Source organism: Streptomyces sp. JLBT605, from assembly GCF_058215555.1.
On the sequence record NZ_CM177087.1, the window covers coordinates 2,547,405 to 3,008,777 of the forward strand.

Annotated in this window: 360 protein-coding genes, 5 tRNA genes, 3 rRNA genes and 7 pseudogenes (2 of these 375 running past the window's edge); 114 read left to right on the forward strand and 261 right to left on the reverse strand. The window is 72.0% G+C overall.

The genetic code is table 11. The features are described from left to right. On the reverse strand, positions 1-862 hold the 5' portion of the coding sequence (gene alr, locus AC4BDD_RS11355; protein ID WP_490690882.1) for an alanine racemase. 335 nt of this gene lie to the left of the window's left edge; the window shows 862 of its 1,197 coding nt (coding positions 1-862); its start codon is at positions 860-862; the stop codon falls past the left edge of the window. A 138-nt stretch (positions 863-1,000) separates the two neighbouring features. Here alr and AC4BDD_RS11360 point away from each other — a divergent pair, with 138 nt between their 5' ends. Further along, complete coding sequence (locus AC4BDD_RS11360) at positions 1,001-2,632, forward strand: NAD(P)H-hydrate dehydratase (RefSeq protein ID WP_490690883.1); 1,632 nt, start codon at positions 1,001-1,003, stop codon at positions 2,630-2,632. Positions 2,633-2,910: 278 nt separating this feature from the next. Here the strand turns inward: AC4BDD_RS11360 and AC4BDD_RS11365 are convergent, their stop codons facing one another. Then, a complete protein-coding gene (locus AC4BDD_RS11365; protein WP_490690884.1) occupies positions 2,911-3,282 on the reverse strand; it encodes a holo-ACP synthase in 372 nt (123 codons plus the stop codon). 5 nt (positions 3,283-3,287) lie between these two features. After that, a complete protein-coding gene (glmS, locus tag AC4BDD_RS11370) occupies positions 3,288-5,135 on the reverse strand; it encodes a glutamine--fructose-6-phosphate transaminase (isomerizing) (RefSeq protein ID WP_490690885.1) in 1,848 nt (615 codons plus the stop codon). A 117-nt stretch (positions 5,136-5,252) separates the two neighbouring features. Here glmS and AC4BDD_RS11375 point away from each other — a divergent pair, with 117 nt between their 5' ends. After that, positions 5,253-6,080: an SCO4651 family lipoprotein gene (locus tag AC4BDD_RS11375; RefSeq protein ID WP_490690886.1), complete on the forward strand. Its 828-nt coding sequence runs from the start codon at positions 5,253-5,255 to the stop codon at positions 6,078-6,080. 59 nt (positions 6,081-6,139) lie between these two features. On the opposite strand, the gene AC4BDD_RS11380 is transcribed toward AC4BDD_RS11375, so the two are convergent. Both AC4BDD_RS11380 and AC4BDD_RS11385 read right to left on the reverse strand, forming a co-directional pair. After that, a complete protein-coding gene (locus AC4BDD_RS11380) occupies positions 6,140-6,967 on the reverse strand; it encodes an ABC transporter permease (RefSeq protein WP_490690887.1) in 828 nt (275 codons plus the stop codon). Beyond that, positions 6,964-8,076, reverse strand: coding sequence for an ATP-binding cassette domain-containing protein (locus AC4BDD_RS11385; RefSeq protein ID WP_490690888.1), 1,113 nt, complete (start codon positions 8,074-8,076; stop codon positions 6,964-6,966). The genes AC4BDD_RS11380 and AC4BDD_RS11385 overlap by 4 nt, the downstream gene beginning before the upstream one ends. Positions 8,077-8,243: 167 nt before the next feature. Between AC4BDD_RS11385 and coaA the strand changes: the two genes are divergently transcribed. Then, a complete protein-coding gene (coaA, locus tag AC4BDD_RS11390) occupies positions 8,244-9,233 on the forward strand; it encodes a type I pantothenate kinase (protein ID WP_490691745.1) in 990 nt (329 codons plus the stop codon). Positions 9,234-9,271: 38 nt separating this feature from the next. After that, a complete protein-coding gene (locus tag AC4BDD_RS11395; RefSeq protein WP_490690889.1) occupies positions 9,272-10,222 on the forward strand; it encodes a DUF389 domain-containing protein in 951 nt (316 codons plus the stop codon). A 202-nt stretch (positions 10,223-10,424) separates the two neighbouring features. Here AC4BDD_RS11395 and glmM read toward each other — a convergent pair whose 3' ends face one another. From glmM to AC4BDD_RS11420, 5 genes and pseudogenes are all read right to left on the reverse strand, one after another. Next, entirely contained in the window at positions 10,425-11,783 is a 1,359-nt protein-coding gene (gene glmM / locus AC4BDD_RS11400) for a phosphoglucosamine mutase (RefSeq protein WP_490690890.1), read from the reverse strand. A 229-nt stretch (positions 11,784-12,012) separates the two neighbouring features. Continuing rightward, complete coding sequence (gene rpsI, locus AC4BDD_RS11405; RefSeq protein ID WP_490691746.1) at positions 12,013-12,495, reverse strand: 30S ribosomal protein S9; 483 nt, start codon at positions 12,493-12,495, stop codon at positions 12,013-12,015. A gap of 68 nt (positions 12,496-12,563) precedes the next feature. Next, positions 12,564-13,007 carry a 50S ribosomal protein L13 gene (rplM, locus tag AC4BDD_RS11410; RefSeq protein WP_490690891.1) on the reverse strand — a complete coding sequence of 148 codons (444 nt, stop codon included), beginning with the start codon at positions 13,005-13,007 and terminating at the stop codon, positions 12,564-12,566. Between the two features lie 310 nt (positions 13,008-13,317). Beyond that, a pseudogene (locus tag AC4BDD_RS11415) lies at positions 13,318-13,603 on the reverse strand (hypothetical protein); the annotation flags it as partial. An 84-nt stretch (positions 13,604-13,687) separates the two neighbouring features. Next, positions 13,688-15,307: an ABC-F family ATP-binding cassette domain-containing protein gene (locus AC4BDD_RS11420; protein ID WP_490690892.1), complete on the reverse strand. Its 1,620-nt coding sequence runs from the start codon at positions 15,305-15,307 to the stop codon at positions 13,688-13,690. A 56-nt stretch (positions 15,308-15,363) separates the two neighbouring features. Between AC4BDD_RS11420 and AC4BDD_RS11425 the strand changes: the two genes are divergently transcribed. Next, positions 15,364-16,248: a hypothetical protein gene (locus AC4BDD_RS11425; RefSeq protein ID WP_490690893.1), complete on the forward strand. Its 885-nt coding sequence runs from the start codon at positions 15,364-15,366 to the stop codon at positions 16,246-16,248. Between the two features lie 39 nt (positions 16,249-16,287). Here the strand turns inward: AC4BDD_RS11425 and AC4BDD_RS11430 are convergent, their stop codons facing one another. The 5 genes from AC4BDD_RS11430 to AC4BDD_RS11450 form a co-directional block, all read right to left on the reverse strand. After that, entirely contained in the window at positions 16,288-17,472 is a 1,185-nt protein-coding gene (locus AC4BDD_RS11430) for a serine hydrolase domain-containing protein (RefSeq protein ID WP_490690894.1), read from the reverse strand. A 536-nt stretch (positions 17,473-18,008) separates the two neighbouring features. Continuing rightward, positions 18,009-18,992, reverse strand: coding sequence for a DUF6895 family protein (locus tag AC4BDD_RS11435; protein WP_490690895.1), 984 nt, complete (start codon positions 18,990-18,992; stop codon positions 18,009-18,011). 78 nt (positions 18,993-19,070) lie between these two features. Next, a complete protein-coding gene (locus AC4BDD_RS11440) occupies positions 19,071-19,727 on the reverse strand; it encodes a hypothetical protein (protein WP_490690896.1) in 657 nt (218 codons plus the stop codon). 184 nt (positions 19,728-19,911) lie between these two features. Further along, complete coding sequence (locus AC4BDD_RS11445) at positions 19,912-20,094, reverse strand: hypothetical protein (RefSeq protein WP_490690897.1); 183 nt, start codon at positions 20,092-20,094, stop codon at positions 19,912-19,914. 219 nt (positions 20,095-20,313) lie between these two features. Continuing rightward, positions 20,314-21,063, reverse strand: a complete 750-nt coding sequence (locus tag AC4BDD_RS11450) for a hypothetical protein (RefSeq protein ID WP_490690898.1) — start codon at positions 21,061-21,063, stop codon at positions 20,314-20,316. A 411-nt stretch (positions 21,064-21,474) separates the two neighbouring features. Between AC4BDD_RS11450 and AC4BDD_RS11455 the strand changes: the two genes are divergently transcribed. Next, complete coding sequence (locus AC4BDD_RS11455; RefSeq protein ID WP_490690899.1) at positions 21,475-23,907, forward strand: glycosyltransferase; 2,433 nt, start codon at positions 21,475-21,477, stop codon at positions 23,905-23,907. A gap of 105 nt (positions 23,908-24,012) precedes the next feature. On the opposite strand, the gene truA is transcribed toward AC4BDD_RS11455, so the two are convergent. The 32 genes from truA to rpsJ form a co-directional block, all read right to left on the reverse strand. Beyond that, complete coding sequence (gene truA / locus AC4BDD_RS11460; protein WP_490690900.1) at positions 24,013-24,867, reverse strand: tRNA pseudouridine(38-40) synthase TruA; 855 nt, start codon at positions 24,865-24,867, stop codon at positions 24,013-24,015. Positions 24,868-24,956: 89 nt separating this feature from the next. Continuing rightward, the gene (rplQ, locus tag AC4BDD_RS11465; protein WP_490690901.1) at positions 24,957-25,448 is read right to left on the reverse strand and encodes a 50S ribosomal protein L17; all 492 of its coding nucleotides are present in this window, start codon (positions 25,446-25,448) and stop codon (positions 24,957-24,959) included. Between the two features lie 138 nt (positions 25,449-25,586). Beyond that, positions 25,587-26,609, reverse strand: a complete 1,023-nt coding sequence (locus AC4BDD_RS11470; RefSeq protein WP_490690902.1) for a DNA-directed RNA polymerase subunit alpha — start codon at positions 26,607-26,609, stop codon at positions 25,587-25,589. Positions 26,610-26,744: 135 nt separating this feature from the next. After that, positions 26,745-27,371: a 30S ribosomal protein S4 gene (rpsD, locus tag AC4BDD_RS11475; protein WP_490690903.1), complete on the reverse strand. Its 627-nt coding sequence runs from the start codon at positions 27,369-27,371 to the stop codon at positions 26,745-26,747. A 33-nt stretch (positions 27,372-27,404) separates the two neighbouring features. Further along, the gene (gene rpsK, locus AC4BDD_RS11480; protein WP_014144338.1) at positions 27,405-27,809 is read right to left on the reverse strand and encodes a 30S ribosomal protein S11; all 405 of its coding nucleotides are present in this window, start codon (positions 27,807-27,809) and stop codon (positions 27,405-27,407) included. A 102-nt stretch (positions 27,810-27,911) separates the two neighbouring features. Then, complete coding sequence (rpsM, locus tag AC4BDD_RS11485; RefSeq protein WP_490690904.1) at positions 27,912-28,292, reverse strand: 30S ribosomal protein S13; 381 nt, start codon at positions 28,290-28,292, stop codon at positions 27,912-27,914. 200 nt (positions 28,293-28,492) lie between these two features. After that, positions 28,493-28,606, reverse strand: coding sequence for a 50S ribosomal protein L36 (gene rpmJ / locus AC4BDD_RS11490; protein WP_003956441.1), 114 nt, complete (start codon positions 28,604-28,606; stop codon positions 28,493-28,495). Positions 28,607-28,634: 28 nt separating this feature from the next. Beyond that, positions 28,635-28,856, reverse strand: a complete 222-nt coding sequence (infA, locus tag AC4BDD_RS11495) for a translation initiation factor IF-1 (RefSeq protein ID WP_003956442.1) — start codon at positions 28,854-28,856, stop codon at positions 28,635-28,637. A 186-nt stretch (positions 28,857-29,042) separates the two neighbouring features. Next, complete coding sequence (gene map, locus AC4BDD_RS11500; RefSeq protein ID WP_490690905.1) at positions 29,043-29,879, reverse strand: type I methionyl aminopeptidase; 837 nt, start codon at positions 29,877-29,879, stop codon at positions 29,043-29,045. Between the two features lie 95 nt (positions 29,880-29,974). Continuing rightward, positions 29,975-30,637, reverse strand: coding sequence for an adenylate kinase (locus tag AC4BDD_RS11505; protein WP_490690906.1), 663 nt, complete (start codon positions 30,635-30,637; stop codon positions 29,975-29,977). Next, positions 30,637-31,950, reverse strand: a complete 1,314-nt coding sequence (gene secY, locus AC4BDD_RS11510) for a preprotein translocase subunit SecY (protein WP_490690907.1) — start codon at positions 31,948-31,950, stop codon at positions 30,637-30,639. Before secY ends, AC4BDD_RS11505 begins: the two co-directional genes overlap by 1 nt. A gap of 204 nt (positions 31,951-32,154) precedes the next feature. Then, positions 32,155-32,610 (reverse strand): 50S ribosomal protein L15, encoded by a 456-nt coding sequence (gene rplO, locus AC4BDD_RS11515; RefSeq protein WP_490690908.1) that lies wholly within the window; start codon positions 32,608-32,610, stop codon positions 32,155-32,157. 1 nt (position 32,611) lies between these two features. After that, positions 32,612-32,794 (reverse strand): 50S ribosomal protein L30, encoded by a 183-nt coding sequence (rpmD, locus tag AC4BDD_RS11520; RefSeq protein WP_037912396.1) that lies wholly within the window; start codon positions 32,792-32,794, stop codon positions 32,612-32,614. Continuing rightward, positions 32,794-33,399, reverse strand: coding sequence for a 30S ribosomal protein S5 (rpsE, locus tag AC4BDD_RS11525; protein ID WP_490690909.1), 606 nt, complete (start codon positions 33,397-33,399; stop codon positions 32,794-32,796). Before rpsE ends, rpmD begins: the two co-directional genes overlap by 1 nt. A gap of 47 nt (positions 33,400-33,446) precedes the next feature. Beyond that, positions 33,447-33,830 (reverse strand): 50S ribosomal protein L18, encoded by a 384-nt coding sequence (rplR, locus tag AC4BDD_RS11530; RefSeq protein ID WP_490690910.1) that lies wholly within the window; start codon positions 33,828-33,830, stop codon positions 33,447-33,449. 4 nt (positions 33,831-33,834) lie between these two features. Continuing rightward, on the reverse strand, positions 33,835-34,374 hold the full coding sequence (gene rplF / locus AC4BDD_RS11535; RefSeq protein WP_490690911.1) for a 50S ribosomal protein L6: 540 nt from the start codon (positions 34,372-34,374) through the stop codon (positions 33,835-33,837). A gap of 20 nt (positions 34,375-34,394) precedes the next feature. Then, positions 34,395-34,793 carry a 30S ribosomal protein S8 gene (gene rpsH / locus AC4BDD_RS11540; RefSeq protein WP_490690912.1) on the reverse strand — a complete coding sequence of 133 codons (399 nt, stop codon included), beginning with the start codon at positions 34,791-34,793 and terminating at the stop codon, positions 34,395-34,397. 210 nt (positions 34,794-35,003) lie between these two features. After that, positions 35,004-35,189 carry a type Z 30S ribosomal protein S14 gene (locus AC4BDD_RS11545; protein WP_003956452.1) on the reverse strand — a complete coding sequence of 62 codons (186 nt, stop codon included), beginning with the start codon at positions 35,187-35,189 and terminating at the stop codon, positions 35,004-35,006. 2 nt (positions 35,190-35,191) lie between these two features. Continuing rightward, on the reverse strand, positions 35,192-35,752 hold the full coding sequence (gene rplE / locus AC4BDD_RS11550; RefSeq protein ID WP_144380947.1) for a 50S ribosomal protein L5: 561 nt from the start codon (positions 35,750-35,752) through the stop codon (positions 35,192-35,194). Beyond that, a complete protein-coding gene (gene rplX, locus AC4BDD_RS11555) occupies positions 35,752-36,075 on the reverse strand; it encodes a 50S ribosomal protein L24 (RefSeq protein WP_304463371.1) in 324 nt (107 codons plus the stop codon). Before rplX ends, rplE begins: the two co-directional genes overlap by 1 nt. 3 nt (positions 36,076-36,078) lie before the next feature. Then, positions 36,079-36,447: a 50S ribosomal protein L14 gene (gene rplN / locus AC4BDD_RS11560; RefSeq protein WP_055718836.1), complete on the reverse strand. Its 369-nt coding sequence runs from the start codon at positions 36,445-36,447 to the stop codon at positions 36,079-36,081. Between the two features lie 101 nt (positions 36,448-36,548). Then, complete coding sequence (gene rpsQ, locus AC4BDD_RS11565; RefSeq protein WP_490690913.1) at positions 36,549-36,833, reverse strand: 30S ribosomal protein S17; 285 nt, start codon at positions 36,831-36,833, stop codon at positions 36,549-36,551. Next, positions 36,833-37,057: a 50S ribosomal protein L29 gene (rpmC, locus tag AC4BDD_RS11570; protein ID WP_490690914.1), complete on the reverse strand. Its 225-nt coding sequence runs from the start codon at positions 37,055-37,057 to the stop codon at positions 36,833-36,835. Before rpmC ends, rpsQ begins: the two co-directional genes overlap by 1 nt. Then, complete coding sequence (gene rplP, locus AC4BDD_RS11575; protein WP_490690915.1) at positions 37,057-37,476, reverse strand: 50S ribosomal protein L16; 420 nt, start codon at positions 37,474-37,476, stop codon at positions 37,057-37,059. Before rplP ends, rpmC begins: the two co-directional genes overlap by 1 nt. Before the next feature lie 5 nt (positions 37,477-37,481). Then, entirely contained in the window at positions 37,482-38,309 is an 828-nt protein-coding gene (rpsC, locus tag AC4BDD_RS11580; RefSeq protein WP_490690916.1) for a 30S ribosomal protein S3, read from the reverse strand. Next, the gene (gene rplV / locus AC4BDD_RS11585; protein ID WP_009997296.1) at positions 38,309-38,656 is read right to left on the reverse strand and encodes a 50S ribosomal protein L22; all 348 of its coding nucleotides are present in this window, start codon (positions 38,654-38,656) and stop codon (positions 38,309-38,311) included. The genes rpsC and rplV overlap by 1 nt, the downstream gene beginning before the upstream one ends. 46 nt (positions 38,657-38,702) lie before the next feature. Beyond that, entirely contained in the window at positions 38,703-38,984 is a 282-nt protein-coding gene (gene rpsS, locus AC4BDD_RS11590; RefSeq protein ID WP_014178772.1) for a 30S ribosomal protein S19, read from the reverse strand. A 12-nt stretch (positions 38,985-38,996) separates the two neighbouring features. After that, the gene (rplB, locus tag AC4BDD_RS11595) at positions 38,997-39,833 is read right to left on the reverse strand and encodes a 50S ribosomal protein L2 (protein ID WP_431042773.1); all 837 of its coding nucleotides are present in this window, start codon (positions 39,831-39,833) and stop codon (positions 38,997-38,999) included. A gap of 40 nt (positions 39,834-39,873) precedes the next feature. Further along, a complete protein-coding gene (rplW, locus tag AC4BDD_RS11600) occupies positions 39,874-40,197 on the reverse strand; it encodes a 50S ribosomal protein L23 (RefSeq protein WP_490690917.1) in 324 nt (107 codons plus the stop codon). Continuing rightward, positions 40,197-40,847 carry a 50S ribosomal protein L4 gene (gene rplD / locus AC4BDD_RS11605; protein WP_490690918.1) on the reverse strand — a complete coding sequence of 217 codons (651 nt, stop codon included), beginning with the start codon at positions 40,845-40,847 and terminating at the stop codon, positions 40,197-40,199. The genes rplW and rplD overlap by 1 nt, the downstream gene beginning before the upstream one ends. An 8-nt stretch (positions 40,848-40,855) precedes the next feature. Further along, complete coding sequence (gene rplC, locus AC4BDD_RS11610) at positions 40,856-41,500, reverse strand: 50S ribosomal protein L3 (protein ID WP_490690919.1); 645 nt, start codon at positions 41,498-41,500, stop codon at positions 40,856-40,858. A 13-nt stretch (positions 41,501-41,513) separates the two neighbouring features. Continuing rightward, a complete protein-coding gene (rpsJ, locus tag AC4BDD_RS11615) occupies positions 41,514-41,822 on the reverse strand; it encodes a 30S ribosomal protein S10 (protein ID WP_003948644.1) in 309 nt (102 codons plus the stop codon). Positions 41,823-42,422: 600 nt separating this feature from the next. Here rpsJ and AC4BDD_RS11620 point away from each other — a divergent pair. From AC4BDD_RS11620 to AC4BDD_RS11640, 5 genes are all read left to right on the forward strand, one after another. Next, the gene (locus AC4BDD_RS11620) at positions 42,423-44,690 is read left to right on the forward strand and encodes a PIG-L family deacetylase (RefSeq protein ID WP_490690920.1); all 2,268 of its coding nucleotides are present in this window, start codon (positions 42,423-42,425) and stop codon (positions 44,688-44,690) included. 182 nt (positions 44,691-44,872) lie between these two features. Further along, a complete protein-coding gene (locus AC4BDD_RS11625; RefSeq protein WP_490690921.1) occupies positions 44,873-46,363 on the forward strand; it encodes an acyltransferase domain-containing protein in 1,491 nt (496 codons plus the stop codon). 114 nt (positions 46,364-46,477) lie between these two features. Continuing rightward, a complete protein-coding gene (locus tag AC4BDD_RS11630) occupies positions 46,478-47,446 on the forward strand; it encodes a class I SAM-dependent methyltransferase (RefSeq protein WP_490690922.1) in 969 nt (322 codons plus the stop codon). Next, positions 47,443-50,736, forward strand: coding sequence for an ACP S-malonyltransferase (fabD, locus tag AC4BDD_RS11635; RefSeq protein WP_490690923.1), 3,294 nt, complete (start codon positions 47,443-47,445; stop codon positions 50,734-50,736). The genes AC4BDD_RS11630 and fabD overlap by 4 nt, the downstream gene beginning before the upstream one ends. Next, a complete protein-coding gene (locus AC4BDD_RS11640) occupies positions 50,729-51,988 on the forward strand; it encodes a cytochrome P450 family protein (RefSeq protein ID WP_490690924.1) in 1,260 nt (419 codons plus the stop codon). The genes fabD and AC4BDD_RS11640 overlap by 8 nt, the downstream gene beginning before the upstream one ends. Before the next feature lie 107 nt (positions 51,989-52,095). Here the strand turns inward: AC4BDD_RS11640 and AC4BDD_RS11645 are convergent, their stop codons facing one another. After that, positions 52,096-52,932: a phytanoyl-CoA dioxygenase family protein gene (locus tag AC4BDD_RS11645; protein WP_490690925.1), complete on the reverse strand. Its 837-nt coding sequence runs from the start codon at positions 52,930-52,932 to the stop codon at positions 52,096-52,098. A 44-nt stretch (positions 52,933-52,976) separates the two neighbouring features. Then, positions 52,977-54,395, reverse strand: a complete 1,419-nt coding sequence (locus AC4BDD_RS11650) for an amidase (protein WP_490690926.1) — start codon at positions 54,393-54,395, stop codon at positions 52,977-52,979. Positions 54,396-54,731: 336 nt separating this feature from the next. Here AC4BDD_RS11650 and AC4BDD_RS11655 point away from each other — a divergent pair, with 336 nt between their 5' ends. From AC4BDD_RS11655 to AC4BDD_RS11665, 3 genes are read left to right on the forward strand one after another with little or no spacing between them, the layout of a single operon-like run. After that, positions 54,732-62,021 (forward strand): amino acid adenylation domain-containing protein, encoded by a 7,290-nt coding sequence (locus tag AC4BDD_RS11655; protein WP_490690927.1) that lies wholly within the window; start codon positions 54,732-54,734, stop codon positions 62,019-62,021. Then, positions 62,018-63,187: an FAD-dependent monooxygenase gene (locus AC4BDD_RS11660; RefSeq protein ID WP_490690928.1), complete on the forward strand. Its 1,170-nt coding sequence runs from the start codon at positions 62,018-62,020 to the stop codon at positions 63,185-63,187. Before AC4BDD_RS11655 ends, AC4BDD_RS11660 begins: the two co-directional genes overlap by 4 nt. Positions 63,188-63,217: 30 nt before the next feature. Next, positions 63,218-63,631 carry a nuclear transport factor 2 family protein gene (locus tag AC4BDD_RS11665; RefSeq protein ID WP_490690929.1) on the forward strand — a complete coding sequence of 138 codons (414 nt, stop codon included), beginning with the start codon at positions 63,218-63,220 and terminating at the stop codon, positions 63,629-63,631. A gap of 96 nt (positions 63,632-63,727) precedes the next feature. On the opposite strand, the gene AC4BDD_RS11670 is transcribed toward AC4BDD_RS11665, so the two are convergent. From AC4BDD_RS11670 to AC4BDD_RS11680, 3 genes are read right to left on the reverse strand one after another with little or no spacing between them, the layout of a single operon-like run. Further along, the gene (locus AC4BDD_RS11670; RefSeq protein ID WP_490690930.1) at positions 63,728-64,183 is read right to left on the reverse strand and encodes a hypothetical protein; all 456 of its coding nucleotides are present in this window, start codon (positions 64,181-64,183) and stop codon (positions 63,728-63,730) included. A gap of 8 nt (positions 64,184-64,191) precedes the next feature. Further along, positions 64,192-64,488 carry a DUF397 domain-containing protein gene (locus AC4BDD_RS11675; RefSeq protein WP_490690931.1) on the reverse strand — a complete coding sequence of 99 codons (297 nt, stop codon included), beginning with the start codon at positions 64,486-64,488 and terminating at the stop codon, positions 64,192-64,194. Further along, the gene (locus AC4BDD_RS11680; RefSeq protein ID WP_490690932.1) at positions 64,481-65,275 is read right to left on the reverse strand and encodes a helix-turn-helix domain-containing protein; all 795 of its coding nucleotides are present in this window, start codon (positions 65,273-65,275) and stop codon (positions 64,481-64,483) included. Before AC4BDD_RS11680 ends, AC4BDD_RS11675 begins: the two co-directional genes overlap by 8 nt. Positions 65,276-65,385: 110 nt before the next feature. Here AC4BDD_RS11680 and AC4BDD_RS11685 point away from each other — a divergent pair, with 110 nt between their 5' ends. Continuing rightward, on the forward strand, positions 65,386-65,622 hold the full coding sequence (locus AC4BDD_RS11685) for a hypothetical protein (RefSeq protein ID WP_490690933.1): 237 nt from the start codon (positions 65,386-65,388) through the stop codon (positions 65,620-65,622). Then, a complete protein-coding gene (locus AC4BDD_RS11690) occupies positions 65,619-65,864 on the forward strand; it encodes a hypothetical protein (protein WP_490690934.1) in 246 nt (81 codons plus the stop codon). Before AC4BDD_RS11685 ends, AC4BDD_RS11690 begins: the two co-directional genes overlap by 4 nt. Before the next feature lie 5 nt (positions 65,865-65,869). On the opposite strand, the gene AC4BDD_RS11695 is transcribed toward AC4BDD_RS11690, so the two are convergent. The 9 genes from AC4BDD_RS11695 to AC4BDD_RS11735 form a co-directional block, all read right to left on the reverse strand. Next, a complete protein-coding gene (locus AC4BDD_RS11695) occupies positions 65,870-66,649 on the reverse strand; it encodes an oxidoreductase (protein WP_490690935.1) in 780 nt (259 codons plus the stop codon). Between the two features lie 72 nt (positions 66,650-66,721). Further along, on the reverse strand, positions 66,722-68,002 hold the full coding sequence (locus AC4BDD_RS11700; protein WP_490690936.1) for a phthiocerol/phthiodiolone dimycocerosyl transferase family protein: 1,281 nt from the start codon (positions 68,000-68,002) through the stop codon (positions 66,722-66,724). A gap of 57 nt (positions 68,003-68,059) precedes the next feature. Continuing rightward, the gene (locus AC4BDD_RS11705) at positions 68,060-76,852 is read right to left on the reverse strand and encodes an SDR family NAD(P)-dependent oxidoreductase (RefSeq protein WP_490690937.1); all 8,793 of its coding nucleotides are present in this window, start codon (positions 76,850-76,852) and stop codon (positions 68,060-68,062) included. 114 nt (positions 76,853-76,966) lie between these two features. Beyond that, a complete protein-coding gene (locus AC4BDD_RS11710) occupies positions 76,967-85,120 on the reverse strand; it encodes an SDR family NAD(P)-dependent oxidoreductase (RefSeq protein ID WP_490690938.1) in 8,154 nt (2,717 codons plus the stop codon). A gap of 10 nt (positions 85,121-85,130) precedes the next feature. After that, entirely contained in the window at positions 85,131-106,496 is a 21,366-nt protein-coding gene (locus AC4BDD_RS11715) for an SDR family NAD(P)-dependent oxidoreductase (RefSeq protein WP_490690939.1), read from the reverse strand. Continuing rightward, a complete protein-coding gene (locus AC4BDD_RS11720) occupies positions 106,496-111,259 on the reverse strand; it encodes an amino acid adenylation domain-containing protein (RefSeq protein ID WP_490690940.1) in 4,764 nt (1,587 codons plus the stop codon). Before AC4BDD_RS11720 ends, AC4BDD_RS11715 begins: the two co-directional genes overlap by 1 nt. Further along, a complete protein-coding gene (locus tag AC4BDD_RS11725; protein ID WP_490690941.1) occupies positions 111,256-126,153 on the reverse strand; it encodes an SDR family NAD(P)-dependent oxidoreductase in 14,898 nt (4,965 codons plus the stop codon). The genes AC4BDD_RS11720 and AC4BDD_RS11725 overlap by 4 nt, the downstream gene beginning before the upstream one ends. Positions 126,154-126,176: 23 nt before the next feature. Then, positions 126,177-132,827: a beta-ketoacyl synthase N-terminal-like domain-containing protein gene (locus AC4BDD_RS11730; protein WP_490690942.1), complete on the reverse strand. Its 6,651-nt coding sequence runs from the start codon at positions 132,825-132,827 to the stop codon at positions 126,177-126,179. 148 nt (positions 132,828-132,975) lie between these two features. After that, positions 132,976-133,728 (reverse strand): 4'-phosphopantetheinyl transferase family protein, encoded by a 753-nt coding sequence (locus AC4BDD_RS11735; RefSeq protein ID WP_490690943.1) that lies wholly within the window; start codon positions 133,726-133,728, stop codon positions 132,976-132,978. A 621-nt stretch (positions 133,729-134,349) separates the two neighbouring features. On the opposite strand from AC4BDD_RS11735, the gene AC4BDD_RS11740 reads away from it, so the two are divergent. After that, entirely contained in the window at positions 134,350-137,076 is a 2,727-nt protein-coding gene (locus AC4BDD_RS11740; protein ID WP_490690944.1) for a helix-turn-helix transcriptional regulator, read from the forward strand. A 65-nt stretch (positions 137,077-137,141) separates the two neighbouring features. On the opposite strand, the gene AC4BDD_RS11745 is transcribed toward AC4BDD_RS11740, so the two are convergent. The 15 genes from AC4BDD_RS11745 to AC4BDD_RS11815 form a co-directional block, all read right to left on the reverse strand. Then, positions 137,142-137,915, reverse strand: a complete 774-nt coding sequence (locus tag AC4BDD_RS11745) for a thioesterase II family protein (RefSeq protein ID WP_490690945.1) — start codon at positions 137,913-137,915, stop codon at positions 137,142-137,144. Positions 137,916-138,163: 248 nt separating this feature from the next. Further along, on the reverse strand, positions 138,164-139,357 hold the full coding sequence (tuf, locus tag AC4BDD_RS11750) for an elongation factor Tu (RefSeq protein WP_490690946.1): 1,194 nt from the start codon (positions 139,355-139,357) through the stop codon (positions 138,164-138,166). A gap of 215 nt (positions 139,358-139,572) precedes the next feature. Continuing rightward, a complete protein-coding gene (gene fusA, locus AC4BDD_RS11755; protein ID WP_490690947.1) occupies positions 139,573-141,693 on the reverse strand; it encodes an elongation factor G in 2,121 nt (706 codons plus the stop codon). Positions 141,694-141,732: 39 nt separating this feature from the next. Continuing rightward, positions 141,733-142,203, reverse strand: coding sequence for a 30S ribosomal protein S7 (gene rpsG, locus AC4BDD_RS11760; protein WP_135340137.1), 471 nt, complete (start codon positions 142,201-142,203; stop codon positions 141,733-141,735). Positions 142,204-142,205: 2 nt separating this feature from the next. Continuing rightward, positions 142,206-142,577 carry a 30S ribosomal protein S12 gene (gene rpsL / locus AC4BDD_RS11765; protein WP_003948652.1) on the reverse strand — a complete coding sequence of 124 codons (372 nt, stop codon included), beginning with the start codon at positions 142,575-142,577 and terminating at the stop codon, positions 142,206-142,208. Between the two features lie 346 nt (positions 142,578-142,923). Continuing rightward, a complete protein-coding gene (locus AC4BDD_RS11770) occupies positions 142,924-146,823 on the reverse strand; it encodes a DNA-directed RNA polymerase subunit beta' (RefSeq protein WP_490690948.1) in 3,900 nt (1,299 codons plus the stop codon). A gap of 95 nt (positions 146,824-146,918) precedes the next feature. Continuing rightward, positions 146,919-150,404: a DNA-directed RNA polymerase subunit beta gene (gene rpoB / locus AC4BDD_RS11775; RefSeq protein WP_490690949.1), complete on the reverse strand. Its 3,486-nt coding sequence runs from the start codon at positions 150,402-150,404 to the stop codon at positions 146,919-146,921. Positions 150,405-150,913: 509 nt separating this feature from the next. After that, positions 150,914-151,300, reverse strand: a complete 387-nt coding sequence (rplL, locus tag AC4BDD_RS11780; protein WP_490690950.1) for a 50S ribosomal protein L7/L12 — start codon at positions 151,298-151,300, stop codon at positions 150,914-150,916. Positions 151,301-151,414: 114 nt separating this feature from the next. Then, complete coding sequence (gene rplJ, locus AC4BDD_RS11785; RefSeq protein ID WP_490690951.1) at positions 151,415-151,945, reverse strand: 50S ribosomal protein L10; 531 nt, start codon at positions 151,943-151,945, stop codon at positions 151,415-151,417. Between the two features lie 278 nt (positions 151,946-152,223). Beyond that, entirely contained in the window at positions 152,224-153,129 is a 906-nt protein-coding gene (locus AC4BDD_RS11790; RefSeq protein WP_490690952.1) for an SCO4651 family lipoprotein, read from the reverse strand. 189 nt (positions 153,130-153,318) lie between these two features. Beyond that, positions 153,319-154,035, reverse strand: coding sequence for a 50S ribosomal protein L1 (gene rplA / locus AC4BDD_RS11795; protein WP_490690953.1), 717 nt, complete (start codon positions 154,033-154,035; stop codon positions 153,319-153,321). Positions 154,036-154,112: 77 nt separating this feature from the next. Beyond that, positions 154,113-154,547: a 50S ribosomal protein L11 gene (gene rplK, locus AC4BDD_RS11800; RefSeq protein ID WP_030412999.1), complete on the reverse strand. Its 435-nt coding sequence runs from the start codon at positions 154,545-154,547 to the stop codon at positions 154,113-154,115. Positions 154,548-154,707: 160 nt separating this feature from the next. Continuing rightward, positions 154,708-155,601, reverse strand: coding sequence for a transcription termination/antitermination protein NusG (gene nusG, locus AC4BDD_RS11805; RefSeq protein ID WP_490690954.1), 894 nt, complete (start codon positions 155,599-155,601; stop codon positions 154,708-154,710). A gap of 77 nt (positions 155,602-155,678) precedes the next feature. Beyond that, on the reverse strand, positions 155,679-155,969 hold the full coding sequence (secE, locus tag AC4BDD_RS11810; protein WP_490690955.1) for a preprotein translocase subunit SecE: 291 nt from the start codon (positions 155,967-155,969) through the stop codon (positions 155,679-155,681). Between the two features lie 105 nt (positions 155,970-156,074). Next, positions 156,075-156,147, reverse strand: a tRNA-Trp gene (locus tag AC4BDD_RS11815). A 180-nt stretch (positions 156,148-156,327) separates the two neighbouring features. On the opposite strand from AC4BDD_RS11815, the gene AC4BDD_RS11820 reads away from it, so the two are divergent. Next, entirely contained in the window at positions 156,328-157,566 is a 1,239-nt protein-coding gene (locus tag AC4BDD_RS11820; RefSeq protein WP_490690956.1) for a pyridoxal phosphate-dependent aminotransferase, read from the forward strand. Between the two features lie 169 nt (positions 157,567-157,735). Then, positions 157,736-158,836: an adenosine deaminase gene (locus tag AC4BDD_RS11825; RefSeq protein ID WP_490690957.1), complete on the forward strand. Its 1,101-nt coding sequence runs from the start codon at positions 157,736-157,738 to the stop codon at positions 158,834-158,836. A 105-nt stretch (positions 158,837-158,941) separates the two neighbouring features. Here the strand turns inward: AC4BDD_RS11825 and AC4BDD_RS11830 are convergent, their stop codons facing one another. From AC4BDD_RS11830 to AC4BDD_RS11855, 6 genes are all read right to left on the reverse strand, one after another. Next, positions 158,942-159,997: a UDP-N-acetylmuramate dehydrogenase gene (locus tag AC4BDD_RS11830; protein ID WP_490690958.1), complete on the reverse strand. Its 1,056-nt coding sequence runs from the start codon at positions 159,995-159,997 to the stop codon at positions 158,942-158,944. A gap of 88 nt (positions 159,998-160,085) precedes the next feature. Beyond that, the gene (locus AC4BDD_RS11835; RefSeq protein WP_490690959.1) at positions 160,086-160,520 is read right to left on the reverse strand and encodes a MaoC family dehydratase; all 435 of its coding nucleotides are present in this window, start codon (positions 160,518-160,520) and stop codon (positions 160,086-160,088) included. Between the two features lie 5 nt (positions 160,521-160,525). Beyond that, positions 160,526-160,978, reverse strand: a complete 453-nt coding sequence (locus AC4BDD_RS11840) for an FAS1-like dehydratase domain-containing protein (RefSeq protein WP_490690960.1) — start codon at positions 160,976-160,978, stop codon at positions 160,526-160,528. 137 nt (positions 160,979-161,115) lie between these two features. Then, positions 161,116-161,280 carry a 50S ribosomal protein L33 gene (gene rpmG, locus AC4BDD_RS11845; protein ID WP_004571794.1) on the reverse strand — a complete coding sequence of 55 codons (165 nt, stop codon included), beginning with the start codon at positions 161,278-161,280 and terminating at the stop codon, positions 161,116-161,118. 86 nt (positions 161,281-161,366) lie between these two features. Beyond that, a tRNA-Met gene (locus tag AC4BDD_RS11850) sits at positions 161,367-161,439 on the reverse strand. Between the two features lie 56 nt (positions 161,440-161,495). Then, positions 161,496-161,568 (reverse strand) — tRNA-Thr (locus AC4BDD_RS11855). A gap of 267 nt (positions 161,569-161,835) precedes the next feature. Between AC4BDD_RS11855 and AC4BDD_RS11860 the strand changes: the two genes are divergently transcribed. Further along, positions 161,836-163,143: an amidohydrolase family protein gene (locus AC4BDD_RS11860; RefSeq protein WP_490690961.1), complete on the forward strand. Its 1,308-nt coding sequence runs from the start codon at positions 161,836-161,838 to the stop codon at positions 163,141-163,143. A gap of 109 nt (positions 163,144-163,252) precedes the next feature. Here the strand turns inward: AC4BDD_RS11860 and AC4BDD_RS11865 are convergent, their stop codons facing one another. Next, entirely contained in the window at positions 163,253-164,497 is a 1,245-nt protein-coding gene (locus AC4BDD_RS11865; RefSeq protein WP_490690962.1) for a hypothetical protein, read from the reverse strand. 50 nt (positions 164,498-164,547) lie between these two features. Here AC4BDD_RS11865 and AC4BDD_RS11870 point away from each other — a divergent pair, with 50 nt between their 5' ends. Continuing rightward, the gene (locus AC4BDD_RS11870) at positions 164,548-165,210 is read left to right on the forward strand and encodes an SDR family oxidoreductase (RefSeq protein WP_490690963.1); all 663 of its coding nucleotides are present in this window, start codon (positions 164,548-164,550) and stop codon (positions 165,208-165,210) included. A 30-nt stretch (positions 165,211-165,240) separates the two neighbouring features. Here the strand turns inward: AC4BDD_RS11870 and AC4BDD_RS11875 are convergent, their stop codons facing one another. Then, positions 165,241-166,152, reverse strand: a complete 912-nt coding sequence (locus AC4BDD_RS11875; protein ID WP_490690964.1) for a glutaminase — start codon at positions 166,150-166,152, stop codon at positions 165,241-165,243. A 102-nt stretch (positions 166,153-166,254) separates the two neighbouring features. Then, positions 166,255-166,336, reverse strand: a tRNA-Tyr gene (locus AC4BDD_RS11880). Between the two features lie 190 nt (positions 166,337-166,526). Between AC4BDD_RS11880 and AC4BDD_RS11885 the strand changes: the two genes are divergently transcribed. Further along, on the forward strand, positions 166,527-167,015 hold the full coding sequence (locus AC4BDD_RS11885; RefSeq protein ID WP_490690965.1) for a YajQ family cyclic di-GMP-binding protein: 489 nt from the start codon (positions 166,527-166,529) through the stop codon (positions 167,013-167,015). 107 nt (positions 167,016-167,122) lie between these two features. Here the strand turns inward: AC4BDD_RS11885 and AC4BDD_RS11890 are convergent, their stop codons facing one another. Both AC4BDD_RS11890 and AC4BDD_RS11895 read right to left on the reverse strand, forming a co-directional pair. Then, the gene (locus AC4BDD_RS11890; RefSeq protein WP_490690966.1) at positions 167,123-169,951 is read right to left on the reverse strand and encodes a helix-turn-helix transcriptional regulator; all 2,829 of its coding nucleotides are present in this window, start codon (positions 169,949-169,951) and stop codon (positions 167,123-167,125) included. Between the two features lie 464 nt (positions 169,952-170,415). Further along, positions 170,416-170,832 carry a YccF domain-containing protein gene (locus AC4BDD_RS11895; protein ID WP_490690967.1) on the reverse strand — a complete coding sequence of 139 codons (417 nt, stop codon included), beginning with the start codon at positions 170,830-170,832 and terminating at the stop codon, positions 170,416-170,418. Here AC4BDD_RS11895 and AC4BDD_RS11900 point away from each other — a divergent pair. Beyond that, positions 170,831-171,232, forward strand: coding sequence for a YccF domain-containing protein (locus tag AC4BDD_RS11900; RefSeq protein WP_490690968.1), 402 nt, complete (start codon positions 170,831-170,833; stop codon positions 171,230-171,232). The genes AC4BDD_RS11895 and AC4BDD_RS11900 overlap by 2 nt on opposite strands. A gap of 78 nt (positions 171,233-171,310) precedes the next feature. On the opposite strand, the gene AC4BDD_RS11905 is transcribed toward AC4BDD_RS11900, so the two are convergent. Continuing rightward, positions 171,311-171,787 carry an NUDIX domain-containing protein gene (locus AC4BDD_RS11905; RefSeq protein WP_490690969.1) on the reverse strand — a complete coding sequence of 159 codons (477 nt, stop codon included), beginning with the start codon at positions 171,785-171,787 and terminating at the stop codon, positions 171,311-171,313. Positions 171,788-171,903: 116 nt separating this feature from the next. Here AC4BDD_RS11905 and AC4BDD_RS11910 point away from each other — a divergent pair, with 116 nt between their 5' ends. The 3 genes from AC4BDD_RS11910 to AC4BDD_RS11920 all read left to right on the forward strand — a co-directional run bounded on the left by AC4BDD_RS11910 (position 171,904) and on the right by AC4BDD_RS11920 (position 174,569). Further along, positions 171,904-173,109, forward strand: coding sequence for a helix-turn-helix domain-containing protein (locus AC4BDD_RS11910; protein WP_490690970.1), 1,206 nt, complete (start codon positions 171,904-171,906; stop codon positions 173,107-173,109). A 396-nt stretch (positions 173,110-173,505) separates the two neighbouring features. Continuing rightward, on the forward strand, positions 173,506-173,868 hold the full coding sequence (locus tag AC4BDD_RS11915; protein ID WP_490690971.1) for a DUF6415 family natural product biosynthesis protein: 363 nt from the start codon (positions 173,506-173,508) through the stop codon (positions 173,866-173,868). 410 nt (positions 173,869-174,278) lie between these two features. Further along, positions 174,279-174,569: a hypothetical protein gene (locus AC4BDD_RS11920; protein ID WP_490690972.1), complete on the forward strand. Its 291-nt coding sequence runs from the start codon at positions 174,279-174,281 to the stop codon at positions 174,567-174,569. Between the two features lie 399 nt (positions 174,570-174,968). Here AC4BDD_RS11920 and AC4BDD_RS11925 read toward each other — a convergent pair whose 3' ends face one another. Beyond that, on the reverse strand, positions 174,969-175,742 hold the full coding sequence (locus AC4BDD_RS11925) for a GntR family transcriptional regulator (protein WP_490690973.1): 774 nt from the start codon (positions 175,740-175,742) through the stop codon (positions 174,969-174,971). 160 nt (positions 175,743-175,902) lie between these two features. On the opposite strand from AC4BDD_RS11925, the gene AC4BDD_RS11930 reads away from it, so the two are divergent. From AC4BDD_RS11930 to AC4BDD_RS11950, 5 genes are all read left to right on the forward strand, one after another. After that, positions 175,903-176,241 carry an SCO3933 family regulatory protein gene (locus AC4BDD_RS11930; protein WP_490690974.1) on the forward strand — a complete coding sequence of 113 codons (339 nt, stop codon included), beginning with the start codon at positions 175,903-175,905 and terminating at the stop codon, positions 176,239-176,241. Then, entirely contained in the window at positions 176,241-177,554 is a 1,314-nt protein-coding gene (locus AC4BDD_RS11935; protein ID WP_490690975.1) for an FtsK/SpoIIIE domain-containing protein, read from the forward strand. The genes AC4BDD_RS11930 and AC4BDD_RS11935 overlap by 1 nt, the downstream gene beginning before the upstream one ends. Beyond that, positions 177,551-177,733, forward strand: a complete 183-nt coding sequence (locus tag AC4BDD_RS11940) for a hypothetical protein (RefSeq protein ID WP_490690976.1) — start codon at positions 177,551-177,553, stop codon at positions 177,731-177,733. Before AC4BDD_RS11935 ends, AC4BDD_RS11940 begins: the two co-directional genes overlap by 4 nt. Before the next feature lie 301 nt (positions 177,734-178,034). Beyond that, complete coding sequence (locus tag AC4BDD_RS11945) at positions 178,035-179,420, forward strand: replication initiator (RefSeq protein WP_490691747.1); 1,386 nt, start codon at positions 178,035-178,037, stop codon at positions 179,418-179,420. A 215-nt stretch (positions 179,421-179,635) separates the two neighbouring features. After that, positions 179,636-181,603 (forward strand): recombinase family protein, encoded by a 1,968-nt coding sequence (locus AC4BDD_RS11950; RefSeq protein ID WP_490690977.1) that lies wholly within the window; start codon positions 179,636-179,638, stop codon positions 181,601-181,603. On the opposite strand, the pseudogene AC4BDD_RS11955 reads toward AC4BDD_RS11950, so the two are convergent. The 12 genes and pseudogenes from AC4BDD_RS11955 to AC4BDD_RS12010 all read right to left on the reverse strand — a co-directional run. Beyond that, positions 181,539-181,697, reverse strand: a pseudogene (locus AC4BDD_RS11955) (YccF domain-containing protein); the annotation flags it as partial. The gene AC4BDD_RS11950 and the pseudogene AC4BDD_RS11955 overlap by 65 nt on opposite strands. After that, positions 181,694-182,554: a zinc metalloprotease HtpX gene (gene htpX, locus AC4BDD_RS11960; RefSeq protein ID WP_490690978.1), complete on the reverse strand. Its 861-nt coding sequence runs from the start codon at positions 182,552-182,554 to the stop codon at positions 181,694-181,696. The pseudogene AC4BDD_RS11955 and the gene htpX, both read right to left, overlap by 4 nt. Positions 182,555-182,818: 264 nt before the next feature. After that, complete coding sequence (locus AC4BDD_RS11965) at positions 182,819-184,489, reverse strand: NADH-quinone oxidoreductase subunit N (RefSeq protein ID WP_490690979.1); 1,671 nt, start codon at positions 184,487-184,489, stop codon at positions 182,819-182,821. After that, the gene (locus tag AC4BDD_RS11970; protein ID WP_490691748.1) at positions 184,489-186,096 is read right to left on the reverse strand and encodes a complex I subunit 4 family protein; all 1,608 of its coding nucleotides are present in this window, start codon (positions 186,094-186,096) and stop codon (positions 184,489-184,491) included. The genes AC4BDD_RS11965 and AC4BDD_RS11970 overlap by 1 nt, the downstream gene beginning before the upstream one ends. 18 nt (positions 186,097-186,114) lie before the next feature. Then, positions 186,115-188,193 (reverse strand): NADH-quinone oxidoreductase subunit 5 family protein, encoded by a 2,079-nt coding sequence (locus AC4BDD_RS11975; protein WP_490690980.1) that lies wholly within the window; start codon positions 188,191-188,193, stop codon positions 186,115-186,117. After that, positions 188,190-188,558 (reverse strand): NADH-quinone oxidoreductase subunit NuoK, encoded by a 369-nt coding sequence (nuoK, locus tag AC4BDD_RS11980; protein WP_490690981.1) that lies wholly within the window; start codon positions 188,556-188,558, stop codon positions 188,190-188,192. Before nuoK (AC4BDD_RS11980) ends, AC4BDD_RS11975 begins: the two co-directional genes overlap by 4 nt. Beyond that, positions 188,558-189,223 (reverse strand): NADH-quinone oxidoreductase subunit J family protein, encoded by a 666-nt coding sequence (locus tag AC4BDD_RS11985; RefSeq protein WP_490690982.1) that lies wholly within the window; start codon positions 189,221-189,223, stop codon positions 188,558-188,560. The genes nuoK (AC4BDD_RS11980) and AC4BDD_RS11985 overlap by 1 nt, the downstream gene beginning before the upstream one ends. Continuing rightward, positions 189,220-189,810 (reverse strand): NuoI/complex I 23 kDa subunit family protein, encoded by a 591-nt coding sequence (locus tag AC4BDD_RS11990; protein ID WP_490690983.1) that lies wholly within the window; start codon positions 189,808-189,810, stop codon positions 189,220-189,222. The genes AC4BDD_RS11985 and AC4BDD_RS11990 overlap by 4 nt, the downstream gene beginning before the upstream one ends. Next, positions 189,811-190,776, reverse strand: coding sequence for a complex I subunit 1/NuoH family protein (locus AC4BDD_RS11995; RefSeq protein ID WP_490690984.1), 966 nt, complete (start codon positions 190,774-190,776; stop codon positions 189,811-189,813). Continuing rightward, positions 190,773-192,215: an NADH-quinone oxidoreductase subunit C gene (locus AC4BDD_RS12000; RefSeq protein ID WP_490690985.1), complete on the reverse strand. Its 1,443-nt coding sequence runs from the start codon at positions 192,213-192,215 to the stop codon at positions 190,773-190,775. Before AC4BDD_RS12000 ends, AC4BDD_RS11995 begins: the two co-directional genes overlap by 4 nt. Beyond that, on the reverse strand, positions 192,212-192,946 hold the full coding sequence (locus tag AC4BDD_RS12005; protein WP_490690986.1) for an NADH-quinone oxidoreductase subunit B: 735 nt from the start codon (positions 192,944-192,946) through the stop codon (positions 192,212-192,214). The genes AC4BDD_RS12000 and AC4BDD_RS12005 overlap by 4 nt, the downstream gene beginning before the upstream one ends. Further along, entirely contained in the window at positions 192,937-193,359 is a 423-nt protein-coding gene (locus tag AC4BDD_RS12010; RefSeq protein ID WP_490690987.1) for an NADH-quinone oxidoreductase subunit A, read from the reverse strand. Before AC4BDD_RS12010 ends, AC4BDD_RS12005 begins: the two co-directional genes overlap by 10 nt. A 225-nt stretch (positions 193,360-193,584) precedes the next feature. On the opposite strand from AC4BDD_RS12010, the gene AC4BDD_RS12015 reads away from it, so the two are divergent. From AC4BDD_RS12015 to rarD, 6 genes are all read left to right on the forward strand, one after another. Then, on the forward strand, positions 193,585-194,772 hold the full coding sequence (locus tag AC4BDD_RS12015) for a sensor histidine kinase (RefSeq protein WP_490690988.1): 1,188 nt from the start codon (positions 193,585-193,587) through the stop codon (positions 194,770-194,772). A gap of 218 nt (positions 194,773-194,990) precedes the next feature. Further along, positions 194,991-196,346: a sensor histidine kinase gene (locus AC4BDD_RS12020; RefSeq protein WP_490690989.1), complete on the forward strand. Its 1,356-nt coding sequence runs from the start codon at positions 194,991-194,993 to the stop codon at positions 196,344-196,346. Between the two features lie 202 nt (positions 196,347-196,548). Next, on the forward strand, positions 196,549-197,208 hold the full coding sequence (locus AC4BDD_RS12025) for a response regulator transcription factor (RefSeq protein WP_490691749.1): 660 nt from the start codon (positions 196,549-196,551) through the stop codon (positions 197,206-197,208). A 322-nt stretch (positions 197,209-197,530) separates the two neighbouring features. Next, positions 197,531-199,486, forward strand: coding sequence for a 2-oxoacid:acceptor oxidoreductase subunit alpha (locus AC4BDD_RS12030; protein ID WP_490690990.1), 1,956 nt, complete (start codon positions 197,531-197,533; stop codon positions 199,484-199,486). Then, positions 199,479-200,555: a 2-oxoacid:ferredoxin oxidoreductase subunit beta gene (locus AC4BDD_RS12035; protein ID WP_490690991.1), complete on the forward strand. Its 1,077-nt coding sequence runs from the start codon at positions 199,479-199,481 to the stop codon at positions 200,553-200,555. Before AC4BDD_RS12030 ends, AC4BDD_RS12035 begins: the two co-directional genes overlap by 8 nt. Positions 200,556-200,751: 196 nt before the next feature. Then, positions 200,752-201,810, forward strand: coding sequence for an EamA family transporter RarD (rarD, locus tag AC4BDD_RS12040; protein WP_490690992.1), 1,059 nt, complete (start codon positions 200,752-200,754; stop codon positions 201,808-201,810). Here the strand turns inward: rarD and AC4BDD_RS12045 are convergent. The 4 genes from AC4BDD_RS12045 to AC4BDD_RS12060 all read right to left on the reverse strand — a co-directional run bounded on the left by AC4BDD_RS12045 (position 201,800) and on the right by AC4BDD_RS12060 (position 206,488). Then, positions 201,800-202,708 (reverse strand): ABC transporter permease, encoded by a 909-nt coding sequence (locus AC4BDD_RS12045; protein WP_490690993.1) that lies wholly within the window; start codon positions 202,706-202,708, stop codon positions 201,800-201,802. The two genes, rarD and AC4BDD_RS12045, sit on opposite strands and share 11 nt — an antisense overlap. Next, positions 202,695-203,699, reverse strand: a complete 1,005-nt coding sequence (locus AC4BDD_RS12050; RefSeq protein WP_490690994.1) for an ABC transporter ATP-binding protein — start codon at positions 203,697-203,699, stop codon at positions 202,695-202,697. Before AC4BDD_RS12050 ends, AC4BDD_RS12045 begins: the two co-directional genes overlap by 14 nt. Before the next feature lie 170 nt (positions 203,700-203,869). Then, positions 203,870-205,123, reverse strand: coding sequence for a LolA family protein (locus AC4BDD_RS12055; RefSeq protein WP_490690995.1), 1,254 nt, complete (start codon positions 205,121-205,123; stop codon positions 203,870-203,872). 354 nt (positions 205,124-205,477) lie between these two features. Further along, positions 205,478-206,488: a polyprenyl synthetase family protein gene (locus tag AC4BDD_RS12060; protein WP_490690996.1), complete on the reverse strand. Its 1,011-nt coding sequence runs from the start codon at positions 206,486-206,488 to the stop codon at positions 205,478-205,480. A 418-nt stretch (positions 206,489-206,906) separates the two neighbouring features. Between AC4BDD_RS12060 and fahA the strand changes: the two genes are divergently transcribed. After that, positions 206,907-208,130: a fumarylacetoacetase gene (gene fahA / locus AC4BDD_RS12065; RefSeq protein ID WP_490690997.1), complete on the forward strand. Its 1,224-nt coding sequence runs from the start codon at positions 206,907-206,909 to the stop codon at positions 208,128-208,130. Positions 208,131-208,212: 82 nt separating this feature from the next. After that, entirely contained in the window at positions 208,213-208,749 is a 537-nt protein-coding gene (locus AC4BDD_RS12070; protein WP_490690998.1) for a hypothetical protein, read from the forward strand. 71 nt (positions 208,750-208,820) lie between these two features. Here the strand turns inward: AC4BDD_RS12070 and nuoN are convergent, their stop codons facing one another. The 15 genes from nuoN to AC4BDD_RS12145 all read right to left on the reverse strand — a co-directional run bounded on the left by nuoN (position 208,821) and on the right by AC4BDD_RS12145 (position 225,687). Continuing rightward, complete coding sequence (gene nuoN / locus AC4BDD_RS12075) at positions 208,821-210,473, reverse strand: NADH-quinone oxidoreductase subunit NuoN (RefSeq protein ID WP_490690999.1); 1,653 nt, start codon at positions 210,471-210,473, stop codon at positions 208,821-208,823. Next, complete coding sequence (locus tag AC4BDD_RS12080) at positions 210,470-212,137, reverse strand: NADH-quinone oxidoreductase subunit M (RefSeq protein ID WP_490691000.1); 1,668 nt, start codon at positions 212,135-212,137, stop codon at positions 210,470-210,472. Before AC4BDD_RS12080 ends, nuoN begins: the two co-directional genes overlap by 4 nt. Positions 212,138-212,140: 3 nt before the next feature. Further along, positions 212,141-214,081, reverse strand: coding sequence for an NADH-quinone oxidoreductase subunit L (gene nuoL / locus AC4BDD_RS12085; RefSeq protein WP_490691001.1), 1,941 nt, complete (start codon positions 214,079-214,081; stop codon positions 212,141-212,143). Positions 214,082-214,097: 16 nt separating this feature from the next. Next, a complete protein-coding gene (gene nuoK / locus AC4BDD_RS12090) occupies positions 214,098-214,397 on the reverse strand; it encodes an NADH-quinone oxidoreductase subunit NuoK (protein ID WP_490691002.1) in 300 nt (99 codons plus the stop codon). Continuing rightward, a complete protein-coding gene (locus tag AC4BDD_RS12095; RefSeq protein ID WP_490691003.1) occupies positions 214,394-215,359 on the reverse strand; it encodes an NADH-quinone oxidoreductase subunit J in 966 nt (321 codons plus the stop codon). The genes nuoK (AC4BDD_RS12090) and AC4BDD_RS12095 overlap by 4 nt, the downstream gene beginning before the upstream one ends. Next, the gene (gene nuoI / locus AC4BDD_RS12100; protein WP_490691750.1) at positions 215,356-215,964 is read right to left on the reverse strand and encodes an NADH-quinone oxidoreductase subunit NuoI; all 609 of its coding nucleotides are present in this window, start codon (positions 215,962-215,964) and stop codon (positions 215,356-215,358) included. Before nuoI ends, AC4BDD_RS12095 begins: the two co-directional genes overlap by 4 nt. A gap of 85 nt (positions 215,965-216,049) precedes the next feature. Further along, positions 216,050-217,381: an NADH-quinone oxidoreductase subunit NuoH gene (gene nuoH / locus AC4BDD_RS12105; RefSeq protein WP_490691751.1), complete on the reverse strand. Its 1,332-nt coding sequence runs from the start codon at positions 217,379-217,381 to the stop codon at positions 216,050-216,052. Between the two features lie 77 nt (positions 217,382-217,458). Further along, positions 217,459-220,020 carry an NADH-quinone oxidoreductase subunit G gene (locus tag AC4BDD_RS12110; protein ID WP_490691004.1) on the reverse strand — a complete coding sequence of 854 codons (2,562 nt, stop codon included), beginning with the start codon at positions 220,018-220,020 and terminating at the stop codon, positions 217,459-217,461. Continuing rightward, positions 220,017-221,429, reverse strand: a complete 1,413-nt coding sequence (gene nuoF / locus AC4BDD_RS12115) for an NADH-quinone oxidoreductase subunit NuoF (protein WP_490691005.1) — start codon at positions 221,427-221,429, stop codon at positions 220,017-220,019. The genes AC4BDD_RS12110 and nuoF overlap by 4 nt, the downstream gene beginning before the upstream one ends. Then, positions 221,429-222,238, reverse strand: coding sequence for an NADH-quinone oxidoreductase subunit NuoE (nuoE, locus tag AC4BDD_RS12120; RefSeq protein WP_490691752.1), 810 nt, complete (start codon positions 222,236-222,238; stop codon positions 221,429-221,431). Before nuoE ends, nuoF begins: the two co-directional genes overlap by 1 nt. A gap of 35 nt (positions 222,239-222,273) precedes the next feature. Further along, positions 222,274-223,608: an NADH-quinone oxidoreductase subunit D gene (locus AC4BDD_RS12125; protein ID WP_490691006.1), complete on the reverse strand. Its 1,335-nt coding sequence runs from the start codon at positions 223,606-223,608 to the stop codon at positions 222,274-222,276. Continuing rightward, entirely contained in the window at positions 223,608-224,357 is a 750-nt protein-coding gene (locus tag AC4BDD_RS12130; protein WP_490691007.1) for an NADH-quinone oxidoreductase subunit C, read from the reverse strand. The genes AC4BDD_RS12125 and AC4BDD_RS12130 overlap by 1 nt, the downstream gene beginning before the upstream one ends. Next, on the reverse strand, positions 224,354-224,908 hold the full coding sequence (locus AC4BDD_RS12135; protein ID WP_490691008.1) for a NuoB/complex I 20 kDa subunit family protein: 555 nt from the start codon (positions 224,906-224,908) through the stop codon (positions 224,354-224,356). Before AC4BDD_RS12135 ends, AC4BDD_RS12130 begins: the two co-directional genes overlap by 4 nt. Before the next feature lie 45 nt (positions 224,909-224,953). Continuing rightward, complete coding sequence (locus AC4BDD_RS12140; RefSeq protein ID WP_490691009.1) at positions 224,954-225,313, reverse strand: NADH-quinone oxidoreductase subunit A; 360 nt, start codon at positions 225,311-225,313, stop codon at positions 224,954-224,956. A gap of 236 nt (positions 225,314-225,549) precedes the next feature. Next, entirely contained in the window at positions 225,550-225,687 is a 138-nt protein-coding gene (locus AC4BDD_RS12145) for a hypothetical protein (RefSeq protein WP_490691010.1), read from the reverse strand. A 421-nt stretch (positions 225,688-226,108) separates the two neighbouring features. Between AC4BDD_RS12145 and AC4BDD_RS12150 the strand changes: the two genes are divergently transcribed. Then, positions 226,109-226,948, forward strand: coding sequence for a C40 family peptidase (locus tag AC4BDD_RS12150; RefSeq protein WP_490691011.1), 840 nt, complete (start codon positions 226,109-226,111; stop codon positions 226,946-226,948). A 190-nt stretch (positions 226,949-227,138) separates the two neighbouring features. On the opposite strand, the gene AC4BDD_RS12155 is transcribed toward AC4BDD_RS12150, so the two are convergent. The 7 genes from AC4BDD_RS12155 to AC4BDD_RS12185 all read right to left on the reverse strand — a co-directional run bounded on the left by AC4BDD_RS12155 (position 227,139) and on the right by AC4BDD_RS12185 (position 235,290). Beyond that, positions 227,139-227,561: a CBS domain-containing protein gene (locus tag AC4BDD_RS12155; RefSeq protein WP_490691012.1), complete on the reverse strand. Its 423-nt coding sequence runs from the start codon at positions 227,559-227,561 to the stop codon at positions 227,139-227,141. A 231-nt stretch (positions 227,562-227,792) separates the two neighbouring features. After that, complete coding sequence (locus AC4BDD_RS12160; protein WP_490691013.1) at positions 227,793-229,109, reverse strand: geranylgeranyl reductase family protein; 1,317 nt, start codon at positions 229,107-229,109, stop codon at positions 227,793-227,795. 205 nt (positions 229,110-229,314) lie between these two features. Beyond that, positions 229,315-230,007, reverse strand: a complete 693-nt coding sequence (locus AC4BDD_RS12165) for a demethylmenaquinone methyltransferase (RefSeq protein WP_490691014.1) — start codon at positions 230,005-230,007, stop codon at positions 229,315-229,317. 168 nt (positions 230,008-230,175) lie between these two features. Further along, complete coding sequence (locus AC4BDD_RS12170) at positions 230,176-230,895, reverse strand: imidazolonepropionase-like domain-containing protein (protein WP_490691015.1); 720 nt, start codon at positions 230,893-230,895, stop codon at positions 230,176-230,178. Positions 230,896-230,911: 16 nt separating this feature from the next. Further along, positions 230,912-232,111 carry a cyclic dehypoxanthinyl futalosine synthase gene (mqnC, locus tag AC4BDD_RS12175; RefSeq protein WP_490691016.1) on the reverse strand — a complete coding sequence of 400 codons (1,200 nt, stop codon included), beginning with the start codon at positions 232,109-232,111 and terminating at the stop codon, positions 230,912-230,914. 144 nt (positions 232,112-232,255) lie between these two features. Continuing rightward, complete coding sequence (locus AC4BDD_RS12180) at positions 232,256-234,154, reverse strand: serine/threonine protein kinase (RefSeq protein ID WP_490691017.1); 1,899 nt, start codon at positions 234,152-234,154, stop codon at positions 232,256-232,258. Between the two features lie 275 nt (positions 234,155-234,429). Next, on the reverse strand, positions 234,430-235,290 hold the full coding sequence (locus AC4BDD_RS12185; protein ID WP_490691753.1) for a menaquinone biosynthetic enzyme MqnA/MqnD family protein: 861 nt from the start codon (positions 235,288-235,290) through the stop codon (positions 234,430-234,432). Positions 235,291-235,646: 356 nt separating this feature from the next. Between AC4BDD_RS12185 and AC4BDD_RS12190 the strand changes: the two genes are divergently transcribed. After that, a complete protein-coding gene (locus AC4BDD_RS12190) occupies positions 235,647-235,850 on the forward strand; it encodes a cold-shock protein (protein ID WP_003984261.1) in 204 nt (67 codons plus the stop codon). 106 nt (positions 235,851-235,956) lie between these two features. Here AC4BDD_RS12190 and AC4BDD_RS12195 read toward each other — a convergent pair whose 3' ends face one another. The 3 genes from AC4BDD_RS12195 to AC4BDD_RS12205 all read right to left on the reverse strand — a co-directional run bounded on the left by AC4BDD_RS12195 (position 235,957) and on the right by AC4BDD_RS12205 (position 239,245). Further along, on the reverse strand, positions 235,957-236,256 hold the full coding sequence (locus tag AC4BDD_RS12195; RefSeq protein WP_490691018.1) for a hypothetical protein: 300 nt from the start codon (positions 236,254-236,256) through the stop codon (positions 235,957-235,959). Between the two features lie 185 nt (positions 236,257-236,441). Then, positions 236,442-238,379 carry an AMP-dependent synthetase/ligase gene (locus tag AC4BDD_RS12200; RefSeq protein WP_490691019.1) on the reverse strand — a complete coding sequence of 646 codons (1,938 nt, stop codon included), beginning with the start codon at positions 238,377-238,379 and terminating at the stop codon, positions 236,442-236,444. Positions 238,380-238,522: 143 nt separating this feature from the next. Further along, positions 238,523-239,245: a TetR/AcrR family transcriptional regulator gene (locus AC4BDD_RS12205; RefSeq protein WP_490691020.1), complete on the reverse strand. Its 723-nt coding sequence runs from the start codon at positions 239,243-239,245 to the stop codon at positions 238,523-238,525. Positions 239,246-239,415: 170 nt separating this feature from the next. Between AC4BDD_RS12205 and asnB the strand changes: the two genes are divergently transcribed. Beyond that, positions 239,416-241,314 (forward strand): asparagine synthase (glutamine-hydrolyzing), encoded by a 1,899-nt coding sequence (gene asnB / locus AC4BDD_RS12210; RefSeq protein WP_490691021.1) that lies wholly within the window; start codon positions 239,416-239,418, stop codon positions 241,312-241,314. 181 nt (positions 241,315-241,495) lie between these two features. Here the strand turns inward: asnB and AC4BDD_RS12215 are convergent, their stop codons facing one another. After that, positions 241,496-241,648 carry a hypothetical protein gene (locus AC4BDD_RS12215; protein ID WP_490691022.1) on the reverse strand — a complete coding sequence of 51 codons (153 nt, stop codon included), beginning with the start codon at positions 241,646-241,648 and terminating at the stop codon, positions 241,496-241,498. A gap of 234 nt (positions 241,649-241,882) precedes the next feature. Here AC4BDD_RS12215 and AC4BDD_RS12220 point away from each other — a divergent pair, with 234 nt between their 5' ends. The 3 genes from AC4BDD_RS12220 to AC4BDD_RS12230 are packed head-to-tail and all read left to right on the forward strand — an operon-like array spanning position 241,883 to position 243,325. Continuing rightward, complete coding sequence (locus AC4BDD_RS12220) at positions 241,883-242,695, forward strand: helix-turn-helix domain-containing protein (RefSeq protein WP_490691023.1); 813 nt, start codon at positions 241,883-241,885, stop codon at positions 242,693-242,695. Continuing rightward, a complete protein-coding gene (locus AC4BDD_RS12225) occupies positions 242,671-242,946 on the forward strand; it encodes a DUF397 domain-containing protein (RefSeq protein WP_490691024.1) in 276 nt (91 codons plus the stop codon). The genes AC4BDD_RS12220 and AC4BDD_RS12225 overlap by 25 nt, the downstream gene beginning before the upstream one ends. Before the next feature lie 58 nt (positions 242,947-243,004). Then, positions 243,005-243,325, forward strand: coding sequence for a DUF6199 family natural product biosynthesis protein (locus AC4BDD_RS12230; RefSeq protein ID WP_490691025.1), 321 nt, complete (start codon positions 243,005-243,007; stop codon positions 243,323-243,325). A gap of 56 nt (positions 243,326-243,381) precedes the next feature. On the opposite strand, the gene AC4BDD_RS12235 is transcribed toward AC4BDD_RS12230, so the two are convergent. Together AC4BDD_RS12235 and AC4BDD_RS12240 are read right to left on the reverse strand one after the other, a co-directional pair. After that, positions 243,382-245,055, reverse strand: a complete 1,674-nt coding sequence (locus tag AC4BDD_RS12235) for a caspase family protein (protein WP_490691026.1) — start codon at positions 245,053-245,055, stop codon at positions 243,382-243,384. A gap of 131 nt (positions 245,056-245,186) precedes the next feature. After that, positions 245,187-245,693, reverse strand: a complete 507-nt coding sequence (locus AC4BDD_RS12240) for a DinB family protein (RefSeq protein ID WP_490691027.1) — start codon at positions 245,691-245,693, stop codon at positions 245,187-245,189. Between the two features lie 130 nt (positions 245,694-245,823). Here AC4BDD_RS12240 and AC4BDD_RS12245 point away from each other — a divergent pair, with 130 nt between their 5' ends. Beyond that, positions 245,824-247,572, forward strand: coding sequence for a serine/threonine-protein kinase (locus AC4BDD_RS12245; RefSeq protein WP_490691028.1), 1,749 nt, complete (start codon positions 245,824-245,826; stop codon positions 247,570-247,572). A 91-nt stretch (positions 247,573-247,663) separates the two neighbouring features. Here the strand turns inward: AC4BDD_RS12245 and AC4BDD_RS12250 are convergent, their stop codons facing one another. The 6 genes from AC4BDD_RS12250 to AC4BDD_RS12275 all read right to left on the reverse strand — a co-directional run bounded on the left by AC4BDD_RS12250 (position 247,664) and on the right by AC4BDD_RS12275 (position 252,320). Further along, positions 247,664-249,067, reverse strand: coding sequence for a dicarboxylate/amino acid:cation symporter (locus tag AC4BDD_RS12250; protein ID WP_490691029.1), 1,404 nt, complete (start codon positions 249,065-249,067; stop codon positions 247,664-247,666). A gap of 51 nt (positions 249,068-249,118) precedes the next feature. Further along, on the reverse strand, positions 249,119-249,223 hold the full coding sequence (locus tag AC4BDD_RS12255) for a putative leader peptide (RefSeq protein WP_490691030.1): 105 nt from the start codon (positions 249,221-249,223) through the stop codon (positions 249,119-249,121). 186 nt (positions 249,224-249,409) lie between these two features. Further along, complete coding sequence (locus tag AC4BDD_RS12260; RefSeq protein ID WP_490691754.1) at positions 249,410-249,658, reverse strand: DUF4229 domain-containing protein; 249 nt, start codon at positions 249,656-249,658, stop codon at positions 249,410-249,412. 127 nt (positions 249,659-249,785) lie between these two features. Next, positions 249,786-250,490 (reverse strand): UdgX family uracil-DNA binding protein, encoded by a 705-nt coding sequence (locus AC4BDD_RS12265; protein WP_490691031.1) that lies wholly within the window; start codon positions 250,488-250,490, stop codon positions 249,786-249,788. 148 nt (positions 250,491-250,638) lie between these two features. Then, entirely contained in the window at positions 250,639-251,802 is a 1,164-nt protein-coding gene (gene mqnE / locus AC4BDD_RS12270) for an aminofutalosine synthase MqnE (protein ID WP_490691755.1), read from the reverse strand. A 62-nt stretch (positions 251,803-251,864) separates the two neighbouring features. Next, a complete protein-coding gene (locus AC4BDD_RS12275) occupies positions 251,865-252,320 on the reverse strand; it encodes an Lrp/AsnC family transcriptional regulator (protein WP_490691032.1) in 456 nt (151 codons plus the stop codon). Positions 252,321-252,433: 113 nt separating this feature from the next. On the opposite strand from AC4BDD_RS12275, the gene AC4BDD_RS12280 reads away from it, so the two are divergent. Continuing rightward, positions 252,434-252,589 carry a hypothetical protein gene (locus tag AC4BDD_RS12280; protein WP_490691033.1) on the forward strand — a complete coding sequence of 52 codons (156 nt, stop codon included), beginning with the start codon at positions 252,434-252,436 and terminating at the stop codon, positions 252,587-252,589. Here AC4BDD_RS12280 and AC4BDD_RS12285 read toward each other — a convergent pair. The 3 genes from AC4BDD_RS12285 to AC4BDD_RS12295 are packed head-to-tail and all read right to left on the reverse strand — an operon-like array spanning position 252,586 to position 255,685. Continuing rightward, on the reverse strand, positions 252,586-253,299 hold the full coding sequence (locus AC4BDD_RS12285) for a UbiX family flavin prenyltransferase (protein ID WP_490691034.1): 714 nt from the start codon (positions 253,297-253,299) through the stop codon (positions 252,586-252,588). The genes AC4BDD_RS12280 and AC4BDD_RS12285 overlap by 4 nt on opposite strands. Before the next feature lie 23 nt (positions 253,300-253,322). Next, the gene (gene mqnP, locus AC4BDD_RS12290; RefSeq protein WP_490691035.1) at positions 253,323-254,237 is read right to left on the reverse strand and encodes a menaquinone biosynthesis prenyltransferase MqnP; all 915 of its coding nucleotides are present in this window, start codon (positions 254,235-254,237) and stop codon (positions 253,323-253,325) included. Beyond that, positions 254,234-255,685 carry a menaquinone biosynthesis decarboxylase gene (locus AC4BDD_RS12295; RefSeq protein WP_490691036.1) on the reverse strand — a complete coding sequence of 484 codons (1,452 nt, stop codon included), beginning with the start codon at positions 255,683-255,685 and terminating at the stop codon, positions 254,234-254,236. Before AC4BDD_RS12295 ends, mqnP begins: the two co-directional genes overlap by 4 nt. A 175-nt stretch (positions 255,686-255,860) precedes the next feature. On the opposite strand from AC4BDD_RS12295, the gene AC4BDD_RS12300 reads away from it, so the two are divergent. Further along, a complete protein-coding gene (locus tag AC4BDD_RS12300; RefSeq protein ID WP_490691037.1) occupies positions 255,861-256,271 on the forward strand; it encodes a PLD nuclease N-terminal domain-containing protein in 411 nt (136 codons plus the stop codon). Between the two features lie 151 nt (positions 256,272-256,422). Here the strand turns inward: AC4BDD_RS12300 and ccsB are convergent, their stop codons facing one another. From ccsB to hemL, 7 genes are all read right to left on the reverse strand, one after another. Next, the gene (ccsB, locus tag AC4BDD_RS12305; RefSeq protein WP_490691038.1) at positions 256,423-257,517 is read right to left on the reverse strand and encodes a c-type cytochrome biogenesis protein CcsB; all 1,095 of its coding nucleotides are present in this window, start codon (positions 257,515-257,517) and stop codon (positions 256,423-256,425) included. Beyond that, positions 257,514-259,283 (reverse strand): cytochrome c biogenesis protein ResB, encoded by a 1,770-nt coding sequence (resB, locus tag AC4BDD_RS12310; protein WP_490691039.1) that lies wholly within the window; start codon positions 259,281-259,283, stop codon positions 257,514-257,516. Before resB ends, ccsB begins: the two co-directional genes overlap by 4 nt. 3 nt (positions 259,284-259,286) lie before the next feature. Continuing rightward, on the reverse strand, positions 259,287-260,057 hold the full coding sequence (locus AC4BDD_RS12315) for a cytochrome c biogenesis CcdA family protein (protein WP_490691040.1): 771 nt from the start codon (positions 260,055-260,057) through the stop codon (positions 259,287-259,289). A gap of 1 nt (position 260,058) precedes the next feature. Continuing rightward, positions 260,059-260,673, reverse strand: coding sequence for a TlpA family protein disulfide reductase (locus AC4BDD_RS12320; protein WP_490691041.1), 615 nt, complete (start codon positions 260,671-260,673; stop codon positions 260,059-260,061). 117 nt (positions 260,674-260,790) lie between these two features. Continuing rightward, positions 260,791-261,993 carry a polysaccharide deacetylase family protein gene (locus AC4BDD_RS12325; protein ID WP_490691042.1) on the reverse strand — a complete coding sequence of 401 codons (1,203 nt, stop codon included), beginning with the start codon at positions 261,991-261,993 and terminating at the stop codon, positions 260,791-260,793. A gap of 242 nt (positions 261,994-262,235) precedes the next feature. Further along, positions 262,236-262,940 carry a histidine phosphatase family protein gene (locus AC4BDD_RS12330; RefSeq protein WP_490691043.1) on the reverse strand — a complete coding sequence of 235 codons (705 nt, stop codon included), beginning with the start codon at positions 262,938-262,940 and terminating at the stop codon, positions 262,236-262,238. An 8-nt stretch (positions 262,941-262,948) separates the two neighbouring features. Further along, positions 262,949-264,271 (reverse strand): glutamate-1-semialdehyde 2,1-aminomutase, encoded by a 1,323-nt coding sequence (gene hemL, locus AC4BDD_RS12335; protein ID WP_490691044.1) that lies wholly within the window; start codon positions 264,269-264,271, stop codon positions 262,949-262,951. Between the two features lie 128 nt (positions 264,272-264,399). Between hemL and AC4BDD_RS12340 the strand changes: the two genes are divergently transcribed. After that, positions 264,400-264,969, forward strand: a complete 570-nt coding sequence (locus AC4BDD_RS12340) for a hypothetical protein (RefSeq protein WP_490691045.1) — start codon at positions 264,400-264,402, stop codon at positions 264,967-264,969. Positions 264,970-265,049: 80 nt separating this feature from the next. On the opposite strand, the gene AC4BDD_RS12345 is transcribed toward AC4BDD_RS12340, so the two are convergent. After that, positions 265,050-266,021 (reverse strand): DUF8832 domain-containing protein, encoded by a 972-nt coding sequence (locus tag AC4BDD_RS12345; protein ID WP_490691046.1) that lies wholly within the window; start codon positions 266,019-266,021, stop codon positions 265,050-265,052. 213 nt (positions 266,022-266,234) lie between these two features. On the opposite strand from AC4BDD_RS12345, the gene AC4BDD_RS12350 reads away from it, so the two are divergent. Together AC4BDD_RS12350 and AC4BDD_RS12355 are read left to right on the forward strand one after the other, a co-directional pair. Continuing rightward, entirely contained in the window at positions 266,235-268,502 is a 2,268-nt protein-coding gene (locus tag AC4BDD_RS12350) for a heavy metal translocating P-type ATPase (protein WP_490691047.1), read from the forward strand. A 146-nt stretch (positions 268,503-268,648) separates the two neighbouring features. Further along, positions 268,649-269,413, forward strand: a complete 765-nt coding sequence (locus AC4BDD_RS12355) for an SDR family oxidoreductase (RefSeq protein ID WP_490691048.1) — start codon at positions 268,649-268,651, stop codon at positions 269,411-269,413. Positions 269,414-269,551: 138 nt separating this feature from the next. On the opposite strand, the gene AC4BDD_RS12360 is transcribed toward AC4BDD_RS12355, so the two are convergent. Next, positions 269,552-270,745 carry an RtcB family protein gene (locus tag AC4BDD_RS12360; RefSeq protein WP_490691049.1) on the reverse strand — a complete coding sequence of 398 codons (1,194 nt, stop codon included), beginning with the start codon at positions 270,743-270,745 and terminating at the stop codon, positions 269,552-269,554. Between the two features lie 172 nt (positions 270,746-270,917). Here AC4BDD_RS12360 and AC4BDD_RS12365 point away from each other — a divergent pair, with 172 nt between their 5' ends. The 3 genes from AC4BDD_RS12365 to AC4BDD_RS12375 all read left to right on the forward strand — a co-directional run bounded on the left by AC4BDD_RS12365 (position 270,918) and on the right by AC4BDD_RS12375 (position 274,388). After that, the gene (locus AC4BDD_RS12365; RefSeq protein ID WP_490691050.1) at positions 270,918-271,868 is read left to right on the forward strand and encodes a DUF3558 domain-containing protein; all 951 of its coding nucleotides are present in this window, start codon (positions 270,918-270,920) and stop codon (positions 271,866-271,868) included. Between the two features lie 111 nt (positions 271,869-271,979). Next, complete coding sequence (locus AC4BDD_RS12370) at positions 271,980-272,675, forward strand: hypothetical protein (protein ID WP_490691051.1); 696 nt, start codon at positions 271,980-271,982, stop codon at positions 272,673-272,675. A gap of 165 nt (positions 272,676-272,840) precedes the next feature. Then, positions 272,841-274,388 (forward strand): DUF2637 domain-containing protein, encoded by a 1,548-nt coding sequence (locus AC4BDD_RS12375; protein WP_490691052.1) that lies wholly within the window; start codon positions 272,841-272,843, stop codon positions 274,386-274,388. Positions 274,389-274,499: 111 nt separating this feature from the next. Here the strand turns inward: AC4BDD_RS12375 and lysS are convergent, their stop codons facing one another. After that, on the reverse strand, positions 274,500-276,248 hold the full coding sequence (lysS, locus tag AC4BDD_RS12380) for a lysine--tRNA ligase (protein ID WP_490691053.1): 1,749 nt from the start codon (positions 276,246-276,248) through the stop codon (positions 274,500-274,502). A gap of 137 nt (positions 276,249-276,385) precedes the next feature. Here lysS and argS point away from each other — a divergent pair, with 137 nt between their 5' ends. Further along, positions 276,386-278,167: an arginine--tRNA ligase gene (gene argS, locus AC4BDD_RS12385; protein ID WP_490691054.1), complete on the forward strand. Its 1,782-nt coding sequence runs from the start codon at positions 276,386-276,388 to the stop codon at positions 278,165-278,167. Positions 278,168-278,239: 72 nt separating this feature from the next. Here argS and AC4BDD_RS12390 read toward each other — a convergent pair whose 3' ends face one another. The 3 genes from AC4BDD_RS12390 to AC4BDD_RS12400 all read right to left on the reverse strand — a co-directional run bounded on the left by AC4BDD_RS12390 (position 278,240) and on the right by AC4BDD_RS12400 (position 281,260). After that, positions 278,240-279,787 carry an alpha/beta hydrolase gene (locus AC4BDD_RS12390; protein WP_490691055.1) on the reverse strand — a complete coding sequence of 516 codons (1,548 nt, stop codon included), beginning with the start codon at positions 279,785-279,787 and terminating at the stop codon, positions 278,240-278,242. Positions 279,788-280,148: 361 nt separating this feature from the next. After that, positions 280,149-280,805 (reverse strand): class I SAM-dependent methyltransferase, encoded by a 657-nt coding sequence (locus AC4BDD_RS12395; RefSeq protein WP_490691056.1) that lies wholly within the window; start codon positions 280,803-280,805, stop codon positions 280,149-280,151. Positions 280,806-280,840: 35 nt separating this feature from the next. After that, positions 280,841-281,260 (reverse strand): ATP-binding protein, encoded by a 420-nt coding sequence (locus tag AC4BDD_RS12400; protein WP_490691057.1) that lies wholly within the window; start codon positions 281,258-281,260, stop codon positions 280,841-280,843. Between the two features lie 185 nt (positions 281,261-281,445). Here AC4BDD_RS12400 and AC4BDD_RS12405 point away from each other — a divergent pair, with 185 nt between their 5' ends. The 3 genes from AC4BDD_RS12405 to AC4BDD_RS12415 all read left to right on the forward strand — a co-directional run bounded on the left by AC4BDD_RS12405 (position 281,446) and on the right by AC4BDD_RS12415 (position 283,221). After that, positions 281,446-282,297: a helix-turn-helix domain-containing protein gene (locus AC4BDD_RS12405; protein WP_490691058.1), complete on the forward strand. Its 852-nt coding sequence runs from the start codon at positions 281,446-281,448 to the stop codon at positions 282,295-282,297. 11 nt (positions 282,298-282,308) lie between these two features. After that, positions 282,309-282,512: a DUF397 domain-containing protein gene (locus AC4BDD_RS12410; protein WP_490691059.1), complete on the forward strand. Its 204-nt coding sequence runs from the start codon at positions 282,309-282,311 to the stop codon at positions 282,510-282,512. A gap of 133 nt (positions 282,513-282,645) precedes the next feature. Continuing rightward, positions 282,646-283,221 carry an AMIN-like domain-containing (lipo)protein gene (locus tag AC4BDD_RS12415; protein ID WP_490691060.1) on the forward strand — a complete coding sequence of 192 codons (576 nt, stop codon included), beginning with the start codon at positions 282,646-282,648 and terminating at the stop codon, positions 283,219-283,221. Positions 283,222-283,266: 45 nt separating this feature from the next. On the opposite strand, the pseudogene AC4BDD_RS12420 reads toward AC4BDD_RS12415, so the two are convergent. Then, a pseudogene (locus AC4BDD_RS12420) lies at positions 283,267-283,791 on the reverse strand (transcriptional regulator); the annotation flags it as partial. Positions 283,792-284,032: 241 nt separating this feature from the next. Between AC4BDD_RS12420 and AC4BDD_RS12425 the strand changes: the two are divergent. Both AC4BDD_RS12425 and AC4BDD_RS12430 read left to right on the forward strand, forming a co-directional pair. Beyond that, positions 284,033-284,494 carry a glycine-rich domain-containing protein gene (locus tag AC4BDD_RS12425; protein WP_490691061.1) on the forward strand — a complete coding sequence of 154 codons (462 nt, stop codon included), beginning with the start codon at positions 284,033-284,035 and terminating at the stop codon, positions 284,492-284,494. Positions 284,495-284,605: 111 nt separating this feature from the next. After that, positions 284,606-285,094 (forward strand): hypothetical protein, encoded by a 489-nt coding sequence (locus AC4BDD_RS12430; protein WP_490691062.1) that lies wholly within the window; start codon positions 284,606-284,608, stop codon positions 285,092-285,094. Between the two features lie 111 nt (positions 285,095-285,205). Here AC4BDD_RS12430 and hemB read toward each other — a convergent pair whose 3' ends face one another. The 5 genes from hemB to AC4BDD_RS12455 all read right to left on the reverse strand — a co-directional run bounded on the left by hemB (position 285,206) and on the right by AC4BDD_RS12455 (position 291,102). Next, positions 285,206-286,210: a porphobilinogen synthase gene (hemB, locus tag AC4BDD_RS12435; protein ID WP_490691063.1), complete on the reverse strand. Its 1,005-nt coding sequence runs from the start codon at positions 286,208-286,210 to the stop codon at positions 285,206-285,208. Then, positions 286,210-287,874: a bifunctional uroporphyrinogen-III C-methyltransferase/uroporphyrinogen-III synthase gene (locus tag AC4BDD_RS12440; RefSeq protein ID WP_490691064.1), complete on the reverse strand. Its 1,665-nt coding sequence runs from the start codon at positions 287,872-287,874 to the stop codon at positions 286,210-286,212. The genes hemB and AC4BDD_RS12440 overlap by 1 nt, the downstream gene beginning before the upstream one ends. Then, on the reverse strand, positions 287,871-288,794 hold the full coding sequence (gene hemC, locus AC4BDD_RS12445) for a hydroxymethylbilane synthase (protein WP_490691756.1): 924 nt from the start codon (positions 288,792-288,794) through the stop codon (positions 287,871-287,873). Before hemC ends, AC4BDD_RS12440 begins: the two co-directional genes overlap by 4 nt. 128 nt (positions 288,795-288,922) lie before the next feature. Beyond that, positions 288,923-290,305, reverse strand: a complete 1,383-nt coding sequence (locus tag AC4BDD_RS12450) for a glutamyl-tRNA reductase (RefSeq protein WP_490691065.1) — start codon at positions 290,303-290,305, stop codon at positions 288,923-288,925. Further along, positions 290,302-291,102 (reverse strand): redox-sensing transcriptional repressor Rex, encoded by an 801-nt coding sequence (locus AC4BDD_RS12455; RefSeq protein WP_490691066.1) that lies wholly within the window; start codon positions 291,100-291,102, stop codon positions 290,302-290,304. The genes AC4BDD_RS12450 and AC4BDD_RS12455 overlap by 4 nt, the downstream gene beginning before the upstream one ends. A 476-nt stretch (positions 291,103-291,578) precedes the next feature. Between AC4BDD_RS12455 and AC4BDD_RS12460 the strand changes: the two genes are divergently transcribed. The 4 genes from AC4BDD_RS12460 to AC4BDD_RS12475 all read left to right on the forward strand — a co-directional run bounded on the left by AC4BDD_RS12460 (position 291,579) and on the right by AC4BDD_RS12475 (position 295,536). Then, the gene (locus tag AC4BDD_RS12460) at positions 291,579-291,857 is read left to right on the forward strand and encodes a glutaredoxin family protein (protein WP_490691067.1); all 279 of its coding nucleotides are present in this window, start codon (positions 291,579-291,581) and stop codon (positions 291,855-291,857) included. 174 nt (positions 291,858-292,031) lie between these two features. After that, entirely contained in the window at positions 292,032-292,967 is a 936-nt protein-coding gene (locus tag AC4BDD_RS12465; RefSeq protein WP_490691068.1) for an HAD family hydrolase, read from the forward strand. 392 nt (positions 292,968-293,359) lie between these two features. After that, positions 293,360-294,136 (forward strand): ECF subfamily RNA polymerase sigma factor, BldN family, encoded by a 777-nt coding sequence (locus AC4BDD_RS12470; RefSeq protein WP_490691069.1) that lies wholly within the window; start codon positions 293,360-293,362, stop codon positions 294,134-294,136. A gap of 191 nt (positions 294,137-294,327) precedes the next feature. Next, entirely contained in the window at positions 294,328-295,536 is a 1,209-nt protein-coding gene (locus AC4BDD_RS12475; RefSeq protein WP_490691070.1) for a DUF5667 domain-containing protein, read from the forward strand. 76 nt (positions 295,537-295,612) lie between these two features. Here the strand turns inward: AC4BDD_RS12475 and AC4BDD_RS12480 are convergent, their stop codons facing one another. The 11 genes from AC4BDD_RS12480 to AC4BDD_RS12530 all read right to left on the reverse strand — a co-directional run bounded on the left by AC4BDD_RS12480 (position 295,613) and on the right by AC4BDD_RS12530 (position 307,891). Next, the gene (locus AC4BDD_RS12480; protein WP_490691071.1) at positions 295,613-296,686 is read right to left on the reverse strand and encodes a lysophospholipid acyltransferase family protein; all 1,074 of its coding nucleotides are present in this window, start codon (positions 296,684-296,686) and stop codon (positions 295,613-295,615) included. Positions 296,687-296,710: 24 nt separating this feature from the next. Continuing rightward, entirely contained in the window at positions 296,711-297,757 is a 1,047-nt protein-coding gene (locus tag AC4BDD_RS12485) for an NAD-dependent epimerase/dehydratase family protein (RefSeq protein WP_490691072.1), read from the reverse strand. A 239-nt stretch (positions 297,758-297,996) separates the two neighbouring features. Then, entirely contained in the window at positions 297,997-298,095 is a 99-nt protein-coding gene (locus AC4BDD_RS12490; RefSeq protein ID WP_003948845.1) for a 30S ribosomal protein bS22, read from the reverse strand. 111 nt (positions 298,096-298,206) lie between these two features. Then, positions 298,207-298,416 carry a helix-turn-helix domain-containing protein gene (locus AC4BDD_RS12495; protein ID WP_135341538.1) on the reverse strand — a complete coding sequence of 70 codons (210 nt, stop codon included), beginning with the start codon at positions 298,414-298,416 and terminating at the stop codon, positions 298,207-298,209. Between the two features lie 128 nt (positions 298,417-298,544). Continuing rightward, positions 298,545-299,360, reverse strand: a complete 816-nt coding sequence (locus tag AC4BDD_RS12500) for a phosphatase (protein ID WP_490691073.1) — start codon at positions 299,358-299,360, stop codon at positions 298,545-298,547. A 129-nt stretch (positions 299,361-299,489) separates the two neighbouring features. Then, positions 299,490-300,665: an acetoin utilization protein AcuC gene (locus AC4BDD_RS12505; RefSeq protein ID WP_490691074.1), complete on the reverse strand. Its 1,176-nt coding sequence runs from the start codon at positions 300,663-300,665 to the stop codon at positions 299,490-299,492. Beyond that, positions 300,634-301,905: an MFS transporter gene (locus AC4BDD_RS12510; protein ID WP_490691075.1), complete on the reverse strand. Its 1,272-nt coding sequence runs from the start codon at positions 301,903-301,905 to the stop codon at positions 300,634-300,636. Before AC4BDD_RS12510 ends, AC4BDD_RS12505 begins: the two co-directional genes overlap by 32 nt. A 121-nt stretch (positions 301,906-302,026) precedes the next feature. Then, positions 302,027-302,671, reverse strand: coding sequence for an HAD family hydrolase (locus tag AC4BDD_RS12515; RefSeq protein WP_490691076.1), 645 nt, complete (start codon positions 302,669-302,671; stop codon positions 302,027-302,029). Between the two features lie 83 nt (positions 302,672-302,754). Further along, a 5S ribosomal RNA gene (gene rrf, locus AC4BDD_RS12520) occupies positions 302,755-302,871 on the reverse strand. A 78-nt stretch (positions 302,872-302,949) separates the two neighbouring features. After that, positions 302,950-306,073 (reverse strand): 23S ribosomal RNA (locus tag AC4BDD_RS12525). Between the two features lie 290 nt (positions 306,074-306,363). Further along, positions 306,364-307,891, reverse strand: a 16S ribosomal RNA gene (locus AC4BDD_RS12530). The 16S, 23S and 5S rRNA genes sit together here, the layout of an rRNA operon. A gap of 770 nt (positions 307,892-308,661) precedes the next feature. Between AC4BDD_RS12530 and trpS the strand changes: the two genes are divergently transcribed. Next, positions 308,662-309,708, forward strand: a complete 1,047-nt coding sequence (gene trpS / locus AC4BDD_RS12535) for a tryptophan--tRNA ligase (RefSeq protein WP_490691077.1) — start codon at positions 308,662-308,664, stop codon at positions 309,706-309,708. On the opposite strand, the gene AC4BDD_RS12540 is transcribed toward trpS, so the two are convergent. Further along, a complete protein-coding gene (locus AC4BDD_RS12540) occupies positions 309,603-310,661 on the reverse strand; it encodes a GlxA family transcriptional regulator (RefSeq protein ID WP_490691078.1) in 1,059 nt (352 codons plus the stop codon). The two genes, trpS and AC4BDD_RS12540, sit on opposite strands and share 106 nt — an antisense overlap. A 95-nt stretch (positions 310,662-310,756) precedes the next feature. On the opposite strand from AC4BDD_RS12540, the gene AC4BDD_RS12545 reads away from it, so the two are divergent. Further along, on the forward strand, positions 310,757-311,341 hold the full coding sequence (locus AC4BDD_RS12545) for a cysteine hydrolase family protein (protein ID WP_490691079.1): 585 nt from the start codon (positions 310,757-310,759) through the stop codon (positions 311,339-311,341). A 239-nt stretch (positions 311,342-311,580) separates the two neighbouring features. On the opposite strand, the gene proC is transcribed toward AC4BDD_RS12545, so the two are convergent. Then, positions 311,581-312,390: a pyrroline-5-carboxylate reductase gene (gene proC / locus AC4BDD_RS12550; protein WP_490691080.1), complete on the reverse strand. Its 810-nt coding sequence runs from the start codon at positions 312,388-312,390 to the stop codon at positions 311,581-311,583. A gap of 358 nt (positions 312,391-312,748) precedes the next feature. On the opposite strand from proC, the gene AC4BDD_RS12555 reads away from it, so the two are divergent. Then, a complete protein-coding gene (locus AC4BDD_RS12555) occupies positions 312,749-313,153 on the forward strand; it encodes a hypothetical protein (RefSeq protein ID WP_490691081.1) in 405 nt (134 codons plus the stop codon). A 336-nt stretch (positions 313,154-313,489) separates the two neighbouring features. Then, entirely contained in the window at positions 313,490-315,028 is a 1,539-nt protein-coding gene (locus AC4BDD_RS12560) for a SulP family inorganic anion transporter (RefSeq protein ID WP_490691082.1), read from the forward strand. A gap of 97 nt (positions 315,029-315,125) precedes the next feature. Here AC4BDD_RS12560 and sigJ read toward each other — a convergent pair whose 3' ends face one another. Next, positions 315,126-316,013: an RNA polymerase sigma factor SigJ gene (gene sigJ / locus AC4BDD_RS12565; RefSeq protein WP_490691083.1), complete on the reverse strand. Its 888-nt coding sequence runs from the start codon at positions 316,011-316,013 to the stop codon at positions 315,126-315,128. Between the two features lie 43 nt (positions 316,014-316,056). Then, positions 316,057-316,557, reverse strand: coding sequence for a hypothetical protein (locus AC4BDD_RS12570; RefSeq protein ID WP_490691084.1), 501 nt, complete (start codon positions 316,555-316,557; stop codon positions 316,057-316,059). A 135-nt stretch (positions 316,558-316,692) separates the two neighbouring features. Here AC4BDD_RS12570 and AC4BDD_RS12575 point away from each other — a divergent pair, with 135 nt between their 5' ends. Further along, on the forward strand, positions 316,693-318,957 hold the full coding sequence (locus AC4BDD_RS12575) for a protein kinase domain-containing protein (RefSeq protein WP_490691085.1): 2,265 nt from the start codon (positions 316,693-316,695) through the stop codon (positions 318,955-318,957). 7 nt (positions 318,958-318,964) lie between these two features. Here the strand turns inward: AC4BDD_RS12575 and AC4BDD_RS12580 are convergent, their stop codons facing one another. After that, positions 318,965-319,324 (reverse strand): SH3 domain-containing protein, encoded by a 360-nt coding sequence (locus AC4BDD_RS12580; RefSeq protein WP_490691086.1) that lies wholly within the window; start codon positions 319,322-319,324, stop codon positions 318,965-318,967. A 178-nt stretch (positions 319,325-319,502) separates the two neighbouring features. On the opposite strand from AC4BDD_RS12580, the gene AC4BDD_RS12585 reads away from it, so the two are divergent. Further along, a complete protein-coding gene (locus tag AC4BDD_RS12585) occupies positions 319,503-321,764 on the forward strand; it encodes a protein kinase domain-containing protein (protein WP_490691087.1) in 2,262 nt (753 codons plus the stop codon). 192 nt (positions 321,765-321,956) lie between these two features. On the opposite strand, the gene ilvD is transcribed toward AC4BDD_RS12585, so the two are convergent. From ilvD to AC4BDD_RS12605, 4 genes are all read right to left on the reverse strand, one after another. Beyond that, the gene (ilvD, locus tag AC4BDD_RS12590) at positions 321,957-323,807 is read right to left on the reverse strand and encodes a dihydroxy-acid dehydratase (protein WP_490691088.1); all 1,851 of its coding nucleotides are present in this window, start codon (positions 323,805-323,807) and stop codon (positions 321,957-321,959) included. Positions 323,808-323,981: 174 nt separating this feature from the next. Continuing rightward, the gene (locus AC4BDD_RS12595) at positions 323,982-324,773 is read right to left on the reverse strand and encodes a TetR/AcrR family transcriptional regulator (protein WP_490691089.1); all 792 of its coding nucleotides are present in this window, start codon (positions 324,771-324,773) and stop codon (positions 323,982-323,984) included. Next, positions 324,770-325,594, reverse strand: a complete 825-nt coding sequence (locus AC4BDD_RS12600; RefSeq protein WP_490691757.1) for a sugar phosphate isomerase/epimerase family protein — start codon at positions 325,592-325,594, stop codon at positions 324,770-324,772. Before AC4BDD_RS12600 ends, AC4BDD_RS12595 begins: the two co-directional genes overlap by 4 nt. 143 nt (positions 325,595-325,737) lie before the next feature. Continuing rightward, positions 325,738-326,670, reverse strand: coding sequence for a Ppx/GppA family phosphatase (locus tag AC4BDD_RS12605; protein ID WP_490691090.1), 933 nt, complete (start codon positions 326,668-326,670; stop codon positions 325,738-325,740). Between the two features lie 64 nt (positions 326,671-326,734). Here AC4BDD_RS12605 and AC4BDD_RS12610 point away from each other — a divergent pair, with 64 nt between their 5' ends. Further along, on the forward strand, positions 326,735-327,625 hold the full coding sequence (locus AC4BDD_RS12610) for a DUF3109 family protein (protein WP_490691091.1): 891 nt from the start codon (positions 326,735-326,737) through the stop codon (positions 327,623-327,625). Positions 327,626-327,917: 292 nt separating this feature from the next. Here AC4BDD_RS12610 and AC4BDD_RS12615 read toward each other — a convergent pair whose 3' ends face one another. After that, on the reverse strand, positions 327,918-329,861 hold the full coding sequence (locus AC4BDD_RS12615; RefSeq protein ID WP_490691092.1) for a BACON domain-containing protein: 1,944 nt from the start codon (positions 329,859-329,861) through the stop codon (positions 327,918-327,920). A gap of 223 nt (positions 329,862-330,084) precedes the next feature. Here AC4BDD_RS12615 and radA point away from each other — a divergent pair, with 223 nt between their 5' ends. Both radA and disA read left to right on the forward strand, forming a co-directional pair. Continuing rightward, the gene (gene radA / locus AC4BDD_RS12620; RefSeq protein ID WP_490691093.1) at positions 330,085-331,500 is read left to right on the forward strand and encodes a DNA repair protein RadA; all 1,416 of its coding nucleotides are present in this window, start codon (positions 330,085-330,087) and stop codon (positions 331,498-331,500) included. A gap of 184 nt (positions 331,501-331,684) precedes the next feature. Further along, positions 331,685-332,743, forward strand: a complete 1,059-nt coding sequence (gene disA / locus AC4BDD_RS12625; RefSeq protein ID WP_490691758.1) for a DNA integrity scanning diadenylate cyclase DisA — start codon at positions 331,685-331,687, stop codon at positions 332,741-332,743. Between the two features lie 127 nt (positions 332,744-332,870). Here the strand turns inward: disA and AC4BDD_RS12630 are convergent, their stop codons facing one another. Next, on the reverse strand, positions 332,871-333,683 hold the full coding sequence (locus AC4BDD_RS12630; protein WP_490691094.1) for a hypothetical protein: 813 nt from the start codon (positions 333,681-333,683) through the stop codon (positions 332,871-332,873). A 193-nt stretch (positions 333,684-333,876) separates the two neighbouring features. Between AC4BDD_RS12630 and AC4BDD_RS12635 the strand changes: the two genes are divergently transcribed. Continuing rightward, a complete protein-coding gene (locus AC4BDD_RS12635) occupies positions 333,877-334,509 on the forward strand; it encodes a phosphatase PAP2 family protein (RefSeq protein ID WP_490691095.1) in 633 nt (210 codons plus the stop codon). A gap of 43 nt (positions 334,510-334,552) precedes the next feature. Here the strand turns inward: AC4BDD_RS12635 and AC4BDD_RS12640 are convergent, their stop codons facing one another. The 3 genes from AC4BDD_RS12640 to AC4BDD_RS12650 form a co-directional block, all read right to left on the reverse strand. Next, complete coding sequence (locus tag AC4BDD_RS12640) at positions 334,553-335,215, reverse strand: response regulator (RefSeq protein WP_490691096.1); 663 nt, start codon at positions 335,213-335,215, stop codon at positions 334,553-334,555. 198 nt (positions 335,216-335,413) lie between these two features. Next, on the reverse strand, positions 335,414-337,144 hold the full coding sequence (locus AC4BDD_RS12645) for a sensor histidine kinase (protein WP_490691097.1): 1,731 nt from the start codon (positions 337,142-337,144) through the stop codon (positions 335,414-335,416). Between the two features lie 60 nt (positions 337,145-337,204). Further along, the gene (locus AC4BDD_RS12650; RefSeq protein WP_490691098.1) at positions 337,205-337,669 is read right to left on the reverse strand and encodes an NAD(P)-binding domain-containing protein; all 465 of its coding nucleotides are present in this window, start codon (positions 337,667-337,669) and stop codon (positions 337,205-337,207) included. Positions 337,670-337,733: 64 nt separating this feature from the next. On the opposite strand from AC4BDD_RS12650, the gene AC4BDD_RS12655 reads away from it, so the two are divergent. The 6 genes from AC4BDD_RS12655 to cseC all read left to right on the forward strand — a co-directional run bounded on the left by AC4BDD_RS12655 (position 337,734) and on the right by cseC (position 343,162). After that, a complete protein-coding gene (locus tag AC4BDD_RS12655) occupies positions 337,734-338,168 on the forward strand; it encodes a winged helix-turn-helix transcriptional regulator (RefSeq protein WP_490691099.1) in 435 nt (144 codons plus the stop codon). A gap of 93 nt (positions 338,169-338,261) precedes the next feature. After that, positions 338,262-339,266, forward strand: coding sequence for an HhH-GPD family protein (locus tag AC4BDD_RS12660; protein WP_490691100.1), 1,005 nt, complete (start codon positions 338,262-338,264; stop codon positions 339,264-339,266). A 481-nt stretch (positions 339,267-339,747) separates the two neighbouring features. Next, positions 339,748-340,305 carry a SigE family RNA polymerase sigma factor gene (locus AC4BDD_RS12665; RefSeq protein WP_490691101.1) on the forward strand — a complete coding sequence of 186 codons (558 nt, stop codon included), beginning with the start codon at positions 339,748-339,750 and terminating at the stop codon, positions 340,303-340,305. Beyond that, complete coding sequence (locus tag AC4BDD_RS12670) at positions 340,293-341,135, forward strand: hypothetical protein (protein WP_490691102.1); 843 nt, start codon at positions 340,293-340,295, stop codon at positions 341,133-341,135. The genes AC4BDD_RS12665 and AC4BDD_RS12670 overlap by 13 nt, the downstream gene beginning before the upstream one ends. Before the next feature lie 8 nt (positions 341,136-341,143). Then, a complete protein-coding gene (gene cseB, locus AC4BDD_RS12675) occupies positions 341,144-341,848 on the forward strand; it encodes a two-component system response regulator CseB (RefSeq protein ID WP_490691103.1) in 705 nt (234 codons plus the stop codon). A gap of 18 nt (positions 341,849-341,866) precedes the next feature. Further along, positions 341,867-343,162 (forward strand): two-component system sensor histidine kinase CseC, encoded by a 1,296-nt coding sequence (gene cseC, locus AC4BDD_RS12680; protein ID WP_490691104.1) that lies wholly within the window; start codon positions 341,867-341,869, stop codon positions 343,160-343,162. 28 nt (positions 343,163-343,190) lie between these two features. Here cseC and AC4BDD_RS12685 read toward each other — a convergent pair whose 3' ends face one another. Continuing rightward, positions 343,191-344,837 carry an MDR family MFS transporter gene (locus tag AC4BDD_RS12685; RefSeq protein ID WP_490691105.1) on the reverse strand — a complete coding sequence of 549 codons (1,647 nt, stop codon included), beginning with the start codon at positions 344,835-344,837 and terminating at the stop codon, positions 343,191-343,193. Between the two features lie 106 nt (positions 344,838-344,943). Here AC4BDD_RS12685 and AC4BDD_RS12690 point away from each other — a divergent pair, with 106 nt between their 5' ends. Further along, a complete protein-coding gene (locus tag AC4BDD_RS12690) occupies positions 344,944-345,519 on the forward strand; it encodes a TetR/AcrR family transcriptional regulator (protein ID WP_490691106.1) in 576 nt (191 codons plus the stop codon). Between the two features lie 59 nt (positions 345,520-345,578). Here the strand turns inward: AC4BDD_RS12690 and AC4BDD_RS12695 are convergent, their stop codons facing one another. After that, a complete protein-coding gene (locus AC4BDD_RS12695; protein ID WP_490691107.1) occupies positions 345,579-346,355 on the reverse strand; it encodes a M23 family metallopeptidase in 777 nt (258 codons plus the stop codon). A gap of 417 nt (positions 346,356-346,772) precedes the next feature. On the opposite strand from AC4BDD_RS12695, the gene AC4BDD_RS12700 reads away from it, so the two are divergent. Next, entirely contained in the window at positions 346,773-347,636 is an 864-nt protein-coding gene (locus AC4BDD_RS12700; protein WP_490691108.1) for a polysaccharide deacetylase family protein, read from the forward strand. Here the strand turns inward: AC4BDD_RS12700 and AC4BDD_RS12705 are convergent. Further along, positions 347,612-347,827 (reverse strand): hypothetical protein, encoded by a 216-nt coding sequence (locus AC4BDD_RS12705; RefSeq protein WP_490691109.1) that lies wholly within the window; start codon positions 347,825-347,827, stop codon positions 347,612-347,614. The genes AC4BDD_RS12700 and AC4BDD_RS12705 overlap by 25 nt on opposite strands. Beyond that, positions 347,824-348,252 (reverse strand): ATP-binding protein, encoded by a 429-nt coding sequence (locus AC4BDD_RS12710; RefSeq protein WP_490691110.1) that lies wholly within the window; start codon positions 348,250-348,252, stop codon positions 347,824-347,826. The genes AC4BDD_RS12705 and AC4BDD_RS12710 overlap by 4 nt, the downstream gene beginning before the upstream one ends. A 151-nt stretch (positions 348,253-348,403) precedes the next feature. Between AC4BDD_RS12710 and AC4BDD_RS12715 the strand changes: the two genes are divergently transcribed. The 5 genes from AC4BDD_RS12715 to AC4BDD_RS12735 are packed head-to-tail and all read left to right on the forward strand — an operon-like array spanning position 348,404 to position 355,961. Further along, complete coding sequence (locus AC4BDD_RS12715; protein WP_490691111.1) at positions 348,404-349,294, forward strand: helix-turn-helix domain-containing protein; 891 nt, start codon at positions 348,404-348,406, stop codon at positions 349,292-349,294. A gap of 11 nt (positions 349,295-349,305) precedes the next feature. Beyond that, positions 349,306-349,503: a DUF397 domain-containing protein gene (locus tag AC4BDD_RS12720; protein WP_490691112.1), complete on the forward strand. Its 198-nt coding sequence runs from the start codon at positions 349,306-349,308 to the stop codon at positions 349,501-349,503. Positions 349,504-349,506: 3 nt separating this feature from the next. Beyond that, complete coding sequence (locus AC4BDD_RS12725) at positions 349,507-352,545, forward strand: NACHT domain-containing protein (protein ID WP_490691113.1); 3,039 nt, start codon at positions 349,507-349,509, stop codon at positions 352,543-352,545. Positions 352,546-352,581: 36 nt separating this feature from the next. Next, on the forward strand, positions 352,582-352,947 hold the full coding sequence (locus AC4BDD_RS12730) for a trypco2 family protein (RefSeq protein ID WP_490691114.1): 366 nt from the start codon (positions 352,582-352,584) through the stop codon (positions 352,945-352,947). Beyond that, positions 352,944-355,961, forward strand: coding sequence for an NACHT domain-containing protein (locus AC4BDD_RS12735; RefSeq protein ID WP_490691115.1), 3,018 nt, complete (start codon positions 352,944-352,946; stop codon positions 355,959-355,961). The genes AC4BDD_RS12730 and AC4BDD_RS12735 overlap by 4 nt, the downstream gene beginning before the upstream one ends. Before the next feature lie 75 nt (positions 355,962-356,036). On the opposite strand, the gene AC4BDD_RS12740 is transcribed toward AC4BDD_RS12735, so the two are convergent. Then, positions 356,037-358,562, reverse strand: a complete 2,526-nt coding sequence (locus tag AC4BDD_RS12740; protein WP_490691116.1) for an ATP-dependent Clp protease ATP-binding subunit — start codon at positions 358,560-358,562, stop codon at positions 356,037-356,039. Positions 358,563-359,012: 450 nt separating this feature from the next. Between AC4BDD_RS12740 and AC4BDD_RS12745 the strand changes: the two genes are divergently transcribed. Further along, positions 359,013-359,696 carry an SCO3374 family protein gene (locus tag AC4BDD_RS12745; protein WP_490691117.1) on the forward strand — a complete coding sequence of 228 codons (684 nt, stop codon included), beginning with the start codon at positions 359,013-359,015 and terminating at the stop codon, positions 359,694-359,696. On the opposite strand, the gene AC4BDD_RS12750 is transcribed toward AC4BDD_RS12745, so the two are convergent. From AC4BDD_RS12750 to AC4BDD_RS12805, 12 genes are all read right to left on the reverse strand, one after another. Next, positions 359,627-359,962, reverse strand: a complete 336-nt coding sequence (locus tag AC4BDD_RS12750) for a histone-like nucleoid-structuring protein Lsr2 (protein ID WP_490691118.1) — start codon at positions 359,960-359,962, stop codon at positions 359,627-359,629. The two genes, AC4BDD_RS12745 and AC4BDD_RS12750, sit on opposite strands and share 70 nt — an antisense overlap. Positions 359,963-360,175: 213 nt before the next feature. Further along, positions 360,176-360,694, reverse strand: coding sequence for an amino-acid N-acetyltransferase (locus AC4BDD_RS12755; protein WP_490691119.1), 519 nt, complete (start codon positions 360,692-360,694; stop codon positions 360,176-360,178). Positions 360,695-360,716: 22 nt separating this feature from the next. Further along, positions 360,717-361,112 (reverse strand): BlaI/MecI/CopY family transcriptional regulator, encoded by a 396-nt coding sequence (locus AC4BDD_RS12760; protein ID WP_490691120.1) that lies wholly within the window; start codon positions 361,110-361,112, stop codon positions 360,717-360,719. A gap of 151 nt (positions 361,113-361,263) precedes the next feature. After that, positions 361,264-361,443 (reverse strand): hypothetical protein, encoded by a 180-nt coding sequence (locus AC4BDD_RS12765; RefSeq protein ID WP_490691121.1) that lies wholly within the window; start codon positions 361,441-361,443, stop codon positions 361,264-361,266. A 98-nt stretch (positions 361,444-361,541) separates the two neighbouring features. Further along, positions 361,542-362,513 (reverse strand): hypothetical protein, encoded by a 972-nt coding sequence (locus tag AC4BDD_RS12770; protein ID WP_490691122.1) that lies wholly within the window; start codon positions 362,511-362,513, stop codon positions 361,542-361,544. 276 nt (positions 362,514-362,789) lie between these two features. Next, complete coding sequence (locus tag AC4BDD_RS12775) at positions 362,790-364,481, reverse strand: hypothetical protein (protein ID WP_490691123.1); 1,692 nt, start codon at positions 364,479-364,481, stop codon at positions 362,790-362,792. Positions 364,482-364,646: 165 nt separating this feature from the next. Next, positions 364,647-365,444 carry a type III pantothenate kinase gene (locus tag AC4BDD_RS12780; RefSeq protein ID WP_490691124.1) on the reverse strand — a complete coding sequence of 266 codons (798 nt, stop codon included), beginning with the start codon at positions 365,442-365,444 and terminating at the stop codon, positions 364,647-364,649. Beyond that, positions 365,444-366,523, reverse strand: a complete 1,080-nt coding sequence (gene nadC / locus AC4BDD_RS12785; protein ID WP_490691125.1) for a carboxylating nicotinate-nucleotide diphosphorylase — start codon at positions 366,521-366,523, stop codon at positions 365,444-365,446. Before nadC ends, AC4BDD_RS12780 begins: the two co-directional genes overlap by 1 nt. A 25-nt stretch (positions 366,524-366,548) precedes the next feature. Beyond that, positions 366,549-368,489 carry an L-aspartate oxidase gene (locus AC4BDD_RS12790; RefSeq protein ID WP_490691126.1) on the reverse strand — a complete coding sequence of 647 codons (1,941 nt, stop codon included), beginning with the start codon at positions 368,487-368,489 and terminating at the stop codon, positions 366,549-366,551. Beyond that, positions 368,486-369,535: a pantoate--beta-alanine ligase gene (gene panC, locus AC4BDD_RS12795; RefSeq protein WP_490691127.1), complete on the reverse strand. Its 1,050-nt coding sequence runs from the start codon at positions 369,533-369,535 to the stop codon at positions 368,486-368,488. The genes AC4BDD_RS12790 and panC overlap by 4 nt, the downstream gene beginning before the upstream one ends. Then, a complete protein-coding gene (locus AC4BDD_RS12800; RefSeq protein ID WP_490691128.1) occupies positions 369,532-370,572 on the reverse strand; it encodes a Rossmann-like and DUF2520 domain-containing protein in 1,041 nt (346 codons plus the stop codon). The genes panC and AC4BDD_RS12800 overlap by 4 nt, the downstream gene beginning before the upstream one ends. Positions 370,573-370,640: 68 nt before the next feature. Beyond that, entirely contained in the window at positions 370,641-370,850 is a 210-nt protein-coding gene (locus AC4BDD_RS12805; protein ID WP_490691129.1) for a hypothetical protein, read from the reverse strand. Positions 370,851-370,950: 100 nt separating this feature from the next. Between AC4BDD_RS12805 and AC4BDD_RS12810 the strand changes: the two genes are divergently transcribed. Together AC4BDD_RS12810 and AC4BDD_RS12815 are read left to right on the forward strand one after the other, a co-directional pair. Beyond that, positions 370,951-372,081 (forward strand): DUF5937 family protein, encoded by a 1,131-nt coding sequence (locus AC4BDD_RS12810; protein ID WP_490691130.1) that lies wholly within the window; start codon positions 370,951-370,953, stop codon positions 372,079-372,081. 136 nt (positions 372,082-372,217) lie between these two features. Beyond that, on the forward strand, positions 372,218-372,637 hold the full coding sequence (locus AC4BDD_RS12815; RefSeq protein WP_490691131.1) for a hypothetical protein: 420 nt from the start codon (positions 372,218-372,220) through the stop codon (positions 372,635-372,637). Positions 372,638-373,007: 370 nt separating this feature from the next. Here AC4BDD_RS12815 and AC4BDD_RS12820 read toward each other — a convergent pair whose 3' ends face one another. Next, positions 373,008-373,691, reverse strand: a complete 684-nt coding sequence (locus AC4BDD_RS12820; protein WP_490691132.1) for a response regulator transcription factor — start codon at positions 373,689-373,691, stop codon at positions 373,008-373,010. Positions 373,692-373,788: 97 nt separating this feature from the next. Then, positions 373,789-374,985 carry a sensor histidine kinase gene (locus tag AC4BDD_RS12825; protein WP_490691133.1) on the reverse strand — a complete coding sequence of 399 codons (1,197 nt, stop codon included), beginning with the start codon at positions 374,983-374,985 and terminating at the stop codon, positions 373,789-373,791. Between the two features lie 110 nt (positions 374,986-375,095). Between AC4BDD_RS12825 and AC4BDD_RS12830 the strand changes: the two genes are divergently transcribed. Continuing rightward, entirely contained in the window at positions 375,096-376,358 is a 1,263-nt protein-coding gene (locus AC4BDD_RS12830) for an SAM-dependent methyltransferase (RefSeq protein WP_490691134.1), read from the forward strand. Between the two features lie 12 nt (positions 376,359-376,370). Continuing rightward, the gene (locus tag AC4BDD_RS12835; RefSeq protein ID WP_490691135.1) at positions 376,371-377,513 is read left to right on the forward strand and encodes an NADH-quinone oxidoreductase subunit D; all 1,143 of its coding nucleotides are present in this window, start codon (positions 376,371-376,373) and stop codon (positions 377,511-377,513) included. A 114-nt stretch (positions 377,514-377,627) separates the two neighbouring features. On the opposite strand, the gene AC4BDD_RS12840 is transcribed toward AC4BDD_RS12835, so the two are convergent. The 4 genes and pseudogenes from AC4BDD_RS12840 to AC4BDD_RS12855 all read right to left on the reverse strand — a co-directional run bounded on the left by AC4BDD_RS12840 (position 377,628) and on the right by AC4BDD_RS12855 (position 381,220). Further along, on the reverse strand, positions 377,628-378,767 hold the full coding sequence (locus AC4BDD_RS12840) for a hypothetical protein (protein WP_490691136.1): 1,140 nt from the start codon (positions 378,765-378,767) through the stop codon (positions 377,628-377,630). Positions 378,768-378,875: 108 nt separating this feature from the next. After that, a complete protein-coding gene (locus AC4BDD_RS12845) occupies positions 378,876-379,811 on the reverse strand; it encodes an ABC transporter substrate-binding protein (RefSeq protein WP_490691759.1) in 936 nt (311 codons plus the stop codon). Positions 379,812-379,961: 150 nt separating this feature from the next. Next, a pseudogene (locus tag AC4BDD_RS12850) lies at positions 379,962-380,540 on the reverse strand (ABC transporter permease); the annotation flags it as partial. Continuing rightward, a complete protein-coding gene (locus tag AC4BDD_RS12855; RefSeq protein WP_490691137.1) occupies positions 380,540-381,220 on the reverse strand; it encodes an ABC transporter permease in 681 nt (226 codons plus the stop codon). The pseudogene AC4BDD_RS12850 and the gene AC4BDD_RS12855, both read right to left, overlap by 1 nt. Positions 381,221-381,333: 113 nt before the next feature. On the opposite strand from AC4BDD_RS12855, the gene AC4BDD_RS12860 reads away from it, so the two are divergent. Beyond that, the gene (locus AC4BDD_RS12860) at positions 381,334-382,503 is read left to right on the forward strand and encodes an ABC transporter ATP-binding protein (RefSeq protein WP_490691138.1); all 1,170 of its coding nucleotides are present in this window, start codon (positions 381,334-381,336) and stop codon (positions 382,501-382,503) included. Positions 382,504-382,632: 129 nt separating this feature from the next. Here the strand turns inward: AC4BDD_RS12860 and AC4BDD_RS12865 are convergent, their stop codons facing one another. From AC4BDD_RS12865 to AC4BDD_RS12890, 6 genes are all read right to left on the reverse strand, one after another. After that, positions 382,633-383,124 (reverse strand): DUF3180 domain-containing protein, encoded by a 492-nt coding sequence (locus AC4BDD_RS12865; RefSeq protein WP_490691139.1) that lies wholly within the window; start codon positions 383,122-383,124, stop codon positions 382,633-382,635. Between the two features lie 100 nt (positions 383,125-383,224). Further along, entirely contained in the window at positions 383,225-383,818 is a 594-nt protein-coding gene (folK, locus tag AC4BDD_RS12870) for a 2-amino-4-hydroxy-6-hydroxymethyldihydropteridine diphosphokinase (RefSeq protein ID WP_490691140.1), read from the reverse strand. Continuing rightward, positions 383,818-384,177, reverse strand: a complete 360-nt coding sequence (folB, locus tag AC4BDD_RS12875; protein ID WP_490691141.1) for a dihydroneopterin aldolase — start codon at positions 384,175-384,177, stop codon at positions 383,818-383,820. Before folB ends, folK begins: the two co-directional genes overlap by 1 nt. Positions 384,178-384,425: 248 nt before the next feature. Then, a complete protein-coding gene (locus AC4BDD_RS12880) occupies positions 384,426-384,893 on the reverse strand; it encodes a nuclear transport factor 2 family protein (protein WP_490691142.1) in 468 nt (155 codons plus the stop codon). Continuing rightward, positions 384,890-385,750 carry a dihydropteroate synthase gene (folP, locus tag AC4BDD_RS12885; RefSeq protein WP_490691143.1) on the reverse strand — a complete coding sequence of 287 codons (861 nt, stop codon included), beginning with the start codon at positions 385,748-385,750 and terminating at the stop codon, positions 384,890-384,892. The genes AC4BDD_RS12880 and folP overlap by 4 nt, the downstream gene beginning before the upstream one ends. A gap of 124 nt (positions 385,751-385,874) precedes the next feature. After that, on the reverse strand, positions 385,875-387,722 hold the full coding sequence (locus AC4BDD_RS12890) for a phosphatidylglycerol lysyltransferase domain-containing protein (protein ID WP_490691144.1): 1,848 nt from the start codon (positions 387,720-387,722) through the stop codon (positions 385,875-385,877). A gap of 146 nt (positions 387,723-387,868) precedes the next feature. Here AC4BDD_RS12890 and AC4BDD_RS12895 point away from each other — a divergent pair, with 146 nt between their 5' ends. Next, complete coding sequence (locus AC4BDD_RS12895; protein WP_490691145.1) at positions 387,869-389,002, forward strand: alpha/beta hydrolase; 1,134 nt, start codon at positions 387,869-387,871, stop codon at positions 389,000-389,002. Positions 389,003-389,078: 76 nt separating this feature from the next. On the opposite strand, the gene folE is transcribed toward AC4BDD_RS12895, so the two are convergent. The 6 genes from folE to dacB form a co-directional block, all read right to left on the reverse strand. Next, the gene (gene folE / locus AC4BDD_RS12900; protein ID WP_490691146.1) at positions 389,079-389,684 is read right to left on the reverse strand and encodes a GTP cyclohydrolase I FolE; all 606 of its coding nucleotides are present in this window, start codon (positions 389,682-389,684) and stop codon (positions 389,079-389,081) included. Positions 389,685-389,846: 162 nt separating this feature from the next. Continuing rightward, positions 389,847-391,907 (reverse strand): ATP-dependent zinc metalloprotease FtsH, encoded by a 2,061-nt coding sequence (ftsH, locus tag AC4BDD_RS12905; RefSeq protein ID WP_490691147.1) that lies wholly within the window; start codon positions 391,905-391,907, stop codon positions 389,847-389,849. Positions 391,908-392,143: 236 nt separating this feature from the next. Further along, positions 392,144-392,683 carry a hypoxanthine phosphoribosyltransferase gene (gene hpt / locus AC4BDD_RS12910; RefSeq protein WP_490691760.1) on the reverse strand — a complete coding sequence of 180 codons (540 nt, stop codon included), beginning with the start codon at positions 392,681-392,683 and terminating at the stop codon, positions 392,144-392,146. A 61-nt stretch (positions 392,684-392,744) separates the two neighbouring features. Then, positions 392,745-393,866 carry a tRNA lysidine(34) synthetase TilS gene (gene tilS, locus AC4BDD_RS12915; RefSeq protein ID WP_490691148.1) on the reverse strand — a complete coding sequence of 374 codons (1,122 nt, stop codon included), beginning with the start codon at positions 393,864-393,866 and terminating at the stop codon, positions 392,745-392,747. A 213-nt stretch (positions 393,867-394,079) separates the two neighbouring features. Beyond that, on the reverse strand, positions 394,080-395,213 hold the full coding sequence (locus AC4BDD_RS12920) for a zinc-dependent metalloprotease (protein ID WP_490691149.1): 1,134 nt from the start codon (positions 395,211-395,213) through the stop codon (positions 394,080-394,082). Positions 395,214-395,350: 137 nt separating this feature from the next. Further along, positions 395,351-396,874, reverse strand: coding sequence for a D-alanyl-D-alanine carboxypeptidase/D-alanyl-D-alanine endopeptidase (gene dacB / locus AC4BDD_RS12925; RefSeq protein WP_490691150.1), 1,524 nt, complete (start codon positions 396,872-396,874; stop codon positions 395,351-395,353). A gap of 86 nt (positions 396,875-396,960) precedes the next feature. On the opposite strand from dacB, the gene AC4BDD_RS12930 reads away from it, so the two are divergent. After that, entirely contained in the window at positions 396,961-397,455 is a 495-nt protein-coding gene (locus tag AC4BDD_RS12930; protein ID WP_065961393.1) for an inorganic diphosphatase, read from the forward strand. Between the two features lie 128 nt (positions 397,456-397,583). Here the strand turns inward: AC4BDD_RS12930 and AC4BDD_RS12935 are convergent, their stop codons facing one another. Further along, complete coding sequence (locus tag AC4BDD_RS12935) at positions 397,584-399,275, reverse strand: threonine/serine exporter family protein (RefSeq protein WP_490691151.1); 1,692 nt, start codon at positions 399,273-399,275, stop codon at positions 397,584-397,586. A gap of 227 nt (positions 399,276-399,502) precedes the next feature. After that, a complete protein-coding gene (locus AC4BDD_RS12940; RefSeq protein WP_490691152.1) occupies positions 399,503-400,219 on the reverse strand; it encodes a DedA family protein in 717 nt (238 codons plus the stop codon). 240 nt (positions 400,220-400,459) lie between these two features. Between AC4BDD_RS12940 and leuE the strand changes: the two genes are divergently transcribed. Further along, positions 400,460-401,116, forward strand: a complete 657-nt coding sequence (gene leuE, locus AC4BDD_RS12945; protein WP_490691153.1) for a leucine efflux protein LeuE — start codon at positions 400,460-400,462, stop codon at positions 401,114-401,116. Between the two features lie 9 nt (positions 401,117-401,125). Here the strand turns inward: leuE and AC4BDD_RS12950 are convergent, their stop codons facing one another. The 5 genes from AC4BDD_RS12950 to AC4BDD_RS12970 all read right to left on the reverse strand — a co-directional run bounded on the left by AC4BDD_RS12950 (position 401,126) and on the right by AC4BDD_RS12970 (position 406,450). Beyond that, the gene (locus AC4BDD_RS12950; RefSeq protein ID WP_490691154.1) at positions 401,126-401,599 is read right to left on the reverse strand and encodes a carboxymuconolactone decarboxylase family protein; all 474 of its coding nucleotides are present in this window, start codon (positions 401,597-401,599) and stop codon (positions 401,126-401,128) included. Positions 401,600-401,686: 87 nt separating this feature from the next. Then, positions 401,687-403,111, reverse strand: coding sequence for a hypothetical protein (locus tag AC4BDD_RS12955; RefSeq protein ID WP_490691155.1), 1,425 nt, complete (start codon positions 403,109-403,111; stop codon positions 401,687-401,689). 104 nt (positions 403,112-403,215) lie between these two features. Next, the gene (locus tag AC4BDD_RS12960) at positions 403,216-403,839 is read right to left on the reverse strand and encodes a PadR family transcriptional regulator (RefSeq protein WP_490691156.1); all 624 of its coding nucleotides are present in this window, start codon (positions 403,837-403,839) and stop codon (positions 403,216-403,218) included. A 115-nt stretch (positions 403,840-403,954) separates the two neighbouring features. Next, the gene (locus AC4BDD_RS12965; protein WP_490691157.1) at positions 403,955-405,412 is read right to left on the reverse strand and encodes an aldehyde dehydrogenase family protein; all 1,458 of its coding nucleotides are present in this window, start codon (positions 405,410-405,412) and stop codon (positions 403,955-403,957) included. Positions 405,413-405,586: 174 nt separating this feature from the next. Then, positions 405,587-406,450, reverse strand: a complete 864-nt coding sequence (locus AC4BDD_RS12970) for a Sco1979 family transcriptional regulator (protein ID WP_490691158.1) — start codon at positions 406,448-406,450, stop codon at positions 405,587-405,589. A gap of 303 nt (positions 406,451-406,753) precedes the next feature. Between AC4BDD_RS12970 and AC4BDD_RS12975 the strand changes: the two genes are divergently transcribed. Then, positions 406,754-407,308, forward strand: a complete 555-nt coding sequence (locus AC4BDD_RS12975; RefSeq protein ID WP_490691159.1) for an ATP-binding protein — start codon at positions 406,754-406,756, stop codon at positions 407,306-407,308. A gap of 71 nt (positions 407,309-407,379) precedes the next feature. On the opposite strand, the gene AC4BDD_RS12980 is transcribed toward AC4BDD_RS12975, so the two are convergent. The 5 genes and pseudogenes from AC4BDD_RS12980 to rpmG (AC4BDD_RS13000) all read right to left on the reverse strand — a co-directional run bounded on the left by AC4BDD_RS12980 (position 407,380) and on the right by rpmG (AC4BDD_RS13000) (position 409,830). Continuing rightward, the gene (locus AC4BDD_RS12980) at positions 407,380-407,595 is read right to left on the reverse strand and encodes a DUF397 domain-containing protein (RefSeq protein WP_490691761.1); all 216 of its coding nucleotides are present in this window, start codon (positions 407,593-407,595) and stop codon (positions 407,380-407,382) included. Between the two features lie 128 nt (positions 407,596-407,723). Further along, positions 407,724-407,960 (reverse strand): 30S ribosomal protein S18, encoded by a 237-nt coding sequence (gene rpsR, locus AC4BDD_RS12985; protein WP_490691160.1) that lies wholly within the window; start codon positions 407,958-407,960, stop codon positions 407,724-407,726. A 33-nt stretch (positions 407,961-407,993) separates the two neighbouring features. Then, complete coding sequence (locus tag AC4BDD_RS12990; RefSeq protein ID WP_490691161.1) at positions 407,994-409,292, reverse strand: GTP-binding protein; 1,299 nt, start codon at positions 409,290-409,292, stop codon at positions 407,994-407,996. A 107-nt stretch (positions 409,293-409,399) separates the two neighbouring features. Next, positions 409,400-409,651, reverse strand: a pseudogene (locus tag AC4BDD_RS12995) (type B 50S ribosomal protein L31); the annotation flags it as partial. A gap of 14 nt (positions 409,652-409,665) precedes the next feature. Next, positions 409,666-409,830: a 50S ribosomal protein L33 gene (gene rpmG / locus AC4BDD_RS13000; protein WP_039634212.1), complete on the reverse strand. Its 165-nt coding sequence runs from the start codon at positions 409,828-409,830 to the stop codon at positions 409,666-409,668. 57 nt (positions 409,831-409,887) lie between these two features. Here rpmG (AC4BDD_RS13000) and rpmB point away from each other — a divergent pair, with 57 nt between their 5' ends. The 7 genes from rpmB to AC4BDD_RS13035 all read left to right on the forward strand — a co-directional run bounded on the left by rpmB (position 409,888) and on the right by AC4BDD_RS13035 (position 415,745). After that, positions 409,888-410,124: a 50S ribosomal protein L28 gene (rpmB, locus tag AC4BDD_RS13005; RefSeq protein WP_490691162.1), complete on the forward strand. Its 237-nt coding sequence runs from the start codon at positions 409,888-409,890 to the stop codon at positions 410,122-410,124. Next, positions 410,124-410,429, forward strand: a complete 306-nt coding sequence (rpsN, locus tag AC4BDD_RS13010; RefSeq protein WP_490691163.1) for a 30S ribosomal protein S14 — start codon at positions 410,124-410,126, stop codon at positions 410,427-410,429. Before rpmB ends, rpsN begins: the two co-directional genes overlap by 1 nt. A 254-nt stretch (positions 410,430-410,683) precedes the next feature. Continuing rightward, the gene (locus AC4BDD_RS13015; protein WP_490691164.1) at positions 410,684-412,369 is read left to right on the forward strand and encodes a bifunctional 3'-5' exonuclease/DNA polymerase; all 1,686 of its coding nucleotides are present in this window, start codon (positions 410,684-410,686) and stop codon (positions 412,367-412,369) included. Between the two features lie 93 nt (positions 412,370-412,462). Continuing rightward, on the forward strand, positions 412,463-413,362 hold the full coding sequence (locus AC4BDD_RS13020; RefSeq protein ID WP_490691165.1) for a helix-turn-helix transcriptional regulator: 900 nt from the start codon (positions 412,463-412,465) through the stop codon (positions 413,360-413,362). A 120-nt stretch (positions 413,363-413,482) separates the two neighbouring features. Further along, positions 413,483-413,971: a nuclear transport factor 2 family protein gene (locus tag AC4BDD_RS13025; protein ID WP_490691166.1), complete on the forward strand. Its 489-nt coding sequence runs from the start codon at positions 413,483-413,485 to the stop codon at positions 413,969-413,971. 172 nt (positions 413,972-414,143) lie between these two features. After that, the gene (locus tag AC4BDD_RS13030; protein WP_490691167.1) at positions 414,144-415,169 is read left to right on the forward strand and encodes a rod shape-determining protein; all 1,026 of its coding nucleotides are present in this window, start codon (positions 414,144-414,146) and stop codon (positions 415,167-415,169) included. Positions 415,170-415,289: 120 nt separating this feature from the next. After that, positions 415,290-415,745, forward strand: coding sequence for a tellurite resistance TerB family protein (locus tag AC4BDD_RS13035; RefSeq protein ID WP_490691168.1), 456 nt, complete (start codon positions 415,290-415,292; stop codon positions 415,743-415,745). An 82-nt stretch (positions 415,746-415,827) separates the two neighbouring features. Here AC4BDD_RS13035 and AC4BDD_RS13040 read toward each other — a convergent pair whose 3' ends face one another. The 14 genes from AC4BDD_RS13040 to bldG form a co-directional block, all read right to left on the reverse strand. Then, positions 415,828-416,496: an alpha-ketoglutarate-dependent dioxygenase AlkB family protein gene (locus AC4BDD_RS13040; RefSeq protein ID WP_490691762.1), complete on the reverse strand. Its 669-nt coding sequence runs from the start codon at positions 416,494-416,496 to the stop codon at positions 415,828-415,830. Between the two features lie 274 nt (positions 416,497-416,770). Continuing rightward, complete coding sequence (locus AC4BDD_RS13045; RefSeq protein WP_490691169.1) at positions 416,771-417,283, reverse strand: methylated-DNA--[protein]-cysteine S-methyltransferase; 513 nt, start codon at positions 417,281-417,283, stop codon at positions 416,771-416,773. 336 nt (positions 417,284-417,619) lie between these two features. Beyond that, positions 417,620-418,420, reverse strand: coding sequence for a VOC family protein (locus tag AC4BDD_RS13050; RefSeq protein ID WP_490691170.1), 801 nt, complete (start codon positions 418,418-418,420; stop codon positions 417,620-417,622). A gap of 203 nt (positions 418,421-418,623) precedes the next feature. Next, positions 418,624-418,697: transfer RNA gene (locus AC4BDD_RS13055), tRNA-Thr, on the reverse strand. 120 nt (positions 418,698-418,817) lie between these two features. After that, positions 418,818-420,368, reverse strand: a complete 1,551-nt coding sequence (locus tag AC4BDD_RS13060) for an alpha/beta hydrolase (protein WP_490691171.1) — start codon at positions 420,366-420,368, stop codon at positions 418,818-418,820. Between the two features lie 423 nt (positions 420,369-420,791). Next, the gene (locus tag AC4BDD_RS13065) at positions 420,792-422,054 is read right to left on the reverse strand and encodes a DNA polymerase III subunit delta' (RefSeq protein ID WP_490691172.1); all 1,263 of its coding nucleotides are present in this window, start codon (positions 422,052-422,054) and stop codon (positions 420,792-420,794) included. A 194-nt stretch (positions 422,055-422,248) separates the two neighbouring features. Beyond that, on the reverse strand, positions 422,249-426,229 hold the full coding sequence (gene tmk, locus AC4BDD_RS13070) for a dTMP kinase (protein WP_490691173.1): 3,981 nt from the start codon (positions 426,227-426,229) through the stop codon (positions 422,249-422,251). Positions 426,230-426,566: 337 nt separating this feature from the next. Further along, complete coding sequence (gene topA, locus AC4BDD_RS13075) at positions 426,567-429,452, reverse strand: type I DNA topoisomerase (RefSeq protein WP_490691174.1); 2,886 nt, start codon at positions 429,450-429,452, stop codon at positions 426,567-426,569. 386 nt (positions 429,453-429,838) lie between these two features. Next, positions 429,839-430,042: a hypothetical protein gene (locus AC4BDD_RS13080; protein ID WP_490691175.1), complete on the reverse strand. Its 204-nt coding sequence runs from the start codon at positions 430,040-430,042 to the stop codon at positions 429,839-429,841. Positions 430,043-430,114: 72 nt separating this feature from the next. Continuing rightward, positions 430,115-431,680 (reverse strand): DUF7059 domain-containing protein, encoded by a 1,566-nt coding sequence (locus tag AC4BDD_RS13085; RefSeq protein ID WP_490691176.1) that lies wholly within the window; start codon positions 431,678-431,680, stop codon positions 430,115-430,117. A gap of 171 nt (positions 431,681-431,851) precedes the next feature. After that, positions 431,852-432,427 (reverse strand): small secreted protein, encoded by a 576-nt coding sequence (locus AC4BDD_RS13090; protein ID WP_490691177.1) that lies wholly within the window; start codon positions 432,425-432,427, stop codon positions 431,852-431,854. Positions 432,428-432,630: 203 nt separating this feature from the next. Then, positions 432,631-435,069, reverse strand: coding sequence for a sodium-translocating pyrophosphatase (locus tag AC4BDD_RS13095; protein ID WP_490691178.1), 2,439 nt, complete (start codon positions 435,067-435,069; stop codon positions 432,631-432,633). Positions 435,070-435,765: 696 nt separating this feature from the next. Then, positions 435,766-436,209 (reverse strand): ATP-binding protein, encoded by a 444-nt coding sequence (locus tag AC4BDD_RS13100; protein ID WP_490691179.1) that lies wholly within the window; start codon positions 436,207-436,209, stop codon positions 435,766-435,768. Positions 436,210-436,296: 87 nt separating this feature from the next. Beyond that, positions 436,297-436,638 (reverse strand): anti-sigma factor antagonist BldG, encoded by a 342-nt coding sequence (gene bldG, locus AC4BDD_RS13105; RefSeq protein ID WP_490691180.1) that lies wholly within the window; start codon positions 436,636-436,638, stop codon positions 436,297-436,299. A gap of 54 nt (positions 436,639-436,692) precedes the next feature. On the opposite strand from bldG, the gene AC4BDD_RS13110 reads away from it, so the two are divergent. Further along, positions 436,693-439,212, forward strand: a complete 2,520-nt coding sequence (locus AC4BDD_RS13110; RefSeq protein WP_490691181.1) for a DEAD/DEAH box helicase — start codon at positions 436,693-436,695, stop codon at positions 439,210-439,212. Positions 439,213-439,338: 126 nt separating this feature from the next. On the opposite strand, the pseudogene AC4BDD_RS13115 reads toward AC4BDD_RS13110, so the two are convergent. The 7 genes and pseudogenes from AC4BDD_RS13115 to ssd form a co-directional block, all read right to left on the reverse strand. Then, positions 439,339-439,689: pseudogene (locus AC4BDD_RS13115) on the reverse strand (Rv3654c family TadE-like protein); the annotation flags it as partial. Beyond that, positions 439,686-440,117: a TadE family type IV pilus minor pilin gene (locus tag AC4BDD_RS13120; protein ID WP_490691182.1), complete on the reverse strand. Its 432-nt coding sequence runs from the start codon at positions 440,115-440,117 to the stop codon at positions 439,686-439,688. The pseudogene AC4BDD_RS13115 and the gene AC4BDD_RS13120, both read right to left, overlap by 4 nt. Next, on the reverse strand, positions 440,104-440,313 hold the full coding sequence (locus AC4BDD_RS13125; protein ID WP_490691183.1) for a DUF4244 domain-containing protein: 210 nt from the start codon (positions 440,311-440,313) through the stop codon (positions 440,104-440,106). Before AC4BDD_RS13125 ends, AC4BDD_RS13120 begins: the two co-directional genes overlap by 14 nt. 89 nt (positions 440,314-440,402) lie before the next feature. Beyond that, entirely contained in the window at positions 440,403-441,200 is a 798-nt protein-coding gene (locus AC4BDD_RS13130) for a type II secretion system F family protein (protein WP_490691184.1), read from the reverse strand. Then, entirely contained in the window at positions 441,197-442,120 is a 924-nt protein-coding gene (locus AC4BDD_RS13135) for a type II secretion system F family protein (protein WP_490691185.1), read from the reverse strand. Before AC4BDD_RS13135 ends, AC4BDD_RS13130 begins: the two co-directional genes overlap by 4 nt. After that, positions 442,117-443,301 carry a TadA family conjugal transfer-associated ATPase gene (locus tag AC4BDD_RS13140; protein ID WP_490691186.1) on the reverse strand — a complete coding sequence of 395 codons (1,185 nt, stop codon included), beginning with the start codon at positions 443,299-443,301 and terminating at the stop codon, positions 442,117-442,119. The genes AC4BDD_RS13135 and AC4BDD_RS13140 overlap by 4 nt, the downstream gene beginning before the upstream one ends. Then, positions 443,298-444,407 carry a septum site-determining protein Ssd gene (ssd, locus tag AC4BDD_RS13145; protein ID WP_490691187.1) on the reverse strand — a complete coding sequence of 370 codons (1,110 nt, stop codon included), beginning with the start codon at positions 444,405-444,407 and terminating at the stop codon, positions 443,298-443,300. Before ssd ends, AC4BDD_RS13140 begins: the two co-directional genes overlap by 4 nt. 453 nt (positions 444,408-444,860) lie before the next feature. On the opposite strand from ssd, the gene AC4BDD_RS13150 reads away from it, so the two are divergent. Then, complete coding sequence (locus tag AC4BDD_RS13150) at positions 444,861-445,697, forward strand: HAD family hydrolase (protein ID WP_490691188.1); 837 nt, start codon at positions 444,861-444,863, stop codon at positions 445,695-445,697. A gap of 309 nt (positions 445,698-446,006) precedes the next feature. Here AC4BDD_RS13150 and AC4BDD_RS13155 read toward each other — a convergent pair whose 3' ends face one another. After that, positions 446,007-446,831, reverse strand: a complete 825-nt coding sequence (locus AC4BDD_RS13155; protein WP_490691189.1) for a Fic family protein — start codon at positions 446,829-446,831, stop codon at positions 446,007-446,009. 101 nt (positions 446,832-446,932) lie between these two features. Here AC4BDD_RS13155 and AC4BDD_RS13160 point away from each other — a divergent pair, with 101 nt between their 5' ends. From AC4BDD_RS13160 to AC4BDD_RS13190, 7 genes and pseudogenes are all read left to right on the forward strand, one after another. Next, positions 446,933-447,922 carry an ATP-binding protein gene (locus AC4BDD_RS13160; RefSeq protein ID WP_490691190.1) on the forward strand — a complete coding sequence of 330 codons (990 nt, stop codon included), beginning with the start codon at positions 446,933-446,935 and terminating at the stop codon, positions 447,920-447,922. Positions 447,923-448,373: 451 nt separating this feature from the next. After that, positions 448,374-449,348, forward strand: a pseudogene (locus tag AC4BDD_RS13165) (carbonic anhydrase); the annotation flags it as partial. A gap of 207 nt (positions 449,349-449,555) precedes the next feature. Continuing rightward, positions 449,556-451,556 (forward strand): acetate--CoA ligase, encoded by a 2,001-nt coding sequence (gene acs / locus AC4BDD_RS13170; protein ID WP_490691191.1) that lies wholly within the window; start codon positions 449,556-449,558, stop codon positions 451,554-451,556. Positions 451,557-451,789: 233 nt separating this feature from the next. Next, complete coding sequence (gene nhaA / locus AC4BDD_RS13175) at positions 451,790-453,181, forward strand: Na+/H+ antiporter NhaA (RefSeq protein ID WP_490691192.1); 1,392 nt, start codon at positions 451,790-451,792, stop codon at positions 453,179-453,181. 43 nt (positions 453,182-453,224) lie between these two features. Continuing rightward, entirely contained in the window at positions 453,225-453,680 is a 456-nt protein-coding gene (locus AC4BDD_RS13180) for a phage holin family protein (RefSeq protein ID WP_490691193.1), read from the forward strand. A 3-nt stretch (positions 453,681-453,683) separates the two neighbouring features. Next, positions 453,684-454,610, forward strand: coding sequence for an alpha/beta fold hydrolase (locus AC4BDD_RS13185; protein ID WP_490691194.1), 927 nt, complete (start codon positions 453,684-453,686; stop codon positions 454,608-454,610). Positions 454,611-454,785: 175 nt separating this feature from the next. Further along, positions 454,786-455,013, forward strand: coding sequence for a hypothetical protein (locus tag AC4BDD_RS13190; protein ID WP_490691195.1), 228 nt, complete (start codon positions 454,786-454,788; stop codon positions 455,011-455,013). Between the two features lie 273 nt (positions 455,014-455,286). Here AC4BDD_RS13190 and AC4BDD_RS13195 read toward each other — a convergent pair whose 3' ends face one another. From AC4BDD_RS13195 to nth, 3 genes are all read right to left on the reverse strand, one after another. After that, complete coding sequence (locus AC4BDD_RS13195; protein ID WP_490691196.1) at positions 455,287-456,492, reverse strand: MarP family serine protease; 1,206 nt, start codon at positions 456,490-456,492, stop codon at positions 455,287-455,289. 78 nt (positions 456,493-456,570) lie between these two features. Beyond that, entirely contained in the window at positions 456,571-457,254 is a 684-nt protein-coding gene (locus AC4BDD_RS13200; RefSeq protein ID WP_490691197.1) for an NUDIX hydrolase, read from the reverse strand. Then, a complete protein-coding gene (nth, locus tag AC4BDD_RS13205; RefSeq protein ID WP_490691198.1) occupies positions 457,251-458,123 on the reverse strand; it encodes an endonuclease III in 873 nt (290 codons plus the stop codon). Before nth ends, AC4BDD_RS13200 begins: the two co-directional genes overlap by 4 nt. Positions 458,124-458,372: 249 nt before the next feature. Between nth and AC4BDD_RS13210 the strand changes: the two genes are divergently transcribed. Then, on the forward strand, positions 458,373-459,047 hold the full coding sequence (locus tag AC4BDD_RS13210) for a Crp/Fnr family transcriptional regulator (RefSeq protein ID WP_003981529.1): 675 nt from the start codon (positions 458,373-458,375) through the stop codon (positions 459,045-459,047). Between the two features lie 95 nt (positions 459,048-459,142). Here AC4BDD_RS13210 and AC4BDD_RS13215 read toward each other — a convergent pair whose 3' ends face one another. The 3 genes from AC4BDD_RS13215 to AC4BDD_RS13225 all read right to left on the reverse strand — a co-directional run. Further along, complete coding sequence (locus tag AC4BDD_RS13215; protein ID WP_490691199.1) at positions 459,143-459,973, reverse strand: MBL fold metallo-hydrolase; 831 nt, start codon at positions 459,971-459,973, stop codon at positions 459,143-459,145. Beyond that, on the reverse strand, positions 459,970-460,911 hold the full coding sequence (locus AC4BDD_RS13220; protein WP_490691200.1) for an NUDIX hydrolase: 942 nt from the start codon (positions 460,909-460,911) through the stop codon (positions 459,970-459,972). Before AC4BDD_RS13220 ends, AC4BDD_RS13215 begins: the two co-directional genes overlap by 4 nt. Before the next feature lie 270 nt (positions 460,912-461,181). After that, positions 461,182-461,373, reverse strand: partial view of a RidA family protein gene (locus AC4BDD_RS13225; protein ID WP_490691201.1) — the final stretch only. It continues 273 nt past the right edge of the window; only the last 192 of its 465 coding nucleotides appear in the window; its start codon lies beyond the right edge, outside the window; the stop codon is at positions 461,182-461,184.

Consider the following 461,373-nt stretch of genomic DNA (forward strand, 5'->3'; position numbering starts at 1 on the left):
GGGTGACGTAGTGGTGCCCGTAGGAGACCCCGTGGCCGCCGGGCACCTGCTTGACCAGGGCGAGGTCGGCGGTGAGCGTCATGACCGGCCGCAGCCCGAAGTCGGCCGGGGTGCCGATCTCGGGGCTCGGCGAGACCCCGTAGACGGCGATTCCGGCCCGGACCAGGTCGAAGTGGGACTCGGGGAGGGTCAGGGCCGCCGCGGAATTGGCGATGTGCCGGACCTCCGGATCGATGCCCTGCGCCTCGGCGTGTCCGACCAGCTCCCGGAAGGAGGTGAGCTGGGCCGCGATGGAGGGGTGACCGGGCTCGTCGGCGCAGGCGAAGTGCGACCACAGGCCGGTGACCCGGATCGTGCCCTCGTCCTCGGCGGCGCGGGCGGCGGCGACGAGTTCCGGCCAGTCGGCGGGCTGGCAGCCGTTGCGGCCGAGCCCGGTGTCCGCCTTGAGCTGCACCCGCGCGGTGCGGCCGGCGGCGCGCGCGGCGGCGATGGCCTCGTGCAGCGCCCACATACCGCTGACCGAGACGTCGATGTCCGCCTCGATCGCCTCCCGCCAGGGGCCACCGGGCGTCCACAGCCAGCACATCAGCCGCCCGCGGTCGCCCGCCGCGCGCAGCGCCAGCGCCTCCTCCGGGGTGGCGGTACCCAGCCAGCTCGCCCCGGCCGCGCGGGCGGCGCGGCTACACCGGATCGCGCCGTGGCCGTACGCGTCCGACTTGACCACGGCCATCAGCTCGGCCCGCGGCGCGCGGGCGCGCAGGGCGCGCACATTGGCCCGCAGCGCGCCCAGGTCGATCTCGGCGCGGGTGCGGGGCGGAAGCGCGGCGGAGGCGGAGGGCATACCTCCGGGGTTCGCAGTCATCCCCGCCAGTGTCTCAGGACGCGCCGGGCGACCGGTTCCCGGCACGGACACCACACCCGACGGCCGGCCGGTCCGCGGGCGCGGGCGCGGGCGCGGTTTTCCCGGGACAGCGGATGATCCGCCCGAGAGACTGGGCACATGAGGACTGCCTACCGTGTCGAGACCGTACGAGCCGCCGAGCGCGCGCTGATGGCCCAGCTGCCGGAGGGCGCGCTGATGCAGCGCGCCGCCGCCGGGCTGGCCGCCGCCTGCGCCGATCTGCTGCGCAAGGTGTACGGGGCGCGCGTCGCGCTCCTGGTGGGCAGCGGCGACAACGGCGGCGACGCGCTCTACGCGGGCGCCCGGCTGGCCCGCCGCGGCGCCGGGGTGACCGCGGTGCTGCTGGCCCCGGACCGCACCCACCAGGCCGCCCTGCGCGCCCTGCGCGCGGCAGGCGGCCGCGTCGTCCCCGCGCCGGGGCCGGACGCCGGACCCGGCGCAACGGCCGGGGCGGCCAGTGCAGACGTGCCCCCGGGGCCGGCCGGTGTCGGCCCGGCGGACGGTACGCGGACCGGCCCAGGAGCCGAGACCGGGACGGCCGGCGCGGGGGCCGGCGCCGGCACCGGGCCTGCCGGCGGAGGTGGTGCGGGCACCACCTCGAAGGTGGCGGACGCGGCGGTGGCGGCCGTCTCGGGGGCCGACCTGGTCATCGACGGGATCGTCGGCATCGGCGGCAAGGGCGGGCTGCGGCCGGACGCGGAGCACCTGGTCCGCGCGGTCCGGGGCATCCTCGTCGCCGTCGACCTGCCCAGCGGGGTGGACGCCGACACCGGTGAGCTGCACGGCGCCGCGGTGCCCGCCGACCTGACGGTCACCTTCGGCGCCTACAAGCCCGGCCTGCTCATCGACCCCGCGCACGAACGGGCCGGGTCGCTGCGCCTGGTCGACATCGGCCTCGATCCCTGGCTGCCCTCCGAGCCGGACCTCGTCGCCCTCCAGCACGCCGATGTGGCCGCCCTACTGCCCTACCCCTCGGCGGAGAGCGACAAGTACCGGCGAGGGGTCGTCGGGGTGGTGGCCGGTTCGGCGCGCTACCCGGGCGCGGCGGTGCTGGCCGTGGCGGGCGCGCTGCGCGGCGGCGCGGGTGCCGTCCGGTACGTGGGCCCGGCGGCGGACGCGGTCATCGCCCGCTTCCCGGAGACCCTGGTGCACAGCGGCCCGCCGCACAAGGCGGGGCGCGTGCAGGCCTGGGTCGTCGGACCCGGCCTCGGCGACGGCTGGGACGCTCGCCGGGACCTGGAGGACGTGCTCGCCTCCGAGGTCCCGGTACTGGTGGACGCGGACGGCCTGCGGCTGCTGCCGCACGACGCGGTGCGCAGTGCGCCGACGCTGCTCACCCCGCACGCCGGGGAGGCGGCCGCGCTGCTCGGCACCTCCCGCGAGGAGGTCGAGGGGAACCGGCTGCGGGCCGTCCGGGCGCTGGCCGAGCGGCATGCCGCCACCGTGCTGCTCAAGGGCTCCACCACGCTGATCGCCTCGGACACCGGTCCGGCGCGGGTCAACCCCACGGGCACCGGCTGGCTGGCCACGGCCGGCAGCGGCGATGTGCTGTCCGGCCTGACCGGGTCGCTGCTGGCGAGCGGCCTGTCCCCGCTGGACGCGGCGGCGGCCGGCGCGTATCTGCACGGCCTGGCCGCCCGCCGCGCCACCGGCCGGCTGGGCGCGCCGATCACCGCGTACGAGGTGGCGTCAGCCCTCCCCGACGCCTGGGCGGACATCACCACGGCCTGACACCCCAACGGCCCACCGGCTCCCGCCAGGTACCGGCCACCGGCCACCGGCACCGGCACCGGCACCGGCACCGGCACCGGCGGAGAGTCGCCCGACCGGCGGAAGGGGACGTGTCGGGGCGCTCCCCGCAGGACGGTGAACCAAACGGACGTTCACCTCTCGACGTAGCAGTCACGTTCACCGTCCGAGGAGACGCCCCGGCGCGGCCCCGACCCACCGCCGAGACACGCGCCCGCCCACCGGCCAGCGGCCGCCCGCCCAGGAGGCAGGCCCACACGTCACCCCTCCGCGATGACCACCGCCGAAGCGATCCCCGCGTCATGGCTGAGCGAGACATGCCAGCCGCGCACCCCCAGCTCCGCCGCACGCGCCGCGACCGTGCCGCGGACGGTGAGCCGCGGCTGCCCGCTGTCCTCGGTGACGACCTCGGCATCCGTCCAGCGCAGCCCGCTCGGCGCGCCCAAGGCCTTGGCCAGTGCCTCCTTGGCGGCGAAACGTGCCGCCAGGGAGGCGATGCCACGGCGCTCACCACTGGGCAGCAGCAGCTCGCGCTCGACGAAGAGGCGTTCGGCCATGCCCGGCGTGCGGGCCATGGCGTCCTCGAAACGGTCGATCTCGGCGACGTCGATGCCGACTCCGATGATGGCCAAGTCCGTCACTCCACCGTGACCGACTTGGCCAGGTTGCGCGGCTGGTCGACCTCGTTGCCGCGGGCGGTGGCCAGCTCGCAGGCGAAGACCTGGAGCGGGACCGTGGCCACCAGCGGCTGGAGGAGGGTCGGGGTGGGCGGGATCTCGATCAGGTGGTCGGCGTAGGGCGCGACCGTGGTGTCCCCGCGCTCGGCGATGACGATGGTGCGGGCACCCCGCGCCCGGATCTCCTGGATGTTGGAGACGATCTTGTCGTGCAGCACCGACCGGCCGCGCGGCGACGGCACCACGACGACCACCGGCAGGTCCTCCTCGATCAGCGCGATCGGCCCGTGCTTGAGCTCGCCCGCCGCGAAGCCCTCGGCGTGCATGTACGCCAGCTCCTTGAGCTTGAGCGCGCCCTCCAGCGCCACCGGGTAGCCGACGTGGCGGCCCAGGAAGAGCACGGTGTTCTTCTCCGCGAGGCTGCGCGCCAGCTCTCGTACCGGCTCCATGGTCTCCAGGACCTCGTCCACCTGGGTGCCGATCTCCGACAGTTCGCGGATGACCGCCTGGATCTCGTCGCCCCACTTGGTGCCGCGCACCTGGCCGAGGTAGAGGGCGACCAGGTAGCAGGCGACGAGCTGGGTGAGGAACGCCTTGGTGGAGGCGACGGCGACCTCGGGCCCGGCGTGCGTGTACAGCACCGCGTCCGACTCGCGGGGGATCGTGGAGCCGTTGGTGTTGCAGATGGCGAGCACCTTGGCGCCCTGCTCGCGGGCGTGCCGCAGCGCCATCAGGGTGTCCATGGTCTCGCCGGACTGGGAGATGGCCACGACCAGGGTGCGCGAGTCCAGGATCGGGTCCCGGTAGCGGAACTCGCTGGCCAGCTCGGTCTCACACGGGATGCGGGTCCAGTGCTCGATGGCGTACTTGGCGATCATGCCCGCGTGGTAGGCGGTACCGCAGGCCACGATGACGACCTTGTCGACCTCGCGCAGCACCGAGACCGGGATGCGGATCTCGTCCAGGCTCAGCGAGCCGCTCGCGTCGATGCGCCCCAGCAGCGTGTCGGCCACGGCCTTCGGCTGCTCGGCGATCTCCTTGAGCATGAAGTAGTCGTAGCCGCCCTTCTCGGCGGCGGAGGCGTCCCAGTCCACGTGGTACTCGCGGACCTCGGCCGGCGCGCCGTCGAAGTCGGTGACCGTCACCCCGTCCCGGCGCAGCTCGACCACCTGGTCCTGGCCCAGCTCGATCGCCTCACGGGTGTGCGCGATGAAGGCGGCGACGTCGGAGGCGAGGAACGACTCGTCCTCGCCGACCCCGACCACCAGCGGCGAGTTGCGGCGGGCTCCGACCACCACGTCGGGGGCGTCGGCGTGCACCGCGACCAGCGTGAACGCGCCCTCCAGCCGTCGGCAGACCTGCCGCATGGACTCGGCGAGATCGCCGCAGGAGGAGAAGGACTCGGCGAGCAGGTGCGCCACGACCTCGGTGTCCGTCTCGGACGCCAGCTCGTGCCCGCGGTCGGTCAGCTCGGCGCGCAGGGCGGCGAAGTTCTCGATGATGCCGTTGTGGACGACGGCGACGCGGCCGGAGTTGTCCAGGTGGGGGTGGGCGTTGGCATCGGTCGGGCCGCCGTGGGTGGCCCACCGGGTGTGGCCGATGCCGGTGCCGCCGGTGGGCAGCGGACGGGCGGCCAGCTCCTTCTCCAGGTTGCCGAGCTTGCCCGCCTTCTTGGCGGCGGCGAGCCCGCCGTCGGCGAGCACCGCGACACCGGCCGAGTCATACCCGCGGTATTCGAGCCGCTTGAGGCCGGCCAGGACGACGTCGAGGGCGGACTGCCCTCCCACATAACCAACGATTCCGCACATGGACGCAGCGTACGGCCCACGCGGTCGGGGGTGGACCACCGCCCGTGTGCGATTGGTGGGTGCATAATGCGCGCGAGCGGCCCGGGGCCGCTTCCGACTCGTATCCCTGGGGGACATGTGAGCCGCTCCACCGTCACCGCGACCACCAGCGCCCTTCTCATAGCCGCCGTGCTGGCGGCGGGCACGGCCTGCTCGTCCGAGTCGGACGGGGGCGGGCCCGACCAGGCGAAAGAGCCCAAGGAGCCGGTCATCAAGGTGCCCGACACGCCGGTGGCCAGGGCCGTCGCCACGATGGGGAAGACCACCGCGCGCATCGACGAGAAGATCGAGATCACGGCCCGTGGCAGCGGGGTCGCCATCTCCATCGCCGGCGCCTTCGACTTCGCCGGGGACCAGGGCAAGCTCTCGGCGGACCTGCCCGACCACACGCCCGACCACATGGACGAGCTCTTCGCCGGCGGCAAGGTCTACCTCCGGCCGCTGGGCAACACCGACAAGAAGAAGTGGGCGGTCATCGACCGCGACAAGGCCCGGGCCCACCTGATGCTGCGGTCGCCCGTCAACGACCCCGAGCACCTGCTGCGCCAGATATCTACCATGCGGAAGATGACGAAGAAGGGCACCGAGCGGATCGGCACCACGACCGCCACGCACTACCGCGGGACGCTCGACCACGCCACGCTGTCGATGCGCCTGGACCCGGAGATCCGCAGGGCGCTGGACGCGATCCGCCAGAAGCGCGGATCCGACCTGCCGGTCGACGCCGACGCCTGGGTGGACGCCGACGGCAGGCTCGCCAGGGCCGTCATCTCCTGGCAGCAGGGCGAGACCACCGGGAAGATCACCGTGAACTTCTCCCGGTTCGGGGCCCCGGTGAAGGTCGCGGCACCGCCGAAGTCGGAGACGGCGCCGGTGGAGAACCCGCAGGGCACCCTGCCGGGCTGAGCCCGGTCCGGTCGGCGGTGGGTCGGTGCCGCGCCGGGCACGGCACGCCCGGCTCGGTGTCACAGGCGCGCCCGGTACGCCCGCATGGCCAGCGGGAAGAAGACCAGGGCTATCCCGGCCGCCCAGACCAGTGACCACGCCACCGGACCGGCCAGCTTCCCGCCGGTCAGCAGCGCGCGGAACGCGTCCGACAGATGCGTCACCGGATTGACCTCGACCCAGCTCCGCAGCCACCCCGGCATGGTCTCCACCCGGGCGAACGCGCTGCTGGTGAAGGTGATCGGGAAGATCAGCGTGAAGGCGAACACCTGCACCTTCTCCGCGTCACCGGCCAGCATGCCGATGAGCACCGCGGTCCAGGACATGGCCGCCGCGAAGGTGAGGAGCAGCAGCGCGGCCAGCAGCAGCCCGGCCGGGCCCTGATGGATCCGGAACCCCAGCAGCGAGCCGAGGCCGATCATCAGCAGCATCGCCCACAGCTGCTTGCACAGGTCCGCGGCGATCCGGCCGAGCAGCGGCGCGGACCGGGCGATGGGCAGGCTGCGCAATCGGTCGAAGACGCCCTTGGTGATGTCGGTGTTGAGCGACATGGCCGTATACATGCTCATGAACAGGGTGTTCTGCACGATGATGCCGGCCAGCGCGTACTGCAGATACGCCTCGGGCGAGCCGGCCATCTGACCGCCGAAGACGAAGGCGAAGAGGCCGACGAACATGATCGGCGTGATGCTGTAGTCGACCAGCTCCAGCGGATTGTGTTTGACCGAGACCAGGCTGCGCCAGGCCAGGGTGGCGGTCTGCCGCAGCGCCGCCAGCGGGCGCACCCGCCCGGCCGCGCCTCTCCCGCTGCCGCCGCCGACGGGCACGGTGGCCGTCACCGCGGTCATGAGGTGCTCCGGACCGCGTCGTGCGGAGCTTCCTCGGCGGCGGCCTCCCGCTCGCCGTCACCCCCGCTGCCTGCGGCCCCGCCGCTGTCGCCCCCGCCGCCTGCGGTCCCGCCGCCTGCGCCCTGGCCGCCGCCTGCGCCCTCGCTGCCTGCGCCCTGGCCGCCGGGAGCGCCGTCCGGCTCGGCCCGGTGGCCGGTGAGCACCAGGAACACCTCGTCCAGGGAGGAGCGGCGCAGCGCGAACTCCCCGACCACCACCCCCGCCTGCTCCAGCCGCCGCACCACCGTGGGCATCACCGACGGGTCGCTGACCGGGGCGGTGACGACCTCCCCCTCGATCCGGGTCTTGGGGCCGGCGACCGCCGCCAGTGCGGCATGGGCGGCGGCCAGTCCCGCCGGGTCCACCGGGCGCACTTCCAGCACCTGCCCGCCGACTCGCGCCTTGAGCTGGTCCGGGGTGCCTTCGGCGATCACCCGGCCCTTGTCGATCACCACGATGTCGTCGGCGAGCTGATCCGCCTCGTTCAGATACTGGGTGGTCAGCAGCGCCGTCACCCCCTCGGCGACCAGCCCGCGCAGCATGTCCCACAGCTCGCCGCGGCTGTGCGGGTCCAGGCCGGTGGTCGGCTCGTCGAGGAAGAGGATCCGGGGCCGGCCGACGAGGCTCGCCGCCAGGTCCAGGCGGCGCCGCATGCCGCCGGAGAAGGTCTTGGCCGCCCGGCCCCCGGCGTCGCTGAGCTGGAACCGCTCCAGCAGCTCGGCGGCCCGGGCCCGGGCCGACCGCCGGTCCATGCCCAGCAGGCGGCCGATCATCAGGAGGTTCTCCGTGCCGGTGAGCATCTCGTCCACGGCCGCGTACTGGCCGGTGAGTCCGACCATGGCACGGACCCGGCCCGCCTCACGCACCACGTCGTACCCGCCGACCAGCGCCCGGCCGGCGTCCGGCCGCAGCAGGGTGGCGAAGATCCTCACCGCCGTCGTCTTGCCCGCGCCGTTGGGGCCGAGCAGGCCGAGCACGGTGCCGGTCCGCGCGGCCAGGTCCACCCCCGCCAGGGCCTCGGTCTCCTTGAAGCGTTTGACCAGACCCTCCGCCTGGATCGCGTACGTCATGGGAAATCACCCGCGTCGCCGTCACCCGTTCGCACCTCTCCACTGTGACCCATGCCACTGAGATCGCGCGCGGCGTCAGCGGGACGTCGGGCGCGAGGTCAGCGGGGCGCGGGCGTGACCGACCCCACGCTCCGGCTCGCCCACCGAGCCGTGACAATGAATCTGTGATCACGTCCACCGCGCGCGTCCCGCAGCGCCGCCCCGCCGAGTCGAGTCCCTATGTGGACCTGTCCCGCGCCGAGTGGAGCGCACTGCGCGAGAAGACCCCGCTGCCGCTGACCGCCGAGGAGGTGGAGCGGCTGCGCGGCCTCGGCGACGTCATCGACCTCGACGAGGTGCGGGAGGTCTATCTGCCGCTGTCCCGGCTGCTCAACCTCTACGTCGCCGCCACCGGCAATCTGCGCGGCGCGCTCAACACCTTCCTCGGCGACACCAAGAAGGGGAACGGCGCGCAGCCCGGCACCCCCTTCGTCATAGGCGTGGCGGGCAGTGTCGCGGTGGGCAAGTCCACCACCGCCCGGCTGCTCCAGGCGCTGCTGGCCCGCTGGCCCGAGCACCCGCGGGTGGAGCTGATCACCACCGACGGCTTCCTGCTGCCCAACGCCGAGCTGAACCGCCGCGGCCTGATGTCCCGCAAGGGCTTCCCCGAGTCCTACGACCGCCGGGCGCTGACCCGCTTCGTGGCGGATGTGAAGGCGGGCAAGGAGGAGGTGTCGGCCCCGGTCTACTCGCACCTGATCTACGACATCGTGCCGGGCGAGCGGAAGACGGTGCGCCGGCCCGACATCCTGATCGTCGAGGGGCTGAACGTGCTGCAGCCGGCGCTGCCCGGCACCGATGGCCGTACCCGCGTCGGCCTCGCCGACTTCTTCGACTTCAGCGTGTACGTGGACGCGCGCACCGAGGACATCGAACGGTGGTACCTGGGCCGCTTCCGCAAGCTGCGGGAGACGGCGTTCCAGAACCCGTTCTCGTACTTCCGCAAGTACACCCAGGTCTCCGAGGACGAGGCGCTGGACTACGCGCGGATGATCTGGCGCACCGTCAACCGGCCCAATCTGGAGGAGAACGTGGCACCCACCCGCGGCCGGGCCACCCTGGTGCTGCGCAAGGGACCGGACCACAAGGTGCAGCGGCTGAGCCTGCGCAAGTTGTAGGGCCGCCCGTCGGGGCGGCCCCCGCTAGGGTGCGGCCCATGCTGCATCTGAGGCTGATCACGCCCACCGACCGCACCGACGAAGTGGTCCGCATCCTGGAACACACGGTCGGCACCACGCACCTGGTCGTGCTGTCCGACGCCGCGCGCAACCCGCGGGGCGACGTCGTGATGTGCGATGTCGCGCGGGAGGCCGGTGACATGGCGCTGAGGCGGCTGCGGGAGGTCGGCGTCCACAAGGTGGGGTCCATCGCGGTCGAGAACATCGACCTGTCGCTCTCCCAGCGCGCCGAGAAGGCGGAGGAGGAGACGCCGGGCGAGGCCGCGGACGCGGTGCTGTGGGAGCAGCTGGCGGACGCGACCCATGAGGAGTCCACGCTCACCATCAGCTATGTCGCGTTCATGGTCGTCGCGACGATGCTGGCCGCCTGCGGGGTGATGCTCGACAACGCGATCCTGATCGTGGGAGCGATGGCGGTGGGACCGGAGTTTGGTCCGCTGGCGGGGATCTCCACCGCCTTGGTGCAGCGCTCCGGGCACCGGGCGCTGCGGTCGACGATCGCGCTGATCATCGGCTTCGCGGTGGCGATGGTACTCACCGCCGTCTTCAGCCGCTGCCTGGACCTCTTCGGGCTCTTCGAGAAGTCGATGGTGGAGGGGGAACGCCCGAACACCGCCTTCATCTGGCAGCCGGACTGGATGTCCTTCGTGGTGGCGTTCCTGGCGGGCATCGCCGGGACGCTCTCGCTGACGTCCGCCAAGTCCGGAGCGCTGATCGGGGTGGCGATCTCGGTGACCACCGTCCCGGCGGCGGCCAACGCGGCGGTGGCGTTCAGCTACGGGGACTACGAGCAGACCGCGGGTTCGGCCGGCCAGCTGGTGGCGAACCTCGGTGGCATCGTGGTGGCGGGCGCGCTCACGCTGCTCGCCCAGAAGGCTCTCTGGGCGACGCAGCGCAAGCGTCTGGCGCAGTTCCTGCCGAGGGGCTGACCGGCCGCCGGGCGGCGACTTCTTCGCCGACCCGCCGCGCGCGGCTCCGGCCGGGCGGGCCGGCCGGGCACGGCCTCTGGCAGCACGGCGGGCATGGCAGGCATGGCCTTCGGGCGGGCCCGGCGGGATGGCCTTCGCATGGCCTTCGGGCGGGCACGGCGGGCCGGCCGGGCACGGTCGCCCCGGCCGGCACGGCGCGGGCTCAGCCGAGCGCGGACTTCACCACGTCGGCCAGTCGCCCGGCCACCGAGCGGGCCTGGTCCAGATCGGCGGCCTCGACCATCACACGCACCAGCGGCTCGGTGCCGGACGGGCGCAGCAGCACCCGGCCGGTGGAGCCCAGCTCGCGCTCCGCCTCGGCGACCGCCGCCCGCAGCTCGGCGCTGGTACCGACCTTCGACTTGTCGACGTCCGGCACGTTGACCAGCACCTGCGGCAGCCGCTCCATAGCGGCGGCCAGCTCGGCCAGGGAGCGGCCGGTGGCGGCCACCCGCGCCGCCAGCAGCAGGCCGGTCAGCGTGCCGTCGCCGGTGGTGGCGTGGTCCAGGACGATGACGTGCCCGGACTGCTCGCCGCCCAGGGCGTAGCCGTGCGCCTTCATCTCCTCCAGCACATAGCGGTCGCCGACCGCCGTCTGGACCAGCTCCACGCCCTCGCGCTCCATGGCGAGCTTGAAGCCGAGGTTGGACATCACGGTGCCGACCACGGTGTTCCCGCGCAGGCCCCCGGCCTCGCGCAGCGCCAGGGCCAGCACGGCCAGGATCTGGTCGCCGTCGACCTCCTGGCCGGACGCGTCCACGGCCAGGCAGCGGTCGGCGTCGCCGTCGTGCGCGACGCCCAGGTCCGCGCCGTGCTCGACCACCGCGGCGCGCAGCTTGGTCAGGTGGGTGGAGCCGCAGCCGTCGTTGATGTTGAGGCCGTCGGGTTCGGTGCCGATGGTGATGACCTCGGCGCCGGCCCGGGCGAACGCCTCCGGGGAGACGCGGGCGGCGGCACCGTGCGCCCCGTCGATGACGACCTTGAGGCCGTCCAGGCGGTTGGGCAGGACGCCGATGAGGTGGGCGACGTAGTTGTCGAAGCCCTCGTCGTAGTTGCGCACGCGGCCCACGCCGGCGCCGGTCGGCCGGTCCCAGGGCTCGCCGGAGGCGTGCCCGCGGTAGGTGTCCTCGATCCGGTCCTCCAGCTCGTCGGCGAGCTTGTGACCGCCGCGGGCGAAGAACTTGATGCCGTTGTCCGGCATCGGGTTGTGGCTGGCGGAGAGCATCACGCCGAGGTCGGCGCCGAGCGCGCCGGTCAGATAGGCCACGGCGGGGGTCGGCAGCACGCCCACCCGCAGCACGTCGACGCCCGCGCTGGCGAGCCCCGCCACCACGGCGGCTTCCAGGAACTCCCCGGACGCACGCGGATCCCGGCCGACCACCGCGACCGGCCGATGGCCCTCGAACGAGCCGGCCTCGGCGAGCACATGCGCCGCCGCGACCGACAGGCCGAGTGCCAGCTCCGCTGTCAGATCGGCGTTGGCGACACCGCGCACGCCGTCCGTACCGAAGAGTCGTCCCACTGCTGTCCTCCGAGTTGCGCGGGGGTATCGGTTGGCCCCCCGGGAGAAAGGTGTCGTACCGGGAACCAGGGTCTTACGCACGGGTGTACGGCGCCTGGTCCCGATAGCCGAACGCCCCGGCAGCACGGATAGTGCCGCCGGGGCGTCGGCGTGGCGCTGGACCCTCCCCCATCCTGCCCGAGGCGAGCCAGGAGCAGGGGGAAGAGGCCGCGATCGCAGCGAGGCGCGATTAGCGCTTGCTGTACTGCGGCGCCTTGCGGGCCTTCTTCAGACCGGCCTTCTTACGCTCGGTGGCGCGGTCGTCGCGGGTCAGGAAGCCGGCCTTCTTGAGCGGGCCGCGGTTGTTGTCCACGTCCGCCTCGTTCAGCGCGCGGGCGATGCCCAGGCGCAGGGCGCCGGCCTGGCCGGAGACGCCGCCACCCGCGATGCGGGCGATGACGTCGTAGCGGTCGTCGAGCTCCAGAACCTTGAAGGGCTCGTTGACTTCCTGCTGGTGCACCTTGTTGGGGAAGTACTCCTCAAGGGTGCGACCGTTGATCTTCCACTGGCCGCTGCCCGGCACGATGCGGACACGGGCCACGGCGTTCTTCCGGCGGCCGGTACCGGCGGCCGGCTGCGGCTCGCCGAAGCGGGACGCCAGCGACTCGCTGGAGTACTCGGTCGCCTCGGACTCGAAGGTGTGGTCGCCCTCGTACTCCTCGATCGCGTCGATCGGGGTCTCGGCGGTGGTCTCAGCCACGATTCTCCTCAGATATCTCTCGTCTTAGGGGGTGGCCGGGACTACTGCGCGACCTGGGTGATCTCGAACGGGACCGGCTGCTGAGCACCGTGCGGGTGCTCGGAGCCTCGGTAGACCTTCAGCTTCGAGAGCATCTGACGGCCCAGGGTGTTCTTGGGGAGCATGCCCTTGACGGCCTTCTCGACGGCCTTCTCGGGGTTGTTGGCAAGCAGGTCGTCGTAGCGGACGGACCGCAGACCACCCGGGAAGCCGGAGTGGCGGTAGGCCAGCTTCTGGGTCCGCTTGTTGCCGGAGAGGTGCACCTTGTCGGCGTTGATGATGATGACGAAGTCACCAGTGTCGACGTGAGGCGCGTACATGGGCTTGTGCTTGCCCCTCAGGAGGGACGCGGCCGTCGAGGCCAGACGGCCCAGGACGACGTCCTGCGCGTCGATGACGTGCCACTGGCGCTGGACATCGCCGGGCTTGGGGCTGTACGTACGCACGGTCGTAGCCTTCGCTTCTTCAGTGAGGATGGTCCTGACAAGGCCACCCGGACGATCACGACAGCCTTGGCGGCACGCGGGGACGCAACCCGATTACCGACCGCTGGTCATCGGCCCGGTGGACCGGCGTAACGGCCTCTCACGTGAGAACGAGCAAGCCAATACGCATAACGAACTGGCAGAATACCGGTCCGCCCCCACGGGGGTCAAAACGACCCCCGAACGCCCGTGCCCACCGGGCGGCGGCACGGCGTGGCGCGCACCCGCCGCGGGCGCTCCAGCGCCCCGCGAGCACACGCGCCACCGACGCCTACCGCCGCCGGGCCACCCGGGACTCGTCCCAGACCGGCTCCGGGGTCTCGCGCACCCGACCGTCCGCGCCGAAGACCAGGAAACGGTCGAAGGAACGCGCGAACCAGCGGTCGTGGGTGACGGCCAGCACCGTCCCCTCGTACGCCTCCAAACCCTCCTGGTGGGGGCACCTCCCGGACGAAGTCCGGGGGAGGCTCCGCCGACTCCAGGTCCAGGTTGTCCGTCGGCTCGTCCAGCAGCAGGGCCGTCGTCCCCGCCAGCTCCAGCAGCAGGATCTGACCCCTCCTTCTGGGGGACACCCCCAGACCCCCGTGGGCCTGCCGGCCACACCCCGGCCACCGGCCACCCGGCTCAGCCCAGCGCCGGCGTCACCGCTTGCGGGCCACCCGGGACTCGTCCCAGACCGGCTCCGGGGTCTCGCGGACCCGGCCGTCCGCGCCGAAGACCAGAAAACGGTCGAAGGAACGCGCGAACCAGCGGTCGTGGGTGACGGCCAGCACCGTCCCCTCGTACGCCTCCAAACCCTCCTGAAGCGCCTCCGCCGACTCCAGGTCCAGGTTGTCCGTCGGCTCGTCCAGCAGCAGGGCCGTCGTCCCGGCCAGCTCCAGCAGCAGGATCTGGAAGCGGGCCTGCTGGCCGCCGGAGAGCTTCTCGAAGGGCTGGTCGCCCTGGCGCTCCAGCTCGTACCGGCGCAGCGCGCTCATCGCCTTGCCCCGGTCGCGCGCGTGCTCCGTCCACAGGATGTCGACCAGCGTGCGGCCGAGCAGCTCGGGGTGGGCGTGGGTCTGGGCGAAGTGGCCGGGGACGACGCGGGCGCCCAGTCTCCACTCGCCGGAGTGCGCGACCTCCTCGCCCGCCAGCAGCCGCAGGAAGTGGGACTTGCCCGAGCCGTTGGAGCCGAGCACCGCGACCCGCTCGCCGTAGAAGACCTCCAGGTCGAAGGGGCGCATCAGCCCGGTCAGCTCCAGGCCCGCGCAGGTCAGGGCGCGGACCCCGGTACGGCCGCCGTGCAGCCGCATGGTGATCTCCTGCTTGCGCGGCGGCTCCGGCGGCGGGCCGATCTCCTCGAACTTCCGCAGCCGGGTCTTGGCCGCCTGGTAGCGGGAGGCCATCTCGTCGCTGCGCGCGGCGTACTGCCGCATGTCCAGCACCAGCCGCTTGAGCTGCGCGTGCTTCTCGTCCCAGCGCCGCCGCAGCTCCTCGAAGCGCTCGAAGCGCTCCGCCCGCGCCTGGTGGTACGTACCGAAGCCACCGCCGTGGACCCACACGTCCGAGCCCGCCGGGCCGGGCTCCACGCTGACGATCTTCTCCGCCGCCCGGGAGAGCAGCTCCCGGTCGTGGGAGACGAACAGGACGGTCTTGCGGGTCTCCTTCAGCCGCTCCTCCAGCCACCGCTTGCCGGGGACGTCGAGATAGTTGTCCGGCTCGTCCAGCAGCAGCACCTCGTCCGGGCCGCGCAGCAGCGCCTCCAGCACCAGCCGCTTCTGCTCGCCGCCGCTGAGCGTGCGGACCTGCCGCCACTGGGCCTTCTCGTAGGGGACCCCCAGCGCGGCCGTGGTGCAGATGTCCCACAGCGTCTCGGCCTCGTAGCCGCGCGCCTCGGCCCAGTCGCTGAGCGCCTGCGCGTACGCCATCTGCGCGGCCTCGTCGTCGGTGGTCATGATCGCCAGTTCGGCGGCGTCGACCGCGGCCGCGGCCTCGCGCAGCCGCCGCTGCGACACCGAGACCAGCAGGTCGCGCACGGTGCGCTCGTCCCTGACCGAGCCCACGAACTGCGGCATCACGCCCAGACCGCCGCTGACCGTGACCGTCCCGCCGTGCGGCTGGATCTCCCCCGCGATCAGCCGCAGCAGGGTCGTCTTGCCCGCTCCGTTCGCCCCGACCAGCGCGACCGAGGCGCCTTCTCCGACTCTGAACGACACGTCCCCCAGCAGCACCCGGCCGTCCGGCAGGTAGTACTCCAGGTGCGCTGCCTCCACATGACCCATGACGCCGGATTCTCCCGGGCTCCTGGGCCGGGGCCAACCGGTTTAAGATGCGCGCCATGAGCTTTGGGCAAGGGGGGCCTCAGGGGCCTGGGGGACCGCACGGGCCCTGGGGGTCCGGGCCCGGGGGGCAGCAGTCGCAGACGCCCGACTGGGCGGCGATGGCCGATGACACCGAGCGGCGCGGCCGCCGCCGCAAGTGGCTGCTGATCGGCGGCGGCGTGCTGGCGGCCGGCGCCGTGGCCGCCATCGTGGCCACGGCCGTGGTCAGCAGCAGCGACAAGGACGACCCGAAGGCGTCCGAGACGGCGAGCCGCCTGCCCGCGCCGGAGAAGCTGCCGAGCGAGTCGCCGACGCCGGAGCCGACCTTCTCCGATGTCGCGCCGCCGCCCCCGCCGGACCCGGTCGACATCCTCTCCAGCAAGAAGAAGGACACCGCGCCGATCAGCGTCCGCACCCTCTTCCCGGAGGCGAAGGCGGTCGCCGACGGCAAGCGCTCGTACGCCAAGGGCCCCACCAGCGCCACCAAGAACTGCGCCGCGGCGGCGCACGGGAAGCTCGTCCCCGTCCTGACCAGGAACGGCTGCCGGCAGATGTTCCGCGCCACCTTCACCAAGGACGGGGTCGCGGTCACCGTCGGCATCGCCGTCTTCGACAGCAAGGCGGCTGCCGAGAAGGCCAAGGCGCAGGCCAAGCCGAACGTCACCTCGCTCTTCGGCGGCAAGGTGCCCGCCTTCTGCCGCGGCCCCTTCTGCAGCACCAGCGCCAACGCGCTCGGCCGGTACGCCTACTTCACCATCTCCGGCTACACCTCCGGCAAGGCCGTCACCAAGGAGGACACCAAGGCGGTGCGGGCCGGCCGGGACATCTCCGACTACGCCTTCAGCCGCATCCTGGCGCGCGGCAACGCACAGGCGTCCGCGGCCGCCGCAGCGAGCGGCTGACCGCGGACGCCCGCGTCTGAGCCCCCGGACCCGTGGGGCTCAGTCCAGGGCCGGCACGCTGCCTTCCACGGCGGCGGCCAGCTCCCGGAAGCTGAGATAGGAGCGCTGGATGAAGGCGCCGTCGAGGGACGGCGAGGTGTTCGCCAGCGCGGCGAACGCCACCCGGCGCTGCGGGCTGAAACCGACGAACGAGGTGCAGCCCCGGGTGCCACCGGAGTGGAAGTACAGCTGGTGACCGGGCCTGCGCCGGGCGTTCCAGACCAGGCAGATCAGGTCGCCGCCGGAGCGCACGGCAAGCCGGGGCGCGGCCACGTCGGCGAGCGCGGCACCCAGTGGCCCGGGCTCCGGAAGCGGCTCCGGAAGGGAATACGGAGGCCGCTCCGCGACCGCCGGTACGAGCTCCGGCACGGCCCCCGGCATCACGGCGTCCGGCACCCCGGCCCCCGGCATCCCGGCGTCCGGTACGGGCTGCCACGGCACGGACTCCTCCGGTACGGGCTCCCGCGGTACGGGCCGGGCCGGGGAGTGCGGGCCCGGCCCGGCCTCCGCGGGCAGGGCCGCGAGGTGAGCCTCCAGGTAGCGCAGCAGGTCATGGGCGCTGGAGCGGAGCGCACCGGCCGCGGGCAGCCCGGGCATGCGCCAGCCGGGGCGGGGGCGACCGTGCCAGTAGCCGGTGGCCCGGTGCTCGTCGTCCTCGCAGCCGGTGTCGGCCAGGTCCAGTGGGGCCAGCACCCGGGTGGCGAGCAGTTCCTCGTAGGCCATGCCGGCGGCGCGGGCGAGCAGCAGCCCGAGCAGCGCCACGCCGAAGTTGGAGTAGCGCACCCGGGTGCCCGGGGCCGGGTGCGGCCGGGCGCGGGTGAGGGCCGGCAGCAGTTCCTCGGCGGAGAAGCTCGCGTAGGGGTTGGTGAACCAGCGGGGGGCGGCGCGGCGCAGGATGCCCGGGGGCAGCCCGGGCAGGCCGGAGGTGTGGGTGGCCAGGTGCAGCAGGGTGATGCCCTCGCCCCCGCGGGGAGTGACACCGCGCGGCAGGTAGCGGCTGATGGGGTCGGTGTGGCGGACTTCGCCCCGGCTCACCATGTCGGCCAGCAGCAGCGCGGTGAAGGTCTTGGTGATCGAGCCGACCTCGAAGCGGGTGTGCGGGTCGGCGGCCCGGCCGCCGCCGTGCGCGGTGGTGCCGGCGACGGCCAGCACCCGGCGGCCGCCGTGCCGGGCCGCGACCGCCACGGTGCTCGCCCCGGGGGCGGCCTCCAGCAGCGGGGCGAGCAGCCGCGCCCCGGCACCGTCGCCGGCCGCGTGCGCCGCGTCGCCGAGGAGCTGACCATGCGCCCGCCCGGCGCCGGTTCCCGCCCCACCGCCGAAGCCGAGGCCGGCGCCGCGACGCGTCGCCGTACCGCGCTTCGCCGCACCTGCGTGACCGCGCCGGATGCCGCCGGGGCCGCGCCGGGCGCCGCGCCCCGACCGCCTGCCCGCCTCGGCGCACGCACCGGGCTCCGGGCGGGGCTCGGGTTCGGCGGGCTCCGGACCGGCGCCAGGCTGAGTCCCCGCGACCCCGCGCCGAGCGCCGCTGTCGGACGCCGCGAGACCCGGCCGGACACCGGGCCCCCTGCCAGGCTCAGCACCGCGCCCGGGGCCGGGCTCAGCGCCGCATCCGGCCTCGAACCTGGCGCCGGGCTCGCGTGGCGGCGCGGGCTCGCGTGGCGGCCGGGGCTCCGGGCGCCCGGCGTCAGGCCGCGAGCCGGGGCGGCCCTGCGGGGGGCGGCTCATGCGGGGCCGCCGGACGCCGCCGTCGCACCGCCGGACGCCGCACCGCCCGCCGTCGCGGCGCCCGTCCCCGCCGACCGGGCCAGGGCGCGGGAGAGCGCGATGGTCCCGAGGATGGCCGCGACCACAGCGGTGTGCTGGTGCTCGGTGAACCGTTCTTGCGGATCGTCGGACACCGGGTCGCCGTCCCGGGGCAGCAGCCCGTCCTCGTGTTGGACGGAGGCGAGCAGCTCCCAGTTGGCCGGCTCGCAGACCGGCTCCGGCAGGCAGCAGTCGACGATCATCAGCTCGGCGACCAGGTCCCACTGGGCGACCTCCCTCCAGATGTCGATCCAGACCGGCAGCCAGGTCGTCAGATACCGGGCGATGTCGGCGGGCAGCCCCTCGGGGCTGGCGCCCCAGTCGGTGAGGTGGAAGACCGTGTGCGTCATGGAGTAGGCGGTCATCCAGTCGATGGCCCAGGGCTCCGGGGTGGCGCCCAGCCAGGTGGTCCGGGTGAGCCGGTCCCAGTCGACGTCGTAGCGGATACCGGCCACCCGGGCGGCGTTGGCGACGGCCAGCTTCCGGTTGGGCATGTGTTCGACGACGCGGACGGAGCGCAGACCCGCGTTGTGCCGCAGCAGCCGGTCCATGCCCTCGTGACGGTAGCCGGAGCGCGCGAAGTGGGCGTACGTCTCCAGCGGGTCCGTCATCAGCAGATGGCGCAGCTGGCGTTCGTACAGCATGTCGCCCTCGCGGAACTGGGCCCAGCTGAAGTCCAGCAGCTCCCGCGCGGCCTGGGTCTCGGCGCTGCCGGCGGCCGACTCCCGCAGCACCAGCGAGCCGGCCAGCGCGGTCTCCCCGAGCGGCTTGTAGACGCTGTCGGGGTCACCGAGGTCGGCGGTGGTATCCGGCGGCAGCGCGCCGAACTCGCGGTGCGCGTGCAGCCAACCGAGCGCTCCGGCGGCGATCTGGTGGGCGATGGCGGTGACGGGCGCCGTCATGCGTTCTCCCTCTCCCTCATCCCGTGGTCCTCCGGTGCTCCCTCGTCCAGCTCATCCGGCTCATCCGACTCGTGCCGCCTATCCGGTCGTCCCGCCGGGCCCGGAATCGGGCGCCGGGCCGAGCATCCGGCGCGCCACCGCCAGGTCGAGGGCGAGGCGCGGGCCGCCACCGGTGTGCAGCACGATGTGGTCGACGAACGCCGTCGGGTCCAGCGGCAGGGTGACGCCCGCGTGGTGCAGCGCGGCGAGCCACCGGGCCAGCCGGGCGGCGGTCGGGTAGTCGCGGCGCAGCAGGGCGCGGGTGGCGCCGCGGGCCAGCGCGAGCGGGTTGGCCAGGGCGGCCTGCGGTACCGGGCCGTCCACTCCGGGCAGGCTCAGCGGCGACAGCCGGGCCATCATGGCCGCCCACCGGGACCACGGGTCAGCGCCGGTGAGGGCGGGTCCGCTCTCCGGTTCGTCCGGCTGGGGGGCCGCGCCGCCGTGACGGTCCAGCAGCCGGGCGGTGGCCCAGTCCCGCCAGGCGATGGCCCAGTCCTCCACGGGCCCCTGCGGGGGCGGCGACGCGAAGACCGGGGCGGGGAAGACAGTGGCCGACTGGGCGATGACCGCGGCGTCCTGCGGGTGCACCGCCGTACCGGTCAGGGCTTGCGGGGCAAGGACGTCCGGGCCCAGGATCCGCACGGCCGCGAGTGCCGCCTTGGGATCGGTGCTGCCGTCCACGAAGTCGGCGAGCACAGCCGTGTCCTCGATGCCCCTTAGGACATCGAGGACACGACCTGCCAAGACGGCCGTCGCTTCGGCGTATACCGCACGAGCGGTTCCTTCAGCAGAGCACATCAGCGGCGCCCCACCCATGGACCCGGTTCACCGTGCGGGCGTCGAGTGACGCCGACTCGTCGGGCACTCATTTGTCGGGCACTCACTTGTCCCTCGGCTCCGTCGGAGACTTCGGGGACACCAGGAGCAGCAGAAGCACTGCTCCCTTGGCCTCCGGGGAGAACAGCGGGGCGTCGCTGATCGCGGTTTCCGGCTCCGCCATCAGTGCGTGAGCTGCCTGTTTCTCGATGGGATCGGCGATGAGAGTCGTCTTCTGAGCAAGCATCAATGCCTCCTCATATCGGCACTTTCGCTCGGGTAGAGCGAAGCTGACGTGACAAGAAGCTACGCCACCGCCAGATATGTCGCATTTTCTGTTGCTACGGACCGTTACTTCCGGCCAAACCGGTGGTCCCGCCGCCAGACCACCCGGACGCCCGCCCCACCTACGCCGAACGGGGAGCGGACGCCCCAACAGGCGCCGCTCCCCGTCCGGTTGAGGGACTCAGCTCTTGGCCGCGGCCTTCTCCAGCTTGGCGACCTGAGCGGCCACCGCGGCCTCCGCGACCCTCGGCTTCTCCATGGCCTTCAGGTCGAACCCGAATGCGGCGGTCAGCTGGGCACCGGAGCGCACGACCACCACGTTCATGACGCCCGCGTCCGAACCCTTGCCGCCCCGCAGGGTGAAGCCCAGCGCCTCGTCGCCCAGCTTCGGCGCCGGCGACTCCTTGGCCGACAACGGCTCCTTGTCTCCGGTCTCGTCGGTGACCGTGAAGCCGCCGGAGCACGCCCCCAGCGCGGCACGCAGGCCCTCCACGGTCTTCTCCGCCTCGCCCGCCTTGTACGCGGAGATCCGGATCATGCCGGTCAGGCCCGCGTCGGGGCTGTCGGGCTTGTCCGCGCCGTACGTCTGGAAGACGGACGCGGTCGGCGCCGGGTTGAACTCCGCCCCCATGAACGCGGCGATCGGCTGGCACTGGGCCTTGTCCGCCTTCGCCTGGCCGCCCTCGGCGACCTCCGCCTTGCTCATCTTCTTGAACAGGTAGCCCTTGACGTCCGCCTTGGTCACCGCCGCCTGCGTCAGCTGCGCCTCGGTGAGCGACGACCCTGCGGCCGGGGCGGTGGCGGCCTTGTCCCCCTTGGCGGCCTTGTCCTTCTCCGACGACTTGCCGGAGTCGTCATTGCACGCGGTCGTCAGGCCGAGCGCCGCCACGACCGCGGCCGCCGCCAGGACCCGGGAAACAGAGTTCTTCACGTTCTTGCCCACCTTGGACTGATGTACTACGTCAACTCACTGACGCGGGTAATACAACAGTCAAGAACGCCGTGTCGACCAGCCATTTCCGTGACGATCTGGTATCGCCCGAATGGTTGCACAGCCCCGCATCACAACCTTGCCAAGAGTTCGGCCGCGGGCTCCGGCCGCCCCGACGTTCCGTATCGTCCGAAAGTTGCCCGAACTCCGGCAATGTGGCTCATCCCATAGCGCCAACCGCAAAGGGCAACCTTCTCCGCCCCCGCCTGTCTTACCGACCGACCAGACACCATCCGGATACCGTCCAGACGCCAAGCAGTCGCCATCAAGACGCCATCCGGATACACGGGGGCCCGGGGGCCGGAGAGGAGGACGCGTCTCGGCGCGGGTCGGCGTCGGACGCAGACCGCCATGAAAATCTCATTCCTGCTGCACAACGCGTACGGCATCGGCGGCACCATCCGATCGACGTTCAACCTCGCCGGCGCGCTCGCCGCGCGCCACGAGGTGGAGATCGTCACCGTCATGCGCACCCAGGACACGCCCAGCCTGCCGCTCCACGAGGCCGTGCGGCTCGTGCCGCTCATCGACCGGCGGCCCGGGGCACGCCTCAGCGACGCCCGGGACCCCCTGCTGACCCGGCCGTCGGCACACGTTCCTCATGCGGAAGCAGCCGGTAACAAGAACTTCAACGCGCTCACCGACCAGCGGGTCGCCGCCTACCTGGCCGGCACCGACGCCGACGCCATCATCGCCACCCGCCCCGGACTGGTCATCTACCTCGCCGAGTTCGGCACCGACCGCTATCTGCGGATCGGTCAGGAACACCGGCTGTACGGCACGCACAAGGCCGAGATCCGCACCGCCGTGGACGCCGCGATCGGCCGCCTGGACGGCTACACCTCGGTGTCCGAGGCCGACGCGGCGACCCACCGCGCCAAGCTGCCCGGAGTCTCCACCCTGCTGACCGGACTGCCCAACGGTGTGCCCGCCACACCCGTCGAGCCCTCCGACGGCAACGCCAAACTCGTCGTCGCGGCCGGCCGGCTGATCCCCGTCAAGCGGTACGACCTGCTGGTCAAGGCATGGGCGAAGGTCGCCGCCAAGCACCCCGACTGGGGCTTGCGGATCTACGGCCGCGGCCCGCAGCAGCCCGCGCTGCGACGCCAGATCGACGAGCTCGGGCTGGCCGGGGACATCACCCTGATGGGCGCTCACTCCCCCATCGAGACGGAATGGGCCAAGGGCTCCATCGCCGCGGTGACCTCCCGCGAGGAATCCTTCGGCATGACGATCGTGGAGGCCATGCACTGCGGCGTGCCGGTCGTGGCCACCGACTGCCCGCACGGGCCCGGCGAGATCATCACCGACGGCGAGGACGGACTGCTGGTGCGGGTCGGCGACGCGGACGCCATCGCCGCCGGCCTGTGCCGGCTGATCGAGGACGACGAGCTGCGCCGCGCCATGGGTGCCGCCGCCCGCGCCTCCGCCCAGCGCTACGCGCCGGAGCAGGTCGCCGCCGGATACGAACGGTTCCTCGACGAGCTGCGCGAGCGCCGTGCCGGTGCGCCCGGCGCCACCGCCACCGGCGCGAGCGCCGCGCAAGCCACAGCCGGCGCGACGGGCGCAGGCAGCACGGCGGGGGGTGCGGGCGGCACGGCTGGCGCGGCAGGCGCAGGCGCGACGAGCGCAGGCGGCGCGGGAGGCGGGGCAGGCGCAGGCGGCACGGCAGGCGCAGGCACCGCCGACGCCGGCGGCGCGGCGGGCACCGGGGGCGCAAGCAGTACGGGAGGCGTGGGCGGCACGGCGGGTGCGGGCGGCGCGGGAGACCCGGGCGACGCCCGGCGCGGCGCGGCTGCCCCGGTGACCCGGCCCACCAGCCGCGACATCCGGCGCGTCCGGCGAGGCGCCGTCGACCGGCCGCCGCTGCTGTCCCTGCTGCGGACGAAGCTCGCCCGGCTGATTCGCAAGCCGCTGCGCCCGGTCGCCTCCTGCCGCGTCGACCGGGACGGGAACGTCGTCGTCCGGGTGGAGCCCACGGACCTGCACGGCACCGACCTCACCCTGACCGTGACCCGCCGCCGCCACCCCGAGGACCGGGTGAGCATCCCGCTCCAGCGGCCGGCCGGCACCGGCGACCCGGCCGAGCCCTGGACCGCGGTCCTGGACCGCCGCTCCCTCTCCCTCACCGAAGGACGCTGGGACCTGCATGTGGTGCGGCCCGCCGACGGCGTCCGCCGGCGTGTCGTCTCCCGGTACGCCGAGGGCCGCGGTCTGCTCGGCCTGGAACCACTGCCCGTCTCCCCCGTCTCCTGGTGGACGCCGTACCCGACGGCGGACGGCTATCTGGCTCTCCGCGCCTGGCAGCGCACCGCGCACGCGGAGGCACACACCGTCCGGGCGGATGCCGAGCAGGTCACCGTCGAGGGCACGGTCTACGGCGTGCCGGCCGAGCTTGAAGGGGGAGCGCTCACCGCGGTCGCCACCCCGCGCCGCGCCGAGAGCCGGGCGGCCGGTCATCCCGCTCCCGCTCCGGTGACCGCCCCGGTCACCCCGCTGCCCGGGAACCGCTTCCGCTTCACTCTCCGCTACGAGCCGCTGGAGGCCGAAACGGTATGGGACCTGACGCTCCGGCCCGCTGAAGCCACGGGTTCGGCTCAGGGTTCTGCTGCGGGTTCTGCTCAGGGTTCGGCTCCGGAGGCCATTCCGGTCGGGCGCATCACCGGCGACATCGTCGACCGCGACAAGACGGACGTCTTCCCGGCCCTGGGCGGCGTCCGGCCGTACTTCACCAAGGCGGGAAACCTGGCGATCAGCCGCGAGCCGGTGAAGACGGCCGGCTGAGGACGGCCTGTTCAGGGGCGGTCCCGGGGCCACCGGGACCGCCCCGGACGCCCGCGCCGGCGGCAGCGCCGGCATCGGCATCCGCGCCGGCGTCAGAGGCCGCGGTCAGCAGCAGCCCGCACCCGGCAGGGTCCGCTTGTTGCGCGCCTCGCGGTTCCGGGCCGCCAGCTGATCGTCCGCGGGGTAGCCGACCTCCTCCAGGGTCAGGCCGTGCGGGCGGACCACATGCACCGCCGAGTCACGGACCCCCGCGGCCAGCACCTTGCCCGGCCAGTCGGTCGGGCGGTGGCCGTCACCGACGAAGAGCAGCGCGCCGACCAGCGAGCGCACCATGTTGTGGCAGAACGCGTCGGCCTTCACCGTCGCCGTGATCACGCCGGAGGCGTCCCGCTCCCAGCTCAGCTGCTGGAGGGTGCGGATCGTCGTCGCCCCCTCGCGCCTGCGGCAGTAGGCCGCGAAATCGTGCTCGCCGAGCAGCGGCCGCGCGGCCTCGTTCATCGCGTCCACGTCCAGCGGCCAGTCGTGCCACAGGATGTGCCCGCGCAGCAGCGGGTCGACCCCGCCGTGGTGGTCGGTGACCCGGTAGGCGTAGCGGCGCCAGATCGCGGAGAAGCGCGCGTTGAATCCTTCCGGAGCCTCCTGGACCTTCCACACCCGGACGTCGTGCGGCAGCCGGCCGGCCAGCCGGCGCAGCAGCTTGTCGGCGTGCTCGGCCCACAGCGCCTCGGGAAGATCGACGTGGGCGACCTGGCCGCGGGCGTGCACCCCGGCATCCGTACGGCCGGCGACCGTCAGCTCGTACGTCCGGTCCGAACGGGTGACGGTACGCAGCGCGTCCTCCAGCTCACCCTGCACGGTCCGCCGGCCGTGGGCCTGCTTGGCCCAGCCGGAGAAGTCCTTGCCGTCGTAACTCAGGTCCAGCCGCACCCGCACGAAGCCGGGTGCCGGGTGGTCGCTCACGTGATGATCCTTTCCCTGCGGAACACGCGGACGGGCCCGCCCCCAGAATCTGGGTGCGGGCCCGTCCTTCAGCGTGAAGTGCTGCGGACTCAGGCGTCCTTGGACTCCTCGGCCGGGGCCTCGACGGCCTCGTCCTTGGTCAGGTCCGCCTTGGCCTCGTCGGCCTCCTTGACCGCACGCTTGGTGGCGGCCTCGGCCTCGGCCACGGTCGCCTTCTTGGCGATCTCGCCCTCGACCAGCTCGATCACAGCCATCGGGGCGTTGTCGCCACGACGGTTGCCGATCTTGGTGATACGGGTGTAACCACCCGGGCGCTCCGCGTAGCGCGGGGCGATCTCGGTGAAGAGCGTGTGCACGATGCTCTTGTCCGTGATCGTCTGCAGCACCAGGCGACGGTTGTGGATGTCGCCCTTCTTCGCCTTGGTGATCAGCTTCTCGGCGACCGGGCGCAGGCGGCGGGCCTTGGCCTCGGTGGTCGTGATGCGGCCGTGCTCGAAGAGCGACTTGGCGAGGTTCGCCAGCATCAGCTTCTCGTGCGCGGCGCTGCCGCCCAGACGGGCACCCTTGGTGGGACGCGGCATTGGTGTTTCTCCTTGTGATCTGCACCGGCCGTATCAGGTACCGGTGTCAGCTACCGAAGGGCGGATGCCCCTCGGAAATCCAGCCCGTCCTGGGGCCCCTCCCAGCGGAAGCCGGGGGCGCCCCGGACGGGCGGACGATCAGTACTGCTCGGTCTCGACGAACCCGTTGTCCGTGTCGTCGTCCGCGCCGAAGGCGTCCGCGGCGGCGGTCGGGTCGAATCCGGGCGGGCTGTCCTTGAGGGCCAGGCCCATGCCGGCCAGCTTCGCCTTGACCTCGTCGATCGACTTGGCGCCGAAGTTGCGGATGTCGAGCAGGTCCGCCTCGGAGCGCGCCACGAGCTCACCCACGGAGTGGATGCCCTCACGCTTGAGGCAGTTGTAGGAGCGGACGGTGAGCTCCAGCTCCTCGATCGGCAGCGCCAGGTCGGCGGCGAGCGCGGCGTCCGTCGGGGACGGACCCATGTCGATGCCCTCGGCGTCGACGTTCAGCTCGCGGGCCAGACCGAACAGCTCGACCAGGGTCTTACCGGCGGACGCCATGGCGTCACGCGGGCGCATGGCCTGCTTGGTCTCGACGTCGACGATCAGCTTGTCGAAGTCGGTGCGCTGCTCGACACGGGTCGCCTCGACCTTGTAGGTGACCTTGAGCACCGGCGAGTAGATGGAGTCGACCGGGATCCGGCCGATCTCCTGGCCCACCTGCTTGTTCTGCACGGCGGAGACGTAGCCGCGACCGCGCTCGACGGTCAGCTCCATCTCCAGCTTGCCCTTGGCGTTCAGGGTGGCCAGGACCAGGTCGGGGTTGTGCACCTCGACGCCGGCCGGCGGGGCGATGTCCGCGGCGGTGACCAGACCCGGGCCCTGCTTGCGCAGGTACATCACGACCGGCTCGTCGTGCTCCGAGGAGACGACCAGCTGCTTGATGTTGAGGATGAGGTCGGTGACGTCCTCCTTGACGCCCGGCACGGTGGTGAACTCGTGCAGGACCCCGTCGATCCGGATCGACGTGACCGCCGCGCCGGGGATCGAGGAGAGGAGGGTACGACGGAGGGAGTTACCGAGGGTGTAGCCGAAGCCCGGCTCCAGCGGCTCGATCACGAACCGCGAGCGGTACTCGTCGACGACCTCTTCGGTCAGCGACGGACGCTGAGCGATAAGCATGTGTTGTGATCCTTCAGTCGTGGGCGCCCGCTATTTGACGCCCGACTCACCGGGTCAGGGCCCGGCATTCCGTACTGCAAGGGTACGGGCGGTACGACCCTTGAGAGGCCGTACCGCCCGAGACCTCGACCTCTACTACTTGGAGTAGAGCTCGACGATCAGCTGCTCCTGCACCTGGGTGTCGATCGCCTGGCGCTCGGGCAGGTTGTGCACGAGGATCCGCAGCCGCGACGGAATGGCCTCCAGCCACGCCGGTACGGTGCGCTCGCCCGCCTCGGCCTGAGCCACCTGGAAGGGGGTCATGGTCCGAGACTTCGGGCGAACCTCGATGATGTCGTTCACGGCGACGCGGGCCGACGGGATGTCGGTCTTCACGCCGTTCACGGTGAAGTGGCCGTGGCGGACCAGCTGACGAGCGTGGTCCCGGGACTTGGCGAAGCCCGCCCGGTACACCACGTTGTCCAGCCGGCTCTCGAGGATGCGAAGCAGGTTCTCACCGGTCTTGCCGGTCTTCTGGTTCGCCTCCGCGTAGTAGCCACGGAACTGCTTCTCCAGGACACCGTAGATACGCGCCGCCTTCTGCTTCTCACGCATCTGGAGGAGGTACTCGCTGTCCTTGGTGCGCCCGCGTCCGTGCTCACCCGGGGGGTAAGGACGGATCTCGATCGGGCACTTCGCGCTCTCGCACTTGCTCCCCTTGAGGAAGAGCTTCTGCTTTTCCCGACGGCATCGCTTGCAGTCGGCCCCGGTGTAACGCGCCATTGTTTATTTGTCTCCTAGATCAACGCAGGGTGATCAGACCCGGCGCCGCTTCGGGGGGCGGCACCCGTTGTGCGGGGTCGGCGTCACGTCCTGGATCGAGCCCACCTCGAGGCCGGTGGCCTGCAGCGAGCGGATCGCGGTCTCACGGCCGGAGCCGGGACCCTTGACGAAGACATCGACCTTGCGCATGCCGTGCTCCTGCGCGCGGCGGGCGGCCGACTCGGCGGCCATCTGCGCGGCGAAGGGGGTGGACTTGCGCGAGCCCTTGAAGCCGACGTGGCCGGCGGAGGCCCAAGAGATCACGTTCCCGGTCGGGTCGGTGATCGAGACGATCGTGTTGTTGAACGTGCTCTTGATGTGAGCGTGCCCGTGGGCGACGTTCTTCTTCTCCTTGCGGCGCACCTTCTTGGCGCCGGCCTGACGGCCCTTCGGAGGCATAAGCTTCGCTATCTCCCGTGGAGGTGGTCGGTCCTACAGCTGGACCGCTGACATGCGGGGATCCGGTGGAATCCGGATGGCCGCATTGGCGTCCGCTGAGGACTACTTCTTGCCCGGCTTCTTCTTACCGGCGATCGCGCGACGCGGACCCTTGCGGGTACGAGCGTTGGTGCTGGTGCGCTGACCGTGGACCGGCAGGCCGCGACGGTGACGCAGACCCTGGTAGCAGCCGATCTCGACCTTGCGGCGGATGTCGGCCTGGATCTCACGACGGAGGTCACCCTCGGTCTTGAGGTTGGCGTCGACGTACCGCTGGATCTTGACGAGGTCGTCCTCGGCCAGGTCGCGAACGCGGGTGTCCGGGTTCACGCCGGTCTCGGCGAGGGTCTTCTGCGACAGCGTGCGTCCGATGCCGAAGACGTAGGTGAGGGCGACCTCGACGCGCTTGTCGCGCGGAAGGTCAACGCCTGCGAGGCGTGCCATGCATGGCTCCTGTGGATATTCGGAGGTCTTCCGCAGCACCACTCCCGGCCGCCGGCCCCTCGGTCGAGGAGCGGTACGTCCCGGGTCCCCGGCCTCCGACCGGGGGTGTCGCCCCGCCGTGGCGGGTAACGGGTGACTGCGTATGTACGTGTTTCGCTATGCGTCGCGCGAAGAAACTGCGAGATGCAGAGGTGGTCGCGTCAGCCCTGGCGCTGCTTGTGGCGCAGGTTGTCGCAGATGACCATGACCCGGCCGTGACGGCGGATCACCTTGCACTTGTCGCAGATCTTCTTGACGCTCGGCTTGACCTTCATGGGTGTGAGGTTCTCCGGGTCGTGAGATCTACTTGTAGCGGTAGACGATCCGTCCGCGCGTGAGGTCGTACGGAGAGAGCTCCACGACGACCCGGTCATCGGGCAGGATGCGGATGTAGTGCATACGCATCTTCCCGCTGATGTGCGCGAGGACCTTGTGACCGTTCTGGAGCTCCACCTTGAACATCGCGTTCGGCAGAGACTCGATCACGGTGCCCTCGATTTCGATGGCGCCTTGCTTCTTGGCCATGTCCTGCTTTCGGGATCGGCTACCTTGATCGACTCGTGGCATGCCGAAAGACATACGTGAGCCGACGTGTCAGTCTACGCCAGCGCATGACGAAAGACGAATCGGGGTAGCGTGCCCGGTTCCGGTGATCGTTAAGCAGCGGGGCGGGATCGAGTCGCAGAAGGTCCCTGTCGGACCCCTCGCGGCTCAGGACAGGGGGTCGGGAGCGGCTTCGATGCCCAGCTCCGCCAGCTTCGCCTTGCCGCCGTCGACCGCGGTGAGCACCAGCGGGCCGTCCTCGGTCAGCGCGATCGAGTGCTCCCAGTGGCTGGACCAGGACGCGTCGTCGGTCTTGACCGTCCAGTCGTCGGCCAGCACGTGCGTCCGCGCGGTGCCGAGGCTGACCATCGGCTCGATCGCGATGCAGAAGCCGGGCACCAGCTTGGGGCCCTTGCCGCGCTTGCGGGAGACGTAGTTCAGCAGGTGCGGGTCCATGTGCATCTCGCTGCCGATGCCGTGCCCGCCGTAGTCCTCGATGATCCCGTACTTGCCCGAGGCGGGGAGCGGCTGGCGCCGGATGTAGGTCTCGATGGCGCGGGAGATGTCGACCAGCCGGTTGCCCTTGCGGACGGCGGCGATGCCGGCCCACATGGACTCCTCGGTGACGCGGCTCAGCTCGTGCAGCTCCGGAGCGTGACCGCTGCCGACGAAGGCGGTGAAGGCCGCGTCGGCGTGCCAGCCGTCGATGATCGCGCCCGCGTCGATGGAGATGACGTCGCCGTCCTTGAGGACGGTCTCGGTGTCCGGGATGCCGTGCACCACGACCTCGTTCACCGAGGTGCAGATCGTGGCGGGGAACCCGCCGTAGCCGAGGAAGTTCGACTTGGCACCGTGGTCGGCGATCACCTTGCGGGCGACGTCGTCCAGGTCCTTGGTGGTGGCGCCCGGTACGGCCGCTTCCCCGCACGCCTGGTGGATCGCCGCGACGACCAGCCCGGCCTCGCGCATCTTCGCGATCTGCTCGGGTGTCTTGATCTCCACCATGGGGTGCCTTCCGCGTCTGATCGATTCCGTTGTGATGCTCAACAGTACGGCCGCGGCACCCCGAAGGGCACCGCGGCCGTACCGGAGCCGTGTTCTCAGGCCGCCTGGCCCTTGTCCGGCAGGGCGTCCATGGCCCGCTGGGTGACGTCGGCGACCTTGCCGAGCGCCGAGATCGTCACCACCAGGCCCTGGGCCTTGTAGTAGTCGATGATCGGCTCGGTCTGGCTGTGGTAGACGTCCAGCCGGTTGCGGACCGTGTCCTCGGAGTCGTCGGCGCGCTGGTACAGCTCGCCGCCGCACACGTCACACACGCCCTCCGCCTTCGGCGGGGAGTAGGTGACGTGGAAGACGTGGCTGGAGTCGTTCCGGCAGATGCGGCGGCCGGCGATGCGCTTGACCACCTCGTCCTCGGGGACCTCGAGGTCGAGGACCGCGTCCAGCCGCATGTTCTCCTCGCGGAGCATGGCGTCGAGCGCCTCCGCCTGGGAGACGTTCCGCGGGAAGCCGTCCAGCAGGAAGCCGTTCTCGGCGTCCGGCTGGGACATCCGGTCCTTGGCCATGCCGATGGTGATCTCATCCGGCACCAGGTCTCCCGCGTCCATGTAGGACTTGGCCTTCACGCCGAGCGGAGTGCCCTGGCTGATGTTGGCGCGGAACAGGTCGCCCGTGGAGATGTGCGGGATGGAGAGGTTCTTGGCGAGGTACGCGGCCTGCGTACCCTTGCCAGCCCCAGGAGGCCCGACGAGGACGATTCGCATCAGCGGAGGAACCCTTCGTAGTGTCGCTGCTGAAGCTGGCTCTCGATCTGCTTCACGGTCTCCAGGCCGACACCCACGATGATCAGGATGCTGGTTCCGCCGAACGGGAAGTTCTGATTGGCTTTGAGCGTCACCAGCGCCACCGTGGGCACCAGGGCGATCAGACCCAGGTAGAGAGAGCCGGGCCACGTGATGCGATTCAGCACGTAGCTCAGGTACTCCGCGGTGGGACGACCCGCCCGGATACCCGGGATGAACCCACCATACTTCTTCATGTTGTCGGCAACTTCTTCGGGGTTGAAGGAGATGGCGACGTAGAAGAACGCGAAGAACACGATCAGCAGGAAGTACGACGTCATGTAAATCGGGTGGTCACCCGTGACGAAGTTGTTCTCGACCCAACGAGCCCAGTCCGCCTTGGAGTTGGAGAACTGCACGATCAGGGCCGGGATGTAGAGCAGCGACGAGGCGAAGATGACAGGAATCACACCCGCCTGGTTCACCTTCAGCGGGATGTAGGTGGACGTACCGCCGTAGGAACGGCGGCCGATCATGCGCTTGGCGTACTGCACCGGGATGCGGCGCTGAGCCTGCTCGACGAAGACCACCAGGCCGACCATGGCCAGACCGCAGACGATCACCAGGCCGAACTCCAGCCAGCCGCCCATGATGTCGCCGGACTGCTTGATGGCCCACAGGCCGCTGGGGAAGCCGGCCGCGATCGAGACGAACATCAGGATCGACATGCCGTTGCCGATGCCGCGGTCGGTGACCAGCTCGCCGAGCCACATGATGAGCGCGGTGCCCGCGGTCATCGTGATCACCATGGTGATGGTGGTGAAGATCGACCGGTCCGGGACGACGTCCTGGGCGACGGTGCAGTTGCGGAAGAGCGAGCCGGCGCGGGCGGTCGCCACCAGTCCGGTGCTCTGCAGGATCGCCAGACCGATGGTCAGGTAACGGGTGTACTGCGTGATCTTCGCCTGGCCGGACTGGCCCTCCTTCTTGAGGGCTTCGAGGCGCGGGATCACCACGGTCAGCAGCTGCAGGATGATGCTCGCCGTGATGTACGGCATGATCGTGAGCGCGAAGATGGTGATCTGCTGCAGTGCGCCACCGCTGAACATGTTCACCAGACCGAACAGACCCTGATTGGCCTTGGCCTGGTCCACGCATTCCTGGACAGCCGTGTAGTCGACGCCCGGCACCGGGATGTGCGCCCCGAGCCGGAACAACACGATGATGCCCAGCGTGAACAGCAGCTTCTTGCGCAGGTCGGGCGTCTTGAACGCCCGGGCGAACGCGGTGAGCACGGTGCCTCCTGCGGCTCCCGCGTCAGGCGCGAGAGGTGACGGTCTTGAGGATCGACGGATACAAAATCAGCCATAGCCCGCGCGGACACATGCCGCGCGAAAGGTAACAGCGCTCGCCACCTTACCGGCGACCAGGCCCCCCTTGGAACGACCGACCGGGGATGCCCCTTATCAGGAGCATCCCCGGCCAGTTGTGCATCGGGCTCAGACGAGCTCGGTGACGGTGCCGCCGGCGGCGGCGATCTTCTCCTTGGCGGAGCCGGAGACCTTGTCCACGGTCACCTGCAGCGCCACGGTGATCTCGCCGGTGCCCAGCACCTTGACGAGCTCGTTCTTGCGAACCGCACCCTTGGCGACCAGGTCGGCCACCGTGACCTCGCCACCCTGCGGGTAGAGCGCGGCCAGCTTGTCCAGGTTCACGACCTGGTACTCGGTGCGGAACGGGTTCTTGAAGCCCCGCAGCTTCGGGAGGCGCATGTGGAGGGGCATCTGCCCACCCTCGAAGCGCTCCGGAACCTGGTAACGGGCCTTCGTACCCTTGGTACCACGACCAGCGGTCTTACCCTTGGACGCCTCACCACGACCGACACGGGTCTTGGCGGTCTTGGCGCCCGGGGCGGGCCGGAGGTTGTGGACCTTCAGCGGCTTGTTCTCCGCCATGTCAGTCGACCTCCTCGACCGTCACGAGGTGGCGGACGGTGTGCACCATGCCGCGGATCTCGGGGCGGTCCTCCTTGACAACCACGTCGTTCAGGCGCTTGAGCCCGAGCGAACGCAGGGTGTCGCGGTGGTTCTGCTTGCTGCCGATGTAGGACTTCGTCTGCGTGACCTTGAGGCGCGCCATCACACACCCACCCCGGCACGCGCCCGCAGCAGAGCGGCGGGAGCGACGTCCTCGAGCGGCAGACCGCGGCGGGCGGCGATCTCCTCGGGGCGCGAAAGGCCCTGAAGCGCCTCCACCGTGGCGTGCACGATGTTGATCGGGTTCGACGAACCGAGCGACTTGCTCAGCACGTCGTGGATGCCCGCGCACTCCAGCACGGCGCGCACCGGGCCACCGGCGATCACACCGGTACCGGGGGAAGCCGGCTTGAGCAGGACGACGCCCGCAGCCTTCTCGCCCTGGATCGGGTGGGGGATGGTGCCGGCGATCCGGGGGACCTTGAAGAAGTGCTTCTTGGCCTCCTCAACACCCTTGGCGATGGCGGCCGGCACCTCCTTGGCCTTGCCGTAACCGACACCCACGGTGCCGTCACCGTCGCCCACCACGACCAGCGCGGTGAAGCTGAAGCGACGACCACCCTTCACAACCTTGGCGACGCGGTTGATGGCGACAACACGCTCGACGTAAGCGGTCTTCTCGGCGGCCTGGCCACCGTCCCGCCGGTCCTTCCGGTCCCGCCGCTCGCCGCCACCGGCACCGCTTCCGCGGCGCTGGGGTCCAGCCATTGGAATTACCTCTCCTCTGTTACGTCCGCTAGCTCCGGAACCGGGGCTTAGAACTTCAGCCCGGCTTCGCGGGCGGCGTCCGCCAGAGCGGCGATGCGCCCGGCGTACTGGTTGCCACCGCGGTCGAACACGACGGCCTCGACGCCGGCAGCCTTGGCACGCTCGGCGACGAGCGCGCCGACCTGCTTGGCCTGGGCGCTCTTGTCACCCTCGCCGCCGCGGATCGAGGCGTCCAGGTGCGACGCCGACGCGAGCGTGTGGCCCGCGATGTCGTCGATGACCTGGGCGGTGATGCCGCGGTTGGACCGCGTCACGACCAGGCGGGGACGCTCCGGGGTACCGGAGATCCGCTTGCGGACGCGGATGTGGCGACGCTTGATGGCAGCGCGCTTGTAGGCGTCGCCCTTGGCGATCTTCACACCGTATGCCATGGCTTTACTTACCAGCCTTTCCGACCTTGCGGCGGATGACCTCGCCCGCGTACTTGACACCCTTGGCCTTGTACGGGTCGGGCTTCCGCAGCTTGCGGATGTTGGCGGCGACCTCGCCGACCTTCTGCTTGTCGATGCCCTCGACGCTCAGCTTGGTCGGGGACTCCACCTTGAAGGTGATGCCCTCAGGGGCCTCCACCGTGATCGGGTGGCTGTAGCCCAGCGCGAACTCCAGGTTGGAGCCCTTCGCCTGGACGCGGTAACCGACACCGCTGATCTCGAGCGCCTTGCTGTAACCCTGGGTCACGCCGGTGATCATGTTCGCCACCAGCGTGCGGGACAGGCCGTGCAGGGCCTTGTTCTGACGCTCGTCGTTCGGGCGGGTCAGCGTCAGGACGCCGTCCTCACCCTTGGCGATCTCGATGGGCGCGGCAACGGTGTGGGTAAGGGAGCCCTTGGGACCCTTCACCTGGACCGTGCGGCCATCGATGGTGACGTCCACACCAGCGGGAACCTGGATGGGCTGCTTGCCAATACGCGACATAGCTCTTCCTCCGTTCCCGACTACCAGACGTAGGCGAGGACTTCCCCACCCACGCCCTTCTTCTGCGCCTGCTGGCCGGTCAGGAGACCGTGGGACGTGGAGATGATCGCCACGCCCAGGCCGCCGAGGACCTTCGGCAGGTTGGTGGACTTTGCGTAGACCCGCAGGCCCGGCTTGGAGATCCGCTTGATGCCGGCGATCGAGCGCTCGCGGTTCGGGCCGAACTTCAGCTCGAGGACGAGGTTCTTGCCGACCTCGGCGTCCTCGACCTTCCAGCCGACGATGTAGCCCTCCTGCTGGAGGATCTCCGCGATGTGCGACTTGATCTTGCTGTGCGGCATCACGACGGTGTCGTGGTAAGCCGAGTTCGCGTTACGCAGACGCGTGAGCATGTCTGCGATCGGATCAGTCATGGTCATGAATTGGCCTTCGGCCTCTCTCGCCGGGGTTTCCTGTCTGTGCCATCCCTCTCCCCACACATGGGCGGGACGGGTGCGGCACGGGGACCTACGGCGTAGTAAGTCGATCAGGGCGGCGGGGCGCCCAACCCCACAAGCCTACGGCATGTGGAGCTGGGCCCCCGCTGTCCCGTTGCTTACCGAGAGTCCCGGTTTTCCCTAACTAGGGGATTACCAGGAGCTCTTGGTCACGCCCGGCAGCTCGCCACGGTGAGCCATCTCACGAAGGCACACGCGGCACAGGCCGAACTTGCGGTAGACGGAGTGCGGCCGGCCGCAGCGCTGGCAGCGGGTGTACGCACGCACACCGAACTTCGGCTTGCGGGCGGCCTTAGCGATCAGAGCCTTCTTCGCCACGGTCAGTTCTCCTTGAACGGGAAGCCGAGGTGACGAAGCAGGGCGCGGCCCTCGTCGTCGTTGGTCGCCGTGGTGACCACGGTGATGTCCATGCCCCGGACCCGGTCGATCTTGTCCTGGTCGATCTCGTGGAACATGACCTGCTCCGTGAGACCGAAGGTGTAGTTGCCCCGGCCGTCGAACTGCTTCGGCGACAGACCACGGAAGTCGCGGATACGCGGCAGCGCGAGCGACAGCAGGCGGTCCAGGAACTCCCACATGCGGTCACCGCGGAGGGTGACGTGGGCACCGATCGGCTGACCCTCACGCAGCTTGAACTGCGCGATGGACTTCCGGGCCTTGGTGACGGCCGGCTTCTGACCGGTGATCGTGGTGAGGTCGCGGATGGCGCCCTCGATCAGCTTGGAGTCGCGGGCGGCGTCGCCCACACCCATGTTGACCACGATCTTGGTCAGACCCGGGATCTGCATGACGTTCTCGTAGGAGAACTCCTCACGCAGCTTGCCGGCGATCTCTTCGCGGTAGCGCGTCTTCAGACGCGGCGCGTTGGTGGTGGCAGTCATCAGATGTCCTCACCGGTCCGCTTGGCAACGCGGATCTTGTTGCCCTCGTCGTCGAAGCGGTACCCGACGCGGGTGACGACCTTGTTGCCGTCCTTCTCCACCACGAGCTGAACATTGCTCACGTGGATCGGGGCCTCGACCGTGATGATGCCGCCGGTCTTGGAACCACGGGCGGTCTGACCGGCCTTGGTGTGCTTCTTGACCCGGTTGACACCCTCGACCAGGACACGGTCCTCGCGGGGGTAGGCCTCGATGACCTTGCCCTGCTTGCCCTTGTCCTTACCGGTGATGACCTGGACCAGGTCGCCCTTCTTGATCTTCATCGGTTACAGCACCTCCGGCGCGAGCGAGATGATCTTCATGAACTTCTTCTCGCGCAGCTCACGGCCCACCGGGCCGAAGATACGGGTGCCGCGGGGGTCGCCATCGTTCTTGAGGATGACGGCCGCGTTCTCGTCGAAGCGGATGTACGAGCCGTCGGGGCGGCGGCGCTCCTTGACGGTGCGCACGACGACAGCCTTGACGACGTCGCCCTTCTTCACGTTGCCACCGGGGATCGCATCCTTCACGGTGGCGACGATGACGTCACCGATGCCCGCGTAGCGGCGACCGGAACCACCGAGAACACGGATGCAAAGGATCTCCTTCGCACCAGTGTTGTCGGCGACACGCAGTCGCGACTCCTGCTGGATCACGTCTATCTCCTGATTGTCTGCCGGTTCCCGGCGAGGGGCCCGTTACCGGAACCCCTCACCGAGCCTGGCGGAACGAACCTGAGGGAAGGCCCCTCAGGTGATTACTTGGCCTTCTCGAGGATCTCGACGACGCGCCAGCGCTTCGTCGCGGACAGCGGCCGGGTCTCCATGAGGAGGACGCGGTCGCCGACACCCGCGGCGTTCTGCTCGTCGTGCGCCTTGAGCTTGTTGGTACGGCGGATGACCTTGCCGTACAGGGCGTGCTTGACGCGGTCCTCGACGGCGACGACGACGGTCTTGTCCATCTTGTCGCTGACGACCAGACCCTCGCGGGTCTTGCGGAAGCCGCGGTCGGTCTTCTGCTCAGTCACATTCTTCTCGCTCATCAGGCGCTCTCCACCGTCTCGATGCCGAGCTCGCGCTCCCGCATCAGGGTGTAGATCCGGGCGATGTCCTTACGGACGGCCTTCAGCCGGCCGTGGTTCTCAAGCTGTCCGGTCGCCGCCTGGAAGCGGAGGTTGAACAGCTCCTCCTTGGCCTCACGAAGCTTCCCAACGAGGTCCTCGTTGTTCAGCTCACGCAGCTCGGACGCCTTGGTTCCGGCCGACATCACGCCTCACCTGCCTCGCGCTTAACGATCTTGCACTTCATCGGCAGCTTGTGAGCCGCACGGGTCAGAGCCTCGCGCGCGATCTTCTCGTTCGGGAAGGAAAGCTCGAACATCACCCGACCGGGCTTGACGTTCGCGATCCACCACTCCGGGGAACCCTTACCGGAACCCATGCGGGTCTCGGCAGGCTTCTTGGTGAGCGGCCGGTCCGGGTAGATGTTGATCCAGACCTTGCCGCCACGCTTGATGTGGCGGGTCATGGCGATACGAGCGGACTCGATCTGCCGGTTGGTGACGTACGCCGGGGTGACGGCCTGGATGCCGTACTCGCCGAACGCCAGCTCAGTACCACCCTTGGCCATGCCGTTCCGCTTGGGGTGGTGCTGCTTGCGGTGCTTGACCCTACGAGGGATCAGCATGTCGGTCAGGCCTCCGTTCCGGTGCTCTCAGCCGGAGCAGCGGCAGCGGCCTCGGCCTTGGGGGCCTCGGCAGCGGCGCTCTGCTGCGGCTTGCGGCCGCGGCCGCCACGCTCGCCACCACGGCCACCGCGGGCCGGGCGGTCGCTGCCACCACGCGACGGGCGGTTGCCGGCGCGGGCGGCGGCGTTCTCGGCGCGGACCTCGGCGATGTTCTTGACGTCGCCCTTGTAGATCCAGACCTTCACGCCGATGCGGCCGAAGGTGGTCTTGGCCTCGAAGAAGCCGTAGTCGACGTTGGCGCGGAGCGTGTGCAGGGGCACGCGGCCCTCGCGGTAGAACTCCGAGCGGGACATCTCGGCGCCGCCGAGACGGCCACCGCACTGGATCTTGATGCCCTTGGCGCCGGCCTTCATCGAGCTCTGCATGCTCTTACGCATGGCCCGACGGAAGGAGACGCGGGAGGACAGCTGCTCGGCGACGGCCTGAGCGACCAGCTGGGCGTCGACCTCGGGGTTCTTGACCTCGAGGATGTTCAGCTGGACCTGCTTGCCGGTGAGCTTCTCCAGCTCGCCGCGGATGCGGTCGGCCTCCGCGCCGCGACGGCCGATGACGATGCCCGGCCGGGCGGTGTGGATGTCGACGCGGACGCGGTCACGGGTGCGCTCGATCTCCACCTTGGAGATGCCGGCCCGCTCCATGCCCTTCGTCATCATCCGACGGATGGCGACGTCTTCCTTGACGTAGTCCTTGTACAGCTTGTCGGCGTACCAGCGGGACTTGAAGTCCGTGGTGATGCCGAGCCGGAACCCGTGCGGGTTAACCTTCTGGCCCATTACCGGGTTCCTTCCTTGCTGCTGACGACCACGGTGATGTGGCTGGTCCGCTTGCGGATCCGGTAGGCACGGCCCTGGGCGCGCGGCCGGAACCGCTTCAGGGTCGGACCCTCGTCGACGTACGCCTCGCTGATGACCAGCGTGGAGGCGTCGGTGTGGTCGTAGTTGTGCGCGGCGTTGGCAATGGCGCTGTCCAGCACCTTGCCCACCGGCACGCTCGCGGCCTGCGGGGCGAAACGCAGGACCGCCTGAGCCTCCGTGGCATCCATGCCACGGATGAGGTCCACCACGCGGCGGGCCTTCATGGGCGTGACGCGGATGTACCGCGCCTGGGCCCTGGCTTCCATGGTTGTCCCTTCGGTGTCAGTCATTGGTCTTCGCTATTTCCGCAGATCAGCGACGACGCGACTTGCGGTCGTCCTTCTCGTGGCCGCGGAAGGTGCGGGTCGGCGCGAACTCGCCGAGCTTGTGGCCGACCATCGACTCGGTGACGAACACCGGGACGTGCTTGCGGCCGTCGTGCACCGCGATCGTGTGGCCGAGCATGGCCGGGACGATCATCGAGCGGCGGGACCAGGTCTTGATGACGTTCTTGGTGCCGGCTTCGTTCTGGACATCCACCTTCTTGATCAGGTGGTCGTCGACGAAGGGCCCCTTCTTGAGACTGCGCGGCATCTAAACCCGCTCCTAGCGCTTCTTGTTCGTCTTGCGGCGGCGGACGATGTACTTGTTGCTCGCCTTCTTGGGAGAACGAGTACGACCCTCCTTCTGACCCCACGGCGAGACCGGGTGGCGACCACCGGAGGTCTTGCCCTCACCACCACCGTGCGGGTGGTCGACCGGGTTCATGACCACACCACGCACGGTCGGGCGGACGCCCTTCCAGCGCATACGGCCGGCCTTGCCCCAGTTGATGTTCGACTGCTCGGCGTTGCCGACCTCGCCGACGGTGGCGCGGCAGCGGACGTCGACCAGGCGGATCTCACCGGACGGCATGCGCAGGTGGGCCATGGCGCCCTCCTTCGCCAGCAGCTGCACGGAGGCACCCGCGGAGCGGGCGAACTTCGCGCCGCCGCCGGGCCGCAGCTCGATGGCGTGGATGGTCGTACCGACCGGGATGTTGCGCAGCGCCAGGTTGTTGCCGGGCTTGATGTCGGCGCCGGGGCCGTTCTCAATCCGGTCACCCTGCGACAGGCCGCGGGGGGCGATGATGTAGCGCTTCTCGCCGTCCGCGTAGTGCAGCAGCGCGATGCGAGCGGTGCGGTTGGGGTCGTACTCGATGTGAGCGACCTTCGCCGGGACGCCGTCCTTGTCGTGACGACGGAAGTCGATGACGCGGTACGCACGCTTGTGACCGCCACCCTGGTGGCGAACAGTGATGCGACCGGCGTTGTTACGACCGCCCTTGCTGTGCAGCGGGCGGACCAGCGACTTCTCCGGCGTGGACCGCGTGATCTCGACGAAGTCGGCGACGCTGGAGCCACGACGGCCCGGAGTCGTCGGCTTGTACTTGCGGATACCCATTTCTCAGTCCTCGTCCGATATTCGGACGACTCGGACTCCGTTAGGAGACCGGGCCGCCGAAGATGTCGATACGGTTGCCCTCAGCAAGGGTCACGATGGCGCGCTTGGTGTTGGCGCGCTTGCCGAAACCGGTCTTGGTCCGCTTCCGCTTACCCTGCCGGTTGATCGTGTTGACCCCGGTGACCTTGACCGAGAAGACCGCCTCGACGGCCTGCTTGATCTGGGTCTTGTTCGCACGCGGGTCGACGATGAACGTGTACTTGTTCTCGTCCAGCAGCGCGTAGCTCTTCTCGGAGACGACCGGCTTGACGAGGATGTCGCGCGGGTCGGAGAAGGTCTTGCTGGTGATCGTGGCCTCAGACATCAGGCCTCGCTCCCTTCGGTCTGAGCGGCCTTGGGGCCAGACACGAAGGACTCGAAGGCGGCCTGGGTGAAGACCACGTCGTCGGAGACGAGCACGTCGTACGTGTTCAGCTGGCCCGGCTCCAGGATGTGCACCTGGGGCAGGTTGCGGGCGGACAGCCACGCGGCCTCGTCCGAGCGCTCGGCGACCAGGAGCAGGTTCTTGCGCTCGCTGATCTTGCCCAGCAGGGACTTCGCGGCCTTGGTGGAGATGTCGCCGTCCACCACGCCGGTCACCACGTGGATGCGGGAGTGGCGCGCCCGGTCGGAGAGGGCACCGCGCAGGGCGGCGGCCTTCATCTTCTTGGGGGTGCGCTGCGAGTAGTCACGCGGCACGGGACCGTGCACGACGCCACCACCGGCGAACTGCGGCGCGCGGGTCGAACCCTGGCGGGCGCGACCGGTGCCCTTCTGGCGGTACGGCTTCTTGCCACCGCCACGGACCTCGCCGCGGGTCTTGGTCTTGTGCGTGCCCTGACGGGCAGCGGCCAGCTGCGCGACGACGACCTGGTGGATCAGCGGAACGCTGACCTGCGCGTCGAAGATCTCCGCGGGGAGCTCGACGGTCCCGGCCTTGTCGCCTGCCGGCGAAAGGATGTCAATGGTGCTCATCGGTTACCTCAGGCCCCCTTGGCCGCGGTACGGACCAGGACGAGGCCGCCGTTCGGACCAGGAACCGCGCCCTTGATCAGGAGCAGGCCCTTCTCCGCGTCAACGGCGTGGACGGTCAGGTTCTGGGTGGTGACCCGCTCGTTGCCCATGCGGCCGGCCATGCGCAGGCCCTTGAACACGCGGCCCGGGGTGGCGCAGCCACCGATGGAGCCCGGCGAGCGGTGCTTGCGCTGGGTGCCGTGGCCGGCGCCGAGGCCGCGGAAGCCGTGGCGCTTCATGACACCGGCGGTGCCCTTGCCCTTGCTGGTGCCGGTCACGTCGACCTTGACACCGGACTCGAACACCTCGGCGGTGACCTCCTGGCCGAGCGTGTACTCGCTGGCGTCAGCGGTACGCAGCTCCACCAGGTGGCGGCGCGGGGTGACGTCGGCCTTCGCGAAGTGGCCCTTGAGGGGCTTGTTCACCTTGCGCGGGTCGATCTCGCCGAAGGCGATCTGGACGGCGCTGTAGCCGTCCGTGTCAGCGGTACGGACCTGGGTCACGACGCAGGGACCGGCCTTGACGACGGTGACCGGGACGACACGGTTGTTCTCGTCCCACACCTGCGTCATGCCGAGCTTCTCGCCCAGGACGCCCTTGATCTGCTTAGCCATCTCGCGCGTCACCTCAGAGCTTGATCTCGATGTCGACGCCGGCCGGCAGGTCGAGACGCATGAGCGAGTCGACGGTCTTCGGCGTGGGGTCGAGGATGTCGATGAGGCGCTTGTGCGTGCGCATCTCGAAGTGCTCGCGCGAGTCCTTGTACTTGTGCGGCGACTTGATGACGCAGTACACGTTCTTCTCAGTGGGCAGCGGCACCGGGCCCGCGACCGACGCACCAGTGCGGGTCACCGTCTCGACGATCTTCTTCGCCGAGGAGTCGATGACCTCGTGGTCGTAGGCCTTGAGCCGGATGCGGATCTTCTGTCCCGCCATGGCTACTTCGTAGTCCTGTCTCTCGTAACGCTCTGGGACCCGGTGCGTGTGCTCTCGCTGGCGAAAGCGCGTCTCTCCTCCGACCCACGCGGTCGGGCGTGTCGCGCCCCTTCCGGTAAATCTCCCAGGAGAGATTCCCTGCGTAAGGGGTTCGTGGGGGAAAGACACCCACCGGGCGCCTGGCTGGGGCCCCGCTGACACTTCCCGGAAGATTCCCGTACTTCCGCCCCTGACGAGGGACGACGAGTACTGCGGGACTCGCTTCCAGTCCTCCCGGCGGGAGGCGCGCAGCATCGGCACTCAACCGAGCAACCTGAACAGTGTGCCATACAGCCCAGAAGCAGCGCCAATCGCGGCCCAAGACCGTACCCCGAGCGGGGCGCTTGTCAAACCGGCCGGAGCCGCCGCCTCCGCCGGAGCCTCCCCGGCGCCGGTTCACGCCCTTTCGGAGGCCACTCCGCAGGCTTGATCATGGACTTGATCATTTTGTGATGAGGCAATATCACGCGATCAAGCAACCTGGGAAGATCGCGAACCGTCCTTTATCACATTGAAGCAGCCGGGGACTGCGTGCTGCACGACTGGGACGGGGTCACCGAGATGTCTGAGTTCTCGCAGGGGGATGCTCCCCTGCCTCCGGACGGTACCGCGCACGGCACCGCGGCACCGCGGCCCGCCGCCCCCCGCTTCCCCCACCCCGCGCTCACCCGCCGCCACACGCTGGCGGCGCTGGCCGCCGTCACCGCCGCCACCGCCGTCGCCGGCTGCGGCAGCGACGGGCGGCCCTCGGCCCGGCCCACCGCCCCGGTCCGCGCCGTGGACCCGCTGGCCGCCGAGCCCTTCACCCCGGTCACCGGCAAGGACGGCGCCGGAGTGCTGCTCCAGGTGATGGCGCACCCCGACGACGACCTCTACTTCATGAACCCGGACGCCGAGGACCTGCTGCGCGCCGGCGCCAGCGTGGTCTGCGTCTACGTCACCGCCGGCGAGGCCAGGGGGATCAACCGGGCCCCGGGCGCGCCGCTGCCCGAGCCGGACAAGGCCGCCTACTCCGCCTCCCGCCACCAGGGGCTGCGCCAGGCGTACGCGCAGATGCTCGGCGTGCACCGGTTCACCCGCTGGCGGCGGTCGGTGATCGATCTGCCCGGTGGCGTACGGGCCGAGTCCAACGAGCTGACCGCGGGCCACCGGCGGGTGCAGCTGGTCTTCCTCAACGTCGCGATGCTCTCCGGCAACGGCGTCCGCCTGCCGCACCTGTGGGACGTCCCGGACGTGGTGGCGAACACGCTGGTCGCCAAGGGCTCCCCGCTCAAGGAGGTCTTCGGCTACCGGCACGAGACCCTGGTGGACGTACTCGCCGGGATCATGGACCGGGTCCGGCCGACCATGATCCACACCCTGGACCCGGACCCGGACTTCCAGGTCCACGACGCCGCCCACCCGCAGGACAACGACCAGCCGGGCTGCTCCGACCACCGGGACCACACCCCGGTCGCGCTCTTCACCTGGAAGGCGATGTCCCAGTGGGTCGCCGACGCCTCCCGGCGGGACGGCCGCGCCCCGCGGTTCGTCACCACCGCCTTCCGGGGCTACTACAACCAGCGCTGGCCGCACAACCTCCCGCCGCAGATGCTCGCCCGCAAGGCCGGGCCGCTGGTCGCCTACGGCGGCGCGCCGGACTGGCATTGCGGGGACGCCGCGGGCTGCGGCGACTACAGCCAGGGCGGCGACCGGCCGCTGCTCAACCGCAAGGGGTGGATCCGCTCCACCCACTACCGCTACCCGGGCACCGTGCCGGTCTCCGGCACCGACCGCTCCGGGCGCGTGGAGGCGTACGGGGTGCTGGGCACCCAGGCCGTGCGCTGGCGGGAGACCCGGGCCGGCAGCGGCCGCTGGGGGGAGCCGGAGAACCTCGGCGGCGGCCCGCTGGTGCCCGCCCTGGCCACCGTGGTGGACCACGCCGGGCGGCGGCTCCTCTTCGGCCTGCGGATCTCCGCGCTGGAGGGGCAGGGGCGGGCCAACACCCGCGAGATCGTCGTCCTGGAGGAGCGGGCCCCGGACAGCTCGCGGCGGTCCGGGCGCGGCGCCTTCCGGCCCTGGCAGAGCCTGGGCAATCCGGAGGCGCTGCCCGACCACGGCCGGCGCGTCGGGGTGCCGGTCGCGATCGCCACCGGGGACGGCCGGGTCCACCTCTTCGTGCGCACCGCGGACAAGGCGCTCGCCACCCGGGTCCGGGACGCCCGCGGTGTGTGGGGCCCCTGGCAGCGGCTGGGCGGCGGGGAGATCCAGGACGGCCTGACCTGCGTGCTCGACGCTCAGGGCCGGGTGCACGTCTTCGCGGCGGGCCGCGCGACGGTGCAGCACTGGGCGCAGGACCAGGTGGGCGGCCCGGTGGCCTGCCGGCCGCTGCCGGGGCTGCCGCTGCCCGGTGAGCGGCCCGCGGCCGCGCTGGACGAGGACGGGCGGCTGGCGCTCGTCTACCGCACCCCGGCCGCGGCACAGCCCGAGGTCCACCGGATCGACACGGCACCGGCCGGTCCCGCCGATCCCGCCAACGGGGCGGCCGGCCGGGTCGCCGGCTCGTCGGCGCTGCGCCACTTCGGCGGGTACGCGCCGCTCACCGCGCACGCCCAGCAGGCGCGCGGCGGCCGGGACCGGATCGTGCTGCTGGGCCGGTCCGACACCGGGTCGGCGCAGCTGCAGACCGGGGTCTCCGCCGACGCCGTGCCGGAGCGTGCCCCGGGGCGGCCGGTGCTGGTGGGCACCGCCTCGCTGCTGGTCGACGCCGGGCACCGGCTGTGCGTGGTCGGCATGGCGCCCGACGCGCAGCCGTGGCTGTGGCGCCCGGACGGACCGATCCGCGCCTGAGCCCCAGGGGTTTCGCCTCTTACCAGGGGTGGTCGGCTCCTAGGGGGTGGCCGAGGGGTCGGCACGGGTTCTGTGCCGGGCCGATGGTCCCTAGCGTGGCGCGGGCGGTCCCAGGCCGCCCGCGCCTGCGCCGGGCCCGCGATCCCACGGAAGTGGGCGTTCCCCACGAAAGGTGTCCACAGGTGACCGAGCCGCTCGCCCCCTCCCCCGCGCCCTCCGCCACCCCGTCCGCCGCACCCTCCGCCGTGGCGGGTCCGCCGGAAGGCCCGGCCCGGCTGCTGCCGCTGTCCGCGCCGTCCGCCGAGGAGCTGACCGCCCGCTTGCGGGCGTACCGGGACCATGCCCGCTCGGCGGGTGCGGACGCAGGCCACCTCGCCGACCTGGCGTACACCGCGAGCGTCGCGACACGGCACCATCCGCACCGGGCCGCGGTCGTCGCCCGGTCCTACCCGGAGCTCGCCGAGCGGCTCGAGGAGGTGCTCGACGATCCGGCGGGCCCGGCGGGAGCGGGCGCTCCGCCGCCGGACGAGCGCAAGATCGTCTTCGTCTTCGCGGGCCAGGGCCACCAGTGGTTCGGGATGGGCCGCGAGCTGCTGCGCACCGAGCCGGCCTTCGCGGACGCGGTCCGGCGGTGCGACGCCGTGGTGCGGCGGCATGTGGACTTCTCGGTGGAGGAGCAGCTGGGGCTGGACGAGGCCGATTCCCGGCTGCACGAGATCGATGTGCTGCAGCCGGTGCTCTTCACCATGCAGGTGGCGCTCGCCGAGCTGTGGCGCGCCTGGGGCGTCGAGCCGGACGCGGTGGTGGGGCACAGCATGGGCGAGATCGCCGCCTCCCATGTGGCGGGCGCGCTCTCCCTCGAGGACGCGGCGATGATCGCCTGCCGGCGCAGCGCGCTGCTGCGCCGGATCAGCGGCAAGGGCGCGCTGGCGGTGGCCGAGCTGTCGCCCGGCGAGGCGTCGGCGCTGGCCGACGGAACCGGCGGGCGGGTCAGTGTGGCGGGCTACAACAGCCCGCGGCTGTGCGTGCTGGCCGGGGACGCGGACTCGCTGGAGGAGATCACCCGGCACCTGGACGAGCAGGACGTCTACTGCAAGCTGGTGCGCGGCACGGTCGCCTCGCACAGTCACTACGTGGACGAGCTGCGTGCGGACCTGGACGCGGCGCTGCGCGAGCTGCGGCCGCGCCGCGCGGTGCTGCCGATGTACTCCACGGTGACGCTGGAGCGCATCTCGGGCCCCGAGCTGACGTCCGCGTACTGGATGCGGAACCTGCGGGAGCCGGTGCGGTTCGCCGAGGCGGTCGGGTTGCTGCGCATCGGCGGGCACGGCGTGTTCCTGGAGATCAGCGGGCATCCGGTGCTGGCCGGGTCGGTGCAGCAGTGCCTGGAGCACGCGGGGCTTAGCGGCCGCGCGCTGCTCTCCAGCCGCCGGCAGGCCGAGCGCTCGGCGATGCTCACCTCGCTGGGCGCGCTGTACGCGCTGGGCCGCGACCCCCGGTGGGCGCAGGTGCACGCGGCCGGTGGCCGCCGGGTGGCGCTGCCGGGCGGGCACGGCCTCGCTGAGCCGGCCGGCCGGCCCGCGCTGACGCCCTATCAAAGGGCCCTGGCCGCCGCTGTGCTGGGCCGCGCGAGCCGCCCCGGACCGGCGGTCTCACCGGTCACCGTCGGCTGATCACCAGCACATAGGGGGCGGTTCCTTTAGGGGTGTCTCGCGCCCCGGAGGCCGCCATAACCTGCGAGCGGCGGCGCACTGCCGATCCCCCGAAGAGCTGCGCGAGAGGAAGAGATGGCCACCCCAAAGGTCTTCACGGAGTTCGCCGAGGGACTCCGAGCGATCAATGCAAACGCCAACGGGAGCGGCCCGGGCCGTGCGCTCAGCGAGCGGTTCAAGGGCGCCACTTCGGCGGTGTACGACAGCGCCGCCTCGTCCTCGACCAAGGGCGACATCTGGAACTGGGGCATGCACGACGCCGCCCTGCTCAAGGAGATCCGGACCCTGATCCCGGGCTTCGGCGACTACGACACCGACGGGTTCTCCGAGCAGCTGTACTTCCTGGCCCTGCGCGACCTGCCCGTCTCCCTGGACGAGCTGGCGGGCGCCTCGGTGCTGGAGGTCGGCTGCGGCCTGGGCGAGGGCCTGAACTTCCTGTGCCGGATCATCGAGCCGAAGCAGGCCACCGGCCTGGACCTGTCACCGCAGGCCGTCACCCGGGCCACCACCCGGCTCTCGCGCGGCGAGGCGCTGCGCTTCGTCGAGGGCGACGCGGAGAACCTGCCGTTCGAGGACGACTCCCTCGACCTGGTGATCAACATCGAGAGCTCGCACACCTACCCGGACTTCCCGAAGTTCCTGAGCGAGGTGGCCCGGGTGCTCAAGCCCGGCGGCCACTTCTCGCACATCGACACCTTCACCAAGCCGCGCTATGAGCTGATGACGCGCCTGAAGGAGGAGTCGACGGAGCTGGAGTGGATCCACGAGCGGGACGTCTCGCCCGAGGTGCGGGCCTCCATCCGGCGCCGGATGGCCCCGGGCAGCCACTTCCGCAAGACCTTCGAGGCCAAGCGGATGCCGCTGCTCACCCGGGTGCTCGGCGAGCAGGCCCGGCGGGCGGTGTTCGGCGCGAAGTTCGCCGGCTACCAGGACACCGCGCTGACGAAGGCCCTGAAGAAGGCCGGCATCGTCCCCGCGCTGACCGCGCTGCCGGACAGCTACCGCCACCACATAGCGCGGAAGGTCCAGGGGCCGGGCGCATGACCCTGCGCAATGTCTTCATGTTCGCCGGCCAGGGGTCCCAGTACCACCACATGGGCAGCTGGCTGTACGAGAACGACGAGGTCTACCGCGCCACCCTGCTCGACCTGGACCAGGTCGTCCGCTCCACGCGCGGGGACTCCGTGCTGGAGCGGATCTACGGCGCCGACCGGCGGCTGGACGAGCCCTTCGACGGCTTCCGGGACAGCCAGCCGGGGATCTTCATGGTCGAGTACGCGCTGGCCCGGTCCCTCATCGCCCAGGGCATCCGGCCGGACGCCGTCCTGGGGGCCAGCCTCGGCGAGGTCGCGGCCTGCGCGGTGGCCGAGGCCCTGGACCCGCACGAGGCGCTGACGCTGCTGCTGCGCCAGGTAGAGGTCTTCACGGAGCGCTGCCCGCGTGGCGGCATGCTGGCGGTGCTGGCCGAGCCGGAGTTCTTCGAGCGCGAGAGCGCCCTGCACGGGCGCTGCCAGCTGGCCGCGGTGAACTCCCCGAACAACTTCGTGGTGGCCGGCACCGAGCACGACCTGGACCGGGCCGAGGAGTTCCTGACGGGCAAGGGTGTGCTCTTCCAGCGGCTGCCGGTGCCGTTCGCCTTCCACTCCTCCTACATCGAGGCGGTCCGGGAGGACTTCCTGGCGCTGATCGGGAAGCTCACCCTGCGCCGCCCGCGGGTGCCGCTGCTGTCGGCGACCACCGGCGGCGAGGTGCCGGAGCTGTCCGCGGAGCACATCTGGCAGGTGATGCGGCGGCCCTTCGACGTCCGGCCGCTGGTGGACCGGCTGCTGGCCGAGGACCGCCACCTGTGCCTGGATCTGGGTCCGTCCGGCTCCATGGCGAATCTGATCACCCCCCGGCTGCCGGCCGGTGCGGCGTCCAGGGCGCTGCCGCTGATGTCGCCGTTCTCCCGGGACGGCGCGCTGGTGGAGAAGGTCCTGGCGTACCGCCGTCCCGCCGAGCAGCCGCAACCGACCCCGGAGTCCGCGCAGATGACTGCCGCACCCGTGCTCGTCCATGTCTTTCCCGGCCAGGGGTCGCAGGTCAAGGGCATGGGCAAGGAGCTGTTCGACCGCTTCCCGGAGCTGACCGCCCGGGCCGATGAGATCCTCGGCTACTCGATCCGCACGCTGTGCGTGGAGGATCCGGACCGCAAACTGAAGCAGACCGAGTTCACCCAGCCCGCGCTGTACGTGGTCAGTGCGCTGACGCATCTGGCCGCGCTCCAGGAGGGCGGCCGGCTGCCGGACTACGTGCTCGGGCACAGCCTGGGCGAGTACGTCGCGCTCTTCGCGGCCGGGGTGTACGACTTCGAGACCGGGCTGCGGCTGGTGCGCAGGCGCGGCGAGCTGATGAGCCGGGCGGACGGCGGCACCATGGCGGCCGTCGCGGGCGACACCGACCTGGTCCGCAAGGTGCTGGCGCAGGCGGGGCTGGACGCCATCGACATCGCCAACCTCAACTCGCCCTCCCAGACGGTGATCGCCGGGCCCAAGGAGGCGGTGGACCGGGCGCTGCCGCTGTTCACCGAGGCCGGGGCGCGCTGTGTGCCGCTCAATGTGAGCGCCCCCTTCCACAGCCGCTACATGGCCGGCGCCGCCGAGGAGTTCGGCGGTTTCCTGGACGGCTTCGTCTTCGCGGCTCCCAAGATCCCGGTCATCGCCAATGTCGACGCCCGGCCGTACGGCGGGGCGGATGACGTCAGGACGAAGCTGCGGCGGCAGATCGACTCCACCGTGCACTGGACCGACAGCGTGCGCTTCCTGATGGGCCAAGGCCCCCTCCAGGTCCGTGAGCTGGGTCCGGGGACGGTGCTGACCAAGCTGGTCGCCAAGATCCAGGCGGAGGCGGTCCCGCTGCCCGCCGAGCCGTCCCCTGCCACCCCCGCCACCCCGGTCGCGGCGGCCGCCGCGCCGGTGGCGGTCCCGGCGCCCGAGGTGCCCGTGGCGACCGTGGTGCCCGAGGCGCCCGCGCTGACCGGGCGGACGCTGGGGTCCGCGGAGTTCCGCGCCGCGTACGGCGTCGATTACGCGTACGTCGCGGGCGGCATGCACCACGGGGTCACCTCGGTGGAGTTCGTGGCCCGGATGGCGGGCGCCGGTTTCCTGTCCTTCCTGGGCACCAGCGGGCTGACCGGCGGGCAGCTGCGGGACGCGCTGGAGGCGCTGCGCGGCCGGCTGGGCCAGGCCGCCCCGTGGGGGGTGAACCTCACCTACAGCCCGTTCGGGGCGCGCGCGGAGAACGACGTGGTGGACGCCGCGCTGGCCGCCGGGGTGCGCTTCCTGGAGGTCTCCACCTATGTGCAGATCACCCCGGCGCTGGTGCGCTACCGGCTGCGCGGCGCGCGGGTGAGCGACGGGCGGGCGCAGGCCCCGCGGCGGCTGCTGGCGAAGGTGACCCGGCCGGATGTGGCGCGGCTGTTCTTCGAGCCGCCGCCGGCCCGGATCGTGGAGCGGCTGCTGGCGGACGGCGCGATCACCGCCGAGGAGGCGGCGGCCGCGGCGCTGCTGCCGATGGCCGACGACGTGTGCGCGGTCGGCGACGCGGGCGGCTACACCGACATGGGCGTGCTGCCCTCGCTGCTGCCGTCGGTGCGGCGGCTGCGCGACGAGGTGGCCCGGTCCTTCCCCCGGCTGGCCCCGGTACGGCTGGGCGCGGGCGGCGGCATCGGCGCACCGGAGGCGGCGGCCGCGGCCTTCGTGCTGGGCGCCGACTTCGTGCTGATCGGCTCGGCCCATGTGTGCACGGTCGAGAGCGGCATGAGCGACCGGGTCAAGGACATGCTCCAGGACCTGGACGTGCACGACACCACCTACGCGCCCTTCGGCGACCTGTTCGAACTGGGCGGCCGGACCCGGGTGTTGAAGAAGGGCGTGCTCTTCCACGCCCGCGCCAACAAGCTCTACGACCTGTGGCGCACGCACGACGACTGGCAGCGTATCGACGCCAAGGTCCGTGCCCACATCGAGGAGCGCTACTTCCAGGCCGCGTTCGACGACGTCCTTGCAGAGCTGCGCCGCGACGCCGCGCCGGGCGAGCCGGAGCCGGACCCCAAGCGCCGGATGGCGCTGGTCTTCCGGTGGTACTGCGACCGCTCGCTGCGCCTGGCCGTGGCGGGCGAGGCGGGCCGTGAGATGGACTTCCAGGTGGCGTGCGGCCCGGCCCTGGGGGCGAGCAACCAGTGGCTGCGGGAGGCGGGCCTGGGGGCGTGGCGGAGCCGGCACGCCGACGACATCGGCCGCCGGATCATGAATGAGGCGAGCGCCATCGTGGCGGGGAGGCGGAGCAGTGGCTGACACAGCGGAGACCACCGGGCGGGCGAAGGGTCCGGGCACCGACGCGACGGGGGAGTTCAGCGAGTACAACCTGTCGGATCTGGCGTTCATCACCGATCCGGCCGCGGGCGAGCGGTGGATGACCGCGCCGCGCCCGATCTGCCGGGGCCGGACCTTCGACGGATCCCCGACCTGGATCGTCACCCGGTACGAGGCGGCGAAGACGGTCCTGACGGACCAGCGCTTCACCAGCCGTCCCCCGGGCGACTCGCACGCCGAAGGGCTGCGCGCCCGGGGCATGCCCGAGGACCTGGTGTCGCTGTTCGACTCGACCCTGCTGTCCATGGACCGGGCCGACCACAACCGGGTGCGCCCGCTGGTGACGCTGGCCTTCTCCGCCCGCCAGGTGCGCACCATGCGGCCGGTCATCCAGGGCATGGTCGACGAGTTGCTGGACGCCCTGGACCCGGACGCCGAGACCGACCTGATCGCGCGGCTGGCGGATCCGCTGCCGCTGCGGGTGGTCTCCGAGCTGATCGGGGTGGACGAGGAGCACCGCGCGCAGTGGCTCCAGTGGGCCCACACCTTCAACGGCCCGGTGATGCCGCCGGTGGACGTGCTGGTGCCCGCGTTGCGCGGCATGGTCGGCGTGATCCGGGACCTGATCGCCGAGCGCCGTACGAACCCCGGGGACGATCTGCTCTCCGAGCTGATCCGGGCGCATGACGAGGACGGCGAGCGGCTCACCGACGACGAGCTGACCTCGATGGCCATCCTGATCATCCAGGCCGGCCACGACTCGGCGCGCCAGATGATCGCGCTGAGCATCTTCACCCTGCTGGGCCGCCCCGATCAGCTGGAGCTGATCCGGTCGGGGAAGACCACCTGGTCGACCGGGCTCGCCGAGGTGATGCGGCACGCCGCTCCGGTCAAGCACGCCTTCCGGCGGTTCGCCACCGAGCCGGTGGAGGTGGACGGGGTGACCGTCCAGCCGGGCGAGGGGGTGCTGGTGGTGCTGGCCGCGGCCAACCGGGACGCCGGGGAGTTCCCCGACCCCGAAGTGCTGGACGTGACGCGCAGCCCCAACCCGCATCTGGGGTTCAGCCGCGGGCCGCACTTCTGCCCGGGGTCCTCACTGGCGATGACCGAGATCGAGATCGCGCTGCGGAGTCTGTTCGACCGCTTCCCCGCGATCCGGCTCGCGGTTCCCGCCGAGGAGATCGCGCCGCGGTTCCTGGTGGGCATCCAGAAGATGCCGGTGCTGCTGGGCTGAGCGCCGCGCATCGCGCCTCGCGTACAACGACGATGGCCGCACCCCTGACAAGGGGGTGCGGCCATCGTCGCGTGTGTTCCGGGCCGGCTCGGGCCGGCTCCGGCCGGTTACGCGGGGTCGGCGTGGAGGAGGGCGTGCGGGTCGCTCGACTCGTACCAGCCGAGGAAGGGCGGGCAGGTGTCGTAGCCCAGGAGCCGCTGGAGCTCCTCGGGGTACTCGCGGACGATCTCCTTGGGCACGGCCAGGTACTGGTTCTCCTCCTGCCGGAGGTTGCCGCGGACCATGGACAGGGTCAGGCCGGTGCGCGGGGCGTCGGAGACGTTGGTGCCGCCGGCGTGGTAGAGGCCGCCGAGCCAGATCAGGCAGGAGCCGGCGGCCATCTCGGTGGCGATGGTCTCCTCTTTCTTCGGTCCGCGTTCGTCGTCCCAGCGGTGGCTGCCGGGGATGACCAGCGTGCCGCCGTTGTCCGCGGTGAAGTCGCTCATGCCCAGCATCATCTGGACCCGGCTGGTGGGGGCGGGGTAGGGCATCAGGTGCGAGGTGTCGTCGCGGTGCAGGGCCTGGGAGCCCTCGCCCGGCCAGATCTGGATCACCTGGGTGGCGCTGATCTGGATGTTCGGGGCGATCTCGGTGCGCTGCCCGCCGAACCAGATCGGCACCGGCTGCTGGATGAGGCGGCGGGCGGCGCCGAGGTAGAGGGGGTTGAGGGCCAGCTTCTCCATGTGGCGGGAGCGGGCGAAGAGCGAGGACATCCGCTTGGTCTTGTGACCGGTGAAGTCGTTGTCCCCGTAGCCGTTCTGCTCCAGGGCGGGACCGAGGTCCTCCCACAGTCCCTTGAGGGTCTCCTGGTCGATCAGGTCCTCGATGATCAGACCGCCGTCGCGGTCGAGCACCTCGCAGACCTCGTCGAGGGAAGCGGTGGGGCCGAGTCGGGTGAGTGCCATGGGAACCTCGGGATCGTCGATGAGGGCGCGTCGATGGGTCGGGGTCAGGAGCGGGGGTCGAGGGGGGTGAGAGTGCCCAGCGCGTCCTCGATCGCCTCGGCCGCGGCCAGGCACAGGTCCTCGCGGTAGACCTGGCCGATGAGCTGCACGCCCTGCGGCATGGAGCCGGTGACGCCGGTGGGCACGGCCACCGCGGGCAGTCCCAGGAAGGTGGAGACCGAGCACAGCCGCTGCGCGGTCCACACCCGGTCCAGCTCCTCGGGTCCGCGCGCCTCCAGGCCCGGTTCCGGCGCCGGCTCGGTGAACACCGGGCCGAGCAGCAGCGGGTAGCGCTCCTGGAACTGCGTCCAGGCGCGCTGCACGCCCAGGCGGACCCCCATGAGCCCCACGTATCCGGCGAGGTCGACCGGAGGCGTCCGCTCCATCGACATCTCCAGGAAGCGCCGGCCGTCCTCGGGCATCAGGGTGCTGACCACCGCGTAGCTGAGGCTGTAGTCCGTCATCACCAGCCGCGAGTAGGCCTCGACGGCCTCCGCGAGCCGGGGGACCTCGACCTCCTCGACCTCGTAGCCGGCCTTGGCCAGCGCGTCGGCGGCGCGCTCCACGGCCGCGCGCACCTCGGGGTGGACGCCCAGGCCGCCGGGGTCGGCGGCGACGGCGACCCGCAGCGGACCGGCCGGCGGGGTGCCGTAGGCCGGGACCGGGACGGCGCGCGGGTCGCGCGGGTCGGCTCCGGCCAGCACCTCGTGCACGGCGCGCAGGTCGGCGACGGTACGGGCCAGGGGTCCGTCGACGGGGAAGAGCATCGAGGAGGTCTGCGGCTCGCGGCCGGCCAGCCGGTTGTCCGAGGCGTACCGGCCGTAGCTGGGGCGCAGTCCGGCGACACCGCAGAAGGTGGCCGGGATGCGGTTGGAGCCCTCCCAGTCGTTGGCCAGGCCCAGCGGCGCCATGCCGGCGGCGACCGCGACGGCGTCGCCGCCGCTGGTGCCGCCCGGAGTCCGGGTGGGGTCCCAGGGGTTGACGGTGTCGCCGTGCAGCTCGCTGCGGGTGTGCATGCCGCGCATGCCCATGTCGGGCATGTTGGTGCGGCCGATGGGGATCGCGCCGGCCGCGCACAGCCGGTCCACCGGCGGGGAGTCGGCGGGGGCGATCAGCTGGCGGAAGGCCGGCACGCCCTGGGTGGTGGGCTCACCGGCGACGTGGATGTTGTCCTTGACGGTGAACGGGACTCCGGCGAGCGGGCCGAGCGGCTCGCCGGCGGCCCGGCGCCGGTCGGTCTCGGCCGCGGCCTGGCGCGCGCGGTCGGCGAGGACGCCGGTGACCGCGTTCAGCGCGGGGTTGACGGCGGCGATCCGGGCCAGATGGCTTTCGACCGCCTCGGCGGCGCTGACCTCACCGGCGGCGATCCGTGCCGCCAGCGTGGTAGCGCTCGCCTGCCAGATGTCCGACTCCGTCTTACGCATGTCGCCCATGTCGCCCATGTCGTCGCTGGGGCCGGCCGGGCCTTCGAGTGGCCGGGCGCGCCCCTTTCCCCTCTCGTGCGTGTCTTTTTCGCAGGCCCTGTTCAAGGGTGGCGGCCGACGGCCTTCAGGTCTCCCTGATTTCGCCGCGGAGTCTACGCCTGGGACACCGCACGTCGACACCCCAGGAGACCCCTATCCGGCATAGCCGTAGGGGTTAGCGGACGCCATGATTCCGCTGGTGATTCTTCCCATTTTGTTGAGGGGTTGGCAGATGGAGCGAGCAAACGTAGCGTCCAAGCGGAGCTGTTGCCAAGCACCAACGGGGGAAGGAACAACGTGCACTCCGCTTCACGTACCAGTCTTACCGCCTATCAGCGAGATATATGGGCCGCGGCCTCATATCTGCCCGACAGCACGCAATTCCAGGGCATACTGTCCGAGCGTCTGACCGGCCCCGTCGACGTCACCCTCCTCGCGGAGTGCGTGACCCGGGCCGCGATGCGAACCGACGCCTACCGCTTACTGTTCGACGAGGAAGACGGGGTCCCCTTCCAGTGGGTTGACCCCGGAACACCCGAGGTGACGATCGTCGACCTGTCCGGCGACCCGGACCCGGCCGCGGCCGTGACGGCCTGGCTGGACACCGCCGCGACCCGCCCGTTCACCCTGCGCCGCTCCGCGCTCGCGGAATTCTTCCTGGTGCGCGAGAGCGACACGGTCACCCATCTGTGCATCCGGATCCACCATCTCGTCTCCGACCTGTGGGCGCTCAGCCAATTCACCGGCCAGGTGCTCGCCGATTACGCCCGCGTGCAGGACGGCGGAGCCCCTGCGGACTTCACCGCCCCGCAGTATCTGGATTTCGTCAAGGAAGAGGCCCGCTACCGGGCGTCCGCCGATTTCGAGCAGGACCGCGACTTCTTCCGGACCACGCTCGGCGATGCGACGCCGGCCCTTTTCACCAGGAAAGAGGCGAGCGGCTCCAGGGGTGACGCACGTCATTCCCTGGTCCTGGAAAAGGCCTTCGCCGACCGCATTCGCGAGGCGGGCCTGACGCCCTTCTCCTACCTGAGCGCCGTCTTCGGCGTCTATCTGAGCCGGGTGCACCGCACCGGAGAGGTGACCCTGGGGGTCCCGTTCCTCAACCGGCACGGTGACACCGAGATGCGGACGATCGGCCAGTTCGCCAACACCCTGCCGCTGCGCGTGCCGACCGGTGGTCAGCGCACCCTGCGGGAGATCGCGGCCGGTGTCCACGCCACCACCCGCGCGCTGCGCGCCCACGACCGGCTCGCCCTCGGCGACCTGCTGCGCGCGCTGCCCGGCTCCGCCGAGGGTCCGCGCCGCCTGTTCGACGTGGCGATCTCCTATCTGCGCTACCCGCGCCCCGACTCCCCCGCCGGCCTGACCCGGGAGACCGAACTGCGGGTCTTCCCGCATGACGACGACGCCCTGGCGGTCGGCATCCGGGAGTTCGAGGACACCGGCGAGATCCGCGTCGACCTCGACCACGCCCTGGACGTCTTCGACGAGGACTTCCCGATCACCGCGGTCGCCGGCCACCTTCAGACCCTGCTGCGCGGCGGCCTGGACCGGCTGGACCAGCCGGTGGACGACCTGCCGATGCTCGACGCCGCGGAGTTCGAGGACCTGGTGCACACCAGGAACGCCACCAAGGCTCCTTACGCGCACGACAAGACGCTCCACCAGCTCTTCGAGGAGCGGGTGGCCCGCGCCCCGGAGCAGGTCGCGGTGGTGGCGGACACGCCGGACGGCGCCATCGAGACCCTGACCTACGCCGAGCTGGACGCGCGCGCCAACCAGGTCGCGCACGCGCTGCGGGCGGCCGGGGTGGGCCTGGGCGACCGGGTCGCCGTGGTCCTGGAGCGCGGTCCGCACACGCTCGCCGCGATCCTGGGCACTCTCAAGGCCGGCGGCGCGTACGTGCCGGTCACGCCCGATTACCCGGACGAGCGCATCCGGTACATGCTGGCGGACAGCGAGGCCAAGGCGGTACTGGTGGGCGCCGAGCCGCCCGCGGCCGCCACCGGCACCGATGCGCCGGCCATCGCCGTACACACCCTGGGCGACCTGCCCACGACCCCGGTCGAGTCGCTCGCCACCGCCCGCGATCTCGCCTACGTCATCTACACCTCGGGTTCGACCGGCCGGCCCAAGGGCGTCATGGTCGAGCACCACTCGGTGGTCAACCGGCTGGCCTGGATGCAGAAGAAGTATCCGGTGGGCCAGGGCGACACCCTGCTCCACAAGACGCCGATGTCCTTCGACGTGTCGGTGTGGGAGCTGTTCTGGTGGGCGATCGAGGGCGCGCGGGTGGCGCTGCTGACGCCCGGCGGGGAGAAGGACCCGCGGGAGATCCTGCGCGCCATCGCGGCCCACCGGGTCGGCGTCCTGCACTTCGTGCCGTCGATGTTCGAGGCGTTCCTGGAGCTGCTGGAGTCCTCCCCCGGGCTGTGCGCGGACGCCGCCTCGCTGCGGTTCGTCTTCTGCAGCGGCGAGGCCCTCCCGGCCGACCAGGCGAACCGTTTCGCCCGGCTCTTCGGCCACCTCGGCGAGGCCGCCCCGCGGCTGGTGAACCTCTACGGCCCGACCGAGGCGACCGTCGACGTCAGCGGCCACGACCTGCCCGGCGACCCGGCGCGGCCGGTGCACCGGGTGCCGATCGGGCGGCCGATCGACAACATCCGGCTCTATGTGCTCGGCTCCGGGGACGCCCCGCAGCCGGTCGGCGTGCCCGGCGAGCTGTGCATCGCCGGTGTCGGCCTGGCCCGCGGCTACCTGGGCCGCCCGGAGCTGACCGAGGAGAAGTTCGTCGCCGACCCCTTCACCGAGGGCGAGCGGATGTACCGCACCGGCGACCTGGTGCGCTGGCTCGCCGGCGGCGAGCTGGAGTACCTCGGCCGCATCGACGAGCAGGTGAAGATCCGCGGCCACCGCATCGAGCTGGGCGAGGTCCGGGCCCGGCTGGCCGGCGCGCCCGGGGTGCGCCAGGCCGCCGTGGTCGACCAGCGGCCCGAAGGCCGGGCCGGATACCTGGTGGGCTACTACGTCGCGGACCGCGAGCTCGATCCGGCACCGCTGCGTGCCCATCTCGCCGAGACGCTGCCGGAGTTCATGATCCCGGCGTACTTCATGCGGCTGGAGTCCATCCCGCTCACGCCGAACGGCAAGACCGACCGGCGCGCGCTGCCGCTGCCCCAGGTGGCGGCCGGCTCCGGCGAGGCACCGCGGGACGCCACCGAGGCGGCGCTGGCCGAGGTGTGGGCCGAGCAGCTGGGCGCCGATTCGGTGGGCGTGCACGACAACTACTTCGCGCTCGGCGGCGACTCCATCGTGATGCTCCGGGTGCGGGCCGCGGCGGAGCGGCGGGGGCTGTTCTTCTCCCTCGCCGACCTGGTGCGGAACCCGACCGTGGCGGCGCTGGCCGCCCAGGTGTCCACCGCCCCCGTGGAGAGCGGGCCCGCGCCCGCCCCGTTCGAGCTGGTGCCGCTGACCGACCGCGGCCGACTGGCCGGCGCGGTCGACGCCTTCCCCGTCACCCGGCTCCAGCTGGCCATGCTCTACCACGGCCGCGAGCACGAGGACTCGGCCCGCTACCACGACGTCTTCCGCTACTCGCTGGACGTCGCCTGGGACCAGGACGCCTTCGAGGCGGCCTTCGCCGCCCTCGTCGCCCGCCACCCGGTGCTGCGCTCCTCCTTCGACCTGGCCGGCCACTCGGTGCCGCTCCAGATCATCCACGCGGAGGCCGACGGCGGCCTGGAGATCGCCGATCTGCGCCGGCTGGCGGAGAGCGCCGCCGAGGAGCGGATCGCCGCGCACATCGAGGAACGCCGGCGTCACCGCTACCGCTTCGACACCGCGCCGCTGTTCCTCTTCCGCGCCCATGTGCTGGCCGGTTCGGTGGAGCTGGTGTTCAGCTTCCACCACGCCATCCTGGACGGCTGGAGCGTCGCCACCCTGATCCGGGAGCTGCTCCAGGACTACGCCCACGGGCTGGGCCTGGACATCGGCCCGGTCTCCCCCGAGCAGCCGCCGTCCCTGGCGCTGTACGCGCGGGAGGAGCAGCGGGCCCTGGCCGCCGAGGCTTCGGCCGAGTTCTGGCGCGAGCGGCTGGAGGGCGCGAAGCTCACCCAGCCCGACGGTTTCCGGCAGTACGAGCCGCCGGCGGCGGGATCCGAGGGCGTGGTGGTGCACCACGCCGAGCTGCCGCCGGAGCTGGGCGAGCAGGTCCGGCGCCTGGCGCGCGAGCGGTCCGTGCCGGTCAAGGCGGTGCTGCTGGCCGCGCACGTCCTCACCCTGCGGCTGCTGACCGGCACCGAGGACGTCACCACCGGCCTGGTCACCCACGGCCGGCCGGAGCGGGAGGACGCCGAGCGCACCGCCGGACTCTTCCTGAACACCGTGCCGTTGCGCGTGGATGCCGCCTCCGCCGACGCCACCGCCACCGGGGCCGGCAGCTGGCTGTCCACCGTGCGCGAGGTCTACCGCGAGGAGCGGTCGGTCCACCCGCACCGGCGCTATCCGCTGGCCGCCATCCAGGAGGCGGTGGGCGGCCGGACCGTGCTGCGGACCGCGTTCAACTACGTGCACTTCCACGTGCTCACGGCACTCGGCCAGGTCCCCGGCATCACGCTGCGCTCCTTCCGCACCTGGGAGGAGACCGATCTGGGCCTGCTGGTGAACGCGATGACCGATCCGCACGACGCGCGCATCGGGCTGCGGATCGACGGCGACGCCCGGACCTACACCCCCGGGCAGCTCGACCTGTTCGCGGCCACCTTCGCCGCGTTGCTGACCCGGATCGTCGAACGCCCCGAGGAGCCGGTCGACTTCGCCTTCCTCGCCGACCAGCCGGCGAACTCCCCGGCCGGCCGGGAAGCCCCGGTGCCCGACGTGGTGCGTGCCTTCGCCGACCAGGCCGCCATCACCCCCGACGCCGTCGCCCTCTCCTTCGGCGAGGAGCGGTGGACGTACGCGGAGCTGGACCAGGCGGCCGAGCGGATCGCGCGGCGGCTGCTGGCCCTGGGCACCCCCGCCGGTGCCCGGATCGGCATCGCGATGGACCGCTCCCCGGAGATGATCGCCGTCGTCCTGGGCATCGCCCGGGCGGGCGCGGGATGCCTGCCGCTGGACGTCGGCTACCCCAAGGAGCGGCTTGCCGCGATGCTGGAGACGTCCCGCCCGTTCCGGGTGGTGGCGCACGCCCGGCACGCCCAGCTGGTCGGCGACCCGGCACTGCTGCTGGACGCCGAGGCGCTCACCGGTGGCGAGGGCGAGGAGTGGGACGGGCCGCTGCCGGCCATCGAGCCGGACGGCGTGGCGTATGTGCTGTTCACCTCCGGCTCCACCGGCCGGCCCAAGGGTGTCACCATGCCGCACCGGGCCCTGGCCAACCTGGTGGCCTGGCAGAACTCCGTGCCCAGCGGTGACTTCGCGGGCCGCACCCTGCAGTTCGCGCCGCTGAGCTTCGACGTCTCCTTCCAGGAGATCTTCGCCACCCTCAGCCGGGGCGGCACGCTCTGCCTGGTCGCCGAGGAGGTGCGGCGCGACATGCCGCAGCTGCTGCGGCTGCTGGACGCCGAGCGCGTCGAGCGGGTGTTCCTGCCGTACGTGGCGCTGCAGCAGCTCGCGTCCGCCTCCGACGCCCTGGGCCTGGTGCCGCGCGCGCTGCGGGTACTGGTCTCCTCCGGCGAGCAGCTGCGGGTGACCGAGGAGATCCGCCGGCTGTGCGCCGCGCTGCCCGGGGTCCTGCTGGAGAACCAGTACGGGCCGACCGAGTCCCATGTGGTGACCAGCTTCCCGATGACCGGGGACCCGGCCGCCTTCCCGCTGCTGCCGCCGATCGGCAAGCCGGTCACCGGGGCGCGGGTGCGGGTGCTCGACGCCGGACTCCGGCCGCTGCCGCCCGGCGCGGTGGGCGAGCTGTATCTGGGCGGCGACTGCCTGGCGCTCGGCTACGAGAACGCCCCCGAGCTGACCGCCGAGCGGTTCGCCCCGGACCCCGCCGACCCCGACGGCGGCAGGCTGTACCGCACCGGCGACCTGGCGATGGTGCTGCCCGACGGCTCGATCGCCTGCGTCGGACGGGCCGACAACCAGGTGAAGGTGCGCGGCTTCCGGGTCGAACCGGCCGAGGTGGAACTCGCCCTGATGGACCTGGACCAGCTGCGGCCGGCGATCCGCGAGGCCGCGGTGGTGGCCCGCAAGCGGGACGGCGGTGACTCCTTCCTCGCCGCCTTCCTGGTGGGCGAGGAGGAGGCGGTGGACCTGGGCGAGGTGCGCAAGCTGCTCCGGCAGGTCCTCCCCGACCACCTGGTCCCCTCGCACTTCGGCTGGCTGCCCGAACTGCCGCTGACCCCCAGCGGCAAGCGCGACGACGCGGCCCTGCGCGCGATGCCGCTGGCGGCGGCCACCGCCCCCGCCGACCGCACCCCGCCGCGCGACCACTACGAGAGCTCGCTGGTCGAGATGCTCGCCGAGGTGCTCCAGCAGCCCGGGATCGGCCCGCACGACGACTTCTTCGACCTGGGCGGCACCTCGATCACCGCGATGCGGCTGGTGGTCACCGTCGAGCAGCGGTACGGGGTGTCCATCCCGATGTCCGCGTTCATCGCCACCCCGACCGCCGCGGGTCTCGCCGAGCGGCTGCGCTCGGGCGGTGCGGTGGCGGCCTTCGACCCGCTGGTGCCCATCCGGCCCGCCGGCTCGCGCACACCGCTGTTCTTCGTGCATCCGATGGGCGGCAACGTGCTGTGCTATCTGCCGCTCGCCCGGCACCTGCCGGACGACCAGCCGTTCTACGCCCTCCAGGCGATCGGCGGGGAGCCCGGCAGTGAACCGCTGCGCAGTGTGGGGGCGCTGGCGGAGAGCTATCTGGCGGCCATCAAGCGGGTGCAGCCGCACGGCCCGTACCGCATCGGCGGCTGGTCCTTCGGCGGCTTCGTGGCCTTCGAGATGGCCCGGCGGCTGCGCGCCGCCGGCGAACAGGTCGGTGATCTGATCCTGCTCGACTCGGTGGCCCTCAACCCGGAGCACACCGCGACCGCCGACGACGACTCGCTGCTGAACTGGTTCTTCTGGGAGCTGCTCTGGCTCGGCCAGGGCAGTCAGGAGCCGCAGGCCGACGCGGACCCGTCCGCCACCGACTCCGCCGCCCCGGCCTACAGCAGCGTGGAGTCCGGCGGCCCGGTCGACGCGCTGACCGAGCAGGCCGCGACCCAGGCGGAGAAGCTGGAGATCGTCGCGGAGCGCGCGGCCGCCTCCGGCATCCTGCCGGCGGGCGCGTCCCAGGCCGCCGTGGGCCGTCTGTTCGATATCTTCAAGGCGAACTGGCACTCCGTCATCGATTTCCGCCCCGAAGTCGTCGACCTGGACCTGACGTTGCTGCACGCGACGGAGCCGCTGCCCAAGGTGCTGGAGCCCATGCACGGCGCCGCCGGGACCATGCACCGCGACCCCAGCAACGGATGGGCGGCCCGCACCAGCGGCCGCGTCCGGATCGTCGATGTCCCCGGGGACCACCTTCAAGTCATGCAGGAGCCGTACGTGGAATTCGTCGCACGCGCCATAGCCGAGCTGAGCGGGGAGGGGCACACCGCATGAGCGCAGGAACCTCCCGCACCAAGGCGATCGTCGTCGGCGCGGGCATCGGCGGGCTGACCGCGGCCGTCGCGCTGCGCCGCGCCGGACTCGACGTCGAGGTGTACGAGCGGGCGAGCGAGCTGACGCCGGTCGGCTTCGGTCTCACCGTGATGAGCAACGCGGTCCGCTCGCTGCAGTCGATCGGCATCGAGCTGGGCATCGAGAAGCGCGGCCAGGTCGCCACCAGCCTGCAGATCCTCACCCCGCGCGGCCACATGCTCCGCGAGATGCCGCTCACCGACCTGTACGCCAAGGTCGGGGCGCCGAGCGTCTGCATCGCCCGCGGCGACCTCCAGGCGGCCCTGCTCCAGGAGGCCGGCGATCTGCCGATCGAGCTGGGCGCGGTCGCCACCGGCTACGAGAAGACCGGCGACGGGGTCCGGGTGCGCTTCGCGGACGGCCGCGAGGCCACCGGTGACATCCTCATCGGCGCCGACGGCATCCGCTCCCCGATCCGCCGCCAGGTGTCGGCCGCCGCGGCCGGCGAGCCGCGCCAGTCCGGGTTCCTGTGCTGGCTGGCGCTGGCCGACTTCCAGCACCCCCGGGTGGTGCCCGGCTTCAACGCCCAGTACTGGGGCCGCGGCACCCGCTTCGGCCTGCACGACATCGGCCACGGCCGGGTCTACTGGTGGGTCACGAAGAACATCCCCGCCGGACAGGTCTGGAACGGCGAGAAGGAGCCCCTGGTCCGCAGCTTCCATCGGTGGGCGCCGGAGATCGCGGAGGTCATCGACCTCACCCCGGTCGACGACATCCTGGCCGTGCCGGCCCAGGACCGGCCGTTCCTGGACCAGTGGGGCGACGGCCCGGTGACCCTGCTCGGCGACGCCGCGCACCCCATGCTGCCCAGCCTCGCGCAGGGCGGCAGCTCCGCGATCGAGAGCGCCGTGGTGCTGGCCAAGTCCCTCAAGGACGCCTCCGACCCGGTCGCGGCACTGCGCGCCTACGAGGACCGGCGGCGCGAGCGGACCCGGCAGATGGTGGAGGTCTCGCACGAGCTGGCCAAGACCGAGCAGGTGTCGAACCCGATCGGCATGGCGGCCCGCGCCGCCTTCCTCCGCCTCACGCCGCTGGACAAGCTCTTCCAGCCGTACGAGACGGCGATGACCCTGCCCGACGCGGACTGAGCCGCCACCGACCCACAGACAGGAGCAACCATGTCCGAATCCCGTAGCGTCGTCGAGCGCTACCTCAAGGCACTCGGCGAGCGGGACATCCCCACCGTCCAGGAGGTGCTGGCGGAGGACGCCACCTACTGGATCGCGGGCAGCCACCCGCTGTCGGGCACCTGGACCGGCCGGGACACGATCCTGGGCGAGTTCATGGGCAAGATGGCCGCCCTCTTCGACCCGGAGAGCCCGTACGACGTCCAGGTCCGCGCGATCGTGGCCGAGGGCCCGCACGTGGTCGTCGAGTGCGTGACCCGGTCCACCACGATCAAGGGCCTGCCGTACGAGAACCCGATCGTCTCGGTCTTCACCGTCGCGGACGGCAAGATCCAGGGGATGCGCGAGTACTTCGACACCGCGTTCTTCGAGCAGACCCTCTTCGGCGACGCCGCCACCAGCTGAGTCTTTCGGCTCACCCGCCGCGCCGCACCGTGGTTCACGGTGCGGCGCGGCCGCGCGTGTGCCGCCGCCGCGGAGCGGCCGGGTCTCAGCCGCGTCTCACATCCCGTGCGCCCCCGCGACGACCGCGATCGTCCACCGCGGGTTTCCTCCGCTCACCTCCACGGCCAGGGACTGGCTCCTGGCGTCCGTGTAGACCCGCCCAATGGTGGCGGGACCGTCGCAGGAGACCGGAGTCGGACGGTCCTTGGCCTCGTTCCCGTAGACGATCGTCATCCTGCCCTTGCCCACACAGGTGGCGTAAACCGTGTAGACGTCCTTCTCCACCCTGAACCCGGGCAGTTTCGCGTCATCCGTCCCCGAGACCGGCCCGACCAGGACCCGCGCCCGCGCGGGCAGGTCAAGCGCCGATTCCGGCTTCTCGGCACCGGGCTTGGACGTGGGCCCATGGCCGGCCTTCTCGACGCCCTTGCCGTCGTCCTCGTCCCCGCCGCCACAACCGGCGGTCAGCAGCAAGGCGAGCAGAGCGGTGGTGGCTGCGGTGTAGCGGCGCATGGGTGCTATCAGAACTCCCCGCGCTTGACCGCCGCGACGAATGACGTCCAGGCGGACGCGTCGAAGACGAGCGCGGGACCGTGCGGGTCCTTGCTGTCCCGGACGGGAACGCCGGCGGGGTGGCCGTCGAGCACCTCGATGCAGCTGCCGCCTTCGTTATTGCTGTGAGACGACTTGCGCCAGCCGTCCAGTGTGGTGGCGTCCGGGATGATCACCTCGACGCAGTTGTCGGGGTCGGACCCGCTGTAGGACGACTTACGCCAACCGCTCAGCAGGGACGCGTCGGAGATGGTGTGCTCAGTCATGGTGTCCGAACTCCCTTGCTGTCTCCCGCAGTAGGGCGAGTGACTCCTTCATCGGCAGTGCCTCGCCCAACGCTTGATGGTAGACGCCCTGCAACCGCTCGACCGTGGCCGGGGAGTCAAGCAACCTTCCCATGTAGACGCCCTCGGAGTAGGCCGCCGGGGGCTGGTCCTCGAACCACATCAGCTTCAGAGACCCCTGCATGAGCGGGTAGTCGCCTAGCTCGAAAGGCATCACATGCACACGTACGCGCCTGCTATCAGCCAGGCTGACGAGGTGCCTGATCTGCTCGGCCATGACGCCCCTGCCGCCGACAGGGCGGCGCAGGACACCCTCATCCAGCAGGGCCCAGACTACGGGCGTCACCGGATCGACGAGGACCTTAGCCCGCTCAAGCCGTGCGACAACGAGCCTGTCACGCTCATCGTCACTCCGCGGAGGGTAGGTGTTCCCCAGGACCGCACGCGCGTACCGCTCCGTCTGGAGGATGCCAGGCACGTAGGTCGACGCGTACTCGCGAATCACCGTGGCCTGTTGCTCAAGGTGCCGCACCGATGCGAAGTAGTCGGTGACCTCCGAGTCATCGCCCGGCAAGAAGGTACTCAGCACGTTTCCCGTGTTCAGGACCTTGTCCAGGCGGCGTGCGTCCTCCTTGGACGGGATGCGGCGCCCCGCCTCGATATGGGAGATGTGCGAGCGGGTCATGATCGCCTCGTCGGCCAGCTCCTGCTGCGTCATGCCCGCCGCTTCCCGCTGCTTCTTGAGCCATTCGCCGTACGTGGTACCCATCCCGTCAACCCCCTTGCGACAAGCGGGACGTCACTCTCCGACCACTAGCAGGCTACTCGCCGTTGCTGAACGCTGAGGTGGGAAAGGCAAAGGTCAGGAAGGTTGACGACATGACAGACGCTGTCGCGAAACGGCTCGCCGACGAGGTGGAGGCGTTGCAGCTCCGCATGGGCACCGAGATCATCCGGCACGCGCGGGCGATCATCGAGGACCGGAAGGCGGATACCGGGCAGCTGCGCTTCCTGGCGAACCGGCTGATCGAGGCGCTGACCGACGCGCTGCGCGTCGCCGAGAGCCGGGGCGTCCGGCTCGCCGGACCGGATGGCGGCGAAGGGCGGGAGTCGTGACGGACTGGAGTTTCGGGCAACGCCCCGGGCACCGGCTGCGCCGCGAGGAGGACGGACACCTCGCCCTGCCCCTGTGGGTCGCTCGTGGAGAAGAGATCGTCGGGGTCTCGGATCTGGTGCTGACCACGCTGGAAGCCGAGCAACTGCACGCCGCGCTCTGCTACGCGCTCGACGGCGAGCCCGTGCCCGACTTCGCCCCGGACTGCCGACGCCCTGTGCAACGGGGCCCCAGCAGCCGCTGAACCGTTCAGACGGACTTGAGCATGCCGCCGTCGATGACGTAGTCCGCGCCGCTGATGCCCTCCGCGCGGCGGGAGGCGAGGAACGTCACGAGCGCGGCGACCTCCTCCGGCTCGACCCATTCGCCGGTCGACATGCCGGACAGCGTCGGCAGCCGCTCCAGCAGTTGGCGCCGGCTGAGCCCGTTCTGCCGGGCCAGCTCGGTGCCGGTGGAGCCGGGCTCGGTGAACACGGGGGTGCGCACCATGCCGGGTGAGACGGTGTTGACGCGCACCCCGCGGCCGCCGAACTCCTCGGCCAGCGCCCGGCCGAGGTTGACCAGCGCCGCCTTGGCCGCCGAGTAGTCGACCAGTGCCGGGGCGGGCATCCGGGCGGCGACGGACCCGATGTTCACCACGCTGCCGCGCCGCTCGATCAGGCTGGGGAGCGCGGCCCGGATCGCCCGGACCGCGCTGAGCAGCGTGAGGTCCAGGGTGCGCTGCCAGTCCTCGTCGGTGAGTGAGAGGAACCCGCTCGCCTCGGGCCGGCCGCCGGCCACGTTGTTGACCAGGATGTCCACCCCGCCCGACTCGGCGAGGGCCCGCTCGATCAACCGCCCGGGACCCTGCGGGGTGGCGAGGTCGACCTCCAGGACCAGCGGGGTGAGCGCGCGCAGTTCCGGGCTGACGGTCCGCGCTCCGGCGACCACCCGCGCCCCCTCGTCGGCCAGGGCACGCACCACGGCCAGTCCGATGCCCCGGCTGGCGCCGGTGACGACCGCCGTCCTGCCCGCGAGATCCTGTCCCACTTGCGTCCCCTTTCCGTCGCCCCCGTACTTCCCGTCCGTCGCTCCGATATCTGACCGAACCCCCATATGGCGTCAGGCGCGTTCGGCGACGGCGCGCAGGGCCTGCTCGATGCGGTGGGCCAGCTGCTCGATCCGGTCGGCGGGGTAGCCGCGCGGCGGGTGGCTGAGTTCGACGGTCAGCTGTCCGTCGAAGACGAAGACGGAGTAGAACAGGCCGATCACCGGGGGCGTGCCGGTGCCGCGGAAGCCGGTGACGGTGACGCCGGGCGGGGTGGGCAGATCGGGGATGACGCCCCAGTCGACGATGATGCAGCCGTGCGAGAGGATCGGGCCGTCGGAGGGGTGGGCGTCCGGGTCGGCGGCGTAGCGGGCGAAGTTCATCGCCATCCGCTGCGGCTCCTCGCGGGCGATCGCGTCGTCCAGCAGGGCCTTGATCCCCCGGCCGACCTCGACCGCGTCGCCCTGGGGCCGCACCTCGACCACCGAGCGGTGGGTGGCCACCAGGTTGGTCACCTCCATGACGCCCACGGGTGCGGGGCCGCCCGAGCGCTCCCGCAGGTCGACCGCCGAGACGCAGGCCATGGCCAGCGGGCCGGTCGCCGGGAGGAGCTGGCCGCGCTCGGCGATCATCACCGCGCCGCAGGCCGCCGCGTACGGCGAGGTGCCGCCCGCCTTGGCGGCGGTGATCAGCGCGTCGGTGGTCTCCCGGTCCAGGGCGATCAGGACCTGGTGGAAGGGTTCGGCGGACGCGCCGCGCTCGAGCGGGGTGTCCGGCTCCCAGGCCCGCACGGCGTGCTCGGTCATCGACGCCAGCCGCAGCGCGTACGCCTCGTCCAGCGCCGCGTCGTCGTACCGGCCGGCGAGCGCGTCCTCGGTCGCGCCGGGGAAGGGCACCGGCTGGGCGGGCAGCGGCTCGCCGGTCTCGACCAGCGCCGTGTAGTGGGCGAAGAGCCGGGCCAGCAGTGCCTTGAACGGCGGTCCGTCGGCGATGGCGTGGTGCATGACCAGCCCGACGATGTCCGCGCCCTGGCCGGAGACGTCCCGGACCAGTTCGGCCCGGGCCAGCAGCCGCTCGGGATCGAGCGAGGGGTCGACCGCGCCCGTGCCGCCGGGCCCGTCCCACTCGCGTACCACCAGCTCGGGGGCGGTGTCGCGGAGCGCGAACGCGTTGCCCTCCGCGGTGCGTTCGACACGGGCGCGCAGTACGGGCGCCTCCTCGGCGAGGGCGGCGTGGGCCCGGGCCAGCAGGGCGGCGTCGATGGTCCCGGAGCACTCGACGACGAACGCGGCCGACACGCCCGCGTCGAGGTGGATCTGCTCGCTGGGCGCCACCGGGCGCAGGGTGGTGGACATGGGGTTTCCCTTCGGGGTGGTCGGTCCCTGGGGCGGGTCCGGGGCGGGGTCGTCAGGTCAGCCGGTGCGGTCTGGGACAGCGCGGGCGTAGAGCCCGGCGGGGCGGACGGCCAGCTCGGCCGGGGTGCTCTCGACCAGGGCGCTCTCGGCGGTCGCGAGGGCGGCGCAGAGGCGGGCGCGGGCGCGTTCGTCCAGCAGGGGCGGCAGGTCGATCACCCCTCCCCCGGGCGCGGGGTGCGCGCGGACGGCTTCGGTGGCGAGGTCCCACACCGCGGCCTGCTCGGCGAGCACGCCTTCGCCGGGCTCGACCGCGACCGCGCCCCGGGTCACGCACCACAGCGGGATGTCCGGGCCCGCCTCGCGCCACGCTTCGGCCAGCGCGGCGGTGCCGTCGGCGGTGGCCAGGCAGGACAGCACACCGGCCACCGGCCCCCGGTCGGCGAGCAGCCGGCGCAGCCGGGGCGCGAGTTCGCCCGGGGCCGCGGTGTCCACCGGGAACGGCAGCACCTGGGTGCCGTGCCGCAGCAGTGCACCCAGCAGCGGGTCCGCCAGCTCGTCGCCGCATCCGCCGTCGCCGCCGCGGCCCAGCGCGACCAGCCAGGTGCCGGCCGGGCCGCCGGGGTCGGGTTCGGCGGTGCGCACCCAGCCGGCCGGCCAGCCGCGCAGCTGCCGCCGCCAGGCGGCCAGCACCGGCACGACCTCGCTGAGCGGCTGGTCGCCGCTCAGGTCGAGGGTGCCGAGCACGGCCGCCAGATCGCCGCGCTCCACCGCGTCCCAGAACCGCTCCTCGGCGGGGTCCGGGGCGGCGGTGCCGGAGAGGCCGCCGGGCAGGCCGCACATGCTGTCGGGCAGGCCGTCGCCGGGCAGATCCTCGCCGGGCAGGCCGTCACCGAGCGGGGTGGCGGTGAGGGGGGTGGCGGTGAGGGGGGTGGCGGTGAGGGGATCGGCGACGGCGGGGGCCGCGGGGGTGGTGCCGGGCGCGGCCGGGTGCGGGGGCCAGCCGCGGGCGGTGCGCTGGAAGGCGTACGTCGGCAGGTCCACCGGGCGCACGGGCCAGGGCGCGAAGACCCGCTGCCAGTCGACCGGGACGCCCAGCAGGTGGACCCGCGCGAGCGTCTCGGTCAGCGCGAGCAGCTCGGCGCGGCCCGGGGTGATCGTCGGGGGCGCGGTGCCGGTCCGTTCGGCCGCGCCCTCGCGCGCCGCGTCGGTCCCTTCGGCCGCGTCCCCGGCCGCTGTGCCGGTCGCGTGGGCCGAGTCCCCGGCCGCCGCGCCGAAGCCGTCGGCCCCGTCCTCGGCCGCCACGCTGGTCCCTTCGGCCGTGTGCCCGGCCACTACGCCGACCCCGTGGGCCGTGTCGCCGGGCGCCGCCGCGGATCCGTCCCCGGCCGCCGTGCCGGAGCTGTCGGGCCCGTCCTCGGCCGCCGCGCCCGCGATGAGGTGCCCGCCGTATGGGCCGAGTTCGAGGGTCGGGGGTGCCGCCGGGCGGAGCGCGGGGGCGGCTTCGCCGGTGAGGGCCTGGTCCGTCCAGTAGTCGGGGGAGGCGAGTTCGCCGTCGCTGACCAGGCGTCCGGTGGCGGCGGAGACCAGCGGGACGCGCGGCGCGCGGAAGTCCAGCTCCTCCGCGACCTGCCGGAACTCCGCCAGGGCCGCAAGGTCGCCGGAGGGCGCGGCCGCCAGCCTGCCGTGCGCCGCGGCCAGCGCCGCGGCGGCGTCCAGCGTGAGGACACCGGCCGCGCAGGCCGCGGCGACCGCGCCGATCGAGCTGCCGGAGAGCCGGTGCGGGGTGATGCCCCAGTCGTCGAGCAGCCGGAACAGCGCCAGCTCGACGGCGAAGAGCGCCGGCCGGCCGTATTCCGGCCGCTCCAGCAACTCCGGCTCGTCCCAGACGACCTCGCGAAGCGGGCGCCGCAGATGGTCGTCCAGCCGCGCCGCCGCCTCGTCGAACGCCTCGGCGTACACCCGGTACTCGCGGTACAGCGCCCGGCCGATGATCGGCCGGCGGCCGTCGTGGGCGGCGAAGTGGAAGCCGATGCGCCGGTCGTCCTCGGCCGCCGTGCCGCGCAGCACCGCGGGGGCGTCCTCGCCGCGCGCCAGGGCGTTCAACGCGTCCAGGAGTTCGTCGCGGCCGGAGACCACCAGCGCAGCCCGGTGCGGGAATCCGGTGCGCGTGGTGGCCAGGGCGCGGGCGATGTCCACCGGCTCGGCGTGCGGCCCGGTCTCCAGCCGGGACCGCAGCCGCGCGGCCTGGGCGCGCAGCACCCGCGGGCTGCGCGCGGAGAGCACGCAGGCCACGGCCGCCGGCGCCGGGCGGGTGGCGGCAGCCGCCGCCCGCTCCCGGGTGCCGCCCGTGCCGTCTTCGGGAGCCTGCTCGACGATGACATGGGCGTTGGTACCGCTGCTGCCGAACGAGGAGACGCCGATCCGGCGCGGCCCGCCGGTGCTCGGCCAGGGCGCGGCCTCGGTGAGCAGCCGGACCGCGCCGGAGGACCAGTCGATGTGCGGTGCGGGCGACTCGGAGTGCGGGGTGCGGGGCAGCACCCCGCGGCCGAGCGCCAGCACCGACTTGATCACCCCGGCCACGCCGGCCGCGGCCTGGGTGTGTCCGATGTTCGCCTTGACCGTGCCGAGCCGCAGCGGCCGGTCCGCCGGGCGGCCCGGCCCGTAGACCGCGAGCAGCGCGCGGGCCTCGGCGGCGTCACCGGCCGCGGTGCCCGCGCCGTGCGCCTCGACGGCGTCCACCTCGTGCGGGGCCAGCCCGGCGACCGCCAGGGCCTGGGTGATCACCCGCTGCTGGGCGCGGTCGTCGTCGGCGTCGGCCGCGCCGCCCTGGTTGACCGCGCTGGAGCGCAGCACGGCCAGCACCGGGTGCCCGGCACGCCGCGCGTCACTGAGGCGTTCCAGGACGAGCACCCCGGCGCCCTCGGCGACCCCCACCCCGTCGGCGGTGGCCGCGAACGGCTTGCAGCGGCCGTCGGCGGCCAGGTCGCCGCGCCGCTCGTACTCGGCGAACACCTCCGGTCTGCGGTGCACGGTCACCCCGGCGGCGACCGCCAGCGAGCACTCCCGCTGGCGCAGCGCCTGGGCGGCCAGGTGCAGGGCCACCAGCGAGGAGGAGCCGGCGGTGTCGACCGTGACGGCCGGGCCCTGAAGCCCGAACGCGGCGGAGATCCCGCCGGACACCGCCCCGCCGCCGACCCCCCGGTCCTGGTGGGTGAGGCCCACGAACACCCCGGTGTCGCTGCCGGACAGGGTGTCCGGGGCGATCCGGGCAGCTTCCAGCGCCTCCCAGACGATCTCCATCAGCAGCCGCCGCTGGACGTCCGTGGTGCCCGCGAAGAAGTCCGGGTCCAGCCCGGCGGCGTCGGCGACGAAGCCGCCCGCGTAGGTGTGCTCCGCGCCCCACTCGCGGTCCTCGGGGACCGCCCCGGCCACGTCGGAGCCCGCCGCCAGCAGCTCCCACAGCTCCTCGGGGCCGCTCACCCCGCCCGGCAGACGGCAGCTCATGGACACGATGACGACGGGGTCTTCGGCCACCGCGCCGGTCTGCCCCGGGGCGGCCGGGGAGGGCGACGCCGTGGTGGCGGCGGCCGGGGCCGGATCGGGCAGCAGGGTCCGCAGGAAGCGGCTGGTCTCGGCCGGGGTCGGGTGGTCGAAGACCACGGTGGCGGGCAGTTGCAGCCCGGTGTCCGCGGCCAGCCGGTTGCGCAGCTCCACCGAGCTGAGCGAGCCGATGCCCAGCTCCTGGAAGGTGCGGCCGGGGTCGACGGCCTCCGCCGAGTCGTGGCCCAGCACCGCGGCGGTGGCCGCGCACACCAGGTCCAGCAGCGCCTGGTCGCGGGCTTCCGGGGCCAGGCCCGCGAGCCGCTCGGCGAGCGCGGGGCCGGTGGCCGGGGCCGGGCCGGCGGGCCGCGCACCGGCCCGCCGCGCGGGGGGCTTGACCAGGCCGCGCAGCAGCGGCGGCAGGCCGCCCGCGGCCGCCTGGGTCCGCAGGGCGCCCAGGTCGAGCCGGACCGGCACCAGGGCCGCCGCGTCGGCGGTGTGGGCCGCGTCGAACAGGGCCAGCCCCTCGTCGGTCGGCATCGGCGGGAAGCCGGACCGGGCCATCCGGTCCCGGACCGCCTCGTCCAGCTCCTCCGTCATGGCGCTGCTGTGCTCCCACAGGCCATAGGCGAGGGAGACGGCGGGCAGGCCGCGGGCCCTGCGCTGCTCGGCGAGGGCGTCCAGGAAGGCGTTGGCGGCGGCGTAGTTGGCCTGCGCGAGCCCGCCGAGCACCCCGGACACCGACGAGAAGAGCACGAACGCGGACAGCTTCAGATCGCGTGTCGCCTCGTCCAGCCGCACCGCCGCGTCCACCTTCGGGCGCAGCGCGGTGGCCAGCCGCTCCGGGGTCATCGAGGCGAAGACCCCGTCGTCGAGCACCCCCGCGGCGTGCACCACGCCGGTCAGCGGGTGCTCCGCGGGGATCCGGGCGAGCAGTTCGCGTACGGCTTCCCGGTCGGCCACGTCGCAGGCCGCCGTCGTCACCTGGGCACCCAGGCCGGTCAGCTCCCGCTCCAGCTCCACCGCGCCCGGCGCCGAGCCGCCCCGACGACTCGCCAGCAGCAGATGACGCACCCCGTGCGCCACCACCAGATGACGAGCCACCAGACCACCCAGCGCACCCGACGCACCCGTCACCAGCACCGTGCCCGAACCATCGAAGACCGGGGTGGCCGGTGGTGTGTCCGCGGCCTGGGGGGTGTCGTACGGGGTGCGGGTCAGGCGGGGGACGAGCACCGCGCCGCCGTCGAGGGCGAGTTGCGGCTCACGGGTGGTGAGCGCGGCGGGCAGGGCCCGTGCCGACGCCTCGTCATCGGCCAGGTCGAGCAGGGTGAAGCGGTCCGGGTGCTCGGACTGGGCGGAGCGGATGAGCCCCCAGACGGCGGCGTGCACCGGGTCGGTCACGGCGCCGCGCGCGCCCATCGCGCCCCGGGTGACGAAGACCAGGCGGGAGGCGGCGAACCGCTCGTCGGCCAGCCATTCGCGGGCCAGTGTCAGCGCCCGACCGGTCGCGGCGCGCACCGCCTCGGCGACGTCGCTTCCGCCGTCCGGCCGGTCGCGGGGCGGGGTCGAGGACGGGGACGGGGTCGGGGCGAAGGGGACGAGCACCAGGCCGGGGAGGTGCGTGCCGGTCAGCGAGGCCAGGTCCGGGTCCGGGCAGTGGCCCACCTCGGCGGTCGTACCCGCGCCGCCGCGCAATGCGGCGGTCAGGCCCAGCGGGTCGGGGCCGAGGACGGTCCACGACGCGGTCCCGCCGGCAGCCTCGGGTGGTGGCGCCGGGACCCACTCCACCCGGTACAGCGACGGGTCCTGCCGCCCGGTGCCGGCCCCGGTCAGCGCGCCTTCCGGGACGGGGCGGACGACCAGCGAGTCGACGTCGGCGACCGGCGCGCCCGTCGGGTCGGCGACGGTCACCCGGACCGTGCCGGCCTCGGCGGTCAGCCGCACCCGCAGCGCGGTGGCGCCGGTGGCGTGCAGCGCGACCCGGCCCCAGGAGAACGGCAGCCGGGGCCGCCCGCCGGGCGCGTCGTCGCCGAAGCCGGGCAGGCCGAGGCCGAGCGGGTGCAGGGCGGCGTCCAGCAGCGCCGGGTGCAGCCCGAATCCCTCGGCTCCGGCGCGTGCCGCCTCATCCAGCGCCACCTCGGCGAACAGCTCGGAGCCGCGCCGCCAGACGGCCCGCACCCCGCGGAAGGCCGGTCCGTACTCCAGACCGGCCGCGGTCATGGAGTCGTACACCTCCTCGGCGCTCGCCTCCACCGCGCCCTGAGGGGGCCAGCTCCGGTCCGCGTCGGGGGCGGGTGCGGAGGCGCCGGGAGCCAGACTTCCGGAGGCATGCCGGGTCCACCGCGCCGGGTCGTCGGCGTACGGGCCGTCACCGAGCGGGCTGTCGTCGTCCGGGCCGTCGTCGTCCGGGCGGGAGTGCAGCGTCAGCGAGCGGCGGCCGTTCGCGTCCGGGGCGCCGACCGCCACCTGGAGCCGGACGCCGCCCTCGCCGGGCAGCACCAGCGGCGCTTCCAGCGTCAGCTCCTCCAGCAGTTCGCAGCCGGCCTCCGCCCCGGCCCGCAGGGCGAGTTCGACGAACGCGGTGCCGGGCAGCAGTACGGTCCCCTCGACGGCGTGATCCGCCAGCCAGGGGTGGTCGCGCAGCGACAACCGCCCGGTGAGCAGCAGCCCTTCGCTGTCCGCGAGCGTGACGGCGGCACCGAGCAGGGGGTGGGCGAGCGCCCGCAGCCCGAGCCCGGCGGCATCGGCGCCGGTGCCGGTCCCGGCGGCCGGGCTCGCCAGCCAGTACCGCTCGTGCTGGAAGGCGTACGTGGGCAGGTCCACGCGGCGGGCGCCGGTACCGGCGAAGAACCGCGCCCAGTCGGGCACGCAGCCGCCGGTGTGCACCCGGGCGAGGGCGCCCAGGAAGGCGTGCGGCGCCCGCGCGCCGGGGTCCGGCGCACCGACCACGGACGCCCCGCTGCCGGCCTGGGCCAGCAGGGCGCGGAGCCGGTCGCCGAGCGCCGGCTGCCCGGTGGGCGCCACCTCGACGAACACGCTGGCGCCCTGCTCCAGCACGGCCGATACGGTGCGGTCCTCGACGCTCGTGTGCAGCGGGATGCCCGCGGAGCGGGGTGGGGTCACCGGCTCGCCGCGTACCACCGCCGCGACGGCGTCCTCCAGCGGCAGCGCGCCCGCGACGCAGGCCGCGGCGGCGACCGTCCAAGGGGTCTCGTCGGCGAGGACGGCGGCGGGCGTCACGCCGTGCGCGCGCCACAGCTCGGCGAGGGCGACGGCGGCCGCGAACCGCACCGGGCCGACGACATCGGGGCGCGCCGGATCCGGTGCTCCCGCCTCGCCCCGCAGCACCGCCTCGAGCGACCAGTCCACGTGCCGGGCGAGAGCGCTGTGGCAGTCGGCGATCCGCTCCCGGAACGCGGGGGCCGTGTCGAGCAGTTCACGGACCGCGGCGATCCACGCGTCGGCTACGCCCGTGGTGGTGCTGCCGGTGGCGTCGGTGGCGTCGGCGAACACGAAGACCGCCCGGCCGCCGCCGGACGCGACCCCGCGCACCACGGCGGCGCCGGGCGCACCGGCCGTCCCCGGTGCGTCGGGGGTGCCGGATGCCGGGGCTTCCTCGGTCTCGTCCGCCAACCGGGCCAGACCGTGCAGCAGTTCGGCCCGGTCGGTGCCGAGCACCGCCGCGCGGTGCTCGAAGGCCGAGCGGGTGGTGGCCAGTGCGTACGCCACGTCCACCGGGCGCAGCCCGGGACGGTCCAGCAGCCAGTCGTGCAGCCGGGCCGCCTGGTCCCGCAGCGCGTCGCGGGTGCGGCCGGAGACCACCCAGGGCAGCGGAGCACCGCGCAGCGCGGGCTCGGCGACGGTGGCGGTGCCGGTGCCGGAGACGGAGACGGAGAGGGCCTCGCCGGGGACGGCGTCGGATGCGTCGTCACCGGGGGCGGCGACGGCACCGGAGGCGGCGTCACCGGGGGCGGCTTCGATGATCACATGGGCGTTGGTGCCGCTCACGCCGAACGCGGAGACCGCCGCGCGGCGCGGCTCACCCGTGTCGGGCCAGGCGACCTGCTCGGTCAGCAGCCGGACCTGGCCCACCGTCCAGTCCACGTGCGGGGTGGGGCGGTCCACATGGAGCGTCGGCGGCAGCGTGCCGTGCCGCATGGCCATGACCATCTTGATGATCCCGGCGACGCCCGCCGCGGCCTGGCTGTGGCCGAAGTTGGACTTGATCGACCCCAGCCACAACGGCCGCCCCGGCACCCGGTCCTGGCCGTACGTGGCCAGCAGCGCCTGGGCCTCGATGGGGTCGCCCAGCCGGGTCCCGGTGCCGTGCGCCTCGACCGCGTCGACCTGCGCGGTGGACAGCCCGGCGTCGATCAGCGCGTCCCGGATGACCCGCTGCTGGGCCGGACCGCTGGGCGCGGTCAGCCCGTTGCTCGCACCGTCCTGGTTGACCGCGCTGCCCCGCACGATCGCCAGGACCGGATGGCCGTTGCGGCGGGCGTCGCTCAGCCGCTCCACCAGCAGCACACCCACGCCCTCCGCCCACCCGGTGCCGTCCGCCGAGCCCGCGAAGGACTTGCAGCGGCCGTCCGGCGCCAGCCCCCGCTGCCGGCTGAACTCCACGAAGGTGTCCGGCGTGGCCATCACCGTGGCGCCGCCCGCCAGCGCCAGGGTGCACTCCCCGCGGCGCAGCGCGTGCACCGCCAGGTGGAGCGCGACCAGCGAGGACGAGCAGGCGGTGTCCACGGTGAGCGCGGGCCCTTCCAGACCGAGCGCGTACGCCACCCGGCCGGAGACCACGCTGCCGGCCGCGCTGCTGCCCGCGTAGTCGTGGTACATCAGGCCGGTGAAGACGCCGGTGCGGGACCCGCGCAGGGTGCGCGGGTCCAGGCCCGCGCGCTCCACGGCCTCCCAGGCGGTCTCCAGGAAGAGCCGCTGCTGGGGGTCGGTGGCCAGCGCCTCGCGCGGCGACATGGCGAAGAACCCGGCGTCGAAGGCGGCGGCGTCCTGGAGGAAGCCGCCCTCCCCGGTGGCCGCCGTGCCCGGCTGGTCCGGGTCCGGGTGGGCCAGCCGCTCCAGGTCCCAGCCGCGGTCGGCGGGGAACGGGGAGACCGCGTCCGTGCCCGTGGCCACCAGCCGCCACAGGTCCTCCGGCGAGCCGACACCGCCCGGATAGCGGCAGCTCATGCCGACGATGGCGATCGGCTCGCGCTGCCGGTCCTGGGTCTCGCGCAGGTCCTCGCGGGTGCGCTGGAGCTCGGTGGTGACCCGCTTGAGGTAGTCGCGGAGCCTGTCCTCGTTGCGCATGGGGTGATCTCGCTCCTTGGGAGTCTTGCGGGGCGATCCGTCGAGCTGGTGGTCCGGGCCGGGCGGCACGGTCGGTCGGTTTGGTTGCTCGGTCGGGGCGGTCGGCCGGGGCGGTCAGGCGTCGCCGAGGGTCTGGTCGAGGAAGGCGAAGACCTCGTCGTCGCTGGCCGAGTCCATCCGGTCCAGGACCGAACCGTCCGCGCCCGACGGCGACTCGGCCCCCGCCCCGGCTCCGGCCCCGGTCCCGGTCACCTTGGCGGCCAGGTCGCGCAGCCGGGCGGCGAGCCGTTCGCCCGCCACCGCGTCCGCGGTGAACTCGGCGGATTCGGAGAGCGCGGTGAGTGATCCCTCCAGCCGGTCGAGTTCCGCGAAGACCCGCAGGACGCGGGTGGTCCCGCCGCCACCGCCCGCGAACTCCTGGGCCAGGTGGTCGACCAGGGCCGCCGGGGTGGGGTGGTCGAAGGTCAAGGTGGCCGGCAGCCGCAGGCCGGTGAGGGCGTCAAGACGGTTGCGGTACTCCACCGAGGTGAGCGAGTCGAAGCCCAGCTCGGAGAAGGGCCGGTCGGACTCGACCGCCTCGGGGCCCGGATAGCCCAGCACCTCGGCGAGCTGGCCGCGTACCAGGACGGACAGTTCCACGGCCCGCTCCGCCTCGGACAGGCCGGCCAGCCGCTCCCGCAGCCCCTCGCCGGCACCGCCGGAAGCGGATCCGGTCGCGGGACGCTGCCCCGCGGGCACCCGTACCAGGCCGCGCAGCAGCGCGGGCACCGTGCCACTGTTCGCGGCCTGGCCGCGCAGCACGCCCACGTCCAGCCGGATCGGCATGACATGGGCCCGGTCGGCCGCCAGCGTGGCGTCGAGCAGCCGCAGGCCGTCGGCCGCGGAGAAGGCGGAGACGCCGGTACGGTCCATCCGGCGCCGGTCGGCCGCGTCGAGCGCGCCGGCCATGCCCGCGGTGCGCGCGGTGCCCTTGCCGCTCCCGGTGGTCTCGGTGGTGTCGGTGGTGTCGGTGGTGTCGGTGGTCTCCCAGAGTCCCCAGGACAGGGAGAGACCGGCCAGGCCGCGGGCCCTGCGGTGCTGGGCCAGGGCGTCCAGGAAGGCGTTGGCCGCCGCGTAGTTGGCCTGCCCCGGTCCGCCGAGCACCCCGGCCGCCGAGGAGAAGAGCACGAACGCGGAGAGCCCGAGCCCCTGGGTCAGCTCGTGCAGATGCCAGGCGGCGTCCGCCTTGGGGCGCAGCACCGCGTCCAGCCGGGCCGGGGTGAGATCGCCGACGACCGCGTCGTCGAGCGCGCCCGCGGCGTGCACCACGCCGGTCAGCGGGTGCTCCGCAGGGATCCGGGCGAGCAGTTCGCGTACGGCTTCCCGGTCGGCCACGTCGCAGGCCGCCCAGGTGACGTCGGCACCCAGGCCGGTCAGCTCCCGCTCCAGCTCCACCGCGCCCGGCGCCGAGCCGCCCCGACGACTCGCCAGCAGCAGATGACGCACGCCGTGCGCCACCACCAGATGACGGGCCACCAGACCACCCAGCGCACCCGACGCACCCGTCACCAGCACCGTGCCCGAACCATCGAAGACCGGGGTGGCCGGTGCGGCCGCGGTGGCGGCGCGGGTCAGCCGGGGGGCCAGCACGGCGCCGCCGCGGACCGCCAGCTGCGGCTCGTCCGGCGACCCGGCCAGCACCGGCAGCAGAGCACCGACGCCCGCCGCGATGTCGGCGCCGTCGTCCAGGTCGGCGAGGTGGAACCGGCCGGGGTGCTCGGACTGGGCCGAGCGCACCAGACCCCACAGCGCGGCGTGGCTCAGGTCCGCGACCCGCTCGGCCCCGATCCGCCCGGCGTCAGCCGCGGCGACCGCGCCTTGGGTGACGAACACCAGGCGGGCCGCGGCGAACCGCTCCTCGGCCGCCCACTCCCGCACCAGCGCCAGCGCCCGATGGGCCGCGGGGTGCGCGGCGCGCGCCGGGTCGGTGCCGCCGTCCTGCGGCGCGCACGGGACGAGGACGAGATCGGTGTCCGCCGCCACGGCGGCGAGCGAGTCGGCGGGCCGGGCGGTGACGCCCGCCGCGGCGAGCGCGGCGGTCAGCCCCAGCCGGTCCGGTCCGAGCACGGCGCAGCGCGGCGCGGCGGCCCCGGCCGGGGACGCGACGGAGGAAGACGGCACCGCTGCCCAGTCGACCTGGAACAGCGCCTCGGCCGGGCCGGTGTGCGCCGAGGCCGGGCGCAGCGCCAGCGAGGCGACGGCCGCGACCGGGGCGCCCGCCGGGTCGGTGACGTCCAGCGCCACGGCGTCCGGGCCGGCCGCCGAGATCCGCACCCGCAGCGCCGAAGCGCCGGTGCTCCCGGTGAACCGGGTCACCCCGCGCCAGGCGAACGGCAGGTGCGGCTGGTCCGGCACGGACAGGAAGTCGCCGTAGGCGATGGCGTGCAGGGCCGCGTCGAGCAGCGCCGGGTGGACGCCGTACCCGGCGGCCGCGGCAGCGGTGTCCTCGCCGAGTGCGACCTCGGCGTACAGCTCGCCGCCGTGCCGCCAGACGGCCCGCAGCCCCTGGAAGGCCGGGCCGTAGGCGAGCCCGGCGCGCGCCAGCCCCTCGTACAGCCCGTCGATCCGCACCGGCTCGGCGCCGGGCGGCGGCCAGGCGGAGGGGGCGGACGAGGAGGAGGCGGGCGTCGGCGCGGCGGGCGTCGGCGCGGCGGGGGCGAGCACTCCGGTGGCGTGCCGGGTCCACGGCTCGCCGTCCGGGGCGTCGTCGGGCCGGGCGTGGACGGTGATCTCCCGCCGCCCGGCCGCGTCCGGGGCCTGGGCCAGCAGGGTCAGCCGGACGCCGCCGTGCTCGGGCAGCACCAGCGGGGCCTGAAGGGTCAGCTCTTCGACCGAGACCCCTCCTCCGGCCCCCTGACCGAGCCGTGCGGCGGCCTCGGACACCAGCTCCACGAACGCGGTCCCGGGCAGCAGCACCGAGCCGGCCACCGCGTGGTCGGCCAGCCAGGGGTGCGTGCCCAGGGAGGGGCCGGCCGTGAAGAGGTGCTCGCCGTCCGGGAGTTCCCAGGAGCCGTCGAGCAGCGGATGCCCGAGGGCGCCGAGCCCGGCCGCGGGTGCCGCGTCGGCAGAGGTGGTGCCCGCAGCGACGGCCGGGGTGGCACCCGCGGGGCTGGTGGTCGCGGGGGTGATCCAGCAGCGGACGCGGTCGAAGGGGTAGCCGGGCAGGGAGAGTCGCCGGGGGCGCAGCCCTCGGGTCAGCGGGGCGAAGTCCACCTCGGCGCCGTCGACCCAGGCCTGCGCCAGCGGCGCCAGATCGCCTTGCTCGGCCGCCGCCGCCAGGATCGACGGGTCCGGCCAGGGGCCGGAGCGGCGGCGCCGGCCGCGGAAGCCGCCGGGTGGCAGTGAGCCGTCGGCGAGGTGGGCGGTGAGCAGACGCAGCAGCTCACCGGTGTCCGCGGCGATCACGGCCAGCCGCTCGTCCATCGCGTCCCGCCCGCTGTGCAGGGTGAAGGCGAGGTCGTCCGGGTCCGGACCGGCGCCGGACGCGACGGCGCCCGCGGTGCCGACGGTGGCGGCGGCCGGCCGGGCCGCGCCGGCGTGCGCGGCGTGCAGGCGCCGGGCCAGGAGGCGCAGCGTGGACTCGCCGTCCACGAAGGACGGCGGCAGCTCCTGTCCGAACTCCTCCTCGATCCGCTGCTCGAACATCACCAGCGCCGGGTAGTCCAGGCCGAGTTCGCCCAGCTTCTCGGTCGCGGCCGAGCCGTCCACCGCGCCGCCGAGCAGTTCCGCGAGCACGCCCGCCAGCCGGGCCTCGACGTCCTCGGCAGCCTCGACGGCGTCGACCGTGCCGACAGCGTCGACCGCCTCGGGTGCGCCCGGCTCTCCGGCCCGCTCCGGCAGGGCCGCCGGCGACGGGGTGCCGGTGGTGCGTGCCAGGTAGGCGGTGAAGCGCTCCAACTGGGCCCGCAGCCGGTCCGCGTTCTTGGCCGAGAAGACGAACAGCCGGTCCCGGGCCCCGCCGGTGGGCCGGGGCCTGGCATCCCGGTACTCCTCCAGGATCAGATGGGCGTTGGCGCCGCCCGCGCCGAAAGAGCTGATGCCGGCCCGCAGCGGGAGCCCCACCGCGTCGCCGCCCGGCCGCCACGGCGCCGCCTCGCGCTGCACCCGGAACCGCGAACGCGACCAGTCGACGGCCGGGTTGAGCGGGTCGGCGTGCAGCGAGGGCACCAGCTCGCGGTTCTTCAGCTGGAGCACCACCTTGGTGACGGCGGCGATGCCGGCCGCCGACTCCAGATGCCCGACATTGGACTTCACCGATCCGATGGGGACGGGCGTGCCGCGGGTGGCACCCAGCTCCTCGAACGCCTTCTCCAGACCGGCGATCTCGATCGGGTCGCCGAGCGAGGTGCCGGTGCCGTGCGCCTCGAGGTAGCCCAGCGTCGACGGGTCCGTGCCGGAGCGGCGGAAGGCGTCGACCATCAGCTGCGCCTGTCCCTGCGGGTTGGGCACCGAGAAGCCGCCGGTGCGGCCGCCGTGGTTGACGGACCGGCCGCGGATCACGGCGTACACCTGGTCGCCGTCGCGCAGCGCGTCGCGCAGCGGCCGCAGCAGCACCGCCCCGACGCCCTCGCCCGGCACGTAGCCGTCCCCTCCCTCGCCGAAGGCGCGGCAGCGGCCGTCCGTGGAGAGGAAGGAGGACTGTCCGAGCAGCAGGTACTTGTTCGGGTGGACGGAGAGGTTCACCCCGCCCGCCACGGCCGCCTCGCACTCACCCCGCAGGATGCTCTCGCACGCCTGGTGGATGGCGGTCAGCGAGGACGAGCACATGGTGTCCAGCGCGATGCTGGGGCCGCGCAGGTCGAAGAAGTACGACACCCGGTTGGCGATCGCGGCGTTGAACGAGGACGGCACCAGCCCGCCCGGCTCCTCGGGGCCCCGGACTCCGTAGAGCTGGTACTGGTTGTACATCACGCCGACGTACACCCCGACCGAACGGCCCTTCCAGCTCGCGGGGGCGTGCCCGGCGTCCTCGAAGGTGTGCCAGACGGTCTGCAGGAAGAGCCTCTCCTGCGGGTCGATGACGGCCGCCTCGTTGGGCGAGATGTGGAAGAACAGCGGGTCGAACTCGTCGATGCCGTCCAGGAATCCACCCCAGCGGCCGTACGTGCGGCCCGGGGTGCCGCGCTGCGGCGCGAAGATCGCGTCATGGTCCCAGCGGTCCGCGGGCACCTCGGTGACGCAGTCCCGGCCGGCCCGCAGGTTCTCCCAGAAGGCGTCGAGGTCCTCGGACATCGGGTAGCGGCCGCTGATGCCGACGATGGCGATCGCGTCGTCATCGACGACGTCCGCGGCGGCGTTCGCGGCGGCGTCAACCGGGCCGGCGACAGCGTGCGCCTCGGCAGGGGCGGGGGCGGTGGCTGGCGGCCCGGCCTCGCCGAGGGCCAGCTGCTGGAAGGGGGCCGAGTGGGCGGCGAAGGACTCGATGATCCGGTCCCGCGAGCCCGCCAGCGCCACCACATGGCCGGTGGCCGCGGACGGCACGGAGAGCAGGATCCGCGCCCCGGTGGCGTCGTCGAGCGGTTCCATGCCCATCGAGCGCAGCGCGGCAGCGGCGGTGTCGGTCAGGCCCATGCCGCCGCCCAGCCAGGCGGGCCAGCCGATGGAGACGGTGCGGCCGTGCCGGGCGCCGGCGGCGGCCAGCCGCTCCCGCTCGACGGCGAAGGCGTCCAGATAGGCGTTGGCGCAGGCGTAGTCGGTCTGGCCCGCGTTGCCCCAGGCGGCGGCGGTGGACGAGCAGAGCACGAAGAAGTCGAGCGGCTCGCCGGCCGTCGCGCGGTCCAGGAGGGCGGTGCCGGTCACCTTGGGGGCCAGCACCGCCTCGGCGTCCTGCGCCGTCTTGCCCAGCACCATGCCGTCGCGCAGCACCCCGGCGGTGTGGATGACGCCGTGCAGCGCGCCGAAGCGGCGGCGGGCGGCGGCGATCAGCTCGTCCACGTCCGCGGCGCGGCCGACGTCGGCGACCTGGTGCAGCACCTCGGCGCCCAGCGCGGTCAGTTCGTCGAGGCGGCGCCGTCCCGCGGCGTCCAGCGGGGAGCGGCCGCACAGCACCAGACGGGCCCGGTGGCGCTCGGCGAGGAAGCGGGCAAGGGCGAGACCGACTCCGCCCAGTCCCCCGGTGAGGAGGTAGACGCCGCCGTCGCGCGGGCGGACGGCGCCGCCGCCCGCCGGGGTCCGGGCCGCGTCCGGGGCGGCGGCGAGTTCGCGGTAGCGGCGGATGGTGCGCCGCCCGCCGCGCAGCCGGACGTCGACCTGGCCGTCGTCGGCCAGCTCGGCCTCGGCGGCGGCCCGCGCGCGCTCCGCCGACTCGTCGAGCTGGAGCAGGCTGAAGCGCATCCCGGGGTGTTCGAGGCGGAGGCTCTTGAACATGCCGCTGAGCGCCTGGAGCGGGGAGAAGCCGTCGCCCGAGGGGGTCGGCAGCAGGTAGACCAGCCGCAGCCCACGCTTGCCCGGCTGCCGCATCATCGCGGCGCTGAAGTGCAGCAGCGCGGCGAACTCGCGGCGCAGCAGCTCCGGGTCGCCGACCGGCCCGGCCGGGCACCACAGCACCTCGGTGGGGAGCTGGGAGCGCTGGGCCAGCCGGTCCACCAGCCGCTGCCAGTCGGCCGGGGAGGCCGGATCGAGGCGGAAGCCGTCGGCGTCCTCGGCGAAGCCGGGGCCGTGGCCGACCCGGACCGTGCCGGCGTCCGGCCGGTCACCGGGGCGGTGGCCGCCCGCGGGCAGCAGCCCGGCCGGGTCGACCAGCAGCCCGGGGCCCGCCGTGGCGGGGGCGGCGGGGCGCACCGGCAGCGGGGCGTCCTCCCACCGGCCTTCCATGAAGAGCAGATCCAACGGACCGGCGGACGCGGGCGCGGGCGCGGCCGAGGCCGCGGAGACCGCGGAAGCCGGCACGGCGGCAGCGGGGGCGGCCGGGGCGGCTCCGTCGGCGGGCGCGGGCGAGGCTGCGGCAGGGGCGATGTCACTCGCGGCGGCGGCCGGGGCCAGGGCGGCGGTGCCGACCGTCTCCAGTAGGTGCCCCGCCAGGCTCTCCACCGTGTTGTGCTCGAAGAGCAGCGTCGGATACAGCTCCGTGGCCAGCGCCGATTCCAGCTCCCGGACCACCGCGAGCAGCGCGGTGGACTCCAGGCCCAGCTCGTAGAAGCCGCGCTCGGGGTCGACCCGGTCGGGGTCGGCGCCCAGCTTCTCCGCGAGCAACCCGTTGATCAGCCCGCGCAGGGCGTCGAGGCCGCCGCCCGCGTCGGGCGCCGCAGCCTCGGCAGCTTCCTCGGCGGCGGGCTCCCCCGCGGCGGCCGCGCCGTCGGCGGACGGCGCGGTGAGTGCCGCCTCGTCCGGGGCCACGCTGGTCAGCTGGGTGATCGAGCCGGTCTCCCGGACCCGCTTCGAGGTGAGCCCGTGCAGCCACATCTGGCAGACGCCATCGACGTCGTAGAAGTCCAGGTCGCAGATGTTGAGATCGGCGTCCTGCCCGGCGTAGCGGGGCGGCCTGGCGTGCACCCGGTTGTCGCGGCCGACCGGGCGGCGGGCCCGGAAGGACTCGATGTAGATGGGGATGTACGGCTTGCGGTCCTCCGGCGCCTTCTCGCCGAAGCGGCGCACGAAGTCTGAAGCGAACTGCGTGGGCAGCAGGGTGGAGGAGTCCAGACAGGCGGGGTGCAGCCGGAAGTACTCCAGATACGCGGCGGCCGACGGGCTGACCGCGATGTCCGCCAGCAGCTCCCCCTCGGCCACGTGCAGGACGCCGCGCCCGCGCATGAAGTCGCCGTGCACGATGCCGGCTTCCCGTACCACCCGGTACAGCTCGGCCAGGTCCACGGTCCGCTCCGCCCGGCCGCGCAGCGCGTCCAGGTCGATCCGCCGCACCGGGAACGGCTCGCCCAGGCGCAGCTCGCACTCCAGCACGTCGGAGGGCGCGCCACGGCTGCCGTCCCGCAGCAGCGGCACCCCACGCACGGTGATCCGGTACCGGTCGCCGCCCTCGGCCGTGAAGCGGAAGTCCAGCTCGGTGTCGAAGCGTTCGCTCGCGGCCACCGCCTGCTTGAACAGGATCCGCCGCAACTCGGCGGTCTCGGTGTCCACTCCCTTGGAGCTCAGGATCCGGTGGATCAGATCGAGGAACGAGACCCCGGGCAGGATGCTCGTGCCGTGCACGGTGTGGTCGCGCATCACCGGGTCGGTGTGGCGGACCACGACGGTGCACCTCAGCCCGTGCAGGGCGTCCGTTTCGTTGCTCACAACTCGTCCTCTAGAAGCGCAGCTCAAGGAAGGGGGTGGTGGCCGGGGCCTCGGGGGCGGCCTCGGCAGGGGCCGACACCTCGGCCGGGGCGTAGGCGGGGGCAGGGGCCGGGGCCGACGCCTCGGCCGCAGCAGGGGCGGGGGCAGGGGCAGGAGTCGGGGTCGGGAACCAGTACCGGCGACGGTCGTAGCGGATCGGCTCCAGCGGGGCCCTGCGCACCGGGTGCCGGTCGCGCAGCGCGGCGTCGAGCTCGCTGAGGACCAGATGGGCGTTGGTGCCGCCGAAGCCGAACGAGCTGACGCCCGCCCGCCGCACGCCGCCGCGGCCCTGCCAGTCCTGGAGCCGGCGCACCGGGAACAGTGGCGAGTCCTCGAAGCGGAATCGCGGGTTCACGGTCTCGCAGTGCAGCGTGGGCGGCAGCTGGCCGTGCCGGATGGCCAGGATCACCTTGGTCAGCCCGGCGATCCCGGCCGCGCTCAGCAGATGCCCGACATTGGTCTTGACGCTGCCGACCCCGCAGAAGCCGGTCTCGTCGGTGGACTTGCGGAACACCTCGGTCAGCGCCTTCAGCTCCATCGGGTCGCCGATCATGGTGCCGGTGCCGTGCGCCTCGACGTAGCCGATCTGCCCGGCGTCGACCCCGGCGGCCCGCAGCGCGTCCGCGATCACCTCGCGCTGCGCCTCGGGGTTGGGCGTGGTGATGCCCATGGTCCGGCCGTCGTTGTTGACCGCGCTGCCTTCCAGGACCGCGTGGATGCGGTCCCCGTCGCGCAGCGCGTCCTCCAGCCGCTTGAGCAGCAGCACACCGGCGCCCTCGCCCAGCACGATGCCGTCCGCGCTCTCGTCGAAGGTGTGGCACCGCCCGGTCGGCGACAGGGCCCGGCCCTCGCTCATCCCCACGAACGGGATCTCGTCCAGCAGGATCTCCACCCCGCCCGCCAGCGCCATCTCGCACTCGCCCGCCCGTAGGGCCTGGGCCGCGAGGTGCACGCTGACCAGCGAGGACGAGCAGGCGGAATCCACCACCATGTTGGGGCCGCGGACGTTGAGGAAGTGCGACACATGGGCGGCGATGAAGTTCTGCGCCATCCCGCTGATGCTGCCGCCGCCGGAACCGGCGTGGTACGCGCCGAAGTTGGACGTCCGTGAGCCGGCGAACACGCCGACCCGGCGCCCGGCCACCTCGGACCGCTCGTATCCGGCGTCCCGCAGGCACTCCGCGCTGACCTCCAGGAACTGCCGGACCAGCGGGTCGAGTCGGGGCGCTTCCGCCTCGTCGATGCGGAAGTAGCCCGGGTCGAAGTCCTCGATGGTGTCGAGGTAGCCGCCCCATTTGCTGATGCTCTTGCCGGGCTCGTAGTGGTCGGCGTAGAAGCGGTCCACATCCCAGCGGGAGGCGGGCACCTCGGTGATGGAGTCGGTGCCGGAGGCCAGGTTGCGCCAGAACGCCTCCTGGTCGGGGGCGCCCGGGAAGTGACAGGCGAGTCCGATGACCGCGATCCGCCCGGTGGCCGGACGTGGCTCCGCCGCCGTCGGCGTCGCGACGGCAGGCGCGGGCGCGGGCACGGACTCCGTCACGGTGGCGGCAGCGGGCGCGGGCGCGGGGGCGGACTCGGGGGCGGACGCGGGCGCCGGGTCGGACTCGGGCGCCGCCGCATCCGCCGAGGTGGCGGCCTCGCTCACCGTCGCGCCCTCGGCCAGGAGATGCGCCGACAGGCTCCGCAGCGTGGGGTGTTCGAGGAAGGCGGAGGGCTCGACGGAGATCCCCACCTCCGCCTCCACCCCGACCAGCAGCTGCGCGATCATGATCGAGTCCACGCCGAGGTCCGCGAAGTTCACGTCGGCCTCCAGTGCGCTCTCCGGCAGCCGCAGCTGCCGCGAGAAGACCCCGCGCAGTACGGCCAGCAGCGCGTCCTGGGAGGTCCCGGACCCGTTCGCACCGGAAGCCACCGGGGCAGACGGGGCGGCGGCCGGGGCAGCCTCCCCCGCCGGGACCGGGGCCGCCGGTGCGGCGGTCGCCGCGGGTGCGGGCAGGGTCAGCAGCCGGGCCGGGTCGAATGTCTCCGGGTCGACCAGGCACGGCATCAGCACCGCCTCGCCGGGGACCGCCATCGCGCGGTGCAGCAGCCCCAGACCGGTCCGGGTCGGCATCGCGCGCAGGCCCAGGCCCAGATAGACGTCCGTGGTCACCTCCGGCATCCCCATCGACTGCCAGCTCGGCCACTGGAGCGAGCGGAAGGAGGTCCGTCCGGCCGCCACCTGGTACTCGGCGTAGGCGTCGAGGAAGGAGTTGGCGAGCGCGTAGTCGCTGATGCCGGACGCCAGCAGCGGGATCCGGCCGGACACCGAGGAGCACAGCACGAAGAAGCGCAGCGGGTCCTGGGCGCAGGCGTCGCTCAGCTCCTGCAACCCGGCGACCTTGGGCTCCAGGACCGTCCGCATCTCCTCGACCCGCTTGCCGACGAACGCCGGATTGGCGGTCAGGCCCACGCCCGCGCAGTGCACCACTCCGGCGATCGGCCCGTGCTCGGCGCGGACCTGGGCCAGCGTGTCGCGCAGCCGGCGGCGGTCGTCGAGGCGGCCGGTGACGACCTGGACGCGCACCCCGGGCCGCTCCAGGTCGAGCAGCGCGCGCAGCCGGGCCGCCGTCTCCGGGTCGGTGTCCGCGGCGGTGCTCAAACCCTCCCAGCGGTCCCGGTCGGGCAGCGGGCGGCGGCCCATCAGGATCAGCCGGTCCGCGCCGCGGTCGATGAGGTCCGCGGCGATGGCCCGGCCCAGGGCGCCGGTGCCGCCGGTGATGACGACGGGTTGGCCGGCCAGGCCGTCGCGCCAGTCCGCGGCGTCCGCCGCCGCCCGGGCCTCCTGAAGCTCCGGCAGATGGCGCACGCCGTCGCGCAGGCACACCTCGGTGTCGGTCGGCGCCGCGGCCACCTCCCGGGCGATGGCCGCCCGCAGCCGGTCGGCGGTCAGGGTCGCGGCGTCCAGGTCGACGGTGCGCGCCCGCACCCCCCGGTACTCGGCGGAGAGCATCCGCACCAGCCCGGCGAACGCCGCGCCGCGCAGCGTGGGCCGCTGGGCCCGGAAGGAGGTGAGGCCCTGGGTGAAGTGCAGGTAGAACAGGCCGGTGGTGCGGAACCGGGCCACCAGCTCCTGGGCGAGGACGACCCGGGCCCAGCTCTCCCGCACCCGGTCGCGGGGCTCGTCGGCGGCATCGACCAGGTCGACGACGCCGCCGATGCGGGCGTCGTCCCGGTCCAGCACCGCGCGGGCGATGCGGGCACCCGCCTCCGGGTCGGCGTCCTCGTCCTCGCGGATGACGACGACGCGGGCGTCGGCGCCGAAGAGGCTGCCGGCCAGCGCCTCGTGCTCCGGGCCGGCCAGCACCAGCACCGGTCCGCCGGCGGTGACCGCGGCCGGGTCGGGCAGCTCGCCCGCCGGTTCCCCGGCGGGCCGCCAGCTCCGGGCGAGCACCAGCTCACCGGTGGCGGTGGCGGTTCCCGTCGCCGGTGCGGCGGAGGCGGGGGCGGCGGCCGGGGCGGACGCGAGGGACTGCGGTTGCTGTCCGGCGCCGCCCAGCCAGTGCCGGCCGGCCGCGAACGGATACGTCGGCAGCGCGGCCTTGTGCGGCACGGCGCCGGTGTGCAGCGCGGACCAGTCCGGCTCGACCCCTGAGGTCCACAGCCGGGCCACCTGGGTCAGTTCGCGGTCGCGCAGGATCCGGCGCAGATACTCCTGGCCCTCCGGCTCGCCGAGCCAGGCGTGCCGCACATCGGCGCCCTGCGCGCTCCCGGTGGTCAGCTGCCCGATGCCGGCCGCGTCCCCGGTCTCGGCGAACCGGGCGAGGACGTCGCGGAGTTCGGCCCGGCTGCTCACCACGGCGGCGAGCCGGGCGGTCATCGGCACCCGGCCCACCCGCGAGGTGTGGGCGAGATCGGCGAGCGGGGCCACCGCGTCGGCGTCCCGCTCCAGGAAGGCGGCGGTGCGGGCGGCGTAGGTGCGCAGCCGCTCGGTGTCCCGGGCCGACAGCACGAACAGTTCGGGACCCCCAGCCGCGCCCTCGGCCCCAGCCACGCCCCCGGCCGGAGCCGCGGCCTGCGGCAGCCCGGGGGCCTCCTCCAGCACGACGTGCGCGTTCACACCGCCGAACCCGAAGGAGCTGACCCCGGCGCGGCGCGGCAGCGGATCGCCCGCGGCGTCCACCGGCTGCCAGTCGCGGGCCTGGAGCACCGGCGCGAACGGAGTGCCGTCCAGCCGGATCAGCGGGTTCACCTCGGCCACGTGCAGGGTCTTCGGCAGGCGCCGGTGGGCCATCGCCAGCAGCACCTTGACCACTCCGGCGACGCCCGCCGCCGGCTCCAGGTGGCCCATGTTGCTCTTGACCGTGCCCAGGCCCACCTCGGCCGCGCCCGCACCGTCCCCGGCCAGCCGCCGGTACGCCTGCTGGATGGCGTCCACCTCGACGGGGTCGCCGAGCTCGGTGCCGGTGCCGTGCATCTCCAGGTACGACACCGTCTCCATCGGCACCGCCGCGTCCCGGTAGGCGGCCACCAGCAGATCGGCCTGTGCCGCCGGGTTGGGCGCGGTCAGCGAGGTGGCGTGGCCGCCGTGGTTCACCGCGCTGCCGCGGATCACGCCGTGCACCCGGTCGCCGTCCGCGAGGGCGCGGGACAGCGGCTTGAGCACCAGCGCGGCCACGCCTTCGCCCTTCACATAGCCGTTGGCGCCGCGGTCCATGGCCTTGCAGCGGCCGTCGGGCGCCAGCACGCCCAGCTGGTGGGCGCTGACGATGGTCTGCGGGGAGAGCACCAGGCTGACCCCGCCCGCGATCGCCAGCTCGCTCTCGCCGGAGCGCAGCGAGCGCACCGCCCGGTGCAGGGCCACCAGGGAGCTGGAGCAGGCGGTGTCGATGCTCTCGCTCGGGCCGCGCAGGTCGAGCAGGTAGGAGATGCGGTTGGCCAGCATGGTGCGGGCCAGCCCGGCCCCGGCGTACGCGTTGGGGGCCTCGCTGCCCGCGCTGCCGAGCACCATCGACTCGTAGTCGGTGAACTGGGTGCCCACGAAGACGCACACGGACCGTCCGGCGAGCGTGTCGGCACGGCAGCCGGCGTCCTCCAGCGCCTTCCAGGTCTCCTCCAGGAAGATCCGGTGCTGGGGGTCCATCACCTCGGCCTCGAGGGGCGAGATCTTGAAGAACAGCGGGTCGAACCGGTCCACGTCGGACAGGAATCCGCCCCAGCGCGGGGTGCCGGGGAACCGCTCCTCCAGCTCCCGCCAGTCCCAGCGCTCGGCCGGGGCCTCACCGATGAGGTCGTCGCCCCGGTCCAGGTGCTGCCAGAAGGTCTCCAGGTCGGGCGAGCCGGGGAAGCGGCCGCTCATGCCGATGATGGCGATCGGCTCCTCGCCGGCCTCGCCCGCACGGCCGGTGGCGGTGGCCCCGGCCGGATGCGCGGCGGGCCCGGCGACGGCCTGAGTGGCTGCCTCGGCCCCGGGCTGGGCGGTGAGCGGGCGCTCGGGCTGGGTGGCTGCCGGGGTGCCCGGCTGGGCGGTGACCGCGGGCTCGGTGGCGGGCCGCGACCGGTCACCGGCGGACGGCCGCGGCGCGGGGGCGGCCGGGTCGGCGGGGGCCGGCGCGGGGGTCGCCGGGGCGTGCGCGCGGCGCAGGTCGTCGGCGAACTCCTCCAGCAGGTACGCGCCGAGCTTGGTGATGGTGTTCGCGGAGAAGAGCGCGGTGGTCGGCACCTCGAAGCCGTACCGCTCGCCGAGCTCGGCGGAGAGGGTCTTCAGGCCGAAGGAGTCGAGCCCGTACTCGCCGAAGCCCGCGTCCGCCTCCAGCGCGTCGGCGGCGATGCCCAGGACACCGGAGAGGATCCGGCGCAGCTCCTGGACGACGGCGGCCTTCAGCGCCGCCTGGGTGAGGTCGGTCCGGGCCGCCGCCGGGGCGGCGGGAGCCTGCGGAGCCGTGCGGGTCGCAGGGGCGGTGGCGGCTGCCGGGGCGGTGGGGGCGGTGGTCCGTTCGCCGCTGTCCGCGCCGGCGGCCACCAGGGCGCGGATCCGCTCGAGGTCGCCCGGGACCACCATCAGGCGGCTCCGGCCACCGGCCAGCGCGAGGTCCAGGACGCGGTCGCCCTCGCCGGTCTCCAGGTAGCGGAAGCCGGTCAGCTCAAGGTAGCGGGCCTCGTCATCGGCCTCGACGTGCATGCCGCCGTCGCGCCACATCGGCCAGTCGACGGCGACCGTCCGCCCGTGCCGTGCCCCGGCGGCCCGCAGCTCCTCCCGCTCGGCGGCGAAGCCGTCGAGGAAGCGCGCGCCGACGCCGTAGTCGACCAGCCCGAAGTCGCCCAGGTGGCCGGCGGTCGAGGCGTACAGCACGAACAGGTCCAGCCGGTCGTCGCGGGTGGCGGCATCCAGCACCCGGGTGCCCTCGGTCCGCACCCGCAGCTGGGCGCGGAGCTCGGCCAGGTCCTTCTCCGGCAGCGGCCGTCCGCTCACCGTCCCGGCCAGGTGGAAGACTCCGTTCAGCTCGCCCCAGCGGGCCCGGACACCCTCGACCACCTCGGCGGTGCGGGCCGCGTCGGTGACATCGGCCTGGAAGTAGTCGGCTTCCGCGCCGAGTTCACGCAAGCGCCGCAGCTGCTCCTGGATCGCCGCGTCGAGCGGCGAGCGGCCGAGCAGCGCCAGCCGCGCCTGGTGGCCGGTGGCGAGCCTGCGGGCCAGCAGCAGCCCCAGGCCGCCCATGCCGCCGCTGATCAGGTAGACGCCCCGGCGGCGGAACGCACCGCCTTCGGCCACCTCCTCCAGCGCGGCGGCCGGGATCTCCTGCTGGTACTGGGTGGTGCGCACCCCGCCCTGGTGGCGGACGACGGCCGCGTCCAGGTGGCCGGCGGCCAGCTCGGCCAGCAGGGCCGGCCGGTCGTGGCCGTCGGCGAAGCGGATCACCGAGAAGCCGGTGCCGGGCGAGATGGCGCGCAGCGAACCCGCGAAGCCGCCCCATGCCTCGGCCAGCGCCGGCGCGCCCCGCTCGGTGACCGCGACCTGGATCCGGGCAAGCGCCGAACCGTCCACCGTCAGCACCGCCTTGAGCAGCAGGAACAGGGCCTCGGGGCCGTGTTCCACGCGCGCGGCGAAGTCGCGCGGGGCCGCGCCGGGCCGCTCCAGCGGCCACAGGTGGGCGATCCGCGCCACGCGGATGCCGCGGTCCTTGAGGGTGCGCAGCAGCCGCAGATGGTCCTCCGGGCTGGTGGGGTCGATCTCGTAGCGGCGGTCGCCCAGCTCCAGGAAGGACACCCCGGGCCGCACCACGACCGGGGCGCCGGGCAGCGCGGCGGCCGTCTCGTCGTCGGCGCAGAGCACGAGGATGTCGCCCTGGTGCTCCCCGGCGGCGGGCACCGGCGCCTCCCGCCAGCCGGTGCCGAACAGCGCCACATCCGGGCCGAGTCGCACGGGTCCGTCAGCGGCGGGAGCGGGGGCGGGCGCGGCGGGGGCGGCGGCCCGGGCCGGGGATGCCGCCGGGGATGCCGACGCCTCCGCGGCGGGCGCGGCCGCCGGGAACCAGTAGCTGTCGGCCGCGAAGGGGTAGGTCGGCAGCGACCGGCGGCGCGGGGTGCCGCGGTGGAGCCGGGACCAGTCCACGGTGGCGCCGCGCACCCACGCCGCGCCGATCCTGGCCGGGTCCGTCTCCCGCTCGTCCAGCGGCGGCGGGGTCGCGCCGCGCTCCACCCGGCCGGTCAGTACGCCGTCGGTGCGGCCGTCCAGCCAGTCGGCCAGCCGGGCCCGCGCCTGCTCGCCGTCGTACGCCACGAAGGCGAGCCGCTCGGCGAAGTCGGCCCGGCCGACCTGGAGGGTGTAGGCGGTGCCGGTCAGATCGCGCGTCCAGTCGGTCACGCCGGGCGCCCCCGACGCCGCGGTGGGCGCGGAGACGAAGGACCGCGCGTAGGCGCGCAGCCGCTCCGGGTCCCGGGCCGAGAGCGTGAAGAGGACCGGCTCCGGCCGCGCGGGCGGCTCGTCGGCCACGTATTCCTCCAGCACCACGTGCGTGTTCACTCCTCCATAGCCGAATGAGCTGATGCCCGCGCGGCGCGGCGCTTCCCGGCCGTCCGCGCCGAGCGGCCGCCGCCACTCCTGGCTCTCCCGCGGCACGTGGAACGGCGAACCCTCCAACCGCAGATAGCCGTTGAGCTCCCGCACGTTCGGGTTGCCGGGCAGCCGCCGGTGGCGGATGGCGAGCAGGGCCCGCAGCAGGGCGGATATCCCGGCCGCCGGCTCCAGGTGCCCGATGGCGTTCTTCAGCGCCGCGAGCGCGCAGTGCGGCTCGGTGGGCACCGGGTGGCCCCAGCGGTCATACAGCTCGGCGAACGCCTGCCGCAGGCCGTTGACCTCGGCGGGGTCGCCGATGAGGGTGCCGGTGCCGTGGGTCTCGATGTAGCCGATGGTGGCGGGATCGACGGCGGCCTTGTCATGCGCGGCGACGATCACATCAGCCTGCGCGGTGGGGTTGGGGGCGGTGAGCGAGTTGGCCCGGCCGCCGTGGTTGACGGCGGTGCCGCGCAGCACGGCGTGGATCGGGTTGCCGTCCGCCAGCGCCTTGCTGAGCCGCTTGAGGACCACCGCCCCGACGCCCTCGCCGCGCACATAGCCCGAGGCGTCCTTGTCGAACGCCCGGCCCACCCCGTCCGGGGCGAGCATGCCGGCGCGCTCCAGCGAGGAGAAGCTCACCGGGGACAGCATCACGCTGACGCCGCCCGCGATGACGGTGTCGCAGTGGCCCAGCTCCAGTGCCTCCGCGGCGCGGTGCAGCGCCACCAGGGAGCTGGAGCAGGCGGTGTCCACCGGCTCGCTGGGGCCGCGCAGATCGAGGTGGTAGGAGATCCGGTTGGCCAGCATCGAGGGGGTGAGCCCGGTCGAGGCGTAGGCGTCCACCTTCACCCCGGAGCGGTGGATCAGCTCCGCGTACTCGGACGGGCCCACCCCGACGAACAGGCCGGTCCTGGTGCCCGCGAGGTCACCGGGATCGATGCCCGCGTCCTCGATCGCGGTCCACACCGTGCGCAGCAGCAGCCGCTGCCGGGGGTCCATCCACACCGCCTCACGCGGCGAGATGCCGAAGAACAGCGGGTCGAAGTGGTCGATGTCGGGCATGAAGCCCGCGCGGGTGACCCGGGTGCGGCCCGGGTGCTCGGCCGGGTCGCCGTACACCTCGCGCCAGTCCCAGCGGTCGCCCGGCACCTCGGAGATGAGGTCGCCGCCGCGCTCCAGACGCTCCCAGAAGGCGTCCAGGTCCGGCGACTCGGGCATGATCCCGGCCATGCCGACGATCACCACCGGGTCGTCCTGCGCGGAGTCGGCGCGCGCCGGCTCGGCGGCCGGAGCGGGCTGGTGCGCCCGGCCGGCCTCCTGCTCCGGGGCGGGCTCGTACGCCGGGCCGGCCTCATGCGCCGGGGCAGACTCCGGCTCCCGGGCGGGTTCGGCCGCGCGGAACGGCTCAGGCTCCCGGGCGGGTTCGGCGGCGCGAACCGGCTCCGGCTCGTGCTCGGCGGTCAGCTCGGCGGCGCGCTCCCGCCACAGCAGGGCGGTCAGCGCCGTCGGGGTGGTCGCCTCCAGGAAGGTGTCCGGGGTGACCGGCACCCCGAACGCCTGGCTCACCTGGTCGGCCAGCTTGATCAGGCTGAGCGAGTCGAGCCCGTGGGCGTGGAAGCTCAGCCCGGGGTCCAGCTCCTCGCCCGAGTAGCCGGTCAGCCCGGACAGCACCTCAAGCACCCGGTCGGCCAGCCAGGTCGGCGGCTCGGCGGCCGGCACCCGCGACGCGGGCGCGGCCGGGGCCACGGACCGGACCGCGCGCACCGGCTCGGCGGCCGCCGGTCCAGCCACGGGTCCGGCCGACGGCAGCGCCCGCTCGGGGCGGGCGGCCTCGCGGATCCAGTAGCGCTCCCGCGCGAACGGGTAGCCGGGCAGGGACATCGGCCGCGGCCGCACCGGGTGCAGCCCCGCCCAGTCGAACTCGGTGCCGGTCACCCAGCGCTGGGCGAGCCGGTCCAGGCCCGCCCGGGAGGTGTCCGCACCCACCGGCCGCAGGGCCGGGCGCAGCCACGACTCGCCGCGCACGCTGCCCCGGTACAGGCCCGGGGCCCGGTCGTCCCCGGCGGCGAAGCGGCGCAGCGCCTCGCTCAGCTCGGCGGCGTCCGAGGCGACCAGCGCGAGCCGCTCGCCGAGCGCCTCACGGCCGGTCTGGAGCGTCCAGGCGAGCCGGTCCAGGTCGATGCCGGTGATGTGGGCGCCCGCGGCGGGACCCGCGGTGCCCGCGCCGGGCCCGGCCTGCGACCGGCCGGTCAGCTCCGCGGCGACCTGACGCAGGGTCAGCTCCTCGTGCAGCACCCCGGGCCGCACCCGGTCCGGGTCGAGCCCGAAGCGTGCCGCGACCTGCTCCACCAGCTTCAACACGGCCATCAGGTCGAGCCCCAGCTCGGCCAGCGGCTCGTCGGGGGTGGCTCCGGCCACCCCGGCGAGCCGGGCGAGCTCGGCCGCGACCGGCGCCACCTCGGGCCCCGCGGCCCCCGGCGTCCCGCCGAGCGACACCCCGGCCCCACCGGCCCCACCGGCCGCTCCGGCCGCCATGCCGCCGCGGGTCAGGAAGGCGTGCATCCGGGCCGCGGTTTCCCGCAGCCGCTCCTCGTCCCGCGCGGAGAACACGAACAGCCGGGGCCCGGCCGGGGCTTGGCCCGCCGTCGGCCGCGAGCCGGCAGCGGATGCCCCGTACCCCTCGTACCGCTCGTACTCCCCGTGCTCCTGGTACTCCTCCAGGATCAGGTGGGCGTTGGCGCCGCCCGCCCCGAAGGCGCTGATGCCCGCGCGGCGCGGGGTTCCGTCCGGCTGCCGCCAGTCGGCCCGCTCGCGCTGCATCCGGAACGGCACCTCGGCCCAGTCGATCTTGGGGTTGAGCCGGTCGGCGTGGAGCGAGGGCACCAGCTGCCGGTGGCGCATCTGGAGCAGCACCTTGGTGACCGCGGCGATCCCGGCGGCCGACTCCAGGTGCCCGATGTTCGACTTCAACGAGCCCAGGGCGATCTTCCCGGCGCCCGCCGGGCGGTCGGCGAAGGCCCGCACCAGACCGGCCATCTCGGTGGGGTCGCCCAGCGAGGTGCCGGTGCCGTGCGCCTCCAGGTAGCCGATGGTGGCGGGGTCGACGTCCGCGCGGCGCAGCGCCTGGGTGATCAGCCCGCCCTGGGCCACCGGATTGGGCACGGCGAAACCGCCGGTCTTGCCGCCATGGTTGAGCGCGCTGCCCAGGATCACGCCGTGGATCCGGTCGCCGTCCCGCTCGGCCAGCTCCAGCGGCTTGAGCAGCACCGCGCCGACGCCCTCGCCGGGCACCATGCCGTCGCCACCCTCGCCGAAGCTGCGGCAGCGGCCGTCGCTGGAGGTGAAGCCGCCCACCGCCAGCTGGGTGTACTTGCGCGGGTGGACGGCGAGGTTGACGCCGCCGGCCAGCGCGTACTCCGCGTCGCCCAGCAGCAGCGCCTCGCAGGCCAGGTGCAGGGAGCTGAGCGAGGAGGAGCACATGGTGTCGACGGCCAGGCTGGGGCCCTGGAAGTCGAAGAAGTACGAGACCCGGTTGGCGATCGAGGAGTAGCCCATGCCGCCGGCCAGGCCCTCCTCGGTCTCGAAGAGCTGGTACTGGCCGTACATCACGCCCACGTACACGCCGACCCTGGCGCCGCGCAGCCGGGCGCGCGGGTAGCCGGCGTCCTCCAGCGTCTCCCAGGCGGTCTGCAGGAACAGCCGCTCCTGCGGGTCGGTCAGCTCGGCCTCGTTGCGCGACATCTGGAAGAAGCGCGGATCGAACTCGTCGACGCCGTCGAGGAATCCGCCCCAGCGGCTGACCTCGGCGCCCGCGACCTCGGTGCGCCGGCGCCAGTCCCAGCGGTCCCGCGGCACCTCGCACACGCAGTCCCGGCCCGCGCTGAGGTTCTCCCAGAAGGCGTCCAGGTCCCGGGCCATGGGGTAGCGCCCGGCGACGCCGATGATGGCGATCTTCCGCCAGCCCTCGGGCGAGGCGGCCGGCGCCGGGGCAGGCGCGGCGGCCGGGGCGGGCGCCGCCGGCCGGGGGGTCACGACCGCGGCCACGGTGGGACGGCCCGGCTCGGCGGCCGGGACGGACGCGGGCTCTGCGGCCGGGGCGGGCTCGGCGGGCAGCAGCGCCGCGCGCAGGGTGTCCGCGTGCGTTTCGGTGAAGTAGTCCACCAGCTGCCCGATCGTCGGGTACTCGAAGAGCAGGGTGGCGGGCAGCGATCCACCGACCCGGGGGGCGAGCAGATCCACGATGCGCGGCATGCTCAGCGAGTCGATGCCGAAGTTCTCGAAGGTCTCCTCGGGGAAGAGGCGTTCCGCGGGGACCTGGAGGACCTCGTGGAAGGCGTCCTTGACGAACGCCTCCACGGCCGCGCGCAGCCGGTCCGCCCCGGCGTCCCCGGCGTGCGCCGCACCGGCGGCGGCGCCCTGGGGCGCGGTGCCCGGACCGTGCTGGGCGGCGGGCCGCGCCGGCCCGGCGGACGGCGCCGGGGCCGTGCCCGGCTGCCCGGCGGCGGCCGCCCCGGTGCGCGTCTCGGCGACGATCACGGACTGGGTGGACGCCCCGTCGGCCGCGATCGCCCGGCTGTGCGCGAAGCCCGCCATGCCCAGCACCCGCTCCCAGCCCTCGCCGGAGAGCAGCGGCGAGCCGGGCAGCCGCAGATGGGCGTCGGTGTTCAGCCACCAGCCGTCGAGCAGGCCGAAGGTGAGGGTGGCGGTGATGACGTTCTGGCTGGCCTCGTTGAGCACCAGCCAGCCCTCCGGCGCCAGCAGCGCCTCGACCCGGCCCAGGGTGGCCAGCAGGTCGTCGGTGGCGTGCAGCACGTTGGCGGCGATGACCACGTCGAAGCTCGCGGGCGTGAAGCCCTGGTCCCACGGGTCGCGGGAGGCGTCCAGGGTCTGGAACTCCACGAACGGGTAGTCCGTGGCGAACCGCTGCCGGCCGTGCTGGAGGAACGCCTTGGAGATGTCGGTGTAGACGTACCGCACCGGCACGCCGAGCGCGGCGATCACCGGCAGCACCTCGGCGGTGGTGCCGCCGGTTCCGGCGCCGACCTCCAGGACCGACAGCGGCCGGTCGGTGCCCAGGGCTCCGGCCCGCTCCGCCAGGAAGCGGCCGACGGCGCTGTGCACCAGGTAGTTGGCGCGGTCCACCACCGGGCTGCCCCGGTAGGCGCCCTCGACGAGCTTGGTGGAGCCGCCGGGGAACATCACATCGGTGGCCCGGACCTCGCCGCGCATCACCGCGAAGAGGTTGTCCATGCACGGCCGCAGCAGCCGGTCGAAGTGGTTCAGCGCCTCGGTGGTGTCGCACATGGCGACCAGGTCGCCCTCCGGGTCGGCGAGCACCCGCGGGTCGGTGGGGACCAGCGTGGAGCCGGCCTCCCGGCGCAGATGGCCGCCGACGGTGAGCACCCGCAGCAGCTCCTCGAAGAGGCGCCGCTGCTTGTCCTGGATGCCCAGCCGCCCGGCCAGCTCCGGCTCCGTCCAGCGCTCAGCCGAGCTCAGGAAGACGCCCCGCTCGCGGAAGAGCAGCCACAGCCAGTCCAGCATGACGCGGTCCAGGCGGTCGCTCTCCACCGGCGGCAGCATCGGGGGCACCGGCGGCTCGGCGGCGAGCCGGTCCACGATCCCGAAGGCCGCCGAGGGCACCGGCAGGGCCCCGCCGGACGCGTCCGCGGCGCCCGTGGCGGCGGCGGTGCCGGCCGGCGGGAAGTCCACCCCGGCCGACTCCAGCACCTGGCGGGTGGCCTTGGTGACCACCGTCTGCCGCTCGTCATGTCCCAGTACGTGGTCCACTGCCGCCATGCCCTCCGCGGGCTCGATCGAGAAGATGCCGTTCTGGGCCAGCCGTTCCCGGTAGTGGTCCTGGGCGACGATGCCCACGGTGCCCCAGTAGCCCCAGTTGATGACCCGCACCGCGGCGTCCAGCCGGGCGTCGAGGAAGTGCGCGAAGGCGTCCTCGAAGGTGCTGCCCGCCGCGTAGTTGCTCTGTCCCGCGCTGCCGGACAGCGCCACCGCCGAGGAGAAGAACAGGATGAAGTCGAGCGGGAGGGAGCCCACCGCGGCCAGCAGGGCGACCCCGGTGCGGGTCTTCGCCTCCAGCGAGGCGCGGAAGGTGGCCTCGTCCATGTTGGCCAGGCTCTGGTCGCGCAGCACGATCGTGGAGTGGAAGACGCCGTGCAGCCCGCCGTGGAGCGCCACCGTGCGGCGCACCACCCGCTCCAGCTCGGCCGCGTCGGCGGCGTCGGCCCGCTCGTAGGAGACGCTGCTGCCGTCCGGGTCGATGCGGCGCAGCCGGGCGGCGCGCTCCTCGTCCAGGGCGCTGCGCCCCACCAGGACGACCTTGGCTCCAAACTCGCGCACCAGCCAGTCGGTCACCTCCAGGCCGATGCCGCCGGCGCCGCCGAGGATCAGGTAGACCCCGTCCCGGCGGATCCGCGGCTCGGGCACCACACCGGGCCGCGCCGGCGCCAGCCTGCGGCGGTAGGCGAGGCCGTCGCGGAGCGCCAGCAGCCCGGCCTCGGCCGCGCCGCCGCCCGCCACCAGGCGGCCGATCTCCTCGGCCGACCGGCCCGGGTCCTCCCCGCTCGCGCGGTCCAGCACCGACACCTGCCAGCGCGGGCACTCCTGGGCCAGCGACTGCGTCAGCCCGTGCAGGCTGCCCGCGAACGGGTCTCCGACCGGCTCGCCGCGCACCGCCAGGACGTCCGCGGTGATCACGGCCAGCCGCAGCGGGCGGGCCGAGGCGCCGCGCGCCAGCAGCGACTTGACCAGCCGGAAGAGGGCGAGCACGCCGCGCCGCTGGCTGTCCTCAAGGTCTGCCGCGTCGTCATGGCGCACGCCGGGGCGCGCGGTGCCGGCCAGGAAGTACACGGCGTCCGGCAGCGGCAGCCCGGCCAGCGTCGCTGGGTCCGCGTCGTCCACCCGCACCAGCAGCGGCTGGGCGGCGGTGCGGGCGGCGAGCGCGGCGGCGAGCGGCTCGGAGCCCTCGTCGTGGACGATCCACACGCCCTCCGAGCGGTCGCCGAACGGGCCGCTGCCGCCGGCCGGGTCCAGCGGGGCCCAGCGCGGCACGAAGAGCAGATCGTCCAGCAGGCCGGACCCGTCGTACCGGGCGGCCGCGGTCTCGGCGACCGGGGCGGCCGTGGCGCCGGCGGCCGGGGTACCCGTCGCGGCGAACGAGGTGGCGGGCGCGGTGGTGGCCGGGGCGGCGGCCCCGCTCGGGGCGGGCCGCAGCGCGAAGTCGCGCAGCCGCACGCACACCACGCCCGTGTCGTCGAGGAGTTCGATGTCGTAGCGGTCGGGTCCGACGGCCCGGACGTGGGCGTAGCCCCGCTCGGCGGGCCGGTGGTGGATCTCCACCGCGCCGACCGCGTAGGGCACCATCGCCTGGCCCGAGCTGCGGTCCCGCAGCGCGGCGAAGGTGTGCAGCGCGCTGTCCAGCAGCGCCGGGTGGAGCACGCACTCCGCCAGCGTGGCGCCCGCCTCGGCCGGGAGCACCAGCCGGGTCAGGGCCTCGTTGTCACCGGCCGCGATCCACTCCACGCCGCGCAGCGCGGGCCCGTAGGCCAGCCCCGCCGCCGCGAGGTCCGCGTACAGCCGGGCCCCTTCGTGGTGCTGGGGGCAGCGGGCGCGGATCGCCTCCACCGCCACCCGCTCCTCGCGGTCGCCCTCCGGTGGAGCGTCCAGGGTGCCCTGGGCGAGGACGACGGGGGCGCCGCCGTCCCGGCCGCGCAGCTCGAAGCCGAGCCCGCGGTCGGTGCGGCGCAGTGCCAGCCACGCCGGGCGCTCCTCGCCGGCCACCACCAGCGGGCGCAGCCAGCGCACGTCGCGCAGCACGGCCCGCTCGCCGAGGCCGGCGGCCTCGGCGGCGGCGCGCGCCATCTCCAGGCTCACGACCCCGGGCAGCAGGTGGACCCCGCCCACCTGGTGGTCCCGGATCAGGACGTGGTCCGGGCCGAAGGCGGTGCGGTGGCTGAGCGCCCCGTCCAGGGACTCTGCGGCGTCCACCCGGCCGAGCAGCGGATGCGCGCCGTCCCCGCCGGCCGCCGGGCCCGCGACGGCCCGGCGGTGCCGGACCCCGCCGTCGCCGTCGACGATCCAGCAGCGCATCTCCTCGAAGGGGTAGCCGGGCAGCGGCAGGCGCCGGGGCGCCGGGCCGTCCGTCAGCCGCCGCCACTCGGGCGCGCCGCCGAGGACCCACATCCCGGCGACGGCGGCCACGTCCCGCCGCTCGACGGCCGACCGGAGCGCGTCCTTGTCGACCCGGGCGGCGCGCTCGCGCGGCGTGCCGCGCACACTGCCCTGCCAGGCGCCGGCGGGCAGCGGGTCGCCCGCGGCGAACGCGGACAGCGCGGAGCTGAGTTCGGCGACCGTGGAGGCGGTCACGGCCAGCCGGTCCTCCAGCGCCTCGCGGCCGATCTGGAGGGTGAAGGCCATCGCGGCGGGGTCGGTGTCCGGGTGCCGGTCGAGGAAGCCGGCGAAGCGGCGGGCGAGTTCCCGCAGCCGCTCGGGGGTCTTCGCCGAGAGGGGGAAGAGGTACGGCCCGGCCGGGGCCGCCGTGCCCGTGCCGGTACCACCGGCGCCGGTACCGGTGCCGGGGATGTGCTCTTCGACGACGAGGTGGGCATTGGCTCCGCCCGCGCCGAAGGAGCTGATCCCGGCGCGCAGCGGAGCGCCGTCGGCCGCCTGCCAGGGGGCCAGTTCGCGCTGCACCGCGAAGGGCGAGTCGGCCCAGTCGATGTTGGGGTTGAGGGTCTCGGAGTGCAGGGACGGCACCAGGGTGCGGTGCTTCATCTGGAGCAGCACCTTGCACAGCGCGGCCATGCCTGCCGCCGACTCCAGGTGTCCGATGTTCGACTTGACCGAACCGATCGGCAGGCTGCCCGGGGCGAGGCCCGCCTCGGCGAAGGCGCGGGTCATGCCGCGGATCTCCACCGGGTCGCCGAGCGCGGTGCCGGTGCCGTGCGCCTCGATGTAGGAGATGGTGCGGGCGTCGACGCCCGCGACCTCGATGGCCCGGTCGATCAGCTCGCCCTGCGCCAGCGGGTTGGGCACGGTGAAGCCGTTGGTCCGGCCGCCGTGGTTGACGCTGCTGCCCAGGATCGTGGCGTAGACGTGGTCGCCGTCGCGCAGCGCCGCGCTGAGCGGCTTGAGCAGCACCGCGCCGACGCCCTCGCCGGGCACGTAGCCGTCGCCGCCCTCGCCGAAGCTGCGGCACAGCCCGTCGCTGGAGGTGAACTGCCCCTGGCTGAGGAAGCGGTACTTGTACGGGTGGACGTGGAGGTTCACCCCGCCCGCGAGCGCGACCTCGGCCTCGCCGGCGCGCAGGTCGCGGATGGCCAGGTGAATGGCGCTCAGCGCGGAGGAGCACATGGTGTCGACGGCCAGGCTGGGGCCGCTGAAGCCCATGGTGTACGAGACGCGGTTGGCGATCGCGGCGTAGGAGGAGGCGGCGATCCGGCCGTTGTCGGCCTCGTAGAGCTGGTAGAGCGTGTACATCGCGCCGACGTAGACACCGACCTTGCGGTTCCGCAGGTCGGCGCGCGGGTAGCCGGCGTCCTCCAGGGTGTGCCAGGCGGTCTGCAGGAACAGCCGCTCCTGCGGGTCGAGGATCTCCGCCTCGCGCGGCGAGATGCCGAAGAACAGCGGGTCGAAGCGGTCGATGCCGTCCACGAAGCTGCCCCAGTGGCTGTGGCGCACCGCGCGGTCGGCCTCGGTGGCGGTCTCGTAGTCCCGCCAGTCCCAGCGGTCGCGGGGGATCTCGGTGACGAGGTCGCGGCCCGCCCGCAGGTGCTCCCAGAAGCTGTCCAGGTCGTCCGACTCGGCGAACCGGGCGCTGACTCCGATGATCGCGATCGGGTCGTCGTCCGCGGCGGACGCGGCGGTCGCGGATGCCGGCCGGGCGGTGGGCTCCGGCGCCGGCCGGGCCGCCGGGGTCCGGGACGCGGCCTGCCCGCCCACCGGCGGCGCCGTGGGCTCCGGACGCGACTCCTCGGGGGCCGGACGGGACTGCTCGGCGGCCGGGGCGGGGGCGGGGGCGGGCGCCGGGGCGAGGGCGGCCAGCTTGTCGCCGTGCTGCGCCAGGAAGTAGCCGGCGAGCGACCGCAGTTCCTGGTACTCGAAGAAGAGGGTCTTGGGCAGCGGCCCGAAGTGCTCCTCCAGGGTCCGGTTGAGGTCCATGATCAGGATCGAGTCGATCCCGTACGCCTCGAAGGCCGTATCCGCCTCGATCTCCTCGGCGGGCATGCCGAAGGCCCCGGCCAGGATCTCCTTGAGGTACTCCTCGGCACGCTCCCGCTCCCCGGGGCCCCGCGACCCGGCGGCGCCGGAGGCGTCAGCGGCGGGGTCGTCAGCGGCAAGTGCTTCGGTGGCCGGGGCACCGGCGTCCGGAGCCCCGGCGTCCGGTGCTTCCGCGTTCGGCGCGGCGGCCACGGAGGCCGGACGGGGCAGCGGGCGGCGGCCCGCGTCCGCGAGCACCTCCCGCAGCTTCGCCGGGCGGCCGTGCGCGATCAGCAGATGGTCGCCCCGGTGCCGCAGCGCGGCGTCGAAGGCCGCCAGACCGTCGGCGGTCGGGATGGCCCGCAGGCCGACCTCCTCGACCATCCGGTCCTGCGCCGCCTGGTCCATCTCCATGCGGATGCCGCCGTCCTCCCACAGCGACCAGAGCAGGGAGAGGGTGCGCCCCTGCCGGCGGCCCTCCCGCCGCAGGCCCTCCCGCCGGTGCGCGAAGGCGTCCAGGAAGCGGTTGGCGTAGGCGTAGTCGCTCTGCCCGGGCGAGCCCGCGGCACCGGACATGGAGGAGAAGAGCAGGAAGAAGTCGAGCGGCTGGTCCGCGGTGGCCCGGTCCAGCTCGATGGTGCCGCGCACCTTCGGGTCGAGAACCTCGGCCATCTCGCCCAGGTCCTTGCCGAGCGCGTACGCGTCCCGGGTGACGCCGGCCAGGTGCAGCACGCCGTGGAGCGCGCCGTGCTCGGCGCGGACGGCGTCCACCAGCGCGGCGGCCTCGCCCGGCTCGCCCAGCCGGGCGGTGCGGTAGGAGACGTCGATCCCCTCGGCGCGCAGCGCGGCCAGCTCCCGCTCCCGGCCGGCGTCGAGCGGGGACCGCCCGGCGAGCACGAAACGGGCCCGGCCCGCGGCCGCCAGACGGGTCACCAGGAGCCGGCCGAGGCCGCCGAGGCCGCCGGTCACCAGATAGGTGCCGTCCTCGCGCAGCGCGAGCGGCTCACCGGGCGCGTCGGCGAAGCCGGGGAGCTGCCGCCAGGCGCGGACCTGCCGCTCGCCGTCGCGGTAGCCGACCGCGAAGGCGTGGTCGGCCGCGGCGGCCTCCCGGGCCACGATCCGCGCCCGGTCCCGCACCGTCCCCGGCTCCAGGGCGATGACCGAGGTGAGGAAGGCCGGCTGCTCGTTGGCGAGCGCCTTGGCCGGTCCGTCGAGCGCGGCGCTGAGCGCGTCGTCCAGCCCGCCGGTGGTCTCGAAGAGGTACAGCACCCGCACCGGCCGGCTGAAGCGCGCCCGCGACCAGGCGCGGAAGAGCGTGGTCAGACGGAGCGCGGAGGTGTCCAGCGGCCCGTCCCCGGCCGGGGAGGCGACGGCGTCGAAGACGATGAGCCCCGGGCCCCGGCCCCGCCGGGTGTACTCGGCGAACAGCCGGTCCCAGTCCTCCTCGTGCTCCGGGCGCAGCCGCCAGGCGCCGTCGTCCTCGGCGAAGCGGGATCCGGGGCGCACCGCGACGGTGTGCGCGGCGGGCAGCAGGCCGGGCAGCTCCGGGTCGGCGCCGATCACCAGCACGTCGCCCAGCTCCTCGCCGGCCGCCTCACCGGGGACGGGCGCCGGCTGCCACACCTCCTCGAAGGCCACCGTCCGGGCGGCGTCCGGCTCCTCGGGGCGCAGTGCGTGCGCCTGGCCGACCGCCCGGGTCAGCAGGCCCTTGACGCGCAGCACCACCCGGCCCTCGTCGTCGACCAGGGTCAGGTCGTGCCCGGCGGTCCGCGCGGAGCCGCCGTCCACGGCCTCCGGCACGGCGTGCACGAAGCCGCGCGGCGGCAGCGGGCGCAGGATCTCCAGCGAGCGCAGCGCGAAGGGGAGCTTGCGCTCGCTGACCGCGTCGGGGTCCTCGGAGGTCCACAGCGCTGCCTGGAGCATGCCGTCCAGCAGCGAGGGGTGCAGGGTGAACGTCTCGTGCGGCAGGCCGACCGCGGCGGGCACCTCGACCCGGGCCAGTACCTCGGCCCGGCCGCGCCGCAGTGAGCGCAGCGGCTGGAAGCTGGGGCCGTAGCCGCCGCCGAGCCGGTCGAACAGGGCGTAGCACTCGGCGCCGGCGACGGTCTGCGGGCAGCGGGCGCGGATCGCCTCCAGGTCCAGCACCTCATCTCCACCCGGGACAGCACCGGGGACAGCGCCGGACGAGTCACCGGACGGGTCTCCGGGTGCGGCCCCGGCCGCGGCCGCGGCTACGGCCTCGGGGGTGCCGAAGCCGATCCGGCCCGCCGAGCACAGCTCCTCGCCGCGCCGGACCTCGTACTCCAGGCCCGCGCCGTCCGGGCCGGGGGTCAGCCGCAGCTGGACGGCCACCGGCCGGTCGGTGACGATGACCGGCCGGGTCCACATGACGTCCTCGATGGTGCGCACCGGGCCGCGGCCAGTGCGGCCCGCGGTGGCCGCCGCCAGCTCCAGCGCGGCGACGGCGGGCAGCACCTTCATCTCGCCGACGGCGTGGTCGCGCAGGAAGAACTCCGCCCCGGTGAAGGTGGCGGAGAACTCCCGCCCCTGGGCGTCGGCCGCCGCGGCGAGCAGCGGGTGCCCCGCCCCGGCGGCGGTGTGGCCCGGCGCCTCCGGCTCCTCGATCCAGTACGAGCGGGTCCGGAACGGCGGGGTGGGGGCCGAGAGGCGGGCCGGGGCGGGGCCGCCGCCGCGCAGCGCGCTCCACTCCACCTGGACGCCGTCCACCCATCGCCGAGCCGCCTCGTCGGGGTCGGTGCCGGTGTGCGGGGCGCCGTCGGCCGCCGGCTCGCCGCTGCCGCGCAGCAGCCCGTGCGGGCCGTCCGGGTCGGCCGCGAACGCGGAGAGCTTCCCGGCCAGTTCCTCCAGCGAGGTGACGACCAGCGCGAGCCGCTCACGCATCCGCTCCCGGCCGGTCTGCAGGGTGTGGGCGAGCCTGGCGAGGGTGTGCGGCGCGCCACCGGGGCGGCGTGCCAGGTGGTCCTCGATCCAGCGGGCCGTCTCGCCGGCGTACTCGGCCAGCTGCGCGGTCCCGGACGCGGACAGCACCACGACGTGCCGCTGCGAAGAGGTCGTCTGCTTCTGCACCATCACTGTTCCTCTGCCTCTTCGAGCACTACGTGCACGTTGCTGCCACCCATCCCGAACGAACTGACGCCCGCGCGCCGCGGCTGGGCCGTCCCGGTCGCGTCCCGCCACGGCTCCCAGGACGCGGTGTCCTTCTGGAGCCGGAAGGGGCCGGTCGTGAAGTCGAGCATCGGGTTGGGATCGGTCAGGTGGACCAGGCCGGGCAGGGTGCGGTGTGCCATGGCGAGCAGCACCTTCACCACCCCGGCCACGCCCGCGGCGGCCTCCAGGTGGCCGATGTTGGTCTTGACCGAGCCCAGCGCGATCCGCGCGTCGTGCGGCCCCAGCCCCCAGTCGTCCATGAGGGCGGCGAAGGCGTCCTTCAGCCCGTCGAGCTCGATGGGGTCGCCGAGCGGGGTTCCGGTGCCGTGCGCCTCGATGTAGCCGATCGAGGCGGGCGAGACGCCGGCGGCGCGGTGCGCGCGGAGCACCACGTCGGTCTGCGCCCGGGGGTTGGGCACGGTCAGCGAGTGGGTCCGGCCGCCGTGGTTCTCGGCGGAGCCGATGATCACGCCGTGCACCGGGTCGCCGTCGGCCCGCGCCTGGTCGAGCCGCTTGAGCATCAGCAGCACGACGCCCTCGCCGCGCCCGTAGCCGTCGGCCCGCGCGTCGAAGGTCTTGCACCGCCCGTCGGGGCTGAGCATCCCGGCCCGGCGCAGCCCCTGGAAGCCGTACGGGGAGAGCAGCAGGTTGGCGCCGCCGGCCAGCGCGGTGTCGCAGTCGCCCCGTTGCAGGGCGCGCACCGCCCGGTGGATGGCGACCAGCGAGCTGGAGCAGGCGGTGTCGTAGATCGTGCTCTGGCCGTGCAGGTCGAACAGGTGCGAGATGCGGTTGGCGGCGACCGAGGCGACGTTGCCGATCAGGAAGTGGTCGTCGGCCTGCCGCTCGTGGCCCAGCAGGCTGAAGTAGTCAGCGCCGCTGATGCCGACGAACACGCCGGTCCGGGTGCCCGCCAGCGACTCGGGCGCGGTGCCCGAGTCCTCCATCGCCTGCCGCGCGGCCTGCAACAGCAGCCGGTGCTGGGGGTCCATCTGGGCCGCTTCCCGGGGGGAGATGCGGAACAGCGGCGCGTCGAAGGCGTCGACGTCGCGCACGAAACTGCCCTGGAAGTCGGCGGGATCGCCGTGCCGGCCGAAGAGCGCGCGGGAGAAGCCGCGCTCCATCGGGTACGGGCGCACCAGGTCCCGTCCGGCGGCCAGGTGGGACCAGAACTCGGCCAGGCTGTCCGACTCCGGCAGTCGCGCGCCGATGCCGACGATCGCCACCGGCTCATAGCCCGCCGCGCGCGGCGCGAGGGGCTCGGCCTGCCGCACGCTCGCGGCCGGGGCTACCGCCCGGGGGCTGCGCACGTCCGCGACCGGACCGTCCTCGGCCCGGTCGGTCCACCCGGCGAGCTGTCCGGGGAACTTCTCCAGCAGGTGCGCGGCGAGCGCGTCCAGCGACGGGTGGGCGTAGAACGCGGTGGGCGGCACGGTCACATCGAGCCGGTCGCGCAGCACCGCGCTGAGCCGGGTGAAGCGGATGGAGTCGAAGCCGAAGTCGCCGATCGGCCGGTCGGGCGCGACCTCGGCCACCGGCAGCTGGGCGATCTCGGCCACCCAGCCGCGCAGTTCCTCCCGCAGCCGGAGCGACGGCCCGGTGCCCGCGGCGGGCGCCGGGGCGGGGGCCGGGGCAGGAGCCGGGGCGGGGGTGTGGGGGTGGCCGTGGCGGCGGATGATCTCGTCGATCGGCAGGCGCTGGAGCGGGCCGGTGTCGATCTTCGCGTTGGGCGTCTGCGGGAAGGACGTCAGCGGGACCACCCGGGCCGGGACCATGTAGCCGGGCAGCCAGTCGGCCAGTTGCCCGCGGATCCGGGCGGCCGCGGCGTCGGCGGCCTCGCGCACCCCGGACACCAGGGCGAAGGCGACCAGCGCCGGGTGGCCCGGGGTGTCCTCGCGCAGCAGCACCCGGGCCTCCTCGACCAGCTCCCCCCGGCGCAGCGCGGCCTCGATCTCGCCGAGTTCGATGCGGTAGCCGCGGAGCTTGACCTGCCGGTCCAGGCGGCCGAGCAGCTCGATGGAGCCGTCCGGCAGATGGCGGGCGGCGTCCCCGGTGCGGAAGACCCGGCCTGCCTCGCCCAGGAACGCGCCGTCGGGGAACTTCTCCGCGGTCAGCTCCGGGCGGCCCCGGTAGCCGCGGGCGACGCCCTCACCGGCGATGTACAGCTCGCCGGTGGCGCCGAACGGCACCGGCCTGCGCCGCTCGTCCAGCAGGTGGAAGCGGGTGTTGGCGATCGGCGTGCCGGCGCTGATCCGGCGGTGGCGGCGCACCTGGCCGACGGAGGACCAGATGGTCGTCTCGGTCGGCCCGTACATGTTCCAGACCTCGTCGGCCCGGTTGAGCAGCTTCTCGGCCAGCTCCGGGTTGAGGGCCTCCCCGCCGCACAGGATCCGGCCCGCCAGCCGCCCGTTCCAGCCCGCCGCGATCAGCATCTGCCAGGTCGCCGGGGTGGCCTGGACGATGGTGGCGCCGGAGGTCTCCAGCCGCTCGCGGAGCGCGAGGCCGTCCCGGGCCACCTCGGTCGCGGCGATCTCGACGGCCGCGCCCCGGGTGAGCGGCAGCAGCAGCTCCAGGCCCGCGATGTCGAAACTGACCGTGGTCACCGCGAGCAGCACGTCGCCGGGCGCGCAGCCCGGCCGCTCCCCCATCGAGAGCAGGAAGTTGACCAGGTTGCCGTGGGTGACCTCCACGCCCTTGGGCCTGCCGGTCGAGCCCGAGGTGTACAGCACGTAGGCGGTGCGGTCGTCGAAGCCGGTCACCGGCGCGTGGCCGGGCGCCGGCAGGGCCGGCGCGGTCCAGTCGACGTCGTCCAGCAGCACCGGTTCGGAGACCGCCGACGGCAGCCGCCCGGCCGACGCCTTGTCCGTCACCACGCAGGTCAGACCCGCGTCGGCGGCGATGAACTCCAGCCGATCGGCGGGGAATTCGGGGTCCAGCGGCACATACGCGGCCCCGGCCCGGTGCACCGCGAGCAGCGCGACGATCAGCTCGGCGCGGCGGTCGGCCATCACCCCGACCAGCGAGCCTGCGCCGATGCCGCGCTGGGCCAGCCGGCCGGCCAGCAGCTCGACGCGGTCGGCGAGTTCGCGGTAGCTGAGGGTCTTGTCGGCGTCGATGACCGCGGTGGCCTGGGGGGTGCGCGCGGCCTGGTCCAGGATCAGCTCGACGGCGGTCGCCCGGTCCGGGTGCCCGGTGGCGGTGTCGTTGGCGCGCCGCACCAGCTCCCGCTCGTGCGGGCTGATCAGCTCGAACGCGCCCAGCTCACGGTCCGGGTGCTCGGTCATGGCGCGCAGCAGATGGCGGTAGTGCTCGGCCAGCCGCTCCACCGTGGCCCGCTCGAACAGCTCCGGGTCGTACTTGAAGTAGACCAGCGCCCGGTCGCCGCGCACCACGACCTCGACGACCAGGTCAGACTCGCCCTCCTGGGTGATGGCGAGCGCGTCCTCGAACAGGGTCTGCCCGGCGGCCATGTCCAGGTCCTTGCCGACGCCCTGCTGGAGGTAGAAGCCGATGTCGAAACCGGCCTCCGTCCCGCCCGCGCGCCGCAGGTCGTTGACGACCGAGGCGTACGGGTAGCCGCTGTGGTCCTCGGCCTCCAGCAGCCCGTCGTGGATGGCCTCGAACAGCTGCCGCGGGGTCGTCTCCGGCGCGCAGGCGGTGCGCAGCACCACCGGGTTGATGAGGTAGCCCAGCGTCCGGTCGAAGTCCGCGGTGGGCCGCCCGTCGGTGGGCACCAGCACCGGGATGTCCCGCTGCCCGGTGTGACGGGCGAGCAGGCCCGTGAACGCGGCGTGCACCACGCTGAACGGCGTCACCTCGTGCGCCCGCGCGGTGGCCCGGACGGTGGCCCAGAACTCCGGATCCAGCTCCAGCTGGACGCTCTGCCCGACGAACCGGGCCGCCCCGCCGCGCCGGTGGTCGGCCAGCCGGTCCAGGATGGCCGAGGTCGAGGCCCCGGCCAGCTTCCGCGTCCAGTAGGCGCGGTGCTCCTCGGCCTCCGCGCCGCCGAGCATCTCCCGCTGCCAGCGCACGAACGCGCTGTAGGGGGTGGACGGTTCGAAGGCCGGGAGGGTGCCGGTGGCGGCCAGGCCCTCGTATCCGGCGACGATCTCGCGCAGCAGCAGATGGCTGGAGACGCCGTCGGTGATCAGGTGGTGGAAGACGAGCAGCAGCAGCGGGCCGCGCCAGGGGCCGCGGATGAAGTAGACCCGGTACAGCGGGTCGCGCTCCAGGTCGAAGGGGACGTCGACCAGCTCCCGGACGCGCTCGCCCATCTCCCGCTCGGTGAGATGGGCCAGGTCCAGCTCCTCGACGCTCAGCCCGCGGTCGACCACGACCTGCACCGGGCCGTCGTCACCGGGCCGCACATTGACGCGCATCGCCGGGTGGCGGCGGATCACCGCGTCCATGGCCCGCTCGATCAGCCGCGGATCGGCGTCCGGCCGCATCAGCAGGCCCATCGGCAGGTTGTACGCGGCGCTGGTGGGCTGGTTCTGCAGGATCGCCCACACCGCGGCCTGGCCCCGGCTGAGCGGGTACGACCGCTCACCGGCCGACAGCTCCTCGGGGCCGGGCCCCGCGTCGGCCGCGGCCTGCTCGGCGAGTCCGCGCAGCAGCGGCAGCGCCTGCTCCTCGGTGATGCGGTGGTCCGCGATCGCCGAGAGGATCTCTTCCAGGATGGAGCTCATCGGGCCGTCCCCTTCCCCAGCTCGCGCAGCGCGTCGCCCACGCTGATCCGCCCTGACTGCAACCCGCGCAGCAGTGCCTGCACGGCGTCGCCCTCGGCAGGGACGGACGTGGCCGCACCGTCCGCCGGCCCGCCCGCACCCGCGTCCACGGGACCGCTCGCCGTCGTGCTCGACGGGGTGGCGGCCGGGACCTGGGGCGCGGCGCCCGCGCTCAGCTCCGCCGGGAACGTCTCCAGCAGCTTGCCGACGATGCCGCTCACCGTGCCGCTCGTCGAGAAGAACCGGGCCGGGATCCTGATGCCGAACTGCGCGCTGAGCGCCCGGCCCAGCCGTCGCAGCCCCAGCGAGTCGACCCCGTACTCGACCAGGCTCCGGTCCGCGCGCAGCCGCGCCCGGTCCACCCCGAGGTGCTGCGCGAGCAGCACCGAGATCCGCTCCTCCAGCTGACCCACGGTGTCCCCGCCCGGCGCGACCACCGGCGCGGGTGCGGGCGCGGGAGCGGACACCGGCTCAGGGGCCGGGCTCACCGCCACCGGCGCCGGCGCGACATCCACCGACGCGACGCCCACCGGCTCGGCGGCCACTGACTCGGAGGCCACCGGCTGGGAGGCCACCGGCTCGGCGGTCACGGACGAGGCAGAGACCACCGGCTCGGGTGCCAGCCCGGTCGCGTACGCCTGGAACTCGTCGAACTGCTCGCCCGGCCGCACCCAGTACCGCTCGCGCGCGAACGGGTAGGTGGGCACGGCGACCCGGCGCGGCGCCGCCGGTTCCGCCCACAGCGCCGACCAGTCGATCCGGACTCCCCCGGCCCACAGCCGGGCCAGCTTCTCCCACCTGCGTCCGGCGATCACCATGCGCAGGTACTCGTGGCCCTCCGGGCCGTCCAGCAGCGCGTCGGTGGCGCCCGCCGGCTCACGGCCGTCGCCCGTGAAGACCCCCGCGGGCTGTTCGCCCGTCGCCCAGCGGGCCAGCTTGGCGCGCAGGTCGGCGAGGTCGTCGGCGACCACCGCAAGCCGGGCGTCGAACTCGGCGCGCCCGGTCTGCAGGGTGCGGGTCAGCGCGGCCAGGCCGAGCCCCGCCGGGGGCTCGGTGAGCCAGTCGGTGAAGCGGGCCGCGTAGGCGCGCAGCCGCTCCTCGTCCTTGGCGGAGAGCACGAAGACCCCGGGGCCCTCGTCCGGCCCGGCGACGGCCCGCTCCGCGGCGGGCAGGTACTCCTCCACCACCACGTGCGCGTTCACCCCGCCCAGGCCGAAGGAGCTGACCGCGCCCCGGCGGGGCAGCTCCGCGCCGTGCTCGTCGCGCTGCCGCTCCCAGGGGCCGCTCTCCCGCAGGATGCGGAACGGGCTGCCGTCCAGCTGGAGATAGGGGTTGGGCTGCTCGATGTGCAGGTTCTTCGGCAGGGTGCCGTGCCGCATCGCCAGCAGCGTCTTGAGCAGTCCGGCGATCCCGGCCCCGGCCTCCAGGTGCCCGGTGTTGCTCTTCACCGCGCCGAGCGCGCAGTGCGCGCCGGCCGGTCCCTCGATGCCCCAGTCCCGGTACAGCGTGGCGAAGGCGGACTTCAGGCCGTCGATCTCCACCGGGTCGCCGAGCGCGGTGCCGGTGCCGTGGGTCTCGACATAGGTGATGGTGCGCGGGTCGGTGCCGGCCCGCCGGTGCGCCTTGACGATGACCTCGGCCTGCGCCTCGGGGTTGGGCGCGGAGAGCGAGTTGGTGCGGCCCCCGTGGTTGACCGCGGTGCCCCGGATGACGCCGTGGATGACGTCCCCGTCCGCGATCGCCGCGGACAGCCGCTTGAGCAGGACCGCCCCGACGCCCTCACCGCGCGCGATGCCGTTGGCCGCGGCGTCGAAGGTCTTGCAGCGGCCGTCCGGGCTGAGCATGCCGCCCTCGCTCATGTCCACGTACAGCAGCGGGGAGGCGATGACCTGCACGCCGCCCGCGATGGCCAGCTCGCAGTCGCCGTGCAGGATCGACTCGACCGCCCGGTGCACCGCCACCAGCGAGGAGGAGCAGGCGGTGTCGAGGGCCTCGCTGGGCCCGCGCAGATCCAGCAGGTAGGAGACCCGGTTGGCGATCAGCGCATGGGCCCGGCCCATCGCGTTGTAGCCGTCCAGCGGGGTGCCGAAGGCGTGCTGCACCTCGAAGTAGTCGTAGGTGCAGGCCCCCAGGAAGACCCCGGTGTCGGACTTGGCGAGCGAGGCGGGGCGGATGCCCGCGTCCTCCAGGCAGCTCCACACCGCTTCCAGGAAGAGGCGGTGCTGCGGGTCCATCGCCTCCGCCTCCCTCGGGGAGATCCCGAAGAACAGCGGGTCGAACTCGTCGGCCCGGCGCATGAACCCGCCCCACTTGACCGGGGTCTTGTACTCGCCGCCCGTCGGCTCGCCGTACAGGGTCCGCCAGTCCCAGCGGTCGGCCGGGATCTCGGTGACCAGGTCGTCACCGGCCGCCAGGTGCGCCCAGAACTCGTCCAGGTCGTCCGACTGCGGCATCCGGCCCGCCATGCCGACGATCGCGACCGCGTCGTCAGTGCCGCCGGGCACGGGCCGTGCCGTACGCGCTACCGGCTCCGCGGCCCGCACCGCCGCCACGGCACCCACCGCCGCCGTGGCGCGCACCGGTTCCGCGACGCGCACCGGTTCCGCGACGGCGACCGGCTCGGCGATGGTCGCCGGTTCCGCGGCCGTCACCGGCTCCGCGGCAGCGACCGGCTCCACCGCGGCGGCGGGCCGCCGCTGGGCGTAGTGGAGCCGCAGCTCCTCCGGGTAGCTCCGCGCGGTCTTCTCCGCCAGGTCGTCCGAGGTGGCGATGCCGAAGAAGAAGGCCGGGGTCAGGTCCAGGTCGAAGGCGTCGTTGAAGGTCTGGCTCAGCCGGGTGTACGCGATGGAGTCGAAGCCGAAGCGACTCAGCTCCGCGTCCGCGCGCAGCACCTGCGGCCCCACCTTGGCCGCCTCGCACACCAGGGCGTGCACCTCCGCGCGGAGCTCCCGCTCCCAGTCCGGCCCGGCGGCCGGCTCCGCCACCGGCTGCGGCGCCACCGGCGGCTCGGACACCCCGAGTCCGCCGAGGAACGCCTCGCTGCCGGACACCACCGCCACCTGGACCTCCTCCTGGCCGAGGATCTCGGTCATCGCACGCAGCCCGCGGGCGGGCGGGATCGCCGCGATCCCGGCCTCCCGGAGCCGGTCCCGGTGCTGCTCGGCAAGGGCCGAGGTCGCCCAGGCGCCCCAGTCGACGACGCGCACCGGATAGGGCAGCCGGTCCGCCAGGCTGTGGGCGTAGGCGTCCTGGAAGGTGCAGGCGGCCGCGTAGCCGCTCTGCCCGGGGTTGCCGAGGAAGGACTGCACGGAGGAGAAGATCAGCAGGTAGTCCAGGTCCTCCTTGCCGAAGACGTCGACCACGGTGGCCGTGGTCCGGGTCTTCGACTCCACGCCCTCCCGGAACAGCCGCTCGTCGGCGGCGTACAGGGCCCGGTCGCGCAGCACGTTCGCGGCGTGGATGACGCCGTTGATCCGGCCGAACCGGCGGACCACCTCGTCCGCCACCGCCCGCAGCCGGACCGGGTCGCCCGCGTCGGCCTGGAGGTAGACGGCCCGCTCACCGGTGGGGTCGATCCGCGCCAGGCGGGCGCGCCGCGCCGCGTCCAGCGGGCCGCGGCCGATCAGCGCGACCCGGCCGCGGTGGTCGCCCACCAGGTGCGCGGCGACGTCGGAGCCGATGTCACCCGCGCCGCCGATGACGATGTGCACGCCGTCCTCGCGGAGCGTGCCCAGCGGCTCTGCGGGCAGCGCCAGCGGGGCCAGCACCGGCCGCAGCGTGCGGCCGTCCCGGATCGCCAGCTCGCCGCCGGGCAGCGCGCCCGCCGCGAGCACCCGCTCCGCCGCCTGCGCCGGATCCCGGGCGATGTCATCCCAGTCGAGGTCGAGCGCCGAGACCGCCCAGCCGGGGCACTCCCGGCGCAGCGACTTGGCGAAGCCCCACAGGTGCGCCGAGTAGGGGTTGCGCACCGGCCGGCCGGCCACCGGGCGGGCATCGCTGGTGACCACCGTCAGCGCCGGTCCGCGACCGGACGCGGACCGCGCACCCACCGCCGGCGCGGCGGGCCGCTCCAGCAGTTGCCGCACCAGCCGGAAGAGGGCGAGGACGCCGGTCTCCTCGGCGGCCGACAGCTCGGCCAGCTGCTCGCCGAGCACGGCGGCCGACGGCCGCCGGACACCCGCCAGGAAGTACACCGCGTCGGGGTACGGCAGTTGGGCGGCCAGCGCCGGGCGGTCGGCCGGGACACGCAGCACCGGGCGCGGCGCCAGCCGGGCGGCGAGCCGGTCGGCGAGGGCGGCCGAGTCGTCGGTGTGGACCAGCCAGACCGGACCCTCACCGGCGGCCGGGCGCGGCAGCGGTTCGGTGACGGGCACCCAGGCCGGCGCGTACAGCAGGTCGGCCGAGTCAGCCAGGGCCGCGGACGACACCGGGGCCGGGGCCGCAGACGACTCGGCGGGTCCGGCCGCGGCGCCCCGGACCTCGTCCCGGACACCGCCCTGGAAGTCGTCCCGGACCTCCTCCTGGACCTCGTCCTGGAACCAGTACCGCTCCTTGGCGAAGGGGTACGTGGGCAGCGGGACCAGCCGGGCGGCGGGCCCGGCGGGCAGCCGGTGCCAGTCGAGCGCGGCGCCGTTCACCCACAGCTGGGCCAGCTGCTCCGGGTCGGGGCGGCGCATCACCGCGTCGAGGAAGTCCGCGCCCGCCTCGCCGCCGAGCAGCGAGCGGTGCACACCCGAGGCGCCCACCTCGCCGAGCACCCCGGTGTACACCCCGGTCGTGGGGTCCGCCGCCTGCCCGCGCGCGAAGCGGGAGAGGGCCTGGGCGAGTTCGGTGCGGGTGCGGGCCACGATCGCCAGCCGGTGCTCCATCGCGTCCCGGCCGATCCGCAGGGTGTGCGCGATGTCCGCCAGCGAGGCACCCGGCTCGCCGATCAGATGGCGCTCCAGGTCGGCCGCGTAGGTGCGCAGCGCGGCCTCGGTGCGGGCGGAGAGCACGAAGAGCGGGACCTCGGGGAGCTGTTCGGTCACCGCCGGGGCGGCCGCCTCCTCCAGCACCACATGGGCGTTGACGCCGCCGTAGCCGAAGGAGCTGACCCCGGCCCGGCGCGGGATCTCCCGGCCGGCCTCGTCCCGCGGCCGCTGCCAGTCGCGGGCCTCGGTGACCACGTGGAACGGGCTGCCCTCGAGCTGGAGGTAGGGGTTGGGGGTGTTCAGGTGGAGGGAGGGCGGCAGCGCCTTGTGCTCCATGGCCAGCAGGACCTTGAGCACCCCGGCGATCCCGGCCGCCGACTCCAGGTGGCCGATGTTGCTCTTCACCGCGCCGATGCCGCAGTAGGCGCCGGCCGGCGGCAGCGTGCCGAACTCGCCGCGCAGTTGGGCGAAGGCCGTCTTCAGGCCGCTGATCTCGACCGGGTCGCCCAGTTCGGTGCCGGTGCCGTGGGTCTCGATGTAGCTGACCGTGGCGGGGTCGACCCCGGCCCGCCGGTACGCCGCGACCAGCATCTTCGCCTGGCTGGCCGGGTTGGGGGCGGTGAGCGAGCGCGCCCTGCCGCCGTGGTTGACGGCGCTGCCGCGCAGCCAGCCGCGCACCCGGTGCCCGGCCTCCTCGGCCCGCTTCCGGCTGGTGAGCACCACCAGGCCCATGCCCTCGCTGCGGACGAAGCCGTCGGCCGCGGCGTCGAACACCTTGCAGGTGCCGTCCGGGCTGAGCATGCCGGTCGGGCCGAGGAGTTCGTAGTTGCGCGGGGAGAGGATCAGGTTGACGCCGCCGGCGACGGCCACCTCGCACTCGCCGCCGCGGATCGCCTCGGCGGCGCGGTGCAGGGCGACCAGGGAGCTGGAGCAGGCGGTGTTGACCGGCTCGCTGGGGCCGTGCAGGTCGAGCAGGTAGGAGATGCGGTTGACCAGGATGGAGTGGGTGTTGGCGGTGGCCCCGTAGGAGTCGGTGACGGTGCCGCCCGCGGCGATCTGGAGTTCCTGGTAGTCGTTGGAGCCGACGCCGATGAACAGGCCGGTGTCGGAGCCGGCCAGGCTGCCGGGCGCGATGCCGGCGTCCTCCAGGCCGGCCCACACCGTCTGCAGGAACAACCGCTGCTGCGGGTCCATGGCCTCGGCCTCGCGCGGCGATATGCCGAAGAACAGCGGGTCGAAGAGGTCCACGCCGTCGATGAACCCGCCCCGGTGCGGGATCGAGCGCAGCGCCGGGCGGTCGGCGGGCACCGGGGTCAGCAGGTCGTCCCCGGCCATCAGATGGCGCCAGAAGTCGGCGAGTGAGGTGCTGCCGGGCAGCATGCCGGCCATGCCCACGATGGCGACCGGCTCATCGGCCGCACGCCGCGCGGCCGCCCCGGGTCCGGTGGCCGGTGCGACGGCGGACCCGGCGGCCCGCGGCTCGGTGGTTCGCGGCTCGGTGACGCGGGCGGTGGCGGCCGGCGCGGCGGCCACCGCGGCCGGTGCGCCGGTCCCGGCGGCTGCCGTGACGGCCTCTCCGTCGGCCTGTCCGGTCAGCTGCCCGGCGGCCTGCCGGGCGGCCTGGTGGGCGTACCGGTCGCGCAGGATCGCCGGGTGGTCCGCGGCGAGCTTGTCGATGAGGGCGCGCAGGGTCGCGGTCTCGTAGAAGAGGGCGGGGGTGATGTCGAAGCCGTAGGCGTCGTTGAGCTTCCCCGACAGCAGGCTGTAGCTGACCGAGTCGAAGCCGAAGCTGCTGAGCTCCTCGTCCGGGTCCAGGTCCTCGACCGGGATGCCGGAGGCGTCCGAGGTGAGCCGGCACAGCTCGCGTTCGAAGAGCGCGCGCACGGTGCGGTCGTCCGCCTCCTGCCGCCGCGGCTGCTCGAAGGCCGCGGCGTCCCCGGCCGGGGCCGGCTCGGGCAGGCCGGCGCCGTCGCTCTGCGCGATCATCACGTGCTGGAAGTTCCGCGTGGTCCACCGGTCACCGGGGAGCGCCGCGAAGGCGGGGTAGCCCAGCCGCTCGGTGACCGCGCGCCAGCCGGCCACGTCCAGCAGCGGCGAGCCGGGCAGCCGCAGCGCGATGTCCTCGTGCTGCCACCAGCCGTCGAAGAGGCCGTAGGTGAGGGTGGACTGCACCGTGACCGTGGTCAGTTCGTTGAGCAGCAGCCAGCCGCCGGGCCGCAGCGCGGCCTTGACGTTCCGCAGCGTCCGCTCGATGTCCCGGGTCGCGTGGATGACGTTGGCCGCGACCACCAGGTCGTAGGAGCCGGGCTCGAAGCCCTGCTTGGCCAGCTCCTTGTCCCCGTCGAGCCGCTTGAAGCGCAGGAAGGGGTAGTCGGCCCCGTACTCGCGCCGGCCGTGCTCCAGGAAGGCGGCCGACAGATCGGTGTAGGTGTACTCCAGCCGCTCACCGTACGGCTTGAGGGCGCGCAGCAGGCCGGCCGAGGTGCCCCCGGTGCCGGAGCCCACCTCCAGGATCCGGATCTTCTCGCCCGGGGCGAGCTCCGGCAGCCGCTCGCGGACGTAGGCGAGCACCCCGTCGTTGAGCGTGTCGTTGTAGACGTCGCTGATCGGGTTGCCCTTGTAGACGGCCTCCATGAGGGAGGTGCCGGAGCGCGGGAAGAGCAGGTCGGTGGCGAGCAGTTCACCGCGGAGCAGCTCCGGGTAGCGGCCCAGGGTCAGCACCAGCAGCCGGACGAAGACGGCCAGCTCGCTCTCCCGCTCGGCGATGGCGGTGAGCTCGGCCGCGTGGTCCTGGCCCCGGCAGGCCGCCAGCGCGCCCGGCTCGGGCACGAACCCGGCGCCGGTCAGGCGCAGCAGTCCGGCGTCGTGCAGGATGTCGAGCATCTTGGCGAGCAGCCGCTCGTACCGCTGCGCGACCCCGACACGGCGGCCCACGGTCGCCGCGTCGCCGGCCGCCGGGCCGTCGGCCGAGGCGGGCCAGGCGCCCATCTCGTCCAGCAGGCGCAGGATCCACCCCGAGGAGACGCGCGCCAGGGTGGCGTCCAGGGCGTGGAAGTGGTCGATGGCGCTCACACCGCCCGGCGACAGCGTGTGGTCGCGCACCAGCGGGCTCAGAGAGGGCTTCAAGGCAGCGTCACCGTCCGTACCGTCCGTCACGGGAATGTCAGGGTGTCCGGGGTGTCCGGGGTGTCCGGGGTCGCCGGGGTGTCCGGGGTCGCCGGGGTGTCCCGGGTCGCCGGGCAGGCCCAGCCGCTCCAGCAGGACCTGGTCCGCGCGGAGCGCGAGGATCTGGGTGGCCTGGCCGCCCAGCACCCGCCGCAGCGTCCGCCAGCCCTCCTCGGGCTCGATGGACTTGAAGCCCTGCCGGGTCAGGCTCGCCCGGCTGCGCTCGTCGGCGACCGCGCCGACCGTGCCCCAGTAGCCCCAGTTCAGGGTGCGCACCGGGAAGGGCAGCCGCTGGTCGAGGGCGTGCGCGTAGGCGTCCAGGAAGGTGGAGCCGGCGGCGTAGTTGGCCAGCCCCCGGTCACCGAGGAAGGACTGCGCCGAGGAGAACAGCAGCAGGAAGTCCAGCGGCTCCTCCCGGAACACCTCGGTCAGCGCGACCGCCACCCGCGACTTGGCGTGCAGCGAGGCGCGCAGGTCGGCCTCGGTGAGGGTGCGGACCAGGGCGCTGCGGTGCGAGAGGGCGGAGTGGATCACGCCGTGGACCGGTCCGAAGCGCTCGTGGATGCGGGCCAGCCCGGCGCGCAGCTCCGCGGTGTCCGAGGCGTCGGCCTGTACGTAGAGCAGCCGGGCGCCGTCGGGGTCGGCCTCGGCGAGGGCCCGCTGCCGCCGCTCGTCCAGCGGCCTGCGGCCGATCAGGGCCACCCGGGCGCCCAGGTCGCGTACGAGGCGGCGGGCCATCTCGAAGCCGATGCCGCCCGCGCCGCCGACGATGGCGTAGGTACCGCCCGCGCGGAGCCGGTCGCCGGTCCGCGGGAGGGCGGCCGGGCGCAGCACCTGCTGATGGCGGACGCCCGCACGGTAGGCCACCCGCGCACCGCGCACGGCAGGTTCGGCCAGCACCCGGTCCGCCAGAGCGCCCCAGCCGTCACCGGACGGCTCCGGCAGGCGGGCCGGAAGGTCCACCACGACCGCCGTCCAGCGCGGGAACTCGTTCTCCAGCACCCGGGCCATGCCGGACAGGCCGCCCGCGAAGGGGTTGTCGACCGGCTCGCCGGCGACGGACCAGACGCCGCTGGTCACGATCGTCCAGTGCAGCTCGCGGCCGGCGGCCGTCGGGACGGCGAGCTGCCGGGCGCACCGGTACAGCGCCCACACGCCCGCCTCCTCGGCGCGCTCCAGCTCGGCCAGGCCCCCGGGCCCGTCGTCGCCGTTACGGTCGCCCCGGTCGCCTCGGTGGGCCCGGTCGTCCCGCAGCCCGCCCAGCAGATGGACGGTGCGCAGCTCGGCCAGCTCGGCGCGGAGCGCGGCCAGGGCCTCGGGGTCCGCCGCGTCCACCTCCCAGCGGCCGTCGCCCAGCTCCCGGGTGGAGGCGCCCAGTTCGGCCCGGATCACCCGCGCCCCGCCCGACCGGGCGGCCAGCGCCTCGGCCAGCGGGCGGCCGGCGGGCGTGTGCAGCACCAGCGTGGTGCCCCCGCGCCCGGCGTCCGGCGCGGGCGCGGTGACGGCGGGCAGCGGCTGCCAGCCGGTGGTGTACGCGAACTCCTCGCCCGCGCCGGCGGAGTCGGCGAAGGTGCCGGGGGCAGCGGCAGCAGCGGGCGCGGCGGACGGTCCCGCGGCCAGCGCGGCCGGTGCCGGGGCGTCGACCCAGCAGCGGCGGCGGGTGAAGGGGTACAGCGGGAGGGCGACCCGGCGCGGGGCCTGTCCGGTGTGCAGCGCCCGCCAGTCGACCGGCGCGCCCGCCGTCCACAGCTCGGCCAGGGCCGCCAGGTCGCGCCCGGCCAGGGCGGCCGCGACGGCGTCCGCCTGACCGGTCGTGGCGCGCTTGGCCGTCCCCCGGTAGCTGCCCGCCGGGCTCGTGCCGTCGAGGACGGCGCGCAGGGCGGCGCGCAGTTCGCCGAGGCCGGTCACGACCAGGGCGAGCCGCTCCGCCATGGCCTCCCGGCCCACCTGCGAGGTGTAGGCGATCTCGGCGAGTGAGGGCAGGCCGCCCCCGGTGGGGGCCACCGGGCCCAGGGCCTGTCCGGCCCGGGCGGTCGCTCCCGCCAGCCGGCCCGCGACCTCCGCGAGGGTGGAGCCCAGGTCGATCCGGGGGTCGGCGCCCTCGAAGCGGAAGTGCTCGGCGATCCGCTGCTCGAAGCGGCTCAGGTCGGCGGCGTCCAGGCCCCATTCGTCGAGGCCGACCTCGGCGTCGAGCACCGGCCCGGCCAGCCCGAAGAGTTCCGCGGCGATCTCCCGCAGCTCGGCCAGTACGCGCGCCACCGCCTCCCCGTGCACCTCCGGCGCGGGGCCGTCCAGCTCGCCGGAGGTGCCGAGGAAGGCGAGGTACCGCTCGGCGAGCTGCCGGAGGTTCTCCTCCTTCTTCGCCGAGAGCAGCACCAGCTGCGGGCCGGCGGGCGCGGACCCGGCGGCCCGCGCCGCGGGCGCGGCGATGAACTCCTCCACCACCACATGCCCGTTGGCACCGCCGGCGCCAAAAGCGCTGACGCCCGCGCGGCGCGGCCCGGGGGTGCCGTCCGGCGTCCGGGGAGCCTCCCAGGGGGCGGCGGTCCGCTGCACCCGGAAACGCGAGGCGTCCCAGTCGATCGCCGGGTTGAGCTCCTCGGCGTGCAGCGAGGGCGCCAGCGTCCGGTGCCGCAGCTGGAGCAGCACCTTGCTCAGCCCGGCGATGCCGGCGGCGGGCTCCAGGTGGCCGAGCGCCGACTTGACCGACCCGATGGGCACGGGCAGGTCGGCGGGGCTCTCCGCCGGAGTGCCGCCGGCCGGATCCCCGGCGCCGAACACCCGGGCCAGGGCGGACATCTCGATCGGGTCGCCGAGCGCGGTGCCGGTGCCGTGCGCCTCCAGGTAGCCGATCGACCCCGGCTCGGTCCCCGCCCGCGTCAGCGCCTCCCGGAGCAGTTCGGCCTGCGCCCCCGGGTTGGGCACGAAGAATCCGCCGGACCGGCCGCCGTGGTTGACCGCGCTGCCCTTGATCACACCGTGCACGCGGTCCCCGTCGGCCAGCGCCCGGTCGAGCGGCTTGAGCAGCACCGCGCCCACGCCCTCACCGGGCACATAGCCGTCGCCACCGGCACCGAAGCTGCGGCAGCGGCCGTCACTGGAGACGAAGCCCGCCTGGCTCAGATAGAGGTACTTGTACGGGTGGGTGGCGACGTTGACGCCACCGGCGAAGGCGACCTCGCACTCCCCGGCCAGCAGGCTCTGGCAGGCCAGATGGATCGCGGTCAGCGACGAGGAGCACATCGTGTCCAGCGCGATGCTCGGCCCGTGGAAGTCGAAGAAGTACGACACCCGGTTGGCGACCGAGGAGGAGAAGGAGGTCGGCAGCACCGGCAGTTCCTCCGGCGCGCCCAGCCCCAGCATCTGGTACTGGTTGAACATCACCCCGGCGAACACGCCCACCGCGCCCTGGGCCAGCTCGGCGCGGGTGAGCCCGGCGTCCTCCATGGTGTGCCAGACCGTCTCCAGGAACAGCCGCTCCTGCGGGTCCATCGCCTCGGCCTCGCGCGGCGTGATCTGGAAGAAGTGCGGGTCGAAACGGTCGGCGTCGGCCAGGAACCCGCCCCACCTGCTGTACGAGCGGCCTGGGGTGTTCCGCCGCGGGTCGAAGAAGTCCTGCTGGGACCAGCGCTCGGCGGGGATCTCGGTGACGCAGTCCCGCCCGGCGAGCAGGTTGTCCCAGAGCTGGTCGAGGTTGTCGGCCATCGGATAGCGCCCGGCCATGCCGATCACGGCGATGTCCCGGCTCCCGGCCTCGCCCGGCCGCGCCTGGGCCCTGGCGGTGGCCGGTCCGGTCGCCGGGGCGGTGGCGGACCCGGCCGGCGGGGCGGTGACGGACCCGGTGGCCGAGTCGGTCGCGGACGCGGTGGCCGGGGCGGCGGCGGGGGCCGTGGCGGCGGTGGGCTGGGGCGCGGCCGGGGCGGCCAGCGGCAGCTCGAAGGGGGCGCCCGGCACCGCGGGGTTGATCGAGCGCAGCACCCGCTCCCGGTCGCCGTGGAAGAGCACCAGCTCGGTGGCGTCCTGCCGCAGCCCGGCGAGCAGGATCCCGGTCCCGGCGGCGGCGCGCAGCGGCACCTGTCCGTGCTTGCGGAAGTACGCTTCGGTGGCCTCGTCGGTGCGCATGCCGCCGTCGCCCCACAGCGGCCAGCCGAAGGCGACGCTGCGGCCCGGCCGCCCGGCGGCCGCGCGCTGCCGGGCGTAGGCGTTCAGCGCGGCGTTAGCGGCGGCGTAGTCGGACTGCCCGGCGTTGCCGACCGCCCCGGTGACGGACGAGAAGAGGGCGAAGAAGTCCAGCGGTTCGTCCCGGGTCGCCTCGTCCAGGTGCACCGCGCCGCGCAGCTTGGGGTCGAGCACCCGGCCGATGTCCTCGGCCGGCTTCTGCAGCACCAGGGCGTCCCGCAGCACCCCGGCCGAGTGGATCACGCCGTTGATCGGGCCGAACAGCTCCCGGGTCTCGCGCACCACCCGCGCCACGTCCGCGGCGTCGGTGACGTCGGCGCGCACCGGAAGCACCCGGGCGCCGTACCGCTCCTCGAGGGCGCGCAGCTCGGCGCGGGCGGCGGCATCCGGGGCCGAGCGGCCGAAGAGCACGATCCGCGCCCGGGCGGCGGCGGCCAGGTGGTCGGCGAAGAGCCGCCCGAGTCCGCCGATGCCGCCGCTGATCAGATAGACCCCGCCCTCGCGCAGCGGCAGCGCCGGGCCACCGGCGCCCGGTGCGGCCCCCGCTGCGGCCTCCTCGGAGGCTCCCTCAGCGAGGGCCAGGCTCGTCTCCCGGTAGCGGCGCACCATCCGCTGCCCGTCCTCGTACCGCACCCACGCCTCGGCCCGCTCGCTCAGCTCGCGCAGCAGCAGCGCGGCCCCAGGCCCGGCCTCGGCCAGGCTCCGCGCACCGGTCTCGACCACCTTCAGCCGCAGCCGGGGCTGCTCGATCCGGACCGTCCTGGCCACTCCCGCCAGGGCGCCGGGCAGCACGGCGGCCACCTCGTCCCCGGCCGCGGCCAGATGCAGCAGCGGCAGCTCGTCCCAGCCGGAGGTGTTCAGCAGCGCCCGGCTGAGCATCAGCAGCGAGGCGCAGGCGTCCCGCACGGCGTCCGGCAGTTCGGCCACCCGCTCCGGGGCGCGCGCCGGGCCCAGGTGCACGACGGCGTCCGGCAGCCCGCCACGGCCGGCCAGCTCGCTCAGCAGCCGGTGCCAGTCCTCATACCGGCCGGGGCGCAGCTCGTAGGTGTCGGGCGCGGTCGCCGCCCAGCTGCCGCCGGGCCGGACCTCGACCACGGTCACCCCGGACGCCCGAAGTTCCCCGGCGAGCCGGGGGTCCGCGCCGGCCAGCAGCAGCCGCTCCACCCGGCCGCCGCCGGCGGGCAAGTCAGACGGAGCCCAGGTGCCGGTGAAGGCCAGCGTCTCCGCGGCGATCTCCGCCGCCGCCTCGTCGGTCCCGGCCCCGGCGCCCGGGCCCTCTTCGGAGCCGGTCCCGGCTCCGGCGGGTTCCGCCGGGACCCGGTCGGCCAGGTAGGCCGCCACGCTGTCCACCGTGGTGTATTCGAAGAGCAGCGTGGGATAGAGCTCGATGCCCCAGCGCTCCTCCAGGGCGCGCACCAGGCGCAGCAGATGGGTGGATTCCAGGCCCAGTTCGTAGAAGCCGCGGTCGGGGTCGACGGACGCGCCGTCGTCGTCCAGCAGCGCGCGCACCGCCCGCACCACCGCCTCGCGGACCGCCTCCAGGTGTGCGTCCGCGGCGGCGGCCGGCGCGTCCACCGGCGCGGAGGCCGCGGCGGAGGCCGTGGCGGACGCGGCGGCCGGGGCTGCCGTCCCCGCCGGACCGGACAGGGCGGCGTCGGCACGGGCCCCATCCGACAGCGCGGCGTCGGCCCGGGCACCATCCGGCAGCGCGGCGTCGGCCCGGGTCAGCCGGGTGATCAGCTCCCGGGACCGGATCCGCTTCAGGGCCAGCCGGTCGAAGCGGGCCAGCAGCCTGCCGTCCCCGTCACGCAGGTCGATGTCGACGTGCAGCACATCGGCCGCCCGCCCGGCACCCTCCGGGACCCGCAGCTCGACCGTGCAGGCGTCCCCCAGCCGCCCGGCCGCCCGGAACGCGGCGATGTGGAAGGGGATCAGCGGCCTGGGGTCCTCCTCCTCGCCGGAGAAGGCCAGGGCGTAGCTCTGCATCGTGGAACCGTCGAGCAGTGCCGGATGCAGCAGGAAGTCCTCGTGGCTCTCGCGCGCCTCCTCGCCCAGCGCGATCCGGGCCCGCAGCCCGCCGTCGCGGTGCCAGATGGTGCCGTGGCACTTCATGAAGGAGCGGTGGTGGATGTCCGCGGCCCGCCCGAGCTCGTAGACGCGCTCGACGTCCTCCCGCCGGCCGCCCGGCTCACCCGCCCAGCCCTCCGCCGGCTCGACGGGCCGCTCCGCCGGGCCGGACTCGGGGAAGGGCAGGTCGACATGGAGTTCGGCCTCCATGTGCGGGGTCCACGCCTCGCTGACCGGGCGGCCCTCGCGCACCCTGCGGCTGCGGGCCCGCACCCCGTAGTGGGCGCCCTGCCGGTCCAGCTCGATCTCGATCTCGCGGTCGAACTCGTCGGTGGTCACCACCGGTTCGACGAACAGGACGTTCCGCAGCTCGGTGCGGTCCAGTACGAACCCCTGGGCGTCCAGCAGCCGGTAGACGATGTCCAGGAAGGTCACCCCGGGCAGGGTGCGGACACCGTGCACCCGGTGGTCGTCGACGATCGGGTTGCTGCGGTCAAGGGTCAGACGGGAGCGTATGGCCTGGTGGCGTTCCACGGTGTCTCTTCCTGGTTCCACGATCAACCGGTAGACAGGAAAGTCAGGTCGAGCCGCGCCGACCGCTTCTTGGGCAGGGTGGGAGGGGTGGTGGCCGCGCGCCGCGGCCAGATGCGCTTCCGGTCGTAGTCGGGCGCCGGAAGCGGCTGCCGTCCGGCGCGGTGGCCGTCCGCCTCGGCGGCGCGGCGCATGATCAGGTGCGCGTTGGTCCCGCCGAAGCCGAAGGCGCTGACGGCGGCGCGCTCCAGCCCAGCCCCGCCGGAGAAGTCCCGCACCTCGGTGGCCGGGTAGAAGGGCGACTCGGCGAAGGCGAAGCGCGGGTTGGGGTTGACGCAGTTGAGGGTCGGCGGCACCTGCTGGTGGCGCAGGCAGAGCGCGGTCTTGATCAGCCCGGCCACGCCGGCCGCGCTCAGCAGGTGCCCGACGTTCGTCTTGACGCTGCCCACCGCGCAGAACTCCTTGTCCGCGGTGTGCTTGCGGAAGACCGCGGTGAGCGCCTGGAGCTCGATCGGGTCGCCGATCATCGTGCCGGTGCCGTGCGCCTCGACGTAGCCGATGGTCCGCGGGTCGATGGAGCCGGTGCGCAGGGCCTCCTCGATGAGCTCCCGCTGGGCGGCCACGCTGGGCGTGGTGTACCCCATGGTGCGGCCGTCGTTGTTCACCGCGGACGCCTCGATCACCGCGAGGATCCGGTCGCCGTCGCGCTGGGCCGCGTCCAGCCGCTTGAGCAGCACCATGCCCGCGCCCTCACCGGGGACGAAGCCGTCGGCGGCCTGGTCGAAGGTGTGGCACCGGCCGGTCGGCGACAGCGCCTTGCCCTCGCTCAGCAGCAGGTACGGGTCCTCGTCGAGCAGCAGGTCGACGCCGCCGGCCAGCGCCATCTCGCTCTCCCCGGCCGCCAGGCTCTGGCAGGCCAGGTGCACGGTGACCAGCGAGGACGAACAGGCGCTGTCCACCACCAGGTTGGGCCCGGTCAGGTCGAAGTGGTGGGAGAGATGGGCCGCGATGAAGTTCTGGTTGAGGCCGACGATGGCCTCCCTGGGCAGCGGCCGCAGGTATTCGCGGTAGTTGGCCGAGCGGGTGCCGAGGTAGACGCCGACGCGCCGCCGCTTGAGCTCCTCGTCCCGGTAGCCCGCGTCCCGCAGACACTCCGCGGTGATCTCCAGGGCCTTGCGCGCCAGCGGGTCGAGGTGGTCGGCGGTGCGCTCGTCGAAGCCGAAGTACCCGGGGTCGAAGTCGGCCGCGTCGTCGATGAACCCACCCCACTTGCTGATGCTCTTGCCCGGCCCGCCGTCCGGCGAGTACAGCGCGTCCACGTCCCAGCGGGTGGGCGGCACCTCGGTGATGGAGCTGCGTCCCTGGACGAGGTTCCGCCAGAAGGCCGCCGGGTCCTCGGCGCCGGGGAAGCGGCAGGCCATGCCGATGACCGCGATCGGCACCGGGCCGCCGGGGGCGGCAGCCTGTCCCTGGGGCAGGGGGTCTGCGAGGGGGCTCCGGGCGGAGGTCTCCGCCCGCGCCTCCTCCTCGGCCGACGGCCGGGTACCGGACAGCGTGGCGGTCGCGTACGCCCCGGCCCGGCCGTGCGCCGCGTCCAGGACGGCGGCCCCGGCCCCCGGCACCGGGCCGCCCTCAGGGGCCGGACCGGACCCGGCCCCGGCGGCCGGCTCCGCGACGGCGGCGCGTACCTGCTCGGCCGACAGCTCGGCGAGCGCCACCGCCAGCTCCTTCAGGGTGGGGAACTCCTGGAGCAGCGTCGGGTCGACGGCGTGTCCCAGGGCGCGCTCCAGATCGCGCACCAGCTCCGCCAGCAGCAGGGAGTCCACGCCGAGTTCGGCGAAGGAGGCGGTGGCGGGCAGCTCGCCCGGCCCTGTCTTGAGGGTCTTCGCGAAGACGCCGGTCAGCCAGTCGACGACCGCGCCGGGTGCCGGTTCCTCGGCACCGGAGGCGTCGGCGGCCGCGCGCGAGGTGGCGTCCGGGGCGGTGACCGCCTCGGACACCGCACCGGCCACCGGCCGCGCCGGCTCGTCCGACGGGCGCGCCGGCTCGGCCACCGGCCCGGCCGCGGGGCCCGGCAGCGGGGCGCGCAGCAGCTCGGCGGTGTCGACCCGGGCGCGGTCGACGCGGCACGCCATCACCACCGGGTGTCCCTCGATCGCGAGCGCGGCGTCCAGCAGGCGCAGCGCGTCCGCCACCGGCAGCGCGGGGATGCCCAGGCCGTCGGCGGCACCGCCCCGGTCCCGGCCCAGGCCGGTGTCCTGCCACACCGGCCACTGCACGGAGCGCACCGCGCAGTCGGTCCGGTCGGCATGGGCGGCCGCGAAGTCGTCGAGGAAGGCGTTGGCGGTCGCGTAGTCGGCGTAGGAGACCCCGAGGCCGGGCACCCCGGCGGAGATCGACGAGAACAGCGCCAGCAGCCGCGGCGGCTGGTCCGCGAGAGCGGCCCACAGCGTGCGCAGCCCGCGCACCTTGGGGTCGAGGACACGCTGCACGTCCTCCACCGGCTTGGCCAGCAGGGAGCGGCTGTCGTCCATCGCGCCCGCGGCGTGGAAGACCGCGGTGATCGGGCCGCCGCGCCGCCGCGCCGCGTCCAGCAGCTTCTTCAGCGAAGCGGGGTCGCTCAGCGCGTGGGTGCGCACCTCCAGCGAGGCGCCCGCGGCCACCAGCTCGCTCAGGCCGGCCAGCCGCCGGGCGAGCTTCGGCTCGGTGTCCGGGTCGGCCGCCAGCGCCTCCCACCTGGTGCGGCCGGGCAGCCGGCCGCGGCCGATGAGCAGCAGATGGCGTGCCCCGCGGCGGTGCAGCTCGCGGGCGAGGTGCAGGCCGATCTCGCCGGTGCCGCCGGTGATCACCACCGTGCCGGCGGCGAGGTCGTCGAGCGGACTCGGGGCACCGTCCGTGCCGCGCCTGCCGGAGCCGCCGGGGCCGTTGCCGTCCGGACCGCTGCCGTCGAGGCCGCTGCCGTCAGGGCCGTTGCTGTCCGGCCCGAGGAAGTCCAGCCGGGCGTGTTCGCGGCGGCCGGCGCGGTAGCGGACCTGCGTCTCGCGGTCGTCGGCGGCGAGTTCGGCGGCGAGCAGCGAGCGCAGGCCGTCCGCCTCGCCGGGGCCGAAGTCGACCTGCACGGTACGGCTCCGCACGGTCCGGAACTCGCTGGACAGCACCCGGTACAGCCCCGCCGCCTCGGTGACCGCCGTGCCGCTGGCGAGGTGCAGCAGGGCGGGTCCGGTCAGCCGGTGCTGGGCCAGCAGTTCCTGGAGCAGCACCAGCCGGCCGCGGAAGTCCGCGGCGGTCGCCGGTTCCTGCCCGGCCGGCCACCAGTCGGCGAGGTCGACGAGTCCGGCGAGCCGCTCGCCGGGGCCGAGGCCGCCGTGCGCGGCCAGCACCGCGTCCAGGGTGCCGGGCCGCGCGGTCAGCTCAGCGGCGGGCACCGCGATCACCCGGCAGTCCGGGCCCAGCTGCCCGGAGAGCGCGGCGGCGGCCGCCGCGGAGACCTCGTTGACCAGGAGGAGGTACGCGCCGGGCGCGGGGGCCGGGGCGGGCGCCGCCAGGGGCGCGGAGGGGTGCCAGCCGCGGACCAGGAACGCGTCCACGACGGCGGGCGCCGCGGCGGACCCGCCCGTGCCAGAGCCTTCCGCGGCGGACCCGTCCGTGCCAGGGCCCTCCGTGGCAGACCCGGCCGCGACGAAGCCCTCCGCGCCGCGGCCGTCCACGCGGGCTGCCGCCAGGGCCTGGGCGCCGGCGGTCGTCGTGGGCGCGATCCAGTGCTGGTCTCGGCGGAAGGGGTAGCCGGGCAGCGAGACGCGGCGCGGCCGCGGCCCCGGCCCGTACAGCGCGGCCCAGTCGGCCTCGCCGCCCGCCGCCCAGTCGCGCGCCCGTTCCTCGGCGGCGGAGCCGGCGGCCGGATCGGCGGCGCCGGCCGCGCCGGTCCACACGCCGGGCAGCGGGGTGTGGCCCGCGAGGAAGCCGCGCAGCTTGGAGCGGAGCTCCTCGGGCGAGTCGGCGACGATCGCCAGCCGCTCGGCCATCGCCGCGCGGCCGGTCTGCAGGGTGTACGCGACCGCGTCCAGCGGAGGGCACGAGCCGCTGTCGAGCAGCGCCAGCAGATTGCGGGCGGCATCGCCCAGGGCCGCCGGGGTGCGCGCCGACAGCGGCACGACGAACGGCCCGGCGGCCGGCCCGCCCGCTTCCTCCGGCGCCCGGAACTCCTCCAGCACCACATGGGCGTTGGTGCCGCCCATGCCGAAGGAGCTGACGCCCGCGCGGCGCGGCACCGGCCTCCCCTCGGCGTCGGTGGCCGGGGTCCACGGCGTCCGCTCGCGCTGGATGCGCAGCGGCGACCCGTCGAGCCGGATCATCGGGTTGAGCTGCCGGAAGTTGCGGTTCGCGGGCAGTTCCCCGTGGTGCATCGCCAGCATCACCTTGATCATCCCGGCGGTGCCGGCGGCCGCCTCCAGATGCCCGATGGCGGTCTTCACCGAGCCGAGGCCGATGTGCGGTTCGGTCGGCATCTCGCGGCCCCGTTCCCGGTACAGCCGCTCGAAGGCGGCCGAGATCCCGGAGACCTCGATGGGGTCGCCGAGGACGGTCCCGGTGCCGTGTGCCTCCAGATAGCCGACGGTCGCCGGGTCGATCCCGGCCGCCCGGTACGCCTGGGTGATCAGGTCCGCCTGGGCGTCGGGGTTGGGCGCGGTGAGGGACTGCGCCTGGCCGCCGTGGTTGGTCGCCACGCTCTTGATCACCGCGTGGATCCGGTCGCCGTCGGCGCGGGCCTGCCGCAGCGGCTTGAGGACCAGCGCGCACACGCCCTCGCCGCGCACGTATCCGCCTGCTTCAGCGTCGAAGGTCCGGCAGACGCCGTCCGCGCTGAGCACCCCGGTCCTGGCGTAGGCCGCGTGCTGGCCGGGGTCGCAGATCACGTTGACCCCGCCGACCAGCGCCTGTTCGCAGGAGCCGTCGCGCAGCGCCCGTACCGCCTGGTCCACCGCGACCAGGGACGAGGAGCACAGGGTGTCGACGGCGACGCTCGCGCCGTGGAAGCCGAAGGCGTAGGACACCCGGTTGGCGATGATCGAGGGCGAGGTGGCCACGCTGCGGTGCGGCTCGGCCGAGGTCAGGTGCTCGCGCAGCACGGCCGCGTAGTCGCTGTGGCACACGCCCACGAAGACCCCGGTCCGGCTGCCACGCAGCCGGGTGACGTCGTGGCCGGCGTCCTCGAACGCCTCCCAGGACACTTCGAGGAAGAGCCGCTGCTGCGGGTCCATCAGCTCGGCCTCGCGCGGCGAGATCCGGAAGAAGGCGTGGTCGAAGCGGCGGATGTCGCGCAGGAAGCCGCCGCGCCGGACCGGCTCGCCGTCCGGGGACGAGGTGCGCGGACTCCAGCGGTCGGCGGGGATCTCGCCGATGGCGTCCCGTCCGTCCACCAGCAGCTGCCACAGCTCGCCTACGGAGTCGGCGCCGGGGAAGCGGCCCGCCATGCCCACCACGGCGATCTCGTCGTCCGCCGCGGGCTGGGAGGTAGCGGACGCGGCGCGGTACGGGGCGCGGCGCCGGGGCGCCGCCTCCCGGGGGGCCGCCGGTTCGCCGGTCACCACCCGGGCGATGTCCTCGAGGGTGAAGCTCTGGAAGAGCCGGCTGGGGTCGACGTCGATGCCGAGCCGGCCGGTGGCGTCCTGCGCGAAGGAGGAGAGCGCGAAGCTGTCCAGGCCGAGGGTGCGCAGGTCGGCGTCGGGGGCGAGGGTGTCCTCGGGCACCTCCAGCGCGCGGGCCATGACCGGCGTCAGGCGGCGGGTCAGCTCGTCCCGGGAGCCGGTGGGCGCGGCCGCCCGGCGTACGGCCGGGGATGCGTCGGCCGCCAGCTGCTTGACGGTGCGGATCCGGGCGAGCACCGCCTGGTCGCTGGAGCGCAGCAGCGTGGACTCCAGGTGGACCCGGTCCGCCTCGGTGCGGCAGGAGTCGAGCCGGAAGCGGACGGCGTCGTCGGGGCCGCAGTTGCCCAGGTACATCACGTCACGGCTGACCGTGGAGGCGGCGGCGGTCCAGTCCCGGTCGCCGTGCGGGGCGTCCGGCAGCGCGTGGAAGTACTGCCGCTCGCAGTGGTCGTTGATGTGCGGGTAGGAGGCGAAGTAGAGCAGGCCGGCGCCGTTGAGGTCGAGGTAGGGGTTGAGCTCGTAGGTGTGGGCGAAGAGCTCGCCACCGTCGGGCCGGGTGGCCGGCTCCGCCGGCCGGGCCGCCATGAACTCCCGCCGGAAGGCCAGCAGGCCCTCGTCCGCGGGCAGCTCGGGGCGGACCCCGGGGACCCGGGGGACCACAGGGGTGAGCACGTTGCCCGCCGAGGGCTTCACGAAGACCGTGATCAGCTGGGCGGTGACGGTCCGGTCCTGGGACCGGAAGGTCAGCTCGCTGCCGTAGGTCCGCTCGTCCAGCCGGCTCAGCCGTCCGTCGAGTTCGCATGCGTCGCCCTCGCGGAAGGCGCTGAGCGGCTGCGCGGCGTCCATCGCCAAGCGCACGAAGGCGGGGAGCACCCGCTCCCCCTGCGCGTCCCGCAGTTCCGTCACGGGGACGCCGAAGTGGTCGGCCGTCAACTGCCAGTGAAAGTCACCGAACTCCTTGAAGAGCCAGTTCTCGGAGAGCCCGCCCACCGCCATCTGCGGCAGGGCAAGGCGCAGGTGCCTGGATCCCACCAATCCCCCTCGAAGAACCGATGAAGGCCGATGGACTCGGCCCGGAGCGCTCGCCGCTCAACCCCACCGCGTCATGCATTCGACCAGACCCCTCGGCGGATCCGGAACCCCTAATCCCGCCGTGGCCCAGGGTCGTATAGGGGCTGGGTCACCACCCCTGACCTGCGCGAACTTCCTGTCGGCGGGCTGAGGGCAGCGGGGTCAGCGGCCCCACCACAAGGGTCGCCCGCACGGTGGCGGGACGGAACGGCACGGCGACCGCGCCCACCACCCCGGGCAGGGGTTCGACATGCGTCAGATGCCAGGGCCCGGGCGGGGAGAAAGGCGCGGCGGGGCCCTCGACCACGGTGGGCGCGTCGGTGTCCAGCGGCACCCGGAAGGAGTCCAGCCCCACCGACAGCCCGACCCCGATCGCCTTGACGACGGCTTCCTTCCGGGTCCAGCCCCGGTAGAGCGCGGCGCTGCGCCGGTCCGCCGGCAGGGCGGCGATCGCCTGCCGCTCGGCCGGGTGGAAGTAGTCCGCGACCCCGGTGGAGCCGAGGTCGTCCCGGACCGCTTCGACGTCCACGCCGATCGGCCGAGTCGCCACACCGACCAGGGTCAGGTCCGCGCAGTGCGAGAGGTTGAACTCCAGCCCGGCGGGCGCCACCGGCCCCAGGAGCAGCGGCTTTCCCTGGGGTCCCGCGCCGAAGACCAGGTCACGGGGCGATACCGGCACATACCAGGACAGCACTCGGCGCAGAAAAGCGTGGCTGATGAGGTATTGGCGCCGGTGCCGTGCGAAGACGAAACCGTCCGCCTTCTTCTGTTCCTCGGGCGACAGCAGCGCGTGGAGATCCCGGGGGTCGTCCTCCCAGGAATGCGAGCGCACCGCCCACAGATGCACGCCGTCGGTGGGCACCGGAGGGACCCCCAGGGGATCCGGAAGGCCGGACCGGGGATCGATTCGCCGAAGCAGCCAAGCGGCTTGCGGGGTGAACATCGCATTCATGGCCGACCCCCGCGCCCTTCCCGCCCCGGAACACGGGACGACCGCTCTGGCAATGGCCATTGGAGCAGAGCGGTGCGGGAACCGAGTACCCCTATCCTGACGCCCCGGCCTAGGGGGCGCCCTGAGGGGGCCGGCCGCCAACACCACGGGAACAGCGGGAAGGTTGGGGTGCGCTCTGCGCGAACGTGCCGGTCAGCCGACCGGACAAGAGTGCCCATCGGATGAAATCGACGATGTGCGCGAGCGAACTCCGCAGAATACCACCGGGGTTGGCCCGTAACACAATCAAAGAAGCGGAAAATCAGACAGTTACTGGCATGATTTTCGTCGCTGCGCCGCTGTTCGCTCTTGCTATCGTGGCTGATGAGCTAGGGGAACAGCCGACAGCCGTGCCGAATGGAATTTCGGCGGCGACCCGGCTATTCGGCTGCCTCCAGGGGTCAGGCGTGGGGTCTGGCGTCCTGGCCTACGGGGAATGGGGGCAACCAGGTGTTGGCCGACCGCGACACTGAGATATCAGGTCTGACCGAAATGCTGACGGAGTGCGCTGAGGGGACCAGCGCACTCGCCGTGATCCGCGGATCCACCGCAACCGGCAAGACGGAACTACTACGCGCATTGTGCAAGCTCGCCGCCGACCGCGGATTCCGCGTCCTGACCGCGATCGGCTCGGCCCTGGAAAAGCCCTTCCCCTACGCCCTCCTGGAGCAGCTCTTCCCCGAGGCCAGCCCGCAGCCCCCCGCCGAGGAGAACGACCGGCCCGACGACCACCCCTCCGGCACCCCGGAAGGGGCCCACACGGCCACCGTGCCGCCGCGCACCCTGCGTCACATCCAGCGGGCGGCCCACCAGCTCGCCGCCGAGCGCCCCCTGCTGCTGGCCATCGACGACGTCCAGCACGCCGACCACGCCTCCCTGCACTGTCTGCTCTACCTCATCCGCCGCCTGCGGTCCGCGCCCATCGCCCTGGTCGTCACCGCCTCCCCGCACAGCGCGTCCGACCACCCGCTGCTGAGCGAGATGCGGTACCAGCCCGTCACCCGCCACTACCAGCTCTCCACCCTCAGCCTGCCCGGCATCGCCACGCTGCTGGCCCGGCAGATGGACGAGGAGCACGCCGAGCGGGTCGCGGAGGAATTCCTCTCCACCAGCGGCGGCAACCCGCTCCTGGTACGCGCGCTGCTGCACGACACCACCGGGGCGGCCCCCGGCGCGGAACGGCCGTCCATGGTCGCCGGGGACGCCTTCCACCAGGCCGCCCTGGCCTGCGTGCACCGCAGCGGCGACGCCGCCCGGCAGATGGCCCGGGGCATCGCGCTGCTGGCCGGGCACGGCTCCACCGAGCTGGCCGGCCGCCTGGTCGAGGTCACCCCCCGGGCGGCCGCCCAGGCCCTGGAGGTGCTCACCGAATCGGGTCTGCTGCGGCAGGAGCAGTTCCGGCATCCCGCGCTGCGCGCCGCCGTGCTGGACGACATCCCCGCCGCGCGCCTCACCGAGCTCCACCGCCGGGCGGCCCGCATGCTGCGCGAGGAAGGGGCCCCGCCCACCGCCATCGCCGAGCACCTGCTGCACTGCGGCCCGCTCGGCGAGGGCTGGGAGGCCCCACTGCTGCGCCTGGCCGCCGAGCAGTTCCTCTTCGGCGACCAGCACAAGCTCGCCGGCCACTGCCTGCGACTGGCCAGCCGCTGCTGGACCAAGGAGGAGGACCGGCTCGCCGACCAGGCCGCCGCCGCCAGCATCACCTGGCGCATCGACCCCAAGGCCGTCATCCCGCAGCTCCAGTCGCTGACCTCACCGGCCGCGGCGGGCATGCTCTCCCCGCACACCGTCCTCCACCTCACCCGCGCCCTGCTGTGGTGCGGGCTGGAGAGCGAGGCGGTCGCGGCCGCCGGGGGCCTGCCGCACGACGGGCACGGCCCCGAACTCACCGACGAGCTGCTCGTCACCTGGCTGCGCCTGGCCACCACCTACCCCGGCGCGCTGACCCGGATGCGCGGAGCCCTCGGGCCCACCCCGCCGCGCCGGGTGCCGCCCGCCTCCGAGACCGACAGCCCCGGGCTCAACGCGGCCCGCTCCCTGCACACCGCCCTCACCGGCGGGGACGCCAAGGACATCGTTGCCGGAGCCGAACTGGTGCTCCAGTCCGTCCAGCTCGGCAAGGAGTCGATGGAGCTGCCGCAGTCCGCCCTGCACGCCCTCATCTACATCGACCGGCTCAACCTCGCCGAGTCCTGGTGCGACCGCCTGCTGGACCAGGCCGCCAAGCAGTTCACCCCCGCCTGGGACGCGCTGCTCATCTCCACCAAGGCCATGATCTCGCTGCGCAAGGGAAAGCTGCCCGCCGCCCGCGACCAGGCTCTCGAAGCCCTCTCCCTGATGCCGGTGCTCGGCTGGAGCGTGGGCATCGCCCTGCCGCTGGCCACCCTCGTGGAGGCGTACACCGCCATGGGCGAGCACGAGGCCGCCGCCGAGGTCCTGCTGCGCCCGGTGCCGGAGGCCGCCTTCCAGACCCGCTTCGGCGTGCACTACCAGTACGCCCGGGCCCGGCACCACCTCGCCATCGACCAGTGCCAGGCCGCCCTGTCCTGCTTCCTGTCCATCGGCCGTCAGCTCCAGACCTGGCGGATCGACTGCCCGGGCCTGGCGCCCTGGCGGGTCGGCGCGGCGGAGGCATGGCTGCTGCTGAACAAGCCCCAGCGCGCCGCCGAGCTGCTGGACGAGCAGCTGCGCCGCGCCGAGCGCCACCAGCCCCGGGCCGCGGGCGCGGCGCTGCGGGCGCTGGCCGCCACCCGTGCCCCCGCCCAGCGCCCCGCCCTGCTGGTGCGCGCCCTGGAGATGTTCCAGACCGGTGGCGACCGGTACAACATGACCCGGGCGCTGGCCGACCTCAGCAAGGCCCAGCAGCAGCTGGGGAACGGCAGCGAGGCACGCCAGGTCGTCCGCCGGGCGCTGCGCCTCGCCCAGGAGTGCGGGGCCGAGCACCTTCAGCAGTCGATCCTGCCGACCCTGACCAGCGAGGCCCCGCCCGCCCGTCCGCGGGCCAAGGCACTGGAGTCCGCGGCGCTCACCGACGCCGAGCGCCGGGTCGCCTCCCTCGCGGCTCAGGGCCACACCAACCGGGAGGTCGCGGCGAAGCTCTACATCACCGTCAGCACCGTCGAGCAGCACCTCACCCGGGTGTACCGGAAGTTCCAGATCAAGCACCGCCACCAGCTGCCGGCGAGCCTGGGCTTCGTGGACGCCGCCACCGTCGCCTGACCCGCCCTCCCCGGGGGCCCGCCCCCGGGGATCGGCCAGGCCCCCTCGGCCCGGCCTCGCCCGGGTCAGTCGCGCCCTGTGCAGATCGGCAGCAGCACGTCCGAGATCAGGTTGACCACCGCGGAGCGGTTGTCCTCCAGGTAGAAGTGGCCGCCGGGGAAGACGTGCAGGTCGAACTCGCCGGTGGTGTGCGCCTCCCAGGCGCGGGCCTCCCCCAGGGTGGTCTCCGGGTCGGCGTCCCCCACCAGGACCGTGACCGGGCACCCCACCCGGGCCCCGGACTCGCTGCGGTAGCTGCCGGCCACCGCGTAGTCCGCCCGGACCACCGGCAGGAAGATCTTCAGCAGCCCCGCGTCCGCCAGGATCTGCGCGTCCGTCCCGCTGAGCCGCTTCAGCTCCTCCACCACGTCCGCGTCGGACGGGGCCCGCATCTGCGGGGCGTACAGCTGCTGGGACGGCGCGCACCGGCCCGAGGCGAAGAGCTGGACGGGGGTGATGCCCTGCTCCCGCTCCAGGATCCGGGTCAGCTCGAAGGCCACCGCCGCGCCCATGCTGTGCCCGAAGAGCGCCAGCGGCCGGTCGATGGTCCCCTTGAGCACCTCGGCGACCCCCGCCGCCAGCTCCCCGGCACTGCGCGCCGGCGCCTCCCATCTGCGGTCCTGCCGGCCGGGGTACTGCACCGCGAGCACCTCGACGGACGGGGAGAGCGCCTCGGAGATCGGGAAGTACGCGCTGGCCGAGCCTCCTGCGTGCGGCAGACACACCAGGCTGACAGCACTGTCCGGGGCAGGGTGGAAACGCCGGATCCACAGGTCGTAATCGTCTGGCCGGGGAGACACGTGATCATTCCCATCCGTGAGAGCGGGTGAGTTCGGACCGGGCAGCAAGATTCGCCCCCGGGCAGCGTCGGGCGAAACCCCTATCGCCGACATATCTGCGCCGACCACCCCCTATGCCGACCGGTCATATCCCGCACCGGGGAGCAAACGGGCGCGGAAAAGCAAAAAGGGCGGGCCCGCACATCCGAAGATGTGCGGGCCCGCCCCGAGCCGCCTGCCCGAAGGCAGAGCGGTTCAGATCACCTGGGTCACTTGTTGATCTTGGTGACCTGGCCGGCGCCGACGGTGCGGCCACCCTCACGGATGGTGAAGCGCAGGCCCTCCTCCATGGCGACCGGCTGGATGAGGCTGACGCTCATCTCGGCGTTGTCGCCCGGCATGACCATCTCGGTGCCCTCCTTGAGGGTCACCACGCCGGTCACGTCCGTGGTACGGAAGTAGAACTGCGGGCGGTAGTTGTTGAAGAACGGGGTGTGGCGGCCACCCTCGTCCTTCGACAGGATGTAGGCCGTGGCCTCGAACTCGGTGTGCGGGGTGACCGAACCCGGCTTGATGATGCACTGGCCGCGCTCGACGTCCTCGCGCTTGATGCCACGGAGGAGCAGACCGACGTTCTCACCGGCCTGGCCCTCGTCGAGCAGCTTGCGGAACATCTCGATACCGGTGACGGTGGTCGAGGTCTTCTCGGTCTTGATGCCGATGATGTCGACCGGCTCGTTGACCTTGAGGACACCACGCTCGATACGGCCGGTGACGACCGTACCGCGACCGGTGATGGTGAAGACGTCCTCGATCGGCATCAGGAACGGCTTGTCGACGTCACGCTCGGGCTGCGGGATGTTCTCGTCGACAGCCTTCATCAGGCCGAGGAGCTTCTCGCCCCACTCCTTGTCGCCCTCCAGCGCCTTCAGCGCGGAGACCTGGACGACCGGAGCGGCGTCGCCGTCGAACTCGTACTCGTTGAGGAGCTCACGGACCTCGAGCTCGACGAGCTCCAGGATCTCCTCGTCGTCCACCATGTCGGCCTTGTTCAGGGCGACGACGATGTACGGAACGCCGGACTGGCGGGCCAGGAGCACGTGCTCCTTGGTCTGCGGCATCGGGCCGTCGGTGGCGGCGACCACCAGGATGGCGCCGTCCATCTGCGCCGCACCGGTGATCATGTTCTTGATGTAGTCCGCGTGACCCGGGCAGTCGACGTGGGCGTAGTGACGCGACTCGGTCTGGTACTCGACGTGCGCGATGGAGATGGTGATACCGCGCTGCCGCTCCTCCGGCGCCTTGTCGATCTCGTCGAACGGCGTGAAGGGGTTCAGGTCCGGGTACGCGTCGTGCAGCACCTTGGTGATCGCCGCGGTAAGAGTGGTCTTACCGTGGTCGACGTGACCGATGGTGCCGATGTTGACGTGCGGCTTAGTCCGCTCGAACTTCGCCTTCGCCACTGGGGTCCTCCTGTGTGGTTCTGTACGCACCCACTCTTTGTGGATGTCGTTCAGGTGGTCTTACCGAACCGGCCAGGACCCCGAGGGGGGATTCCCTTCGCCGTATTCGTTTCTGGGGCCGGCGGCCGGGGCCCCGTCACAGACCACATGGTGCGGTCTGTGACGGTATGCCCCGATGCCATTAGCTCCAGCCTAAAGGGGTTGGCAACGAAGTGTTACTCGCCCTTGGCCTTCGCGATGATCTCCTCGGCGACGTTCTTGGGAACCTCGGCGTAGGAGTCGAACTGCATGGAGTAGCTGGCGCGGCCAGAGGTCTTGCTGCGCAGGTCTCCGACGTAGCCGAACATCTCGGACAGCGGAACCAGGCCGGTGACCAGCTTGGCGCCACTGCGGTCCTCCATGGACTGAATCTGTCCACGGCGGGAGTTGATGTCGCCGATCACATCGCCCATGTAGTCCTCGGGCGTGGTGACCTCGACCTTCATCATCGGCTCGAGCAGGGCCGGGCTGGCCTTGCGGGCGGCCTCCTTGAAGGCCATCGAACCGGCGATCTTGAAGGCCATCTCGGAGGAGTCGACCTCGTGGTAGGCACCGTCGAGCAGCGTGACCTTGACACCCGTCAGCGGGTAGCCGGCCAGCACGCCGAACTCCATGGCCTCCTGGCAGCCGGCGTCCACGGACGGGATGTACTCCCGCGGGACACGGCCACCGGTGACCTTGTTCTCGAACTCGTAGCCGTCGCCCTCGAGGGGCTCGAGCGCGATCTGCACCTTCGCGAACTGGCCGGAACCACCAGTCTGCTTCTTGTGGGTGTAGTCGAGGCGCTCGACCGCCTTGCGGAGGGTCTCGCGGTAGGCCACCTGCGGCTTACCGACGTTCGCCTCCACCTTGAACTCACGGCGCATACGGTCGACCAGCACGTCCAGGTGCAGCTCGCCCATGCCGGAGATGATGGTCTGGCCGGTCTCCTCGTCAGTCTTGACGCGGAAGGACGGGTCCTCCTCGGCCAGGCGCTGGATGGCGACACCCAGCTTCTCCTGGTCGCCCTTGGACTTCGGCTCGATGGCGACCTCGATCACCGGGGCCGGGAAGTCCATGGACTCCAGGATCACCGGCTGCGCCGAGTCACAGAGCGTCTCACCCGTGGTGGTCTGCTTCAGGCCCATGACGGCGACGATGTCACCGGCACCCACCGACTCGATCTCCTCACGCTTGTTGGCGTGCATGCGGTAGATCTTGCCGATGCGCTCCTTCTTGCCCTTGACGGAGTTCTGGACCTGAGAGCCCGACTCCAGGCGTCCGGAGTAGATGCGGACGAAGGTGAGCTTGCCGAGGTGCGGGTCGCTCATGATCTTGAACGCCAGCGCCGACAGCGGCTCGTCATCGGACGGCTTGCGCTTGATGACCTCGTCCGGGTTGTTCACGGCCTGGCCCTCGATCGCCTCGATGTCGATCGGGGAGGGCAGGTAGCGAATGACCGCGTCGAGCAGGGGCTGGACGCCCTTGTTCTTGAACGCGGTGCCGCAGAACACCGGGGTGACGGTGGTGCCGCCGCCCTTGCCGGAGTTGATGGTGATGCGGCGCACGGCCGCGTACAGCTGCTCCTCGGTGGGCTCCTGGCCCTCCAGGTACAGCTCCATCATCTCTTCGTCGTTCTCGGCGACGACCTCGAGCAGCTTGCCGCGGTACTCCTCGGCAGCCTCGATGTGGGTGTCCGGGATGTCGACGACGTCGTACATCTCGCCCTTGGTGGCCTCGGCGGACCACACCAGAGCCTTCATCCGGACCAGGTCGACGACACCCTTGAAGTCCGCCTCAGCGCCGATCGGCAGCTGCATGACGATCGGGGTCGCACCGAGGCGGTCGACGATCATGTCGACGCAGCGGTGGAACTCCGCACCGGTGCGGTCCAGCTTGTTGACGAAGCAGATACGCGGCACGCCGTAGCGGTCCGCCTGACGCCACACGGTCTCGGACTGGGGCTCGACACCGGCGACACCGTCGAACACCGTGACGGCACCGTCGAGGACACGCAGCGAACGCTCCACCTCAACGGTGAAGTCGACGTGACCCGGGGTGTCGATGATGTTGATGGTGTGATCGACGTCCTCGAGCGACCAGTGACAGGTCGTCGCGGCCGACGTGATCGTGATGCCGCGCTCCTGCTCCTGCTCCATCCAGTCCATCGTGGCAGCGCCGTCGTGGACCTCACCGATCTTGTACGAAACACCGGTGTAGAACAGGATCCGCTCGGTGGTGGTCGTCTTGCCCGCGTCGATGTGGGCCATGATCCCGATGTTGCGGACCCTGGCCAGGTCAAGCGAAGTGGTGGCCATTTGGCTCAGTCTTCTCTCGGATCTCGATGGGGGTAGCGACTACCAGCGGTAGTGCGCGAAGGCCTTGTTGGACTCGGCCATCTTGTGGGTGTCCTCGCGACGCTTGACGGAGGCGCCCAGACCGTTGCTGGCGTCCAGCAGCTCGTTCATCAGGCGCTCGGTCATGGTCTTCTCGCGACGGGCGCGGGAGTAGCCCACGAGCCAGCGCAGCGCGAGGGTGGAGGCGCGGCCGGGCTTGACCTCGACCGGCACCTGGTAGGTGGCGCCACCGACACGGCGGGACTTGACCTCGAGAGCCGGCTTCACGTTCTCGAGCGCGCGCTTGAGGGTGATGACCGGGTCGTTGCCGGTCTTCTCGCGCAGGCCCTCCATGGCGCCGTACACGATGCGCTCAGCGGTGGACCGCTTGCCGTTCAGCAGGATCTTGTTGATCAGCGAGGTGACAAGAGGAGAGTTGTAGACCGGGTCGATGATGACCGGGCGCTTCGGGGCGGGGCCCTTACGAGGCATTCTTACTTCTCCTTCTTGGCGCCGTAGCGGCTGCGAGCCTGCTTGCGGTTCTTGACGCCCTGCGTGTCGAGGGAGCCGCGGATGATCTTGTAACGAACACCCGGCAGGTCCTTCACACGACCGCCACGCACGAGCACGATGGAGTGCTCCTGCAGGTTGTGGCCCTCACCCGGAATGTAAGCGGTGACCTCGATGCCGCTGGTCAGACGCACACGCGCGACCTTACGCAGGGCCGAGTTCGGCTTCTTCGGGGTGGTCGTGAAAACACGCGTGCAGACGCCGCGACGCTGAGGGGATCCCTCGAGTGCGGGCGTCTTGTTCTTCTCGACCTTGTCCTGCCGGCCCTTGCGGACCAGCTGCTGGATCGTAGGCACCGTTTCTCCGGTTTCTGTGTGCCGTCTCAGTAAAGCTAACCCGGGGCATTCTCCGACCCACGCGGTCGGGTGTGTCGCGAACTGCAGACCTCCGCGAATGCGAGAGAGTGCAGATTTTGGTGTCGACACCTCGGGCCCCGTGCGGGTCGCTCTCCGGCCGAACCGGATCGAGCGCGCACGGAAGCCCGGGGACACCCCAGGCACAAGGTCAGAGCGTACCTACAGCATGGGCTCCGGTCAAAACAAATGCACACGCACCAAGGCACACGGAACCCGCAGCATAGCGCCGCAAGGCGGCCACCCGCGAGGGGTGACCGCCTTGTGGTCATGGCTGACGCAGGTCAGCTCACTGGTTGTACGGACCGTAGTCGTAGTCCTCCAGCGGAACCGCCTGGCCGGAGCCGGTGCCGAACGGCGAGTAGTCGATGTCGTCGTAACCGACGGCCGAGTACATCGCGGCCTTGGCCTCCTCGGTCGGCTCGACCCGGATGTTGCGGTAGCGGGACAGGCCCGTACCGGCCGGGATGAGCTTACCGATGATGACGTTCTCCTTGAGGCCGATCAGGGAGTCCGACTTGGCGTTGATCGCCGCGTCGGTCAGGACCCTGGTGGTCTCCTGGAAGGACGCCGCCGACAGCCACGACTCGGTCGCCAGCGAGGCCTTGGTGATACCCATCAGCTGCGGACGGCCGGAGGCGGGGTGACCGCCCTCGGTGACCACACGGCGGTTCTCCGACTCGAAGCGCGAGCGCTCCACGAGCTCGCCCGGCAGCAGCTCCGCGTCGCCGGACTCGATGATCGTCACGCGGCGCAGCATCTGCCGGATGATGATCTCGATGTGCTTGTCGTGGATCGACACACCCTGCGAGTTGTAGACCTTCTGGACCTCGCCGACCAGGTGCACCTGGACGGCGCGCTGGCCGAGGATGCGCAGCACGTCGTGCGGGTTGGTGGCACCCACGGTCAGCGCCTGGCCGACCTCGACGTGGTCGCCCTCCTCCACCAGCAGACGGGCACGCTTCGAGATGCCGTAGGCGGTCTCGTCGGAGCCGTCGTCCGGGGTGACGACGATCTTCTTGGTCTTCTCGGTCTCCTCGATCCGGACGCGGCCGGCCGCCTCCGAGATCGGCGCGACACCCTTGGGCGTACGGGCCTCGAAGAGCTCGACGACACGCGGCAGACCCTGGGTGATGTCGTCACCGGCCACACCACCGGTGTGGAAGGTACGCATCGTCAGCTGGGTACCGGGCTCACCGATGGACTGGGCGGCGATGATGCCGACCGCCTCACCGATGTCCACCAGCTTGCCGGTGGCCAGCGAGCGGCCGTAGCACATGGCACAGGTGCCGACGGCGGACTCGCAGGTGAGGACCGAGCGGGTCTTGACCTGCTCGACGCCGTGCCGGACGAGCTCCTGGATGAGCACGTCGCCCAGGTCGGTACCGGCCGGGGCCAGCACCTTGCCGTCGACCACGATGTCCTCGGCGAGGCAGCGCGCGTACACGCTGGTCTCGACGTCGTCCGTCTTGCGCAGCACGCCGTCCGCGCCCTTGGACGCGATCGCCAGCTTCAGGCCGCGCTCGGTGCCGCAGTCCTCCTCGCGGATGATCACGTCCTGCGAGACGTCCACCAGACGACGGGTCAGGTAACCCGAGTCGGCGGTACGCAGGGCGGTGTCGGCGAGACCCTTACGGGCACCGTGGGTGGAGATGAAGTACTCCAGCACGGACAGACCCTCGCGGAACGAGGCCTTGATCGGACGCGGGATGGTCTCGTTCTTCGCGTTCGACACCAGACCACGCATACCGGCGATCTGCCGCATCTGCATCATGTTTCCTCGGGCGCCCGAGTCAACCATCATGAAGATGGGGTTGGTCTTGGGGAAGTTCGCGTTCATCGCCTCGGCGACCTCGTTGGTCGCCTTGGTCCAGATCGCGATGAGCTCCTGCGTGCGCTCGTCCTTGGTGATCAGACCGCGCTCGTACTGCTTCTGGACCTTCTCGTCCTGCGCCTCGTACCCCGCGACGATGGCCTTCTTGGCCTCGGGGACGACGACGTCGGAGATCGCGACGGTGACACCGGAACGGGTGGCCCAGTGGAAACCGGCCGCCTTCAGGTTGTCCAGGGTCGCCGCGACGATGACCTTCGGGTAGCGCTCGGCGAGGTCGTTGACGATCTCGGAGAGCTGCTTCTTGCCCACCGAGTAGTCGACGAACGGGTAGTCCTCGGGCAGCAGCTCGTTGAAGAGCGCGCGGCCCAGCGTGGTGCGCAGCCGGAAGCTGTCACCCTGCTGCCACTCCGGCTCGCCCTCCTCGGCGACCGGCGGGGTCCAGCCGCGCGGCGGGACGGTGCCGACCGGGAAGCGGATGTCGATCTTCGCCTGGAGCGAGAGCTCGCGGGCGTCGAACGCCATGATCGCCTCGGCGGTGGAGCCGAAGGACCGGCCCTCGCCGATGACCTTGCGCTCCTCCTCGTCGGTGGTGAGGAAGAACAGGCCCAGCACCATGTCCTGGGTCGGCATGGTCACCGGCCGGCCGTCGGCCGGCTTGAGGATGTTGTTCGAGGACAGCATCAGGATGCGGGCCTCGGCCTGCGCCTCCGCGGAGAGCGGCAGGTGCACGGCCATCTGGTCACCGTCGAAGTCCGCGTTGAACGCGGTGCACACGAGCGGGTGGATCTGGATGGCCTTGCCCTCGACCAGCTGCGGCTCGAAGGCCTGGATGCCGAGGCGGTGCAGGGTGGGCGCACGGTTCAGCAGCACCGGGTGCTCGGCGATGACCTCTTCGAGGACGTCGTACACCACGGTGCGGCCGCGCTCGACCATGCGCTTGGCCGACTTGATGTTCTGCGCGTGGTTCAGGTCGACCAGGCGCTTCATCACGAACGGCTTGAACAGCTCCAGCGCCATGGCCTTGGGCAGACCACACTGGTGCAGCTTCAGCTGCGGGCCGACGACGATGACCGAACGGGCCGAGTAGTCGACTCGCTTGCCGAGCAGGTTCTGACGGAAGCGACCCTGCTTACCCTTCAGCATGTCGCTGAGGGACTTCAGCGGGCGGTTACCGGGGCCGGTCACCGGGCGACCGCGGCGGCCGTTGTCGAACAGCGCGTCGACGGCCTCCTGCAGCATCCGCTTCTCGTTGTTCACGATGATCTCGGGGGCACCGAGGTCGAGCAGACGCTTCAGACGGTTGTTCCGGTTGATCACACGGCGGTACAGGTCGTTCAGGTCGGAGGTCGCGAAGCGGCCACCGTCCAGCTGCACCATCGGACGCAGGTCCGGCGGGATCACGGGGATGCAGTCCAGCACCATGCCCTTGGGGCTGTTGCGGGTCTGCAGGAAGGCGGAGACGACCTTGAGGCGCTTGAGCGCACGGGTCTTCTTCTGGCCCTTGCCGGTCCGGATGATCTCGCGGAGGCGCTCGGCCTCCTCCTCCAGGTCGAAGGTCTCCAGGCGCTTCTGCAGCGCCGCGGCACCCATCGACCCGTCGAAGTACGTGCCGAAGCGGTCACGCAGCTCGCGGTAGAGCAGCTCGTCGCCCTCGAGGTCCTGGACCTTGAGGTTCTTGAAGCGGTTCCACACCTCGTCGAGACGGTCGATCTCGCGCTGCGCGCGGTCGCGCAGCTGCTTCATCTCACGCTCGGCGCCCTCGCGCACCTTGCGGCGCACATCGGCCTTGGCGCCCTCGGCCTCCAGCTCGGCCAGGTCGGTCTCGAGCTTCTTGGCGCGGGCTTCCAGGTCGGCGTCGCGGCGCTGCTCGATCTGCTGACGCTCGACGGAGACGTGGGCCTCCAGCGAGGGCAGGTCGCGGGTGCGGCGCTCCTCGTCCACGTACGTGATCATGTACGCGGCGAAGTAGATGACCTTCTCGAGGTCCTTCGGGGCGAGGTCGAGCAGGTAGCCCAGCCGCGACGGAACGCCCTTGAAGTACCAGATGTGGGTGACGGGAGCGGCCAGCTCGATGTGGCCCATCCGCTCACGGCGCACCTTGGCGCGAGTGACCTCGACACCGCAGCGCTCGCAGATGATGCCCTTGAAGCGGACACGCTTGTACTTACCGCAGTAGCACTCCCAGTCCCGGGTGGGGCCGAAGATCTTCTCGCAGAAGAGTCCGTCCTTTTCCGGCTTCAGGGTGCGGTAGTTGATGGTCTCCGGCTTCTTGACCTCGCCGTGGGACCACTGTCGGATGTCGTCCGCGGTCGCCAGGCCGATCCGCAGCTCGTCGAAGAAGTTGACGTCGAGCACTTGTCGTCAATCCCTCTTTCAGGGTCGTGTCTTCAGGGGTCTGACTGGGGTCCGGGGACGGCCGGGGCTTGGGTTCCAAGCCCCGGCCAGGCCCGTCAGACCTCTTCGACGCTGCTCGGCTCGCGCCGGGACAGGTCGATACCGAGCTCCTCCGCAGCGCGGAAGACGTCCTCGTCGGTGTCACGCATCTCGATGGACATGCCGTCCGAGGACAGCACCTCCACGTTGAGGCACAGGGACTGCATCTCCTTGATGAGCACCTTGAAGGACTCGGGGATGCCGGGCTCCGGGATGTTCTCGCCCTTGACGATGGCCTCGTAGACCTTCACGCGGCCGGTGACGTCGTCGGACTTGATGGTCAGCAGCTCCTGGAGGGCGTACGCGGCGCCGTAAGCCTCCAGCGCCCACACCTCCATCTCACCGAAGCGCTGGCCACCGAACTGAGCCTTACCACCCAGCGGCTGCTGGGTGATCATCGAGTACGGGCCGGTGGACCGGGCGTGCAGCTTGTCGTCCACCAGGTGGTGCAGCTTGAGGATGTACATGTACCCGACCGAGATCGGGTCCGGGAACGGCTCGCCGGAGCGGCCGTCGAACAGCCTCGCCTTACCGGACGGCAGCACCAGCCGGTCGCCGTCGCGGTTCGGGATCGTGGACTCGAAGAGACCCGCGATCTCGTCCTCGCGCGCACCGTCGAAGACCGGGGTGGCGACGTTGGTGCCGGGAGCGACGTCGTCGGCGCCGATCGCCTGCAGACGCTGCATCCACTCCTCGCTGCCCTCGACCTTCCAGCCCCGGGAGGCGAGCCAGCCGAGGTGGATCTCCAGGACCTGTCCCGGGTTCATTCGGGACGGGACACCGAGCGGGTTGAGGATGATGTCGACCGGGGTGCCGTCCTCCAGGAACGGCATGTCCTCGACCGGCAGGATCTTCGAGATGACGCCCTTGTTGCCGTGACGGCCGGCGAGCTTGTCACCGTCGGTGATCTTGCGCTTCTGCGCGACGTAGACGCGGACCAGCTGGTTCACGCCCGGCGGCAGCTCGTCGCCCTCCTCGCGGTCGAAGACGCGGACGCCGATGACCTTGCCGGTCTCGCCGTGCGGCACCTTCAGCGAGGTGTCACGGACCTCACGGGCCTTCTCACCGAAGATCGCGCGGAGCAGGCGCTCCTCCGGGGTCAGCTCGGTCTCACCCTTCGGGGTGACCTTGCCGACCAGGATGTCGCCGGCGATGACCTCGGCGCCGATGCGGATGATGCCGCGCTCGTCGAGGTCGGCCAGGACCTCCTCGGAGACGTTCGGGATGTCCCGGGTGATCTCCTCGGGGCCGAGCTTGGTGTCACGGGCGTCGACCTCGTGCTCCTCGATGTGGATCGAGGAGAGGACGTCGTCCTGCACCAGGCGCTGGCTGAGGATGATCGCGTCCTCGTAGTTGTGGCCCTCCCACGGCATGAACGCCACGAGGAGGTTCTTGCCGAGCGCCATCTCGCCCTCGTCGGTGGACGGACCGTCGGCGAGGACCTGGCCCTCGACGACCCGCGCACCCTCGTCCACGACGACCTTCTGGTTGAAGGAGGTGCCCTGGTTGGAGCGGGAGAACTTGGCCACCCGGTAGGTGGTGTAGGTGCCGTCGTCGTTGGCCACCGTGACGTAGTCGGCGGAGACCTCCTGGACGACACCGTCCTTCTCGGCCTTGATGACGTCGCCGGCGTCGACCGCGCAGCGGTACTCCATGCCGGTGCCGACCAGCGGCGCCTCGGCCTTGATCAGCGGGACGGCCTGGCGCATCATGTTCGATCCCATGAGCGCGCGGTTGGCGTCGTCGTGCTCGAGGAACGGGATCATGGCGGTCGCGACCGACACCATCTGGCGCGGCGAGACGTCCATGTAGTCCACGTCGGCCGGGGCCACGTAGTCGATCTCACCGCCGCGGCGGCGGACCAGGACGCGGGCTTCCTCGAAGCGGTTGTCCTCGGTCAGCGGCGCGTTCGCCTGGGCGATGACGAAGCGGTCCTCCTCATCGGCGGTGAGGAAGTGCACCGTCTCGGTGACGACACCGTTCTCGTCGACCTTGCGGTACGGGGTCTCGACGAAACCGAAGGCGTTGACCCGGCCGTAGGAGGCGAGCGAGCCGATCAGACCGATGTTCGGGCCTTCAGGGGTCTCGATCGGGCACATGCGGCCGTAGTGCGACGGGTGGACGTCACGGACCTCGAAGCCGGCCCGCTCACGGGAGAGACCACCCGGACCCAGCGCCGACAGACGACGCTTGTGGGTCAGGCCCGACAGCGGGTTGGTCTGGTCCATGAACTGGGACAGCTGGCTGGTGCCGAAGAACTCCTTGATGGAGGCGACGACCGGCCGGATGTTGATCAGGGTCTGCGGCGTGATCGCCTCGACGTCCTGGGTGGTCATCCGCTCGCGGACGACGCGCTCCATACGGGCCAGACCGGTGCGGACCTGGTTCTGGATGAGCTCGCCGACGTTGCGCAGGCGGCGGTTGCCGAAGTGGTCGATGTCGTCGGTCTCGACGACGATCGAGTTGCCGTTCTCGCCGACCGTCTCGCTCTCGCCCGCGTGCAGCTTGACCAGGTATTTGATCGTCGCGATGACATCGTCGACGGTCAGCACACCGGCGTCCAGCGGAGCGTCCGCGCCCAGCTTCTTGTTGACCTTGTAGCGGCCGACCTTGGCCAGGTCGTAGCGCTTGGGGTTGAAGTAGAGGTTCTCCAGCAGCGTCTGGGCGGCCTCACGCGTCGGCGGCTCGCCCGGACGCAGCTTGCGGTAGATGTCGAGCAGCGCGTCGTCCTGGCCCTGGGTGTGGTCCTTCTCCAGGGTGGCGCGCATCGACTCGTACTCGCCGAACTCCTCGAGGATCTGCTCGGTGGTCCAGCCGAGCGCCTTGAGCAGGACGGTGACGGACTGCTTGCGCTTGCGGTCGATACGGACACCGACCATGTCGCGCTTGTCGACCTCCATCTCCAGCCAGGCACCCCGGGAGGGGATGATCTTGGCGGTGAAGATGTCCTTGTCGGAGGTCTTGTCGATCTGGCTGTCGAAGTAGACGCCCGGCGAGCGGACCAGCTGCGAGACGACGACACGCTCGGTGCCGTTGATGCAGAAGGTGCCCTTGTTGGTCATGAGCGGGAAGTCGCCCATGAAGACCGTCTGGGACTTGATCTCACCGGTCTCGTTGTTGGTGAACTCCGCGGTGACGAAGAGCGGGGCCGCGTACGTGAAGTCGCGCTCCTTGCACTCGTCGATGGAGTTCTTCGGCGGCTCGAAGCGGTGGTCACGGAAGGTCAGCGACATCGACCCGGAGAAGTCCTCGATCGGGGAGATCTCCTCGAAGATCTCCTCCAGACCGGACTTGGTGGGGACGTCCTGACCACTGTCCAGCGCAGCCTCGACGCGAGCCTTCCAGGCGGCATTGCCGAGCAGCCAATCGAAGCTCTCGGTCTGCAGCGCGAGGAGGTTCGGAACCTCGAGGGGCTCCTTGATCTTCGCAAAGGAGATGCGCAGCGGGGCGGTGCTGGCGCCGTTGTTCGTATTGGCGGTCGAGGCGTTGCGCGAGGCGGCCAAGAGGGGGTCCTTCCGAGGGCTCGGACTCACTACGCGCGTACCGGTCCCACCATGAACACAAGGACGGAAATCCCAGGTCAGGGCATTTCTATCGGCTGTGCTCGACGGTGGGCATGCCCCTGGTGACGGGCAGGGGGCAGCTAACAGGCAGCGCAAAGGGTCAGTGTAGCCACTTGGCCCACTGATGTCCAGGGCAGGGTCTTCCAAGACCGGTGCGCTGCTCCCACCTCTTCCTCCGGAAGGTGCATCCCGATACTGCCCACTTCACGTGCGATCCATGCCTCGGACTTACGGATCGTGTGTCGTCGCGTCCTGAGAATTGCGCGCTGCGTGCCGTTCGTCAAGGCCCCCACAAGCGCGTGGATCCTCACAGGGTGTGGCGGTGACCAACGAAGATCACCCTACCCGGCGGGACGCGGAAGGCAACGCAGCCGTCCCGGGAACGCCGAAGGGCGACCACCCCAACGGGTGATCGCCCTTCGTACGATCGAGTCAGAGACTCACCAAGGTCACTTGACCTCGACGGAGGCGCCGGCGCCCTCGAGGGCCTCCTTGGCCTTGTCGGCGGCGTCCTTGGCGACCTTCTCCAGGACCGGCTTCGGGGTGCCGTCGACCAGGTCCTTGGCCTCCTTCAGGCCCAGCGAGGTCAGCTCACGCACGACCTTGATGACCTGGATCTTCTTGTCGCCGGCGCCGGTGAGGATGACGTCGAACTCGTCCTTCTCCTCGACGGCCTCGGCGGCGGCGCCACCAGCGGCACCGGCAACGACGACCGGCGCGGCGGCGGCGGCGGTGACGTCGAACTTCTCCTCGAAGGCCTTCACGAACCCGGAGAGCTCGATGAGGGTCATCTCCTCGAACTGCGCGAGCAGCTCGTCCTGGGTGAGCTTCGCCATGATGGCGGTCCTTCCACTAAATCGGCAGGTGCCGGATGTACATGTCGGCGGGCGTGCGGCCCGCTGCGATCAGGCCGCCGCTCTTATGCGGCGCTGATCAATGCGCGAGCCGAATTACTCGGCACCGCCCTGCTCGGCCTGCTTGGCGCGAAGCGCGTCCGCGGTGCGGACGAGCTTCGACGGCAGCGCCTGGAAGACAGAGGCAGCCTGGGACTGCTTGCCCTTCATGGCACCGGCCAGCTTGCTGAGCAGAACCTCGCGGGACTCGAGGTCCGCAAGCTTCTTGATCTCGTCAGCCGAGAGCGGCTTGCCGTCAAGCACGCCGCCCTTGATGATGAGGTTCGGGTTGTCCTTGGCGAAGTCACGAAGACCCTTCGCCGACGTCACCGGGTCACCGGTGACGAAGGCAACCGCCGTCGGGCCAGCGAAGAGCTGGTCCTCGAGCGTGATCCCGGCCTCGTTGGCCGCAATCTTGGTCAGCGTGTTCTTCACCACGGCGTACTGGGCGTTCTCACCGAGCGAACGGCGCAGCTGCTTGAGCTGTGCCACGGTGAGACCGCGGTACTCGGTCAGCACGGCGGCGTTCGAGCTGCGGAACTTGTCCGTCAGCTCGGCAACCGCGGCAGCCTTGTCGGGCCTCGCCATGAGCCTCGGCCTCCTTCCGGGTGATTCGGACCGCATAGCGTCGGGAAGGGGCCTGTACACAACGAAACGCCCCGGCGCAGGCGCACGGGGCGTTACTCGACCGCGTCGGACCGAGGTCCGTTCGCGGGAGTGTGTCCACAGTCACCTGCGCAGGTCGCCCGCAGCTAGCGGATCCTTCGGCCGCCGTGCTTCTCGCGAAGACACAGCAACGACCAGCGGTCTTTGGCTTCCGTGGCAGATTACGCGAACGGTCCTCGGCCAGGCAAATCGATCGTGGACTACTGCTGCGGGAGGGCGTCCTCGAAGTTCAGCGTGTCCGAGACCGGCGGCTCCTCCACGGTGACCTGGGTGCCGTAGTCCGAGTAGTAGACCGTGGAGTCGAAGACGCCGGCGTTGTTCTTGCCGTACTCACGCTTCTTCACCAGCAGGTTGTTCCCATCGATCCACAGGTCGATGGTCTCGGTCTCGGTGCCGGTCTGCTGCAGCTGCTGCTGGAGCTTGTTCAGGTCGTCCTGGGTGAGCTCCTTGGACTGCATCTTCGCCAGGTCCGCCACCTTGAGCGTGCCGGTGTAGTGGGTGGCCTGGACGCCCTTGACGTCCTCCTGGCCGACCGCCTTCACCTGGCCGGTGGCCATCAGCAGCTCCACCGAGCGGGCCGGGTTGTTGTTCTGCAGCTGGTCCTTGAGGAAGGCGCCGGCCGGGCCGCCCTTCTGGGCCAGGATGTCGTAGTCGTACTTCACCCAGTGCTTGCCGCCCGACTCCGCGGTGGCGGCGAAGGCGTCACCGAGGTTCATGTACATGGCCTCGGTGGTGTAGCGGGCGTCCATCGGCTTGCCGTCCATGGGCGAGCCCGTGACCTGGCCGCCGGACTGGGTGATGGTGAGGTTGGCGCGCATGCCGCCACCGGACCACTCCATGTCGCCGGTCATCGTGGAGTCGGTCCCGGCCATCTTGTTGACGCCCTCGACCTTGGCCGAGTCCTGCTTCCCGGTGCTCTCGGAGGCCAGCTTCAGCGCGGCGATGGCGCTGCCGCCCGGGACGCCGCCCTTCTGGCCGCTCGGCTGGCTGGCGCCGCCGCTCTTGTCGTCCTTGTCGTCGTCTCCGCCGCAGGCGGTGAGACCGAAGGACAGGACGACACCGCCGGCGAGCGCGGCTATACGGATTCCCATGCGTGACGTACGCACAAGCCCCCCTCTTTACCTTGCCTTGACAACTCGCCGAGAACTCTAGCGGAGCGGGCCCGGCTCGCGACCCGCCCGGCGATGTGCTTGACAAAACAGGTACAGGGTTGGGACAGAACGGCGACGGGCCCCACACCCGTGAGGGGTGTGGGGCCCGTGGTGAACGCTGTGCGCCCGCCGAATGCCGTCAGATCAGACGGCCTCGTCCTCGACGAGGAGGTTGCGGGTGCGGTTCGAGTCGACCGGGATGCCGGGGCCCATCGTGGTGGTGATGGTGGCCTTCTTGATGTACCGGCCCTTGGCGGCGGACGGCTTCAGACGGAGGATCTCGTCCAGCGCCGCCGCGTAGTTCTCCACCAGCTTGGTGTCGTCGAACGAGACCTTGCCGATGATGAAGTGCAGGTTCGAGTGCTTGTCGACACGGAACTCGATCTTGCCGCCCTTGATGTCGGTGACAGCCTTGGCGACATCGGGGGTCACGGTGCCGGTCTTCGGGTTCGGCATCAGACCACGCGGACCGAGCACGCGGCCCAGGCGGCCGACCTTGCCCATGAGGTCCGGGGTGGCGACGACGGCGTCGAAGTCCAGACGGCCCTTGGCGACCTCGTCGATCAGTTCGTCGGAGCCGACGATGTCGGCGCCCGCGGCCTCCGCGGCCGCAGCACGGTCACCGGTCGCGAAGACCAGGACCCGGGCGGTCTTACCGGTGCCGTGCGGAAGGTTCACGGTGCCACGGACCATCTGGTCGGCCTTGCGCGGGTCGACACCCAGGCGGAAGGCGACCTCGACGGTGCCGTCGAACTTGGTCGAGGAGGTGTCCTTGGCGAGACGGACGGCCTCGAGCGGGGCGTACAGACGCTCCCGGTCGATCTTCGCGTCCGCGTTGCGAAGAGTCTTGCTGCGCTTCACTGCTGCTCCTGCTGTTCAGGGATGGAGTCGTGGTCCGGGCCAGCGCCTGGCCCTGCCACTGAAGTACGGGGCTGAGATCAGCCTTCGACCGTGATGCCCATGGAGCGGGCGGTGCCGGCGATGATCTTCTCGGCGGCGTCCAGGTCGTTGGCGTTCAGGTCGGGCATCTTGGTGGTGGCGATGTCGCGGACCTGGTCGCGGGTGATCTTGGCGACCTTGGTCTTGTGCGGCTCGCCGGAGCCCTTCTCCACACCCGCGGCCTTGAGGATCAGCTTCGCGGCCGGCGGAGTCTTGGTGACGAAGGTGAAGGAACGGTCCTCGTAGACCGTGATCTCCACCGGCACGACCATGCCACGCTGCGACTCGGTCGCGGCGTTGTAGGCCTTGCAGAACTCCATGATGTTGACGCCGTGCTGACCCAGCGCGGGGCCGACCGGCGGGGCCGGGTTCGCGGCGCCGGCCTGGATCTGGAGCTTGATGAGCCCCGTGACCTTCTTCTTCTTGGGAGGCATTGCTCTCTCCGGGTCCTAGTGAGAGTTTTCCGCCTGCAACCGGATCATCTGGATGCAGGCATACCGCACAACGATAACGGGTACCTTCGCGCGGCCAAAAACCGAGCAGGTCAGACGGGCTGTGGAAGCCGGTCTGACCTGTTCGGACGTTCGGGTTCGATCAGTTCTTCTGGATCTGGTCGAAGCTCAGCTCGACCGGGGTCTCGCGGCCGAAGATCTCCACGAGGCCCTTGACCTTCTTGGAGTCGGCGTTGATCTCGTTGATCGTCGCCTGGAGGGTCGCGAAGGGGCCGTCGGTGACGGTGACCGAGTCGCCGACCTCGAAGTCCAGCACCTGGACCTCGACCTTGCGGCTGGGCGCCGGCCGGCCCTCTGCCTCGGCGGCCTCCTTGGCGGCCTTCGCCTCGGCCTCCGGGGCGAGCATCTTGACGATCTCGTCCAGGGTCAGCGGGTACGGGTCGTAGGCGTTGCCGACGAAGCCGGTGACGCCCGGCGTGTTCCGCACCACGCCCCAGGACTCGTTCGTCAGGTCCATGCGGACCAGGACGTAGCCGGGGAGCTTGTTCTGCCGGACGGTGCGGCGGTCGCCGTTCTTGATCTGGACGACCTCTTCCTGCGGCACCTCGGCCTGGAAGATGTAGTCCTCGACGTTCAGCGAGACGGCGCGCTGCTCGAGGTTGGTCTTCACGCGGTTCTCGTAGCCCGCGTAGGTGTGGATGACGTACCACTCGCCGGGCAGGCCGCGGAGCTCCTGGCGGAGGGCCTCGACCGGGTCGACGACGGTCTCCTCGGTGGCCTCGGCCTCGTCGTCCGACTCCTCGTCGGCCGACTCATCCGACGCGTCGGCGGGCTCGGTCTCCTCCGCGTCCTCGGCGGCGTCCTCGTCCTCGTCGGACGAGTCGTCCTCGGCGTGGAGCGCTGCCTCCTCGGCGGGGCTGCCCGCGGCAGCATCGGCAGCCTCGGCCTGGTCCTCGTCGGCCGCCTCGACGATGTCGAGCTCGTCCTCGACGGACTCGACGGACTCGACGGCGTCGTTCACGTTCGGGTCAGACACGGTGGCTGCTTCTTCCTGGCTTCAAGGGGTGGAACGAGCGAAGGGACGGCTCACCCGTGAGCCGTCCTCGCGAGGGATCAGCCGAAGACGTACTTGACGGCGTTGCTGAACCCATAGTCAATCAGGGTGACGAGACCGATCATGATCGCAACAAAGAGGATCACGACGGTGGTGTACGTCGACAGCTGGTTGCGCGTGGGCCAGACGACCTTGCGCAGCTCCGCGACAACCTGACGGTAGAAGAGCGCGAGGCGGCCGAAGGGGCCCTTCTTCCCGCGCTTGCCTCCGCGGCGGCCCTTCTTGGCCGCGACATCGTCCTGAGGCCGACCGCTTTCAGGCGTCGCGGTGGAGCCAAGGGCTTCCGTCACTCATCCTCACCTGAATCCGGGTCGTGGCCGAGCCGCGTCCGGCCCGGCCGTACAGCGGTGCATATTTTTCGTACGCGCGCACGCACCGAGCGATGATGCGTGTAGCAGGGCCGGAGGGACTTGAACCCCCAACCGCCGGTTTTGGAGACCGGTGCTCTACCAATTGAGCTACGACCCTTTGCGGCTGAACCCAACGTACCGCATCCAGCCCGGAGCACGGAGTGTGCGGGGCGGAACGGATGTTGGTGGCCAACGACGCATGAGCATACGTGGTGAAGCGCCCCGCGTCGAACGAGAAGCGTTTCTCGGCCTGTGAAAGCGTGTGCCGGGCCGCCGGGGCGTCTGCGACGATGCCCCTATGACCGCTGCGACTCCTTCCGCTTCCTCACCCACCGAGCGCCGGGTATCGGTCCGGATCGGATCGATCTCCGAGTCCGCCACCCTCGCCGTCGACGCCAAGGCGAAGGCCCTCAAGGCCGCAGGCCGCCCGGTGATCGGCTTCGGCGCCGGCGAGCCGGACTTCCCGACCCCCGACTACATCGTCGAGGCCGCCGCGAACGCCTGCCGCGACCCGAAGATGCACCGCTACACGCCGGCCGGCGGCCTTCCCGAGCTCAAGGCCGCGATCGCCGCGAAGACGCTCCGCGACTCCGGCTACGAGATCGAGGCGTCGCAGGTCCTGGTGACCAATGGCGGCAAGCAGGCGATCTACGAGGCGTTCGCCGCGATCCTGGACCCGGGTGACGAGGTCATCGTCCCGGCCCCTTACTGGACCACCTACCCCGAGTCGATCCGCCTGGCCGGCGGTGTGCCGGTGGAGGTCGTGGCCGACGAGACCACCGGCTACCGCGTCTCCGTGGAGCAGCTGGAGGCCGCGCGCACCGAGAACACCAAGGTGCTGCTCTTCGTCTCCCCGTCGAACCCGACCGGCGCGGTCTACTCCCGGGAGCAGACCGAGGCGATCGGCCGCTGGGCCGTCGAGCACGGCCTGTGGGTGCTGACCGACGAGATCTACGAGCACCTGGTCTACGGCGACGCGGCCTCCGTCTCGCTGCCGGCCCTGCTGCCCGAGCTGCGCGACAAGTGCATCGTGGTCAACGGTGTCGCCAAGACGTACGCGATGACCGGCTGGCGGGTGGGCTGGGTCATCGGCCCGCAGGACGTGGTGAAGGCCGCGACCAACCTCCAGTCGCACGCGACCTCCAACGTCTCGAATGTGGCGCAGATCGCAGCGCTGGCGGCCGTCTCGGGTGACCTGGACGCGGTCGCCGAGATGCGGAAGGCGTTCGACCGGCGCCGTCAGACGATCGTGCGGATGCTGAACGAGATCGACGGCGTGATCTGCCCGGAGCCCCAAGGCGCGTTCTACGCCTACCCCTCGGTGAAGGGCCTGCTGGGCAAGGAGATCCGCGGCAAGCGCCCGCAGAGCTCGGTGGAGCTGGCCGCGCTGATCCTCGACGAGGTCGAGGTCGCGGTGGTCCCCGGTGAGGCGTTCGGCACCCCCGGCTACCTGCGGCTTTCGTACGCGCTGGGTGATGAGGACCTGGTCGAGGGCGTCTCCCGGATCCAGAAGCTGCTCGCCGAGGCGCGCGACTGACGCACGCCGGCCGATGAGTCGATGAGTCGATGAGTCGATGAGTCGATGAACATGGTGCGGGGCCTTCCGGGGCCCCGCACCGTCGTATGGGGCCGCACCGTCATTCGGGAAACCCCCCGTCCGGGTAATTCCCCTTCCCGGCGGCCATCCGATACGGCAAGATCTTGGGATGTTGCAGTCCCCTGGGGACCGTCCCCCGCACCCCCGCAATTCCGTCGGCACGCCCTCGCGGGAGCGGCGCAGAGATCTGCGTCTGCTGCCCAAGGCGCATCTGCATCTGCACTTCACCGGGTCGATGCGGCCCGGCACCCTGCTGGAGCTGGCCGACAAGTACGGCGTGCACCTGCCCGAGGCGCTCAAGGGCGGTGAGCCGCCCGAGCTGCGCGCCACCGACGAGCGCGGCTGGTTCCGCTTCCAGCGGCTCTACGACATCGCCCGGTCCTGTCTGCGTGAGCCGGAGGACATCCAGCGGCTGGTGCGCGAGGCCGCCGAGGAGGACGTCCGGGACGGCGCCGCGTGGCTGGAGATCCAGGTCGACCCCACCTCGTACGCCCCGCGGCTGGGCGGGCTGATCCCGGCCCTGGAGATCATCCTGGACGCGGTGGAGCGCGCCTCCCGCGACACGGGCCTGGGCATACGCGTCCTGGTCGCGGCCAACCGCATGAAGCACCCGCTGGAGGCGCGGACCCTGGCCCGGCTGGCGGTGCGCTTCCGGGACCGGGGGGTCGTCGGCTTCGGGCTGTCCAACGACGAACGCCGCGGCTTGGCTCGCGACTTCGACCGGGCGTTCGCCATCGCGCGGGACGGCGGGCTGCTGGCGGCGCCGCACGGCGGCGAGCTCTCCGGTCCGAGCAGCGTCCGGGACTGCCTGGACGACCTGGGCGCGGCCCGGGTGGGACACGGGGTGCGCGCGGCTGAGGACCCGCGGCTGCTGCGCAAGCTGGCGGAGCGCGGGGTGACGTGCGAGGTGTGCCCGGCGTCCAATGTGGCGCTGGGGGTGTACGAGAAGCCGGAGGACGTGCCGCTGCGCACGCTCTTCGACGCCGGGGTGCCGATAGCGCTGGGCGCGGACGACCCGCTGCTGTTCGGCTCGCGGCTGGCCGCGCAGTACGAGCTGGCGCGGGAGCACCACGGTTTCACCGACGTGGAGCTGGCGGAGCTGGCGCGGCAGTCGGTGCGGGGGTCGGCGGCGCCGGGGGATGTGGCCGGGCGGCTGCTGGGCCGTATCGACGCGTGGCTGGCGGACGGGCACGGCTCCGACGTCGCCTGAGGGCGTTGCCGCGCCCCGTCGTGCGTTGCCGCGCCTGCGGCGGACCTTCCGGAACTGGGGCTCCGCCCCAGACCCCGCTCCTCAATCGCCGGAGGGGCTGGATTTTTACAGCCGCACGCCCACGGTCACCGGCTCGTTGACCAAGGTCACGCCGAACGCCTCGCGGACGCCCGCGACGACCTCCCGCGCCAGTCCCAGCAGCTCCTGGGTCGTCGCGCCGCCGCGGTTGGTCAGCGCCAGCGTGTGCTTGGTGGAGATCCGCGCGGGCCCGTCCCCGTAGCCCTTGGTGAAGCCGGCCTTGTCGATCAGCCAGGCCGCCGACGTCTTGACGTGCCCGTCCCCCGCGGGGAAGGCGGGCGGGGCGACGTCCGGGCCCAGCCGGTCGGCCACCCGGGCCAGGAAGGCGTCGTACTCGGCCTCGGTGAGGATCGGGTTGGTGAAGAACGATCCCGCGGACCAGGTGTCGTGGTCCTCCTGGTCGAGCACCATCCCCTTGCCCGCCCGCAGCTTCAGGACGGTCTCCCGGGCCCGGTCGGCCGGGACCCGGTCGCCCACCTCGACGCCCAGCACGCGGGCCGTCTCGGCGTACCGGATCGGCGCGGACAGCCCGTCCGCGTCCTCCAGCTCGAAGCGGACCCGCAGCACCACATGGCGGGTCGGGTCGGCCTTGAAGCGGCTGTGCCGGTAGGAGAAGCCGCACTCGGCGTTCGGCAGGACCACGATCTCGTCGGCCCGCCGGTCGTAGGCGACGACCTCGGTGAGGGTCGCGGAGACCTCCTGGCCGTACGCGCCGACGTTCTGGATCGGCGTGGCACCGGCGGAGCCGGGGATCCCGGCCAGGCACTCGATCCCGGCCAGCCCCGCCTCGACGGTGCGGGCCACCGCGTCGGACCAGTTCTCGCCGGCGGCCAGTTCCAGCCGGGTGCCGTCGAGGTGGAAGCCGCGGGTGGCGATGCGCAGGGCGGTGCCGTCGAAGCCCTGGTCGGAGATGACCAGGTTGCTGCCGCCGCCGATGATCAGCAGCGGGGTGGCCGAGGCGTCGGCCTCGCGGACCGCGGCGATCACCTCGTCGTCGGTGGTGGCCGTGATCAGGCGGGTGGCGGGGCCACCGAGCCGGAAGGTGGTCAGCGGGGCGAGCGGGGCGTTGTGGAGTTCCAGCACGCGCTCAAGAGTACGAGAGGCGGCGAGCGGGCCCGTCCGGGCTCGGTGCGAGCCGGCCGGGCCGCGCCCCCGCGTCACGTCACGCGGGTCAGGCGAGGGCGACCACGGCGCGGGACATGCCCAGCACCTTCTTGCCGTCGCTTATCACCGTCAGGTCCACCCGGACCGTGCGGGCCTCGTCGTCCAGCTTGGCCGCGACCTTGGCGCTGACCTCGATGAGTGCACCCTTGTCGTCGTTGGGGACCACCACCGGCTTGGTGAAGCGCACGCCGTAGTCCACGACCGCGCCGGGGTCGCCGGTCCAGTCGGTCACCACCCGGATCGCGGACGCCATGGTGAACATGCCGTGCGCGATGACGTCCGGGAGGCCGACCTCCTTGGCGAACTTCTCGTTCCAGTGGATCGGGTTGAAGTCGCCCGAGGCGCCCGCGTACGCGACGAGCGTGGCGCGATTCACAGGGAAGGACTGCGGCGGGAGCTCGGTGCCGACCTCGACCTCGTCGTAGGAGACCTTCGCTGTCATCCGTGTCACCCTTCCTCGGCGGCGCGCGCCACCAGCTTGGTGTGCGCGGTCACCACGTGCGCGCCGGTCTCGTCGTGCAGCTCGTTGCGGACCAGCAGGACGTCGTTGCCCGCCAGGGACTTGATGTCCTCGATGGTGGAGGTGACGGCGAGCCGGTCGCCGGCGTGGATCGGACGGCTGTAGGAGAACTTCTGGTCGCCGTGGACCACCCGCGTGTAGTCCAGGCCGAGCTCCGGGTCCTCGATGACCTGCTGCGCCACCTTGGTGGTGATCGCGAAGGGGAAGGTCGGCGGGGCGATCACATCGGGATGCCCGAGAGCCTTGGCCGCCTCCGGGTCGGTGTACGCCGGATTCGGGTCTCCGATCGCCTCGGCGAATTCGCGGATCTTCTCGCGGCCGACCTCATAAGGCCGGGTGGGCGGGTAGGACCGCCCGACGAAGGACTGGTCGAGCGCCATCGGCTCAGCACCTCCAGCATCGTGAATGGGGAACCACATGATTGATGGTCCACGGAATCGTGGACCGGATGATCAGTGGACCGACAACAACACGAGGCCGCCCCCGATGTGGGGACGGCCTCGTGAATGAGCCTGATTTATCGCGTCTCGCGGTGCGCGGTGTGCGCGTTGCAGCGCGGGCAGTGCTTCTTCATCTCAAGACGATCCGGGTCGTTGCGCCGGTTCTTCTTGGTGATGTAGTTCCGCTCCTTGCACTCCACGCAGGCCAGCGTGATCTTCGGGCGGACGTCGGTGGCAGCCACGTTGAGTGCTCCTTGACGAACGGATGGGACTAACGCAGAAAAGAGTAGCCGATCGGAGGACTTAGCCCACAATCGGCTACTGTCAGTAGCGGTGACCGGACTTGAACCGGTGACACAGCGATTATGAGCCGCTTGCTCTACCGACTGAGCTACACCGCTGCGGTGCGATCAGTCCCCCGCCCGGCCTAAGCCGGACGAGAAACCTTTCACACCAGAGCCCCAATACGGAATCGAACCGTAGACCTTCTCCTTACCATGGAGACGCTCTGCCGACTGAGCTATTGGGGCGAGCGATGAAGACATTACACGCTCGGCCGCCGAAGGTGAAATCCGTATCCGGCGGCCCCCTCCCCGCTGCCTCCGGCCGGCCTCCGGGCCGCCTCCCGCACCCCCCTGGCCCCGCGCGCACCACACCGGTACGACTATTCGGCTCCTCCTCGAAGCCGCCCGCGCCGCGCCCTAGGCTCGACCCACGTTGAGTGATCTTGGCTGCGTATGCGTCTGCCAGCGCCCTCACCGCGCCCCGCGTACGCTCCGCAACTCCCAGGGAGCGCGATGCCTGACAGCCAGCCACAGCCGCAGCACCCGCGCCGGCCCTCGCCCCGCGACGGCGCCGCGCCGGAGGCCGGCACGCTGGTGCTCGGCTCCGCCCGGCTGACCGACGGGCGGATCGTGGACGTGCGCCTCAGCGGTGGCCGGATCGAGGCCGTCGGCACCGCCGGCAGCCTCGCCTCCTCCGGGGCCCGGGTGGACCTGACCGGCTATCTGCTGCTGCCCGCGCCCGCCGAGCCGCACGCGCACTGCGACACCGCCCTGACCGCGGACGTCCCCGGCCCGCTCAGCTACGCCTCGGAGGACATCCAGCGCCGCACCACCGAGGCCGCGCTGCTCCACCTGGGGCACGGCTCGACGGCGCTGCGCACGCACGTCCGGATCGGCGGCGTGCACGGGCTGCGCGCGCTGGAAGCGGTGCTCGGCGCCGGGCAGGCGCTGCGCGGCCTGGCCGACCTGACCGCCGTCGCGGTCCCCCGGGTGCTGACCGGGGCGGCCGGGGCCGACGGGCTCGCCATGCTCCGGGACGCGGTGAAGGCCGGCGCGACGGTGATCGGCGGCTGTCCCGACCTGGACCCGGACCCGATCGGCCATGTGGAGGCCGTACTGGGCATCGCCGCCGAGCACGGCTGTGCCGTGGACCTGCACACCGACGGCGCCGATCCGGCCCGGTTGGCCCGGCTGGCCACCATGGCCGGCGGTCTGCGGCCGGGCGTGGCCATCGGCCCGTGCGGCGGCCTGGGCCGGCTGCCGCAGGCGGTCGCGGCGCGCACCGCGGACCAACTCGCCGCGGCCGGGGTCACCGTGGTCTGCCTGCCGCAGGGCGACTGCGGGGAGCTGGAGGAGCAGGGCGTCCCGGGCTCCCGGGACGCGCGCTGCGCCCCGGTGCGGCTGCTGCGCGCGGCGGGCGTACCCGTGGCGGCGGGCAGCGGCGCGCTGCGGGACGCGGCCAATCCGGTGGGCCGCGGCGATCCGCTGGAGGCCGCCTACCTGCTCGCCTCGCGCGGCGAGTTGCGGCCCCAGGAGGCGTACGACGCGGTCTCCGCGCAGGCCCGAGCGGCGCTGGGCCTGCCTCAGGTGCGGGTGGAGGCCGGCTTCCCCGCGGAGCTGCTGGCGGTGCGCGGCGAGGGTGTCGCGGCCGTGCTGTCGCTGGCGTACAGCCGGATCGTGGTGCACCGGGGCCGGGTGGTGGCGCGCACCAGCGCGGTGCGCGAGTACTGCGACTCGGCGGTCGCGGTGGCGCTGGACCTGCCCCGGCAGCTCCGCTCCCAGGGCGGCACCCAGGGCCCCGGGCAGCACCCGCCGACCTGAGCGCCGACCGCTGCCGACCTGCGGCTGAGCGGCGGCGCGGGATCTGCCAAGGGGCCCTCCACGGACCCCTGAAGGCCCCTGAGGGCTCCCAGGACGCAGGCGGAAGGTGTCAGCCCTCCAGGTCGGCGTAGAGCTCGTCGGCGTCCACCTGCAGGCCGCTGACGTCGCCGTCCTCGGGGTCTTCGTACTGATCGAAGCCGTCGCCCTCCAGCTCGTCGGCGCCGACCTCGTACTGCTCGTCGGAGACGCTGTCGGCCGCGGCGGCGGCGCCCATGGCCATCATGAGCTCGCGGATGTCCAGCGCGGTGGCCCCGGCCGGGGCGGTGATCCTGCCCGCGCCGCCCAACGCCAGTTTCAGCGGGAGCTTCTGACCCTTCGCCACATCATCGATCAGTGGCGCGAGGTCGGTGCGAATGCCGGACAGCTCGCCGCCCTCGACCGAGAAGTCGACGCTGAGCTTCTCGTCGGGCACCTCCTTGAGGTCCTTGGCCGTCGGCAGCTCCGGGCTGCCCGGCATGTCCTTGGCGAGCGGCCGGAGTTGGGCGAAGACCCCGGTCAGCAGCGCGCGTGCCGACCCGGTCGCGACCAGGTGGGTGACCCCGTCGCGGGTCCCGGTGTCCTTGACGGTGACGTCGCGGGAGAGCGAGTCCCGCACCGCGTCCAGCATCTTCTTGCCGGTCTTGGAGTCGAGGCTGGGCTCGGGTGAGGGACCGGACGAGAGGCCGGCCTCCTGCCGCGCCTTCTCCAGCTCGGCCACATCGATCTTGATCCACTTGTGTTCGAGGATCTTCCTGAGGCCCTCGGCGCCCTCCGGCAGGAGCGCGCCGGCCTCCTCCGCGGAGGGCACCGGGCTTCCGGTGGCCTCGCCCAGCGCCTGGATGTCGGCGCGGTAGTACGCCGTCTCGCCGATCAGGCGGTACTCGGCCAGTTCGCCGTCCGGCCCGGAGAGAGTGAGCCGCGAGCCGACGACGTCCTTCTCCCCCGCCTCGGCGATCGGCTTCTTCGTCTGCACGGCCAGCGATATCCGCAGGCCGGAGAGGAACTCGGCCATCTCCCGGGGCATCGGGTCGTCCGCGGACTCGGCCCTGGAGAGCGCCACCAGCTGGCTCGGGGTCGCCTCGATGTCGAACGCGACCGACAGCGAGGTGCGCTCGCCGAGCTTCTCGGTGGCGTTCGCGAGCCGCTCGTCCGCGGGGGCCTGGCGGGCGGGGTCGCAGGCGGCGAGGCCGGTGACCAGGAGCGCGGCACAGCCGGCGGCGGTCAGCGACCTGCGGAGGCCCGGACGGGCGCAGGGGGCGGGGACGGCGGAAATGGCGGGCTCCTCGAATCGTTGAGTTCGCGGGATCAGACTCACGACGGCCGGTCAAGGTTGCACGGCGTGCCGCTGGGCGTACGGTCGGGATCATGCGCATTGTCATCGCTGGAGGACATGGTCAGATCGCGCTGCGGCTGGAGCGGCTGCTCGCCGGGCGCGGGGACGAGGTCGCGGGCATCATCCGCAGGCCGGAGCAGGCGGGTGCCCTGCTGGCGGCGGGCGCGGAACCGGTGGTGTGCGACCTGGAGACGGCCTCGGTGGAGGACGTGGCCAAGCATCTTCAGAGCGCCGACGCGGTGGTCTTCGCGGCGGGCGCCGGGCCGGGCAGCGGCACCGCCCGGAAGGACACGGTCGACCGCGCGGCCGCGGTGCTCTTCGCCGACGCGGCCGAACGGGCCGGCGTGCGGCGCTATCTGATCATCTCGTCGATGGGTGCGAACCCCGACGCCCCGGACGGCTCCGACCCGGTCTTCTCCGCGTATCTGCGCGCCAAGGGCGCCGCCGACGAGGCCGTCCGCTCCCGGCCCGGGCTCGACTGGACCGTGCTGCGGCCGGGTCGGCTGACCGATGACCCCGGCACCGGGCGGGTGACCCTCGCCGAGCGCACCGGGCGCGGCGACATCAGCCGGGACGACGTGGCCGCCGCGCTCGCCGCGCTGCTGGACGAGCCGGGCACCGCCGGCCGCACCCTGGAGTTGATCGAGGGCACGCGACCGGTGGTGGAGGCGGTGCGGGCGGTCGTCGCCTCCTAGGGGTGTCCGTTGGGGCCCCGGGGAGGTCCTCTAGAACACGGACCAGCCGGTCAGCGTGGTGAAGGCGTCCAGCGCCGCGACCCCGGCGACCGAGTTGCCCCGGGCGTCCAGGCCCGGGCTCCACACGCACAGCGTGCAGCGGCCGGGGATCACCGCGATGATGCCGCCGCCGACGCCGCTCTTGCCGGGCAGGCCGACGCGGTAGGCGAAGTCGCCGGCGGCGTCGTAGGTGCCGCAGGTGAGCATGACCGCGTTGATCCGCTTGGCCTCGCGCCGGGACAGCAGCCGGGAGCCGTCCGTGCGGAGCCCGTGCCGGGCCAGGAAGCCGCCGGCCAGCGCCAGGTCGCGGCAGCTCATCTCGATCGAGCACTGCCAGAAGTAGTGCTCCAGTACCGCGGGGACGGGGTTGTCGAGGTTGCCGTAGCTCGCCATGAAGTGGGCGAGGGCGGCGTTGCGGTCGCCGTGCTCGGTCTCGGAGGCGGCGACCGCCGGGTCGAAGGCGAGGTCGGGGTTGCGGCTCTCGGCGCGCAGGAACTCCAGCATGGTGGTGCTGGCGTCGCCGGTCAGGGAGAGCAGCCGGTCGGTGACGACGAGGGCGCCCGCGTTGATGAACGGATTGCGCGGGATGCCGTTCTCGTGCTCCAGCTGGACCAGGGAGTTGAAGGGGTTGCCGGACGGCTCGCGGCCGACCCGCCGCCAGATGCTCTCGCCGTCCTGTGCGAGGACCAGTGCCAGGCTGAACGCCTTGGAGATGCTCTGGACGGAGAAGGGGACCTCCCAGTCGCCGACCCCGGTGACCCTGCCCTCCAGGTCCGCGACCGCCATCCCGAACCGGCCGGGGTCCACGGAGGCCAGCGCCGGGATGTACTGGGCCACCTGCCCGCGACCGAGCTGCGGTGCCACCTCGGCCGCGACCTTCTCCAGCACTGCCTGGTAGTCCATGTCCCTGTTTCTTTCTTCAGGACCGCCGTTTCTGCTCCAGGACTCACGAAAACGGCCCCTGAGCTGCGTTTCCGCAGATCAGGGGCCGTTTCCCTTATCCTGTGGCGGCGCCAGGATTCGAACCTGGGTAGGCTAAGCCGACGGATTTACAGTCCGCTCCCATTGGCCACTCGGGCACACCGCCTGGGATGGAGCCGGGGTTTCCGCTCTTGCGTCGGAACTCCCTGGCAACGACGTAAACCATACCCGATGACCGGGGGTGGTTCGCCACCGGGTTGATCGCCGCTCGATCATGGCCGAGGTGACTAGGCTGACCGGTGCGGTCCGGGTGGGCCGTACCCCTGACCGATCTACGTACGAGGAGCTAACTCAATATGGCCGACTCCAGTTTCGACATTGTCTCGAAGGTCGAGCGGCAGGAGGTCGACAACGCCCTCAACCAGGCCGCGAAGGAGATCGCCCAGCGCTACGACTTCAAGGGCGTCGGAGCCTCGATCGCCTGGTCGGGTGAGAAGATCGAGATGCGTGCCAACTCCGAGGAGCGGGTGAAGGCGATCCTCGACGTCTTCCAGTCCAAGCTGATCAAGCGCGGCATCTCGCTGAAGGCCCTGGACGCGGGCGAGCCGCAGGCCTCCGGCAAGGAGTACAAGATCTTCGCCTCGCTGGAGGAGGGGATCTCCCAGGAGAACGCGAAGAAGGTCGCCAAGATCATCCGCGACGAGGGCCCCAAGGGCGTCAAGGCCCAGGTGCAGGGCGACGAGCTGCGGGTGTCCTCCAAGAGCCGTGACGACCTCCAGACCGTCATCGCGCTCCTCAAGGGCAAGGATCTCGACTTCGCGCTGCAGTTCGTCAACTACCGGTGACGACGGCTGTACCTGTCTGACCTGCGCGTCCGGCCACGGTGGGCTACCGCCCGCCGTGGCCGGACCGCGTTCAGGACGTTCAGGAGTCCCTTCCCTTCGCGCCTCCCCTAGGACTGCCGCAGGGCGGCGGAGAGCTGGGCGCGGGAGCGGACGTCGAGCTTCTGGTAGATGCGGGTCAGCCGGGCTTCCACGGTCTTCACGCTGAGGAACATCTTGGCGGCCGCCTCCTGGTTGCTGGCGCCCTGGCACACCAGCCGGGCGAGGCGGAGCTCCGCCTCGGTGAGCTGGGTGCCGGTGCCCGGGGCGGAGGCGGCGCGGTCGGCGCGGGGGGCCGCGACGGGCTCCGCGGTCAGGGCGAGCCAGGGCTTGGCGCCCAGCCGGGTGAAGACCTCGGCCGCGGACTGCAGCGCCGACTGCGCGGGCGCCCGGCGCCGGCGGCGGCGTTCGACGCGGGCGAGGTGGACCAGGGTCCGCCCCTGGTCGAGCGGGAGGTCCCGGTCGGCGTACCGCCGCGCGATCTTCTCCAGCATTCCGACGGCGGTCTCCGGGTCGCCCTGCGCGGCCAGGCACATGGCGTGGGCGCGGTCCAGGCCCAGGAGCACGGTGTCCCGGCCCAGCCGCTCGGCGGTGGGGCGGGTGGCGTCGATCAGCGCCGCCGCCTGGCCGGGTTCGTCGGACGCCACCAGGGCGAGGGCCAGCTCCTCGTGCCAGCGGAGCATGGACGGGTCCACGACCTGCTGGGCCGCTTCCAGGTCCTGGACGGAACGCAGGCTGCGCAGCGCGGCGGCGACGTCCCCGGTGATGAGCTGGATGCGCCCGAGCGCGTAGCGGTTGCGGGCCAGGAAGACCTGGTCGCGTTCCTCCTCGGACGCCTGGACGCCGCGCCGGGCGTAGCTCTCGGCCCGGGTGAAGGAGCCGCCGGCGGTCTCCGCGAGCGCCGCGGCGTACCAGGCCGGGCCCGGGGAGAGCCCGGCCTCCAGGGTGAGCTCCAGGGAGCGCCGGGCGTGGCCGAGCGCCGCGGTGCACTGTCCGAGGCGGGCCTGGACCTCGGCGAGGGTGCGGCAGACCTCGATGACGTCCTCGGCGGTCCCCCGGCGCTCCACGACCGGCAGCAGGGCGATCAGCTGGGAGCGGGCCTCGGTGAGCCGGTCGTCGAAGAGGGCGTGCCGGATGGTGAGGATCTGCGCGGGGTTGAGGGCACCGGCCGGGCCGTGCGCGGTCTCCAGGGCGCGGGCCTCGGCGAGGCTGGCCTCGGCCTCCTCGATGCCGAGGGAACGTTCCACCCGGGCCCGGATGGCCAGCGCCTTGGCGGCCGTGGAGCGGTCCCCGGCCGCTTCGGCGAGGGAGGCGGCGGCGATGGCGGCCTCCCGGGACCGGCCCGGGTCGCCGTCGGTCAGCAGGTACTTCCAGGAGAGCCGGAGCTGGACGGCGGCGCGCAGCTCCAGGTCGTCGCCGGCGTCCTGGACCGCGTGCGCGTACTCCTCGTCCAGGTCGGCCAGGCCCTGCCCGGCGGTGTCGAAGACGGCGAGCCGGGCGCGCACCCGGTCGGCGGGGCCGGCGTCGCGGGCCAGGATGGCGTTGGCGGCGCGCCGGGCCAGGTCGGCGCGGCCGGCCCGGCCCGCGTCCTGGGCGGCGGTGACCAGCCGGGCCAGCTCCGGGTCGGGCCGGCCGGCGGGGGTGCGCTCGGCGGCCAGCAGCCCGAGTTCGGCGGCGAGCGCCCGGTTGCCGCGTGCCCGGGAGGCTCCGGCGGCCTCGGTGAGCGCCGCGGCCAGCTCCTCGTCGGCGGTGTCGGTGGCCAGGGCTCGGTGGCGTACCGCGTGCACCGGGTCGTAGACGGCCTCGGCGAGGGCGGCGTGACCGGCGGCGCGGGCCTCCTGGCCGGACTCGGCGACCAGGGTGGAGGGGATCACTCCGGCGGTGAAGGCGACCGCGCCGTCCTCGCTGAGGCTGATCAGTCCGGCCTGCTCGGCGACGGCCAGCTCGGAGTCCGCGGCGGGCCGGCCGGCGCGGCGCAGCAGCCCGGCGGTGGGGCGGTGCGCCAGGGCGGCGAGGAACAGCGCGTCCCGTACCGGGACGGGGACCCGGTCCAGCATGCGGCGGGCCGCCAGGCGGGCCTGGCCGGTCAGCGGCAGCCCGTCGGCGTGGTGCACCGACCGCCGGGTGACCTTCAGGGAGCGGCCCACGGTGAGGGCGAGCCGCGCGTTGCCGCCGCTGGCCTGGTGGATGCGTCCGGCCAGGCGGTACGGGAGACCGTGCCGGACGAGGAGCTCGGCGACCTCGTCGGCGTCCAGCGGCGGGACGACGATGACGTCGGGGCCGCCCAGGCCGGCGAGGATGTCGGTGCCGGCGGGCTCCGGGGCCGGCTCGGCGGTGTCGCCGTCGCCGCCGCTGTGGCCGTGGCCGGTGCTGGTGCTGGTGCCGTAGAGCTGTTCCACGAGGATGACCCGCAGCTGCGGCGGGGCGAGGTGCAGGGCGGACCGCAGGACGGTCGCGCTCTCCGCGTCCAGCCAGTGCGCGTTGTCCACGACCAGCAGGGCGGGGCCGGTGGCGGCCAGCGCGCGCAGCAGTCCGGCGACGGCCATCCGCAGCGCGATCGGGTCCTGGCCGGTCTCGGGGGCGGGCAGCCGGCGCAGGGTGACGGCGACGGCGAGGGCTTGCGGCTCGGGGAGGCCGGCGATCAGGTTCTCGGGAGCGGCGGCCAGCAGGGTGGCGGTGGCGGCGCCGGGTATGTGCCGGTCGGCGGCCTCGGGGACGAGGGAGAGAACCGTTTCGCCGCGGAGTTCGGCGCGGCGGGCGGCCGCGGCGGCGACGGCTGTCTTGCCGACGCCGGCCGCGCCGGTGAGCACGACGCGACCACGCTCGCCCAGCGCCCGCTCCAGCCGGGTCAGCAGGGCTGACCGGCCTACGGGCACCTCCGGGTGCGGGTTCAGCGGCATGTCCACCGTCCTGGGGCCGGGGCCGGGGGTCGTCCCTGGAGAGGATACGGGGACGGGACGGTGCGGCGGGGGCCGGTGAGGCGGGGGCTGTGGTGCGGGGCCGCGCCGGGGCCGGGGCCTGGGCCTTGCGGAGCTCGGGCCTGGGCCTGGGCCTTGCGGGGCCGCGCCGGGGCCTGGGCCTTGCGGAGCTCGGGCCGGGGGCCCGGTCACGCGTCCGTATCCGGCTGTCCGCCGTACGACGCCTCCGCACTCCGGCCGCGGGGCCGGAAAAACATGTGACCGGTGGTCTTCGCACGCTCATGACCCTGACAGCCCGAGTCATCTCCTGCTCCCGACGTGGGGGACGGGAGGGGGAGGCTTTTCGGGCCCTCAGTTGCGAAGACCACCGGTGAACACACAGTAGGTCGCGGCGAGATGGCGCTGAAACGGGGAAAACCCTCGCGGCGTATGAGGGGCGCCGGATGTCACCGGCGGGTGTCACCGAAGGGCCGGTCCGCGGGCACGATCTCGTGCCCCAGCGGGGTCAGCGAGATCGGGATCAGCTTGAAGTTGGCCAGGCCCAGCGGGATGCCGATGATCGTCAGGCAGAGCAGCAGACCGGTGATCACATGGCTGAGCGCCAGCCACCAGCCGGCGAGGATCAGCCAGAGGATGTTACCCACGCAGGACGCCGCCCCGGCGTCCCGGCGCGGCACCGCCATGCGGCCGAAGGGCCACAGCGCGAACCCGGCGATCCGGAAGGCCGCGATGCCGAACGGGATCGTCCTCCGACCCTCACCATGCGGCCATTCGGCCGCTGCGGTTCCGACTCCGTACCTGATCGCCGGATACTGGCTAATGAGAACGCGTACGAGCGCCGTCCATGAAGGGGAGGCGATCATGAAGCCGATCACCTTCATCCTCAACACCCTGTGGTTGATCCTCTGCGGCTTCTGGATGGCGCTCGCCTACGCGGCGGCTGCGCTGGTCTGCTTCGTCTTGATCGTGACAATCCCGTTCGGCGTCGCTTCGCTGCGAATCGCCGGCTTCATGCTCTGGCCCTTCGGCCGTACGGCAGTGAGAAAGACTGGTGCCGGGGCACCCTCGCTCATCGGCAACGTGATCTGGTTCATCTTCGCGGGCTGGTGGCTCGCCATCGGCCACCTCGTCACGGGCCTCCTGCTCTGCCTCACGATCATCGGCATCCCGTTCGGCTGGGCGAACCTCAAGCTGATTCCGATCTCCCTCATGCCCCTCGGGCACGAGGTCGTTTCCAGCGACGAGACGTTCGGCGGGCGCTGATCTCAGCTCACGTGGCAACGAAGCCCCGGCTTGACGAGCCGGGGCTTCCTCCTGCTTGGCGGCCTCTGCGATCAGCCACTACTCGGCTGGCTGCTCGCCGTGCTCCAGATAAAGAGGCTGGCCCTGGATCCGTGCGGCCACGGCCTTCTTCACACGGCGGGCGAGCCTCGGAATCAGAAGCTGATCAAGATCTTCCGCCGGATGGAACTCGGCGGCCAGCAGCTCGTCAGAGGCCAGCTCGATCAACGCCGCCGCATCCGCGCTCAGCTCACCGCCGTCGAAGACGAACAGGACCTTGTCGCCTTCGCCGGGATTCGGCGCCCAGTCGATGACCAGCAGAGGACCGATGTCCGGGGTAATACCCAGCTCCTCCTTGACCTCGCGTCGGCACGCGGCCAATGGGGACTCGTCCGACTCGATATACCCGCCGGGGATCTCCCACATCGGCTTGTACGAGGGACGGACCAGCAAGACGCGGCCCTGCTCGTCAAAGAACAGGGCGCCCGCTGCCATGCGGGGGCGCGCCATCCGCTGCTCGTGCTCGTTCTCGGCCATGCCCCGAGCCTACTGATCGGGCCGACAAGGGCCTGAGTCGACCATTCATCTGTCGGCACGTGGCTCCGCGTGTGACACTCGGCTTCACAGGGTGAGGGGGTCACACAGTGCGCGGCATGGCTAACCATCTCTCGTTCGGGAAGCGCGTGCGGTTCTACCGGGAGCGGCGGGGCCTCCATCAGTGGCAGCTCGGTGAGCTGCTGAACCGCTCCGAGGACTGGGTCTACCGGGTCGAGTCAGGGCGGATCCCGGTGAATAACGTCAAGATGCTGGCGGACCTGGCGGAAGCCCTGCGCGTGCACGTGGAGGATCTGCAAGGGGCTCCGACGCTCCTGGATGATCACGACGATCACACGGGCAGCATCCCCGCTATCCGGTCCGCGCTCATGCAGTCTCGACGGCTTGCGGGCTCGCTGTACGACGAGCGGGAGCCGCTACGCCTGGAGCGCCTGGCCGTGGAGGTCAACGACGCCTGGGACCTGTATCAGTCGTCCGAGTACGCACGGCTTGCCGAGCGGCTTCCGGCACTGCTGGTGGGCGCGCGCCTGGCCACACACGAGCATTCCTCGGGGCAGGACAAGGTTCGGGCGCTCAGGCTGTTCGCCCTGACGTGCCATGTCACGGCGGCGTTCCTCCGCAAGCTGGGCGAGACAAATCTTGCCTGGACAGCGGCGGATCAGGGCGACGTCGCTGCAAGCGCTTCGGGAGACCCCGGCGTGATACTGGCGCTTCGGCGGTGCGTCGCTCATGTCCAGCTCGGGGCCGGCATGGCCGCGGAGGCGGTGAACGTCACGCTCGACGCTGCTGACGATCTCCCCAGGGGTTGGTGGGAAGGTTCGCCAGCCGCCCTGTCGCTCTATGGGACGCTCTTCCTGAACGGGGCGGTGGCCGCCGCGCGGCTTCGTGATCGGCCGCTGGCTGACGAAATGATCGCCAAGGCGCAGTTGGCAGCCGATCGGCTCGGGGCTGACGCCAATGAGCTGTGGACGTCGTTCGGACCGACGAATGTGGAGATCCATCGCTTGGCGCTGGCCCTTGAGTTCGAAGACGTCCAGGTCGCCGTGGACATAGCGCCGGGAGTGCGGCCTACGCGGAACCTTCCTGTCGAGCGGCGGGCACGTGCGCGTCTTGACGTGGCCAGGGCTTACGGCGAGGCTGGCCGGACCGACGACGCGGCCGACCATCTGAAGCGGGCCTTCAAGACCGCCCCTGAGCAGATGCGGGCGCATGAGTTCGCCCGGGATCTGGCGCGCCGGCTGCACGAGCGGAGCCGCCGCCGCGACGTTCGCGAACTCGCTTTGGGGCTTGGCGCCATCAAGTAGTCGGACTTCGAGCAACTTGCAGGGTGGACCCGGAATTTTCTTCCGGGTCCACCCTGCTTTGGGCTCCTACGGTCTCCCCGTTCAAGCCGCACAAGTCCGGGGAGGACGGTCGACGAGTGGACACAAGGGGCTGTATTTCCAGAGTCCTCCGGCGCTTGTTCCCTGCGACGGGCAGCCATCGAGTAGCCGAAGGCCGCTCCGCCAGGGGAACGAAGGATGCACCGACGCTTCATCTGCCGCGTGTGCCTCACGGGCATGTCGAGCGGTCGGTGGACGGCCAATCAATCGCGCTGGTACGCCCGTACGTCATCGCCCATGAACGGCGCCAGGAGCAAATGCGGTCCGAAGGCCGTCGCACGTTGCTGGTGTGTGCCCGGTGTGACTTGGCGGTGTCGGGTGAGCGGTGAGACCGGCACGGCGGTGGATGTTGACGGGGTCAAGGAGACGATTACCCGTGCGCTGGCTAAGCGGTCGGCGTTGCCGCCGTACGACGAGCTGTGCGCGCTGCACCTGGATCTGCTGGGGCACATCGAAGCACTGACGCCGCTGGCAGAGAAGCGTGTCGATGGCCTGTGGCACGGCTCTGTGGAGTGGCACCGGAAGCGGAGCCAACTCGACTCCATCTCCTACGAGGTGGGTCGGAGTCTCGGCCCGGGCTTGCAGTCGGCCGCGCGGCGCGTGAAGAGCCTGGGGTACACGCTGCGGTTCCTCCTGGAGAACTCCGGCTTGCCGGAGGCAGCTGGGGGCGTGCAGGCGTGATGGAACAGTGCTTGGCGACACAGCTGGGAGCGGCACCAGTGCGGCTCGCCCTGATTGCTGGGTCGCCCTAAAGACGGGCGGAAGTCGCCGTGGTGCGTAGAGCTCGGCGGCTTCCGCCTTTCAAATCCCCTGGCGTGCCTGCTGTCGGTGCGGGGCCATGCCGGGGTTGGCGGTGGGCGACTCCCTGAGTCCACCGTCAGCGGTCCGGCTTCCTCGCCCGTTTCAGGCTCAGGGCTGAGGAGCCGGACCGCGAGCAACAACCGCAGATGCAAGACCGGACCACCCCTGCGCCTGGACAGCTACCGGGGTGGTCCGGTTGAGAGTCCCTGATCAGGACCCCGGTGCCGATGGTACCGGGGCGCTCGGCATGTCTTACCGACGCCTCGGCCTGAGACGAGAGGACTTGAACGGTGTGTGAGCGGGGGCGCGAGGGGCTCGCGGGCGACGACATCGACCCTGCTGCTTCGTTGTGGGTGCGCGGGGTCGACTACATAGGCGGCTGGCGGGATGCCGCTGAGGCAGCGCCGGAGCTGGCTGACGCGCTGGCGGTCATCGGGGTGGATCTCGCGGGAGTGAAGTTGCGGCCGGATGCTGGGGCGGACGGCTCCGGCGTGGTGCGTCTCGAGCTGCCGCCCAAGGTCGCACGGGAGATCGCCAAGGTTCTTCGGGCGAGTGGAACGCCGTGGGAAGAGGCGGGTTGAGGGTGAGCAGCTGCGTTGGGTGGCGCGCGGTGGGCACGCCGGCGGTCGGAGAGGCTTTGGGCGGGAGCTGCCATGGGGCGAGAGATCAGGGGGCCTTACGCTGGCCCGCGATCGGGCTGGCTCCTGGCCTGCCCGCATTAGCCCGATCGGCCCCCTGATCTTGGAGGCTCGCCCCATGGTGGCTGCCTAAAGCCTCTCCGGCCGCTGGCCCCAGCCCGAGCGTTCTGACCTGAGCAGACGGTCGTGCTGTCTCCGTGCTCATGGGTAAGGCGGAGGGGCGGTGGGCCCGCCTGGCCGGGACCGGCCGTCAGGCCGCAGCCCGGCCGGGAGCGGCCAGGCCGCCCGGCGCGCCGTAGGCGCGCCCTTGAGTAAGTGAAGACAGATTTCGACAGTCCGCGCTCAGGAGGTCGGGACGGCTCGGAGCCCCTTGTCGACAGTGACCTTGAAGGCGAACTGGGCGCGGTCGGCGCTGGCGCGCAGTTCCTCAAGGATGAGTGGCCGGTCGTCGTTGCCGAGGGTCAGGCGAGTGGTGTGGACGACCGGCGTTGCCTCGGGGATGCCCAGAGTGCTGCGCTCGTCGGGGAGCGGCATGCGGGCGCCAACCGCCTCGGACCAGGTCAGCTTGTGGCCTGCCGCGGTGAGGGCCGTATAGATCTCGGCGGGCTCGGTGTCGGGGGCGTCGGCGAGTTGCTCGACTTCGGCGGCGGTGGCGAACGGGATGAGCACGCGGTGCAGGGCGCGGGTACCGGTGGCTGGGTCGGTCAGCAGGCGGTCGACGCCGAACAGCGCCTCGCCTTCGCCGAGTCCAAGAAGCGGGCCGGTGATGGCGGTCGTTTGCGTGCGGTAGGGCGTCGGCTCCTCGACCTGCTGCCACATGCCGCCGTCGATGGAGAACACCTTGCCGCTCCGGCTGACGGTGCGGTTGATCGTCAGTGCCGGGGCGGGCACGGAGCGCACGAAGCTGCCCTTGCCGTGGACGACGTCAACGAGCCCTTCGGCGCGGAGTGCGGCGATGGCCTTGCGGACCGTCGGGCGGCTGACCTTGTAGCGGTCGATGAGGTCGGCTTCGGACGGGAGGAGCGTGCCGGGCGGGTACTCGCCGGAGACGATGCCGCTGCGGATCTCCGCTGCCACCTGCTGGTACAGGGCGCCGGGGCGCTGGATCTCTCCCATTGTTGAGTGCTCCTCGTGGTCTCGTCTCCGCTGCCGTGACGTGTGTTGACGTCACTCGTAAGCATAAGTTCTTGCGTTCCCGGGTCAAGATGTACATAGTCGTCACTCGTAAGCACGAGTGACGTCAGCTGACGTCTGACTGGCTGGGAGGCCAATCCTCATGCAGTCCATACCTGTGGACACTTCGCGGCTCGGCGTACTGCGGTGCGCGGTCGCACCGGAGCCGAAGATCACGAACATGGAGACCAACGCGGTCAAGAAGGACCGTGACGGCAACACGATCTACACCGTCGCCGTGACGGTGCGTCAGGAAGCTCGGCGCGTTTCGGTGATCGAGATCGCCGTTCCCGGAGAGCCGAAGGGCCTGGTGGAGGGCGCGGAAGTACGCGTCACGGGCCTGGAGGCGTTCGCCTGGTCCATGGGCGACCGCCACGGCATCAGCTTCCGCGCCGCTGCCATCACCGCCGTGGCGCCGGGTGGCAAGGGCGGTGGCGCCTGATGAACGCCATCCTCCTCGCCTTCGCCCTGGCCCTGCTGGCCTGGCTGCTGGTCGTCGGCCGGGAACTGAGCGAGCGGCGGCCCGACTGGCACTGGTACCTCACCGGCTACCCCCGCACAGCACTGCGCGTGATGCTCACCTGGCGCCGGGTCGCTCACCTCACCGACCTCACGGTCACCCACCAGTCGAACAGGCGGCTCCTGGGTGACCTGGTGGTCAAGGGCGATCCGCTGCGCGCCAAGGCGCCGCGTCGCTCGCTACCGCGTCCGACGCCGAACGGCCTGTCGCTGGTCGTGCGGCTCCACGCCGGGCAGACCCCCGCGCCGTACCTGGCAGCAGCCGACGCCTTCGCGCACGCCTGGCGCGTCCACGCCGTCCGCGTCACCTCACCCGAACGCGGTGTCGTGCTGATCACCGCAACCGCCACCGATCCGCTGGAGCATCCCGAGCGGCCTGCCCGGCCAGCGTCGGCCTCGTTGCTGTCGGCCCAAGTGGGTGCACTGGAGACCGGACGGGCCTGGGTCATGGACTTCCGCCGCATGCCCCACTGGCTGATCGTCGGCGCCACGCAGTCGGGCAAATCCACGCTGATAGCCCGACTGATCACGCAACTCGCCCCGCAGCCCGTCGCCCTGGTCGGCGTCGACTGCAAGGGCGGCATGGAGCTGGGACTGTTCGAAGCGCGGCTCTCGGCGCTGGCCACCTGCCGCAGTGAAGCGGTCGCCGTCCTGGGTGCGCTCGTCGCCGACATGCAAGAGCGCATGTCCGCCTGCCGTCTGGCCGGGGTCCGCTCGATCTGGGAACTACCTGACGAGGAACGGCCGGTGCCGGTCGTGGTGATCGTGGATGAGCTGGCGGAGCTGTACCTGACCAATGGCAGCAAGGATCAGCGTTCTGAGGCTGAGCAGTGCTCGACCTACCTGCTGCGGCTGGCCCAGCTCGGCGCGGCCCTGGGCCTGCACCTGGTCGTAGCCGGGCAACGGGTCGGCTCTGACCTTGGGGCGGGCGTGACCGCGCTGCGGGCCCAGTTGAGCGGCCGGATCTGCCACCGGGTCAACGACCCCGGTACCGCCGAGATGACCCTTGGTGACCTCAACAAGGATGCCGTGGCTGTGACGCAGTCGATCACCGGGACAGAGCAGGGCGTCGCCGTCACAACCAGCGAGTCGGGCGGGTGGATGCGCGGACGGTCCCACCTGACCACCACCGCTGAAGCTCAGACGACCGCGGCTGAGCACCGGGACCTGACCCCCAGCCTGCCTGGCGTTACCCACGCTCTCAAGGAAGCGATAGCGGGAGGTGCGACGGCATGAGCCTCTCCCTGGCCCTGCTCTTCGGTCTGGCGACCTTCCTCCTCGTCCGTACACACACCGTGCGCTGGTGGGACGCGACCTTGATCGTCTTGTTCGGCATGTACCTCGGCCAGACGCCGGCCTTCGCCACCGCCGACTCCTTCGTGAACTGGGTCTCCTCCGGCTTCACCTCCGCCTAGACCAACCAGGAAGGCCCGAACCATGCCCATGAGCCGCGTGCGCTGCCCCGCCTGCAAGGGAGAGGGCGCCCGAACGACCTGGACCGGGCGGCGGCGCCGCTGCCGAGTCTGCCGAGGCTTCGGAACCATCCGCTGACCCACCGACCACCACCCCATCCGCCCGAGGAGTGATCCCCATGGACGTGAGCGATCCAGCCCCATTCATCCGTGCCGCTGCGGCGGCCCACCCTGGAAGGTCACCACCATCACCACCGAGACAACCGCAGCTGACCGGCGCACCGCACTCGACCGCGCGGCGCGCCTGCGTCAGCTGACCGAAGTCGACCAAGACCTGATCCGCATCGCTCAAGACCCTCAGTTCCCTCGCTGGCTGGAGCAGATCACCGCCACGGGCGGCTGCGCCCACCCGATCCATCTCACCGGAGCCACCACCACACGGGACGCATTCACCGGCGAGATCATCCGTCACTACGACACCAGCAACGAACCTGGTGAACGCCTCATGGTCCGCTGTCGCAACCGCCGCGCCTCCGTCTGCGCCCCTTGCTCGCGCCTCCACGCGGGTGACACCTTCCATCTGGTCCGCGCCGGGCTCGTCGGCGGTAAGAACCTCCCCGGCTCCGTGCGGCAGCGACCGCGACTGTTCGTCACACTCACCGCTCCCAGCTTCGGCCCCGTTCACTGCACCGACGATGGGAAGCGCTGCCGCCCTCGGCGAGAGGCGGCTACCTGTAGCCACGGTCGGAGCCTCGGCTGCCCGGCCGTGCACATGCCCGCCGATCCGGTTGTTGGACAGCCGCTGTGCCCCGACTGCTACGACTACCCGGCACACGTCCTGTGGCACGCACACGCCGGACGGCTGTGGAAGGCGTTCACCGACAACCTGTACAACCATCTCGCCGCACGCCTCGGCTGCTCCCGCGCCGGCCTCCGCCGCACCGTTCGGATCTCGTACGCCAAGGTCGCCGAGTACCAACGGCGTGGCGCTGTCCACCTCCATGTCGTCGTCCGGCTCGACGGCAGCCATGGGCCCCATGACCCGCCGCCGTCCTGGGCAACGGTCGACCTCCTCATCCCCGCGGTACGCAGCGCGGCGGCTGCCGTCAGTCTGAGCGCCCCGTACAGCCCGGCCTTGGGTCAGCACGGACTCCGCTGGGGAGCCCAGCTCGACGCCCGCCCCCTACGTGCCTTCGGCGACACTGACGGACTCACCGATGAAGCGGTCGCCGCGTACGTCGCCAAGTACGTCACCAAGGGGGCCAGCGAGACCACGGCCGGGCTCGACCACCGCGTCCGCGACCTGGACGCCATCGAGGCGGCACCGGTCCCGGCACACCTCCGCACGCTCATGCGCACCTGCTGGCGGCTCGGCGGCCTCCCCGAACTGGCACCGCTCCGGCTGCGGGACTGGGCACACACCCTCGGTTACCGCGGCCACATCCTCACCAAGTCACGCGCGTACTCCACCACCTATACGGCCCTGCGCGCCGAACGGGCCGATCACCAGCGGGCGGCAGATGTCGACGTCTTGGCCGACCACCCCGGACACATCACGGATTCCCGTTGGCGCTACGCCGGCTCCGGCCACACGCCTGGCGCCGCGCTCATTGCTGCCGGGATCGCGGAAGACCTCGTCCAGAACCGCCAACTCGCACGGGAGGAACTGACGATTCGGGGGTGCGTGTGATGACGGAGACCAAAGTCGTCTGGACTCCCGACAAGACGCTTTCACCGGCCGAGCGGACACGGCTCTTGAGGATTCTCTTCGGGCCACATAAGAGCAGCAGAAATTGCGAAAAGTCCCGACGTAGCGTCAAATCAGCGCGGTAGAATGCCAGTTGACAAAGCGCCCCGGCGGCGGCTGGCACCGCCCCGGGGCTGGCCGACTGATTGGGAGTCGACATGTCCAATGTAAGCACACGTCTGGCCTCAGCCATGGAGACAGCCGCTCGGGGGTCCGGTACGCGCACGCTGCGCGCCGTTGACTATCTGCGGGTTTCCACTGAGGACCAGAAGAAGGGCTATGGCGTGGCCCGGCAGAGCAGGAAGACTGTCCGCCACATCGCGCTCAAAGGCTGGGCCCACGTCGGGACGTACAAGGACGACGGAGTCTCGGGGACTCTGGAGGCGGCGGATCGCGGTGACCTCAAGCACCTGATGGAGGAGGCACAACAGACTCCGCGCCCCTTCGACATCGTGGTCGTACCAGACGGCCGAGTGATCGGCCGCAACGGTCGTGCCTTCTGGCGATGGGTCTGGGCCCTTGAAGACATCGGCGTGTATGTGGCGGTCGTAGCAGACGACTACGACAACACCACGGCCGAGGGTCGCAAGAAGATGCGCCGCGACGCCGACTATGCCGAAACCGAATGGGAGACCATCCGTGAGCGCACGCAGGGCGGCTTGCAGGAGAAAGCCGAGCTGACCCCGGCCGCGCACATGGGTGGGCGCCCTCCATACGGCTACCGCATCGCGGACAAGGGCATGCCTGGTTCGTATCTGGTGATCGACGAGGATGAAAAGACGGTCGTGCATTACGTGTACCAACTCGTCGTGGCTGAAGGGCTCAACCTCCGCAAGGCTGCCATCCGTCTCAACGCCGAAGGAATCAAGACCCGGTCGGGCAAGGCGTGGACACGTGACAACTTGCGCGATCGAATCATGTCAACAGCCGTTCTCGACGGCGTGATCGTCTTCCGCGGCAAGCACGCCAAGACGGACGGCGAGAGCAACCCCATCTGGGGTGAGACGATCGAAATCGAGCTGCCGCGCGTGCTGACCGAGGAGCAGAGCTCGGAGCTGCGGCGCAAGGTCGCTGAGGGAGCCAAGCGGAGCAGCGGACGGCGGGAGTTCTATCCCCTCAGCGGCCGGGTGATCAGCCTGTGCAGAAAGACGTACACCGGAATCAGCCGGGCGGCGGAGCGAGAAGTCGCCCGCTACTACCGTTGCTCCGGAAGCCACTCCCGCAATCTCAGCGACAAACCTTGCGGCTGCTCGTATATCGATGCCGATGCGCTCGAAAGTCACGTGTGGAAAAAGGTCACTGAAATCGCAAGTGACAGCGAAAAGCTCGAAGAGCTGGCGGCCGAATGGATCGGCATGGCACAGGGGGATCAGTCCGCTCTGGCTGATCGGATCGCCGATCTCGATCAGCAGATCGAAGGCATGAATGCGTCCATCGCAGCTGTGATCGTGGCGACCGCGAAACTCAGCACGTCGCCCGACGCCATCGCGGCCGCGACCGCGACTCTGAACGAAGAGCTTCAACAGCTTCAGAACCTGCGCCATGAAGCGGCCGAGTGGCTCGCCGAAATGGAGGAGACAGACCGGCGCGCCCGGGATCTTCAGGCTCTTGCCAGGATGGCGAAGGAGTCGTTCCCCGACATGGAGCCGGAGCAGCAAGCAGCCATCCTGTCGATGCTGGAACTCAAGGTCACGGTTACGGGCCCGGTTCCCGATGATCGTCGGGGCGGGGCTCCCTGCACCGTGCGTGCCTGGTACACCGCTGCCGGTCGCGACGTGCCCGCTGCCGCGCTCTCGGACGACGACTGGGCCAAGGTGGCTCCCTTGCTACCGACCGGCTACAAGGGCACCGTACGCCGGTCTGTGGACGCCATCTTCCACAAAGCGCGGACCGGGAAGTCCTGGCCCAACGTGATCAAGGAAACTGGCGCGACCATTCAGGCTCAGAAGCACTTCAGCGTCTGGAAGGCGGACGGCACCTGGGAGCGCGTGAACGCTGCCCTTGCGGACGTGGAGCGGGTGCCGCTCCCGGAGCCTGAGCTGCTTCCGCCCCTGGTCATCGAAGGGCGGGTCGACCCGAGCGCGATGCTGCACCCAGAAGGACCATCCCGAACGGGATGCCGATGATGGTCACGCAGAGCACCACCCCGGCGATGACGTAGGCGCAGGCGAGCCAGAATCCGGAGAGGATCAGCCAGATCAGGTTGACGACGGCCCTCATCGGGGGCCTCCCATCTGCTCCAGGCGGGCGATGCGCTCGGCCATCGGCGGGTGGGTGGAGAACAGCTTGGCCATGCCCGCGCCCGGCCGGAAGGGGTTGGCGATCATGAGGTGGCCGGCCGTCTCCAGGCGTGGCTCAGGGGGGAGCGGCAGTGCCTTGGTGCCGGCGTCGAGCTTGCGCAGGGCGCTGGCGAGGGCCAGCGGATCGCCGGTGAGCTGGGCACCGGAGGCGTCGGCCTCGTACTCCCGGGAGCGGCTCACGGCCAGCTGGATGAGCGAGGCGGCGAGCGGGCCGAGGATCATGATCAGCAGCATGCCCAGAATGCCCGGGCCCTCGTCGTCGTCGGAGCGGCCTATGGGAATCAGCCAGGCGAAGTTCACCAGGAACATCACGATCGAGGCGAGGGCGCCGGCGACCGAGGAGATCAGGATGTCGCGGTTGTAGACGTGGCTGAGCTCATGGCCGATGACGCCGCGCAGCTCGCGCTCGTCGAGCAGGCGCAGGATGCCCTCGGTGCAGCAGACCGCGGCATTGCGCGGATTGCGCCCGGTGGCGAAGGCGTTCGGCGCGTCGGTCGGGGAGATGTAGAGCCGCGGCATGGGCTGCCGGGCGGCGGTGGAGAGCTCGCGCACCATGCGGTACAGCTGCGGGGCCTCGAACTCGCTGACCGGGCGGGCGCGCATGGCGCGCAGAGCGAGCTTGTCGCTGTTCCAGTAGGCGTACGCGTTGGTGGCCAGGGCCACGAACACGGCGATGACCAGGCCCGCACGACCGAAGAGGCTGCCGATCACGATGATCAGGGCCGACATCGCGCCGAGGAGTACGGCGGTCTTGAGCCCGTTGTGCCGACGGTGCACGGTACGCCCTCCAATTGACGCGGCAGGGGAACCCTTTGCCAGGTTTATCCACCTTCCAGTGGACCCTCCTGTTCTGGTCAACGCCAGACGAAGAGCACTAGTTCCCTTGTGCACCGAAGGTGCGATTCGGCCATGCGGGTGAGGGCGGGTGACGGGGCGTCGTGGCCTGGAGCGGCCGGCATGAGACGGCGGCGGCGAACAGCCGGAAGCGGCCAGACCGAGCGGCGGCGACGAGCGGCTGGGGCGAGCGGCTGGGGCGAGCGGCTAGAACAAGCTGCCCGAGGCGAACCGCAGTGCCAGCTCCGGGGCCCCGGAGAGCGCGACACCGAGCACGGCGGCGAGCGCGATGGCGAGGGTCAGCGGCACCGGGACGGGCGCCCGGGTGGCGCTCACCGCTCCGGCGGGCGTCAGGACGGCGACCGGGGTGGCGGCGCCGGTGGGCTCCGCCGCTCCGGCGCCCGGCTCCCCCGCCCGGGCCTCGCCGGCCCCGGCGGCTCCGGCTCCGGCCCCGGCGCCGGAGTCGGCGCCCGCCTCGGCCGGCTCCTGCCGGGCCCGGAAGAGCACCGCCGTCCACTGGAGGTAGTAGTAGAGGGCGATCACGACGTTCACCGCCATGACGACGGCGAGCCAGCCCAGGCCCGCGTCCACGGCCACGGAGAAGACCGTGACCTTGGCGAAGAGGCCGATGATGCCCGGCGGCAGTCCGGCCAGGCAGAGCAGGAAGAAGCCGAGGGCGAGCGCGGCCGCCGGCCGGGTGGCGTACAGGCCGCGGTAGTCGGTGAGGCGGTTGGCCGGGCTGCTGCGGGCCACCAGCGCGGCGACCCCGAACGCGCCGAGGTTCACCGCGGCGTACATCAGGGCGTACGCCACCGTGGCGCCGACGGCGTGGCGGGCGTCCGATGCGCCGTCGGCGTATCCGGCGGCGGCGATCGGGACCAGCAGATAGCCGGCCTGGCCCACCGACGACCAGGCGAGCAGGCGCACCGCGCTGTGCGCGCGCTCCGGGCGCTGGCGCAGTGCGGCGACGTTGCCGGCGGTCATGGTGAGCGCGGCGAGGACGGCCAGCGCCGGGCCCCACACCTCGTCGTACGACGGGAAGGCGAGGACGGTGACCAGGATGATCCCGGTGAAGCCGACGGCCTTGCCGACCACCGACAGATAGCCGGCGACCGGAAGCGGAGCCCCCACATAGGTGTCGGGCACCCAGAAGTGGAAGGGGACGGCCGCGGTCTTGAAGGCGAAGCCGACCAGGGTGAGGGCCACTCCGGTCTGCGCCAGGGTCTCCAGCCGCGGGTCGACCCGGGTCAGGCCCTCGGCGACCCCGGTCAGGTGCAGGGTGCCGGTCGCGGCGTAGACGAAGCTGACGCCGAGCAGGGTGACGGCGGTCGCGGTGACCGAGGAGAGGAAGAACTTCAGCGCGGCCTCGGAGGAGAGCCGGTCGCCGCGGCGCAGCCCGACCAGCGCGAAGGACGGCAGCGAGGCCACTTCCAGGGCGACGATCAGGGTGGCCAGATCGCGGGAGGCGGGCAGCAGCACCGCGCCCGCGACGGCGGACAGCAGCAGGAACCAGAACTCGCCTGCCGGGATCTTCTCGTCCGCCACCAGGTCGATGGAGAGCAGCGCGGCGAGCACGGCGCCGCCGAGCACCAGCAGCTGGATGGCGACGGTGAAGTCGTCGGCGACATAGGAGCACAGGTCGCCCGCGCCGGGGGTGGTCAGGCAGAAGGTGCTCCGGTCGCCCTCCGTCAGGGGCAGCAGCGACAGCCCGGCCAGCACCAGGCCGGCCACCGCCATCCAGCCGAGCCAGGGCTTGCGCCGCTCGGGCAGGAAGAGGTCGGCGACCAGGACGACGAGCCCGGCCACGGCGGCGATGGTGGGCGGGGCGATCGCGAGCCAGTCGACGGACTGGACGAGGTTCGCGGCACTGACGGTCATCAGTTGCCTCCTGCGAGGAGCTGCTGCACGGCCGGGTCGGTGAGGCCGAGGAGGGCCGCGGGCCAGAGTCCGGCGAGGACGGTGAGGACGACGAGCGGGGTCCAGGCGGCGAACTCGTGGCCACGCACGTCGACGAGCCGGGGCACCGCGTCGGATCCGGCGGCTCCGGCTCCGGTCCCGGCCGCCGTCTCGATCCCGAATCCGGGCTCCCCCGGGTGCTCGCCCATGCACACCCGGCGGACCACGACCAGCATGTACGCGGCGGTGAGCAGGGTGCCGAACGCGGCGAGGGCGAGGTAGGTGAGGAAGGCCGGGCGGCTGAGGCCGGCCGCCGGGTCGAACGCGCCGAACATGGCGAGCATCTCGCCCCAGAACCCGGCCAGTCCCGGCAGGCCGAGCGAGGCGATCGCGGCGAAGGCGAGCAGCCCGCCCAGGCGCGGCGCCCGGCCGTAGAGGGCGGCGCCGGTGCGGCCGGCGAGCTGGTCGAGGTCGGTCGTGCCGTACCGGTCCTTGAGCGCGCCGACCAGGAAGAAGAGCAGGCCGGTGATGAGGCCGTGGGCGATGTTGGCGAACAGCGCGCCGTTCACACCGGTCGGGGTGAGGGTCGCGATGCCCAGCAGCACGAAGCCCATGTGGCCCACCGAGGAGTAGGCGATGAGCCGCTTCAGGTCGCCCTTGGCGCCGGTGCGGGCCAGCGCCAGGCAGGCCAGGGAGCCGTAGATGATCCCGGTGACCGCGAAGGCGGCGAGGTAGGGGGCGAAGGTGTGCGCCCCCTCGGGGGCGATGGGCAGCACGATCCGTACGAAGCCGTAGGTGCCCATCTTCAGCAGCACGCCGGCCAGCAGCACCGAGCCGACCGTCGGGGCGGCGGTGTGGGCGTCCGGCAGCCAGGTGTGCAGCGGCCACATCGGTGCCTTCACGGCGAGCCCGATGCCGATGGCGAGGACCGCGATGAGCTGGGTGGTGTGGCTCAGCCCTGACCCGTTGTCAGTGGCGAGTGCCACCATGTCGAAGGTGCCGCCCTTGAGGCCGATGAGGAGGAGACCCAGCAGCATCACGACCGAGCCGAGCAGTGTGTAGAGGATGAACCGCCAGGCGGCGCGCTCCCGGTCCTCGCCTCCCCATCGGTTGATGAGGAAGTACATCGGGATGAGCACCATCTCGAACGCCAGGAAGAACAGCATCAGGTCGAGCACGGCGAAGCTGGCCAGCGTGCCGGACTCCAGCACGAGCAGCAGCGCGACGAACGCCTTCGGGGACGGGCCCGCGGGCATCGTGAAGTAGCTGTAGAGCGCGCACAGGAAGGTCAGCAGCGCGGTCAGCACCAGGAGGGGGAGCGAGACGCCGTCCACCCCGAGGTGGATGCGGATGTCCAGGGCCGGGATCCAGCTGAGGTCGGTCTGCGCCTGCATCCGGGCCGGGTCGTCGTGGTCGAATCCGGCGGCCAGCGCGATGGCCGCGGCCAGGACGACGCCGGTGACGGTGACGCCGTGCCGCAGTACGGCCTGTTCGGGGCTGCGCCCCTTCAGGCCGGGCGGCGCGGGCAGCAGGGCGGCGACGGCACCGAGCAGAGGGAGGACGACGAGGGCCGCGAGGAGGAGCTGCATGGTGGTGTGGTTCACGGGTCAGGCTCCCGCTGCGACGAGGACGGCGGCGACGGCCAGGACGAGGGACCCGGCGAGCAGTGCGCTGAGGTAGGTCTGCACGTTTCCGGTCTGGGCGCGGCGGACGGCCGCGCCGAGCCAGCCGGGCGCGGTGCCCGCGCCGCGGACGTAGGCGTCCACGACCTCGCGGTCGAGGAAGCGGACGAGCCGGGCGGCGCCCCATACCGGGCGGATGAACAGCGCGCGGTAGACGGCGTCGAGGTGGAAACCGGCCGCGGCGTGGCGGTGCAGCGGGCCGAGGAGCAGGCGGCTGGGGTCGCCGCCGTCCGGTGCCGCGCCGTCGCCGTACGCCGCCTCGTGGGCGGAGATCGCCTCGATCTCGGTGACGGCGGGCTCGGCGGCCGGCGGGAGGGCGGCCAGCGAGGGGGCCGGCCGGCCGCGGGCGGCGAGGGCGGTGGAGTGCCGCCAGGTGCCGTAGGTGACCAGGGCGCCGACCAGGGCGAGGCCGGTGCCCAGCACGGTGGTGGTCAGGGTCGGGTCGAGGGAGCGCCCGTCGAACCAGTCCGGCAGCGGGACGAAGAGCAGTCCGGCGGCGAGGGCGGGGACGGCGAGCACCCACAGCACCGCGTTCATGACGAGCGGGATGCGGGCGCCGTGTGCGGCGCCGCCCTGCTCGCTGTCGGTGGCCTGCTCGGTGCCGGTGGCCGGCCCGGTGTCACCGACAGGCGCGGCGGCCGCGGCGCGCCCGGGCGCACCGGTCATCAGCCACAGCCGGGCGGCGTAGCCCGCGGTGAGCACGGCGGTGGCCAGCCCGGCGATCAGCACGGTCCAGCCGACCGCGGCCGGCACCCCGTCCTCATGGCCGAGCGCGGTGTGCTCGGCGGCGCCCAGCACCGCCTCCTTGGAGAAGAACCCGCTGAACGGCGGCAGGGCGGCCAGCGCGAGCAGGCCGATGGTCATCGTCCAGTAGGCGTCCGGCGCCTTCTTGGCGATACCGCCGGCCCGCGCCATGGTGGCCAGCGAGTTGGTCCCCGCCGCGTGGATGATCACGCCCGCGGCGAGGAACAGCAGCGCCTTGAACGCGCCGTGGCTGATCAGGTGGAAGACGGCCGCGCCGCGGTCGCCGACGGCCAGCGCCCCGGTCATGTAGCCGAGCTGGCCGATGGTGGAGTACGCCAGCACGCGTTTGATGTCGTCCTGGGCCAGGGCGGCGAGCGCCGAGCCGACCATGGTGACCGCCGCGATCACCGCGAGCACCGCCAGTGCGGCGGCCGAGGCGGCGAAGACGGGCAGCAGGCGGGCGATGAAGTAGACACCGGCCGCGACCATGGTGGCGGCGTGGATCAGCGCGGACACCGGAGTGGGGCCGGCCATCGCGTCCGGCAGCCAGCTGTGCAGCGGGAACTGCGCCGACTTGCCCGCGACGCCGGCCAGCAGCAGCAGCGCGATCACGGTCGGGTGGTCCAGCTGGAAGTCCGAAGCGGAGGAGGTCAGCCGGGTGTAGATGACGCTGATCCGGAAGGTTCCGGTGTCGGCGGCGAGGGCGAAGATGCCGATCAGGAACGGCACGTCGCCGAGCTTGGTGACGAGGAACGCCTTGAGCGAGGCGGAGCGGGCGGCCGCGGTCTCCCAGTAGTGCCCGACCAGGAAGTACGAGCAGATGCCCATGATCTCCCAGCCGACCAGCAGCACCATCAGGTCGTCGGAGTAGACGACCAGCAGCATCGCGGAGGTGAACAGGGAGACGATCGCCGCGTACGAGGCATAGCGCGGGTCGTCGCGGAGATAGCCGGTCGAGTAGATCTGCACGCAGGAGGCGACCACGCCGACCAGCACCGCGACCAGCGCCGCGAAGCCGTCGATGTGCAGGGCGAGGTCGATGGGCACGGAGCCGGTGTCGGCCAGCCGGGTCGCGGCGTGCACGGCCTCGCCGCCACCCTGCCGGGCGGCGACGACCACGGCCAGCACGGCGGCGGTCAGGGTCGGCAGGACGGCGAGCGGCCGTACGAACCCGGGGGCGCGCCGGCCGAGCAGCAGGCCGGCGAGGGCACCGAGGAAGGGCAGCAGCGGGACGAGAACGGCGGTGGTCGTGGTCGTCACGCGGCGGCCTCCGCCTTCTTCTCCCCGCGGTCGGCGTCCACCGGGCCGCCGGCCCCGGACCCTTCGGCGAGGTCGGTGAGCTTGTCGACGTCGGCCGTGCCGCGGTTGCGGTACACGAGCAGCACGATGGCCAGGCCGATGCCGATCTCGGCGGCGGCGATGGCGATGATGAACAGGGTGAACGCCTGGCCCGCGTGCAGGGTGTCGCGCAGCCAGACGTCGAAGGCGACCAGGTTGAGGTTGACGGCGTTGAGCATCAGCTCGACCGACATCAGCACCAGGATCGCGTTGCGCCGGGCCAGTACGCCGTACAGGCCGGTGCAGAACAGCAGCACGGCGAGGACCGCCGGGTAGGCGAGGTGCATCAGCGCTTCTCCTTGCCGGACTCGGTCGGCTCGCTCGGCTTACGCGGCTCGCCCGGCCGGCCGAGGGCGCGGCCTGCCGTACCGGAGCCGTCCTTGACCGCACCGTCCTTGACCGCACCGTCCTTGACCGCACCGTCCTTGCGCGCCAGGACGATCGCGCCGACCAGTGCGGCGAGCAGCAGCACCGACAGCGCCTCGAACGGCAGCACCCAGTGGCGGAAAAGACTCTCTCCGGACACCGCGGTGGAACCCTGGACGGCCCCCTCGACGTTGATCCAGGTGGTACGGAAGGCGTCTATCACCACCCAGGAGAGCGTGCCGGCGGCGGCCATGGCCACCGCGAGGGCGGCCCAGCGGTTGCCCGAGTCGGCGTCCGGCGAGCGCCCGATGGGCGCCTTGGTCAGCATCAGGCCGAAGAGGAGGAGCACCACGACGGAGCCGACATAGATCAGCACCTGCACCCAGGCGATGAATTCGGCCGTCAGGAGCAGGTACTCCACGGCGAGTCCGCCCAGCGTCACGACCAGCCAGAGTGCGGCATGCACCAGCTGCTGGGTCGTGACGGTGATGACGGCCGCGCCGAAGGTGACGACGGCGACCAGCAGGAAGACGATCTCCACGCCGGTCGGAGAGAGGAAGCCGTGCTGTGCGGCGGCGAGGGTCACGCGTCGCCCTCCTGCGGCTGGTCGTGCGGACGCTCGGGTCCGGCAGCCTGTTCGGCCTGCGCGGCCTGTTCGGCGGCGAGCTTGTCGGCGGTCTTGCGGGCCGCGGCGATCTCCTTCGGCTCCTCCGCGCTCGGGTCCAGCGCGGGCGGCGCGGGCACCGTCCACATCCACTCGCGCAGCTTGTCGCGCTCATGGGTGAGTTCGAGGATGTCGGTCTCGGCGTACTCGAACTCCGGCGACCAGAACAGCGCGTCGAAGGGGCAGACCTCGATGCAGATACCGCAGTACATGCAGAGCGAGAAGTCGATGGCGAAGCGGTCCAGCACATTGCGGCTGCGCTCCCGTCCGCCGGGCGCGGCCGGCGGCACCGTCTCCTTGTGGGAGTCGATGTAGATGCACCAGTCCGGGCACTCGCGCGCGCACAGCATGCAGACCGTGCAGTTCTCCTCGAACAGCCCGATCACGCCCCGGGTGCGCGGCGGCAGCTCGGGCAGGACGTCCGGGTACTGCACGGTGTGCGACTTCCGCGTCATCGTGCGCAGGGTGACGGCCAGGCCCTTGGCCAGGCCGGATCCGGGAATGCCCATCTAGGAGATCACCACCTTGACGACGCCGGTGAGGGCGATCTGGGCCAGTGCGAGCGGGATGAGGACGGTCCAGGCGAGCTTCTGCAGCTGGTCCTCGCGCAGCCGCGGATAGGTCACCCGCAGCCAGATCACGACGAACGCCAGGACCGCGGTCTTCAGCAGCGTCCACAGCCAGCCCAGCCCGTCGGCGAACGGACCGTGCCAGCCGCCCAGGAAGAGCACGGTGGTCAGCGCGCAGAGCACGACGATGCCCGCGTACTCGGCGAGCAGGAAGAGCGCGAAGCGGAGCCCGGTGTACTCGGTGTACGCGCCGAAGATGATCTCGGAGTCGGCGACCGGCGCGTCGAAGGGCGGGCGCTGGAGCTCGGCGAGCCCGGCGGTGAAGAACACCAGACCGCCGACGATCTGCCACGGCACCCACCACCACTCGAACGCGTCGAGGATCCCGGGCAGCGAGACCGTACCGGCCGCCATCGCCACCGAGGCGGCGGTCAGCAGCATCGGCAGCTCGTACGCCATCAGCTGCGCGGCCGTCCGCAAGCCTCCGAGCAGCGAGAACTTGTTGGCCGAGGCCCAGCCCGCCATCAGCGAACCGAGCACGCCCACGCCCATCACGGCGAGGACGAAGAAGATCCCGGCGTCCACGAACCGCCCGACCGCACCCTCGCCGGGGCCGATGGGCACCGCGACGAGCACGACGAGGTAGGGCAGCAGGGCGACGGCGGGCGCGAGCTGGAAGATCCGGCGGTCGGCCCCGGCCGGAACCACGTCTTCCTTCTGCGCGAACTTCACACCGTCGGCGACCAGCTGGGCCCAGCCGTGGAAGCCACCGGCGTACATCGGTCCGAGGCGGCCCTGCATATGGGCCATGACCTTGTGCTCGGTCTGCCCGACGACCAGCGGGAAGACCAGGAAGACCCCGAAGACGGCGAGCAGTCGCAGAGCGACGTCGAATACGTCGTTCACCTGTCGCCTCCGTCGTGCTGATCTTGGTCTTGGCCCTGACCTTGGCCTTGGTCCTGGGCCGTACCGGTCCGGTTGCCCGCGTCTGTCTGGCTGCCCTCGGAGCCGTCCGCGCCGGCTGCTTCGACCGGCTCGGCGGGCTCGGCGGACTGCGGCGCGGAGGGTTTCTCGTCCGGCGACGGCTCGTCATGGGCCGGGCGCGGGTGATGCCACGGCGCGTCCGACGATCGCCGGCTCGGCCGGGCGGGACGCACCGGCGAGGCGGCACGGTCGGTCGGCGCGGCAGCGCGGTCGGTCGGCGCCGCGGCACCGTCGGCCGGGGCGGTGCCCTCCGCCGGGGCCGCCTCGGCGGCCTCCGGACGCTGGCTGGCGGAGCCCCCCGCCGCCGTACGCGACCGGCGGGCCGGGCGTGCGGGCCCGGCCGGAGCGGTGCCCTCGGCGGGGGTGGCCTCCGGGGTCTGCGGGGTCTCCGGGCTCTGCGGGCTCTGCGGGGTCTCCGGGGTCGGCGGGGTCTCCTGGGTCTCGGGGGCCGCCTCGCGCTGGCTGGCGGAGCCCGCGGACGCGGTCCGCGACCGGCGGGCCGGACGCTCCACGCCGGCCGGGGCGGCGGCCGCACCCGCGGCCGTGGTCCCGGGGGCCGCCGAGGCCGAGGCCGCCTCGGCCCCCTGGCTCGCCGAGCCCGCGCTCGCGGTGCGGGCCCGCCGGACCGGGCGCTCGCCCGCGGCGGCGCCCGCCGCCCGCGCCCCACGCGCCGGGCGCGCCGGGGCAGGCGGGAGCTGGCCCTTGAGCGGGCCCCATTCGTTGGGGTCGGGCACGCCGGGCGGCAGCATCTGGCGCCGCTTGGGGCCGCCGTGGTCCGACTCCCCCGGCTCCTTCGCCCCCGGCCACGCCTTGGCCACCCGCGCCGCCAGCACGAAGTCCTTGCGGAGCGGGTGCCCTTCGAATCCCTCGGGCAGCAGCAGCGGCTCGAGGTGGGGGTGACCGGTGAAGGTGACACCGAACATCTCGTGGGTCTCGCGCTCGTGCCAGCCCGCGCCCGCGTACACGCCGGTGGCGGTGGGCAGCGCGGGGGCGTCGTGCGGCACGGTGGTCCGTACCAGCAGGCGCCGCACGGCGGGGCCGCCGTCGCCGGGCCGGGCGAGCGCGGCGACGTGGGCGGCGATCCGGAAGCCGGTGCCGGGCTCGTCGACAGCGCTCAGCCAGTCGAAGTAGGTGCAGCCGAGGGTGGAGCGGGCCTGCTCCAGCGCGGCGATCCAGCCGGTGGCGGGCACGTCCACGGTGAGCAGGTCGTACGCCTCCTCGGCCGTGGCGCCCTCGCCGAAGATCGCGTCGGCCGGGCCGGGCAGCCAGCCGACCGCGGGCTGCTCGGCGGGGGCCATGGCCTGCTCCGCCTCGGCCGCGTCGGCGGCGTGCTCGGCCGGGCGCTCGTCAGGGGCGGTCATCGCTCGCCCTCCGCCTCGGGTCGGGTGGCCGGGGACGTGGACCGGGACGCGTCCGAATCGCCCGACGCGTCCGACGGGGCCGTGGTGGGGGCCGGCGGCGGGGTGACCAGGCCGCTGCGCAGCGCGGCGGTGGACGCGCGGCCCGCGGCGCCGGCCTTGGCGTACCGGTCGCCCAGCGACTCGTTCGCGATCTTCTCCTGGAGCTTGAGGATGCCCTGGAGCAGAGCCTCCGGGCGCGGCGGGCAGCCGGGCACGTAGACGTCGACGGGGATGATCTGGTCGACGCCCTTGGTCACCGAGTACGAGTCCCAGTAGGGACCGCCGCAGTTGGAGCAGGCGCCGAAGGAGATCACGTACTTGGGCTCGGGCATCTGCTCGTACAGCCGCTTCACCGCGGGCGCCATCTTGTCCGTGACCGTGCCGGAGACGATCATCAGGTCGGCCTGGCGCGGTCCCGGCGCGAACGGGATGACACCGAGCCGGATGAAGTCGTGGCGGGCCATCGACGCCGCGATGAACTCGATCGCGCAGCAGGCGAGGCCGAAGTTGAACACCCACAGGCTGTACCGGCGTCCCCAGTTGAGGACGACCTTCATGGGCTCGGGAGCCAGCCGCGAGAGCACACCCAGCCTCTTCGGCTCCGGCAGGAGTTCGGGCGCGGCGGGTGTCGCCGGGGTCGCGGGCGTCACAGGCGTTCCGGGGTTCGCGGAGTTCACGGGGCTCACGTCCATTCGAGGACGCCCTTCTTCCAGGCGTACAGGATGCCGACGGCGAGGAAGCCGAGGAAGATGAACATCTCCACCAGGGTCGTCCCGCCGAAGCCCGGCGCGGCGAACACCGTCGCCCACGGGAAGAGGAAGATCGCGTCCACCGCGAAGATCACATACAGGAAGGCGTAGACGTAGTAGCGGATCTGGGTGTGTGCCCAGCCCTCGCCGACCGGGTCCACGCCGCACTCGTAGGTGAGCAGCTTCTCCGGCGTCGGTACCGCCGGCCGCAGCAGCCGGCCGGCGCCGAAGGCCACGGCGACGAAGAGCACGCCGATGACGCCCAGCACGCCGACCACCGAGTAGTCCCGGAAGTAGTCGGCCGCCAGCTGGACATGGTCGGCACCGGTGATGCGCACGGTCGATGCCTCCGGCACGTCCGCCCCTCGCTCCCTGTCCTGCCTGTCTGGCCTGCTTCTTTCGCCGAGATCAGGTGTCCGACGATCCGTACGCACGGGAGTCTAGGCCCTGCCGCCGAAGGGTGGTCCTCCTGTCCGGCATGCGGTGACCCGGCCGTCCGGCATGCGGTGGGGTTATCCCCCGTCACCTTCCTCCGATCGCCCTCATGGCGCCGGGTGCGGGTGGCGGGCAGTCTTGCCTTCATGATCGCCCGCGCCGCGTCCGATGACGCCGTCGAAACCGACAGACTGCCGCCGTCGCCCGTCCTCGTCTTCTCCCGGCAGACCTGGAAGGAGATCGGCTATCTGCTCGCCAACTTTCCAGTGTCCCTCGTGGCCTTCCTCTATGTGTCGCTCTGGCTGTACGCGGGGGTGGGGCTGTCCATCACCGTGATCGGCCTGCCGCTGCTCGCCGTCGGGCTGCGCGGCAGCCGGGCGTTCGGCCGGTTCGAGCGGGGCCGGGCGCGTCGGCTGCTGGCGTTGCGGATGGACGAGCCCAGCCCGCTGCCGCGCCCGGCGCGCGGCGGCTTCTTCCCCTGGCTGTGGGCGAGCCTGCGGGACCCGGTCGCCTGGCGCACCGTGCTGTACTCCCTGGTCCGGCTGCCCTGGGGGGTGCTGACCTTCGCGGTCATGCTGGTCTCGCTGGTCGTCGGCTGGCCGGTCCTGCCGTGGATCGCCCGCGCGCTGACCAACGTGGACCGGATGATGGTGCGCGGGCTTCTGTCGCCCTCCGATGAGCTGGAGCGGCGGATCCGGGAGCTGGAGTCGGGCCGGGGTGTGGTGGTCGACACCGCCGCCGCCGACCTGCGCCGCATCGAGCGCGATCTGCACGACGGGGCCCAGGCCCGCCTCGTCGCCCTCGCCATGGACCTGGGCCTGGCCAAGGAGAAGCTCCAGGAGGACCCCGAGGCCGCCGCCCGCATGGTCGACGAGGCCCACGGCGAGGTGAAACTCGCCCTCCAGGAGCTGCGCGACCTCGCCCGCGGCATCCACCCGGCGATCCTCACCGACCGCGGACTGGGCCCGGCACTCTCCGCACTGGCCGCACGCTGCACGGTGCCGGTGCGGGTCTCGGTCGACCTGGCGGACCGGCCGGCCGCCGCGATCGAGGGCATCGCCTACTTCACCGTCTCCGAGCTGCTGCAGAACGTCAGCAAGCACAGCCAGGCCCGGGGTGCGGAGGTGGAGCTGTGGCGGGCCCGGGACCGGCTCATGCTCCAGGTGCGGGACGACGGGCGGGGCGGGGCCACCACGTCCGGGGGCAGTGGGCTGGCCGGACTGGCCGAGCGGCTCGGCTCGGTGGACGGGCTGTTCGTCGTCGATTCCCCGATAGGCGGGCCCACCACGGTCACCGCCCAGCTGCCCTGGCGCGACCGCGAGGCCGGCCGCTGACCGCCCTGACCGGGCCTGACCTCGCCTGATCGGATCCGCCCGGGTAGGGCTAACCCCCCGGTGAAGACGCCTACCGGCCGCATGGTCCGGGCCCCTGGCATCCGACAGCCTGGAGGTACGCGAAGGGCGGCCGAGCCCGGAGTGGTGGAAGAGCCCGAAGCGGCGGAAGAACCGCACTGACAGACGACCGCACCGACATGCGGAGGACGGACGGAGAGATGGCCAGCGCATCGAGAGGTTACGGCCCGGATTCCGGTTATGACCGGGAGCCCCGGAGCCATGTGGTGCCCGCGGGGCTACGCGCGCCGTTCGAGGGGCGCACCTGGCGCGAGTTCCTCTACCACCTGATCAGCCTGCCGATGGCGCTGCTGTCCTTCGTCTACGCGATCACCATGCTGGCGCTCGGCGTGGGCCTGATGATCACCTTCCTGGGCGTGCCGGTGCTGGGCCTGGCCCTCGCGGGTTGCCGCGGGCTCGGCTACATCGAGCGGGCCCGGGCCCGGGCGCTGCTGGGGTTGCGGGTGGCCGAACCCGAGCCGGTGCGGAGCCTGCCCCGTAAGAACGGTGGCCGCGGGCTGGTGGCGTGGGTGGGCGCGCTGCTGCGGAGCGGCACCTCCTGGCGTCATGTGCTGTACGCCGTGCTCCACTTCCCGTGGGCGATCTTCGCCTTCGTCTTCTCGCTGACGCTGTGGGCCTACGGCTGGGCGGCGCTGACCTATCCGCTGTGGCAGTGGGTCTTCCCGAAGTACACGGACATGCCCGGTCTGCAGATCACCGGTGACGGGGACGGCGACGGCTTCTACCTGGACTCCCCCGCCGAGATCGCCCTCACCTGCCTGGCCGGTGTGCTGATCGTGCTCGCCGCACCCTGGATGATCCGGATGCTGACCCAGGTGGACCGGCTGATGGTGTCCGGGCTGCTCGGCCCGTCGCGGCTCGCCAGCCGGGTGTCGGAGCTGGAGTCGGACCGGGGTGTGGTGGTCGACACCGCCGCCGCCGACCTGCGCCGCATCGAGCGCGACCTGCACGACGGGGCCCAGGCCCGCCTCGTCGCCCTCGCCATGGACCTGGGCCTGGCCAAGGAGAAACTCCAGGAGGACCCCGAGGCCGCCGCCCGCATGGTCGACGAGGCCCACGGCGAGGTGAAACTCGCCCTCCAGGAGCTGCGCGACCTCGCCCGCGGCATCCACCCGGCGATCCTCACCGACCGCGGCCTGGGCCCGGCACTCTCCGCACTGGCCGCACGCTGCACGGTGCCGGTGCGGGTCTCGGTCGACCTGGCGGACCGGCCGGCCGCCGCGATCGAGGGCATCGCCTACTTCACCGTCTCCGAGCTGCTGCAGAACATCAGCAAGCACAGCCGGGCCCGCACCGGCGGGGTGGACGTGTGGCGGGCCGGGGACCGGCTCATGCTCCAGGTCACCGACGACGGGCGGGGCGGCGCGGGCACCACGGCGGGCTCGGGCCTGGCGGGGCTGGCCGAGCGGCTGGACGCGGTGGACGGGATCCTGGTGATCGACTCGCCGCCGGGCGGGCCCACCACGGTGCTGGCCGAGCTGCCCTGGCGGGCCTGACCCGGAGCGTCGGCCGCCGCCCTGAGGGCCCGCATGACCCGTGACCCGGGCGGCCGGCTGTCCCGGCGGCACACCGGCCCGGCGGCCCGCTGGCCCGCGGCCCGTTCCGGGTTGTCCACAGGCCGCAGCGAGGGCGTCCGAATCCTGGAATGCTGGACCCCAGTAACGGATCACATTGGGGGCAGCGAACGTGGAAGACAGGGTGCGGGTGGCCATCGCCGAGGATTCGGTGCTGCTCAGGGAGGGCCTGACCCGGCTGCTCACCGACCGCGGGCATGAGGTGGTGGCGGGCGTCGGGGACGCCGAGGCGCTGCTGAAGACGATCCGCGAGCTGGCCGACGAGGGCGCGATACCGGATGTGGTGGTCGCGGATGTGCGGATGCCTCCCACCCATACGGACGAGGGCGTCCGGGCGGCGGTCCGGCTCCGGCGCGACCACCCGGGACTGGGCGTGCTCGTGCTGTCACAGTACGTGGAGGAGCAGTACGCCACCGAGCTGCTGGCCGGTAGCAGCCGGGGCGTCGGCTATCTGCTCAAGGACCGGGTGGCCGAGGTGCGGGAGTTCGTCGACGCGGTCGTGCGGGTGGCCCGCGGCGGCACCGCGCTGGACCCGGAGGTCGTCGCGCAGCTGCTGGGGCGCAGCCGGAAGCAGGACGTGCTGGCGGGGCTGACCCCGCGCGAGCGGGAGGTCCTCGGTCTGATGGCCGAGGGGCGCACGAATTCCGCGATCGCCAAGGCGCTGGTGGTCAGCCACGGCGCGGTGGAGAAGCACGTGAGCAACATCTTCCTGAAGCTGGGCCTGTCGCCCAGCGACGGGGACCACCGCCGGGTGCTGGCGGTGCTGACGTACATCAATTCCTGACCCGGGGGCCGGCTCTCCGGCCGGGCCCCGCGCCCGGCCGGCCGGCTGACTGGCCAACTGGCTGACGGCCCGTCAGTCAGGGCTCGGCCGCCGATCGGTCGAGCGCTGGTCGTAGCACCAATGGAGGAGTGGCCAGCTCCGCTGGAGTGTCACCCCAGGGGGTGATCAGAAAGTGACAAAGCATGACATAAAGCTGTTCAAATGCGTCGTCCAGCATGCGATCCACTCAAGGAAGGGGACCCTTACCGACGTACGATGGTGGTGAGGCAACCGGTCGGCGCGTCTCGTCGAGGAGGCGCCGCCCCTAGGGAGGTCCGAAGCAGTGACCAGCCAGGTCAGTAGCCCGGCCGAGCAGGCCGAACCAACCGAGCAGCAGGGCGAGCCATCGCTCGTCGGGGGACAGCGGCAGCCAGACGGCGGCACCAAGGAGATCCGCCGCCTGGACCGGGTGATCATCCGGTTCGCCGGTGACTCGGGTGACGGTATGCAGCTCACGGGCGACCGGTTCACCTCGGAGACGGCGTCATTCGGAAACGACCTGTCGACCCTCCCGAACTTCCCCGCCGAGATCCGCGCGCCGGCCGGCACGCTGCCGGGTGTCTCGAGCTTCCAGCTGCACTTCGCCGACCACGACATCCTCACCCCCGGTGACGCCCCGAACGTGCTGGTCGCGATGAACCCGGCGGCACTCAAGGCCAACCTCACCGACCTGCCGCACGGCGCCGAGATCATCGTCAACACCGACGAGTTCACCAAGCGCGCCATGGCCAAGGTCGGCTACGAGGCCAACCCGCTGGAAGACGGCACGCTCAGCGCCTACCGCGTCCACCCCGTCCCGCTGACGACGCTGACGGTGGAGGCACTCAAGGACTTCGACCTCAGCCGGAAGGAGGCCGAGCGCAGCAAGAACATGTTCTCCCTCGGCCTGCTGTCGTGGATGTACCACCGGCCGACGGAGAGCACCGAGGCGTTCCTGAGGAAGAAGTTCGCCAAGAAGCCGGAGATCGCCGAGGCGAACGTGACGGCCTTCCGGGCCGGATGGAACTTCGGCGAGACCACCGAGGACTTCGCCGTCTCCTACGAGGTCGCCCCCGCCACGACCGCGTTCCCGCCCGGCACCTACCGCAACATCTCCGGCAACCTCGCCCTGTCCTACGGCCTGATCGCCGCCTCCCAGCAGGCCGATCTGCCGCTGTATCTGGGGTCGTATCCGATCACCCCGGCCTCCGACATCCTCCACGAGCTGTCCCGGCACAAGAACTTCGGGGTGCGCACCTTCCAGGCCGAGGACGAGATCGCCGGCATCGGCGCTGCGCTGGGTGCGGCGTTCGGCGGGTCGCTGGCGGTCACCACCACCTCCGGCCCCGGCGTGGCGCTGAAGTCCGAGACCATCGGCCTGGCCGTGTCGCTGGAACTCCCGCTGCTGGTGGTGGACATCCAGCGCGGCGGGCCCTCCACCGGACTGCCGACCAAGACCGAGCAGGCCGACCTGCTCCAGGCCATGTTCGGGCGGAACGGCGAGGCGCCCGTGCCGATCGTCGCGCCCCAGACCCCCGGCGACTGCTTCGACGCCGCGCTGGAGGCGGCCCGGATCGCGCTGACCTACCGCACCCCGGTCTTTCTGCTCTCCGACGGCTACCTGGCCAATGGCTCCGAGCCGTGGCGCGTCCCGGACATCGACGAACTGCCCGATCTGCGCGTGCAGTTCGCCACCGGCCCCAACCACACCCTGGACGACGGCACCGAGGTCTTCTGGCCCTACAAGCGCGACCCGCAGACCCTGGCACGGCCGTGGGCGGTGCCGGGCACCCCCGGCCTGGAGCACCGGATCGGCGGCATCGAGAAGCAGGACGGCACGGGGAACATCTCCTACGACCCGGCCAACCACGACCACATGGTCCGCACCCGCCAGGCCAAGGTGGACGGGATCCAGGTGCCCGACGTCACCGTCGACGACCCCGACGGCACAGCGCGCACCCTGGTGCTGGGCTGGGGCTCCACCTACGGGCCCATCACCGCCGCCGTCCGCCGCGTCCGCCGCTCCGGGGGCGCGGTGGCCCAGGCCCATCTGCGCCACCTCAACCCCTTCCCCGCCAACCTCGGTGAGGTGCTGGCCGGGTACGACAAGGTCATCGTCCCCGAGATGAACCTCGGCCAGCTCGCCACCCTCATCCGGGCGAAGTACCTGGTCGACGCCCGCTCCTACACCCAGGTCCGTGGCCTGCCCTTCAAGGCCGAGCAGCTCGCTGATGTGCTGAAGGAGGCCATCGATGACTGAGACGATGGAAGGGACCCCGGCCTTCGAGGCGCTGTCCCTGGTGCCCAAGGCCGAGGGCAAGCAGACCATGAAGGACTTCAAGTCCGACCAGGAAGTGCGCTGGTGCCCCGGCTGCGGCGACTACGCGGTCCTGGCCGCCGTGCAGGGCTTCATGCCCGAGCTCGGCCTGGCCAAGGAGAACATCGTCTTCGTCTCCGGCATCGGCTGCTCCTCCCGCTTCCCGTACTACATGAACACCTACGGGATGCACTCCATCCACGGCCGGGCCCCGGCCATCGCCACCGGGCTGGCCTCCTCCCGGCGGGATCTGTCCGTCTGGGTCATCACCGGCGACGGTGACGCGCTGTCGATCGGCGGCAACCACCTCATCCACGCCCTGCGGCGCAACGTCAACCTCAAGATCCTGCTGTTCAACAACCGGATCTACGGGCTGACCAAGGGCCAGTACAGCCCCACCTCCGAGGTCGGCAAGATCACCAAGTCGACCCCGATGGGCTCCCTCGACGCGCCCTTCAACCCGGTCTCGCTGGCCCTGGGCGCCGAGGCGTCCTTCGTCGCCCGCACCATCGACTCCGACCGCAAGCACCTCACCGAGGTGCTGCGCCAGGCAGCCGCCCACCCCGGCACCGCCCTGGTGGAGATCTACCAGAACTGCAACATCTTCAACGACAACGCCTTCGAGGCCCTGAAGGACAAGGACCAGGCCCAGGAGACGGTGATCCGCCTGGAGCACGGCCGGCCCATCCGCTTCGGCGTCGACGACACCAAGGGCATCGTCCGCGACCCGGCCACCGGCGATCTCCAGCCGGTCACCGTCACCGCGGAGAACGAGCACCGCATCCTGGTGCACGACGCGCACAGCGCCTCCCCCACCACGGCGTTCGCGCTCTCCCGGCTCGCCGACCCCGACACCCTCCATCAGACCCCCATCGGTGTCTTCCGCGACGTGCGGCGTCCGGTCTACGACACCGAGATGGCCGACCAGCTCGACACCGCCATCGAGCAGCGCGGCAAGGGCGATCTGGCGGCCCTGCTGGCCGGCACGGACACCTGGACCGTCGTCGGCTGATCCACCTCTGCCCCCTACGGGTCACCCGGCGGGTGCCCGGCCGGAACTCCCCGAGATCCGGCCGGGCACCCGCTTTTCCGTCTCCTCTCCGCCGACACACCCCACCCGCTGTCATGACCGTAATGTGGTACGGGAATGACATCGGGCCGCTCCAGGCGCTACCTTCGACAGGTCGCCATGCCACGGGGAGGTCCATGTGAAGCCGAAGAACGACCAACGCTCCGGTCTCGCATACGGCTTCTCGGCTTATGGCATGTGGGGGCTCTTCCCGCTCTACTGGCCGCTGCTGGAACCCGCGGGCGCCGGCGAGATCCTCGCCCACCGCATGGTGTGGTCCCTGGTGGTCGCGGTCGGCATCCTGTGCGTACTCCGCCGCTGGGCCTGGCTGCCCCGGCTTCTCCGGCAACCACGGCGGTTGGCCGCCATCGTGCTGGCCGCCGCGGTCATCTCCGCCAACTGGGGCATGTACATCTGGGCGGTCAACTCGGGCTATGTGGTCGAGGCCGCGCTGGGGTACTTCATCAACCCCCTGGTCAGCATCACCTTCGGGGTGGTGGTGCTGCGCGAGCGGCTGCGGCCGGGCCAGTGGGCGGCGGTGGGCATCGGCGCGGCGGCCGTGGTGGTGCTCACCCTCGGATACGGCCGGCTCCCCTGGATCGCGCTCACCCTCGCCCTCAGCTTCGGCACCTACGGGCTGTTCAAGAAGCAGGTCGGACTGGACGGGCCGGAGTCCTTCGCCGCCGAGACCTCGGTGCAGTTCCTGCCGGCCCTGGGCTATCTGGTCTTCATGGGTGCGCGAGGTGACTCCACGCTGGTCAGCGAGGGCATCGGCCACACCCTGCTGCTCATGAGCACCGGCGCCATCACGGCGGTGCCGCTGATCTGCTTCGGCGCGTCCGCGGTGCGGCTGCCGCTGTCCACGATCGGGCTGATGCAGTACCTGGCGCCGACCTTCCAGTTCCTGATCGGGCTGGTGGTCTTCCACGAGTCCATGCCGCCCGAGCGGTGGGCCGGGTTCGCTCTCGTCTGGCTCGCCCTGGCCGTGCTGACCTGGGACGCGCTGCGCACCGCGCACCAGGGCCGGCTGGCCCGCGCCGAGGCGCTCCAAGCCGAGGCGCTCCAGGCCGAAGCGGCGCAGGCCGAAGCGGCCCGTACCGAGCCCGCGCAGGCCGAGGCGGCGCAGGCAGCGGAGGCGCAGGCAGCGGAGGCGCAGGCAGCGGAGGCGGCGCAGGCCGGGCCGGGCGTCAGGCCGTGATGTCCCGGCTGGTGAAGCGCGCCCAGGCCGCCGAGCCGAAGACCGCCACATAGAGCGCCTGGAGGCCCAGGTTCTTCATCACCTGGTCCCAGTAGACCGGGTCCCGCAGCACGTCCGCGAAGCTCAGCCAGTAGTGCGGGAAGAGGTAGGGGTGGATGACGTGCAGCTGCGGGATGTTGTCGAGGATCTGCGTGATGACCAGCAGCCCGACCGTCGCCGCCATGGCCGCGATGCCGCTGCTGCTGAGGGTGGAGATGAACAGCCCCACGGCCGCGATGCCGGTCAGTGAGGCCGCCACCAGGCCGGCGATCGCGGCAGCGCGCAGCAGCCCCTCCCCCATCGAGATCCGGGTGCCCGAGATCAGCGTGACGTCACCGAGGGGGAAGAACAGCGCGCCGACGCTCAGCGCGGTGACCGCCACCACCACCGTGGCGGCCAGGCAGAAGGCCATGATCGAGGTGAACTTGGCGAGCAGCAGCCGGGTGCGGCCGGCCGGGGCGACCAGCAGATAGCGCAGCGTCCCGGCGCTCGCCTCGCCGGCGAGGGAGTCGCCCGCGACGACGCTGATCGCCATCGGCAGGAAGACCGGCAGGGTCGCGGCGAGCGAGGCGAAGACCAGGAACAGGCCGTTGTTGGTGACCTGGGTGATGAACAGCGGTCCCTCGCCGTCGCCGCCGCCGACCGTGCCGCCGTTCCGGGTCTCGATCTTCACCGCGATGCCCATGACGATCGGCAGCACGGCCAGCACCCCGAGCAGGGCCAGGGTCCGCCAGCGCCGGAAGGTGATGGCCAGCTCGCTGCGGAAGAGCGCGAGCGCCCACAGCGGGCTGACGCGCTCCCGGGCGGCCGGGACCGCACGGGCCGCCGGCAGCACGGTGTCCATCTCAGCCTGCGACATCGAAGCCCTCCCCGGTCAGTGCCACGAAGACGTCCTCCAGCGAGGCCCGTTGGGTGCCGAAGGCCCGCACCCGCACGCCGGCCCGCACCAGGGCGGCGTTGAGCTCGGCCAGGTCCAGCGGCGGCTCCCCGGGGCCCGCCGCGCCCTCGGCGGAGGCCGGTCCGGCGGTGGGCAGCTCGCCGGTGATCCGTTCGTCCAGGACGACGAGGTCCGTCACGCCGTGCTCCTTGAGGACGCGGACCGCCTCGGAGGGGTCCGGGGTGGTGACGGACAGCCGCCCCTGGCTGGCCGCGACCAGCTCGGCGACGGTGCCCTGGGTGATGAGCCGGCCCTGCGTCATCACCGCCGCATGGCTGCACACCTGCTCGATCTCATCCAGCAGGTGGGAGGAGAGGAAGATCGTGGTGCCGTCGTCGGCCAGCTCCCGGACCAGGGTGCGGATCTCCCGCATGCCCTGCGGGTCGAGGCCGTTGGTCGGCTCGTCGAGGACGAGCAGCTCACGCGGCTGGAGCAGGGCGGCGGCCAGCCCCAGGCGCTGCTTCATACCCAGCGAGTAGGCGCGGGCCTTCTTGCCCGCGGCGGCCGCCAGGCCGACCCGCTCCAGGGCCGCGGCGATCCGGGCGGGCCGGGTGCGGGGGTCGGCGGTGGGGTCGGCGGCGTCGAAGCGGACGAGATTGTCCCGGCCGCTGAGGAAGCCGTAGAGGGCCGGGCCCTCGATCAGGGCACCGACCCGGGGCAGCACGCTGCCGGCCGCGCGCGGCATCGGCTCGCCCAGCAGCCGCGCTCCGCCGGAGGTGGGCTCGATCAGGCCCATCAGCATCCGGATGGTCGTCGTCTTGCCCGAGCCGTTGGGCCCGAGGAAGCCGAAGACGCTGCCACGCGGCACGGTCAGGTCGAGCGAGTCCACGGCTAGCTGGCCGCCCCGGTACCGCTTGGTGAGGCCGCGCGTCTCGATCGCGGCATCCCCTGCCGATGGTGGAGCGGGTGTCATGCCGGCAGGCGGCTTCTCCAACGGGCTCCCTTTCCTCCGGCCGTCGGCCGGCTCTCGCTGTGCTGCGCCGCCCGGTCGCGGTGCCCGGCGGCCCGGCGGTGCGTTTGGTACGTCACCGCCGGGCCGCCGGGCGAGCGTCGGGCGATCCGGTGTACGTCGCCGCGGGGCGGCTACTTCGCCGCGTCCGCGGCCTTGATCAGGGCGTCCTTGTCGACCGCGCCGACGAAGACCTTGCCGTCGTCGGTCAGCAGGGCGTTGACCAGGCGGGTGTGGAACACCGTGCCGGAGCCGAAGTCGCCGCTGACCTTGTCGCCCAGCTTGCCGAGCAGATCGGTGGCGGCGCCCGCCTCCTTGGAGGACGCGCCCGCACCGAGGGGCGCGCCGCCGGGCAGCTTCAGCTCGGCGATCGAGCCCCAGCCCTCACCGGTGACGTTCAGGCCGCTCAGGCTGCCGGACAGGTCGTCGGCGGCGCTCGCCAGCTCCTGCTGCTCCGGAGCGAGCTCGGCCTTGTGCTTCTTCGCCTCACGGTCCAGGTCACTCTGCTCGGTGACCTTGGTGCCCTGGGGCGGGGTGAACTCAAAGCGGCTCGCCGACGGCTTGCCGAAGTCGACGTCGGTGAAGCCGACGTCGATGGCCGCCTTGCCGCCGCTCTTGGGGGTGAGGGTGAACTTCAGCGGCACGCCGTTGTCCGCGTCCACCGCGATGCGCACCGCGCCGATGGTGGAGTCGCCGCTCCGGGGCTTGATCAGCAGCTGGTAGGCGTCCCGGCCGGCGACCTTGGCCGTGCCGTCGACCGAGACCTCGGTGGTGCCGTCCGCGGCGGCCAGCGCCTGCTGGGCCAGGTCGCGCGGGGTGGCGTCCCGCAGGTCCTGCGGCAGCTCGGGCTTCTTCTCGCCCTTGGCGGCCGGGGCCTTCGGGGCCGCCGCGTGGTAGGCGGTGTTGCTCGCGCTGTCGTACGCCCAGACCTCGCCGGCGTTGTGGATGACGCTGTACTCGGCGGCGTCCTCGATCAGGGACACCCGCTGCTTCTGCGGGCCGTCCACGGCCAGCCGCAGGGTGTGCGAGCCGGACGCCAGCTCCGGGAGCTTGGCGGTCGGCGAGGCAGCGCCCTTGCCGTCCTCGCCACCGCCGAGGGAGGCGCCCCCCGGCAGCGACGGTATGCCCAGGTCGGCGGTGATCTTCACCGAGCCGGAGAGCTGCTGGGCGTCCGATGCGGCGATCTTGGCGATGAGCTCCTCCGCCGAGACCTTCGGCAGGTCGGGGTCACCGGAGTCGGCGAGTGCCGGGACGAGCCCGATCGTCGCCGCCGCCACCCCCGCCACCGCGACCGGAAGCGCGTACCGGGCGGCCTTGCGGCGCCGGGCGGGCTGTCCGTCGGCCCAGTAGTCGTCGTCGGCGACCTGTGTCGGTCGGATCCGTGCCATGTGTGCTCTACCTCCGTCGTCGGCGGCGGTCGTCAGCCTCGCACTCGTCCACCCATCGGGTCATCGTCACCCGATCCGCCGTGTGGTGGTGTGTATCCATCCCACCAAACGGCGCCCTACGACGCGTCAGCCCTCGGGCGCAGCTTTGCGTACTGCCGAGGTATGACATCCCCCCACCGCCGTACGGACGCGCGCGCACGGCGACGGCACCGACCCCTTAGGGGTGTTCGGGTGTTCGGGTATCCGGGGTCCGGTCATCCAGGGCCCGGTGCGCGGGACCCGGGTAGCCGGAGTCCGCGAGTCCGGTGGCGTCTCGCCGGGAGGTGAGGAGCGGCGCGGAGCGGCGACGTACGGTCAGCCGGCCCGGTGCACCACGGCGTCGCAGAGCGCCTCCAGCGCGCTCTTCGCCGGCCCGGCGGGCAGCGGCTCCAGCAGCGCGCGGGCGTCCGCGGCGTAGCGGATGGTGTCCCGCCGCGCCTGCTCCAGCGCCGGATGGCGGCGCAGCCTGCGCAGCACCTCGGCGTGGCGGCCGTCGTCCGTCAGGTCGCCGTCCAGCAGCTCGCACAGCTCCCGGTCGTCCGGGGAGCCGCTCGCCGCGGCCAGGGCGCGCAGCCGCAGCACCGGCAGCGTGGGGATGCCCTCGCGCAGGTCGGTGCCGGGCGTCTTGCCGGACTCGTGGCTGTCGCTGGCGATGTCCAGCACGTCGTCGGCGAGCTGGAAGGCGGTGCCCAGCCGCTCGCCGTACTGGGTGAGGATGTTGACCACGGACTCGTCGGCGCCGGACATCATGGCGCCGAACCGCCCGGAGACGGCGATCAGCGAGCCGGTCTTGCCGGCGATGACATCGAGGTAGTGGTCGACCGGGTCGCGGTCGGGCCCGGGCCCGGCGGTCTCCAGGATCTGGCCGGTGACCAGCCGCTCGAACGCCTCGGCCTGGATGCGGACGGCCTCCGGGCCCAGGTCGGCCAGGATGTGCGAGGCGCGGGCGAAGAGGAAGTCGCCGGTCAGCACGGCCACCGAGTTGCCCCAGCGGGCGTTGGCGCTGGGCACGCCGCGGCGCACCGCGGCCTCGTCCATGACGTCGTCGTGGTAGAGCGTGGCCAGGTGGGTCAGCTCCACGACGACGGCCGAGGGGACCACCCGGGGCGCGTGCGGGTCGCCGAACTGCGCCGCCAGCATCACCAGCAGCGGGCGGAAGCGCTTGCCGCCGGCCCGGACCAGGTGCTGCGCGGCTTCCGTGATGAACGGCACGTCGCTCTTGGTGGCCTCCAGGAGGCCCTCTTCCACGGCCACCAAACCGGCCTGGATGTCGGCTTCCAGAGTCTGGTCCCGCACGCTCAGCCCGAAGGGCCCTACGACGGTCACGAGAGGTACTCCTGTCTGCCTACGATCACCGGAATGTCGATGTGTCGCTGTCTCCACTGACAGGCAGCGTATCCGGTCGAGTCTCGATCACCGTGGGCGCCTTCCCGGCTCGCGCGCTCTGTCGCGTACATCACCGCCGGATGCATCGGTTCCGCGGGGTCCCGGTCCGACCTCTCCCGCCGGCACCACCCCGCCGGACCTGCGCGTCCGCCCGTGCGTCCGCCCGGTCCGGCCCGCCTTGCGTCCGCCTCCCGTCCGCGTTCCCGTGCACGTCACCGTCCGCGTCTCCACTGGGGTCACCACCCGCGCCACTGTCCGGATATCGATCACCCAAGACCGCTCATCGGCCACGTCGTACTCTGTGCCCGGCCATGTGTCCGGCCACCACGGTGACGAGGAGAAGGCGAGGCAGCATCCCATGCCGCAGCAGAGCCCGCTCGACCTGCCAGAAGGCGACCCCTTCGGCCCGCACAACCTCCCCTACGGCGTCTTCAGCACACCCGACGACCCGCAGCACCTGCGCGTCGGGGTCCGCTTCGGGGACCATGTGCTGGACGCGGCCGCCGCCGCGGCCGCGCTCGGCTCCGCGCACGCCGGGCTGCTCGACCAGCCGGTCCTCAATCCGCTGCTCGCCGCCGGCCGCCCGGTCTGGCAGGCGGTGCGCGCTGCGGTCCGCGACTGGCTCACCAACCCGGCGCACCGCGCCACCGTCGAGCCGCTGCTGATCCCGCTGGCCGACGCGGTCCTGCACCTCCCGCTGGAGGTGGCCGACTACGTGGACTTCTACGCCAGCGAGCACCACGCGACCAACGTGGGCCGGATGTTCCGCCCGGAGGGCGACCCGCTCACCCCCAACTGGAAGCACCTGCCCATCGGTTACCACGGCCGCGCCGGCACCGTGGTGGTCTCCGGCACCGAGGTGGTCCGCCCGCACGGCCAGCGGCTGCCGGCCGGCACCGAGACCCCGGCCTTCGGCCCGACCCAGCGACTGGACATCGAGGCCGAGGTCGGCTTCGTGGTCGGCACCCCCTCCGCGCTCGGCGACCGGGTGCCGCTGGGCTCCTTCCGCGACCACGTCTTCGGCGTGACCCTGCTCAACGACTGGTCCGCGCGGGACATCCAGAGCTGGGAGTACCGGCCGCTGGGCCCGTTCCTCGGCAAGTCGTTCGCCACCTCGATCTCGGCGTGGATCACCCCGCTGGACGCGTTCGACGCGGCCCGCACCAGCCCGCCGGCCCGCGACTTCCCGCTCCTGGAGTACCTCGACGACTCGGACGAGGAGCCGGGCGGGCTGGACATCTCCATCGAGGTGGCGATCAACGGGCACACCGTGGCCCGGCCGCCGTTCTCGGCGATGTACTGGACGGCCGCCCAGCAGCTGGCCCATATGACCGTCAACGGCGCGTCGCTGCGCACCGGCGACCTGTTCGCCTCCGGCACGGTCAGCGGCCCGCGCCCCGAGGAGCGCGGCTGCCTGCTGGAACTGACCTGGGGCGGCCGCGATCCACTGGAACTCCCCGACTCCAAGCGGACGTTCCTGGAGGACGGCGACGAGGTGACGCTGTCGGCCTGGGCGCCCGGCCCCGACGGCACCCGGATCGGGCTCGGTGAAGTGACCGGCCGGATCGTCCCAGCCCGGTAACAGCCCAGGCAGCGAGGACGGTCAGCCACCGACGCCCTGGTAGCTTGGCGTGTCCTGCTCACTTCAGAAAACGGAGTTCCACGTGCGTAAGGCAGCACAGATCACGGGGGCGGCGCTCATCGCCGCTGTGCTGGTCACCGGTTGTTCCAGCGACAAGAAGGACAGCAAGGGCTCGGGCAGCAAGGGCGTGATCGGTGGCCAGACCACCGGCGGCTCCACCGGCGGCACGACCACGGGTGGTACTACCGGCGGCGACGGTACGGTGAGCGGCAGCTACATCTCGCAGTCCGGAGGCGAGACCCGCTCCCTCTACATCCAGGGCGAGATGGCCGGGTTCGCCTCCAAGGTGGGACAGAGCTGCACCGGCAAGTACGCCGACCAGACCCTGACCCTGACCTGCCCTGACGGCTCGACCGAGTTCTCCAGTGGCAAGGTGGCCGTGGCCGACGGCGGCAAGTCCCTGACGGTGACCTGGTCCGGGGGCGGGAGCGACACGTTCAGCAAGCTCGACACCGGCAGCTTGCCGACCGGCGACGTGCCGACCGACCTGGACGTCCCGACCGGCGACATCCCGACCGGTCTCACGAACTCCGGGGGCTCCGCGGGCGTCCCCGGCTGACCGTCGCCCCCAGCGTCACACGAGCCCCCCGGCGCCTGGCGCCGGGGGGCTCGTCGCGTTCGTTGCGTCCCTCAGCGCACGAACACCCCGGCCTGCGAGGCCAGATCGAGGAAGTACTGCGGCGCCACGCCCAGCACCAGGGTCACCGCGACGCCGATCGCGATGGCCGACGAGGTCAGCGCGCTGGGGACGGCGACCGAGGGGCCGTCGGCCTTCGGCTCGCTGAAGAACATCAGCACGATGACGCGGATGTAGAAGAACGCGGCGACGGCCGAGGAGATCACACCGACCACCACCAGCGCCCCGGCGCCGCCCTCCGCCGCGGCCTTGAAGACCGCGAACTTGCCCGCGAAGCCCGAGGTCAGCGGGATGCCCGCGAAGGCCAGCAGGAAGACCGCGAAGACCGCGGCCACCAGCGGCGAACGGCGGCCCAGCCCCGCCCACTTGGACAGGTGGGTCGCCTCGCCGCCGGCGTCCCGGACCAGGGTGACCACGGCGAACGCGCCCAGCGTCACGAAGGAGTAGGCGGCCAGGTAGAACAGGACGGAGGAGATGCCGTCCTCGTTGGTCGCGATGACACCGGCCAGGATGAAGCCCGCGTGGGCGATCGAGGAGTAGGCGAGCATCCGCTTCACATCGGTCTGGGTGACGGCGACGATCGCGCCGCCCAGCATGGTGAGGATCGCGACGCCCCACATCACCGGGCGCCAGTCCCAGCGCAGGCCGGGCAGCACCACGTACAGCAGGCGCAGCAGCGCGCCGAACGCGGCGACCTTGGTGGCGGCGGCCATGAAGCCGGTGACCGGGGTCGGCGCGCCCTGGTAGACGTCCGGGGTCCACATGTGGAACGGCACCGCGCCGATCTTGAACAGCAGGCCCACCAGCACCATCGCGCCGCCGATGAGCAGCAGCGCGTCATTGCCCATGGTCTGCGCCAGTGCCGGGTCCATCCTGGTGACCTCGCCGTCGACCACGTCGGCGATCCCGGAGTAGCCGACGGTGCCGGCGTAGCCGTAGAGCAGCGCGATGCCGAAGAGCAGGAAGGCCGAGGAGAAGGCGCCGAGCAGGAAGTACTTGACGGCGGACTCCTGGGACAGCTGCCGCTGGCGGCGGGCGAGCGCGCACAGGATGTACAGCGGGAGGGAGAAGACCTCCAGCGCGACGAAGAGGGTCAGCAGGTCGTTCGCGGCGGGGAAGACCAGCATGCCGGCGACGGCGAACAGCAGCAGCGGGAAGACCTCGGTGGTGGTGAATCCTGCCTTGACCGCGGCCTGTTCGGCCTCGCCGCCGGGGACGGCGGCGGGCTGGGCGGCGAAGGAGTCGACGTGGTTGCCGTGCGCCGCCGGGTCCAGCCGCCGTTCGGCGAAGGTGAAGACCGCCACCAGGGAGACCAGGAGAATGGTGCCCTGGAGGAAGAGGGCCGGGCCGTCGACCGCGATGGCGCCCATCGCGGCCACCCGGGCCTTGGAGGTGCCGTAGTCGCCGGCCGCCAGGGCGATGACGGCGGCGAACGCGGCGGCCAGTGAGACCACGGAGAGGAAGAGCTGCGCGGTGTAGCGGTTGCGGCGCGGCAGGAACGCCTCGATGAGGATGCCGGCGACGGCGGCGCCCAGGACGATCAGCACCGGGGAGAGCTGGCCGTACTCGAAATGCGGCGTCGGGATCTTCTCCGGCGCCGGGGCCGACGTCGTCCACAGGCTGTGGACAAGCGGAGCGCTGGTCACTTGGCACCTCCGGGAGCGTGGTCACCCTGCGGGGCACGGGCACCCTCGGGGCGGTGGCCGGACTCGCCCGCGTCCGCGACGGGGTGATCCGGTGCGGGGTCCTGTTTGTCGACCACCGACAGGGTGTGGTCGACCGCCGGGTCGACGATCTCGGTCACCGGCTTGGGGTAGACGCCGAGGAAGAGCAGCAGCGCGATCAGCGGGGCGACCACGGCCAGTTCCCGGGGCCGCAGATCCGGCATCCCGCGCACCTCGTCCTTCACCGGCCCGGTCATCGTCCGCTGGTAGAGGACCAGGACGTACAGCGCGGCCAGGACGATGCCGGTGGTGGCGATGATCCCCAGCGCCGGATAGCGGCTGAAGGTGCCCACCAGCACCAGGAACTCGCTGATGAACGGGGCGAGTCCGGGCAGCGACAGGGTGGCCAGGCCACCGATCAGGAAGGTGCCGGCCAGCACCGGGGCCACTTTCTGCACCCCGCCGTAGTCGGCGATCAGCCGCGAGCCGCGCCGGCTGATCAGGAAGCCGGCGACCAGCATCAGCGCGGCCGTCGAGATCCCGTGGTTGATCATGTAGAGGGTGGCGCCGCCCTGGCCCTGCGAGGTCATCGCGAAGATGCCCAGGATGATGAAGCCGAAGTGGGAGATCGAGGCGTAGGCGATCAGCCGCTTGATATCCCGCTGACCGACCGCGAGCAGTGCCCCGTAGATGCTGCTGATGACGGCCAGCACCAGGATCACCGGGGTGGCCCACTTGCTCGCCTCGGGGAACAGCTGGAGGCAGAAGCGGAGCATCGCGAAGGTGCCGACCTTGTCGACGACGGCGGTGATCAGCACCGCGACCGGTGCGGTCGCCTCCCCCATCGCGTTGGGCAGCCAGGTGTGCAGCGGCCACAGCGGCGCCTTGACCGCGAAGGCGAAGAAGAAGCCGAGGAAGAGCAGCCGCTCGGTGCCGGTGCCGATCTCCAGCTCCCCGGAGGCGCGCGCCTCGGCGATGCGCTGGAGCGAGAAGGTGCCCGTCGACAGGTCGTCGTTGGTCACCACGAACAGCCCGACCACCGCGGCCAGCATGATCAGCCCGCCGGCCAGGTTGTAGAGCAGGAACTTCACCGCCGCGTAGGAGCGCTGAGTGGCCGACTCCTCCTCGCTCCGGCCGCCGGCCCGGTCCCCGAAGCCGCCGATGAGGAAGTACATCGGGATCAGCATGGCCTCGAAGAAGATGTAGAAGAGGAAGACGTCGGTGGCCTCGAAGGAGATCACCACCATCGCCTCGACCATGAGGATCAGCGCGAAGAAGCCCTGCGTGGGCCGCCACCGCCGGTTGGGCCGGGCCTCTTCCAGGGGGTCGGCGTCATGCCAGCCCGCCAGGATGACGAAGGGGATCAGCAGCGCGGTCAGCGCGGTCAGCGCCACCCCGATGCCGTCCACGCCCAGCTCGTAGCGGACCCCGAAGTCCTTGATCCAGGCGTGGGATTCGGTGAGCTGGTACTGGCCGCCGTCCGGGTCGAAGCGGATCAGCGCCACCGCCGCCAGCACCAGCGTGGCGAGCGAGAAGCCCAGCGCAATCCACTTCGCGGTGGCCCGCTTCGCCGCGGGGGTGGCGGCGGTGGCGATCGCGCCGACCGCCGGCACCACGGCCGTGGCCGTCAGCAGAGGAAATGACATGGATCAGACCGCCCTCATCAGCAGGGTCGCGGCGATCAGCACCGCCGCACCGCCGAACATCGAGACCGCGTACGTGCGGGCGTAGCCGTTCTGCAGCTTCCGCAGCCGCCCGGACAGCCCGCCCACACCGGCGGCGGTGCCGTTGACCACCCCGTCGACCAGCTTGTGGTCGACGTAGACCAGGCCGCGGGTGAGGTACTGGCCCGGCCTGACCAGTACGGCGTGGTTGAAGTCGTCCTGGAGCAGGTCGCGGCGGGCGGCCCGGGTGAGCGCGCTGCCGCGCGGCGGCCGGACCGGGACGGGCCGGCGGCCGTACTGCGCCCAGGCGAGCGCCACACCGACGGCCAGCACGACCATGGTCCCGGCGGTGACGGTGGTGGCGCTCAGCGGCGAGTCGCCGTGCTCGTGCCCGGTCACCGGCTCCAGCCACTTCAGGAAGGCGTCGTTGAGGCTGAACAGGCCGCCCGCGAAGACCGATCCGAAGGCGAGGACGATCATCGGGATCGTCATGGACCTGGGGGACTCGTGCGGGTGCGGCAGCTCCCCGGGGTGCGCCTCGATGCCCGGTTCCACGCTGGGCGCGGTGTCCGGGTCGGGGGCCGGCTGCCAGCGCTTCTCACCGAAGAAGGTCAGCAGCATCACGCGGGTCATGTAGTACGCGGTGATGGCCGCGCCGAGCAGTGCCGCGCCGCCCAGGATCCAGCCCTCGGTGCCGCCCTTGGCGAAGGCCGCCTCGATGATCTTGTCCTTGGACCAGAAGCCGGAGAGGCCGGGGAAGCCGATGATGGCCAGGTAGCCGAGGCCGAAGGTGGCGAAGGTGACCGGCATGTACGTGCGCAGGCCGCCGTACTTGCGCATGTCCACTTCGTCGTTCATGGCGTGCATGACGGACCCGGCGCCCAGGAACAGCCCGGCCTTGAAGAAGCCGTGGGTCACCAGGTGCATGATCGCGAAGACGTAGCCGATCGGGCCGAGTCCGGCCGCCAGGATCATGTAGCCGATCTGCGACATGGTCGAACCGGCGAGCGCCTTCTTGATGTCGTCCTTCGCGCAACCGACGATCGCACCGAAGAGCAGCGTGACCGCGCCGACGGTGACCACCGCGGTCTGCGCGTCGGGCGCGGCGTTGAAGATCGCGCCGGAGCGGGTGATCAGGTAGACGCCGGCGGTCACCATGGTCGCGGCGTGGATGAGGGCCGAGACCGGGGTCGGGCCCTCCATCGCGTCGCCCAGCCAGGACTGGAGCGGCACCTGCGCGGACTTGCCGCAGGCGGCGAGCAGCAGCATCAGCCCGATCGCGGTCAGCTTGCCCTCTCCGGCCCGCTCCGCCTCGGAGAGCACCGGGGCGAAGGCGAAGGTCCCGAAGGTGGTGAACATCAGCATGATCGCGATGGACAGGCCGACATCGCCGACGCGGTTGACGATGAACGCCTTCTTCGCCGCGGTGGCCGCGCTCGGCTTGTGCTGCCAGAAGCCGATCAGCAGGTACGAGGCGAGGCCCACGCCCTCCCAGCCGACGTACAGCAGCAGGTAGTTGTCGGCGAGGACGAGCAGCAGCATCGCCGCGAGGAAGAGGTTGAGATAGCCGAAGAAGCGGCGGCGGCGCTCGTCGTGCTCCATGTAGCCGATCGAGTAGACGTGGATCAGGCTGCCCACGCCGGTGATCAGCAGGACGAAGGTCATCGACAACTGGTCGAGCTGGAAGGCGACATCGGCCCGGAAGCCGTCGACCGGGATCCAGCTGAACAGGTGGCTGTGCAGGGCGCGGTCGTGCTCGTCGGCGCCCAGCATGTCGGCGAAGAGCACCGCGCCGACCAGGAAGGAGGCCGCGGCCGCCAGGGTGCCGATCAGATGGCCGACGTGGTCCAGGCGCCGCCCGCCGCACAGCAGGACCGCGGCGCCGAGCAGCGGCGCCGCGACAAGCAATCCGATGAGGTTCTCCACTTGAACGCGACCCCTTCTAGAGCTTCATCAGGCTGGCGTCGTCGACCGAGGCCGAGTGGCGGGCGCGGAAGATGGTCACGATGATCGCGAGGCCGACCACGACCTCGGCCGCGGCGACCACCATCGTGAAGAACGCCACGATCTGCCCGTCGAGGTTGCCGTGCATCCGGGAGAAGGCGACGAACGCGAGGTTGCAGGCGTTCAGCATCAGCTCGACGCACATGAACACGACGATGGCGTTGCGCCGGATCAGCACCCCGGCCGCACCGATGGTGAACAGCAGCGAGGCCAGGTAGAGGTAGTAGACCGGGTTCACTTGGCGACTCCCTCGGAGGCGTGTCCGTCGTTCGCCCCGCCGCCGGCCCCGGCGGCCGGGCCCTGGCCGGGTACCGCCCCGGCGCCGGCGCCGTTCTCGTCCCCCGGCCGGTACGCGGTCGAGCCGGCGGCCTCCGGGCGGTACAGCGTGGAGCCGGTGCCGCCCTGCTGGCGCCGCCACTGCCCGGCCCGCTGCTCCAGCGCGGCGAGATCGGCCAGGGCCTTGCCGGAGACGTCCCGGACCTGGCCGCGGCCGCGCAGCGTGGCGTTGACGGTGAGCTCGGCGGTGGTGCCGTCGGGCAGCAGGCCGGGGATGTCCACCGCGTTGTGCCGGGCGTAGACGCCGGGGGCGGGCAGTGGCGGCACGTGCTTGCCGGCGCGGACCCGCTGCTCGGCCAGCTCGCGCTGCGACTTGCGCCGCTCGGTGCGCTCCCGGTGGGTGAGCACCATCGCGCCGACCGCCGCGGTGATCAGCAGGGCGCCGGTGATCTCGAAGGCGAAGACGTACTTGGTGAAGATGAGCTCGGCCAGCCCCTCGACGTTCCCGCCGGAATTGGCCTCGCCGGTGCCGTTCCAGGTGTTCAGCGAGGCGTTGCCGATGCCGGCGCAGAGCAGGATGCCGAAGCCGAGTCCGCACAGCGCGGCCAGCCAGCGCTGGCCTTTCAGGGTCTCCTTGAGGGAGTCGGCGGCGGTGACACCGACCAGCATGACGACGAAGAGGAAGAGCATCATGATCGCGCCGGTGTAGACGACGATCTGCACCACGCCGAGGAAGTACGCGCCGTTGGCGAGGTAGAAGACGGCCAGCACGATCATGGTGCCGGCCAGGCTGAGCGCCGAGTGCACCGCCTTCTTCATCAGCACGGTGGACAGCGCACCGATGACGGCGACGGTGCCCAGCACCCAGAACTGCACCGCCTCGCCGGTCGAGGTGGTGGTCGCCGCGAGCAGCGTGCCGCTCATGCCCGGACCTCCTTGGCGGTGGAACTGGTGTCACCGGAGCGCCGGGAGGGGCCGGAGGTGGTGGAGACCTCGGCGGGCCCGGCGGGCTCGGCGTCGACCGGCGGCTGCTCGCCCTTGCTGTGGGCGACCTGGCGGACCGTGCCGGGCGCGGCCTCGGTGACCAGCCCGCGGTAGTAGTCCTGCTCGTCCATGCCGGGGAAGATCGCGTGCGGACTGTCGACCATCCCCTCCGAGAGGCCGACCAGCAGCTCTTCCTTGGTGTAGATGAGCGATTCGCGGGACCGGTCGGCGAGTTCGTACTCGTTGGTCATGGTCAGCGCCCGGGTCGGGCACGCCTCGACGCACAGCCCGCACAGGATGCAGCGCAGGTAGTTGATCTGGTAGACGCGGCCGTAGCGCTCGCCCGGGGAGTAACGCTCCTCCTCGGTGTTGTCCGCGCCCTCCACGTAGATCGCGTCGGCCGGACACGCCCAGGCGCACAGCTCGCAGCCGATGCACTTCTCCAGCCCGTCCGGGTGCCGGTTGAGCTGGTGGCGGCCGTGGAAGCGGGGAGCGGTGGGCTTCTTCTGCTCCGGATACTGCTCGGTGAACCGCTTCTTGAACATGTTCCCGAAGGTCACGCCGAAGCCCGCCACCGGGTTCTGCCAGGGGGTCCGGGGGGTTTCCGGGTTCTCTCCCCGGGAATTGCGGTCAGGCACCGTCGGCCTCCTCAACCTGGGTGTTCTCCGCCGGGCCGTTGCCGACCAGCTGCCGGTCCTGGCGCGGTCGCCTGCGGGGCACGGGCGGCAGGTTCTGTCCGGGCAGCGGCGGCACCGGATAGCCGCCAGCCATCGGGTCGAAGGCCGGCTCGGGCTTGATGGACTGCGCCGCCTCGGCGGCGGCCCGCTGCTCTTCCCGGTCGCGGAAGATGTCGAAGACGAAGGAGAGCAGCAGCAGGGTCAGGACACCGCCGCCGACATAGAGCACGATCTCCTGGAAGTCGTAGTCCTCGTTGCGCAGCGCGCGGACGGTGGCGACCAGCATCAGCCACACCATGGAGACCGGGATGAGGACCTTCCAGCCCAGCTTCATGAACTGGTCGTAGCGCACCCGCGGGAGGGAGGCGCGGATCCAGATGAAGACGAACAGCCCCAGGCTGACCTTGACCAGGAACCACAGCAGCGGCCACCAGCCGTGGTTGGCGCCTGCCCAGAAGGTGCTGACCGGCCAGGGTGCCCGCCACCCGCCGAGGAAGAGGGTGACCGCGACCATCGAGACGGTGACCATGTTGATGTACTCGGCGAGCATGAACATCGCGAACTTGATCGACGAGTACTCGGTGTTGAAGCCGCCGACCAGGTCGCCCTCGGACTCCGGCATGTCGAACGGGGCGCGGTTGGTCTCGCCGATCATCGCGACGATGTAGATGAGGAACGAGACCGGCAACAGCACCGCGTACCAGCGGTGGTCCTGCGACTCCACGATCGTCGAGGTCGACATGGAGCCGGAGTAGATGAAGACCGCGGCGAAGGACATGCCCATCGCGATCTCGTAGGAGATCATCTGCGCGCAGGAGCGCAATCCGCCGAGCAGCGGATAGGTCGAACCGGAGGACCAGCCGGCCAGGACGATGCCGTAGATGCCGACGGAGGCGGTCGCGAGGATGTAGAGGACGGCGATCGGCAGGTCGGTCAGCTGCATCGCGGTGCGCGTCCCGAAGACCGAGACCTCGTTGTCGGACGGGCCGAAGGGGATCACCGCGACCGCCATGAAGGCCGGGATGGCGGCGACGATCGGCGCGAGGAGGTAGACCGCCTTGTCCGCGCGCTTGACGACCACGTCCTCCTTGAGCATCAGCTTCACGCCGTCCGCGAGGGACTGGAGCATGCCCCACGGGCCGTGCCGGTTGGGGCCGACCCGCTGCTGCATCCAGCCCAGGACCTTGCGCTCCATCACGATGGAGATCAGGACGGTGAGCATCAGCATCGCGAAGCAGAACACGACCTTGAGCAGCACCAGCCACCACGGGTCGTGCCCGAACATCGACAGGTCCTCGGCCGCCAGCACGCTGGGTCGCAGCCCCTGCCGGCCTTCCGCGATCTGGGTGAGGGCACTCACGCTCACACCTCCGTTTCGGGTGCCTCGGGGGCGGTCACCGGCGCGGTGGCCGGGCCGATGCGGACGAGTTCGCCGGGCCGGGCGCCGGTGTCGGGCAGCACGCCGCCGCCCGTGGAGTTGAGCGGCAGCCACACCACCCGGTCCGGCATCGGCGTGACCTTGAGCGGCAGCCGCACCGCGCCGAGCGGGCCGGTGACCGCCAGCAGGTCGCCGTCCTTCACGCCGACCTCCGCCGCGGTGGTTTTCGACAGCCGGGCGACGGCGGCGTGCCGGGTACCGGCCAGCGCGTCGTCGCCGGTCTGCAACAGGCCCTGGTCGAGCAGGAGCCGGTGGCCGGCGAGCACCGCCTCGCCCGCCTCCGGGGAGGGCAGCACATGGCCGGTGGCCAGCGGGTCGGCCGGGCGCAGCCCGTGCCAGGGGCCGAGCCGGGCCATCTCGCGGCGCACCGCGAGGAGGTCCGGCAGCGCCAGGCCGGGCTGCTCGCCGGCGCCCGCGACGGCGGCCATCTCATCGGCCAGCATGTGCAGCACCCGGGCGTCGGCCGGGACGTGCGGCCGGGTGGCCTGGGCGGGCTGGATCGCCGTCTCGAACGGCCGGGCGCGGCCCTCCCAGTTGAGGAAGGTGCCCGCCTTCTCGGCGACGGCCGCGGCCGGGAAGACCACGTCCGCCCGGGCGGTGACCTCGGTCGGCCGCTGCTCCACGCTCACCAGGAAGCCGACCGTGTCCAGCGCCTGACGGGCCAGGACCGGGTCCGGCAGGTCCGCCACCTCCACGCCCGCGACGATCAGCGCCCCGAGCTCGCCGGCGGCCGCGGCCTCGATGATCTGGCCGGTGTCCCGCCCGTAGCTGTGCGGCAGCCGATCGACGCCCCACACCTCGGCGGTCTCCTGGCGGGCGCGCGGGTCGGTGGTGGGGCGGCCGCCGGGCAGCAGCCCGGGCAGCGCCCCGGCCTCGACGGCGCCGCGCTCCCCGGCCCGGCGCGGAATCCACGCCAGCCGGGCGCCGGTGGCGGTGGCCAGCCGGACGGCGGCGGTGAGCGCGCCGGGCACGGCGGCCAGTCGCTCACCGGCACAGATCACCGCCCCCTCGGTGCGCAGCGCCTGGGCCGCGGCCTGTCCCGCCTCGTCCAGGCCCACCTGGCCGGCGAGTGCGTCCAGCCACTCGGTCTCGGTGCCGGGGGCGGCGGGCAGCAGCGTGCCGCCCGCCTTCTCCAGGCCGCGGGTGGCGTGGGTGGCCAGCCCGAAGGTGCGCTGCCCGTGCTTGCGGTGCGCCTTGCGCAGCCGCAGGAAGACGCCGGGCGCCTCCTCCTCCGCCTCCAGGCCCGCCAGCAGCACCGCCGGGGCCCGCTCCAGCAGGGTGTAGGTGACACCCTCGCCGTCCAAGTCCCGGCCGCGGCCGGCGACCCGGGCGGCGAGGAAGTCGGCCTCCTCGGCGCTGTGCGCGCGGGCCCGGAAGTCGATGTCGTTGGTGGAGAGCGCCACACGGGCGAACTTGGCGTAGGCGTAGGCGTCCTCGACGGTGAGCCGGCCGCCGGTCAGCACGGCGACACCGGCTCCTTGGGCGCCGGCGGTCCGGCCCCGGGCGGCGGCCAGCCCCTCGGCGGCGATCCGCAGCGCCTCCGGCCAGCTCGCCCGTCCCAGCTCGCCGGTGGACCGGTCACGGACCAGCGGGGTGGTCAGCCGGTCCGGCAGCTGGGCGTAGCGGAAGGCGAAGCGGCCCTTGTCGCAGATCCACTCCTCGTTGACCTCGGGGTCGTTGGCGGCCATGCGCCGCATCACCTTGCCGCGCCGGTGGTCGGTGCGGGTGGCGCAGCCGCCGGCGCAGTGCTCGCACACGCTCGGCGAGGAGACCAGGTCGAAGGGGCGGGCGCGGAAGCGGTAGGCGGCCGAGGTCAGCGCGCCCACCGGGCAGATCTGGATGGTGTTGCCGGAGAAGTACGACTCGAAGGGGTCGCCCTCGCCGGTGCCGACCTGCTGGAGGGCGCCGCGCTCCAGCAGCTCGATCATCGGGTCGCCCGCGACCTGCGTGGAGAAGCGGGTGCAGCGGGCGCACAGCACGCAGCGCTCGCGGTCCAGCAACACCTGCGTGGAGATCGGGACCGGCTTGGCGAAGGTCCTCTTCTGCCCCTCGAAGCGGGTGTCCGGGTCGCCGGTGGACATCGCCTGGTTCTGCAGCGGACACTCGCCGCCCTTGTCGCAGACCGGGCAGTCCAGCGGGTGGTTGATCAGCAGCAGCTCCATCACGCCGCGCTGCGCCTTCTCGGCCACCGGCGAGGTCAGCTGGGTGCGGACGACCATGCCGTCGGTGCAGGTGATGGTGCAGGAGGCCATCGGCTTGCGCTGGCCCTCGACCTCCACGATGCACTGGCGGCAGGCGCCGACCGGGTCCAGCAGCGGGTGGTCGCAGAAGCGCGGGATCTCGATGCCGAGCAGCTCCGCGGCGCGGATGACCAGCGTCCCCTTGGGGACGGAGATCTCGATCCCGTCGATGGTCAGCGAGACCAGGTCCTCCGGCGGGACCGCCGCCGCTCCCCCTCCGGAGGGAGCATTGGTGGTCAGTGTCATGCGTTCACCTCCAGGTGAGAGGGGATCGGGCCGTCGGCCCAAGCGGTGGACCTGGCCGGGTCGAAGGGGCAGCCGCGGCCTTCGATGTGCTGTTCGTACTCCTCGCGGAAGAAGGAGAGCGAGGAGAAGATCGGGGCGGCCGCGCCGTCGCCGAGCGCGCAGAACGACTTGCCGTTGATGGTGTCGGCGATGTCGTTCAGCTTGTCGAGGTCTGCCATCCGGCCCTTGCCGGCCTCGATGTCGCGCAGCAACTGCACGAGCCAGTAGGTGCCTTCGCGGCAGGGGGTGCACTTGCCGCAGGACTCATGGGCGTAGAACTCGGTCCACCGGGTGACCGCGCGCACCACGCAGGTGGTCTCGTCGAAGCACTGCAGGGCCTTGGTGCCGAGCATCGATCCGGCGCCGCCGACGCCCTCGTAGTCCAGCGGGACGTCCAGATGCTCCTCGGTGAGCATCGGGGTGGAGGAGCCGCCGGGGGTCCAGAACTTGAGGCGGTGTCCGGGGCGCATGCCGCCGCTCATCTCCAGCAGCTGGCGCAGCGTGATGCCCAGCGGCGCCTCGTACTGGCCAGGGCTGGCGACGTGTCCGGACAGCGAGTAGAGCGTGAAGCCCGGGGACTTCTCGCTGCCCATCGAACGGAACCATTCCTTGCCCTTGTTGAGGATCGAGGGAACAGACGCGATGGACTCGACGTTGTTCACCACAGTGGGGCAGGCGTAGAGGCCGGCGACCGCGGGGAAGGGGGGCCTGAGCCGGGGCTGGCCGCGGCGTCCTTCCAGGGAGTCCAGCAGCGCGGTCTCCTCACCGCAGATGTAGGCGCCTGCGCCGGCGTGCACGGTGATGTCCAGGGCGGGGAGATCACCGAGGCCCAGCGCCTGGCTGCGCTGCTCGGCGGTGCCGAGGTAGCCGGCGTCGTATGCCTCGCGCACGGCCTCGTGCAGCCGCCGCAGCACCGGCACGACCTCGCCGCGCAGATAGATGAAGGCGTGGCTGGACCGGATGGCGTGGCAGGCGATGGCCATGCCCTCGATCAGCGAGTGCGGATTGGCGAAGAGGAGGGGGATGTCCTTGCAGGTGCCGGGTTCGGATTCATCGGCGTTGACGACCAGGTAGTGCGGCTTGCCGTCGCCCTGCGGGATGAACTGCCACTTCATGCCGGTGGGGAAGCCCGCGCCGCCGCGGCCGCGCAGCCCGGCGTCCTTGACCAGCGCGATCACGTCGTCGGGGGCCATCGCGAGGGCCTTGCGCATGCCCTCGTAGCCCTCATGCCGGCGGTAGGTCTCCAGGGTCCAGGAGCGGGGCTCGTCCCAGAAGGCGGAGAGCACGGGGGCGAGCAGCTTCTCGGGGCTGTTGTCGTCTCCCCCGGCTCCCGGCTGGGGGCCGCCTCCCTGCTCGGCTGCCACGGTCATCACTCCCCCTCCTCACGGATCGGGCCGGACGGGTGCTGCGGGTCCGAGGCGGATGTGGTCTGCGGCGCGTCATGCGAGCTGGGGTGCGTCGCCGGCGCTTCTCCCGACGGGTGGTCGGCGGTCCGCGGGGAGACCACCCGGCCCGGTGCGGTCTCCCCCTTGGCCAGGCGGAGTCCGACCAGCGAGGCGGGCCCGGCGCCGCCGGTGGCCTCGACCGCGCCGGGGCGGGTGTCGGGGAAGCCGGCGAGGATCCGCGCGGTCTCCTTGTAGGTGCACAGCGGCGCGCCGCGGGTGGGGTGGACGGTGCGGCCGGCCCGCAGGTCGTCGACGAGCTGCTTGGCGGACTCGGGCGTCTGGTTGTCGAAGAACTCCCAGTTCACCATCACCACCGGCGCGAAGTCGCAGGCCGCGTTGCACTCGATGTGCTCCAGGGTGACCTTGCCGTCCTCGGTGGTCTCGCCGTTCGCCAGCCGCAGGTGCTCGCGCAGCGCGTCGAAGATGGCGTCGCCGCCCAGCACCGCGCAGAGCGTGTTGGTGCAGACCCCGACCTGGTAGTCGCCGGACGGCTTGCGCCGGTACATCGTGTAGAAGGTGGCGACGGCGGTGACCTCGGCGGTGGTCAGGTCGAGCATCTCGGCGCAGAAGCGGATGCCGGTGCGGGTGACATGACCCTCTTCGGCCTGGACCAGGTGCAGCAGCGGAAGCAGCGCGCTGCGGCTGCCGGGGTAGCGGGCGATCACCTCCCGGGCGTCGGCCTCCAGCCGGGCGCGCACCTCGGCCGGGTAGTCGGGGGCCGGGAGCTCGGGCATCCCCAGGCTCACCTCGTGGTCGGCGGGTGTGGCTGTCACCGGTCGACGCCTCCCATCACAGGGTCGATGGACGCGACGGCCACGATGACGTCGGCGACCTGGCCGCCTTCGCACATCGCCGCCACGGACTGCAGGTTGGTGAAGGACGGGTCGCGGAAGTGGACCCGGTAGGGGCGGGTGCCGCCGTCGCTGACCACGTGCACGCCCAGCTCGCCCTTGGGTGACTCGATCGCCGCGTACGCCTGGCCCGGCGGGACCCGGAACCCCTCGGTCACCAGCTTGAAGTGGTGGATCAGGGCCTCCATCGAGGTGCCCATGATCTTCTTGATGTGGTCCAGGGAGTTGCCCAGGCCGTCCGGGCCGAGCGCCAGCTGAGCGGGCCAGGCGATCTTCTTGTCCGCGACCATCACCGGGCCGGGCCGCAGCCGGTCCAGGCACTGCTCGACGATCCGCAGCGACTGGCGCATCTCCTCGACGCGGATGACGAAGCGCCCGTAGGCGTCGCAGGTGTCGGCGGTGGGGACCTCGAAGTCGTAGGTCTCGTAGCCGCAGTAGGGCTGGGACTTGCGCAGGTCATGCGGGAGTCCGGTGGCCCGCAGTATCGGGCCGGTGATGCCGAGCGCCATGCAGCCGGTCAGGTCCAGGTAGCCGACGTCCTGGGTGCGGCCCTTGAAGATCGGGTTCCCGGTGGCCAGCTTGTCGTACTCCGGGAGGTGCTTGCGCATCTTCGCCACGAACGCCCGGATCTGGTCGATCGCGCCGGGCGGCAGGTCCTGGGCGACCCCGCCGGGCCGGACGAACGCGTGGTTCATCCGCAGACCGGTGATCAGCTCGAAGAGGTCCAGGATCAGCTCGCGGTCCCGGAAGCCGGTGAACATCATGGTGATCGCGCCCAGCTCCATGCCACCGGTGGCCGCGTAGACCAGGTGGGAGGAGATCCGGTTGAGCTCCATCAGCAGCACCCGGATGATCGTGGCGCGCTCGGGGATCTGGTCCTCGATGTCCAGCAGCCGCTCCACGCCCAGGCAGTACCCCACCTCGTTGAAGAAGGGGGTCAGATAGTCCATGCGCGTCACGAAGGTGGTGCCCTGCGTCCAGTTCCGGAACTCGAGGTTCTTCTCGATGCCGGTGTGCAGGTAGCCGATGCCGCAGCGGGCTTCGGTCACCGTCTCGCCGTCGATCTCCAGGATCAGCCGGAGCACCCCGTGGGTGGAGGGGTGCTGCGGGCCCATGTTGACGATGATCCGCTCGTCGTCGGCCTTGGCCGCGCCGGCCACGACCTCGTCCCAGTCGCCGCCGGTGACGGTGTAGACGGTGCCCTCGGTGGTCTCGCGGGAGGATGCGGGCGGCGTTGAGTGGATGGCAGACATCAGCTGTACGACCTCCGCTGGTCGGGAGCCGGGATCTCGGCGCCCTTGTACTCGATGGGGATGCCGCCGAGTGAGTAGTCCTTGCGCTGCGGGTGGCCCTGCCAGTCGTCGGGCATCATGATCCGGGTGAGCGCGGGGTGGCCGTCGAAGATCAGGCCGAAGAAGTCGTAGGTCTCGCGCTCGTGCCAGTCGTTGGTCGGGTAGACGCCCACGATGGACGGGATGTGCGGGTCGCTGTCGGGCGCGGACACCTCCAGCCGGATCAGCCGGTTGTGGGTGATCGAGCGCAGGTGGTAGACGGCGTGCAGCTCCCGGCCCTTGTCGCCGGGGTAGTGCACCCCGCTCACCCCGGTGCACAGCTCGAAGCGGAGCGCGGGGTCGTCGCGCAGGGTGCGGGCGACCTGGGGCAGATGCTCACGGGCGATGTGGAAGGTGATCTCGCCGCGGTGCACCACGGTCTTCTCGATGGCGTTCTCCGGGACCAGGCCCTGCTCCTCCAGGGCGCCTTCCAGCTCGTCGGCGATCTCGTCGAACTCGCCGTGGCCGCCGGTGGAGCGCGGTCCTCCGTACGGGCGGGTGGCCGCGCCGGGCAGCCGGACGGTCCGCACCAGACCGCCGTAGCCGGAGGTGTCACCGCCGTTGTCGGCGCCGAACATGCCCTTCCGTACGCCGATGACGTCACCGGTGTCCTCGCGCTGCGCCGGAACGCCGTTCTGCTCGGCGCCCGCGTCTCGCTGCTCGTCGCTCACCGCAGCAGCCCCTTCATCTCGATCGTCGGGAGCGCCTTGAGCGCCGCTTCCTCCGCCTCGCGGGCCGCCTGCTCGCGGTTGACGCCGAGCTTCTCGTTGCGGATCTTCTCGTGCAGCTTGAGGATCGCGTCGAGGAGCATCTCGGGCCGCGGCGGGCAGCCGGGCAGGTAGATGTCGACCGGCACGATGTGGTCCACGCCCTGCACGACCGCGTAGTTGTTGAACATGCCGCCGGAGGAGGCGCAGACGCCCATGGAGATCACCCACTTGGGGTTCGGCATCTGGTCGTAGACCTGGCGCAGCACCGGGGCCATCTTCTGGCTGACCCGGCCGGCCACGATCATCAGGTCGGCCTGGCGCGGCGAGCCGCGGAAGACCTCCATGCCCCAGCGCGCGAGGTCGTAGCGCGCGGTGCCGGTGGCCATCATCTCGATCGCGCAGCAGGCGAGACCGAAGGTGGCGCCGAAGACCGAGGACTTACGGGCCAGCCCCACCGCGTTCTCGACCGTCGTCAGCAGGAAGCCGCTCGGCAGTTTCTCTTCGATACCCATGCGATGTGCCCTCTCTTCCCTTTGGCTCCGCTCGGGCCGCCGGCCCTAGTCCCACTCCAGGCCGCCGCGGCGCCAGACGTAGGCGTAGGCGACGAAGACGGTGAGTACGAAGAGGAGCATCTCCACGAGTCCGAACAGCCCCAGCGCGTCGAAGGTGACGGCCCAGGGGTAGAGGAAGACGATCTCGATGTCGAAGACGATGAAGAGCATCGCCGTCAGGTAGTACTTGATCGGGAAGCGCCCGCCGCCGGCCGGGTGCGGGGTGGGCTCGATGCCGCATTCGTACGCCTCGAGCTTCGCCCGGTTGTATCGCTTGGGGCCGACGATCGACGCCATGAAGACGGAGACGATCGCGAAACCTGCCCCGAGGGCTCCCAGTACGAGGATGGGCGCGTATGCGTTCACCGTCCTCGCTCCCTTCGTCGACGATGACTGTGGGCTCCCGGCCCGTGGGACCGGGGTGGACCGCACCGGACCCGCTCCCCGCCGCACGAAGATCGTGTTTATGTGAGGCAGTTCACAAGCCCGATTCGCCTGCATCCTATGCCCGTCGGTCTGTGATCTGCGACACGGGGTACGGGAACGTCTTTGTGATCTCCACCACCTGACGAAGGATCATGAAGTCGGATGAGCGGTGATCTTCATACGCGAAGCGTTCGAGTGATCACGAGAAGTGACATTATGGCCCGTCTGCGCTGGTCGGGGCGGTCTGGCCATATCAAGCGATGACTGGTACACGCAAATTGGCGATGGACACCGTCAACTGATATTGGGGTCACCCACCCGTCAGGGTGGCCCGGAGTGATCGCCCGCTCGTGAAGCGATGCGCGAGCCGCGGCCGGGCGAGAAGACCGGACGACAAGGCCGGGCGAGGGGGCGGGCGAGAGGGGCGGTCGGGGCGCCGAGCCGGGGCGCAGACCGGAAGGGGCGGCTCCGGCGTGAGGTATCCCACGCCCCCACTACTTGTAGATCTCGATTCCCCGGGAAACCTTGGTGCGCCGCCTAAGAAGGTGATAAGGGCTCGCCGCGGGCCCCCAAGGCGCCAAATGCCATGCGTATGCACATGATCGAGAATTTCGGACAGACCGCACGGCGGCCCGCACATGATCAAAACGGCTCGATTTTCGCCATGTCCACGCCATTTGTGGCGCACGTCACGTTTGTTGATCTCAGCCAGGGGCCCCTGATAGCCGTTTACCCATGTCCCTGAGCGCTCACATACCCAGCCACCGGAAGCCCCGCCGTGCCGCGTCCTCCACGCGCGCACTCCGCGCCGGGGTGACCGGTGGCTTCCTCAGCCTCGCGGTGGCCGGCACCACGGTGTCCGCCACTGCCGCCGAGACGCCCGCTGCCGAGTCGACGCTTGAGATGCCGACCATCAGCGAGACGCTGGCGAGCACCGCCACGCAGACCGCCGACGCCACCGAGCAAGCGGCGTTCGGCTACGAGTTGCAGGCGCAGCAGGACCAGGCGGCCGACGAAGCCCTGGAAGCCGCCAAGAAGTCCAAGGCCGAGGCGGAAGCCCGTGCCGAGGCCAAGGCGAAGGCCGAGCGCGAGGCCGCTCGCAAGGCCGAGGCCGAGCGGGCCACCGCGGCGGCTCAGGCCCGCGCCTCGCGCTCCGAGGACCGCGGCCCGATCGGTGGCCAGTCCGCCGAGTCGACCCCGGCGCCGTCCTCCAACGCCTCGGGCAGCGTCGCCACGCTCCTGGACTTCCTCCGCGCCCAGGTGGGCAAGGCGTACGTGTCCGGCGCGACCGGCCCGTCCGCCTACGACTGCTCCGGTCTCACCATGACCGCGTTCAAGCAGATCGGCATCAGCCTGCCGCGCGTCTCGCAGGACCAGTCGACCGTGGGCACCCAGGTCTCGCTGGACGCCCTGCAGCCCGGCGACATCCTCTACTGGGGCAGCTCGGGCAGCGCCTACCACGTCGCCGTCTACGTCGGGAACGGCAACTTCATCGGCGCGCAGAACTCCAGCACCGGTGTCGTGGAGCGCCCGCTCAGCTACGACATGCCGACCGGCGCGGTCCGGGTTCTCTGACCCGTACCCCCACCACGTCGCGCCGAAGGGCCGCCGACCCGCATCCGCGGGTCGGCGGCCCTTCGTACGTGTGCGGCGGCCCTTCGTACGTGTGCGGCGGCCTTGTCCGTACGCGGCGGCCCTTCGTCCGCGCGGCGGCCGCCGGAGCTCGCGGGGGCCGCGGAGACGGCCGGCGCGGCCGGGCGCGGGGCTACCGCTGCTCGGCGTAGATGTGGTGGGCGAACTCCGCGATCTGGTCGTCGGGGAGGTTCCGCGCCACGTCCGCTTCGCTGATCATCCCGACGAGCTTCTTGTTCTTGATCACCGGGAGACGGCGGATGCGGTGCGACTCCATCTCGTTGAGGACCTCGCTGATGTCGGCATCGGCGTTGATCCAGCGCGGGGTGCCCTTCGCCAGGTCTCCACAGGTCATCTGTGTCGGGTCGCGTCCCAGCGCGACGCAGCCGACCACGATGTCGCGGTCGGTGAGGATGCCGCACAGCCGCTCGTTGGCGTCGCTGATCGGCAGGGCGCCGACGTTGAGTTCCCGCATCTTCTGCGCCGCGGTGGCGAGCGACTCGGTCTGCGGGATCCACTGCGCGCCTGGATGCATGATGTCTGCGGCGGTGGTCATGATCTGCCTCCTCCAGGGCCCACCGGCACGCGAGGTCGGCCCGCCGGACCCTTCTGCGATGTCGCTTCTGCGATGTCGCCGTGGCTGGCGCACACGACGCCCCCTCTCCCATCATCACCGCGGGAGCATGGCCTCGCGACCGCTGCCGGACCGCTCCAGGTCAGCGGCCCGGGGGGCATGCCGGGGGCGCCCGGCGGGGCATGCCGCAGGGCGCGTCAGGAGGGTGGCGCGTCAGGAGCGGGGCGCGACCTTCGTCAGGCCGTTGATGATGCGGTCCATCGCGTCGCCGCCGTGCGGGTCGGTGAGGTTCGCCAGCAGCTTCAACGTGAAGCGCATGAGCGTCGGGTGGGTGAGGCCGCGCTGGGTGGCGAGCTTCATCACCGTGGGGTTGCCGATCAGCTTCACGAAGGCGCGGCCCAGCGAGTAGTAGCCGCCGTAGGTCTCCTTGATGACCTTCGGGTAGCGCTGGAGGGCGAGTTCACGGCCGGCCGGGGTGGCGCGGGCGTGCGCCTGGACGATGACCTCCGCCGCGATCTGGCCGGATTCCATCGCATAGGCGATGCCCTCGCCGTTGAACGGGTTGACCATGCCGCCGGCGTCGCCGACGAGCAGCAGCCCGCGCGTGTAGTGCGGCTGGCGGTTGAAGGCCATCGGGAGGGCGGCGCCCCGGATCGGGCCGGTCATGTTCTCCGGGGTGTAGCCCCACTCCGCCGGCATCGAGGCGCACCACGCCTTGAGGATCTCGCGCCAGTCCAGCTCCTTGAAGGACGAGGAGGTGTTGAGCACGCCCAGGCCGACGTTGGAGGTGCCGTCGCCCATGCCGAAGATCCAGCCGTAACCGGGCAGCAGACGCGGCTCGTCGCCGCGCCGGTCCCACAGCTCCAGCCAGGACTCCAGGTAGTCGTCGTCGTGCCGGGGGGAGGTGAAGTAGGTCCGCACCGCCACGCCCATCGGCCGGTCCTCCCGCCGGTGCAGCCCCATCGCCAGCGACAGCCGGGTGGAGTTGCCGTCCGCCGCCACCACCAGCGGGGCGTGGAAGGTGACCGGGGTCTTCTCGTCGCCCAGCTTGGCGTGCACACCGGTGATCCGGCCGGTGCGGCCGTCGATGACCGGCTCGCTCACGTTGCAGCGCTCGTACAGCCGCGCCCCGGCCTTCTCTGCCTGCCGCGCCAGCTGCTCGTCGAAGTCGTCGCGCTTGCGGACCAGGCCGTAGTCCGGGAACGACGCCAGCTCCGGCCAGTCGAGCTGGAGCCGCACGCCGCCGCCGATGATGCGCAGCCCCTTGTTCCGCAGCCAGCCCGCCTCTTCGGAGATGTCGATGCCCATCGCCACCAGCTGCTTGGTGGCGCGCGGGGTCAGGCCGTCACCGCAGACCTTCTCGCGCGGGAAGGCGGTCTTCTCCAGCAGCAGCACGTCGAGCCCGGCCTTGGCGAGGTAGTACGCCGTGGTGGAGCCGGCGGGGCCGGCCCCGACGACGATCACGTCAGCGCTGCGCTCGGCGGCGGGCGCCCCGGCGGAAGCGCTCGCGGTGGTTGCGGACTCGCTCACTTCAGGTCTCCCGAAGGCTGGGCAGCCGGTAGCTGGGTGGTGCGCGCCGGTCACGCCGGGCACTGGGACATGTGCAGTTTATGCAGGGGCACTCCGGCGTCGGAGAGCGGCTGCCACCGTGTCCCGGGTGCGCTCCCAGGTGCGCTTCCGCGTGCCTGGGCGGGCGTTTGGGGCACCCTCGCCTGGTGAGCCCGGTGAGGGGGAGTCAGCGCTTGACGCCCCGGTGCATGGCCACGATGCCGCCGGTGAGATTCCGCCAGGCGACCTTGGACCAGCCTGCCTGCTGAAGCCGCGCGGCCAGCCCGGCCTGGTCGGGCCAGGCGCGGATCGACTCGGCGAGGTAGACGTACGCGTCCGGGTTGGAGCTGACCGCCCGGGCGACCGGCGGCAGCGCGCGCATCAGGTACTCGGTGTAGACGGTGCGGAACGGCGCCCAGGTGGGGCGGGAGAACTCGCAGATCAGGACCCGGCCGCCGGGCTTGGTCACGCGCAGCATCTCGCGCAGCGCGGCATCGGTGTCCTGGACGTTGCGCAGTCCGAAGGAGATGGTGACGGCGTCGAAGGCGTCGTCCGCGAAGGGCAGCCGGGTGGCGTCCCCGGCGGTGAGCGGCAGGTCCGGGTGGCGCCGCTTGCCCTCCTGGAGCATGCCGAGCGAGAAGTCGCAGGGGACGACCATGGCGCCGTCCGCGGCGAACGGCAGCGAGGAGGTGCCGGTGCCCGCGGCGAGGTCCAGGACCCGCTCACCGGCGCGCGCGGCGACGGCCTGGGCCACGGCCTTGCGCCACAGCCGGGCCTGCCCCAGCGACAGCAGGTCGTTCATCAGGTCGTATCGGGCCGCCACGTCATCGAACATCGCGGCGACTTCATGAGGCTGCTTGTCCAGCGTTGCTCGGGTCACGCCCCCATTGTTCACCCCGCCGTGCGGCCGACCGCGCGGCGGGGTCGGCGCGGCGCCACCGTGCCGCGCCCACGGCGACAGCTCGCGGCGGGGCGCCTCAGCGGCGGCGCGTCACCAGCGGCGGCAGCCCACTGACGGGGCAGGCGGCGGGGCGAGCGGCGGCTCACGTCACCGGCGGCGGTGGACCAGCCGCCCGTCGAGCACCGTGGCCACGCAGGTGGCCGCGCCGCGCTCCAGCAGCGCCGCCTCGTCGGGTACGTCGAAGACGGCGAGGTCCGCCCGGCCGCCGGGGACCAGCGGGCCGTGCACCGTGCCCGCCAGGTCGTACCCCTCGCGGAAGGGATCGAGGTCCGGCTCGCCGAGCAGGACACCGGGAGCGCCGAGGGGCGAGAGGACGACGAGCCCGGAGCGCGCCACCGCGGTGCGCACCACCGGATCGGTGAAGCTTCCGGCCACCGCCGTGGTGCCGTAGCGGAGCATCTGCTGGAGCCCGCGCCGCACGCTGCCCGCCCAGCGCTCCGCGTCCATCTCCAGCGCGCCCAGCTCCGCGCCACCCAGCGGGCGGGTGCCCAGCAGATGGGCCTCGCGCGGGTCGGGGTAGTAGTACCGCTCCAGCAGCCACTTGCCGTGCCACTGGCGCAGTCCCGGGGTGATCACCCCGGGCCAGCGGCGCACCCGCGCCCTGGGGTGGGCTATCGCCAGCTCCGCCGCCGGGCCGAGGGCCGCGATCCGGCCGTCGTCGACCAGCACCGCCCCTTCGGGCACCCCGGCGGCCCCGGAAGCGGATCCCCCGGCTCCCACGGCAGCCGCGGTTCTCACCACGGCCGCGGGACTCTCGACGGCCCCGGGATCGGGCAGCAGCAGATCGGCGGTGTGCAGGGTCAGCATCGGGCGCCCCCGCCGGTCAGTTGGCGCTGATGAGCTTCAGCTCGGGATGGGCGGTGCCGCCTTCGATGGCGGTGGAGGACAGGTGCGAGACCACCCGGTCGTCCACCGGGTCGTTGGCCGGGTCGTCGTGCACGACCAGGTGTTCATAGGTGGTGGCGCGCTGCGCGGGTACGCGCCCGGCCTTGCGGATCAGGTCGATCAGCTCCATCCGGTTGGAGCGGTGCTTGGCGCCGGCCGAGGAGACGACGTTCTCCTCCAGCATCACCGAGCCGAGGTCGTCCGCGCCGTAGTGCAGCGTCAGCTGCCCGGCCTCCTTGCCGACGGTCAGCCAGGAGCCCTGGATGTGGGCGACGTTGTCCAGGAAGAGCCGGGCGACGGCGATCATCCGCAGGTACTCGAAGACGGTGGCCTGCGTCCGCCCCTTCAGGTGGTTGTTCTCCGGCTGGTAGGTGTACGGGATGAAGGCTCGGAAGCCGCCGGTCCGGTCCTGCACGTCGCGGATCATCCGGATGTGCTCGATCCGCTCGGCGTTGGTCTCGCCGGTGCCCATCAGCATGGTGGAGGTGGACTCCACACCCATCCGGTGTGCCGTCTCCATGATCTCCAGCCAGCGCTCGCCGGACTCCTTGAGCGGCGCGATCGCCTTGCGCGGCCGGGCCGGGAGCAGTTCGGCGCCCGCGCCCGCGAAGGAGTCCAGCCCGGCGGTGTGGATCCGCTCGATGGCCTCCTCGACGGAGACCCCCGAGATGCGGGCCATGTGCTCGACCTCCGAGGCCCCCAGCGAGTGGATCACCAGCTGCGGGAACGCCTGCTTGATGGCCGAGAAGTGCTTCTCGTAGTACTCGACACCGAAGTCCGGGTGGTGGCCGCCCTGGAACATGATCTGGGTGCCGCCCAGTTCCACCGTCTCGGCGCAGCGCCGCAGGATGTCGTCGAGATCCCGCGTCCAGCCCTTGGCCTTGTCCTTGGGCGGGGCGTAGAAGGCGCAGAACTTGCACGCCGTCACGCACACGTTGGTGTAGTTGATGTTCCGCTCGATGATGTACGTCGCGATGTGCTCGGTGCCCGCGTACCGCCGGCGGCGCACGGCGTCGGCGGCCGCGCCGAGGGCGTGCAGCGGCGCGTGACGGTACAGGTCGAGCGCCTCCTCAGGGGTGATCCGGCCACCGGCGGCAGCACGGTCCAGAACGGACTGCAGCTCTGCGTTCTCGTTCACCGGGACGTCCCTTTCGGAGCGGTTACGACGGACTGATCCAGCGTACGCCAGGGGTTTCCGCCGCCTGGGGGCGCTCCCCCGGCTTCGCCGGAGGAACAGCGGGAGGAACAGCCGGGGGGCCACCCGGCCGACCACCTGGCCGGGTCAGTCGCCGTCGGTCCTGCGCAGCTCGGCGGTGGGTTTGCCGCCGTCCGCGTCCCTTGACTTGAAGACCAGTCGGCCGTCCTTGCCGAGGGTGAAGGTCACGGTGGTGGAGTTCCCGGTGCAGCCGAAGTCGCTGGGCTTGCCCGGATCGGTGCTCTCCCGGGCCGTGAGCCGCTCGCGGTCGGCGGCGGTGAGCTTGCCCTTGCTGAAGCAGGACAGGCCGACGGACTCGACCTTCACCTCGTACTTGATGTGCACCACGGTGTCGCCGGGCTTCCCCGCGGCGATGGTCGCCGTCATGGTGCCGTTGGGCATGCCGTCCGCCTGCACCACGTTCCCGCGCCAGGTGCCGATGAACGCGGGAGAGACCGAGGACCCGGGCTCGGGGGTCTGGTAGTCGGGGTCCGCTCCGGTGGGGGTCTGCGAGGCCCCCGGCTGCCGGCCCTTGTCCGCGTTGGCCGTCTCGTCGTCGGACAGCCCCCTGAGGAACACCGTGGCCGTGGTCGCCAGGGCGAGCGCCCCGGCGATCGAGAGCACCAGGGAGCAGCTGACCGCCCTGGGCCTGCCCTTGCCGCCCAAGGAGGCGGAGAGCGCGATCCGGCGGCCGCCCAAGGAGTCCCCCGACGCGTCCGCATCCGACGAGACGTCGGCCGGGGCGCCCGCGGGTCTCTGCCGGCCGGCCGCGTCCGCGGGGGTCTGCCGGTCCGCCGCGTCCTGCGGCACGGCGCTCCCACCGGGCTGCGGCGGGACCGTGGCCGGGCCGGCGCCCGGGTGGCCGCTGCCGTAGCCCGGGTCCGGCGGCCCGAAGGTGCCCAGGGCCGGGGCCGCGGACGGATCCAGCGGCTGGGCCGTCCCGGGCGGCTGATCGGCGATGTCCGGCCCGGCGCCGGGCGCGGCACCCGGGACACCGGGGGCCGGGACACCAGGCGCGGGGACGCCGGGGGCCGGAGCACCGGCGCCCGGGACGCCCGCGGCCGGAAAGCTGCCGACCGGGGCGGCGGCCTCCAGGTCGAGAAGGTCCACGGCCTGCCGGCTGATCTGCTCGACCAGCGGGCCGGGCAGCCAGCCGGACCGGACGAGTCCGGCCGCGCCGCCGTCCGGGGCCAGCTGCCGGACGATCTGCTCGGGGGTGGGCCGCTCGCCCGGCTCCTTGGCCAGGCAGGCGGCGACCAGCTCGCGCAGGTCCGGAGCGAGCCCCGGGCCGAGCACCGGCTCCTCGTGCACCACCTTGTAGAGCAGCGAGGCGGAGCTGTCCCCGGGGAAGGGGCCGGCGCCGGTCGCCGCGTACGCCAGCACCGCGCCCAGCGAGAAGACGTCGGTCGGACTGTCGACGACCTTGCCGAGGATCTGCTCGGGCGACATGTAGCCGGGCGAGCCGATCGAGGCGCCGGTGGAGGTCAGGGAGACGGTGCCCTCGGTGGCGCGCGCGATGCCGAAGTCGATCAGGCGGGGGCCGTCGAGGGCGAGCAGCACGTTCGACGGTTTGACGTCGCGGTGCACCAGGGCGAGGGCGTGCACGGCGGCCAGCGCCTCGGCCAGCCCCACGGCCAGCGCCCGCACCGACGCCTCGGGCAGCGGCCCGGTGTCCGCGACGGCCTGGCTCAGTGAGGGGCCCGCCACATAGCCGGTGGCCACCCACGGCACCCGGGCCTCGGGGTCGGCGTCCAGGACCGGCGCGGTCCACCTGCCGCCGACCCGCCGGGCCGCGCTCACCTCACGCCGGAAACGGGCCCGGAACTGCTCGTCCAGGGCGAAGTGCGGGTGCACCACCTTGACCGCGACCGTCCGGCCACCCGAGCTGCGCCCGAGGTAGACCCGGCCCATCCCGCCGCTCCCGAGCCGCCCGACAATCCGGTAGGCGCCGATCGTCCGCGGATCCTCCGCCCCCAGCGGCTGCATCTCGATGGCCCTCCCCCTCGGCTGCGGCGTCCAGCTTAGGGGGTGTCCGATGGGTCGCCGTGGGAGAAGGAGCGGCGTCTGGTGCCTGCGATCGCAAGGCGGAGGAGGGAGTCCATGCGGTGGGGGTACCTCCCAGCGGTAGCTGGGGGACATCGGCGACCGACGACAACGCCGCGAGCGTGGGTGCCAGACGCCGCGACGCCGCGGAGACCCATCGGACACCCCCTAGGCGGCGGCCCGCGCACCGGCCGAGGGTTCCCGGTGTCCGGCGGGGCTCAGCCGGTCCGGTCGGCCGGCAGCAGGCGCACCCGCACGTCCTCGGCGAGTCCCAGCGCCGGACCGGTGCGCCGGGCGAACTCCGCGATCCCCTCCAGCTGCGCCTCGCCGAGGCTGAAGTCGAGGGTGGTGAAGTAGCGCTCCAGGACCGGCGCGGACAGCGCCTCCCAGCGGGCGGCCTGCTCCGCGACCTTGGTGACCTCCTGCAGCGACAGGTCGCGGGAGGCGAGGAACGCCTCGTGGACCTGGCGCACGATCGCCGGCTCGCGCTCCAGGTAGTCGCGGCGGGCCGCGAAGACCGCGAAGACGAACGGCAGGCCGGTCCACTCCTTCCACATCTGGCCCAGGTCATGGACCTGGAGGCCGTACTTGGGCGCCTCGTGCAGATGGGCGCGGAGCGCGGCGTCTCCGATGAGCACCGCCGCGTCCGCCTCGCGCATCATCAGGCCGAGGTCCGGCGGGCAGGTGTAGTAGTCGGGCTCCACCCCGTACCGCTCGGCCAGGAGCAGCCGTGCCAGGCGCACGGAGGTGCGCGAGGCGGAGCCGAGTGCGACGCGCGCCCGGTGCAGCTGCTCCAGCGGGACCTGAGAGACGATCACGCAGGACATCACCGGTCCGTCGCAGCCGACCGCGATGTCCGGCAGGGCGACCAGGTCCTCCGCGTGCCGGAGGTACTCCACGAGGCTGATCGGGGCGATGTCGAGGCGGCCCTCGACCAGCTGGTCGTTGAGCGCGTCCGGGGTGTCCTTGCTGAGCTCAAGATCGAGCAGGCTGCCCGTGCGGGCCAGGCCCCAGTAAAGAGGCAGGCAATTGAGGTACTGAATGTGGCCGACCCGCGGCCTGCTCGCACCCTGGGCCAGGCCCCCGGAAGGGCCGGCCGCGTCGACGAAATCCTGCCCGGCGGAACTCACTGAATTGTCCACATACGGAGGCTAAGCCTCGGTCGTCGGCGGCCCGGCGCCGGGGGGCGCTCACCGGCGCGTCTCACCCAGCCCGACCTGCGGTCATGCCCCTGACCAAAGCCCTGGAAACCCACGACTTTCGTGATCTTCGGCTCTTTCCTCCCGCGCTTCCACCGTGCTAGGCTCGCCGCAAGTTGCAGTTTGGTTTCCCTTGCAGTACAGAGCCTGCGGAGCATGTAACCCGCAGGCTTTTGTAATTTTCAGACTTCTTGCAGGTTCTGGAGCAGGGCAACCCTTTGGCCCAAGGAGGGCTTATGGCTACCGGAACCGTCAAGTGGTTCAACGCTGAAAAGGGCTTCGGCTTCATCGCCCAGGACGGCGGCGGCCCGGATGTCTTCGTTCACTACTCCGCGATCAACGCCTCTGGCTTCCGCTCCCTGGAGGAGAACCAGCAGGTGAACTTCGACGTCACCCAGGGCCCGAAGGGTCCGCAGGCGGAGAACGTCACCCCGGTCTGATGATCCGGGTCGACCGATCGCGGTCGACGTTCGCAGTACCCAAGGAGCCCTGCTCCCCCGCTTCGGCGGAGGGGCGGGGCTCCTGCCCTTTTTCGCTTTCGCAGCCTCAGTGATCGTCCCAGTGGCCCTCGTGGGCCGCGTGCCGGTGCCCGTTGTGCAGGTAGTCCACATGATCGCCGTGCTGCACCTGCTGGTGGCCGCAGTGCGGGCCGTGCTCGTGCTCGTGGGCCGCGTGCTCGACGTGGCCGTCCGGTTCGCATTCGTCCCAGTGGCCGTCGTGCGCTCGGTGCAGATGGCCGTCGTGCGAGTAGTCCAGATGGTCGCTGTGCGGAATCTGCGGGTGGCCGCAGTCGGGGCCGTGCTGGTGGGCATGGCCGGAGTGCTCATGGTGGACGGCGGTGGTCATACATCACTCCCGATGGACGTCTACACCTTTCGCCCCTTTCGCACTATACGCTCCGCTGTTCACCGGCCCCCCTGAGCGCGCCGCCCGCCGTGCCCGGGCCCCGTCGCGCCCGGGCACTGTCGCACCCGAGCCGGCCGGGTCGGCAGCCTGCCGGGGCGGCAGCCGGACGGGCTCGGGCCCCAGCCCTAGGGGGTGTCCGCCGTCCGCGTGTACAGCCCGTCGATCTCCGCCGCGAAGTCCCGCGCGATCACGGCCCGCTTCAGCTTGAGCGACGGCGTCAGATGGCCGGACTGCTCCGTCCACGCCGACGGCAGCACCCGGAACCGGCGGATCGCCTCGGCCCGCGAGACCAGGGCGTTGGCGTCGTCCACCGCGCGCTCGATCTCGGCCAGCAGCTCCTCGTCCCGGACCAGCCGCCGCAGCGAGACCTCCACCTTCTTGTGCATCGCCCGCCAGTGCGCCAGCCCCTCCTGCTCCAGGGTGATCAGCGCCGTGACGTACGGGCGGCCGTCGCCGACGACCATGCACTGGTCCACCAGCGGATGGGCGCGCAGCCGGTCCTCCAGCGGGGCGGGGGCGACGTTCTTGCCGCCCGCGGTGATGATGATCTCCTTCTTCCGGCCGGTGATGGTGAGGTAGCCCTCGTCGTCCAGCGCACCGATGTCGCCGGAGGCGAACCACCGCTCCTCGGGGCCCGGCCCCGCCCCGGCCGGCCCGCCCAGCGCCGCGTCCCAGTAGCCGGAGAACACCTGGCCCCCGCGGAGCAGCACCTCGCCGTCGTCGGCGATCCGCACCGCGCTGCCCGGCAGCGGCCAGCCGACCGTCCCCAGCCGCGGCTTGAGCGGTGGGGTGACGGTGACCGCCGCGGTGGTCTCGGTCAGCCCGTAACCCTCGTAGACGTCGATGCCCGCCCCGGCGTAGAAGGCGGCGAGCCGGCGGCCCAGCGGTGAGCCTCCGCAGATGACGTACCGCACCCGGCCCCCGAGCGCGGCCCGGATCCGGCGGTAGACGAGCGGGTCGTAGAGCGCGCGGGCGGTCCGCAGGCCCAGCCCCGGGCCGCGCCCGGCCCCGTCGGACGCTCGGTGGCCGGCCGTCGCCTCCCGCGCCTCGCCGTACCGGATGGCGATCGCCGCCGCCCGGTCGAAGGAGGCGGCGCGGCCCATCTTCTCCGCCGTCGCCCGCCCGGTGTTGTACACCTTCTCCAGGACGTAGGGGATGGCGAGCAGGAAGGTCGGCCGGAAGCCCGCGAGATCCGCGAGCAGGTCCTCGGTTCCGATGCTCGGCGCGTGCCCGAGGCGGACCCGCGCCCGCAGGCATCCGACCGCGACCATGCGGCCGAAAACGTGGGACATCGGCAGGAAGAGCAGGGTGGCCGCCGGATCCTCCTGAAGCGACTTGAAGATCGGGTGGAGCAGCTCCGCGGCGTTGTCCACCTCAGCGAAGAAGTTGCCGTGGGTGAGGACGCAGCCCTTGGGCCGGCCGGTGGTGCCCGAGGTGTAGACGAGCGTGGCGATGTCCTGCGGGCCGCGCTGCGCACGCCGCTGCTCCACCAGCTCCTCGGGGACGTTCCGGCCCGCCGCGACGATCGTGCCGACCGCCCCGGCGTCGAGCTGCCACAGATGGGCCAGCCCCGGCAGCTCCCCGCGGAACCCGGTGATCAGCCGGGCCTGCTCGACGTCCTCCACGGCGCAGGCCGCGGCGCCCGAGTCGTGCAGGATCCAGTGCGCCTGATGCGCGGAGGACGTCGGATAGATCGGCACGGTGACCAGCCCGGCGGCCCAGGCCGCGAAGTCGAGCAGGGTCCATTCGTAGGTCGTGCGGGCCATGATGGCGAGCCGGTCGCCGGGGCGCAGGCCGTGCGCGATCAGGCCCTTGGCGGTGGTGAGGACTTCGGTGGCGAATTCGGTGGCGGTGACGTCCCGCCAGCTGCCGTCCGGCAGTTTGCGGCTGAGTACGGCTTCCTCGGGCGCCTCGGCCGCGTTGTCGAAGGGGATGTCGGCGAGGCTGCCGCGCAGGACCGGTGGCGCGAGCGGTGGGACGGCCGCCTCGCGGACGACGCCGGCGACGGCGTGCACGCGGGGCGGCACCAGGGCGGGCATGGTCGGTGCTGGCTGCTTGGGCATGGCAACTCCTGACCCGTCAGTAACCTTACTGAAACGTAGGGCCGTTGGTCGCCGGAAGGGAACCCCCGCGACAGCAGGAGTTGCCGTCTTGGGGGGCATCCGATGGGTCGGCGTGGACGCCGCGCAGACCCGTCGGACACCCCCTACCGGTGGCCTCCCTGCGCCGACCACCCCTGTCCCCGCATCAGGTTGCCCAGCCCCGCCCAGGCGAAGTTCATCAGCATCGCCGCCGTCTCCTTGGGGGAAGGGACCCCGCCGTATGTGTCCGCGTGCGCGTGCCAGGGGAGCGAACCCAGGCCGGAGCCGGGACCGTCACCCGAGCCGGAACCGGACCCCACCCAGTCGGCCAGCGACTCGGCCGCGCCCACCAGCGCCTCCGCGAGCCCGGCCGACTCCCGCTCGGTGGGCGCGCTCGCGCACCCCGCCTCCCGGGCCGCGGTGGTGATCTGCCGGGTCACCAGGTCCACGAGCTCCGCCCGCATAGCCGCCACCTCCAGGGCGAACGGCTCGCCCTGGCTGCGCGCCTGGACATGCAGCACCGCCCAGCCGTCCGGGTGGGCCGCGGTGTGCGCGAAGAAGCCGTTCAGCCCGCACCACATCTGCCGGTCCGCCGAGGCCCCGGGCTCCAGCGCGTCCCGGATCGCCGCCACCAGCGACGCCGCCTCACGCCGGATGCACGCCGAGAACAGCTCCTCCTTGGAGTTGAGGTAGAGATAGACCAGCGGCTTGGAGACCCCGGCCAGCTCGGCGATCTCGTCCATCGACGCCGCCCGGTAGCCGCGCCGAGCGAAGATCCGCACCGCCGCGTCGAGCATCTGCTGCTCCCGGACCGCCCGCGGCACTCGCTTGCTCTTGACCGCACCCACGCGAAATGTCCCCTCCCGCCCCCGTGTCCCCTCAGGGGGTCCGACGCCCACCCCCTGACCCTTCGCCCAGCCTACGGGGAGCAGAAAAGAGCGGCGGACACGATCGAAAAGTCCTGGATCACAGGCGCGCGCACCGCCATGCCATAGATTCCGCAAAGGAGGTGCGGAGCGTGTGCGGTGTGGCGGGCTGGGTGGACTTCGGACGGGACCTGACGGCACAGCAGGACGCACCGGAGGTGCTGACCGCCATGACGGCGACCCTCACCTGCCGCGGTCCGGACTCCGAGGGCCGGTGGGCCGACCACCACGCGCTCCTCAGCCACCGGCGCCTCGCCGTCATCGACCTGGCCACCGGCGACCAGCCCATGCGCGCCCCGGCCACCGCCCCCGACGGCCGCCCGGCCGCGGTCATCACCTTCAGCGGCGAGGTCTACAACTACCGCGAGCTGCGCGCCGAACTCACCGGCCGCGGCCACCGCTTCCGCACCGAGAGCGACACCGAGGTGGTGCTCGCCGCCTACCTGGAGTGGGGCGAGGATTTCGCCGAGCGGCTGAACGGCATGTTCGGCTTCGCCCTCTGGGACACCCGCGACAGCCGGCTGCTTCTGGTCCGGGACCGCCTCGGCGTCAAGCCGCTCTTCTACCACCCCACCCCCGGCGGCCTGCTCTTCGGCTCCGAGCCCAAGGCGATCCTCGCCCACCCCGCCGCCACGCCCACCGTCGGCCTGGACGGGATGCGGGAGCTGTTCGCGCTGGCCAAGACCCCCGGCCACGCCGTCTACCAGGGCATGTACGAGGTCGTACCGGGCCAGATCCTGCGGGTGACCCGCGACGGACTGCGGCGCACGGCCGCCCGGCTGCGCTCCCGCCCGTACTGGACGCTGCGCACCACCGAGCACCGCGATGACCTCGCCACCACCATCGGGACCGTCCGCGACCTGCTCGACGACACGGTGGGCCGTCAGCTGATCTCCGACGTACCCCGCTGCGCCCTGCTCTCCGGCGGCCTGGACTCCAGCGCGATCACCGCCCTGGCCGCCCGCCGCCTCGCCGCCGATTCCACCGGCCCGCTCGCCACCTTCGCCGTCGACTTCGCGGGCCCACCCCAGGCGGACGCCGGCTCCACCGCCGCAAGCCGCAGCCCCGACCACCCGTACGCACACGCCGTCGCCGCGCACACCGGCACCGACCACACCGACATCGTCCTGCCGGTCGCCGACCTCGCCGACCCGCTGCACCGCGCCACCGCGCTCACCGCCCGCGACCTGCCGATCGGCCGCGGCGAGCGGGACACCTCCCTCTACCTCCTCTTCAAGGCCGTACGCCGCCACTCCACGGTCGCCCTCTCGGGTGAATCGGCGGACGAACTCTTCGGCGGCTACGGCTGGTTCCGCGACCCCGCCGCCCTCGCCTCGGGCACCTTCCCCTGGATCTCCGAGCACGGACCCGGCTTCGCCGACACCCTCGACCGCCTCCTCTCCCCCGCCCTGCGCCAACGCCTCGACCTGCCCGCCTACCGCCGCGACGGCTACCGGCAGGCGCTGGCCGAGGTCGAGCATCCCCCGCACGTCACCGACCCACACGAGCGCCGGATGCGCGAGGTCGGCCACCTCGCCCTCACCCGCTTCCTGCCCCGCCTGCTGGACCGCAAGGACCGCATGTCGATGGCCACCGGCCTGGAGGCGCGCGTCCCCTTCTGCGACCACCGGCTGGTCACTTACGTCCACAACGCGCCCTGGGCGATGAAGACCCACGACGGCCGCGAGAAGTCCCTGCTGCGTGCCGCCACCCGCGACCTGCTCCCCGCCGCCGTCGCCGACCGCCCCAAGAGCCCGTACCCCTCGACCCCGCACCGCGCGTACACCCAGGCCGTCCGTGCCCAGTTCGCCGAGCTCACCGCGGACTCCGCTGCCCCGGTCCACGCCCTCCTCGACCGGGCCTGGACGACCCGGACGGCCGTCCATTCCCCCACCACCCCCCTGGACGACTACCTCACCCGCTTCGCCATGGAAACGGCCCTGCTCCTCGACACCTGGCTGCGCCGGTACGCGGTCCGGCTCGAGTGGTGAGTCTCGGCTGGCCGAGACGGAACACTCCGTGGCGCAGAGCCGACCTTGACCACGGTCCTTGCGGACTGATCCGCTTACCAGGGGTGGCGGTGCGCTGGAGGGGGATCTGCGCCCTCCGGCGCACCCTCGGCGATCTCGGTGCTCAGCACCCAGTCGGCGCCCTTCATGATCGTGCCCGTGATCACTTCTTCCTCCCGCGCGTCAGGTGGTCACGGATCTGGGCGTCGAGGGCGTCCGCGCGCTGGCTGAGTTCCGCCAGGTCCGGGCGCTCCGGGTTGTCCTGATCCTCGCTGTGCGCGGGCGGGGGCTCCGTGCTGGCGCTACAGTTCGACATGTCGTCAACCTCCTGAGGGTTGGTGGCCACGCCCCCGGACGCCACGAACGTCGCGGGGGTCTTCGTTTGAACACCCCTCATGCTGGCGGACGTTCACCTACCGTGACAGGAGGTAACTGTTGACGTAACAGGCGCAGGCGTTGGCTTACCGGGACCCGTCTAAGCACAACGGAAGGGTGTTCGATGCCACCACGGAAACCGATCGCGCAGAACGGTGCGCGCTCGCCGCGAGTGATGCTTGCCGCTGAACTTGCCCGACTGCGCCAGGAGTCCGGCCTGTCGCTGAGGGAGCTGGCCGACAAGGTCGGCTGGGACCACGGCCACCTGCACGGCATGAAGAAGGGGAAGAACCTCGGGGGTCCAGAGGTCATTGAGGCGCTGGACACGGTCTACGCCACGACGCCGCTGCTGATGCGGCTGTGGGAGCTGGCCAAGGATGGCGTCCCGTTCCGGGACAAGTACAAGCGGTACATGGAGCTTGAAGCGGAAGCCTCGATCATCGAGTGCTACGCCGGGAGCATCGTTCCAGGGTTGCTCCAGACCGAGGCGTACGCACGCGCGCTGTTGTGGTCAACACCGCATCGGCCCGCTGCGGATGCCGAGTTGGAGGTGCAACTTGGCGCGCGCTTGGGCCGAAAGGAGCTGCTGCGTCGCGAGAGCCCCCCATTTCTGCGGGCGATACTCGATGAGGCGGTGCTTCGCAGGCCGCTGCTGGATCCCGAGGAGTGGCGTGGACAGCTCGCCCATCTCCTCGAAGCGGCATCGCTACCGCACATCACTGTGCAGATCCTGCCCTTCGCGGCGGGACTCCACGACCTCATGAACGGTGGCCTGACGCTCCTCCGACCCCTCGGCGGACGCACGGCGGCTTTCCTGGAGAGCAGCAAGGGTGGTGAGTTGATCGAGGACGCTGAGGAAGCCGAACAGCGTTTCAGGCTGTCTTACGATGCCCTACGAGACGTGGCCCTCGCGCCTCGGGACTCCCTGGCGTTCATCGAGCAGTTGATGGAGGACAGCACACCATGCGATCCCCCGGCATCGACCTGAGCACCGCCATATGGCGCAAGTCCAGCTACAGCGACGGAGGGCCGAGCAACTGCGTCGAGGTCGCCGAGTGGCGCAAGTCCAGCTACAGCGACGGGGGCGCGGGCAACTGCATCGAGGTCGCGGACGGCCACCCCTCAGTCGTCCCCGTCCGCGACAGCAAGGACCCCGGCGGCCCCGCGCTGATCTTCTCGGCCGACGCGTGGTCGTCCTTCGTCACCGCCCTCAAGCGCGGCGAGTTCCCCGACGCCTGACGGTCAGGGGCACTCCCGCCGCATGGCGGGGCCGACACATAGAGGGGGGAATTTCCACGTGAGCGGTCAGCTCATTTTCTGCATCGTTATCGCCGTTGCCTTCGCGGCGCTCGGGCTTGCCGATCAGCGCAAGCTCTGGTGGCGCCTCAACGCGAGGTGGTATAGCAACCCGGAAGCCAACGAGCCATCGGACGCGGCGCTGATGTGGAAGCGCGTGATGCTATTCATCTTCGCGGCGATGATCCTCTTCGCGGGGTGCAAGGTACAAGAGTCTGAAGAAGAGATATCGCGAATCGAACGCGAAATCGAACGTTCAAGCGCCCAGTTGACGCCCGTCATCGAGGTGACGCCGACCGGAGATCCTGTCCTCACCGCCTGAAAGCGCCGCTTTGGGAGTACAGCTTCGACGCGGCGCCGGGCGAGCGCGGCGAGCTCTCATAAGGCCCGCGCTGCCACCAGCGCCTTCGCCTCCTCGTCGACTGCCTGCGCTGCCTTCTCCCGGCCCAGTTCTCTGAGGTCGATGGACTTGTGCTTGAGCGCCTGGGCAAGCAGCGGACGGCAGGTCTCGGGGGCGGTGCGCGCCATCGGGCGCAGCAGCTCGACGGCCTCGGAGTCCACCTCCAGCGCTTCCGCATGCGCTTCGAGGTCCGTCAGGGCCACGCCGAGGTCCATCAGAGCCTCGGCCAGTGCTGAGCCGTACTGCTCCAGGTCCTCCTCGGCCAGGACCCGGTAGATGTCCACCGCTTCATCGCTCACTCGGAACGCCTCGTCGAATCGCTCCACCTCAGCGAGGAGGGAACGCAGGAGAAGCAGCTCGTCGGCGAAGGTGGCGTTGAAGCGCGCCGGGTCCTCCGCCACCAGTTCGCGGTAGATCGACACCAGTTCCTCGCCGGTCACGAGAGCCTGCTCGGCCTTCTCCAGCTGGATCAGGTTGTCGGAGATGTCGCTGAGCAGCTGGGCCAGCCCCTGCCGCTTCTCCGAAGCCCCTTCCTTCACCAGGCCTCGCAGCAGCTCCGCCGCCTCCTCCTGTACGGCGAGTGCCTTGGCCCGCCTCCCCAGGCGGGTGAGGATCCGGCCCAGCTCGCCGAGAACGGCCGCGGCATGGCCGCAGAAGGCGGAGGGTTCTTCTCCGTTCAGCGCCCGGTAGACCCGCGCGGCCTCTTCAAGGGCTGCCCGCGCTCCCTCCAGCCGGTCGAGCCTTTGCATATCGCTGCTCAGAGCGCGGAGGCCGGTGGCCAGGGCGGGCCCGTAACGGCGGGCGTCCGTCTTGGCGAGCGAGCGGTAGACGGCCACCGCCCCTTCGAGATCGCCGGCCGCGGCCAGTCGCGCGGCCTCCTCCGCGGAGGGGGCCTCGCCCGACGACGGAGACTTCGGTTCCGGGCGGGCGGGCCCCGGCCCGGCGACGAGTACCAGCTCCTGCGCGGTCTCCGTCCCGCACCGCTGCGGCGCGGGCACGCCGCGTCCGGTCAGCGACCTGTGCAGCTCCCGGTAGAGACCGTCCAGTGTCCGGCCGCCCTCGCGCAGCAGGGAGATCAGCTCTCCGGTGAAGGCGGTGTGCCGGGCGCCCTCCTCCACCAGCGCGGGCTCGTTCGCCGCGGCCGAGGTGAGGACGTAGGTGCCGGAGATGTCGATCTGGCCGATCAGCGCCGACACCTCGTCCGAGAGGTGGCCGCCGATGGCCCGGCCGGAGAAGCAGCAGTCCAGGAGGAGAATCCGGTTCTTCGCCGGGCTGTCGAGGAAGGCCCGCCGCACGCCTTCGAACGCCATCGCGGAGAAGAAGACGGCGTCCGGGTCGGTCTCGGCCAGGGCCAGGAACAGCTCCCCTTTGTGCGTCCCCACCAGGCCGTGCCCGGAGTAGTACACGAGCAGCACGTCCTCGGCCTGACGGGCCGCGTGCAGCAGCTGGCGGCCCAGGCTGTGGCCGTCCACCGGGTCGGTGATCTCCACGCAGTGCTCGGGGTGGAAGGCCCCACCGCGCGCCCTGGTGAGCTCGCGGCCCAGGTCCCGCACATTGTTGTGGACCGCCGGCACATCGGGCAGCTCGGAGCTGGTGTACTCGCCGACGCCGATCAGTACGGCGCGTGAACGGTCCCGGTCAGGCAGTCGCACGCTTGCTGGCCCCCACGATCCTCGTGCCCCCGCTGCGGCCCTGATCGCCGCAGTGCAACAAGTGTGCCGCCACTCGCCTTCAGGAGCAGCCGAGTTGGGGTCAGATCATGAGGGAACGTCCAGTCGGGCGGTCAGGCTCCCACCGTCCCGTCGATCCCCTCGCGCAGGAAGTCGGCGTGGCCGTTGTGCCGGGCGTACTCGTGGATCAGGTGCAGCATCACCATGCGCAGCGACACGTCCTCGCCCCACTTGGGCTGGTACCCGGTGACGTCCAGCGACTCCGCCGCCGCCTCGATCCGGCGGGCGTGCTCGACCTCGCGCTCCCAGGCGGCGAACGCCTCCGCCCGGGTGGCGTTGCTCGCGTCGTACGCCTCCTGGTAGTCCCCCTTGTCCGACCAGACGTGGGGGATGTCCTCACCGCTGATCACTCGCCGGAACCAGGCCCGCTCCACCTCGGCCATGTGCCGCACCAGCCCGAGCAGGGAGAGGGTCGAAGGCGGCATCGACTGGCGCCGCAGCTCCTCGTCGCTGAGCCCCTCGGTCTTCATGGCCAGCGTCGCCCGGTGGTAGTCGAGCCAGGCGCGCAACATCTCGCGCTCGCCTCCGGTCCGGGGCGGGTCCTTGCGTTCCGCGGGCATGGCGATTCCTCTCCCGTAGCCGACCGAACTGCCATGGTAGAGAGGCTTCCTGCGGGCCGCCGCGCCCACGTGGCCTGGGCATGCCATGACTACGATGAGATCACCCGCCGTACCAGCAAGGGGAAGACCGATGCCGCACGCCGCTCAGTCCGTCCTGAAGCCGCTGGGGCCGGAGGACCCACGGGAGGTCTCGGGTTACCGACTGCTCGCCAGGATCGGCGAGGGCGGCATGGGTTCGGTCTATCTCACCCGCACTCGGGGCGACCAGCCCGTCGCCCTGAAGCTGATCCGGCGCGAGTTCGCCCAGAACCCGGACTTCCGGGCCCGTTTCGAGGCGGAGGTCCAGGCCGCGCGCCGGGTCTCCGGCTACCACATCGTGCCGGTGCTGGACCACAACATCAACGGCGACCAGCCCTGGATCGCCACGGCCTACATCCCCGGCCTCGCCCTGGACGACGCCCTGACCGCCTTCGGCCCCCTGCCGCTGCCCGCCGTCTTCCAGCTCATCGGCTGCACGGCGCACGCCCTGGGCATCGTGCACGCCGCGTCCGTCATCCACCGCGACCTCAAGCCCAGCAACATCCTGCTCAGTTCGGACGGCCCCTGGGTCATCGACTTCGGCATCGCCCGGGCGACCGACACCACCCAGCTGACCCGGACCGGCGGCTTCATCGGCACCCCGCAGTACATGTCCCCGGAGCACGCCCTGGGGCAGAAGGTCACGCCGGCAACGGACATCTTCGCCCTCGGCCTGATCGCCGCCGTCGTGGCGACCGGCCGCCACCCGTACGGGGACGGCTCCGGGCTCTCCATCGCCGCCCAGATCGCCAACACGCAGGCGCAGCCGCCGGACCTGAGCGGCTACCCCGAGCAGCTGCGCCCGCTGCTTCAGATGTGTCTGACCGCCGACCCGGCCGCCCGCCCCACCCCCGCCGCCCTGGCCGACTGGTGCCGGCGGGCCTCCGGGCGAACGCTGCGTGACTTCACCGACTGGCTGCCCGCCCCGCTGGCGCAGGAGATCGCCCGGCGAGGGGAGGCGGCGGAGCGGCCCCAGCAGCCGGAGCCGGCGGAAGCGGCACCGCCGCCGGGTTTCGGCCCGGCCTATGCGCCGACGCAGGCGGCCGCCCCGGCAGAGCCCCCCGCCACCTACGTGTCCACCCAGGCGCCCGCTCCGGCTCAGCAGGTCGCATACGCGCCCACCCAGGCGGCTGCCGCCGTGGGCCAGGCGGCCGACGTCCCGGCCCAGCAGGCGTACGCCCCGACTCAGGCGGCTCCGCCGTCCGCGAACCCGGCACCGACACGGCCCGCGCGGCGCAAGCGCAAGCCGCTGATCACCGTCGCCACGGTGGCGGCCCTGGCAGTGATCGGCGGCCTGATCTGGGCGAGCGGGGGCGACGACGCACCGCGCGACAAGGACCCGAGCACGTACTGGGCGGACGAGGTACAGGGCGAAGGCCTCGAGCTGGACCCGATACCCGTTGACGGCGGCAGCGCCCGCCTGAACACCTACTTCGACCTCGACGCCCCGCTCGACGGCAACGCCATGGGCACCCGGAAGGCGATCGACGAGGGCACCGAGGAAGTGTCCATGAGCGCCGACACGATCACTTTCCACACGAAGTTCGGCAAGGCGAAGAGCGGATCCGCCAAGGACTGCGCGACCGCCGCACAGGGCAAGCACATGCTGCCCGCCAAGCTGGAGGACGATCAGCTGGCCGGCCCGGATCCGCTGATCCGCCGGGGCGACATCCTCTGCACGATCACCACCGACAAGAACCTCGCCATGCTGGAGATCACCAATGTCTACCCGCCTGAGCAGCGGGAAGACGAGATGGAGATCCCGGGATACAACACGCAGTGGACGCGCTACGAGCCGTAGGACCAGCGCTGGTCAGGGCTGTCCGCGCAGCACCGTGCCCCGGCCTCACCGATAAGGCCGGGGCACGGTTGCGTGGGGGGTCAGGCGGTCGTCAGGCGGCGGCCGGGACCGGCTCGGGGGTGGCCGATTCCTGCGGGTCGTCCAGCGGGGAGGACTTGGCGCCGGCGTAGGCCTCGCGGTCGAGGATCCTCTCGCGGGCCGCGACCAGCACCGGGACCAGCGCCTGGCCGGCGACGTTGGTCGCGGTGCGCATCATGTCCAGGACCGGGTCGATGGCCATCAGCAGGCCGACGCCCTCCAGCGGGAGGCCCAGGGTGGACAGGGTCAGGGTGAGCATGACCGTGGCGCCGGTGAGGCCCGCGGTGGCGGCGGAGCCGACGACGGAGACGAAGGCGATGAGGAGGTAGTCGCCGAGGTCCAGCTGCACGTCGAAGATCTGGGCGATGAAGATCGCGGAGATGGCCGGGTAGATCGAGGCGCAGCCGTCCATCTTGGTGGTGGCGCCGAAGGGCACCGCGAAGGAGGTGTACTCCTTCGGGACGCCGAGGCGCTCGGTGACCTTCTGGGTGAGCGGCATGGTGCCGACCGAGGAGCGGGAGACGAAGGCCAGCTGGATGGCGGGCCAGGCGCCCCGGAAGAACTGGAGCGGGTTGACCTTGGCGACGGTCGCCAGGAGCAGCGGGTAGACGCCGAACATCACCAGGGCGCAGCCGATGTAGATGTCGGCGGTGAAGGTGGCGTACTTGCTGATCAGATCCCAGCCGTATTCGGCGATGGCGTAGCCGATGAGGCCCAGGCTGCCCAGCGGGGCGAGCCGGATGACCCACCACAGCGCCTTCTGGAGCAGCTCCAGGACGGCCTCGCTGAGGGTGAGGATCGGCTGCGCCTTCTCGCCGAGCTGGAGGGCGGCGATACCGGCCACCGCCGCCATGAAGACGATCTGGAGGACGTTGAGCTCGGTGAACGGCGTGATCACGTTCTCCGGGACGATGCCGGTGAGGAAGTCCAGCCAGGAGCCCGCGTGTTCCGGCTTGGCGCCGTCCTTGGGGGTGAGGCCGGTGCCGGAGCCGGGGTTGGTCAGCAGGCCGATGGCGAGGCCGATGGCCACCGCTATCAGCGAGGTGATCATGAACCAGAGCAGGGTGCGGGTGGCCAGCCGGGCGGCGTTGTTGACGTTCCGCAGGTTGGTTATGGAGACCAGGATCGCGAAGAAGACCAGCGGGGCGACGGCCAGCTTCAGCAGCTGGACGAAGATCGAGCCGATCTTGTCGAGGGTGGTCACCAGCCAGCTGATGTCACCGCTGCGGGCGGCCCAGCCGAGCAGTACACCCAGGCCCAGACCCAGCAGGATCTGCGCCCAGAACGGGACCTTGGGAAGGCGGAACGAGGACGGCTTGCCGGAGCCCGTCGGGGCTGCGGGCGCGGGCGTCGTGGACGTCGTGGACGACAACGGACACACTCCGGGGACAGGAGAGGGGGACAGAGCAAGGGGCATGAGAAAGCCGGAGGGTCCGTGCTGGATCTCCGGCCGCTGTTCGGGGAAGCGTCAGCGGCGGCGACAGGCCGCGGAGGAACAGCGGCAAAGATCGACGTGCAGGCGCGCCACGAGCGGGACGCTCATGGGCATCGAGTGCGCGGCTGCTGTCTTCATGTTGAACACGGTAACACCCTGGCTTTGGGGGTCTCAAAGCCTTTCTTTGAGAGGTGCCGTCGGCGTTACGCCTGCGAGGCATGCCGGGAACGCCAACGCCCCGCCGGTCAGCGGAGGCTGACGACGGGGCGTGCGGTGCGGGTGGGGCCGGGTGGCCCGGGTGGCGCGAGGCCGGTGTGAGGAGGGTTACACGCCGTCTTCCTGGCTGGCGTCGGCGTTGAACTTCGCCTTGAGGCGGTCGACCTTCGGCACCAGCTGCTCGGACATCTCGTCGCGCTGCTTGCGCAGCAGCACCAGGCTGAGCGGGGCCGACACGACCAGTGCCAGCAGCAGCACCCAGACGAGGTTGGATCCGTTGGCGCCGGCGGGGATGACGCCGAAGTAGGCCAGGAGCCACATCGCCAGGAAGCAGCCGGCGAAGATACCCAGCCGCATGACGGTGTAGCGGATCGTGGCGCTCGGCTTGACGGACACGACGGGACTTCCTTCTGCTGGGAGACGCTGCACAACCAGACAACCAGTGAATCACGCCCGGTTCTGGATCATTTCAGCGGCAGCCGCATCATGACGTCGTCGAGCCCAGGGCCCGGGCCGCGACGCGCAGGTCGGAGACAAGGCCCTGGTAGACCGCCTCGCGGTCGTCCGCGCGCAGCACCGCCGACGGGTGGATGGTGGCGAGCAGGCACTCGCCGGGCGGGGCCTCGTACCCGTCCAGCGCCGGACACGGCAGCAGCATGCCGCGCTGCTGGGTGACCCGGAAGGAAGGGCCGAGCAGCGCCTTGCCCGCCGTCGCACCGAGCGCCACGATCAGCTCGGGGTCGATCAGCTGGAGCTCGGCGACGAGCCAGGGGCGGCAGGCGGTCAGCTCCCGCAGATTCGGCGCCTTGTGGATGCGGCGCTTGCCGCGCTCGGGGACGTGCTCGAACTTGAAGTGCTTGACCGCGTTGGTGACGTACGTCTCGGTGGGGTCGATGCCCGCCTCGTCCAGCGCCCGCATCAGCACCCGGCCGGCCGGGCCCACGAACGGCTGGCCCTTGCGGTCCTCCTGGTCGCCGGGCTGCTCGCCCACGAGCACCACCCGGGCGTCGGCGTCGCCGGAGCTGAAGACGGTCTGGGTGGTGCCGTGGTGCAGGGGGCAGCCCCGGCAGCGGGCGGCGGCGCCGCGCAGCGCCCGCAGATCTGCGCGCTCCGGGACGAAGGGGGTCGCGTCGTAGGCGTCCTCGGGGGCGGTCACGTGCCCCCGAGTACCCGTCGCCGCCTGGGTCATACCCGGTGGGGGCTGGTGGATCTTTCCCCTACCCGCCCCTTCCCGATTTTGTCCTCAATCGCCGGACGGGCTGGATTTGCCGGACGGGCGGGAAAATCCAGCCCCGCCGGCGATTGAGGCGCGGGGTTTGGGGCAGCGCCCCAAAAGATCAGACGCGCATGGGCTGGGGGGACTCGCGGCGGGCCGGGTCCGGGCCCTCGTACTCGCGGATGACCTCGTAGCGCGTGTTCCGCTCGACCGGCCGGAAGCCGGCATCGCGGATCAGCTCCAGCAGGTCGTCCCGGGTGAGCTTGTTCGGCGTGCCGAAGTTGTCCGCGTCGTGGGTGATCTTGTACTCGACGACCGAGCCGTCCATGTCGTCCGCGCCGTGGTTGAGCGCGAGCTGGGCGGTCTGCACGCCGTGCATCACCCAGAACACCTTCAGGTGCGGGACGTTGTCGAAGAGCAGACGGGAGACGGCGAAGGTCTTCAGCGCCTCGGCGCCGGTGGCCATCTGGGTCCGGTCCTGGAGGCGGTTGCGGACCTTGCCGTCCTTCATGTCCACGAAGTCGTGCTGGTAACGCAGCGGGATGAAGACCTGGAAGCCGCCGGTCTCGTCCTGGAGCTCGCGCAGCCGCAGCACGTGGTCCACCCGGTGCCGGGGCTCCTCGATGTGGCCGTAGAGCATGGTGGACGGGGTCTTCAGGCCCTTGGAGTGCGCCAGCCGGTGGATGCGCGACCAGTCCTCCCAGTGGGTGTCGTGGTCGACGATGTGCTGCCGCACCTCCCAGTCGAAGATCTCCGCGCCGCCGCCGGTCAGCGACTCCAGACCGGCGTCGATCAGCTCGTCCAGGATCTCGTCGGCGGACAGCCCGGAGATCTTCTCGAAGTGGTGGATCTCGGTGGCGGTGAACGCCTTCAGGGAGACCTGCGGCAGGGCTTCCTTGAGCGCCTTCAGCGAGCGCGGGTAGTAGCGCCAGGGAAGGGTGGGGTGCAGCCCGTTGACGATGTGCAGCTCGGTGAGGTTCTCGCCCTCCATCGCCTTGGCGAGCCGGACGGCCTCCTCGATGCGCATCGTGTACGCGTCCTTCTCCCCCGGCTTGCGCTGGAAGGAGCAGTACGCGCAGGACGCGGTGCACACGTTGGTCATGTTGAGGTGCCGGTTGACGTTGAAGTGGACGACGTCGCCGTTCTTCCGCGTCCGGACCTCGTGCGCCAGACCGCCCAGCCAGGCCAGGTCGTCGCAGTCGTAGAGGGCGATGCCGTCCTCGCGGGTCAGCCGCTCGCCGGAGCGGACCTTCTCCTCCAGCTCACGCTTGCGACCCACATCCAGGCCAGACGGAGCCATGCGGCTGCCTCCCATACGTCTACTTTTCGGGCTCCCCCACCGTATCCCTACGCCTGCGCGGGGAGTTCGCCGACCCGGTTCTCCCACTTGGTGGAGAGCACGATCGTGGTGCGGGTGCGGGAGACGCCCTTGGTGCCCGACAGCCGCCGGATGATCCGCTCCAGGCCGTCCACGTCGTTCGCCCGCACCTTGAGCATGTACGAGTCGTCGCCGGCGATGAACCAGCAGTCCTCGATCTCGGTCAGCTCACGCAGCCGCTCCGCCACCTCTTCGTGGTCGGTGGCGTCGGAGAGCTGGATGCCGATCAGGGCCGTGACGCCGAGGCCGAGGGAGGCCGCGTCCACGGTGGCGCGGTATCCGGTGATCACACCGGCCGCCTCCAGGCGGTTGATCCGGTCGGTGACGCTCGGGCCGGAGAGGCCGACCAGCCGCCCGAGCTCCGCGTACGAGGCCCGACCGTTCTCCCGGAGGGCCTGGATGAGCTGCCTATCCACCGCGTCCATATACCTGGAGCCTTCCATTGTTCTGCGATCTCGCGCGATTACATGTAGAATCTAAGGCATCAGGGCCGGATGCCCTGTGAATCTTTCAAACGATCAATGACGATCCTCAGGAGATGAGTCTCACCGTGTACACGATCGAGATGGCCTACGCCCGCATGCGCGAGCTGCAGGACCTGGCCAACCGCTCGCGTGCCCACCAGTCCACCCCTTCGCGTCGCAGCCGGGCCGCCAAGCGCCGCGCCGCCGCCGCGGCCGCGAAGAAGGGTTAACCCTCCGGGGACCTGGCACCGCCCAGCTCCCCTTCCCACCGGCGGTACAGCTGGTGCGGCACCCCTGCCGCGTCGAGCACCCGCCCGGCGACGAAGTCCACCAGATGCTGGATGTGCGTCGCACCCGCGTAGAACGCCGGCGAGGCGGGCAGCACCACGGCTCCCGCCTCGTCGAGCGTCACCAGATGCCGCAGGGTCTGCCCGTTCAGCGGGGTCTCCCGGACCGCGACCACCAGGGGCCGCCGCTCCTTGAGCGTCACGCTCGCCGCCCGCTGCAGCAGGTCCTTCGACAGCCCCAGCGCCACCCCGGCCACGCAGGCCGTGCTGGCCGGCACGATCAGCATCCCCTTGACGTGGTACGAGCCGGACGACGGCCCGGCCGCCAGGTCCCCGGCCGCCCAGTGCCGCAGCCGCTCCAGGTCCGCCAGCTCCACCTCGAAGGCGTCCGGCGTGCCGTCCGCACCGCGCGCCAGCCAGCGGCGCAGATCCTCCCGCCAGTGCGCGTCCCGGAACGCTATGCCCGTCTCGTCCAGCAAGGTGAGCCGCGAGGCCCGGCTGATCACCAGGTCCACGTCCTCGCCCGCGTGCAGCAGGCCACGGATCACCGAGGCGGCGTACGGCGTGCCGGACGCGCCGGAGACTCCGACCACCCAGGGGCGGCGCGGCCCCGCGGGGTGCTGCTCACTGCTGTGTTGTTCTTCCGGCTCCACAGGCCGAGCCTATCCGGCGGCGCTCACGACTGAAGTCCGCGCACGAGCAGGTCCGCGAGCGCGCACACGAACAGCGCGATGCCGACGAAACCGTTCACCGTGAAGAAGGCCCGGTTCAGCCGGGACAGGTCGTGCGGCCGCACCACGCTGTGCTCGTAGCAGAAGGCAGCGGCGACCACCACCAGACCGCCCCACAGATACGCGCCCGCGTCGGTGGCCAACGCGTACCAGACCAGCAGCGCCAGGGTCACCGCGTGGCAGCCGCGCGCGCCCCACAGCGCGGCCGGGATGCCGAAGCGGGCCGGGACCGACCCCACCCCCTGCTCCCGGTCCGTCTCCACGTCCTGGCAGGCGTAGATCAGGTCGAAGCCGCCGATCCAGACGCCCACGGCCAGCCCGAGGATCACCGCCTCCCACGACCAGGCGCCGGTGACCGCGAGCCAGGCGCCCACCGGACCCATGGCCTGGGCAAGACCCAGGATGGCCTGCGGGAAGTTGGTGAACCGCTTGCCGTACGGATAGACCACCATCGGGACCACCGCGACCGGGGCGAGCGCCAGACACAGCGGGTTGAGCAGGGCCGCCGCGCCCAGGAAGACGACCAGGGCGATCAGCGCGCCGGTCCACGCCGAGCGCACCGACACCGCGCCGGTGACCAGTTCGCGACCCGCGGTGCGCGGGTTACGCGCGTCGATCTCCCGGTCGATGATCCGGTTGGCGGCCATGGCGAAGGTACGCAGCCCCACCATCGCGACCGTCACCAGCAGCAGCTCCCACCAGTGGACGCGTTCGTCGTCCAGGAACATCGCGGTCAGCGCGGCGATATAGGCGAAGGGCAGCGCGAAGACCGAGTGCTCGATCATCACCAGGCGGAGGAAGGCCCGCACCTTCCCGCTGGCCGGGGCGGGACCTGGGCCGACGACCTCAGCCGCGCTCACAGCCCGTACTCCTTCCAGCGCCGCGTCACCCGTTCGGCCGTCGCCGGGTCGGACTCCACCATCTCCGGCCAGCCGCCGTCCCGGGTGTAGCCCTCCTCGGGCCACTTACGGGTCGCGTCGATGCCCGCCTTGCCGCCCCAGAACTGCTGGTACGAGGCGTGGTCGAGGTGGTCGACCGGGCCCTCGACGACGGTGAGGTCGCGGGCGTAGTCGGTGTTGCCCAGCGCCCGCCAGGACACCTCGTGCAGATCGTGCACATCGCAGTCGGCGTCGACCACCACGATCAGCTTGGTCAGCGACATCATGTGCGCGCCCCAGATCGCGTGCATCACCTTCTGCGCGTGCTTGGGGTACTTCTTGTCGATCGAGACGATCGCGCAGTTGTGGAAACCGCCCGACTCCGGCAGGTGGTAGTCGACGATGTCCGGGATGATGATCTTGAGGAGCGGGAGGAAGAACCGCTCCGTGGCCCGGCCCAGCGGCCCGTCCTCGGTCGGCGGCCGGCCCACCACGATCGACTGCAGCAGCGGGCGCCTGCGCATCGTCACGCAGTCGATGGTGAGCGCGGGGAACTCCTCCTGCGGGGTGTAGAAGCCGGTGTGGTCCCCGAACGGGCCCTCCGGCAGCGTCTTCCCCGGCTCCAGCCAGCCCTCCAGCACCACCTCGGCGTTGGCCGGGACCTGCAGCGGCACGGTCTTGCAGTCGACCATCTCCACCCGCTTGCCCTGGAGGAAGCCCGCGAAGAGGTACTCGTCGATGTCGCCGGGGAGCGGCGCGGTGGAGGCGTACGTCACCGCGGGCGGCGCCCCGAAGGCGATCGCGACCGGCAGCTTCTCGCCGCGCCGCGCCGCCACCTGGTAGTGGTTGCGGCTGTCCTTGTGGATCTGCCAGTGCATGCCGATGGTGCGCCGGTCATGGCGCTGGAGGCGGTACAGGCCCAGGTTCCGCACCCCGGTCTCCGGGTGCTTGGTGTGGGTGAGCCCCAGGTTGAAGAAGGACCCGCCGTCCTTCGGCCAGGTGAACAGCGCCGGAAGCGCCTCCAGGTCGACCTCGTCGCCGTGCAGGACGACTTCCTGGACGGGCGCGTCCTTCACCTTCTTCGGCGGCACATGGCTCATCCCGGCGAGCTTGCCGAACGCCTCGCGCAACCCGCCGAAGCCCTGCGGCAGCTCGGGCTTGACCAGCCCGCCGATCTTCTCGCTGATCTCGTCGTAGGAGCCCAGGCCCAGCGCCTTGAGCAGCCGCCGGTCGGTGCCGAAGACGTTCATCGCCAGCGGCATCGAGGCGCCCTTGACGTTCTCGAAGAGCAGCGCCGGCCCGCCCGCCTTGTTCACCCGGTCGACGATCTCGCCGATCTCCAGATGCGGATCGACTTCGGCCTTGATGCGTTTGAGGTCGCCTTCTCGGTCAAGCGCCCGCAGAAACGAACGAAGATCGTCATAAGCCATGGGGTCAAGTATCCGCCATGGGGCCCGGCCGATCGCCGCCGGGCACCGTCCCAGGGGGTGTCTCCGCGCGCCGTGCACGGCGCGAAACGGCCACCGGCCCGCGCGGTCTACCCTGGTGCCGTAATCGCAGGCCGCGTCCTGGGGCCCGCGCAACCACACGCAGGGGGATGGCCTCATGCTCCGGGTGCTGCTGATTCTGGTACCGCTGGCGCTCAGCATCTACGCGTTCATCGACTGCATCACCACCGATGAGAAGGACGTCCGCTACATCCCCAAGCCGATCTGGGCGATCCTCGTGCTCCTCTTCCCGGTCGTCGGCTCGGTCTCCTGGCTGATCGCGGGCCGGGCCCGTACCGCCCCGCAGGGCGGCGGGCGGCGCGGCGGCGGCTGGGTCGCGCCGGACGACAACCCCGAGTTCCTCAAGTCCCTGGGCGACCAGAAGGCCGGACGGGACGACGACCGGCCGCGGCAGGACGACCCGGACGACGCGGAGCTGCTGAAGGACTGGGAAGCGGACCTGCGGCGCCGCGAGGAGGAGCTGCGCCGCAAGGACGAGGGCCCGGAGGACGCCCCGCCGGCCGGCTGACCGTCCGGCCGTCACTCCGTCACCCCGTCCGTCCGTCCATACGACAACGGCCGGTTCCGAGTGACGGGTGTCACATCGGAACCGGCCGCGGTGCGTTGAGGGCGGCTCAGCCACCGGGCCACTCGGCCCCGGCCTGCTCGGCTTCGGCGGCTCAGACCTCGGCGTAGGAGTGCTTGCCGCTGACGAAGATGTTGATGCCGTAGTAGTTGAACAGGTAGCAGCCGAAGGCGGCCAGCGCCAGGTAGGCGGCCTTGCGGCCCTTCCAGCCGGCGGTGGCGCGGGCGTGCAGGTAACAGGCGTACGCCACCCAGGTGATGAAGGACCAGACCTCCTTGGGGTCCCAGCCCCAGTAGCGGCCCCAGGCGGCCTCGGCCCAGATGGCGCCCGCGATGATGGTGAAGGTCCACAGCGGGAAGACCGTGGCGTTGATCCGGTACGCGAGCTTGTCCAGCGACGCGGCCGAGGGGGTCCGCTCCAGGATGGACGCGACGAACCTGCCGTACTGCTTGCCCTCCGGGTTCTCCAGCCGCGTCTCGTGGCGGTCCCGGAAGAGGTAGAGCAGCGTGGAGACGGCGGCGATGTACATCGCCGCGCCGCACAGGATCGCGCAGCTGACGTGGATCCACAGCCAGTAGGAGTGCAGCGCCGGGACCAGCTGGTCGCTGTCGGTGTAGAGCACCGAGACGGCCAGGCCCAGGTCGAGCAGGAGCGTGGTGACCAGCGGCAGGCCGATCCAGCGGACGTTCTTCTTGGCCGCCAGCAGGATCAGGTAGACCAGGACCGCGACCGCCGAGAAGGTCGTGGAGAACTCGTACATGTTGCCCCAGGGGGCACGCTGCACGGACATGGCGCGGGCGACCACGCCGCCGGCGTGGATCAGGAAGCCCAGGACGGTCAGCGAGATCGCGATCCGCCCGTACATGTCGCCCTGCTCGCTGGCGCCGGCCGCCCCGGGGCCGTCCGGGACGTCACGGCTGCCGGCGGTGGACCGGGTGATCACCTTGGGCCGCTCCAGTACGGCCGTCCCCCCGCCCTTGGTGGCGACCTGGACCTTGACCGTGGAGCTCTGCTCGGCGGCGGCGCCCACGGTGATGGCCGCCGCGGTGCGGCCCACCGCGGAGCGGCTGCCGAAGACCCACTCGGCGATGTGGGCGAGGAAGGCGAGCGTGTAGACCGCCATCGACGAATAGATCAGCACATTGCTGGACTGGGCCAGACTCTCGTTGACTTCGGCAGCGAGGTTCACGCGCGCGCTCCTTCGGCAGGCTCTGCGGGATCGGCGGTTTCGGATTCCCCGTCGGACTCCGTTTCGGGTTCCGGTGCGGGGGGCGCGTCCGCCTGCAGGCTGACGGCCAGGTCGGCGAGCTCTTCGGGGAGCTTGGCGGACTCACTGCGGCCAAGGCCGGCCATCTCCACCAAGGTGGTGCCGTCCTCCTGGGCCACCGCGCGCACCCACACCCGGCGGCGCTGGATGAACAGCGAGGCGGCCAGGCCCACCACCGCGGCGGACGCACCAGCGAGGGCGCTGCCGGTGCCGGGCTTGGAGGAGATCTGGAAGCTCGCCCACTCCTTGACGCCGTCGAAGGTCAGCGTGCCGGCGCCGTTCGGCAGCTTCATGGTCTGGCCGGGGCGGAGCGGCTTCGCGAAGCCGTCCTTCCGGTTCGGGTCCTTGAACTGCTTCATCTTCGACTTGTCGAGCTGGTACACGTTCTGCGGTGTGCCGCCGTCGATGCCCAGGCTCCCGTGGTACGCGGTGAGGACCAGCATCGGGTTGTCGAGCGCGGGGAACTGCGACAGCATCGTGCCGGTGGCGGTGTTCACGGTCGGCACGAACAACCCCTGGAAGGCCAGCTGGTCCTTCTTGCCGTCCTTGTCGCGGGCGTCCGGCACCTTGACCACGACGTTCTCGGTGAGGTTGGCGTCGATCGGAAGCGAGGCCACCGCTCCCTTGAACGCGATGTCGCCCTTGCCGTCCCGGACGGTGACCTGCGGGGCGTAGCCGTGCTCCAGCAGGTAGACCTTGAAGCCGGAGATCTCCAGCGGCTCGTTGACCTTGATCGAGGTCTTCTTCGGCGCGCCGTCCACGCCCTCCCAGTAGGTGACGTCGGCACGGAAGGTGCGCGGGGTGCGCTTCTGCGGCCCGTTGCGCTCGTAGGTCGCCGTGAAGCGGTCCAGCTTGAAACTGAAGGGCGCCAGGTCGTCGTTGCGGAACCAGGGGCCGGACTTGATGTCGTCGTACTGCGGGATGGTGTTGCTGAATCCATCGCCCTCGACGATCAGCTTGCCGCCCTCGGACTTCCACAGCTGACCGGCGGCGAAGGCCAGCAGCAGCACGACCAGCGAGATGTGGAAGAGGAGGTTGCCCGCCTCGCGCAGATAGCCCTTCTCGGCGGCGACGGAGCCGTCGGTGGCCTGGGCTCGGAAGCGGCCGCGCTTCATCACCCGCTGGGCCGCGTCCAGCACCGCCTGCGGGTCGGACTCGGTGCGCCAGCTGGTGTAGGCGGGCAGCCGGGTCAGGTTGCGCGGGGCGGCCGGCGGGCGGCCGCGCAGCTGGCCGATGAACTGCCAGGTGCGCGGCACGATGCAGCCGATCAGCGAGACGAACAGCAGGATGTAGATCGCCGAGAACCACACCGAGCTGTACACGTTGAACAGCTGGAGCTTCTCGTAGATCGGCGTCAGCGTCTCGTGCCGCGCCCGGAAGGCGTCGGCCTTGAACTGGTCGATGCTGTCCTGCGGGATCAGCGAGCCGGGGATTGAGGCGAGGGAGAGCAGCAGGAGCAGCAGCAGCGCGACCCGCATCGAGGTCAGCTGCCGCCAGAACCACCGCGCCCAGCCGAAGATCTCCCGGGCCGTCCACTGGACGGCGCCGAGCGCACCGGGCCGGCGCACCCCGCCGAACGAGCCGGGGACGGCCTGGCCCTTCTCCTCCTCCGGGGCGGTGGACAGCTGCGTCCCGGCCGCCCCGAGATCGCTGTCGTCGGTGGCCGGGTCCGTGTCGGTGGTGGCCATGGATCAGATCCCCACGTTGAAGCTGTTGGTCCAGACCTGCATTTCGGCGATGATGCGGTCCCATACCCCCGTGACGAGCAGCAGGCCGACGGCCACGAGCATGCCGCCACCCAGCCGCATCACCCACACGTAATGGCGCTTGACCCAGCCGAAGGAGCCGAGCACGCGCCGGTACGCCAGGGCGATGGCGATGAACGGCAGCCCGAGCCCCAGACAGTACGCCCCCGTGAGCAGAGCGCCGCGCCCGGCGCTGGCCTCGTTCCAGGCCAGGCCCTGCACAGCGGCGAGCGTCGGGCCGATGCACGGCGTCCAGCCGACGCCGAACACCACGCCCAGCAACGGGGCGCCCACCAGGCCGGCGACCGGCTTGATGTGGAACCGGAACTCGCGCTGCCCGAACCGTTGGACCAGCCCCATGAAGAGCAGGCCCATCACGATGGTGAGGGCTCCCAGAACCTTGGTGATGGTGCTCCGGTGCTCCTGGAGGGTGATGCTCCCGAAGTAGCCGAAGAGCGCGCCGCCCGTGACCAGCACGGCGGAGAAGCCGAACACGAACAGCGAGGCCCCGGCGAGCATCCGGCCACGCTTGGCCTCGGCCAGATCGGTCCCGGTCATCCCGGTGACGTACGACATGTAGCCGGGGACTAGCGGCAGCACACAGGGGGAGAAGAAGGAGACCAGGCCGCCGAAGACGGCGACCGGGATGGCGAGCAGCAGCGCCCCGGATTTGACGGTCTCATTGGGGTTGGCGACCGCGGCGGCGAGAAGGCTCATGTCACTTCTCCGCGATCAGCGGGTCGATCATGTCCCGGAGGTTCTCCTCACTCAGCGGCCGCAGCGCGCGAGCGGCGATCTTGCCGTCGCGGTCCAGGACGATGGTGGTGGGGATGGCCTGCGGGTTGAGGCTGCCGCGCGGGAAGCGCAGCATCAGCTTCCCGATCGGGTCGTACAGGCTCGGGTACTTGACCGAGAAGTCCTTCTCGAACTTGACCGCCGGGGCCGGGTCGGGGTCGCGGGTGTTGATCCCGACGAACTCCACGCCGTCGTCCTTGGTCTCATTGGCGACCTTCACCAGGTTCGGCGCCTCGGCCCGGCAGGGCGAGCACCAGGAACCCCAGACGTTGAGGACGACGATCTTGCCCTTGAGCGAGCCGACGTCGAACGCCTTGCCCTCCAGCGTCTTGCCGTCCAGCTTCGGGGCGTCCGACCGGTGCGCCTTGGCGACGGTGTCCACACCGCCCTTGCCCTGGACGAACTTGGTATCGGACGAACCGCCCGAGACGCCGGTTCCGCAGGCGGACAGGGCCATCGCGGCAACCGCGGCCCCACTGGCCAGCACGGTTGCGCGACGGTGGGTCGCGAGGCGCCGAGGGGCGCGGCAGGCACTCATGTGAAAAGTTTCGCATGGCCCGTTTAGGGATCTTCCGCACCCCCCTGCGCCGCGCCCCATGGCCTTTTCGTGCGGCGCTCAGCGACCGCCGGGCGGGCGCTCAGCCGCGGCCGGCGATCAGCTGCGGCCGGCGAGCGGCTGCCCGACCCCGGCGGTGCGCAGCTCGGCGAGGACCGCGGGGTCCTGGGCGTCGAGCCAGTCGCACAGCTGCCGGAAGGACACCAGCCGGACGTCCTTGTGCTTCTCGTCGGCGATGTGCTTGAGCGCCTCTTCCACGGCGTCCATGTAGATGCCGCCGTTCCACTCCTCGAAGTGGTTGCCGATGAAGAACGGCGCGCGGTTGGTCTCGTACGCCCGCTTGAAGCCGGAGATGTAGGACTCGGTGGCCTGCTTGCGCCAGCTCGGGTAGTTGGCCGGCGGGCCCTTGGTGATGTTGGTCGGCGACTGGTTGGCCGCGATGTTGTAGTCCATCGAGAGGACCTCGAAGGAGTGGCCGGGGAAGGGCATCTGCTGGAGCGGAAGGTCCCAGATGCCCTGCTTCTTGGTGGGCCAGATCTGGAGGCCGCCCGGGGAGCTGGAGTCGTAGCGCCAGCCGAGCTTGCGGGCCGTGGGCAGCAGGTTCTCCTGGCCGAGCAGCTGGGGGGTGCGGGCGCCGACGAGTTCCTTGGAGTAGTCGAAGGGCAGCGGCTCGAGGTCGGTGAAGCCGGTGTTGGTGCGCCACTCGGTGACGAAGGACACGGCCTGCTTGATCTCGGACTCCCACTGCGCGGGCGTCCAGTACTTCACCGAGCCCCGGCCGTCGCCACCGAAGTGCCCGTTGAAGTGGGTGCCTATCTCGTGGCCCTCCAGCCAGGCCGCGCGCAGGTTCTTCAGCGTCTCCCGGATGTGGTCGTCGGTGAGGAACTCGATGTCGGAGGCGCCGACCGGGTTGTTCGGCGGCCGGTACAGGCGCCGCTTCGACTCCGGCAGCACGTAGATCCCGGAGAGGAAGAAGGTCATCGAGGCGTTGTGGTCCTGCGCGAGCTTGCGGAAGCGGGGGAAGAGTCCGTTGCCGACCTCGCCCGCTCCGTCCCAGGAGAACACCACGAACTGCGGCGGCTTCTGGCCCGGCTCCAGGCGCTCCGGCTTCGGCGGCTGGTTCGGCTGCTTGCCGGTGAAGACGGTCGACCCGTCGCCGATCGGCCGCGCCTGCTCCGTCGGCCGCGCACCCTTCCCCGAGCCTCCCGAGGAGCCCGAGGAGGACGAGCAGCCGGCCACGCCCAGCGCCGCCGCCGCTCCTACCCCGAGCCCGAGCAGCCCCCGTCGACTGAAATCACGCATAACGGCCCCATCCGCATTTGTTCCACCCGAAGTCCGCGCAATCGGACGACTGGTGAGAGGGGCTGGGGAGAGCCGTGGTTCCGGTACGGGGCCAGGAAATCCGAACTTTCGACGGACGGTCCCGGGGCGTACACACCCCGGAACCGCCGCCGGTGAAACGATCAGGCGCGAGCGGTCAGGCGCCGGCGGTCACGCGTGCGCCCTCAGGCGCGAGCCGCCACGCGCGAGCGTCATGCCCGGCGTCAGGCGCCGAAGCCCTTGGACGCGCCCTTGACCGCGCCCTTGCCGAACCGCGGCTGGGCCCCGGCCAGCAGGTGCTTGGGCACCAGATCCCGGGCCGGCTCGCTGTACCCGACCGACACGATCCGGTCGCCCCGGTAGGTGAAGGTGGTCAGGCTGGCCAGGGTGCACTGCCGCCGGCGCGGGTCGTGCCACAGCCGCCGCCGCTCGGCGTAGCTGCGCACGATCCAGATCGGCAGCTGGTGGCTGACGCACACCGCCTCATGGCCGCGCGCGGCGTCCCGGGCAGCGGCGAGCGCCTCCATCATCCGCACGACCTGGTCGATGTACGGCTCGCCCCAGGACGGCCGGAACGGGTTGGTGAGGTACTTCCAGTTCGCCGGCCGCTTCAGCGCACCGTCGCCGACCCCGAAGGTCTTGCCCTGGAAGATGTTGCCCGCCTCGATCAGCCGCCGGTCGGAGGCCACCTCCAGGCCGTGCGCCTGGGCGATCGGCGCGCCCGTCTCCTGGGCGCGCTCCAGCGGGGACGCCACGACGTGGGTGATGGCCCGGTCGGCCAGGTGCTCGGCCACCCGGTCGGCCATCTTCCGGCCCAGCTCGGAGAGGTGGTAGCCGGGCAGGCGTCCGTAGAGCACGCCGTCCGGGTTCTCCACCTCGCCGTGCCGCATCAGGTGGACGACGGTGATGTCGCTGTCGGTCTTTGTCATGTCACCCATCATTCAGTGGCCTCGGCGGCGGCCCGCGCGGCAGCCGGCAGAGCGGCCGCGACGCGCTCGATCGCCTCCGCGTCATGCGTCGTGGAGACGAACCACGACTCGAAGGCGGACGGCGGCAGATAGACGCCCTGCGCCAGCATCGAGTGGAAGAAGGCGTTGAAGCGGAAGCTCTCCTGCTTCTTCGCGTCCGCGTAGTCGCGCACCTCGGCGTCGGTGAAGAACACCGAGAACATGTTCCCGGCGGTCTGCAGCCGGTGCGCCACACCCTCCTTGGCGAGCGCCTCGGTCACCAGTCCGCGGATCTCCCGCGAGACCGCGTCGACCGTCGCGTACGCGGCCTCGTCCAGCAGCCGCAGCTGGGCCAGGCCGGCGGCGGTGGCGACCGGGTTCCCGGACAGCGTGCCCGCCTGGTAGACCGGGCCGGCCGGCGCGAGGTGCGCCATCACATCGGCGCGCCCGCCGAAGGCCGCGGCCGGGAAGCCGCCGCCCATCACCTTGCCGAAGGTCATCAGGTCCGGCCGCACCCCGTCGATGCCGTACCAGCCGGCCCGGCTGACCCGGAAGCCGGTCATGACCTCGTCGGAGATGAACAGCGCGCCGTGCTCCTGGCACAGCTGCTTCAGCCCCGCGTTGAAGCCGTCACGCGGGGGCACCACGCCCATGTTGCCCGGCGACGCCTCGGTGATCACGCAGGCGATCTCACCGGGGTGCGCGGCGAACGCGGCACGCACCGCGTCCAGGTCGTTGTACGGCAGGACGACGGTGTCCCCGGCCTGCGCCCCGGTCACTCCCGGCGTGTCCGGCAGCGCGAAGGTCGCCACCCCGGAGCCGGCCGCGGCCAGCAGCGCGTCCACATGGCCGTGGTAGCAGCCGGCGAACTTGATCACCTTGGCCCGGCCGGTGAAGCCGCGCGCCAGCCGGATCGCCGACATGGTCGCCTCGGTGCCCGAGGAGACCAGGCGGACCTGCTCCAGCGGTTCGATGCGGGCCACCATCTCCTCGGCGAGCGCGACCTCGCCCTCCCCCGGGGTGCCGAAGGACGTCCCCCGGGCCACCGCGGCCTGCACCGCCGCGATCACCTCGGGGTGGGCGTGCCCGAGGATCATCGGGCCCCAGGAGCACACGAGGTCGACGTACTCCCTGCCGTCGGCATCGGTGAGGTACGGACCGGTACCCGACACCATGAAACGGGGCGTACCGCCCACGGCGCGGAACGCGCGCACGGGAGAGTTCACGCCGCCGGGCGTCACGATGGCCGCACGGTCGAATAGCGTCTGCGAAACTGGTGCTGCGTACGGATAGGGATTGCTCACGCAAGCCATGGTGTCAGAGGCTGAGGGGGCCGTGCGTCCGGGCGTTTCACCGCCTGTACGCGGGGGAGGTCTTCAGACACGATGATCGGGTTGCGCGGCGGTGACCGCGGCACCTAGAAAAGCAGTCGGGTGGAGATATGCATCGCGGTGGCGAACTGGGTGAGGGGACCGACGATCGAGGCCCCGAGGGGGCCCGGCCCAGACGACGCCATGGGCGCCATCGGCGCGACGACGCGAACAGCTCGACAAGGGGAAGCAGGGGCGGCCGCATGGGGGTGACCTACAAGTACTTCGGTGCGCCCGACGGCGCCACCGCGGCACGGGTCCCCATCTCGATGCGTCCGGAGGAGCTCGGCGGGGACGAGCTCGGCATGGGCGGCATGTTCACCAAGATCAAGCCCGAGACGGTGGCCGCCATGGTCCTCACCGGCATCGAGGGCATACCGCTGCACAAGGTGCCCCCGCTGGAGCTCGTCGTCCTCCACCCCGACTACGCCGTCGTCAAGCTGCCCATGACGGTGGTCGACCCGCTGCGCGGCGTCGGCGAGGAAGCCGTCGGCGCGGCCGCCTTCATCTGGTCCACGGTCCCGGACCGCGGCGGCCCCCGCGATGCCTTCCAGGTCTACCAACTTCTGCACGAATGGCAGGATTTCAGCCACCGGCTCCACGAGGCGGGCCACCAGGCGTACTGCCTGGTGTGGCCCTGAGCCTCCTCGTCGAGCCTCCTCGCCTGAGCCTCCCCCGCCGGGCCACCCGGCCCGGACCTGCCTCGCCTGGGCCACTCGCCTCAGTGGTGGTGCCCGCCGCTCCCGCCCGGCTCGTCGCTCCCGCCCGGCTTGGTGCCGTGCTCCGGTGATCCCTCGGCCGCCGCACCGGCCTGGACGGTGAAGGCCGCGGTGTGGACCGTGCCGCCGTGCCGGAAGTCGAGGAACAGCCGGTAGCTGCCCGGGCTGGGGGCGGTGGCGGTGAAGGAGATGTCCGGCCCCGGCTCGGTGCGGCCGTCGCCGGGCTCACCGCCCGGGTGCACATGGAGATAGGCGAGGTCGCCGGAGCGCAGGGCGACCAGGTGGCCGTACGCCTCCAGGTAGGGCTGAAGGTCGGTGACGGGGCGGCCGTTCCGGGAGACGGTGAAGCTCAGCTCGCGCGCCCGGCCCGGGGTCAGCGCGCCGTCGAGGGTGACGGTGTAGCCGTCGACCGTGGCGGTGCGGGAGGCGGCGGGCGGCGCGGCCGGCCGGTAGCCACCGGCCACCGCGAGGTCGGCCCCGAGGGTGAGGTTCCGGCCGTCCCGGCCGTCCTGCCCGGCGGGGGTGAAGTCCGCGAAGAGCCGGTAGTCCCCGGCCTTGGGGAGCCGCACCTCGGTGGACCAGGTGCCGTCGGCCGCCCGGGCCGGGTGCAGGTGGCGGTAGGTGGCCAGGTCGCGTCCGGCGAGGATCAGGTGGAGGTCCTTGCCGTGGGCCTTGCGGTAGGCGGTGACCTGTCGGCCCTCGGCGTCCCGGATGGCGAAGCGCAGCTCGGAGCGGCTCCCGGCCTCGATCCGCGGGGTCCGCAGGTCCAGGGTGTAGCCCGCCTCGGAGACCTGGAGACCCCCGGCGGCGGGATCACCTGCCCGCTCCCCGGGCGCCCCGGACGCCGTATGGCCCGCGTGGGCGGCGGGCTCCGGTTCGGAGAGCGGGTCCACGGCCTGTCCCACGCCGTATGCCGCGCCGAAGGCGGCGGCGAGTACGGCGGCGAACGCGGTGACCTTAAGCCCTGTGTTCATGGCGATTCCCTTCCCCGATCCCTTTCAAGGGCCCCTTGCCGCTGGTCGCCGTCCTTTGGTGACCAACGACCTCAGACCATACCCCCTGGGGGTATGAAGTCAACCGCTGGACACTCTTGCCGGAGATACGGTGGAGGGGTATACATGGAGTCGAGAGATACCCCCCAGGGGTATAAAGCTGGAGACGAGACCCGGAAGACGAGGAGCCTGCAGATGACCGCGACGGTCGCCGAGACAGCCGAAGTCGAACTCGCCATCGGTGGGATGACCTGCGCCTCGTGCGCCGCCCGCATCGAGAAGAAGCTCAACCGGATGGACGGTGTCCAGGCCACGGTCAACTACGCCACCGAGAAGGCCAAGGTCAGCTACCGCGGGGACATCGCCGTCGAGGACCTCGTCGCCACCGTGGAAGCCACCGGCTACACCGCCACCCCGCCCGCGCCCACCCCCACCGCGCCACCACCCGGGCAGGAAGCGGGCGAGGCCCCCGCGGCGCGGCCGGACGAGCTGCTCCCGCTGCGGCAGCGGCTGATCACCGCCGTCGTCCTCGCCGTCCCGGTGATCGTCCTGGCCATGGTCCCGGCCTGGCAGTTCGAGTACTGGCAGTGGGCCTCCCTCACCCTGGCCGCGCCCGTCGTCACCTACGCCGCCTGGCCCTTCCACCGCGCCGCCTTCACCAACGCCCGGCACGGCGCGGCCACCATGGACACCCTGATCTCGGTGGGCACCAGCGCCGCGTTCCTGTGGTCGCTGTGGGCGCTGTTCTTCGGCACCGCCGGCACCCCCGGCATGACCCACGGCTTCGAGCTGACCATCGCCCGCACCGACGGCGCCGGCAACATCTACCTGGAAGCGGCTGCGGGGGTGACCGCCTTCATCCTCGCCGGCCGCTACTTCGAAGCCCGCTCCAAGCGGAAGGCCGGGGCGGCCCTCAAGGCGCTGCTGGAGCTGGGCGCCAAGGAGGTCACCGTCCTGCGGGACGGAGCTGAGCACCGGATCCGCACCGAGGAACTGGCCGTCGGCGACCGGTTCGTGGTCCGACCCGGCGAGAAGATCGCCACCGACGGCACCGTGATCGAGGGCAGCTCGGCGGTGGACGCCTCCATGCTCACCGGTGAATCCCTGCCGGTGGAGGTCGCGGTCGGCGACACCGTCACCGGCGCCACCCTCAACGCCGGCGGGCGCCTGGTGGTCGAGGCCACCCGCATCGGCGCCGACACCCAGCTGGCCCGGATGGCCAAGCTCGTGGAGGACGCGCAGAACGGCAAGGCCGCCGCCCAGCGCCTGGCCGACAAGATCTCCGCCGTCTTCGTACCCGTCGTGATCACCCTGGCGCTGGCCACCCTGGGCTTCTGGCTCGGCAACGGCGCCGGGCTGACCGCCGCCTTCACCGCCGCTGTGGCCGTACTGATCATCGCCTGCCCCTGCGCCCTGGGCCTGGCCACTCCCACCGCCCTCATGGTCGGCACCGGGCGCGGCGCCCAGCTCGGCATCCTCATCAAGGGTCCCGAGGTCCTGGAGACCACCCGCGCCGTCGACACCATCGTCCTGGACAAGACCGGCACCGTGACCACCGGCAAGATGGCCCTGCGGCAGGTGCACGTGGCCGACGGCGAGGACGAGACCGAGGCGCTGCGGCTGGCCGGCGCGCTGGAGCACGCCTCCGAACACCCCATCGCCCAGGCGGTCGCCACCGCCGCGGCGGAGAAGACCGGCGCCCTGCCCGTCCCCGAGGACTTCGCCAATGTGCCGGGCCTCGGCGTCCAGGGCGTCGTGGAGGGCCACGCGGTGCTCGTCGGCCGCGAGAAGCTGCTCAAGGAGTGGGCGATAGAGCTGCCGGAGCCGCTGGCGCGGGCCAAGGCAGAGGCCGAGGCGGCCGGACACACCGCCATCGCCGTCGCCTGGGACGGCCGGGCCCGCGCCGTGCTGGAGGTCGCCGACGCGGTCAAGGAGACCAGCCCCGAAGCCATCCGGCGGCTGCGCGCTCTCGGCCTGACCCCGATCCTGCTCACCGGCGACAACCAGGCCGTGGCCGAGTCCGTCGCCCGCGAGGTCGGCATCGACGAGGTGATCGCGGAGGTCATGCCGCAGGACAAGGTCGACGTCGTCAAGAAGCTCCAGGCCCAGGGCCGTGTCGTGGCCATGGTCGGCGACGGAGTCAACGACGCCGCCGCCCTCGCCCAGGCCGACCTGGGCCTGGCCATGGGCACCGGCACCGACGCCGCCATCGAGGCCGGCGACCTCACCCTGGTCCGGGGCGACCTGCGCGCCGCCGCCGACGCCATCCGGCTCTCCCGCCGCACCCTGGCCACCATCAAGTCCAACCTCTTCTGGGCCTTCGCCTACAACGTCGCCGCCCTCCCGCTCGCCGCCTCCGGCCTGCTCAACCCCATGATCGCCGGAGCCGCCATGGCCTTCTCCTCCGTCTTCGTGGTCGGCAACAGCCTCCGCCTCCGCCGCTTCCAGCCCACCACCGGCTGACCGGTGGAAACCGCCGTGATCAGGTGCGCCCCGCGCGGCTAGTCTGCGAACAGATCACCACCCGCATCACTCCCGCATCACCCGCACACCGCCACCCCGGCACACCGCACAGCAGCACCACCCGCAGACCGCCAGCAGGAGGGCCCATGACCACCCGGACCGCAGTCATCACCGGCGCGAGCAGCGGCATCGGAGCGGCCACCGCCCGGCAGCTCGCCGCCGCCGGCTTCCGCGTCGTCCTCACCGCACGCCGCAAGGACCGGATCGAGGCGCTGGCGGCGGAGCTGAACGACGCCGGCCACGAGGCCGTCGCCCACGCGCTGGACGTCACCGACCGCGCCGCCGTCGACGCCTTCGCCGCCGACCTGCACCGCCGGGGGCCGGTGCACGTGCTGATCAACAACGCGGGCGGCGCGCTCGGCGCCGACCCGGTCGCCACCGCCGACCCGGCCGACTGGCGCACCATGTACGAGGTCAATGTGCTGGGCGTGCTGCACGTCACCCAGGCCCTGCTCCCCGCGCTCACCGCCTCCGGGGACGGCACCGTGCTGGTGCTCTCCTCCACCGCCGCGCTGGCCACCTACGAGGGCGGCGGCGGGTACGTCGCCGCCAAGCACGGCGCCCATGTCGTCGCCGAGACCCTTCGCCTGGAGCTGTGCGGCACCCCGGTCCGGGTCATCGAGATCGCGCCGGGGATGGTGAAGACCGAGGGGTTCGCCTCGACCCGGTTCCGCGGCGACCAGGCCAAGGTCGACGCCGTCTACCGGGGCGTCGCCGAGCCGCTGGTCGCCGAGGACATCGCCGACACCATCACCTGGGCGGTGACCCGCCCCTCGCACGTCAACGTCGACCTGCTGGTCGTCCGTCCCCGCGCGCAGGCGTCCAACTACAAGGTCCACCGCGAGAGCTGACGCGGACGCGGAAGCCGGCGGCCCCGGGCAATTCGCTCGGGGCCGCCGGCTTCTCCGTGGCTCAGCGCCGCGACGGCTCAGCGATGCGGCAGCCCAGCGCCGCGACAGGTCAGCGCCGCGACGGCTCAGCGCTGGGCGTCAGCCCTTCACGCAGACGATCTGCTTCAGCTTCGCGACGACCGCGACGAGGTCCCGCTGCTGGTCCATGACCTTCTCGATCGGCTTGTACGCGCCGGGGATCTCATCGACCACGCCCGCGTCCTTGCGGCACTCCACACCCCGGGTCTGCTCTTCCAGATCCCGCGTGGAGAAGCGCTTCTTGGCGGCGTTGCGGCTCATCTTCCGGCCCGCGCCGTGCGAGGCGGAGTTGAAGGACTCGGCGTTCCCCAGCCCGCGCACGATGTACGAGCCGGTGCCCATCGAGCCGGGGATGATGCCGTACTCCCCGCTGCCGGCGCGGATCGCGCCCTTCCGGGTCACCAGCAGGTCCAGGCCCTCGTACCGCTCCTCGGCCACGTAGTTGTGGTGGCAGGAGATGACCGGCTCGAAGGTGGGCTTGGCCTTCGCGAACTCCCTGCGGACGACGTCCTGGAAGAGGCTCATCATGATCGAGCGGTTGTACTTCGCGTACTCCTGCGCCCAGAACAGGTCATTCCGGTAGGCCGCCATCTGCGGGGTGTCGGAGACGAAGACGGCGAGGTCGCGGTCGACCAGCCCCTGGTTGTGGGGCAGCTTCTGGGCCTGCCCGATGTGGTACTCGGCCAGCTCCTTGCCGATGTTGCGGGAACCGGAGTGCAGCATCAGCCAGACCGAGCCCTCCTCATCGAGGCAGAACTCGATGAAGTGGTTGCCGCTTCCGAGCGAGCCCATCTGCTTCACGGCTCGGTCCTGACGGAACTTGACCGCGTCCGCGATGCCGTCGAACCGCCCCCAGAAGTCGTCCCAGCCGGCCGTCGGGAAGCCGTGCAGCCGGGCCGGGTCGACCGCCTCGTCGTGCATGTAACGGCCCACCGGGATGGCCTGCTCGATCTTCGAGCGCAGCCGGGACAGGTCGCCGGGCAGGTCGTTGGCGGTCAGCGAGGTCTTGACGGCCGACATCCCGCACCCGATGTCGACGCCGACGGCCGCCGGACAGACCGCGCCATGCATCGCGATCACCGAGCCGACCGTGGCGCCCTTGCCGTAGTGGACGTCCGGCATCACGGCCAGGCCCTTGATCCACGGCAGGGTGGAGACGTTGCGCAGTTGCTGCATGGCGACACCCTCGACCGTGGCGGGGTCGGCCCACATGCGGATCGGGACCCGGGCACCGGGCACCTCGGTGTACGTCATGACTTACTCATACCCCCGTGAAAGAACACAAAAGACGGAAATAGCAAAAACAGGGCTTCGCTTCTCATTCGCGACAGCCGACCGGCACATGCGGTAGTGCGTGCGATAGACATTGTCTTCACCCCCCGCCGTGCGGCGGCAAGCAGTTTTCGCTCGAAGGGAGCCGCGGACCGTGCAGCCAGCGCAGCGCAGGGCATACGGATCTGGTGCCGCGCCGGTCGTCGCCGTACTGGCCGTGATCGCCGCCGCGATCACCGGCTGCACCACCAAGTCCGCGACGCCCGCCATCCATGACGGCAAGCCGAACTCCGCCGGCCGGGCCTCGGCAGAGCCGGGCAAGTACCGGAACCTCCCCGAGGCGTGCGGCACGGTCAGCCTCGGCACGCTGCGCACCCTGCTGGGCGGCGCCGACACCGAGACCGAGGACTCGGAGGAGGCGGAGAAGGTCTACCAAGCCCAGGCCACCGTCACCTATGACACCGACCGGCGCGTCGGCTGCCGCTGGAAGCTGGACACCCCGGAGGGCAGCCGGCACCTGACGCTGGACTTCGAGCGGGTGGTGTCCTACGACTCGGCGGTCAGCGACGACGACAAGGCCCTGGAGCTGTACGCCCGGAAGGCCGTCGCGGCGCACGTCCCGGACGCGACCGACGAGCCGCCGTCCTCCGCGTCCTCGTCATCGTCATCGTCATCGGCCACCTCGTCCTCCGGTTCCGCTTCCGGTTCCGGTTCCTCGACCTCCGGGCGGCGCGGCGGCAAGGACGACCCGGACACCAAGGGCGGCAAGGACGGCAAGCAGAGCCCGGCGGGCGGCTCGCACGACTCCGCCGGCAGCTCCGGCGACGCCGACTCCGGCGGCACCGGCCCCGGCGACGAAGCCGAGACGGACGCCCCGCGCACCCTCGACGACCTCGCCGACAACGCCTTCCTCGACGACCGGCTGGTCACCGCCGACTCCGGAGTGCACCGCGACGTCAGGGTCGTCTTCCGGTCCTCGAATGTGATCGTCACCATCGAGTACGACGAATGGTCGAGTGACAAAACGCACATCCCCAGCAGCGAAGAACTCCAGCTGAACGCCGAGGATCTGGCCCAGGAGCTGACCGGACGCTTCGACGAGTGAGTCCGCCCGAACCCCGGATAACCGAACGGGTGACCGTGCGGGCCGCGTACCGTGCTCTGTAAGCCACGAGGGCGGGACCGCCGCCCCTCGACCGAGAATGAGCTAAGGACCATGCACCGAACAGCCCCGCGACTCGCCCGTCTCCTCGTCTGCGCCGCCGTACCGGTGATGCTCGTCGCCGGCTGCTCCTCCGACTCCGACTCGGGCTCCGACTCCGAGGCCAAGAAGAAGGGCGAGGCCACCGCCTCCGCCACCCCGAGCCCCACGCCGACGGTCAAGCCGGCGAAGTACGGCAAGCTGCCCAAGGCGTGCGAGCCGCTGTCGAAGAAGACCATCGGCAAGCTGGTGCCCGGCCTGGAGGACAAGAAGGGGAAGACCCTGCCGACCTCCGAGGACGCGGCCAGCTGCCTGTGGACCGGGCTGGAGGGCTACCAGTACCGCGCCCTCACCGTCACCTTCAAGCGCTTCGACTCCGATGTGCGGATCGGCTCCGGTGACAAGCGGGCCGAGGAGCACGCCGCCAACGAGGCCGACAAGGCCCGGGTCGCCGACGGCGGCAAGGACACCAAGTCGGGCGAGGCCGCCATCGGCGACTCCGCGGTCACCATCCGCACCAAGACCAAGAAGGACGACGAGGACTACCGCAACCAGACCGTGGTGGTCCGCACCGCCAACGTCGTGGTGACGGTCGAGTACGACGGCGCCGGCTACGAGGGCTCCAAGACGCCGGACGCCGACAAGCTCCTCAAGGGCGCCGAGGACGCCGCCAAGGAAGCGGTGGAGGCGGTCGCGGCCGCGAACAAGTAGCCGCCCGGCCGACGCGGGGCACCGCCCCCGGGCCGAGCTACTCCCGGAGTTCCACGGGCCCCGGACGGACCGGACACATCCACCCCGTCCGGGGCCCGGTCTTGACGTGTATGCGACCCTGGGGCGCCGATAGCCGAGGGCGGGGAGGGATCGCGGGTGGCCGCGATGCAGTTGACACGTACGCACCGAATACTCATCGGGGTCGTGGTCGCCGGCGCGATGGTGATCGCCGGGATCGGCTTCGCCGGCTCCTACGCCGCGGTCCGCGACCTCGCCCGGGACAAGGGCTTCGGCGACTTCGCGAACGTCTTCCCCATCGGCGTGGACGCCGGGATCGTCGTCCTGCTCGCCCTGGACCTGCTGCTCACCTGGATCCGGATCCCCTTCCCGCTGCTGCGGCAGACCGCCTGGCTGCTGACCGCCGCCACCATCGCCTTCAACGGCGCCGCCGCCTGGCCCGACCCCCTCGGCGTCGGCATGCACGCCGTCATCCCGGTCCTCTTCGTCGTCTCCGTCGAAGCCGCCCGCCACGCCATCGGCCGCATCGCCGACATCACCGCCGACCGCCACATGGAATCGGTCCGCATCGCCCGCTGGCTCCTGGCACCCGTCCCCACCTTCCGCCTCTGGCGCCGGATGAAGCTGTGGGAACTGCGCTCCTACGACGACGTCATCAAGATCGAGCAGGACCGCCTGGTCTACCGGGCACGCCTCCGCGCCCGCTACGGCCGCGCCTGGCGCCGCAAGGCCCCCGTCGAATCCCTGATGCCGCTGCGCCTGGCCCGCTACGGCGTGCCGCTGTCGGAGACCGCCGACCAGGGGCTGGCCGCGGCCGGCATCGAACCGCCGGTGGTCCGGACCGCGCTCACCGCCGCCGCCACCGCCGCCGGCGGCCCCGGGTCGTCCGCGGGAGCGAGCCCGGCCACCCCGTCGGCCACCCAGGGCGCGGCGGTCCCCGGCGCGGCGCCCGGCACCGCGCACGCGCCCGCCGGTCAGGCGCCGCAGGCGCTGCCCCTCTCGGTGCCGCTGCCGGTCTACCAGCACGCCGGCCAGGACCACGACGGCCGGACGCCCGTCGCCTACGCCCCCGCCGAAGGGCAGCACACCGCCCAGTACGAGGCCGGACCGTACGGGCCCCGGCAACACGAGCCCGAACCCCACGAGCCGGGCCCGTACGAACCGGGTCCGCACGAGGCGGGACCGCCGCAGCACGGGCAACCCCAGGCGGGACAGTACGAGTCCGGACAGCACGAGTCGGGACAGCTGACCGTCCCGGTGGTGCCCGGCCGGGTGCGCACCCTCGGCGGCCAGCGTCCCGGCAGCCCGATCGCGTACGCCTCCGGCCCGGACGAGCAGGCCCCGGACCCCGGCCCGGACGAGACGGACGCCCAGCCGCTCGCGCGGCCGATGCCGTACGCGGCCTCCGTCGACTCCACCGACGCGGCCGACCTCACCGGTGCCCCGGGCGGTGACGCGGACCGGTTTGCGCAGCCCGTCGCACCGCCGGAGGACATGCCGCTGGAGGAGGTCTGCTACGGGGCGTACCGCCAGTACCTGGCCGACAACAACAAGTTCCCCTCGGCCTTCCAGTTCGGCCGGCTGCTGCGCGGGCCGTACGGCCTGACCGAGCTCGACGACGACGAGGTGCGGAGCCAGCTGAGCGACTGCAAGACCCGCTACCGCACCGAGATGGAAGCCGAGCACATCCCGTAGCCCCACCGGCATCAGGCCCACCCGCAGAGGACCCCACCGGCAGAGGACCCACCCGCATGGGAACGGCCCCGGGAGCGATGCTCCCGGGGCCGTTCCCATGACAGACGACCGCTACGCCCCCAGCAGGCGCCGCACCCGGTCGGCGCCGACCGCCAGCAGCAGCGTGGGCAGCCGGGGACCGGTGTCCCGCCCGACCAGCAGGTTGTACAGCAGCGCGAAGAAGGCGCGCTGGGCCACCTTCAGCTCCGGCGTCGGCTTGGCGTCCGGCTCCAGACCCGCCATCACCTTCGGCACGCCGTAGACCAGAGTCGTCAGCCCATCGAGCGACCAGTGCTCGTCCAGACCCTCCAGCAGCAGCCGCAGCGACTCACGGCCCTGCTCGTCCAGCGAGCCGAGCAGCTCGGTGTCCGGCTCCTCGCGCACCCGGGTGCGCTGCTCGGCCGGGACCTGGGTGTTGATCCAGCGCTCGGCCTTGTCCAGCCGGGGCCGGGTCTCGTCCAGCGACTTCACCGGGTTGGCCGGGTCGAGGTCGCTGAGGATGCGCAGGGTCTGCTCGTCGTGGCCGGTGGTGATGTCCACGACGGAGGCCAGGGTGCGGTAGGACAGCGGGCGCGCGGTGCGCGGCAGCTCTCCGGCGGCGGTGCGGGTGGCGCGGCTGTACGCGGCGGCGTCGGCGGGCTGGGCCGCGCCGTCGGCGATCTTGCGCTCCAGCGCGTCCCACTCGTCGTAGAGCCGCTGGATCTCCTGGTCGAAGGCGATCTTGAAGGACTGGTTGGGCTTGCGGCGCGCGTACAGCCAGCGCAGCAGCGGGGCCTCCATGATCTCCAGCGCGTCTCCGGGGGTCGGCACGCCGCCCTTGGAGCTGGACATCTTGGCCATGCCGCTGATGCCGACGAAGGCGTACATCGGGCCGATGGGCTGCTCGCCGTCGAAGACCGCCTTGACGATCTGGCCGCCGACGACGAAGGAGGAGCCCGGCGAGGAGTGGTCCACGCCGGAGGGCTCGAAGACCACGCCCTCGAAGGCCCAGCGCATCGGCCAGTCGACCTTCCAGACCAGCTTGCCGCGGTTGAACTCGGTCAGCCGGACGGTCTCGGCGTGCCCGCACACACAGGTGTAGGCGAGCTCGGTGGTCTCGTCGTCGTACGCGGTGACCGTGGTCAGGTCGCGCTCGCAGGCGGTGCAGTACGGCTTGTACGGGAAGTAGCCCGCGCCGCCGCCGCTGCCGTCGTCCTCGCTGGCCGCGCCGGAGCCCTCGGCGGCCTCCAGCTCGGCCTCGTCGACCGGCTTCTGCTGCTGTTTGCCCTTGGCCTTCGGCGCGCCGGTCGCCTTGTCCTTGGTGCGGTACTGGTCGAGGATCGCGTCGATCCGCCCGCGGTGCTTCATCGCGTGCAGGATCTGCTCGCGGTAGACGCCGCTGGTGTACTGCTCGGTCTGGCTGATCGGGTCGCACTCGATGCCGAGTTCGTCGAGCGCGGCGACCATCGCGGCCTTGAAGTGCTCGGCCCAGTTGGCGTACGGGGAGCCGGCCGGGGCGGGGACGGAGGTCAGCGGCTTGCCGATGTGCTCGGCCCACGACTCGTCGATGCCCGGGACGCCGGCCGGCACCTTGCGGTAGCGGTCGTAGTCGTCCCAGGAGAGCACGTGCCGGACCTCGTGGCCGCGGCGCCGGATCTCGTCGGCGACCAGGTGCGGGGTCATGACCTCGCGCAGGTTGCCCAGGTGGATCGGGCCGGAGGGGCTGAGTCCGGAGGCGACGACGACGGGTTTGCCCGGGGCCCGACGCTCCGCCTCGGCGATGACCTCGTCCGCGAAACGGGAGACCCAGTCGGTCTCGGTGCTCTGAGCCACGATCGGCACGTCCTTCTTTCTCGAAAGCTGGCGGGGCCATTCTCCCAGACCGGCGCATTCGATTTATGCCTGACGGCAAGGGGCGCTGACGGTGCCGTGGGATACTGGCGGGAATCCCCTTCCACTCGACGGAACGGTACGTATCCATGGCCTCGGTCCCTTCCCTCGCTTCTGCTGTCAACCAGCGCGTCGCGGACGCTCTCACGGCCGCCCTGCCGGAGGCCGGTGCCGCCGACCCGCTGCTGCGACGAAGCGACCGGGCCGATTTCCAGGCCAACGGGCTGCTGGCGCTCGCCAAGAAGCTGAAGGGCAACCCGCGCGAGCTGGCGACCAAGGTCGTGGAGGGAATCACCACCGGCGATGTGATCAAGGACATCGAGGTCTCCGGCCCCGGCTTCCTCAACATCACCCTCACCGACCAGGCGATCGTGGAGACGCTGGCCGCGCGGTACGCGGACGAGCGGCTCGGCGTGCCGTTCGCCTCGCGGCCGGGCACCACGGTCATCGACTACGCCCAGCCGAACGTCGCCAAGGAGATGCACGTCGGCCACCTGCGGTCGGCGGTGATCGGTGACGCGGCCGCCCAGATCCTGGAGTTCACCGGCGAGCAGGTGATCCGCCGCCACCACATCGGCGACTGGGGCACCCAGTTCGGCATGCTCATCCAGTACCTGATCGAGCACCCGCACGAGCTGGACCACAAGGCCGAGGCGGCGATCGGCTCGGAGACGCTGGGCGAGGAGGCGATGTCCAACCTCAACCGCCTCTACAAGGCCTCCCGCGCGCTGTTCGACTCCGACGAGGAGTTCAAGGAGCGGGCGCGCCGCCGGGTGGTCGACCTCCAGGCGGGCGACGAGCAGACCCTCGCCCTGTGGCAGCGGTTCGTCGACGAGTCGAAGATCTACTTCTACTCGGTCTTCAACAAGCTCGACATGGAGATCCGCGACCCGGACGTCGTCGGCGAGTCGGGTTACAACGACATGCTGGAGGAGACCTGCCGGCTGCTGGAGGAGTCCGGCGTGGCGGTCCGCTCCGAGGGCGCGCTGTGCGTGTTCTTCGACGACGTCAAGGGCCCGGACGGCAACCCGGTGCCGCTGATCGTGCGGAAGTCCGACGGCGGCTACGGCTACGCGGCCACCGACCTGTCCGCGATCCGCGACCGGGTGCAGAAGCTCGGCGCCGACACCCTGCTCTACGTCGTGGACGCCCGGCAGTCGCTGCACTTCAAGATGGTCTTCGAGACGGCCCGGCGCGCCGGCTGGCTCAATGAGGACGTGCACGCGGTCCAGCTCGCCTTCGGCACCGTGCTGGGCAAGGACGGCAAGCCGTTCAAGACCCGTGAGGGCGAGACGGTCCGGCTGGTCGACCTCCTCGACGAGGCGATCGACCGCGCCACCTCGGTGGTCCGCTCCAAGGCCGAGAAGGTCGGCCTGACCGAGCAGGAGATCACCGAGAACGGCCGGCACGTCGGCATCGGCGCGGTGAAGTACGCCGACCTGTCGACCTCGGCCTCCCGCGACTACAAGTTCGACCTGGACCAGATGGTCTCGCTGACCGGCGACACCTCGGTCTACCTCCAGTACGCCTACGCCCGGATCCGGTCGATCCTGCGCAAGGCGGGCGAGGTCAAGCCGTCCGCGCACCCGGAGCTGGCGCTGGCCCCGGCCGAGCGGGCGCTGGGTCTGCACCTGGACCAGTTCGCCGAGGTGCTCTCCGAGGTCGCCTCGACCTACGAGCCGCACAAGCTGGCCGCGTACCTCTACCAGCTCGCCTCGCACCTGACGACCTTCTACGACCAGTGCCAGGTGGTCAGCGACGAGAACCCGACGGAGGTCGTGGAGAACCGCCTCTTCCTCGTCGACCTGACCGCCCGCACCCTGCACCAGGGCATGGCGCTCCTCGGCATCCGCACCCCCGAGCGCCTCTGATCCGTCACCTGCTGTACGCACCGGGGCGGCTCCGCACTCAGCGGGGCCGCCCCGGTCCGTATCCCAGGAAGGTCACTCGGCGGGGCAGCTCATGTCCTGGGCCGGGCGCTCGCCGTCGACGAGGAAGTCGGTCACGGCGCGGTCCCCGCAGGCGTTGCCGCCGGCCAGGTAGGCGCCATGGCCCTCCGCGTCCACGGTCACCATGCGGGCGCGGTCGCCCAGCGCCTGGCGCATCTTGCGGGCCCCGGCCAGCGGAGTGGCGGGGTCGCGCTCGTTCTGGATCATCAGCACGTTCGACGGGCCGTCGTCCGTGATGCGCACCGGCTTCTCCTGCGGCTTGTCCCAGAAGGCGCACGGCATCACACCCACCGGCATGCCGGCGGTCAGCGGGTGGCTGCGGCGGCTTGCGGCGACATCGCGCCGGTAGCCGGGTATCGAGCTCGGCCAGCTCACGTCGTTGCAGAGGGTGGCGGCGGAGACGGCGACCGTGGCCTGGAGGTCCTCGTCCCGCGGGGTGGTGGCCTCGGGCAGCTTGGTTCCGTTCCGCGCGGCGAGGATCAGCCTGGCCAGCTCCGGAAAGCGGTCCTTGGAGTCGAGGGCGTCCAGCAGCGCCTGGCGCAGCACGTTCCCGTTGAGCTCGGCCGGGTTGGCCCCCGGCCAGGGAATCGGCTCGCGGTCCAGCCGCGCGGCCAGCTCCAGGAAGAGCGGCCGGACGTCGGCCGGATCCTCGGCGAGACGCTGCTCGTTCGCCGGGTCGGCGGCCCAGGCGGCGAAGTCGGGGAAGGCATCCTCGGCGCCGGGGGCGTAGTTCGCCATCCACCCGCGCGCCACCCGCGTCGGATCCGGGTCGTCGTTGCTGTCCAGCACCCAGCGGTCGGTGCGGTGCGGGAACATCTGCGCGTACACCGCCCCGACGTATGTCCCGTACGACACGCCCCAGGCGGAGAGCTTCCGCTCTCCCAGCGCCTGCCGGATCCGGTCGATGTCGCGCGCCTCGTTGACGGTACTGAGGCTGCGCAGCACCGGGCCGCCGTCGCGGGCGCAGGCGTCGGCGAGCCGCCTGCTGGTGGCCACGTTGCGGTCGATCGAGCCGTCCGCGTCGGGCCAGGGGCGCAGGTTGGTCATCGACAGGTCATCGTGGGCCAGGCCGCAGCTGACCGGGGTGGAGGCGTCCAGACCGCGCGGCGCGAAGCCGACGATGTCATAGGCGTCGCGCACCGACCGGGGCAGCTTCTTGCCGGTCGTGGAGGGCTGGTCGAGGCTGAAGCCCCCCGGCCCCTCGGGGATCAGCAGCAGCGTGCCGCGCCGCGCCTGCGGCCGCTCGCTGCGCACCCGGGAGACGGCGAGGCTGATCTGCTCGCCGTGCGGCTTCCGGTAGTCCAGCGGCACCCGCAGAGTGGCGCACTCCTGGCGGGGGTCGAGGTCATTCCCCGCGCACGGCTGCCACTCCAGCCCCTGCCCCTCCCCCGCGACCGGGCCGGCGGCGCCTGCCTCGGTGGTGGGTTCCGAGACCAGGGCGGAGACGAGCAGCGCCGCGGCGAGGGCGGGTACGGAGATCAAGGCCGCCCTGCCCGGGCCGGCGGCGGTACGGCGACGGAGACGGCTCGCTGTGATTCGCATGCCCTTGAGCCTCCCGGACGCGGCCCCCGCCCCCCATCCGGCAACCGTCCCTCTCCGTACGGGGGTTACCCCCACCCGCGCCCCAACACGCCACGCCGGAACAAGACGTAAAAGTCTTCTTCGGAATCTCGTCACATTTTCTCGACGCGATCCGTCAGAGGAGTGACGAGGGTTCGCGCGGCCGGTGCGGAGGTGAGCACCGGACCGGTCGGGCACCCTCCATCACCCGGGCCGACGCCCGGCCCGATGTACCACCGGAGCAGACAGCGTCGCGGTATCCCCCGGCTGTCGAAACTGTCGTTCCGGTCCCGGTCGGGGTGGTGCTCGCACCGCCCCGACCGGGTATTCGCCCAACCGCCCCTTACCCGGCGGCGCTTCCCCGCCGCAGCCCAAGGCAGCTCCACCTCACGCCCGCCCGCGCATGCGGATCCTCCCGCTCGCTGTGGTGCACCGCGGTGAGCCCGTGGCGTGCGGCCAGCTCGATGGTCTCCCGCGCCGAGACGTCGAACATCCGGCGGCCCGCCGGCACCGGGCCGTGCCGCAGCGTCAGCACGATCTGCCCGCCCGGGGCGAGGAGAGCCGCCAGCCGTCGCATCGACTCCCCGCGCTCGTGCTCGTCCAGATGCATCCACACAGCCGTGAGCAGAATCAGATCGAAGCCCGCCCCGAAACCCGACCCGAAGCCAGCGTCACGGTCCCGCAGCGCGGTCAGCCCGGGGAGCCCCGGCAGTGCGTCGTCGAGCCACTGGACGCCCTGGCCCGCGTGGATCTCCTCGCCCAGGCGCCGCAGCTCCGCCGTCGGCTCGACGGCCACCACCCGGTGCCCCAGCGCGGCCAGCGCGGCGGCGTCGCGGCCACTGCCCGCACCGATGTCCACCACAGCGGCCGGCCGCGCGGGGAAGAGGTGCAGCACCTCGCGGTGCACCTCGGCGAAGGACACGCTCTCGTACTGCTCCACCAGCGCCTTGGCGGCCTCGCCGTATCCGGCGGTGCTGGGCAGGGTCATCGGATCACTCACCGCCACAGGCTAGTTGGCCGCCACGGTGGCGTCACTCAGCCATCACGCCAGGTGCCGTCCAGCTCGAACCACACCGTCTTGCCGCGCAGCCCGAAGGTGTCGTCCGCGACGGCGAACCCGCCCCAGTCGGCGGAGCACAACTCCACCAGGGAAATCCCCCGGCCGCCTTCCGCTTCCCCGTCCACATCCCTGTGGGCGGGGAAGTCCGGGTTGGTGTCCCAGACACTCACCCGCAGCCGCTCCCCCTCCCGCCGCACACTCACCGACGCCGGCCCTTCCGCGTGCCGGAAGGCATTGGTGACCAGCTCGGACGTCAACAGCTCGGCGGTGTCCAGCAGATGGCTCTCCCCGTGCTCCTCCAGGATCATCCGCAGCGCCCGCCGCGCGATGCGAGGAGCCCTCGGGTCGTAGGGGATCTGGAGGGTGTAGTCCCAGCCGGGCGACGAGGTGTCCATGCGAAGCCTCCGGTGAGTAGGCGCACTTGACCCACGCAGATGGGCTGACGCCACTGCGTGTGTGACGTGCGACTCACGGTAGGGCAGTAGGACGATCCTTGTCCCTGGTTCGGGACGATACATGTTCCCAATAGACCGTTGTGGGTGACGACGGCAGACTGTGCGTGCTGAGGGAGTGAGGTCTGATGCCACCGAGGAACGCACCAACCGTTCGCCAGCAACGCCTGGGGCTGGAACTGCGCAAGCTCCGTGAGCGGTCGGGACTGACCGCCGCCGAGGCAGGCGCGCGTCTCGGAGCTGACCAAGCGCGGATCAGCAATATCGAGTCAGGGCGAGCTGGAATCAGCGCGGACCGAGTACGCATCCTTGCGCGCAACTACCACTGCGCCGACCAGCAGCTGGTCGATGCGCTCGCCGCAATGACCACCGGGCGCAAGCGCCACTGGTGGGAAGAGTACCGAGGCGTCCTACCTGATCCAATGCTCGACATCACCGAGCTGGAACATCACGCCGTGGCGCTGCGCACGGCCCAGACCTCCAGTCTTCCCGGGCTGCTCCAGACCACGGATCACGCTCGCGCCGTCTTCGACCAAATGGTTCCGCCACTCCCCCCGCATGAGGTGGAGCACCGCGTATCCCACCGCATCAAGCGGCAAGCGGTGATCTTCGGGGACTCCCCGGCCCCCTACTCGGCGGTCATCCATGAAGCCGCCCTTCTCATGCGCTTCGGCGGCCGGGCAGCCACCCGTACCCAGCTCGAACACATCCTGAGCGCGAGCGAACGCGACAACATCACCGTGCTGGTCATCCCGTTCGAAGCCGGTGAGTATCCGGGCTCGGGGCAGACCATCCTCTACACCGCAGGCCCCGTACCCCAGCTCGACACGGTCCAGCTCGACCAGTGGCACGGTCCGAGTTTCCTCAGCGCCGAGGACCAGCTCGCCAACTACCGCAACATTCTGGAACGGCTGGAGTCCCTGGCTCTCAAGCCTGACGAGTCCCGCGACCTCATCCGCAACATCGTGCGGTCCCTATGAAAGGCGTCAACGTGCCAACGCTTGGATGGCGGAAGTCCTCCTACTGCCAGACAGGCAACAACTGCCTGAACGTGGCCGCCGGGCCCGACCACCGCATCCGCCTCCGCGAAAGCGAAGCCCCGGACGTCACCCTCACCACCACCCCCCGCGCCCTGGCCGGATTCATACGCGCGGCCGTGGCAGGGCGCTTCGATGGACTGACGACCGTCCGATGAGATGATCAACGACTGTCGTTTCGCGACAACTTGACGGGTCTGGTGTCCAAAAAATGACAGCCGACACAACCCGTGCCCATCATGGACCGTCACACCACATGTACCTGTACTCAATCCCATATGGGGGTAAGTCATGCGACGGTGGGGGACGACTGCCGCGGCGATCATGCTCGCGGGGGCCGGAGTGGTGACGGCGGCCGGAGCCGCCAGCGCCGCCACGGGAACGGCCACCAAGGCCAAGGCGACGGCCTGCTCGACCGCCTGGGGCAGCACCACCAAGAGCAGCACCGACAGCGACTACAAGCCGCTGAACAACATCCGTACCGGGCAGAACGACTGCTACGACCGGATGGTCTTCGACATCAACGGCGCCAGCACCGGCAAGGTCGGCTACCACGTCGGCTACGTCGACAAGTTCTACCAGGACGGCTCCGGCGAGGAGATCCCGGTCAACGGCGGCGCCATCCTGCAGATCTACGTGTCCGCGCCCAGCTACGACCCGAACACCGGGCAGTCCACCTACGCCGGTCGGGCCGGGCAGCCGCTGCCGGGCGTGAACGTCTCCGGCTACAAGACGTTCAAGGACACCAAGTTCGGGGCCAGCTTCGAAGGCCAGACCCAGGTCGGCCTGGGCGTCCGCGCCAAGCTGCCGTTCCGCGTGTTCAAGTCCGGCGACCACCTGATCGTGGACGTCGCCCACACCTGGTAATCGGTCCCACCGGGGAGGCAGGCAGACCGGCTGACGCCGGAGCCGTCAGGCGCGCGGGCCAACCGCTGCGGCGAGTTCGCGAACACCCGCTGCCCGTGGGTGTCGCGCACTGAGATCGGTGACGATCTCGCGGATGGCCGGGCGGTCGCGGACCTCGCCCGGTGAGACACGCAGCGCGGCGAGGAGCTCGCCGGCCGTCTGCTCGGGCTTGCCCCACTGCCACCAGGCGCGGCCGAGGTCCGTGTGCATGCGCGCCCTGCGCTCGGCGGTGCGGAACTGCTCCGGGCGCAGGCCGCGCCCGGCCTCCAGGGCGGCACCGGCATCGCCGAGCGCCCAGTGCACGCCCACGGCGTAGAGGTCGACGGCGGCGGGGGTGAGGGGGAACAACCGCCCCTTCGGCGCCTCGGCGGGCAGCCGCCGCGCGGCCGGCCCCGCTTCGCGGATCATGGCTCGCGCCTCGTCGCGATCACCGGCCCGCGCCGCCGTGTACGCGCTGGTGCACAGCATCTGCGCATAGGCGCTCGCCTGGGCCGCTGAGGTGAGACCGGTCGCCTCGACCCTGGCGGCGGCCTGCTGGATCGCGCCCCCCTGGCCACGGCCTGACCTACCGACGTTAGCGAGAAGCTGACGGGGAGTCGATGTCGTGTGCAGAGCCTGCACACGCCGTGCACGGCGCGGCAATCGATCACTTGGAGGCCGGTGCCGGTGGTGTCCTGCACATACGGCTCGCACAGGGCGGCCGACAGGAACCAACGCGGAGGACGCCACGGCATCGGCAGTGAAAAGCCGCGTCCGTGACCCTCGGGACTTCGTGTCCCCGGAGGTCTGGGACCGCGAGATCGCGCTTCTCGTCCGTGACCACCCCTTTGACGAGGTGATGGCCACCCGCCTGTTCAACGCGGCGGTCTCCTACGTGATCACCACCATGGAGAAGTGGGGACAGGGGCTGGAGATGTGCTGCGGCCGTCTGGTCGACATGGCCGTCCACGCGTTCATCCTCGACACCAAGAACTACCGCGAGTTCTGTACACAGCACTTCGACTACGGCAACGGGCTGGCCGGGCGGAAGCTGACCCTGCTGCGCTGGAATTACGCCCCCGAGACCTGGGCCGACCTGCTCAAGCGCAATGGCTTCGCCGACATCGAGGCCACGACCCTCCGGGCGCCGGACCCCGAGGACGTGGGCACCCTCATGGTGCGTGCCCGCATGCCCGACGATTCGACCGGTTCCCGGGCGACCAGCAGGAGAGCGGAACAGCCCGGACAGCCATGACATTTGTCCTGGCCAACCGGTGACAGTCGGCTCTGCCGGTCAACTCTGCCCAACGGCGAGGATCGTGGGTGTCGGAAGAACGTGACACCACATCACCGGAGGAGCGGGGACATGCGCGGGGGCATCGCCGAGAAGCAGGGCGGGGAGCAGGCCGGAGTGAAGCCGCTGCCGACGTGGTTCTTCGTGTTCGAGGGGTCGATGGGGGCTGTGTACGACCTGTGCCAGGCGTGGGACCGGGCGTGGTTGCTCTTCGTCGCACTCGGCGCCGTGAACGCCGTGGTGGGGCTCACCGTGCTGCGCAGCAGGGTGAAGCTGGTGCGGGCGATGCTGAAGAACGCCCGCACCCGCAAGATCGCCCTCGGGCTGGTCACGCTGCGCCTGGGGGCGCACCTGGCGCTCGTGGCGGCCGGGGCGCCGATCACCTCGACGGCCGGGCATCTGGCGATGGGCCTGGTGATGGTGGCGACGACGGTGGGCTTGCTGTGGTTCGACCAGCGCGTGACCTTCCGCGCTCTGGGGCTGCTCCCGGCCGCCCCTGGCGTCGGGGCCGCCCCGGAGGCGCGCGGAGCCGGTCGGCTGCCGGCCGGGCACACCTGCTGATCCCGGGGCGGGTGATCCATGCCGGTCGGGTGCCGGCCGGGAAACGCGACGGGCCGCCGGGCCGCACTCCAGGTGCGGCCCGGCGGCCCGTTCAGCCGAAGCCGAAAAGGGTTACTCGCCGCGCTTGAGGCGCTGGGCCACCTCGGTGGCCCAGTAGGTGAGGATCATTCCGGCGCCGGCTCGGCGGATGGAGGTCAGGGACTCCATGATCGCCCGGTCACGCTCGATCCAGCCGTTGGCCGCGGCGGCCTCGACCATCGCGTACTCGCCGGAGATCTGGTAGGCCGCGACCGGCACGTCCACCGCGTCCGCGATCTTCGCCAGGATGTCCAGGTACGGCAGGGCGGGCTTGACCATGACCATGTCCGCGCCCTCGGCGAGGTCCAGGGCCAGTTCGCGCAGCGACTCGCGGGCGTTGGCCGGGTCCTGCTGGTAGGTCTTGCGGTCGCCGATCAGGGAAGAGCCGACGGCCTCGCGGAACGGGCCGTAGAAGGCGGAGGCGTACTTCACGGTGTAGGCCAGGATGGAGACGTCCTGGCGGCCGATGCCGTCCAGCGCCTCGCGGATGACGCGGACCTGGCCGTCCATCATGCCGCTGGGGCCGACCACATGGACGCCCGCCTCGGCCTGCGCCCGCGCCATCTCGGCGTAGCGCTCCAAGGTGGCGTCGTTGTCGACCCGGCCGTCCGCGTCCAGCACCCCGCAGTGGCCGTGGTCGGTGTGCTCGTCCAGGCACAGGTCGGACATGATGACGAGCTCGTCGCCGACCTCGGCCCGCACGTCCCGGATGGCCACCTGGAGGATGCCGTCCGGGTCGGTGCCCGGCGTGCCGACGGCGTCCTTCTTGGCATCCTCCGGCACCCCGAAGAGCATGATCCCGCCGACGCCCGCCTCGACCGCCTCGACGGCGGCCTTCCGCAGGGTGTCCCGGGTGTGCTGGACGACGCCCGGCATCGACTCCAGCGGCGCGGGCTCGCTGATGCCCTCCCGTACGAAGGCGGGCAGGATCAGCTCCGCCGGGTGCAGCCGGGTCTCGGCGACCATCCGGCGCATGGCCGGGTTCACCCGCAGCCGCCGGGGCCGGGCCCCGGGGAACTCTCCGTAACGGCCAGTCATCAGCTCCGTGCCCTCCTACGCGATCCGGGCCGCCGCTCGCTGGGGCGGGTGACCGGATCACCGGCCGCGAGCGCGGCATCCCGCCGCGCCGCCCCGAACTCCGCGAGCGCCTCGGCGAGCTTGTGCACCGAGGGCTCGGGCGACAGCACATCCACCCGCAGGCCGTGCTCCTCCGCGGTCTTCGCGGTGGCCGGGCCGATGCAGGCGATGACAGTGACATTGTGTGGCTTGCCGGCGATGCCGACGAGGTTGCGGACCGTGCTCGACGAGGTGAAGAGCACGGCGTCGAAGCCGCCGCCCTTGATCGCCTCACGGGTCTCGGCCGGCGGCGGCGAGGCGCGCACGGTGCGGTACGCCGTGACGTCGTCGACCTCCCAGCCCAGCTCGATCAGCCCCGCGACCAGGGTCTCGGTGGCGATGTCGGCGCGCGGCAGGAAGACGCGGTCGATCGGGTCGAAGACCGGGTCGTACGGCGGCCAGTCCTCCAGCAGCCCGGCCGCGGACTGCTCGCCGGACGGCACCAGGTCGGGCTTGACGCCGAACTCCACCAGCGCCTTGGCGGTCTGCTCGCCGACCGCCGCGACCTTGATCCCGGCGAACGCGCGGGCATCCAGGCCGTACTCCTCGAACTTCTCCCGCACCGCCTTGACGGCGTTGACGGAAGTGAACGCGATCCACTCGTACCGGCCGGTCACCAGGCCCTTGACCGCGCGCTCCATCTGCTGCGGGGTGCGGGGCGGCTCGACCGCGATGGTCGGCACCTCGCTGGGCACGGCACCGTACGAACGCAGCTGGTCGGAGAGCGAGGCGGCCTGCTCCTTGGTGCGGGGCACCAGGACGTTCCAGCCGAACAGCGGCTTGGACTCGAACCAGGACAGCCGATCGCGGCGCTCGGCCGCGCTGCGCTCACCGACCACGGCTATCACCGGCTGGCCGCCATCCGGCGACGGCAGCACCTTGGCGGCCTTGAGCACCTGCGCGATGGAGCCCAGGGTCGCGGTCCAGGTGCGCTGCCGGGTGGTGGTGCCGGCGACGGTGACGGTCAGCGGGGTGTCCGGCTTGCGGCCGGCGGCCACCAGCTCCCCGGCCGCCGCCGCGACCGTCTCCAGGGTCGCGGTCACCACGGTCGTCGCGTCGGAGGCGCCGACCTCGGTCCAGCAGCGGTCGTCCGCGGTGCGGGCGTCCACGAAGCGGACGTCCGCGCCCTGCGCGTCCCGCAGCGGCACACCGGCGTACGCGGGCACGCCCACCGCGGCGGCGACACCCGGCACGACCTCGAAGGCGACGCCCTCGGCGGCGCAGGCGAGCATCTCCTCGGTGGCGTCGCCGTCCAGACCGGGGTCGCCGGCGACCGCACGGACGACCCGCTTGCCGGCGCGCGCGGCCGCCATGACAAGATTGGCGGCGTCCCTGAGTACCGGGACGGCGGCGCCGTTTGACGCATCGTCAACGGCTGCCTGCTGCGGCGTGCCCTGCGCGTCGGCCGCGACGCTCGGACGGACGTGCGTACGCACGACGTCGAGCACCTGCGGATCGGCGATCAGCACATCCGCGGCGGCGAGTGCCTCCACGGCGCGCAGCGTCAGCAGTCCGGGGTCTCCGGGGCCGGCACCGAGGAAGGTGACGTGCCCGCAGCCGGGGTGGTTAGGGGCGGTGGGGTTCAAAGTGCTCGCTCCCCCATAAGACCGGCCGCACCCTTCGCGAGCATCTCGGCGGCGAGTTCGCGACCGAGGGCCGCGGCGTCACCAGGCGACGCGGGTACGGGACCGGTGGTGGACAGCTGCACCAGCGTCGAGCCGTCGACAGTGCCGACGACGCCACGCAGGCGCATTTCGGTGACAACCTGACCGTCGGCCAGAAAGTCGGCCAGCGCACCCACAGGTGCGCTGCAACCGGCCTCCAGGGCGGCGAGCAGGGAACGCTCGGCGGTCACGGCGATCCGCGTGTGCGGGTCGTCGAGCTCGGCGAGCTGGGCGGCGAGGGCCGCGTTGGCGGCGGCACACTCGACTGCCAGTGCCCCCTGGCCGGGGGCGGGCAGGACATGGGCGGGGTCCAGCAGCTCGGTGACCTCGTCCAGCCGGCCGATGCGGGTGAGCCCCGCGGCGGCCAGCACGACGGCGTCGAGCTTTCCGGACCGCACGAAACCGACACGGGTGTCGATGTTCCCCCGTATCGGCACGGTCTCGATCTCCCTGCCCAGCGACCGCGCCCACGCGTTGAGCTGGGCCATCCGGCGCGGCGAGCCGGTGCCGATCCGGGCGGGCCGCTCGCCGGAGGCGAGCAGCTCGGCGAAGGCCAGGCCGTCGCGGGCGACCAGCGCGTCACGGGAGTCCGCGCGCTCCGGGATCGCGGCCAGCACCAGGCCCTCGGGCTCGGCGGTCGGCAGGTCCTTGAGCGAGTGCACCGCCAGGTCGATCTCCCCGGCGAGCAGCGCGTCGCGCAGCGCGGAGACGAAGACGCCGGTGCCGCCGATCTGCGCGAGGTGCTCCCGCGAGGTGTCGCCGTAGGTGGTGATCTCCACCAGCTCGACGGGACGGCCGGTCAGTGCGCGCACCCGCTCCGCGATCTGGCCGGACTGGGCCATGGCCAGGGTGGAGCGCCGGGTGCCCAGGCGCAGCGGTGCGCCGCCGCCCGCGGACGCCGGACGTGCTGCCGGAGCCGGGGGTGGGGTGGGGGTGTCGGGGGTTCCGGTTCCCGGGGAGGCTGGGGTGTTCATGCCCGCCCTCGATTCGCGTCGTTCAGATCGGCCCGGCTGACGGCGGCCACCGCCTGCGGGTCGAGGTCGAAGAGTTCACGCAGCGCGTCCGCGTACCCGGCGCCGCCGGGGGTGGCCGCGAGCTGCTTGACCCGCACGGTGGGAGCGTGCAGGAGCTTGTCGACGACACGCCGCACGGTCTGGGTGATCTCCGCGCGCTGCTTGTCGTCCAGGTCGGGGAGGCGCCCGTCCAGCCGGGCGATCTCGCTGGCCACCACGTCGGCGGCCATGGTGCGCAGGGCGACCACGGTCGGCGTGATGTGCGCGGCGCGCTGCGCGGCGCCGAAGGCCGCGACCTCGGCGGAGACGATTCCGCGGACCTGATCGACGTCGGCGGCCATGGGCGCGTCGGCGGACGCCTCGGCGAGGGTCTCGATGTCGACCAGGCGGACCTCGTCCAGCCGGTGCGCGGCCGCGTCGATGTCGCGCGGCATGGCCAGGTCGAGCAGGGCGACCGGCCGCGACCGGTCGGCGGCGCGCCCGGCGAAGGCGTCGCTCAGCGCCGCGGCGGTCAGCACCAGGCCGGTGGCGCCGGTGCAGGAGACGACGATGTCGGCGCCCGGCAGCTCGGCGGCGACCGCGTCGATCGGCACGGCGCGAGCCAGCGGTCCGGCGCCGGGTGTGCCGGCTCCATCGGCTCCACCGTGCTCGTCCAGGCTCGCCGCCAGGCGCCGCGCCCGCTCCAACGTCCTGTTGGCGATCACCAGTTCAGCCACACCGGCGCGCGCCAGCGTCGTCGCGGCCAGCGAGGACATCGAACCCGCCCCGATGACCAGGGCACGCTTGCCGGCGGCCCACTCCGGCACCGCCGCGCCATCCGCGAGCTGTTCGAGGCCGAAGGTGACCAGCGACTGCCCGGCCTTGTCGATGCCGGTCTCGCTGTGCGCCCGCTTGCCGACCCGCAGCGCCTGCTGGAACAGGTCGTTCAGCAGCCGCCCGGCGGTGTGCAGCTCCTGGCCCAGGGCCAGCGCGTCCTTGATCTGGCCGAGGATCTGGCCCTCGCCGACGACCATCGAGTCCAGTCCGCAGGCCACCGAGAACAGGTGGTGGACGGCCCGGTCCTCGTAGTGGACGTAGAGATACGGAGTGAGCTCCTCCAGGCCGACGCCGGTGTGCTGGGCGAGGAGCGTGGACAGCTCGGCGACACCGGCGTGGAACTTGTCCACGTCGGCGTAGAGCTCGATGCGGTTGCAGGTGGCCAGCGCCGCGGCCTCGGCGGCCGGCTCGGCGGCCAGCGCGTCCTGGAGCAGCTTGGCCTGCTGGTCAGCGGTGAGGGAGGCCCGCTCCAGCACGCTGACCGGCGCGCTGCGGTGGCTCAGCCCGACGACGAGAAGACTCATGCCGGCATCACGGCGGGCACATCCCCGTCCGGCCCCTGCTGCCTGCCGCCCGCGCCGCCGGAGGCCACATGGGCGGCCGGGGCCGGGGACGGCGCCGAAGCGGTGGCGGCCTGCTCCACGTCCAGCTCGGTGCCCTCGCCCGCCTTGCGCTGCTCGTGGAAGGCGAGGATCTGGAGCTCTATGGAGAGGTCGACCTTGCGGACGTCCACACCGTCGGGGACGGTCAGGACGGTCGGCGCGAAGTTCAGGATGGAGGTGACCCCGGCGGCCACCAGCCGGTCGCAGACCTGCTGGGCGGCGCCGGCCGGGGTGGCGATGACGCCGATGGAGACCCCGTTGTCCTGGATGATCTGCTCGAGCTCGTCGGTGTGCTGCACCGCGATGCCCGCGACGGGCCTTCCGGCCATCGCCGGGTCCGCGTCGATCAAAGCCGCGACCCGGAAGCCCCGGGAGGCGAACCCGCCGTAGTTGGCCAGGGCGGCGCCGAGGTTACCGATACCGACGATGACAACCGGCCAGTCCTGCGTCAGACCCAGCTCGCGGGAGATCTGGTAGACGAGGTACTCGACGTCGTAGCCGACCCCGCGGGTGCCGTAGGAGCCGAGGTACGAGAAGTCCTTGCGCAGCTTGGCGGAGTTGACCCCGGCGGCGGCCGCGAGCTCCTCGGAGGAGACCGTGGGGACCGAGCGCTCGGAGAGTGCGGTCAGTGCGCGCAGATACAGCGGAAGCCGGGCGACGGTGGCCTCGGGAATCCCTCGGCTTCGGGTCGCCGGTCGGTGCGTTCGGCCAGTTGCCACGGTGCTCCTGCGGGTAGCGCGGGGCTGCGGGCGACCATTCGTCCCAAGGCCGCCCCGTGGACAGCAGGCTATGTCTTTGTGAACGCGTGCACAAAGATGGTGTCCGCTTTGTCCGACCAAAGTGACCGGTGTCACGCACCCTTCCACGATGATCGCGGAACCAGATCCGGGGCCGCGCCGTTCGCGCGCTACGCGCCGGTAAGAGGGGTGAGTCGACCAGCAAGAAGGGTGGGTCGACCGGCCGGAAAGGTGCGGCGATCGGCCGGAAGGGTGCGAGAACGAGAGCACGCGCCGCCACTCCTTCATCGCCATGCCCCCGGACACCAACAAATCGCCCACCGATCGTAGTCGAACAAGCGACCACATCGAGCCCCTCGCGGCGGGGGCCGAGCCCGGCGGGCCGGCGACGGCCACCGGGGCGGGCACAGGGGCGGACAGGGGCCGGGCGCCGGCCGGGCAGGGGGACAATGGGGCCCATGAGCCCGCTGCTGCGCCGCACCCCGCGCAAGAACCCCGCCGACAGCACCGTCACCCTTATCGGCAAGCCCGGCTGCCACCTGTGCGACGACGCACAAGCGGTGATCGAGAAGATCTGCGGGGAGCTCGGCGCGTCCTGGGAGAAGAAGGACATCACCCAGGACGAGGAGCTGTACCGCAAGTACTGGGAGCAGATCCCGGTGATCCTCGTCGACGGCGAGCAGCACGACTTCTGGCGGGTCGACCCGCAGCGGCTGCGCCGGGCACTCGGCGGCTGAGGGCGGCTCGGCTACCGAGGGCGGCTCGGCTACCGAGGGCGGCTCGGCGGCCGAGGGCGGCTCGGCGGCCGAGGGCGGCGCGCCGCCCCGCGACGCGCGCACGCCGCGCAGAGTTCACACCGGCTGAATGCCACCGACTCCGGATACCCGGAACCGACTGGTTATGCTCGCGCCATGTCCGCACTGGGATGGTTGACCCCTCGAAGGCGATCCGCCACCGCGCGGAGCGTCCTGGCCGGCGAGGCCGCCGCGGAAGCAGCGCGCAAGTCCGCGCAGGAGCAGGCGGCCGAGGAGGCCGTGGCCGCCGAGGCCGAAGCGCCGGAATTCCCCGTGGTCGGGGACGTACGGGCCGCCGCCTTCTTCGACCTCGACAACACCGTGATGCAGGGCGCCGCGATCTTCCACCTGGGCCGCGGCCTGTACAAGCGCCACTTCTTCCGCAAGCGGGAGCTGGCGCGCTTCGCCTGGCAGCAGACCTGGTTCCGGCTGGCCGGGGTCGAGGACCCGGGCCATATGGAGGACGCGCGCAACAGCGCCCTGTCGATCGTCAAGGGCCACCGGGTCTCCGAGCTGATGGCGATCGGCGAGGAGATCTACGACGAGTACATGGCGGAGCGGATCTGGCCCGGCACCCGCGCCCTCGCCCAGGCCCACCTCGACGCCGGGCAGAAGGTCTGGCTGGTCACCGCGGCGCCGGTGGAGACCGCGACGATCATCGCCCGCCGACTGGGCCTGACCGGCGCGCTGGGCACCGTCGCCGAGTCCGTGGGCGGCGTCTACACCGGCCGGCTGGTCGGCGAGCCGCTGCACGGCCCCGCCAAGGCCGAGGCGGTCCGTGCGCTGGCGGCCGCCGAGCGGCTGGACCTGACGCGCTGCGCCGCGTACAGCGACTCGGCCAACGACATCCCGATGCTGTCGATAGTCGGGCACCCCTACGCCATCAACCCGGACAGCCGGCTGCGCAAGCACGCCCGGACGCACGGCTGGCGGCTGCGCGACTACCGCACCGGCCGCAAGGCCGCCAAGGTCGGCATCCCGGCCGCGGCGGGAGTGGGAGCGCTGGCGGGCGGCGCGGCGGCCGCGGTGGCGCTGCACCGGCGCCGTCGCTGACCCTCGCGACGGCGGTCCCGCGGCGCGACGCGCCCGGCGTGACCGATTCGTCATCCACTTCACCGCCACCGGCCACCACACGAACGGAACCGGTCAATCTGCCCTGCATACCCCGGGTGCCACCGGCTACGCCCATGACCGGTGCTTTGCCACAACACGCCAAGCTTCCCGCCACATGGTGAAGTTTTTCGAACAAATCCCATTCAACAATGGCTACTTGATCGAACATCAATCCGTAACAGAGCAGACGGAAACGATGATTTGAGCAACTGGGTGTAGCGTCGCCTGTACGAAGCGTTATTCTCCTCAGACGCAACCGGTACCCACGCGTCCCTACGACGGGTGAACGGTCCCGCACTGCACGTGATGAAAGCTCTGCCTCTGGGAGTCCCGTGTACCCACACGTCGGGGTTGACACCTCGGGCCTGGCTACGCTCCGTGCGACAGTCCTCGGCTGTCTGCGCGTCTTTGTCCCCACCGCGTACGCCGACCCCGCCTTCGCCACACCCGCACCCGCCATTCCCGCCACCCCCTGTTACGCCCTGGCCGACGGCAGCGCGGCGGTCGGCCGGCGAGCCCGCGCCACCACCTCAGCGACCCGCCGTCCCACCGCCGACAGTGACAGCCGCCGCATGATGGACCTGGTCGAGCGCGCCCAGGCCGGCGAGGCCGAAGCGTTCGGCCGGCTGTACGACCAGTACGCCGACACCGTCTACCGCTACATCTACTACCGCGTCGGGGGCCGGGCCACGGCCGAGGACCTCACCAGCGAGACCTTTCTGCGCGCCCTGCGCCGCATCGGCACCTTCACCTGGCAGGGCCGCGACTTCGGCGCCTGGCTGGTCACCATCGCCCGCAACCTCGTCGCCGACCACTTCAAGTCCAGCCGCTTCCGGCTGGAGGTGACCACCGGCGAGATGCTCGACGCCAACGAGGTCGAGCGCAGCCCGGAGGACTCCGTCCTCGAATCCCTCTCCAACGCCGCCCTGCTCCAGGCCGTCCGCCGTCTCAACCCCCAGCAGCAGGAATGCGTCACCCTCCGCTTCCTCCAGGGCCTGTCGGTCGCCGAGACCGCCCGGGTCATGGGGAAGAACGAGGGTGCCATCAAGACCCTCCAGTACCGGGCCGTCCGTACCCTGGCCCGGCTCCTACCGGACGACGCCCGCTGACGCGGCGGGTTACGCGTTCTGTACATCCGGAGTGCGTAACCCTGGTACCTCGCCGCTCGTTGTCGAAACGCAGGCTCCTTGCGGTCATGCCGTCCGCAGCCACTCACTCGATCGAGTGGACGCACTCAAGGTGTGGCACCGTCAGGTGTCCGGGGGAGTCGAGCGCCATGAGACGAGAGGAGGTGCCGCCTGTGATCGCGAATGTATCGGCGCACCGGCGGGCAAACGCCTTCGCCCAGGCCCTGGAGGCCCTGGAGGACCAGCACGGGGGACTCCAGGACGCCACGGCCGAGCAGCCAGCGGCATCGGCGGACGACGCCGAGCGCACCCGGCTGCTCGCCTTGGCGGGCGGGCTCGGCGGACTGCCGGCACCGACGTTGGATGCCGAAGTCAGGACCATTCAGCGGGCACAGCTGATCGCCGCGATGGAAGCGGCGTCCGCCGAGAGCGCATCGCGGGTGCCGGAGCAGCGCTCCGGCAGAGGGACGCACCGGTCGAGCACGCTCAGCCGGCTCCGTCCCCGATCCCGCTGGTCCAAGGGGCTCGCAGCGGGGGGACTCACGGTCAGTGTCGCCGCGGGGGCGTTCGGCGGTGTGGCAGCCGCCAGTTCGGACGCCCTCCCGGGCGACACGCTGTACGGCCTCAAGCGAGGCATGGAAGACCTCAAACTGGGCCTGGCGGACGGCGATGTGGACCGTGGCCGGATCTACCTGGACCACGCCTCCACCCGGATGAGCGAGGCCCGGCGGCTGATGGAGCGGGCCCGGGCGGGTGACCTGGACCACGAGTCGCTGGGCGAGGTCCGCAGAGCCCTCTCCGGCATGCGGCACGACGCCGCCGAGGGCCACCGCCTGCTCTACCAGGCGTACGAGCGGGACGGCTCGCTCGGGCCGATCGAGACCCTGTCCTCCTTCGCCAAGTCCCACCGCGAAGGCTGGGCCAAGCTGAGCGATGCGCTGCCGGTGCAGCTCACCGACGTCCGCGACGACGTCAGCTCGGTCTTCGAGGCCATAGACGAGGAGGTCGGGCCCCTGCGCTCGCTGCTCCCCTCCCCGCCAGGCCAGCAGGACACCGCGGCCCGCACACCGGGGAGCATCGCCAAGCAGCGCACCCATCCCCAGCGCCCGGACGTCCCCAAGCCCTCCGCGGCGCCCTCCGGCCAGGGGCCGCAGCAGCAGGACCAGGGCAGCCCCAGCCCGTCGGCCTCGGACCAGTCGGAGAGCCCCGGCCTGATCGGCGGCGCGGACGAGCTGCTGAGTCCGCCGGACAAGGGCGGACTGCCGCTCCCCTCGGCCGGCGGCTCCGGCGGCGGCCAGTCGCCGAAGCCGGATGTCACCATCCCGCCGTTGCTCCCCGGGCTGCTGCCCGGGCTCGGCCTCGGTGAGAACACCACCGAATAGCCGTCCGGCGCGCACCCGGCCGAAGGTGGTGGTGGCCCTCCTCCGCGGAGCGCCGCCACCACCTTTAGCGCCGCGCTCAGAAGAACACCGAGCGGCGCTGCACCAGCAGCCGGTAGAGCGTGTGCTGAATGGTCTCCCGGACCTGATCGGTCAGGTTGAACATCAGCATCGGGTCGTCCGCCGCCTCAGGCGGATAGCCGTCGGTCGGGATGGGCTCGCCGAACTGAATCGTCCACTTCGTCGGCAGCGGCACCGCGCCCAGCGGCCCCAGCAGCGGGAAGGTCGGCGTGACCGGGAAGTACGGGAAGCCGAGCAGCCGGGCGAGCGTCTTGGCGTTCCCGACCATCGGATAGATCTCCTCCGCGCCCACGATCGAGCAGGGCACGATCGGCACCCCCGCCCGCAGCGCGGTCGAGACGAACCCGCCACGCCCGAAACGCTGGAGTTTGTACCGTTCGGAGAAGGGCTTCCCCAGCCCCTTGAAGCCCTCCGGCATCACCCCCACCACCTCGCCGCGCTCCAGCAGCAGCTGAGCGTCCTCGGCGCAGGCGAGGGTGTGCCCGGCCTTGCGGGCCAGTTCGTTGACCACCGGCAGCATGAAGACCAGGTCGGCGGCGAGCAGCCGCAGATGGCGGTCGGCGGGGTGGTGATCGTGCACGGCGACCTGGAGCATCAGCGCGTCCAGCGGCAGCACCCCGGAGTGGTTGGCGACGACCAGCGCGCCGCCGCTGTCCGGGATGTTCTCCATGCCCTTCACCTCGACCCGGAAGTACTTCTCGTACACCGGGCGCAGCAGCGACATCAGGACCTGGTCGGTCAGCTCCGGGTCATAGCCGAAGTCGTCGACCTCGTAGTCGCCGGTGACGCGGCGGCGCAGGAAGTTCAGGCCGTGGGCGAGCTTCCGCTCCCAGCCGCCCGCCGCGGCCCCGTCCCCGGCCTCGCCCTCCGGCCGGCCACGGTCGGCCGCCCCGGCGCCCTCCGCCGCCTGCTGCCCGGCGGCCTCGGCGGGGCCGGACAGCGGCTCGTCGCGCTGGGCGGGCACCGGCTTCAGCGCGGCCCGGCCCCGCTCCTCCCGGCCCGGCCGGCGGCTGCCGCCCTTCCGCCGGGACCGCGGTTCGTCGCCGAATGGGATGACCTTGGCGTCCGCCATGCTCGGTGCACTCCTCAACTCTGGCTAACTCTGGCTGCGGTCGGCCGTCAGCACCGAGGACAGCCGGTCGACGGCGTGAGCGAGGGCCTGGGGCGGGAGCAGCCCGGGGCCGCGGCCGCGCGCGTAGTCCGCGAAGGCGTCGGCGGTGCTGAACTTCGGCTCGAAACCCAGTGTCTCGCGCATCTGCCGGGTCGCGACCACGCGACCGTGCGTCAGCAGTCGGACCTGTTCGGCCGAGAAATCGGTGATTCCGGTGAAGCGCAGTGCCGTGCGGGCCCAGGTGAGCGCCGGCAGCGGCAGCGGGACGGTCGGGCGGCCCAGCCGCCGGGCGGCCTGGGAGAGCAGCAGCACCCCGTCGCCCGCGATGTTGAAGGTGCCGCTGTTGAGGGTTCCGCGGCGGGGCTCGGTGGAGCCGATCCGCAGCACCTCGATCGCGTCCTCCTCGTGCACGAACTGCAGCCGCGGGTCGTAGCCGACCACGGTGGGGAGCACCGGCAGCCCGAAGTACTCGGCCAGCGGGGAGTCCGCACACGGCCCCAGGATGTTGGCGAAGCGCAGTATGCACACGGCGACGTCGGGGCGGCGGCGGGCGAAGCCGCGCACATAGCCCTCGACCTCCACGGCGTCCTTGGCGAAGCCGCCGCTGGGCAGCGATTTGGGTGGGGTGGTCTCGCTGAACACGGCCGGGTCGCGGGGCGCGGAGCCGTAGACGCTGGTGCTGGACTTCACCACGAGCCGCTGCACCGAGGGCGCCTTCTGGCAGGCACCGAGGAGCTGCATGGTGCCGATGACGTTGGTCTCCTTGACCGCGGTCCGTCCGCCCCGGGAGCCGAGCGGGGTGCCGTTGACGTCCATGTGGACGACGGTGTCGACGCCGGTCTCGGCGAGCAGCTTGCCGATCGTGGGCTGCCGGATGTCGGCCCGTACGAAATCAGCGCCACCCAGCGGGTGCTCGGGCTCGACGGCATCCACGCCGATCACCCGGTCGACATCGGGTTCGCGCTGGACGCGGCGCACGAAACGGCCGCCCAGTGGGCGTGCGACTCCGGTGACGAGCACGATCTTCCCCAAGATCAGCGCCTTTCTTCCGACCCCGCCCGTGCCGCGAGCCGGGCTGTGTCGCACACCGTATCGGCTCGCTGTCGCACCATGTTGACCTTGCGCCCAAAGCCCTCAGGTTTTGAGCCGGAAAGCCGAATTCCGGGCGAACCGCCCCCGGCGGGGCAAGGCCGGGGCCGGCACCGGGCCAGGACGCGCCGCAGCCCTCCCACCAGGACGGTGAGAGGGCTGCGGGACGTGCACAGTGCCGCTTACTTCTTGTTGCGACGCTGGACGCGCGTGCGCTTGAGCAGCTTGCGGTGCTTCTTCTTCGCCATCCGCTTGCGCCGCTTCTTGATAACAGAGCCCACGACTACCCTCGCTCACTTCGAATCACTCGGTGCGGGGCGTCCGAGCCCACACGACCTACATCGGGCCAGCCTACCCGGCACCGGGCGAACGGCGTAATCCGAGGGGCACCGTCAGGCCGACTCCACCCCCACATAGCTCTCGCGGAGGTATTCATGAACCGCTTGCTCCGGCACCCGGAAGGACCTGCCCACCCGGATGGCCGGCAGATGACCACTGTGCACCAGGCGGTACACGGTCATCTTGGACACACGCATCACCGCGGCGACTTCCGCCACGGTCAGAAACTGAACCTCGTTCAGAGGCCGTTCGCCAGCAGCCATGACACACCTGAACCTTCCGCACATGTCGGGCACCGGCTTCCCCTCCGGTGACTCCTGCTCGCATGCGCGCTCCTCCCCAGGTTAGGGGCGGGTGATGCGAGTGGGGAAGAGGAGCAGCTGCCACCCGGTTAGTGGGACAGACACGCCCGATCGAGTACATAGCGAGTGAGCGGCAGGTAGTGATCAGAGCGCGCCGCGTCATCAAGCGGAACGACGACGGACACCCGCCCCTCCGCCTGGCCGACGAACGGCGCCGGGTCGTCGGCGTCGGCCAGTCCGATCGCCTCAATCCCCAGTTGACCTGCCCCGCAGACCCATCCGTGGTCCCCGATGACCAGCTCGGGCAGCGGCCCGCCGGCCTCCGCCGCACAGCCCAGCACGGTACGAACCGGCAGCGGCGAATGCGTGTGCACGCCGGGCTCACGCCCCACGCCTCGCGCGCCGGGCTCCCGCACCAATGCGACGCCTCGCACCGCGCCCAGACGGTAGGTGCGTACCCCGAACCGGGTCGTTATGTCGACACATCGGCCCTGCGCCGGAGTGAGGACAGCGCACCCCGCCGACGAGAGGGCCGCCGCCAACGAGGCGTAGAACCCGAGGAGCCGGTGCGGGTGACCGGTCCCGATCAGCACCGGCACGGCGGCCGCCGCCGCGGCCCGCAGCCGGTCCGCGAAGGAGTCCAGCGCCTCGATGGTGCGGTCCGGATCGATCACATCCTGACCGAAGGTATGGAGCGGATCGCGTGACACACCACACATGTCGCTCATCAAGCGGAGCAGATCCGGCAGCGACCAGTCGCGCTCAGGCTCGATCCCGATCATCGTGCGCGGGTCGCGAGCGGCGAACAGCCGGTAGCGGCGCAGGCTCTGCTCCCGGGTGGTGGCCACCGGCCCGGCGAGCCGCGCGCCCAGCAGATGCGCGCGCAACGCGACCGTACTCAACACCCGACCGATGCTGGCCGATCCCGGCCCCGGCCGACCCCGGAACGCCCCGACACCCCTCGGTTGGCCTACGGAATGTCCGGTTCGGCTGCCGCTACGCCGCCACGACCCACCGGAGACCGTGAACACTTCCTACGGCAGTAGGCCATGGGAGGGGAAGACCGCCCGCCGGGTCGCCAGAACCGCCTGGTCCAGCCGGTCCCCCGGGTCGTAACCCAGGTCCTCGAAATCCCGCCACCGGGGCGACCGGCCGTCCGTCATCCGCAGGGGCGCCGGGTTGTGCCGGGTGAGCCGATACGCCTCCTGCCGCCACTCCTCCGGCAGCTCGGTGCCGGGCTCCAGCGGCCGGCCCGCAGCGATGGCCACCAGGTGCGACCAGGTGCGCGGCACCACGTCCACCACCGCGTACCCACCGCCGCCCAGCGCCAGCCACCGGCCGTCCGCGCAGGCGTGCGCCAGCTCGTGGCAGCTCTCGGCGACCATCCGCTGCGCGTCCAGGCTCACCGCCAGATGCGCCAGCGGATCGTCGACGTGGGTGTCCGCACCGTGCTGGGTGACCAGCACCTGCGGCCGGAACGCCGACAGCAGCTCCGGAACCACGGCGTGGAAGGCGCGCAGCCAACCGTCGTCCCCGGTGCCGGGCGGCAGCGCCACGTTCACCGCGGAGCCCTGAGCGGCATCGCCGCCGGTCTCCTCCGGCCAGCCGGTCCCCGGGAAGAGGGTGCCCGGGTGCTCGTGCAGCGAGATCGTCAGAACCCGCGGATCGTCCCAGAAGGCGGCCTGCACACCGTCGCCGTGGTGGACGTCGACGTCCACGTACGCCACCCGTTCGGCGCCCAGTTCCAGCAGTCGCGCGATCGCCAGCGACGCGTCGTTGTAGATGCAGAAGCCGGAGGCCTTCCCCGGCATGGCGTGGTGCAGGCCGCCCGCGAAGTTCACCGCGTGGTCGGCGGCGCCGCGCCAGATCGCCTCCGCCCCGGCTACCGACTGGCCGGCGATCAGCGCCGAGATCTCATGCATCCCGGCGAACGCCGGATCGTCCTCGGTGCCCAGCCCGTACGAGCCATCGGCGCTCCCCGGATCGGCGGACACCCGCCGCACCGCCGCGATGTAGTCCTCGCGGTGCACCAGCCGCAGGGTGGACTCCCCCGCCGGCTGGGCGGCGACCACACTCACCGCCCGGTCGAGGCCGAACGCTTCCACCAGACGCATGGTCAGCGCGAGCCGCACCGGGTCCATCGGATGTCCGGCCCCGAAGTTGTACCCGGTGACTGCCTCATCCCACATCAACTGTGCGCGGCCGCTCATGTCCGCCACCGTATCGGGCGGATGTGGTCGGATACGAACGGGCGTAGCGCAGCGTCGCAAGCACCAGCATCATGGGCACCACCATCGCGCCGCGGTAGCTCCACAGCTCGCCCACCGCGCCCACCAGCGGCGAGCCCACCAGGAACCCCACATAGTTGAAGATGTTGAGGCGGGCGACGGCGCTGTCCGAGGCGTCGGGGAAGAGCCGGCCCGCGGCCGCGAAGGTCTGCGGCACGATCACGCACAGCCCGAGCCCCAGCAGGGTGAAGCCGAGCAGGCCCGCCCAGGCACCGGGGGCCGAGGCGACCACCGCGAAGCCGCCCGCCGCGATCAGCGCCCCCGCCCGCACCACCGTGGCCGCGCCGAACCGCCGCACCCCGAGATCACCGAAGGCCCTGCCCAGCAGGGTGGTGACCATGTAGACGTTGTACGGGACAGTCGCCAGCTGGTCGGAGCTGTGCAGCACGTCCTCCAGGTACTTCGCACTCCAGTTGGAGACGGTGGAATCACCGATATAGGCGAAGGCCATCACCAGGCACAGGGGCGTCAGCAGCTTCATCGACGCCGGCCGATCACCCGGACGAGTGTCCTGCCCGGCAGCCGTCCGACCACCGGAACGGGTGGGAGCCGGCCCCTCGGCGGCGGGCCGCGCGGCGGCCCCGGCGTACCAGCGCGAGGCGATCAGCGCGGCCGGCACCAGCAGCGCGACCAGCGGGGCGTAGAGGGCGGGCAGCGGCAGCTCCTGGTGCGCGCCCACCCAGGCCAGTGAGGCCCCGATGATGCCGCCGAGGCTGTAGGCGGCGTGGAAGCCGAGCATGATGCTGCGTCCGTAGGACCGCTGGAGCGTGACCCCGAGCATGTTCATCGACGCGTCCAGGGCGCCGACGGACAGCCCGAAGACGGCGAGGGCGACGGCCAGTTGCCACCGGGAAACACCGCAGCCCGCCGTCAGCAGGGCCAGGCTGACGACGGGCTGAATCCAGCGGAGTACGACTTCAGGCCGGACGCGCCGCACCACGTACTCGGTGCCGACACTACCGGCGCCCGCGAGGATCGGCACCCCGGCGAGAAAGACCGGCAGCTGACCGTCCGATATCCCGTACCGGTCCTGAAGCGCCGGTATCCGGGTGACCAGCAGTGCGAAGACCACGCCCTGGACGAGGAAACTGACGGCCAATGAGGCCCGTCCATGCCGCAGCTGGGGGTACCCCCGGACGAAGTTTCGGGGAGCATCCGTCATGGCTGAGGAGCGTACGGCCCGCGCCTTACCCGTGGGTAGACGCCTGACATGGCCTTCTGCCCGGCCCACGACCGGTCAGACAGGGGACCGAGGCGGTCAGATGCCGGCAGCAGGCCGGTCGTCAGGCAAGAAGCCCGGTCAATTCCGCCATATCGGTGAACAGTGCCCGCGCCTGGGTGAGCTTCTCGGCCGGGGTCATGGCCGCGTATCCGTACACGTCCATCCCGGCGGCGATGGCGGCCTGGACGCCGAGCGGGCTGTCCTCGATGACGGCGCACCGGTCCGGCGGGGTGCCCATGGTCGCGGCGGCGTGCAGAAAGAGGTCCGGTGCGGGCTTCCCCCGGCCCACGTCCTGGGAGCTGAAGATGCGCTCTTCGCCGAAGAGTTCGTAGAGCCCGGTCTTCCTCAGCGCGACCCGGATGCGCTCGTGGCTGCCGGAAGAGGCGAGGCAGTACGGGACGCCGTCCGCCCGCAGCTTCTCCAGGACGGTGGCGGCACCGGCGACGGGCTCCAGGTCGCGGCGGAACGCTTCGAAGACCCGCTCGTAGTAGGTGGCGTCGAACTCTGCCGGCAGCTTGCGGCCGTAGCGTTCACCGACCAGGTCATGGATGCGGTGCATGGCAGAACCCATGTAGTCGCGGATGGAGTCCTCATAGCTGGTGGGGTAACCCAGCTCGGTGAGGTAGCCGGCGAGGATCCGATTCGCGATCGGCTCGCTGTCCACGAGCACACCGTCATTGTCGAAAATGATCAGGTCGTAGCGCATGGCGACAGCCTATAGAGGCCCGTAAACGCGAGTAAGCCCTGCCAGGAACCAAAGGCTCCCGACAGGGCTTACTCACACAATTTGTTCGGCGGCGTCCTACTCTCCCACAGGGTCCCCCCTGCAGTACCATCGGCGCTGAAAGGCTTAGCTTCCGGGTTCGGAATGTAACCGGGCGTTTCCCTAACGCAATGACCACCGAAACACTATGAAGATATCGAACTCCAGCCAGCAAAGGCGAATTCGTTACTTCAGAACTAACACAGTGGACGCGAGCAACTGAGGACAAGCCCTCGGCCTATTAGTACCAGTCAACTCCACCGGTTACCCGGCTTCCATATCTGGCCTATCAACCCAGTCGTCTACTGGGAGCCTTACCCTCTCTAGGAGGTGGGAGTCCTCATCTCGAAGCAGGCTTCCCGCTTAGATGCTTTCAGCGGTTATCCCTCCCGAACGTAGCCAACCAGCCATGCCCTTGGCAGAACAACTGGCACACCAGAGGTTCGTCCGTCCCGGTCCTCTCGTACTAGGGACAGCCCTTCTCAAGACTCCTACGCGCACAGCGGATAGGGACCGAACTGTCTCACGACGTTCTAAACCCAGCTCGCGTACCGCTTTAATGGGCGAACAGCCCAACCCTTGGGACCGACTCCAGCCCCAGGATGCGACGAGCCGACATCGAGGTGCCAAACCATCCCGTCGATATGGACTCTTGGGGAAGATCAGCCTGTTATCCCCGGGGTACCTTTTATCCGTTGAGCGACGGCGCTTCCACAAGCCACCGCCGGATCACTAGTCCCGACTTTCGTCCCTGCTCGACCCGTCGGTCTCACAGTCAAGCTCCCTTGTGCACTTACACTCAACACCTGATTGCCAACCAGGCTGAGGGAACCTTTGGGCGCCTCCGTTACCCTTTAGGAGGCAACCGCCCCAGTTAAACTACCCACCAGACACTGTCCCTGATCCGGATCACGGACCCAGGTTAGACATCCAGCACGACCAGAGTGGTATTTCAACGACGACTCCACACACACTGGCGTGCATGCTTCACAGTCTCCCACCTATCCTACACAAGCCGAACCGAACACCAATATCAAGCTATAGTAAAGGTCCCGGGGTCTTTCCGTCCTGCTGCGCGAAACGAGCATCTTTACTCGTAATGCAATTTCACCGGGCCTATGGTTGAGACAGTCGAGAAGTCGTTACGCCATTCGTGCAGGTCGGAACTTACCCGACAAGGAATTTCGCTACCTTAGGATGGTTATAGTTACCACCGCCGTTTACTGGCGCTTAAGTTCTCAGCTTCGCCCCGTCGAAACAGAGCTAACCGGTCCCCTTAACGTTCCAGCACCGGGCAGGCGTCAGTCCGTATACATCGCCTTACGGCTTCGCACGGACCTGTGTTTTTAGTAAACAGTCGCTTCTCGCTGGTCTCTGCGGCCACCCCCAGCTCAGGAAGTAAATTCCATCACCGGAAATGGCCCCCCTTCTCCCGAAGTTACGGGGGCATTTTGCCGAGTTCCTTAACCATAGTTCACCCGAACGCCTCGGTATTCTCTACCTGACCACCTGAGTCGGTTTAGGGTACGGGCCGCCATGAAACTCGCTAGAGGCTTTTCTCGACAGCATAGGATCATCCACTTCACCACAATCGGCTCGGCATCAGGTCTCAGCCTTAACGTGTGACGGATTTGCCTACCACACGGCCTACACCCTTACCCCGGGACAACCACCGCCCGGGCTGGACTACCTTCCTGCGTCACCCCATCGCTTACCTACTACCACCTTGGGTCAGCGGCTCCACCACTCCCCCTCACTCCGAAGAGATCAGAGGCGGCTTCACGGCCTTAGCATTAATGGGCTCGATATTGGGCGTTTCAAAGCGGGTACCGGAATATCAACCGGTTGTCCATCGACTACGCCTGTCGGCCTCGCCTTAGGTCCCGACTTACCCTGGGCAGATCAGCTTGACCCAGGAACCCTTAGTCAATCGGCGCACACGTTTCTCACGTGTGAATCGCTACTCATGCCTGCATTCTCACTCGTGAACCGTCCACAACTACCTTCCGGCGCTGCTTCACCCGGCACACGACGCTCCCCTACCCATCACAGTCCCCGTTGGGGGTATGTACTGCAATGACACGACTTCGGCGGTACGCTTGAGCCCCGCTACATTGTCGGCGCGGAATCACTTGACCAGTGAGCTATTACGCACTCTTTCAAGGGTGGCTGCTTCTAAGCCAACCTCCTGGTTGTCTCTGCGACTCCACATCCTTTCCCACTTAGCGTACGCTTAGGGGCCTTAGTCGATGCTCTGGGCTGTTTCCCTCTCGACCATGGAGCTTATCCCCCACAGTCTCACTGCCGCGCTCTCACTTACCGGCATTCGGAGTTTGGCTAAGGTCAGTAACCCGGTAGGGCCCATCGCCTATCCAGTGCTCTACCTCCGGCAAGAAACACACGACGCTGCACCTAAATGCATTTCGGGGAGAACCAGCTATCACGGAGTTTGATTGGCCTTTCACCCCTAACCACAGGTCATCCCCCAGGTTTTCAACCCTGGTGGGTTCGGTCCTCCACGAAGTCTTACCTCCGCTTCAACCTGCCCATGGCTAGATCACTCCGCTTCGGGTCTTGAGCGCGCTACTAAATCGCCCTATTCGGACTCGCTTTCGCTACGGCTTCCCCACACGGGTTAACCTCGCAACACACCGCAAACTCGCAGGCTCATTCTTCAAAAGGCACGCAGTCACGACATACAAGCAAGCTTGCATGCGACGCTCCCACGGCTTGTAGGCACACGGTTTCAGGTACTATTTCACTCCGCTCCCGCGGTACTTTTCACCATTCCCTCACGGTACTATCCGCTATCGGTCACCAGGGAATATTTAGGCTTAGCGGGTGGTCCCGCCAGATTCACACGGGATTTCTCGGGCCCCGTGCTACTTGGGAAATAAGCAAGCAAGCCGTACAGATTTCAGCTACGGGGGTCTTACCCTCTACGCCGGACCTTTCGCATGTCCTTCGCCTATCCATACGGTTTCTGACTCGCCCAGCCGCCGGCAGACGACTGAAGCTCACTCCCACAACCCCGCATGCGCAACCCCTGCCGGGTATCACACACATACGGTTTAGCCTCATCCAGTTTCGCTCGCCACTACTCCCGGAATCACGGTTGTTTTCTCTTCCTGCGGGTACTGAGATGTTTCACTTCCCCGCGTTCCCTCCACATACCCTATGTGTTCAGGTATGGGTGACAGCCCATGACGACTGCCGGGTTTCCCCATTCGGACACCCCCGGATCAAAGCTCGGTTGACAGCTCCCCGGGGCCTATCGCGGCCTCCCACGTCCTTCATCGGTTCCTGGTGCCAAGGCATCCACCGTGCGCCCTTAAAAACTTGGCCACAGATGCTCGCGTCCACTGTGCAGTTCTCAAGCAACGACCAGCCACCCATCACCCCCGACCAAAACCTGATCAGAGTGCACTGGGGCCGGCGTTTGAAGGGCAAGCAAACGCTCGCACCCTCAGACACCCAACAGCGTGCCCGACACGACCCCCATCCCCGCATCCCGTTCCACGCCCCGAAGAGCAGTACTAGGAAGACGGATCAGACGATCCTGCCGAGTAGTCAACGTTCCACCCATGAGCTGACCGTGCGAGACATTCGCTCGCAGACGGTGCTGTGCTCCTTAGAAAGGAGGTGATCCAGCCGCACCTTCCGGTACGGCTACCTTGTTACGACTTCGTCCCAATCGCCAGTCCCACCTTCGACGACTCCCTCCCACAAGGGGTTGGGCCACCGGCTTCGGGTGTTACCGACTTTCGTGACGTGACGGGCGGTGTGTACAAGGCCCGGGAACGTATTCACCGCAGCAATGCTGATCTGCGATTACTAGCGACTCCGACTTCATGGGGTCGAGTTGCAGACCCCAATCCGAACTGAGACCGGCTTTTTGAGATTCGCTCCACCTCGCGGTATCGCAGCTCATTGTACCGGCCATTGTAGCACGTGTGCAGCCCAAGACATAAGGGGCATGATGACTTGACGTCGTCCCCACCTTCCTCCGAGTTGACCCCGGCAGTCTCCTGTGAGTCCCCATCACCCCGAAGGGCATGCTGGCAACACAGAACAAGGGTTGCGCTCGTTGCGGGACTTAACCCAACATCTCACGACACGAGCTGACGACAGCCATGCACCACCTGTACACCGACCACAAGGGGGCACCCATCTCTGGATGTTTCCGGTGTATGTCAAGCCTTGGTAAGGTTCTTCGCGTTGCGTCGAATTAAGCCACATGCTCCGCCGCTTGTGCGGGCCCCCGTCAATTCCTTTGAGTTTTAGCCTTGCGGCCGTACTCCCCAGGCGGGGAACTTAATGCGTTAGCTGCGGCACGGACAACGTGGAATGTCGCCCACACCTAGTTCCCAACGTTTACGGCGTGGACTACCAGGGTATCTAATCCTGTTCGCTCCCCACGCTTTCGCTCCTCAGCGTCAGTATCGGCCCAGAGATCCGCCTTCGCCACCGGTGTTCCTCCTGATATCTGCGCATTTCACCGCTACACCAGGAATTCCGATCTCCCCTACCGAACTCTAGCCTGCCCGTATCGAATGCAGACCCGGGGTTAAGCCCCGGGCTTTCACATCCGACGCGACAAGCCGCCTACGAGCTCTTTACGCCCAATAATTCCGGACAACGCTCGCGCCCTACGTATTACCGCGGCTGCTGGCACGTAGTTAGCCGGCGCTTCTTCTGCAGGTACCGTCACTTTCGCTTCTTCCCTGCTGAAAGAGGTTTACAACCCGAAGGCCGTCATCCCTCACGCGGCGTCGCTGCATCAGGCTTTCGCCCATTGTGCAATATTCCCCACTGCTGCCTCCCGTAGGAGTCTGGGCCGTGTCTCAGTCCCAGTGTGGCCGGTCGCCCTCTCAGGCCGGCTACCCGTCGTCGCCTTGGTAGGCCATCACCCCACCAACAAGCTGATAGGCCGCGGGCTCATCCTGCACCGCCGGAGCTTTCCACCACCAACCATGCGGTCAGTGGTCATATCCGGTATTAGACCCCGTTTCCAGGGCTTGTCCCAGAGTGCAGGGCAGATTGCCCACGTGTTACTCACCCGTTCGCCACTAATCCCCCACCGAAGCGGGTTCATCGTTCGACTTGCATGTGTTAAGCACGCCGCCAGCGTTCGTCCTGAGCCAGGATCAAACTCTCCGTGAATGTTTACCGGTAATCCGGTTGCACACTCGCGTTGAGCGGAACCAAGAGGAGGAATAGTCCCCTCGGTTCACAGCGTCCTCGCTGTGTTTTTTTCTTCAAAGGAACCTCGTCCCAGACCATCAGGCCCGGAGACGGGGTATCAACATATCTGGCGTTGACTTTTGGCACGCTGTTGAGTTCTCAAGGAACGGACGCTTCCTTCGTACTCACCCTCTCGGGCTTTCCTCCGGGCGCTTCCCTTCGGTGTTTCCAACCTTACCAGATCCGTTTTCCGTTCCGTTCCCGGTCGGAATTCATTTCCGGTCCCCGTTGGAGGGGGTTTGTTTCGCGCCTTCCGGCGTGTTCACTACTTTAGCGGATTTCCCTGGCAGCTCATAATCGAGCTATTCGGACCGGAATTCGGCATGCCGAAGTCGTTCCCGATCAGGGGCCGTGCAGTAGTGGTTTGCCGCCGGTTGCGGCGCGAGTGGCTGCCTCTTCGTCCTCGCGGACTCCGTGACAACTCGAAGAACACTACACGACGCCCAGGCTCGGTTCAAACCTGTGGCGGCGAAGTTCTTCGGCCCGTATGGTCGGCCCCATGACGAAGCATGCGCTGAGCCACCAGTGGTGGGCCGCCTGACGGCGGCCGCGCTACGCATGCACTGACACGGCCGCCGCTCTGGCGGCCGTTCGCGTATCTCCTCCCACGCAGCCGGCCGACCGGCGCGGCGGTCCCGACACCGATGGATGGACGGGAAGCGATGGATCAGGAGACTTCGATGGCCGCCATGGCGGAGACGTCTGGCACGGCGGGGACCGCGGGCGCGGCCCGGCCGCGGATCTTCAGCGGGCTCAAGCCCACCGGGCACCTGACCTTGGGCAACTACCTGGGCGCTGTGCGGCGCTGGGTCGAGCAGGACCAGCACCACGCCGACGCGCTGTTCTGTGTGGTGGATCTGATGGCGCTCACCGTGGAACACGAGCCCGCCCGCGTGCGGCGGCTCACCCGGCAGGCCGCGACGGTGCTGCTGGCGGCCGGGCTGGATCCGGAGCGCTGCACCCTCTTCGTGCAGAGCCATGTGGACGAGCACGTCCGGCTGTCGTATCTGCTGGAGTGCACGGCCACCGACGGCGAGATGCGGCGGATGATCCAGTACAAGGAGAAGGCCGCGCGGGAGGCAGCCCGGGGCCGCAGTGTGCGGCTGTCGCTGCTGACCTATCCGGCGCTGATGGCGGCGGACATCCTCGCCTATGGGGCGGATGAGGTGCCGGTCGGCGAGGACCAGGCGCAGCATGTGGAGCTGACCCGGGATCTGGCCGTGCGGTTCAACCAGCGGTACGGGCAGGTGTTCACGGTGCCCAGGACCACCCTTCCGGCGGTGGCGGCGCGGGTGATGGACCTGCGGGATCCCACCTCGAAGATGGGGAAGTCGCACGCGGAGACCAGCGGGATCGTCTATCTGCTGGACGAGGCGGACGTGGTGCGCAAGAAGGTGATGCGGGCGACGACGGACAGCGGGGCGGCGGGCGAGGTGGAGTACGACCGGGCGGCCCAGCCGGGGGTGGCGAACCTGCTGGACGTGCTCGCCGCCTGCACCGGGGGTAAGCCGGAGGTGCTGGCCACGGCGTACTCCTCGTACGGGGCGTTGAAGAAGGACACGGCGGAGGCGGTGGTCGAGACGCTGCGGCCACTCCGCGAGCGACACGCTGAGCTGTGCGCGGACCCGGCCTATCTGGACGGGGTGCTGCGGGCCGGTGCGGAGCGGGCGCGGGAGCTGGCCCGGCCGCGGGTCGACGCCGCGTACGCGGCGGTGGGGCTGCTGCCGCCGGTGTGAGCGCTGAAGGCGGCCCGGTAATCGCGCGGGCTGGTGGCGAGGCGGGCGGCGAAGTGCTGCCGCATGGTGACCTCGCTGCCGAAGCCCGCGCGCCGGGCCACCTCGGGGATCGGCAGGTCGGTGCGTTCCAGCAGCTTCTGGGCGGCGGCCAGGCGCTGCTCCAGCAGCCAGCGCAGCGGGGTGGTGCCGGTCGTCGCGGAGAAGTGGCGGGCGAAGGAGCGGGACGACATGCCCGCCCAGCCGGCGAGGTCGGCGACGGTGAGCGGTTCGTGGAGGTGGTGGAGGGCCTTTTCGCGCACGGCGGCGAGGGCGTCGGCGTCGCGGTCGGCGGCGGGGGTCGGCCGCTCGATGAACTGGGCTTGGCCGCCGGTACGGAAGGGCGCGGTGACCATGGAGCGGGCGATGGTCGCGGCGGTCTCGGCACCGTGTGCGGTACGGACCAGGTGCAGGCAGAGGTCGATGCCCGCGGCGGTGCCGGCGGCGGTCCACACCCCGCCGTCCTCGATGAACAGCGCGTCCGGTTCGACGGTGACCTGGGGGTGGTGGGTGCGCAGCAGGTCGACCAGGCGCCAGTGGGTGATGGCCCGGCGCCCGTCCAGCAGGCCCGCCTGGGCGAGGGTGAAGGCGCCGCCGCACAGGGCCGCGACGGTGGCGCCGCGCGCGTGGGCGCGGCGGAGGGCGTCGAGGACCGGGGCGGGGGCGGGGGTCAGGTGGTCGTCCAGGCCGGGGACGACCACGAGGTCGGCGCCGGCCAGCCAGTCGAGGTCACGGTCGGGGGTGAGGGTGAGGCCGCCGGGGATGGGGACGGGGCTGGGGTCGGCGGCGCAGCGGCGGAGCTCGAAGGGCGGGACGCCGCGGTCGGTGCGATCCACGCCCCACACCTCGGTGATGACGGAGACGTCGAAGGCGCGGATGCCGGGGATGGCGACGAGGGCGATGCGGGTGGCGTCCATGGCGCTCATCCTGCCAGGACGACTGGCAGGAATTCATCGGTCCTCGGCATTGCGGCCACTGGGCGTGGTGGCCGTCCGGCGGCAGGATCATGGGCATGGAGATTTCGCAGAACGCGGCGCTGGTTGTGGTGGACGTGCAGAAGGGCTTCGACGAGGAGTCGTTCTGGGGGCCGCGGAACAACCCGGCGGCCGAGGAGAACATCACCGAGCTGATCGACGTGTGGCAGGCGACCGGGCGTCCGGTGGTCTTCGTGCGTCATGACTCGCCGAAGCCGGGGTCGCCGCTGCGGCCGGGGCAGGTGGGGAACGACTTCAAGGACGCGGTGGAGCAGCGGCGGGGCAAGGGCAGCGGGCCGGAGGTGCTGATCACCAAGTCGGTGAACTCGGCCTTCTACGGGACGCCGGATCTGCGCCAGTGGCTGGACGCGGTGGGGGCGCGGCAGTTCGTGGTAGTGGGCATCCAGACGAACATGTGCGCCGAGACGACGGCGCGGATGGGCGGGAACCTGGGGTACGAGGTGTTCTTCCCGCTGGACGCGACGCACACGTTCGATCTGGAAGGGCCGTTCGGCTGGCGGCAGACGGCGGATGAGCTGGCGCGGGCGACGGCGGTGTCGCTGCACGGTGGCGGGTTCGCGCGGGTGGTGACCACCGAGGAGCTGGTGGCGGCGGCCCGCTGAGTGCGCGGGCCGGCCGCCCGGGCCGGCGAAGAGCGAAGACGAAGAGGCCCGGCCGGCACCGGGTGCCCGGTGGCCCGGGGCCCGGAAGCCTGGAGGCCAGGGGCCCGGAAGCCTGGAGGCCAGGGGGCCGGGGGCCCGGAGGCTCACCCCGGCACCGGGTGCCGTTGCCGCCTGGCGAGTTCCGCCCCGTCACCGGGTGCCCCCTGCCACCGGCGGGGCGGCACGCGGGGGCGGGGCGGTCAGCCGTTGCCGGAGGCGAGTTCCTGGCTGCGGTCGCGGGCGGCTTCGAGGGCCGCGATCAGGGCGGCGCGTACGCCGTGGCGCTCCAGCTCGCGGATGGCGCTGATGGTGGTCCCGGCCGGGGAGGTGACCGCCTCGCGCAGCTTGACCGGGTGTTCACCGCTGTCCCGGAGCATGACCGCCGCGCCGATGGCGGCCTGGACGATCAGGTCGTGGGCCTTGTCGCGGGGCAGGCCGAGGAGGATCCCGGCGTCGGTCATGGCCTCGACGAGAAAGTAGAAGTACGCCGGTCCGGAGCCGGAGAGGGCGGTCGCCGCGTCCTGCTGGGACTCGGGGACGCGGAGGGTCTTGCCGACGCCGCCGAAGATCTCCTCGGCGTGGACGAGGTGCTCCTCGGTGGCGTGGCTGCCCGCCGAGATCACCGACATGGCCTCGTCGACCAGCGCCGGGGTGTTGGTCATGACGCGCACCACCGGGGTGCCGGGGGCGAGCCGGGCTTCGAAGAAGGTGGTGGGGACGCCGGCGGCGCCGGAGATGACCAGCCGCTCGGCGGGCACGTGCTCGGCGAGCTCGTCGAGCAGGGTGCCCATGTCCTGGGGCTTGACGGTGAGGATGAGGGTGTCGGCGGTCTTGGCGGCCTCGATGTTGGAGACGGCCTCGACGCCGTAGCGGGAGCGCAGCTCCGCGGCGCGCTCCGCGCGGCGCGCGGTGACCAGCAGATCGGACGGGGACCAGCCGCCGCGGATCATTCCGCTGAGCAGGGCCTCGCCGATCTTGCCCGTGCCGAGCACGGCGACCTTCTGCGACATGGTGTCGTTCACCTCATCCGGTGCGTACCTGGCGTCCGCTGTGTCCGTCGGCGCCTGCCGCCTCATCCTCGCATCCGTCGCCGGGTCGGGGCCGGGGCGTCCATCTGTCGGTACGGGTCCGTGGGCGGGGGCGGAACGGAGCGCGCGGGCCGGGCGGAGCGCGCGGGCCGGGGGTGTGTCACCCGAATGGGCGCACCCGCCGGAAACACCTGCTCCGGCGTCCGCCGGGGCAATCGGAGCTGATCCCTCCTCTGAACTGCCTCACTGTTCACAGGTTGGCCACGCGGCGACTTGCACATCGCAACCACCCTCTGGACAGAATGGAGTTCGCTGTCGACGTGCGCGAGAGGGGGCGACCATGACGGCGATCCGGCGGGCCGGTCACGCGATGATCACCACGGTCGCGCTGCTGTTCGCCATCTTCCTCGCCGTCGAAGGCGTGGCTCTGGGATCCGGCCAGGTCATGGCCGCGTCCGAGCGCGGCCCGGCCGGGGCGTCCACCGCCCTGGAGACCTCCGAACCCCCGGTCGTCCGGGAGTCCGACCTGCTGCAGAGCGGGCACGAGGACTGCGAGGGGCGCCGCACCGGACGGGCTCCGGCCACCGCACCCGCCCCCAACGGCAAACCCGTATATGTGTGCGGGTGCAATGCGCACCGGGCCGGCAGCGCCTCCCAGACCACCATTCCGGCCCGTAGCCGGGACCAGGTCCCGGTGTCGAGGTCGGGCGAACTGCCCGTAGCCCTGCAGATCTTCCGCTGCTGACAGTCGGCGGCGGCCACCCGGCCGGGTGGCCGTCTGACGGCCGTCCGGCGGTCGTGGGCCTGGTTCATCCGTCCGCGAGCTCATGAAGCTCCGCGACCTGGCGCGGCCCATCCCGCCCGCCGGGGCCGCCACCTCAACCCGCGTGCTCGTATGCGGCCGGCCACCCGGAACGCTCACGCGCCCGGTCGCCTGCGGCCGCACGCCTCAACCCCCCACGCGTCCTGTGCCACGCGCCCTCATGCCCCAACGCATGACGGCGATCCGTCCCCTGCTCTTCCTGACACAGCGAACACGCGTGCCCGCCTTCGACGTGCCGGGCGCGCTGGAGGCGAGACCATGCCGAAAACGCAGAAGATCCCCAAGATCCCGAAGACCCTTCTCAATAGGTGGCCCGGGCCGGGCCGCTCGCGGACGGCCGGCGGTGGCGCGTCGGCCGGGACGCTCCGCGCCGACTTCACCGCCTCCCTGGTGGTGTTCCTCGTGGCCGTGCCGCTGTGTGTCGGCATCGCCGTGGCCTCGGGCGTTCCCGCCGAGCTCGGCCTGATCACCGGCATCGTCGGCGGCCTGGTCACCGGCCTGATGCCGGGCAGCAGCCTCCAGGTCAGCGGACCGGCCGCCGGGCTGACCGTGCTGGTCTACGAGGCGGTGGACGAATACGGGCTGGGCGCGCTGGGCGTCCTGGTACTGGCCGCCGGGATGCTCCAGCTGGCCATGGGCGTGCTGCGGCTGGGCCGCTGGTTCCGGGCCATTTCGGTGGCCGTGGTGCAGGGCATGCTCGCCGGCATCGGGCTGGTGCTGATCGCCGGTCAGCTCTACGCGCTCGCCGACATGACGGCGCCCGGCAGCGGACTCGGCAAACTGGGCCACCTTCCCGAACTGGTCATGGACACCGCCCGGTCCGGCTCCGCGTTGCGGGCCGTCGCGGTGGGCGCCGGCACGGTGCTGGTGCTGATCGTGTGGCCGAAGTGGCGGCGGGGGGCCAGGCTGCTGCCCGCGCCGCTGGCGGCGGTGGCGCTGGCCACGGCGGCGGTCGCGGCGCTCGATCTGTCCGTCGCGCGGGTCGAGGTGCAGGGCCTGCTGGACGCCGTCCAGCCGCCGGGCGGCGACGACGTCACCCAGCTGGCCGAGATCGGCGTACTGGGCACCGTGCTGGCCTTCGCGCTGATCGCCTCGGCCGAGAGCCTGTTCAGCGCGGCGGCGGTGGACCGGCTGCACGACGGGCCGCGCACCGACTACGACAAGGAGCTGATCGCGCAGGGCGCCGGGAACGCGGTGTGCGGAATGCTCGGGGCGCTGCCGATGACGGCGGTGATCGTGCGGAGTGCGGCGAACCTCCAGGCGGGCGCGCGGACCAAGGCGTCACGGGTGCTGCACGGGGTGTGGCTGCTGATCTTCGCCGTGCTCTTCCCCGCCGCCCTCGGGGTGATCCCGGTGTGCGCGCTGGCGGGTGTCCTGGTGCACGCGGGCTGGAAGCTCATCCCGGTGCGGGAGCTGGTGCCGCTGTGGCGGGAGCACCGCGGCGAGGCGGTGGTGCTGGTGACGACCGCCTCGGCGATCGTGGCGACCAACATGTTCGAAGGAGTGCTGATCGGGCTGCTGATGGCGGTGGCCAAGTCGGCCTGGGAGACCTCGCACGTGCATGTGGAGGTGGCCGGTCTGGACGACGACGGGCCGGTGCGGGTGCGGGTGCTGGGCAACGCGACCTTCCTGCGGCTGCCGAAGCTCCTGGACGAGCTGGAGGCGCTGCCACGGGAGAGGGCCGTGCGGCTGGACCTGCACGGACTGCGCCATGTGGATCACGCCTGCGAGATGGCGCTGGCGGGCTGGGCCGAACGGCACAACGCGGTGGTCGAGCCGGCGCGCAGCGCGGTCTGAACCCTGGCCACCCCGCGCGGGCGGGGTGGCCACCCGGTACGCGGGCTCGCGGACCCGGCGGGCGCCCGCGGACCCCCGGTCACTCGCGGACCCCCGGTCACAGGTCGTCGAAGGCCAGGTGTCCGAGCTTTTCGGGGTTGAGGACGACGTCGAGCCAGGTGATCCGGCCACCGGCGCCGACGGTGATCGCGATGATCCCGGCCTGCCCGCCGGTCCGGTCGACGAAGAGCAGGCCGGGCGCCCCGTTGACCTCGCACACGGACAGCGAGGCGTGCGCGGGGTCGTAGCGGCGCAGCAGGCCCAGCAGCAGCCGGACGACCTTCTCGCCGCCGACCACCGGCCGACGCGCCGAGCTGACCTTGCCGCCGCTGTCCGCGCGCCACACCACCTCGGGGTCGAGGACCGCCATCAGCCCCTGGAAGTCGCCGCCGGCGATGGCGTGGAGGAAGGCTTCCACGGCCCGCCGGTGTTCGTCGCGGTCCACACTGCGGCGCGGCGTTCCGGCGCGTACGTGCCGCCGGGCGCGGGAGGCCAGCTGCCGTACGGCCTCGGGGGTACGGCCCACCACCTCGGCGATCTCCGTGAAGGGCACCGTGAAGACGTCGTGCAGGATGAACGCGGTGCGCTCGGCCGGAGTGAGCCGCTCCAGGACGGTGAGCATCGCCATGCCCACCGATTCGTCGAGCGTGACCCGGTCTTCCGGGGACTCGGCGGCGGGCGCGTCGGAGACCAGCGGCTCCGGCAGCCAGGGGCCGACGTAGGTCTCCCGGCGGGCACGGGCCGAGCGGAGCTGGTTGTAGCAGATGCGGCTGACGACGGTGGTGAGGTAGGCGCGCGGCTCCTCGGCGGCCCCGTCGGGCAGGGACTGCCAGCGCAGCCACGTCTCCTGGACCGCGTCGTCGGCGTCGGCGACCGACCCGGTGATGCGGTAGGCGACGCCCCACAGCCGGGTCCGGTGTGTCTCGAAGTCCGCCAGCTCGGCCATGGGCCGCGTTCCTCCCCCTGTCGTCCTCGGGCCCGCCGGCCCGCTAGCGCCGCTTCCTCTTCCGGGCGGCGGCCGGGTTGCCGGTGCGGGCGGCGCGGCGTCGCTGGTGGGCGGCGCGCCGCTCCTCGTACTCCGCGCGCAGCAGCTTCTCGCCCGGCGCCTCGATGAGGCTGCGGCAGAAGTAGGCGAGCAGGATTCCGACGAAGCCGATGCCCTTGATGCTGCGCATCGACCGTTCGGTGGCCTCGTCCCCGGGGGGCTGCGGGCGCCGGCGGAACTCCTGCCAGGTGCGGCGGAAGGCCAGCGCGCCGCAGATGGCGATGGCGGCGACCAGCAGGGTGTTGAGCAGGCCGCCGGACTCGGCGACGGCGATGCCCTGGACGGCGATCAGCAGCACGAAGGCCCCGGCCGCCGCGCCGGTCAGCGAGGAGAGGGCGACCGCGACGCGGCGCGCCGCGTATCCGCCGTCGTGGTGCACCCAGGTCGTCCCGAAGAACCTGAGGGGCTCCGGCTGGGGGCCGTCCGGCCGCTGCTGTTCGCTCATGGCTCCGATTATTCACCGCGCCTCTTTCGCCGGGCCGGTCGGCCGAGACCCGTCTGCCGTGCCCACAGGCCGCCGTTTAGGCTGGGGCTTCGCTTGAGGCGTGCGGGGGGCGTGGGGCCGCGGGGAGGAGAGACGGTGCCGCTGAGTTCCGGGGATCCGGAATCGTTGGGCGACTACCGGCTGGAGGACCGGCTCGGATCCGGTGGGATGGGGGTCGTCTATCTGGCGCGCTCGCCTTCCGGGCGGCAGGTCGCCGTGAAGGTCGTCCACGCCCAGTTCGCCGAGGACGAGGAGTTCCGGATCCGGTTCCGGCAGGAGGTGGCGGCCGCCCGGCAGGTCAGCGGCGCGTTCACGGCGCCGGTGGTGGACGCCGATCCGGACGCGACCCGGCCGTGGATGGCGACGCTGTACGTACCCGGGCCCACGCTCGCCGAGCGGCTGACCAAGGGTGAGCCGCTGGACGCGGGCCAGCTGCGGCAGTTGGCGCTGGGGCTGGCCGAGGCGCTGCACGACATCCACCGGGCCGGGGTGGTCCACCGCGATCTGAAGCCCGCGAACGTGCTGATGGCCGAGGACGGCCCGCGCGTCATCGACTTCGGCATATCCCGCGCGGGGGACAACCAGACGCTGACCATGACCGGCCGGGTGATGGGCACCCCACCGTTCATGTCGCCGGAGCAGCTGAAGCGGCCGCGTGACGTGACGCCCGCCTCCGACGTCTTCTCGCTCGGCGCGCTGCTGGTGTACGCGGTGCGCGGGCGCGGCCCGTTCGACGCGGACAGCCCGTACATGACGGCGTATCAGGTGGTGCACGAGCCGCCCTCGCTGGAGGAGGTGTCCGAGCCGCTGCGCGCCATCGTGGCGCGCTGCCTGGCCAAGGACCCCCAGGACCGGCCCGCGCTGCCGGAGCTGATGCGGCTGCTGCGCGGTCTGCCCGAGGAGGGCGAGGTGCGGATCGCCGGCGCCGAACCGCCCGCCGAGCCCGCGGATTACGAACCGACCAGCCCGGGGAAGCGGCGGCGGCGCCGGCTGCTGGCAACGGTGGCGGCGACGGTGGCCCTGGGCCTGGGGGCCGCCGCGATCACCCTGTACGGGGGGCACGGCGACGGGGACGGGGTCCGGGCCAGCAAGAAGCCGATGACGGCGCCCCGGCAGCTGGGGGTGCCGGCCGGGTTCAGACCGTGGCAGGCGGACCTGCCGAAGATGGCGGGCCCCACCAATGTGCATGTCATGGGCCTGCCGCCCGGCTGCAAGGCGCAGGGCACCGCGCTGTTCTGCGGCGGGAATTTCCCGACCGTGCGCATCGACGGGCGCGACGGCCACGTCGACTGGCGTGCGAAGGACCTGGTCCTGGAGATCGGGGACCCGGACAACGGAGGAAGTTCCACCAATTCCTCGCCGTTCGCGGTCCACGACCGCCTGGTCTTCCTGCACGACACCCCCGCCGAGGACTCCTTCCGGCTGGTCGCGCTGCACGCCGACTCGGGGAGGATCGCCTGGTCGCACCGGGTGAGTCCGGTGGCCGCCTCGATGCTCGTCGGCGACCTGGTGGTCTCGCCCGATGTGGACGGCGACACGCTGATCGCGTGGGACGCGAGAACCGGCAGGACGCGGTGGACCGCCCCGTCGCCGCGGGGCTACGACTGCTCGCCGACGGCGGTCGGCGACGAGCTGTACGCCACCTGCGACTCCTACGACGAGGACCCCGGCTCGCTACTGCTCCGGCTGGACAAGCGGAACGGTGATACGCACAGGGTGGGGGTGGTCGAGGGCTTCGACACCTCCCTCGGGGTGCACGACGGGGAGCTGCTGTTCCTGCCGTACACCGAATCGGAGCAGGACCCGTATCGCACCCTGCTCCGCATCGATCCGGAGTCCGGCAAGCGGCGCGAGGTGACGCTGCCGGACAACGCCCTGGGGCAGCCGACGCTCGTCGGCGACCGCCTCTTCTTCGTGCAGGACAGCGGCCGGGTGACGCTGGTCGATCCCTCGGACGGCGACGAGCTGTGGAGCACCCCGTCCTCGGTGGAGCGGATGGGCCCGCCGACCGTCTCCACTCAGGCCCGCAGCGTCTACCTGGGCACCGCCAGCGGTCGGCTGCTCGCCCTCGACCTGGATTCGGGCGACGAGCTGTGGCAGACCCCCGCCCGTACGTCCGCGAGCGGGTTCGACGAGGCGCCCGAGGTCCTGGTGGTGCGCGGCGCGGTGGCCGGAATGACCATCAACGGCAAGGTCTTCTGCGTCGATCCCCGGCAGCCCGGCATCCAGCCGTCCCCGGCCGCCGATCGCACGGCGGCCGGATCCGGCTCGACGGCCGGATCCGGTTCGACGGCCAGAGCCGGTTCGACGGCCAGAGCCGGTTCGACGGCCAAGTTTGATTCGGCGGCCAAGTCTGACTGAGCGAGCGTCAGCTGTTGCACCGCACGGTGACGAAGCCGCTGCTGCCGGTCTTCACATACGCGTCGGAGACGTACTGACCGGGCCCGATGTTGTCCCAGATGTCGGTGGTGCCGTACGGGCCGGTCACCCTCTCGCCGCGGCGCTGGCAGCGGATCTGCACCCGCACGTCGTACGCCAGCGTCTTGACCAGCAGGCTGCTGGTGCTGGGCCCGCGGCGGACGTTGACCCGGTAGCCGGGCGCCACCGGATAGGTGACGGTGGCGGCCGCCGACTCGGCGCCCGCCGCGGCGTCCATCCCGGCCGCGGTGGTGTCGTCCTGCTCCGCGGTGCCGGTCGCTTCCGTCGCGGTGCTCTCATCCATGGCCATATCGGCCCCTCCCCCGTTGGATAACCGAATCCCCGTTTTCGGTACTTCCGTGATTCCTGGTTTCGGCCCGCGAGATGTGCGGGTCATGCGCAGGCTAGCAAGCCGCGCCCGGTCGCGTACGCGTCATCGACTAGGCTCGCTGCGTTGCTTTTGCGGCCGAATTCACGGGGGTGGGGGAATGCCGCCGCTGCGCAGCGCGGGGACCGGACCGGAAGCGGAAGATCCTGAGTACGCCGGGCAGTATCGCCTGGAAGCGCGCCTCGGCTCGGGCGGCATGGGAGTGGTCCATCTGGCCCGCTCGGATTCCGGGCTGCGACTCGCGGTGAAGGTGGTGCACGCGGATTTCGCCGCGGATCCCGAGTTCCGCGCACGGTTCCGGCAGGAGGTGGCGGCCGCCCGGCGGGTCAGCGGGGCGTTCACCGCGCCGGTGGTGGATGCCGATCCGGATGGCGAGCGGCCCTGGATGGCCACCCTTTACATTCCGGGCCCGACGCTCGCCGAACACGTCAAGCGGAATGGCCCGTTGGAGCCGGAGGAGGTGCTTCAGCTGGCTGCCGGGCTGGCGGAGGCGCTGCGCGACATCCACCGGGCCGGCGTGGTGCACCGGGACCTGAAGCCGAGCAATGTGCTGCTGGCCCCGGACGGGCCCAAGGTCATCGACTTCGGCATCTCCCGGCCGGCCGACAGCGATCTGCGGACCGAGACGGGGAAGCTGATCGGCACGCCGCCGTTCATGGCGCCCGAGCAGTTCCAGCGGCCCCGTCAGGTGGGCCCGGCGGCGGATGTGTTCGCGCTGGGGTCGGTGCTGGTGCACGCGGCGACCGGCAGCGGCCCGTTCGACTCGGAGAGCCCGTACATCGTCGCCTACCAGGTGGTGCACGACGAGGCGGATCTGGCGGGCGTGCCGGCGAAGCTGGTGCCGCTGATCCGCCGCTGCCTGGCCAAGGAGCCCGCGGACCGGCCCACTCCGGACGCGCTGATGGCGGCGCTGCGGGCGGTGCGCGGCCCGTACGCCCCGGCGCCGCGCGGCCCCTCTCCGCGGGTCCCGGCCCAGCGGGACGCCCTGCGGCGGTCCCCGGGCGGGGCGGGCGGCGAGGAGGAGACTCCGGGTTCCGCGCCGCGGCGCGCGTTGCGGTGGCGGTGGTGGGGCCGGGGTCAGGCGGCCGGGGTCAGGGTCACCGGGAGGGTGGGCCGGCTGCGCGTCGGCCGCGGCTGGCTGGCGGTGGGCCTGGCGATCGCGCTGGTGCTCGGCGCGGGCACCGTCTGGACGCTGCGTCAGATCGACGACTTCGAGCCCTCCGCCCGCCAGCGGACCACGCGCGAGACGCGGGAGCCGCTGCGGCCGTGGCAGGTCACGCTGGAGACACCCGCCGGCGGCCGGAAGCCGGGCAGCGGGCCACGGGCCGCCTACTGCAGTTACGGACACGGCGCGCTCTACTGCGCAGCGCCCGGGATCCGGGCCGCGCGGCTGAACCCGGCCGACGGCGCGGTCCGGTGGTCGCTGCCGGCCACCGGACCGGACCGGTCCGATGAGGCGGCCCCCACTCCGCCGGTGCTCGCGGGCGGGCTGGTGCAGGTGCTCTCCCCCGACGTCTCGCGGCTGGAGGCGCTGGACCCGGAGACCGAACGGACGCGCTGGACGCGTGATGTCTCGGCGTACGGCGGCCGGATCCATGCCGTCGGCGACACGACGCTGCTGGTGGCGGCGGACGGCACGGTCACCGCGATCGACGCGGCGAACAACGGGCGGCGGTGGCGGCACCGGGTGGACGGGCACGCCCTGCCCGGCTTCTTCACCGATGCCCGCGGCCGCCTCGCGTATGCCTACTCGGTGGCGGGCGACGGGTCGCGCACCCTGGTGAGCGCGGTCGACCCGGTGCGCGGCACGGTCCGCTGGAAGCGGTGGCTGAAGGGCGACCTCACGCCGGCGGGCGTCGCCGCGGACGGGACCTTGCACTTCACCCGGGGCGACGAGCTGAGCCGCACGGTGGCGATCGTCCGGTACGAGCCGGGCGGCGCCGAGCGGCAGGTGCCGCTGGACGCGCCGGTGGTCACCGCGGGCGTCACCACCTACGGCGACCGGGTCTATGTGCTGTGCGGCGACGGCGGGCTGCTGGCCGTCGACACCGGGCGGACCGGCGCCGGGCGGGCGCAGCTGTGGCGCCAGGAGACCTCGGTGGGCAATGCCTCGCCGCTGCTGGCCACCGAGGACCGGGTGTACTTCTCCTCGGCGGACGGGCGGCTGCTCGCGGTGGACGCCGAGGGCGGCGAGCTGGTGGGGGAGACTCCGCCGCGCACCGGCAAGGCGGGGCAGGGCTTCTCCGACACCCTGCCGATGCCGGTCGTGGCGGGCGGCCGGGTCTTCGGATCGGCGCCGGACGGGACGGTCTTCGGGGTCGACGAGCGGACGACCGCCAGCTGGCGCCTTGAGGGGGACTAAGGCGTAACCGGGGCTCCGCCCCGGACCCTCCCCCAGACTCCGTCCGGGGGGACCCCCACTCCTCAATCGCCGGAGGGGCTGGCCACGCGGCGGAGCCGCAATGGGTGCGACCCAGCCCGTCCGGCGATTGAGGACACGCCCGGAGGGCGTCCGGGGAGGCCGGGGGCTGGCCCCGGTTACGGGAAGCGCGGGTCAGCCGAGTTTGGTGACGTCGCGGACCGCGCCCTTGTCCGCGCTGGTGGCCATCGCCGCGTAGGCCCGCAGGGCCGCGGAGACCTTGCGCTCGCGCTGCTTGGGGGCGTAGACCCCGCCGAGCGCCTCGCGGCGGGCGGCCAGCGTGGCGTCGTCGACCAGTAGCTCGATCGAGCGGCCCGGGATGTCGATCCGGATCCGGTCGCCGTCCTCGACCAGCGCGATGGTGCCGCCGGAGGCCGCCTCGGGGGAGGCGTGGCCGATGGACAGGCCGGAGGTGCCGCCGGAGAAGCGGCCGTCGGTGATCAGCGCGCATGCCTTGCCCAGGCCCCGGCCCTTGAGGAAGGAGGTCGGGTAGAGCATCTCCTGCATGCCGGGGCCGCCGCGCGGGCCCTCGTAGCGGATGACGAGGACGTCGCCCTCCTTGACGACCTTGGAGAGGATCTTGTCGACGGCCTCCTCCTGCGACTCGCAGACCACGGCCGGGCCCTCGAAGGTCCAGATCGACTCGTCGACGCCGGCCGTCTTCACGACACAGCCGTCCACGGCGATGTTGCCCTTGAGGACCGCCAGGCCACCGTCCTTGGAGTAGGCGTGCTCGACGGAGCGGATGCAGCCGCCCTCGGCGTCCACATCCAGGGACTCCCAGCGCTCGGACTGGGAGAAGGCGGTCGCGGAGCGGACGCAGCCGGGGGCGGCGTGCCAGAGCTCGACGGCCTCGGCGGACGGCGAGCCGCCGCGCACGTCCCAGGTCTTGAGCCACTCGTCCAGCGAGGCGGAGTGGACGGTGTGCACGTCCTCGTTGAGCAGCCCGCCGCGGTACAGCTCGCCGAGGATGGCCGGGATGCCGCCGGCGCGGTGCACGTCCTCCATGTAGTACGTGCCGCCGGGGGCGACGTTCGGCGCGACCTTGGCCAGGCACGGGACCCGGCGGGAGACCTCGTCGATGTCGCTGAGGTCGTAGTCCAGCTCGGCCTCCTGGGCGGCGGCGAGCAGGTGCAGGATCGTGTTGGTGGAGCCGCCCATGGCGATGTCGAGCGCCATGGCGTTCTCGAAGGCGGCGCGGGTGGCGATGTTCCGCGGCAGGACGGACTCGTCGCCGTCCTCGTAGTACCGCTTGGTGATCTCCACGACCGTGCGGCCGGCGTTCTCGTACAGCGCGCGGCGGGCGGTGTGGGTGGCCAGCACCGAGCCGTTGCCCGGGAGGGAGAGGCCGATGGCCTCGGTGAGGCAGTTCATCGAGTTGGCGGTGAACATGCCGGAACACGAGCCGCAGGTGGGGCAGGCGTTCTCCTCGATGCGCAGCACGTCCTCATCCGAGACGTTCTCGTTGACCGCGTCGACGATGGCGTTGATCAGGTCGAGCTTGCGGACCGTGCCGTCCACCAGGGTGGCCTGGCCGGCCTCCATCGGGCCGCCGGAGACGAAGACGACCGGGATGTTCAGCCGCATGGCGGCCATCAGCATGCCCGGGGTGATCTTGTCGCAGTTGGAGATGCAGATCAGCGCGTCCGCGCAGTGCGCCTCGACCATGTACTCGACCGAGTCGGCGATCAGGTCGCGGGAGGGGAGGCTGTAGAGCATGCCGCCGTGGCCCATCGCGATGCCGTCGTCCACCGCGATGGTGTTGAACTCGCGGGGCACCGCGCCCGCCGCGCGGATGGCGTCGGAGACGATCCGGCCCACCGGCGCCAAGTGGGTGTGCCCGGGCACGAACTCGGTGAAGGAGTTGGCCACCGCGACGATCGGCTTGCCGATGTCCTCGCTCGCTACGCCCGACGCCCGCATGAGGGCGCGGGCGCCCGCCATGTTGCGGCCATGGGTGACAGTGCGGGACCTCAGCTCTGGCATGGTCGCTCGCTCCTTCAGACGTCGCGACGTATGGGGCTGCTACGAGCCTACGCCGCGTCTTTGGGGCCGGGACGGTTTGTCCACAGGCCGGGACGGCAGGTTGTCCACAGACCGGGGCGCCGAGTGCCGGGCGGGTCGGCGCCGTGGGCTCCCCGCCAGGTACCGCCGGGCGGGTCAGCTCTCGGTCAGGTACCGCTGGATGGTCGGCCCGACCATGGCGACGATCTCGTCGATCGGCTTGGAGGAGATCGGCTCCGTCTTGATCACATACCGCAGCATGGCGATCCCGATCAGCTGCCCGGCCGCCAGCTGGGCCCGGAACCTCGGCTCCGGCACGTCGCCCAGCTCGCTGGCCATCCTCTCCAGGATCCGCCGCTCGATCAGCTTCCGCAGCACTCCGGCCGCGGTCTCGTTGGTCAGCGCGGAGCGCAGCACCGCGAGCATCGGGGCGCGGGTCGCCGGGCTCTCCCACACCCCGAACATGGTGCGGGCCATGCGCTCGCCCACGCCCTCCCGTTCACCGGCGGCGACCGCTTCGGGCACGGACAGGGCGGGCGCGAAGCTCAGCTCGATGGCCGCGGCGAAGACCTGCTCCTTGGTGCCGAAGTAGTGGTGCACCAGCGCCGGGTCCACCCCGGCCGCCTTGGCGATGCCGCGCACCGAGGTCTTGTCGTAGCCGCGCTCGGCGAATTCGGTGCGGGCCGCGTCCAGGATGCGGTCCCGGGCGCCGGGGCCGTCGGCCGCGCCGGTCCGGGCCGGGCGGCCGCGGCGGCGCGGCGCGGGAGCGTGGGCCGGAGCGGGGTCGGGGACCGGAGCGGGGTCGGGCGCCGCCGCGCCCGGGCCGGGCTCGGTGCGGCGCGGCTCGACGGAACGTGACGCATCGCGCCCGAGCTCGGCGGCCGCAGGCTCGACGGGGCGCGGCTCGGCGGGGCGCGGCTCGGTGCGGTGCGGCTCGGCTGCGGTCATGAGCCGGGCACCGTGCTCGGCGAGGCGAGGTGGAGCCGGGTGAAGGCCAGCGCCTCCGCCAGGTCGGCCTCGCGCTCGGCGGCGGACATCGCCCGGCGGGTGTTGACCTCGACGACCACATGGCCGTCGAAGCCTCTCGCGGCGAGCCGTTCCAGCACCTCGGCGCACGGCTGGTTGCCGCGTCCGGGCACCAGGTGCTCGTCCTTGTTGGAGCCGGATCCGTCCGCGAGGTGGATGTGCGCCAGCCGGTCACCCATCCGGTCGATCATCTTCAGCGCGTCGGTGCGGGCGGTGGCGGTGTGCGACAGGTCGACCGTGAAGTGCCGGTAGTCGTCGTTGGTGACGTCCCAGTCCGGGGCGTAGGCGAGCATCTCGCGGTCCCGGTAGCGCCAGGGGTACATGTTCTCCACCGCGAACTTCACATCCGTCTCGCCGCACATCCGCCAGATGCCGCGGACGAAGTCCCGGGCGTAGGCGCGCTGCCAGCGGAACGGCGGGTGCACCACCACGGTGGAGGCGCCCAGCCGCTCGCAGGCCGCCTTCGCCCGCTGGAGCTTCACCCACGGGTCGGTGGACCAGACCCGCTGGGTGATCAGCAGACAGGGCGCGTGCACGGCCAGGATGGGGACCTGGTGGTAGTCGGAGAGTCTGCGCAGCGAGTCGATGTCCTGGCTGACCGGATCGGTCCACACCATGACCTCGACCCCGTCGTACCCGAGGCGCGCGGCGATCTCGAAGGCCGTCGCCGTGGATCCGGGATAGACCGACGCCGAGGACAGGGCGACCTTGGCGTCCGGGATGCGGACCGCCGGCCCCACCACTGGCTCGACCGCAGGCTCTACCACTGGCTCTGTCACGAGGGACAGCGTACGGCCGCCGGTCTTGGCACCCGTCGAGCCGGTAGGGCCGGTTGGCCCGGTCGGGCCGGAGGGGCCAGTCGGACCGGTGGCCCCGGTCGGGCCGGTCAAGGGGTGGGCAGGTGGTCGAGGCGGCGGAGGATCAGCCCTTCGCGCAGCGCCCAGGGGCAGATCTCCAGCTCCTCGACCCCGAACAGGTCCATCGCGCCCTCGGCGACCAGCGCGCCGGCGGCCAGCTGGTGGGCCCGCCCCTCCGACACCCCGGGCAGGTCGGCGCGCTGCACCGTGGGCATGACCGCCAGCTTGGGGACCCACTCCTCCAGCGACCGGATGCTGAGCTTGCGGGTGGTGTACGGGCCCTCGGCGGTGCGGGCGGCGCCCGCGATCCGGGCGAGCTGCTTGAAGGTCTTGGAGGTGCCGACGACGTGGTCCGGGGGGCCGAACCGCTTGAAGTCGCCGACGATCCGGGCGATCTGCGCCCGCACGTGCCGGCGCAGCGCGCGGACGTCGTTGGGATCCGGCGGGTCGCCGGGCAGCCACGCGGAGGTGAGCCGGCCGGCGCCCAGCGGCAGCGAGGCCGCGATGTCCGGCTCCTCGTCCAGCCCGTACGCCATCTCCAGCGAGCCGCCGCCGATGTCGAGCACCAGCAGCCGGCCGGCGGACCAGCCCAGCCAGCGGCGGGCGGCGAGGAAGGTGAGCCGCGCCTCCTCCTCGCCGGTGAGCACGGTCAGCGAGACCCCGGTCTCCTCGGCGACCCGGGCCAGCACCTCGTCGGCGTTGGTGGCCTCGCGGACGGCCGAGGTGGCGAACGGAAGGACCTCTTCGACGCCCTTGTCCTCGGCCGCGACCAGGGCGTCCTTGATCACTGAGATCAGCTGGTCGATGCCGTGCGGGCCGATGGCGCCGTCGTCGTCGAGCAGCTGCGCCAGCCGGAGCTGGACCTTGTGGGAGTGGGCCGGCAGCGGGCGGGCGCCCGGGTGTGCGTCCACCACGAGCAGATGGACGGTGTTGGAACCGACATCCAGGACTCCGAGTCTCATGCCTGCACGCTACTGCGCCCACCGAGCGGTCATGCACCCGTCCCCGCACCCATACCCTGGAGAGGTGGCAAAGACGAAAAAGCCGAAGCAGGGCAAAGCAGCCAAAGCGGCCAAGGTAGCGAAAGCCGTCGAGGTCGCCGCAGCCGCCGGCGCCGCCGAGGGCCGGCAGCCGGGCGACGAGGTCGGCCTGGACTTCGCCCGCGCCTGGGTGGAGTTCCCCGACCCGGCCGACGACGAGCAGGTCTTCCGCTGCGACCTGACCTGGCTGACCTCCCGCTGGACCTGTGTCTTCGGGCAGGGCTGCCAGGGCATCCAGGCGGGCCGGGCGGCCGACGGCTGCTGCACCCTGGGCGCGCACTTCTCCGACGAGGAGGACGAGCAGCGGGTGGCGCGCGAGATGTCCCGGCTCACCCCCGACATCTGGCAGTTCCACGACGTCGGCCACGAGACGGGCTGGGTGCAGACCGACGAGGACGGCGACCGCCAGACCCGCCGGTACGAGGGTTCGTGCATCTTCCAGAACCGGCCCGGGTTCCCGGGCGGCGCGGGCTGCTCGCTGCACATCCTGGCGCTGCGGGAGGGCCGGGAGCCGCTGGAGACCAAGCCGGACGTGTGCTGGCAGCTGCCGGTCCGGCGGACGTACGAGTGGATCGACCGGCCGGACGACAGCCGGGTGCTCCAGATCTCGATCGGCGAATACGACCGCCGCGGCTGGGGCCCGGGCGGCCATGACCTGCACTGGTGGTGCACCTCGGCCACCTCGGCGCACGGCGCCGGCAAGCCGGTGTACCTCTCCTACCGCCCGGAGCTGATGGAGCTGATGGGCCCGGCGGGGTACGCGAAGCTGGCCGAGCTCTGCGAGGCCCGGCTGGCCTCCCAGCTCCCGCTGCTGGCCCCGCACCCCGCCGACCCGCCCGGCCCGATGGCGGCCCTGGACCCGGCGGACCAGGGCTGACCGGGCCAGGGCTGACCGGGCCGGGGTTGACCGGCTGCTGACCGGGCCAGGGCTGATCGACGGCTGACCGGGCCAGGGCTGATCGACGGCTGACCGGGCCAGGGCTGATCGACGGCTGACCGGGCCAGGGCTGATCGACGGCTGACCGGGCCAGGGCTGATCGACGGCCGGAACGCGGAGTGTGTGCGGCCGCGGAGTGGGTGCGGCCCGCGGAGTGTGGCCGGCCTGCGGTGCCTGGGCGGCGCCGACCTGCGGTGCCTGGGCGGCGCGCCACACGCGGCCGGGCCGGGTGTCAGCGCGCCCCGGCGGGGGCCGGCGAGGCCGACGAGGAGGTACCGGCCGGCTCGGCGGGCTGGTCCGGGATCGGGGACGGGTCCGAGGAGCCGGGGGTGGTCGGGTCTGGCTCGGCGGGCGCGGCGCCCTCCCCCTCGATGGTCACCACCCCGCCGTACGGGCCGACCTCCACCCGTGCCCTCCACTGCCCGGCCGGCTCCTGGTCGTGGTCGACCGAGACCGTGATCGTGGTGGACTCGCCGGGGTTCAGCACTCCGGCGGTGTGGCTCAGCTGGAGCCACTCGGCGCCGGCCACCGCCGACCAGCGCACCGGCGAACCGCCGGACGCGGTCAGCGTGATCACCGTGACGTCGCCGCTGGGCTGGGCGTCGACCGTCAGCCGCCCCGGCCCCGGCGTGGGGCGCTCCGGCCCGGGGCTGCCCGAGCCGTCACTGGGCGCTCCGCCCGGCCGGGGCGCCGGGGTGCCCGGGTGCGGGCGCTCGCTCCGGGCCCGCCGGTGGCTGTCGGTGTCGGTCACCTCGACCGAGACGTCGATGCCCATGCCGTCCGCCCGGGACCCGTCCCGGTTCTGTGCGCCGTCGTCCCCCAGACTCCGTCCGGGGGGACCCCCATGCGCGTAGCGGTGACCCTCGAGTTCCTCCGTACCGTCCTGCTGTGCGGCGACCGCCTCCGGTTCGCTGCCCTCACCGGTCATCGGCGCTCCCCGATAGGCCGCCCACAGCGCGAGCACCGGGGCCGCCACCACCGTCGCCACCACTGTGGTGGTCATCGCCCGGCTGCGCAGCCGGCTGCGCCGGGCGGCCCGGTCCCTGGGGTCCAGCGGGAAGCCCAACCGGTCGAAGCGCGGTCCCGCGCCGGCGCGCGCCGGGCGCATGTGCAGGGCGCACAGCATCGCGGCGTGCACCGCCGCCCGGGGTGCGTCGAGCACCGGCAGGGCGGCGGGCGCGACGGCGGTGCCGGGCCACGGCCCGCCCGCGGTGGCCCGCTCCGCCCGGCGGCGGCACTCCCGGCAGTCGTCGACGTGGCGCACCAGCTCGCGGCGGAGCGCGGCGGAGAGCAGGACCTGGCTGTCCCCGGCGAGCCGGGCCACGACCGGACAATGCCCGAGCTCCACGACGGCGAGGGCGGCACGCGTCCGCTCCACCTCGCAGGCGGCGCTGGCCAGCAGCGCCCGGGTCTCGTCCCGCTCCCGGCCGAGCACGGCGGCGACCTCCTGCGGCGTGAGCTGGTGACGCACCGCCAGCTCCAGCGCCTCGCGCTGCTCAGGGGTGGTCCCGGCGGCCTCCGGCCAGGCGAGCGCGGCCAGCTCCCGGTGCCGCGCCGCGGCCCTGGCCGCCGCCGCGCCGTCGGCCCCGGCGGGGTCCATCGGCCCGCACGCCCCCGATCCGTCAGGGCCCGGTGCGGCCGGCCCCGATCCGGTCGGCTCGGCGCCGCCGGACCCCACCGTGGGGCCGTGCCCCGCCGTCGGGCCGTGCCCCGCCGTCGGCCGGTGCGGACCGGCTCCGGCGCGCGGGTTGCGTTCGGTCCGCCCGCCGCGCTCAGCCCCCGTATGACGGTCGGTCGTCGCATGGCGGTCGGACCCAGCGTGGCGTTCGGTCCCCACCTGGCGGTCGGTCCCCGCGTGGCGTTCGGCCAGGCGGCGCAGGCAGGCCCAGCGGGCGAGGGCGTAGAGCCAGGAGCGGCGCAGATCGCTGTCGACCGGGGGTCGCCTGCCGCGGCCGCGCTCGCGCTGGCGCTCGGCCACCGCGAGCGCCTCGCCGAGCGCGGCGGCCGCGGCGTCGTGGTCGCACAGGACCGACAGGCAGTACGTGAAGAGGCCGTCCAGGTAGGGCTCGTAGCGCGCCGGGGGGCGCGAAGGGCGGGCGGCGTCGGAGCTCGGGGCACGGCGGTGCGCCCGGTGTGCGCCGGTGGCATGCGTGGAGTGCTCGGACCGTCTGCTCATCACCCGGTGACCGTAGGCGTGTAATGCAGAAACACCCGCTCGCCTCGACCAGGATTAACCCCTACGGGTGACCATCTCCCTCAAAAGAGGACAGGTATCCCATCATTCAGGCCCGAAATCTGATAAGAGCTCCCGGAATCGAAACCGGTCGCGAAACCGGATTCTCGGCAGGGCCGCCCGGGGTCTCCCCCCACTGTCGGTGCCCGGCGCTAGCGTTACCGGCATGGCTGCCCGTACCTCCCGCTCGTCCGCCAAGGACCGGCCCTCCTACCGCTGCACCGAATGCGGCTGGACCACCGCCAAGTGGCTCGGCCGCTGCCCCGAGTGCCAGGCATGGGGCACGGTCGAGGAGTTCGGCGCGCCCGCCGTGCGGACCACCGCCCCCGGCCGGGTCACCTCCGCCGCCGTACCCATCGGCCAGGTCGACGGCCGCCAGGCCGCCGCCCGCGGCACCGGCGTGGACGAGCTGGACCGGGTGCTGGGCGGCGGGCTCATCCCCGGAGCGGTGGTGCTGCTCGCCGGCGAGCCGGGGGTCGGCAAGTCCACCCTGCTGCTGGACGTCGCCGCCAAGGCCGCCAGCGAGGACCACCGCACGCTCTACATCACCGGCGAGGAGTCGGCGAGTCAGGTGCGGCTGCGCGCGGACCGCATCGGCGCCCTCTCCGAGCACCTCTACCTGGCCGCCGAGACCGACCTGTCCGCCGTCCTCGGCCACCTCGACACGGTCAAGCCGTCGCTGCTGATCCTGGACTCCGTACAGACCGTGGCCTCCCCGGAGATCGACGGCGCGCCGGGCGGCATGGCCCAGGTCCGCGAGGTCGCCGGGGCGCTCATCCGGGCGTCCAAGGAGCGTGGCATGGCCACTCTGCTGGTCGGCCATGTCACCAAGGACGGCGCCATCGCCGGTCCCCGGCTGCTGGAGCACCTGGTCGACGTGGTGCTGCACTTCGAGGGCGACCGGCACGCCCGGCTCCGCCTGGTGCGCGGCGTGAAGAACCGCTACGGCGCCACCGACGAGGTCGGCTGCTTCGAGCTGCACGACGAGGGCATCACCGGCCTCGCCGACCCCTCCGGGCTCTTCCTCACCCGCCGCGCCGAGCCGGTGCCCGGCACCTGCCTGACCGTGACCCTGGAGGGCCGCCGGCCGCTGGTCGCCGAGGTGCAGGCGCTCACCGTCGATTCCCAGATCCCCTCCCCGCGCCGCACCACCTCGGGCCTGGAGACCTCCCGGGTGTCGATGATGCTGGCGGTGCTGGAGCAGCGCGGCAAGATCAGCGCACTGGGCAAGCGGGACATCTACAGCGCCACGGTCGGCGGCGTGAAGCTCTCCGAGCCCGCCGCGGATCTCGCCGTGGCGCTCGCGCTGGCCAGCGCCGCGAGCGACACCCCGCTGCCGAAGAACCTGGTCGCGATCGGCGAAGTCGGCCTGGCCGGTGAGGTCAGGCGGGTCACCGGCGTGCAGCGGCGGCTCGCCGAGGCGGCCCGGCTGGGCTTCACGCACGCCCTGGTGCCCGCCGATCCCGGCAAGGTCCCATCCGGCATGCGGGTGACCGAAGTCGCGGACATAGGGGACGCGCTCCGGGTTCTGCCCCGGCGCGTACGCCGGGAGGCCCCGCGGGAGGACGCCGACCGCCGGTAGACTTTGCCCTGGTCTCGCCCGTCGACGCGGTAAGACGCCGCCCGGCGGACGTACGCAGAGCCGGACGGCGTACGCACACCAGGACGGCTGGGGGCGGCCCGCGGCACGTGAAAAGACCTGGCGACGGAGGAGTGCAGTGGCAGCAGGCGACCGGGCAGCAGCTCCCGGCAAGGCCGATGGTCTGATGCGCGCCTCCCTGAGCGCGGTGGCACCGGGCACGGCGCTCCGCGACGGCCTGGAGCGCGTCCTGCGCGGCAACACCGGCGGCCTCATCGTGCTGGGCTTCGACAAGACCGTCGAATCGCTGTGTACCGGCGGTTTCGTGCTCGATGTCGAGTTCAGCGCGACCCGGCTCCGTGAGCTGTGCAAGCTCGACGGCGCGATGATCCTTGACAAGGACATCACCAAGATCGTGCGGGCGGGGGTGCAGCTGGTCCCGGACGCGTCCATCCCGACCGAGGAGACCGGCACCCGGCACCGCACCGCCCAGCGCGTCTCCATCCAGACCGGCCTGCCGGTGGTGTCGGTCAGCCAGTCGATGCGGCTGATCGCCCTCTACGTCGACGGTGAGCGGCGCGTCCTGGAGGAGTCCGCGGCGATCCTCTCCCGCGCCAACCAGGCCCTGGCCACCCTGGAGCGGTACAAGCTCCGGCTGGACGAGGTCGCCGGCACCCTCTCCGCCCTGGAGATCGAGGACCTGGTCACCGTTCGGGACGTCACCGCGGTCGCCCAGCGCCTGGAGATGGTGCGGCGGATCGCCACCGAGATCGCCGAGTACGTCGTCGAGCTGGGCACCGACGGCCGGCTCCTCTCCCTCCAGCTGGACGAGCTGATCGCGGGCGTCGAGCCGGAGCGCGAGCTGGTCATCCGCGACTACGTCCCCGAGCCCACCGCCAAGCGCACCCGCACGGTGCCCGAGGCGCTCGCCGAGCTGGACCGGCTCAGCCACGCCGAGCTGCTGGAACTCCCCATCGTGGCCCGCGCCCTGGGATACAGCGGCTCCCCCGAAACGCTCGACTCCGCGGTCTCGCCGCGCGGCTTCCGGCTGCTGGCGAAGGTCCCCCGGCTGCCGGGAGCGATCATCGAGCGGCTGGTCGAGCACTTCGGCGGACTGCAGAAGCTGCTGGCGGCCAGCGTGGACGACCTCCAGACAGTCGACGGCGTCGGCGAGGCACGTGCCCGTTCGGTGCGCGAGGGACTCTCGCGGCTCGCCGAGTCCTCGATCCTCGAACGCTACGTGTAGGACAGCGCCGACAGCGCCGGGTACGGAAACAGGGCGCGGATTGGTTCCGCGCCCTGTTCGGACTCCCTACCTGTTTCGGACTCCCTACGTGTGAGACTCCCCGACCGCCCTGTCGGGGAGCCTGGTCTCAGTCCTTCTCCAGCACGAACGACACCTGCGCCGCGCCCAGCCCGCTCACCTTCGCCTCGACCAGGTACGTGCCCGGTCCGGCGGTGGCGGTACCGGACGGCTTCGCGCAGTCGGCCGCGCTCTTCTTGCGGTCCCACTCCACGGTCCGCTTGGTCTCGCCCTTGCCGGGCACCTCGAGGAAAGCCATCGCGCTGCCCTTGGGGCAGTCGCTCGTCGCCCACACATGGTCGTTGTCGGAGTTGGTGATGGTCAGCGAGGCCGAGGCGCGGCCGAAGTCCACCTTGCAGGCGGTGTTCGACGCGTTCTTGACGACCATCTCGAACACCGGCTTCTCACCCGGCGCGTAGGAGTTCTTCACCTTGGAACCCTTGACGCTCCGCACCGTCAGCTCCACCGCGCCGGCCTTGCAGTCCGCCAGCTGGGACCCGGCGGGCAGCACCGGGCTGGAGCCGCTGCCGATGCCCTGTCCGGCCCCGCCCACGGCGCCGCCGGAGCCCGCGGATCCGCTGCCGCCGCTCTCTCCCGCGCTGTCGCCGTCCTGGCCGGTGCCGCCGTCCGCTGCCTCGTCCCGCCCGCCCGGCCGACTGCTGTTGACCGGCCCGGTCGCGGACGGACCCGGGGTGATGGTGCCCGCCGATCCGCTCTCGCCCGCGCCTTTGCCGTCGTCCTCCTTGCCACCGCCGGAACCGCCGAGGCTGAAGGCCCAGACGACCAGCAGGACGGTGAGCGCGAGCAGCAGCAGCGCAACTGCCCTCCGTCGCCAGTAGATGGAGGAGGGAAGCGGCCCGATCGGATTGCGCAGAGATCCCACGCGGAAACTCTACGAGAGATCCGCCGCACGACCAGCCACTACCCGCCGCAGAGCTCGGCAACTTTTCCCATCATCCGACCGGACCGGCCCCCTCACCCGGTCGGCCGGACCCCGCCGGTTACGACTTTCGTCAGGTGCGACGGCTGCCGATCGCCCCATGTGGCGGGGCGTACCGATCTATAACGTCCCCGGCATGACCAGTACGGATCTCTATCGCACCATCACTGACACCGCCCATGACTCGCCCGACTGGCTGCATGACCTGGCCGAATTCGGTACCGACGCGGGGCTGCTGATGCTGGGTGCGGCCGCAGTCGCGGCCTGGTGGCGGGCCCGCCGCCACACCGCGCGGACTCTGGCCCTCACACTGCTGATACCGCTGGCCACGGTTCTGGCGTACGGATTCAGCGAGATCGCCAAGACCGTCGTGGATGAGGAGCGCCCCTGCCGCGCGGTGGACGGCGCGGCACCCCCGATCGCCGCCTGCCCACCCCCGGGTGACTGGTCGTTCCCCAGCAACCACGCCACCCTGGCAGCCGCGCTGGCGGTCGCGACGGCGTTCGCCTGGCGGAGGTCCGGCGCACTGCTCCTGCCGGTGGCGGCGCTGCTGGCCTTCTCCCGGGTCTTCGTCGGCGTGCACTATCCGCATGACGTAGCCGCCGGCTGCCTGCTCGGCGCGCTGGTCGCCGCCGTCTGCGCCCGCTTCCTCGCCGGGCCGCTGACGGCCCGTATCGAACGCGCCCGTTCGGCGGCGAGCGCCGCGTGGCTGCTGGGCAGCGCCAGCGCGTCCGGAAGGCCACGCCCGCACCGCCTCACCCCTCGCTGACCAGCTCACTTCCCACTGGCCCGTTCACCCGCCACTGACCAGATCACTTCTCGCTGACCAGCCCCGCCTCGTACGCCACGATGGCCGCCTGCACCCGGTTGCCGACCCCCAGTCGGCTGAGGACCGCGCTCACGTAGCCCTTCACCGTGCCCTCCACCAGGTGCAGCCGGCGCGCGATCTCGGCGTTCGACAGCCCCGCGCCGACCAGGGCCAGCACCTCGCGCTCACGTTCCGTCAGTGGTTCGATTCGCGCCCGCGCCGCCGCGCCACGGGCCAGGCGCTCGCCGCCCAGCTCGGCGATGACGTGGCGGGCCACGGCGGGCGACAGAAACGCCCCGCCGTCCGCCACCGCCCGCACCCCCGCGAGGAGTTCGTACGGATCCCCGGACTTGAGCAGGAAGCCGGTGGCCCCGCCGCCCAGCGCGCGGGCGATGTACGCCTCCTCGGAGAAGGTGGTCAGCATGGCGACGGCGGTCCCCGGCGCGGCGCCCCGGACGATCTCCTCGCAGGCCGCCAGCCCGTCCAGCCTCGGCATCCGGATGTCCAGCAGCGCCACATCCGGACGGTGGGCCCGTGCCGCCTCCACCGCCGCCCGCCCGTCCCCGGCCTCCGCGACGACCTCGATCCCCGGATCGGCGGCGAGGATGGCACGCACCCCGGCCCGGATCACCGCCTCGTCGTCGGCGAGCAGCACACGTACCGTCATGGCGTCAGCGTAAACAGCACGGCCCCGCCCATCGGCCACGAGGAGCAGCCGATGGGCGGGGCCAGCGCCTTCTCCCCTACTCGTGCTTGCGGGGAATGTACGGCGACTGCGTTGCCCGGTCGCGCCACTGCTCCGGCCCGGGGCACGGGGGAGGCTGGGGTGGACCGTGGAACCGGCCGCAGGTGAACCGCCCACTGCCTAACCCGTCCGCGTCCCTGCTCGGGGCACCACCGTCTTCGAGACCAGCCGACCGTCGCGGAAGCAGAGCCGGAAGTGGTCGACGCTGACGAAGAGTTCGTCGCTCGCGCGGTAGTAGCGGCAGTCGGCCCCGGCGGGTGGGGCCGGGGCGCGTTCGCTCGGCGGGTCGGTGGCGACCAGATCGGGCAGCAGCGCCTTGACCTCCGGGTAAGGGTCGCCGATGCGTAGCGCCGCGTAGTCCTCCGGGCTCAGCACCGCATGGGTGCGGGTGTACGCGTACCAGCCGAACGCCCCCGCCACCACGCACAGCGCGGCCGCGCCCACCCCGGCGTACGCCAGTGCCAGCCCGCGCCGCGTCGTCCGCCGGGCACGGGCGTACTCCTGTCCGGCGGCCGGGCTCCCGGGGGCGGTGGGCTCGGGGCGTACGGGCCCGTGCGGCAGGCGGGCGACCACCGCGAAGCCGTCCCCCCGAGGGCCTGCCGTGAAGGTGCCGCCCGCGAGCCCGACCCGCTCCCGCAGGCCGAGCAGCCCGCTCCCGGCCGAGCCGGCGTCGCCCGTGGCCGGGCCCGCCGACGCGGCAGGTGCGGGGCCGCCCGTGGTGACGACCGACACCATCGTCACCCGATCCGAGCCGCCCCATCGCCCTTCCGCCTCGGTCTCCTCGGTGACCGTCACCGTCACCGCCGAACCCGGGGCGTGCTTGGCCGCGTTGGTCAGCGACTCCTGGACGACCCGGTACGCGGCACGTCCGGCGATCGGTGTGAGGCCACCCTCGGCGCTCCCGGGCCGCTGCGCCCCACCGGGGGCCCCCTTCGCCGCTGTCCGCACCAGCCGCACCGGAAGCCCCGAGTCCGCCGCACGCTCGACCAGCGCCTCGATGGATTCCCCCGCCGGGACGAGGAGCGCGTCCTCCGCCGCCGGCTGCGCATCCTCGCGGAGCAGCCCGATGATCTCCCGGAGCCGCTCGGTCGCCTCGGCCGCCGCCACGCGCAGCTCCCCGGCCGCCGCCCGGTGGGCCTCGTCCATGCCCGGAGCCACCTGAAGGGCACCCGCGCGCAGCGCGATCAGGCTCAGATCGTGGCCGAGCGAGTCGTGCATGTCCTGGGCGATGCGGGTCCGCTCGCGCAGCCGTGCCCGGTCGGCGACGATCTCCTGTTCGCGTTCGAGCTGCGCGGCCCGGCTCCAGCCCGCCGCGTCCAGCGCCCGGGACTGGCGCCGGTGACGGCCGGTCAGCCAGGGGAAGATCGCGCCGAAGAGCAGCGTGGCGAGGAGCACCAGCCACCCGACGACCGGTTCGGTGGAGGGGCGGACGAGGGTGAGCGCGGTGCCGCCGGCCGCGATCGTGCCGAAGGCGAGCAGCGCGGGGCGGGCCGCCTGGGCGCGGCGGCCGAGCAGATACCCGGCAATGGACAGCGCGGGCCCGTACGAGACGGTGAACAGGGCCGGTGACGCGGCCAGGCCGGCCCCGGCGACCGTCAGCAGCGCGGCGACCGGCCGCCGACGGGACAGCGCCACGGCGGCGGCGAGCAGCAGGAGTCCGCCCAGCGTCTGCCACGCGGGCCGCCGCACCCCGAGCCCCAGCCGGTCGCCGAGGACCACGGGCACGGCGAGCAGGGCCCACAGCAGGAAGTCCCGCACCAGCGCACGGGACCGCGTCCCCGCTCGCGCCCCCTGGGACGGGCCCTGCTTCCCCTTCGGCGGTATCCCCGTCTGCGTCTGACTGCCGCTCATCGCCCAGACGCTACAAGCGCCCCTCCCCAACCGCCCCTGCCGGAGGTGAGGTCCTCGGCATCACACCGCCGCTTCAGGATCGTCGTCGATGGCGCCCGGGGCCAGGGCGGGGGACGGGAAGGCGTGGCGGGCCTCGCCGCCGGACCACCACACGCCGATGGCGAAGACCGCGGTCGCCTCCAGCAGCGCCGCGCGATCCAGGCCGCCGCAGGGCAGCGGGGTGCAGCCCATCGAGGTGATCAGCTCAGCCGTGAGCGTGGTGGCGGCCGGGGCGTCCGCGCAGAAGGGGACGGCCAGTGGCGCACCCTCGAAGGCCGGGCGCGGCAGCGTCCAGATGCTCTCGTGGCAGACGCCGAACACCTTGGCGACGCGGGCGTCCGGCGCCGCTGCCGCGGTGTCGCGGCCGCCGACCATGACCTGGTGTCCGGCCCGTACCCAGGCCCCGCCCAGCGCCGCCGCCATGGCGCCCGTACCGAGAATGCCGATGCGCATGCCCCTGCCCCTGTCCGTGTTGTGGGATGTCATGTCCGGGACGCTAGGCGGGCCGATACACACCACTCGGTAGGCATCGGCCCGGCAGGATGGCCGTATGGGAGGGCGGGGAGAGCCGCCGGAGCCGGACGGGGGCGACGACTTGGGTGGGGACGAGGACTTGGGCAGGGACGACCTGGGCGGGGATCCGTTCGCCGCGGACTGCCGGGCCCGGATCGCCTTCGAGGTGCTGGCCAACCGCTGGGACAGCGTGGTGGTCTACGTCCTCGGCGAGGGCGGCCCGATGCGGCCGCGTGCGCTGCTGGCCCGGATCGGCGGGCTCAGCCCCAAGGTGCTCAACGAGGCGCTGCGGCGGCTGGAGTACAACGGCCTGGTGGAACGCCGTCGCTATGCCGAGGCCCCGCCGCGCGTCGACTACACCCTCACCGAGGCCGGTGCCGCGCTGCTCACTCCGATCCGCGCCCTGGGGGCGTGGTCGGCGGTCCACGCGGACGCCGTCCTGGCCGCCCAGGACCGCTTCGGCCGTCCTTAGCTTCGTCGGGCGGCGCCCGCTCCGGGGGCGCGCCACGCGCGGGACCGCGACGTTTCCCGGGTGGGGCGGCGCCGTGCCAGGATCGTCATTGCCATGACTGCCATTCCCGCACCCGCCTCCGCGACCGCCTCCGCGGCTGCCTCCGCCGACTCCGCCGCCGCTACCGCCGCTGCCGTCGCGTCCGGCGGCAGCCCGTCCGTCGACGCCGATGGCGTGCGCCCGGACTCGCACGCCCTGCACCCGCCGGTCATCGACTGGTTCCGGGCGCACGCCCGCGATCTGCCGTGGCGCCGCCCCGAGGCCGGGCCGTGGGGTGTGATGGTGAGTGAGTTCATGCTCCAGCAGACCCCGGTGAGCCGGGTGCTGCCGGTCTACGAGCAGTGGCTGGCCCGCTGGCCGCGCCCCGCGGACCTGGCCGCCGAGCCGCCCGGCGAGGCGGTGCGGGCCTGGGGCCGGCTCGGCTACCCGCGGCGGGCGCTGCGGCTGCACGCGGCCGCGGCGGCGATACGGGAACGGCATGGCGGTGATGTGCCGCGCGACCACGCGCAGTTGCTCGCGCTGCCCGGCGTGGGCGAGTACACCGCGGCGGCGGTGGCCTCCTTCGCGTACGGGCAGCGGCACCCGGTGCTGGACACCAACGTCCGCCGGGTCTTCGCCCGCCTGGTGAGCGGCACCCAGTACCCGCCGAACGCCACCACCGCCGCCGAGCGCCGGCTCGCCCGCGAGCTGCTGCCGGCCGACGAGCCGACCGCCGCGCGCTGGGCCGCCGCCACCATGGAGCTGGGCGCCCTGGTCTGCACCGCCCGCACCCCGGACTGCTCGCGCTGCCCGGTCGCGGCGCAGTGCGCCTGGCGACTGGCCGGTTCCCCGGCGCACGACGGCCCACCGCGCCGCGGCCAGACCTACGCCGGCACCGACCGCCAGGTGCGCGGCAAGCTGCTGGCGGTGCTGCGCGAGGCGGTGGACCCGGTGCCGCAGGCGGTCCTGGACCGGGTGTGGAACGAACCGGTCCAGCGCGCCCGCGCCCTGGACGGCCTGGTCGCCGACGGTCTCGTCGAGCCCCTGCCCGGCGCCACCTACCGCCTCCCTCTCACCTGACCGGCTCCACCCCGGCCGCCGGCTGACCCGGTCTCGCGCCACCTGATCGCGGCGCGAGGCCCACGGCCGGCAGCGGCGCGCTCCACTGCGGCGTTACGACGCCGAGCGCCGCCCGCGCGGTCAGGCGGTGGCCCGTGCCGCGCCCCGCCCCGCGGCAAGCCCCTGTCACACACCCCGCCGCACGTCTGTCACGCGCCCCGCCACGCGTCTGTCACACGCCCCGCCGCACGTCTGTCACGCGTCCTGTGACAAGGCTGTGACACTCCAGCCACCGCACCAGGACAGTCGGCTCTCTCACCGCCGGTTGTTACACAATCTATGGCTGGCTGTGCAGGCTCCGCAGTGCTTCCGTACGGAAGTCCGCAACAGCTCCTCCGTAGCGTCCTCATCGCGTCGTCGGGAATGCGACCGGCGCCGCGCGACGCGCCGCACGACCGGCGGCGCGCGACGTGGGGAACACAGCGGAATGGAGGGCTGCGAGATGGCCAGCAGCGGCAAGGTTCTGGATTTCGAGGAGTACGTGCGGAACCGGCAGGACGCGCTGCTGCGCAGTGCCCGCCGTCTGGTTCCCGACCCCATCGAGGCCCAGGACCTCCTCCAGACGGCTCTGGTGCGCACCTACGGCCGCTGGGACGGCATAGCCGACAAGTCCCTGGCCGACGCCTACCTGCGCCGCGTGATGATCAACACGCGCACCGAGTGGTGGCGCGCCCGTAAGCTCGACGAGGTTCCGACCGAGCAGCTGCCGGATGCCCGCGTCGAGGACAGCACGGAGCAGCACGCGGACCGTGCGCTGCTCATGGACATCCTCGGGGTGCTCGCGCCGAAGCAGCGCAGCGTCGTGGTGCTGCGACACTGGGAGCAGATGAGCACTGAGGAGACGGCGGAGGCCCTGGGAATGTCCACCGGCACGGTCAAGAGCACGCTGCACCGGGCGCTGGCCCGGCTGCGGCAGGAGCTGGAGAGCCGTGATCTGGACGCCCGCGCCCTCGGCCGACATGTCGGCGAGGAACGGGGGCAGGATCGGTGCGCGGCCTGACCAAGGTCCGGGACCTGGCCAGCGTCCGAGGCCGGGACAGGTGCCCGGCCGGGGACCGGGCCCAGCGCCGGGCCAGACCTGGCAAGACCGCCGTGATCACGGGCGGCGCGGTCGTCGCTCTCGCGGCGGCCGGCGGCTTGGTGCTGGCCGGATGCGGCAGCGGCGGGGAGGGGTTGCGGCAGGAGGGGAAGGCGGACACCGCCAAGCTCCAGACTCCCTCCGCCCCGGATTCGTACAGCAGCGGCTCGGCGGAGGACTCGGGAAGGGCCTCGGCCAAGCCGCCGACGCCTGTTCCGGCCAAGGTCAACGCCGTCCGGCTGGTCAAGGCCGACCCGAAGGTCAGCACCGAGCTCAAAGCCAGCCTCCAGCCGTGTGACGGCAGCGAATACCCGGTGGACGTCCGCTACGGCGCGCTCACCGGCAAGTCCGCGACCGATGTCGTGGTCACCGTGCGCAACTGCGAGGACAGCTCCGGGATCGGCTCGTACGTCTACCGCAAGCAGGGCGGCAGGTACGAGAACGTCTTCACCGACGAGCAGGGGCCGCTGTTCGCGGACATCGACCCCGAGGGCAAACTGATCGTCACCCGGATCGTCTTCACCTCCGACGCCGGCGGCCCGGCCGGCCAGGACGAGACCATCTACGAGTGGGTCCCCACGCGTGAGCAGTTCGTCGAGACGACCACGTCGCACACGGACTACGGCGACTCCGCGGAGAACCCGAGCACCGGGGACGACCAGGACGGCGGGGAGACCGCGGACAGCGGCGGGACCGGGGAGAGCGGCGACCAGACCCCGGCGCCCGCGGTCGATGACGGAACGGAAGGCTGACAGCAGCGGTGGCCGAAACCCATGTGCTCTTCGTCGAGGACGACGACGTCATCCGCGAGGCCACCCAGCTCGCGCTGGAGCGCGACGGCTTCGTGGTGACCGCGGTGCCGGACGGGCTGACCGGTCTGGAGCAGTTCCGGGCCAACCGGCCCGATATCGCGCTGCTCGATGTGATGGTGCCGGGCCTGGACGGGGTGAGCCTGTGCCGCCGGATCCGGGACGAGTCGACCGTCCCGGTCATCATGCTGTCCGCGCGCGCGGACTCCATCGATGTGGTGCTCGGCCTGGAGGCCGGGGCCGACGACTACGTCACCAAGCCGTTCGACGGCGCGGTGCTGGTGGCGCGGATACGAGCCGTGCTGCGCCGCTTCGGGCACGCCAGCGGACCGGGCGGCGCGGCGGAGGCGGGCGAGGCGGAGCCCGAGGGCGGGGTGCTGCGCTTCGGGGACCTGGAGGTCGACCCGGAAGGCATGGAGGTCCGCAAGGCCGGTGCCCCGGTGGCGCTGACCCCGACCGAGATGCGGCTGCTGCTGGAGTTCTCCGGCGCGCCGGGCACCGTGCTCTCCCGGGACCGGCTGCTGGAGCGGGTCTGGGACTACGGCTGGGGCGGCGACTCGCGCGTCGTGGACGTCCATGTGCAGCGACTGCGCGGCAAGATCGGCCAGGACCGGATCGAGACGGTCCGCGGCTTCGGCTACAAACTCAAGCCCTGATCGGTTTCGGCGTATCCCATGAAGAAGCTCGTGTTCCGCTCCGGCCTGCGCTGGAAGGTCTCCCTGGCCATCGCCGCCGTGAGCGCGCTGGTCGCCGTCGCGCTGAGTCTGGTGGTGCACAACGCCGCCCGCGTCTCGATGCTGGACAACAGCCGGGACGTGATGGACGAGCGGGTGGTGGCCGCGCAGAAGTGGTACGAGACCACCGGCACCAAGCAGTTCAACGCGCAGATCGACGACCCCAAGCTGCCCGAGCCGCTGCTGAAGGAGGCGGCGCGCGGGCAGCGGGCCACCTATCTGGACGACTCCGGCTCCGGCGCCCCCGAGGTGTGGGCGTCGGTCCCGCTGCGCAACGGCAAGGTGCTGTCCCTGCACAGCCGCTTCCAGGACCGTTTCAACGTGCTCAAGGACCTGGACCGGGCCCTGATCATCGGCTCGGTGGCGGTGGTGCTCGGCGGCATCGCGCTCGGGGTGCTCATCGGCGACCAGCTCTCCCGGCGGCTCCGCAAGGCCGCCATGGCGGCCCGCAAGCTCGCCCAGGGCGACTCCGAGGTGCGCGTCCGGGAGGCCGTCGGCGGCCGGGTGCGGGACGAGACGGACGACCTGGCGCGGGCCGTGGACGGTATGGCCGAGGCGCTCCAGCAGCGGCTGGAGGCCGAGCGGCGGGTCACCGCGGACATCGCGCATGAGCTGCGTACCCCGGTGACCGGGCTGCTCACTGCCGCCGAGCTGCTGCCGCCGGGCCGCCCCACCGAGCTGGTGCGGGACCGGGCGCAGGCGATGCGGCAGCTGGTCGAGGACGTGCTGGAGGTCGCCCGGCTGGACGGCTTCGCGGAGCGCGCGGAGCTCCAGGAGATCAACCTGGCGGAGTTCGTGACCCGCCGGGTGCGGGTGGCGGCTCCGGACGCGCAGGTCACGGTGGTCCGGGACGCGCACGTCTCCACCGACCCGCGGCGGCTGGAGCGCATCCTCGGCAATCTGCTGGCCAACGCCGCCAAGCACGGCAAGGCGCCGTTCGAGGTGACCGTGGAGGGCCGCGTGCTGCGGGTCCGCGACCACGGCCCGGGCTTCCCGGAGGCCCTGCTCAAGGAGGGGCCGAGCCGCTTCCGCACCGGCAGCAAGGACCGGGGCGAGGGCCACGGCCTGGGCCTGACCATCGCCGCCGGCCAGGCCCGGATCCTGGGCGCCCGCCTCACCTTCCGCAACGCCGAGCCGACCGCCGAGGGCCGGGAGGGCGCGGTGGCCGTGCTCTGGCTGCCGGAGTCGGCGCCCACCAACACCGGCAGCTTCCCGATCATCCAGGTCCCGGACTGAGCCAGGGCCACGGCTGAGCGCCTGCGCGTCAGGCGCGCACCAGCTCGGTGGTGTCGCCCGAGGCGCCGGGCGTGGTGCCGGACGCGTCGGCGGACGGGGTGTCGCCGCGCAGCGGGGTCTCCTTGATGAAGAGGGCGGCGGCGAAGGCGGCGACGCCGACCACGATCGCCCAGAGGAAGACCTGGTGGGTGCCGTCGGAGACCGCGTGCAGATAGGCGTCCTTGAGGTCGGCGGGCAGCCGGTTCAGGCCGGACGGCTTCAGCTGACCGCCGTTGCCCGAGGCCAGCGCCGCGCCGGCGGCCCCGCTCCGCTCGCTCATCGTCTCCGTCACCTGGTGGGTGAAGATCGCGCCGAAGACCGCGACGCCGAAGGAGCCGCCGATGGTGCGGAAGAGGGTGGACGCGGAGCTGGCCACGCCCATGTCCTTCATCTCCACGCTGTTCTGCGCGATCAGCGTGGTGACCTGGAGCAGGAAGCCCATGCCCGCGCCGAGCACCGCCATGTACAGGCCCGAGGTCAGGCGGCTGGTGCCGGTGTCCATGAGGGAGAGCAGCACCACCCCGGCAGTGATCAGCGCCCCGCCGACGACGGGGAAGATCTTGTAGTGGCCGGTCCGGGTGGTGTAGCGGCCCGCGGCCATCGAGACCACGATCACGCCCGACATCATCGGCAGCAGCAGCAGACCGGAGTTGGTGGCCGAGGCGCCCTGCACGGTCTGCTGGAAGAGCGGCAGGAAGGAGATCGCGCCGAACATCACGAAGCCGGTGAGGAAGGCGAGCAGCGTCGCGAGCGAGAAGTTGCCGTCGCGGAAGATGTAGAGCGGCAGCACGGGTTCCGCGGCCCGCCGCTGGGAGGCCAGGAAGGCCAGCAGCGCGGCGACGCCCAGCACCCCGAGCCCGATGATCTCGGCCGAGGCCCAGTCGTACTCGTTGCCGCCCCAGGTGGTGATCAGCACCAGCGAGGTGATCCCGACGGCGAGCAGCCCGGCGCCGAGGTAGTCGATACGGGCTTCGGACCGCCGCCGCTCCGGCAGGTGCAGCACCGCCATGATCAGGGCGAGGGTGACCGCGCCGAGCGGCAGGTTGATGTAGAAGCTCCAGCGCCAGCCGAAGTTGTCGGTGAGCGCGCCACCGACCAGCGGGCCGCCGACGGTGGCCAGACCCATCACCGCGGCCATCATGCCCTGGTACCGGCCCCGCTCCCGGGGCGGCACCAGCTCGCCCATGATCGCGAAGGCGCCGACGATCAGGCCGCCCGCGCCCAGGCCCTGGACCGCCCGGAAGCCGATCAGCTGCCCCATGGACTGGGCCATTCCGGAGAGCGCCGACCCGGTCAGGAACAGGACGATCGACGAGAGGAAGACGCCCTTGCGCCCGAACATGTCGCCGAGCTTGCCCCACAGCGGAGTGGAGGTCGCGGTGCCCAGGGTGTAGGCGGTGACCACCCAGGAGAGGTGTTCGAGCCCGCCGAGTTCACCGACGATGGTCGGCATCGCGGTGCCCACGATCATGTTGTCCAGCATGGAGAGCAGCATCGCCATCATCAGAGCGAGCACCACCAGGCGCGTATTGCCCTGCGCCCCGGACTCGCTCCCGGCTATGGCCGCCCCCGTACCCGCCCCCGCGTCGCTGGACCCCTCCGGTCCGCCCGGGTTCTTTCCTCGTGCCTCGGACATGCCTCGTCAGACCCCCTGCGCACTTACTTGTCGCCCGGCTAGTTGCGTACAGTAGGGAAGGTAAGGCGACCACTAGCCGGTCGTCAAGTAAGTCAGGGAGTGATACGTGGCCAGCAGCACGCAGTCGCGCAGGGGAGACACCCGTCAGCGCATCCAGGACATCGCTCTGGAGCTGTTCGCCGAGCGCGGCTATGAGAAGACCTCGCTCCGCGAGATCGCCGAGCACCTCCAGGTCACCAAGGCCGCGCTGTACTACCACTTCAAGACCAAGGAAGAGATCCTGATCAGCATCTTCCAGGACCTCGGACGGCCGCTGGACGAACTGATCGCCTGGGGCCAGCAGCAGCCGCGCACCCTGGAGACCAAGAAGGAGCTGCTGCGCCGCTACAGCGCGGCGCTGGCCGCCGCCGCCCCCCTCTTCCGCTTCATGCAGGAGAACCAGGCCACCGTCCGCGAGCTGATCATCGGCGCCAGCTTCAAGGACCGGCTGCTCGCCATGACCGACCTGGTCAAGGAAGCGGACGCCTCGCTGGTCGACCAGGTGCGGGCCACCACCGCGCTCTTCACGCTGCACTCGGGGATGTTCGCGCTCAACAACGTCGAGGGCGACCCGGAGGACAAGCGCGCGGCTGCCCTCGAGGTCGCCCTCGATCTGATCACTCAGGCCCACCAGGCCGGCTGACCTAAGCTCACCGGCCGGGGCCCGTGGGTCCCGGCCCATCGGTGGAGGATCGGCGGGGATCACACCCCCGCGCCGTGCCCCCGCAGGAAGTTCACCGGGTTGATCGCCGAGCCGTAGTTCGGCGTGGTGCGCACCTCGAAGTGCAGGTGGGGCCCGGTCGAGTTGCCGGTGCTGCCGGACAGGCCGATGTCCTGGCCCTTGCCGACCGCCTGGCCTATGTGCACGTTGATCTGCGACAGGTGCGCGTACTGGGTGTATATGCCGTTGCCGTGCGAGATCACGATGGCGTTGCCGTACGCCGGGCCGTCGCCGCCGCCCCACGGGCCGGCCTTGACGACGGTGCCCGCGTGCGCGGCCTTCACGGCGGTGCCGGTCGGCACGACGAAGTCCTGACCACTGTGGTTGTGCGACCAGTGGCTGCCGGCCAGACCGAAGGTCGAGCCGAGCGTGTAGCTGTTGAGCGGCGCCATCCAGTCACTGACCGGCTTCGGCGCGGGCTTCGGAGCCGGGGCGGCCTTGGGCGCGGGCTTCGGCGCCGGCTTGGCCGGGGCCGGCTTGACCGGCTTGCGCTCCTGGCTACGGGACGCCTTCTGCTGCGCGGCCCGCTCGGCCTCCTTCTTCGCCGCCTCCGCCTTGAGCTTGGCGGCGGCCTCGGCCTTGGCCGAGTCGGCCGCGCTCGTCACGGCGACGGGACGTTCCGGAGCGGAGGGCGTGTCCACGGCGAGCGCCACCCCGGCTCCCAGCGCGACCGACGCTCCCAGACCCGCTGCCACAACGGCGGCACGGGTACGCAGGACCGACGTGCTCGCGAGGTGAGTCGTGATGTGCTTCGTCATATGGAAGTGCCTCTCGGTGGGACGTCAGAGCATGAATGCGTCCCGGCACACGACCGGGACGGCCATACCTTGGTAACCCGCGATCCCCGTACCGCCAAGAGCCGCTTCTACTAGCCGAGGCCGTAGCGGAAGCGCGCGGAATAATCCCCCGAAAGCCCGCACAAGCCGCGCCCGGCACCGGCTGGCGGCCCCCGCCCCGGCCGCCGCATTCCCCCCTATTTCGCCTAGTAGATCGCCAAGCCCTGTGCGGCATGTCACCGGAAAGCAAGATCGAAAAGGATTTCCGGGAGCCTTCCGATGCCCGTTTCGGGACCAAAGGCCCGGCGGGCCCACACCCCACCGCTTGAACCTGACACCAATGTCAGACCCGACCATCTCCACCGGCAGACAGCACCCCAGCCGACAGAGGTGAGCAGCATGGACAACCAGCTCTACGACTACAGCCCGATCACCGAGCGGGAGCCGATCCACTGGCCCGGCGGCGCGCGGGTGGCCTTCTACCTCGGCGTGAACGTCGAGCACTACCAGGTCGACCGCCCCTCGACCAGCATCTTCGCGGACACCGCCCGGCTGGCCCCGGACCCGCTGAACTACGGCTGGCGCGACTACGGCCCCCGGGTCGGCATCTGGCGGCTGATCGAGACCCTGGACCGGCACCAGCTGCGCGCCAGCGTGCTGCTCAACTCCGACGTCGCCGAGCGCTACCCGCAGATCATCCGCGCGGGCGTGGAGCGGAAGTGGGCGTGGGCCGCCCACGGCAAGAACAACTCCATCTTCCAGGCCGATCTGGACCCGGACGAGGAGCGCGCGTACCTCACCGAGGTGGTCGACACCATCGAGAAGGCCACCGGCACCCGGCCGCGCGGCTGGCTGGGCCCGGCCCTCACCGAGTCCTTCCGGACGCCGGCCCTCCTCGCCGAGCTGGGCCTGAGTTACGTCCTCGACTGGACCAACGACGACCAGCCGTACCGGCTGAACGTGCCGGGCATGCTGAGCGTGCCGTACACCGTCGAGGTCAACGACATCGGCCTGTTCGTCGGCAAGAGTCTCAGCGGCCCGGACTTCGTGCGGATCGTCAAGGACCAGCTGGACCAGTTGTACGCCGACTCGGCCGACAGCGGCCGGGTGATGTCGCTGGTCCTGCACCCGTTCGTCATCAACCAGCCGTTCCGGCACAAGTACCTGGAGCAGGCGCTGGAGTACATCGTGAACCACCCCGGGGTGTGGCTGACCACGACGGACGAGATCGCGGAGCACTACGCCCGGACGGTGGCCTCGTAGTCGAGCAGGCGCCGGTAGTCGCCGAGGATCCGCAGCAGCCCGAACCCGGCGCCGAGCGGGATGGCCCCGACGATCAGCAACGGCGGTTCCCCCGGCCGTATCTCCGCCCGCAGCGCTGGAAGCCGCACCCCGAAGTCGGCCAACTCGCTGTGCAACAGGGTGGCGACCCGCTCGGCGGGGTGGCTGCTCATGTTGTACTCCCCGCCGGAATGGCCAGCTGGAACCAGACGCTCTTGCCGAGGGCGCCGGGCGGCCCCCCGGACACCCCGCAGTCGTCGGAGACGGCGGCGACGAGGAGGAGCCCGCGACCGTCGGTGTCGTCCCGCAGGGCCCGGCGCGCGCACGGCGGCGCCGGGTCCTCGTCGTGTACGGCGACCCACACCCGGGTGCGCTCGACCGTCACGGTCAGCTTCACGTCGCCCTTTGCGTGCCGGTGCACATTGGTGACCAGTTCCGATACGCAGAGGACGGCGGAGTCGATCAGTTCGTCCAGCCCGAGGGCCGTGAGGAGGCTGCGCAATAAGTCCCGGCAGACCTTGGGGGCGAGGGGTGTCGCTGGCGCGAACAGGACGTAACTGGACGGCAGTTCGGACAGTTGGTTCGGATGTACTCCCATGGCACGCTCCAGGGCGAGATCCCGATGTGACCTGCGACACTCACGGTAGATGTCAGGTCAGCTAACTTGCAACCGTGTCAGGGGATTTGGTGGACCGCCTCCGGGTCACCGGGCACACTGGGGGCAAGATTCCATGGAGGGGGCCGCCGACATGGCGCTGCGAACTGTCATCACCGAGCGACAGCGCCGATTGGGCGCGGAGCTCAAGAAGTTGCGGCAAGCAGCGGGGTTGTCCATCGCCGAGGGCGGCAAGCTCATCGACATGGGCACGCCCCACCTGAGTCACATCGAGGCGGGCCGGACCGCGATCCCCACGGAGCGGCTCCGGAAGCTGGTTCACGCCTACGGGTGCAAAAATGAGGCTTACCTTGACGGGCTCGTGAGCATGTCGGAGAGCACGGGCAAGGGGTGGTGGTCGGACTACCGCAAGGTCTTCCCCCAGTTCATCCTCGATCTCGCCGAGCTGGAGTTCCGCTCCACGAGTCTCCGAAGCTACGAGACGTTGCTGATTCCGGGCCTGCTCCAGACCGAGTCCTACATGCGCACGCTCTTCCGGAACACCCGGCCGGACGAGAGCCCCGACAGGATTGAGGCCCAGGTTCGGTTTCGCCTGGCCCGACAGGACGTCTTGCGCAAGGATCCTGCCGTCTCCTTCCACGCCGTGATCCACGAATCAGCGCTGCGGATGTGTGTGGGCGGCGCACACGTCATGCGTGGGCAGCTCATCCATCTGATGCGGATGTCCAGGATCCCCGGCGTAACGATCCAGGTGCTGCCCTTCGAAATGGGCGTGCGGGCTCCGTGGTTCAGCACCCCATTCATGCTTCTGGAAACGGGAGTTCAGGGGCTTGAGACGGTTTCCGCCGAACACCCCTCCGGTAGCCTTTGGCTTGGAGACGCCGAATCCATCGCCCAGTACGGGACTACCTTCACCGGCCTGAGTAAGAGCGCGCTCCCGGCCCTGGTGGCGGACGAGTCCCCCGAGCTTCATGAGGAGCGCGACTCATGGGGGCTCATCCAGCACATTCTCTACACGCACTGAGGGAAGACGGCATGTACGAAGTCAACTGGCGGAAGTCCTCCTTCAGCGAGGGCCAGGGAGCCAACTGCGTGGAGATCGCTGCCTCCGGCCCTTGCATACGCCTCCGCGAGAGCGACGACCCAGAGATCATCCTCTCGATGACACGCGAGACGCTGGGCGCGCTCATCAGCGGCATCAGGCGCGGCCGGTTCGACACGCTCGTTCCCTAGGCCATGGATCCCGCAGTCAGCATCGGCGCGCGGCTCGCGTCCAGTGCCGTGACACCGCTGGTCAGAAAGCTGTTCGTGACCGAGGGGCCGGGCGCGGGCCTGGTCGACCGCCCGGTGCGCATCTCCTCGCTCGTCTCCTTCAAGGGCGAGAAGCGCACCCTCGATGACAAAGACCTGCGCAAGCTGGCGGAGCGGCTGGTGAAGCAGGCCGTGACGTCGAGCGGTCCCGGGGAGCGGCCCTGCCCAGCCGATGAGGACGGGGCCGTCGCGGACGCACTCGCCCGCACCCTGCACGTCCTGGGCGACCTCGACATGGACGACGTCCAGGCCGTGCGGCTGGGACGTCGCTCATTCGCCCGCGTACTGGTCGATCACGTCCTGGACCAGCGCGCCGACCTGCATCTCAGCGCGGACGCGACCGTCCTCTTCCAGCGCCTGCTGGACACCGCCTGCCTGCACATCCTGCACTTCTTCACCCAGCGCTCGACCTTCGTCGCCCGGACCCTGGTCTCGCAGAGCAACCAGCTCGGCGAGCTGATCACCAAGATCGACATCCTGATCGAGCGGCTGCCGTCCCAGCCCGCCGAGGACGCCGGCTTCGAGAGGCGGTACGCCGAGTACGTCACCCAGAAGTACGGCACGCTCACCATCGTCGGCATCGACCTGAGCCAGTACGAGGCCAGCTGGCCGCTGGACGCCGCGTACCTCAGCCTGGAGGCGATACCGGAGGAGGGGGACGCGGCCCACGAAGAGGCCGTGCCGCGCCCCGCCGAGCAGGCGCTGTCCGGGCATGACCGGGTCCTGCTGCGCGGCATCGCGGGCTCCGGCAAGACGACCCTCGTGCAGTGGCTGGCCGTCTCCACCGCCCGGCAGCAGCCCCCGGCCGGGATGGAGCAGCTGATCGGCCGGGTGCCGTTCGTGCTGCCGCTGCGCACCATCGCCCGGCAGGAGGCGCTCCCCACCCCGGACCGGCTGCTGGCCGCCGTCCACAACCCGCTGCACGGCGCGCAGCCGACCGGCTGGGCGGATCGCGTGCTCGCCGCCGGACGCGGCGTGCTGCTGGTCGACGGCATCGACGAGATCCCCGAGCGCGACCGCGAGCGCACCCGGGCCTGGCTGAACGACCTGCTCATCGCCTACCCCGGCAATCTCTGGCTGGTCACCTCGCGCCCCACCGCGGTCGCCGATGACTGGCTCTCCGCTCAGGGTTTCGCCAGCTTCGCGCTCTCGCCCATGAGCCGGGACGAGGTCGCGGCCTTCATCGACCGCTGGCACGACGCGGTGCGCACCACCTGCCGGGGCGAGGAGGAGCGAGCCGCCCTGGACGGCTACCAGGCCGCACTGCACACCGCCGTGGCCACCAAGCCGGACCTGGGCCTACTCGCCACCAACCCGCTGATGTGCGGCCTGGTCTGCGCCCTGCACCGGGCCCGGCGCGGCTTCCTGCCGCCCGGCCGCAAGGCGCTCTACGACGCGGCGCTGTCCATGCTGCTCACCCGGCGGGACACCGAGCGGGCGATCTACGCACCCGGGGACCCGCAGCTGGACGAGGAGCCGCAGATCCAGCTCCTCCAGCGGCTGGCGTACTGGCTGATCCGCAACGGCCAGGTCGAGCTGGACCGCGAGCAGGCGCAGCGGATCATCGCCGACGCGCTGCCGTCCGTCACCGCGGCCCAGGCGATCGGCGATGCCGGGCAGGTGCTGGCCCATCTGCTGCTGCGCAGCGGGGTGCTGCGGGCGCCCTCGCCGGGAACGGTCGAGTTCGTGCACCGCACCTTCCAGGACTACCTGGGCGCCAAGGCGGCGGTGGAACAGGGCGACTTCGGGCTGCTGATCAACAACGCGCACGACAGCCAGTGGGAGGACGTGATCCGGATGGCGGTCGCCCACGCGCGACCGCACGAGCGGGCGGATCTACTGACCAGGCTGCTGGAGCGCGGCGACCGCGCGGAGGACTTGGGCGTACAGCTCCGCCTCCGCCTGCTGGCGGCCGCCTGCCTGGACCATGCGTCGGACCTGGATCCGGGAGTCCGACGCATGGTCATGCTGGCCGCTGAGTTCTACATCCCGCCTATGAACGCTCACGTGGCTCGGGCAATCGCCGAGGTGGGTCCGCTCGTCCTGGAACTGCTTCCCGCCCGCAGCGAGCTGACCGACGTCCTCTCCGCCGACTGGGAGAACGCTGCCGCCGAGGCATGCGTGATCGCCACCACCCTGATCGCCACCGACGCCGCGATCCCCTACCTGCGCCAGTTCACGGACCACCCCTACCTCCCAGTCCGCACCCAGCTCGGGGCGAGCTGGCGGCGGTTCGACACCCAGCGCTACCACGCCGAGGTGGTCTCCCGGCTCTCCCCGGACGATCTGTTCTTCACCGCCGAGAGCCGCGAGCACGTGCGGCTGCTGCTCGCGGACGACCGCCGGATGCTGATGCTGCGCGGCGGCTTCTCCCCGCAGGAACTGCGTGAGCTGCTGCCACCGGGCCGGCTGACCCATCTGCGGCTGGACCAGAACCCGCACATCGACGACCTGGCCTGCCTGGACCACCTCCAGGGCCTGGGCACCCTGGTGCTGACCCGGTGCGGCCCCACCACCGATGTGTCGCCGCTGGCCGCGCTGAACCTCCACAGCCTGGACTGGGCCCCGTCGGCGCCCCGCACCCCGCCCACCGGGCTGGAGAAGCTGACCAGCCTGCGGCAGCTACGACTCACGCTGCCGGGCGCCCGGATCCCGCAGACCCCGCTCCCCCTGCTGCACCACCTCGAACTCGACGTCTTCCACCCGGAGCTGGACCTCCCGCTGATCGCCGAGTGCTTCCCCCACCTGCGCCACCTGCGCGTCTGGTTCCGCACCTTCCGCAACAACCCGGAGAAGGCACGCATCGACCTGACCCCGCTGGCGGACCTCGCCGAGCTGGCCTCGCTCTCGATCGCCAACGCGGAGATCACGGGCGCCGACCGGCTCGACGGCGTGGAGATCACCGTCCATGAGCAGCCGCCGAGACTGACCGGACTGCCCACCCGGCCCGCCGACTGGCCCTAATCTGTCGGTACGTCAGGCACAGGGGGGCGGACGAACGTGAGCGACAACGACGACAGCCCGGGCGATGCCGTACGCATCGAACTGGCCGACGCGGTGCAGGCCGTGCGGGACGAGCTGCTGACCGCCGCGGCGCGCGCGACCGGGCAGGACGTGGCCTTCGAGGTCGGCGACATCTCCATGGAGTTCACGGTGGAGCTGCGCCGGGAGACCACAGGCGGCGGGCGGGTCAAGGCGTGGGTGGTGGACGCCGGCACCGACCACACGCGCGGCGAGACGCGCACCCACAAGGTCAACGTCACGCTGAAGGCGCGCGACGCCCGGACCGGTGCGCCCTGGCAGGTCGGCAACCGGCGCGCGGGCTCCACCGCGCACTTCGGCCAGCGCGGGCCGGGCGCCTCGTGAGCCGTCCGCTGCGGGCGGCCGACCGGGTCGTGGCGGTGGTGTCGGGCGGCGTACAGGGCAGCGGGGTGCTGCTGGGCCCGTTCACCGTGCTGACCTGCGCCCATATCCTGGTCGATCCCGACGAGACCACGGTGACCTCCCCCGTCCTGGGGCGCCCGGTCCGCCCTGTGGCCGAGACGGTGTCGAGTGAGCATGACCTGGCGCTGCTCACCCTCGAATGGAAAGCCGACGTGGAGGAGCCGTTCCCCCGGCTCAGCCGCCCCCGGGTGGGCCGCGTCACCACCCGTGCGCCGATCCCCGACTGCGAGATCGTCGGTTTCCCCGACATCCAGCGCCAGGGCCCGGAAGGACGGCTGGAGTACGAGCACTTCCAGGGCACCGTGCTGCCGATGGCCGGACGGATCGGCGGCGCCCTGACCTTCGAACTGGCCCGCCCCTCGCTGGCCGAGCCCGACGGGGACGACTCGCCGCTCGCCGGTCTCTCCGGGGCTCCGATCTTCGCGGGCGAGGTGCTGCTCGGCATCGTCAGGGAGATCCCGCGGGGCCGGACGCACACCCGGATCGTCGGCGCCTCTCTGGGGAGGGCCGAGCCTGCCTGGTCGCCTGGGCCTGCCTGGACGCCTGAGCCTTCCTGGACATTCGGTCTGGACGCCGCGGCCACACCGCACTGGGAGGAGATCACCGAGTCCCACGCCCGCGACCAGGACTTCGAGGACGGCTACGCCCGTGCGGTGCGGGCCCGGTACCGGAAGACGAAGATCTTCGGCATCGACGAGCTGGACACCCGTGAGACGTCCTGGGAGCTGGACACCGCGTACGTGAGTCTGGAGGCGGAAGCCGCTCCCCGGTCCTCCGACCATGTGCGGACCAGCTCGACCGGGGCCTCCGGTCCGCGCCGCATCCACGACCTGCTCTCCGATCGCCCCAGGGTCCTGCTGCGCGGTGAGGCCGGAGCCGGGAAGACCACCCTGGTGTGGTGGCTTGCCGCGCACGCGGCCAGCAGCACGCTCGGCCCGGAGTTGGACGAACTGAACGGCCTGGTGCCCTTCGTCGTCCCGCTGCGCAATGTCCGGGCCCAGGGCGGGGCGTTCCCCGACCCGACCGCGCTCCCCCAGGTGGCCAAACTCCAGACCGGCCCGGCGCCGGAGGGATGGGCAGCGAGGGTGCTTGCCTCGGGCCGGGCCCTGCTGCTGGTCGACGGTCTGGACGAGGTGCCGACCTCCGACCGGGCCGCCGCCCGGGACTGGCTGGCCGAGCTGCTGGACCTCTATCCGAAGGTCCGCTGCCTGGCCACCGTGCGGCCAGGCGCGGTGGACCCGGACTGGCTCCGGGCCGAGCGGTTCGAGGAGCTGACCCTGCTGCCCATGCGGGACGAGGACATCCACGCCTTCGTCGCCGCCTGGCACCGTACGGCCCGGTTGGAGTGGGACGGACACCCGGACTGGCACCGGGGCCGCGAGGAACAGGCGGTGCTGGTCGAGCTGGAGCAGGATCTGGTCCAGCAGTTCGCCCGCAATCCGGCGCTGCGGATCCTCGCCCGCACTCCCCTGCTGTGCGCGGTGATCTGCGCGCTGCACCGCCGCCGGGGCGGGCTGCTGCCCAGCACCCGTTGGGAGCTGTACCAGGCCGCGCTGGGCATGCTGCTGGGCGCCCGGGACAAGCAGCGGCGGATCGGCACCCCCGAGGGCATCGAGATGGGCGTCGAGGAGCATCTGGAGCTGTTCCAGACCGTCGCCGCGTGGCTGGTGCGCACCGGGCAGAACCAGCTCTGCCGCGAGGAGGCCGAGAAGCAGATCGCGCAGACACTGCGGGTGATGCCCCATGTGCGGAAGCAAGGTCCGCCCGGTGCGGTCCTCACCCATCTGGTCAATCGCAGCGGGCTGCTCCAGGAACGCGCCGATGACGCGGTGCAGTTCATCCACCGCACCTTCCAGGACTATCTGGCGGCCAAGGCATTCGTCGAGAGCGGCGCGGTCAAGGAGCTGCTGATCCACGCGGCGGACGAGCAGTGGCGGGACGTGATCCGGCTTGCGGTGGGCCATTGCCGCCCAGCCGAACGCACCGCGCTGATCGAGGGTCTGATCGAGCGGGGCGACGCGCTGCCATCGGGCGCGGAGCAGCGAGCCGGGCTGCACATTCTGGCGGCGCAATGCGCGCTGGAAACCGTGGTGCTCGCCGATCACGTGCGGCAGGCCGTGGACGACCGGATCCGCGCGGTGGTGGCATCCGCGACCAACACCTCACTGGGCCGACTGCCTTCGCTCGGGCCGGACCTACTGCCGTATCTTCCGGACGCCGACGGCCTGGCCGAACCGGTGGCTCGGAAAATCGCACGGCTCATCGGCTTGGTGGGTGGCCGGGAGGCCATTCCGTACGCGCGGCGGTTCGTCGGTCATCCGAGCCGGACCGTACGGAAGATCCTCGCCGCGCATTGGGTGAATTTCCCCCTCGAGAATTACGCGGACGACGTGCTGGCCGGTCTGCGACTGGATGACGTGACCGTTGAGGTCCACAGCGTGCCGCAGCTGAACCTGTTGCGGCGGCTCGGCCCTATGGGCGGCGTGGCGGTCATCGGACGATACAGCGAGAGCTGTCTGGGTTCGCAGCTCGCTGGGCTCACCGTCGACCGCTTGCTGCTCTGCGCCAATGACCGGCTCATGGATCTGGGATTCCTCAGGCAGCTGACTGCCGTACGCAATCTGACGCTGCTCAAATGCCCCACCGCGGTCTGGGCGCTGCGCCGCCTGAATCGGGCTTCGCAGATCTCGCAACTGGCGCTCCAGGTGCCGTCTTTCTCGGAGTTCAGACGCCTGGAGGAACCCTTGCACCGCGTCAGGGAGTTGGACGCGGAGGCGACGCACGATGTTTCCGGGACCGGGGAAATTGCGCGGATGTTCCCCTCACTGACCGACCTCACGCTGCGTTTCGACGAGGCATCGGCGGCAGAGCTGGATCTGGAACCGCTGGCCGCCCTGCCGAGTCTCCGGCTGAGGCTCATGAGGCTCCGTCGATAAACGAGGGCTGCCCCGGACCCTTCCCTCACGGGAACGGTCCGGGGCAGCCCCTATCCGCTATCGCTCAGCGCAGCGTCATGCGTCCTTGCTGAGGTTCGGGCCCGGGCCGCCGGCCGCGGACTCGACCGGCGGGGTGTCCGGCAGTGCCGACTTCTCCTCGCCGCGGAAGGTGAACTTCTTCTCCTCACCCTCGCCCTCGGTGTCCACGACCACGATGTGACCGGGGCGCAGCTCGCCGAAGAGGATCTTCTCCGAGAGGGTGTCCTCGATCTCGCGCTGGATGGTGCGACGCAGCGGACGCGCACCCAGCACCGGGTCGTAACCCTTCTTGGCGAGCAGGATCTTGGCATCGTTGCTGAGCTCGATGCCCATGTCGCGGTCCTTGAGCCGCTCGTCCACCTTGGCGATCATCAGGTCGACGATCTGGATGATGTCTTCCTGGGACAGCTGGTGGAAGACGACGGTGTCGTCGACACGGTTGAGGAACTCGGGCCGGAAGTGCTGCTTGAGCTCTTCGTTGACCTTCGCCTTCATCCGCTCGTACCCGGTCTTCACATCGCCCTGGGCCGCGAAGCCCAGGTTGAAGCCCTTGGAGATGTCCCGGGTGCCGAGGTTGGTCGTCATGATGATGACGGTGTTCTTGAAGTCGACGACCCGGCCCTGGGAGTCGGTCAGGCGACCGTCCTCCAGGATCTGGAGCAGCGAGTTGAAGATGTCCGGGTGGGCCTTCTCGACCTCGTCGAAGAGGACCACGGAGAACGGCTTGCGGCGCACCTTCTCGGTGAGCTGGCCGCCCTCTTCGTAGCCGACGTATCCGGGCGGGGAGCCGAAGAGCCGCGAGACGGTGTGCTTCTCGCTGAACTCCGACATGTCGAGCGAGATGAGCGCGTCCTCGTCGCCGAAGAGGAACTCGGCGAGGGTCTTGCTCAGCTCGGTCTTACCGACACCGGACGGGCCGGCGAAGATGAACGATCCGCCGGGGCGCTTGGGGTCCTTCAGACCCGCGCGGGTACGCCGGATGGCCTGGGAGAGCGCCTTGATGGCGTCCTTCTGGCCGATGACGCGCTTGTGCAGCTCGTCTTCCATGCGCAGGAGCCGCGAGGACTCCTCCTCGGTGAGCTTGAAGACCGGGATGCCGGTGGCCGTGGCGAGGACCTCGGCGATCAGCTCGCCGTCGACCTCGGCGACGACGTCCATGTCGCCGGCCTTCCACTCCTTCTCCCGCTTGGCCTTCGCGGCGAGGAGCTGCTTCTCCTTGTCGCGGAGCCCGGCGGCCATCTCGAAGTCCTGCGAGTCGATCGCGGACTCCTTCTCCCGGCGCACGTCGGCGATCTTCTCGTCGAACTCGCGCAGGTCCGGCGGCGCGGTCATCCGGCGGATGCGCATCCGGGAGCCGGCCTCGTCGATCAGGTCGATCGCCTTGTCCGGCAGGAAGCGGTCGGAGATGTACCGGTCGGCCAGGGTGGCGGCCTGGACCAGCGCCTCGTCCGTGATGGAGACCCGGTGGTGGGCCTCGTAGCGGTCGCGCAGGCCCTTGAGGATCTCGATGGTGTGCGGCAGCGACGGCTCGGCGACCTGGATGGGCTGGAAGCGGCGCTCCAGGGCCGCGTCCTTCTCCAGGTGCTTGCGGTACTCGTCGAGCGTGGTGGCACCGATGGTCTGCAGCTCACCGCGGGCCAGCATCGGCTTGAGGATGCTGGCGGCGTCGATCGCGCCCTCGGCGGCGCCCGCACCCACCAGGGTGTGGAGCTCGTCGATGAACAGGATGATGTCGCCGCGGGTGCGGATCTCCTTGAGCACCTTCTTCAGGCGCTCCTCGAAGTCACCGCGGTAGCGGGAGCCGGCGACCAGGGCGCCGAGGTCGAGGGTGTAGAGGTGCTTGTCCTTGAGGGTCTCGGGCACCTCGCCCTTGACGATGGCCTGGGCCAGGCCCTCGACGACCGCCGTCTTGCCGACGCCGGGCTCGCCGATGAGGACCGGGTTGTTCTTGGTGCGGCGCGAGAGCACCTGCATGACCCGCTCGATCTCCTTCTCGCGCCCGATGACCGGGTCGAGCTTGGATTCGCGGGCGGCCTGGGTGAGGTTCCGGCCGAACTGGTCCAGGACCAGGGAGGTCGAGGGGGTGCCCTCGGCGGGACCGCCGGCGGTGGCGGCCTCCTTGCCCTGGTAGCCGGAGAGCAGCTGGATGACCTGCTGCCGGACCCGGTTCAGGTCGGCGCCGAGCTTCACCAGGACCTGGGCGGCGACGCCCTCGCCCTCGCGAATCAGGCCGAGCAGGATGTGCTCCGTGCCGATGTAGTTGTGGCCGAGCTGGAGCGCCTCCCGGAGCGACAGCTCCAGGACCTTCTTGGCACGGGGGGTGAAGGGGATGTGGCCGGACGGGGCCTGCTGGCCCTGGCCGATGATCTCCTCCACCTGCTGGCGGACCGCCTCGAGCGAAATGCCGAGGCTCTCCAGGGCCTTAGCGGCGACACCTTCACCCTCGTGGATGAGACCCAGGAGGATGTGCTCAGTGCCGATGTAGTTGTGGTTGAGCATCCGGGCTTCTTCCTGAGCCAGGACGACAACCCGCCGCGCGCGGTCGGTGAACCTCTCGAACATCGTTAATCGCTCCTCAGAGCGGTCAGAAAGATCGGGGACGATCCCCTCCCTGTCCTTCCGCATGCTAGTCCCGCAACAGGGGACAGCTCATTCCAACTGCCGACACCCGTCCGGATCACCCCCCGCTTCCACGGGGAATCTCCTGCCCGAACAGCCGACAACTGCTCCAACTCGATGGTGCGAGACGATGTTCCCGCAGGCCAGGTATCTACGCCCGCCGCCACTACGCCGATGGCGAACGCCGGATACCCGACACGCGGGGGTCACCCCCTCCCACTAGCTCTGTCTTACCCGCATGCACGGACAGTCCATGCCGCACAGGCGGGTTCCCTCCGCTACGGGCGAACAACCTTGCGCCCCGCCACCCGGCCCACCGACTCGCCTTGAGCGCAGCGCATCCGTTCGCGCACCCAGCGTAACCGAGTGCTGGTCTGGGGGGTTGTTCCGGACATGACCGAGAGTTCGCACGGCGCGAAGTGTTCGAGTGGTCCGGGGGCCGCCGCGGTCCGGCGGTGGTACGAGCGGGAACTGGGCTGGCCGACGGCCGGCGGAGCTCCGGACGGCGCTCCGGTCGAGCTGCTCACCGGGGTGCGCTTCGACGTCCTGGAGCTGCCCGCTGGCGCGGGTCACGCGGTGCTGCGCCGAGTGCCGGGCGCCTTCCCGGTCGCGCTCGCGGGCCCGCGGATGCGGCTGCTGACGGCCGTGGGCGGTGCGGAGCGGCTGCCGGAGCTGCTCGACTGGCTGGAGTGGGGCGGGATCCCGCTGGGTCTGGTCGCGCTCGGGCCGGGCGACCGGATGACGGCGCCCGCCCCCGCGGAGTCGGCCGGGTCAGCCGGACGCCGGCTGCCCGGGCCCGCCGACCGGTGGACGGCCTCGTGTCCTGGGCGGGCAACGCCGCAGGAGGCCGCCTTCTGGCTGCGGCCTCCCGTACCGGGGCGTGAGCTGGGGCCGACGCTTCCGGTGGCAGGTTTCGGGGGCGATGGGGGCGCCCCCGACCTCGTGCGGCTGGTGGGCGCGGCGGCTACGGAGTGCCACCGGGCCCGGCTGCGGGATGCGCAGGGCGCTCAGCCGTTGGCCTTCTCGTACGCCTCGCGCACGGTGGCGGGGACACGGCCGCGGTCGTTGACCTCGTAGCCGTTCTCCTTCGCCCAGGCGCGGATCTTCGCGGTGTCCTGGCTGGTGCCCGCACCCGCGCGCGCCCGGCTGCGGCCAGTTGCGGCGCGGCCACCGGTGCGACGCCCACTGCGGGTGAACGGCTCGAGCGCCGCACGCAGCTTGTCGGCGTTGGTGGTGTTGAGGTCGATCTCGTAGGACTTGCCGTCCAGCGCGAACGTCACCGTCTCGTCCGCCTCGCCGCCGTCGAGGTCATCGACAAGAAGGACCTGAACCTTCTGTGCCACGGGGGATTCCTTTCACAGAAAACCGGGGGACTGCCTGCTCTCCAAGGACGCGCCCCCCAGTAAATACAGTACGGAGCATTAGGAAACCGCTTTTGCCGAAAAAACACAAACCCCCGGGAAGGTTCGTCCGATCCCTGGTACGGGAAGCCTGTGTTCCGGAGCTGTGCGATAGGGAGCCGGAGGGGGCGTGATAGGGAGCGATTCGGACATAGATCACAGTTGCAGAAGCATCCGGCTGTTGCCAAGGGTGTTCGGCTTCACTCGTTCGAGTCCCAGGAACTCGGCCACACCCTCGTCATAGGAACGCAGCAGCTCGCTGTAGACATCGCCGTCGACCGGCGTCTCACCGATCTCGACGAAGCCGTGCTTGGAGAAGAACTCGACTTCGAAGGTCAGACAGAAAATGCGCCGGACACCGAGCCAGCGTGCGGTGTGCAAGAGCTTCTCCAGCAGCGCATGGCCCACGCCGCTGCCCTTCGCGGCGGGATCGACCGCGAGAGTGCGGACCTCGGCCAGGTCTTCCCACATGACATGCAGGGCTCCGCAGCCAATCACCTCGCCATCGGTGTCCCGCTCCGCCACCCAGAACTCCTGGATGTCCTCGTAAAGCGTCACGGTCGCTTTGTCGAGCAGGATGCGATGGGCGGCGTAGGCATCGATGAGGCGTCGTACGGCGCGCACATCGCCGGTCCGGGCCCGGCGAACGGTGACTGCTTTTGATTGAGCGGACATAGCCGGACGCTATCGCCCCGGCTCAACCGCGCTGTTCACCGGGGCTCTCCCCGGGCTCGTCGAGTTGTACGACGCGCATGGCATCGCGGAGTGCTTCCCGCTGCTGCTCGGACATCATCCCGAAGAAGGCGACGAGGGCCGCCGCGGGGTTGTCGCTGGCGGACCAGGCTTCGTTCATCAGTGCGGCGGCGTAGGCGGCCCGAGTGGAGACGGCCTCATATCGATAGGCCCGGCCTTCTGCTTCCCGGCGGAGCCAGCCCTTCTGATGAAGGTTGTCCATTACCGTCATCACGGTTGTGTAGGCGATGGACCGTTCCTGCTGAAGATCTTCCAGTACTTCTCGGACCGTGACCGGGCGGTTCCACTTCCACACCCGCGTCATGACCGCGTCTTCCAGGTCTCCCAATGGCCGAGGCACAACTGAATAATAGTGGCAGATGTCGCAAATGCCCGTTAATGAGTGGCGCGGAAGGGTGCGAGGAGCGCGAAAGGGCGCGGGGAGCGGACGGAAAGGCGTATGCCCGGCGACAGTGCGTCGCCGGGCATACGAAGAGCTGATCGCAGGGAAGTCAGGCCTGGTTGCCGCCGGCCGCCTGGTGCGCCGGTTCGGCGCCTGCCAGTGCCGCGTCCACCGCGGCGTCCTCCTTGGCCTTGTTCGGACCGCCCTGACTCTTCACGATCGTCTTGATCAGCGCGATGAAGGCAACCGCCATCACCAGGGGCGGGATCAGCGCGGAGACGTAATCCATGACCGTCGGCCTCTCTCGTTACGTGAGGCTTCCAGATTACGGGGCGCGCCTCGGCCGCCCTCCCCCGGCCGCCGATTCCCGGCCGCGAGACCCCCCGGTCAGGCCGAGCGGGCGGTGAGCGGCCCGGCGAAGGGCAGACGGCCCTCCGAGGGCCGCGCGGGCTTGCGCTTGGGCGGGAAGACCTCCGCCGGGGTGGGCACCGGGCGCCCCGGGGTCGGTGCCCCACGGCGGCCCGGCTCGCCCCGCTCCGGGGTGGCGGGCTTCTTGCGCGGCTCCGGCTTCGGCACGTTCTGCGGCGGGCCGGGCTGGTCGGTGGCGGCGAGCGGGCCGTGCGGGCCCTGCGGGTCGTGCTCGCCGCGCGGGCCGTGGCCGCCGCCCCGGGGGCCGGGACGCGAGGCGCGTCCGCCGGGCAGGGCCAGCAGTCCGCCTCGCCCGCCCGCTCCGCGGCCCCGCCGGATCGGGCCGGGGCCTTGCGGGCCGGCGCCCGGAGCGGGGTGCGGGGCGGTGGCCGGGCCGGCGCCGCGGACCACGGGCGGGAGCGCGCGGCCGGCGGGCGGTCCGGGCCGGACGGTGTCCTCGTCGTCCGGATGGAGGGGCAGCTCGCCCGCCGGGACGGTCTCGGCGGTGTGCCGGGCGAGCTTGGCGCGTACCTGCTGCTCGGCGAGCCACTCACAGCGGCGCAGCAGCGCGCGGCGGCGGGCGGTCTCGGCGGTGCCGGCCGGGGACGCGCAGATCGCGCGGAGGGCGATCAGGTCCTCGGCGCGGGGCACGTAACCGGCCGCCAGCGCGCTCCGCAGCCGGGCCAGATAGCCGAGCGCGGCACCGGGCAGGGCGTCGCGGTAGCGGGCCAGCTCATCGAGGAGGAAGGCGCGCAGCCGTCCGCCCTCGTGGACCGCCGCGTCCACGGCTTGGGCGAGACGCAGGCAGTCCTGGACCTCCTCGGCCCGGTCCGGGCCGAGGAGAGCGGGAACGGTGGTGGGCTGAAGGGCGATGGCGAGGGCGCGTCGGAGCACTCGCAGCTCGTCCGCGCTGAACGCCATTCCGCCGCGGGGTCCATGTGGCGTGGGCATGGGCCGACTTTAAGTGCTAAACGGACAAAACTGGCTTAGCACTAAAAGTCGGGCGTGGCTCACCGCTCGCCGGCCGAGCCGGGCGGGCCTCGCGGCCCGCCCGGCTCCACCGAGTCAGGTGGAGCCGGCCACCCGGCGGCTGAGGTCCCCCCGGACGAGGTCCGGAGGGAGCCGTCGCCGCGGCCGCCAGCGCGACAGCGCCGGCGGCTGCGCGGCCCGCGCGGCAGTCAGGGCCGGCAGCCGCCCGGCGGCTGGGGCCCTGGCCCCGCGCCACGGTCAGGACCCGGCGGCGGCCTTGCGGCGCCGGGTCACCACGACCGCGACCGCGCCGACGGCCACAGCGGCGGCCGCGCCGCCCGCGAGCAGGCCGACACCGGCCGCACCGGTGATCGCCAGGGAGCCGCCGTCGGAGGAGTCGGAGGACTCGGCGGAGCCGGACGAGCCCGAGGAGCCGTCGGTGGAGCCGGACGAGCCGTCGCCACCGGAGGAGCCGGAGCCGCCGGAGGCGGAGTCGTCGCCGCCGGAGGTGGAGCCGTTGTCACCCGAGCCGCCGCTGGACGAGCCGCCCGTGGAGGAACCCGGAGCGCCCTTGAAGGTGATCTCGGCGGTGTCGTTGGCCGGGGTCGGGTCGTGGCGGTCGAAGCCCGCCGGGCCGGGCAGCAGCTTCACCGTGCCCTTGGCCTTCGGGTCCGCGTCCTTGGCGATCTTCACGCCGAGCTCCCACGTCTGGCCCGAGCCCGGCTCCTCGGTGTCCGCCTCCGGGCACACGTAGCGGCGGTGGCCGGGCTCGAACGGCTTGGTCACGCCGTCCGCGACGTAGGTCAGGCACTCACCGTTGGTGTTGTCGTCCGGCTCCTCGTCGAGGTTGTTCTCCAGACCGGTGACGCCCTTGGGCAGGGTGACGTCGAGGTACGCCAGCGGCTTGCCGTCCTTGCGGTAGGCGGCGGCCGGGCCGTTGTTGACCATGCCGAAGGTGGCGTAGCCCCAGGTGCGGTCCCGCTTCGCCGGCGTGATGGTACCGGCCTGGGCCGCGAAGTCCGCGTGGTTGTCGGCGTCCAGCGTGACGCTGCTCTCCGCCTTGGCTTCGAACTCCCCGCCCTCCGCCGGGACCAGGGTGATCGGGGCGTCGGTGCCCGGGGCGCCGCCCGGGTAGGGGTCGGAGACCTTGGGGAGGGCCTCGGCGGAGTAGTTGACCCAGGTGGCCAGCGCCTTCTCGGTGACCTTCACCTTCACCGGGGTGCTGAGCGTGGCCGCCTTGCCTGGCTCGATGGCCTCCTGGAAGGTGCAGTGGAGCTTCCAGGTGTCGCCGAAGTCGGTGTCCGCGCGGCAGTTGCGGGGCTTCTCCACGAGGCTGAGGCCGGGCGAGCCGTTCAGCTCGACATCGGTCCGCTCGGTGGCCAGCTCACCGTCGTTGCGCACCGCGACCGGCAGGTCGACCGTGGAGCCGATCTTCAGCCCGCTGCGCGCCGGGAGCTTGCCGACCACCAGCTTCGGGCTGCCGACCACCACGGTGGACTGCGCCTTGGCGCCGGTCGCCTTGTCCGCGGTCACCTCGTAGCTGATGGTGCCCGAGGCGCCGGGCTTGGCACCGTCGGCGACGGTCAGCGTGAACGGCTCCCAGGGGCTGTGCAGATTGCCGTTGTCCTTGCAGGTGACGATCGCGCCGGAGGCGGTGCACTGCTCGTGGTTGGCCTTGATGGTGGCGACGCCCTTGAGCCCGGTGGCGTCGATGACGAACTTGGCGTTCTCCGGCAGCGGGACCTCGGCGCCACCGTCGGCGAACGAGTAGCTGACGGACGGCGCGAACGGCTCACTGCCGGGCACGTTGATCTGCTTGGGGGCCATGAGCTCCGCCCATGCCTGGGTGGGATCGTCGGCGAAGGCCGCCGGTACGCCGGCGATCGCGCCGATCACCACCGCCGCCCCCACGGCCGCCGTCACCTGTATCGCCGCGCGCCTGCGCCCCATCGGCCCCACGCTCTTCCCGCTCTGTTGTGTCCAGTTCAGATCCATTCCCCCGCAAGACCATCGAGGTGGCCGGATGGTTGCACGGGGGTGAACACCGAACGGGGCCCACGGCGTTCATCCGCGGAAGACGTTCAGGAGCGAGAGAGGTTCAAAGGCGGGAGCGGCTCAGGAGCGGGAGACGTTGCGCTCGTAGACCAGCCGCAGGCCGATCAGCGTCAGCCAGGGCTCGTGCTCGTCGATCTCGGTCGCCTCGCCGAGCACCATGGGCGCCAGGCCGCCGGTGGCGATGACCCGCACATCGGCCGGGTCGTCGGCCAGTTCGCGGGCCATCCGGCGCACCACGCCGTCGACCTGCCCGGCGAAGCCGTACAGGATGCCGGACTGCATCGCCTCCACGGTGTTCTTGCCGATGACGCTGCGCGGGCGGGCCAGTTCGATCTTGCGCAGCTGTGCGCCGCGCACGCCCAGCGCCTCGACCGAGATCTCGATGCCCGGGGCGATCACACCGCCGACGTACTCGCCGCGGGCGCTGACCGCGTCGAAGGTCGTCGCGGTGCCGAAGTCGACCACGACGGCCGGCCCGCCGTACAGCTCGACCGCGGCCAGCGCGTTGATGATGCGGTCGGCGCCGACCTCCTTGGGGTTGTCCATCAGGATCGGCACCCCGGTCTTCACGCCCGGCTCGACCAGCACCGAGGGCACGTCGCCGTAGTAGCGGCGGGTCACCTCGCGCAGCTCGTGCAGCACGGACGGCACCGTGGAGCAGATCGCGATGCCCTCGATGCCGTCCCCCAGGTCCTCGCCGAGCAGCGGGTGCATGCCCATCAGGCCCTGGAGGAGCACCGCCAGCTCGTCGGCGGTGCGGCGGGCGTCGGTGGAGATCCGCCAGTGCTCGACGATCTCATCGGCGTCGAACAGGCCGAGGGTGGTGTGGGTGTTGCCGACGTCGATGGTGAGCAGCATCAGCCCTGCTCCCCACCACTGCCGCCGGAGGCTTCCCGGGCGTCGTCCGCGGGCTCGTCCCGCAGGTCCAGGCCGATGTCGAGGATCGGCGAGGAGTGGGTGAGCGCGCCGACCGCGAGGAAGTCCACGCCGGTCTCCGCGTACGTACGGGCGTTGGCCAGCGTGAGGCGGCCGGAGGACTCCAGGATCGCGCGGCCCGCCACGAGTTCGACTGCCGCCCGGGTCTGCTCGGGGGTGAAGTTGTCGAGCAGGATCAGGTCGGCGCCCTCGTCGAGGACCGGCGGGATCTGGTCGAGCGTGTCCACCTCGACCTCGATCGCCAGGTCGGGGAACGCCTCCCGGACGGCCTTGAACGCCGCCGCCACACCGCCCGCCGCGACCACGTGGTTGTCCTTGACCAGCGCGGCGTCCGAGAGCGACATCCGGTGGTTGACGCCGCCGCCGCAGCGCACCGCGTACTTCTCCAGGGCGCGCAGCCCCGGGGTGGTCTTGCGGGTGTCGCGGACCCTGGCGCCGGTGCCCTCCAGGGCGTCGGCCCACGCCCGGGTCGCGGTCGCGATCCCGGAGAGCCGGCAGAGCAGGTTGAGCGCGCTGCGCTCGCCGGTCAGCAGGTCGCGGGTGCGGGTGCGGACGGACAGCAGCTTCTGGCCGGGCTCCACCCGGTCGCCGTCCTCCACGTGCCGCTCGACCTCGAACTCGTCGGTGCAGACGACGGAGAGGATCGCCTCGGCGATGCGCAGTCCGGCCACCGTGCCGGCCTGGCGGGCGGTGAAGTCGCCGGTGGCCACGGCGTCCTCGGGGATGGTCGCGACGGTCGTCACGTCCACCCCCTGGTCCAGGTCCTCCTCGATGGCCATGTGCGCGATGTCCTCGACCTGCACCGGGTCCAGCCCGGCGTCCGCGAGGAGCTGGGCGAGGTCCGGGTCGAGACCGCACTCCATCGGGTCGAGGCCGAACGCGCCGTTGTCGTCGTCCGCGCCGCAGCCGCAGGCGTCACCGCAGCCGGTGGCCCCGCCGGGCGCACCGATCTGCAGCAGCGGGAGGTCCACTGGCTGTTCGCGGTCGGGGGTGGTGCTCACGGTGGGGCTCCGTCTCGGTCTTGGATCAGTTGCTTCTGGTCACGGTGGTGCGGGTGCCGCCGGGGGCGGTGGTGCCGGTGCTCGTGGGAGCGGTGCTGCCGGTGCTCGCGGGGGCGGTGGTGCGGGGGAAGTCCGACGAGTCTGTCGTACGGACGTCGAGTGTGCAGTCCGAACGCAGAGTTACGAGCAGATGCCGGGCCCATCGCGCATCGTCGCGGTCCGGGCGGTCCTCGCGCCAGTGGCAGCCGCGGGTCTCCTCGCGGCGGCGCGCGGCGGCCACCAGCACCCGGGCGACGAGCAGGAGGTTGGTGGCCTCCCAGGTCTCGACCCCGGGCTCGGCGGTCTTCCCGTCGCGCCGCAGCTCGTCCGCGGCCTCCTGGTGGACGGCCTCCAGCTGGGCCGCGGCGCGGGCGAGAGATTCGGCGGAACGGAGGACTCCGGCGCCGGCGGTCATGATCCGCTGGATGGTGTAGCGGGCCTCCGAGGCCAGCAGCGGGGCCGCCTCGCGGCCGTCGGCGAGGGGCTCGGCCGGGGCGCCGGCGGTGTCGTCGGCGATGGCGTCGGCGGTGGCGACCTGGCCGGCGGCGACGTCGGTGGTGGTGATGGCGCCGGTGACGTCGTCGGCGATGCGCTCGGCGAAGACCAGGCCCTCCAGGAGGGAGTTGGAGGCCAGCCGGTTGGCGCCGTGCACACCGGTGCAGGCCACCTCGCCGCAGGCGTACAGCCCCGGCACCGTCGTCCGGCCGTACAGATCGGTCCGTACCCCGCCGCTGGCGTAGTGCGCGGCCGGGGCGACCGGTATGGGCTCGGTCACCGGGTCGATGCCGTTGGCTCGGCAGGCGGCGAGGATGGTCGGGAAGCGGTGCTCCCACATCCGGGCGCCGAAGTGCCGGGCGTCCAGATACATGTGCTCGGCGCCCTGCTCCTGCATCCGGCGCATGATGCCCTTGGCGACGATGTCGCGCGGCGCCAGCTCGGCGAGTTCGTGCCGGCCCTGCATGAAGCGCACCCCGTCGGCGTCGACGAGATACGCGCCCTCGCCCCGGACCGCCTCGGAGACCAGCGGCTGCTGCCCCTCGGCATCCGGGCCCAGCCACAGCACGGTGGGGTGGAACTGCACGAATTCCAGGTCGCTGACCTCGGCCCCGGCACGCAGGGCGAGCGCGACGCCGTCGCCGGTGGAGACGGCCGGGTTGGTGGTGGCGGAGAAGACCTGGCCCATGCCGCCGGTGGCGAGCACCACCGCGCGGGCGTGGACCGCGCCGACGCCGTCCCGCTGGCCCTCGCCCATGACGTGCAGGGTGACGCCGGCGGCGTGGCCGTTCCCGTCCTTGAGCAGATCCAGGACGAGCGCGTTCTCCACGGTCTCGATCCGGCCGCGGGTCCGGCCCGCGGCGGTCTCGCCCTCGGCGGCGGAACCGGCCGCGTGGACCGCGTCGACCAGCGCGCGGGAGATCTCCGCGCCGGTCGCGTCGCCGCCCGCGTGCGCGATCCGGTTCCGGTGGTGGCCGCCCTCGCGGGTCAGCAGGATCTCGCCGCTGTCGGTGTCGGTGTCGAAGCGGGCGCCGGTGGCGATCAGTCGCCGCACCGCGTCCGGGCCTTCGGTGACCAGGGTGCGTACCGCCTCCGCGTCACAGAGCCCGGCGCCCGCCACCAGCGTGTCGTCCAGGTGCTGGCCGGGGGTGTCGCCCTCGCCCAGGGCCGCGGCGATGCCGCCCTGGGCCCAGCGGGTGGAGCCGTCGTCGAGCCGGGCCTTGGTGACCACGGTGACGTTCGCCCCCGCGGCGGCGCAGCGCAGCGCGACCGTCAGCCCGGCGACGCCGGAACCGACGACGACCACATCGGACTCGACGGCCCAGCCGGGGGCCGGGGCACGCAGGGTGAGGCCACCGGGCACCGGGGCACCGGGAGCGGGGGCGGTGGGGCGTATCGCGGGCTGGGCGCCGGCGCCCGGGGTGTCGGTCATTCGGTGCTCCGGGCGGGTGCGTCCGAGGGTCCCCCCGGACGGTGTGCGGGCGAGGGTTCCGGTCGGGAGGCGGGGACGAAGTCCAGCCGGATGTTGTCGATCAGGCGGGTGGTGCCGACCTTGGCGGCGACGGCCAGGACCGCCTCACCGATGTGGTCGTCGGGCGCCTCGGTGAAGTCTTCGGGGTCGATCAGCGCCACGTAGTCGAGGACGAGCGGCGGGTCGGCGTGCGCCGCCTCCGCCAGCGCGGCGCGGGCCGTGTCCCGGACCGCCTGCGGGGAGGCGACCGGTACCGCGTCGCCCGGCGCGGTGACGGGCTGACCGGCGGCACCGGCCGGACCGGCGGCCAGCAGGCCCGCGTCGCGTCCGGCGAAGAGCGCCCGGGAGAGGGTGAGGGCGGTGGCCCGCTCGCCGTCCGAGAGGTAGCGGTTGCGGCTGGAGCGGGCCAGCCCGTCGCCCTCCCGGACGGTGGGCACGCCGACGATCTCGACCGGGAAGTTGAGATCGCGGACCATGCGGCGGATCAGCGCGAGCTGCTGCGCGTCCTTCTCGCCGAACAGCGCCACATCGGGGCGGGTGAGATGGAGCAGCTTGGCGACGACGGTGAGCATGCCGTCGAAGTGGCCGGGGCGGGAGGCTCCCTCGTACCGCTCGCCCATCGGCCCGGCGGAGATCCTCACCTGCGGCTCTCCGCCCGGGTACACCTCGTCCACCGAGGGCGCGAAGACGATGTCCGCGCCCGCCTCGGCCGCGACGAGCAGATCGGCGTCGAGCGTGCGCGGATAGCGGTCCAGGTCCTCGCCCGCGCCGAACTGGAGCGGATTGACGAAGACCGTCACCGTGACCAGGCCCTTGGCACCGACCCGCTCCCGGGCCGCCCGGATCAGCGAGGCGTGCCCGTCGTGCAGCGCGCCCATGGTCATCACGACGGCGGTGCGTCCGGGCATGGCGAAGTGCCCCAGCGCGCGGTCGAAGTCCACGCGGCGCGTGAGCACCTCGACATCCGGCTCGCCCGGGCGCGCCCTCTCCCACAGCTTCGGGCTCATGCGGCCCCTCCCACTCCTCCGTCTCGGCCGTCCTGACCGTCTTCCCCATCGTCCCGCCCCGGCAGACCGCTCCGGCCGTCCCCGCGGTCCGCCAGGACACCCAGCAGATCCTCGGCCAGCTCCGGCTTGAGCAGCCCGTGCGCCAGGGCCCTGTCCGCGGTGGTCCGGGCCATGGCGAGGTATCCGGCGACGCTCTGCGGCGCGTGCTTGCGCAACTCGGTGACGTGCGCGGCGACCGTGCCGGCGTCGCCGCGCGCGACCGGGCCGGTGAGCGCGGCGTCCCCGCTGCGCAGGGCGTTGTCCAGGGCGGCGCCGAGCAGCGGACCGAGCATCCGGTCCGGGGCTCCGACGCCCGCCTTCCGCAGCAGTTCCATGGCCTGGGCGACCAGGGTGACCAGGTGGTTGGCGCCGAGGGCGAGGGCCGCGTGGTAGAGCGGGCGGGCCTCCTCCTCGATCCACTCCGGCTCGCCGCCCATCTCGATGACCAGCGCCTCGGCGGCCAGCCGCAGTTCCTCGGGCGCGGTGACGCCGAAGGAGCAGCCGGCCAGTCGCTGCACGTCGACGGAGGTGCCGGTGAAGGTCATCGCGGGGTGGAGGGCGAGCGGCAGCGCCCCGGCGCGGCGGGCGGGGTCGAGCACGGCGGTGCCGTACCGGCCGGAGGTGTGCACGATCAGCTGCCCGGGCCGGATGGCACCGGTCTCGGCGAGCCCGGCGACCAGCCCCGGCAGGGTGTCGTCCGGCACGGTGAGCAGCACCAGCTCGGCCCGCGACAGCACCTCGGCGGGCGGGACCAGCGGGACGCCCGGCAGCAGCGCGGCCGCCCGGCGGCGGGAGGCGTCGGAGACGCCGGAGACGGCGACGGGCCGGTGCCCGGCGAGTCGCAGCGAGGCGGCGAGCGCGGGGCCGACGCGGCCCGCTCCCACGACGCCGACGGTGAGCCGGGCCGGGCGGTCCTGTGGCTCGGGGAGGTGCGGTGGGTTCACGTGGCGGGGCCTTCCGTTCCAGTCCGCGGTGGGTACCGGACGATTCCTCGCCATGCTACGCGAGCGCGCGTCCACGCCCGCCGGCCCGCGCCCCGCCCCCTCCCCCAGGGCTTCCGGTCCGGCTACCCGCCGGACCGGGCCGGGCGGCAATCGATCCGCACGTCCGGGCGCGCGGGGCCCGCCAGGCTCCGCCGGACCGAGGCCCTCGTACGGCGCGTCCTGATCCAGGCCCACAACGGGTTCCAGGCGCCGGTGCCCGGAGCGGGCGGGGCGGGCTCGCCGTGCTGGACGGCGCGGTAGGCATCGAGCATGTGCTGCTGGGTGATCGACATGTTCCCCACCGTGCGCTGCTCCGCCGCGCCCCGGCACGTCGATTGACGGTCCTGGTCAATCGAGCCGGGATTTCCACTACGACCAGGCACGATGGGCGCCATGGCCACCGTCATCGACATCGCCGGGCTGCCCGGCGAGCGCATCGTGTTCAGCCCCTCGCCGCTGGCCGAGCTGGGCTGCGCGCTGCATGCTCTGGCCCAGCCGGGCCACCATCCCGGCCTGCACGGCTGGACCAGCGCGACCGCCGCCGCGCTCAAGCCGGACCTCGCGGACCGGCTGCATGAGGCGGACTTCCTGTGGGGCCCGACCTTCTCCGACATCTCGATGCCGTTCGCCGCGCTCCCGGACACCGACGGGCGGCCCGGTGCCACGCTCGCCGAGGACCTGGACCTGCTCGACCGGCTCGACGACGAGGTGTACGTCAACGCGGCGCTGGAGATCTCCTGTTCCAGCCACTACGCCCGCGGCGGGCCGTCCCCGCTGGTCGACTCCGCCGCGCGCGATCTGGCGCTGGAGCGGGCCGCCGCGCGCGGTCCCCGGCAGGCGGCGTTCGCGCGGCGGCTGCTGGCCGACCCGCCCGGCGTCCGGGCCTGGATCCGGCGCCTCTTCGAGGACTGCGACGAGGCGTTCTTCGCGGAGGTCTGGCAGCGGGTGCGGGTCCAGCTGGCCGCCGACACCCGGCACAAGGCGGAGGTGCTGCGGCACAAGGGGCTGCGCGAGGCGCTCGCCGAGATCTCGCCCGCGCTGACGCTCGAGGAGGACGGCGGCCGGCCGGCCCGCATCCACCTGGACAAGCTCAGCAGCGGCCGCACCACGGCGCTGGATCCGGCCGTCGGGCCGGGCCTCACCTTCGTACCGTCGGCGTTGGGCTGGCCCCATCTGATGTCGCTGCACGCCCCGGGGTGGCGGCCGGTGATCCACTACCCGGTGGACGGCCCCAGGCTGCCCACCGGACCCGCCTCGCTCGAACTGCTGCGGCTGCGGATGGAGGCGCTGGCCCATCCGATGCGGATGCGGATCTGCCGGAGCGTGGCGCGGGCCGCCTTCACCACGGGTGAGCTGGCGGCCGAGTACGGCATCACCGCGCCCGAGGTGTCCCGGCACCTCGCGGTGCTGAAGAAGGCCGGTCTGGTCACGACGCGGCGGCGCGGCCGGTACGTCCAGCACCAGCTGAACCTGACGCTCGTGGCCCGGCTCGGCAGCGACTTCCTGGAGGGCGTGCTGCGCTAGCGGGTGTCCCCGCCCGCGGGGGGTGGGGGCTCCGACCTCAGGACGATGCGTCCGGCTCGGCGGGATCGGCAGGGTGATGGCCTGATCAGCGCCGAGGGCCCGTCAACTGGCCCTGAGACTGGGAGAAATCATCACAGTGCGTTTCACCACGGGGAAGTCCAAGAAGGTCGGAGCGGTCTCGACGCTCGCGCTGGCCGCCGCCACCCTGATCATCCCGATCGCCACCGCTCAGTCCGCCTCCGCGGACATCGGCTCGGCCTGCCGCAGCAAGATCAAGACGGCCAACTCCCACAACGAGTACGCCCTGAAGGCCGACGCGCGCGGTAACACCCGTGACGCCGCCGCCGCGAACGGGCGGACCAAGAGCAGCATCAACGCCGCCCTGACCACCTGCCGCACCTCGCACAACCCGCGAGCGGTCAAGGTCTACCTCGACTCCGCCAAGCAGTACGCGACCCGGGCGCAGCGGGACAACCAGGACGGCGAGGGTCGCGCGGCCCGCCAGGCCGAGCTGCACGTGAAGCAGGACCTCCGGCAGGCCCTCGCCTCCGCCTGACCCGGCGTCACTCATCCCTGATCATCCCTGATCATCCCTGAGGAGGGTCCGGAGTTACGACCTCAAGAGGATGAACCGACCCTGTCGGGATCGGCATGATGATCAGTGGCCGGGGGGTTTCCGGGGAGCGGCGCACGCGTCACACGGAACTCTCCCGGCCGCATCGGCCGGTTGACCACCGGCCGGCAGTGCCGGGGCGCGCCGGGCGCGCCGACCCGACAGGGAGAATCGTGCTCCGGGCCTGACCGGGCCCCCTCCAGACGAGACGTGTTCCCTGACGAGACGCGTCTTGAGACGGTCCGCCGCCCGCACGGGACCACCCCGTGCGGGCGGCGGGCCGTCGTCACGTCGTACGGCCCGAGGGATCCCGTTACGCCCCGCCGCCCGCCCGTACCAGCCCGGTCTCGTACGCCAGCACCACCACCTGCACCCGGTCGCGCAGCCCGAGCTTGGTGAGGATGCGCCCGACATGCGTCTTGACGGTGGCCTCGGACAGCACCAGCTGCGCCGCGATCTCGCCGTTGGACAGGCCCTGGGCGACGAGCATCATCACCTCGCGCTCCCGCCCGGTGAGCCGGTCCAGCTCGGCCGTGCCGCGCCCGCCGCCCGGTCCTCCGGCGGTGCCCGGCAGCATCGGGGCGAAGCGGTCCAGCAGCCGTCGTGTCGTACTGGGGGCGACGACCGCGTCTCCGCTGTGCACGGCCCGGATCGCCGCCAGCAGCTCGCCCGGCGGCACATCCTTGAGCATGAAGCCGCCGGCCCCCGCCTTGAGCGCGGAGAAGGCGTACTCGTCGAGGTCGAAGGTGGTCAGTATCAGCACCTTCGGCGCGCCCTCGCGCTCGCAGATGCGGCGGGTGGCCTCCACCCCGTCGAGCCTGGGCATCCGGACGTCCATCAGCACCACGTCCACCTGCGCGGTGCGCAGCACCTCCAGGGCCTCCGCGCCGTCCCCGGCCTCGGCGACGACCTCCATATCGGGCTGGGCCGCCAGCACCATCCGGAAGCCGGTGCGCAGCAGCACCTGATCGTCGACGAGCATCACGCGGATCGTCATGCGGAAGGTCCTTTTCGTTCTGTGTTCTGGGGGTTTCTTGTCCAGCGGCCGGCTTCGGCCGTCTTCATCGGCCCGCCGTCTTCATCGGCCCGCGTCTTCATCGGCCCGGCTTGAGCGGCAGCAGCGCGCTGATGCGGAAGCCGCCGCCCGGCCGCGGGCCGGCGTCCAGGGTGCCGCCGACCATGCCGACCCGTTCCCGCATGCCGATCAGCCCGTGGCCCTGACCGTCCGCGCCGCCGTCCTCGTACATCTCGCGCTGGGCGCCGCGCCCGTCGTCCTCCACCAGCAGGCCGAGTCCGTCGTCGAAGTAGGTGAGCCGGACGCTGGCGCCGACATCGGGGCCGCCGTGCTTGCGGGTGTTCGTCAGCGCCTCCTGCACGATGCGGTAGGCGGTCAGCTCCACACCACTGGGCAGCGGGCGCGGGCTGCCCTCGATCTTGAAGTCCACCGGCAGCCCCGCGCCGCGCACCTGCTCGACCAGGTCGTCGATCTGCTCGACATCTGGCTGCGGCACATAGTCGCTGTCGCCGCCCGGCTCACCGGTGCGCAGCACCCCCAGCAGCCGCCGCATCTCGGCGAGCGCCTGGCGGCCGGTGCCGGAGATCGTCTCCAGCGCCTGCCGGGCCTGGTCGGGGGCGGCGTCCAGCACGTACGCGGCGCCGTCCGCCTGCACCACCATCACCGAGACGTTGTGCGCGACCACGTCGTGCAGCTCCCGCGCGATCCGGGCGCGCTCCTCGGCGACGGCCCGCTTCGCCCGTTCCTCGCGCTCCTTCTCCAGGCGCGCGGCCCGCTCCTCCAGCTGCGCGTAGTACGCGCGACGGGTGCGGATGGAGTCGCCGAGCACCCAGGCCAGCGCGAACGGGATGGTGCCGAACACCACCCCGATCAGGTGCTGCCAGTTGCTGTCGACCGGGTCCGGCCAGCGGAGCGTGGCGATGCCCGCGGCGGACAGCCCGCCGACCAGGCTCAGCCGGGACGACCAGCGCGCGCCGTTCGCCGCGCAGGTGTAGATGATCACCAGCATCGCGAAGTCGGCCGGATTGATCTCGACGTCGGCGGCGAGCTGGGCGAGCCCGCAGACGACCACCAGCAGCAGCATCTTCTCGGGGGCGCGGCGGCGCAGCGCGACCACCAGGCACAGCGCGAGCACGATCGGCACGCCCGCGATCCGCTGGTGCTGGTCCAGATCGCCCTGCACCAGCCACAGCCCACCCATGGCCAGCAGGAGGAAAGCCCAGAAGCTGTCCACCCAGGTCGGGTGTCTGCGGAGGAAGTCGTAGAGACGCTGCACGTAACCCAGCGTAGGCATGCGCGGCGGCGGCCCGGGTCAGCCGGACGACCGATCCATGTGGCCAGGTCCTACTCCGCAAGGTGGACGCGGGGTGCGCATAGCGTGGGGGGATGGCGAGTGAACTGAGCGAGCACCCGGAATGGCCGGGCTGGCGGGCGGCCACCGAGCGGGCGCTGTACGGGCCGGGCGGGTTCTTCCGGCGCGCGGAGGGCCCGGCCGGGCACTTCCGGACCTCGGTGCACGCCTCGCCCTTGTACGCGGCGGCCGTCGCCGAGCTGCTCAGGCGGGTGGACGCGGCCCTGGGGCACCCGGAGGAGCTGGCCCTGGTGGATATGGGGGCCGGCCGCGGCGAGCTGCTGACCGGCGTCCTCGCCGTGCTGGACGCCGCCCGCGCGACGGCCGCCGGGGAGCCTGCCGGGGCGGGGGATCCGGCCGGGGCTGGAGATCCGGCCGGGGCTGGGGAGCCTGCCGGAGCTGGGGATCTGGCCGGGCGGCTGCGGCCGTACGCGGTGGAACTGGCGGCCCGGCCGGACGGGCTCGACGAGCGCGTCGTCTGGCGGGACGCTCCGCCGGAGGGCGTGCGGGGCCTGCTGTTCGCCAATGAGTGGCTCGACAACGTCCCCGTGGACATCGCCGAAGCCGACCCGTACGGGGTACCCCGCTATGTGCTGGTCGCCCCGGACGGCACCGAACGGCTCGGCGGAGTCGTCGAGGGCGCGGACGCGCGGTGGCTGACCCGCTGGTGGCCGCTCCCGCCACCCGGGACCGGGCAGGACCACGAGGACGGGCAGCGCGACGAGGGCGGGCAGCGCGACGAGGGCGGAGACGGGTTCGAGGGCGGGTACGGGCCCGGGGACGGGGAGGAGCCCGGGGCCCGCGCCGAGATCGGCCTCCCCCGCGACCTCGCCTGGGCGCGGGCGGTGCGCGGCCTGAGCGCGGGGCTGGCGGTGGCTGTCGACTACGCGCACGACCGCACCACCCGTCCGCCGTTCGGCACCCTCACCGGCTTCCGGGCGGGCCGCGAGGTGCGGCCGGTGCCGGACGGGAGCTGCGACCTCACCGCGCATGTCGCCCTGGACGCCTGCGCGGCGGCGGGCCATGAGGCCCTGGGGGCCGCCGGGGCGACCACCGTCCCCGCCCCGCGCCATCTCACCCAGCGAGACGCGCTCCGTGCGCTCGGGGTCGCCGCCGGCCGGCCGCCGCTGTCGCTGGCAGCTTCGGATCCGGCCGCCTACCTGCGGGCCCTGTCCACCGCCGGGGAGGCGGCGGAGCTGACCGACCCATCAGGGCTGGGTGGCTTCTGCTGGCTGCTCCAGCCCGTCGGTACCACCTGTCAAGACATCCTGCCCGCCGCCACCGTTCCCCGCGCCTGACAGACTGGCCCCATGACGGAGACGACAGTCGGCATCGGCGGCGCGGCGGAGAGCACCGACATGGTGCTGAACATCGGCCCGCAGCACCCCTCCACCCACGGTGTGCTGCGCCTCCGCCTCGTCCTCGACGGGGAGCGCATCCAGCACGCGGAGCCGGTCATCGGCTATATGCACCGCGGCGCGGAGAAACTGTTCGAGGCGCGGGACTACCGCCAGATCATCATGCTCGCCAACCGCCACGACTGGCTCTCGGCCTTCTCCAACGAGCTGGGCGTGGTGCTGGCCGTCGAGCGGATGCTCGGCATGGAGGTGCCCGAGCGCGCGGTCTGGACCCGGACCCTGCTCGCCGAGCTGAACCGGGTGCTCAACCACCTGATGTTCCTCGGGTCGTACCCCCTGGAGCTGGGCGGCATCACCCCGATCTTCCACGCCTTCCGCGAGCGCGAGGACCTCCAGCATGTGATGGAGGAGGTCTCCGGCGGCCGGATGCACTACATGTTCAACCGCGTCGGCGGCCTCAAGGAGGACCTGCCGGCGGGCTGGCTGGGCCGTGCCCGCGCCGCCGTGGCCGAGGTCAGCTCACGGATGGACGTGTACGACCGGCTGGTGCTCGGCAACGAGATCTTCCGCGGCCGGACGCGCGGCGTCGGCGTGCTCAGCCGGGAGGCGGTGCACGCGTACGGGGTGAGCGGGCCCATCGCCCGCGCCTCCGGCGTCGACTTCGACCTGCGGCGCGACGAGCCCTACCTGGCCTACGGCGAGCTGGGCGACACCCTCAAGGTCGCGATCCGCGAGGAGGGCGACTGCCTGGCCCGCTTCGAGTGCCTGCTGGAGCAGACCCACAACGCGCTTCAGCTGGCGGACGCCTGCCTGGACCGGCTCGCCGAGCTGCCGCCGGGGCCGATCAACCAGCGGCTGCCGAAGGTGCTCAAGGCGCCCGAGGGCCACACCTACGCCTGGACCGAGAACCCGCTCGGCCTCAACGGCTACTACCTCGTCTCCAAGGGCGAGAAGACGCCCTACCGGCTCAAGCTGCGCTCCGCGTCGTACAACAACATCCAGGCGCTCATCGAGCTGCTGCCCGGCACGCTCGTCGCCGACATGGTGGCGATCCTCGGCTCGATGTTCTTCGTCGTCGGCGACATCGACAAGTGACCGGCCGACGGCCCGTCGGGCTCGTCTGCCCTCGCATGGCCTGACCGCTCAGGGTCTGACGGCGACGGTGTGGGGCAGCTGGAGCCGCGCCCGCCGCGGGGCCGGGCAGCGCGGTCAGGAGATCGCGCTGCGCAGCTCCGCGACGTCGATCTGCTCGGTCTCGTCGTGCGCGGTCAGGTCGATGACCTCACCGGACTCGCTCCGCTTCGCCTGCTCGGCGAGCGCCTCCGCCCCGACCACGTCGGCCAGGTCCTCCTCGGCCGCGGCCGGCTGCTGCCGCGTATCGAGCTGCGGCTGCTTCCTGGTGCCGAAGAAGTCGAAGGTGCCCTCCGCGCGAGCGGCGGCCCGACGCGCGGCGGCGTAGGGGACGACAGCGCTCGCCGCGTTCCGCAGATGCACCGGCGCCTCGCGCCCGCCCACCTGCGGGGTGTCGCCGCCCGCCCGCGGGCCGGGCAGCCCGGGCCGCTCCGCGCGTTCGGTGCGCTCGGTGCCCTCGGCCCCGGAGGCCGCGGCAGGCTCCGCGACCGCTGCCGGGCTGTCCGCCTCCACGACCGTTGCCCGGCTGTCCTGCTCCTGCGCGGGATCAGCCGCGTCCGCGTCCGCGCCTTCGCCGGAGAGCCGGCGCAGGGCGGCGGCGGCCCGGCGGAAGGTCTCCGCGTCCAGGCGCGCGCCCGGAACGGAAGCCTGCCCGGCCCCCGAGGACGTCGTCGCGGCCGACGACTCCGCGTCCGCCCCGGCGGGTGCCCGGACCTCGCCGGACTCCACCTGGCCGGGCGTGGCGTCCGCGGCGTCCGTCGCGTCCGTGGTGTCCAGGGCCGCGCGGCGGCCCTCCAGCGCGCGGGCGCGCTCCGTCTCCGCGGTGGCGTACCGGCGCAGCAGCGCGGCGTGCTCGTTGCGGAGCCGGGCGAGCTCGGCACGCTTGGCGCGCAGCTTGGTGTTGAGGGCGTCGCGGATCTCGCGGGCCTCTTCCGCGTCGGCCTCCAGCTCCGCGATTCGCTCTTCCGTGCGCCACTCGTCCGCGGTACGCGCCTTCGTCAGCTCGGCGACCCGCTTCCCGGCGGCCCGGTCCCAGCCGCGCATCAGGAACGCGCCGACCACCGCGGCGGCGCTCGCGGCCACCGCGAGGCCACGGACCACCGCCGTCTCTCCGACCACCAGGGCCCCGGCAGCGCAGGCTATGGACGCGGCGGCGATCGACAGCGGAGGCAGCAGCTTGTGCAGGGGTGGGGATTGGCGGTGGCGTCCACGTGGCATGGCCTGAAACTTACCGTGCGTGTGGGGCGTTTGGGGCCACCCCCGGGCAAACTCTTTCAGGGAAATTACTTTTCCCCCGCTGCTTGCCCTCGTTGTTCCCCGGTCCGTTTACTTCCGGAGCAGTCCCTTCTCCTCAAGGTAGTCGGCGGCGACATCCGCGGGCTTGAGCCGCTCGGCGTCAACCTTCTTGTTCAGTTCGGTGAGATCGGCCGTCGTCAGCACCTTGTTGATCTTGTTCAGCGTCTCCTCGATCTTCTTCGCGCCGGCCGTCTTCTCATTCACCACCGGCAGCACGTTGTCCGCGTTCTGCAGGTGCTTGTCGTCTTCCAGCAGCACCAGGCCGAACTGATCGAGCGTCGCATCGGTGGTGACGGTGAGAACCATCTGGTCCTTACCGTCCTTGACCGCCTGCTTGGCCTGCACACTGCCGGCGTCCAGCGGGTCGATACCGGCGATGTCGATGCCGTACGTCTTCTCCAGGCCGGGCTGGCAGAACGGCCGCTCCGCGCATTCGTCACCCGCCGCCAGCGTGATCTTCTGCTTCGATTTCCCCAGATCCGACAGCGTCTTGAGATGGTGCTCCGCGGCGAACTCCTCGGTCACCGCGAAGGCGTTCTGATCGACGGCCTCGCCGGCCGGCAGCGCCTTCAGGCCACGTGGCCCGGCCAGCTTCTCCAGCTCCCGCACGGTGGTCTCGACGTCGGGTGTGGCGACCGGCTTCGCGTCCGGTCCGTTTGTCTTCTGGTTGAGGAATTCGGTGAGGGTGGCCGCGTACTCCGGCACCACATCGATCTGCCCCTTCTCCAGGGCCGGTTCATACAGCTCACGGGTGTCGACCGTCTTGATCGACGTCGAATATCCGGCGTCGTCCAGGAGCTGCGCGTACAGCTCGGCGAGAATCCTGGACTCGGCGAAGGGCGCGGAACCGACGACCAACTTCCCGGAGCCGCCCCCGCCGGACTTCTCCAGGCTCTCGCCGCTGCCCGCGACGAGGACGGCCACCAGCGCCACCGCCGTCACCGCACCCGCCGCCGTGAGTTCCAGCGCTGCCGGGGCCTTGGACGTCTGATCGGCGGGCGCGGTCGAAGCCGCGGCCCGGGCGCGCCCGCCACGCCGCCGCAACGGGTCCGCCAGCCGCTCCAGGACCACCAGCGCGCCCTCCACCAGCAGCGCGAGCACCGCGACCAGCACCGCTCCGGCCACCACCTGCGCGGTGTCGGTGAGCCGGAAGCCCGCCGTGATGATCCGGCCCAGACCGCCGCCACCGGGTAGCGCGGCGAGCGTGGCGGTCGCCACGACCTGCACCGCGGCCGTCCGTACGCCCGTCATCAGCAGCGGGAAGGCCAGCGGCAGTTCCACCCGGGCGACCAGTTGGCCACCGGTCATCCCCATGCCGCGGGCCGCCTGCACGACCTCCCGGTCCACCTCGCGCATCCCGACGTAGGCGTTGGTGAGCAGCGGGGGGACGGCGAACAGCACCAGGGCGAGGATGACCGGCAGGTCCCCGTGGCTGCCCAGCGGGCTGAGTAGCAGCAGGACCAGCACGGCGAAGGTGGGCACCGCGCGGCCCACGTTGGAGAGGTTGATCGCGAGGGTGCCGCCCCTGCCGAGGTGGCCCAGGCCCACCCCGACCGGCAGCGCAATCGCACAGGCGACGCCCAGCGACACGAAGGTCAGATACAGGTGCTCGGCCAGCCGGTGCCAGACGCCCGCCTCCCCGGACCAGTGCGATCCGGTGGTCAGCCAGCTCCACGCGTCCCCGATGACGCCCATCAGGCCGCCCTCCCCCGCTTGCGGGCCCAGGGCGTCAGCAGCCGCTGCACGCCGAGCAGCAGCAGGTCCGCCGCGATCGCCAGCGCCACGCACAGCACCGACGCGGCGAGCACCTGGGCCTTGAAATAGCTGCGCATGCCCTCGTAGATGAGGTTGCCCAGCCCGCCGTAGCCGATGATCGCGCCGACCGTGGTGAGCGAGATGGTGGACACCATGGTGATCCGCAAACCCGCCATCAGGGCCGGCAGCGCCAGCGGGAGTTCGACCGCGAACAGCAGCCGAGCCGGCCCGTAACCCATCCCGCGCGCCGCCTCCCGGGCGTCCTCCGGTACCGAGGCCAGCCCGGCCAGGATGTTCCGCACCAGAATGGTCAGCGAATACAGCACCAGGCCGGTGACCACCACCGAGACCGACACCCCGAACACCGGCAGCAGCAGCGAGAACATCGCCAGCGAGGGGACGGTGTAGGCAATGGTCGTCAGGGAGAGCAGCGGGCCGGCGACGAACCGCCGGTGACGGGCGAGCAGCGCCAGCGGAAAGGCCACCAGAAGGCCGATCGCGACCGAGGCGAGCGTGATGCCCACATGCTGGAGCGTGGCGTCCGTCAGCTCCTCGCCGCGGGTGCGCAGGTATTCGCCGCAGATCCAGTCATTGGCGACCAGACAGTTCTGCCGCGCCATGGCTCACCTCCCCGTCAATTCCCGCCGACCCTAACCCCGGGCACCGACAATCTCGTCCGCTCGCCACACAACAGCAACAATCTCTGACGGGAATGCGGCCACAATGGGGAGCCATGATCCGATTCGAGCACGTCACCAAGGGCTACGCCGACGGCACGGTCGCGGTGGACGACCTGTCCTTCGAGGTCGCGGAGGGCGAGCTGGTCACGCTCGTCGGACCGTCGGGCTGCGGCAAGACCACCACGATGAAAATGGTCAACCGGCTCATCGAGCCGACGAGCGGTCAGATCTTCCTGGACGGGCAGGACATCGCCGAGGTGGACCCGGTGAAGCTGCGCCGCCGCATCGGCTACGTCATCCAGCAGGTGGGCCTGTTCCCGCACAAGACGGTGCTGGAGAACACCGCCACCGTCCCCCACCTGCTGGGCTGGCAGCGGAAGAAGGCCCGGGACCGGGCCGCCGAGCTCCTGGAACTGGTCGGCCTCGACCCGTCGGTCTTCGGCGACCGCTACCCCGACCAGCTCTCCGGCGGCCAGCGGCAGCGGGTCGGGGTGGCCCGCGCACTCGCCGCCGACCCGCCGGTACTGCTGATGGACGAGCCGTTCGGCGCGGTCGACCCGGTGGTACGCGAGCACCTGCAGAGCGAGTTCCTGCGGCTCCAGTCCCAGGTCCGCAAGACGGTGCTGTTCGTCACCCATGACATCGAGGAGGCGGTCCGGCTGGGTGACCGGATCGCGGTCTACGGTTCGGGCCGTATCGAGCAGTTCGACCCGCCCGCCACGGTGCTGGGCGCGCCCGCCACCCCGTACGTGGCCGACTTCGTCGGCGCCGACCGGGGCCTGAAGCGGCTCTCGGTCACCCCGATCGAGCCCGGCGACCTGGAGCAGCCGCCGGTCGTCCACCTCGACGACCCGCTGTCCAAGGCCGCCGCCCGGCTGGCCGCGGACGACGCCCGCTGGGCGGTGGTGCTGGACGGCGCGGACCGGCTGCACGGCTGGGTCTCGGCGGAGGCGATCGGCGCGATCGGCGCCGGTGCGCCGGGGACGGTCCGGGAGCACGCCCGCCGGATGGACGCCTGGCTGCCGGTCGGCGCGACCCTCAAGCAGGCGTTCAGCACGATGCTCCAGCATGACGCGGGGTGGATCGCGGTCCTCGACGGCGACCGCTTCCTCGGCGTCCTCACCCCGGCACGGCTGCACGAGGCGCTGCGTCGCTCGATCGACGCGGACGCGCGGGCACTGGCGCGCGGGGAGGTGTCGGTGGAGACGGTCTCCGGCGTGTGATCCATTTCCCCATGCGGGTTTTGTCCTCAATCGCCGGACGGGCTGGATTTTCCAGCCCGTCCGGCGATTGAGGACGGACAGACACCCGCGCGGCGGGAAAGCAGGAAAGGGCGCGTGGCCGAAACGGAGCTACGCCGCGACGCGGCCCGCGCCCGGCCCCTTGTCCTCATCCTCCGGAAGTCGGCACACCCGCTCCAGGAAGAACGCCGCCGCGATCACCCATCCGGCCGCCACCACCGACGCGCCCGCGTAGATCGCCTGGTCGCGGCGGGCCGGCACGTCCAGCGCGTGCATGACCAGGAAGACGCCCACCCCGCCGTAGACTCCGGCGATCAGCGCGGACACCAGCGCACTCGCATGGCCGAAGACCACCGCGCGGGCGGCGAGCAGCGGGTCGACGCCCTTCGCGCCCGGCTCGCGCTCCCGCTGGTCGCGCAGCCGGGACCGCAGCGACAGTGCGGTCACGGTCAGCGCGGCGGCGATGAAGCCGAGCACGATGGGCGCCGCCACCGGCACCGTCGGCAGGGTGCCCACCGAGTCCCACAGCTGGGCACCCGCCCACGACACCACCCCGGCCACGACGAACAGCCCGACCAGCACCCTGATCCGAAGTTGGCTCACCGACCGGCGCCCCTCACGTTCCCAGCGTTCCTGATGTGCGTCTGATACGCCCCAGCTCCCCCAGAAACTACCGGGGACGGCAGGGCCATGAGGGAAACGCCTACTCGGGCAGGCGCAGTTCCAGGTCGGGGCGCGCGGTCACACCGCCGCCGCCGACCTCCGCGAGCAGCCCGGCCACCGGACCATGCCCGGGGACCTCCGCGTCCGGCTCCACGTCGTGCCACGGCACCAGCACGAAGGCGCGCTGATGGGCGCGCGGATGGGGCAGGGTCAGCTCGGGCTCGTCCTGGACCACGCCCTGGTAGGAGACGATGTCCACGTCCAGGGTGCGCGGGCCCCACCGCTCGTCCCGCACCCGTTTGAACGCCTCTTCGATCGCATGGCCCCGCTCCAGCAGCGAGGACGGCGGCAGGGTCGTCTTGACCAGCACCACGGCGTTGAAATACGACGGCTGAGCACCCGGTTCGACGCCCCAGGGCTCCGTCTCGTACACCGGGGAGACGGCCTTGACCCGCAGGCCGGGCGTGTCCTCCAGGGCGTCGATCGCCCCCTGCAGGGTCTCCAGGCGGTTGCCCAGATTGCTGCCGAGGGAGATCACGGCGCGCTTGGGATTGCTCAGGGTCACATCCGCCGCGTCCACCTGCGCCACCACGGAGGCGGGGACGGGCTGCACGGTCGGGTCGCTGCTGCTCATCAAGGTCGGCTCCGGGTGATGGTGATGGACACGTCGTCGAAGGGCACGGTGATCGGGGCGTCCGGCTTGTGGACGACCACCTCCACCTCCCGCACCGCTTCGTGGGTCAGACACCGCTCGGCGATCCGCTCGGCGAGGGTCTCGATGAGGTCGACCGGCTCGCCCGTCACCACCTCGACCACCTCTTCGGCCACGACCCCGTAGTGAACGGTCTTGGTGAGGTCGTCGCCGGCCGCGGCGGGGCGGGAGTCCAGGCTCAGGACCAGGTCCACCACGAATATCTGGCCTTCCGCGCGTTCGTGCGGAAACACCCCGTGGTACCCGCGGGCCTTGAGGCCGCGCAGCGTGACACGATCCACCCGAATCACTCCTGCTGGTCGTCGGTGCGCGGGCGCGCACCGGTCGGCGGCGACACCCTTTTCCCCGTTTTTCCGGTTCTGTTCCGGTGGGGGCTTCTCAGTCGAATCTACCTGCGAGCGCCGACAGCTCCCGCGCACGGGCCCATGGCGGACGCCGTGCCGGGTATGGAGGGGTGTCCCGGCGGCGTCTACCCGGTGCTCCGTGGTTCACTCCCTACCCGGTCCGTCCGGCGCTCGAACGGCCGCGCTCAGAGGGTGTCCCGCCCGGTGGCGCCGTCCTCACCCTCCGCGTCGTCCTCGCTCTCCGCAAGCACCGGCGAGCCGTGGTGCGACCACACCTTCCAGCCGTCCGGGGTGCGCCGGAAGACGTTCGTGGCCACCACCAGCTGCCCCACCAGCGGTCCGAGCTCGCCCTCCGTCTCCGCCGGGGCGCCGCTGAGGATGTTCTCGGTGCAGGTCACCAGGGCGGTGTCGGCGAAGACCGAGATCTCGACGTCGGTCAGGAAGAACTGGATGTACTCGGTGTTGGCCATGATCAGGGCGTACGAGCGGAGCACCTCGCCGCGTCCGCGCAGCACCGGCCAGCCGGGGTGCACGCAGCTGACGTCGCCGTCCAGCCAGAGGTGCGTCAGGGCCTCGTGATCGCCCCGCTCCATCGCCTCGTACAGCGCGGTGTTGGCCTGCTCGACCTGCTCGGCATCGGTGAGTGAGGTCACACCGCTGCCTCGACGGCCCGCGCGACGCGGACCGCGTCCGCGCTCGCCGCCACGTCGTGCACGCGCACCGCCCAGGCACCTTCCCGGGCCGCGATCGCGGAGACGGCCGCGGTGGCCGCGTCCCGCTCCCGGGCGGGCGGCAGGGTGCCCCCCGGCCCGGCCAGCACCCGGCCCAGGAAGCGCTTCCGGGAAGCCGCCACCAGCACCGGGCGGGACAGGGCCCGCAGCTCGGCGAGGTGGGCGAGGAGCGCGAGGTCGTGCTCGGCGTTCTTGGCGAAACCCAGGCCCGGGTCGATCACGATGCGCTCGGGGGCGATCCCGCCCGCCACCGCCTGATCCACACTGACGCGCAGCTCGGCCAGGACCTCGGCGACCACGTCGTCGTAGAGCGCCCGGTTGTTCATGTCGATGGACTGGCCGCGCCAGTGCATCACCACGAACGGCACCCCGGCGGCGGCCACCACCGGCACCATCGCCGGGTCCGCGCGGCCGCCGCTGACGTCGTTGACCAGGGCCGCGCCGGCTTCCACGGCCCGCTCGGCGACCGAGGCGCGCATGGTGTCCACGCTCACCACGGCGCCGGCCCCGGACAGCTCGCGGACCACCGGGATCACCCGGCGCAGCTCCTCGGCCTCGTCCACGCGGGAGGCGCCCGGCCGGGTGGACTCGCCGCCCACGTCGACCAGGTCGGCGCCGGCGGCGATCAGGTCCAGGCCGTGCTTGACGGCCAGCTCGGTGTCGAACCACTGGCCGCCGTCGGAGAAGGAGTCAGGCGTGACGTTCACCACGCCCATGACCGCGCAGCGGTCCCATCGCGGCAGACCGTCCGGGCCAGGGGGGCGTCGCAACGTACTCATAGTCCTAAGCCTAGGCCCCAGCCCGTCCGGCGCTTGAGGACGGACCGCACGCACCACGGCGGGTCAGCCGACCGCGGCGCGAGGCCGCGACCGGCGCGGCCTCGCACCCTGGGGAGGCGTGGCGTCAGGCCACCCGCTCCACCTCGTGCCGCCGCACCGGCGCGCTGGGCAGCTGACCGCCCTGCGAGGGCTCGGCGGGCCCGCGGCGGCGCAGCAGCCGGGGCAGGGCCAGCGAGACGAAGCCCTCGGCCTGCATCGCCGCGAAGCCGATCCGCGGCAGGTCGCGGGTGTTGCGGAAGACCACGAAGCGCGGCTCCCAGCGTGGCTGGAACTTGGCGTTGAACTTGTACAGCGACTCGATCTGGAACCAGCGCGAGAGGAACACCAGCAGCCCGCGCCAGCCACGCAGCACCGGGCCGGCGCCCAGCTTCTCGCCGCGGGCCAGGGCCGCGCGGAACATCGCGAAGTTCAGCGAGACCCGCCTGACCTTCAGGTCGGCGGCGGCCTGCAGGGCGGCGACGATCAGCAGTTCGTTCATACCCGGGTCCGCGCTGCGGTCACGGCGCATCAGCTCCAGCGAGATGCCGTCCTGGCCCCAGGGCACGAAGTGCTGCATGGCCTTCAGGTCGCCGTACGGGCTTGGCGTCTCACCCTCCTCGGGCGCCCGGTGCGCGGTGGCGATCACCGCGTCGCCGTCCTTGACGGCGTCGATGCGGCCCAGCGCCATCGAGAAGCCGCGCTCGGTCTCGGTGTCGCGCCAGGCGTTGGCGGCGCGCTGGATGCGGGCCAGCTCCTCCGGCTCCAGGTCACGCACCCGCCGTACCTGGGTGCTGTACCCGTTGCGCTCTATTCGCTTCACCATCTGCCGCACATTGCGCATGGACCGCCCGGAGAGGGTGAAGTCGTCCGCGTCGACGATCGCCTCGTCGCCCAGCTCCAGCGCGTCCAGCCCGGTCTCGCGGGTCCACACGTGGCCGCCGGTCTCGCTGCACCCCATCACCGCGGGGGTCCAGGAGTGGGTCCGCGCCTCCTCCATGAAGCGCTCGATGGCCCCCGGCCAGGCCTCCACGTCGCCGATCGGGTCGCCGCTGGCGAGCATCACGCCGGAGACCACGCGGTAGCAGACGGCGGCCTTGCCGGTCGGGGAGAAGACCACGCCCTTGTCGTCGCGGAGCGCGAAGTAGCCCAGCGAGTCCCGGCCGCCGTGCTGGGCCAGCAGCTCGCGCAGCCGGCTCTCGTCCTCCTCGGTGAGGCGGGCGACGGGGTGCGCCGGCCGGAACGCCAGATACGCGGTCGTGGCCACCGTCAGCAGGCCGAGGCCGCCGAGGGAGTAGCCGACGGTGTAGTCCACGCCGTCGGTGTAGTCGACCGGGCCTTCGAAGCCGAACAGGCCCCACAGGACGTGCTCCAGCTGCTCGCTGATGGTGGGGCTGCCGACGACGGTGCCGGGGTGTGCGCTGACGATCAGCCATCCCAGGGCGACGCTGACGGCGCCCAGCACCAGGAAGTTGGCCAGTGCCCGCCAGCGGCTGCGCGGGTCCGGCAGCGCGAAGAACTCCTTGCGGCGCCGCAGCATCAGGGCGAGCAGGCCGAGCGAGAGCACCGCTCCGCAGGCCGAGTGGCGGTACAGCAGCTGGCCTGCGACGACGATCGGCAGCAGACCCACCGCGGCCGTCCAGGCCCGGCGCTTACGCCGCTTCAGCCCGTGCGCGAGCATCAGCAGCAGCAGGCCGACGACGATGGAGGCCGCGGCGGCCAGCGGGCTGACGGCGCCCGGCAGTACCTCGGCGAGAGCGTGGATCCGGCTGTGCCGGAAGCGTGGGAAAATACCGGACGCGACGTTGAGCAATCCGATCAGCGTGCAGACCGTACCGACAACCGAAGGGACGGTTTCGGGTCGCGGTCCGCGCAGCAGGCGCTGCATCCGTGTGGGAACCACCCGGGACTTATCGCCATCTTGCTTATCAGACATTTGCTTTCCCGTCGCCCCTGTCGAGCGGATCTGCGTCCCACAAGCGCGGAACGTGGACAATTTGCGCCTTCCAAGACGGCGTACATGGGCATGGGGTTCCATCACGCGGCTCGGGGGACGACCAGCCGCCTGACAGAGAGTTCGTAATGGGTCTCACCGGCACCAAAACCGTGATGGTGGCCGTCATCGTGGCGGTGCTGATTTTCGCCGCGACCATATGGCTTTGGCCGAAGCTTGCGGGCCGCAGCGTACCCGTTGTGCTGGGTCGAATAGGAACCCTGCTGGCGACCCAGGTCTCCGTCTTCGCCGCGGTGGCCCTCTACGCGAACCAGTCCTTCGGCTTCTACGGCTCCTGGGCGGACCTGTTCGGCACCCAGACCCAGCCCGGTGTGGTGGTCGACCACGACGCCCCGGGCGCCAAGCGGATCAAGGTTCTGGGTACCCAGCAGGTGAACGTGCCCGGCAGCAAGGCCCCCGACAAGGCCGGGCTGATCGAGAAGGTGAACATCCAGGGGCCCACCTCGCGCATCGCCAGCACGGCCTACGTCTACCTGCCGCCGGAGTACTTCCAGCGCGAGAACGCCAAGCGCGACTTCCCCGCCGCCCTGGTGCTGACCGGCTACCCGGGGACCACCGAGGCCCTGATCTACGGGCTGAAGTATCCGCAGACCGCGCACAAGCTGGTCAAGGACGGCCGGATGAAACCCACCATCCTGGTGATGATGCGCCCCACCGTCGACCCGCCGCGCGACACCGAGTGCATGGACGTCCCCGACGGCCCGCAGACCGAGACCTTCTTCACCAAGGACGTGACGGAGGCCGTCAGCGGCCACTACCGGGTCGGCGAGAAGGCCCGCAACTGGGCCGTCATCGGCAACTCCACCGGCGGCTACTGCGCCCTGAAGATGACCATGCGCCACCCGGAGAAGTTCTCCACCGGGGCGGGGCTGTCGGCCTCGTACAAGGCACCGACGGACGCGACCACCGGTGACCTCTTCGACGGCAGCAGGCAGCTGGAGCGCGAGAACAACCTGATGTGGCGCTTCGACCACAAGCCGGCGCCGCCGGTCTCCCTGCTGGTGACCAGCAGCAAGCACGGCGAGAAGAACTACAAGGAGACCGTGCGGTTCATCAACAAGGCGAAGCTGCTGAACGCGCAGGGTGAGCCGACCCGGATCTCCTCGATGATCCTGGATAGCGGCGGCCACAACTTCAACACCTGGAAGCGCCAGATCCCGGGCAGCCTGGAATGGCTCTCCAGCCGGATCAGCGCCCGCTGATCAGCGGACCACACGGCACAAGGGGTGCCCGGGCCATCGGCCCGGACACCCCTTCGTCGTCTTCCGTGGCCGGTGGTCAGTGGCCGATGATCAGGCTCATGGCCTCGGACCGGGATGCCGGGTCGCGCAGCTGGCCGCGCACCGCCGAGGTGATCGTCTTCGCCCCGGGCTTCCGTATGCCGCGCATCGACATGCACATGTGCTCGCACTCGATGACGACGATCACGCCGCGCGGCTCCAGGATCCGCACCAGCGACTCGGCGACCTGCGTGGTCAGCCGCTCCTGGACCTGCGGCCGGCGGGCGTAGACGTCGACCAGCCGGGCGAGCTTGGACAGCCCGGTGATCTTGCCGTCATGGGAGGGGATGTACCCCACGTGGGCGACGCCGTGGAAAGGCACCAGGTGGTGCTCGCAGGTGCTGTAGACCTCGATGTCCTTGACCAGCACCATCTCGTCGTGGCCCAGGTCGAAGGTGGTGGTGAGGACGTCCTCCGGCTCCTGCCACAGCCCCGAGAAGATCTCCGCGTACGCGCGGGCGACCCGCCCCGGCGTCTCCCGCAGGCCCTCGCGGTCCGGATCCTCACCGACCGCGAGCAGCAGCTCCCGGACCGCGTTCTCGGCCCGCTTCTCGTCGAACACGCCGATGGGGCCCGCGTCGTCCAGCGTCACCGGGTCGGTCATGGAAGTGCCTCGTTCCTTGTGCTTCTCCACATGCGGAATGCCGCACCACCAGGCTAGAACCCGGATGGCGCGGCATTCATTCCGGGGCCGTGAGGCCCCAGCGTCCACATCGGCCGCACTCGGCGGTGCGCCAGGCCGGGCCTGGCACACCGCCGGTCGCGGTCAGCTCTCTGCGCTCGGCTCCTCCGGGCGCTCCGCACCGCCGGCGGCACCGGTCGCGGTGGCGCCGTCCTCGGTGACGGTGGACTTGGCCAGCGCCCCGGACTGCGGCTGCACGCCGTTGGTCAGGGCGAGCTCCTTCGGCGAGGAGACCGGCGGCCGGGTCGACGGGGTGCGCCGCGAGGAGCCGGTCCACGCCGGGCGGGCCGGGCGCTTGACGATCGGGGCGAAGATCTCGGCGATCTCCTCCTTGCCCAGCGTCTCCTTCTCCAGCAGCGCGAGGACGAGGTTGTCGAGGACGTCGCGGTTCTCGACCAGGATCTCCCAGGCCTCGTTGTGCGCGTTCTCGATGAGCTTCTTGACCTCTTCGTCGACGAGGGCGGCGACCTCCTCGGAGTAGTCGCGCTGGTGCGCCATCTCCCGGCCCAGGAACGGCTCGGCGTTGTCGGAGCCGAACTTGATCGCACCCAGACGCTCGGTCATGCCGTACTGGGTGACCATCGCGCGGGCCGTCGCGGTCGCCTTCTCGATGTCGTTGGAGGCGCCGGTGGTCGGGTCGTGGAAGACCAGCTCCTCGGCCGCCCGGCCGCCCATCATGTAGGCGAGCTGGTCGAGCATCTCGTTGCGCGTGGTGGAGTACTTGTCCTCGTCCGGCAGGACCATGGTGTAGCCCAGGGCCCGGCCGCGGGAGAGGATCGTGACCTTGTGCACCGGGTCGCTGTTGGGAGAAGCGGCCGCGACCAGGGCGTGTCCGCCCTCGTGGTACGCGGTGATCTTCTTCTCCTTGTCGCTCATGATCCGGGTCCGCTTCTGCGGGCCGGCCACGACGCGGTCGATCGCCTCGTCCAGGAAGTGGTTGTCGATCAGCTTCTTGTCACTGCGGGCCGTCAGCAGCGCGGCCTCGTTCAGCACGTTGGACAGATCGGCACCGGTGAAGCCGGGGGTGCGCCGGGCGACGGCCGCGAGGTCCACGTCCGGGGCGACCGGCTTGCCCTTCTGGTGCACCTTGAGGATCTCCAGGCGGCCCTGCATGTCCGGGCGGTCGACGGCGATCTGCCGGTCGAAGCGGCCGGGGCGCAGCAGCGCCGGGTCCAGGATGTCCGGGCGGTTGGTGGCGGCGATGAGGATGACGCCGCCCTTGACGTCGAAGCCGTCCATCTCGACGAGCAGCTGGTTCAAGGTCTGCTCGCGCTCGTCGTGGCCGCCGCCCATGCCGGCGCCGCGGTGGCGGCCGACCGCGTCGATCTCGTCGACGAAGACGATGGCCGGGGCGTTCGCCTTGGCCTGCTCGAACAGGTCGCGGACCCGGGAGGCACCGACACCGACGAACATCTCGACGAAGTCGGAACCGGAGATCGAGTAGAACGGCACGCCCGCCTCACCCGCGACGGCGCGGGCGAGCAGGGTCTTGCCGGTGCCGGGCGGGCCGTAGAGCAGCACGCCCTTGGGGATCTTGGCGCCGACGGCCTGGAACTTCGCCGGCTCCTGGAGGAACTCCTTGATCTCCTGGAGCTCCTCGACGGCCTCGTCCGACCCGGCCACGTCGGCGAAGGTGGTCTTCGGCGTGTCCTTGGTGATGAGCTTCGCCTTCGACTTCCCGAAGTTCATCACCCGGGAGCCGCCGCCCTGCATCTGGTTCATCAGGAACAGGAAGACGACGACGATCAGGACGAAGGGCAGGAGCGAGAGCAGGATGCCGACAAACGGATTCTGCTTCGACGTCGAGACGTCGTAGCCTTCGGTGATTCCGCCGGGCTTCTCGGAGTTCGCCTGGAGGACCTTGGCGAGGTCGACGCCCTGGTCACCGATGTAGGTGGCCTGGAGCTTGTCGCTGCCGGAGATCTTGTCGACGTTGTCCTTGAGCTTGATCTTGATCTTGTGATCTTCGCCGGTCGTCAGCTCGGCGGACTTGACCTGGTTCTTGTTGATCGCCTTGACGACCTGGCTGGTGTCCACCGACTTGTAGCCGCCGGAAGAGCCGACGACCTGCATCAACACGACCACGGCGAGGACGGCCAGCACGATCCACATGACCGGCCCACGGAAGTAGCGCTTCACGTCCATCCATACGGGGCGGTATCGCCCCGTCCCTCCTGCCACAGTGAGGCACGGCAACCTCTTCGATCTGGCCGATCGGCTGCCTGTGCGTGCGGTGTATTACTCGGCTCTAAAAAGACTGACCTTCGGACGGTACCCCAGCATTGTCACCCGACGCCGCTGTGGACGGTCAACAAAACCGTCCTCCCCTGCTCCAACGGCGGAAACCCGCGCCGGGTTCCCGCCGGGGGCGCGAGGACCTCTCAGCCGCCGTAGACGTGCGGCGCCAGGGTGCCGACGAACGGCAGGTTGCGGTACTTCTCGGCGTAGTCGAGGCCGTACCCGACGACGAACTCGTTGGGGATGTCGAAACCGACCCACTTCACGTCGATCGCGACCTTGGCCGCCTCCGGCTTGCGCAGCAGCGTGCACACGTTCAGCGAGGCGGGCTCCCGCGAGCCCAGGTTCGACAGCAGCCAGGACAGCGTCAGGCCGGAGTCGATGATGTCCTCGACGATCAGGACGTGCTTGCCCTTGATGTCGGTGTCCAGGTCCTTGAGGATCCGGACCACACCGGAGGACTGGGTGCCCGCGCCGTACGAGGACACCGCCATCCAGTCCATGGTGACAGGGGTGGACAGGGCCCGGGCCAGGTCCGCCATGACCATCACGGCGCCCTTGAGGACGCCGACGATCAGCAGGTCCTTGCCCGCGTACTCGGCGTCGATCTTCGCGGCCAGCTCGGCCAGCTTGGCGTCGATCTCTTCCTTGGTGATCAGGACCGACTTCAGGTCGGCGCCCATGTCCTTCTCGTCCACCCGTGCCACTCTCGTTCCATCGAAGGCTTGTCCGGCTCGGGCGGAATCAGCCCTGCCGGATGACCAGTCTGCCACCCTGCCGCCGGACCTCGACCCGGCCGGGCAGATTGATGGCCCGCTGACCGCGCCAGCCGGTGATCAACCGGTCGACTTCCTCGATGTGCCGGGCGAACAGCGAACCACCCGGCGAGCCCGCCGCGATGGCGGCCCGGCGCAGCACCCGGCGGCGCACCGCGGGCGGCAGGGCGGCCAGCCCCACGGCGTCCAGCTCGATGCCCTCGTCGGCGTCGGCGGCGCGCACCTCGGCCTCGGCGCGGGCGGCCCAGGCGTCCAGCGCGTCGGCGTCGTCCCGGGAGAGCTGTGCGGTCCGGGCCAGGGCCTCGACGACGCCCTTGCCCAGCGCCTTCTCCAGCACCGGCAGCGCTTCGTGGCGGACCCGGGAGCGGGTGTAGGCGGGATCGGTGTTGTGCGGGTCGTCCCAGACCGGCAGCGACTGGGCCAGGCAGGCGCGGCGAGCGGTCTGCCGGTCGAGCCCGAGGAAGGGGCGGCGGTAGCGGCCCAGAGTGCCGGAGACCTGTGCCATGCCGGACAGCGAGCGGGTCCCGGAGCCGCGGGCCAGGCCCAGCAGCACCGTTTCCGCCTGGTCGTCGCGGGTGTGGCCGAGCAGCACCGCCGCGGCGCCGTGGCGCTCGGCGGCGTCGTCGAGGGCGGCGTACCGCGCGTCGCGGGCGGCGGCTTCCGGTCCGCCGTCCCGGCCGACCCGCACGGCGATGGATTCGACCGGGTCGAGCCCGAGGATTCGGAGGCGGTCCGCGACCTCGGCGGCACGCAGGTCGGACCCGGGCTGGAGGCCGTGGTCGACGGTGACGGCGCCGGCGCGGACGCCGAGCTTGGGGGCTTCGAAGGCGAGGGCGGAGGCGAGCGCCATGGAGTCGGCGCCGCCGGAGCAGGCGACCAGCACCAGCGGCCGGCCGGGCCCGGGGTCGGTGATGCTCATGGCGCCGCGGATCGCCACGGAGGCGGCCTGTGCGGTGGCGGAGTGCGGCGCGGCGGACTGCTCCGCGGCGGACTGCACCGCGGCTGTCGCCGCCGGATGGTCGATCAGTACGTCGTGGAGAACGCGGCGGACCGCCAGGCGTATCGCGGCGACCGCAGGATGGGGACCCATGTCCGTATCCCATCTGTCAATCGAGGGGCTGCCTCGGAGGGGGGGGTGCCTCGGGGGCCGTACAAGCTCTTGTCGCACCGAGACTCGTCACGCTGAGTACGTCGATGGTGACAGAACCGAGCCTTTCCCCGAGCATCGCACGCCTACCCGTCGCCCACGGTCCCTCGGACGAGTGATTACGGGGGCGTTCACCTGCCGCAGGCGGTGCCCGCGCTATGCCTCGGTCGTCCCGTGCACCCGCGCGACCCAGTCCGAGGGTTTGTGAATCTCGGCCTTGGTCGGCAGCGTGTTCGGAGAGGTCCATACCCGGTTGAACCCGTCCATACCGACCTGTCCGGCCACGGCCCGCACGAACCGTTCTCCATCACGGTACTGGCGGAGCTTCGCGTCCAGCCCGAGCAGCCTGCGCAGCGCCTGGTCCAGCCGCCCGGCGCCGCTCGCCCGGCGCCGCTGGAACTTCTCCCGGATCTCCGCCACGGAAGGCACCACCTGCGGCCCGACGCCGTCCATCACGTAGTCCGCGTGCCCCTCCAGCAGCGACATCACCGCGGTGAGCCGGCTGAGGATCTCCCGCTGGGCTGGCGTCTGGACCAGCTCGACGATGCTCCGCCCGCGGGCCCGGTCCTCCTCGCCCTCCGCGCGGCCGCCGGTGAGCGACTGGGCCGCCTCGCGGAAGCGCTCCAGCAAGGTGGCCGGGTCCACCTCGGTCTCGCCGAGGAAGGCCTGGATCTCCGACTCGATGTGGTCGCGCAGCCAGGGCACGGCGGAGAACTGCGTGCGGTGCGTCTCCTCGTGCAGGCACACCCACAGCCGGAAGTCGTGCGGCTTCACGTCCAGCTCGCGCTCCACGTGGACGATGTTCGGCGCGACCAGCAGCAGCCGGCCGCCGCCGGAGGACGCGCCGGGCAGCTCGCGCGTCACCGGCGCGAAGGTCTCGAACTGGCCCAGCACCCGGGAGGCGAGGAAGGACAGCAGCATGCCCAGCTCCACGCCGGTCACCTTGCCGCCGACCGCGTTCAGCACCGACCCGCCGGGGGTGCCGCCGCGCCGCTCCTCCATCTTGGCGAGCAGCGGCCGCAGGATCTCCCGGAAGCCGGCGACGTTCGCCTTGACCCAGCCCGCCCGGTCCACCACCAGCACCGGGGTGTCGGATGCGGCACCACCGGCCGGGGCCATCCGGGTGAAGGCACGGACATGCTCCTCGGACGACTTGGCGTGCCGGCGCAGCTCGGCGACGACCGTCCGCGCCTCGTCCCGGCTCACCTCCGGCCCCGGACGCACCAGCCGGGTCGCGGTCGCCACCGCGAGATTCCAGTCGACCATCTCGGCACCACCGATGCTCGTCATGGCTTCACGGTACGTGGCGTGGGCGGTGGGCGGGAGCGGGTGCCTTATCCGGGGCTGGGCCCCGGGCCCTGGTCCTCAAGCACCGGACGGGCTGGATTTTCCAGCCCGTCCGGTGCTTGAGGACAAGACCCCGCCCGTCAGCGGCAGCCGCAGTTGGCGACTGTGGAGGCCAGGCGGTCCAGCGCGTGCTGCGCGCCCACCGCGTCCGTGGTGCCGGTGGTCATGAAGGCGAAGACCAGCAGCCGGCCGTCCGCGTCCACCACCGTGCCGGCCAGGGTGTTGACCCCGGTCAGCGTGCCGGTCTTGGCCCGGACCGCGCCGCGGCCCGCCGCGTCCTGGGCGTACCGGCCGCGCAGGGTCCCGGTGAAGCCCGCCACGGGCAGGCCGGTGAGCACCGAGCGCAGCTGGGGGTGTTCCCGGTCCGCGGCCCGCACCAGCACCTGGGCGAGCAGCGAGGCGGAGACCCGGTCGGCGCGGTCCAGCCCGCTGCCGTCCGCGATCCGCGCCCCGGCCAGCGGCAGGCCGAGCGCCTTCAGCCGGTCGGAGACGGCCCGGGAGGCGCCGCTGAAGCTCGCCGGGCGGTGCCCGGCCAGCGCGGTCTGCCGGGCCAGCGCCTCGGCGATGTCGTTGTCGCTGGTGGTCAGCATCCGTTCGACCAGCTCGGACAGCGGCTGCGAGCGCACGGTGGCGAGCGCCGCGGCGTCCTTGCCGGCCTTGGCCCGGCGCGGCTCGCCCTTGATGCCGATCCCCCGGTCGCGGAGCATCCCGGCGAAGCCGCGGGCCGCGTCACCGGCCGGGTCGGCGGTCCGTGGGGCGGGGCCGTGGTCGCTGTCGTCCAGGCGCCCCTCGTCCACCATCAGCGGCGTCACCGGCGAGATGTTCTCGTTCGGCCCGATCGGGTGCAGGCCGGGGCCGGTGTAGAGCGAGGTGTCGTAGTCGAGGGAGACCCGGCTGGTGCCGCGCCGCTTCAGGGCGCGGGCGGTGGCGTCGGCCAGTTCGCGCAGGCTCGCGGGGTGGTCCTCGCCCTTGACCGGGCGGGCGGTCAGCGTCGGGTCACCGCCGCCGACCAGCACGATCCGGTCCTTGGCGCCCTTGCCGCCGTCCACCACGCGGGTGGCCAGCCGGTGTTCGGGGCCCAGCGCGGAGAGCACGGCGACGCCGGTGGCCAGCTTGATCACCGAGGCGGGGGTGGCGTCCTCGTCCGCCTTGGCGCCGTACAGCTGCCGGCCGCCGGTCGCGTCGACGACAGACGCGGTACGCACCGGGCCCAGCGCCGGATCGTCCAGCAGCGGCTCCAGGGCCTCGGCCAGGCCCTGCCGGGTGGGAGGCGGCACCGCGCCCTGGCCGCCGGCCGGGGCCGGGTCCTGGGCGTGCGTGCCGAGCGTGGCCAGCACCGGAGCGGCGACCGGCGCGGGCTGCGGCCCGGCGTGATGCTCGCCACCCGTATGCCGCTGCTGGGCCGCGCGGGCGCGCTCGGCCTTACGCTGGCCGGTGTCCCACGGTCCGGCCGCGAACACCGCCGCGGTCGCGACCGCCACGCCCACGGCACCCGACACGGCGGACAGCCGCCATGTCTGCCGCTGCGTCGGAGTGGCCTGCCGCCACCAGGTCCGCCACCGGCTCTGCTCCCACCTGACCTGCCACGATCTGGTCTCGGGCACCTTCGACCAGCCCCTTTCGCCACCACACACCTGCGTGGGGGACACTTAATCACCAGACGTATGTGTTGATCATGGAGGAGTCTCCCGTGGAGTTCGACGTCACCATCGAGATCCCGAAGGGTTCGCGGAACAAGTACGAGGTGGACCACGAGACCGGTCGGATCCGCCTGGACCGTCGACTCTTCACTTCGACCAGCTACCCGGCCGACTACGGCTTCGTCGAGAACACCCTCGGCGAGGACGGCGACCCGCTGGACGCGCTCGTCATCCTCGATGAGCCGACCTTCCCGGGCTGCCTGATCAAGTGCCGTGCGATCGGCATGTTCCGGATGACGGACGAGGCGGGCGGCGACGACAAGCTGCTGTGCGTGCCGGCCTCCGACCCCCGGGTGGAGCACCTGCGCGACATCCACCACGTGTCCGAGTTCGACCGCCTGGAGATCCAGCACTTCTTCGAGGTCTACAAGGACCTGGAGCCGGGCAAGTCGGTCGAGGGCGCCAACTGGGTCGGCCGCGCCGAGGCCGAGGCCGAGGTCGAGGCGTCCATCAAGCGTCTGGAGGCGGCGGGCGGCGCCCACTGAGGCGACCGGTCCGACCGGCTTTTCGAGTGACCCGTCCGGCGGGGCGGGGCATCCGCGCGATGCCCCGCCCCGCCGTTCCCGTTCCCGGCCGCACCACCGAACGCGGGCGGCGGAGGGCGGGCTGGTGGCTAGAAGCCGCGGGTGCGCTTGGCCGCGCGGCGGGCCGTGTCCGTCTGCGGCCCCGGCACCTTGAGGAAGAGCCGCGCCACCTCGCCACCGAGATTCACCCCGATGGCGATGGCCAGCGCCAGCGCCGCCGCCTGCGTCAGATGGGCGATGCCCCGGTCCATCTCGTTCTGGGCGAGTGAGAGCAGCCCGAAGTAGGTGGCGCTACCCGGCAGCAGCGGCCCGATCGCCGCGGTGACGTACGGCAGCGCGGACGCATAGCGGTAGCGGGACAGCAGCTGGCCGAAGAGGCCGACCAGCCCGGCGGCCACGGCCGTCGCCGGCACCGCCGGGACCCCCGCGGTGTCGTGCAGCGCGCCGTAGATCACCCATGCGACGCCGCCGTTGAGCGCCGCGAACAGCACGGTGTGACGTTCCTGCTGGAGCAGTACGCAGAAGGCCAGCGCCAGCACCATCGCCGAGAGGGTCTGGATGACCGGCCGCTCGACATGGCGCAGCGCCACCTCCGGATTGAGCTTGGCACCCAGTTGCAGACCGCCGTAGAGCACGGTCAGCACCCCGCAGACGATGCCCACGATCAGATAGCCGACCTCCAGCAGCCGGGCCGAGGCGGTGATGTAGTAGCCGGTCAGACCGTCCTGGACACCCGCGACCAGGGCTCTTCCCGGGATCAGGGCGAAGAGTCCACCGGTGATCACCGCGGACGCCTGGAGCCCGGCGTGGGCCAGGCTGAGCGCGACCCCCATCGCGGCGGGCGGCATCGCGGCGGCCACGAACTGGTAGAACTCCGGCAGCCCGCGCCCGGACGCCAGCCAGGCCAGCCGGTCGCCGAGCATCGCGCCGGCCGCCGCCGCGAAGAAGACCGGCCAGTCACCGCCGACCAGCATGCTCGCCGCGCCCGCCAGCACCCCGGCGGCCACCGTCAGCGCCCAGCCGGGGTACGGGTGGCGGTTACGGCGGATCTCGGCCAGCCGCCGGTACGCCTCCTCCAGCGTCACCTCCGCCGAGGTGATGTCGTGGACCAGCCGGAAGACCGCCGACAGCCGGGTGTAGTCGGTGCCCCGGCGGCGTACGGTGCGGCTGGCGGTCACCGGGTCGTCGACGAGCGAGGGCTGGTACGAGACCGACAGCAGCGTGAAGGTGACGGTGGGCTCGCAGCGGTCCAGCCCGTAGGCGTGCGCCACGCCGAACATCGCCGCCTCGACGTCCTCGGCGCCCTCGCCACCGGCCAGCAGCAGCTCGCCGATGCGCAGCGTGAGGTCGAGCACGCGCGGCACGGCGGGGCCGGCCTCGTCGTGCCGCTCCACGCGCTCGGGCGCCGGCCGCTCCCCGATCGGCATGCGCAGCATGGTGCGCATCCGGTCCTGCCAGGGGCCGGTGGTCATCGGGGGGACCTTGGTGAGCTGGGCGGCCGGGACGCCGTGCGCCGGGGTGAGAGCGGCGTCGGAGCTGGTGACCACCCCGGGCGGGGTGACGAAGGCGGAGCCCTCCGGTCCGTGCGCGGGGTCGGTGGTCAGCCCGTCGGGGACGGCGAACTCCGAGGTCGGGTGCTCGTCCTCGGGGATGGGCGGCAGAGGCACGCCCAGCGGCGGGGTGAAGGCGCTGTGCGCCTCGTCCGACTGCGGCTTGCGGTCTTCCGGAACGTCCAGCTCCGGTGCCCGCTCAGCATGCCGCCGATGCTGCCGATCCGACACGTCGCTCCTCGTTGCCTCCCGCTGGACACAGCAACCATGCACGATCGAGGCCCGCTGTGCCCAACCGGTCCGGGTATCAGCCTTCCCACTGATCGCAGCCTGCCCAGCAGGCCGCACGGGACACGGGCCCTTCCCGGAGAAAGCCGAGGGCGCCCCCGCACGGGGGGCGCCCTCGAAACGATCAGGCCGGCTCCGGCCGGTCACCCGCGGCCGGGCGGCTCGGCCGATCAGCGCTTGGCGTGCCGGCCCCGCGCCACCGGCGGCTGCTGGGCGCTGCTTCCGGCGGCCCCCGCCGGACCGCTCCCACCCGCCGCCACGGCCTTCTTCGCCTGGCTGCGGGCGCGCAGGAACTCGATCACGATCGGGATCACCGACAGCAGCACGATGCCGATCAGCATCGCCTCGATGTTGTTCCGGACGACGTCGCTCTTGCCGAGCCAGGCGCCGAGCAGCGTCACGCCCGCGCCCCACAGCACGCCGCCGACCACGTTGAAGGTGATGAAGGAGCGGTAGTTCATCCGGCTCACGCCCGCGATGATCGGCGTGAACGTCCGCACGATCGGCACGAAGCGGGCCAGGACCAGCGACTTCGGACCGTACTTCTCGAAGAACTCGTGGGCCTTCTCGACGTTCTCCTGCTTGAAGAGCTTGGAGTCCGGGCGGCGGAAGAGCGCCGGGCCCACCTTCCGGCCGAAGAGGTAACCGACCTGGTCGCCGGCGATCGCCGCCGCCACGATGCCCAGGCACATCAGCCACAGGTCCTGCGTGATCACTCCGGTGGTGACCAGCAGCCCGGTGGTGAACAGCAGCGCGTCACCCGGCAGGAAGAAGCCGATGAGCAGCCCTGACTCGGCGAAGACGATCGCCATCACGCCCCACGGGCCGAAGGTGTCGATCAGCTGGTTCGGTTCCAGCCAGCTGGGGCCGAGCGCGAGAGTGGTCACGGGTGACAGGCTCCTGGGTCGAGGGGTGCAGGCTCTGTGCGAGGCCCGGCCGCAGGTGGATGGACGGACATGGCTGCCATGGTGGCAGCGTGCCGCCCAAAGCTATCAACGTCGCGTGCGGACCCTCGGTTCCCTGCCGGCCCCGGAGCCCAGCGCCCCCATGCCACCAGCGGCGCGAGTCGCCCGTCCACATGCCGGAAATCCCCGACGGGCCCGGAGGGCGGCTGCCATCCTGCGGGCATGCTGGGGATAACCGATCTTCCTACCTATCTGGCCGGTCTCGCCCTGATCATCCTGCTGCCGGGGCCGAACTCGCTGTACGTGGTCTCGGTCGCGGCCCGCCGTGGGGCCCGCACCGCCTACGGCGCCGCGCTGGGCGTGCTGTGCGGCGACGCGGTGCTGATGACGCTCTCGGCCGGCGGGGTGGCCTCGCTGCTCACGGCCAGCCCGGTGCTGTTCTCGGTGGTGAAGTTCGCCGGCGCGGGCTATCTGACCTGGCTCGCGGTGGGCATGCTCCGCGGGGCGTGGTCGCTGTGGCGCGGCCGGCAGGCCCGCGCGGCGTCCTCCGGCGCCACAGCGGCCGAGGAGGCGGTGGAGCGCCCCTTCCGCCGGGCCCTGGTGATCAGCCTGCTGAACCCCAAGGCCATCCTCTTCTTCATCTCGTTCTTCGTGCAGTTCGTGGATCCGGATTACGCGCATCCGGCCCTGTCGTTCGTGGTGCTGGGCGCCTGGGCGCAGCTGTTCAGCTTCACCTATCTGACGATCCTGATCTTCAGCGGATCGTTCCTCGCCGCGACCTTCCGCCGTCGCAAGCGGCTGACGGCCGGCCTGTCCGCCGTGGCGGGCACCGCCTTCCTCGGCTTCGCGGCGAAGCTCTCGCTCAGCAGCGCGGGCTAGGGGGTTCCGTCACCCCCACTGGCCGGGCTGGTAGTCGCCCGCAGGCTGCTGAGTGATGACGTTCATGCGGTTGTAGGCGTTGATGAGGGCGATGAGGGACACCAGTGCGGCCAGCTGGTCCTCGTCGTAGTGCTTGGCGGCATTCGCCCAGACCTCGTCACTGACACCACTGGCGGCGTCGGCGATGCGGCTGCCCTCCTCGGTCAGCTCCAGGGCGGCCCGCTCGGCCTCGGTGAAGACCTTGGCCTCCCGCCAGGCCGCGACCAGGTTGAGGCGCACCGAGGTCTCCCCGGCGTGCGCGGCGTCCTTGGAGTGCATGTCGGTGCAGAAGCCGCAGCCGTTGATCTGGCTGGCCCGGAGCAGCACCAGGTTCTGCGTCGCGGCCGGCAGCGTCGAGTCCGAGATGACCTTGCCCGCCGAGTTGATGTACCTCTGGAACTTGGCCGCGACCGGGTTGCCGTAGTAGTTGAAGCGGGCTTCCATGGTGATCTCCTTGCCGTGTGCGGTGTTACACCTGGCTGACGGATCACGCCGACACGATGTGACAGCCCGACGCTTGTGACGCGCGTCTCAGCCGGCCTTCGGGGCGACCAGCAGCTCGGCCCGGCGCCGCACGGCCGCCACCGCGCCCGGCCTACGGCCCGGCACCCGGGTGCGGAGTTCGATCAGCGTGGGGGCCAGCGCGACCGCCCGTACCGGGTCCTGGATCTGCTGCCACTGGTGGTGCGCCCGGTCCGCGGCGCCCTCCACGTCCGGATGGCTCGGGGACTCCTGGTTGCCCAGCCGGATACGGGCCGCCGCCATCCACAACTCGCAGGCCCGGGCCGGATCGTCGGCGAGCCGGGACAGATCCGCCCGCACCTCCAGCCAGTGGATGGTCTCGGGCGAGCTGGGCCCGGTGGCGCGCATCGCTTCCTGCTCCCAGGCCGCCGCCATCGCCGCGGCCTCGCTGTGCCGCCCAGCCCGCGCGGCCTCCAGGATGGCCGCGTGCGGATCGGGCATCGAAACACTCGCCGCCGGAGCAGCGGTTGCCGCGACAGGCGGCGCGAAGGCCGGAGGGGGCACGACGGCCGAAGGGGGCGTACCGGGGCGCTCCCCGCAGAAGGCGCGGCTGTCGTCGGCCCACCCTGCGAACGGAGCAGTCGCCGCGCCGCACGAGGAGACGTCCCGGTTCGCACCCGACCCGCCCACCGGCAGCTCCGGCGCGGGCGACGCTGGCGCGCTCGCCGGTATCGGAGGCTGCCCGGTGCGGGGCGATATCGATGGAAGGCCCCCGGCAACGCCATCCGCCGGCAGAGACGGCTCACCCCGCTCCACCCCACCCAGCAGCAGCTCCGCGCCACCGCCCAGCCCCGCCTCCAGCGCGGCCCGCTCATGCAGCGCCCCCAACGGCGGACGCTCCCCCGCCCCCCGCAACAGCGCCGCGAACGCCCGGCTGTAGAGCGGCACCGCGAGCTGCCGCTTGGGCGGCACCGGGGCGACCACGCCGTAGAGCGTCAGCCCGGCCGCCAGATGGTGCGCCGCCGAGGAGCCGTACTCGGCCAGCAGCGGCCACACCGTCCCGTCGGCCACCAGGTCGACGACGAGGGTGGTGCTGCCCGGCGGGCGGTGGCCCAGCTCGGCGGCGAGCCAGTGCCAGGGCAGTGCGCTGTAGCGGACGGTACGGGGCGCGGTGCGGGCCAGCGCCAGGTGCGGCAGGCGCTGCTTGGTGTCGAGGGTGAGCTGGCCCGCGAGGTAGACCAGCACCGGGCCCCGGTGGGCGGCGGCGGTCCGCAGATGGGTGAGCACGGTCTGCGGGTCGGCCGGATCCACCAGTTGCACCACGCTGGCCCCGCTGGGGGTGCCGACCAGTACGGCCGGTGACACCGCGGCGAGCGCGGGCAGCGCCGCCCCGGAGTCCATCACCCGCTGCTTGCCCTGCTTCCCACCCGGCTCGGCGGCGATGAGCAGGGCGTAGCCGGGCTCGCCTGCCGTTTCCGCCCGTTCGATCGCCATACGAGCACGGTAGCCGGTGCGACGCGGCAACGCTGCCGACCTGGCATCCGCGCTACGCGGCAACGGCGTTGGCGGAGCAACGGGGTTGAACGTAAGACGTCGAGTCAGCGGTCCGCCCCGTACGGGTTCTCCGCTCCCTCCGGCAGGACGTCCACCGAACGCTCCCCCTCCCCCGCCATCACGTACGCCCCCGCCTCCAGGCGCTCGATCAGCCCGCGGGTCCACTCGGCGCCGCTGCCGGAGGTGTGCAGCCAGAGCTTCATCACCTCGCCGATGTGGCCCCACGCCTCGGGGGTGTCGGCGGGCGGCGACCAGTGCTGGGCGATCTCCGCCCGCCACTGCTCCAGCGCCGTCACCCGCTGCCTGAGCAGCGAGATCGCCTCCTCGCGCGGCAGGTCGACGATGAAGCCGACCCCCGCGGTCAGCTCGTCGATCTTCTGGTCGTGCCGCAGCAGCGAGGCGCGCAGCAGCCGGAAGTACTCCGCCTCGCCCTCCTCGGTGAGCTCGTACTCGGTCCGCGGCGGCCCACCGGCCGTGCTGGGCGCGACGTCGTGGGCGATCATCAGGCCCTGCTTGGCCATCTGCTTGAGGGCGTGGTAGATCGATCCGGGCTTGGCGTTGGACCACTCATGGGCGCCCCAGTACTCCAGGTCGTTGCGGACCTGGTAGCCGTGTGCCCGCCCGTGCTGGCGGACGGCCCCCAGCACCAGCAGCCGGATCGCTGACATCGTCTCCCCGTTCCGCCCGTCCTTCCGCCGGACGTAACCGCCCAGCCCTGCGCTGCCGCCCAGATTAGGGGTACCCCGCCGGCCACCGCGCGGCGCCCGACCCACCGGACACCCCCTAGAACGGGAACTGGCTCCGGCCGTGCTGGATGGAGATCCACTTCGTCGTGGTGAAGCTCTCCACCATCGACTCGCCGTTCAGCCGGCCCACGCCCGAGTGCTTCTCCCCGCCGAACGGCACGATCGGCTCGTCGTGCACGGTGCTGTCATTGACGTGGAACATGCCGGTGGTGATGCGCTGCGCGAACCGGACACCGCGCTCCACGCTGCCGCTGTGCACGGCGCCGCTGAGCCCGTACGGCGTGGCGTTGGCGATCCGGACGGCCTCCTCGTCGCCGTCGAACGGCACCAGCAGCACCACCGGCCCGAAGATCTCCTGCCGCAGCACCGGGGAGTCCTCGGCGACACCGGTCAGCACGGTGGGGCCGACCAGCGCTCCCTGGGCGCGGCCGCGGAGCAGCGGGGTGGCGCCCTCGGCGATCGTCTGGTCGACCAGGGCCGTGACGGTCTCGGCCTGGACCTCGTTGATCAGCGGACCTATGTGGGTGGCCGACTCGCTCGGGTCGCCGACCGTCAGCGAGCGGACCTTCGCCACGAACTTCTCGGTGAACTCCTGCTCCACCGCACGGTCCACCAGCACCCGGTTGGCCGCCATGCACACCTGGCCCTGGTGCACGAAGCGGCTGAACACCGCGGCGTCGACCGCGTAGTCGAGGTCGGCGTCGTCCAGGACGACCAGCGCGCTGTTGCCGCCCAGCTCCAGGATGGTGCGCTTGAAGTGCGAGGCGGCGACGGTCGCGACATGGCGGCCGACCTTGTCCGAGCCGGTGAACGATATGACCTTGGGCACCGGGTGCTCGATGAGCGCGTCCCCGATCTCGGCGATGTCGGTCACCACGACATTGAGCAGGCCGGCCGGCAGCCCGGCCTCCTCCAGGACCTTCGCCACCAGCCCGCCGCCGCAGATCGGAGTGTTCTGGTGGGGCTTGAGGACCACCGCGTTGCCCAGCGCGAGCGCCGGGGCCACCGACTTGATCGACAGCAGGAAGGGGAAGTTGAAGGGGCTGATCACGCCGACCACGCCGACCGGCACCCGGTAGAGGCGGTTCTCCTTGCCGTCGACCGGCGAGGGGATGATGCGCCCCTCGGGCCGCAGCGCGAGCTGAATCGCCTCACGCAGGAATTCCTTGGTGAGATGGAGTTCGAAGGCCGCCTTGAGCAGCGTGCCGCCGACTTCGGCGACGATCGCCTCCGTCAGCTCCTTCTCCCGGTCCTCCACAATGCGCAGCGCCCGCTCGAAAACCAGCCGCCGGGTGTAGGGATTGGTACTGCCCCATTCCGGCTGCGCCCGCTCGGCGGCCCGGTAAGCCTGGTCGATCTCGTCGACCGTGGCCACGGTGATGGAGGCGAGCTTCTCCCCGTTGTACGGGTTGAAGTCGACAATGTCCCAGGAGCCGCTCCCGGGCCGCCACTCGCCGTCGATGTACTGAAACGCCAGCTCGGAGAAGTAGGACATGCCATCCCTGTCTGCCTCGGCGGGGTACCGGACACCCGCGCGTCAGTCGGGCCCTGAACGCACGCCATCGTACTTATGTATCAAGCGAGTTGGGCGTCAACCGGATGACTCGGCGGACGACTTCAGCGGCGCGACTCGGCGGACGACTTCCCTCGACCCACTCGGCGTGCGACTTCAGTGGAGCTGCGCCAGCCGCCGGATGAGATCGCGGCTCTTCGCGGGCGACAGGCTTGTCGCGGCCAGCCGGTCCAGCACGCGCTGGTACTGCGCCACCTCGTCACGCTTGTCGAGATAGAGCGCGCTGGTGAGCTGTTCCAGGTAGGCAATATCCGGAAGGTCTGATTCAGGAAAGCGCAGCAGGGTGAAAGCGCCGCTCTCCGCCGCGTGCCCGCCGAACGCGAAAGGCATCACCTGGAGCGTCACATTGGCCTGCTCGGAGATGGAGATCAGGTGCTGGAGCTGGGCGCGCATCGCCTGCGGTCCGCCGTACGGGCGGTGCAGCGCCGCCTCGTCCAGCACCACATGGAATTCCGGCGCCCGTTCGGAGACGAGGAGTTTCTGCCGCTCCAGCCGGAGCGCCACCCGCCGGTCGACCTCCGCGTCGCACGCCTGCGGCTGGCCACTGGTGACGACGGCGTGCGCATACGCCTCGGTCTGCAGCAGGCCGTGCACGAACTGCACCTCGTAGCAGGCGATGTGCGAGGCCGCGCCCTCCAGCCCGACGTACGTCTGGAACCAGCCCGGCAGCACATCGCCATAGGAGTGCCACCAGCCCGCCACATTGGCCTCGCGGGCGAGTCCGAGCAGCGCGGCGCGCTCCGCTTCGTCGGTGACTCCGTAGAGCGTGAGCAGGTCCTCGATGTCGCGCGCCTTGAAGCTCACCCTGCCCAACTCCATGCGACTGATCTTGGATTCGGACGCCCGGATCGAATAGCCGGCTGCCTCGCGCGTGATGCCGCGGGACTCGCGTAGCCGCCTGAGCTGGGAGCCCAGGAGAATACGGCGCACCACCGAACCGCTCGACTCACCTGCGGTCATTTCCGTGACCCTCCCTGTACGGAACGCACCCTTCCTGGGGCGACCCCCGTGAACCCCTGGCGGGGAAGTCTGCCACTTTCGGGCTCCGCGCTGTGCACAAGTCGTTACGGAGGCGGGATACGTACGCAAGTGGGCGTAGGAAGAATCATGCGCGAATCACAGCAGGGGTGATCAAATCGTCCCGTGCACGTGCATCTGCCCTTGCATCTGCCTTGCGCATTCGGAACGATGGTCCTCGCGCACGTGCAAGCTCGTACGGGGATCCAGCCAGGATCACGTGGCAACCAATGCAGGAGTGCTCGCATGGGGACGAACGGCTCGACCATGCTGGAGCCTTTGTGGCGAGGGCTTCCGCCAGTCGACCCCTCGGCCGTCTCCGCGACCGCCTCCTGTGCGCTCCCGGGTCGATTCGAAGCGGTCAAAGGCGCCCGGCAGTTCGCCGGCACCACACTCAAGCAGTGGGATCTGCCCGAGCTTTTCGACGATGTCGCGCTCGTCGTCTCCGAACTCGTCACCAATGCCCTGCGGCACGGGCTGCCGCCCGGCCTGGCCGCCGCACCCACCGATGCGCCCGCCAAAGCGCCCACCGATGCGCCCGCCGGGGCGGCGACGGCCGGTCCGGCGGGCACGGAATCACAGGTCCGGTTGCATCTGATGCGCTGGGCCTCGCTTCTGGTGTGCGCGGTCCGCGACCCCAGCGAGGAGAGCCCGGTGGCCGGGGAGGCGGACTCCTGCGAGGAGTCGGGCCGCGGGCTCTGCCTCGTGGAGTTCGTCAGCGACGACTGGGGCTGGCATCCGCTCGCCGGCACCCTGCGCGGCAAGGTGGTCTGGGCGCTCTTCCGGCTGCCCCAAGCCTGACCACGCCGCGCAGTGGGCCGCGGCGGGCGGGGCGGCAGCCGACCACCGGAAAGGACACGGACGGGACGGCGTCAGCCGACCAGGTGATCGAACTCCCCGTCCTTCGCGCCCATCAGCAGAGCGGCGATCTCCGCTGGGGTGTAGATGAGCGCCGGCCCGTCCGGGAATCGGGAATTCCGCATCGCGACTTCCCCGCCCGGGAGTTTGGCGAATTCCACGCAGGAACCCTGCGAGTTGCTGTGTGTGCTCTTCTGCCAGACGACGCCATGGAGGGCTGTTGCCGCCATGCCGTTGTACGGGTGGTCGCGCACAGGGCTCTCCGGTGGTCAGTACAGCTGTCAACTGCCCGGATCATAACCCTCGTTCACATGCATCAGCACGAGCGGATGCACGTGCACACCGCGTGTCTGATTGATCACCGCGAACCGTACGGCAACAGCGCCATCTCCCGCGCGTTCTTGATGGCACGGGCAATCTGCCGCTGCTGCTGGACGGTGACCCGGGTGACCCGCCGACTACGGATCTTGCCTCGGTCGGAGATGAACTTCCGCAGCAGATCCGTGTCCTTGTAGTCGATATAAGTGACGCCCGCGGCGTCCAACGGGTTCGGCTTCGGCTTGGGATTCTTTCGGCGCGCCGCGTTCCGGGGCATGCGATTCCCTTTCTCTTTCAGTGGGTGATCGGGTCAGGAGACGGGGTCGAGGAGGTCGTCGAAGGCCCGGGACAGCTCGCGCCAGCTCCGCGGGCCCGCGGCGTACTCGGCGTCGGTGAGCAGGCAGGACTCCAGCAGGGCCAGCAGTCCCTCGCTGTCCAGCCCGGGCGAGGTGAAGGTGAGGTGCTGGGCGCGGTCGCCGTGCTCGGCGTCCCAGTCCAGTGCGGCCGCCACCCGCCGGGTCGCGGGCACCATCTCCCAGGCCGCGTCCGGCAGCGAGGCGAGCCATGGCCCGGCGCTCTCCACGCACAGCGCGCCGCCCGCCGCTTCCCAGGACAGCAGGGTGTCGGGCCGGTCGGCCAGCCAGAACCGGCCGCGGCTGCGCGCGGCCGCGCAGGTCAGGTCCTCCAGGGCCGCGTAGAGCCGGCCCGGGTGGAAGGGTCGCACCCGGCGCCACACCACCGTGGTGACCCCGTCCGCGTCGGCGGCCTGCGGCAGCAGGGCGCACGCCGGATGCTGACGGGCGGCCGCGGCCTCCACGTCGAATCCGGCCAGCGCCTCGGCGACCAGGTCCTCCTCACAGTCGACCGCGACCTGGCGGGCGGTCGGGTGCAGCTGGGCGAGGAGCGCCAGGTCCGTCGCGTCGGCGGGCTCCACACCGCCGTCGCCGAGGATCCCGCCGAGCACTGTGCCCGCATGGGTGTCCGCACCGGCGTCCGGGCCGGCGGACGGGCCGCTGTCCATGCCGGCGGACGCGTCGCTGCCGGGGTCGGCGGCCTGACCGGCCTGCGCCGTGCCGTCGACCAGGACCAGCACCGGCGGGTACTCCAACTGGCGCGCGAAGGTGTCGGCGACGGTGCGCTGATCGGTCACGGCGGCCGCCAGCCCCGCCTCGGCGAGATCGTCCCCGCAGCCGAGGTACGGCAGCACCAGCGCGGGGTCGACGGCGGTGAGCACCCCGCTCAGCCGCAGCCGTTCACCGCTGTGCGCGGCCACCACCTCGGCCATGGCCTGCGGCTCGACCGAGTCCCACAGCTCCACCACGGCCAGTCGGCAGGCGCCGGAGTCGGCCAGCCGCATCAGCTCGGGCACCAAGTCCTCGCGCAGCGCGCAGCAGGCGCAGTCGTTGACCAGCGGCGCCTCGCCCTCGTCGAGCAGGGTTCGCCCGTCCCGGACGATCCGCCGCACCGTGCCGGCGGCGGCGGACGCCAGGTCGTGATGGAGCGCGACGCTGCCGGGGACGGCGGCCAGCAACCGGTCGACCACCGCGCGCCGGGCGTCCGAGTGCAGGCCGCCGACCACGGTGACCGGGAGCGGGGCGGGGCCGATCACCGGCCCCCCTCAGGATCCGGCACCCGGTCCGAGCCGCGCTCGGCGCCACGGTTCGTGCCGTGCTCCGTGTCGTGGCCCGTGCCGCGACGCGTGCCGTGGCCCGCGCCGCGCTCGGCGTACCGCGCGTACCGGCGTTCGAAGCGCTCGACGCGGCCGGCGGTGTCCAGCACGCGCGCGGTGCCGGTGTAGAAGGGGTGGCTCGCCGAGGAGATCTCGACGTCCACGACGGGGTAGGTGTTGCCGTCCTCCCACTCCACCGTCTTGTCACTTGAAGCGGTGGAGCGGGTGAGGAAGGCGAAGCCGGCGGCCTTGTCGCGGAAGACCACCGGTCCGTACGGGGGGTGGATGCCGGGCTTCATGACGGGGGTGCTCCTCAGCGCTCTTCTCGGAAGGTGACGTGGCGACCGGCCACCGGGTCGTACTTGCGCAGCTCCAGGCGGTCGGGGTCGTTCCGGCGGTTCTTGCGGGTGACGTACGTGAATCCGGTGCCTGCGGTGGACCGGAGCTTGATCACGGGACGTAGTTCGTTGCGGGCCATACGAGCTACTATACAGAAATGGTTTCCATTTTCATTAGGCTCTGAGGAGGCCCCTTCTTGTCCGCCCACTGCCAGCTCACCGGCCGCAAACCCGGCTTCGGCAACGCCATCTCGCACTCCCACCGGCGCACCTCGCGCCGCTTCGACCCGAACATCCAGCACAAGCGCTACTGGCTGCCGAGCGAGGGCCGGCACGTCCGGCTCACCCTCAGCACCAAGGGCATCAAGACCGTGGACGCCATCGGCATCGAGGCGGCGGTCGCCCGCATCCGCGCCCGTGGGGAGAAGGTCTGATGGCGAAGAAGAGCAAGATCGCCAAGAACGAGCAGCGGCGGCTGGTGGTCGCCCGCTACGCCGTACGCCGCGCCGCGCTGAAGGCGGTGATCAGCAGCCCGCACAGCTCCGGCGAGGAGCGCGAGGCCGCCCGGCGCGAGCTGAACCGGCAGCCGCGCGACGCCAGCCCCACCCGGGTCCGCAACCGCGACAGCGTCGACGGACGCCCGCGCGGCTACTTCCGCGCCTTCGGCCTCTCCCGGGTCAACCTGCGCGGCCAGGCGCACGCGGGCTACCTGCCCGGGGTCCGCAAGTCCAGCTGGTAGCCGGCGCACCTCGGCGGTGCCGGCCCGCGGGCGGTCTTGGGGAGCGGCCCGCGGGCCCGCGCCTTCCTGGGTCGCGGGCCCGCGCCGGCACGGCCGCGGCGCGGCGGCGGCTGCGCCGCATCGGGGGCGCCCGGTGGGTCTCCGCGGCGTCGCGGCGGCCGCGCCCCCTAATCCCTCGTCATCCGCTAATCCCTCGTCATCCCTCAATCCCTCGTCATCCCTCGTTGTCAGACCCTGCTGCCACACTCACGTTCATGAGGTGGGCAGTGGCAGAGACGGACGACGGGGGTGTTCGTCTCTGCCCGCTCGACTCCTCCGGGCGGGCAGCCGGACCGGTCGTGACGGACGCGGGCGGCCTCGCGTCGGCCATCCGCTCCCGCCCGGAGGCGGACCGCTGGGTCTGGCGGTCGACAGCCGCGGTGTATCCGCGGCTGCTGGCCGCCGGAGTCCGCGTCGAGCGCTGTTACGACGTGGAAGCGGCCGAGAATCTGCTGCTCGGCCATGAAGGGCGCTACGGCCGGCCGCGCTCGCTCGCCGCGGCCTGGGCCCGGCTGCGCGGGCTGCCCGTCCCCGACGACCCGCCGCCGCGTTCGGCGGACAGCCAGCCGTCGCTGTTCGAGGCCGGGCCACCGCCGCTGCCGCCCGGCACCGATGCGCTGGAGGCGCTGGAGGCGGTGTACGCCGGGCAGTTGGCCCGTACGGACGCGGCGGAGCACCCGGAGCGGATGCGGCTGCTCATCGCGGCCGAGTCGGCGGGGATGCTGGTCGCGGCCGAGATGGGCCGGGCCGGCCTGCCCTGGCGGGCCGATCTGCACCGGCAGTTGCTGGACGAGCTGCTCGGCGAGCGCTATCCCGGCGGTCTGGAGCCGCAGCGGCTGGCGGAGCTGGCGGACGAGGTGTCGCGGGCCTTCGGCGAACGGGTCCGTCCGGACCTGCCCGCCGAGGTCATACGGGCGTTCCAGCGACAGGGCATCAAGCTCGCCTCCACCCGCGCCTGGGAGCTGCGAGCGATCGACCATCCGGCGGTGGAGCCGCTGCTGCGCTACAAGAAGCTGTACCGCCTGCACACCGCGCACGGCTGGGCCTGGCTCCAGTCCTGGGTGCGGGACGGCCGCTTCCGCCCCGAGTACCTGCCCGGCGGCACCGTCTCCGGCCGCTGGACGACCAACGGCGGCGGCGCCCTGCAGATCCCCAGGGTGGTGCGGCGCGCGGTGGTCGCCGACCCCGGATGGCGGCTGGTGGTCGCCGACGCCGACCAGATGGAGCCCCGCGTGCTGGCCGCCATCTCCCGCGACCGGGGCCTGATGGACGTCGCCGGCAGCGGCCGGGACCTGTACGCCACGCTGTCCGACCGCGCCTTCTCCGGCGACCGCGACCAGGCCAAGCTGGCCCTGCTCGGCGCGGTCTACGGCCAGACCTCGGGCGACGGCCTCAAGCACCTGGCCGCCCTGCGCCGCCGCTTCCCGGCCGCGGTCGCCTATGTGGACGAGGCGGCGCGGGCGGGCGAGGAGGGACGGCTGGTGCGCACCTGGCTGGGCCGCACCTGCCCACCGGCCAGCAGCTCCGACGAGCCGTACGACGAGGCAGGGCTGCCGCCGTCGGGGGACGGCGAGGAGTCGCCCGCGGCGTACGGGAGCAGCGCGGGTGCCAGGGCGCGCGGCCGGTTCACGCGCAATTTCGTCGTCCAGGGCAGCGCGGCCGACTGGGCCCTGCTGATGCTCGCCGCGCTGCGCCAGTCGCTGGCCGGCCACCGCGCGGAGCTGGTCTTCTTCCAGCACGACGAGGTGATCGTGCACTGTCCGCGGGAGGAGGCCGAGGAGGTGCGGGAGGCGATCCAGGCGGCGGGCGACCGCGCCGGACGCCTCGCCTTCGGCGAGACACCGGTCCGGTTCCCGTTCACGACCGCGGTGGTGGAGAGCTATGCGGACGCCAAGGGCTGAACGCCGGGAGCCCAGGCCGCGGGGACGCGAGCCGCGACAGCTCGGTCGGGAGCTGTGCCGCCGGGCCCGGGAGCCGCGTCCGGGGTGCGGCCGGTGAACCGTACCGACCGGCTGTACGCGATCGTCGAGGAGCTGCGTGCCGCCGCACCCCGTCCGGTCAGCGCCCGCCGACTCGCCGACCGCTTCGAGGTGAGCCTGCGCACCATCGAGCGCGATCTGCGGGCCCTCCAGCAGGCCGGGGTGCCGCTCTACGCGGAGCCCGGCCGGACCGGCGGCCATGTCCTGGACAAGCGGCACACCCTGCCGCCGCTGACCATGACCCCGGCGGAGGCCACCGCGCTGGCGGCGGGGCTGCACGCCCTGGCGGGGACACCGTTCGCCGAGGCGGCGCGCTCCGCGCTGCTCAAGGTCTGGGCGGTGATGCCCGCGCGCGAGCGCGCGGCGGCAGAGGAGTTCGCCGCCCGGGTCCGGACCGTGGTGCCCGCGCCGGACGCGGCCCCCGTCACCGTGCCCCGCGTCCTCCAGCAGGCGCTGACCGGCCGCCAGGTGCTGCGCCTGGAATACGCCGACCGGCACGGCCTGGTGACCGAGCGGACCGTGGAGCCGCTCGGCTTCCTGCGCGGCCCGCGCGGTGGCCGGGGCAGCCTCGCCTCCGCGGAACCCGGGCGTCCCATCGGCCCCGGCGACACAGGCGACCCCGGCAGCCCCGGCAGCCCCGGCAGCCCCGGCAGCCCCGGCAGCCCCGGCAGCCCCGGCAGCCCCGGCAGCCCCGGCAGCCCCGGCAGCCCCGGCAGCCCCGGCGATGCGAACGGCGCCGGCGAGTACTGGTACCTGATCGCCTGGTGCCGGCTCCGGTCGGCGGTTCGGGGCTTCCGGCTGGACCGGGTGCGCGGGGCCGAGGCGCTGGACGAGGCGGCGCCCCAGCGCCCGGTCGACCTGTCCCGGATCGATGCGCTGGGCTATGAGCTGACCGGGCTCCCGGGTTTCCCGTAAACGCTCCCAGGTTTCCCGTAAACACCGACACCACGCTGTCGCCGAGCGGCTCGAGACTGCGTCCGACGAGGTCAGGCAGCCACGCCGTGACCCGTCAGGAAACAGCGAAAGGGCATCATCATGAGCATCGGGCAGCGGCTGTTCGACGACTGGACGGCCATGTGGAACGGCGATCTGGCCATCGCCGATCGACTCCTGGCCCCCGGATTCCGGATCTGGTTCGGCAACGCCATCGGCGACACGGACACCGACGCCTTCCGCGGTCCGGAGGAGTTCGTCCGGTTCATCGCCGCCCACCGCGAGGCCCGCCCCGGTCTCCACTACGCCCTGGAAGGAGCCGCGATCACCACCGGGGACGCCACGGCGGCGCCCACCGGGCAGGTCGCCTGCCGCTGGTACGCGACGCTCCCGGTCGGGTCCGGCACGCGGACCGTCAGCGGCATCGACATCCTCGCGTTCGCCGGCGACAGGGTCACCGAAGCCTGGTCGCTCACCGGCGACCGCGCCTTCGCGACCGTCGCCGCCGGCACCGGCACCGGCACCCGCGACACCGAGACCGCCGCCACGGCCCTCGGCGCTGCGGCGGAGACGGCCCCGACGCGGCGGTGATTCCGGCTCCCTGACGGGCCGTAGGACACCACCGGCCACCCATCGGCCATTTCTGACACCCCCTCACCCGCGCGGCGCACCAAGGCGGGCGGCGTCGCGGACTCGCGCGCACGATGGATTCAAGGGCCGCCGGGCGGGCGGCCCGCGCCGCCGCCCACACAGGAGCACAGAAATGACCCTCAGCCTGGACCAACTTCGCCGTTGCTCTGTCGCCGTCGACCTCGGCGCCGCCCGGACCCGCGTCTACCTCAAGGGCGCCGGGCTCGTCGTCGACGAACCGAGTGTCGCCGCCGTGAACATGCGGACCGGTGGACTGATCGCGGTCGGTACCACGGCCGAGCGGATGGCGGGGCGTACCCCCGGGCACATCGCGGTGGTCCGCCCCATCTCCGGCGGCGCGGTCGTGGACATCGCCATGGCCCAGCGGATGCTGCGGCAGTTCGTGGGCGACCGGGTGCGGCGGGCGTGGCGGCGCAAGCCGCTGCTGCGCGCTGCGGTCTGCGTACCGTTCGACGCCCACCCGCTCGCGCAGACCGCCGCCGTCGAGACGCTCACCGGACTCGGCGCCCGGCGGGTGGAGCTGGTGGAGACCCTGGTCGCCGCCGCGGTCGGCTGCGGGCTGCCGGTCGAGCAGCCGGAGGCGACCATGATCGTGGTGTGCGGTGCCACGACGACGCAGGTGGCGGTCTTGTCGCTGGGCGCGATCGTGGCCGCGGAGAACGCGCCGGTGGGCGGCGACGCGGTGGACCGCGCGGTGGTGCAGCACCTGCGCAACCACCACGAGGTGGCGCTGGCCGGGCACGCCGTCCGCCCACTCCATGTGATGCTCAGCGGCCCGGGCGCGACGCGCAGCGCGGAGGTGCACGGCCGCGACCTGATCACCGGCCGCGCCCGCTCCGTGCATGTCGAGGCCGAGAAGGTGCGGGCCGCGGCGCATGTCTCGATGTCGGGCGTGATCGACACCATCGGCACCGTGCTGCGCAGCTGCCCACCCGACCTCGTGGCCGACCTGGGAGACCGCGGCATCATGCTGGCGGGCGGCAGCGCGCGGCTGCCCGGCCTGGACACGATGATCCGGGAAGCCACCGGCATGCCGGTGCGCGTCGCCGAGCACCCCGATGTCTGCGCGGTGGTGGGACTGGGCGCGATGCTGGAGGGGCAAGTGCGGCCGAAACACATCGGTCCGCTGGCCACCTGACGAGTCCTTGCCTGATCGGCCATTCAGTAGTCGCTCCCAGGCCATCGAACCCGGTCGGGAACTTCTTTATCGGGGGAAAGAGTTAAGCCAGTGCACCCCTAGTTCACAAGGAGACAGCACATGGCTCTGTGGGATCGGCTGAAGGATTCCGCCCAGACAATGCAGACCCAGCTTCAGGCGAAGAAGAACGATCTGAAGAGCGGGGCGTTCCGGGACGCGAGCATGGCGATGTGCGCGCTGGTGGCGGCCGCGGACGGGCAGATCGACCCGTCGGAGCGGCAGCGAGTGGCGGCTCTGATCGCCACCAACGACGTGCTGCAGAATTTCCCCGCCGATGATCTCCAGCGGCGTTTCAACGATTACCTGTCGAAGCTCACCGCTGATTTCTCGTTCGGCAAGGTCAGCGTGATGCAGACGATCGGCAAGGTCCAGAAGAAGCCGACCGAGGCGCGTGCCGTGATTCAGATCGGCATAGTGATCGGCGGCGCCGATGGCGACTTCGACAAGACCGAGCAGGCGATCGTGCGGGAGGCGTGCTTCGCGGTGGGCATCGACCCGGCGGAGTTCGACCTGTAGCGAGGCGGGCGGGGCAGCCGGTCCAGCCATCGCGGACGCCTGCCCCGCCGCCACCGGCGACCGCCGGCGGACCGGCCGCGCCTCAGCCGGGCAGACCGGTGACACGCATGGTGATGTTGAGACGACCGCCGGCCAGGCCGGTGGCCGGGTCGCCGGTCCCGGGCCGGACTTTTGGCACCCCGTGGTAGGCGAAGCGGGACGGTCCGCCGAAGACGAAGAGGTCGCCGGAGGCCAGCTCGATGTCGGTGTAGGGCTTGTTGCGGCTCCCGGTGTTGCCGAAGCGGAAGAGACAGGTGTCCCCGATGCTCAGCGAGACCACCGGGGCGCTGGACCGCTCGTCCTTGTCCTGGTGCATGCCGAGGGTGGCCTGCCCGTCGTAGAAGTTGATCAGCGCGGTGTCCGGGGCGTAGTCGTCGCCCGCGGCCGGGTCCTGGTAGGCGTCGGCGAGGGCCCTGCGGCCCAGCCGGGCCATCCACTCCGGGAACGGCGCGACGTGCTCGCCGTTCACGTCCCCGGCGGTCCGGGTGTAGCGGTACGGCTGCCAGTGCCAGCCGATGCACACCGTCCGGACGGACATCACGCCGCCGCGCGGCAGCCTGGTGTGGCGGATCGGCACCGGGCCGGTGGCCCAGCTCCGGCACGCCTCGACCAGTCGGCGCTGCTGATCCAGCGTCAGCCAGCCGGGCAGGTGCACCGCGCCGGGCGCGATCCGGACGGGCTCCCCCTGCCGCCGGCCCTCCGCTCCTCCCAGCCGCCGGCCATCCCCTCCCCACGGCCCGTCGCCCGCGGCAGGCCCGTCGCCCGCGGCCAGCCCCCCGGCCGGGAAGAGCCCGTCACCGCCGCCCGCAGCATCGTCCGGAGCGTCGAAGAGGGTGGGCGCGTGCACCCCATGCACCGCGGGCAGCCCTCGGCCGCCCCTCCGCAGTGCCCGGTCATGCGACGTCATGACACCCCGTCCTCGTCTCCCCTGCTCTCTCCTGGTCTCCGCCTCGTCTCCTGCCGCGACGGCGACGGCGACGGCCGGCTCAGGCGGCCGGCGTCGCGACGCCCTCGTGGTTCAGCAGCTGCCGCTTGCGCTCCAGCCCGCCCGCGTAGCCGGTGAGCGAGCCGTTCGCCCCGATCACCCGGTGGCAGGGCCGCACCAGCAGCAGCGGGTTCGCCCCGATGGCGCTCCCCAGCGCGCGCACCGCCGCCCGCGACACGCCCATGCGCTCGGCGAGCTGCCCGTAGCTGGTGGTGGTGCCGTACGGAATGGCCTCCAGGGCCGTCCAGACCCGGCGCTGGAACTCCGTGCCCCGGTCCGCCGCGTACGTGATGTCGAAGCGGGTCAGCGTCCCGTCGAAGTACGCCCGCAGCTGCCGGACGATCTCGGAGAACGCCCCGGCGTCCGGCCGCCAGCCGTCCCGGATGACCGCCCCGCCCTTCTGCCCGGGCATCGACAACGAGACCAGTGCTGTCCCGCCGTTCGCCGTCGCCGACTCCTCACCGACGAGCAGCAGCTCGCCGAGCGGACTGTCCATCGTCGTGTAGACCGTCATCGTCGCTTCCTCTCCCGCCACCGCGGCTCTACTCCCGCCACCGCGGCCTGTGCCGTCGCTCTCCACTCTCCGGCTTCCGGGACAGCCGTGCTGGCGGGAATCGGACATCACACCACCCGGCGCCGCGAACCAGCGCCGTGGCACCGCCCGCGGGAGCAGCGGGGCCAGGACGGGACAGGCCAGGGCAGTGCGCCAGGCGGCAGGCGACGCGGCGATGGCGACCGGCCGACCGCGGTCAGGAAGCGGTCGGCCGGCCACGCCTCGACGCCCGACCAGCGGGCCCGATGACGACGGGTCCGGTGCTCAACAGATCCAGCCGGCCCACGCGCCGTCCCCTCACTCCTCCTCCGGGGACGGCGTCAGCACCACGAAGTCCGCGCCGGACGGGTCCAGGCACAGAGCGAGGCGCCCGACGCCCTCGGCGTCCTCCGGCCCCATCTGCAGGCTGCCGCCGCCCTCGATCACCCTGGCGACCGTGGCATCGCAGTCCGCGACCGCGAACACCGGGTGCCAGTACGGCCTGCCGCCGGTCAGCCTGAGCTGCTCCGCCCCCACCTCCATCATGCCGCCCTGCATCCGGTCCTGGGTGAGGCCGGCCGGGGTGATCAGCGCATACGCCCCGCCCCCGCCCGGCAGCGGCATGTCCTCGGTCTCCCAGCCGAACAGGCCGCCGTAGAACTCTTTCGCCGCCGCCGCGTCCGTGGTGTAGAGCTCGGTCCAGCACAACGTGCCCGGCTCGTCCACCGCCTCCAGCCCCAGGTGCCCGCCCGGCTGCCATATCGCGAACTGACCGCCCAGCGGGTCGGTCAGCTGAGCCATCCGGCCTTCCCCGTCAGCATCCATCGGCGCGACCCGCACGGCTCCGCCCGCCGCCTCGGTGGCCCGGGCCGTGGCGTCCGCGTCAGGGGTGCGGAAGTAGATCATCCAAGCCGACCGCGCGCCTTCCTCGGTGAGCTTGCCCACCGCCGCGACCGTCTTGCCGTCCCGCTTGAAGAAGCCGTACCCACCCGCCTCCGGGCCAAAGGACTGGAACTCCCAGCCGAACACCGCGGTGTAGAAGGCGGCCGCGGCATCGACATCGGGTGCGCCCAGGTCGACCCAGCACGGTGAGCCGGTGACGAAATCCGTAGTGATCATGGCATTCCCTCCGCTGCCGAGATCTCGGAGACCCTCCCTCTCACTCAGCGTGACACCCACCACTGACAACCGCCCGTCGGCACCGTCGCCGCGATCCGCGCCGGACGCTGTGGCCGCGACGCCGCAGAACTGCGCGACGCCGCAGAACTGTCAGGGCATAAGAAAAGCCCAGGTCACGGATTAGGTGACCTGGGCTCTCTCGGAGCCGCCTAAGGGAATCGAACCCTTGACCTACGCATTACGAGTGCGTCGCTCTGGCCGACTGAGCTAAGGCGGCATGCTGCGTCAGCCAGAGTGGCAGCCGCAGCGCCGCCAAGTCTACACAGTTTCCGCAGGTGCTCCGCACGGGGCGGCGGACGCGGTGTATGCGCAGGTCAGGGGCGGCGTCGGAGGCAGCTCAGGAGCAGCGATCGGCCGGCGGAGGTGTGCCCTTCAGCAGGTAGGTGTTGATCGCGGCGTCGACGCAGGCGCTGCCCCGGCCGTAGGCGGTGTGGCCGTCGCCTTCGTAGGTGAGCAGCCTTCCCGAATCGAGCTGGCCCGCCAGCGCCTTGGCCCAGGGGTAGGGGGTGGCCGGGTCGCGGGTGGTGCCGACGACGAGGATCGGCGCGGCGCCCTTGGCGCGCAGGGCGTGAGGGGTGCCGGTGGGGCGCACGGGCCAGTAGGCGCAGTTGAGGGAAGCCCAGGCCAGGCCCTCGCCGAAGGCCGGGGACGCCTTGCGGAAAGCGGGCAGGACCTTGCGCACCTCGCCGGGGCCGCGGAAGGCCGGCGGCAGGTCGAGGCAGTTCACGGCCGGGTTGGCGTACATGAGGTTGGCGTACGCGCCGTCCTCGCGCTCGTAGTAGACGTCGGCGAGCTGGAGCAGCGCCGTGCCGTCGCCGTCCATGGCGGACCGCAGCGCCGCGCGCAGTTGCGCCCAGGAACCCTCGTCGTACATCGCGGCGATCACCCCCGTGGTGGCCAGGGACTCGCCCAGGTCGCGGCCGTGGTCCTCGGTCGGGACGGGGCGCCGGTCGAGCCGCTGGAAGAAGCCGGCCAGGCGGGCGGCGGCGTCGTCGGCGCCGCGGGTTCCCAGCGGGCAGTCGTCCTGTTGCGCGCAGTCCTCGGCGAAGGCCGTGAAAGCGGTCTGGAAGCCGGCCGTCTGGTCGCGGTTGATCCGCCGGGACGTCAGGGTCGGGTCCAGCGCGCCGTCCAGGACGAGGCGGCCGACGCGCCCCGGGAAGAGGTCGGCGTAGGTCGCCCCCAGGAAGGTGCCGTACGACGCGCCGACGTAGGTGAGGGTGTCGTCGCCGAGCGCCGCGCGCAGCAGATCCATGTCGCGGGCGGCCTCGACGGTCGAGACGTGGCGGAGCAGCTTGCCGCTGCGGCGCTCGCAGCCGGCCGCGAACCGCTGGTACGCCGACACCAGGAGCCTGGTCTCGGCCTCGTCGTCCGGGGTCTGGTCGGTCTGCGTGTAGGCGTCCATCTCCCGGTCGGTCAGGCACCTGACGGGCTCGCTGCCCGCCACACCGCGCGGATCCATGGCGACCATGTCGTACCGGGCGCGCACCGGCGCCGGGTAGCCGACCGCGGCGTAGCTGCGCAGGTAGCCGACGGCGGACCCGCCGGGCCCGCCCGGGTTGACCAGGAGCGAGCCGATCCGCTTGCCCGGACCGGTCGCCTTCCTGCGGGTGACGGCAAGCCGCAGGTCCTCGGAGGCGGTGGGCCGGGCGTAGTCGAGGGGCGCCCTGAGGGTGGCGCACTCGAAGCCGGCGGCACCGCACCGGTGCCAGGAGAGCTTCTGCCCGTAGTAGCGCTTCAGGGCGGCCGGGGGCGGTGCCGCGGAGGGCCGGGACGCGTCTTTCGAGGAGTCCGCATCGTCGGAGGTACAGCCGGAGGCGAGGCCGGCGGTCAGCAGCACGACGGTCGCCGCCAGCACGCTGCCGGTGCGGCGGAGTTTGCGGAACCTCATCGGTCGGCCGCCCTTCGGTACTCGTACGCGCTCCCGCACGCGCAACAGATGTGTCGGAGCGTATCCGGATGACTACGCTCCATGCGGGCGTACGGAGACTCGTACGGGTGAGAGGCGGCCCCTCCGGCGCGCCGCCGCGAGCGGCGCCCGCGCGCCCGCGGGCGGGCGGGGCGGCCGCTTGGCGGGCCTGCGGCGTCGGCGTGCGGCGGGTCACCGCTCGGCGGCTCTGCGGCGGTCGGCCAGGGCTGGAGGGGCGGACGGGTCGGCCGGGCGGCGCCGGGCAGGGAGCGGCCCTGGGGTGGCCAGCCCGCTCAGCGGCCTGCGGCGTCGACGTACGGCGGGCCGGGCGAGGCAGGGCCAGGGCAGGCGGGCGGACGGGGTCGACGGGGCGGCGCCCGGGCGGGAGCGGCGCGCCTGGGGTGGTCAGCCGGCGCGGAGGGCCATGGTCATGGCCTCCACCGCCAGCAGCGGCGCGACGTTGCGGTCCAGCGCCTGACGGCAGGCCGTGACCGCTTCGATGCGACGCAGCGTCCGCTCCGGCCGGGAGGTCGCCGCGACGCGCTCCAAGGCGTCCCGCACGTCCACGTTGGCGATGGCCACCTCCGAGCCGAGCTGCAGCGCCAGCACATCGCGGTAGAAGCCGGTCAGATCGGTGAGCGCGAGGTCGAGGCTGTCCCGCTGGGTGCGGGTGGCACGCCGCTTCTGCCGGTCCTGGAGCTCCTTCATCGCGCCCGCCGTGCCGCGCGGCAGCCGCCCGCCGGTGCCCGCGGCGGCCCCCAGCGCGGCCCGCAGCTCCTCGGTCTCCTTGGCGTCCACATCCTCGGCGAGCTGCTTGGCGTCCTCGGACGCCGCGTCGATCAGCTCCTGGGCGGCCTTCAGGCAGCCGCCCACGTCATCGACGCGCAGCGGAAGCCTGAGGACGGCCGCCCGCCGGGAGCGGGCCCGCTCGTCGGTGGCCAGGCGGCGGGCACGCCCTATGTGCCCCTGGGTGGCGCGGGCGACGGAGGCGGCGAGGCCGGGATCGATGCCGTCCCGGCGGACCAGCACGTCTGCCACGGCGTCGACCGGCGGCGTACGGAGGGTCAGGTGCCGGCAGCGTGAGCGGATGGTGGGGAGCACGTCCTCCAGAGACGGCGCGCACAGCAGCCACACGGTGCGCGGCGCGGGCTCCTCGACAGCCTTGAGCAGCACGTTCGCCGCGCCCTCGGTCAGCCGGTCGGCGTCCTCCAGGACGATGACCTGCCAGCGGCCGCCCGCCGGCGAGAGCTGGGCGCGGCGCACCAGCTCGCGGGTCTCCTTCACACCGATGCTGAGCAGATCCGTGCGGACGACCTCCACATCGGCGTGGGTACCGAGCAGGGTGGTGTGGCAGCCGTCGCAGAACCCGCAGCCCGGCGCTCCGCCCAGGGCCCGGTCCGGGCTCAGGCACTGCAACGCGGCGGCGAAGGCGCGGGCGGCGGTGGCCCGCCCGGAGCCGGGCGGCCCGGTGAACAGCCAGGCATGGGTCATCCGGGAACCGCCGCTCTCGGCATCCGCCCCCTCGGCCTCGGGGACGGCGGCGACGGTGTGCGGATGCTCCCGGGCGTCCGCGGCGGCCGCGGTGACCAGCGCGTCCGCGTCCCGCGCGGCAGCGGTGAGCTGGGCCGCCACACGGTCCTGCCCGACCAGGTCGTCCCACACCGCCATCGTCGCCTCCAGCCTCACGTGCTCGCGGCCATCCGCGGCTATCCATTGTGGGGCACGGCACTGACAGCACCGCACGGACGGCGGCGGACGGACGGCGGCGCACGGCCCGGAAGCGGCCGAAATACGGCACTGCCCCCGCGGGGTGGCGGGGGCAGTGGTGGCGTCGGCCGCGTCGCGGACCGTGCGAGGAAGGGTCAGCGGCGGTAGCGGTCGTCCTCGTCGTAGGGGCCGAGCAGCTCGTCCGCCAGCGACGGCAGGTCGTCCAGCGGAGTCTCCTCGGCCCACTGCGGACGGCGCCGCTCACGACCGCGCCGCTGCGGCTCGTCCGGCGCCTGGCCCTGGTACGCCTGGCCTCCGTACGCCTCGCGTCCGTGCGCCTGGTCTCCGTACGGCTGGCCGGTGCCTGCGGAAGAGTGCCCGGGGTGGGGCGGGTCGACGTGCGGGAGCTCGCGGGTGCGGTCGTTGTCCGGGTCCTGCCCCGGGCCCGACTCTTCCGGACGGAACAGCCACGACGGCACGCGGTCGGCCGGGTCGGCGGGCCGGTCCGCGTGGACGGGCGGGAGCACCGCGGTCTCGTCGGCCGGGCCGGAGACCGGTGCCGCGCCCGGAGCCGCGGCGGGCGGTACCGGGGGCCGCGGCAGGGCGGCGGTCTGCTCGGAGTCCGGACCGCCGGAGTCGCGGCCGCCGGAGTCACGGCCGTCGGAGGCAGGGCCATGGGAGCCAGAGCCAGGGGAGGCAGGGCCATGGGAGTCGCGGCCGCCTTCGGCGGGCGAGCCCGCCCGGTCGCCGCCCGGCGCACCGGCCGCGGAGCCGGGCTCCCGGTCCTCGCCGGGCCGCACCGGCGGCAGCACCGCCGTCTCGTCCAGCTGGGCGTCCTGCTCGGCCCGGTGGGCGACGCGCGGGTCCGGAGCGCCGGGGCGTACGGGCGGCAGCACGGCGGTCTCGTCGGCCGCGCGCGGCGGCGCCGCCGGGCGAGGCGGAGCCGCCGCACCGGACGGGCCCGCCGTGCCCGGCGCCACGTCGTCGTGGGCCGTGGCGCCGGGCCGCGTCTCGTCGCGCTTGGCGTGCAGGCCGGCGAGCGGGGTCTGGACGGTGTCCGTGGTGTCGGCGGAGTCCTGTGCGGCGGGTCCCTGAGCCGGCCGGTCCTGCGAGCCCGTACCGGCGGCCGAGCCGTCGGTGGCCAAGCCGTCGGCGGTCGAGGAGCTGACCGAGGGGGTGCCGACGGCCGGCGTCTCGATCGTGGGCGCCTCGTCGGCCGTCGGCGCGCCCGCACCCGGCCCGGCCACGGTCGGCGTCTCCACCGTCGGAACGTCGGCGGCCGCGCTCTGCGTCGCCCCCGCACCGCCGGCCTCGCCGCGCCCGCCGGAGTCACGCTCACCGGCCTTGGCGGACCCGGAACGCTTCCCGGCGCCCTCGGCGCCGGCCCTCTTGCTCGCGGCACCCGAGCCGGTCCGCTTACCTGCGACACCTGCCGTACCCGCGGCACCCGCGCCGCCCGCGCCAATGCCCTCGGCACCGTGCGCGGCGGTCTGCTCGGCCGCCGCGGCGGCCTCCGCTTCCGCGGCCCGGCGCGCCCGCTCCGCCTCCGCGGCCTGCCGGGCGCGCTCGGCGTCCGCCTCGCGCCGCGCCTGCTCCGCGCGGAGCAGGGCCTCTTCCGCCTGCCGCTGCTTCTCAACCCTGCGCGCCTCGGCCTCGGCCCGCTGCCGGGCCTCCTCCTCGGCCTCGCGGCGGCGCCGTTCTTCCTCCAGCGCCCGGGCGCGGTCCTCCGCCTCGATGCGCCGGCGCTCCTCCTCCGCGCGGCGGCGCGCGTCCTCGGCCCGCTTACGGGCCTCCTCCGCCTGCCGCTCGGCCTCGCGCTGGCGCGCCTCCTCCAGCTCGCGGCGCTTGCGCTCCTCTTCCTCGGCGCGTGCCTTGGCCAGCGCCTCCTGGCGTTCGCGCTCCAGCCGCTCTTCCTCGGCCTTGCGCGCGGCCTCCTCCTCGGCGCGGCGGAGGGCCTCCTCCTCGGCGGCCTTGCGCGCCTCCTCCTGCGCCTTCAGCTCGGCCTCGGACAGCGGCAGCATCCGGTCCAGGCGGTGGCGTACGACGGCGGTGACGGCCTCCGGCAGCTGCGCGGCGTCCACCACCAGATAGCGGCCCGGGTCGGCCGCGGCGAGGGTGAGGAATCCGTTCCGCACCCGCTGGTGGAACTCGGCCGGCTCGGACTCCAGCCGGTCCGGCGCCTCGGTGAAGCGTTCCCGCGCCGCCTCCGGGGACACGTCGAGCAGCACGGTGAGGTTCGGGACCAGGCCGTTCGTCGCCCAGCGGGAGATGCGGGCGATCTCGGTGGGCGCCAGGTCGCGGCCGGCGCCCTGGTAGGCGACCGACGAGTCGATGTAGCGGTCGGAGATGACGACCGCGCCGCGCTCCAGGGCGGGGCGGACGACGGAGTCGACGTGCTCGGCGCGGTCGGCCGCGTAGAGCAGGGCCTCCGCGCGGTGCGAGATCCCGGCCGAGGAGACGTCCAGCAGGATGGAACGCAGCCGCTTGCCGATGGACGTGGCGCCCGGCTCGCGGGTGACGACGACCTCGTGGCCCTTGGCCCGGATCCACTCCGCCAGCGCCTCGACCTGCGTGGACTTGCCGGCGCCGTCGCCGCCCTCCAGGGCGATGAAGAAGCCGGCGCCGGCCGGTGCCTCGTGCGGTTCGCCGCCGAGCAGCGCCTCGCGCAGATCCCGCCGGAAGGCCACGCCCTGCCGGTCGTCGATCTTGCCCAGGATCAGCGCGGCGACGGGCAGCAGCAGGGCGCCGACCAGCATCAGGGTGAAGGCCGCGCCGCCATGGGCGAAGACGAAGTCGCCGCTGGTCAGGCGGTGCGGGCCGATGGCGGCGGCGAGCAGCGGCGCGGCGACCGCGCCGAGCCCGACGAAGACGCGGACCACGGCATGCAGATGCTCGGTGGAGCGGGCCCGCCGGACCTCCTCGACCTCCTGGTCCAGCAGGGCGTGGCCCAGCTGGGCGGCGACCCCGGCGGCCACCCCCGCACCGGCGAGGATCAGCACCACCGTGGTGGCGTCGTGCACCAGCCCCGCCACCAGCAGCGCCAGGCCGGTCATCGCGATGGCGAGGGCGAGCAGCCGGCGCCGGGAGAGACCGGGCAGGATCCTCGGCGCGGACCGGATGCCCAGCACCGGGCCGCCGGTCAGCACCAGGACCAGCAGCGAGAAGCCGACCGGGCCGCCGCCGAGGTCGGCGGCCTGCAAGGCGGCGACACCGACGGACGCGGCGATGGCACCGGCGATCGCGGCGGACGCCAGGACCAGGTGCGGGGCTGCGCCGGTGCGGCCCTTGTCCGGGCCGGTCGCGGTGCGCGGACGGCGCAGGCCCTCCAGCGGGGAGCGCGCGCGGGGCGTCTGCGCCGGGGGCAGTTCGAGGAATACCAGGACGGAGACGGCCGCGGCGAAGAGCCCGGCCGCCACGTATGCGCCGAGCGCGGCCTGGTGCTCGTGGAACCACTCGATGCCGGAGCCGAGCAGATTGCCCAGCAGGGTGGCCGCCAGCAGCACGGCGGCGGCGAGCGGCAGCGTCATGAAGGTGGTGCGCAGCGAGAGGCGGCGCAGCGCGTCGAGGTGGTCGGGCAGCGGCCGGACGGCGGCGCCCTCGGCGGGCGGCGCCGGGAGCAGCGCCGGAGCCGCGTCGTCCTTGGCGACGGTCCAGAAGCGGTCGGCGACGCCGGTCACGAAGGCTGTGATGAGCAGCCAGGCGAGGGCGTCGTCCGGCGTCCAGTCGATCCACAGCGGGGCGATGACCAGCAGCGCGACCCGCACCCCGTCCGCGCCGACCATGGTCCAGCGGCGGTCGAGCGGACCGGCGGGCCCGATGAGCGCCGAGATCGGGCCCAGCAGCGCCGCCCCGAAGAGCACCGTCGCGAAGAGCCGCACACCCAGCACCGCGGCGACCGCGAAGGCCGCGCCGCGGTAGCCGCCGCCGAAGGAACCCGCGGCGACCGCGGCCTGGAGCGACAGCAGCAACAACACGAGCACGGCAAGGGCGTCCGCGACACCACCGATGAGCTGGGCGCCCCACAGGCGCCTCAGCGGGGGATGGCGCAGCAGGGCTCGTACGGCACGCTCGCGGGAGTCCGCGGCAAGGGCGCCGGAAGTGGGGGGCACGTCCGTTGGCTGCTCGGCTCGCGTCATCCCGCCAGCCTATCCGGATGACGTGAATCCACGTGCCTCACACCCGAACAAACAGGCGGGCGCACGGTGGCTCACCCGCGCGCCCGGTCCTGACGTCCGCACCCGTTCCCTAGGGGGTGTCCGGGTGCGCTCGGTCACCCGGGCTCCAGGGCTCGCCGGACACCAGGCGGCCGCCGGACACCAGGGCCCAGCGGACACTCGGGCACACCGGCGCCCAGGCACCCGGATCCTCCGGTACTCGGCTCCTCCGGCACCCGGCAGCGCCGCCCGGAGCCCCGGCGCACCCGAGGGAAGGCCCCGGCGCGCCCGGAACCCAGGCGCGCCCGGTCGACGGCGGTCAGCCCGCCGTGGCCGCCGAGGTGTCCGCCGGCGCCGTCTCGGCCGCCGCGGTCTTCTTGGCGGCGGCCGTCTTCTTGGCGGCCGTCGCCTTCGTCGCGGTCTTCTTCGCCGCCGCGGTCTTCTTCGCCGGGGCCTTCTTCGCCGCCGTCGTCTTCTTCGCCGTGGTGGTCTTCTTCGCGGCGGTCTTCTTGGCCGGCGCCTTCTTGACGGCCTTCTTCGCCGTCTTCTTGGCCGGGCCCTTGGCGCGCTTCTCCGCCAGCAGCTCGTAGCCGCGCTCCGGCGTGATCGTCTCCACGCTGTCGCCGGTGCGCAGCGTCGCGTTGGTCTCGCCGTCGGTGACGTACGGGCCGAAGCGGCCGTCCTTGACCACCACCGGGCGCTCACTGACCGGGTCGGTGCCCAGCTCCTTGAGCGGCGGCTTGGCCGCGGCGCGCCCACGCTGCTTGGGCTGCGCGTAGATCGCCAGCGCCTCCTCGAGCGTGATCGTGAAGAGCTGCTCTTCGTTCTCCAGTGAGCGCGAGTCGGTGCCCTTCTTGAGGTACGGGCCGTAGCGGCCGTTCTGCGCGGTGATCTCCACGCCCTCCGGGTCGGTGCCCACCACGCGCGGCAGCGACATCAGCCGGAGCGCGTCCTCCAGCGTGACGGTGTCCAGGGACATCGACTTGAACAGCGACGCGGTCCGCGGCTTGACGGCGTTCTTGCCGGTCTTCGGGGTGCCCTCGGGGAGCACCTCGGTGACGTACGGGCCGTAGCGGCCGTCCTTGGCGACGATCTCGCGGCCGGTGGCGGGGTCGGTGCCCAGCTCGATGTCGCCGCTCGGCTTGGCGAGCAGCTCCTCGGCGTAGGCCACGTTCAGCTCGTCCGGCGGCAGGTCGTCGGGGATGTCGGCGCGCTGCCCGGGCTCGCCCTCGGTCTCGCTCGGCCGCTCGATGTAGGGGCCGTAGCGGCCGACGCGCAGCACGATGCCGTTGCCGACCGGGAAGGAGGAGACCTCGCGGGCGTCGATCGCGCCCAGGTCGGTGACCAGCTCCTTGAGCCCGCCCAGGTGGTCGCCGTCGCCGTTTCCGGCCTCGGCGGCACCGCCCGCCGCGCTGCCCTCGCCGAAGTAGAAACGCTTCAGCCACGGCACGGCCTGGGCCTCGCCGCGTGCGATGCGGTCGAGGTCGTCCTCCATCCTCGCGGTGAAGTCGTAGTCGACGAGCCGGCCGAAGTGCTTCTCCAGCAGGTTCACCACGGCAAAGCTGAGGAAGGACGGGACGAGCGCCGTGCCCTTCTTGAAGACGTAGCCGCGGTCGAGGATGGTGCCGATGATCGACGCGTACGTCGACGGGCGGCCGATCTCGCGCTCTTCCAGCTCCTTGACCAGCGACGCCTCGGTGTAGCGGGCCGGCGGCTTGGTGGCGTGGCCGTCCGCGGTGATCTCCGCGGCGGTCAGCGCGTCGCCCTCGGCGACCTGCGGCAGCCGGCGCTCGCGGTCGTCGAGCTCGGCGTTCGGGTCGTCGGCGCCCTCGACGTACGCCTTCATGAAGCCGTGGAAGGTGATCGTCTTGCCGGAGGCGGAGAACTCGGCGTCCCGGCCGTCGCTCGCGGTGCCCGCGATCTTGACGGTCACCGAGTTTCCGACCGCGTCCTTCATCTGGGAGGCGACGGTCCGCTTCCAGATGAGCTCGTACAGGCGGAACTGGTCGCCGGTCAGCCCGGTCTCGGCCGGGGTGCGGAAGCGGTCGCCGGAGGGGCGGATCGCCTCGTGCGCCTCCTGGGCGTTCTTGACCTTCCCGGCGTAGGTGCGCGGCTTCTCCGGCAGGTAGTCGGCCCCGTACAACTGGGTGACCTGGGCACGGGCGGCGGCGACGGCGGTCTCCGACAGGGTCGTGGAGTCCGTACGCATATAGGTGATGAAGCCGTTCTCGTACAGCTTCTGCGCCACCTGCATGGTGGCCTTGGCGCCGAAGCCCAGCTTCCGGCTCGCCTCCTGCTGGAGGGTGGTGGTCCGGAACGGGGCGTAGGGCGCGCGGCGGTACGGCTTGGACTCGACCGAGCGGACCGCGAACCGGGTGTCCGCCAGGGCGGCGGCCAGCGCGCGGGCGGCGGCCTCGTCCAGGTGCAGCGCCTCGCTCTTCAGCTGTCCGTTCGCGCCGAAGTCACGCCCCTGGGCGACCCGGCGGCCGTCCACACTGGCCAGCCGCGCGGTGAAGGTGCCCGGATCGGCGGCGTCCCGCACGGCGCCGGCGAAGGTGCCGGTCAGGTCCCAGTACTCGGCGGAGCGGAAGGCGATGCGCTCGCGCTCCCGCTCGACGACGAGGCGGGTGGCCACCGACTGGACGCGGCCCGCCGACAGCCGCGGCATGACCTTCTTCCACAGCACCGGCGAGACCTCGTAGCCGTAGAGGCGGTCGAGGATGCGGCGGGTCTCCTGGGCGTCGACCAGCTTCTTGTTGAGCTGGCGCGGGTTGGCGACGGCCTCGCGGATCGCGTCCTTGGTGATCTCGTGGAAGACCATCCGCTTGACCGGGATCTTCGGCTTGAGGACTTCCTGCAGGTGCCAGGCGATGGCCTCGCCCTCGCGGTCCTCATCTGTGGCGAGGAAGAGTTCGTCGGAGTCCTTGAGCAGGTCCTTGAGCTTCTTGACCTGGGCCTTCTTGTCCGCGTTGACGACGTAGATCGGCTGGAAGTCGTGCTCGACGTCCACGCCGAGGCGACGCACCTCACCGGTGTACTTCTCGGGCACCTCGGCGGCGCCGTTCGGCAGGTCGCGGATGTGCCCGACGCTGGCCTCGACGACATAGCCCGGGCCCAGGTAGCCCTTGATCGTCTTCGCCTTGGCAGGCGACTCGACGATGACGAGTCGGCGGCCGCCCTGTGCGGTCTCGCTGGTCGGGGACAACTTCGCTCTTCTCTCCGGTCGGCACTCGGTGAACGGGAACTCTACGGCTCCGTGTCATTGCGGTGACGCTGCGGAGTGTGACGGTACATCCCGCCCCCGTGTCAAACGGAAAAAGCCCACAACGCCACTCGAACGGTAACCCGACAAGCGTCCTGTTTGCCGCCCGGACCGACACACCGCACCCTCGGATCCTCCACCGAAGCCCCGGTCAGAGGCATGGTCGGCCCCGCCGCAAAAAGGTCCCGGATCTTCGTTCGGCGCGCAGGGCGGGCAGAGCGACAAGCGCCCGGGAGCGGCCGCGGAAGACCGGGGCGGCGGGCCTGGGGCACCGGGAGTCGGAGGGTGAGCAGGCAGGGCAGGCGGGGCAGGCCGGAGAGGCCGGGCGGTCAGGTCGCGGCGTACTCGAGGTACCAGATTCCGCCACCGAGCGCGGCGGTGCCGATGAGCACCGTCACGACCGGTCCGGCGATCGGATGCGCACCGACCGCGACCGGCTCGCGCAGCCGGACACGTACCGCAGTCCACAGCAGCAGGGCGACGCCGAACAGCGCGAAGGCCGCCCCGGCGAAGATCGCAGGTCCGCTCTCCATGGCCGAAAGCGTCCCACTCACGGGCGGCTGCCGCTCGAACCCCAGGTGAACTCCGCGCGTCGTCTCGCACGCTCAGTCGGCGACCGGCAGCAGGAACCCCTGCTCGACCAGGAGTCGGATGGACTCCGGTGTCCGGTCGCGCAGCAGCACCGGGTCCTCCCCCAGCAACTGCGCGATGGCGTCCAGGATGCGGCCGGCGCTGAGCGATCCGTCGCACACGCCCGCGAAGCCCGCACCGACCGTGTCCACCTTGGTGGCGCGCCGCATGCCGCGGTTCTGACGGAGCACCACATGCTCCGGGTCCTCCGCGCCCGGCAGCCCGACCTGCTCCTGCACCACCCCTTCGGCCAGCCGGAAGCGGGCACCCAGCAGCGCCGCGTCATCGTGCGAGCGCAGGAAGTCCTGGCGGTCGAAGTGGGCGGCGACCACATCCCCCAGCGGCTGCTCGACGGGGTGCGGCCACTCCTCCACGGTGATCGAGGGCCGGTCCGCGCCCGACTTGCGGAGCGTGATCCAGCCAAAACCGACGGCCTTGGTCTTCCGGGCCTCGAACTCCTCCAGCCAGGCGTCGTACCGGGCGGCGTACCGCGCCGGATCGCCGAGGTGGTCGCCGGCGTCGCGCAGCCACAGCTCGGCGTACTGCGTGACGTCCTGCACCTCGCGCTGCACGATCCAGGCATCGCAGCCGGCCGGCACCCAGGAGCGCAGCCGGTCGTGCCAGTCCTCGCCCTCGATGTGCTGCCAGTTGGCGAGCAGCTGGCACCAGCCGCCGTCGTTGAGATGGGCGGCGGACTGCCGCACCAGGGTGCGGCACAGCGCGTCCCCGCTCAGGCCGCCGTCCCGGTAGACCAGCCGGGCACCGGGAGAGATGACGAAGGGCGGGTTGGAGACGATCAGGTCGTACGTCTCGTCGCCGACCGGCTCGAAGAGCGACCCCTCACGCAGATCGGCCTCCGGCGCGCCGGACAGCGCGAGCGTCAGCCGGGTGAACCGCAGCGCCCGCGGGTTGAGATCGGTGGCGGTGACCCGGGTGGCGTGCTGGGCGGCGTGCAGCGCCTGGATGCCGGAGCCGGTGCCGAGGTCGAGCGCCTTGGCCACCGGGGTGCGCACGGTCAGGCCGGCCAGCGTGGTGGACGCGCCGCCGACACCGAGGACGAGCTGCGAGCGGTCGACCCCGGCGGTGGCCGCGAGGCCGTTCGCCCCGCCGACGGCGCAGCCCAGGTCGGAGACGATCCACCAGTCCTGGCCCTCGGGCCCTCCGTAGGGGCGGACGTCCACCGCTGCCCGGATCCCGTCCGCCGCCTCCTCCTCGCCCGGCCCGGCACGCCCGTCGCCGTCGCGCACCAGCCAGCCGTCGGCGAGCAGATCGGCCACCGGCAGCACGGCGCGGGCACGCTCGTACGGCACCCGGCGCTGGAGCAGGAAGAGGCGCACCAGCGTCTCCAGCGCGCCGTCCGAACGGGTGGCGCGGTCGGCGGGCACGGTCTCACCGCGGGCGAGCGCGGCATAGGCGGGCGCGCCGAGCAGATCGAGCAGGCCGTCGGCGGTGAAGGCGGCGGCGAGCAGCGCTTCCCGGAAGCGGGCGGTGCGGCTCGGGTCGGCGGTCGGCAGCGGGGGGCTCGGCAGGTGCGTACTCACCACCCCATTGTCAGGGCAACCACCGACAATCGGCCCGCCGCACTGCCGCCGTGCCCACCCGGCGCCGTCCGTTGCTCTCGCCGCGCCGGGTCCGAGCCGCGGCGGGCCACGCCGAGCCGCGCCGAGTCCGCGCTGAGCCGCGCCAGGGCCGCGCCGACTACGCGCCGGATCTCAGCCCTTCGGGGACGGGGCCGGGGTCACCGAGGTCTTCTGGCAGACCTCCTGCTTGGCCATGGCCTTGCCGGCGTCGCTGGCCTCCAGCTTGTCCAGGGCCTTGCTGCCCGAGTCCCTGATCTTCTCCAGCTGGTCGGTGATGCCCTGGAGTCCGGCCGCGAACTTCTGCTTGTCGTTGGTGTTGAGCTCATCGGCGGACTTCTTCAGCTCCGCATACGCCTTGGAGGAGGCGTTGAGCTCGCGGACCGTCGCCTTCTGGGTGGCCTCGCCGTCGTCGACCGGCGGCGGTCCCGCATTGTCCGTGGCCTTGGCCAGTGCCGTGTACGCCTCGGAGATCTGCTGGAAGGCGGCCGACTGCGTCTTCTGCAGCTTCTTGGAATCCGTCTCGCCCGCCTCGCCCTGGATGGAAGCGGTGGCTGCCTGAATCTTCTTCAGCTGCGGCTGGATGCCCTCGCAGAACCCCTTGGCCCAGGCGTTGACCTTCTTGTCGCCGTCGTCGTCACCGCCGCAGCCGCTCAGGGCCAGTACGAGTGCCGCACCGCCGGACAGCGCCGCCACGAGCTTCTTGTTCACCGGTTTGGTCCCTTCCATGGCTCTCGGCCCGCGAACATACACGGCCGCAGGGCGGCGGCGACGAGCCGAGTGTCCCGTAGCAGCCCTATTGAAGCCATTTGCACCAAGCCTGGTGTGTCGCGGACCTCGTCGCACGGACGGGCGGGCAGGGCGCCAATGCGCTCTGCCCGCCCGCCGGTTGAGACCTTCGCGGAGGCCGCGGTTCAGGACACCACGGCCGGGTCCGCCTGGGTCGCGACCCGCTCGGCGTTGCCTTCGTCACCCACCGCGATTCCGCGCCGCTTGGACACGTACACCGCGCCGATGATGACGGCGATGGCCAGGACGGCGATCCCCGCCCGCAGCCCCGGGCTGGAGTCGTCACCGTAGGAGAACTTCACCACGGCCGGCGCGATCAGCAGCGCCACCAGGTTCATCACCTTCAGCAGCGGGTTGATGGCGGGGCCGGCGGTGTCCTTGAACGGGTCGCCGACCGTGTCGCCGATCACCGTCGCGGCGTGCGCCTCACTGCCCTTGCCGCCGTGATGACCGTCCTCCACCAGCTTCTTGGCGTTGTCCCAGGCACCACCGGAGTTGGCCAGGAAGACCGCCATCAGGGTGCCGGTGCCGATCGCTCCGGCCAGGAACGAGCCGAGCGCGCCGACCCCCAGCGAGAAGCCGACCGTGATCGGGGCCATGACCGCCAGCAGTCCGGGTGTGGCCAGCTCGCGCAGGGCGTCCTTGGTGCAGATGTCGACGACCCGCCCGTACTCCGGCGTCTCGGAGTAGTCCATGATTCCGGGCTTCTCGCGGAACTGCCGCCGGACCTCGAAGACCACCGCGCCCGCCGACCGGGACACGGCGTTGATCGCCAGACCGGAGAAGAGGAAGACCACGGCGGCGCCGAGGACCAGACCGACCAGGTTGTTCGGCTGCGAGATGTCCAGGCTCAGATTCATCTCACCGGCCACGTCGACGTTCACATCGTCGATCGCGTCGGCGATGGCATCACGGTAGGAACCGAAGAGCGCGGCGGCGGCGAGCACGGCCGTCGCGATGGCGATGCCCTTGGTGATGGCCTTGGTGGTGTTGCCGACCGCGTCGAGGTCGGTGAGGACCTGGGCCCCCGCGCCCTCCACGTCACCGGACATCTCGGCGATGCCCTGGGCGTTGTCGGAGACCGGGCCGAAGGTGTCCATGGCGACGATGACGCCGACGGTGGTCAGCAGGCCGGTGCCGGCGAGCGCGACCGCGAACAGCGCCAGCATGATGCTGGTGCCGCCGAGCAGGAACGCGCCGTAGACGGCGAGCCCGATGAGCACCGCGGAGTAGACCGCGGACTCCAGGCCGATGGAGATACCGGAGAGCACGACGGTGGCCGGGCCGGTCAGCGAGGTCTTCCCGATGTCCCTCACGGGCCGCCGGTTGGTCTCGGTGAAGTAGCCGGTGAGCTGCTGGATGAGCGCGGCGAGCACGATGCCGATGGCCACCGCGACCAGCGCCAGCACCTGGGGGTTGCCGTCGTGGCCGAGGATGTCCTGGTCGGTGACCCCGTCCAGTTCGGCGTAGGAGGACGGCAGATAGGCGAAGACCGCGACGCCGACCAGCACCAGCGAGATCACCGCGGAGATGAAGAAGCCACGGTTGATGGCGGTCATTCCGCTGCGGTCCGCGCGGCGTGGCGCCACCGCGAAGATGCCGATCATCGCCGTGAGGACGCCGATGGCCGGGACGAGCAGCGGGAAGGCGAGGCCCGAATCACCGAAGGCCACCTTGCCGAGGATCAGCGCGGCTACCAGCGTCACGGCGTAGGACTCGAAGAGGTCCGCCGCCATGCCCGCGCAGTCGCCGACGTTGTCGCCGACGTTGTCCGCGATGGTCGCGGCATTGCGCGGGTCGTCCTCCGGAATGCCCTGCTCGACCTTGCCGACGAGGTCGGCGCCGACGTCGGCGGCCTTGGTGAAGATGCCGCCGCCGACTCGCATGAACATCGCGATCAGGGCGGCGCCGAGGCCGAATCCCTCCAGCACCTTGGGGGCGTCGGCGGCGTAGACCAGGACGACGCAGGACGCGCCGAGCAGGCCCAACCCGACCGTGAACATGCCGACCACGCCGCCGGTGCGGAAGGCGATCTTCATCGCCCGGTGCGAAACGGCGGTCAGATCCTGGCTCCGGCCGCCCGGGGCGGAAGCGTCCTCACCATCGGAATCGGCGGAAGAAGACGCCGCCGGGGACGCCTCACGCGCGGCGGCCGCCACCCGCACATTGCTGCGCACGGCGAGCCACATGCCGAGATACCCGGTGGCCGCCGAGAATGCCGCACCGACCAGAAAGAACACGGAACGGCCGATGCGCTGCGACCAGTCGTCCGCCGGCAGCAGCATGAGCAGGAAGAAAACGATCACGGCGAAACCGCTGAGGGTGCGCAACTGCCGTGCCAGATAGGCATTCGCGCCTTCCTGGACGGCCGCGGCGATCTTCTTCATGTTGTCCGTGCCCTCGCCCGCCGCGAGCACTTGTCGTACCAGCACCAGGCCGACGGCGAGTGCCGCCACCGCCACGGCGGCGATCACCAGCACGATCACGCGGTTGTCGTCGGTCAGCTCCGCGGCGGCCAGGGTTGAGGAAAGGTCAAGCTGATGAGGGGTGAGAGGCCCCGCCATTCGTCCTCCTTGACGTTTGGCACATGGGCGCGCAGCTGTTCTGCGACCGCAGGACAGCCGCCACGCTCAGGCGTCCTGAGCTCAAGATGTGGACGGATTGTAGGGAGTTGGATCTGATCAAAACAGGGCGCCGCAAAGGGAATTCGCCTACACCAGGGAAGATCAATAGGTTTAGCTCCCGCAATTCCCCCGGACGAAGGAAAGGGAGTAATTCGCTGACGATCACGAAGTGATCATTGAATGGATCATCAAATGATCAGGGAATCCTGTGAACGGTCCTGTTCAGGGTGCGCCCGTCGATGGCCGGCCGGGGCTGTCTCACCACCGGATGGAGTGGCATCTGCGGGCGGTCCGCCTTCGGACGGAGGCGGACGGGGGCCGAGCGGAGAACCGACCGCGGCCGGCAAGCGGGGCCGAAAGCCGCACGCGCGAGCGAACCGCGAGGGAACCGCAAGGGAACCGCAAGGGAGCGAGGACCAGCCGCAGGCGGAGCTCTCAGGCGAGAGTGGGGGTTCTCAGGCGGCGGGGGTTCTCAGGCGGCCGAGGGCCGCAGGCGTGGGGTCCGCCGCAGGCGTGGGTTCGCCGCAGGAATCGGGTTCGCCGCGTGGGTTCGCGCTTGGGGGCGGATGCGGGGCCCGAAGCCGCGGAGGCCCGCCTGGCGGTACGCGGCGGCGCCCGGCACCGGGCGCGGGGCGTCTACGGGAGGGTGGGCGCGGGCGTGGTCGGCCAGCTCATACGGATGACCCCACCGGCCTCGGACGCCGAGACCTCGACGTCGTCGACGAGCCCGCTGATCACCGCGAGGCCCATCTGGTCATCGCTGTCGGCCGCCTCCTCGGCGCCGGCGGCTCCGCCTTCCCCAGGGGCTCCGGGCCCGGTACTGGTGGGGCGCGGCGCCTCGTCGCCGACCTCGATGGAGAACTTCTTCTCCTCCTCGGTCAGCACGACGCGGACCGGGGCGGTCACCCCGATGCTCTGGTGGAGTCCGACGGCACGGCTGCATGCCTCACCGACGGCGAGACGCACCTCGTCGAGGACCGCCTCGTCCACCCCGGCCCGGCGGGCCACGGCGGCCGCGACCAGACGGGCGGTCCGCACGTGTTCGGGCAGAGCGCTGAAGCGGAGTTCGACGGTGGCCATGCCATCCCCCTCGGATGTCCGGGCGTGCGTCTCAGGGGGCCGGGCGGGTCCGCCCGGTACCCCCTTCGGTCTTCCCGCGGAGACTGGTCAGTCAGTCGCCGCGACGGCGTCCTCGACCGAGGTGTGGATGGGGAACACCTTGGTCAGGCCGGTGATACGGAAGATCTTGAGAATGCGCTCCTGGTTGCACACCAGGCGCAGCGAGCCCTCGTGGGCACGCACCCGCTTCAGGCCGCCGACGAGCACGCCGAGCCCGGTGGAGTCGAGGAAGTCGACGCCCTCCATGTCGACGACCAGGTGGTAGCTGCCGTCGTTGACAAGCTCGACCAACTGCTCGCGCAGCTTGGGCGCGGTGTAAACATCAATCTCGCCACCGACCTCGACGACCGTGCGGTCGCCTACGGTCCGGGTCGTCAGGGACAGGTCCACGGATCCTCCAGCACCTTGCATCGAGCGGTCGCCCCCCATGGATCGGCAGCCGCGATGGCATTCAATCACTTACCTGCAGGCGCGCACGACGCCTTGAGCCCATTGTCCGTCAGTCCGGTGACACACTCGGTGTCGATGGCCCACAACCAACTCCCGCCGCAGGCGGGCATACGCCCCTCACCCCGGACCGTACTCGGGCGGATCACCGGTGGGGCGGATAGGGCTGCGCGCATCACTCATACGGAGCACTTGCCCCCGCGCATCGGCAGCCATGCCACCTGGCCTGATCGAATCCGGCCGGAAGTGATCGACGCTATTCGGGCTGCGGGAATCGAGCGTCCGTGGAAACACCAGGCCCGTACCGCCGAACGGGCGGTACGCGGTGAGTCGGTGGTGGTCGCGACGGGCACCGCCTCGGGCAAGTCGCTGGCCTATCTGGCACCCGTGCTCAGCGCCCTGCTGGAGGGGGCGGAGCCCGCGCACTCCGCTCCCGGGCGGGAAGGACGGCCTGGGGGCCCGGCCCGGAGCGGCGGCGGGCCGCGTCGGGCCGGCGGCCGTGGGGCCACCGCGCTCTACCTCGCGCCGACCAAGGCCCTCGCCGCCGACCAGCGGCGCACCGTCGCCGAGCTGGCCGCGCCGCTCGGCACCGCGGTGCGCGCCGCGGTCTACGACGGCGACACCCCGGTCGAGGAGCGTGACTGGGTCCGTGAGCACGCGAACTACGTGCTTACCAACCCGGACATGCTGCACCGCGGCATCCTGCCCGCCCACGCCCGCTGGTCCTCCTTCCTCCGCTCGCTGCGCTATGTGGTGATCGACGAATGCCACACCTATCGGGGGGTCTTCGGCTCGCACGTCGCCCAGGTACTGCGCCGGCTGCGCCGCGTCTGCGCCCGCTACGGCTCCTCCCCGGTCTTCCTCCTCGCCTCAGCCACCGCCGCCGACCCGGGGCAGGCGGCGACCCGGCTGACCGGTCTGCCGGTCACGGAGATCACCGAGGACGCCTCGCCCCGCGGCGAGGTCGTCTTCGCCCTCTGGGAACCCCCGCTCACCGAGCTACACGGCGAGCGGGGTGCTCCGGTGCGCCGGACGGCGACCGCCGAGTCGGCCGATCTCCTCACCGATCTGGCCGTCCAGGGCGTCCGCACCATCACCTTCGTCCGGTCCCGGCGGGGCGCCGAGCTCATCGCCCTGATCGCCCAGGAGCGCCTGGCCTCCGTGGACCGGTCCCTGCCTTCCCGTGTCGCGGCCTACCGGGGCGGCTATCTGCCCGAGGAGCGCCGTGCGCTGGAGCGCGCCCTGCACTCCGGTGAACTGCTCGGGCTCGCCGCCACCAGCGCCCTCGAACTCGGCATGGACATCGCTGGTCTCGACGCCGTCGTGATCACCGGCTACCCCGGCACCCGTGCGTCCCTGTGGCAGCAGGCCGGACGGGCCGGGCGGGCCGGCCAGGGCGCGCTGGCCGTCCTGGTGGCACGGGACGACCCGCTGGACACCTATCTCGTCCACCATCCCGAAGCGCTCTTCCGGCAGCCGGTCGAGTCCACCGTCCTCGACCCGGACAACCCGTACGTGCTCGCCCCCCATCTGTGCGCGGCCGCCGCCGAGCTGCCGCTCACCGACGCGGACCTGGAACTCTTCGGCCCCGCGGCGCCGCAGCTGATGCCCCAGCTGGAGCAGCGGAAGCTGCTGCGCCGCCGCGCCACCGCCTGGCACTGGACCCGCCGGGAGCGGGCGGTCGACCTCACCGACATCCGCGGCACCGGCGGCCGGCCGGTCCAGGTCGTGGAAGCGGCCACCGGGCGGCTGCTGGGGACAGTGGACGCCGCCGCCGCGCACGCCACCGTCCACGACGGTGCCGTCCACCTCCATCAGGGCCGCACCTATCTGGTCCGGCACCTCGACCTGGAGGACTCGGTCGCCCTGGTCGAGCAGGCCAGTCCGCCCTATTCGACGACGGCCCGGGACACCACGGCGATCTCCATCCTGGAGACCACCACCGAAGTGCCGTGGGGCGATGCGCGGCTGTGCTTCGGCTCCGTCGAGGTAACCAATCAGGTCGTCTCCTTCCTCCGTCGCAAACTCATCACCGGCGAGGTGCTGGGCGAATCCAAGCTCGACCTGCCACCGCGCACCCTGCGCACCCGAGCCGTGTGGTGGACGGTGACCGAGGACCAGCTCGAGGACGCCCGGGTCTCCCCCGAGGCCCTCGGCGGGGCGCTGCACGCCGCCGAGCACGCCTCGATCGGCATGCTGCCGCTCTTCGCCACCTGCGACCGATGGGACATCGGTGGCGTCTCGGTCCCGCTGCATCCGGACACGCTGCTGCCGACCGTCTTCGTCTACGACGGCCACCCCGGCGGGGCGGGCTTCGCCGAGCGGGCCTTCCACACCGCTGGTCGCTGGCTCACCGCCACCCGTGAGGCGATCGCGGCCTGCGAGTGCGAGTCCGGCTGCCCGTCCTGCATCCAGTCGCCCAAGTGCGGCAACGGCAACGATCCGCTCGACAAGAGGGCCGCCATCCGGCTGCTGGCCACTCTCCTGGCCGGAGCGCCCCCGTCCGACGAGGACTGACCGGCGTCCGGCACGTCCAGCTCGTGCGGCACGTCCAGCACGTGCGGCGTGTGCTGCACGTGCGGCGTGTGCTGCACGTGCGGCCCCGTCGGCGGCGGGCTCACCGCGCCCCTGGTCGGCTCGGTCCGGTACGGCTCCCGGGTCCGCCGGGCCCGCCCGGGACCGCACCCGGGAGGTGAACGGGCCGGTCCGCACCTCGGCCGTCAGGTCCGCGATCTCGCCCAGTACGGCGCACCGCACCACGCGGGCCCCTTGCGCGGCCGCCACCCGGCCGGCGAGGCGGCACGCGGAGTGCGGGCCGTCCAGGGCGTGATCGGCCGCCGCGAGCGCCGCAAGATCCGCCGCCGCGCCCGCCCGGTGCCGGGCGATCATCGCCTGCCCCATCATGAACAGCGCCGCGAAGAGTGCGCAGAGCGCCGTGGCGGCCACCGCGGCCCACACCGTGGCCGAGCCGCGGTCTCCCGTCCGGCGGCTCATGGCACCGCCTCCCCGGACGGCCCCCGCTCTGCCGTGCCCCGCCCGGCCTCGTCCTCCGCGAGAGCGACCGCCTCGCCGTGCAGCCTGACTGTCAGCGGCCCGGGGCCGGCCGCGCGTGCCTCGACGCGCACCCGGACGAGACCGCCCTCGCGTCGCAGCACGATCTTCGCCCCTTTGGGCGCCGCCGAACGGGCGGCCGCCACCGCCTCGGCGGGTGACTCGGAGCGAGCCGCCGCGCGTGCGCCGGCCCGCGCCGCGTCCACCGCCCTGAGTTGCGCCGAGGCGGCCATCAGCGCCCAGATCAGCGCCGCGGCGAAGAGCACCAGGACCGGTGCGGCGACGGCTGCCTCCGCGGTGACGAACCCTCCGTCGGCGACCGGGCGCCGCACGCCCCGCGCGGCCCGGCCCCCAGCGTCAGAACTGCGCATCGAGCGCCCTCTCGATCACCGAGCGCAGAGCGCTGTTGACCGGTCCGCTGGTCACCACCTTGTAGAGCACCGCGGCGAAGGCACACGCCGCGACCGTCCCCATCGCGTATTCCGCGGTGGTCATCCCCGCCTCGGCCCGGGCCCGCAGAGCCGCCCGCACCACCGCCAGCCGCCGGGCACACCATCGCTTGACCATTCCGTCCCCCTTGTCATCTCTCTGGTGAGTTGTCAGTGAGCGTTTCTTTGACCCACTGCCGAGTGATCCGCTGTTCTCTTGATCCCTTGTCAGTGGGCGTTCGCCAGGCCTCCGCTGAGCCCGACGACCATCGGCACCACTCCGGTGAGCAGGAAGGCGGGCAGGAAGCACAGCCCCAGCGGAGCGGTGGTCAGCACCTGCGCCCGCCCGGCTCGTTCCCCGGCCGCCCTGCTCTGATCGGCGCGGCAGTCGGCGGCCAGCCGGGCGACCGCCTCCACCGCGGGAACGCCCGTCGTACCGGCCCGCTCCAGGCAGTCCGCCAGCCGGGCGGCGCCGGGCAGGGCGCCCACGCGGCCCCATGCCTCGGCGGGTTCGGCGCCCAGCCGCAGCTCGGCGGCGGCCTGGGCCAGTTGTCGGCCGACCTGTCCACCGAGGGATCTGCCGACGGCTTCCGCCGCTTCCCCGGGCCCGGCTCCGGCGGCCAGACAGGCGGCCAGGAGATCGGCCGCCAGGGGAAGTCGGGGAGCCACGGCCCCTTCCGCCGCGGCCTTGGCGCCTTCCTGGGCCGCCCTCCGGCGCCGCCACCAGACGAGGCCGTACGCCCCGGCGAGTCCGAGGAGGAAGCCCCCGAGCCCGCCGACGAGGATGATCCCCATCGGCACGACGGTGACCGGCAGCAGCCAGGTACGCAGCACGGCCGGCCGATCACGCCTTCGGCCGCGCCGCCCGGCCCGGCCTCGGCGCGGCCGGGGTCCGGCGCCCAGCAGGACGGCCATCCGTCGCCGCAGGGCCCGGTCCCGCCGCGCCTGCCCGAGCGCCGCCGCACACATCAGCACCGACACCACGGCGAGCGCCATCCCCAGCCTGTGGACAACTTCTCCACTCATGCGCCCTCCTCCCCTCCGGCACCGGCCGCCGTCCGCACCAGTCGCGCGGTCCACGCGAGCCCGGCCCACTCCAGAAGCCCGCCGAGCACCAGGCCCCCCAGGCCGATCGGCGTGTGCAGCAGGATCCGCAGCGGCTCGGCGCCCATCGCCGTGCCGATCAGCAGCACGAACACGGGCAGCACCGTGAGCACCAGCCCGGTCGCCCGCTGCGACGCCAACTGGGCGCGCAACTGCTCCCGCTGGTCGCGCTCGGCACGCAGCGCCGCGCCCACCCGGTCCAGACCGGCCGCGAGCCCCGCCCCGCCGTCGACCGCCACCTGCCAGCACGCGGCCACCCCGGTCAGCCCCTCGGAGCCCGGTGAGCGCGCCGCCTGCCGCAGCGCGGCGGGCACGTCCCCGCCGAACCGCGCCGCGGCCGGCACCAGCGGCCAGCGCTCGCCGAGGTCGTCCGGGCGGGCGGCGAGCAGGGCCTCGCCCGGCTGCCGGCCGGCGCGCAGCTCACCGGCGACCGTGCCGCACAGCTCGATCACCTCGCCGACCCGCCGCTCCCGGTCGCGGCGCGCCTCCCGCCGCCGCAGCCAGCGGCCCACCACCGGTACTGCCACCAGCGCGGCCAGGAGCGGGATGACCGAGGCACCGAGCACAGCCACTACACAGCCGATCGGCAGGCACAGGACCTCACGCCCGAGCCGTCCGCCATACCGCGCCCGCCAGCGGTCCCGCAGCGCCGCGGCGGCGTCCGCCGCGCGCCACCCGGACCGGACGCCACCCGGCCGCAGGACGCCTCCTGCGCCGACGAACAGCAGCTCGGCCCGGCGCAGATGGGGGTCCCGCCCGGCGAGCAGCCACAGTGCCACCCCGGCGCACAGCATCGCGGCACACAGCGGCAGCGAGGCGGGGAGCGTAGCCGCGCCCGTCATGCCGCACCCCCGCCCCGCAGGCACAGCCTCCGCAACCGCTGCCATCCCGCGGCCTGTTCGAACCCGTCCGCTCCCCACAGGGCGGCGGGCACGGTCGTCACGAAGCCCGCCCGGTCGCGCTCCAGGACGTGCAATTCGGCGATCCGGCGCCGCCCGCCCCGGTCCCGCACCAGATGAATCACCACCGACAGGGCCGCCGCCAACTGGCTGTGCAGCGCGGCCCGATCGAGGCCGGCCGTCGAGCCGAGCGCCTCCAGTCGGGCGGGGACATCGGACGCCGCGTTGGCGTGCACCGTGCCGCAACCGCCTTCGTGGCCGGTGTTGAGGGCCGCGAGCAGGTCGGTCACCTCCTCGCCGCGGACCTCGCCGACGACGAGACGGTCCGGGCGCATCCGCAGCGCCTGCCGCACCAGATCCCGCAGCGTCACCAGGCCCTTGCCCTCCTGGTTGGCAGGGCGGCTCTCCAGCCGGACCACATGGGGGTGGTCCGGCCGCAGCTCGGCCGAGTCCTCGGCCAGCACGATCCGCTCATCCGGGCCCACCAGCCCAAGCAGCGTGCTGAGCAGCGTGGTCTTGCCAGAACCGGTGCCTCCGCTGATGACGTACGACAGCCGCGCGTCGAGCATGGCGCGCAGCAGCGGCTCGCCGTCCGGCGGCACCGTGCCCGCCGCCACCAGCTCCGGCAGGGTGAACGCGCGCGGCCTGACGACCCGCAGCGACAGGCAGGTGGAACCGACGGCCACCGGGGGCAGCACGGCGTGCAGCCGTGTGCCGTCCGGCAGACGGGCGTCCACCCATGGCCGGGCGTCGTCCAGGCGCCGGCCGGCCACGGCGGCGAGCCGCTGGGCGAGCCGGCGGATGGCGGCCGCGTCGCCGAATCGGACCGCGGTGCGCTCCAGCCCGGCGCCACGGTCCACCCATACCTGGTCCGGCGCGGTGACCAGCACGTCGGTGACGTCCGGGGCGGCGAGCAGGGGCTCCAACGGGCCGGTGCCGACCAGTTCTGAGCGCAGGGACTCCACGATGCCGAGCACTTCGGTGTCGCCGAGCAGCCTGCCCTCCTCACGCAGCGCCGCGGCGACCCGGGCGGGGGTGGGCTCCACGCCGCTGGCCGCCAGCCGCAGCCGCACCGCGTCCAGCAGCTCGGGAGGTTCATGCAGGGCGCCGCTGATGCCGGTCATGCCGCGACACCCCCTCCGCTGGGCATCGCCTGAGCCCAGAACTCGTCGCAGAAGCGGGCCAGCGGACCGCGCGCGCTGCCGCCCGGCGGCCTGCCCTCGGCCAGTACGTCGGCCAGCCCCGGCTCCTGAGGCACCTCCCCGGCCAGCGGCAGCCCCAGCAGGCGCGCGATCTCCTCGTCGTCCAGGCCGGATCCGAACGGCCCGCGGACCACCGCCCGCAGGTCGCGCAGCACCATCCCCACGGTGGACGCCACCCGGTGGGCGGCGGCGACGGCGCGCAGCTCGGCCGGCACCACCAGCAGACCGATGTCCAGCTGTGCCAGCGCCTCGGCGGCCGCGTCATCGACCCGGCGCGGCAGGTCCACCACCACGACTCCGCCTCGCCGGCGCGCCGCCGCGAGCACCGAACGCATCGCGGACGGCTGGATGACCACCGAGTCGCCGCGGTCCCAGCTGAGCACCCGTAGGGAGTGCAGTTCGGGGAGCGACTCCTCCAGCGCGCCGCCGGCGACCCTGCCGCGTGATTCGGCGAAGGCCGGCCAGCGCAGCCCCTGCGCCGTCTCGCCGCCGAGCAGCACATCGAGTCCGCCGCCCAGCGGATCCCCGTCGATGAGCATGGTGCGCCTGCCACTTCGGGCCGCGGTCACCGCCAGGGCGCAGGCGAGAGTGCTGGCGCCCGCTCCTCCCCGGCCGCCGATGACGCCGACGGTCAGGGCTTGGCGGCCGACCCCCTCGGCCACGTCGGCGATCCGGTCCACCAGCCAGGTCTCCGCGTCGGGCAGGAAGAGGACATGGTCCGCGCCCACGTCGACGGCGCGCCGCCAGATGCCGTGGTCGTCGAGGTCCCGCCCGATGAGCAGCACGCCGGCCCTGCGGGCCCGCCCGGTCAGCCGGGAGACGGAGTCGTCGCCGACCAGGATCAGCGGCGCGCCTTCCCAACTGCCCCGGCGCGTCGGCGCGCCATGGGCCACCTCCGGCTCGGCCCCGGCTGCCGCACACAACCGCAGCAGGTCATCCAGCAGTGCCTCGTCCTCGGTGACGATCAGCGGCCTGGTCTGGCCTGACCCGGCCGCCGACCGCCGCTCGGGTGTCATGGATCCCGGCATGGTCCCTCCCCATCGTTAGGCGCGCTTTCACGACTGCGAACATCACGCGCCGACTTTGATGAGAATCACCGTGCTGCGATCCGGAAAATCTTGCGGATCTTGGTCGAAAACCGTGGACAACTCATCAGTTGTGAATATCCCAATCACCTATACCGGTGACTTCCGGAGAGCACTCTGGCGATTACCCACAGTTACAGCGCACGATCACGAGAAGACAGCGCCACAGCGGCGCGAACGAGCGGGAGGGGCCCGATGAGAGCGGCGAAAATGCGTCCGGACATGCGACGACCCCCGCCGGGGGGGAGAGCGGGGGTCGTCCCCACGGCCGACTCGGGGGGGGAGGAGTCGGACCGGGTTAGCACGGTCGCGAACGATCCGTGACTTCCATGGTGTACCCGAAGCCCTTCTCAAGCAAACCCACGCGCCACACCTTACGCCGAATGGTGGGCCCCTATGCTCGGCGTCGTGGAAAACCACTCCCTGCCTCGCGCAGCCGCGTTCTTTGACCTGGACAAGACGGTCATTGCGAAGTCGAGCACGCTCACCTTCAGCAAGTCCTTCTACCAAGGTGGACTGATCAACCGCCGCGCCGCACTGCGGACGGCTTACATCCAGTTCGTCTTCCTCGCCGGAGGGGCCGACCACGATCAGATGGAGCGCATGCGGGAGTACCTCTCGTCGCTCTGCCGTGGCTGGAACGTCCAGCAGGTCCGCGAGATCGTCGCCGAGACCCTGCACGAGCTCATCGACCCGATCATCTACGACGAGGCCGCCTCGCTCATCGAGGAGCACCACGCCGCCGGCCGGGATGTCGTGATCGTCAGCACATCGGGTGCCGAGGTCGTGGAGCCCATCGGCGAGCTCCTGGGCGCGGACCGGGTGGTCGCCACCCGCATGGTCATCGAGGACGGCGTCTTCACCGGCGAGGTGGAGTACTACGCCTACGGCCCGACGAAGGCCCAGGCGATCGCCGAGCTCGCGGAGTCCGAGGGCTACGACCTCGCGCGCTGCTACGCCTACAGCGACTCCGCGACCGACCTCCCCATGCTGCAGTCGGTCGGCCACCCGCACGCGGTGAATCCGGACCGGGCTCTGCGCCGGGAGGCTGCCGCCCAGGACTGGCCGATACTCACCTTCGACCGGCCGGTCCGGCTCAAGCAGCGGCTCCCCTCGCTCTCGATGCCGCCACGGCCGGTGCTGGCCGTCGCCGCCGCGGCCGGTGCCGCCGCGGCCGCCGCGGGACTGGTCTGGTACGTCAATCGGCGGCGCACGCCGAATGTTCGGGTTTGAGGCCAAAAGCAAAGGTCTGGGAGCCACGACTACCGCTCCGCCCCGAGCGGAGGTAGAAAGGAAGCACGGCCCGCGAGACCAGGGGTATCCGGGAGGAACCCAGTACGCACCAAGGCCCCACGGACCGATGCATGAATGCCGGGCACCCACGCGACGTCGACCCGTCGATTACGGGCCAGCCGCACCAGGCGACGGGCAAAGACCCCGGCCTGATGGGCGAACATCGAGGACGCTTGGTAACCCGGCGGACGTGCCAGCGGCGGTGCCGATTCCGATCGACACCGCCGCAACCCTGACCGCCCTTGCCGCTCAGGCCGCTCCGCGCTGGAGGGCCTCGCAGACGGCGGTGCTCTCGCGCACCCCGAGCTCCACGGCGCGTCCGCAGTGCGCGATCCAGGCCGCCACACCCTCCGGAGTGCCGGAGATGTAGGCGTCCAGCGCCGCCAGGTACGCCTCGCGACCCAGTTCGGCGTGCCCGACCTCGGCCGGGCAGATCGACTTCGGGTCGAGTCCGCTGTCGACCAGCACGATGCGCTCCGCGGCGCGCGCCACCAGGCCGTTGCACGACCCGAAGGGCCGCAGGGCGAGGATCTCCCCGTGCACCACGGCGGCCTTGACCAGCGCGGGCGCGGCGGTTTCGGCGAGCAGCAGCCGGCTCAGCCCATCGAGACGTCCGGCGACCTCGTCCGCATCGGGCAGCGGCAGGGTGATCAGCGGCTCGTCGACCGCCTCGCCGGCCAGCCGCGGCCGTCCGACCGTCTCGTCCGGCCGAGCGCCGCTCGCGGCCACCAGGTGCAGCCGGGCCAGCACGCGCAGCGGGGACTGCCGCCAGACGCTCAGCAGCTGGCCCGCCTCCGCGGTCAGCCGGAGCGCGGCGCCCACCGTGCGCGGCTCGCCCTCGGCCCCGAAGTCGGTGCGGCGCCGCATCTCCTCAAGGGCCCAGTCGGCGCCGGAGAGGGCCGCCGAGGCCCGGGCGCCCCGCAGCGCCGCCTCGGCGGTGATCTCATTGCTGCGGCGGCGCATCACCCGGTGGCCGTAGACCCGGTCCACCGCCGTACGCATGGCTTCAACCGAGTCGGCGACGCCGGGCAGGTCGGCGAGAGCGGCGAGCGGATCAGCTGTCGGACTACTCATGGGTACGACAGTACGCATCCGGAGCACCCGACCCTCGTTGGAGTGGTCTTCTTCACGCTTACCCGGCACGCGGCGTAGCGCCCCCACTACTGTTGATGAACATGAAGATCGCTTTCGTTGGCAAGGGCGGCAGCGGCAAGACGACGCTGTCCTCACTGTTCATCCGCCACCTCGCCGCCACCGGCGCCCCGGTCGTCGCCGTCGACGCGGACATCAACCAGCATCTCGGCGCGGCTCTCGGCCTCGACGAGGCGGAAGCCGCCGCACTGCCTGCGATGGGTGCCCATCTCCCACTGATCAAGGACTACTTGCGAGGCTCCAACCCCCGCATCGCGTCCGCGGACACCATGATCAAGACCACGCCGCCCGGCGAGGGGTCCCGGCTGCTGCGGATCGGCGAGAGCAACCCCGTGTTCGAGGCGTGCGCCCGGACCGTGCCGCTCGATGACGACGAGATCCAGCTGATGGCCACCGGCCCCTTCACCGAGTCGGACCTCGGTGTCGCCTGCTACCACTCCAAGGTCGGCGCGGTCGAGCTGTGCCTCAACCATCTCGTCGACGGACGCGGGGAGTTCATGGTCGTCGACATGACGGCGGGCAGCGACTCCTTCGCCTCGGGCATGTTCACCCGGTTCGACATGACCTTCCTGGTCGCCGAGCCCACCCGGAAGGGCATCGCCGTCTACCGCCAGTACAAGGAGTACGCCCGGGACTTCGGGGTCGAGCTGCGCGTGGTGGGCAACAAGGTGCAAGGGCCGGACGATGTGGATTTCCTCCACGACGAGGTGGGCGACGACCTGCTCGTCTCGGTCGGCCACTCGGACTGGGTCCGCGCGATGGAGAAGGGCCGCGCGCGCCCCTTCGCGGAGCTTGAGGAACCCAACCGGCGGGCACTGCGGGCCCTGCACGACACGGTGGACGCCTCGTACGGGCGGCGGGACTGGCAGCGCTACACCCGCCAGATGGTGCACTTCCACCTGAAGAACGCGGCCGGCTGGGGCAACGCGCGGACCGGGGCGGATCTGGCGGCCCAGGTGGACCCCGCGTTCGTCCTCGATGAGCGTCGGGCTGCCGCTCCACAACCTGCCTGACCAGGGCAGTCGATCGCATCGGAGGCTGGGCGCCGACAGGCCGCCCAGCCTCCGCCCTTTCCGCCCGGCGACCCCCACCGGCTGCCAACGCCTCCGGCTCGGCAGGTCACTTCGCACTCCGTCGCGTCAGCCGGCCGGCTCGAACATGCCGACCTATATGAACATTCACTCGATCGACGGAACATGCGGCCGCCTCCGCCAGAAGGACTTCTCGATCCCTTTACTCGGCATTACGATTCATTTACCAGCGCTTGGCAGTTACTGAACCATTACCCACCGTGACCCACGGCGTGGACCCACCGTCCGACGCGACCCAGTCCGCGACCGCGCAGCCCCGGAGGAGACGGGTATGTCACAGCTGTTCAAACGGATCGGCCGGAGCGCCAGGCGGCGCGGCCTTCCCGCCGCGATCGTGCTCGCACTCATCGCCGCTCCCCTCTCGCTCGGCGTCGCCCTGGCCCTCGGCACCCCGCCGCACTTCGGGGTGATCGCAGCGGTCGTGGGCATCACCGCCGCGGGGTTCACCGCGTCGCACCGACTCACGCGCACCCGCGGCACCGCCGGCGAGGCGGCTGACCGCCACCGGGCCGAGACCGACGACCGGTTGACGTCTCCGGCGGCGCCCCGGCTCAGCCGCGCTCTGGCGCTGGTGCCCGCGAGTGTGCATGCCTGCCGGCCATGGACTCCCTGGCGCAATCACCACTGCACCCGACCGGCCGCCACCGCATCCGAGGGCGCCGATCAGCTGATCGGCGGGGTGAGTGCCTTCCAGCGCGACACCGCCCCCCTGGTGCGGGAGGAGCTGGCACGGTTGGCCCGCGAAGGGCAGCGGCCCACCCAGCTCTTCCTCACCTGCGCCGACTCCCGGCTGGTCACCAGCATGATCACCTCCAGCGGCCCGGGCGATCTGTTCACCGTGCGCAATGTGGGCAACCTGATGCCCCCTCCGGGGAGCGATGCCTCCTGCGATTCGGTGGCCGCGGCCGTCGAATACGCGGTGGAGGTACTGCGGGTCGGCAGCATCACGGTATGCGGGCATTCGGGCTGCGGGGCGATGCAGGCGCTGCTCGGCTCCTCCCATGAGCCCGGCGCCCAGACACCACTCGCCCGCTGGCTGCGGCACGGCCGGCCCAGCCTGGCACGGATGGCGCGCATCGGGCGGCTGGGGCGCGGAGAGGTGGCGCTGACCGACCGGCCTGTCACCGATGACGTGGAGCGGCTGTCGCTGGTCAATGTGATGCAGCAGCTCGACCACCTGATGGCGCACGCCTGCGTGGCCCGCCGGGTGGCCGAGGGCTCACTCACGCTGCACGGCATGTATTTCCACGTGGGGGAGGCACAGACCTATGTACTGGACCGGGCGTCCAGCACGTTCAGCGCGGTCCGGCCGGAGGTCGTCCCGGTGCTGGATGCCGTGCACCCCTGAAGCGCTCCTCCCCCATAAGGCCCATCCGCTCCATGCCGGCGGCCTGAGTCACAACGCACGTCCCACCGAAGGAGGCCCAGCGGAGACATCACCCCACACCAGGAGAGAGGTCTAAACCAATTTTTACCGATAACCCTTGTCAGGGCCTACCGCGTGCTGGTGAGCTATGACCGGGACACAACGGGCACCCTGGGAATGGGAGATGTCGTGAGCAACGAGAGTCTGGCCAACCTCCTCAAGGAGGAGCGCCGCTTCGCGCCGCCTAGCGATCTGGCCGCGCAGGCCAATGTCACCGCGGAAGCGTATGAGCAGGCGAAGGCCGACCGGCTGGGCTTCTGGGCCGAGCAGTCTCGCCGCCTGACCTGGGCCACCGAGCCGACCGAGACGCTGGACTGGTCCAACCCCCCGTTCGCGAAGTGGTTCGCCGACGGCAAGCTCAACGTCGCGTACAACTGCGTCGACCGCCACGTCGAGAACGGCCTCGGCGACCGGGTCGCGCTCCACTTCGAGGGCGAGCCCGGGGACACCCGCTCCCTCACCTACGGCGAGCTGCAGCGCGAGGTATCCCGGGCCGCCAACGCCCTGATCGAGCTGGGCGTTCAGGCCGGCGACCGGGTCGCGATCTACATGCCGATGATCCCGGAGACGGTCGTCGCGATGCTGGCCTGCGCCCGGATCGGCGCCCCGCACTCCGTGGTCTTCGGCGGCTTCTCGGCCGACGCGCTCGCCACCCGCATCGAGGACGCCGACGCCCGGGTCGTCATCACCGCCGACGGCGGCTACCGCCGCGGCAAGCCCTCCGCCCTCAAGCCCGCGGTCGACGAGGCACTGACCCGCCCCGGCACCGAGAAGGTGCGCAGCGTGCTCGTGGTCCGCCGCACCGGGCAGTCCCTGGAGGAGGCCGGGGGCACCTGGACCGAGGGCCGCGACGTGTGGTGGCACGAGCTGGTGGAGCGCCAGTCCGACCAGCACACCCCCGAGGCGTTCGACGCCGAGCACCCGCTGTTCATCCTCTACACCTCGGGGACGACGGGTAAGCCCAAGGGCATCCTGCACACCACCGGCGGATACCTCACCCAGGTCTCCTACACCCACCAGGCGGTCTTCGACCTGAAGCCGGAGTCGGACGTCTACTGGTGCACCGCGGACGTCGGTTGGGTCACCGGCCACTCGTACATCGTCTACGGCCCGCTGAGCAACGGCGCGACCGAGGTGCTCTACGAGGGGACGCCCGACACCCCGCACCAGGGCCGCTGGTGGGAGATCGTCCAGAAGTACGGGGTCACCATCCTCTACACCGCCCCGACCGCGATCCGCGCCTGTATGAAGTGGGGCGACGACATCCCGGCCAAGTTCGACCTCAGCAGCCTGCGCGTGCTGGGCTCGGTCGGCGAGCCGATCAACCCCGAGGCATGGATCTGGTACCGCAAGCACATCGGGGCGGACACCACACCGGTCGTCGACACCTGGTGGCAGACGGAGACCGGCGCCATCATGATCAGCCCACTGCCGGGGGTCACCGAGACCAAGCCCGGCTCGGCGCAGGTCCCGCTCCCCGGCATCGCCGCCACCGTGGTGGACGACGACGCCAACGAAGTGCCCGACGGCTCCGGCGGCTACCTCGTCCTCACCGAGCCCTGGCCCTCGATGCTCCGCACCATCTGGGGCGACGACCAGCGCTACCTGGACACCTACTGGTCCCGCTTCACCAACCGCTACTTCGCCGGCGACGGCGCCAAGAAGGACGAGGACGGCGACATCTGGCTGCTCGGCCGGGTCGACGACGTCATGCTGGTCTCCGGCCACAACATCTCCACCACCGAGGTCGAGTCCGCGCTGGTATCGCACCCGAAGGTCGCCGAGGCCGCGGTCGTCGGCGCCACCGACCCGCAGACCACCCAGGCCATCTGCGCCTTCGTCATCCTGCGCGGCGAGGCCGCACAGGACTTGGCCGCCTCCGTCGACGGGGAGGGCAGCCTGGTCGAGGAGCTGCGCGCCCATGTCGCCAAGCAGTTGGGCCCGATCGCCAAGCCCAAGCGGATCCTGCCGGTGGCGGAGCTGCCGAAGACCCGCTCCGGCAAGATCATGCGCCGGCTGCTCCGGGACGTCGCGGAGAACCGCGCGCTGGGCGATGTCACCACGCTCACCGACTCCTCGGTGATGGATCTGATCCAGAGCAGGCTCCCCAGCGCGCCCAGCGAGGACTGACCCGGGCCGCACCGGCTCCAAAAAGCCGCGGGAGAAGACAGAAAAGGCAAGCCTCAGGGCCGCCTACCAGGGAAGGGCGTCACCGCCACGCGGGGCGCCCTTCACCCATTCCGGTTAGGGTGAGTGCCTGACGCGTAAAAATCGCGGCAAGAACTGAGGCGCGCCGGGAAGTCTGGTCGGCATACAGCAGCACACGTGTATCCGCCCGTCCGGCTCTCAGAGAGGTCTTCCCCGTGGCCGCGCCCAACCGCCGTAAGTTCCTCGGCCGCCAGTCCCTCCCGGAGCGGACGTTCGTCACCGACGCCCTGCGCACCGAGACCGTCGGCGGGGTGCTGCTGCTCGTCGCCGCCATCGCCGCGCTGCTGCTCGCCAACACCCCGCTCAGCGACTTCTACGCCGACGTCAGGGACTTCTCCTTCGGCCCTGGGTCGCTCCATCTCCATCTGTCCGTCGCCTCCTGGGCGCAGGACGGGCTGCTGACCATCTTCTTCTTCGTGGCCGGCATCGAGCTCAAACGGGAGCTGATCGCGGGCGAGCTGCGCGATCCCAAGGCGGCCGCGCTGCCGGTGGTCGCCGCGGTCTGCGGCATGGCCGCCCCCGCCCTGGTCTACGTCGCCTGCGCCAGCTTCGGCGGTGGCAGCCTGGAGGGCTGGGCGGTCCCGACCGCGACCGACATCGCCTTCGCGCTCGCCGTTCTCGCGGTCATCGGCACGGCCCTGCCCGCGGCGCTGCGCGCCTTCCTGCTCACCCTCGCGGTCGTCGACGACCTCTTCGCCATCCTGATCATCGCCACCTTCTTCACCCAGGAGATCGACTACGTGGCGCTCGGGCTGTCGGTGCTGGGCCTGGTGGTCTTCTGGGCGCTGCTCCACAAGGGCGTCCGCGGCTGGTACGTCTACGTCCCCCTCGCGGTGGTGATCTGGGCGCTGATGCACGCCAGCGGTGTGCACGCCACGGTGGCGGGCGTCGCCATGGGGCTGATGCTCCGCTGCACCGTGCGCGAGGGCGAGGAGCGCTCCCCGGCCGAGCACATCGAACATCTGGTGCGGCCGCTGTCCGCCGGGCTCGCGGTGCCGCTCTTCGCGCTGTTCGCCGCGGGCGTCTCGGTCTCCGGTGACGCGGTGGCCGATGTCTTCACCCGGCCCGAGACGCTGGGTGTGGTGCTCGGTCTGGTGGTGGGCAAGACCGTCGGCGTCTTCGGCGGCTCCTGGCTCGCCGCCCGCTTCACCAAGGCGGAGCTCAACGAGGATCTTCAGTGGGCGGATGTGTTCGCCGTCGCCTCACTCGCCGGCATCGGCTTCACCGTCTCGCTGCTCATCGGCGAACTCGCCTTCCCGGACGACCCGTCACTGGCCGGCGAGGTGAAGGCGGCGGTGCTGATCGGTTCAGTGCTCGCCGCGGTGATCGCCGGGGTGCTCCTGAAGATGCGGAACAACCGGTACCAGCGGCTGTGTGCCGAGGAGAACCGGGACGAGGACCTGGACGGCATCCCCGACGTCTACGAGCAGGACAACCCCGAGTACCACCTGCGGATGGCCGCGATCCTGGAGGCGAAGGCGGCCGAGCACCGCCGCCTCGCTGAAGTGGCCGCCGCAAAGGACACCAGTGACGATGGTCCGGCATGATCTGAGAGGCTTTAGGTCCGCAGCCAAGCAGAGGGAGATGGCGATGAGCGCAGCCGAAGACAGCGGGAACCGCAGCCTCGGGCAGTTGGTGGCGTCGGCGACCAGTGAGCTGTCCGCGCTGGTTCACGACGAGATCGCGCTGGCCAAGGCGGAGATCCGGCAGGACGTCAAGCGGGCGGCGTTCGGCAGCGGGGCGATCATCGGCGCCGGCATCCTCCTCCTCTTCTCCCTCCCGGTGCTCAGCTTCGCGCTGGCGTACGGCTTCCGTGCCTGGACCGACCTCGGCCTGGTCTGGTGCTTCCTGATCGTCGGCGGCCTGTACTGGCTGCTCGCGCTGGTCCTGGGCGCGTTCGCGCTCGCCAAGTTCAAGAAGGTCAAGCCGCCGCAGAAGTCCATCGATTCGGCCAAGCAGACGGCCGCCGTACTGTCGAACGTCAAGCCGCACACGCGCACCGTCGTGGACGGCCACCTGGTCGCCGCCGATGTGACACGCTCCTGAGGTATGACGGTCCCCGATACCGCTGGCGCGGTCGTACGGCTCGACGGCCCCTGGACACACCGGGATGTCGCGGCCAATGGAGCGCGATTCCACATCGCCGAACTCGGCGACGGCCCGCTGGTGCTGCTGCTGCACGGCTTCCCACAGTTCTGGTGGACCTGGCGGCACCAGCTGACCGCGCTCGCCGACGCCGGTTTCCGGGCGGTGGCGATGGACCTGCGCGGGGTCGGCGGCAGCGACCGCACGCCCCGCGGCTATGACCCGGCCAACCTCGCCCTCGACATCACCGGCGTGATCCGCTCGCTCGGCGAGCCGGACGCCGCGCTGGTCGGCCACGATCTGGGCGGCTATCTGGCGTGGACGGCCGCCGTGATGCGGCCGAAGCTGGTCCGGCGGCTGGCGGTCGCCTCCTCACCGCACCCCCGGCGCTGGCGCGCCGCCATGGTCGCGGACGTCCGGCAGTCCGCGGCGAGCAGCCACATCTGGGGCTTCCAGCGGCCGTGGATCCCCGAGCGGCAGCTGGTCGCGGACGACGCGGCCCTGGTGGGACGGCTCATCCGCGAGTGGTCGGGGCCGGTCCCACCGGACGACGACGACGTGGACGTCTACCGGCGCGCGATGGCGATCCCCTCGACGGCGCACTGCTCGATCGAGCCGTACCGGTGGATGGTGCGGTCGCTGGCACGGCCGGACGGTTTCCAGTTCAACCGGCGGATGAAGCTGCCGGTGCGGGTGCCGACGCTGCACCTCCACGGTTCACTCGACCCGGTGATGCGGACCCGGAGCGCGGCGGGCTCAGGGGAGTACGTGGAGGCGCCGTACCGCTGGCGGCTCTTCGACGGGCTGGGGCACTTCCCGCACGAAGAGGACCCGGTCGGCTTCTCGACCGAGCTGATCAACTGGCTGCGGGACCCCGAACCGGATCGCTGAAGGCGTCTGGCACCCCCTGATCGGGTCATTCCCACCCCCGCCCCCGGCCCCCTTCCGACCCGTCCGACGGGCCTGCCTGGAAATGGTCTTACCAACAGGTAAATGCCCGGCGCATAGGCCAATTGCCGCACCCGTCGGCGATTACCGACCTTGGGCCACGGGCAGAGTCCGAGGTATGGGCTGGACGCACGACTACCGTGACGCACCACGCGACCGCGGCTCCGAGGCCACTGCCGATGCCACGCTGAACGTGTCGGAGACGACACTGGGCGTGTCCGAGCGGCGGCGCGGTGCCGCGCATGCGCAGCATCCCGATCATGATCCGCAGCTGGGTATCCCGCGGATCATCCGCCGCCGCGCCCGCTGGGTGTCGGCGCGCCTGAGGCATCCGCGCAGCCGCTGACCGACGGCGCGGAGCCCGGCCGCCGAGCCGGCTGAGCCCGCTCAGCCGGAGGGGTGCGCCCCACACGGCGCCCACCCGTCACCAGCGCGGACACGGCATCGCGTGGACGCGCGGCCGAGTACAGCGCAGGCCCGGCACAGCGCGGACGCGAGGCCGGGCTCAGGGCGCGGGGCCCAGCTCAGCGCGGGCCCGGAGGGCAGACGCGACGCAGGGCAACCCCAGCAGTGGCGGCCCGGCGCCGGCAGGCGCGCGGCCCCGCTCAGCGCCGGTCCGTCACAGGGCGCAGCCCTGGCTGTCGACCGGGCGGGTGGCGGTGCGCCCCCGCTCGATGTCCTCGCGGACCTCGTCCGCGGTCAGCGCGTATCCCGTGTGCGCGTTCTCCAGCGACTTGGCGAAGACCACTCCGTACACCCGGCCCTCCGGGGTCAGCAGCGGTCCGCCGGAGTTGCCCGGGCGCACGGTCGCGTAGAGCGAGTAGACGTCGCGGGTGACCCTGCCCCGGTGGTAGATGTCCTTGCCTTCGGCGTCGATCCGGTCCCGCACCCGGGCCGCACGCACATCGAAGTCGCCGTTCTCCGGGAAGCCCGCGACGATCGCGTCATTGCCGGTGTGCGCGTCGCCCTCGGTGAACTTGAGCACCGGCGCGCGCAGCGCGGGCACCTCCAGGACGGCGATGTCCCGCTTCCAGTCGTAGAGCACGACCTCGGCGTCGTAGAGCTTGCCCTCGCCGCCGATCTGGACGGTGGGATCGTCCACCCCACCCACCACGTGGGCGTTGGTCATCACCCGGTGCGGTGCGAAGACGAATCCGGTGCCTTCCAGGCTCTTGCCGCAGCTGGGGGCGGTGCCGACGACCTTGACGATGCTCTGCTTGGCGGCCGTCGCCACCGGGCTCTCGGCCAGCTCGGGGTCGGGAGCGGGCACATCGGTGATGGGTTCGTTCTTGAAGGGCGAGAAGACCTGCGGGAAGCCGTTCTGCGCGAGCATGGCGGAGAAGTCGTTGAACCAGGTGCTGGCCTCGTCCGGCAGGGCCCAGGAGACGCCGCGCAGCACCCGGGAGTCGTCGACCTCCCGGCCGACGGTGGGCAGCGCGGTGCCGGGCAGCGCGAGGGCGGAGCCGATCAGCCAGGCGACCAGCAGCATGGCCAGGACGTTCACCAGGGCGCCGCCGGTGGCGTCCAGGGCGCGGGCCGGGGACCAGGTGATGTGTCCGCGCAGCTTGTTGCCCAGGTGGGTGGTGGCCGCCTGGCCGACCGAGGCGCAGACGATGACCAGCACGACCGCCACCACCGCGCCGAAGCTGCCCGGACGGCCGCCGTCGGTGGTGGCGTCCCAGATCACCGGCAGCAGATAGACGGCGGCCAGGCCGCCGCCGAGGAAGCCGGTGACGGACAGCACGCCGACCACGAAGCCTTGCTGGTATCCGACGACGGCGAACCACACGGCAGCCACCAGCAGCAGGATGTCCAGCACGTTCACCGAAACTTGCCTCGCAATGGTCGCCGGGCGGAACCCAGCACTGGGTTCAGCACGAGGGTCAGCAGGGGCTTCAACCTCTCATGACCGCCAGTCGAGCGGCACGCATATCTCCCGGTCCCAGGGCTGCTCCCATCCGGAGTAGTGCAGGATCCGGTCGATCACGCCGGCGGTGAAGCCCCACACCAGCGCGTCCGCCACCCGGAACGCCGGGCCCCGGTGGCCGCTGGGGTGGACGGTCGTGGCGCGGTTGGCCGGGTCGGTGAGGTCCGCCACCGCGACGGAGAAGACCCGGGCCGTCTCGGCGGGGTCGACCGGCGCGACCGGGCTGGGCTCCCGCCACCAGCCGAGCACCGGGGTGACGACGAAGCTGCTGACCGGGATGTAGAGGCGGGGCAGCACACCGAAGACCTGCACCCCGGCCGGGTCCAGCCCGGTCTCCTCCTCGGCCTCGCGCAGCGCGGCGCGCAACGGACCCGCTCCTTCCGGATCTCCGTCCTCCGGATCGAGCGCGCCGCCGGGGAAGGAGAGCTGGCCGGCGTGCGAGCGCAGGGTGCCGGCCCGCTCGATGAGCAGCAGCTCCGGCCCGCGTTCGCCCTCGCCGAAGAGGATGAGGACGGCGGACTGGCGGCCGCCGTGCGGCGGCGGCAGGAAGCGGCTCAGCTGCCGGGGCTCGACCGTCTGCGCCGCACGCGCGACCGGCAGCAGCCAGTCCGGCAGGCCCTGCGCGCTGACGGCCACCTGGCCGCCGAAGATGCTGGTCACTCGGCCCCCAGGGGAGCGGCCGGCTTGCCGGGATAGTCCGCCGGGGGGCGCAGCCGCTGTCCGGGCTGTCCGCCCATCTCGTACTTCAGCAGCTTCTTCGCCTTCTCCGGGTCGGTCTCGCCCTCTCCGTACGCCGGGCAGAGCGGGGCGATCGGGCAGGCGCCGCAGGCGGGTTTGCGGGCATGGCAGATGCGGCGGCCGTGGAAGATGATGCGGTGCGAGAGCATCGTCCACTCGCTCTTGGGGAAGAGCGCGCAGACCTCCTCCTCCACCTTTTCCGGGTCCTCCTGCTCGGTCCACTTCCAGCGCCGCACCAGCCGCCCGAAGTGCGTGTCCACGGTCACCCCGGGCACGCCGAACGCATTGCCCAGCACCACATTGGCCGTCTTGCGGCCGACGCCGGGCAGCGTCACCAGGTCCTTCAGCCGGCCCGGCACCTCGCCGTCGAAACGGTCCCGCAGGACGGTGGACAGGCCGATCAGCGACTTGGCCTTGGCCCGGAAGAAACCGGTGGGCCGGATCAGCTGCTCCAGCTTCTCCGGATCGGCGGCCGCCATCTCCTCGGGCGTCGGATACGCGGCGAACAGGGCGGGAGTCGTCTGGTTGACCCGCAGGTCGGTGGTCTGGGCCGACAAGACGGTGGCGACGAGGAGCTGGAAGGGGTTCTGGAAATCCAGCTCGGGGTGGGCGTACGGGTAGACCTCGGCGAGCTCGCGATTGATACGGCGGGCCCGGCGGACGAGCGCGGTCCGGGACTCGGGTTTGGCCGGGGCGGACGCCCTGCCCGCCCGGTGCGGCCCGGCGGCCGACCTGGGCGCTTTGGCCGTCTTCGCGGCCTTTCCGGCGCCAGCGGAGGGCTGTTCGCCCACAGCAGAATTACGAGGTGCGGTCACCCGTCCGGCCCCCTTGCCCTGTGCTCTCACCGGCGTATTGGACACCCGGCCAGCCTAAGCCCCGGCACCGACATCCGCCCCGGCCGCACGAAATCGACCGCCCAATCGGACCCCTGCCGTACGGTCCATAGCACCGGTGCGTCAAACTTGTGATTGATCGCACTGTTTTACCGTCCGGCATGATGGACCCCGGTCCCGAAGTGCATGTCGACGAAGGAGAGTCTCGTGGACGACGTTCTGCGGCGCGCCCCGCTTTTCGCGGCGCTCGATGATGAGCAGGCCGCTGAGCTGCGCGCCTCCATGGGAGAGGTCACCCTCGCGCGCGGTGACGCCCTCTTCCACGAGGGGGACCCGGGCGACCGCCTGTACGTGGTCACCGAGGGCAAGGTGAAGCTCCACCGCACCTCTCCCGATGGCCGCGAGAACATGCTCGCCGTGCTCGGCCCCGGAGAGCTGATCGGCGAGCTGTCGCTCTTCGACCCGGGCCCGCGTACCGCCACCGCGACCGCGCTCACCGAGGTGAAGCTGCTCGGCCTGGGCCACGGCGACCTGCAGCCCTGGCTCAACGCCCGGCCCGAGGTGGCCACCGCGCTGCTGCGCGCCGTGGCCCGGCGGCTGCGCAAGACCAACGACCAGATGTCCGACCTGGTCTTCTCGGATGTTCCCGGCCGTGTGGCGCGGGCGCTCCTGGACCTGTCGCGCCGCTTCGGCGTGCAGTCGGAAGAGGGCATCCACGTGGTGCACGACCTGACCCAGGAGGAGCTGGCCCAGCTGGTCGGCGCCTCCCGCGAGACGGTCAACAAGGCGCTCGCGGACTTCGCCGGCCGCGGCTGGCTGCGCCTGGAGGCGCGGGCCGTGATCCTGCTGGACGTCGAGCGGCTGGCCAAGCGGTCGCGCTGACGCGCGTCCGTCTGCCACCCGGACATGGTTGAGGGCCCCGCCAGGCGGCGGGGCCCTCAACCATGTCCTGGGCGTGTCCGGGTACGCGTCGGCCGTCAGATCAGCCCGTGCTCCCGCAGGTAGTCGAGCTGGGCCCGGACCGACAGCTCGGCCGCCGGCCACAGCGAGCGGTCCACGTCCGCGTAGACCCGCGCGACGACCTCCGCTGCCTCGCGGGCGCCGTTCTCGACCGCCGTCTCCACCTGCGCGAGCCGGCTGGCCCGGTGCGCGAGGTAGAACTCCACCGCGCCGCGCGCGTCGTTCAGCACCGGCCCGTGGCCCGGCAGGACCGTGTCCACGCCGTCATCGACGGTCAGCGACCGCAGCCGGCGCAGCGAGTCGAGATAGTCGCCGAGCCGTCCGTCGGGGTGGGCCACCACGGTGGTGCCGCGGCCGAGCACCGTGTCGCCGGTGAGGATCGCCGCATCGGCCGGGAGGTGGAAGGAGAGCGAGTCCGCAGTGTGCCCGGGGGTGGGCACGACGCGCAGCTCCAGCCCTCCGGTGGTGATCACATCGCCCGTGCCCAGCCCCTCGTCGCCGAGCCGCAGCGCCGGGTCCAGGGCGCGCACCCGGGTACGTGTCAGCTCGGCGAAGCGCGCCGCGCCCTCCGCGTGGTCGGGGTGGCCGTGCGTGAGCAGGGTCAGCGCGACGCGCCTCCCGGCCCGCTCGGCGGTGTCGATGACGGCCTTCAGGTGCCCCTCGTCCAGGGGGCCGGGGTCGATGACGACGGCGAGATCGGAGTCCGGCTCGGCGACGATCCAGGTGTTGGTGCCGTCCAGCGTCATCGCCGACGGGTTGGGCGCCAGCACGCAGACGGCCCGGTCGGTGGCCGGTCCGCCGATCGCCCCGCCCCGCGGTTGGCCCGGCAGCGCGTCCGCGTAGGTCATCCGCTCTCTCCGTCCTCGGCGGTGTCCCCGGCGACGTCCCCGGCAGCGTCCCCCGCGGCGCCTGTGGCCGCGATGTGCTTGGTGAACTCGTCATGGCCCGGCCAGCTCAGCACCAGTGCTCCGTCCACCAGGGCCGCCCGCGCCAGCACCGGCGTCATGTCCTGGCGGTCGGCGGCGGCCAGCGCCTCGGCCACGGTGGAGTACGGGGCCAGTCCGCGCAGGGTGGCGATGGTGGGCGGCATCATCAGCAGCTCGCCCCGGTCGTAGCCGGCGGCCGCGTCCTCCGGGCGGATCCACACCGTCCGGTCGGCCTCGGTGGACGCGTTGCGGGTCCGCTGCCCGGCCGGCAGCGCGGCCACGAAGAACCAGGTGTCATAGCGGCGCGGCTCGAACTCCGGGGTGATCCAGCGCGCCCAGCCGCCCAGCAGGTCGGAGCGGAGCACCAGGCCGCGGCGGCCCAGGAAGTCGGCGAAGGACAGCTCCCGGGCGACCAGCGCCTCCCGGTCGGCCTCCCAGTCCTCGCCCGTGGTGTCCGCGACGACGGTGTCCGGCGTCGGGCCGGCCAGCAGTACGCCCGACTCCTCGAAGGTCTCCCGGACAGCCGCGCACACCACCGCCTGCGCGGCGGCCGGGTCGCCGCCCAGCCCCAGGCGCTCCGCCCACGCCTCACGCGCGGGCCCGGCCCAGGCCACCTCGCCCTCGTCGCGCGGATCGACGGACCCGCCGGGATACGCGTACGCGCCTCCGGCGAATGCCATGGAGGCGCGTCTGCGCAGCATGTAGACGTCCGGGCCGTCGACGCCGTCCCGCAGCAACAGCACGGTGGCCGCGGCTCGCGGGACGGCCGGGGTCAGCTCGCCGTCGGCGAGCGCCCGGATGCGGTCCGGCCACTCGGGCGGATACCACTGGCCATTGGTCGCGGGGGTCGTGGACGACATGGCCGGATGCTATGCCGTTACGCGCGGATGTTCGAGGGGGGCCTGCCGCACGCACGCGCGTGGCAGGCCTCGGGCTCGCCCCTGACCGGCGCGCCCGAACCCACGCGGGACACGGCCCTCGCCCCGGTCCTGAGCCGGACGGCGACCTCGGCCAGGTCCTGACCTGGGCCGCGACCTCAGCCCGGCCCGTCAGGTCCGCGGCGCTCGGCCCCGGTCATCACGGCGCTCGGCCCCGGTCCTCATGTGGGCCGCGGCCTCGACGCCGGTCCGTCAGTCCGCGACCTCGACCTGGAGCTCGACCTCGACCGGCGCGTCCAGCGGGAGCACCGCCACGCCCACCGCGCTGCGCGCGTGGACGCCCTTGTCACCCAGCACCTCGCCCAGCAGCTCGCTGGTGCCGTTGATGACGGCCGGCTGGCCGGTGAAGTCCGATGCCGAGGCGACGAAGCCGACGACCTTCAC

Excerpts from the sequence above, each read along its gene's own strand:
- disA (WP_490691758.1), top strand. The coding sequence starts at position 331,685 with ATGCGCGCCTCCCTGAGCGCGGTGGCACCGGGCACGGCGCTCCGCGAC.
- AC4BDD_RS12775 (WP_490691123.1), bottom strand. The coding sequence starts at position 364,481 with ATGGGGCGCAGGCGCGCGGCGATACAGGTGACGGCGGCCGTGGGGGCG.
- AC4BDD_RS13100 (WP_490691179.1), bottom strand. The coding sequence starts at position 436,209 with ATGGCCACCGTCGAACTCCGCTTCAGCGCTCTGCCCGAACACGTGCGG.
- rpsN (WP_490691163.1), top strand. The coding sequence starts at position 410,124 with ATGGCGAAGAAGAGCAAGATCGCCAAGAACGAGCAGCGGCGGCTGGTG.
- AC4BDD_RS12555 (WP_490691081.1), top strand. The coding sequence starts at position 312,749 with ATGACGGCGATCCGGCGGGCCGGTCACGCGATGATCACCACGGTCGCG.
- tmk (WP_490691173.1), bottom strand. The coding sequence starts at position 426,229 with ATGACGCGAGCCGAGCAGCCAACGGACGTGCCCCCCACTTCCGGCGCC.
- rpmD (WP_037912396.1), bottom strand. The coding sequence starts at position 32,794 with ATGGCGCGCCTCAAGGTCACGCAGACGAAGTCCTACATCGGCAGCAAG.
- AC4BDD_RS12615 (WP_490691092.1), bottom strand. The coding sequence starts at position 329,861 with ATGAGCAGACGGTCCGAGCACTCCACGCATGCCACCGGCGCACACCGG.
- AC4BDD_RS13155 (WP_490691189.1), bottom strand. The coding sequence starts at position 446,831 with ATGAGTAGTCCGACAGCTGATCCGCTCGCCGCTCTCGCCGACCTGCCC.
- rpsS (WP_014178772.1), bottom strand. The coding sequence starts at position 38,984 with ATGCCGCGCAGTCTCAAGAAGGGGCCCTTCGTCGACGACCACCTGATC.
- nuoK (WP_490690981.1), bottom strand. The coding sequence starts at position 188,558 with ATGCACCTCGCCTACCCGGCGGTCCTCGCCGTGCTGCTGTTCTGCACC.
- AC4BDD_RS11720 (WP_490690940.1), bottom strand. The coding sequence starts at position 111,259 with ATGAGCTCCATCCTGGAAGAGATCCTCTCGGCGATCGCGGACCACCGC.
- AC4BDD_RS12095 (WP_490691003.1), bottom strand. The coding sequence starts at position 215,359 with ATGAGCGGCACGCTGCTCGCGGCGACCACCACCTCGACCGGCGAGGCG.
- AC4BDD_RS13030 (WP_490691167.1), top strand. The coding sequence starts at position 414,144 with ATGACCCTCAGCCTGGACCAACTTCGCCGTTGCTCTGTCGCCGTCGAC.
- AC4BDD_RS12705 (WP_490691109.1), bottom strand. The coding sequence starts at position 347,827 with ATGAGCAGCCACCCCGCCGAGCGGGTCGCCACCCTGTTGCACAGCGAG.
- AC4BDD_RS11380 (WP_490690887.1), bottom strand. The coding sequence starts at position 6,967 with ATGACCGCGGTGACGGCCACCGTGCCCGTCGGCGGCGGCAGCGGGAGA.
- AC4BDD_RS12315 (WP_490691040.1), bottom strand. The coding sequence starts at position 260,057 with ATGAGCCTTCTCGCCGCCGCGGTCGCCAACCCCAATGAGACCGTCAAA.
- AC4BDD_RS13180 (WP_490691193.1), top strand. The coding sequence starts at position 453,225 with ATGAGCGCAGCCGAAGACAGCGGGAACCGCAGCCTCGGGCAGTTGGTG.
- AC4BDD_RS11950 (WP_490690977.1), top strand. The coding sequence starts at position 179,636 with ATGTCCAATGTAAGCACACGTCTGGCCTCAGCCATGGAGACAGCCGCT.
- AC4BDD_RS12790 (WP_490691126.1), bottom strand. The coding sequence starts at position 368,489 with ATGACCGACACCCCGGGCGCCGGCGCCCAGCCCGCGATACGCCCCACC.
- AC4BDD_RS12770 (WP_490691122.1), bottom strand. The coding sequence starts at position 362,513 with ATGCCCACGCCACATGGACCCCGCGGCGGAATGGCGTTCAGCGCGGAC.
- AC4BDD_RS11630 (WP_490690922.1), top strand. The coding sequence starts at position 46,478 with ATGGCCACCCCAAAGGTCTTCACGGAGTTCGCCGAGGGACTCCGAGCG.
- AC4BDD_RS12275 (WP_490691032.1), bottom strand. The coding sequence starts at position 252,320 with ATGGACGCGGTGGATAGGCAGCTCATCCAGGCCCTCCGGGAGAACGGT.
- AC4BDD_RS12050 (WP_490690994.1), bottom strand. The coding sequence starts at position 203,699 with ATGACACCCGCTCCACCATCGGCAGGGGATGCCGCGATCGAGACGCGC.
- infA (WP_003956442.1), bottom strand. The coding sequence starts at position 28,856 with ATGGCCAAGAAGCAAGGCGCCATCGAAATCGAGGGCACCGTGATCGAG.
- AC4BDD_RS11395 (WP_490690889.1), top strand. The coding sequence starts at position 9,272 with ATGCTGCATCTGAGGCTGATCACGCCCACCGACCGCACCGACGAAGTG.
- AC4BDD_RS11665 (WP_490690929.1), top strand. The coding sequence starts at position 63,218 with ATGTCCGAATCCCGTAGCGTCGTCGAGCGCTACCTCAAGGCACTCGGC.
- rpsC (WP_490690916.1), bottom strand. The coding sequence starts at position 38,309 with ATGGGCCAGAAGGTTAACCCGCACGGGTTCCGGCTCGGCATCACCACG.
- fabD (WP_490690923.1), top strand. The coding sequence starts at position 47,443 with ATGACCCTGCGCAATGTCTTCATGTTCGCCGGCCAGGGGTCCCAGTAC.
- resB (WP_490691039.1), bottom strand. The coding sequence starts at position 259,283 with ATGGCCACCACCGACACGGACCCGGCCACCGACGACAGCGATCTCGGG.
- AC4BDD_RS12480 (WP_490691071.1), bottom strand. The coding sequence starts at position 296,686 with ATGGCGGACGCCAAGGTCATCCCATTCGGCGACGAACCGCGGTCCCGG.
- AC4BDD_RS11505 (WP_490690906.1), bottom strand. The coding sequence starts at position 30,637 with ATGCGAATCGTCCTCGTCGGGCCTCCTGGGGCTGGCAAGGGTACGCAG.
- AC4BDD_RS12920 (WP_490691149.1), bottom strand. The coding sequence starts at position 395,213 with ATGACGAGCATCGGTGGTGCCGAGATGGTCGACTGGAATCTCGCGGTG.
- AC4BDD_RS12975 (WP_490691159.1), top strand. The coding sequence starts at position 406,754 with ATGGGGACGAACGGCTCGACCATGCTGGAGCCTTTGTGGCGAGGGCTT.
- AC4BDD_RS13015 (WP_490691164.1), top strand. The coding sequence starts at position 410,684 with ATGAGGTGGGCAGTGGCAGAGACGGACGACGGGGGTGTTCGTCTCTGC.
- AC4BDD_RS12635 (WP_490691095.1), top strand. The coding sequence starts at position 333,877 with ATGACCAGTACGGATCTCTATCGCACCATCACTGACACCGCCCATGAC.
- glmS (WP_490690885.1), bottom strand. The coding sequence starts at position 5,135 with ATGTGCGGAATCGTTGGTTATGTGGGAGGGCAGTCCGCCCTCGACGTC.
- rpmJ (WP_003956441.1), bottom strand. The coding sequence starts at position 28,606 with ATGAAGGTCAAGCCGAGCGTCAAGAAGATCTGCGACAAGTGCAAGGTG.
- AC4BDD_RS12360 (WP_490691049.1), bottom strand. The coding sequence starts at position 270,745 with ATGACGTACACCGAGGTGCCCGGTGCCCGGGTCCCGATCCGCATGTGG.
- AC4BDD_RS11685 (WP_490690933.1), top strand. The coding sequence starts at position 65,386 with ATGACAGACGCTGTCGCGAAACGGCTCGCCGACGAGGTGGAGGCGTTG.
- rpsR (WP_490691160.1), bottom strand. The coding sequence starts at position 407,960 with ATGCCCCGGAACGCGGCGCGCCGAAAGAATCCCAAGCCGAAGCCGAAC.
- hpt (WP_490691760.1), bottom strand. The coding sequence starts at position 392,683 with ATGGGCGCCGACCTGAAGTCGGTCCTGATCACCAAGGAAGAGATCGAC.
- nuoH (WP_490691751.1), bottom strand. The coding sequence starts at position 217,381 with ATGTTCGGGCACGACCCGTGGTGGCTGGTGCTGCTCAAGGTCGTGTTC.
- AC4BDD_RS12660 (WP_490691100.1), top strand. The coding sequence starts at position 338,262 with ATGACTGCCATTCCCGCACCCGCCTCCGCGACCGCCTCCGCGGCTGCC.
- AC4BDD_RS12955 (WP_490691155.1), bottom strand. The coding sequence starts at position 403,111 with ATGGCGATCGAACGGGCGGAAACGGCAGGCGAGCCCGGCTACGCCCTG.
- AC4BDD_RS12080 (WP_490691000.1), bottom strand. The coding sequence starts at position 212,137 with ATGTCATTTCCTCTGCTGACGGCCACGGCCGTGGTGCCGGCGGTCGGC.
- AC4BDD_RS11940 (WP_490690976.1), top strand. The coding sequence starts at position 177,551 with ATGAGCCTCTCCCTGGCCCTGCTCTTCGGTCTGGCGACCTTCCTCCTC.
- AC4BDD_RS13160 (WP_490691190.1), top strand. The coding sequence starts at position 446,933 with ATGAAGATCGCTTTCGTTGGCAAGGGCGGCAGCGGCAAGACGACGCTG.
- AC4BDD_RS13215 (WP_490691199.1), bottom strand. The coding sequence starts at position 459,973 with ATGACCTACGCGGACGCGCTGCCGGGCCAACCGCGGGGCGGGGCGATC.
- AC4BDD_RS12580 (WP_490691086.1), bottom strand. The coding sequence starts at position 319,324 with ATGGCCATGGATGAGAGCACCGCGACGGAAGCGACCGGCACCGCGGAG.
- AC4BDD_RS13150 (WP_490691188.1), top strand. The coding sequence starts at position 444,861 with ATGCTCGGCGTCGTGGAAAACCACTCCCTGCCTCGCGCAGCCGCGTTC.
- AC4BDD_RS12295 (WP_490691036.1), bottom strand. The coding sequence starts at position 255,685 with ATGGCTTATGACGATCTTCGTTCGTTTCTGCGGGCGCTTGACCGAGAA.
- AC4BDD_RS12330 (WP_490691043.1), bottom strand. The coding sequence starts at position 262,940 with ATGACAAAGACCGACAGCGACATCACCGTCGTCCACCTGATGCGGCAC.
- AC4BDD_RS12665 (WP_490691101.1), top strand. The coding sequence starts at position 339,748 with ATGGCCAGCAGCGGCAAGGTTCTGGATTTCGAGGAGTACGTGCGGAAC.
- AC4BDD_RS12260 (WP_490691754.1), bottom strand. The coding sequence starts at position 249,658 with ATGCGGCTGGGTATCTTCGCCGGCTGCTTCCTGGCGATGTGGCTCCTG.
- AC4BDD_RS12745 (WP_490691117.1), top strand. The coding sequence starts at position 359,013 with ATGACCGAGAGTTCGCACGGCGCGAAGTGTTCGAGTGGTCCGGGGGCC.
- AC4BDD_RS12450 (WP_490691065.1), bottom strand. The coding sequence starts at position 290,305 with ATGAGTCTTCTCGTCGTCGGGCTGAGCCACCGCAGCGCGCCGGTCAGC.
- AC4BDD_RS12370 (WP_490691051.1), top strand. The coding sequence starts at position 271,980 with ATGCACCGAACAGCCCCGCGACTCGCCCGTCTCCTCGTCTGCGCCGCC.
- rpsD (WP_490690903.1), bottom strand. The coding sequence starts at position 27,371 with ATGGCGCGTTACACCGGGGCCGACTGCAAGCGATGCCGTCGGGAAAAG.
- rpsH (WP_490690912.1), bottom strand. The coding sequence starts at position 34,793 with ATGACCATGACTGATCCGATCGCAGACATGCTCACGCGTCTGCGTAAC.
- AC4BDD_RS12715 (WP_490691111.1), top strand. The coding sequence starts at position 348,404 with ATGGCGCTGCGAACTGTCATCACCGAGCGACAGCGCCGATTGGGCGCG.
- AC4BDD_RS12830 (WP_490691134.1), top strand. The coding sequence starts at position 375,096 with ATGGCGAGTGAACTGAGCGAGCACCCGGAATGGCCGGGCTGGCGGGCG.
- ilvD (WP_490691088.1), bottom strand. The coding sequence starts at position 323,807 with ATGCCAGAGCTGAGGTCCCGCACTGTCACCCATGGCCGCAACATGGCG.
- AC4BDD_RS12180 (WP_490691017.1), bottom strand. The coding sequence starts at position 234,154 with ATGCAGCCGCTGGGGGCGGAGGATCCGCGGACGATCGGCGCCTACCGG.
- AC4BDD_RS11930 (WP_490690974.1), top strand. The coding sequence starts at position 175,903 with ATGCAGTCCATACCTGTGGACACTTCGCGGCTCGGCGTACTGCGGTGC.
- rpsJ (WP_003948644.1), bottom strand. The coding sequence starts at position 41,822 with ATGGCGGGACAGAAGATCCGCATCCGGCTCAAGGCCTACGACCACGAG.
- AC4BDD_RS13185 (WP_490691194.1), top strand. The coding sequence starts at position 453,684 with ATGACGGTCCCCGATACCGCTGGCGCGGTCGTACGGCTCGACGGCCCC.
- AC4BDD_RS11840 (WP_490690960.1), bottom strand. The coding sequence starts at position 160,978 with ATGGCGCTCGACCAGTCCTTCGTCGGGCGGTCCTACCCGCCCACCCGG.
- AC4BDD_RS12595 (WP_490691089.1), bottom strand. The coding sequence starts at position 324,773 with ATGACCGCAGCCGAGCCGCACCGCACCGAGCCGCGCCCCGCCGAGCCG.
- fusA (WP_490690947.1), bottom strand. The coding sequence starts at position 141,693 with ATGGCCACCACTTCGCTTGACCTGGCCAGGGTCCGCAACATCGGGATC.
- AC4BDD_RS12965 (WP_490691157.1), bottom strand. The coding sequence starts at position 405,412 with ATGTCCTACTTCTCCGAGCTGGCGTTTCAGTACATCGACGGCGAGTGG.
- ftsH (WP_490691147.1), bottom strand. The coding sequence starts at position 391,907 with ATGGACGTGAAGCGCTACTTCCGTGGGCCGGTCATGTGGATCGTGCTG.
- AC4BDD_RS12265 (WP_490691031.1), bottom strand. The coding sequence starts at position 250,490 with ATGACCCAGGCGGCGACGGGTACTCGGGGGCACGTGACCGCCCCCGAG.
- folE (WP_490691146.1), bottom strand. The coding sequence starts at position 389,684 with ATGACCGACCCGGTGACGCTGGACGACGCGGGCCCCATCGGCGTGTTC.
- AC4BDD_RS11455 (WP_490690899.1), top strand. The coding sequence starts at position 21,475 with ATGAAAATCTCATTCCTGCTGCACAACGCGTACGGCATCGGCGGCACC.
- AC4BDD_RS12835 (WP_490691135.1), top strand. The coding sequence starts at position 376,371 with ATGACGGAGACGACAGTCGGCATCGGCGGCGCGGCGGAGAGCACCGAC.
- AC4BDD_RS13080 (WP_490691175.1), bottom strand. The coding sequence starts at position 430,042 with ATGGAGAGCGGACCTGCGATCTTCGCCGGGGCGGCCTTCGCGCTGTTC.
- AC4BDD_RS12125 (WP_490691006.1), bottom strand. The coding sequence starts at position 223,608 with ATGTCTGCCATCCACTCAACGCCGCCCGCATCCTCCCGCGAGACCACC.
- AC4BDD_RS12005 (WP_490690986.1), bottom strand. The coding sequence starts at position 192,946 with ATGGACGTGAGCCCCGTGAACTCCGCGAACCCCGGAACGCCTGTGACG.
- AC4BDD_RS12405 (WP_490691058.1), top strand. The coding sequence starts at position 281,446 with ATGCCACCGAGGAACGCACCAACCGTTCGCCAGCAACGCCTGGGGCTG.
- AC4BDD_RS11900 (WP_490690968.1), top strand. The coding sequence starts at position 170,831 with ATGAAGCCGATCACCTTCATCCTCAACACCCTGTGGTTGATCCTCTGC.
- hemC (WP_490691756.1), bottom strand. The coding sequence starts at position 288,794 with ATGGCCCAGTCCGGCCAGATCGCGGAGCGGGTGCGCGCACTGACCGGC.
- rplW (WP_490690917.1), bottom strand. The coding sequence starts at position 40,197 with ATGTCTGAGGCCACGATCACCAGCAAGACCTTCTCCGACCCGCGCGAC.
- AC4BDD_RS12605 (WP_490691090.1), bottom strand. The coding sequence starts at position 326,670 with ATGAGACTCGGAGTCCTGGATGTCGGTTCCAACACCGTCCATCTGCTC.
- rpsQ (WP_490690913.1), bottom strand. The coding sequence starts at position 36,833 with ATGAGCGAGAAGAATGTGACTGAGCAGAAGACCGACCGCGGCTTCCGC.
- rpsK (WP_014144338.1), bottom strand. The coding sequence starts at position 27,809 with ATGCCTCCGAAGGGCCGTCAGGCCGGCGCCAAGAAGGTGCGCCGCAAG.
- AC4BDD_RS13025 (WP_490691166.1), top strand. The coding sequence starts at position 413,483 with ATGAGCATCGGGCAGCGGCTGTTCGACGACTGGACGGCCATGTGGAAC.
- AC4BDD_RS12320 (WP_490691041.1), bottom strand. The coding sequence starts at position 260,673 with ATGAGTGCCTGCCGCGCCCCTCGGCGCCTCGCGACCCACCGTCGCGCA.
- AC4BDD_RS12855 (WP_490691137.1), bottom strand. The coding sequence starts at position 381,220 with ATGGCGCGGCAGAACTGTCTGGTCGCCAATGACTGGATCTGCGGCGAA.
- AC4BDD_RS11385 (WP_490690888.1), bottom strand. The coding sequence starts at position 8,076 with ATGACGTACGCGATCCAGGCGGAGGGTCTGGTCAAACGCTTCAAGGAG.
- rplV (WP_009997296.1), bottom strand. The coding sequence starts at position 38,656 with ATGGAAGCCAGGGCCCAGGCGCGGTACATCCGCGTCACGCCCATGAAG.
- AC4BDD_RS13065 (WP_490691172.1), bottom strand. The coding sequence starts at position 422,054 with ATGGCGGTGTGGGACGACCTGGTCGGGCAGGACCGTGTGGCGGCCCAG.
- AC4BDD_RS11970 (WP_490691748.1), bottom strand. The coding sequence starts at position 186,096 with ATGCAGCTCCTCCTCGCGGCCCTCGTCGTCCTCCCTCTGCTCGGTGCC.
- AC4BDD_RS11715 (WP_490690939.1), bottom strand. The coding sequence starts at position 106,496 with ATGGTGCAGAAGCAGACGACCTCTTCGCAGCGGCACGTCGTGGTGCTG.
- AC4BDD_RS12740 (WP_490691116.1), bottom strand. The coding sequence starts at position 358,562 with ATGTTCGAGAGGTTCACCGACCGCGCGCGGCGGGTTGTCGTCCTGGCT.
- AC4BDD_RS11675 (WP_490690931.1), bottom strand. The coding sequence starts at position 64,488 with ATGACTGAGCACACCATCTCCGACGCGTCCCTGCTGAGCGGTTGGCGT.
- hemL (WP_490691044.1), bottom strand. The coding sequence starts at position 264,271 with ATGGCTTGCGTGAGCAATCCCTATCCGTACGCAGCACCAGTTTCGCAG.
- AC4BDD_RS12355 (WP_490691048.1), top strand. The coding sequence starts at position 268,649 with ATGACCACCCGGACCGCAGTCATCACCGGCGCGAGCAGCGGCATCGGA.
- AC4BDD_RS12640 (WP_490691096.1), bottom strand. The coding sequence starts at position 335,215 with ATGACGGTACGTGTGCTGCTCGCCGACGACGAGGCGGTGATCCGGGCC.
- AC4BDD_RS12240 (WP_490691027.1), bottom strand. The coding sequence starts at position 245,693 with ATGCCCGCGGAACGCAAGGACCCGCCCCGGACCGGAGGCGAGCGCGAG.
- rpsG (WP_135340137.1), bottom strand. The coding sequence starts at position 142,203 with ATGCCTCGTAAGGGCCCCGCCCCGAAGCGCCCGGTCATCATCGACCCG.
- leuE (WP_490691153.1), top strand. The coding sequence starts at position 400,460 with ATGCTGGGGATAACCGATCTTCCTACCTATCTGGCCGGTCTCGCCCTG.
- AC4BDD_RS12820 (WP_490691132.1), bottom strand. The coding sequence starts at position 373,691 with ATGACGATCCGCGTGATGCTCGTCGACGATCAGGTGCTGCTGCGCACC.
- AC4BDD_RS12585 (WP_490691087.1), top strand. The coding sequence starts at position 319,503 with ATGCCGCCGCTGCGCAGCGCGGGGACCGGACCGGAAGCGGAAGATCCT.
- AC4BDD_RS12505 (WP_490691074.1), bottom strand. The coding sequence starts at position 300,665 with ATGAGCGGCCGCGCACAGTTGATGTGGGATGAGGCAGTCACCGGGTAC.
- AC4BDD_RS12810 (WP_490691130.1), top strand. The coding sequence starts at position 370,951 with ATGGCCACCGTCATCGACATCGCCGGGCTGCCCGGCGAGCGCATCGTG.
- rplB (WP_431042773.1), bottom strand. The coding sequence starts at position 39,833 with ATGGGTATCCGCAAGTACAAGCCGACGACTCCGGGCCGTCGTGGCTCC.
- AC4BDD_RS11680 (WP_490690932.1), bottom strand. The coding sequence starts at position 65,275 with ATGGGTACCACGTACGGCGAATGGCTCAAGAAGCAGCGGGAAGCGGCG.
- AC4BDD_RS12725 (WP_490691113.1), top strand. The coding sequence starts at position 349,507 with ATGGATCCCGCAGTCAGCATCGGCGCGCGGCTCGCGTCCAGTGCCGTG.
- AC4BDD_RS11935 (WP_490690975.1), top strand. The coding sequence starts at position 176,241 with ATGAACGCCATCCTCCTCGCCTTCGCCCTGGCCCTGCTGGCCTGGCTG.
- AC4BDD_RS13045 (WP_490691169.1), bottom strand. The coding sequence starts at position 417,283 with ATGACGGTCTACACGACGATGGACAGTCCGCTCGGCGAGCTGCTGCTC.
- AC4BDD_RS12950 (WP_490691154.1), bottom strand. The coding sequence starts at position 401,599 with ATGGAAGCCCGCTTCAACTACTACGGCAACCCGGTCGCGGCCAAGTTC.
- hemB (WP_490691063.1), bottom strand. The coding sequence starts at position 286,210 with ATGACTGGCCGTTACGGAGAGTTCCCCGGGGCCCGGCCCCGGCGGCTG.
- rpsE (WP_490690909.1), bottom strand. The coding sequence starts at position 33,399 with ATGGCTGGACCCCAGCGCCGCGGAAGCGGTGCCGGTGGCGGCGAGCGG.
- AC4BDD_RS12255 (WP_490691030.1), bottom strand. The coding sequence starts at position 249,223 with ATGAAGACAGCAGCCGCGCACTCGATGCCCATGAGCGTCCCGCTCGTG.
- AC4BDD_RS12035 (WP_490690991.1), top strand. The coding sequence starts at position 199,479 with ATGACTGAGACGATGGAAGGGACCCCGGCCTTCGAGGCGCTGTCCCTG.
- AC4BDD_RS11820 (WP_490690956.1), top strand. The coding sequence starts at position 156,328 with ATGACCGCTGCGACTCCTTCCGCTTCCTCACCCACCGAGCGCCGGGTA.
- AC4BDD_RS13095 (WP_490691178.1), bottom strand. The coding sequence starts at position 435,069 with ATGGCGGGGCCTCTCACCCCTCATCAGCTTGACCTTTCCTCAACCCTG.
- AC4BDD_RS11905 (WP_490690969.1), bottom strand. The coding sequence starts at position 171,787 with ATGGCCGAGAACGAGCACGAGCAGCGGATGGCGCGCCCCCGCATGGCA.
- AC4BDD_RS12215 (WP_490691022.1), bottom strand. The coding sequence starts at position 241,648 with ATGTCGAACTGTAGCGCCAGCACGGAGCCCCCGCCCGCGCACAGCGAG.
- AC4BDD_RS12805 (WP_490691129.1), bottom strand. The coding sequence starts at position 370,850 with ATGTCGATCACCCAGCAGCACATGCTCGATGCCTACCGCGCCGTCCAG.
- rpmG (WP_039634212.1), bottom strand. The coding sequence starts at position 409,830 with ATGGCCCGCAACGAACTACGTCCCGTGATCAAGCTCCGGTCCACCGCA.
- AC4BDD_RS11965 (WP_490690979.1), bottom strand. The coding sequence starts at position 184,489 with ATGACCGTCAGTGCCGCGAACCTCGTCCAGTCCGTCGACTGGCTCGCG.
- AC4BDD_RS11620 (WP_490690920.1), top strand. The coding sequence starts at position 42,423 with ATGTCTGAGTTCTCGCAGGGGGATGCTCCCCTGCCTCCGGACGGTACC.
- AC4BDD_RS11650 (WP_490690926.1), bottom strand. The coding sequence starts at position 54,395 with ATGCGTAAGACGGAGTCGGACATCTGGCAGGCGAGCGCTACCACGCTG.
- AC4BDD_RS11885 (WP_490690965.1), top strand. The coding sequence starts at position 166,527 with ATGGCCGACTCCAGTTTCGACATTGTCTCGAAGGTCGAGCGGCAGGAG.
- rplE (WP_144380947.1), bottom strand. The coding sequence starts at position 35,752 with ATGACTGCCACCACCAACGCGCCGCGTCTGAAGACGCGCTACCGCGAA.
- AC4BDD_RS12860 (WP_490691138.1), top strand. The coding sequence starts at position 381,334 with ATGATCCGATTCGAGCACGTCACCAAGGGCTACGCCGACGGCACGGTC.
- AC4BDD_RS12515 (WP_490691076.1), bottom strand. The coding sequence starts at position 302,671 with ATGCGCTACGACCTGATCATTTTCGACAATGACGGTGTGCTCGTGGAC.
- proC (WP_490691080.1), bottom strand. The coding sequence starts at position 312,390 with ATGTCGCAGAAGGTCGCCGTGCTCGGCACGGGCAAGATCGGCGAGGCC.
- map (WP_490690905.1), bottom strand. The coding sequence starts at position 29,879 with ATGGTGGAGATCAAGACACCCGAGCAGATCGCGAAGATGCGCGAGGCC.
- AC4BDD_RS12225 (WP_490691024.1), top strand. The coding sequence starts at position 242,671 with ATGCGATCCCCCGGCATCGACCTGAGCACCGCCATATGGCGCAAGTCC.
- AC4BDD_RS13120 (WP_490691182.1), bottom strand. The coding sequence starts at position 440,117 with ATGCGCAGTTCTGACGCTGGGGGCCGGGCCGCGCGGGGCGTGCGGCGC.
- cseC (WP_490691104.1), top strand. The coding sequence starts at position 341,867 with ATGAAGAAGCTCGTGTTCCGCTCCGGCCTGCGCTGGAAGGTCTCCCTG.
- rplR (WP_490690910.1), bottom strand. The coding sequence starts at position 33,830 with ATGGCATACGGTGTGAAGATCGCCAAGGGCGACGCCTACAAGCGCGCT.
- AC4BDD_RS12200 (WP_490691019.1), bottom strand. The coding sequence starts at position 238,379 with ATGCCCAAGCAGCCAGCACCGACCATGCCCGCCCTGGTGCCGCCCCGC.
- AC4BDD_RS12390 (WP_490691055.1), bottom strand. The coding sequence starts at position 279,787 with ATGCGAATCACAGCGAGCCGTCTCCGTCGCCGTACCGCCGCCGGCCCG.
- AC4BDD_RS12055 (WP_490690995.1), bottom strand. The coding sequence starts at position 205,123 with ATGGCACGGATCCGACCGACACAGGTCGCCGACGACGACTACTGGGCC.
- trpS (WP_490691077.1), top strand. The coding sequence starts at position 308,662 with ATGGCGGAGACGTCTGGCACGGCGGGGACCGCGGGCGCGGCCCGGCCG.
- AC4BDD_RS12460 (WP_490691067.1), top strand. The coding sequence starts at position 291,579 with ATGAGCCCGCTGCTGCGCCGCACCCCGCGCAAGAACCCCGCCGACAGC.
- AC4BDD_RS12340 (WP_490691045.1), top strand. The coding sequence starts at position 264,400 with ATGCATCGCGGTGGCGAACTGGGTGAGGGGACCGACGATCGAGGCCCC.
- AC4BDD_RS13125 (WP_490691183.1), bottom strand. The coding sequence starts at position 440,313 with ATGGTCAAGCGATGGTGTGCCCGGCGGCTGGCGGTGGTGCGGGCGGCT.
- AC4BDD_RS12970 (WP_490691158.1), bottom strand. The coding sequence starts at position 406,450 with ATGACCGCAGGTGAGTCGAGCGGTTCGGTGGTGCGCCGTATTCTCCTG.
- AC4BDD_RS12280 (WP_490691033.1), top strand. The coding sequence starts at position 252,434 with ATGAGTCTCACCGTGTACACGATCGAGATGGCCTACGCCCGCATGCGC.
- AC4BDD_RS12495 (WP_135341538.1), bottom strand. The coding sequence starts at position 298,416 with ATGGCTGCTGGCGAACGGCCTCTGAACGAGGTTCAGTTTCTGACCGTG.
- AC4BDD_RS13060 (WP_490691171.1), bottom strand. The coding sequence starts at position 420,368 with ATGAGGTTCCGCAAACTCCGCCGCACCGGCAGCGTGCTGGCGGCGACC.
- AC4BDD_RS12430 (WP_490691062.1), top strand. The coding sequence starts at position 284,606 with ATGCGCGGGGGCATCGCCGAGAAGCAGGGCGGGGAGCAGGCCGGAGTG.
- AC4BDD_RS12195 (WP_490691018.1), bottom strand. The coding sequence starts at position 236,256 with ATGACCACCGCCGTCCACCATGAGCACTCCGGCCATGCCCACCAGCAC.
- AC4BDD_RS12960 (WP_490691156.1), bottom strand. The coding sequence starts at position 403,839 with ATGTCAGCGATCCGGCTGCTGGTGCTGGGGGCCGTCCGCCAGCACGGG.
- AC4BDD_RS13110 (WP_490691181.1), top strand. The coding sequence starts at position 436,693 with ATGGCATTCAATCACTTACCTGCAGGCGCGCACGACGCCTTGAGCCCA.
- AC4BDD_RS13220 (WP_490691200.1), bottom strand. The coding sequence starts at position 460,911 with ATGTCGTCCACGACCCCCGCGACCAATGGCCAGTGGTATCCGCCCGAG.
- AC4BDD_RS12375 (WP_490691052.1), top strand. The coding sequence starts at position 272,841 with ATGCAGTTGACACGTACGCACCGAATACTCATCGGGGTCGTGGTCGCC.
- AC4BDD_RS11360 (WP_490690883.1), top strand. The coding sequence starts at position 1,001 with ATGAGGACTGCCTACCGTGTCGAGACCGTACGAGCCGCCGAGCGCGCG.
- nuoF (WP_490691005.1), bottom strand. The coding sequence starts at position 221,429 with ATGACCGTGGCAGCCGAGCAGGGAGGCGGCCCCCAGCCGGGAGCCGGG.
- AC4BDD_RS12020 (WP_490690989.1), top strand. The coding sequence starts at position 194,991 with ATGGCCAGCGCATCGAGAGGTTACGGCCCGGATTCCGGTTATGACCGG.
- AC4BDD_RS12840 (WP_490691136.1), bottom strand. The coding sequence starts at position 378,767 with ATGCCACGTGGACGCCACCGCCAATCCCCACCCCTGCACAAGCTGCTG.
- AC4BDD_RS12400 (WP_490691057.1), bottom strand. The coding sequence starts at position 281,260 with ATGGACACCTCGTCGCCCGGCTGGGACTACACCCTCCAGATCCCCTAC.
- AC4BDD_RS12780 (WP_490691124.1), bottom strand. The coding sequence starts at position 365,444 with ATGCTGCTCACCATCGACGTCGGCAACACCCACACCACCCTCGGCCTG.
- sigJ (WP_490691083.1), bottom strand. The coding sequence starts at position 316,013 with ATGGCCGAGCTGGCGGACTTCGAGACACACCGGACCCGGCTGTGGGGC.
- rplP (WP_490690915.1), bottom strand. The coding sequence starts at position 37,476 with ATGCTGATCCCTCGTAGGGTCAAGCACCGCAAGCAGCACCACCCCAAG.
- AC4BDD_RS12000 (WP_490690985.1), bottom strand. The coding sequence starts at position 192,215 with ATGACCGCCCCTGACGAGCGCCCGGCCGAGCACGCCGCCGACGCGGCC.
- AC4BDD_RS12465 (WP_490691068.1), top strand. The coding sequence starts at position 292,032 with ATGTCCGCACTGGGATGGTTGACCCCTCGAAGGCGATCCGCCACCGCG.
- AC4BDD_RS12325 (WP_490691042.1), bottom strand. The coding sequence starts at position 261,993 with ATGCGTGATTTCAGTCGACGGGGGCTGCTCGGGCTCGGGGTAGGAGCG.
- AC4BDD_RS11740 (WP_490690944.1), top strand. The coding sequence starts at position 134,350 with ATGCTGACGGAGTGCGCTGAGGGGACCAGCGCACTCGCCGTGATCCGC.
- rplL (WP_490690950.1), bottom strand. The coding sequence starts at position 151,300 with ATGGCGAAGCTCACCCAGGACGAGCTGCTCGCGCAGTTCGAGGAGATG.
- AC4BDD_RS12765 (WP_490691121.1), bottom strand. The coding sequence starts at position 361,443 with ATGGATTACGTCTCCGCGCTGATCCCGCCCCTGGTGATGGCGGTTGCC.
- AC4BDD_RS12415 (WP_490691060.1), top strand. The coding sequence starts at position 282,646 with ATGCGACGGTGGGGGACGACTGCCGCGGCGATCATGCTCGCGGGGGCC.
- AC4BDD_RS12890 (WP_490691144.1), bottom strand. The coding sequence starts at position 387,722 with ATGTCTGATAAGCAAGATGGCGATAAGTCCCGGGTGGTTCCCACACGG.
- AC4BDD_RS11435 (WP_490690895.1), bottom strand. The coding sequence starts at position 18,992 with ATGACGGCGCCCGTCACCGCCATCGCCCACCAGATCGCCGCCGGAGCG.
- AC4BDD_RS11990 (WP_490690983.1), bottom strand. The coding sequence starts at position 189,810 with ATGGGCATTCCCGGATCCGGCCTGGCCAAGGGCCTGGCCGTCACCCTG.
- AC4BDD_RS13140 (WP_490691186.1), bottom strand. The coding sequence starts at position 443,301 with ATGACCGGCATCAGCGGCGCCCTGCATGAACCTCCCGAGCTGCTGGAC.
- AC4BDD_RS12250 (WP_490691029.1), bottom strand. The coding sequence starts at position 249,067 with ATGCCCCTTGCTCTGTCCCCCTCTCCTGTCCCCGGAGTGTGTCCGTTG.
- AC4BDD_RS11870 (WP_490690963.1), top strand. The coding sequence starts at position 164,548 with ATGCGCATTGTCATCGCTGGAGGACATGGTCAGATCGCGCTGCGGCTG.
- AC4BDD_RS11910 (WP_490690970.1), top strand. The coding sequence starts at position 171,904 with ATGGCTAACCATCTCTCGTTCGGGAAGCGCGTGCGGTTCTACCGGGAG.
- AC4BDD_RS13050 (WP_490691170.1), bottom strand. The coding sequence starts at position 418,420 with ATGATCACTACGGATTTCGTCACCGGCTCACCGTGCTGGGTCGACCTG.
- AC4BDD_RS11835 (WP_490690959.1), bottom strand. The coding sequence starts at position 160,520 with ATGACAGCGAAGGTCTCCTACGACGAGGTCGAGGTCGGCACCGAGCTC.
- AC4BDD_RS12540 (WP_490691078.1), bottom strand. The coding sequence starts at position 310,661 with ATGGACGCCACCCGCATCGCCCTCGTCGCCATCCCCGGCATCCGCGCC.
- AC4BDD_RS12800 (WP_490691128.1), bottom strand. The coding sequence starts at position 370,572 with ATGGCGAGGAATCGTCCGGTACCCACCGCGGACTGGAACGGAAGGCCC.
- AC4BDD_RS12560 (WP_490691082.1), top strand. The coding sequence starts at position 313,490 with ATGCCGAAAACGCAGAAGATCCCCAAGATCCCGAAGACCCTTCTCAAT.
- AC4BDD_RS12655 (WP_490691099.1), top strand. The coding sequence starts at position 337,734 with ATGGGAGGGCGGGGAGAGCCGCCGGAGCCGGACGGGGGCGACGACTTG.
- nuoI (WP_490691750.1), bottom strand. The coding sequence starts at position 215,964 with ATGTTCAAGAAGCGGTTCACCGAGCAGTATCCGGAGCAGAAGAAGCCC.
- rplO (WP_490690908.1), bottom strand. The coding sequence starts at position 32,610 with ATGGCGGAGAACAAGCCGCTGAAGGTCCACAACCTCCGGCCCGCCCCG.
- AC4BDD_RS13035 (WP_490691168.1), top strand. The coding sequence starts at position 415,290 with ATGGCTCTGTGGGATCGGCTGAAGGATTCCGCCCAGACAATGCAGACC.
- AC4BDD_RS12545 (WP_490691079.1), top strand. The coding sequence starts at position 310,757 with ATGGAGATTTCGCAGAACGCGGCGCTGGTTGTGGTGGACGTGCAGAAG.
- rplC (WP_490690919.1), bottom strand. The coding sequence starts at position 41,500 with ATGGCTAAGCAGATCAAGGGCGTCCTGGGCGAGAAGCTCGGCATGACG.
- rplQ (WP_490690901.1), bottom strand. The coding sequence starts at position 25,448 with ATGCCGCGTCCCACCAAGGGTGCCCGTCTGGGCGGCAGCGCCGCGCAC.
- AC4BDD_RS12190 (WP_003984261.1), top strand. The coding sequence starts at position 235,647 with ATGGCTACCGGAACCGTCAAGTGGTTCAACGCTGAAAAGGGCTTCGGC.
- AC4BDD_RS11425 (WP_490690893.1), top strand. The coding sequence starts at position 15,364 with ATGAGCTTTGGGCAAGGGGGGCCTCAGGGGCCTGGGGGACCGCACGGG.
- AC4BDD_RS12170 (WP_490691015.1), bottom strand. The coding sequence starts at position 230,895 with ATGCTGACCCTGCACACCGCCGATCTGCTGCTGCCCGATCCCGGGGCC.
- AC4BDD_RS11825 (WP_490690957.1), top strand. The coding sequence starts at position 157,736 with ATGTTGCAGTCCCCTGGGGACCGTCCCCCGCACCCCCGCAATTCCGTC.
- AC4BDD_RS11645 (WP_490690925.1), bottom strand. The coding sequence starts at position 52,932 with ATGGCACTCACCCGACTCGGCCCCACCGCTTCCCTCGACGAGGTCTGC.
- AC4BDD_RS12345 (WP_490691046.1), bottom strand. The coding sequence starts at position 266,021 with ATGAACACAGGGCTTAAGGTCACCGCGTTCGCCGCCGTACTCGCCGCC.
- AC4BDD_RS12720 (WP_490691112.1), top strand. The coding sequence starts at position 349,306 with ATGTACGAAGTCAACTGGCGGAAGTCCTCCTTCAGCGAGGGCCAGGGA.
- AC4BDD_RS11700 (WP_490690936.1), bottom strand. The coding sequence starts at position 68,002 with ATGTCCACCACCCTGCGCCCGGTGGCGCCCAGCGAGCAGATCCACCTC.
- AC4BDD_RS12015 (WP_490690988.1), top strand. The coding sequence starts at position 193,585 with ATGATCGCCCGCGCCGCGTCCGATGACGCCGTCGAAACCGACAGACTG.
- AC4BDD_RS12980 (WP_490691761.1), bottom strand. The coding sequence starts at position 407,595 with ATGGCGGCAACAGCCCTCCATGGCGTCGTCTGGCAGAAGAGCACACAC.
- AC4BDD_RS13130 (WP_490691184.1), bottom strand. The coding sequence starts at position 441,200 with ATGAGTGGAGAAGTTGTCCACAGGCTGGGGATGGCGCTCGCCGTGGTG.
- AC4BDD_RS11420 (WP_490690892.1), bottom strand. The coding sequence starts at position 15,307 with ATGGGTCATGTGGAGGCAGCGCACCTGGAGTACTACCTGCCGGACGGC.
- AC4BDD_RS11875 (WP_490690964.1), bottom strand. The coding sequence starts at position 166,152 with ATGGACTACCAGGCAGTGCTGGAGAAGGTCGCGGCCGAGGTGGCACCG.
- AC4BDD_RS12710 (WP_490691110.1), bottom strand. The coding sequence starts at position 348,252 with ATGGGAGTACATCCGAACCAACTGTCCGAACTGCCGTCCAGTTACGTC.
- AC4BDD_RS11895 (WP_490690967.1), bottom strand. The coding sequence starts at position 170,832 with ATGATCGCCTCCCCTTCATGGACGGCGCTCGTACGCGTTCTCATTAGC.
- AC4BDD_RS11890 (WP_490690966.1), bottom strand. The coding sequence starts at position 169,951 with ATGCCGCTGAACCCGCACCCGGAGGTGCCCGTAGGCCGGTCAGCCCTG.
- rplD (WP_490690918.1), bottom strand. The coding sequence starts at position 40,847 with ATGAGCACCATTGACATCCTTTCGCCGGCAGGCGACAAGGCCGGGACC.
- AC4BDD_RS12045 (WP_490690993.1), bottom strand. The coding sequence starts at position 202,708 with ATGTCGCAGGCTGAGATGGACACCGTGCTGCCGGCGGCCCGTGCGGTC.
- argS (WP_490691054.1), top strand. The coding sequence starts at position 276,386 with ATGGCCTCGGTCCCTTCCCTCGCTTCTGCTGTCAACCAGCGCGTCGCG.
- AC4BDD_RS12700 (WP_490691108.1), top strand. The coding sequence starts at position 346,773 with ATGGACAACCAGCTCTACGACTACAGCCCGATCACCGAGCGGGAGCCG.
- AC4BDD_RS11670 (WP_490690930.1), bottom strand. The coding sequence starts at position 64,183 with ATGCGCCGCTACACCGCAGCCACCACCGCTCTGCTCGCCTTGCTGCTG.
- AC4BDD_RS12135 (WP_490691008.1), bottom strand. The coding sequence starts at position 224,908 with ATGGGTATCGAAGAGAAACTGCCGAGCGGCTTCCTGCTGACGACGGTC.
- rplK (WP_030412999.1), bottom strand. The coding sequence starts at position 154,547 with ATGCCTCCCAAGAAGAAGAAGGTCACGGGGCTCATCAAGCTCCAGATC.
- AC4BDD_RS11925 (WP_490690973.1), bottom strand. The coding sequence starts at position 175,742 with ATGGGAGAGATCCAGCGCCCCGGCGCCCTGTACCAGCAGGTGGCAGCG.
- AC4BDD_RS12510 (WP_490691075.1), bottom strand. The coding sequence starts at position 301,905 with ATGACGGATGCTCCCCGAAACTTCGTCCGGGGGTACCCCCAGCTGCGG.
- panC (WP_490691127.1), bottom strand. The coding sequence starts at position 369,535 with ATGAGCCCGAAGCTGTGGGAGAGGGCGCGCCCGGGCGAGCCGGATGTC.
- AC4BDD_RS13190 (WP_490691195.1), top strand. The coding sequence starts at position 454,786 with ATGGGCTGGACGCACGACTACCGTGACGCACCACGCGACCGCGGCTCC.
- AC4BDD_RS12300 (WP_490691037.1), top strand. The coding sequence starts at position 255,861 with ATGCTCCGGGTGCTGCTGATTCTGGTACCGCTGGCGCTCAGCATCTAC.
- rplX (WP_304463371.1), bottom strand. The coding sequence starts at position 36,075 with ATGAAGATCAAGAAGGGCGACCTGGTCCAGGTCATCACCGGTAAGGAC.
- tilS (WP_490691148.1), bottom strand. The coding sequence starts at position 393,866 with ATGGGTCCCCATCCTGCGGTCGCCGCGATACGCCTGGCGGTCCGCCGC.
- AC4BDD_RS11470 (WP_490690902.1), bottom strand. The coding sequence starts at position 26,609 with ATGCTTATCGCTCAGCGTCCGTCGCTGACCGAAGAGGTCGTCGACGAG.
- AC4BDD_RS12245 (WP_490691028.1), top strand. The coding sequence starts at position 245,824 with ATGCCGCACGCCGCTCAGTCCGTCCTGAAGCCGCTGGGGCCGGAGGAC.
- AC4BDD_RS12220 (WP_490691023.1), top strand. The coding sequence starts at position 241,883 with ATGCTTGCCGCTGAACTTGCCCGACTGCGCCAGGAGTCCGGCCTGTCG.
- AC4BDD_RS12570 (WP_490691084.1), bottom strand. The coding sequence starts at position 316,557 with ATGAGCGAACAGCAGCGGCCGGACGGCCCCCAGCCGGAGCCCCTCAGG.
- AC4BDD_RS12695 (WP_490691107.1), bottom strand. The coding sequence starts at position 346,355 with ATGACGAAGCACATCACGACTCACCTCGCGAGCACGTCGGTCCTGCGT.
- rpsM (WP_490690904.1), bottom strand. The coding sequence starts at position 28,292 with ATGGCACGCCTCGCAGGCGTTGACCTTCCGCGCGACAAGCGCGTCGAG.
- ssd (WP_490691187.1), bottom strand. The coding sequence starts at position 444,407 with ATGCCGGGATCCATGACACCCGAGCGGCGGTCGGCGGCCGGGTCAGGC.
- AC4BDD_RS12685 (WP_490691105.1), bottom strand. The coding sequence starts at position 344,837 with ATGTCCGAGGCACGAGGAAAGAACCCGGGCGGACCGGAGGGGTCCAGC.
- AC4BDD_RS12755 (WP_490691119.1), bottom strand. The coding sequence starts at position 360,694 with ATGTCCGCTCAATCAAAAGCAGTCACCGTTCGCCGGGCCCGGACCGGC.
- folP (WP_490691143.1), bottom strand. The coding sequence starts at position 385,750 with ATGAGTACGTTGCGACGCCCCCCTGGCCCGGACGGTCTGCCGCGATGG.
- AC4BDD_RS12150 (WP_490691011.1), top strand. The coding sequence starts at position 226,109 with ATGTCCCTGAGCGCTCACATACCCAGCCACCGGAAGCCCCGCCGTGCC.
- fahA (WP_490690997.1), top strand. The coding sequence starts at position 206,907 with ATGCCGCAGCAGAGCCCGCTCGACCTGCCAGAAGGCGACCCCTTCGGC.
- AC4BDD_RS11860 (WP_490690961.1), top strand. The coding sequence starts at position 161,836 with ATGCCTGACAGCCAGCCACAGCCGCAGCACCCGCGCCGGCCCTCGCCC.
- AC4BDD_RS13135 (WP_490691185.1), bottom strand. The coding sequence starts at position 442,120 with ATGACGGGCGCGGCTACGCTCCCCGCCTCGCTGCCGCTGTGTGCCGCG.
- nuoE (WP_490691752.1), bottom strand. The coding sequence starts at position 222,238 with ATGCCCGAGCTCCCGGCCCCCGACTACCCGGCCGAGGTGCGCGCCCGG.
- rpmC (WP_490690914.1), bottom strand. The coding sequence starts at position 37,057 with ATGTCGGCCGGAACCAAGGCGTCCGAGCTGCGTGAGCTGAACAACGAG.
- folK (WP_490691140.1), bottom strand. The coding sequence starts at position 383,818 with ATGAGCAGCAGCGACCCGACCGTGCAGCCCGTCCCCGCCTCCGTGGTG.
- radA (WP_490691093.1), top strand. The coding sequence starts at position 330,085 with ATGGCTGCCCGTACCTCCCGCTCGTCCGCCAAGGACCGGCCCTCCTAC.
- AC4BDD_RS12895 (WP_490691145.1), top strand. The coding sequence starts at position 387,869 with ATGGGTCTCACCGGCACCAAAACCGTGATGGTGGCCGTCATCGTGGCG.
- AC4BDD_RS12645 (WP_490691097.1), bottom strand. The coding sequence starts at position 337,144 with ATGAGCGGCAGTCAGACGCAGACGGGGATACCGCCGAAGGGGAAGCAG.
- AC4BDD_RS12155 (WP_490691012.1), bottom strand. The coding sequence starts at position 227,561 with ATGACCACCGCCGCAGACATCATGCATCCAGGCGCGCAGTGGATCCCG.
- AC4BDD_RS12650 (WP_490691098.1), bottom strand. The coding sequence starts at position 337,669 with ATGACATCCCACAACACGGACAGGGGCAGGGGCATGCGCATCGGCATT.
- rplJ (WP_490690951.1), bottom strand. The coding sequence starts at position 151,945 with ATGGCGAGGCCCGACAAGGCTGCCGCGGTTGCCGAGCTGACGGACAAG.
- AC4BDD_RS12110 (WP_490691004.1), bottom strand. The coding sequence starts at position 220,020 with ATGACACTGACCACCAATGCTCCCTCCGGAGGGGGAGCGGCGGCGGTC.
- AC4BDD_RS11660 (WP_490690928.1), top strand. The coding sequence starts at position 62,018 with ATGAGCGCAGGAACCTCCCGCACCAAGGCGATCGTCGTCGGCGCGGGC.
- AC4BDD_RS12350 (WP_490691047.1), top strand. The coding sequence starts at position 266,235 with ATGACCGCGACGGTCGCCGAGACAGCCGAAGTCGAACTCGCCATCGGT.
- AC4BDD_RS11445 (WP_490690897.1), bottom strand. The coding sequence starts at position 20,094 with ATGCTTGCTCAGAAGACGACTCTCATCGCCGATCCCATCGAGAAACAG.
- AC4BDD_RS11705 (WP_490690937.1), bottom strand. The coding sequence starts at position 76,852 with ATGCGCAACGAGGACAGGCTCCGCGACTACCTCAAGCGGGTCACCACC.
- rplF (WP_490690911.1), bottom strand. The coding sequence starts at position 34,374 with ATGTCGCGTATTGGCAAGCAGCCCATCCAGGTTCCCGCTGGTGTGGAC.